Below are 455,694 nucleotides of genomic sequence, written 5' to 3'. Positions count from 1 at the left end.
GACATGAAATGTGCCCGAGGCGTCATTTGCAAAATCGGCAGGATGCGGACCAGACTTCCTTGCGGCGGACAAGCCGGAATGCCGCCCGTTGCCGCCCCGTCCGGGGCCGGCGCCATTCTAGACCACCTGCGTGTGTTTACATGCAAGGATGTATGTTTTTGCGCGGACCGCTGCGTTGTGAAGCCAGCGCGTGTCGACACAAAACTGTCGGCGCAAAACCAAAACTGTCTTACCGGCTACTGCGGTAACTGTCGGACATGCATGTTTCATACCCACGCGCGTCCGGCCGAAAGTATAGCGCAAACCCTGAGTCAACCGAAACGCCTCCCCACCCTTGCCTCCCGGGGAAAACCGCGTGCGGCAAGGCTTACGACACCCTGAACGAACTGACGGTTTCGTCGACCGTACGAACGGTTTCACGCAGGCTGGCGGCCTGGGCCGCCATGGCGCCCGCCGCCTCGCGGTAATGCCCGGCCATGCCGGCCACGTCGCCCACGTGGCGGGCCACGCCGTCGTTCAGCGACGCCTGCTCGCGCAGCGCCTGGCCGATGGCGGCCACCACCCGCGCCGCCTGCTCGGACCCCGCATGCAGTTCACCCATGAAACGGCCCGCTTCGCCGGCGCTGGCCTGCCCCATCGTCACGGCCTGCACCACTTCCCGCATCAGTTCGGCGGCAGCCATCGTTTCATCGGCGATGCGTTCCACGGTCTGGCCGATCTGCAAGCTGGATGCCGCGCTCTTCTCGGCCAGCGTCCTGACCTGCTCGGCCACGACGGCGAACCCTCGGCCCCCCTCGCCCGCCCGGGCCGCCTCGATCGCCGCGTTCAGGGACAAGAGCTTGGTCTGCCCGGCGATGTCCGAAATCAGCCGGGCCACGTGGCGGATCGATTCGCCATGGCGCCCCAGCGCCTCCAGCGCCCGCGACGCCGCCGCCATCCGGCCGGCGATCGCGTCCATCTGCCCACCCGCCGTCCCGATCAGCTCGCCGCCACGCTGGGCCAGGCCGCAGGCGTCGCGCGACAGGCCGATCGCCTCGTCCACCGACTGCGCGACCTGCGCCATGCTGGCGGCCACCGCCTGCATGGACGTGGCCATGCGGCCGGCGGCCTCGTTCTGGCGGGCCGCGCCCCCGGCCACGTCGGCCGCGCCGGCCGACACCTCGTCGCCAGCGGCGTTCATGGTGGCCGACAGGCCCTGCATCGTCGCCAGCGACGTGCGCATGCGCGCCACCAGCCGGTCCAGCGCGCGCGCCATGTCGGCCACCTCGTCCTTGCCGCCCACGTCCGCGCGGGGGCGGAAGTCCAGGTCGTCGGCGATGGACGACAGGCGCGACCGCATGCCATCGATCGCGCCCACGATGGCGCGCCCCGTGCGCCAGGCGCCCGCCAGCATCAGCAGGATCGCCGCCAGCCCCACGCCCGCGATCAGGCCCGCCAGGCCGCGGCTTGCCTGCCGCAACTCGGCCGCCCGCTCGGCCGCGGCCTGCGCGCCGGCCTCGGCCAGCGCCTGCATGGCCTGCTGCGCCTGCACGTAGTAGGACTCCTGCGCGGAATAGGCGGCCAGGTATTTCAGCAGCAGGAAGCGTTGGCGCTCTTCACCGTCCACCTCCACCAGTTGCTTGAGCAGATCGGTAAGCGGTTTTTCCTTTTCTGCCCAAGCATGGAAGGCCGTATCGAAGGTCCGCAGCGCCTCGGCCTCGCCGTCGGTGGCGGGCGCGTCCGCCAAGGCCGCCCGGGCGGCTTCCATCGCGGTCCAGGTGCGCCCCTTCGACTGCAGCATGCGCTCCCATTCGTTGCGGGCCTCGATGGAGTATTCATCGGCCCACTGGAGCGGTTCCAGGCTGTGGCGGGCGATCTGCACCTGCCCTTCCCGCAGCGCGCCCAGCGCCACCAGCGCCGGCACCCGCCGCTGCGCGTAGTCGTCGACGGCGGCGCTCAGGCGCAACAGCCCGGCCACCGCACAACCAGCCACGACCGCGATCGCCACGATGCCGGCGATCCCCAAGGCGAACAATTTGCTGCGTATCTTCATGACGTCCTGATGAAAACCCTAGGCCATAAACGGCAACGGCGGGGTTCCCGAGAACCCCGCCGTTGCGCGTCATTCCGTTTATCGGCCCGGACCGGACGGCTCTTTAGCACCGTTACATCAATGAAGGCTCGATGACAGCGGCAGTTTCACTCGTAGCGCCGCACCAGTCCCGCCACGTCGCCCGCGAACACCTCGGGCGCGTGCTCGCGCACCTGTTCGTACAGGCCGGAGCAAAAGGCCGACACCGGCGTGCGGGCATCGAACTCGGCCGCCATGCGCTGCGAAATGCCGATGTCCTTGGCCATCAGCTCGACCGCGGTGCGCGTGGGCTGGAAACGGCCGGCGGCCATGGCCGGCCCGAATATCTGCAAGGGCTGCGAGTCCGCGAAACCGCCCGCCAGCGCCGGCGCCAGCCGTTCCACGTCCACCCCGGCGCGCCGTGCGAGACCATAGGTTTCGGCGATGGTCAGCACATTCACCGCGACGATCATCTGGTTGCAGATCTTGGTGGTCTGGCCCGCGCCGGCCGGCCCCATGTGGGTCACGCGCGAGGTCAGCGGCGCCAGGAAAGGCCCCGCCGCCTCGAGGTCCGCGGCCTCGCCGCCAACGAAACAGATCAGCGTGCCGCCCTCGGCCCCCGGCACGCCGCCCGACACGGGTGCGTCCAGCCACGAGGCGCCGGTCCGCTCGCGCAGGCGCCGGCCGAGATCGCGCGCCTGCTCGGGCTCGATGGTGGAAAAATCGATCACCACCTTGCGCGAGCCCTGCGGGCCCGCGCTGGCCAGGCCGTCCGGACCGAATACCACCGACTCGACCGCCGCCCCGTCCTTGACGCAGATCCCCACCACGTCCGCCGCCCCCAGCACCAGGGCGGGCGTGCCCGCCAGACGCGCGCCGGCGGCGACCAGCTCGGCCGCCCTGCCGGCGTTGCGGTTCCACACCGTCAGCGCATGGCCCGCCGCGAGCAGCCGGCGCGCCATGGGCAGGCCCATGTTGCCGAGTCCGATGAAGCCGAAGTGCCGGGGTGTGTCCATGAAACGATGCTCCTGTCCGTGGCGGCCCGCGCCGCATGCGAGGCATCATATCCGCCTCCTGGCAGGCACGCTTCGTGCGCAAGCCGAGCGACGAGCAAGCAAGGAGCGTCCCCATGAAATATCGCCTGAAGAAACTGTCCGACCAGGTCATCGTCCTCACCGGTGCCAGCAGCGGGATAGGCCTGGCCACGGCCCGCGAAGCCGCCCGGCGCGGCGCCCGCGTGGTGCTGGCCTGCCGCGACCAGGAACGCCTGGACACCCTGGCCGAGGAACTACGCGCGGACGGCGGCCAGGCCATTGCCGTGCAGATGGACGTGGGCAGGCGCGAAGACCATGAACGGCTGCTGCAGGCGGCGCTGGACGCCCATGGCACGGTGGATACCTGGATCAACAACGCCGGGGTCTCGATCTTCGGCCGCATCGAGGACGTACCGGTCGAAGACCAGCGCAAGCTCTTCGACACGAACTACTGGGGCGTGGTCTACGGCTCCATCGTGGCCGTCGGCCACCTGCGCGAACATGGCGGGGCCCTGATCAACGTGGGCAGCGAGGTATCGGATCGGGCGGTGCCGCTGCAAGGCGCCTATTCCGCCTCCAAGCATGCGGTCAAGGGCTTCACCGATGCACTGCGCATGGAACTGGAAAGCGAAGGCGCGCCCGTCTCGGTCACGCTGATCAAGCCCGCCTCCATCGCGTCGGGCTTCACCGCCCATGCGCGCAACTACATGGACGTCGAACCCCGCCTGCCGCCGCCGGTCTACGCGCCCGAGGTCGCGGCCCACGCCATCCTTTACGCCGCCGAACACCCGCGCCGCGACCTTTACGTGGGCAGCGCCGCCAAGGCGCTCGGACAGTTCGGGCAGCGCATGCCCAGCCTGGCCGACCGGATGGCGAACTGGCTGATCAAGCACCAGCGCACCGGCATCCCCTCCCGCTCGCGCGAGGATGCGCTGGAGTCCCCGGGCCGGGAGGACACGCCGGCCTACCCGCAGCGAGGCCGGCGCCACAGCGCCTATACGCACATGGCGACGCGGGGCCGCGCGCCCATGCTGGCCGCCTGCGCCGTGGTGCTGGTGGGCGCGGCGCTGGGCGTCGCCCATGCCCGGCGGTCCTGAACCCCGTGCGCCGGTGGCTACCGGCCCCGGCCCTCGCGCATCAACCGGCCCGCCTGCCTGAGCGCGGCCACGATGGTGTCGTAGGCCTGCTTGCGGGCGTCGGGGTCGGGCGCCCGCAACGCATACGAGGGATGATAGGTGGGCACGACCAGCCGGCCGGCGCACGTCAGTACCTCACCCAGCCGGTCCCGCAAGCCAGCCCGATAATCGTGCAGCACCGACTTCAGCGCGGTCGCGCCCAGCGCCACCACGACGCGTGGATCCACCGCCTCGTATTCCTTCTCGAGCCAGTAGCGGCAAGCCTCGATCTCGCGCTGCCCGGGCGTCTTGTGCATGCGCCGCTTGCCGCGCTGCGACCACTTGAAGTGCTTGACCGCATTGGTCACGAACACGTCGTCTCGATCCACCCCGGCCTCGGCCAAGGCCGCGTCCAGCAGCGCGCCCGCGGGGCCGACGAAAGGGCGACCCGCCAAGTCTTCCTTGTCGCCGGGCTGCTCGCCCACCATCATGATGCGCGCCCGCTTCGGACCTTCCCCGCCCACGCCCTGCGTGGCGTCGTGCCACAGCCGGCAGCGCCGGCAGGCGTCCAGCGTGGAGGGATGCTGGTCGGGCACCACCAGTACCTCGGACAAGGCGGCTTGGGCGTGCGTGGTCATCGTCGGCTCCCCGGGGGGGTCGGCTGGGCCGCCGCAAGCCCTATGCCCGGCGGGCTCTTTGGGACACCTACGGGCTGCTGGGGGAAGTTCACGTGCAGCCGGCGGCAAGGAAAACCGATAGTAATTATCGGTTTTTCACCGTAGATGCGAGGAAAACTCGTCCAGTACCATTCGTTTCACCCAGCCAGATGATAAGAATCGAGTCTACCGACCCCCTTCCCATGGCTCAATAAGAACAAGAACCGCGCATGGCTGCCGCCTCACGCGGCATTTTCTCGTGCCGGCGCACGAGCGCCTCCGATCGGCTGGAATCCCTGCGACCGTTCGCGCCTGCCGGCTCGAAAAGGTTCGCTAACAGATGGATCTTCTCGCCTCAGCACGCATCTATACCCGGGTAGTAGAACTCGGAAGCATCTCCGCCGCCGCACGCGAATTCGAAATGGGGCAACCTGCGGTCAGCGAACGCATCGACAAACTGGAAAAATACCTCGGCGCCAAGCTGCTCTTGCGCAGCGCCCGTACGCTGGTCTGTACGGAAGAAGGCCGCACCTTCTACGATCACAGCAAACGTTTGCTGGTTACTGCTGATGCGACGATTACCTCCATCCTGAACCAGGAACCCGGCAACATCCGCGGCAGGGTCCGCATTGCCTCGGCCCAATGTTTCGGCGAAATCGTCCTGCCTCGGGCACTGCTGCACGCTCGCCAAAAACACCCCCAACTCCAACTCGACCTGGTCCTGAACGACGCCGTCGTCGACCCCGTCACGGAAGGAGTCGACATCTCGATACGCCTCGGCTCCCTGGGAGAAGGCGGCTTCGTGGCCCACCCGCTCGGGCAAGTCAACCGAGTCCTGGTCGCCGCGCCGTCCTTCATCGAAGCGCATGGCCCCATCGACACTCCGGCCCATCTCGCTCACCATCCCTTCATCCGCGTCAAGGGAATCTTCAGCAACAACAGGCTTGCGCTGAAGCACCCCACGGAAGGACTTCAGCAGATAACGATCAACACCGCCTGCACGACCAGCCATTGGCGTCCGATGTATGAACTGATACAAGCCGGCAGCGGCATCGGCGTCGTCCAGCAGCCAGCATGCGTGCAGGCCTTGAAACAGGGCAGGCTGATACAGCTGCTGCCGCAATACGTCGTTCCCCCGTTCGACGCCCACGCCCTCGTGCACGCCCACCGCCCCACCGCCCCCAGGATTCGAGCCGTCCTGGAGGTGCTCAAGAAGGAAGTCCCCTTGCTGCTGAAGGGGAAACACTAAGCTCGACTCTCAACCCGCCTGCGCCAACCTGCGGCGCGCGCCGCAAACGCGGCGGCAATCATCGCGCCGGCGGTCTTGGCGCCGGCGCCGGCGCGGGTGCCGGTGCCGGTGCTGGTGCCGGAGCGGAGGCCGGGGCAGGTGCTTCCGGCGGCCTGCCCGCAATGGCATTGGCCACGTTGATCGCCTGCTGTTCGGAATTCATCGCGAGATCCAGCACGCCGTCGGCAATACGGTTGACGATTTGCGGAACGCCAACCAATTGATTGTTGATTGTGAAAATCAACCACTTGCCCACGTTTCGGCCCGAGATTTCCGCCAGCTTCTGGGCCCCCGCCGGGGTGAAGCGGAGGCTGAGGAACGGCTGCCCCTGGCCGGACCTCATCGGTATCGCATCGGCCAGATCGGCCCGAGTCAGGACCGGCGCGGGCAGGTAATAGAAAAGGCGGCCCTGCAAGTTGAATTGTTGCAGGCCCGTACCAGGCTGCGCCTGGGCAAGGCGAAAATCCACCGCGGGCGCAGCGATCTGGGATACAGGACGACCAGCCTGGGTCGAAGGCGGCGTCTGCGCTCCCGGTTGTGCCGGCGCGGGCCGGGCGGCCATCGCTGGATTCGCCGCCGGCGGTTGTCCAGGCGATGACGCAGGCGGCCCAGCCTCCGCCTGCGGATTTTTCATCGGCTGCTGGCACGCTGCCAACATCGCGGCCGATAGCAGCAAGATACCCGAACGCATCACGGTTTTCATCGACATTTCCAAAGGACGGCTCTCACGGACGTGGGGAATTGTTCAGAAGATCCGCGCACTCCTGTGGCTTCCACAGAAAGGTGCGCGCCAAGGCATCCTTGTCATAAAGAATCTTGTATTGGCATTGCATGGCTCCGCCGTCCGCCTGCATGTGGAAGAGGTAATCCCACTCCCGCACCCCAAGAATCCCTTCATTGAAATGAGGTGGTCCAAGCAAGTCATTGATTTGCGATTTGCTCATCCCCGCCCGGACGATGCGCAAGTTGTCCATATTGGGCCAGGTTCCCCGGGTATCCGCGGACGGCCCCGGTTCAGGGAACACCGCCTGCTCCGTCGTTCCCTCCGGCGATACCTGGCTGAGATTTCCGCATCCGGCCAGTACCGCGGACAGAAGCAGCGCTCCCAGTGCCCCCACGGATCCCGCCCCACACACCGATATCCTGCTGCTCATCGATCGATAGCCTCCACGATTCCCTGATTTCATGCCACGCCGGCCTACCATTGAAAGCCCACCCCGACCGCCGCACCGTAGTCGCCGCGCGATGTGCTGCTGGCCAGGCCCTTGATCACCCACTTGCCGTTGTCGGACACCGTGGAGATGCCCATGGCGATGCCGCTCTGGCCGCGCCAGGTCGCACCGCCCAGGCTGACCATGCTCTTGCCCGGGCTATAAGCCTGAGGCAGCGCAGACATCGCCATCGCCGCCGCGACCCCCGCGCTCAGGCGAGCGTCGACATACTGCAAGTCGCGCCGCATGCCGGACATCTGCTGGTTTATTCCTCTTTCGGCCTCGCGCAGCTGATTGACGTTGACCGCATCGGTACCCTCCCGGCCCGCCGCGACGTTGATGACCTGGCGCTCCTGGCCTACTGCTCCCACGGAGACCGTGTCATCGCGCGTGGTGGTGGAATTCGCCCCGACCGCGACCGAGTTGTTGCCGGAAGCGTTGGCGCCATTGCCGACGGCGGTCGAGTTTTCCCCGCTGGCCCGGGCGTTGTTGCCGACAGCCGTCGCGTTCTGGCCGGACGCCACCGCGCCGCTGCCGCCCGCCACGGAATTACCGCCACTAGCCTGCGGCGGCGTGGGCGGCGTGCTGCCCTGATTGACCTGGAACATGCCGTCGGCGCCCTGCCTGATCTTGGTGACGTCGCCCTCCACCGTGGTCACACGATCACCCAAGCGGTCGACCGTCTCGCCAACTTCCACCACGGTCCCTGCCACTTCATCAATACGCTGGTCCGTATAGGCATTGGCCTCCTTGACCGCGCCCTCGAGCTGCCGCAGGTTGACCGCATCGGTCGCGTTACGCCCATCGGCCACATTGCTGATGGTGCGCTCGGCACCGGCCGCCCCGACGGAAACCGTCCCGGCCGTCCGGTTCTGCGCACCGGAGTACTGACCGGTGTAGCTCTCGGCGCCGCGATCCGCGACCGCTCCGGCGCCCAAGGCCACGTCCCCGTCCTTCCTGGCTTCGGCGCCATTGCCGGCCGCGACGGAATTGGTGCCCGTGGCCGTGGCCGCCGGCCCCATCGCCGCGCTTCCAGTGCCGGTGGCCCGCGCCGCCGGCATTTCCGAGTTGGCTCCGCCATTGGCCTGGTAGTACTTGCTCTCGAATCCACCCGTGGTGATCCGGTTGACCGTATCGCCCAGGCTGCTGAGCGCGAGGTTGGTGGCAAACAGTTGCGAACCATTGATCGCGTCCAGGCTGTCCGCGGTGACACGACCCGCGGCGACGTTCTGGATCTGGCGGGGCGCCTCCCCGCTACCCACGCTGACCACATCGCCCGCGGCCGGCGCCCCTCCCGCATACACATAGGTGACACCATTGATCGTCACCGTGGAGGACGGCGCGGCGGCCGACGCGGTCGAACCGTTCCCCAGGACCACGGCTCCGTTCAGGTTCGTGTTCGTCAACGAAACATTGTTCCCCAGCACGAAGGCGTTGGCGGCGGCAACCGTATTGCCATTGCCGATCGCCAGGGCACCGTCTCCCGTCACCGTGTTCGCATTGCCCACGGCCACCGATCGGACGCCATCGGCCACGGCATTGGCGCCCACCGCCACGCTTCCCTCTTTGCCGGCCTGTGCCTGGCGCCCGACAGCCAAGGCACTGTCGCCCGTGGCCGTTGCGTCATAGCCCACCGCCGTACTGCCCTGGCCCTGCGCCGACGAATCGCTGGGCGCCAGCCCGGCTTCGTTCGTACGCACGTAACGGATGCCCTGGCCGTTCACATCGGTGTTCGCCTGGCTCGTATCGCCCGCGATCGTGGTGATCGTGTCGCCGATCCCCGCGATGTCGGACGCGTTCTGCGCCACGTTCCGGTTGGTCTCGTACAGTTGCGCCCCATTGACCGCGTCCGTGCTCGTGGCCGACAGCTCGCCCTGCGACACGTTCGTGATCCGCGTGCCGCCGGTGGCGCCACCATCGGTCGACGGCGCACCCGCCAGCGTGATCGTGTCTTTCGCATCGCCCACGTTACCGTCGTACTTCACGGCACGGTCACTGACGTTGCCGACGCTGGTCTCGACCGCCTTGAGCTGGCTCACGTTCACCGCATCGGTGTCCGTCGCGCCCGCCGCCACATTGGTGATACGGCGCTCGTTGCCCGCGCTGCCCACGCTCACTTCACCCACAGGTGCCGTGCCGGCAATCCTTCCCGTACCCGGGTTGTAGGCGGCCATGCCCAACGTGCTGCCGTCAGCGACCGAGTTCGCGCCCAGCGCCACGCTGCCCGCGTGACTGGCGCGGGCTTCGCGGCCCAGCGCCAGCGCGCTGTCGGCCGTCGCCGTCGCGTTGTAGCCCACCGCCGTGCTGCCCTGACCTTGCGCCGACGAATCGCTGGGCGCCAGCCCGGCGTCGTTCGTGCGCACATAGCGGACACCCAGGCCATTGGCGTCGGTGTTCACCTGGCTCGTATCACCCGCGATCGTGGTCAGGGTGTCGCCCAACTGCGTCACGTTGCCTTCGACCGTGGTCACCCGGCCATCCAGCGCCGTCACGTTTTCGTTCGTCTGATGCAACTGCGCACCATTGACCGCGTCCGTACTCGTCGCCGACAACTCCCCCTGCGACACGTTGGTAATCCGCGTACCGCCCGTGGCCCCGCCATCGGTCGACGGCGCACCCGCCAGCGTGATCGTGTCTTTCGCATCGCCCACGTTACCGTCGTACTTCACGGCACGGTCGCTGACGTTGCCGACGCTGGTCTCGACCGCCTTGAGCTGGCTCACGTTCACCGCATCGGTGTCCGTCGCGCCCGCCGCCACGTTGGTGATACGGCGCTCGTTGCCCGTGCTGCCCACACTGACTTCACCCACAGGTGCGGTACCGGCAAGGGTTCCCGTGCCCGGGTTGTACGCCGTCATGCCCAGGGTACTGCCGTCGGCCACCGAGTTCGCACCCAAGGCCACGCTGCCCGCGTGGCTCGCCTGGGCTTCACGACCCAGTGCCAGTGCACTCTCGGCAGTCGCCGTCGCGTTGTAGCCCACCGCCGTGCTGCCCTGGCCCTGCGCCGACGAATCGCTGGGCGTCAGCCCGGCTTCGTTCGTGCGCACATAGCGGATGCCCAGGCCATTGGCGTCGGTATTCGCCTGGCTCGTATCACCCGCGATCGTGGTCAGGGTGTCGCCCAACTGCGTCACGTTGCCTTCGACCATGGTCACCCGGCCATCCAGCGCCGTCACGTTCTCGTTCGTCTGATTCAGTTGCGCACCATTGACCGCGTCCGTGCTGGTCGCCGACAACTCCCCCTGCGACACGTTGGTGATCCGCGTACCGCCCGTGGCCCCACCGTCGGTCGACGGTGTGCCCGCCAACGTGATCGTGTCCTTCGCATCGCCCACGTTGCCGTCGTACTGCACCGCACGATCACCCAGGTTATTCACGTTCGTGGCCACCGACTGCAACTGGCTCACGTTCACCGCATCGCTCGCTTGCGCACCCGCGGCCACGTTCGTCACCCGGCGTTCGGTTCCGGCACTGCCGACACTGACCTCGCCCACGGGCACCGTTCCAGCAATCGTGCCCGTGCCCGGGTTGTACGCTGCCATGCCCAGCGTGGTACCGTCAGCGACCGAGTTCGCACCCAAGGCCACGCTGCCTGCGTGGCTCGCCTGGGCTTCACGACCCAGTGCCAGTGCACTCTCGGCAGTCGCCGTCGCGTTGTAGCCCACCGCCGTGCTGCCCTGGCCCTGCGCCGACGAGTCGCTGGGCGTCAGCCCTGCTTCGTTCGTCCGCGCGTAACGGATACCCAGGCCATTCGCATCCGTGTTCGCCTGGCTGGTATCACCCGCGATCGTGGTGATCGTGTCGCCTATCCCCGCGATATCGGACGTGTTCCGGGCCACGTTCTCATTCGTCTGATTCAGTTGCGCGCCATTGACCGCGTCCGTGCTCGTGGCCGACAACTCCCCTTGTGACACGTTGGTGATCCGCGTGCCACCCGTGGCGCCACCATCGGTAGACGGTGTGCCCGCCAGGGTGATCGTGTCCTTCGCATCGCCCACGTTGCCGTCGTACTGCACCGCACGGTCACCCAGGTTATTCACGTTCGTGGCCACCGACTGCAACTGGCTCACGTTCACCGCATCGCTCGCCGCCGCGCCCGCAGCCACGTTCGTGACCCGGCGTTCGTTGCCAGTACTGCCCACGCTGACCTCGCCCACGGGGGCCGTGCCAGCAAGGGTTCCCGTACCCGGGTTGTAGGCGGCCACGCCCAACGTGCTGCCGTCAGCGACCGAGTTCGCGCCCAAGGCCACGCTGCCCGCGTGGCTTGCCTGCGCTTCACGGCCCAGCGCCAGCGCGCTGTCGGCCGTCGCCGTCGCGTTGTAGCCCACCGCCGTGCTGCCCTGGCCTTGTGCCGACGCGTCGCTGGGCGTCAAGCCCGCCTCGTTCGTGCGCACATAGCGGATACCCAGGCCGTTCGCATCGGTATTCGCCTGACTCGTATCACCCGCGATCGTGGTGATCGTATCGCCGATCCCCGCGATGTCGGACGTGTTCCGCGCCACGTTCTCGTTCGTCTGATTCAGTTGCGCACCATTGACCGCATCCGTGCTCGTGGGCGACAACTCGCCTTGCGACACGTTCGTGATCCGCGTCCCCCCCGTGGCGCCGCCATCGGTCGACGGCGTGCCTGCCAGCGTGATCGTGTCCTTCGCATCGCCCACGTTGCCGTCGTACTGCACCGCCCGATCACCCAGGTTGTCCACGTTCGTGGCCACAGATTGCAACTGGCTCACGTTCACCGCATCGGTCGCTACCGCACCCGCTGCCACGTTCGTGACCCGGCGCTCGTTGCCGGTGCTACCCACACTGACCTCGCCCACGGGCGTTGCGCCAGCAATCGTGCCCGCGCTTGGGTTGTACGCCGCCATGCCCAGCGTGCTACCGTCGGCGACCGAGTTCGCGCCCAAGGCCACGCTGCCCGCGTGGCTTGCCTGCGCTTCGCGGCCCAGCGCCAGCGCGCTGTCGGCAGTGGCCGTCGCGTTGTAGCCCACCGCCGTGCTGCCTTGCCCTTGTGCCGACGAGTCGCTGGGTGTCAAACCCGCTTCGTTCGTCCGTACATAGCGGATGCCCAGGCCGTTCGCATCGGTGTTCGCCTGGCTCGTATCACCGGTAATGTTGGTCAGCGTGTCGCCCAGTTGCGTCACGTTCTGGTTCGTCTCGTATAGCTGCGAGCCGTTTACCGCATCCGTACTCGTCGCGGACAACTCGCCTTGCGACATGTTCGTGATCCGCGTACCGCCCGTGGCCCCACCGTCGGTCGATGGCGTACCCGCCAGGGTGATCGTGTCCTTCGCATCGCCCACGTTGCCGTCGTACTGCACGGCACGGTCACCCAGGTTGTTCACGTTCGTGGCCACCGACTGCAACTGGCTCACGTTCACCGCATCGGTCGCTACCGCACCCGCTGCCACGTTCGTGACCCGGCGTTCGGTGCCGGCGCTGCCCACACTGACCTCGCCCACCGGCGCCGTCCCGGCGATCGTGCCCGTGCCCGGGTTGTACGCTGCCATGCCCAGCGTGCTGCCGTCAGCGACCGAGTTCGCACCCAAGGCCACGCTGCCTGCGTGGCTCGCCTGCGCTTCACGTCCCAGCGCCAGCGCGCTGTCGGCCGTCGCCGTCGCGTTGTAGCCCACCGCCGTGCTGCCCTGACCTTGCGCCGACGAATCGCTGGGCGCCAGCCCAGCTTCGTTCGTGCGCACGTAACGGATGCCCAGGCCATTCGCATCCCTGTTCGCCTGGCTGGTATCACCCGCGATCGTGGTGATCGTATCGCCGATCCCCGCGATATCGGACGTGTTCCGGGCCACGTTCTCATTCGTCTGATTCAGTTGCGCACCGTTGACCGCATCCGTGCTGGTCGCCGACAGCTCGCCCTGAGACACGTTGGTGATCCGCGTACCGCCCGTGACACCGCCGTCGGTCGATGGCGTGCCCGCCAGCGTGATCGTATCCTTCGCATCGCCCACATTGCCGTCGTACTGCACGGCACGATCACCCAGGTTGTTCACGTTCGTGGCCACCGACTGCAACTGGCTCACGTTCACCGCATCGGTCGCTACCGCACCCGCTGCCACGTTCGTGACCCGGCGCTCGTTGCCAGCGCTGCCCACACTGACTTCACCCACGGGCGCCACCCCGGCAATCGCCCCCGTGCCCGGGTTGTAGGCCGCCATGCCCAGCGTGCTACCGTCAGCGACCGAGTTCGCGCCCAAGGCCACGCTGCCTGCGTGGCTTGCTTGCGCTTCACGGCCCAGCGCCAGCGCGCTGTCGGCGGTCGCCGTCGCGTTGTAGCCCACCGCCGTGCTGCCTTGACCTTGTGCCGACGAGTCGCTGGGCGTCAAACCGGCTTCATTCGTGCGCACGTAACGGATGCCCATGCCGTTGGCATCGGTGTTCGCCTGGCTCGTATCACCGGTAATGTTGGTCAGCGTGTCTCCCAGCTGCGTCACGTTCTGATTCGTCTCGTACAACTGCGATCCGTTGACCGCGTCCGTGCTCGTGGCCGACAGCTCGCCCGCCGCCACGTTGCTGATCGTCGTCGGGTTGCCGCCCGGATTCAGCGTCACGCTCTCGTAGTTCACGCTGCCATCCGGATTGCGGTCGTACTGCACCGCTCCCTCGTTCAGGGTTTCAACCGCCTGGTTCGTCGCATATAGCTGCGATCCGTTGACCGCGTCCGTGCTCGTGGCCGAGAGCCGACCCGCCGCCACGTTCGTGATCGTACGCTCGGTGCCCACCGAGCCAACGCTCACCGTGCTGGACGGCGTCGCCCCGGCGAAGCCATACGTCGTCCCCGCTATCGTCCCGCTCGCCGTACCGACCGCCGCGGCCGTTACCGAGTCGGCTCCGAGCGCCACGCTGTCCACATGGTTGGCCTGCGCATCCCGGCCCAAGGCCAGCGCGCTGGTCGCCGTGGCCGTCGCGTGATAGCCCACCGCCGTGCTGCCCTGGCCCTGCGCCGACGAGTCCGCCTGCGCCAGGCCCGCTTCGTTCGTACGCACATAGCGGATACCCATGCCATTGGCATCGGTGTTCGACTGGCTCGTGTCACCGGTAATATTGGTCAGCGTGTCGCCCAGCTGCGTCACGTTCTGGTTCGTTTCATACAGCTGCGAACCGTTCACCGCATCCGTGCTCGTGGCCGACAGCTCCCCTTGCGACACGTTCGTGATGCGCGTGCCTCCCGTGGTACCACCATCGGTCGACGGCGTACCCGCCAGCGTGACCGTATCCTTCGCATCGCCCACGTTACCGTCGTATCGCACGGCTCGGTCGCTGATGTTATCGGCCAGATTCTCCACTGTTTTGAGTTGGCTCACATTCACGGCATCACTATCCGCGGAGCCCGCGGCTACGCCCGTGATCTGGCGATACCTGCCCTGCGCCTCGTCCCCAACCGAAACCGCCGCCAACGTGCTGTTTGTCGCTTGGACCGCCGTGCCGTCCACACCATCCGGGACGTAACCGGCCACGCCGGCAACCCTGTTGGCAATCGACGCAGCTCCCAACGCCACACCACCGGCAACGCTCACACCGCTGCCCGCCCCAAGTGCCAGCCCTTGCTCAGCCGATGCGAGGGCTTGCGTACCCAGCGCCACAGAATCCGCCAACATTACCCGGGTGTTCTGGCCGATCGCAATACCTCCCGGCGCATTCTGCTCGACGATGGCGCCGTTGCCCAGACCAACTCCGTTATCGCCGTTGACGACGGTTTGCGGGCCGATTGCAATTGCCTCCTGGCCAACGGCCAGCGAATCCGTTTCGGTCGAATTGGCGTGGAAATATCGGGTGCCCGTTACCGTCACCGAACTGATAGCGCCGGTCAGTTGACGAACCGTGACCGCGTCATGCTCGTCGGTTCCGTCCGCAACGTTGGTAATCTGGCGATAGGTCGTGTCGCTACCGACCGACACCGCCCCTAGCAAGTCACGATCCGTCGTATTGAACGGCACGATCGCACCGCCAGCGCCCGAGGCGATCTCTCCGGTTGTGGGGGCAAGTGCCCGATCAGATACCGACCCCATCCCCAGTGCCACGCCGTTGCTTACCGTGGCGCTTGCTTCACGACCCAGCGCCAGCGCGCTCTCGGCCGTGGCCGTGGCGTTGTAGCCCACCGCTGTGCTGCCTTGACCCTGCGCCGACGAATCCGCCCGCGCCAAGCCCGCTTCGTTCGTACGAACATAACGGATACCCAGACCGTTCGCGTCCGTGTAGCTCTGGCTCGTGTCGCCGGTAATGTTGATCAGCGTGTCGCCCAGTTGCGTCAGGTTCTGGTTCGTCTCGTACAGCTGCGAACCATTGACCGCATCCGTGCTCGTGGGCGACAACTCGCCTTGCGACACGTTCGTGATCCGCGTACCGCCCGTGGCGCCGCCGTCGGTCGACGGGGTACCCGCCAAGGTGATCGTGTCCTTCGCATCGCCCACGTTGCCGTCGTACTGCACCGCACGGTCGCCCAGGTTGTCCACGTTCGTAGCCACCGACTGCAGCTGGCTGACGTTCACCGCATCGGTCGCCGCCGCACCCGCTGCCACGTTCGTAACCCGGCGCTCATTGTTCGCGCTTCCCACGCTGACCTCGCCCACGGGCGTTGCGCCAGCAATCGTACCCGTGCCCGGGTTGTAGGCCGCCATGCCCAGCGTGCTACCGTCAGCGACCGAGTTCGCGCCCAAGGCCACGCTGCCCGCGTGGCTTGCCTGCGCTTCACGGCCCAGCGCCAGCGCGCTGTCGGCCGTCGCCGTCGCGTTGTAGCCCACCGCCGTGCTGCCCTGGCCTTGTGCCGACGCGTCGCTGGGCGTCAAGCCCGCTTCGTTCGTGCGCACATAGCGGATACCCAGGCCATTGGCATCGGTATTCGCCTGACTGGTGTCCCCCGTAATATTGATCAGCGTGTCGCCCAGTTGCGTCACGTTCTGGTTCGTCTCGTACAACTGCGATCCGTTTACCGCGTCCGTGCTCGTCGCCGACAACTCGCCCTGCGACACGTTCGTGATCCGCGTACCGCCCGTGGCGCCGCCATCGGTCGACGGCGTGCCTGCCAACGTGATCGTGTCCTTCGCATCGCCCACGTTGCCGTCGTACTGCACCGCACGGTCACCCAAGTTGTCCACGTTCGTGGCCACTGCTTGCAACTGGCTCACATTCACCGCATCAGTATCGGTCGCGCCGGCCGCTACGTTCGTAAGCCTGCGTTCGTTGCCGGCGCTACCGACACTGACCTCGCCCACTGGAGCCGTCCCGGCAATCGTGCCCGTGCCCGGGTTGTAAGCCGCCATGCCCAGCGTACTGCCGTCAGCGACCGAGTTCGCACCCAAGGCCACGCTGCCTGCGTGGCTCGCCTGCGCTTCACGTCCCAGCGCCAGCGCGCTGTCGGCCGTCGCCGTCGCGTTGTAGCCCACCGCCGTGCTGCCCTGGCCTTGTGCCGACGAGTCGCTGGGCGTCAGCCCTGCTTCATTCGTCCGTACATAGCGGATGCCCATGCCGTTGGCATCGGTGTTCGACTGGCTCGTATCACCGGTAATATTGGTCAGCGTATCGCCCAGTTGCGTCACGTTCTGGTTCGTCTCGTACAACTGCGATCCGTTTACCGCATCCGTACTCGTGGCCGACAGCTCGCCTTGCGAGACGTTCGTGATCCGCGTCCCCCCCGTGGCGCCGCCATCGGTCGACGGCGTGCCTGCCAGCGTGACCGTGTCCTTCGCATCGCCCACGTTGCCGTCGTACTGCACGGCACGGTCGCCCAGGTTGTCCACGTTCGTGGCCACCGCCTGTAGTTGACTCACATTCACCGCATCAGTATCGGCCGCGCCGGCCGCCACGTTCGTAAGCCTGCGTTCGTTGCCGGCGCTGCCCACACTGACTTCGCCCACAGGTGCGGTACCGGCAAGGGTTCCCGTGCCCGGGTTGTACGCCGTCATGCCCAGGGTACTGCCGTCGGCCACCGAGTTCGCGCCCAAGGCCACGCTGCCCGCGTGGCTTGCCTGCGCTTCACGTCCCAGTGCCAGCGCGCTATCGGCCGTGGCCGTCGCGTTGTAACCCACCGCCGTGCTGCCCTGGCCTTGTGCCGACGCGTCGCTGGGTGTCAGCCCTGCTTCGTTCGTCCGTACATAGCGGATGCCCAGGCCGTTGGCATCGGTGTTCGACTGGCTCGTGTCACCGGTAATATTGGTCAGCGTGTCGCCCAGCTGCGTCACGTTCTGGTTCGTCTCGTACAACTGCGAACCGTTCACCGCGTCCGTGCTTGTGGCCGACAGCTCGCCCTGAGACACGTTGGTGATTCGCGTCCCCCCCGTGGCGCCGCCGTCGGTCGACGGGGTACCCGCCAAGGTGATCGTGTCCTTCACATCGCCTACGTTGCCGTCGTATTGCACGGCACGGTCGCCCAGGTTGTCCACGTTCGTGGCCACCGCCTGTAGCTGACTCACATTTACCGCATCAGTATCGGCCGCGCCGGCCGCCACGTTGGTAAGCCGGCGCTCGTTGCCGGCGCTGCCCACACTGACTTCACCCACAGGTGCGGTACCAGCAAGGGTTCCCGTGCCCGGGTTGTACGCCGCCATGCCCAGGGTACTGCCGTCGGCCACCGAGTTCGCACCCAAGGCCACGCTGCCCGCGTGGCTCGCCTGCGCTTCACGGCCTAAAGCCAGCGCGCTGTCGGCCGTCGCCGTCGCGTCGTAGCCCACCGCCGTGCTGCCTTGCCCCTGTGCCGACGCGTCGCTGGGCGTCAAGCCGGCTTCATTCGTGCGCGCGTAACGGATGCCCATGCCGTTGGCGTCGGTGTTCGCCTGGCTCGTGTCCCCCGCGATGTTGTTGAACGTATTGCCCAGCTGCGTCACGTTCTGGTTCGTCTCGTACAACTGCGAACCGTTCACCGCATCCGTACTCGTCGCGGACAATTCGCCTTGCGACACGTTCGTGATTCGTGTCCCCCCCGTGGCGCCGCCGTCGGTCGACGGGGTACCCGCCAGCGTGATCGTATCCTTCGCATCGCCCACGTTGCCGTCGTACTGCACCGCCCGGTCGCCCAGGTTGTCCACGCTCGTGGCTACAGATTGCAACTGGCTCACGTTCACCGCATCGGTCGCTACCGCACCCGCTGCCACGTTCGTGACCCGGCGCTCGTTGCCAGCGCTGCCCACACTGACCTCGCCCACGGGCGCCACCCCGGCAATCGCCCCCGTGCCCGGGTTGTAGGCCGCCATGCCCAGCGTGCTACCGTCAGCGACCGAGTTCGCGCCCAAGGCCACGCTGCCTGCGTGGCTTGCTTGCGCTTCACGGCCCAGCGCCAGCGCGCTGTCGGCGGTCGCCGTCGCGTTGTAGCCCACCGCCGTGCTGCCTTGACCTTGTGCCGACGAGTCGCTGGGCGTCAAACCGGCTTCATTCGTGCGCACGTAACGGATGCCCATGCCGTTGGCATCGGTGTTCGCCTGGCTCGTATCACCGGTAATGTTGGTCAGCGTGTCTCCCAGCTGCGTCACGTTCTGATTCGTCTCGTACAACTGCGATCCGTTGACCGCGTCCGTGCTCGTGGCCGACAGCTCGCCCGCCGCCACGTTGCTGATCGTCGTCGGGTTGCCGCCCGGATTCAGCGTCACGCTCTCGTAGTTCACGCTGCCATCCGGATTGCGGTCGTACTGCACCGCTCCCTCGTTCAGGGTTTCAACCGCCTGGTTCGTCGCATATAGCTGCGATCCGTTGACCGCGTCCGTGCTCGTGGCCGAGAGCCGACCCGCCGCCACGTTCGTGATCGTACGCTCGGTGCCCACCGAGCCAACGCTCACCGTGCTGGACGGCGTCGCCCCGGCGAAGCCATACGTCGTCCCCGCTATCGTCCCGCTCGCCGTACCGACCGCCGCGGCCGTTACCGAGTCGGCTCCGAGCGCCACGCTGTCCACATGGTTGGCCTGCGCATCCCGGCCCAAGGCCAGCGCGCTGGTCGCCGTGGCCGTCGCGTGATAGCCCACCGCCGTGCTGCCCTGGCCCTGCGCCGACGAGTCCGCCTGCGCCAGGCCCGCTTCGTTCGTACGCACATAGCGGATACCCATGCCATTGGCATCGGTGTTCGACTGGCTCGTGTCACCGGTAATATTGGTCAGCGTGTCGCCCAGCTGCGTCACGTTCTGGTTCGTTTCATACAGCTGCGATCCGTTCACCGCATCCGTACTCGTCGCCGACAACTCCCCTTGCGACACGTTGGTGATCCGCGTCCCCCCTGTAGCCCCGCCGTCGGTCGATGGCGTACCCGCCAGCGTGATCGTGTCTTTCGCATCGCCCACGTTGCCGTCGTACTGCACGGCACGGTCGCCCAGGTTGTCCACGTTCGTAGCCACCGCTTGCAGCTGGCTGACGTTCACCGCATCGCTCGCCTGCGCACCCGCTGCCACGTTCGTAACCCGGCGCTCGTTGTTCACGCTGCCTACACTGACCTCGCCCACGGGCGTTGCGCCAGCAATCGTACCCGTGCCCGGGTTGTAGGCCGCCATGCCCAGGGTACTGCCGTCAGCCACGGAGTTCGCACCCAAGGCCACGCTGCCCGCGTGGCTCGCCTGCGCTTCACGTCCCAGAGCCAGGGCGCTGTCGGCCGTCGCCGTCGCGTTGTAGCCCACCGCCGTGCTGCCTTGACCCTGTGCCGACGAATCCGCCTGCGTCAAGCCTGCTTCATTCGTGCGTACATAGCGGATACCCAGGCCATTGGCATCCGTGTTCGCCTGACTCGTGTCACCCGCGATGTTGTTGAACGTGTCGCCCAGTTGCGTCACGTTCTGGTTCGTCTCGTACAGCTGCGAACCATTTACCGCATCCGTACTCGTGGCCGACAACTCGCCTTGCGAGACGTTCGTGATCCGCGTCCCCCCCGTGGCCCCACCGTCGGTCGACGGCGTACCCGCCAGCGTGATCGTGTCTTTCGCATCGCCCACGTTGCCGTCGTACTGCACGGCCCGATCGCCCAGGTTGTCCACGTTCGTGGCCACCGCTTGCAGCTGACTCACGTTTACCGCATCGGTCTCTGCCGCACCCGCCGCCACGTTCGTAAGCCTTCGTTCGTTGCCGGCGCTACCCACACTGACCTCGCCCACCGGCGTTGCGCCAGCGATCGTACCTGTGCCCGGGTTGTACGCCCCCGTACTCAGCGTGCTGCCGTCGGCCACCGAGTTCGCACCCAAGGCCACGCTGCCCGCGTGGCTCGCCTGCGCTTCACGTCCCAGCGCCAGCGCGCTGTCGGCCGTCGCCGTCGCGTTGTAGCCCACCGCCGTGCTGCCTTGCCCCTGTGCCGACGAATCCGCCTGCGTCAAGCCTGCTTCATTCGTGCGTACATAGCGGATACCCAGGCCGTTGGCATCGGTATTCGCCTGGCTCGTATCGCCCGCAATATTGGTCAGTGTGTCGCCCAGTTGCGTCACGTTCTGGTTCGTCTCGTACAGCTGCGAACCATTTACCGCATCCGTACTCGTGGCCGACAACTCGCCTTGCGAGACGTTCGTGATCCGCGTCCCCCCCGTGGCCCCACCGTCGGTCGATGGCGTACCCGCCAGCGTGATCGTGTCTTTCGCATCGCCCACGTTGCCGTCGTACTGCACCGCCCGATCGCCCAGGTTGTCCACGCTCGTGGCCACCGACTGCAATTGGCTCACATTCACTGCATCAGTATCGGCCGCGCCGGCCGCCACATTGGTCACCCGGCGCTCGTTGTTCACGCTGCCTACACTGACCTCGCCCACGGGCGCCACCCCGGCAATCGTACCCGTGCCCGGGTTGTAGGCCGCCATGCCCAGCGTGCTACCGTCAGCGACCGAGTTCGCACCCAAGGCCACGCTGCCCGCGTGGCTCGCCTGCGCTTCACGTCCCAGCGCCAGCGCGCTGTCGGCCGTCGCCGTCGCGTTGTAGCCCACCGCCGTGCTGCCTTGCCCCTGTGCCGACGAATCCGCCTGCGTCAAGCCTGCTTCATTCGTGCGTACATAGCGGATACCCAGGCCATTGGCATCCGTGTTCGCCTGACTCGTGTCACCCGCGATGTTGTTGAACGTGTCGCCCAGTTGCGTCACGTTCTGGTTCGTCTCGTACAACTGCGATCCATTGACCGCGTCCGTGCTCGTGGCCGACAGATCACCCGCCGCCACATTACTGATCGTCGACGCATTGCCGCCCGGGTTCAGCGTCACGCTCTCGTAGTTCACGCTGCCATCCGGATTGCGGTCGTACTGCACCGCTCCCTCGTTCAGGGTTTCGACCGCCTGGTTCGTCGCATACAGCTGCGATCCGTTTACCGCGTCCGTGCTCGTGGCCGATACCCGGCCCGCCGCCACGTTCGTGATCGTACGCTCGGTGCCCACCGAGCCAACGCTCACCGTGCTGGACGGCGTCGTTCCGGCGAAGTCATACGTCGTCCCGGCTATCGTCCCGCTCGCCGTACCGACCGCCGCGGCCGTTACCGAGTCGGCTCCGAGCGCCACACTATCCACATGGTTGGCCTGCGCATCCCGGCCCAAGGCCAGTGCGCTGGTCGCCGTGGCCGTCGCGTGATACCCCACCGCCGTACTGCCCTGGCCCTGCGCCGACGAGTCCGCCTGCGCCAGGCCCGCTTCGTTCGTCCGTACATAGCGGATGCCCATGCCGTTGGCATCGGTGTTCGCCTGGCTCGTGTCACCCGCGATGTTGTTGAATGTATTGCCCAGCTGCGTCACATTCTGGTTCGTCTCGTACAACTGCGATCCGTTGACGGCTTCCGTACTCGTGGCCGACAGCTCGCCCGCCGCCACGTTGCTGATCGTCGTCGGGTTGCCGCCCGGATTCAGCGTCACGCTCTCGTAGTTGACGCTGTCGTCCGGATTGCGGTCGTACTTCACCGCAACCTCGCTCACGGTTTCAATGGCCTGGTTGGTCGCATACAACTGCGATCCATTGATGGCATCCGTGCTCGTGGCCGATATCCGCCCCGCCGCCACGTTCGTGATCGTGCGCTCGGCTCCCGCCGCGCCCACGCTTACCGTGCTGGCCGGAGCCGTTCCCGCGAAGTCGTAGGTCGTCCCGTCTATCGTCCCGCTGGCCGTGGCCACGGCGGCCTCGGTCACCGAACCCGAACCCAGCGCCACGTCGTCGGCGTTCGTAGCGATCGAATTGGACCCCAGCGCCACCCCGTTGGTCGCCTGCGCCGCGGCCGTGTCGCCGAGGGCCAACGCCCCCGCCGCCGCAGCCGACGAGCTGTTGCCCAGCGCGACCGCGCCCTGTCCGAGAGCCTTGTTCGCATTGCCGATGGCAACGGCGCCATTGGCGGCGGTATCTCCGAGCTCGTCGCCTGCGGCCGTATTGTTCGCACCAAGCGCGACCGCACCGGTACCATTGGCCGTATTGGGATCGCCCAGCGCCACCGCGCCATCCCCGATGGCGCGTTGGTCCCGGCCGATCGCCACGGCGCCGCCGTTCGCGGTGGCGGCATTGGCCGACGTGGAACCAGACCCCATGGCCACGTTCTGCCCGATCGCGCCTGTCCCCACACCATATCCAATGGCGATATTGTTCCCATTGCCACTGGCCGTCGATGCTTCGCGGCCGATGGCGATGTCATTCAAGCCTCGGGCCATGGCCCCATGGCCCTGTGCAATCGAATAGTCCTGCTCGGCCTGCGCCAGGGCTCCCAACGTTATGCTGGACACCCCCCTGGCATTCGAAGCGCCGCCAATGGCGACCGAGTCTTCGGCATGCGCGTTCGCCCCTTCCCCTGAAGCGCTACCCGCACCGATCGCGGTAGCGTTCAGACCGGCCGCGGTCGAATTTGTGCCTATGGCGACGGCTCCGTCGCCGGTGGCCTGGGTTACCGCGCCGAAGGCCGTCGCACCATCCCCGGAAGCCACGGCCTGTACGCCGAAGGCGGAAGAGGCGTCGCCACTGGCTTTGGAACTCAGCCCATACGCGGACGAAAAATCGCTGGACGCCAGTGCCTGCACACCCACGGCGGTTGATCCATGCCCGGCCTGCGTAGCCACATACTGGCCGACGACCAAGGTTTGCCCTGTAATGGCCGTGTATTTCGAACTCAGCGTCGAATCCAGGGCCAGCCGGTTGACGTCGTCACCGCCAATGGCCACCGACGAATCCCCCGACGCCTGGACGTTTGCCCCCAAGGCAAAGGATTGGTCGCCGCTGGCCGTGGCCCGTTCGCCAATTGCAACGCTTTGTCCATTGGGAGTGGCGGTCTGCGATGCTGTGGAAGCACTCCGCCCGATCGCAACGGAGCCGCTGTTTGCCGCGTTGGAACCTGTCCCGATCGCAACCGCGCCCGACCCGGCTGCCGTGGGAGCTCCCGTCTGTGCATTTCCGGGCGCACCGCCGATCGCTACCGAGTTCAGGCCGCTGGCATTGGCGTAGTTGCCGATCGCCGTACTGGACGTGTTGCCCGCACTGGAAAAATTCCCGATGGCTGTCGAAAATTCCGCGGCTGCATTGGAGGAATTGCCTATGGCCATGGCGTTGCGCGCCTGCGCCTGTGACCAGTTGCCTATGGCGCCTGCATAGTCGGCCGTAGCCCTGGCATTGTTGCCGTAGGCAAGGGCGTCGGCCCCTACCGCGCGAGCGGTCCGGCCGATGGCAACTCCAGATAGGTTCCCCGTTCCATCGGTAAACGCCATTTCACCGATTGCCACGTCGCCGTTTCTCGTCGCGACCGCCTGGCTGCCGATCGCAACGGATTGCGCGCCTTGCGCTCGGGAACGCCCGCCGATGGCGATGCCATTCGGACCCGTCGCCTGGGCTCCCGAGTCGGCCGTATTGGAAGAATTGTCCCCGCCAATGGCGATACTGCCGGCACTGGTCGCGCGGGTCCATTGCCCCACTGCCGTGGCACTCGTTCCAGTCGCCTGGGCCTGCATCCCCACCGCCGTCGCGCGGTTGGCGGCCGTCGAGGAATAGCCTAGCGATACAGCGCCCGCGCCGGTCGCTCTGGCGAACGGCCCCATGACTTGCACTGCCAGGTAATTACCGCCGTTTGCCCCGCAGCCGATGACGTTGGACCATATACCCGATCCGTCGACAGGATTGGCCGTTTCCGACGCAGCATGGTTGATGCCATCCGGGCCCGCTCCCGACGGTGGGTTGTTGCAGCTTCCATAATAGGTCGTTGCATCCGCGGGCAAGGGCAAGCCCATCATCAAGCCAGTCACAAGCACGGTCAGCCCCGTACCTAACACGGCGCTCGCGACTGCTTGCCCTCCCTTCTCCCGGCTACGTCCCGAACGAGACGGCTTGCCTCTGGCCGCGGTATTTTCATCGACGGCGACCCACGCTCCCGTCGTCTCGTTCCAAACCGTCTTGTAGATCTTGTTCATGGATGTCAGCCCTGTCTGATGTAGCCGGTTCCGGCAGCCGATCAGGACATCCAGCACTACGGGCGGTGACAAACCGTTTCAAGCCGATTCAGGACAACGAGACGTTCGATCGTACGACTGTTGCTGGCGGGCGGATGGTCAAGCGAAGGAAAGGCCCCAAGCATTAGTTCTACCAACACACCGATTACCACCCCAATGGCTTTGAACCCTCCCCCGTGGTACTTGAGCCCGATACCGCCTTTACCCAATTTGATGTATGGGTTTCTCGGAACTTAGATTACGGAGTTCGCCCCGGATCGGATAGGCAATCCACCCGATGATTATCATCGGTCACCACAAGCCAAAAACATTCGTACGATGCGGTTACCTTGACCCCTCAATGAGAATTGCTTCCATCCAATTTTTTGCCGGATATTTGTCATCAGGTACGCATGAGCAGGGTTTATTCGTCCACGAGCCTCGCGTGTCGACGGCAAGAAAAGCAGGCCGCCCGACCGCTCCTGCCCTGCCCATTCGATGTTGAAAAGGAGACCGCCACTGCATGGATTTTCTGGCAACCGCACGCCTTTACACCCGGGTCGTGGAACTCGGCAGCATGTCAGCCGCCGCGCGCGAATTCGAGATGGGACAACCCGCGGTCAGTGAACGCATCGACAGGCTGGAGAAATACCTCAGCACCAAGCTGCTGATGCGCAGCGCGCGGACGCTCGCCTGCACCCACGAAGGACAGCTCTTCTATGACCACAGCAAGGCCCTGCTTGCACTGGCAGAAACCGCCATCGCTTCGGTCTCGATCCGAGGAAAGGAAAACCTGATCCGGGGCCCCGTACGCATCGCGTCGGCGCACTGCCCCGGGGAAATTCTCCTTCCATCGATCCTCATGCGCGCCCGGATGAAGCACCCCGAACTGCGTATCGACCTCGTCTTGAACGACACGATCGTCGATCCGATCACCGAGGGTGTCGACATCTCGCTTCGTCTTGGCCACGTGGGTGAAGGCAGGTTTGTCGCCTACCCCCTCGGCAACGTCCGGCGCGTTCTCGTGGCCGCGCCTTCATTCCTGAAACACGCCGGATCCATCAGCGTGCCGTCCGACCTGTCCAACCATCCCTTCATCCGTTCCAAGGGGACGTTCGCCAACGAGCAGCTTCCGTTGATCACTGCGCGTCAAGACACCGAGTTCGTACGCATCCAGACGATGGTCACCACCAGTCATTGGCGGCCACTGTATGAGTTGTTGATCGCCGGCGGCGGGATCGGCGTGCTGCACTACGCGGCTTGCGCAAATGCGATTAGAAGCGGAGCACTGGTCCGGGTCCTGCCCAGCCACTCGATTCCCGAGCTGCCGTTTCATGCCCTCGTGCAAGGTTTTCGTCCCGCATCCCCCAGGATCCGGGCCGTCCTGGAAATCCTCAAGACGGAAATTCCCCTGGCGCTCCAACAGGCGTCCGCGCCGCTTGCCGAGGAATGATGCCGTGTCTGGGCGGCACGACAAAAAAACCCGCGATCTCGTGAAAGATTCGCGGGTTTTTTGATGTACCAGAGAGATTCTGGAGAAATCCTGGTGCCGTCGGCGAGACTCGAACTCGCACAGCTTTCGCCACTACCCCCTCAAGATAGCGTGTCTACCAATTTCACCACGACGGCTTGCGTGAGCCCGCTAGTATATAACATTTGCGGGCTCATCAGCGGGATTCCCTTCAGTTTTTCTGGGCGGGCGCCTCGGGCTGGGCAGGCGCGGCCGGCGGCGTGGCGGGCACGGACGGGACCGACGCATCGGGGGCGGCCGGGGCCGGTGCGGGCGTACTGCCGGGAACCGCGGGCACGGACAGGTCGCTGGGATGGCTTTCCATGACGCCGCCCTGCGAGGCGGCGGGAGCCGGACGGCCCAGGTAGGCCAGCGCGGCGGTGGAGATGAAGAAGACGACCGCCGCCCACTTGGTGGTGCGCGACAGGAAGTTGGCCGCGCCGGCGGCGCCGAACAGGCTGCCGGCGGAGCCGCCGCCGAAGGCGGAGCCCATGTCGGCACCCTTGCCCTGTTGCAGGAGGACCAGGACGATGATCGTCAGGGCGGAAATGACCTGCACGATCAGCAGGACGGTAAGTGTTACGGACATTCAAGCACTCCGGGTTGTTGCGCCCGCCTCGGCGATGCGCAGGAAGTCTTCGGCCACCAGCGAGGCGCCGCCTATCAGGCCGCCGTCGATGTCGGGCATGGCGAACAGTTCGGCGGCATTGGCCGCCTTGACGCTGCCGCCGTACAACACACGCACGCCGGCGCAGTCGACGCCCTGGAGCGCGGCCCGGATGGCGGCGTGCACTTCCTGGGCCTGTTCGGGGCTGGCGGTCTTGCCGGTGCCGATCGCCCAGACGGGTTCGTAGGCGATGACCATGGCGGCCACGGCTTCCCGGCCCAGGGCCAGCACGGGCTTGAGCTGTTCGTCGATGACCGCCAGGGTACGGCCGGCTTCGCGCTCGGCCAGGGTCTCGCCCACGCAGACGACGGGGGTCAGGCCCGCGCCCAGCGCGGCCTTGGCCTTGTCGGCCACGAGCTGGCTGGTTTCACCGTGCAGGCTGCGCCGCTCGGAATGGCCGGCCAGCACGTAGCGGCAGCCGAAATCGGCCAGCATGGCGCCGGACACTTCGCCAGTGTAGGCGCCCTGCGCATGGACGCTGATGTCCTGGGCGCCCCAGGCGATGTCGGAATCGGTCAGCGCGGACTCGGCCTGGGCCAGGTACGGAAACGGCACGCAGACGCCGACGTCGCAGGCGGCGGCCCCGGAGGACTGGTTCCAGCCGCTGCGTATGGCCGAGAGCAGCTGGCCGTTGGTGGCCAGCGCGCCGTGCATCTTCCAGTTGCCCAGCACCAGGCGGCGAATGTTCTGTTTAGTTGCCATCGACAAGAATCGAAAAATGCCCGCGCGGACAAAAATATGCGGGCAAAACCTCGATTGTATCGGCTCCAGCGCGCGGCTGCAGCCGATGTCGCAAAAAATGCTGGGCGCGAAGCGCGTAGGGGGGCTAAACCGTCAGCACGATCTTCCCGACGTGCTCGCCCGACTCCATCATGGCGTGGGCCTTGTCCGCCTCGCGCAGCGGGAAAGTGGCGTAGACCACGGGCTTCAGTCGGCCGGACTCGAACAGCGGCCAGACGTTCTGGCGCAGCGCGGCCGCCACCTCGCCCTTGAACTGCGCCGAACGCGGGCGCAGGGTGGAACCGGTGATGGTCAGGCGCCGGCTGAGCACCCGGGCGAAGTCGATCTCGCCCTTCGCGCCGCCCAGCAGCGCGATCAGCACGATGCGGCCGTCTTCGGCCAGGCAGTGGATGTCGCGCGCGACGTAGTCGCCGGCCACCATGTCCAGGACCACGTCCACGCCCCGGCCGTCGGTCAGGCGCTTGATTTCCTGCACGAAATCCTGGGTGCGGTAGTTGATCCCGGCGGTGGCGCCGAGCTTCTCTACCGCGGCGACGCGCTCGTCGTTGCCCACCGTGGCATACACCGGATGGCCCAGCGCCTTGGCCAGCTGGACAGCCGTGGTGCCGATGCCGCTGGCGCCGCCGTGCACCAGCAGCGACTCCTGGCCCGACAGCCGGCCGCGCATGAAGACGTTGCTCCAGACGGTGAAGTAGGTTTCGGGCAGGCCGGCGGCCTCGATCATGCTCAGGCCCTTGGGCACGGGCAGGCACTGGGTGGCCGGCACGGCGCAGTATTCGGCGTAGCCGCCGCCATTGACCAGCGCGCAGACCGCGTCCCCCACCGCGAAACCGGAGGCCCCCTCGCCCAGCGCGGCCACGGTGCCCGCCACTTCCAGCCCCGGCAGGTCGGAAGCGCCCGGAGGCGGCGGATAGGTCCCGCGGCGCTGGGCCACGTCCGGGCGGTTGACGCCGGCGGCGGCAACCTGGATCAGGATTTCGCCGGCGCCGGGCGCCGGCGTGGGGCGCTCGGCAGCCTGCAGGACTTCGGGCCCGCCGGGGCGGGTAATTTCGATGACGATCATGGCGCGGTTTCCCGTTTTTCTGGTCGTGAAGGCGGTCATCATATACGGCTATGTATACGGTTATGCCACCCCTACTCCCATCAGGGTCTTAAGCCGCGCCAAGGGGCATGCCCCCTCCCTGGAGCCACCATAGCCAAGTCGAATACCGACGACGGATAAATTCATTCTCTTTTCGGGGGCGGATTGCCTAGACTTGCATAGGTCAGCATTCCGCCCGCATCTCGTCCGGGCGCATCCCCACAAGAGAGTAGACATGAGCACACAAGCCAAAGTCGTCGAAGGCAAGGCCACTCCCCGCGGCAAGTATCCCCACATCAAGCGCGCCGGCGACTTCCTGTTCGTCTCGGGCACCAGCTCGCGCCGCTCCGACAATACGCTGGCCGGCGTGGAAGTGGACGCCATGGGCACGACCAAGTTCGACATCCGCGCCCAGACCCGCGCGGTGCTCGAGAACATCAGCGACATCCTGGGCACCGCCGGCGCCTCGCTGTCCGACGTCGTCGAGATCGGCACCTTCCTGGTCGACATGAGCGACTTCGGTGGCTACAACGAGGTCTACGGGGAATTCTTCGACTACGACGGTCCGGCCCGCACCACGGTGGCCGTGCACCAGCTGCCCCACCCGCACTTGCGCATCGAGATCAAGGCGGTCGCCTACAAGCCCCTCTGATCCCGCCACGACAACACCAGACATCAAGCCCATCATGAAAATCGACATGCACGCCCACCACTTCCCGCGCATCACGCGGGAAGAAGCCGCCGCCCTGAGCGTCGAGCGCGCGCCCTGGCTGCAGGTGGCGCCGGACGGCAAGACCGGCGACATCATGCGCGCCGACAAACCCTTCCGTCCGGTCTATGACGCGCTGTGGGATCCGCAGGCGCGCCTGGCCGAGATGGACGCCCAAGGCGTGGACATCCAGATCACCTGCGCCACGCCCATCATGTTCGGCTACGAGTTCGCGCCCGAGAAGGTCCTGCCCTGGGCCCAGCGCATGAACGACCTGGCGCTGGAGTTCTGTGCCGCCGCACCCAAGCGCCTGGTGGCGCTGGCGCAGGTACCGCTGCAGGATATCGACGCCGCCTGCCGCGAAGCCTCGCGCGCCAAGGCCACGGGCCACCACGGCGTGCAGATCGGCAACCACCTGGGCGACCGCGACCTCGACGACGAGGGCCTGGTCACGTTCCTGCAGCACTGCGCGAACGAAGGCATCCCGCTGCTGGTCCACCCGTGGGACATGATGGGCGGCAACCGCATGAAGCAGTGGATGCTGCCCTGGCTGGTGGCCATGCCCGCCGAAACGCAGCTCGGCATTCTGTCGCTGATCCTGTCGGGCGCCTTCGAGCGCATCCCCGAGTCGCTGAAGATCTGCTTCGCCCACGGCGGCGGTTCGTTCGCCTTCATGCTGGGCCGCGTGGACAACGCCTGGAAGCATCGCGACATCATCCGCAAGGACTGCCCACGCCTGCCCTCAGAATACGTCAAGCGCTTCTACGTCGATTCGGCCGTGTTCGATCCGGGCGCGCTGCGCCTGCTGGCCGACGTGATGGGCACCGACCGCATCATGCTGGGCTCGGACTACCCCTTCCCGCTGGGCGAACAGTCCATCGGCAAGCTGGTGGCCGAACAGCCCGGTTTCAGCGACGCCGACAAGCGCGCAATCTACGCCGACAACGCGGTCGAATTCTTCGGCCTGCAAGCCCTGGTACGCTGACCTCTTCCCACCCCCACAAGGAAATGCCATGAGTTTCGTCACTGCGTTGCGGCGCACATCGGTCGCTATGGCCGCCGGCCTGACCCTGGCCGGCGCGAGTATGCATAGCGCCCATGCCGAATACCCCGAGCGGCCGATCCGCCTGATCGTCCCCTCGCCCCCGGGCGACGGATCGGACGTCCTTGCCCGCAATGTAGGCAAGGCCATGGGCGACGTGTTGGGTCAGAGCCTGGTGATCGAAAACAAGCCAGGCGCAGGCGGCAGCATCGCCTCGGACATCACCGCCAAGGCAGCCGCCGACGGTTATACGGTGCTGCTGGGCAACGCCAGTACCCACGCCGTCACGCCGGGGCTCTATAGCAAGCTGCCCTATGATTCCGAGAAAGCCTTCAGCACCGTCTCGCTGCTGGCCAGCGCACCCAATGTGCTGGTTGTCAACCCCGCGCTGCCGGTCAAGAACATCGGCGAGTTCATTGCCTACGCCAAGGCCAACCCCGGCAAGCTCAACGTCGGGTCGGGCGGCAATGGTAGCCTGTCGCACCTCTCTGCCATCCTCTTCAACTCCATGGCCGGCATAGATATCCCGCACGTACCCTACAAGGGCGCGGCGCCTGCCGTCACCGCCGTCATGGGCGGGGAAATCTCGGCGCTGATGATCAACATCCCGACCGTGTCGCAGCAAATCCAGGCCGGCAAGCTGCGGGCGCTGGCAGTCAGCAGCCTGGAGCGTTCACCGGCGTTGCCCGACGTGCCGACGCTGAACGAGTCGGGGCTCAAGGGCTACAACACCGAAGCCTGGTTCGGCCTGTTCGTGCCGGCCGGAACCCCGGCCCCGGCCATCGCCAAACTGCAATCGGCCGCCGCCGCGGCGCTCAAGAACGAAGCGGTGCTGACCAACATCCGCAACATGGGCGCGGTGCCCAAGGATCTGAAAGGTCAAGCCTTCGCCGACTTCGTCAAGGCCGAAGCCACCAAATACCGGGCCATCATCAAGCAAGCCGACGTCCGCATCGACTAAAGCCAGTCCCGCGCACCGGTCAGAACCGGTGCGCGATCCCCATCGCGATCTGCCTGCGCCAGGCATCGCCCACCGTCGCCCCCGCCGTGGAGAACAGCCGGAATTCGGTCCGATTGGCGTACACGTACAGCCAGGTCCGCTTGGACAGATCGTAGACATAGGCCAGGCCGTAGTTCTCGATCTTCGAACCGGTCGTCCACTGGTATCCCAGCAGCACCCTCCCCGCTCCCACCGGCACCTTCACGCCAACCTGATAGGCATGGTCGCGATCGTGCGTGGCCGCGAAACGGGTCGCCCCGTTGGCCCCCGGATCCACCGTCGGATCGTTCAGCCGGCCGTATCCGCCGTAGAGCGTGAACGTGCCGAAGTCATGGTTCACACCCACTTGCAGGTTGCTGGGCTTGCCCCGCGCGCCGGCCGTGCTGGCGGGCATGACGTACTGGTAGCTGACCGCCGCCTTGAAGCGGCCGCCGTCGTATCGCAGACCCAGGTCCGCCATCCTGTTGTTGCGGTTGCCGCCGGCCACTTCCGCATCGGCCGTCTGCACGCTGTAGCCCAGGCCGGCCTGCACGCCCGCCCAGCGGGGCGAGAAATAATAGGCGGCGTTGTTGACGCGGGACGTGGTGCCGAAATCGCCGGTGTTGTAGGCGGCCGTCGTGGTTACCGCGGCTTGCTGGAAGCTGGGCCCGAACGGGCTCATCATGCCGGCGGTGAACAACAGCCCGAGATTGGCCATCCGCCCAAGCTGGATCTGGCCAAACTGCCGGCTCGACAGCCCCACATAGCTGGACCGGCCAAACAGGCGCCCGAAGGCCTGCTGCCCATTGTCGCCCGTGAAGCCGTTCTCCAGCACGAAGTTGGCCTTCCAGCCGTTGCCCAGGTCCTCGGTGCCGCGCAGCCCCCAGCGCGAGGCCACGCTAAGCGAGGGATTGATCGCATTGATCGTGCCCTTGCCCTGCGTCTTGTCGGACAGGTAGCCGTTGTCGAGAATTCCGTACATCGTCACGCTGCCCTGCGCCAACGCGGACGCGCAGGGGACGAGCGCCAGCGCGACGCCGGCAAGAGACCGGATCGTGGCCATCGATTTCTCCAGTAGGAAGGAAGGGGGGGCGGCGCGGGGCAAGCCGCGCCGGGAACGCGGCTATTGCGCCTGAAGTCCGGCGATCTCGACCAGGCGCCGGACCTTGGCCTTGTCGGCGGCGATGAAGGCCCGGTATTCCTCGGGCGAGCCCTTGTACAACTGGGTGCCGTACTCGGCCAGCCGGGCCTTCAGCTCGGCCGACGCGACGACCTTCTGCAGCGCGCGGCTCAAGGTTTCCTGAATGGCAGCGGGCGTGCCCGCCGCCACGTACAGCGCGGTCCAGTTGCCCGCCTTCAGGTCCGGCAGGCCGAGCTGCGTGGTCGTCGGAACGCCGGGAACCGAGGCCAGCGGCTGGTCGGCCATGACGGCCAGCGCGCGCAGCTTGCCGGCGGCCACTTGCGGGCCGACCACCTGGCTGCTGTCCATCAGTACGTCGATCTGGCCGCCCGCGACGGCCGTGACCGACTCGCCGCTCCCTTTGTACGGAACCTTGACGATGTCCAGGCCGTAGCTCGCCTTCAGCGTTTCCATGCCCAGGTGCAGGGTGCCCGCCGCCCCATAGTTCAGGACGCCGGGCCGGGCTCGCGCATAGGCGATCAGTTCATCCAGCGTCCTGACCGGCAGGCTGGCCCTTACCACCAGCACCGACGGCGTGTTGGTGGCCAGGCCCACCGGCGCGAGCTGCCTGTCCGGATCGTAGGGCAGGTGCTTGTACAGCAGGGTATTGACGATCTGCGTGCCCACGGTGCCCAGCAGCAGAGTGTAGCCGTCGGCCGGATAGCCCAGCATTTCCTTGACCCCCAGCACACCGCCGGCTCCCCCCCGGTTCTCCACGACCACCGTCTGGCCCAGGACGTCGCCCAGGCTCTTGCCGATCTGCCGGGCGGCGAAATCCGAATTGCCGCCCGCGCCAAAAGGCACGATCAGGCGCAAGGGCCGGTCCGGATACGTCTGGGCCAGCGACACGCCGGCACAGGAGAACAATACGACCATCCACAACAATCTCGACAAGCGCACAGGAATCTCCTTGGCTGACCACGATGATGTGTCTCCTCCTCCCCCGCCCCGGGCCCTAATCCGCCATGGCGCGCTCCGGGGCAGTGGGATTGATGCGCGCGTAGTTGGCCTTCTTGAACTCGCCCCAGACGAAAGGCTTGTCCCGCGGCATGGAGGTATGGAAATCCTCGGGCGCCACATTGGACGGATCGGGGTTGCGGATCTTCGGCGCGATCACTTCGTCGTAAGTCGGAAACATGAAGAATGGCACCGAATAGCGTTCCTTCCCATACCGGTTGATGACCCGGTGCGGCGTGGACGAGAAGACCCCATCGGTCCAGACCTTCATGACCTCGCCGATGTTCAGCACGTAGGTGCCGGGAATCGGCGGCACGCCTATCCATTCGCCGTCCCGGTTGCGGATCTCCAATCCGCCGGTCGCGTCCTGGTAGACGAAAGTGAACGCATCCGTGTCGGTGTGGGCGCGGGTCCCCAGGTGGGCGCCGGATTCGTCCACCTGCTGCGGCGGATAGTGGATGATGCGCAGCGCGTTCATGTCCTTGCGGAAATGCTGGCGGATGGAGTCCTTGGGCAGGTCCAGGCCCAGTTCGAATAATTCGATCATGCTTTCGCCGAACCGGCACATGCGCGCGTGATAGGCCAGCAGCACTTCCTTGAGCGCCGGCAGTTCGCGGGGCCAGGGAATCGACCCGGCCAGGCGTGCGCCCGTCAGCAGGTCCGGGTCGTCTTCAGCCAGCGGCCGGCGAAACTGGAAGGCCTCTTGCTTGTTGGCAGTGATCACCCCGCCGCGCTCGGCATTGCCGGTTCCCTTCGTGAGCATGGGCAGGTAGCCCTGGAAATGATGGTTCCTGGCCATCGATACCGCGTCCTTGGCCTCCTGCGGCAGCGCGAAGAAGGCCTTGACCGCCTCGAACACCCCGTCGATCTGCGACTGCGGGATCGGATGGTTCTTCAGGTAGAGAAAGCCGACGGTGGCGCAGGCCTCGGCCAGTTCGTCGGCCAGCCTCTTCCTGGATTCGGGCGTCGCGGATCTTTCGGGCGACATGTCGATGACGGGTACTTCGGAAAAATCCAGCTTGCGAGTGGCAGGCAGCATGTTCTTCTCCACGGTTGGCGCCCCGATGGCGCCTGGTTCGATGTCCATGCGGAGAACTTTAAGATCGTGGAGATATATTTAAAAATTAAAAAATAAGTTCGTTCCATAGGTTATTTTCTATGGAAAATCTGCCGGGGCCCCGCGATGTACAAGACCACGACATTCCGCCAGCTCACCGCCATCGACGCCGTCGCCCGCCTGGGCGGCGTCTCGCGCGCCGCCCAGGCGCTGCACCTGACCCAGCCCACGGTATCGCTGCAGTTGCGCCTGCTCGAGGAAGCCACCGGCGCCGCGCTGGTCCAGCGATCCGGGCGCGGCCTGCTTCTTACGCCCGCCGGCGAAGTCGTGGCCGGCTACGCGAGCCAGATCCTCGAGCTCTGGCGCCACGCGTCGGACGAAGTCGCCAGCCTGAAGGGCCAATTGGCCGGCACGCTGCGCGTGGGGGCGCTGATCACGGCCGAGTACCTGCTGCCCCCGCTGCTCGTGGCCTTCAACACCGGCCGGCCCGACGTCAAGGTCAAGCTCAGCGTGGGCAACCGCGAAGAGGTCGTGCGCATGCTGACCCGCCACGAAATCGACATTGCCATCATGGGCAAGCCGCCCGGCGACGTGCGCACGGAATCGCGGGCCTTCGCCAAGCATCCGATGGCCTTCATCGCCTCGCCCCAGCATCCGCTGATGACCAGGCGGGACCTGGCCCTGCGCGATCTGTCGGGCGAGAACATTCTCGTGCGCGAACACGGCTCGGGGGCCCACAACACGGCGGAGCGGCTGTTCAAGGATGCCGGGCTGCGGTTCTCGCCCGGCTCGGAGCTGTCCAGCAACGAAGCCATCAAGCAGATGGTGGCCGCGGGCCTGGGCATAGGCTTCCTGTCCCTGCACGCCTGCGCCCTGGAGTTCCAGGCGGGCCTGATCGGCCTGCTGCCGCTGCCCGGCAATCCGGTCGAACACGATTGGTACGTGCTGCACCTGTCCACCGCCCGCCTCCCGCCCGTGGCCGCGGCGTTCCAGGACTTCCTGGCCGACCACGGCCAGGCGGAGATCAGCCGGCAGTTGCAGGCCTTCGACGCGGTGGTGGACAGCCTGCGCGCGAAAGGAACGCGCCGGCGCGGCGGAGGTGCGCGCCCGGCCCGGCGATGAGATGCCGCGTGGAGCGGTTTCCCGGCGTACAGACGGATACAGATAGACTAAGCTAGAGCCTTTGCACCCGCACAGGCTGCGGTCCCCTGGCCGGCATGACACCACACGCAACGCATCCGCTTCGTCGTCCCTTCGTTCCCCCGCGGGCATCCACCCCGTGCCAGCCGGCATGACCCGCCCCGGCCTGCGCCTCGTCGTCGGCGCCTGGGACGACCTGCGGCACGACGCCTCGTCCATACGCCAGGCCGTCTTCGTCCACGAGCAATCGGTCCCGCTGGAACTCGAATACGACGATGCCGACGCGGTCTCGCTGCACGCGGTCGCCTATGACGCCGACGGCGCGCCCCTGGGCACGGGCCGGCTCCTGCCCGATGGGCACATCGGCCGCATGGCGGTCCACCGCCACGGGCGCGGGCTGGGCGTGGGCGGCGCCATCCTGGACGCCTTGATCGACGAGGCGCGCCGGCGCGGGCACGGCCGTCTGCTGCTGCATGCCCAGACACGGGCGCGGGCGTTCTACGAAACGCGCGGCTTCCAGGCCGAAGGCCAGGAATTCATGGAAGCCGGCATCGTGCACGTGCTGATGAGCCGGCGCCTGGACGATTCCGCGGCCGAACCGCCGGCGGGCGCGGCTTGAAGGCCGGAGCGGGGTTAGCCCTGCCGGCCCGCGAAGTCCTGGGGCCCCAGGCGCGTGATCGATCCGTGCGGCCCGCCCGGCACACCGGCGGCAACGTCGTGGATTTCCGCCTGCCCCGCCAGGTAGGCGGTCAGCAGATGGTCGACGCGATCGTCGGGCGCTCCGAAGCAACTGCGCAAGACCTGCGCCTCGACCTCGTAGACCTGCGGCCCGCGCGTCTCGTGGAAAAGCGTGAAACGCACGCCGTCCCGGGTGGCCAGCGGCGTCGTTCCCGCAGCGAGTCGATGTGGCATGGCGTGTCTCCGTTCATCCGTCCTGGTGTTTTATACGCCAGCGCATCGTCCAACACCAAGCCATGAGTTCAGCAAGCACTCCCGCCCTTTCCCGCGCCGTCACGCCCGCCATGGCCCTGCTGGGCATCCTGCTGGTGGCGGCGACACTGCGCGCGCCGTTGACCGGCATCGGTCCCCTGCTCGGCCATATCCGCGCCTCCACCGGCCTGGACGCGGGCAGCGCCGGGCTGCTCAATACGCTGCCGCTGCTGGCCTTCGGCCTGTTCTCGGTGCTCGCGCCCGCGCTGGGCCGGCAACTGGGACTGGAACGCGCGCTGTTCGCCGCCATGGTCGCGCTATGCGTCGGCATCGCCGTGCGTTCGGTGCCAGGTATCGCGCCGCTGTTTATCGGCACGGCCATAGGCGGCATCGCCATTGCCGTCGGCAACGTGATGTTGCCGGCGCTGGTCAAGCGCGAGTTCCCGCAGCGCATCGGCCCGCTCACCGGCCTGTATTCGGTGGTGATGACGCTCGTGTCCGGCACGGCGGCGGGCGTGGCCGTGCCCCTGGCCGACAGCCTGCCCGGCGGCTGGCGTACGTCGCTGGCCTGCGTGCTCGTCATCACGGTCCCCGCCGCGCTGGTCTGGCTGGCCCGTTCGCGCAACCTGGCCGCGGCGCCCGTGGCCGCCCGCGCCCAGGCGGCCCAGGCCGCCAATGTCTGGCGCTCGTGGCTGGCCTGGCAGGTCACGCTGTTCACCGGCATCCAGGCCTTCAACTTCTACATCCTCGTGGCCTGGCTGCCCTCCATGCTGCACGAGACCGGCATGAGCCCCAGCGAGGCCGGCTGGATGGTGTCGCTGATGCAGCTGGCGGCGCTGCTGGGCAATATCGCGACGTCGTGGGTGTCGAGCCGCGTGCGCGATCAGAAGATCCTCGGGTTGGCGATCTCGCTGCTGTGCGTGGCGGGCTTTGCCGGCATGGCGCTGCTGCCGGCCTGGACCATCGTCTGGATATGCGTGGCCGGCGCCGGGCTGGGTAGCAGCCTGATGCTGTCCCTGGCCTATATCAGCCTGCGCGCGGCCACCACGCAGCAGGCGGCCTCGCTGTCGGGCATGGCTCAAAGCCTGGGCTATTTGATAGGCGCGACCGGCCCGGTGGTGTGCGGCGTGCTGCGCGACTGGACCGGCAGCTGGCTGCCGGCGCTGGGACTGATGGTGGCGATGGCCGGCGCGCAGGCATGGGTGGCCTATGGCGCGGGCCGCTCGCGCACCGTGGGCGACCACTAGGGCCTAGCTAGGTGCCGGCGGGTAGGCGCCGGGCCGCGGCGATCAGCGACAGCAGCCTGTCGATGTCCACCGGCTTGGTCATGTAGTCGTCAAAACCGTGCGCGATGGCCTCTTCCTGCCCGAAGGCCGCGCTGCGGCCCGTCACCGCGATCAGCGTGATCAACTTCAGGTACGAGATGTCGCGGATCATGGTTGCCACTTCCAGTCCATTGGGCGGCGGCATGTCGATGTCCAGGACCATGACGTCGGGCCGCCAGTCCAGCGCGACCTCCATCGCGGCCGAACCGCCATCGGCGTACCTGACTTCGTGAAATCGGCCGCAGGCCTCGGCCAGCGCTTCGGCGGCGCTGACGTAGTTGTCCACGACCAGTACCCGGCAAGGCGTAATCTGTCCCACTCCGTCCTCCTGACGTACTTGCGGACGGGCACGCCGCCGGCCGTTTACTCGGCGGCGCTGCCAGCCGGCGGATAGTCGCCGGGCTCCTCGTTCTCCAACACCAGGCACGGCAGATCGGCCTCGCCCTCCTGGATCGGCGTGGCCGCGGCCGTGCCGAAGAACCGGTGCAGCGACGCATAGGCCAGTTTGGCCGCCACGTCCTGCAAAAGCTTTTCCGAGGTCAGGAACCCCTCGGCCCGCAGATCGTCCACTTCCAACCGGTAGCCCAGCACGCCGTTCCGCTCGGACACGGCGCCCAGGCGAACCGCCTTGCCGGCGCCATCCCGCGCATACAACCCGCCGCCCGAGGCGTAGAGCCGATAGGCATGATGCGGGGCCGAACCGTCGTGGGGAGTGGTAGACATGCGGGATCTCCTGTCCGGGTGCCTCGCTCAGCAAGCCGCATACCCGAGGCGCGCCCCGGGCAACCATGGCGCCGGCGCTAGCCAGCCCCGCCGAAAGCGTCTATAACGCAGGGAGCATAGCGCATCGTGTCCAGGCGGTTCGCGGGACCGCAACGTATCCTGTCATGAAAAATATTCTTCAATACATGCGCCAGCTCCGGCAGCGCCGCCTTGCCGTATTCGAACTGCCGCTGAACGACGCGGCGGACAACGATCCCTACGACGGCGAGCTGCGCCAGTTGCCGCTGAACTACCACGCCACCGAGGTGGACGCCCGCGCCCTGCGGCGCCGGCTGTCCGAACTCGAGTACGACGACGAGACCTGACACGCGCGGCGCCTTGCTCCCGGCGCCCGCGCGTTTGAGTTTGAATACAATCGACGCATTCCCCGCGATACGGGTCACGCCCCAGGGGCCTCCAACGGAACAGAACATCATGAACAAGCATCCCGCCGCCCTGCTCTGCGTGCTGGCGCTGACCGCGTGCGCCTCCGGCCCCTCGTCGTCCTGGTACCGGGAAACCTCGTCGGCCGACCAGGCCGAGCGCGACCGCATCCAGTGCGAACGACAGGCGCGCATCAACTCGCCGGGCAGCAGCACGCCCTCGTATCGCGGCATCAACGCCGGCGGTGGATCCGGCGTAAGCGACGGCCTGGCCAACGCCGAGCGCCAGTCGGGCATGGCCAACGACTGCATGCGCGCCAAGGGCTACTCGCTGCGCTGACGGCCCGCCGGCCAGGCGCCTCCGGCCGCCTCGAAAATATGGCATGATGCGCGCACGCCCCGCCAGGGGTACTGCAATCCATGTCCGGAGGTACGCCATGCTGTCTCTTCTCGGAAGTCTTCTGGTGGGCCTGGTCGTCGGCCTGCTCGCACGCGCGATCAAGCCGGGCGACGACAGCATGGGGTGGCTCATGACCATCGTGCTCGGCATCGCCGGCTCGCTCATCGCCGGATATGCCGGCCGCGCGATGGGCTGGTACCAGCCGGGCGAACCGGCCGGATGGATCGCCTCGGTGGTCGGCGCTGTCGTGCTGCTGCTGATCTACGGCATGATCCGGAAAAAGTCCGCCTGAGCCTCGCGCCGGCGGCGCCGGCGCCCCTACCTCCGCCTCCGTAACAAAACGTGTCCGCATGTGACGAATGCGGCTGCTTGCGCCTCCATAAAAGACATTCTCAAGAATGGGGGCATGCATGCCATCACCGGCACGGCCAACGAACCGTCGCGCGAGGTGAACTTCCCGTCCGACGATCGCAGCATCGTTCCAAAAAAGGAACGATGCATGCCATTTTTGCCTACTAAAAATTTTTTAGCATCACGAATATGCTCTTTCACACGGCACAAGCATCCGCTAGCCGCCGACCACCAAGGAGAGAGCACCATGAGCACCCCCGCCAATTTCCAAGGCCAACGTCCCGTCATCGACCCCGCAGACTCCGTCATGCTGCTGATCGATCACCAGAGCGGCCTGTTCCAGACCGTGGGCGACATGCCCATGCCCGAACTGCGCGCCCGCGCCGCGGCGCTGGCCAAGATGGCCACCCTGAGCAAGCTGCCCGTCATCACCACGGCCTCGGTCCCACAAGGCCCCAACGGCCCGCTCATCCCTGAAATCCACGCCAACGCACCGCATGCCCAGTACGTGGCGCGCAAGGGCGAGATCAATGCCTGGGACAACCCAGACTTCGTGGCTGCGGTCAAGGCCACCGGACGCAAGACCCTCATCATCGCCGGCACCATCACCAGCGTGTGCATGGCCTTCCCCGCCATCAGCGCGGTCGCCGAAGGCTACAAGGTGTTCGCGGTGGTCGACGCCTCCGGCACCTACAGCAAGATGGCGCAGGAGATCACGCTGGCGCGCGTGGTGCAGGCGGGCGTGGTGCCCATGGACACCGCGGCGGTGGCCTCCGAACTGCAGAAGACCTGGAATCGCGACGACGCCCAGCAGTGGGCCGAGGTCTACACCAAGATCTTCCCCGCCTACCAGTTGCTGATCGAAAGCTACACGAAGGCGCAGGAAGTGGTGAAGAACAACGAGGTGCTCGACTCGCAGCGCGCTTAACCGTCCCCCTGGCGGCCGCCTCAGGCCGCCAGGAAATCCAGCACCATCCGGTTGAACTTCTGCGCGTGCTCCCACTGCGCCCAATGGCCGCAGCGGCTGAACACGTGCAGCTCGGCGTCCTGCAGGCCGGCCAGCAGGCGCAGTCCGGTGTCCATCGGCACGAAGCGGTCGTCCCGGCCCCAGATGACCAGGGTCCTGGCCGCGACCTCGCCCAGTCGCGCGCCCACGTCGGGAAACTGGCGGGGGTGGGCCTGGCTGCTCTTGACGAAGTTCTCCAGGTGGTCGCGGCGGGACAGCATGTTGTCCAGCCGTGCCTGGAACAATTCCTCGGTCAGGCTGGCGGCGTCGTAGACGAACACGTTCATCATCCGCTTCAGGTTCTCGATGGTCGGATCGCGGTACAGCGCGCCGATCAGCTTGATGCCTTCGGTGGGCATGGGAACAACCGGGCTGACCCCGCCCGTCCCGCCGCCCATCAGGACCAGCCGGCCCACGCGCGCCGGATGCGCCAGGGCAAAGGCGACGGCGCTGTGGGCGCCCATGGAGTTGCCGACCAGGTGCGCCCGTTCCAGCCCGAGCGCATCCATCAGGCCCGCCAGCGCGCGCGCGTTCAGGTCCGAGCGCGAACCGGCGCAGACGATGGCGTCGCTCTTGCTCCAGCCGGGGAAGTCCAGCAGGATGACCCGGTAGCCGGCATCGGCGAACGGTTGGACGTTGCGGTGGAAATTGGCCCAGCCGCTGGCGCCGGGCCCCGAACCGTGCAGCATGATCACGGCCTGGCCGCCCGCGCCCGTGTCGTTGTAGTGCAGGCGCAGCGGCTGGCCGTTCTCGATGAACTGCACGTAGCGGCTGGTGGCGGCTTCGGTCAGCGGGAGGTTCGTTTGCGTCATGGTCGTCTCTCGTTCGTAGGCAATGCGGTGAAAGGGCCCTGCTGTGTCATCAGCATCAGGCCGAAACCGGCGATGTATTCGGGAATGGCCCGGTAGTACCGGAAAACCGGCGCCTGGACGCGCCCGGTCAACGCCGCGCGCGCGACCAGCCAGGTCTTGGACTCATGGGCCGACGCGCCCGCCTCGCGGGCGATGGCGGCCTCCGGCCACGCGCACAATTCGTCCAGGCTGCCCGCCGGCCCCGCCAGCGCGTCCATCCAGCGGCGGTCCCAGTCCGGCGCCAGGGGCTTGACCGTCCCGGCACCCTCGGCCAATGCGCGCCCCGCCGCCATCACGCGCCGGGTCTTGGCCTCGCGCTCCTGCGCCGTGGCCTCGCGCGGCACGGTGATCCGTTCGCGCACCTCGGGATCGGGATGATCCAGTGTCGGGACCGGCGGCTCGTGCGACAGTCCGCCCGAGCCGATCAGCAGCACGCGCCGCGGCACGCCGTCCAGGAAGTCGCCGATGGCCCGGCCCAGGTCCCGGCACCGGAACAGGCGCGGAATGCCGGGCGGCGCGACGGCATTGACGAACACCGGCACCACGGGCGGCGTATCCAGCCCTCCCCACAGCAGTTGCAGCGGCTGGGCAAAACCGTGGTCCACCTCCATGCGCCGCGAGACGGCCGCATCGAACCCGCGGTCCATCAGGGCATCGGCCATCTCCAGCGCCAGCGGGGCATCCACCCGCAAGAGGCCCGCCGGAGACAGATAGTCGCCCACGGCCCGGGCCTGCGTGCCGATGCAGAACGGCGGCATCAGTCGATTGAAGAAGCCGTTGTAGTGGTCGGGCGCTATCAGCACGACCAGGTCCGGCGCATAGGCCAGGACCAGGTCGCGCACTCGCGCGATCGCCGCCTGCAATTCGGCTCCGGCCTGCGCCGGCACGGGGTTCAGCCCCATCAACGGGGAATGCGACATGCCCAGGAAGGCCCGGTCGCCCATGGCATCCGTCCTCGTCACCGCGCGCGGTCCAGGAGGTTCGCCAGGACCGTGTCGAGAACGGCGCCCGCGCTCGCCGGGTCCAGCCCTTCCCCGCTGTGCCGGCGCCACGCCACGATGCCGTCCGGGCGCACCAGCAGCGCCCCGGACTCCTCGATCTCGCGCAACGCCTGCCACGTGCAGTAGGAATCGAGCGCGCCCGGCTCGCCGATCACGACCGCTCTCAGGAAAGGCAGGTCCATCTCGGTGGCCGCCGCTTTCCACGCCTGGCCCGCAAGGCCGGTGACCAGGGTGAACTTGCCCCGGCCCACCACATCCAGCGTCGACACCCGGCGTCCGTCGCCCCCCACCAGCCAGGCATGGGGCAGCTTGGCGCCGGGGCGCGTGCTCGCCTGCGCATGCAGTTGCGGATCGCGCGCCCAGGTTTCCTCGGCCGCGTCCGGATCCGCCATGACCGCCGCCGACGCATAGCGCTGGTTCAGTTCCACGCCCTGCGCGTTGAACTCGTAGTTCTTGAGCCTGAGCGCCTCGGCCAGGGCCGCGCGCCGCGCCACGCCCTCGGCATCGGGCGACGCCAGCCGCGCCAGGCCCGCCGCGACCGGATCGGCGGCGCCGGGTTCGCGGAAGCACTGGTTCAGTGGACCGTAGTCCAGCCTGGACTGATTCGCCCGGGCAACGATCTGCGCGCCCACCGGCGCGCGTTCCAGCGAATAGGAAGCCAGCAGGCCCGCCCCGGCGTGGCCGCGCAGCACGAATGCGAGTTTCCAGGCAAGGTTGAAGGCGTCCTGCATGCAGGTGTTGGATCCCAGCCCGCTGGAGGGCGGATGGCGATGCACCGCATCCCCGCCGCAGAAGACCCGCCCCTTCGAATAGACCGGCGCGTGCGCCTGGTTCACGTACCAGACCGAGGCATTGTCGATCTCGATCTCCAGGTCCGGATCGCCCACCAGGATGCGGACCTTCCGGCGGATTTCCTCGGGCGAGAAATCGGGCTCTCCCTTCTCCATGTCGAAGCCCCAGCCGGCTATCCACTGGCTCCACGGCTCGATCGCGCGCAGCAGGCCCAGGCCGATCTCGCCGAACGCCGCGTTGGACGTGGCGATCCAGTACAGGATGCTGGGGCGGTGGGCCGCGTAGCGCGACAGGTCGGCCCGGAACAGCACGTAGGCGGTCGCCGCCCGGGCCAGCTGCCCCCGCAGCTCCAGCCCGGCATCGTCCATGACCTTGGAGCGGGCGCCGTCCGCGCCCACCAGGTACCGTGCGCGAACGGCGTATTCCCGCCCCGAGAGCACATCCCGCAGGCGGACCGTCACGCCGTCCGCGTCCTGCTCGTGCCCCAGGTACTCGGTATTGAACGAGAAGACGGCGCCGCGCGCGGCGGCATGCCTGACCAGCATGGGCTCCATCTTGTTCTGCGGCAGGTCCAGCATCGGGCAAGGGCTGGCCTGCAGATAGTCGCCGATGCGCTCGTCGCCGGTCCCCCACGTGCGCAGCCGCGCGATCTCGGGGCCGGCCAGGCTGGTGGTGAACAGGGTGTCGCCCATCCATTCCCAGGGCGTGGCCTGGCGGCGAGCATCATCCTCCAGGCCCAGATCGCGCAGCACCTCCATCGCGCGCTGGTTGGTGATGTGCGCGCGGGGCGTGTTGGCGGTCCAGTTGTATCGGTTCACCACCTGGACGCGCACGCCGTAGGTGGCCAGCGCCAGCGCCGTGGTGGCGCCCATGGGGCCGGAGCCGACCACCAGCACGTCGGTCTGAAATGCTTCCTGCTTCACTGTCGTTTCCCTTTCTGGGCTATTTGAGGGTGGCCTGCAGCACGTCGCCGTAGGCCTTGATGTCGTGGCGCAGACGTGCGGCGAGCTCGGCCGGTTCCGCGGGATAGGGGTCGCCGGTCAGCGCGAACTTTTCCTTCATCGCCGGCTGGCGCAGCGCCGCGTTGAACTCGCGGGTCAGCCGGTCGACCACGGGTTGCGGCGTTCCCGCCGGCACGACGAACATGAAGTAGTTGGTGATCTCCAGGCCGGGATAGCCGCTCTCGGCCAGCGTGGGTACGTCCGGCAACAGCGGATGGCGCTTGCCGCCCAGCGTCGCCAGCGGCACCAGCTTGCCGGTCTTGATGTAGGGCTGGGCGAAATGCACGGGCATCAGCATGGTCTGGATCTGCCCGGCCAGCAGGTCCGTGTTCGCCGGGGCAAGTCCCTTGTAGGGCACGTCCACGAAGTCCGCGCCGGTCAGCTTGCGCAACTGGTGCAGGTGCACGAACCAGGGGCTGCCCGGGCCCATGGTGCCGAAATCGACGCCCTTGCCCGCGGTCGACAGCCGCACCAGTTCTTTCACCGACCGCGCCGGCACCTTGGGATTGACCACCAGGACCAGCGGCACCAGCGCCACGCCCGATACCGGCATGAAATCCTTCACCGCGTCGTAGGGCACCTTGGCGCCCAGCACCTCGTTGGCATGCGGCAGATGGGCCATGGCCTCGTTGATCGCATGCGAGTCGGTGACCAGGCCGATGGTGTAGCCGTCGGCCGGCGCGCGGGCGACGGCATCCGTCCCGATGATCGTTGAGGCGCCGGGGCGGTTGTCGACGATGACGGTCTGCCTGAGGCTGGCCGACACCGCCTCGGCCAGCGCCCGCGCCGCCGAATCCGCGTTTCCGCCAGCCGGATACGGCACCACGATGCGGATCGGCCTGGCCGGCCATTCCTGCCCGAACGCGGGCGTGAGGGTCGCGGCGGCCAGCGCCGCCATCGTGCAGAACGCACGTCGAATGGCATTCATGTCGTCTCCTTGGTTCTCGCCGGCGATGCCGCCGCGTCGAATGCGGGAGGAAGTCTGATGCCGCCCCATGCCCCTGTATAGTAGGTGCACCTGGTGCCCCATCAAACGAAAAACCATGTATTTGCTTACTGGAAAACCCGAGGATTCGGCCTACAAGGAAGTCCGTGGATTGAGCCGGGGACTGGCGGTATTGCGGGCGCTGAACGGCATGCCGGGAGGCATGGGCGGCGTGGTCGAACTGGCCCGGCTGACCGGCCTGCATCGCACGACCGTCAAGCGCCTGCTGGAGACCCTCAGGCAGGAAGGCCTGGTCCACCACAAGGACGATGGCGCGCTGTACGTGCTCAGCTTCGAGGTGCGGCGGCTGGCCGAAGGCTACGTCGGCGCGGACTGGATCGACCGGGTCGCCTCGCCCGCCATGGCCGCGCACCTCAGCGCCCTGTCCTGGCCCAGCGACCTGGCCACGCCCGACGGCGGCTTCATGATCGTGCGCGAATCCACGCATCGCGCCAGCCTGCTGTCCCAGCACCGGGCCACCATCGGCACCCGCATCGCGATGCTGACCTCGGCCATCGGCCGTGCCTGGCTGGCCTATTGCTCGGACGAGGAACGGGAAGCGACCCTGTCGCTGCTGCGCGAACGCGGCGACGCCATCGGCGCCGTCGCCCGCGACAAGGCCTATGTCGGCCGCGTGCTGCGCGAGACCCGGCGGCGCGGCTATGCGGTCAACAAGGGGGAACTGGTCAACGAGGAAAGCGTCGCGGCGATCGCCTTCCCCGTGCGCCTGAGTGGCCACGCCATCGGCGCCATCAATCTCGTCCTGCAGCGCAACGTCGTCCCGGATCGGGAAATCTCGTCCCGCTACGTGCCGCTGCTGCGCATCCTGGCCGAAGAGATATCAGTCGGCGCGACGCGGCTGTCCCAGCGCGGCGATCCGTCTTAGCGCGAACGAGGCCATCGGCTGCAGCAGGCCGCGAAAGGCTTCCTCGGATAGCGGGTGCGACAGCAGGAAACCCTGCGCCTCGTCGCAACCCAATTCGGTCAGGAAGCGCATCTGCGTTTCGCTCTCCACGCCCTCGGCCACCACTTCCATGTGCAGCGCGTGCGACAGCGTCACGATGGCCGACAGCAGTGCCCGGGCCTCGGCCTCGTTGCGGTCCAGCTCCGAGGTGAACAGCCGGTCGACCTTGATCTGCTTGACCTTGAACCGGTGCAGATAGGCCAGGCTCGAATAGCCCGCGCCGAAATCGTCGATCGCGATGTCGAAGCCGCGGGCGCGGAAGCGATTCACGATCTCGGCCGTGCGTCCGGCGTTCAGCATGGCCACGGTCTCGGTGATCTCGAACATCACGAGGCGGGGCGGCACTTCCTGCTCGGCCAGGATGTCCTCGACACGCCCGATCAGGTCGGGCACGTTGAACTGGATGGGCGACAGGTTGATCGAGATCTGGACCGGCTCCAGCCCGCGCCGCCGCCAGTTGGCGATGCAGCGGCACACTTCGCGTATTACCCAGTCGCCGATCTGGACGATCTGCCCGGAGCGCTCGGCGATGGTGATGAACTCCATGGGCGCCACGCTGCCGAAGGTCGGGTGGTGCCACCGTATCAGCGCCTCCGCGCCGCAGATCGCGCGCGTGGCCACGCCGAACTTGGGCTGGAACACCAGGCTGAACTGCCCTCCCTCCAGCGCCGCCTCCAGGTCCTGTTGCAGCATCAGCGTCCGCGCCGCGTTGGCATGCATGCCCGGCTCGAAGAAGCAGTAGGTGTTCCGGCCTGCCTGCTTGGCGCTGTACATGGCGGCATCGGCGCAGTCCAGCAGCGCCTCGCTGTCGCGCGCGTCTCCCGGGTGCATGGCGATCCCCATGCTCGCGCTGACCCGCAGGCGCGCCTGGCAGCCGACCATGTCGTCCCGCAGCACCCGCAGCAGCTTCTTGGCCACGGATGCCGCGTCTCCCGGCGCCGATATGCCCCGCAGCAACATGACGAACTCGTCGCCGCCTATGCGGGCGACCACGTCGTCCTTGCGCACGTGCGACGACAGCACCTGGGCACAGCCCTTGAGCAGGTCGTCCCCCACCGCGTGCCCGAGCGAATCGTTCACCGTCTTGAATCCGTCCAGGTCCAGGAAAAAAACCGCGAATGCCGTCTTGTCGCGCCCCGCGGCCTGGATCGCCTGGTTCATCTGCTCGACCAGCATCAACCGATTCGGCAGCCCGGTCAGCGCATCGTGCATGCTGAGATATTGCAGCTGCCGGTTGGCCCGCCGCAGCGAGTCGGCCAGGCTGTTGGCCCGCCAGCCCAGCACCAGCAGGGTCCCCAGCAGCACGGCCAGCGACGATCCGGACACCATCATCGCCAGCCAGTTGGGATCGAGCTGGCTGGCCGACAGGCAGACGCTGCCGGGCGCGAACTGCGCCGCGCTCATGCCGGTATAGTGCATGCCGGTAATGGCGATGCCCATCACCAGCGCCGCGCCCAGGCGCTTGAAGCCGATGTTGGGCTCGTCCGAACCGCGCAGCGTGACTCCCAGCCACAACGCCACGACCGACGCCACGATGGCCAGGCCGATCGAGGCCAGCACGATCCCGGGCACATAGCTGACCGCCGGCGCCATGTCCAGCGCCGCCATCCCCGTGTAGTGCATGCCCGCGATGCCCAGCCCCATGGCCACCCCGCCCGCCACGCAGCAGCGCAGACGGAAGCGGCCGCTGGCCGAGACGGCCAACGCGAAGCCGGACACCAGGATCGCGATCAACAGGGACAGCACCGTGGGCCAGAGCGCGTATCCCAGCGGAATGGGCAGCGAAAAGGCCATCATCCCGATGAAGTGCATCGACCAGATGCCCACCCCCATGGCGATGGCGCCGCCCACCAGCCAGGGCAGCCGGCGCATCCACCCGGGCAGGGACGCGATCCGGCCGGTCAGCTCCAGCGCCGTATAGGCGGCCAGCGAAGCGACGACCAGAGAAAGAAATACCAGCAGGGGGTTATAGACACCGTGCATGACCGTCGTCCCGGATGCGTATCTATCATTGTTGTCGGGGGCAGGCTGGAGAACCCGCCCTTCTTATAGCAAAACATCCCTCCGCCCGTCACGCGTTTGGCTCGGGAAGCTCAGGCTCCCGAACTGCGCCGGACGGCCCAGCCGGGCTCCTTCCCCACCACCCTGTTCCGGCCCAGGCGCTTGGCCCGTGCCAGGCGCTCGTCCACGGTCGCGTAGGCCAGCTCGAACGAGACGGCGTGCTCGAAGCTGCCCACGCCCAGGCTCACGGTGCATTGCAGCTCCGGCGCGATGTCCGAGAAATCCTGCGCGGCCGCCGCCGCGCGCAGCCGCTCGGCCACCCGCTTCGTCTCGTCTTCCGAGGCCTCGGGCAGAACGACCATGAACTCCTCCCCGCCGAACCGGCCCACCGCGTCGCCCGTGCGTATGCCCTGCTCCATGACCGCCGCCAGCCGCTTCAGTACCGCATCTCCCACCGGGTGGCCGTAGCGGTCGTTGATCCCCTTGAAATGATCCACGTCCACCATGATCAGGCCATAGCTTGCGCACAGGGGCAGGCGTGCCGCCAGGAATTCGCCCAGCCCCGACCGGTTGTTCATCCCCGTCAGCGGATCCCGGCGGCTTGCCTGGCTCAGGCTGGCGATGGTCCGCACCGACGTCAGGCCCAGCATCAGGAAGGCCACCGCTATCCCGAAGAAATAGAAGCTGGTCTGCGTGACCTCCCAATAGAGCGAATGTTCGTAGCCGTAGCGGTCGGCCGGCTGCGTGGCAAGCATGGCTCGGGGGAACAGGCTGAGCGAGCACGCGGCCACGCACCAGAACAGCAGGCGCTCCAGGGCGGTTCCCCGCGCCATATGGCGGACCTGCCACTGCGCCAGCAGGAACACCAGCGCGGCGGCGATGTGCGTGGTCGCCACCCGCAGCCGGAACAGCGCTTCGTCCTGCGCGCTGGCCATGCGGATGGCCAGCATGACCGCCAGCACGAGCACGGCCGGCAGCCAGGGCAGCCGCCTATCCTCCAGCGCCGTCAAGCCTCGCGCGAAGCAGAAGATCGCGCTGGCGTAGGCCACGCCCGTCAACGCGATGTTGGCCTGCAGCCAGGGCGGCCACAGCAGGATCTGCATGGATATGCCGCTCGCGTAGCAGGCAAAGCCCACGGCGAAGTACAGGAATTGCGGCTGGCGATGCGCGTAGCGCCACGCGCCATAGAACATGGCCGCCAGCAGGAGCGCGATCAGGGGATGGGCGAGCGCAAGCAAGGTGTCGTTGTTGTTCATGATGCCGCACTCGGTATGGGACGGCTGCCGACCGGCCCACGCCGGTCTCCCGGGAGCCTGGCCGGGTCGGTGCCCATTGCCGACGACCGGCCTCCTCGGAAGACATGATAGCGACACCGGACAGGCCGCGGTTCAGCCAGTACCCCCGGCGCAACACCGGGGAAACTACGGGTGGAACACGAGGCGGCCGCCCGGGCTATGTCGCGGTATTCGCCTTGGGGATCAACTCCGCGCGGGCGGCATGCCAGCGGCGCATCGCCGCTTCATGGCTTCGCATGCCCTGCGGATCGAAATCCGCGGCCGGCGCCGGATCCAGGTCGAAATTCCCGTGGCGGTCCACGCCTCGTACCAGGCTGGCGGACAGGCGCTGGCGGCTGTCGCACCGGCAGTGGGCGGGAATATAGCTGATACCCAGGCCGATGCGCCGGTCCGGCGAGCGGTTGGGCATGGAATTGTGGAAAAGATAGGTGTGATGCAGCGAGAACTGCCCGGGCTGGAGCTGCATCAGGTCGATACGGGCATCGTCGGGCACGTCTAGCCGCTGGCCCGTCTTCAGCATGTTGCCGGCATCCCCGCCAGCCGCGTGCCGCTGCTGCCCCCCCGCGTGGCTGCCGGGCACCACCTGCACGCAGCCGCTTTCCCGGTTGCTGGGGGACAGCGCCACCCAGGCGGTCACGTGCTCGGCGGGATCCAGGCCGAAATAGGTCGAGTCCTGATGCCAGCTGACAAACGCATCGGTGTGCGCCTCCTTGATCCAGCAGGTCAGGTGGAAGAGCAAGATGTCCGGGCCGATCAGGTCCTGGACGGCATCGAGCACGCGTGGATGGCGGACGATGTCGTCCACCCACTTCAGATAGAGATGCATCTTGCGGCGCCGATCCGCGGACAGTCCCCCGCCCGACCGCTCTGCGGACTCCAGCAGGTCGCGGTAGCCGCGCGCCTGCTCCGGCGAAAAGGCCTCCACCGGACTGACGTACCCCTCGCGCGCGTACGCGTCGATCTGTTGATCGCTCAGCATCCTGGCCCTCCGCTCCTTGCGTTTCCCGGCATCCTGCCCGGGGTCAATCACGGGCCGTCGCCCCCGTCATGGTCACCGCTTCCGTCCAGAATGCGCGTTCGCGCTTCAGGCGGGCCTCGCCGGCGGCCGGATCCATCGTTTCGACGATGCTGGCCGCCTTGTCCAGCGCGGCGACGTAGTCGGACGAGGCGGTAACCCTGGCCATGGCCTGGCTCAGCCGCTCGAACACCTCGGGCTTGACGCCCGCAGGCGCCACCATCGCGAACCAACTCGGCGCGTTCAGTTCCGGAAAGCCAGACTCCACCAGCGTGGGCACGTCCGCCAGCGCGCGGATGCGCTCGCTGGTCGTGACCGCCAGGGCCTTCACGCTGCCCTCCTTCACCATCTGGGCGGCCAGGGCCGAGCCCGTGAAACAGAACCCCAGGCGTCCCGCCACCAGGTCCACCATCAGCGGCGCGCTGCCCTTGTAGGGCACGTGCAGGAACTTCATCCCGCCCGCCTTGGCGAGCATCTCGGTCGTCAGGTGCGACAGCGAGCCGACACCGTTGGACCCGTAGCTGACGTCGCCGGGATGGGCCTTGACGTAGGCGACGAACTCCTTGATGCCGGCCACCGGCACCGTCTTGGGATTGATGACCAGCACGTTGGGCATCGACGCGATCATCGACACGAAGCGGAACTGCTTTTCCGCGTCGTACGGCAGCTTGCGATAGAGCGGCTTGTTGATCGCCAGGATGGCCTGCCCCGCCACCAGCAGCGTGTAGCCATCGGCCGGCGCGCGGGCGACGTAGTCTGCGGCGATGTTGCCGCCGGCACCGGCCTTGTTCTCGACCACCACCGACTGCCCCAGCTCGGCCGCCAGGGCGTGCGCCGCCAGGCGGCTGACCGTGTCGGCCGACCCGCCGGCGGGAAACGGGCAGACCAGCGTCAACTGGCGTGTCGGATAACCCGTTCCGCCCGCCGCGCCGCGTGCGCCGCCCGAGAAGGCCGATGCGGCAAGAGGCGCCGCGGCCAGCAGCAGGCGGCGGCGTGCGTTGACATGAAGCGAATCGGAGACAGTACCCATGGACGGCCTTGAAGGGAAAGTGACGACATGGGGAACGCACGCCGGGCGGCGCCCCTTGGATTTTCGGTTCAGAATAAACCTTGGTTCCTCGAACTATCAACACTTTATCTATGTACTAGAGATTTACCCTCACAAAATCATCAAAAATTCTCTAATTATTGGAAACAAACCATATAAAAAAGAATAAAGTGTAGACATTTAAATGCCTCGGAATCTCTTATGGAATCCTCCCGCCTGCCCCTGTCCGGCCGGATCGCGATCGTGACCGGCGCCGCGGGCGATCTGGGAGCCGCGATCGCCGGCCGGTTCCTGCTTGCCGGCGCCCGCGTGGCCTGGCTGGATCGAGACCGGGCCGGAGCCGAGGCGCGCGCCCGCCTGGGTCCGGCTCCGGAACGCAGCGTGGCGCTGGGCTGCGACGTGGCCGATGCCGATTCCGCGCGCCAGGCCGTCGAGGCCACCGCTGCTCATTTCGGCGCGCTGCATATCCTGGTCAACAATGCGGCCATCGTCTCGCCACGACTGCCTATAGGCGAACTGGGGGTAGATGACTGGCGGCGGGCCCTGGACGTGAACGTGACCGGCGCCTTCCTGATGGCCAAGTGGGCCATTCCCCACCTGCTGCGCGCGCCGGGTGCCGTCGTCCTGAACATCGCGTCCCAGCTCGGGCACGTGACCAATCCTGGCGCGGGCGCCTACAGCGCCAGCAAGGCCGCGCTGCTGGGCCTGACCCGCTCGATCGCGGTGGACTACGCACAGCAGGGTCTACGCGCCGTCAGCCTGTCTCCCGGCTCGGTCATGACCAGCCGGCTTACCCGCCGCTACGGCAGCGAAGCCGCGGCGAGCGCCCGGCTGGCCCCCCGCCATCCCCTGGGCCGCATCGCCACCCCGGCCGAGATCGCCGAGGCCGCGCTGTTCCTGGCCAGCGACGCGGCGGCCTTCGTCACGGGCACGGACCTGCTGGCCGATGGCGGGTATACGGCGGTGTAGCCGCTAGCCCGCGAATCCCAACTGTCCGGACAGCTCCCGCCCGGCGCTCTTGAGTACGTCCACGGCGGGATGGTCCTGACCGAATCCATCGTCGTGGCTCATCATCGTGAGCGCAAGCACAATGGCGCCCCGCGCATCGAACACCGGCACGCTGACGGCATGGACACGGCGTTCGAATACGCCGTTCAACAAGGAATCGCGCACGGCCGCCACACGCGTGGCGCGGACCTGTGCCAGCATATGCTCGGCTTCGTCGCGCAGGCCGGACTCGTGGCCGACGCGCCAGGCCTGTTGCAGTTCCGCCTCGATCCGGGGTGCCATCTCGGCCTGGCGGCCGAAGGCGGCGAAAACCTTGCCGGTGGCCGATCCCAACAGCGGCATCACCATGCCGCAACGCAGCTTCAAGTCCAGCGGACGCGACGACTCGTTGAACCAGATCATCGTCGGCCCCATGTTGCCCCAGACGCCCAGGCCAACCGTCAGATCCGTCTTCCGAAAGACCTCGTCCAGCACCCCCCGGGCGGCATGGACCGCGCCCAGCTCCGCCACGCTGCCGGACAGGTCGACCTGATGGTCGTGAGGCTGCACCACCATGTACTTGCCCAACCCGAACGCCAGCGGCTTCCGGTCGTTCGTAACGATGTTCTCCACCCGCCCCAGGAACAGGACATGATCGCCTCCTGGATAGGTCGCCTCCAAGCAGCACTCCAGATGCGCGGCGCAGCCCTCGATCAACGGGACTCCGCCCAGTCCGCCAGACCAGGCGATGGCGTCGAACCGCCCTTCGCCCGGCCTGGCGAACAGGTTCGACACGTGGACCTGGTCCTGGGCCAGGATGTTGACGACGAATCTCTTCGCGCCGCGATACGCCTCGAAGCTGCTCGAACTGGTGCGCAGGCTCCAGACGATCAAGGGCGGATCCAGGGACACCGAAGTGAACGAATTAGCCGTCATGCCCTGCAATCCGCCCTGCCGATCAATGGCGGTAACGACCGTCACGCCGGTGACGAAGGACCCCAGACAGCGGCGCAGAGCGGCCGGATCGATGGTGTTCATGCTCCCAGCTCCTCGTCCACGCCTTCGACCGCGACGATGTCCACAATGGCGGCGCCAGCCCGCTTCGCCCGGGCGGCCTGGTATTCCACCGAGCTGTAGTAGGCGACCGCCTGGGCAAGGCTGGGAAACTCCAGCACCACGTTCCGCGGCCTGGCTTCACCCTCGAGCTCGACGTACGCACCGGCCTTGGCCAGCACCTTGCCTCCATGGAGGCGCGCCGCTTCCGCCGAGACGCGTGCATACGCCGCGTAGGCTTGCGGGTCGGTCACCTCCACCCGCGCGATCACATATCCCTTCGCCATGTCTCCTCCTGTCCGATTCCAGGGCTCTCCACCTTCGTGCGGATGGCGCCATTCCTTATAAACTAACAAACTTAATTAAGTTACTTATATTTAAGACCACAAAAAAACCGGCCTTGGACATGCCGCGGCCGGCCTCGCCCTGCCGTCATTTCACTGAAGCGGACTTCCGTGGCTGTCCACGTCCCGCCCGGGCAGGTGCCCTGGCGGGCCGGCTCGCGGCCACGAACATTTCCTGACGCTGCCGTTCTCGCACGAACGATTCGACGATCTCGACCGCTCTTTCGCTGGAAGGCAGCAATTGCCCCAGGCGTTCGAAGAAATCCAGGAATTCTTCCCGGCTGAAATCTCCGAACAGGATGTCGTTGATCTCCCGCTGATACGGCGCCAGTTCGGCCAGGCGCTCCTCGCCCTGACGCGTGACGCGCAGCACGACGCGGCGCCGGTCCTCGGACGAAGGAATCTTCTCGATCAATCCCTGCTTCTGAAGCTGATTCGTCTCCATGACCACGAATGGACTGCTCTTCCTGATCAATCGCGCCAGCTCCCCCACGCCTATGCCCTGGCCGTCATTGACTCGCGCGATCACCATGATCAATTCATGCTGGGGTCCGGAAATACCGATCAGTTCGCCATAGCCTATCCGCAGCGCATCGATGTTGTTCGATATCGCCATCAGGGTATGGATCGTCTTGCGGAACGTGCTGTCCGAGCGATTCACCAACAACTCGCGCCGGGAAACTGTGACCGTTTCCGGCCGCGACGCTCCTCCCAGGGAACTTATCTGGTCTTTCAACCGATCCTCCAAGCGACAGCACTCCAACCAGGCTCTGCCACTGACTGCGGCCTCGCCGGCTGGAAGATATGTCAGTAGCTTCGCTAAGTCGCTTAGATTAGCACAGGCCTCCTGGCATCCCACGGGCTTCCTCCTCGGATGGACGGCCGGCATCACACGCCCAGATACCTCGCCAGCATGTCACGGTCGGCCAGAGCTTCTGGCGATGCGCCCTCCCAGACGACGCGTCCCTTCTCCATGAAATAGCAGCGGTCCGTGCTTTCCAGCACCGACCGGTAATTTCTGTCCACCAGCAGGCAAGCCATCCCCGCCTCCTTCACCCGGTCCACGGTGGCCCAGATTTCCCTCATCACCAGCGGCGCCAACCCCTCGGTCACTTCGTCGATCACCAACAGGTCCGGGTTCGTCATCAGCGCGCGTCCGATGGACAGCATCTGCTGCTCGCCGCCCGAAAGCTGCGCGCCACCGTTGCCCAGGCGCTCAACCAGCCGCGGGAACAGGTCCAGCACCCGATCGAGACTCCAGTCCTGCCGGCCATCGGGGCCCCGGCGGGCAGCCACCTTCAGGTTCTCCAGCACCGACAGGGAAGAAAAGATCCCCCTGCCCTCGGGTACATAGGCCACGCCCAGCCGGGCGATCCGTTCCGGCCTCCAGCCATCGACCCGCGTTCCTCCTACCTTGATCTCCCCGCTCATCTTGGCCTGCAATCCCAGGCAGCTCTTGATCAGCGTGCTCTTGCCCATGCCGTTGCGGCCCAGCAGGCCGACGGATTCGCCCCGGCCGACGATCAGGTCCACTCCGTGGAGGATGTGGCTGTCGCCATAGAAGCCATGGATGTCCCTGGCCAACAGATTCGGCGCAGCGCGCTCAGCAGGCGGCATGTTCCTCTCCCAGATAGGCCGCGATCACGGCTGCGTCGGTTCTTATCCGCTCGGGGGCGCCGCTGGCGATGACCTGGCCATTCACCATCACCGTGATCTGGTCCGCTACCTTGAAGACCGCGGACATGTCGTGCTCGACCAGCACGATCGCGTGGTCGCGCTTGAGGTCGAGCAGCAGATCCAGCATGCGGACGCTTTCCTCCAGGCCCATGCCCGCCAGCGGCTCGTCCAGCAGCAGCACGCGGGGTTCATGGGCCAGGCACATGGCCACTTCCAACTGCCGCTTCTGCCCGTGGCTCAATGCGCCGGCCAGGCGGCCCTGTTCGTGCAGCAGCCCAGCCTTGCGCGCCGCCGCCTCGCGGCGGCGGTTGGTCGAGTCGCAGGCGCTTGCCGGACGCAGGACGGTCCAGGGCTCCTGCTCCAGCGCCTGCGCGGCCAGCCGGATGTTCTCGCCCACGGTCAAGCCCTCGAACAAGGTATTACGCTGATAGGTGCGCCCCAGCCCCGCCCGCGCCCGGTATGGTTGGGCGAACCGGGAGATATCCCGTCCATCCAGGCGAACCACCCCCTGGTCCGCGCGGATCTCGCCCGCCAGCAGGCTCAACAGCGTCGACTTGCCCGCCCCGTTGGTGCCGATCACCGCATGAATGGAACAGGGCGCCACCTCCAGCCGCACATCGCTGACCGCCTGTAGTCCCCCGAACGCGCGGGACAAGCCATCGCACTGAAGCACCACGCCGGTCATGCCGTCTCCCTTGCCTTGGGCCGCATCCACTTCTCCACCAGGCCGGCGAAACCCTTCGGCCAGCAGGCCACGATCAGGATGATCGCGATACCGAACAGCAACAGCCAATGCGCCGCGAGGGGCCCCATCACGTCCTCGGACGACAGGACCTCCTGGAGCAGCACATAGATCGCCGCGCCGCACACCGCTCCCCACAACCGTCCAATACCGCCGATGATCACCATCAACAGCACCACGCCCGACTTCTGCCAGCCCATCATTTCCGGCGAAGCCGCGCCATGCTTGGCGCAATACAGAAACCCCGCCAGGCCGGCCATCGCGGCGCCTATCGTGAACACGGCAAGCTTGTAGCGATAGGGCAGATACCCCACCGCCGCCATCCTGCGTTCGTTCGAACCAATACCCTTCAGCGCCCGCCCGAACTTCGCTCGCAGCAGCACCACCGCGATGACGATGCACCCTACCAGCGACACTAGCGCCCCCAGGAACAGCACCGTCGTACCTTCGAAGGCGAATTCCAGCCCCGCCCACGACGCGATGTCGAGTTCCCGCCCCAGGTACATGCCGTCGCTGCCGCCCACCAAGGGCGTGTCGTGCGCGATGTGGTACATCATCTGGGCGAACGCCAGCGTCACCATGATGAAATAGACATGCCGCGTGCGCAGCGACAATGCACCGACGAAGGCGCCCACCGCCGCCGATGCCACGACTGCTCCCGCCCCGACGGCCAGGAGGTTGTCCACGCCCAGGTACTTCTGCAGCACGACGACGGCATAGGCTCCCACGCCGAAGAATGCCGCCTGCCCGAAACTGACCAGGCCTGTCGTCCCTAGCACCAACTCCATCGATATCGCCAGAATGGCGAAGATCATGACCGTGGTAAGCACGTCCAGGTAGTACTCGGGCAACAGCCACGCGGCGGCGGACAACGCCAGCAGGCTCGCCGTCACGGCGATGCGCCGATACTTGCGTTCAATCATCTTGCGCCCCCCAGCAAACCCGTCGGTTTCCATAGCAGCACGACCGTCATCAGCAGGTACACGCCGACACTGGCGAAATCCGGCAGGAACACCTTGCCGAAGGTATCGGTAAATCCCACCAGCAGCGCGGCGATGAAGGCGCCAAGGACCGATCCGATCCCCCCGATGACGACCACCACGAAGCTGATGATCAGGACACCGTTCCCCATGCCCGGAAACACCGACGACGATGGCGCATCGAGCATGCCCGCGACGGCGGCCAGCATCACGCCCATCGCGAACACGATCCGGAACAGACCGGGTACGTCTATGCCCAGTGCCCGCGTCATGTCGCGATTGTCCGCGCCCGCCCGGATCCGCATGCCCAGCCGGGTCTTCTGGATCAGGATGTAGAGCCCCAGGCTGAACGCCACGCACACGGCCATGACTACCAGGCGGTACAGCGGATAGTCGATCACGCCCGCGATCGATACCGGCCCCGCCAGCGCCTGCGGCACCGGCACGCTGTGGACGTCGTTGCCGAAGGCCAGGCCTCGCAGCTCTTCCAGCACGATGATGAGCCCGTACGTCATCAATACCTGCTGCAGGTGGTCCCGGCCGTACAGGAAGCTGAAGAACAGCCATTCCAGCAGATAGCCGAACGCCAGCGCCAGGAGCATGCCCACCACCACCGTCACGGCGAAATTGCCGCCCCAGTATGTCGCCGCGACGGGCGTCAGCGCGTAGATCAGATACGCGCCGACCATGTAGAGCGCACCGTGGGCCAGGTTGATCACGCCAAGGATCCCGAAGATCAACGTCAGGCCGCTCGCGATCAGGAACAGGAGCAGCCCGTACTGCACGGCATTCAGGCATTGGACCAGGAAGATCGTGGGATCCATCTCGGCACGCCCTTACCTGGCCGCCATGGCGCAGCCGTCCGACGGGCTGCCCACGCCCTTCGCGGCGATGCTGGTGTAGCGGTTCTCGCCGCTGGCGACGGTGCGCGTATAGATGTCCTGCACCGGGCTGTGCGCCTTTGAAAGCTTGAAGGCGCCGCGCGGGCTGTTCACCGTCATGGTTTCGATCGCCTTGACGATCCCGGCCTGCTTGCCCAGGTCGCCGCCGGTCGCCTTCAGGCCATGGGCTAGCATCTGCGCGGCATCGTAGCCTTGAACGGCATATACGTCGGGACCGGCTCCGTATGCCTTGGCATAGGCGGCGCGAAACGCCTTGTCCACCTCGCTGTTCAGCCCGTCCGCATAGTGCAGCGTGGTCTGCAAGCCTTCGGCGGCCGCCCCTTCCGCCTGCAGCACCCCCTCGGTCAGGAATCCCGATCCGATCAGCGGAATGGTCCGGCCCAGTCCCGCCGCGGCATAGTCCTTGACGAACTTGACGGCACCCGCGCCGCCGAAGAAGGCATAGACGGCATCGGGCTTGAGTGCTGAAATCTGCGTCAACAACGCCTGGAACTCGGTGTTGGGGAAAGGTACCGTCAGGTCCGACACCACGCTTGACCCCGACCCCTTGATGCCTTCCTTGAATCCGCGCAGCGACTCCTCGCCCGCCGTGTATTTCCACGAGACGGTCACGATGCGCTTGTAGCCCTTCTCCACCGCCAGCTTCCCGGCCCCGTAGGCGGGCTGCCAGTTCGAGAACGAACTGCGGAAGATGTTCGGCGCGCACATGGCTCCCGTCACTTCGTCGGTGCCGGCATGGGGAATGATCAGCAGCGTCTTGGACGACTTCGCCGCCTTGGCCATGGCCATGACGACACCGGAGTGCACGGTGCCTACGATCACATCGACCTTGTCCCGCTTGATCAGCTTATTGACGTTGTCGCTGGCTTTCGATGGCTCCGACTCGTCGTCCACGCGGACGTAGGTCACCGTCTTGCCGGCCAGCCTGCCGCCCTGCTCATCGATGTGCAGCTTGAATCCCTTCTCAACGGCTTCTCCCAACTGGGCGTAGGTGCCCGAGAATGGCAGCATCAAGCCGACCTTGATCTCGTCCGCGGCCAAGACCGGCACGCTCGCGCAAGCAGTGGCAAGGCTGGCGGAGACGGAGAAAAGACGTTTGGCGAACACACGCTTCATGACTGGTTCCTTGGTCGATTGTCAGTGGTTGAGCAACAGGGAGCCGAAACCCGGCACCTTGTCGTGAATTCCGCTATCACGCAGCGCGTGCCAGTAGATGGCGGTATTGATCGCGATGACAGGCTTGTCGAGCCAGAACTCCGCCATGCCGGCCACCTGAGCCGCGGCGAGATTGGTCCCCACCTGCACGATCGCCTCGACGGACGGGCCGTTGACCCGGTTGATGGCGTCCCGCAGCTCCCGCTGGGACACATGCGCGATCTGCACCGGGCTCGTGCACTTGAGCCCTTCCAGCGCAACGATCTCGAACCCCGCGTCCTCGAAAAACCGGCGCACCTGCGTATCGCCCAGCGGCTGGTAAGGCGTCACGACGGCGATTCTTCTGATGTCGCCATAGCAGCGCAACGCCTCGATCACGGCGTCTGAACCCATGGTCACAGGTTTGCCGCCCGCGATGGCGCGCATGCGCTCCATCAGCTTCCTGCTGCCGTCCATCCCGTCCCAGAAGGTCTCGGACGACATCCCCAGCACCAGCCGGTCGGGCTGGCAGGTCATCACCACGCGCGCGGCCTCGTCCATGGAAGCCCGGATGTTGTCCATCAGGCGCGCGAAGCCGTCGTCATCGTGGATCGGCTCGTCGGGGATATACAGGCGGCCGAAGTGGTTGGTCACGCCGTACGGACGCATGTCGTCCATTTCCGGCTGGACCGATGTATTGGTCGAAGGGGCGATGATCCCCAACCTCAGCCTGAATCCCAAGCTGTCTGCCATACCCTGCTCCCGGTGATGAGTGATCTGTACCGTTCAGACGAGCGCGGCCAACATGCCGCGCACGTCCCCACTGCCGACCACGTCGGCATATTTCTGCGCCATATCGAACAGGTTCGCTTCGTGAGGCTCCGGCGCCCGATCACCCACGCAGTCGGCCGCCACCACGACCCGCATCCCCGCTCCCATCGCGTCGACCACGGAGGCGCGCACGCACCCCGACGTCGTACAGCCGGCGACGATCACGGTATCCACGCGCCGCATGGCCAGCCAGGCCGCCAGGCCGGTCTGGGCGAATGCCGACGGAAGCCGCTTCCGAACGATCAGTTCGTCCGTGCGCGGACTCAGCGCCTTGACGATCTGGCTGGCCGGATCGTGTTCCGTGAGCCGCAGCAAGCCCGGAACCTTGCGGGTAAAGGCATTGCCGTCGGAACCGTCGTCCGCATAGACGACACGCGTATGCACGATGGGAAGTCCTTGCTGCCGGGCGAAGGCCAGCAGGTCCACCGTCGCCGCGATCGCTTGCGGAATGTTGCCGCCGCCGAACACGCCGGGATCGGCGAAACCCTGGACGAAATCGACGATCAACAAAGCCGGCGCACGGCCCATCCCCAACTGGCCGCCGAACCCCTGCGCGGCATAGATACTCGTATCGCCACTCATGCGCCGACTCTGGCTGGTTGCTCAGCCGCGTTGCCGGGAACGCCGTAGGTCTCCATGAAGCCATCCACCATGCCGTGCAACTGGCCCCAGTCTGCGTGCACGTAGCTATAGTTGCGCACGATGAACGAGGCCCCCGCATAGAATTTCTCGTACTGCTGGTGGCGGCCGGCGAACTCCGAACCGACGATGTCCCAGGCGAGCTTGAACAGCTTCATTCGTTCGATATGGCCAAGCTGGGGGGTATCCCAATTGGCTGCGAACCGGGCGGCCAGCTCCTCGTCCTCGAGCACGGAAATGTTCGCCGGCATCTGGAACACGCCTCCCCCGCACAACTCCCGCACCTTGTCCACGATCTCGGAATAGGTCTCGGTGCACCAGTTCAGCGCGGCATAGACGTGGCGCCGGTTGAAGCACTTCCATCCGCCGTCCGGATAGTCCTCTGCCGCATGGATCTGCCCCTGGATGGTGCCGCCCAACATGCCTTCCAGGGCGGCCAGCCGCCCTATCGCTTCCTTGACCGCGGGCACCTGGTCGGCACCGGTCGCCTGGGTGATCCGGCTGGCCAGGCCGACCAGGAACTGCAGCTTCGACAGGAAGCGCACGTTGGACTGGTGATTGCCATAGGCATGCGCGGCCGTCCTGACATAGATCTGCCGGGCCAGGTCCGGCGAGTTGTGCACGAAGACCCGTTCCCAGGGCACCAGCACCTCGTCGCAGATCAGCATCGCGTCGGACTCGTCGAAGCGATGGCTCAATGGCCCCTCGAAGTCATTCGGCGCGTTCGGCTCCATGGGCTTGCGCGCCCACAGCGCCAGTCCGCTGGCATTGCACGGCACCGCGCAGGTGATCGACTCGGCGGCCTGGTCCGGTGCGAGCGGCAGGATGTTGCCGATCCAGATCTCGTTGGCGAACAACGCCCCGGTGGCCAGCATCTTCATGCCGGAGATGACCACCCCGGCATCCGTTTCCCTGACGACGCGCAGCGACGGCGACGTAAGGTTGCGCAACTTGTAGAACTCCGGGTTGCGCGAGCTCTGCGGCGACAGGACCGCATAGGTCGCATAGCCATCTGTCTTGCGCAGATGCTCGTAATACCGGTCCAGGTTGTCGGCATAGGGGCCGAGCACGTCCTTGGCCAGCGTCATGCCGGTCACGAACGAGGACACATGATCGGGCGAGCGGCCGAACATGCCCAGGCTGGCATCGGCAATCAGCTTGTGGGTCTGATAGCGCTTGTCCAGGTCTTCCCGCGACCTTGCCTTCAGATAGTAGGAACTGAAGGCCTCGCCGTTTTCCTCCATGACCGCGAACCGCCCGTGCGCGGGATCCCGCTTGAGGTCGAACAAGCCGGCGATGGTCTGCGCCGCATTGCGAAAGTAGGCATGCGTTGTCACGTCATCGATTCTTTCGCTGCCGACGTAGACGACACGCCCGTCCCGCAGGCTATCCAGATGTTGCTTTGCTGTCTTGAGCACGAGTCGCCTCCGAACGATGCCCTATATAATTCATCAATTTACATAAGCTACTTATCAATATAAAAATCAGGAGTGCGCACGGAAATAGGGATGAACCCTAGTCAGTGCGCACAGTCTTTCTCAACGCCGACCCTTTATGCGCCGCGACATGGCTGGTCTTGTCGCTCTGGATCTCGTACTGCGGGTCATCCCCGCTGGCGCGGTGCGTGTGGCCCTTGTAGTCGAAGTCCTTCGTGTGCACCCGGATGATGGTGCCGCTGACGATACCCGCCTCGGAATTCCAGCTTACGTGGTCGCCCACCTTGAATCGGTCCGCCATGGCGTTCCTCCTGTCTGCGCGCGCCGGCGGCTCAGGCGTTCGGCGCGTACGTCAATGTGCCGTCCTGGATCCGCGCCGCCGACGTGTACGGATGGACTTCGCTCTTGCCGGCGCCCAGGATGTGCCTCACGCAGACATCCCGCACTTTCAGGTAGTCGGCGATCAGCGACCGGTGGCATCGCCACCACACGGCTTCCGCGCACATGATGGCGGTCCGCCGGCGGCGAGCCAATGCCAGCAGGCGCTCGATGCCTTCGCGAAAGGCATCGGTCTCCATGTAGTCCGCGTAGCCGCGGAACGACGGATTGCGCCAGACGGTGTTGTGGGAGTCCGCCAGGGGCGGACGGCGGCCGCCCAGTTCCGGCAGCGGCACGTATTCCACCCCGGCCTGCGCGAGCGCATGGCGCAGCGCATCCGGATTGAAATGGGGGTACTTGCGTGACCCCGCATGCCGCCGCACGTCGGCGATCGCCTGGATGTCATGGGTGGCCAGCATCGCCAGGAACGTTTCCAGGGAATGCGTGGAATGCCCCACCGTCCATACTTCCAACCCTGCCGTCTCCATCGCGCGCCCCCCTTCCCTTCGAATGACTCCGCTACAAGGCCGCGCGCCGCAAGGTGTTGCGCCCCTCGGCCTTGGCCTGGTAGAGCGCGGCATCCACCTTGTCGAAGATGTCGGCGGTGCGGCGTTCGCCGCGGAAGATGCCGAATCCCATCGACGCGGTCACGACGCCATGCGGCGGATTACCCTGGTGAGCAATCGCCATGCCCGCGATGGCCACGCGTATCTCGTCGCAGAAGCACGCGCCCTCGGCGTCCTCCCTCAAGCGGCAGGCCAGCAGGAATTCCTCGCCGCCGATCCGGAAAACCCGGTCGTCGGACCGGCTCAGCATGCCCCGCAGGAGGTCGCCCACGCGCTTGAGCACCCGATCGCCCGCGGCATGGCCGTAGTGGTCGTTGTAAGCCTTGAAATTGTCGACGTCGAGAATGGCCACGCACTTCAGCAGTCCGTCGTCGGGCGCCTCGACGAAAGCGGGAAACTCCTGCGTATAGGCTCGGCGATTGGGGACGCCCGACAAGGGATCCAGCAGCGAGGACCTGGCCTCGGTGATGTCGGTGAAGATCCAGATCCGCGCGCGGAAGGATCCGTCCGCCACGAAGGGCACGCTGCGGCGGGCGAACACACGCCCGTCCTTGAAGTACAGTTCGTCGCGGTAGGCCTCGTCCGTGGCATGAAGAATCTCCACGTGCTCCAGGAAGCGGTCGGGATCGGCAAGCTGATCGCTGGCGTGGGCCAGCATCCGGCTTTCGCTCCAGCCTTCCCGCGCTTCCTCGGGAAACCGCCATTGCTCCATGAAGGCCTTGTTCGCGTAGATCACCCGCCTGTCGGCATCCACCAGCAGGACGCCGTCGGGCAGCGCATCCAGCGCGAACTTGAAGATCCCCGCCGGCACGGGTGGCCTGGGCGGGGCCCCAGCCATGGCGGATGTTCTTGTTATCTGGCTCATACACGGCACGCCGTCGACGTGGACAGAATCCAAAGATAGCGCACTCGCCGCGCCGGTGCATGCCGGCCCCGCCGGTCACTGGATCCGGATGTTCCGCTTGCGCACGATTTCGCCCAGCTCGGCCTGGCTGCGCAGGAAGAATGCCCGGAACTGCTCGGGCGTGCCGGGATCGGGAATGAAGCCCCGGTCGCGCAGTTCCTGGTTCACGTCGGGCTGTTGCAGCGTGTCGCGTATGGCCGCCGCCAGGATATCCCGCACCTGCGGCGGCATGCCCTTGGGCGCCAGCACGCCCTGCCAGCTGTACATGTCGAATCCCGGATAGCCGCTTTCGTCCACGGTGGGCACGTCGGGCAGGTAAGGCAGGCGCTCCCGGGTGGACACCAGCAGGACCTTCAGCTTGCCCGTGCGCAGATAGGGCAGCGCCGTGGCCGGATCGGAGAAATACAGGTCGATCTGGCCGCCGAGCAGGTCGCGTATCGCCGGCGCGGCACCCGGAAACGGCACATGGGTAGGATGCACGCCCACCCGCCCGGCCAGGGCCTCCATGGTCAGGTGATTCATCCCGCCCTGCCCCCAGCTTCCATAGGTGACCCGGTCGCCCCGCTCCTTCATGTAGGCCAGGAGCCCCGCCGCATCCGAAACCGGCAGGTCGCGGCGGGCCAGCAGGAGCAGCGGCGTGCGCACCAGCGGCGCCACGAAGTCCAGGTCGCGCTCGGCCGAGTATTTCAGGTCGGGATACAGCGCGGCGTTCACCGCGACCTGCTCGGCCGTGTTCATCACGGTGTAGCCGTCGCGGGCGGCCGACAACAGCGCCTGCGTGCCGATGATGGTGTTGCCGCCCGGCCGGTTGTCCACCACGATCGCCTGCCCCAGCTTCCGTGCCAGGTGCTGCGTGACGACCCGCGCCACGTTGTCGGCGCCGCCGCCAGCGGGATAGGGAACCAGCCACCGGATGGGATGCGCCGGATAGGACTGGGCCGCGGCCGTGCCGGCGGCCAGGCACGAGAACATCGCGAATATCGCTGGGATAAGCCGCATGGCGCCTCCTTTTGTAAAACGATCGTTTAATTTTTTCAATATATCCCAAATATTGGGATATAAGCATTATTTTTAATACGGTCGTTTCACAAAAGGAAGGCTGCCAGCGATGATCGCCCCCCTCGTTCAGTCGGGCGTCCAGGCGGGGTTATGGACGGCTTCCCAGAGATGGCCGTCGAAATCCTGGAAATAGCCGGCGTACCCGCCCCAAAAGGTTGGCTGCGCCGGCTTCACCACGCGGGCACCCGCGGCGGCGGCGCGGGCCATCACCGCGTCGACCTCCTCGCGCGACGCGACGTTGTGGCCAAGCGTGAACTCCGTCGGACTGCGCCCGCTTCTTTCTATCCCGGCGTCGTGCGCGATGTCCGCGCGCGCGAACAGCGCCAGCTTGAGCCCCGCCTGGAGCTCGAAGAAGGCCACCGCACCGTGTTCGAACTCCTTGCCGATGATGCCCTCGGTCGGCAACCCCAAGCCGTCGCGGTAGAACGCCACCGAGGCCTCCAGGTCGTCCACGCCGATCGTGATCACGCTGATGCGTGGCTTCATGCCTGCTCTCCTTTCGTCCGTTCAATCGGTCATCATGCCTCAAGGGATGCCGGCGCGGCGCACGGCACGTGCGGCATCACCGTCAGCTTCCTGGCGACCATGCTAGGATGGCCGCATCCCGTCTCCGATCGGCAGCCGACGCGAACAATGACCTCCACGCTGGCGCGAGTCGCCATCTCGCAATCCGAGCTGTTCCGGGAATGGTCCGAGGCGGACATCGCCCGGCTGGTCGAGGCCTCGGAGGTCCTGCGGCTCGAATCCGGCACCTTGCTCCATGGACCGGGGGAAACCGTTCCCTTCCTGTACCTGATCGCGTCCGGCTCGCTGCGCATGTCCTTGCGCACCGGCTCCAACCGCGAGTTCGCCTTCCGGCTGCGCTTTGCCGGCGATTTCCTGGGCCTCGGTCCGCTGCTGTCCGGCGAACCCTTCGTCTACACCGTCACGTGCCGGGGCCAGACCCATCTGGTCAGGATACCCGGTCCCTTTCTGAAAGACATGCTGGTGCGCAACGGCCGCCTGGCCGTCGCCATGTTCGCGGGATTCAACCGACGGCACAGGAACATGATCGCCCTGTATGCCGACGCCTCCACGGGCTCCCTGCGCGCGCGGCTCGCCTCGCTGCTGGGCCTCATCGCCAACGCGTCGGGGCACGCCACGAACGAGATAGAAGTCCTTCAGGACGAGCTGGCCGAATTGCTCGGCACCCGCAGGCAAGGGGTCAACCGCGAACTGCGGGCACTGGAGAAACTCGGCGTGCTTGCCCTGGAATACGGCCGCATCGTGATCGCCGACAGGGCCGCCCTGCAGGAGCTGGCGATACTGCCAACCCCCGCCCCGCTCCCCTAGAAGCGGTGCCTGATGCCGACGTCGAAGCCCTTCTGGCCATAGACCGGCGTCGTCGCATCGCCGATCGAGTACGCTGCGCCCGAGCGATTGCGAATCAAGCCGAACGAGGTGTACAGGTTCGTTCGTTTGGACAAGGCATAGGTATAGCCCATCGCATAAAACGTCGCCTTGGCACCGGTGGCCCCGGTCCGGCGCTGGTCGCGCGCATGGGTGATGCCGCCAAGCACGGTATGCGGCCCCCTCGACCATTTCAGGCCGGCCATGTAGATGTTGACGTTCGTATCCGCGATCGTCGTCCCGGGCACGCCGTTCAAGGTGGACCGGACCGCCTGGAACGCCGAATACACCGTCACCGCTCCGGCGCGGTAGCTCCCCGTCAGCGCGACGGAGTGGCTGGTGGCCGTATCGGTGGCATTGCGCTGGTTGGAGTAGCCCAACGCCACGCGGGCAGGACCATCCTGGTAGCTCAGCGCGCCGTTATAGGCGCGCGCGGCCGAGCGGTTTCCGGCAACCTCGCCGAAGCCATACAGGAAACCCGCGGCCCACCCCCTCCATCTCGGCGTCGCGTAGGAAACCGAGTTGTTGACGCGGGAGTTCGTGCTGAAGACGTTGTTCATTCTGCCCATCATCCCCATGCCGAAAGGATCCGCGGGCAATATCGCATCGAGGTAGAACGGGCTGTACTGCCTGCCCAGCTTGATGTTCCCCATGGGCGTATCCAGTCCGACATGGGCCTTGCGCCCGAACAGCGCGCCCAGCGTCGAGGTGCCCGTGTCGGCGTTGAACCCTGCCTCCAGGTCGAACGTGGCTTTCCATCCGTTGCCCAGGTCCTCCACGCCCCGCAGCCCGAAGCGCGATCCGGACTGCCCTCCTCCCGTCAGCGACGTTACGCTTCCTTGCTTGGGCGCGATCGGATCGGACTGATGGACGAAACCGGAGTCCACGATCCCGTAGATGGTCACCTTGGCCTGTGCGCCGGCGCAGTTCCATGCCCCCAGGCAAATCATTCCCCCGACGATGGTGATCGTCTTCATTTCCCCTCCGTTGATTCTGATTCGATAAGACGACAGCCGGGCGGCCGCCCTATTGCGACTTGACGTTCGCCTGTTTCACGATGCCCTGCCAGCGCGCGACTTCCCGGGTCAGCTGGATCTTGGTCTCTTGCGCCGAATACGGCTCGGGAATGCCCGATCCCCGCGAGCGCGAGGCCTGCTGCAGGTCCGGCTGGGACAGGGCGCGCAGGATCTCGGTATTCAAGGTCTTGACGATGGTCGCGGGCGTTCCCGCCGGCGCGACCACGAAGGTGGACGTCGTCACGTCGCTCTCGGGCAGGCCCACGTCCTTCATCGTGGGAACGCCTTTCATGCCGGGCAGATCCTGCAACTGATTCGTCCCGCCTACGGCCAGCGCGCGCGCCTCGCCGTCGCGCAGCGACCCGACGATTCCCGGCACCAGTTCGAAGGCCGCATCGACCTCCCCCGCGCGCACCGCGGTCGTCAGCTTGGCCGCCGTCCCGTAGGGAACGATGACGAAATCCCCCTTGGTCTCCTCCCGCATCAAGGCCGCGCCCAGATACTGGATTCCCCCCGCCACGTCGCCCGTCGCCACGATGACCCGCCCCGGCTTCGTCTTGATCTCCCGGATCAGGTCTTCCATGGTCTTCAACGGCGAGTCGCGTTTGACCACCACGGCGAGCTGACCGGTACTGATCTGCGCGACCGGTTCGAAATCACGCAGCACGTCGATGTTCTTGGCGGCGAAGATCGCATCGCCGATCGCCGCCTTCGTGCCCATGATCATCAGCGTGTAGCCGTCCGGTTCGGCGCGCTTGACCCGCTGCATGGCAACGATGCCGCCCGCCGACGGCTCGTTGATGACGACGACCTGCGTGTTCATGGCCACGGAAAGCTTCTGGGCCAGCACACGCGCGGTGATATCGGATGAACCGCCCGGCGCCGCCTGGACGATCAGCGATATGGGACGCGAAGGATAGCCGTCGGCGGCCGAAGCCGCCGCCGCGTATGCCATCAATGCCAGACAGGCTGCCCGGGGCAACGCGACCCGGAAGTTTCTCGATTGGATCTTCATTATGTCTCCTGTTGTTGTAGTCAGCGCCCGGCTGCCAGCCCGGCCGCTACGGTACGAGTACCGATACCCCCACCAGGCGGCCCGATTCCAGCGCCCGATGAGCCTGCCCACAGTCGGCCAACGCCAGCCGTTGGTTCACGTGGATGCGTATCGCGCCCGATTCGACGAGCTGGAAGAATTCCCCCGCCAGCTCCCGCCTCTCCTGCTTCGTCGACGCATAGTCGGCCAATGCCGGCCGGGTGAAGAAAGGCGATCCGTGGCGCCCCAGAGCGATGGCATCGATGGGAGGCACCGGACCGGACGCGGCGCCGAAACTGACGAACAGCCCTCGCCTGGACAGGACGCGCAGCGACACGTCAAAAGTGCTCCGGCCCACGCCGTCCAGCACCACGGGTACGCCGCGGCCGCCCGTCAACGCCATGACCTGCGCCACGACCTCGTCGGTGCCGCCGCGCACGATCACGTGTTCGCAGCCATGGGCCAGCGCGATGTCGACCTTGCCGGGATCCGACACGGTTCCGATCACGCGCAGCCCGAGATGCCGGGCCCATTGGCCGACGATCAGGCCGGTGCCGCCCGCCGCCGCATGCAGCACCAGGGACTCGCCCGCCCGCCAGGGGTGGATGCGGCGCATCAGGTAGGCCGCGGTCATGCCGCGCATGGTGCTGGCCGCGGCCACATCCAGCCCTACCCCCTGCGGGACCGGAACCAGATACCGGGTATCGACGATGCGCTCGCTGCTGTAGGCCCCCAGCGGGCTGCTGGCGTAAGCCACGCGGTCCCCTACCTTGACATCCGCCACGCCCGCCCCCAGTTCTTCGACGACGCCGGCGGCCGATCGCCCCAACGGCGACGGCAAGGCGACGGGATACAGTCCCGACCGGAAATAGATGTCATTGAAATTGACGCCTATCGCGGCATGCCGGATCCTCACCTCGCCATAGCCCGGCGGGGCAACGTCATACGCCTCGCACCGCAGGACCTCGGGCCCTCCCGTCTGGTGAAACCGGATCACGCTTGCCATGGTTGCTCCTCGCCCGCTTCCGTGCTCAGGCCTCGGGCCTGGCGGGCAGGACCGTGGCGACCGCCTCCCCGAATCCCAGCCTCGGCCACCCTGGTTTCTGGCAATGCGCCCGGACGATCACCGTGTCGCCATCCTGGACGAACGCGCGCGCTTCGCCGTTGGGCAACGCGAAAGGCTGGCGGCCACCTCGCGTCAATTCGAACATGCAGCCGCAGGCCTCGTCGCCGGGCCCCGAGATCGTGCCCGTTCCAATCAGGTCGCCGGACTCCAGTACGCAACCGTTGAGCGTGTGATGGGCGACCATCTGCCCAGGTGTCCAGTAGGCGTCCGTCAGCCGGCTCGCCCCCAGCAGCACCGGGCCCTCTCCTGCCTCGACCAGCCGCTCGGTCAACAACAGCACCTCCATGCGAACGTCCGGCATGCCCCGCTCCCGATTCTGGCCGGAGTCCAGGCAGGCGGGCGGCATGGGCTGCCCCTGCGGCCGGGACATCGCTACCCGATAAGGTTCCAGGGCCTCCGCCGTCACCACCCACGGCGACACCGTCGTCGTGAAGCTCTTGGACTGGAACGGCCCCAGGGGCTGGGACTCCCATCCCTGCATGTCCCGCGCCGTCCAGTCATTCAGCGCCGAATAGCCGAAGATCGCCGCGTCGGCGGCATCCACGCCCAGCGGCTCGCCGTGCGCGTTGGATGTGCCCACGTAGATGCCGAGCTCGACCTCGTAGTCCAGCATCCGCGTCGGGTCCGTCAAGGGCCGGTCGTGCTCGAAGCGCCCTGCCTGCCCCCGAGGGCGGGCGAAGCCGTAGCCGCTCGTCCGGACCGTCGACGCCCGGCTGTGATAGGCGATCGGACTCCAGACGAAACTCTGGGGAAGCTCGGGATGGTCGGGGCGCTTGACGCGGATCACCTTGGAGATGTGATGCATCGAGGCCAGGTAGTCCGAGAAATTGCCGATCTTCAGCGGAAGCAGGAACTCGGCATCGGCGATGGTGTGCAGATGTTGCTCGGCCTCCCGCCGGAATGGCGACTCTTCCCGCAGAAGCCGCGACAATCCCAGCCGCAGGCTCGCCCAATGCGCCGGCCCCAGTTCCATCAGCGCCTTCATCGACGCGCCGCGGCACGCCTGGACCGCCGGCCCGCATTCGGCGGCCAGGCAGTCCGCCATTGCGCCGATATCCAGGATCAGGTCGCCGATGCCCACGCCGACGCGGAAGTCACCTCCCTGGCGCCTGGGCCTGAAGACAGCCAGAGGCAGGTTCTGGATGGGGAAGTCGGCCTCAGGCCGGTTGGCCGAGGCCACGAACGAGCGCAGCGCCGGATCATGGGTCTCGTTCAGGCGCGACGCCCCTGCATCCGGAATGAAAGAAGCATCACGCATGTTGCCGCTCCTTGGTGGCCGCGTTCGCGCTCTGCGCCTCCAGGAATGCCCTGCGCAACGCCTTGCGCTCTTCGCGCAGTTCCACGTTGTGGTACTGGATCTGGTCGACACCGGGTGCGATCACTTCCGAGGTGCCGCGCAGGTCGTTGTAGGCAATACCGCTGCCATCGCCGTTGGGCCCCAGGCCCAGCGGCTTTCCTCCCCGCTCGAACTCGTCCAGCCCCTGGAAGAAGCGCTGGCGCATCTTGGCGATCACCAGGTCGCTGGCGCCCAGGTGCTCCTTCGTGCGATCCACGATGGGCACGCTTTCGGCCACGGCGGCATCCTCGGCGCGCAGGTCCTTGAAGCCCGACCAGTGCCCCAGCTTCATCGCCTCGCGATTCTGGCCGAAGTCCTCCCGGCTGCGGTCCAGCGAGTTGAGCAGGAAGTCGTCATGGTCGACGAACTTCAAGCCCAGCGCCCCCCGCTCGATCGACTGTTTCTTCCACCACTCCTGGGTATGGGCCATGTCCCACTCGAAGCGCCAGAAAGCCGTACGCCGATTGTTGATCGGGATCATGAACAGCACTCGCCCTTCATCGGTGCGCATGCTGCCGTTCAGGACCGTGAACGGCGCCAGGTATTCCGTCACGCGCAGATAGACCTGGCCATCCTCGCGCTCGCGCCGCGAGTAGGCCTGGAATCCGTAGGGCGTATCGACCACCGACAGCTTCGGCGCATGCACGCCCTTGATCGCGACGACGCTTTCGTTGATCTCCGCCTTGACCGGCTGGGCATGCAGGAGGCCGATGTGGGCGGAATCCAGCAACGTCTCCAGGTTCTGTGTCCAGTTCGAATCCGTATAGCCGACCCGGGCGCGTCGATGCTCGGCCGGCAGGAGACAGAATTCCCATTCGGGAAAGACCGGAGGTTCGCCCGGCCCCAGATAGACCCACAGCGCGCCACCTGCCTCCCGGACAGAGAAGGCGGGAACCTTGATGGTCGAACAGAAGCGCGGATTGGACTCCGACGGCGTGGCGATGCACTTGCCCGACACGTCGAACTTCCAGCCGTGGAAGATGCAGGTCAGCGCATTGTCACCGGTGCGGCCCAGGGCCAGGGAAGCTCCGCGGTGCGGGCACTGCTCCTCGAAGAACCCGACCTTCCCGTTGCCGTCGCGGAAGGACACGAACTGCTCGCCCAGCAGCTCGACCTTCCTGGGCGGGCCGTTGGGTTCGAGCGACTCGGACCTCAGGTAAGGAAGCCAATACCGGCGGGCCATGTCGTGCAGGGTGGACCCCGGCTCGACGTCGTTGTAGCGGTCATTATCTGCTGCGGACAGCATGGGGCATTCTCCAGGATCGTTCCGTATCCGCGTTCCCCGGAGCCTGATGGGCCGGGGAACACCGTGGAACGGATTCTGGCGCGCTGCTCGCGGTTTGTTGACCGCCGCACCGTCGAGAATGTCCGCTTTGGTTCAAACCCGGGCACCTTGCCGCGCACACTGGAACAAACACGACAATTGCGCATTTTTTCTTCTCGCCCCTGCCTGCCCCCTCTCACAGAATACGTTTCATGAGCCACGCGGCGACTCCATCGAAGTCGCGCCTGGCGATCGTCTCCCTATGCGTGAAGGTGGCATGAACATGGAATCGACCCAGACCCAGCGCCTGGAGCAGCAGGACGCCCGCTTCCGGCAACTGACCGAAATGTCGCCGGATACCCCGATGGGCCGCCTGCTCAGGCAATTCTGGCACCCCGTCGCCCTCTCGCGCAGCGTGGCGCCCGGTACCGCCCGCGCCATCACCTTGATGGGGCAGGAATACGCCCTCTATCGGGGCAGCTCGGGTCAGCTTCATCTCCTGGCGAACCGCTGTGCCCATCGCGGCACTCGGCTGCATACCGGTTGGGTGGAAGGCAACCAGTTGCGCTGCATGTACCATGGCTGGAAATTCGACGGATCCGGGCAATGCGTCGACCGTCCCGCGGAACGGCCCGGCAGCCATGCCCAGGTCCGGGTCGCGGCCCACGCCGTGCATGAATACTGCGGACTGGTCTTTGCCTACGTCGGCCTCGGCGCCCCGCCTCCCTTCGACCTGCCGCGCAAGCCCCGCTTCGAGCAGCCCGGCGTGTTGCTCTTCCAGCGCCAGGAAATCTGGCCTTGCCACTGGCTGCAGCATGCCGAGAACTCGCTCGACGCGGTTCACGTCAGCTTCGCTCACCAGATGGGCAAGATCGGCGCTTTCGGCCAGGCGATCACAACGGACATTCCCGAGCTGTCCTACGAGGAGACCTCCGCCGGCATCCGGCAGACCGCGACCCGCCACGTCAATGGCAAGAGCCAGATCCGGGTCAGCGACTGGACGTTCCCCTATGGAAATCACGTCGTACTTCCCGGCGTGTCCGCCGAAGCTCCCTGGATAGAAAGCGCGAACTGGATGGTACCGCTCGACCAGACGCATACCCTGCGCGTCTCGCTCCGGGCCGTACCGTCCACGACACCCGAGGCCGATGCCGAGCTGGCGCGCTACTTCGAAGACTGCGATGGCTACGACTCGTCGGATCACCATGATGCGCTCTTCGCCGGGCACTATCCCGACGACCCGCTGGTCCGGTTGACCAGTGCGCAGGACTACGTTGCCCTCGTCGGCCAGGGTGCCGTGGCCGATCGCGCCTCGGAGTTCCTGGGCGCTTCGGACCGGGGCATCTCCATGCTGCGCAGGATCCTGTGGCGCGAGATGGAGGCCTTGCGCAACGACGCCCCGACCAAGGCCTGGACCCGCCTGGAAAGCGCGCCGACGCTTTTCCAATATGCCGAAACGGCCTGAATCCTCGCTCCCGGCCAAGCCCTCCATCGCCTCCACTCACAGGTGTCCCATGATCGGACTGACAAGACTCGCCATCCTCGCCCTCGGTACGCTGTTGATCGTCGCCTGGACGCCGCCTGCGGCGCGCGCCGCCGACATCTACCCGTCCAAACCCATCTCCCTGATCCTCCCCTTCGGCGCCGGTAATGGCTCGGACCTGTCGTCGCGGCGGCTGGCGACCCAGCTGGGCAAGATCCTGGGGCAGCAGATCGTCGTCGAGAATCGCCCTGGCGCCGGCGGCGTCGGCGCGGTCAAGCAGGTTACCTCCGCCCCCGCCGACGGCTATACGCTGATGCTGGCGGGCGCGGGCATGCCCATCAGCCAGGCCCTGTTCAACCCGCCGCCCTACGACATGCTGAAAAGCTTCGTGCCGGTATCGGCCATCAGCAGCAACGACGTTGCCTTTCTCGTCAAGGCCTCATCCCGGTACGCGACGCTCGACGATTTCATCCGCGAAGCGAAGGAAAGGAAGAAGGGCTTGATGGTAGGCGTGTCGTTGCTCGGTACCACCCAGCACATGGCCGCGGAACTGTTCAAGCTCCACACCCATACCGATTTCACCATCGTTCCCTTCCGCACGGCATCCATGCTCACGACCGCACTCGTGGGCGAGAACATCGATCTCGCCTTCGAGTTCGTCGCACCGACCCTGCCGATGCTCAACAGCGGCCAGCTGCGAGCGCTGGCCGTCAGTTCCGCCCAACGATCGCCCGTGCTGCCCCAGGTGCCGACCGTCGCCGAACAAGGCATACCCGACTATGCCGTGTCCTCGTGGGGCATGATCGTCGCCCCGGTCAATACTCCCGCTCCGATCGTCAAGCGGCTCAACACAGAGATCCAGAACGTATTGCAGGACCCGGAGTTCATCCGGCAACTGCAGGGAAGCGGCACACGCGTGCTTGGAGGGACGACAGACCAGGCTCGGCAACTGATGGAAAGCGAGATCGTTCGCTGGAAAAAAGTGATCGATACCGCCGGCATTGCCTTGCAGTAGTCCGTCCACCGTCGTCTCGGGACATCGCCATGATGAAAGTCTGGCCATTGGTGAAATGGCATGCCGTGGACTGTACGCTCGCCCGACTGGCCGTTGCTCACTCCGAACTCTTTTCCGGCTGGCCCGACGAACCAATTGCCCGGCTCATCGGCGCCGCGGATCTCGTCACGCTGGAACCCGGGGACTGCCTGCACCGCTCCGGCGATGAAGCGCGCTTCCTGTACCTGCTGGTTACGGGTTCCATGCGCCTGACGCGTCCGGTGGCGGGAGACCGCCCTTTCATCTTCGGCATCCATCTTGCCGGCGACTTCCACGGGCTGGGCCCTATCCTGGCCCGGACGCCACACATCAATACCTCCATTTGCAAGGACCGCACCACATTGGTCCGCATTCCCGCCGAAATCCTGCGCAAGCAGATCGCCGACAACGGCCGGCTGTCCTTTCCCTTGTTCGCCGCGCTCGAGCGCCGCCACCTTCGCGCCACCAACCTGTACATGACCGCCACGGTCCGCTCGATCCGTTCTCGCGTAGCGGAGCTCCTGAGGTCGTTCGGCGCGCGCAGGGCGCGCAGCCACACCGGTGGAGAGATCCGGCTATCCCAGGATGAAATAGCCACCATGCTCGGCACCCGCCGTCAGGTCATCAATCGGACCCTCCGGGAAATGGCGGGAGAAGGCGCCATTCACGTCCAGTACGGACGCATAACCGTCGACGATCCGGCGTTACTGGAAAGAATGGCACAGGACGAAGGCAAACCGGTCTTCTGAAACCTTTACTCGAACTTCCCCTTCATGAACAGCAGCTCACTCCTTACGGTACTGGTTCACGCCATCCGCCTCGAAGCGCAGGGCATCATCAGTGTCGAGTTCCGCTCGCCCACGGGCGATGAACTGCCTGCCTTCGCCGCGGGCTCCCACATCGACCTGCATCTGCCCAACGGCCTGGTGCGCAGCTATTCGCTGTTCAATTCGCCCGAAGAGCGGCATCGCTACGTGGTGGGAGTGCTGAACGACCGTAACAGCCGCGGCGGTTCGCGCTTCGTGCACGAGCAGCTGCGGGTGGGCTCGACCATCAAGATCGCGCCGCCGCGCAACAACTTCGAGCTGGACGAGTCGGCGGCCAAGTCGGTGCTGGTGGCCGGCGGCATCGGCGTGACCCCCATCTTCTGCATGGTCAACCGCTTGCGCGCGATCGCCAAGCCGGTGGAGCTGCTCTACTGCGCGCGCACCAAGAGCGAAGCGGCTTTCGTCGACGAACTGGTGGCCTCGGGTGGCCAGGTCACGACGCGCTTCGACGACCAGGCGGGCTGCCCGCCCAACCTGCGCGAGCTGCTGGCCGGCCATCCGGCCGACACGCACTTCTACTGCTGTGGTCCCACGCCCATGCTGGATGCCTTCGAGGCCACCTGCAAGGAGCTGGGCTACCAGAACGTGCACATCGAGCGCTTCGCCGCCGCCGGCGAAGTCACGGCCGCGCAGGAAGGCAGCTACCAGGTCGAACTGGCCAAGTCGGGCAAGACCATCGACGTGCCGGCCGGCATGGCGCTGCTCGACGCGCTGCTGGAAGCGGGCATCGACGCCGATTACAGCTGCCGCGAAGGCGTGTGCGGCGCGTGCGAGACCGCCGTGCTGGAAGGCACGCCCGACCATCGGGATTCGGTGCTGACCGAGCGCGAACGCGAGTCGAACAAGACCATGATGGTCTGCGTGTCCGGCTGCAAGGGCAGCAAGCTCGTCTTGAACCTATGACCCCGCGGGCGGGCGCCCTTTTTGCCTACGACACCTTCAGCGGCACTCCGGTCTTGGCCTGGATTTCCTCGGCGCTCACGCCTTCCGCCAGTTCCACCAGCACCAGCCCATCCGCCATCACGTCGATCACGCCAAGGTCGGTAATGATGCGATCGACGACTCCGACGCCCGTCAGGGGCAGCGTGCACTCGGGCAGTATCTTCAGCTCGTAGCCGCCATCCTTCTTCCTGGCCACGTGCTCCATCAGGATCACCACCCGCTCGACGCCGGCCACGAGGTCCATCGCGCCCCCCATGCCCTTGACCATCTTGCCGGGAATCATCCAGTTGGCCAGGTCGCCCTTCCCGCTCACCTGCATGGCGCCCAGGATGGACAGGTTGATCTTGCCGCCGCGGATCATCGCGAAGCTCTGGTCGCTGCCGAAGATCGACGATCCCGGCAGCGTGGTCACGGTCTGCTTGCCCGCGTTGATCAGGTCTGCGTCCACCTGGTCGTCGGTCGGGAACGGACCGATGCCCAGCATGCCGTTCTCGGATTGCAGCCAGACCTCGATATCGCCCGGTACATGGTTGGCCACCAGGGTCGGGATGCCGATCCCCAGATTCACGTAGAAACCGTCGCGCAGTTCACGCGCGGCCCGCGCCGCCATCTGGTCCTTGCTCCATGCCATGATCAGTTCTCCGCCTTGGTCGTCGTACGCTGTTCGATCCGCTTTTCCGGGTGGCTGTTCTGCACGATGCGATGGATGTAGATGCCCGGCAAGTGGATGTCGTCGGGCGCCAGATCGCCGACCTCGACGATCTCCTCGACCTCGGCAATGGTGATCCTTCCGGCGGTCGCCGCCGCCGGATTGAAATTGCGGGCCGTGTAGCGGAAGCGCAGATTGCCGGCACGGTCGGCCACGTGCGCCTTGATCAGGGCCACGTCGGGCACCAGCGACCGTTCCATCACATAGGTTTCCCCGTCGAACTCGCGCAGTTCCTTGCCCTCGGCGACCAGGGTTCCCACGCCTGTCTTGGTGAAAAAGGCCGGGATGCCCGCTCCGCCGGCGCGCAGCTTCTCGGCCAGCGTGCCTTGGGGCGTGAATTCCAGCTCGAGTTCTCCGCTCAGGTACTGGCGTTCGAACTCCTTGTTCTCGCCCACGTAGGACGAGATCATCTTCCGGATCTGCCGGGTTTCCAGCAGCTTGCCCAGCCCGAAACCGTCCACGCCGGCATTGTTCGAGATCACGGTCAGGCCCTTGACGCCCGAGGCGCGCAGCGCCTCGATCAACGCCTCGGGGATGCCGCACAGGCCGAAACCGCCCACCGCGATCATCTGCTCGTCTTTCACGACGCCCGCGATCGCATCGGGGGCGGATGGATAAATCTTGTTCACGACACCTCCTCCAAGGACAGGAACCACCGCATCGCCCTCGCGGCCAGGGGCTGGCGGACGGCGAGCGTTTGAAAGATACTACGTACCTATCTACGTAGTTTTGCTTAGGAGCCACGGGTGTCCACCGACTCGGACTATCGCCTGGCCTTCGAAATGGCCCCCATCGGCCTCGTGCTCTCGAAGGACCGGATCATCGTCGACTGCAACAGCTACGTCTGCGACGTCTTCCACGCGTCCCGGGAAATCCTGCTGGGCGCGTCCTTCCGCGAGCTATATCCCACGACCGAGGAATTCGAGCGCTTGGGCAGGCGCATCGCCCCCATCCTGAACAAGCATGGACGCTATGCCGACACGCGTATCATGAAGCGCGCCACCGGACAGCACTTCTGGTGCCGGGTGACCGGCCGCGCCTTCAACCGGGAACGCCCGCACGAGGCCGGTATCTGGACTTTCGAGGATGTCAGCGCCGAGCGGCCGCACACGTCGGAAGCCCTGACGCCGCGCGAACGGGAAGTCGCGTCGCGGCTCCTGGACGGCAAGACCTCGAAGATGATCGCCCGGGAGCTCGACATCAGCCCGCGCACGGTGGAGGTGTTCCGCGCGAGTCTGATGAAGAAATTTTCAGCGACGAATACGGCGGACCTGATTCACCGGATGCTGTCGGCGTGACCGAGGAATGGCAACACATGAAAGGACTTCAAATGAAAGCAACCCTGGTATTCGGCTTTGCCCTGGCAGCGGCGGGATGCGCGGACATGCCCGATAAGGCCAAGACCGCCCGGATCGCAAACCCCGCATCCGAGTACTGCATCGAACAAGGCGGCAGGGTCGAACTGCGCCAGGAAGCGAATGGGACGGTGGGCTATTGCCACCTGCCGGACGAGCGCGTGGTCGAGGAATGGACGCTGTTTCGCAGCAAGGCCGGCGGCAATCGGCGGTAATACGCCGCCCCTACCTGTCGGCTTATGGCCGGGCGACGACGTGGCCAGGCGCCTTCGGCATGGCGACGAAGCCGGGCAATGCCTCGATACGACCCAGCCAGGCTCGAACGGCCGGGTATGCCTCCAGGGACAGCCCACCCTCCGGCGCATGCGCGATGTAGGTATACGCCGCGACATCCGCCAGCGAGGGACGTTCCCCGGTGGCGAACATCCGCTCCGACAGCATCGCCTCCAGGACCGGAAAGAGCTTCAGGCTGATCGCCACCGCATGGTCCATGGGGACCAGTTCCTCGCCATAGACCCGCAATCGACGCGCCGCGCACGGACCGAACGCGATCGGTCCGGCCGCCAGCGAGAACCATTGCTGCACGAGCGCGCTTCCTTCCGGGTCCTCGGGCAGCCAGGCGGGCCCGCCATACTTCTTCGCCAGGTAAACCAGGATGGCGTTCGAATCGTGAAGAATCGTGTCGCCGTCGACGATGACGGGTACCTGCCCGAAGGGATTCATCGCCAGGAACTCGGGCGTCCTCAGGACGCCGCCGTGCGGATCGACATCGATCTTCTCGTAGGGCAGCCCGAGCAGGGAAAGCAGCAATTGCACGCGATGGCCGTGGCCCGAATACGTCATCGAATACAGGCGGATGGGCATGGTGGAAGCTCCGGTCAAGGCCACGCCACGCCGCTTCCCCATGCCTGGGCAAAGCGCAGCAAACCGGTCCCGGCATGGCAGTTCACGTATTCGAAAGAAGGCGTGGCGCCAAGCACGAAGACTTCATGCCAGGTGACGACGCTGCGTTCGGCCCCGTACTGCCGGCGCTTGGCCAGCGCATGCCGGAAGATGTCGAGGTGGCTCTTGTGGCTGGCCGCCCATCGTTCAAGCGGCGCCAGGGAAAGGAAGTAGCCGTGCTTGGACGTTTCCCTCAGCTCCCTGCCTTCGCTGTCCAGCGCCACCAGCGAACGCAGGGACAGGCACCCGGTCGTTCCGGCGTGGTCCTTGAGATACGCCATGCCCGTGTCCAGCTTGGGCTGCAGGTTGGCGTAGTAATCGTCCAGCTGTTCCCCTTCCGCCTGCGCCCAATACTGGCCCGATCGGATGTTCACCACGTTGGGCGGCACGTCTATCCTGATCCGCCTGCCGGCTCCGGCATCGAACCCGCCTTCGGGAGCCTCGTCCCCATAGGGGGAGTCCAGCGGGTCCACGGCCGAAATGGGAAGCCGGTCGCGCATCGCACCGAAATAGCCGGCGACATGCATGGGCTCCAGTTCGCAGCCCTTCGTGCGCGCGATGCCGGCCCGGTAGTACGGCTCGGAAAAAATCGTCTCTATCCGGTCGTAGGGCACGACCAGGGTTTCGCGCCAATGGCCCAGCGTTTCCTTTTCCCGCTCCGGCGACGCGAACCAGCCGTTGAATGCGTCGCGGTGCTTCCAAGCCGCATAGCGCGTCAGGTCGACCCAGTATGCGATGACGATGGAATTGGCGAAGCCGGCCTCGTCCGTACAGCGGACCTCGTCGAAGCAGTCCGGCCCCCAGGGGCTGGCGAATGCCGCCCTTGCCCTGTCGAAGAAGGTCCGCTCCGCGCCGAGGTCGGAGGGCTGGCGCTGCACGGCGATGTAGTCGGCCACCACCGTCGTGACAGGCGCAAGCCAGCGGACCTGGAACTTCGGCGCCCCGGGGGTGAAGTCCCCCGGCCGCCGGGCCGGTATCGTACGCGGGTATTCCATGTGAAAACTCATTTTTGGGCTCACTGATGCGGGTGCTCAAGCTCGGCCGTGGGCGCCTTCCAGGCCCGGCGATTCTTCCTCGACCGGCTGTTCGCGCAGGAACAGGCCGCCGATCACCACCGACAAGGCCGCGAAAATGACCGGATACCAGAGGCCGAAGTAGATGTCGCCGGTAAAGGCCACCATCGCGAACGCCACGGCGGGAAAAAAGCCCCCGAAAATCCCGTTGCCCACATGGTAGGGGAAAGACAGCGCGGTATATCGGACACGGGCGGGAAACATCTCGACCAGCGCGGCGGCAAGGGGAGCATAGACCATCGCAAAAAACACACACAGGATGACCAGCAGCAGTATCACCATGCCATGGTTGACCCGCGCGGGGTCCGCCTGGCTGGAATAGCCGGCCTTCTCGAGCGCGGACTTCAGCACCGCGGCGTCGAAGCCCGTCAGCGTGGTGCCGCCGATCTGGGTGACGGGGTTGACGGCGGCGGGATCCGAGACGTTGTCATAGGGCACGCCGGACTTGGCCAGCAAGGCCTTGACGTTGTCGCATTCCGTCACGGGCGGATTCTTGCCCAGCAGGTCGATCTGCACCTTGCAGGTGCCGGGCGCGGCGCGCACCGTGACGGGACTGGACGTCGAGGCCGCCTGCAGGCCAGGGTTGGCATATTGCGTCAGCGCCTTGAACACCGGGAAGATCGTCAGCGCCGCGAGCAGGCAGCCCGTCAGGATCACCTTCTTGCGGCCGATCTTGTCCGAGATGGCCGCGGCGCCCCACATCATGGGCAGGCAGATCGCCAGCGAAATGGCGTTCAGGAAACTGGCCGTGCCTATGTCCAGCCTGAGCGTCTGGGTAAGAAAGAAGAACGAATAGGTCTGCGCCGTGTAGAGCACCGTCGTCACACCCATGACCAGGCCGAACAGGGCGATCAGCATGGCCTTGATGTTGGCCCAGCTACCGAAGGTTTCCTTGATGGGCTGCTTGGACGTCTTGCCCTCGGCCTTCATCTTCATGTAGACGGGAGACTCGTGCAAGACCGTGCGGATGTAGACCGAGATCGCCAGCATGACCGCGGAAAGCAGGAACGGAATGCGCCAGGCCCATTCCTCGAAGGCGTCGCCGAAGCTCGTGCGGCAGACATACACCACCAGCAGCGCCAGGATGGAGCCGCCCGCACCCGTCATCTGGATCCAGCTGGTGTTGCGCCCTTTCCTGCCCGGGCTGGCATGCTCGGCCACGTAGATCGCGGCGCCCCCGTATTCGCCGCCCAGGCCCAGGCCCTGCAATACGCGCAACAGCAGCAGGAGAATCGGCGCCAGAATGCCGACCTGCGCATAGGTGGGAATCAGGCCCACGCAAAATGTGGCGCCTCCCATCAGCACGATGGTGATGAGGAAGGTGTACTTGCGCCCGATCATGTCGCCCAGGCGGCCGAACAGCAGCGCCCCCAGCGGACGCACGGCAAAACCGACCCCGAAGGCGATCAGCGCGAACAGATAGGCGCTGGACGGCGACAGCGGCGCGAAGAACAGCTTGGAGAAGACCGATGCCACCGCGCCGAACAGGAAAAAATCGTACCACTCGAACAGCGTGCCTAGCGTGGATCCCACGATGACGAGCCGTTCATGCTTCTTGGAATTCTTGATCGTTGACTCTTGTGCCGACATGATTTCTCCCAATTCCCCCAACGATTATTGACGCACTCAATCGGCCACGAAGGTAACCGGCTGCATGGGCGTGGTGTTCACGGTCAGATTGAAGATGTCCGGCCGGGAATAATGGCCGCAGACGTCGAAATCCACGTTGCTGGCCCGTCCGACGCCGGTGTCGATATCCGCATACAGGATCGTCTCGGTATCGAACACCGGCCCCGCCAGGACTTCTCCCAGGGGACTCACGATCATGCTGCCGCCCCGCATCAGGTAGTCCTCGTCGGCCGCCTGCATGCCGAAATCCTCGCGATAGAAAGGCGGATACTCGCCCAGCTTGATGGCCTGGCATGCGCTCAGCACGTGCACCCGCCCTTCCAGGGCGACGTGGATCATCGTGGGTGCCCAGCTGGCCCGGTCATCGGCGGTCGGGGCGCAGTAGATTTCCGTCCCCTGCGCGTACATCGCCTGCCGGAAAGCGGGCATGTAGTTCTCCCAGCAGATGACCGAGCCGATGCGGCCCAGCGGGGAATCCACCGGGGCGATCGTCGAGCCGTCGCCGAAGCCCCAGATGATGCGCTCCTGGCCGGTCGGCATGAGCTTGCGGTGATAGCCGGCCAGGCCGGCCTCGGGGGCAAGCGTGACGCTGGTGCAGTACAGCGTGCGCCCCACCCGCTCGATCACTCCCATCACCACGTGGACGCCCGTCTCGGCAACGACCTCGCGCAGCAACGCCAGCTCGGGGCCATCCAGGGTGACCGCGCCCTCCATGTAGCGCCGGAAATGCGCCCGTCCCACGTCCGTGCGGCGGCCGACCACGGTCCCGAACGCGGAACCCTTGGGATATCCCCCAAGAAAGGCTTCCGGAAAAACGACCAGCGACGCCCCTTCTCCCGCGGCGGTACGGATCAGGCCGGCAGCCTTCTCCGCCGTCTTCTGCGGTTCGAAGGGAACCGACGATGCTTGGACCACAGCAGCCTTGAACATCCACACACTCCCGAGGAGACATTTTCAATGGGCCTCCATTCTCGTGACCGCGAGATGTTCCGTCCATCCGAACGTATCGAACATCATGTTCTAATAAACTGCACACGAAGGACAAAGAATCCCATGCAGATCCCCGCCTACCGCTACTTCCTCGCCGTGGCCGAAACCGGGTCGATCCGGCGCGCCGCCGAGCTGATGCATCTGAGCCCCTCTGCCATCAGCCGCCAGGTCCAACTGCTCGAGCACACGTTTCGTTCCCCCCTGTTCGAGCGGAACCAGACCGGCATGGCATTGACGGAAGAAGGCCGCATCGTGGCCGCGCAAATGCGCAACAGCCTGCGCGACATGGAGCTCGCGCGCGCGCGCATCGATGAACTGCACGGGCTGGTGCGAGGCAATGTCGGTTTCGCGTCGATCGAAGGCGTCATGACCGGCTGGCTGCTGCCCGCCATCGCCCGATTCCGCGCCTCGCACCCGGGTATTACCTTCGATGCCCGGGTCGCCGGGTCGGAGCAGGTCCTGCGCCTGGTCCATGACGGCGCGGTGGATCTCGGCATTGCCCTGGCGCCGGACGAGCACGATCCCGACCTGGAGATCGTCCACCGCTTCGTCACGCGCTACGTCGTGGCCGTCGCGCCCGGCCACGCGCTGGCCCGGCGCCGCCGCATCGACCTGAAGACGCTGCTTGCGCAGCCGCTGGCCTTGCTGGATGCGAACTTCGAGACCCGGCGCTGGCTCACCCAGGCCACGACACGCCGGCAATTACCGCTCAAGGCCGCCCTGAACCTGGATCACATCGAGAGCATCAAGCGCGCCGTGCGTGGCGGCGAATTTGCCACGGTGCTGCCGGACTATGCCGTGACCACCGACGCGGCTGCCGGGGAACTGGCCATGATCGAGCTGGAAGGTGCCTCGGCGGCGCGCACGGCCACCGTGCTGTGCTCCCGGAAGGGCCGGGTGCAGACGCGCGCGGCGCAGGCGGTCATCGACCTGCTGGCCGGCTCCGCACCGGCCTGAGCCTCAGCCCCGCCGGGCGGCTGCTATCGCGGCGACGTCGATCTTCTTCATGTCCATCATCGCCGCGAACGCGCGCTTGGCTTCCCCGCCGCCCACGGCCAGGGCCTCGGTCAGCACGCGCGGCGTGATCTGCCAGGAGACGCCCCATTTGTCCTTGCACCAGCCGCATGCGCTTTCCTGGCCGCCGTTGCCGACGATGGCGTTCCAGTAGCGGTCGGTTTCCTCCTGGTCGTCGGTGGCGATCTGGAACGAGAACGCCTCGTTGTGCTTGAAGGCCGGCCCGCCGTTCAGGCCCAGGCAGGGAATGCCGGCTACCGTGAACTGGACCGTCAGCACGTTCCCCGCCTTGCCGGACGGGTAATCGCCGGGAGCACGGTGGACGGCGTGCACCGCGCTGTCGGGAAAGGTCTCGGCGTAGAAATGGGCCGCCTCCTCGGCGTCCTTGTCGTACCACAGGCAGATCGTGTTCTTGGCGATGGTCATGGCAGGTCCTCGTGCATGGAAATGAGGTCACGCCAGCCGAGCTTAGATCAAGAACCTTGCAAGCGGTAGAACCTCGCGGCCGTATCGTGGAACAGCGATGTCTTCTCCGCGTCGCCGTAGCCTGCCGCCACCCGCTTGAACGCGTTCCAGAGCACGCCGTACCCGCAGGATTGCTTGTCGACGGGGAAATTGCTCTCGAACATGCAGCGTTCCGCGCCAAACAATTCGATACAGGTTTCGATGTACGGCCTCCAGGCTGCGGCCAGCTCCGTCGACGAGGGCGGCAAGGGCCGGGTGTGGAAATCCCACCCGCAGTACAGCATCCCCAGCCCTCCCACCTTCACGTGAAGATGGGGAAAAACCGACAGCTCGCGCAAGCGGGCACGCCAGGATTCGAAGACTTCCGTTCTGTCGACGTAGGGAGGAATGCCCAGCACGCCTCCGACATGGTTCAGCACCACGGGCGTATCGGGAAACTCCCGCAACAACCCGCCCAGTTCAGCCAGTTGCGTATGGTAGATCCACGCATCGAACGAGAGCGCGTGGCGGCGCAGCGCCGCGTAGCCGCGGCGGAACGACGGATCGGCCAGCATGTACCGGGGCGAGAACGACCTGCCGTAGGCGGCGCTGCCGTCATCCCAGGTCGCTCCGTGCCGTATACCCCGCAACCGGCCGTTGCCGGCGGCGACCAGGGCCTCCAGGACAGCCTCGATGTCCGGCGTCCTCAGGTCGGCGTGGCCGACGATGGCCTCGCAAATCCGGGTCGCGCCGTATTGTCCGCTTGCGCTGGCTGCCGCCATGCCGTTGGCGAACTCGACTTCTCCTACCGGTTTCATCGCTTCCGGCCCATCGCGGCGATACATGCTCTTGGCCTGGAGGAACACCGTGGCAACGATGTTGTGCCATGAATCCAGGTCGGCCAGCAGCTCATCCAGCAGGTATCTTCCACGCTCGTCGTGCCAAAGGTGGTGATGCGGGTCAATGATGGGCAATCCGGGATCGATCGCCTCTTCATGCCGCCTGGCCGTCCATGCCGCCAGTTCGTCGAGCGCGCGCGGCATGTTGCCCCGGAACTCGGGAACGGCTCGGATCTCGGTAGTCATGCCCTTCCCCCTTGCTCTTCATGGCAGGAAGGCGGGATGCGGACCTCCGCGCCCGCCCAGGCCTCGTAGTACGTCGCCAGCCGGGACATGTCCTCCCCGCCCCGGCCCAATCCCGCCGCCAGCCGGTACAGCGCCCGCGTACCGTCGAGCACCCAGGTCGTCACGCCCAGCCTCCGGGCCTCGTCGGCGACGAAGTCGAGATCGCTCAATGCCGCTCCCAGCGATTTCCCATAGGCGAACTTCCGGGTGGCGACCTGCTCCGGCAGGACGTGCGAGCTCGCGAAGTTCCTGCCCGTCTCGATGCCCAGGATCCGCGTCATCGTGATCGGGTCCAACCCCGCTTTCGAGCCGGCGACGAACGCCTCGCAAGCCACGGCCAGCAAGGTCGCCGACACGGCTCCCACCAACCGCTCCATCAGCCGCGCGGCTCCCGGCGAGTCCGTCGCCTGTGCCGGGCGTCCCCCCTCGACCTCGATTCCCGCCCACGGCTCGAGATAGGTGATCAGCGAGGTTCCATCCCGCTCGGCTCCGCCCTGGGATGCCGCGAACCCCCAGATCTGCTGCACTCTCCTGGCGATCCAGGCCGGCACGCCAAGCTCTTCCACGACGCCCACGGCCAGGGACGTATCCTTGGCCGTAATGGCCATCCTGGCGCCGAAATCGAAGCGCCGGGCAAGCACCGATCTGGCGAACTTGTTGCGTGTCGCGCTGCTGCTCGCATCGCTCGCGTTGATGGCCTCGAGCATCGCCTCGGGCGCCAGCCCGGCCTTGACGCCCAGGATCATCGCTTCGCACGCCACCGCCATGCCCGTCGCGGACAGCAGATTGTTCAGCAGTTTCAAGGTCTGGGCGCGGCCGTTCTCTTCCCCCAGGTACAGCAGCGCAGTGCTTGCCAGGTCCTCCAGGACCGGCCGCGTCCGCCCGAACGTCGCCGAGGGGCCCGAGCACATGATGCCCAGCTTGCCGTTGCCGGCGGTGACCACATTCCCCGTGATGGGTGCGTCCAGGAGATCGATTTTCCTGGCGGCCAGGGCCGCTCCGAGCTCGCGGGCGAAGGCCGGCCCCGTGGTGGAAAAATCCACAAGCGTCGAGATGCTGGTCCCGTGCTGCAACCCTTCCGGCCCCAGCGCGACTTTCCGCAAGGCGCCCAAGGACGGCAGGCAGGTGAAGACCGTCGAGGCGGCGCTGGCCAGTTCCGTCAAGGTCGCGGCGGCGCGCGCGCCATGGTTCACCAGGTCTTCGACCGCCTTGCCGTTCAGGTCGCTGACGATGACGTCGTATCCCCGGGACAGCAGCCATCGCGCCATGGGAGCCCCCATGGCGCCCAGCCCCACGAACCCTATCGGTTCGCGGGCCCCGCCGCTACCCGTTCCTGTCGATTCCTTCATCCCGCCTCCTGTCCCGGCATCGCCGCCATTCGTTCAATCGATCTGCGTGTTCGTGCGCTTGATCACATCGCGCCATTTGTCGATCTCGGCAGCCAGGAAGGCCTTGAATTCCTCCGGCGTCGAGCCGCGTGCTTCCGTGTTCATCTCCGCGAGCTTGGCGTCCAGGTCGGGCATTTTCAAGGCCTGGTTCACGGCCTGGTTCAGCCTGGCGATGATGGCCGGCGGCGTGCCCGCGGGCGCGAGCAGTCCCTGCCAATTGTTCACCTCGAACCCAGGAAGGCCGAACTCGGCAATCGCCGGTACGTCGGGAAGAGACGACTGGCGTTTGGGCGCGGTCACGCCCAGCAGCCGAAGCTTGCCCGTCTCCGCCTGCGGCAGCGCCGACGCGGGGGTCAGGAGCGACATGTCGACATTGCCGGACAGCAGCGACACCGCCGCCGGCGCCATTCCGCCGTACGGAACGTGGACGGCCTTGAATCCCGCCAGGTCCTTCAGCAACTCCATCCCCAGGTGAGATCCCTGCCCGGCGCCGGCGGACGCATAGGTCAACTCGCTCTGCCTGCCCTTGGCGACCAGCTCGGGGAACGACTTCAGCGGCGACGCCGCCGGAACGCACAGATAGAAATAATTGGCGACCATGAGGCTGACCGGCGCGAAATCCCGCACGGGGTGGAACGGAAGCTTCCTGTACAGCGTCAGATTGCTCGCGAAGCTGGAGTTCGCGGCAAGCAGGGTATAACCATCGGCCGCCGCCCTGGCCACGTAGTCCGCGCCGATGTTGCCGCCGGCTCCCGGCTTGTTCTCCACGATGACAGGCTGTTTCAGCGCCACCGCCAGCTTTTCCGCCACCAGCCTCGCCACGACGTCCGCCCCGCCCCCGGCCGACGAATTCACGACCAGCCGGATAGGCTTGCTGGGATAGGTTTCCGACCATGCCACGGCCGGCAGGGTGGCCACCGCCGCCACGAGAGCGATCTGCGCGCAGTTGCGCGGCACAGCACGACATGCATTCATTTCCGTCTCCTGTCGGGATCGGGCATCGCCCGCCCCGTGTTTTGGTCGTCAATCGCGATCGGTGGCTACTTCCCGCTGAATACGGGCTTCCGGCGTTCCTTGTAGGCGGCGATCGCCTCCCGGTAGTCGTCCGTCGACTGGATGACCGCCATATGGGCGGACACCGCGCGCAGGCTGGTCCTGAGGTCCGTATGCAAGGACTGGTAGAGCAGTTTCTTGATCTCGCGCTGCTGCACGGGCGGCCCTTCGGACAAGCGCGCGGCGAATGCCAGCGTCTCCGCCATCAGCCTTTCGTCGTCATAGACGCGCGAAACCAGCCCCACTTCGAGTGCCGTCGAGGCATCGACGAAATCCCCGGTCCACAGCAACTCCAGCGCTCGCGCCACACCCACGATGCGCGGCAGGAAATAGCAGCCGCCGTTTCCCGGCAACAGCCCCACCTTGACGTATGCCTCGGCGAAACGCGCCGAGGCGGCGGCGAAGCGGATATCGCACATCAGGGCGAGATCCATGCCGGCCCCCACGGCCGAGCCATTGACCGCGGCGATCAAGGGCTTCTCGAATTCCTCGACCGCGCGCGCGACGCGATGCGTCACACCGTGCAGGCGATCCATCCTTTCCAGCGGCGTGGGCGCCCCTCCCCCGCCGTCGTTGGCACGCCGCCCAAGATCGCCTCCCGAACAGAACGCATCGCCCGCGCCTGTCAGGACCACGCAGCCGACGCCAGGGTCATCGTTCGCCGCACGCAGCGCCGAGCACAGCGCATCGAGCATCTCTTCGCTCTGCGCGTTCTTTTTCTCGGGCCGGTTCAGGCGGGCGATCACCACCCGTCCTTCTCTCGAAACATCCAGATCCGCCACCTTCATTCTCCTTGCTCAGCCAGCCTGCTTTCCTAGTGCCTGATCGCGGCCCGGTGCCGCTCATGCTCTTGCCGGGCCTCGTCCAGCGCACGCTTCACGCCACGGTTCATCCATCGCTTGACCTGCGCATACGCCTGCGCCCCCTTGGCGCCCAGCAATGCCGCCAGCTCCTCCGCCCGGCCCTGCACCGCGCCGTGTTCGGCCAGTTCCCGCACCAGCCCCCTGGTCCGGGCATCGGCGGCGGGCATGCGGCGCCCCGTCAGGACGAGGTCCATGGCCGCGCTGCGACCCGCCACCGCTTCCACGATGCTGGCGCCCGAGAAGGTGGGTATGCCGATGTCGATCTCGGGCAGCGAGAAGCTTGCCTCGACACTGGCGACACAGGCATCCGCCAGCCAGGCCAGCATGGCGCCAGCGCCTATGGCCGCGCCCTCCACCGCGACGACGATGGGTTTGGCGCTGTCCAGCACGGCGTCCTGCAGCCGCGCCAACGCCACAGAACGCCGTTCCCTTTGCCCGGCGACGTCACCGTCCGGCGCCTGCTCCTTCACGTCCACGCCGGCGCAGAAGATGCGGGCGCCGGGCGCGCACAGCACGACGGCTCGGACATCCTCCTGCGCAGCGGCTTCGTGGATGGCCTGCGCCATGGCTTCCATCATGCCGACGGTCAAGGCGTTGGCCTTCGCGGGCCGGTTCAGCACCATCCATTTGATCGAATCCCTTACCTCGATCCGCACCAGGGTTTCATGTTCGGTCATACTCTTGCTCTCTCGCTGGGACATCTTGTCGCTGCATGCATGGCGCCGCGCTACGAAGGCTGGAACACATCGGCGAAGAACTGCCTGGAAGGAAGCCCGCGCGCGCCGATGAACTCGCGGCGCGCGGCCTCCACCATCGCCGGTGCCCCGCATACGTACACGTCGTGGCCGGAAAGATCGTCGAAATCGTCGATGACGGCCTGGTGGACGAAACCGGTCCTCCCCTGCCAGGCATCCGTCGCCAGTCCGTCGGAGACGACCGGCACGTAGATCAGTCGGGCTTCGTCATGCCAGCGGCTCGCCAGCTCGTGAAGATAGAGATCGGAAGGGCGGCGCCCGCCCCAGTAGAGCGCCATGGGCCTGCCGGAACGCTGCCGGATCAGGGTTTCTATCATGGCCTTCACCGGCGAGAATCCCGTCCCGCTAGCGACGAAAAGCAATGGGCGGTCGGATCCGTTGCGCAGGACGAAGGTCCCCAAGGGGCCTTCCATCCTCATCAGGTCGCCATCCTTGGCGCTTTCGAAGACATACCTGCTCAGCACGCCGCCGTAATTCCGCAGATGCATCTCCAGCCAGCCATCGCCGCTGGACGGCGCATTGGCCAGGGACACGCAGCGGCGCACGCCGCCGGACATGACCACGTTCATATGCTGGCCAGCGACGAAACCCAGCGTCTCGCCCTCCGGCAAGGCGAGCCGGATCCGCCGCACGTCGTCGGAAAGCGCCTCTACCCCGGCCACCCGCGCCGCGACGCGGCGCACGGGCACGTTGCGTGTTTCTTCCACGATATTGCACTCGAGCGTCACGTCCGAGACGGCCCTGGTCTGGCACAGCAGGACATGACCTTCGTCGCGGTCGTGCCGGGAAAGCCCCCTGGCCTTCGCCGCGTCGAAATCGACCTGCCCGTCGACGACGCGCGCCCGGCAGGTGCCGCACAGCCCCGTCTTGCAGCTGTGGGGCAGTACGACCTCCGCCCGCAGCGCCGCCGCCAGGATGGACTCGCCGGCCGTAGCCTCGAATGTCATTTCCACCGGCAGGCAGCTTATCTTCAGGTTGGTGGACACCGTTCGCCCTCCGTCATGCCGCACCGCGTCCGGGCCGAGCCTTCGGCACCACCAAGGCATCCGCCGCCACGACGCCCCGGGAGGACAGGAACAGCGGATTGACATCGATTTCCTGGACCTCGTCCCGAACGGCCCAGCCAAAGCGCGACAGGGCGGCCAGGGCACGCGCGGCCGAAGCCACGTCCAGGGTTGCGCCCCCGCGCGCGCCGTCGAATATCGGCCGGCAACGCAGTTCGTCCAGCATTTCCAGCGCGGTCCGTTCGTCGAACGGCGCCAGCCTGAAGGAGACATCTTTCAGGATCTCCGCATAGATGCCCCCCGCGCCGACCATGACGACCGGCCCGAACACCACGTCGTTCACCACGCCCGCGATCAGTTCGAAACCCTCGGTGACCATCTCCGACACCATCATGCCGTCTATGGCCGCCGCCGGCGCCAGCCGCGCGACGCTCTCGCGTATCTGCCCGATCGCCGACGCGACTGCTTCCGCGGACGCCAGATTGACCTTCACACCCCCGACTTCGGACTTGTGGGGAATGTCGCGCGACACGACCTTGACCACGGCGGGGTAGGACAGGCCCGCCAGGTCCGCGCGTTCGTCGCCGCGCACCAACAGGTCCTTGGTGACCGGGACCCCGGCCTTGGACAGCACCGCCTTGGATTCCATTTCCGACAGCGCCCGCCCGGCCCGCAGCGCCGCGCGCGCGTCCGTGTCCAGCTCGGCGGCGGGCTCTGCCAGCGCGGCGCCCACGATGCGCTCGCGCGCCCGCCCGTAGGCCCACAGCACGGCCAGCGCGTGCGCCGCCCGGGACGGCGAAGGCAGCACCGGGATACGGGCTTGCGAGAAGATGTCCAGCGCCTCGGCGTTCGCCGCAACCGGCGTCGACGAGAAGACGACGATGGGCTTGGAATAGTGATTCGACACCCGCGCGATGACCTCGGCCGCCACTGCGCTGCCGCCGGGTCCCGTCGTCGCCAGGTTCACGCACAGCGAACCGACCTGGTCATCATCCAGGACCGCTCGCAGCGCGACTTCCAGCTTGTCCTTGTTGTGCTCGGAGAAATAGCCGGCCGTCAGGTCGATGGGATTGTGTATCGCGCCTATGCTCGGCACCACGGGAGCGAGGCGCTCCTGCGTCGCCTCGGTAAGCGCGGATAGCGTCAGCCCGCGCCGCTCGCCGGCGTCGGCGAAGACGATCGCCGATCCGCCCGAAACGCCCATGACGGCGACGGCATTGCCTTGCGGCTGCTTGCCCGGCGCGAACGCCTTCAGGTAGTCCACCACCTCGTGCAGCTCGCCGATTTCCACGATTCCCGTCTGCTTGTACAGCGCCCGGTAGAAATCGTAGCTGCCGGTCATGCTGGCCGTGTGCGACGCCGCGGCCCGGGCTCCCTGCTCCGTCACTCCGCCCTTCCACAGCAGGACGGGCTTGCCGGCGGCAAGCGCACGCCGGCCGACCCGCAGCAATGCACGGCCGTCCCGGGTCCCTTCGATGTACGCCACGATGCACCGTGTTTCCGGATCGTCGATCAGCGCATCGATCATCTCCACCGTGTCGATGTCGCTTTCGTTGCCGGTTGCGACCACGTGCCTGAAGCCGATCTTCGCTTCGGCGCAGGCCAGCGCGATGCTGTAGCCGAATCCACCGCTTTGCGTCACCAGCGAGACATTGCCCGGTTCCAGCTTGGGATCCCGGGTAATACTGCCGAACGCCGCATAGACATTCGAGGGAATACTGGCGAATCCCAGGCAATTGGGCCCGATGACCCGGATGCCCGCACCACGGGCGATGTCCAGCAGCTCTTTTTCCCGCTCGACGCCTTCCGGCCCGCTTTCCCGGAATCCGCCGCTGAACACGGTGACATAGGGCACGGATTTCGCCGCGCACTCCCGCATGACAGGAATCACCCCTTTCGCGGGTACGCCGATCACGACCAGATCCACGTCCTCGTCGATGGCCTGCACCGAGGCATAGCACTTCAACCCCTGGAATTCCTGGTACTTCGGATTGACCGGGAAGATCCGCCCTTGATAGCCGTTCCTCATCAAGGCCCGAACCGCCTGGGAGCCAGGACGCGCGGCGTCGTCGGAAACCCCGACCACCGCGATGGACCGGGGCTCCAGCAAGAATTGGAATTTGCTCATACCGTCTCTACCATCCACCTGTTCGACTTCGATTCTTCCCCGGCAGCGACATGGCGCTACGCCGGCTCGACCATGCCCATCCAGTACTGCAGTTCGCCGTCCGGCAGTGGCACGTCGTACTTGCGCTGATACGCGAGCCGCCCGTCCGGCCCGATGCGAAAAACGGAAAGTGCCGCGGGAACGTGTTCGATTTCCCCGTCTCGCAGGACGTTCATGGCCTTGATGCTGGCGGCGACGAGCATGCCGCCTGCGGGATCCAGCGCGAACGTCCTGGCGTGGAAGGAACCGATGTCCGCGTTCTGGATACGCACGGGCTCGCCGCTGGACGGATCGATCTGGAAGACGGCGATGCTGTTCTCCCCCTTGGCGAACACTTTCCGCCCTCCTGCCGCCATGGTCTCGTCCGCGCGATTGGCAACATAGACATGGCGCCCGTCCGGATGGACATGGATGGCGCCCACGAGCTGCCGCGGCCCTGCGGCGCCGGGGTTCTCGAGCGTGGTGGCCACGTATGCGGGCCTTTCCTCGATCGAGCCGTTCGACACCCGGAACATGGCCAGGCAGTTGTGGCGCTCGTCCGCCACGTACAACCACGGCTTACCGGGGTGGAAGGCCACGTGGCGCGGTCCGAACCCGAACCCGCCCCCCGGCGCGACGACCTGCCCCGCGACGAGCCGGCCATCCTTCATGGGATACACCCGCAGCGCCCCCGGATCCTCGGGCTTGTCCTGGGTCGCATGGTTTCCCCGGTCCACGACCAATGCCGCCGACGCATCGGGAAAGGCCATCACCTGGTGCGGATAACTCCCGAAGTCGGTCTGCTCGTCCTGCTCGACCGCTTCCCCCAGCGATCCGTCCGGCCGTATCCGATGAACCGTCACCCACGATCGCGGGAAGTTGTGCGCGTTGATGACGAACTTTCCTTCTGGGTCGACGCAGAGGTGCACCGCCCTGGCCGCCAGGTTCCGCGTCTCGCCCAATTGGCACAGCCCGCCTTCCCGGTCGATGCGGAAAGCCGTGACCTGGTTGTCCCTGGAATGGGTCCGTGGGCCGGAACTGGCCGTCGTCACATAAAGAACCCGCAGCGCCGGATGCCTCCAGGCATATTGCACCCGGCTCGGCATGAGAAATTCCGCCCGCCTCGTCAGCCGGGCCTCGACCCTGTCGATCTCGTATCGGGCCAGCACGTTCCCTACCGCGCTGTACAACACCGTTGCGCCGCTCATCGATGCCTCCGGGCTCATTCGGCCTGCGCCGGCGTGAACATGGGAATGGCGTAATCGCCATCGGTGGGAACGCATACGAGCCTGACCCGTTGCCCGACCCGGACAAGATCCAGATCGGTGTCCACGATGTTCGTCATCATGATCGGCCCTTCGTCCAACTGCACGTAGGCAATGCAATAAGGCGTGTCCGGACCCTTGCGCGTGACGCTGAACGTGTAAATCGTTCCGGCACCCGCGGCCGGTTTCAGCTCGACCTCGGCGCTCCAGCAGAACGGACACATGCACCTGGGATAGTGGTGGAGTTCCCCGCATGCCCGGCATGCGCCGACCAGCAGGCTCCCGTTCCGGGCCGCGATGAAATATTCCTCGTCGCCCGGGTTCAATGCGGGATCGCCGAGTTTCCAGGCGCCGCTGCGCTGCTCCGTCATCATGCCTCCCGTTCCATGATCAAGGTCGCCGCGCCATGGCGGTGGCCGATCGCGCCGCCTATGCCCGACGCCAGGGCCAGCGTGCACCCCGGGACCTGCAGTTCCGGGTGTGCTTCGCCCCGGAGCTGCCTGACCGCCTCGATGATTTTCGTCATCCCCCCACGGTTGGAAGGATGATTGTTGCAAAGCCCGCCCCCATCCGTGTTCACGGGTAGCCTGCCCACGCCCGCGATCAGGTTTCCGTCCTGGACGAACCGCCCGCCCTCGCCCTTCCCACAGAACCCGAGGTCTTCCAGTTGCAGCAGCACGGTGATGGTGAAGCTGTCATAGATCGAGGCGTACTGGATATCGCCGGGTCCGACGCCCGCGGCCTCGAAGGCCCGGGGGCCGCTCCAGGCCTGTCCGGTGTAGGTGAGATCGATCTTCCCCCCATCCTGATGCTTGGTGGTCTCGCCATATCCCTTGATGCGGACCCGGGGCCTGTGCAACTGTGCGGCGACCTCGGCGCGCGCAACAATGAGGGCGCCGCCGCCATCGGTCACCACGCAGGAATCGAGACGGCGCAGCGGATCGGAGATCAGCGGCGATGCCAGGACCTCGTCGACGGATACCGGCTTGCGCAGCATCGCATGAGGGTTGTGTTGCGCGTGGCGCGACGCCGCCACCTTGATCCATGCAAGCTGCTCCGATGTCGTGCCGAACTCATGCATGTGGCGCATCGCGCACATGGCATACAGATTCAAGGTCACCGGCCGGTACGGCATCTCGTACGGCGACTCGGGAAGATTCGAACCCCTGACCCGCACCTGCGTTCCGGAAATACCCTCGGACCTGGGACGGCCGGCCAGCGTGATCAGGGCGACGTTGCATCGGCCTGCGGCGATCGCCTGGGCGGCGTGCGCCACGTGTATGAGATACGAACACCCTCCCATGTCGGTCGAGTCCAGGTGCCTCAGCTTGCGCAGGTTGAGATAGTTGGCCAAAGACCACGGATTGGCCCCCGGCGCATCGCCGGCGCAGAAGAACCCGTCGATGTCGTCCCTGGACAAACCCGCGTCCTCGACCGCCCCTTTCGCCACCTCGGCGTGCAGTCTGGCCACGGAATGATCCGGCGCATGGCGCAGCGGGTGCTCGTACGCTCCCACGATGTATGCCTGATCCTTGCCCGCCATTCGTCCCTCCCAAACCTTAAAGTTCCAATGAATGAAACTGATACCATCTACAGGAACTCATGATAGCATACCGACCATGGCGAAAGGCAACTGCCGATCCGCTCCGATAGCGCAACGGAATTGAGGTTCCCCCATGAACGACGAGGTAGTCAGCTACGAGATCCGCGATCGCGTAGGCATCATCACCCTACGCAACCCGCCCGTTAACGCCCTGGCGCCCGGCGTACGCGAAGGCATCATTGATTTCGTCAAGGCGGCGAACGAGGATCCGGTGGTGGATGCGATCGTGCTGACGGGAGCCGGCCGCAACTTCATGGCCGGGGCCGATATCCGGCAGTTCGGAAAAGCACGCGCGGTAACCACCCGGGCCAGCGCGGGTGCCATCGAGGCCAGCGAAAAACCCGTCGTGGCGGCCATGGACGGCTACTGCCTGGGCGGTGGGCTGGAACATGCCCTCGCCTGTCATTACCGCATCGCAACACCGGCTGCCAGGCTCGGCCTGCCGGAAATCAAGCTGGGCATCATTCCCGCCGGCGGCGGTACCCAGCGGCTTCCCCGGCTCGTCGGTGCCGAGGCCGCGCTGGACCTGATCCTCTCCGGCCGGCAAGTGGGCGCGGACGAAGCACTGGCCCTGGGATTGATAGACGAAATCGCCGCTGGCGATCTGGTGGAATTCGCGGCCGGCGTCGCCCGGCGGATCGCGTCCGGGCGGCCGCTGCGCAGGACGTCCCTCTTGACTGCATGGCAGGACGCCGACCGGGAGAAACCGGAAATCATCGAAGCGGCGCGCAAGACGGCGGCCCGCAGGAAATCGCCCTTGAAAGCGCCGGGCTACGCGATCGAACTGGTGGCGGCCTCTCTGCATGCGGATTTCGGTCCGGGCCTTGAGCTCGAGCATGATCGCTTTTCCGAGCTCGAACATTCGGACGAATCCAAGGCCCTGAGATATGCGTTCTTCGCGGAGAAAACGGCCGGCAAGATCCCCGGCATCGCCACGCCGGCCGCGGGCGACAAGGTTCGCCGCGCTGCGGTGGTCGGGGGAGGAACCATGGGAAGCGGCATCGCGATCGCCTTCGCCGACGTCGGCATTCCCGTCAAGATGCTCGAAGCCACCCCCGAGGCGCTGGAACGCGCCATGGAACGCATCCGGTCGACCTACGAGACACGGGTTCAGCGCAAGAGCCTCACCCCGGATCAGATGCGGGAGAGGATGGCGCGGATCGAACCGGTCAGCCGCTATGAAAGCATCGGCGACTGCGACGCCGTCATCGAGGCCGTATTCGAAAGAATCGACCTGAAGGTGGACATCTTCGGCAAGCTGGACGTGGTGATGAAACCGGACGCCCTGCTGCTCACCAACTCCTCCGCGATCGACATCAACGTCATGGCCCGCGCCACGAAAAGGCCCGGGTCCGTGGCGGGCGCGCACTTCTTCGCTCCGGCGAACGTCATGAAACTGTGCGAGATCGTTGCCGGCGACGCCACCTCGATCGACACGCTCGGCCGTGCGACGGCAATGGGCAAGGCGCTGGGCAAGATCAGCGTGGTCGCCGGATCGTGCGACGGCTTCGCCGCGAACCGGAGCCGGGCTCCGCTGGTGACCGAGATGATGCTGCTTCTCGAAGAAGGCGCCCTGCCCTGGCAGATCGACAAGGTCATGATGGATTTCGGCTACCCCATGGGTCCGTTCGCGGTCAGCGACCTGTCGGGCCTGGACGTCAGCTACGACACGCGCAAGCGCCGCGCCGCCGCGGACCCCACCTATCGCAAGCTCCACGTCCCGGATCGCCTGGTGGAGATGGGCCGCTATGGCCAGAAGAACGGCACCGGCTGGTATCGCTACGAGAAAAACGACCGGACGCCTCGCCCCGACGCCGTCGTCAGCCAGGTCATCGCCGACATCGCGCGGGAATTCGACATCCCCCAAAGGGAATTCACGGACGAAGAAATTCTCCACCGGCTGCTGTTCGCCTCGGTCAACGAAGCCTGCAAGATCATCGACGAAGGCAAGTCCTTCCGCGCGAGCGACATCGATGCGATGTGGCTCAATGGCTTCGGTTTCCCCCGCCATCGTGGCGGATTGATGTACTGGGCGGACGGAGTGGGCGCGCCCGTGGTCCTGCGCGAGGTCCAGGCATGGCACGACCGATATGGCAAGCGGTGGAAGCCCAGTCCGCTGCTGGCCCGGATCGTCGCGCAGGACGGCAGGCTGCGCGACGCCGCCGCGCCCGATACCGGTACCTTGCCGTCGCTGGTACGGCAGCCTTCAACCCCTGGCACCACGAAATGATGAATATGAACGACCCAAACACCACGCCGGCCACGGCGCCCCCCCCTGCCGCCGCTCCGTTCAAGACCTGGCAGTGCATACTCTGCGGCTTCATCTACGACGAGGCCGCCGGCATGCCGGGCGAAGGCATCCCCCCCGGCACCCGGTGGGCGGACGTGCCCGAGGACTGGATCTGCCCGGAATGCTCGGCGGGCAAGCAAGACTTCGAAATGATCGAAATCTGAATGGAGGAGAACACGATGTCCAGCAACGTAACGGTCGTCATCGGCGGCGACTGCGGCCCGACCCACGGCCCGTCACAAGGATTTCCCGTCGAGGGCTATACGGAACTCGTCGGGCCCGTACTCCGCGCCGCGGACATCCGGTTCGTGAATTGCATGCGAACCTACTCCAGCCGGAACGTCCGCGCCGAGCATGCGCCACAGGTGGGACAACCGATCGAAATGGCCGACATCTATACCCACGGCGGCTTCGATGCCGTCACGATGTCCAACAACCACAGCTTCGACAGCGGCGCCGAAGCCATGCTGGATACGCGCGCGCTGTTGAATCAGCGCGGCATCCAGGTAACCGGGGCGGGCCGCGACCTGGACGAGGCCCGCAAGCCCGCCATCGTCGAACGCAACGGCGTCAAGGTCGGATACCTGGGGTACACCTCGGTCGCGGCGGCGGGCAGCGAAGCCGGCGCGAACCGCCCCGGCGTCACCGCCATCCGCGTCAAGACGCTGTATGAAACGCGCGGACCGCACCAGCCGGTCCGCATCCACACCCAGCCGGACGCCGTGGATCTGTCGCGCCTGCTCGACGATATCCGGGCGCTGCGCGAGCAGGTCGACGTCGTGGTCCTTGCTTTCCACTCCGGCGTCATCCGCCTGCCCCGGGTCATATCCGATTACCAGGTCGCCGTCGCCCATGCCGCCATCGATGCCGGCGCCGATGTCGTCGTCGGCCATGCGCCGCACGTGCCCAAGGCGATCGAGGTCTACCGGGGCAAACCCATTTTCTACAGCCTCGGCGTTTTCGCGATGACCAAGTCGTTCGCGGCCCCGTCCTGGAAGGAACCCGCCTGGATGCATGGCGCCGTCCGCAATCACGCGGACCTCGACCCCGCGTTCCCCTTCATGCCTTACGGCAAGGACTGCACCATAGGACTGCTGGCCAGGATAACCGCCTCGTCCACCGGGCTGGACCGGGTTGCCTTCGTCCCCATGTCGTTCGACAGCCGATACCGTCCAGAGCCCCTGGAGCAGGCAGACCCGCGTTTCGCGCAGGTCCTCGACTACATGGAATGGGTGTCGGAAGACATGCCGCACCGATTCGCCGTCGACGGAAACGAAGTCGTCGTCCTCGTGGAGTAGGCATGGACCTGGGCATTCAAGGCAAGACCGCCGTCGTCACCGCCTCCAGTAGCGGCATGGGGCGCAACATCGCGCACGCATTGGCCGCAGAAGGGGCCAACGTCGTGCTGTTTGCCCGCAGCGCCGACAAGCTGGAAGCGGTCGCCGACGAGATCCGGGCGCAACATGGCGTGCGCGCCATTGCCGTGCCGGGCGACATGCTTGCGCAGCACGATGTCGCCCGGCTGCGGCGCATCGCCTGCGAAGAGCTGGAAGGCCCGGACATACTCATTCTCAACACCGGCCGTGCCCCCAACCCCCTGCGCGCGACGCTGGACGAGACCGACGAGGCCCGCTGGACGCAGGCCTACCAGAACCAGCTCTGGAGCGTCATCCAGGTCGCCAAGGAACTCGTTCCGGCCATGTTGGGACGCGGATGGGGCAGGATCGTTGCCGTCACCTCGGCCTCCGTCAAGCAGCCCATGCCTCACCACAGCCTGTCCACCGTCTTCCGGGCCGGCGTCAGCACCTACGTCAAGCATCTGGCCAATGAAGTCGGCCATGCGGGCATCACGGCCAACTGCGTCGCCCCCGCCTTGATCGATACCTCTCATCGAAGCGGCCAGGCTGCCTACACGCCCGAACAGGCGGCCGCCAGGAAAAGACTCACGCCGCTCGGCCGCATGGGCTCGCAGGAAGAAGTGTGCGGCGTCGTCACGTTCCTGGCATCGAGGCAGGCCGGATTCATCACGGGTTCGTCCATCAACGTGGAAGGAGGCATGGTGGGCGCGATCTTCTAACCCCTGCAACGCACCGGAGACAGTCATGAACAAGGCAATGAAGAACCATCGTCTTTCCTCGCTGGCAGTTGCCGTGCTTCTCATGGCCGGTGTCCAGGCCGCCAACGGCGAGGCCTACCCTGAAAAAACGATCCGGATCATCGCGCCGTCGTCGCCAGGAGGGGGAATCGACGTGCTGGCGCGCTTCCTCGGCGCCAAGCTGACGGAAAGCTGGGGCAAGACCGTGGTGGTCGACAACCGCCCCGGCGCGGGCGGCATCATCGGAACCTCCGCGGTGGCCCAGGCCAGCCCGGATGGCTACACGCTGCTCCTCATTGCCGGCGGCTATACGCTGAACCCCAGCCTGTACAAGAAGCTGCCGTACGACACGATGAACGACTTCGAGCGGATATCCTTGCTGGCGTGCGCGCCCAACATGCTGGTCGTGCACGAATCGATACCGGTGAAGTCGGTAAGCGAGCTCGTCGCTTACGCCAGGTCCAGGCCGGACGGCCTGACCTTCGGCTCCTCCGGCATAGGCACGACCAGCTATCTTTCGGCCATGCTCTTCCTGCAGCGCACGAAGCTGAAAATGGTCCACGTCCCGTACAAGGGTGCCGGACTGTCGAACAAGGCCATGCTGGCCGGCGAGGTGAACATGCTCTTCTCCGCCCCGCATGAAATGGTGCCGTATGCGCGGGAAGGCCGGGTCAGGCCGCTCGCCGTGACGTCCTCGAAGCGCCTGCCGCTGGTCGCCGACGTCCCGACCTTGGCGGAAGCGGGTTTCCCGGGCTTCGAAGTGAACACCTGTTACGGCATGCTGGCGCCTGCCAGGACGCCAACGGCGATCATCGAAAAACTGAGCAGCAAGCTCGCGGACATCCTCAAGACGCCGGACGTGCGCAAGCAGTTGGAAAGCCTCAGCTTCACGCTCATCGGCAGCACGCCTCAGGAGTTCACCGACTGGGCGCGAAAAGACCTTGCCCGGTGGTCCACCGAACTACGCGAAGCGGGGATACAGCCCGAGTGATCGACGGCTCAGGCCGGCCGACCTGCCCCGCAGATCTCGTTGAGCCGGTCGACGACGTACCGGTTCACCAGGATGCCTTCCCGGCGGCGGATCTCCCTTTCCCTGAAACCGCGCTCGGAAGGCACACGGATCTCGGAAATGCCCGGCTGGCGAGGCAAGGCCTTCACCTTGGCGAGCAGCTCGTCCAGTTCCGCGACGAACTGCTCCCTGGACATGAGCAACTCCGGATCGAATGCGATGAACAACGAACCAAAGTCGCTGACCTCGCCCAACCGGAACCGGGAACCCGCCAGCAGGCCCATCGCCTGGATCGCCAACGACACGCCATAGCCCTTGTGTCCGCCGAAAGGAAACACGCCGCCCTCCTTCAGCTCGCTCGCGGCCCGCGTCGGCTCTCCGCGCGCATTGATGCCGACGATCTCCGCGAAGTCTTCGCCCAGGAATGACTTGAGCATGATTTCCCCGGTCATCACCGCGCCGGTGCCCATATCGAAGATGAATGGATTGTCCTTGCCGGGCAGGGCAATCGCGAGAGGATTGGTGCCGAGGATTTTCCTGGCGGCCCCCGGCGGCACGACGGTGGGCGTGCTGCTGCCGAAATACACCACCGCGAAACCGGCCCTGGCTATCCGTTCCAGATAGTAGGCATTGCGCCCGGCGAACCAGCTGTTCCGAAGTCCTACTATCGCAACGCCGGAACCATGGACCTTGTCCAGTACGACCTCGACGGCGCGGGGAATCGACACGTATCCGACGTGGTTGCCGCCGTCGAGCAGCGCCGAAACCGGTGTTTCCCTGACGACGGACACGGGCTGGCGCGGCCGCTGCAGCTCCGGCCTGTCGGCGATCACCAGGATCCGCGGCAGTCCGGCGAACTCATAGCCCCACGTGGCGGCATCCACCAGATGTTCGGCCACCATCGCCGCTTCGTCCTGGGTGAAACCTATCCTGCAAAGCGCGGCCTCGCCCAGGGCCCGGGCCTCGGCAACGCTCATCCTTACCGTATCGGCGGTCGGTTGGTCCAGCAGTCGGGCATTCATGGCATCTCCAGGAAACGGTTTCATCGGGCGGGTTGCAGCAGGTTCATCAGAACGCGGACGGACGAGCCCGACGACAGGCACCGGACGCCTTCGGCCACGGAAGCGGCGTCCAGGCCCAGCCCCGCCAGTTCGCACAGCCTGGAGAATTTGACCACCCGCTCGGCCCCGGTACAGGGATCGCCCGGCGTCCCGTGCGCATCCTGCGTGCGCGCCTCGAACCGCGATCCGTCTTTCATCGAGACGGTGACATGGCAGGCGAAGCGCTTGGGATAGACGGCATCCGCATGTCCGTCCACCGTCAGTTTCACTTTCGACGCGAGCGCGCGTCGCCGGGAGTCCTGGATCCGCTCGTCGCCGTATTCGCCGGGGTCGAGCGGATCGCCTGTCAAGGCCACCGCCGCGCAATAAGGAATGCTGTACTGCGCATCCATGGTATCGACGATTTCGGTGCTGCCGTTGTACTTGACGGCGAACGAACTCGTCGCCACCGTGACTTTCCCGATCTCGACCGGATCCAGGGAATGTTCCGCCCGCATCTCGAGCAGCAATTGGACGACCCCTTGTATCCATCCGCAGATCGGATAGACTTTGACCCACACATCGTCGAGCGCCCAGCGCCCCCCCAGTTGCGCATCGAGCAATTCGGGCCGGGCGGATGCGCCGCCGAACGCTTCGAGCAGCCCGAACTTTCCGTCTATTGCGCCAAGCGGGGCGGTGAATCCACGATCGGCCAGCATCACGGCCCGGACCGCGGCCTCCGCGGCTCTGCCCGCGTGCAGACGCTTCACCATGCCCGCGCCGCCACCGACCGCGAAGTTCTTGATCCCCGAGGCGCACGAACACGCCAGGCCCACGGCCCACTGGAGCTTCCTGAAGTCCAACCCCATGCACACGCCGGCCGCGACCGCGCCCGCCACCGGCCCGACCACGCTCGTCTTGTGGAATCCCCTGCTGGACGGATCCGTTCCCAGCGCGAGACTGATGCGCTCAGTTGCCTCGTAGCCCGCGACGATGCCCCTGAGCAGCGCGAGCCCGTCCGCATCGGCGGCCTCCGCCGCCGCCAGAGCGGCCGGCACGATGACCGCCCCCGGATGGATCAACGCGGCGGCCAGCAGGTCGTCCAGCTCGAATCCGTGCATCGCCGTGCCATTGCACAACGCCGCCTGGCTCGCTCCGACCCTCTGCCGCCGGCCCAGGATACTGGAGCTTCCCGGACCGCTTCCCTCCAGAACGTCGTCCTGGACGATGCTTCCCCAGGGTTGCCGCGATCCGAGCAGGCCGCACCCCAGGGCATCCAACAAGCACCACCGCGCCAGGTCCGTCGGCGCCGACTCCGGCATCTGTCCGACACCGTGCAGGAACTCGAGCAGGCGGTTCGCATTGCCTCGCGCCGCGCTGGCGTCGATGGGGTTCGGCAGGGCCATCTTTCAGTCTCCACGGGCTGTCTTGGCATGGGCTGCGATGGTATCATTTAAGTTCCATTGGTCAGTCTTGGTTTCATCTAACGAAACAACAGGAAGAGTCATGGACCTGCACGGGAAAACCGCGGTCATCACCGGGAATCCTTATGGCATCGGCCGGGCCTCGGCCGATCTCTTCACGGCGGCCGGCGCCCGTGTCATATGCCTGGACGACAGCTCGGACGGCTGGCCCCCTCGCGGCGCCGATGGCCTCACACCACCGGATTTCCTCGTCGACGTCACGAACGAGGACGACGTGCGCCGCGTGGCCGCGGAATGCGCCCGCGCGGTCGAAGGGGTGGACATACTCTTCAACCTGGCCGGCAGGGTCGTCGAACAGTCCTTCGAAGCCACCACCGGCCAGACCTGGGCCACCATGATCGGAAGGAACCTGACCGCGGCGTTCGTCTGCGCGCAAGGCTTCCTGTCCCTGATGAAGCGGCGGCCCGGCGGATGCATCATCAATCACGGGTCGATAGACGGCGTCCTGGGCAATCCGTCCATCGCCGCCTACTCGGCCGCCAAAGGGGCGCTCGTGTCCCTGACGCACGTCATGGCCCATGACCTGGGCCGATACGGACTGCGCGTCAACTGCATATCCACCGGCGGGATCCGGGACGGCATCGTCCGCGCCAAGGACGCGGCGCTGGTCGCGCTCACCCCTTCCCGCCGGACCGGAACCCCCGAGGACGTCGCCCGCGTGGCGCTGTTCCTGGCCGGCGATTCGGCGGGCTACGTCAACGGGGCGAACATCGTCGTGGACGGCGGCCGCAGCACCATTACGCAAGGCTGCTACGGCGACCACGGCCAGGGAAGTCAAGTATAGTAGGCAGGATTCCGGCTGAAATTCCGGGCAACAAAACCCATTTCACAAGCTGGCACCCCTTTCCTGGCACGTGACTTCCATACCATGATGCGTTCCGTACAAAGAATTCTCGCGATCTTCGAATCCTTCACCGCCGACCGCACAAGCCTCACCTTGCAAGAGATCTCCGACAGGATAGATCTTCCCAAATCGACGGCGTTCCGGATCGTGCACAGCCTCGAGAAGGCCGGCTACCTGATCCGGCTCGAGGATCAGCAGTACTGCCTTTCCCTGCGCTTCCTCAGGCTTGCCGGACTGGTCAAAAGCACGCTGGGCATACGCGAGATCTCGCGTCCCATCATGGCCCGCATTGCCGAGGAAGTCAGCGAGACCGTCTCCATCCATACCATCATCGGCAAGAACCGGGTCTGCGTGGACGCGGTATCTGCCGCGTCTTCGCTGCGCAGCGTGATCCAGCCCGGGGAACAGGTCCCCCTGGTCGCGGGTTCCGCCACCAAGGTCCTTCTGGCCTACATGCCCAAGAAGGACCTCACGCCGCTGCTGTCGGCGCTGGCCCGGGCGCGCAAGATTACCCAGGCGGAAGTGGTGCGCGAGCTCGAGGAAGTCCGCCAGGCGGGATTCTCGGTGTCGCACGGGGAAAGGCTGCTGGGCGTGACCGCGATCTCCGCGCCCATCTTCGACGTCAACGACGAGGTGAAGTACTGCATGTCCATAGGCGGCCCCACGGTACGCATGCAGTCCAACGAGAAACACTTCACCAAGGAACTCCTGGAAGGCACGGCTGAGATCTCGCGCCACTTCGGAGGATCAGTCGCGGCCATGCCGTAGATGCCGGGCGGGCGCGCCGCTACACGCGGTTCAGGATCCGCCCGCCGTCGACCAGCAACGATACGCCGGTCACGAAACCGGCTTCGTCGGAAGCAAGATAGAGCGCGGCATTGGCCACGTCCCATGCTGTTCCCTGCCTTTTCATCGGAACCTTGGCGGCGCGCTCGGCTTCCACGTCTTCCCTCGACTTTCCAAACTTGCTGACCCGGGCCTCCACCGCCATGGGCGTTCCGATCAGGCCGGGAAGAATCGCGTTCGCCCGGATGCCGTATCCGGCGTTCTGCAGGGCCAGTTGCTCGGTGAATGCGATCACGCCCGCTTTCGACGCCTTGTACGCGACATAGGGATAAAGGCCTGGCCCTGCGGCGGAAGCCACGTTGACGATAGCCCCCGCCCGTTGTCTGCGCATGATGGGAACGGCATGCTTGCACGCGAACACGGTTCCCCTCAGATTCACCCTGCTCACGAAGTCGAAGCTTTCCTCCGTGATGTCCAGCAGATCCGCATCGCCGCCGGCCAGGCTGATACCCACGTTATTGTGCAGGATGTCGAGCCGGCCCCACCGTGCCAGCGCCAGGTCCATCACCGCCGCCAGATCCTGCTCGACCGTCACGTCGGCCTTCGAGGCGACGGCCTCGAATCCTTCTTCGCGGATCAGCGCGGCCGTCGCCTGGGCCGCCTCCAGATTGCGGTCGCAAACCAGCACGCGGGCCCCCTCGCGGGCGAAACGCATCGCGACCGCCCGCCCGTTGCCTGTTCCCTCGCCCGGACTCTGGCCACCGCCTATGACCACCGCCACCTTGGCCTGCAAACGCTGGCCGGCCGTCCACCCTTCACCGGATCCTGAAGATGCGCTCATCATGACTCCCATTCGTAGATTTTTTCAGGTCGGGATGTCGAGGATGTGTTCCGCCGCCCGCAGGCCGGTCACTCCCGACTTGACCAGTCCACCCACATAGCCGTGCCGGGTGCCGCCCTCCAGGCCGCCCGATGCGCATCCGGCCGCATACAGGTTCCCGACGGGAATCCCCGTACTCGTGACGACCCGCGCATGCGCGTCGATGGCGATTCCCCCCATGGTATACGTGATACCCGGCAACACCGGAAAGACATGGAAGGGAGGCACCACGAGCGGCCAGGGCTTGTACTTGTCCGCGCTGCGCGCTGGATCGAGGCTGGCGGTCGAGCCATCGGCCAACGCACGGTTGTACGCGGCTACCGTGGCGGCCAGCCCTGACGCGTCGATCCCGGCCAGCACGGCTGCGGCCTCGATGGAGTCCGCCTGATACATCGTTGCCCCGAGCCGGGCCAGCAGCGGGTTCGGCGAAGTAATGCGGAATGTCCCGCACTCCTCCCAGATCCGCTGGTCCGTGACCACGAAGTGGTCCCCCGCATCGGAACGCGCGGCCACCCGGTTGGCCAGGAAAACCCCGCCCCGGCCCTCGTCGGCGATTCGCCTGCCGGCGGCGTCGACCACCACCCCCGCGGTCGCCAGGTAGTCCAGGTACGGATAGGGAGAAAGGGCCTCGTTCCGCGCGGCATCCCTGGACAGCAGGTGCCCGTAGAAACCACGCAGGTCGCTGGCCGCGCCGCCTGCTTCCCGGGCCATCCGCAGCCCGTCTCCGGTCGAGGCGCGCGAATTCCTCGCGAGCAATCTGTCCGGATCGGGAGCGATCCACTCCCTGACCAGCCCGGGATCCGACTGAAAACCACCGTCGGCGATGATCACTTTCCCCGCCCGCACCTCGAACGGCTCGGATGACTGCGTCAGTCCGTGCAGCCCTCCCACCCCTTCCGGCAGCATCTCCAGTCCGGTGGCTCGGTGCCCACGCAGCACGCTGCCGCCCAGCTCGTTCAGTTTTTCCTCGAGCGTCTGCAGAGCCACGTCGGGACCGCACCCTTCCCATGCCGCGCCCTGCGGCGACACCGCCGGCGGAGCCATCACGAACCGCTGATAGGCGTACGGCCCCTTCATGAAGCGGATACCCAGCGCCTTCAGCCAGTCGACCACCCGAGCCGCGTCATGGGCCACTACCCGCGCCAGCGCCGGATCGGCCTCGCCTCCCGTGGCCTCGAGCATCTTCGATTCCAGAGTTTCGGGGGCATCCAGGATGTCCGACGCACAGATATGCCACACACCGGCGCTCAGGCGCGAATTGCACGGATAGCGCTCGCCGGACTGGCGCTCCAGCACCAGGACGCGCAGGCCTCCCTGGGCGCACCGCACCGCCGCGACCAGGCCCGAGATCCCCCCTCCGATCACCGCCACGTCGCAGGCATACTTCCGATCCGCAGCCATATGCCGTCTCCGGTTCACATTCTGTCGGTTCGCCCGCCATCCACGAACAGAGTCTGCCCGGCGATGAAGCTGGATTCGTCGGAAGCCAGAAAGAGAACGCTGTTGGCCAGCTCGATGACCTTGCCCGGCCGGTTCAGCACGGCCATGCCGGCACGGGCCGCGACGTGTTCCCTGACCTGCTCCGGAGTGCGGGTGCTGCCGGTCAGCGGAGTCAGGAAGAATCCCGGCGCGACGCAGTTCACGTTGACGCCGCTCGGTCCGAGCTCCCGCGCCAGGGTCTTGGTCAGTTGTATCACCCCCGCCTTGGCCGACGCATAAGCGGCATTGCCTCCCGGCGAACCGCCCGCGGCATGTGCGGAACACCCGGTGCCGGAGACCGAGGCGATGTTGACGATCTTCCCGTACGACTGCCTGACCATCGCCGGCGCGACCGCCTGGGCGCAAAAGAACACGCCCTTCAGGTCGACGTCCAGCACGGCATTCCAGTCGTCCGACGTGGCGTCCAGGAACGGGCGATAACGCGTCACGCCCGCGTTATTGATCAACACGTCGATGCGGCCGAATCGCTCCTGCACCGCCGCCGCGAAATGCTGCACCTGATCCCGAGCGCTGACGTCCACGACGTAATGGGCCGCCGACCCGCGCGAAGCGGCGCCATTGATCTCGTCCGCCGCCCTGGCGCCGGCCTCGGCGCTGAGATCCGCGATCACGACACGCGCCCCCTCTTCCGCGAACCGGTCGGCGATGGCCCGACCGATTCCCGAAGCTCCTCCGGTAATGACCGCAACTCGATCCAACAGCCGCATCACGCCTCCTTGTCCCATGTTCGCCTACACAGAAATGATTGAGATTCGACGATCGCATGGTATCATGAGTTCTGACAATCAATACTAGTTCCATTCTTCGAAACCAATAAAAGGAGACCGCCATGCTTTGGATGATCATGTGCACCGACAAGCCGTCGCAGCTGGAGACACGCAACCGCCTGCTTGCCGAACACCGCCAATACCTGGACGACAACGACCGACACATCTTCTTCACCGGCCCCCAGGAAGCAGACGACGGTTCGGCCAACATCGGCAGCCTCTTCATCGTCAACGTCCCCACGCGCCAGGATGCCGAGGCCTTCGTCCACAACGAGACCTTCTATCGCGCCGGGGTCTTCGACACGGTCGTGATCAGGCGCATCAGGAAGGGGCGATTCTTTCCCGAGCGGGCGGCCTGAAGACCCGCTCCCCTCTCGTCTCAACCGATCGACGGGATTCCCATGCAAGAGCTCAACTACGAAGCCGTGGTCATCGGCGCCGGCATCGCCGGCCTGTCCACCGCGCTACGCCTGTCGGAACTCAGGATCAGAACCGTCGTTCTCGAAAAGGGAACCGACGACAGATATCCCTGCAACACCCGAATTGCCGGGGGGGCATTCCACGTTGCCCACCGGGACGTGGATGACCCGCCCGAGGTCATACTCGAAGCCATCAGCCAGCGGACGCGGGACACCGCCAATCCCGAACTCGTCCAGGCCCTCGCGGGCGACATTCGCGCCGCGACCGCATGGCTGAAGGCAAAGGGCGTGCGCTTCATCAAGGTCGGCCACGAGATATTCAGGAAGCACTCTCTCGCGCCTCCCATCAACCTGAACCAGGACAAGTACTGGGAGGGACGCGGCGGCGACGTTCTTATCCGGACCCTGACCGCGGAACTGGCCAGGAACGGCGGCGAAGTCCTGCTCGGCGCCAGGGCGAACGGCCTCGTCATGAACGCGGGCCGCTGCGTGGGGGTGGATGTCCTGCGCCAGGAAACGCCGCTGCGTATTCACGCACGGGCCGTCGTCATCTGCGACGGCGGGTTTCAGGCGAACCCCGAACTGGTCGCAAGATACATCACGACAAGTCCCGGGAAGATCAGGCAGCGCAATTCGGGAAGCGGCACCGGCGATGGGCTGCAAATGGCCATGCGGGCGGGAGCGCAAGTCGTCGGCATGAGCCGGTTCTACGGACACGTCCTGGCGCGGGAGGCCATGGACAACGATGCGCTGTCTCCGTTTCCCATCGCCGACTTTCTTTGCAGCGCGGGAATCGTCGTCGATGCCTCGTGCCGCCGCATCGCCGACGAAGGACGCGGCGGGGTCTATCTCGTCAACGCCATCGCCGCCCAGGACGATCCCCTGGGCACGGTCGCGATCTTCAACGAGGCGGTGTGGACCGGCCCGGGGCGCGAGTTCATTTCGCCGGCCAATCCGCAACTGCCGCAGAAAGGGGCCACGGTATACACCGCCCCGACCGTGTCCGAACTGGCCGGAAAGCTCGACCTGGATCCCCAGCGCCTGGCACGAACGGTGTCGGACTACAACGAGGCCGTCGAGCAAGGCAAAACGGAAACCCTGGCGCCACCCCGGACCGCCGAACGCCTGAAGCCCTACTCCCTGCGCCAAGGTCCGTACTTCGCGGTCCGCCTGTGCGCCGGCATGACATACACGATGGGCGGCCTGGCCATCGACGGCCATGCCCGAGTCATGGGACCAAACGATCAGCCCATTCCCGGTCTGTACGCCGCCGGCTGTGCCGCGGGCGGACTGGAAGGGGGCGAACATGTCGCCTACCTGGGTGGCCTGACCCGATCCACGGTCACCGCGCTGCGCGCCGCCGACCACATCGCCGCCTGGCAAAGGAGCCCAGATGTCCCACCCCAATGACCCGTACCGCATTCTCAATCTCATCGTCGCGCGCGGCGACCTTCTACCCCCCGTCTGCGCCGTGGCGCTGCTGCTGCTCAGCATCTGGATATGGCTGGCGCACGGCTATCCCGTCGCCTTGCCCGTCGGCGCCGCGCTGGCGGCATTCCTGTACCTGATCCTGCGCAGCTATGTCGAGCTGGTAAGAGTCATCGTGGACATGCTGCTGCCCAAGTAACGGGCTTCCCGCTCCGTGGAGCGCAAAAAAAACGGCGCCAAGCGCCGTTCCCTTAATCGTTCCCGTTCACTCCAGGTCGCTCTTGGGAAACTCCAGGACCAGGACTTCGGCACCATCCTTGCCCGCCTGGATGGCGTAGGGCGACTCGGTGTTCTCGACGACGACCATCGACCAGAGTCCCAGCTCCGTGCCGCCATGAACGATCGAGCCGTTGCCGACGAATACGTAGTAGCCTCCGGACCGGCTCGGATCCGGCCCCTCGACCGTCATGCCCGCCCCCAGGCGCACGACACTTGCATGCATTTCGTCGTCGCCCTTGAGCATGGTCTCCCATGAGACGTCCTTCCTCGACCGCAGCAGCGGCTCGATCGAAAACGCGACGGGCTCCGACGTCAGGTTGCGCCGTTTGCTGGGTTTCAGGCGATCACGGTAACCCTCCGCGTTCAGGTAGACCGGTTCCGAGTTCCCGGTGAACATCCGCAAGGCCACGAAGGACAGTCCTTGCGGACCGGCGGTGATCGGCCCATAGGCCGTGTGGTGGTCCTTGAACTGGATAGTCAGCGGCTTCAGCTGCTGCCCCCGGTTGCCGATCGTCCCGGACCCCGCAATGAACAACTGGAACATGGAGACGCCGTGGAAGTGCGGCACGAGGGATTCATTCGCGTCCAGTTCCGACATCGTGGCCTGCGGACCGGGCGCGCGCTCCTTGGAACTACGCGGGCCGAAGAACACCGTCCCCCAATGAAGATGCCCGGTACCGGGCGAAACAATCTCGATGCGCTCCGAGAGCGCTTCTGCACCGCTGCGTGCGTAAATCATGATCAGCTCCTATGTGCCAAGCTCGATTTGGATATCGCCACCAGGAGAGCTCACCCCTTCCCAGCCAACTTGGCCCGTATCTTATCACGAGGTTTTATTCAATAGCACAGGTTTCATTCATTGAAACCAACGACGTACATGGTTGATGCCCACTTAGATTTATCAAATTAGTTTCACTTATTGAAACCAATTTCATTTAATGATCTTTTTTGCGGTAGCCTGTGCACGCGACAAACTAATCAGGCAGGAGACATCCATGCGGTTGCAGAAGCGCTTTCTATTCCTGGTCTGTGGCATCTCGCTTGCCGCGGCCGTGATTCCCGTCCAGGCTTCCGACTTTCCCTCCAGGCCGATCAAGATACTGATCGGCTTCAGCGCGGGAGGCTCGACGGACGCGGTAGCCAGGTACTACGCCTTGAAGATGGGGGAGATGCTCAAGTCGCCCGTCGTCGTGGAAAACAAGCCGGGAGCCTCCCAGCTCGTCGCCATCCGCGGCACCACGTCCGCCCGGCCGGATGGCTACACCCTGTTCATGGCAACGGGCTCTTCCCTTTCGCAAGGACCCGGCGTGCGCACCGACCTGCCCTACGACCCCTTGAAGGATTTCGAATTCGTCGCGCTGGCGGCGTCGGCGCCGGGGGCGATCATCGCCTCCCCCAGAATTCCCGCGAAGTCCATAGACGAGCTGCTGCAATACGGCAGGGACAATCCGGACAAGCTCAACTATGGCTCCTCGGGCGTGGGCTCCGCCAGCCACCTGCAAATCGAGTACCTGCTCAGCGTCGGCCAGAGCCATGCCATTCATATTCCCTACAAGGCCGACGCCGAGATCCTGAATGCCATCGCCGAAGGCTCCGTCCACTTCGGACTGGGACCCCTGCAAAGCGCGGTGCCGCAGATCCTCAACGGCAAGGTGCGCGGCATCGCCATCACCGGCTCCCAACGCTCCAAGGCGATCCCCGACGTGCCCGCGCTGTCGGAAGCCAAGACGCCCGGGCTGGGAGGCGTGGATCCCTATACCTACTACGGCCTCCTCGCGCCCAAGGGCACGCCTCCCGACGTCATCGCCAGGCTCAATGCCGCGGTCAACGCGGTTTCCCGGGATCCGGAAGCCATCAAGTATCTACAGGACAAATTCTTCGATCCTCAAGTCAGCACGCCGGAGAGCTTCAAGAAGTTCGTCACGGAGGACATCGCGAAGTGGCGCGGCTTCCGGAGCAAGATCAACCTGGCTAACTGACGGTTACCGGTCCCATCGATGCACTATCGGAGAATGACGTGAAGACGAACCGCAACCTGCAGTTGACGATCGTGACGTTGGCGGCCGCGATGGCCGGCCAGTTCTCGCCCGCGGCCGCCAAGGAAGCCGCCTATCCCACCAAGCCCATCTCGCTCCTGGTCGGCTTCGCCCCGGGCGGCTCGGGCGATTTCGTCGCCCGAGCCATAGCCCAGTATCTCGGTCCGGTGCTGGGCCAGACCATCGTCGTGGAGAACCGCCCGGGCGCCAACGGCCTGGTGGCGGCGACGCATGCCGCGGCAGCCAAGCCGGACGGATACACGCTGCTGATCACGACCATGGGGTTGACCACCAACCCCTATCTCTACGGCACGAACAAGGCCGATCCGATCAAGGATTTCACGCCGATCTCGATGGTCGCCGACGTCCCGAACGTTCTAGTCGCCAACTTGGCCATCCCCGGTGCGGGCCTGAATGCCTTTCTTCGTGAGCTCAAGTCCCGCGCCACCCCGCTTTCCGTCGCCACGACGGGACAGGCCGCGCCCGGCCACCTGGCCAGCGAGCTCCTGCAGCGCGCGGCCGGGGTCAAGTTCGAGTTCGTCGCCTACAAGGGATCGGGCCCGGCGCTGACCGACGTCATGGCGGGCCACGTCGACGCATCGATGCCCACGGTCGTCGCCGCCCTGGCGGGCATCAAGTCGAACAGGCTGCGCGCGCTCGCCGTCACCGGGGCGACCCGCTCCCCTCTCCTGCCCGACGTCCCCACGTTCGCGGAACTCGGCATCTCGGAAATCGGCACGGCGTCGGGCTGGTACGGCATGGTGGCGCCAGCCGGGCTGCCTGCCGACATTGCCAGCCGGCTCAGCGAGGAGATACGCAAGGTGATGGAAGCCCCGGAAGTCCGCGAACACTTCCTGACGCAGGGCGCGACGCCCCGCACCATGACCAGCGCGGAGATGGGCCGTTACATCGCGCAAGAGTATTCACGCTGGGGAGCCATCATCCAGCAATCCGGAATCAAGGCCGGCAGCCAGTAATGCGGAACGCCGGGATGCCCCGCATCCCGGCGCCCGACCTACCGCGAGGGCTGGCTCAGCGAATCGAGCAATTGCCGGACATCCGGCACTTCCGGCAAGCTCCGGATCAATGCGAAACTGCGATCGACCTCTACCTGCCCAACGTCCGCATACGGGATGAGCGCCTGGTACTTGGCGTGGATCTCGTCCCACCCGATGCCGCGCAAGGCCGCACCCTTGGGGTACTGCACGGATTTCTCGATCACCCGGCCATCCGTCGTCTCGATGCTTACGATGGCGCCGCTCTTGTATGACGCCTTGTCGGGAACCTCCCGGTCCAGACGCGTAACGCGGTCGAACAAGGAGCGGATGCGCGGATCGCCGATCTTCCCGGGAAACGCATGTTCCCAGTGGTAGTCGTGGTCCGCCGCGCCCGCAGCCGCGAAGTAGAAGGGGCTATGAGCGATGCCGATCAGGTCTGTTGGATGCTTGGGCCCTGGAAACGGATAGTCCGGCAACGTGAAGACGATCTGCCTGATATCTTCCACCCGCAGCGCCCCCTCGTGCGCGGCCATCGCGGCGGCTTCGGCAACCGCGTGGAACGGCGAGCCTCCCGGCACCAGCTTGATTCCGAGTTCGCTCAGTATGCTCCACTTCTCGCCCAGTTCTCCGATGACCGCGTTGGCGTCATGGCCGGGCCCGAGCGTCTGGAAAAACCCCCGGCTCATCTCGAACGTCGCGATCTCCCCCTCGTAGCCAAGCCTGGCCGCCTGGGCGCCCTGGACCCCCATCATCGCTGCATTGCCCGCGATGTACTCGCGCGCAAGACTGGTCGCCGCGGCCGCGTGCAGCCCTCCCATCGAGGTCGCGGCCAGCGCGAGGGCATGTGCCGCGCCCTGCGCGTCCAGCCGCATCAGGCGCGCGGCGGCCGCCGCCGCCGCGAAGCTGGCCACGATGCCACCGTGGAATCCCTTGCGCTGCAACCCGCCCACCATGGCCGTATTGATGTTGCCCGCGACCTCATACCCCAGGACGATCGCCTCGACGACCTCCGCGCCCGACGCGCCGACCTCCTGCCCTACGGCAAGGGCCGCCGCGCATGCGGGCGTACCACTGTGGACTATGTTCCTCAGATCGCTGTCGTCCGAAGCCGCCGCGTCGCTCATCAGCGCGTTCACCCTGGCGCAGGCCACGACAGGCAAGCCTTCCCAGTCCCCGAACCATGCCTGCGCAAGCGGCTTTCCACCCCGCTCCACCTCCAGCCGCCGGATGGTCCGGCTGGACCCGAGCGTAGATCCGAGCGCCGCGCTGGCCAGCGTACTGGCAACCAGCATCTGGCCATTGCGCACGGCTTCCGGCGGCATGTCCGCGAGCTTCGTGGAAACGATGAACTCTCCGTACCGCTGGGCCAGGGTTGCTTGCATCATTGCTTTTCCACTCCGATCTTTGCATCGATGATCACCTTGCCCCAGCGAGCGGTTTCCGCCGAAAGGAACCGACCGAATTCGTCCGGCGTCGAGACATCCGGCGTCAAGGCAATCCGGTCGAGCTGTTCCACCACCCGCGGGTCGGCCATGACCTTGCGTACGTTCTGGTTCAACTCGGCGACCTGCTTGTCGGACATTCCGGCTGGCCCGAGCAAGCCTTGCCACGCGGTCAGGTCGAACTCATGGCCAATGGCTTCCCGGATCGTGAGAACCGTGGCCAGCTTGGGAACGCGCTGACGGCCGGTGACTCCCAAGATGCGCACTTTCCCCGCTTCCGCCCCCGCCAACGCGCCGGGCAGCGTCAGCATCGCCACGTCCACCTGCGCTCCCATCAGCGCGGTGACGACCGCCCCCATGGACGTGAAGGGGACATGCATCAGATCGATTCCTATGTCTGACTTCAGCAGTTCCATGCCCAGATGGTTGCCCTGCCCCACCCCGGCGGATCCGTAGTTCAGCGCCCCCGGATGGGCACGCGCGTCGGCGACGAGATCCTTGAGCGTCTTGTACTTCGAGCCGACGGGCACCGCTATGGCGAACGCCGAGCCGGCCAGGCTCGAGATGGGTGCAAAGCTCTTTATCGGGTCGTAGCCGACGTTGCGGTAGAGATGGACATTGCTCGTATGACTGGTGGACACGATCAGCAGTGTCTGTCCATCGGGCTTGGCCTTCGCCACATAGGCCGTGCCGATGTTTCCGCCCGCGCCCGCCCGGTTCTCGACGTAATAGTTCTGATGCGTAAGCGCGGACAAGTGCTCCGCCAGGATACGGCCAAGCACGTCGACGTTCCCTCCCGGCGCCGATGCCACGACGATACGGACCGGCGCGCGGCCGCCTTCCTGAGCGGACGCCGGTGCCGCCCCACCGACTACTGCCGCCGTCAAGCACACGGCGATGCTTTTCTTGAACACTCCGGTCTCCTCGTCATTCTCGGCAATCCACCATTGCCACGGGTGCCGAGGACTTTATCGGCGGGCCGCGTTCATGTCAAATTTTAGGAACTAGTTTCATTAAATGAAACTTAAAAACAAGGGATGGAGGTACGATCGAGGGGACACGATTACTCGTCCCCAGGAGCCTGACATGAAGGTACACGGCCAATGCCATTGCGGAGCGATCACCTACGAAGCCGAGGTCGATCCCGCGGTGGTGAACATGTGTCATTGCCTGGATTGCCAGACCTTGTCCGGGTCCGCTTTCCGGCTGAACGTCCTGGCGCCCGCGGATACCTTCCGGCTCCGGAGCGGCACGCCCCGCCAGTACATCAAGACGGGCACCAGCGGCGCCAAGCGCGTCCACGGATTCTGCGAGATTTGCGGCGGCCCGGTCTACGCCACCGATCCCGGCAGCCCCAAGACATACACATTGCGCGTCGGCGCGCTGGCGCAGCGGGATGCCCTCGGACCCGTGCGACGGCAGACCTGGATCAGGCGCCGTCTGAAGTGGCTGCCGAAAGTGGACAGCCCCGTGGAATGCGACATGCAACCATGAGATCCCCGCGCGAATGCTTTCTTCCAGCAGCTAGGATCCGTGCCGGTCGATAAGCGACAGGAACTCGCGCCGCAAGACGCTGTTGCTCAGGAACGCTCCTCGCATCACCGAACTCGTCATCTTGCTGTCAAAGTCCTTGACCCCGCGCCAGGCCATGCAGTAGTGACGCGCCCGCATGACGATCGCCAGCCCGTCCGGCTTCGTTTTCCTGGCCAACAGGTCGGCCAGATGGCTGACCGCCTCCTCCTGTATCTGCGGCCGGGACATGATCCATTCCGCGAGCCGGGCATACTTCGACAAGCCGATGAGATTCGTCTCCCTGTTCGGCAGAACGCCGATCCAGAGCTTGCCTATCACCGGGCACAGGTGATGGCTGCAAGCCGAACGCACCGAGATCGGACCGACTATCATCAACTCGTCGAGTCTTGCCTCGTTCGGAAACTGCGTCACCTTGGGAGGTTTCGCGTAGCGGCCGCCAAAGACCTCGCGGAGATACATCTTGGCCACGCGGCGAGCGGTATCGCGCGTGTTGTGGTCCTTGTCGACATCGATGACCAGCGCCTGCAACACCGCCGCGATCTTCTCCTGCACTTCCCGTTGCAGCAGATCGAGCTCGCCCGGCTCGATGTAGTCCGCGATGTTGTCGTTCGCATGGAATCTTGCCTGGGCGGCTTCGATCCGATGTCGGATCTTGCTGGATACGGCCAGTCCGGCATGCCGTCGCCGACCCGCTTCGTCAAGCTCGCCGATGATTTCCGGTTCCAGCATTCCAGTCGCTCCGCTCATGCCAGGTGGCGCACGGGAATGGCGGCCCCATTCACCGCCCTCGCCGCGTTGCTCGCCAGGAACAGGACGACGCTTGCCAGGTCCCGTGGCGACACCCACCTCGAGCAGTCCGCATCCGGCATGGACGCCCGGTTGGCAGGGGTATCGATAATGCTGGGCAAGACCGCATTGACCCTGATGCCACGATCTCGCTGCTCGTCGGCCATGGCCTCCACCAGCGCCTGCAAGGCTCGCTTGGAAGCAGCGTAGGCGCCCATTCCCGGCGCTCCTCCTTGTGCCCCCATGGCCCCGACGGCCACCACGCTGCCTCCCCCTGCCGCTCTCATCGGCGGGATGACGGATTTCGCCACATTCAGGAAGGATTCCGCGTTGATCGCCATCATCCGCATCCATCCATCCGTCGAAATCTCATGGACGGCCTCTCCCATCTCGAAACCTCCCGTGGCATGGCAAACCGAATCCGGCGCGCCCGCGGACGCGATGACGCCCTTTATGGCGGACGCCGTGTCCCGCGCATCGCGAAGATCGCATCCGTGGAAGCTCAGGACCCCGGTCTCGCCGCCCAGCCGTCGCCCCAGAAGCGTCCTGTCCCGATCGAACGCCGAAACCACATACCCTTCCCGGACAAAGGCCTCGGCCACCGCGCCGCCGAGCGAGCCGGCGGCGCCAAACACCAATGCATGCTTTCTTGCTTCACCCATTCCCTGCCTCGCGCTTCATTCCTTGACCGTGGAGGCCGGCCCGAGCTTCGCCTCCCGCACCAGTTTCCCCCAACGTTCGAGATCGTTGCGTTGCAGCGCCGCCAACTCCTGTTCCGTTCCGAACAGCGGCTCCAGCGAGAACGTTGCGAACGCCTGTTTTACGACGGGCGTCTCGGAGGCCTTGTGGATCAGGTCGCGCATGGCCTGGACGATCGGCGCCGGCGTCTTCGCCGGGAAGTAGGCCGCCCACCAGCCCGTCATTTCGTAGCCTCTCACGCCTGCCTCCTGCAACGTGGGCAAATCCGGCCTGGCTTTCATCCTGGCGGGCCCGGTCACGGCCAGGGGGCGAACCCTGCCGCTCTTGTAATGCGCGCTCGAGCTGGGCAGGTCGGTAATTACCAGGTCGACCTGGCCCGCCGCCAGCCCCGTCATGGCTTCCGCCATCGACTTGTACGGCACGGACAGCATCTGGATTCCCGCCGCATATTGCAGCAACTCGCCGGCCAGGCGTGTCGTTGTCGTCCCGCTGCCGAAGCTGAATTTTCCCGGCTCCGATCTGGCAGCCTGGATAAAGGCTTCGGCGGTTTTCTGCTTCACACCCGGGCCTGCATTCATGACCAGGGAGAACTTCGCGATGCCGGTCACCGGCGTGAAATCGGCAACGGGGTCATACGAAATCTGCGGCAGCAGATACGGGTTCAGTATCTGCGTGGAACTCGTGGTCATGATCAGGGTGTAGCCGTCGGGGGAGGCGGCCTTCGCGCTTACCATGCCGATCACGCCTTCCGCCCCCGCCCTGTTCTCGACGAACACCGGTTGTCCGGATATCTCGGAGATCCCCTGTGCTATCGACCGGGCCAGCAGGTCGGTCGAACTCGCCGCCCCGAAGGGAACGACGATCTTGACGGGTCTTCCCTTTTCCGGATAGCCCTCGGCGAACGAAGGCCCAGCCGCGGCCACCAGGGAAAGCCCGGCAAACAGTACGGTACGGAGTTTCATCTGCGTCTCCTCGGAGGCTCCTGCCTCTCATTCATCTATTGCCCGATATTGGCGACGAACCATTTCCGGTCCAGCACATCCTCGACCACGATCCTGCAGCGGTCTCCCACCTTGGCGGCCTCGGCCCCATTGCCGCGCAGCCAGGTCAGGACCCGCACCCCTTCCTCCAGATCGACCACGGCCAGCCGCAGCGGCGCAAGGGGTTTCAGCGCCGGCGAGGTCACATGCAGGTCGGTAAAACTCTTCAGCACACCCCTGGCTTGCGTGCCATGCAGTTCCCCGGCGTCCTGGGCCCAGCACTCGGGGCAGACGACTCTTGGCGGAAAATACACATGCTCGCAGGCCGAACAGCGGCACAGGTAAAACGATCCCTTGTCTATCTCCTGCCAGAACCGGAAGCTCGCCGTGCTGAAATAGGGCGGCCCGTCGCCCCAGACCGCCTTGTGCCGTTCAAGCATCTCCCGCGCCGCCCCTTCCCGGGTTTTCAACGCAGCCGCGGCCTCTTCGGTATCGCCTTCGAAGGTCTCGTTCCCTACCATATCGCCTCCTGCCTGCATCCGTTTCACTTCGCAATCACGCTGTCGAGCCATCGAAGCGCGCGAAGATATCCACGACGCATTCGTTGTAGTTGCCGGTCTCGCTCACGGCCATGCCGAACCGCGCATCCGGCTTCTGCCTGCGGCCAGCGGTGCCGCGCAGCTGCTGTACCAACTCATGCCAGTTGTAGAAACCGGTTGCCAGGAGCGGATAGCCCCTGGCGATGGGTCCACCGGAGGGACTCACGCACATCGACGTTCCGTAGTCCCCGGGGAACCCCATGCTTCGCATCACCATGACTTCCAGGGGAGCAAAGGGAATCCACGGTTCGACGACATCGATATCGCCATGTTCGAGGCCGCTGCGTTCAAAAGCATCGACTACGGCCCGCCCTGCGGCCGGTATATGCCACATCGACCGGCCGGCGCGCTCGGGAATGATGTTGTCCCCATCGTGGGCCATGCCTTGCGCGACATGGACGATGGCCTTGTCCGGCGCGCGCTTCGCGATATCTTCCCTGGCAACGATCACGCATCCCGCTCCGTCCGTCCGGGGGCACACCATGAGCAGCCTGGTAGGCGAGGACACCATCCGCGAAGCCAGTACTTCCTCCCTGGTCACGGCCTTGCGGAAATAGGCATAGGGATTGTCGATCGCCTGCCGGCGCAGGCGGACGGACACATCCGCGAAGTTTTCTTCCGTCGCTTCCCCATCGGCCATCATTTCCCTTGCCCCCAGCGCATTCCATGACATGGGCGTCATGCCAAACGGACCGATGAAACTCGCATCCGACGTCCGGCTCGTCCGGCTGCCGAAGAACTCGCTGGTCGGTACGGTACTTTCCCGCGAGCACCCCATGATCGCCACGGCGGGGATGTCGCGGGTACGGATCAGATTGGCCGCGTGGGCAAGCGCGTTGCACATGCCGAGCGCCGACAGCTCGAATTCGCACAGCATGTCGACCTTGAGCCCCAGGCGGCTGGACACGTGTTGCGTCTGATATTGCTGGGTCGTATGCGACCTGGGAGTCATCGAGATCAGGGCCCGGATCTCTTCTTTCTTCACGCCAGCGTCTCTTGCTGCGTTCACCACGCAGCGCATCAACAGGTCATCGTCCGGTTGAGCGTAGATTGCATTCGGCATGACCGCGCTGCCGACTATGGCTACGTCCCGCATCACATGGGTCTCCATTTCCTCACCCTCCCGCCACGACCGCCTGGCCGAACGCGCCGGCACCACGCAGAGACTCCAGTTCATACCCGGACGTCCCGAGCCATTCGACCATCACCGCATCGGTATCGGCGCCAAGAATCGGGCCTCCTTGCGATCTTTCGCGCACGGCCGGGTTCAACCTGAACGGCAAGGCTCCTACCGTCTGGCGTCCGATCAGAGGATGATCGACCTGCTTCCAGAAACCTCTTGCGATCAGGTTGCCGTTCTCCAGCAACTCGGCCACCGATGGACACTTGACCGCCGATACCCCTCGTTCGTCCAGGGCGGCGGCTAGTGTTCCCGCCTCCCACGATCGGGTGGCCGCACGGAGCTTCTGGTAGATCGCGTCCGCGTTCTCCCAACGGGCCAGGCGGCTCGACAGGCTGCGGTCGCCAAGCAGTTCCGGCGCCAGCACCCCGCAAAGACTCTCCCATTGAGCGGTGGTCTCCACCGAGATCGCGATCCACTCATCGTCGCCGGCGCAGGGAAAAACGTCATTCGGGGCATACGGCGCCCGCGAATTTCCTTCCAATCCTTGTGATGCCAGCCCCAGCGACCTGGCCAGCAAGCCATCCCCTACCATCATCGAGACGGTTTCTATCGCCGAGCAATCTATGCGCGCCCCCTGACCGGTCTGACCGCGCCGGAAGAGCGCCGCCAGCATGCCCAGCGCGGCCAGCGTGGCGGCGTTCATGTCGACGGGCGCACGCAGATAGACCGGATCGCCTCCCCGCATTCCAGTCACCGCAGCCCCTCCCCCCTCCGCCCAGAACACGGGTGCATAGCCCGGAACGTCGGGGGTCTCCGTAGCACGCGCTCGACCCGTGGCGGAGACCGAGCAGCAGATGATGTCCGGCTTGACCACCTTGAGCTGTTCGTAGCCCAGCCCCAGCGCCTCCATCTTCCCCGCCCGCATGTTGTCGCAGACGATGTCCGCCCTGGCCGCGAGCTTCAGCGCCGCGGACCGGCCGGCCGGGTTTTTCAGATCCAGCGATATGGACCGCTTGCCGGCATTCATGTCGTTGAAGCAGGGACTGGCATCGACATTCATGTCGCCCCAGCCGTAGGCGCGGTTCGCGACCCTCAGGAGATCCGGCCGGTCGGCGGACTCGACCTTCACGACGTCGGCGCCCAGGAGGCAAAGAATCTCGGTTGCGAAGGGCCCGGCGCCAGCCCACGTAAAATCCAGGACACGAATACCTTTCAAGCCGGTTACCTGCTCATTGATTCGGGACATCGCCGTACCTCACCAAACGAAGACATTGCAGGACCTCGCGCACTTCATCGGAGTAGCCGAGTTCCGAGAGGATTTCCTCACTGTGCTGGCCGACCAGGGGAGCGATCGCTTCCCCCCGGCGTGCCCAGGCAGGATCGTCGCCAAAGGGCAGACCCACGAGATTCGCCAGGCCGAATGCCGTCTCGGTTGGCTCGAGAAAACCTCGCGCTTTCTTGAAATCGTCATCCAGCACTTCAGCCAGGGACCGCACCCCTCCCACCGGAACGCCACGGGAACGCGCCGCCGCGAGAACCACCTCCACGGACCGATGCCCGCAGTACGCATCCAGGGCGCTCTGGATCTCCAGGCGCATGCAGCTGCGTCCCGCGCCGCCGCTGAAGCGCGGGTCGGTCGCCCATTCCGGGCGCCCCATGACGTCGCACAGTCCCTGCCATTGATGTTCTTCGTTCAGCAGCATGGAAACGAATCCGTCCGCGCAGCGAACCGCGCCGCCGAACGGAAACCGGTGTGTTTCCCTGCTCAGTTCCGCATGGTCCTGGGCGACGCGGCCGACGAACATTTTCTCGAGATTGATCGCATGCGCGGCATAGGCATGGTCCGCGACCGGCCGATGAGCCACCGCCATGCTCTCGTCGTATTGCCGCATGGTCAGAACCGCCAGCACCGTCACCGCGAGCCCCGCACCCGCGATGCAATCGGCGGCCAGCGTCGCGGGCATGACGGGACGCGGAGCGGGCAGAAGTTTGCCGCTGGGACCCGCCTGAAACCGTGTCAGGGGCGCCTGCGACGCAGCCGTCCGAACCTCGGCGCCGTACAAACTTGCCACCACGACCGGAACGTTCAGCGTATCGGGTACGCGCTCCCACATCGATGTGCCGCAAAGCACCGCCCCCTCTCCGCCAGTCAGCTTCTCGATCAATTCCCATACGAATGGATCCTCGAGATCCGCGGCGATGCTCTTCTTGCCCGCGTTCAAGTATTCGTAAGGGATTGAGCGCCGCCGCCCGCTCCGGTCCACCTTGAAGGGCGCCAGCAGGCGTTGCATCTCGCCCAGCAGAGGCTCCACCTTGATGACCCGGGCTCCCAAGGCAGCCACCAGCCGCCCCGCATACTGCCCCGCCTCGTCAAGTCCGATCTCGACGACGGTGCAGCCTTGCAGGGCTGCACCTTGGCGATCAAGGTGCATGTCCATCATGCGGCTGCCGGCAGCTTGCGTTCGGCCTTCGAACGCAGGCCATAGAGCATGGCCGCGTTGTCATGCAGCACCTTGCGCTGGATATCCTCCGGCATGGTCCCGAGGTTCTGCTCGATCACGACGGACGGATGCTGCGCGAATGACGCCGGTCCAGGCGACAGGCTGGTCGGATGCGGAAAATCCGTCTCGAACATGATGTTGTCCGGGAACAATTCGATGGCGCGCTGGAGTAGCGACGACTCGAACCAGAACGAGCCATACACTTGCCGGCGAAAGTACTCGCTGGGAAGCAGTCGATTCGGATATTCCCTGGAGCAACCGGCGTTCTTCCATTGCCAGTCCAGGCACTCCACCAGGAACGGCAGCCAGCTGGCGCCACTCTCGACCGACACGAACTTGAGACGCGGAAAGCGCTCGCACAGGCCGGTCAGGATGACATCCGCGATGTTCTGGGCATTGCCCATGAACATCAGCGTGCTTCCCTTCACGAAAACCGCCTTGTCATCCTTGACCGCGGCCTGGAACGCGCGGTTCTCCTCCGTCGTCTGTTCGGCGAACCCGATGTGGAAATTGATGGACAGGTTGTGGTCCTGGGCGGCAGCCATGATGGGATCCCAGTGCTTGTCCCCCAGATGGGGCAGCTTGACCGACGAGAAATCCCCGCCGAAGATGACGCCACGATGCCCATTCCTGGCGCTCCTCGCGATCTCCTTCACCGATTCTTCCAGGTCCCAGAACGGCAGGTACATCACGGGGATGAGACGATCCGGATCCTCGCTGCAGAAATCGACCAGGAAGTCGTTGTACGCTCGCACGCATTCGATGCCGAACTGCCTGTCCGGCGCTCTCATGAAGGTTTCACACTGGAAACCCAGCAGATTGGGATACAGCACCGCCGCGTAGATACCGTACTGGTCCATCTTCTTCAGGCGCGCCGCGGCCTGCCAGGTGGCCGGATCGGCCTGTTCGAGCGTCGGAGGGTATCCGGGAGGAAAATCCTTCCAGCCCGCATGAGCCACGGCTCCGGCCGCCGGCAGGCGCAGGTCTCCCATGTACCAGCGCTGCACACCCGATTTCTCGCCCACACGGGTGTGAGGCACCATGTCTCCCCACTTCTTCGACATTCTGGAAGTCCAGAGGTCCGCGGGTTCGATGATGTGCGTATCGATGTCGATGACGTTGTAGCGTTCAGTCAGTTTCATGTTTCCTCTCGTCAGGGAGTTTGAAAAAACGACAAATCTCGCTACTTGCGCGGAGCAAGATAGCTATAGCTGGCATCGCAGGACGCTTGTTCGCCAAGCGTGGAGCGCAGCGTTCCAATTCCCTCGATGGTGGCCTCGAGCCTGTCGCCGGGTTCGAGGTAACGGGCGGACTTTCCCAGCCGGATGGCCTCGGGAATGGATCCGCCATTCACGGTACCCGCGGCCACGATGTCGCCAGGCACGAGACGGCTGTCGCGAGATGCCCGGACCAGCAACTCACCCCAGTCATGCTGCATGCCCGCGGTCGACCCCGTCAGCCAATCCTCGCCGTTCACCTTCATTCGAACGGCCAGATCCAGCTGCCGGTTCTTCCAGGATTCGACGAACTCGTCCTTGGTGACCATCCATGGTCCGAGGGACGAACCGCAATCCTTGCCCTTCGCCGGCCCCAGGTGCAGTTGCATCTCGTCCCGCTGCAGATCCCTGCAGCTCCAATCGATGAAGATGGTGAAACCGGCAATGGCGTCCCAGGCATCGTCGGCACAGGCGTTCCTTACCTCACTTCCGATCACCGCGGCCAGTTCCAGCTCGTAGTCGAACTTTCCGGTGGCCGAGGGAAACGGCACCGTCGCATCCTGCCCATGCATGCAAAGCGGGTTCGAGAAATAGAAAGCGGGCAAGCGGTACCAGGCCTCCGGCAACTGCCATGCGCCGTGCATGGACGCGTGGCCCTCGTAGACGCTGAAATCGCGAATCGTTGGCGGACGCAGGATGGGGCTCAGGAGGCGGACGTCCCGCATGCAATGGTGGGCCGGCGCATGGTCCGCACATGCCGCGAGCGCGGCCAGCGGTGCCGCGCCGAGTTCGAGAAGCGCCTGCACGTCCCTGACCGGACAGGCGGCTTGCAGCAGGGCCGTGACGTCGGCCACGCCGCCGCCCTTGACGGCCATGCCACAACGTGCGCCATTGCCCGCGTCATAGGTAAGTAACTTCACGCCTGCCTCCTGCTCTTTTCCAGTGCGTCGATGACTGCTTGTGCGCGACCCTTGCCGGCATCTTCCGCTTCGCCAGACTGGCGGTCCAATCTCAAATTTCTTTCCTACGATCCATTCCATTTATCGACGTGGATAAAAGTATGGATTGGCCATTGCATTGGGGTCAGCCATCCAAAACTGGGGAAATGCACTATGTCCAAATCGATTTTTCTCTGCAACGATCCGCATAACTTATCGGCTCGCGGAGACGGAATTGGAACTCAGACAGTTGCGGCATTTCGTTGTGCTCGCCGAAGAGATGCACTTCGGACGCGCGGCAAAGCGGCTTTACATGACTCAGCCCGCGCTGAGCACGAGCGTGATGCGCCTGGAAGAAGAGCTGCAGGTCCGCCTGTTCGATCGAGACAGCAAGACGATGGCGATCACCCCGGTGGGCACGGCCATGCTGGTGCGGGCAAAGGAGATCGTGTGGCTGTCGGACCGGCTCGAGCAATTCGGCAAGGCCATGGGCGCGGGAAAGGCCGGCGTCATAGACCTGGGCTTCACCGGCACCTTGCTCTATCGGGGACTTTCGGAAATCCTGAACAGGTTCAGCTCGAACTATCCAGCGATCGAGCTTTCCGTACGGGAAATATCCTCGCAGGTCCAGTTGGATATGGTGCGGGCCGGCAGGTTGGACGCGGCTTTCGTCAACAGCCCTGTTCCACCGGCCGGGCTGGCCAGCCTTCCCTTGTTTGAAGAACGCTTCGTCGCCTGCCTGCCCGCCAGCCATCCTCTTTCCACGGCACGAAGAATCGATGTCCGGGATTTGCAACGGGATGTGTTCGTGATGTTCTCCCGCGATCCCTCGCCGGCCTATTACGATCATGTCGTCGCGCTGTGCGCGGCCGCGGGATTCGAACCCAAGGTCCGGGTCGCGGCGACCCAGGTACTCAGCATCGTCGCCCTGGTCGCTTCGGGACTGGGTGTCTCGCTGGTACCGGAGTCCGTCAGCAAGGCGGGGATCGCCGGCGTCGTCTATGTGCCGCTACGCGGTGTCGACAAGCAACCCAGTGCATTCCTGGCCTGGAATCCCCAGCGTGACGTTCCCGGCCTCCAGGCCCTGGTGGACATCGTCGAGGAAATCGCGAATCTGAACAGGCCCTAGGCGAGACAGGTAGCGCCTCCATCGATGGCAATCGTCGCTCCGGAAATGTAGCCGGCCCTGTCCGATGCAAGGAAAGCGCACAGCCACGCGATCTCCTCGCCACGGCCGTAGCGCCCCAGCGGTATCGCGGACAGGGCCTGGCTTCGAACCTGCTCCATGGTTTTGCCGGATGTCTCGGCCTTGACCCGCAACGCGGCGGCCAGGCGTTCCGTCTCTATGGCGCCGGGGTTGATCGTATTCACACGCACTCCCCTGGGTCCCCAGGCCTTGGCCATGGCGGACGCGACCAGTATGATTGCGGCGTTGGCTGCCCCGCCGGGCATGTGCATGGGATTGGAGACCTTGCCGCCCGCTCCTGCGATGTTCACGACCACCCCGCCGCCTCTGTGCCCCATGCGTGGAACGACGGCATCCAGCGCATGCACGGAAGAAAGGTACTTGTCTTCCATTCCCGTTCGCCATCGCCCATGGTCATCATGCTCCGGAGGATAGTGCTTCGCCGAGCCGGCGGAATTGACCAGTACGTCGATGGGTCCCAGCGCCGTCTCCACGGCGTCCACCGCCTTCCTGACCTTCTCGCCATCGCGAAAATCCACGGGTATGGCGGTCGCGTCCACCCCGAGCTCCGCCAGTTGACGCCTTGCCTCCCGCAGCCCCTCTTCCCCGCGGGAGGCAAGGGCAACGCGGGCTCCTTCCAGGCCGAACACGCGGGCGCATTCCCATCCGATTCCTCGGCTCCCGCCCGTCACCAGCACCACCTTTCCCTCAAGCCCCAGGTCCATTTTTCCCTCCCTCCGGCAAGACTTCCGAGACATCGTCGAGCAAGGCCATTCGCCTGCATGCCCCCAGCAGCCGCCGGGTCTCCTCCGTACCAAGCACCGGCTCGCAAAGTGTCTCGAACTTGGCGCGCACGTCCAGATCCGTCATCGGCCTGGCCCGGCTTCCCACCGCATGGGTCACGAGGCTTTCGATACACGATCCGTCGATCAGCTCGCAGACGACCCTGGCCGATTCGGCCCCGACATCGGCGGCGCATCTCACCTCGATCAAGGCCTGCAGGCTGGCGATGCGGGGATCCTCGAACAGCGCGGCACTTGCCGCCTCGAGATCTGCACGGCCCCGATGGAGTACGGCTGCCATCCAGTAGGGAATGCTGGTCCGAGCCTGATACGCGTCTACGGCCCGATTGCCCGCCAGTCTGAACGCCGCCGGATGGACATCGGCCCATATGCGCCGGACCGCATGCGGCCTGACCCGCTTTCCGTGGTGAAGCTCCACGCACGCATCGATTACCGGATGTATGACCACGCCGCACGGATAAGGCTTTATGTTCGTATTCAGCAGTTCGTACCGATCCCCCAGCCCATCCACCAGCGCGCCGACGTCAGGCTCGCTCCCGAACGTATGGAGCAGCCCCATCTCCGTCTCGAGGCCCGCCCGTTCGCAATCGATGCCTCCCTTCGCCAGCAGGGCGGCCTTGAGGCCAGCCTGACAAGCCTGGGCAGGAGTAAGGGGAATACCCTTCGTTCCATGCAGCGCTCGCAGCCCGGACGAAAATGACGACGCGAGACCGATGGCACTGCACGTCTCGCGTACGTCCAGCGACAGAAGCCTGCTGACCGCGACCGCGGCGCCTATCGTTCCCGCCACGCCCGAGAGCATCCAGGCCAGGTTGCACCTTGCCGGTGGTACCGACAAGGAGCACGCGACCCGGTTCGTCGCCTCGACACCGGCAACGAAGGCCGCCAACAGCTCCGCCCCACGGAATCCCGACCTCTCGACCGTGGACAGCAAGGCCGCGGCGACGGGTGCCGAGGGGTGGACGATTGCCCGCTCATGCGTGTCGTCGAACGCATGGGCGCTTGCGGCCAGTGCGTTCAGGAAAGCCGCATTCAGCGCATCCATTCTCAGACGAGTACCGACCAGAGTTGCGCCTGGTGCCCCGAAGAACTCCTCCAGCGCCCGGACGGTGGTATCGACCACTTCATGGCGCGAACCGGCCACCATGCACCCGAGAATGTTCATGAAAAGTCTCGTGGCGCCCGCCTCCACTTCCCGCGGAATCTCCGGCAGCGAGAGATCACTCGCCCACGCAGCCAATGATCTCGTGGCACCATGCTCACTGTGCAGCAATGGCGGCCTCCTGGATCACCTTCTGCCAATACGAGAAGTCATCGTCGATGAACTTGCGGAATTCCGCCGACGGCGTTCCGATCGGGCGCGTGCCAAGGGTTTCCAGCCTGGACCTGACCTCCGGCTGTGCCAGGACATCCACTACCCACTTCGACGCAACGTCGACGACATGCCCGGGCGTCCTGGGAGGTGCGACCAGGCCGAACCAGACGGTCGCCCGGAACCCGGGGATAGACTCGGCAATCGCGGCGACGTCGGGTAACTGCGGCTGGCGGTTCGGCGACCCGACCCCCAATGCCGCCAGCCGCCCGCTCTTGATATGGGGAAGCGATGCCCCCAATTCACCGAAGAACATGTCGACCTGCCCCGACATGAGGCCGGTCGCGGCAGCGGCCGAGCCCTTGAATGGCACGTGCATGATGTTCACGCCGGTGCGGGCCTTCAGAAGCTCCGCCGACAGGTGCGTCGTGGTTCCTATTCCGCCGGAGCCGTATGTCAACTTCCCTGGAGCCGCCTTCGCCGCGGCGACGAGCGCCTCCAGCGACTTGAGTCCCGAGTCCGAACGTACCAGCAGGACATTCGCCGACTCCGATACCAGCGCGATCGGCTCGAACCCGGATGGTTCATAGGGCAGGTTCGCATACAAGAGCTTGTTGATCCCCAGCGGCCCCTGGGAAGTGAACAGCAGCGTGTATCCATCGGGATCCGCCCGATAGACGTGCTCCGCGCCGACACTGCCACCGGCCCCCCCCGCCTTGTTCTCGACGATGATCTGGAGCTTGAATTTCTTGCGCAGTTCCTCCGCGAGGACTCTGGCCAGGGTGTCGGTACCGAATCCCGGGGCGACCGGCACGACCATGCGTATGAGCCGCCCCGGGTACGAAGGCTGGGCAAGCGTTGGCTTCAGCATTGCGGCCCCACCGAAGGCCGCTGCATACTTCAGCGCCACACGACGGGAAATCTGGCGAATACTCATGGACTGTCTCCGATTTTCTGATCATTTCCGCCTGATGGCGGCAAGGAAGCGATATAAAGGAAGGCCTTCATGCTGTCTTCGCTCTCGTACCCGGCCGCCGCCGCGTCCCGATAGAAATCGAGTATGCGCGGGGCGAGCCAGAGTGCAGCGCCAAGGCGCTGTGCCTCGTCCACAAGCAGCGCCTCATCCTTCAACCCGATCGATAGCGGCCCATTGAACTTGTATGTTCCGGTCAGAATCGCGGCGGGCACCTTGTCGGTGGTCGTATAGTTCCGTGCCGACCCGGCGTTGAGCACGTCATTGAGCACCTGGAGATCCATGCCGGCCTTCATTCCCATGGCCAGGCCTTCGAAGACCGCCAGCCTGCCAGCTGCCGAAATGTGGTTGTTGATCAGCTTCGCGACCTGCGACATGCCGGGCCGCTCCCCCAGATAGAACAATTTTCCGGCCAGGCACTCGAGCACGGGCCTGGAGAAGGAAAAGTGCGCTTTCTCTCCGGAAGCCAGCACGGCCAAGGTTCCGTCGCGGGCGGCGGGCGGCCCGCCGCTGACCGGGGCATCGACGAAACCGATCCCCTTGTCGCGCAGCCCTTGCGCTATCTCCTGGATGCCCGCGTTCCCCACCGTGGATGTCTCGACATACACCTTCAACCTCGCCCCATGCACCACCCCTTCCCTGCCGAGAGCGACAGTACGGCTCGCGTCGAGCGTCGGCATGGACGCGAGGATGAGGTCACAGCGCTGCGCAAGCTGTCTGGGTGTATCCGCCTTGGCCGCTCCTTTCTCGCACAATCTCCCGACGGCCTCGGAATCGAGATCGCAGACAGTGATTCCCAGGCCCATTTCCAGGAGTCTCAGCGCCATGGGATACCCCATGTTGCCGACGCCCAGCATTCCGATGCTTGCCGATTCCATGACTGTCTCAACAGAGGCTCCACGTCGTCGGGCCTCTTTCATTGCCCGAGATCTTCCGGGGCAGAGAGCATCCAGTCCAATGCGAAATTTCTCTTCGACGATTCATCGGCCTTATCGACATACCCGCCGCTTTGGCCGCGCCCTTCCCGGAATCAAGCCTCCAGCCGCAGGCTGATCAACGCCGTCGCCAATGACAGTCCCGCCGCCAGCCCCAGGCTTGCCCGCATCCCCAGCAGGAAGCTCGGGGCCTGCGCCAGCAGCGTACCGAATACCGCTACGGCCAGCGCTCCTCCCACCTGGCGGCCGGTATTGAAGACGCCGCTGGCCGTCCCCGCCAGTGCCGCCGGCACGCTGGACAACAGCACGGCCGTCACCGGGGGAGCAACCAACGGCCCGGCCAGGCCCACGAGCACCATCAGCGCCGCGATCAGCCCCACCGGCGCCGATGCGGGAAGCGCGGCGATGACGGCCAAACCCGACGCCATGGCGAGAAGTCCGCTCACGATCATCGCCCTTGCGCCATGGCGCCGCACCAGCCGCGCGCTGAACGGCGTCAGTACCAAGCCTGTCAGCATCATCGGCAGAAACGCTGCCCCGGTAGCCGGCGCGGACAAACCGCGGTGTTGCTGCAGATACAGGCTCATCACGAACGGCAGGCCGAAATACCCCACCATGAACGTGAAGCCCACCGCCAGGGCGACCCTGGCGTTGCGCGGCTTCAGCAGTTCCAGCGGCACCATCGGATGCGTGCCGTGCGCCTGCGACCACGCGAACGTGGCCAGCGCTGCGGCCGCCAGGGCAAAGGCGAACCATACCGATACGGCTCCCAGCCCTTGCGAACCCGCCTCGATGGCCCCATAGATCAGCGCTCCCATGGCGAACACGGCAGTCGTCTGCCCCAGCGGGTCGAAGGGTACGGATCGCCGTGGCGACTGCGGCGTCCGTACCAGGAAGGCGAGCGTCAACAGGCCCACGGGAACGTTGATGAAGAAGATCCAGCGCCAGCTCAGCAATGCCAGCCAGCCGCCGATCACCGGCCCGGATGTAGCCGCCACCGAGCCTCCCATCGCCCACAGCGCGATCGCGTGGGCACGCGGGCCCGGATCCGGATAGACCTGGCGGATCAGAGCCATGGACGCCGGCATCATCGCCGCCGCGCCCGCTCCTTGCACCAGGCGCGCAGCCACAAGCACCGCCAGCGATGGCGCCCAGCCGCAGACGACGGACGCCGCGACGAACACCGCCAGCCCGACGCCGAAGATCCGCCTGGCGCCCATGCGGTCGCCAAGCGCGCCGGCGGACAACAGCAGCGCGCCGAACATCAGCGTGTAGCCATCCACCACCCATTGCAGGCCGGCCACGCCGGCCCCGAGATCATGGGCCAGCGTGGGCAGCGCCACATTGACCACGACCGCGTCCAGCGTAATGACGAAGAATCCCAGCAGCGCGGCGATCAGCGCCGCCCGTGCACCGCTTTTCGATGCGCTTGCACAGGCATCGTGGACATCCGCGGCGCCCATGGATCAGGCCCCCTTCCCGGCGGCCAGCTGTCGATCCAGGGCTCCGTCCTTTTGGCAGTCAAGGTGTCGCGTTCGAAAATGTCGCCGGCAGCGGCAAAAACCGCGATCACCCTGCGCCATGGCAAGGACACCGGCGCGCAAGCGTGCGCGGCGGTTCTCAGCGAGCGTGGTATTGCTCATCGGTGACGTGCTCCATCCATTCCACGTTCCTGCCGTCCAGCGCTTCCTGGACCGCGATGTGGGTCATGGCGGTAGTCGGCGAGGCACCGTGCCAATGCCGGTGCCCGGGTGGGCACCAGATGACGTCGCCCGCCCGGATTTCCACGATGGCTTCCCCCTCGCATTGGGTCCAGCCGCAGCCGGCCGTGACGATGAGCGTCTGCCCGAGTGGATGGGTATGCCACGCCGTGCGCGCCCCCGGCTCGAAGGTGACGGCGGCGCACGATACTCGCGCCGGAGCCGGAGGACTGTTCAGCGGATCGATGCGTACCGTGCCGGTAAACCGCTCGGCCGGCCCCCTGATCGAGGGTTGGGACCCTGCTCGTTTGAGTTCCATGACTCTCTCCTGTCAACATGCATCGCCACTGTATGGCTGCGGCGATTCGTTGGGAAGACAGTAAAATCAGCATGGGCTAGTGCATAGAATTCACCAATGACTAAAGAGAACCTCAATGATCTGCAAGCCTTCGTTGCGGTTGCCCATGCGCGCAGCTTCACCCGCGCCGCCGCCCAACTGGGCTTGTCGCGTTCGGCCCTGAGCCACGCCATGCTGGCCCTGGAGGCCCGCCTGGGCGTGCGGCTGCTTACGCGGACGACGCGCAGCGTCTCGACGACCGCCGCCGGAGACAGGCTGTTGAACGTCCTGGCGCCGCGCCTGACCGAAATCGAGCAGGAGCTGGCCTCGTTGACCGCGATGCGGGACAAGCCGGCCGGGACGGTGCGGATAACGGCGCACGACCATGCGATCACGACGGCGCTCTGGCCACGGCTGCTGCCGCTGCTGCGGCAGTATCCCGACATCCGGATCGAATTCAACGTGGACTATGCATTCACCGATATCGCCGCGCATCGCTTCGACGCGGGCGTTCGTGTGGGAGACCGCGTGGACAAGGACATGATCGCGGTACGCATTGCGCCGGAGCTGCGCATGGCGGTGGCGGGATCCCCCCAGTACCTGGCGAACCGCCGCCGCCCCGTCACGCCCCACGGCCTGACTGAACATTGCTGCATCAACCTGCGTCTTCCCACCCACGGCGGCCTGTATGCCTGGGATTTCGAGAAAGACGGAAAATCGTTGAACGTGCGGGTCGACGGGCAGACCGTCTTCAACAACACCTTTCTGATGTTGCAGGCCGCGCTGGACGGGATGGGCCTGGCATACGTGCCGTACGATCTCGTCCAACCCCACATCGAGGGCAAACGGCTGGAGCCGGTGCTGGAGGATTGGTGGCCAAGATATCCCGGCTACCACCTCTATTATGCGAACCGGCGCCAGATCTCGCCGGCGCTGGCGCTGGTCATAGAAGCGCTGCGGTATCCCTCTCAATAGCCCGGGACGGCCTCCGTATCAGTCCAGTGCCCTTACCACTTCGGCAACGTCGCCGATCGTTTCCAGGCGCTCGATCAGGTCCGCGACGGCCTCGATACGAGCTGGCGCGATCGAATTGGCTCCCGCTCCGGCACAGTCGCTGAACTTGCGCCGCAGATCGCTCCACGCCATGGGCGCCTCGGAACTGCCAGGCACGCCAGTTCCAAGGCGCTCCAGTTTTCGGCCATCGCGCGTGATCATCTCCACGCGCGCCTCCGGCGACTTCGTCTTCCATTCGGCAGCGCTGTCCTCGACCGGCACCACCCTGGCGGCCATGGCCAGGACCTCCGGGTTTGCCAAGGCTTGCGGGCTGAAATCGCGAATCCGGATCTGGCCGTGCACCGCGGCCAGGGCGACGCAGAACGGCAGGCTGAACTTCGCATCGAGCGCCGTCTGAGGAGCACGGCGGCGATCCAGCGGAGCGCACATCTGCCGCTGGAAGTCCCCGATGAATACACGGATCTGCTCGATGTCGGCCGCCCCGAGTCCATGCTCCTTCATCAACTCGATGGTGGCGTGAATATAGGTATGGGCGATCCCGACCATCGGCCAGGGCTTGTACAGCATGGCCGCTCCCGAGTAGTCCACCCCCAGGCCCGCCAATATCTTCTCGCGCTCGTACTTGCCCCGAAAGTACACGTTCAGGAAACCGGCCCGGCCTTCGAGCAAGCCATCGATGCCGCTCAGGCCCTTGCGCGCCAGCAGGACCGCCTGCACCGCCGCGCTGGCCGCGCCGCCCGCATACATGCCGCGCAGGTGCATGGCTCCATAGATCAATTGCATGGTTCCACCCGACTGCAAGGAGGCGATCGCCATGGCATTGGCGGTTTGCTCGCCTGGCAATCCAAGCAGGTGGGAGGCCGCGGCGGCGGCAGAGAGCGGTCCCAGAACGCTGGACAGGTTCCAGTCGTGTTCCCAGCCGACGTTGCAGCGCAGCCGGATGAACAGGTCCTGGCCCACGGCCACGGCCTCGATCAGCCGCTGCCCGCTGATGCCCCCTTCCCGTTCGGCCAGCGCGACCAAGGCCGGAATCATGGAGCTGCCCGAATGCGCGCCCCATGCGGTGCGGTCGTCGAAATCCAGACAATGCGCCATGGCACCATTGACCATGGCCGCGGCGCCCGCGGGCACGCGCGCCCCGAACCCCAGAAGCGTGCTTTCGGGCTTGCCGCCGGCTTCCAGCGCCAGGTCGACGAAAGGCCGCACGGCGGGCTCCATGCCGCTGGCGGCCAGGATGACGCCCAGGGTATCGAGCACGCTCTTGCGCGCGGCTTCGATGGCGGTATCCGGTAGAGCGTCATAGCGCGTCCCGGTCGCGAACCGGGCCAAGTCTTCGCAAAGATCGTGGGAATGGGCCATCCTTGATCCTAGAAATCTTACATAAATCCTAAAATACGGGATGATTTTATGATCATTCATGAAAACCGGCAAGAAGAGCAAAAATCCTTGTTTTTTGGCCTACAAATGGACTATGGAAAATCCTAGGGTGCTTCTTTCAACACATTAAATAAAATAATCTCATAATATAGGACACAATTACAACCCTCGACCAAGGAGACTTCCCATGCGCCCATGGATGACCCGGACACTACTGGCCGCGAGCCTGGCGGCCAGCCAAGCCGCCACCTGCCTGGCAGCCGACTCCTACCCCAGCCGGCCGATACGCATCATCGTCAACACCGCGCCAGGCGGCTACACAGACGGCATGACGCGGCTCTTCGCGCAGCACATGGGCGAATACCTGAAACAGTCGGTGGTCGTCGAAAACCGCGCCGGTGGCGATGGCCTGATCGGCATCCGCACCGCGAAGGCGGCACAGGCGGACGGCTATACGCTGCTCGGCACGACGGCTACGGTGGCGCAGCAGATGGCGCTGCGCCAGGACCCGGGCTATGACGTCGCCAAGGATTTCGTCGCGGTCGGCGCGCTCACGCGCTCTCCGTTCCTGGTCATGGAAAGCCCGTCGAAACCCGACAGGTCGCTGGTGGAGTTCATGGCCCGCGCCAAGGCCAATCCGGGCAAGGTGCTGTATGCGTCCGCGGGCGTCGGCACGGGCTCGCACATGGCCGCCGCCCAGTTCCTCCGCCAGACCGGCCTGGACCTGGTCCACGTTCCCTACAAGGGCAACGCGCCAGCGCTGCCGGACGTGACCGGTGGCCGGGTGGACATGATCTTCACGACCTTCGACAGCGCGGGCCCGCAGGCCAAGGCGGGGCAGTTCCGCGTGCTGGCCATTGCCTCGAACACCCGGCATCCGGCGTTTCCCGATGTCCCCACCATCGCGGAAACCGGCGCGGCGGACTACACCGCCTATACCTGGGTCGGCCTGCTGGCGCCCGCCGGCACACCGCCCCAGGCTCTTGCCAAGCTAGGGGAAGCGCTTCGATACACCCGCTCGCTCAAGGCCGTCCAGGACAGGCTGCGGCAGGACGGCACGGAAATCATGGACCTTACCGGCGCGCAGTTCAACGAGTTCCTGATGCGCGAAGTTGCCGCCGCGCAAGAACTCATGACCGATCTCGGCATGCAGAAGCAATGACCCCCCCATGCCCAACCACGACGCATTGCAGCGGCTTCTGGACCGCGCGGCCATCCACGATCTCCACACGCGTTATTTCAATGCGGCGGACAATGCCGACCGGGCTCTGGTGGAGACCTGCTTCACGGACGACGTCGTCGCCCAGTACGAAGGCCGCCCGCCGGCAAGGGGGCGGGAAGCTCTCCTGGACCAGATCGCACTCTTCCGGAACCTTGAAGAAGGAAAGTGCAGGATTTCCACCCATTTCATGGGCAACCTGCTTTTCAGGTCATTGACCGCGTCTTTCGCCGAGACGGAAATCAATGCCTTTGCCTTCCTCGTGCAGCAGGATGGCACGACCGTCTCGGCAAGAAGCCTGCGATACCTGGACAGGCTCAGGCTGGAGGATGGCGCCTGGAAGATCCATGCCCGCCTGCATACCCTGGACTGGAGCTGCGACGTTCCCGCGTCGTTCGCCAGGCCGTTCGCGCAGAAGCTGCGTGGCATGGACGACTGGCTCGCATCGATCTAGCGCCCTTCCTCGATGATGTGCGCGGCCAGCTTCTCCGCCACCATGATGGTGGGAATATTGGTGTTGCCCCGTGGGATGGTCGGCATGATCGACGCATCCCCGATGCGCAGGCCCGCCACGCCGATGACGCGGCCTTTCGCGTCCACCACGGCATCGGGATCGTCCGCGCGGCCCATGCGGCACGTTCCCACCGGATGATAGACGCCCGATACTTCGCGGCGCACGAAATCGATCAGCGCCTCCGTGTCCCCGGCCAGGCGCGCCAGGTCAACCGCCTCGCCCGTCATCCGCGCGAGCAGGCGATCGGCCAGGGCCAGCGGCATCATGTCCAGCATCACGGCGAACAAGCGCGCCTGCACCGCATTGACGGTGGTATGGGCATTCCACTTCCTGATCCTGTCCCCCACCCTGACCACGAACGGCCGCCCCATCCGTGGCGCGACACGAGACGATCCCAGCAGCTTGATGATCTGCCGGAGCCCCTCGGCCAGCCTGCGGATGTCCCCTTCGTGCATCCCGAAGCCGAACTCCACCAGCGGAGCGACCGTCGGGTCGGCGGACTTCAGCGACACTTCCCCCGCTCCCTGGGGCTTGAGCAGGACAGCGTTGAGGCTGGCCAGGCGATTGCCCATCGCGTTCCACGAGGTCTTGCTCTGGATGTTGATGTAGACGTCGGACCCGGGGGCTCCGTCGAGCCCCGAGGAAAGACGAAAGCACGCCGTAGGGTGCGTGCGCAGGGCCTGTCCCTGGCGGAATCCGCGCGGAAGGACCGCGCCGATGAACAGGGCGGCATGGTTCTGCAGGTTCTTCCCCACGCCGCGGCGGTCGGCGTGGACCGGTATTCCCAGGCGCCGCAGGCCGTCGGCATCGCCGACGCCCGAACGCAGGAGCAGGCTGGGCGTATGGATGGCGCCCGCGGAAAGGATCACCTCGCGCCCGGAGAAGGTCACGGCCCGGCCGTCGATCTCCACGATCACGCCCGTGGCCCTGCCATCCTGGATGACCAGTGTCCTGGCGACGGCGCCCGGCCTGATCGTCAGGTTGGGCCGGGCTCGGACGTCCGGTGTCAGATAGCCGGCGGCGGTCGTGATCCGCCCGGCATCCGTGCTGCTGATCGGAGTCGCTCCGAAGCCCTCGCGGAAGTCCGAGTTCATGTCCGCGATGAAAGGAAAGCCCTCGGCCTCGGCATAGCCCGCGATGGCATGGGTCAGCGGCGGCCAGCTCTCGCGCGGCACGCGGCGGATGGGAATCGGCCCGCTCGCGCCATGGCTCGCGTCGCGGAAATCCTGGTCGGTCTCGAGCTTGCGGAAGTACGGCAGGACGTCTTCCCAGGCCCATCCCTGGGCGCCCATGCGTTCCCATTCCGCGTAATCCTCCGCCGTTCCGCGGAACGCCACCATGCCGGCCACGCATGATCCACCGCCGACGACGCGCGCCTGGGGGAATTTCACGGCGGCGCCCGAGCCGCTGTTCCCCCAGAATGCCTTGATGTCAGCCCAGAAATAGGACGAGTTATAGGACGAGAGCGGATACGGATCGCGGATGTCGGTGGGTTCGGGCCCAGGCGCGAAGTCCTGCCCGGCTTCCAGCAGAAGCACCGTGTTGTCGGCGTTCGCCGAGAGGCGATTCGCCAGCACGCATCCGGCGGAGCCCGCGCCCACGATGATGTAGTCGTAAACAGAGTTCATGATGTATCGATCTTCATGGACAACGTCACCGCGACGCGCCCCTGGAACAAATATAACATTTCCCGCCATATGACACTTAACAAAATTTGTTCTACCATATGCTCCTGCGGAAAAATTTGTTGCTGAACGCCAATAGGGACAAACGCCAAAACTGGCTAATTTCCCGGACACAACCTCGGCACGATCGCTAATATTCATATATCCCGTATTTAGAGACTTATTTTTCAACTTGCCGCGGGCCTGGACGCCGACGCGTGCGACCAGACACAGGAGAAACGAGGAATGACGCCAATGAAAGTGGGCCTCATCGGTGTGGGGAACATGGGGCAGCAGATGGCGCTCCGGCTGCTCGAACTGGGCGCGCCGGTCGCGGTGTGCGACCGCAACCCCGCCGCGGTGGCGCCGCTGGTCGAACAGGGCGCCGAGTCCGTCGGCACGCCCAGGGCCCTGGCGGACATGTGCGACATCATCATCGCGTCCATGCCCTCCCGGGAAGCCAGCCTGTCGGTGGCGCTCGGCGACAGCGGCGTCGTATACGGCAAACAACTGCGCGTCTATGTCGAAACCTCGACGCTGGGCAGCGGGACGATCGAGAAGATCGCCTCCGGCCTGTCCGCTCGCGATATCGGACTGCTCGACGCGCCCGTCAGCGGCGGTCCTCCGGGCGCCCGCGCGGGTACGCTGGCGGTCCTGGTCTCCGGCGCGGCCGACGCCTTCGCGCTGGCGCGCCCCACACTGGAAGGGCTGGCTGGCAACCTGATCTACCTGGGTGAAAAACCTGGAATCTCCCAGGTGGCGAAGATCATCAACAACCATGTGTCCGCAGCGGGCCGGCTGGCCGTGTTCGAAGGCCTCGCGATGGGAGTGAAGGCGGGCCTCGACCCCAGGATCCTGAACGACGTGTTCAATGCGGGCTCGGGCCGCAACTACACGACCACGCATAAGGTACCCGCGGCCATCCTGAGCGGAACATTCAAATACAACGGGCCGTTGGCCATCGGCCTGAAGGACGAGGCCCTGGTGCTGGAGGAAGCGGAGCGGCACGGCGCGCCGATGTGGCTGGCCCCCCGCATCCTGGAGGTCTATCGCGAGGCCGCCGCCGCCGGCTATCGCGACGAGGACAGCATGAAGGTCTACAAATTCATGCTGGAGCAATCCCTGCCGGAAGGCGGAGCCAGGCTGGCCGCGCGCTGGATGGACGAGGACAAGTGAGCATGCCTAGCGCCCACGATCAGGGCGGCGCCACCGCCCGGCTCGCCGCCTTCACCTGGCAGCTCGCCTTCGACCGGTTGCCGGCCCCCACGGTCCACGCCGCGCGGCGCGCCATCGTCAACATCGTGGGCTGCTGCCTGGGCGGGGCGGGCCACGAGACCGTCCAGACGGTGGGCAACGCCCTGCTTCCCCTGGGCGGGACCGGCACGGCTACGTTGATCGGCTCCGGCCGGCGGACCGACCCGCTGACCGCGGCGCTCGTCAATTGCCTGGGTTCGGCGGCCTACGCCTTCGACGACACCCACTCGCAAACCATCCTGCATCCCAGCGGCGCCGTCGCCACGGCCGTGCTGGCGCTGGCGGACGAGCGCGACCTGAGCGGCGCGCAATTCGTGGCCGCGTTCGTCGCCGGCGTGGAAGTGGCCTCCCGGGCCAGCAAGGCCGTCGCGACAGCCCCCGCGGCCTGCGACATAGGATGGTCGCAGACAGGCATAACCGCCGGCATCGGCGCGGCGGCCGCCGCGGCCAAGGCGCTGGGACTGGACGCCCGGGGCATCGAACAAGCCATCGGCATCGCGGCGATCCAGTCGTCCGGCCTGCGTATCGCCCACGGGACGATGTCGAGCACCTATATATTCGGGCATGCCGGCCAATGCGGGCTGCGCGCCGCCCTGTTGGCCCAGGCCGGGCTGGGCGGCCCCGCCGCCTCGCTGGAAGGGGCCCATGGCTTCCTGCAGCTGTTCTCGGACCATCCCCATGCGCCCTATCTGACCGACGGACTGGGCACGGCCTTCGAGGTGGAATCGCTGACCTACAAGCCCTACCCCTACGGCATCGTCGTGCATCCGGCGATCGACGCCGCGCTCCAGTGGCTGAGCCGGCACGGCAACGTCGATGCCATCCGTAGCATCGAACTCCAGGTGCATGGCAACGGCCTGACGCTGGGTGCCCGCCGCCATCCCACGACACCGCTCGAGGCCAAGGTAAGCCTGTGCCACGGCATAGCCGCCACGCTTGTCTTCGGACGGGCGGGGCTGGCCGAGGTCGACCTGCCCGCCATCGGCGACGCGCGGGTGGCCCGGCTCAGGGAAATCATCGAACTGGCTCCCGGGGAAATCGCTCCCGAGGCGGCCCGGCTGACGGTCGGCCTGGCAGACGGCGCGCGGCACACCGTGGAGGTATCGCATTGCCGAGGCAGCATCGACAACCCGATGTCCGATGAAGACCTGACGGAAAAATTCATGGGCCAGGCGCTGCTGCGGCTAAAGCCGCCCCAGGCCTCGGCCCTGGCCGGCCTCTGCTGGCGCGTGGACGAGCTTGCGCAGGTCCGCGAACTGCTCGCATCCACGCGGCCCGCTGCATGAACCGCATCTGAAAACCATATCAACGAGGAGACAAGCATGTCCATGAAATCCGTCTCGAGAAGGTGCGCCGTCGCCTGCCTCCTGGTCGCCGGCGCCTGGTCGGGAACAGCCTGGGCCGACGAGGCCTATCCCAATCGCCCGATCCGGATCGTGGTTCCGGTCGCGCCGGGCTTCAACACCGATAACCTGGCGCGTCTCCTGGCCGAAGAGCTGAGGAAGAACATGAAGATCCAGGTGATCGTCGAGAACAAGGCGGGCGGCGCCGGCGGAAGCGTGGGAGCCGACTACGTGGCCCGGTCCAAGCCGGATGGCTACACCCTGCTCTTCAGTTCGCCCGGTCCACTCGGGGTCAACAAGGTCCTGTACAAGGAACTGGGCTACGACCCGCTGGCGTTCACGCCGATCTCGCTCACGTCGGAGTCGACCAACGTCTTGCTCGTCCGCGCCGAGGCGCCGTTCCAGTCCATCAAGGAACTGGTCGCGTTCGCGAAGGCGAACCCCGGCAAGCTCAACTACGGCTCGGGCGGTGTCGGGACATCGACCCACCTTTCGTCGGAACTGTTCAAGACCCAGACGGGAACGGACATCGTCCACGTCCCTTTCAAGGGTTCCGCCGCGACGGTCACCGGGCTCATGTCGGGTCAGGTCGACATGTTCTTCGGCGAACTGGGCATGTCCTTGCCCCACATCAAGAGCGGACGCCTGCGGGCGCTGGGGGTCGGCAGTCTGGCCCGGCACGAGTTGCTGCCGGACGTTCCCTCTGTCTCCGAGGTGCTTCCGGGCTTCACGTCCACCGTCTGGTACGGCGTCGTGGCCCCGCCCGCCACGCCCAAGGACATCGTCGACAAGCTTTCGGCATGGACCGTGCAGGTCATGAAACAGCCTGAGATCCAGGCCCGGATCCGGGACCTCGGCGGCCATGTCATCGCGCGTCCCTCCGCCGAGTTCGGCAAATTCATGAAGGACGATCTGGCTTATTGGCAGAAGGTCATCGTGGACGCGAAGATCCCCCGGCAATAGCGCGAACGGGCGGCGTGCGGGGCTCTTCCGATAGGTTATAGTCTCGATGAAATTTCTCCATTTGAGATTTGTTTAGTGCAAGACCATCGGGGATCCACGCAATGGTGAAGGACGTTGCGAAGCGCGCAGGGGCCGAGAAAGGCCGCAAGACGGCAACGGCGAAGAGCGCAAAAGAGCCTGACGCTCAAAGCAGCTTCGAGCGGATGCTCGGGCTGCTGGACCTGTTCACGCCTTCGGCCTCGGTTCGTCCCGTCTCGGACCTGGTGACCTATCTGGGCACCTCCCGCTCCACGTCCTACCGGTACATCAAGGCGCTTCACTCGGCGGGCCTGATCGAAGCCGTCGCGAACGGGCGCTACGTACTCGGCCCCCGCATCGTGGAATTCGACCGGCAGATCCGGATGACGGATCCGCTGTACAAGGCGGGAGCCCAGGTCCTGCGTTCGCTGGTGGAACTGACCGGGCATTCGGCGCTGCTCTGCGCGCTGTACAGCGATTCAGTGATGTGCATACGCGAGGAACTGGCCGAAGGCAGTCCGCCCGCGCTGTTCTCGCGTGGCCAACGCAGGCCGCTGTTCTCGGGCGCCGCGTCGAAGATCATCCTGCCCTATCTGCCCCCTCACCGCCTGCGCAGCATCTTCAAGCAGCACCAGCGCGCCATCGCGCTGGCCGGACTGGGGACCGACTGGGACAGCTTCCGGGACAACCTGACCGCGGTTCGCCGTGAAGGCTACCTGGTCACGCATGGCGAATTCAATCCTGGGGTTTTCGGCGTATCCGCGCCGGTCTTCAACGCCGAGGGACTGGTCGTCGGCAGCATCGGCGTGGCGGGCTCCGAGGAAAGGCTGGACCGGAAGAAGCTGGCCGCCTATAGCGAGGCGGTCGTCGCCGCGGCAAAACAGCTGAGCGACCAGTTGGCGGACGAAGGGGGCACCCTGGTGAATCCCCCCCGCGCCTATGGATCGGCGCGGGCCGCGCGCTGACCTACCCGCGCTTCGACGCCTCGAGCACACTCAGGAAGTGGTATTTATCCCTGAAGCGCAGGGGCGCCTGGCTCCCCCCGGGCTGCTCGCACAAGGCCTTGATCTGCGAGAAATACACCCTGCGGGCCTCGTTCATCGGAACGATCTCCACCATCAGCCCCAACGAGGGCGGTGAACCGAGGTAATAGACATCCACCTCGCCGGCGGGCGAACGGATCGAGGCGACTTCCTCGAATCCATTCGAGGTCAGTTCCCGATACGCCGCGCCCATGTCGTCCGGCCAGAACGCCAGGTGATGGGCCACGCCCCCCGGCCCAGCCTTCCTGCCCTCCGTATAGATCGACGGGGCATCGTTGTTCTGGCAGATGAGTTCGATCTGCGTCTCGCCCACGTATGACAAAGCAAGCGAAAAATCCACCGGACTGGCCTGGCCCCGATGGACGAACTGCCTGTCGCCGAGCGCATGCTCGAACACCACGAACGGCCCGACCTTGAGCTTGTCCGTCCACAGCTCGATGGCCTCGTCCATGTCGTCCACCAGGAACGCCAACTGCAACCGCCGTCCGAAGTAGAACGGCCCCACCGCCTGCTGTGCATCCACCACCGCGCTCCTGTTAATTTGCAATATTCTCGCTATACGCGACTATTTTATTTTCTAATTTCCGGACTGGCAAGCACGGGTATTCCTTCCGTGGCTTGGATGGGGAACAACCCCTATGCGGCCGGCATTGAACATGACCCGATAGTTTTAATACAATAGTCCCACTATACGCGATCTTTTACAAAACCCTTCGGAGACCGATCATGCGTAGCAGCCTGGTCCTGGGCATTGCCGCCCTGGCAGCGACTTTCTCGGTTGCGGCCGCGCCCCCTTCCCTGCCCCGCCAGATCAACCTGGTCGTCGGTTTCGCCGCGGGGGGCAATACCGACATGGCGGCGCGCATCCTCGCCAATGCCATGAAGCAGTCGCTTCCCATCCCCATCGTTGTCGAGAACAGGGCCGGAGCAGGCGGAACCGTGGGTGGAGCCCACGTCGCCAAGTCGCCCCCCGACGGCTCCACCCTTCTTGTCGGGTCCCAGTCCGAGACCACCATGCTCAAGGCGAACCGGGCGAAGCCGCCCTACGACATCGACAAGGACTTCGCCCCCATCGCGAAGATCATGGACCAGGACTACGTGGTGGTCGTACCGCGCAGCCTAGGCATCAGCACGTGGGAACAATTCGTGGCCCTGGCGAAATCGCGCGGCTCCATCAGCTACGCGACCTCCGGCATCGGCACCACCGCCCATATCATGTCCGAACACCTGGCCACGGCCATGGGCGTCAAGGCCGTCCACGTCCCCTATCAGGGCGCCTCGGCATTCCGGGCCGACCTGATAGCGGGCAGGGTCGATTTCGCCATCGACGTGATCCCGCTGTCGCTTCCCCTCATCGCCGACGGCAAGCTGCGGGCGCTGGCGGTGACCCAGGCCCGGCGGGATGATCGGCTTCCCAACGCGCCCAGCCTCGTGCAGCTGGGTCTTTTCGCCGAACCCTACGCGGGCTGGACCGGGGTCTTCGCTCCCAGGGAGACGCCGCCGGAAACCCGAACCGCCATTCTCGAGCAGGTGAACAGGATGCTGGCGGGCAGCGGCGGCGAAGAGATCAGGAAAGCCGGATACCGCCCCGCCTCGTCCCATCAGGCGGCTGAGGATTTCGCCAGATTCGTTGCCAGCGACCAGAAACGCTGGATCGAGATTTTCCAGAAGATAGGCGTCCCGCCGTCCCCATGAGGCGTCGGGTGCGCGTGCATTTTCCGTTGGTTGTGTGTGGCTTCAAGGAAATACCATGTCAAAGAACAATGAACTCTCCGCGGCGCCGTTGCGGGAGACACCCTTCGTCGGCCGTATGTGGATAGGCGGAGAACCCGCCGAAAGCAGCGCCGGCTGGCTCGATTGCGTCAACCCCGCGGATGAAGGGCTGATCGGCAGAGTCCCGCGTGGAACGGCGGAGGATGTCGACCGTGCCGTCGGCGCCGCCCTGGCCGCGCAGGAAGCATGGGCCGACCTTGCCGTGGCCGACCGCGCTTCGCACGTGCGCAAGCTCGCCGACGCCCTGGCCGGGCGCGCCGACGAACTGCTGCGGCTGGAAGTCGCGGATTCCGGCAATTCGATAACGGGCATGAACGGCGACGTCGCGGCCTGCATCGACAGGCTCCGCTACTTCGCGGGGCTGGGCTACGAGTTGCAGGGAAGCACCATTCCGGGCAGCAGCGACCGGCTGAGCCTCACGACCCGCGAGCCCTACGGCGTCGTAGGCCGGATCGCCGCGTTCAACCACCCCCTGGCCATGGCCATCAACGGACTGGCCTCCCCGCTGATCGCCGGCAACGCCGTCGTGGTCAAACCCTCCGAGCAATGCCCCCTGTCGGCCACGCTGCTGGGCGAGATCGCCAGCCAGATCCTGCCGCCCGGCATCGTCAACGTCGTGACCGGCGACGGCCAGGTGGGCGGCGCGCTCGTTCGGCACCCCAGGGTGAAGCGGCTCTCCTTCGTCGGCTCCGAAGCCACCGGCCGTGCCATCCAGCGCAGCGCGGCGGAAGTGGCGGTCAAATCGGTCTCGCTCGAACTGGGCGGCAAGAACCCCTTCATCGTATTTCCCGATGCGCCGCTGGACAAGGTCGCGGAAGCCGCTGTCCTGGGCATGAACTTCGTCTGGCAAGGCCAATCCTGCAGCTCGACGAGCCGGCTGTTCGTACACGACTCCATCTATGACGAGGTCGTGAAACGGGTGGCGGCCAAGGCGGCATCCATACGACTCGGCGATCCGTTCTCCTGGGACACGCAGATGGGTGCCATCATCTCCAAGACCCAGCTGGACAAGGTGGAAAGCTACGTCGCCTCGGCGCATGCCGAAGGCGCACGGCTGGTGACCGGAGGCCGCCGTCCCACGGGCCCGGCCTTCGAGCGGGGATTCTGGTACGAGCCTACGGTCTTCGCCGATGTCACCCAGGACATGCGGATCGCCAGAGAAGAGATCTTCGGACCGGTGCTTTCCATCCTGCGCTGGTCCGACGTCGACGACGTACTGGGCATGGCCAATGCCGTGGACCTGGGACTGACCGGAGCCATCTGGACCCGCGACATCTCGACCGCGTTGAAAACCGCGCGACGCCTGCAAACCGGCTTTGTCTGGATCAACGGCGTGGCGTCCAACCCCCGCGCGGTTCCCTTCGGCGGCTACAAGAACAGCGGCGTAGGGCGCGAGCGCGGACTCGAGGAACTCTACTCCTATACCGAAGAAAAATCGGTCCAGATCTTCCTGTGAATCCCCGGCGCTGATGCGCCCCCCTCATATCGACAGGCCCGCGGACGACCGCCGGGCCACTGGAGACCAAAATGAATTCCACATCAAGATTCGCCAGCATTCTCGCCGCCGTCCTGCTCGGGACCGGGGGCAGCCAGGCCATCGCGGCCAACCCCTGCACGGACCGGTACATGAAGATGGTCATCCCGCAGCCTGCCGGCAGCGTGGGCGACGTCGTCGGACGGATCGTGGGAACGAAGGTCACCGAAGTCCTCGGGCAACCGGTGGTCTTCGAGAACCGGCCAGGCGCCACCACGACGATAGGCAACGCCGCCGTGGCGGCGTCCAAGCCCGACGGCTGCACGATTCTCGAGTTCACGATATCCGGCCTGGTCGCGGGGCTGATGCGCAACGACCTGCCCTACAGTACCGAGCGCGATCTGGAGCCCGTCATCGGAATCGGCACCTTCCCGCTCGTCCTCGCGGTCAGCGCCGGCTCGAAGATCCGGACCTACGAAGACTTCGTCGCCGCGGCCAAGGCTCCCGCCGGCCTGAACTACAGCACCGGGGGCCCAGGCACCGTGGCGCATCTGACCTCGGTCCGCCTGCTCAAGGAACTGGGCGGTACCGGCACGCACGTACCGTTCAAGGGCAATGCGTACGCCATCCAGTCCCTGGCGGCCAATGACGTCCAGTTCATGTTCCCCACGACCGCCGACGCGCTGCCGCTGGTACAGGCGGGCAAGATCCGGATCCTGGGCGTGACCTCGGACAAGCGGCTGCCTCTCATTCCCGACGTGCCGACCATGAAAGAACTCGGGCAGGCGGATTTCACGCCGTCGGTCTGGTACATGTTCATGGTTCCCTCGGCCACGCCCAAGGAAACGATCACCCGCCTCTACGATGCCTACGCCAAGGCCCTGAACGACCCGGCGATCAACAAGCAGCTGGTCGGCCTGGGATATGCGCCGGAAACGCGGACGCCCGCGGATGCCAAGGCCTACCTGAAGCAGGAAGCCGCCAAGTGGAAGAAGGTGGTCGAGGAAAACCACATTACCAACTATGAATGAGCGTGCCTGGAACTAGCCATGGAAAAGCAGATGTCGTCCTACGACTTCATTGTGGTGGGATCCGGCTCGTCCGGCGGCGTCATCGCCGCCAGGCTGAGCGAGAACGGCAGATACGCCGTCCTGTGCGTGGAAGCCGGCACCAAGGGCGCGCGGTACCTCTGGACGCGGCCTCCGGGCGGAACCGCGTTCACCATCGTGAATCCCGTCGTCAACTGGTGCAGGAACTCCGCGCCCAACGCGCATACCGGAAACCGCTCCATCTACGTCCCCGGCGGCAAGATCCTGGGCGGGTCCAGCGCGATCAACGGCATGATCTACAACCGCGGGCAGCGGATGGACTATGACAACTGGGAGAAGCTAGGCTGCCGCGGCTGGTCGTACCAGGACGTCCTGCCCTATTTCAAGAAGGTCGAAAGCACGGCGATCGGCTCGGACGAATACCGGGGCCGGACCGGTCCGGTGCATGTGACCGAGGCGGCCAAGACCTCGCCCTTCTTCGATCTGTTCATCCAGTCGGCCCGGAGCATCGGCTATCCGCTGAACCCGGATTACACCGGCGCCACGCAGTACGGCGTGGCCATGGCGCAGCAAACCATCTACCGGGGACTTCGGCAAAGCACCGCCACCCAGTACCTGGCTCCCGCCGCCGGCCGCCGGAACCTGACCGTCATGCGCGGCGCGGAAGTCGTTGCGCTGACCTTCGAGGGCTTACGCTGCACCGGCATCGCCCTCGACCACGGCGGAACCAGGAAGAACGTGCGGGCAACCCGGGAGGTCATCGTCTGCGCGGGCGCCATCGGCTCGCCCAAACTGCTGGAGCTGTCCGGCATCGGCAACCCCGACGTCCTTGCGCGCCACGGCATCGCGGTGCTCAGGAACCTTCCCGGCGTCGGCGAGAACCTGCGCGACCACTTCGGCCCGACACTCAAGTGGACGTTCAAGAGAAAGGGCTACTCGCTCGCCGGCCGTGGACGCGGGCTGCGCCTGCTGCTGGAAACCCTGCGCTACGGCCTGCTGCGCTCGGGCTTCATCTCCCAGGGCGTCGCGACCCTGCGCGTGTTCACCCGCTCGAGCCAAGAAGTCGAACAGGCGGACATCGGGCTGCTGATCAATCCGTTCCTGCTCGAGATCGAGAACCAGAAGCGCCGGATGTCGAATACGAACGGATTCTTCATCTACGCACAGGTCCAGCGCCCGGAGAGTTGCGGCAGCGTTCATATCCAGTCGCCGGATCCGCGCCAGGACCCCGTCATCGACTACCGGTTCCTCGATACCGACAAGGATCGCCGGACGGCGGTCGCGGCGGTGCGCCGGGCGCGGGAAATCGTCGCCGCCAAGCCCATCGCGGACGAGATCGCGAGCGAGATCCAGCCTGGGCTGCACGTGCAAAGCGACGAAGACATCCTGCGGTTCATCCGCGACACCGGCGCCACCACTTTTCATCCGGTCGGCACTTGCAAGATGGGAACCGACGCCATGGCCGTCGTGGACGAACAATTGCGCGTCCATGGCGTCGAGGGGCTGCGCGTGGCGGATGCATCCGTCATGCCCCGGATCATTTCGGGCAACACCAGCGTCCCGTGCATGATGATCGGCGAGCGATGCGCGGCCATGGTCCTGGCCGCGCATGAATCGCAACCGGCGCGAGCCGGCCGCTGAACGGGCGTGCCGGCGGGTCCCCTGGGGCCCGCCGCCCGCCTACAAGGCTGCGGCGGCCTCGTCCAGCCAGTCGAGGATCTCGGCGACCTGGGGGATGACCAGCGTCGCGCCTATTCCCGAGACGAGTATCTTCTGCAAGGCCTCCTTCCCGAGCCCATTCGCCATCAGCTGCCTGGCATGGACCTTGAACGAATTCCCGTGCCCCAGAGCGGCCAGCTGGGCGGTAATGACGACTTCGCAAAGAAAGCGGTGCGACCCGACATCGTCCATCGCGGTGGCCCGTATCCGCTTGTATCCATCGACGACCTCGGGACTGACGGCGGCGACACGCTGTGTGGCTGGTATCACTTCGATCTCCTGTTCAAGATAGGCGGCCTGGAATGGCCCGCGCCGCTCATCCCGCCAGGGGCAGCGGGCTGGCGCCTTCCGGCAGGGGCAGATGCGCGACGTTCAGCACGAAGGCAAGCAGGGAGTAATAGCCGCATAGCGCCAGGACGTCCAGGACCACGGCGTCGCCGAACCGGGCCTGCATCGCATCCACCCGCTCCTTGCCCGGGGCCCCGGCGTCCAGCGCCTCGCGGGCGAAGTCGTACAGCAAGGCCTCGTCCTGCGTCAGCGCATCGGGGCGGTGGCCCCGTGCGATCGCATCGATGATGCCTTCACGCAGCCCCGCCGCCTTCGCGATGCGCGCATGCGCCGCCCATTCGTAGTCGCAGTTCCATCTACGCGCGGCCAGCAGTATCGGGATCTCCACCAGGTCTGGCGCCAACCCTGTGTCGTATCGCAGGTGTTCGCCCAACGTCTGCAGCCGCTGGGCCAGTTCGGGATTGTGGATCAGCGCCAGGAACGGCCCCTTGAGCGCCCCCCGCGGGCCGCTCGCGATGGCGTCGGCGACCTCCCTTTGCCGAGGCGACATGTCCTCGCGCTGCAGGATCTTGAATCGAGTCATGAAAAGCTCCCGAAATAGTTTTTAAAAATATCCCATTATATGGAATTTTATTAAAAACATGTTTGAAATGAATAGTTTTCGGCCCTATTCCTTTTTCACCCTTTTTCATTGTAATAAGTATCTCTATATGGGACAATTGAACAACCAAAAACATGCGATGCATCGGCCCATGACGAAGCCACAAGACAGCTCTGTTGAAACCCCGGGCGCGGGCGCCGGGGAAATCCACGTCTATGCGGGAACCGCCGGGCACTCGGCATGGTTCAGCGACGACCTGGGGTGGACCTGGGTGCACCCGAACAGCCATTCCGGCATGTACCTCGAAGCCCGCGTCTGGACCTACAGCGCCCATCCGCGGCAACCCGACACCATGCTGGCGGGCACCGACGAAGGGGTCTACCGCTGGGACGAGGTCCATGCCCGGTGGACATGCCTGAACAAGGACCTTGGGGACGTCTGGGCGCTGGCCCATGACCCCGCGGATCCCCGGATCGTATTTGCCGGCACCCGGCCCGCCGGCCTCTACCGGTCCCAGGACGGGGGGGGCACCTGGACCGAACTCGCCGTGCCCAACATTTCCAAGTTCTCGGACGTCAACATGGGCCCGACCCGGGTCACCCAGATCCTTTTCGATCCCGTCGATACCGATACGCTGTGGGCCACCATCGAGATCGGGGGCATCTACCGCAGCAAGGACCGGGGCGATACGTGGGAAATGTTCACGGAGGGACTGCTGTCCGCGGACGTGCATGGCATAGCTGTCGCCCGGACCCCGCAAGGCGCCAGGCGCGTCTTTGCCAGCACGAATCGCGGGCTGCACGTCAGCGACGACGACGGAGCGCTCTGGCGGTTCGTCGAAGTCGACTCACCCTGGCAATACGCGCGGGCCGTGGTGGTCAAGGAAGGCAGCCCTTCCACCCTGTTCCTGGCCAACGGCAACGGCCCCCCGGGCAACGACGGCCGCCTGTTCCGCAGCGACGACGGCGGAGACAGCTGGGTACGCCTGCATCTCCCGGGCGATCTCAACAGTACCGTCTGGTGCGTGGCGACCCATTGCTCGAATCCGGACCTGCTCTTCACCTGCACCAACCTCGGCCAGGTATTCCGCAGCTTCGACGGCGGCATCCACTGGGAGCGGCTGCCCCACGAGTTCGGCGAAATCCGGGCGCTTTATTGGCGCGAGGTCCCGCGCGGAACGCGCCAGGCCTCGCACTCCATCACCCGTCGCGTCGAGAAGGCTCCAACCACGCCGTGATCCGGCATGCACCGTCTTCGGGCGGCGCATCCCGGACCCTGGAGATCCGCGCAGCGCTCAGACCAGGTGGGTGACGAACTTCGTGTTCAGGTAGCTCTCCATCGCTTCGGAGCCGCCTTCGGACCCATGGCCGGAGTCCCCCACACCGCCGAAAGGCACTTCGGGCATCGCCAATCCCAGATGGTTGATGCTCATCATGCCCACGTTCAACTCACGCGCGCACGCGTCCGCCGTGCGGCCTGATCCGGTGAACACATAGGATGCGAGCCCATAGGGCAGCCGATTGGCTTCTTCGACGGCATCGTCGAAACGGTCGAATGCGTTCACCATCGCCACGGGGCCAAAGGGCTCGTCGTTCATGAAGACGCTGGACCTGGGCGCATGGGCGATCACGGTGGGTTCGAAGAAATTGCCGATGCGATTCGGCCGACCACCTCCCGCCAGCAGCGTCGCCCCCCGTTCGGTCAGGTCGCGCACGCCCGCCTCGACCGCCGTCACCCGCCGCGTGTTCGCGAGAGGCCCCATCGTGGTCGAGGCGTCCAGCCCATCCCCGAGGCGAACGGCGCCGGCCGCTTCCACGAACGCCTGGCAGAACCGATCGAACGCGCCCTCCTGCACCAGGAAGCGGGTGGGCGAGACGCAGACCTGCCCGGCATTGCGGAACTTGCTCGCGGCCAGCAGCCGCGCCGCGCCTTCGATATCGGCATCGTCGAAGACGATCACCGGCGCATGCCCGCCCAGTTCCATGGACACGCGCTTCATGTGTTCGCCCGCCAGCCCCGCGAGCTGCTTGCCGACGACGGTCGATCCGGTGAAGGAAATCTTGCGGATCACCGGGTGGCGGATCAGGTGGGACGAAATTTCCGCGGGATCGCCGAACACCAGGTTGAGCACACCGTCCGGCACACCGGCGTCGTGAAAGGCGCGGATGAGTTCGGCGGGGGACGCGGGCGTTTCTTCCGGCGCCTTGGCGATCACCGAGCAGCCGCAGGCAAGGGCCGCCGATACCTTGCGCACCAGTTGGAGGACCGGGAAATTCCAGGGCGTGAACGCCGCGACCGGCCCCACCGGTTCACGCACGACCTGCTGGCGGACCCCCGCCGCCCGCGGCGGGATGAGGCGGCCATAGGTGCGGCGCCCCTCCTCCGCGAACCAGTCGATGGTGTCGGCGGAAGCGCGGATTTCCTGCATGGCCTCGGCGACCGGCTTGCCCTGTTCCAGGGTCATCAGCCTGGCGATGCCTTCGGCCCGTTCCCGCAGGAGATCGGCCGCCTTGCGAAGCACCTTGTACCGGTCGAAGGCGGAGACGTTCCGCCAGGCCTTGAAGCCTCGGTCCGCGGCGGCCAATGCGCGTTCGAGGTCTTCCCCGGTGGCGTGGGCGACCGTACCGATGGCCTCCCCCGTGGCGGGATTCACGACGCGGATGGACTCCCCGTCCGCGGATGGCAACCATTGCCCGTCGATGAACAGTCGCGTACTCGGGTAGGAAAAATCTGACATGGAATGGCTCATTGTGGTCAGGGAATCACCGCCTCGATGACGAACGGACCCTTGGCGGCGCACGCGGCGCGGAAGACATCGACGAATCCGGACACCGTATCGACCCTGCGCGCCTCGACTCCCTGGCCGCGCGCCAGCGCCACCCAGTCGAGTTCCGGCGCATTCAGGTCCAGCATCCGATGGGCCTGTTCGCCGGGGTTCGTGATGCCGACTCCGGCCAGTTCGCCATGCAATATCCGGTAGCTGCGATTCGCCAGAATGACGGTGACGACGTCCAGCTGTTCCCTGGCCTGCGTCCACAGCGCCTGCAGCGTGTACATGCCGCTTCCATCGCCCTCGAAGCAGACGACCTTGCGGTCCGGACACGCCACGCTCGCCCCGGTCGCCATCGGCAGGCCGGAGCCTATGGAGCCCCCGGTGATCTGCAGATAGTCGTGGGGCGCGGCCCCATCGGTGAACTTGAAAAGGGACCGCCCCGACGAGACGGACTCATCCACCAGGATGGCGTGCTCCGGCAACAGCGCGGCCATCGCCTGCATGAGCGTGTCGGCATTCAGCGCATCCGAGGTGGGCGCGGCGGGCGCGGCCACCTCCGGAACAGCCACGGCGGGTCCGCCCTGCCCGAGCTCATCCACCAGCCATTGCAGCGTATGCAGCGCATCGCCGCCGGGTTCCAGCAGGGGAATCGTGACGCAGCCAGGCTGGCTCAGCATGCGCGGCTTGTCCGGATAGCCGAAGAAGGCCGCGGGCGGATGGCTGCCCACCAGGATCAGGACTTCCACATCCTTGAGAAACTCGACGCCCTGCTCGATGGAGAACGGCACCCTCGGAACGATGAGCCGGCCCCGGCCGCGCGCGAACCGCCGATTCGATTGCTGGGCATGGATGCGGACACCGCCGCGCTGGAGCCTGCCAAGCAAAGCCAGTCCGGCCTCTTCCAGGGCCTTCCCGGTGGCCAGGATGGCGACGCGCTTGCCGGAACGGATCGCGGCGACGGCCTGCGCGATGCCGGCGGCGTCCGCCCGCGCCAGGGGCAGCGGCTCGGGGGCGGCCTTCGGGCTGGCGCCTGGCCCCCACGCCGTATCGGCGGGAAGGATCAGCGTGGCGATCTGGCCATCGCGGCTTCTCGCCGCCTGGACCGCCTCGGCCGCATCGTCGACGATGCCCGGGCCCGACCCGACCTTGTACCAATCCGATATCAGCGCGGCCGTAGCCGGAACGTCGCTGCGCAGCGGACTCTCGTACCGCAGGTGATCGCTGGCGTGCTCGCCCACGATGTTCAGGACGGGAGTCCGCGCCTTGCGGGCGTTGTGCAGGTTGGCGATGCCATTGGCCAACCCGGGCCCCAGATGCAGCAGGGTGGATGCCGGCTTGCCCGCCATCCTGCCGTAGCCATCCGCCGCGCCCGTTACCACCCCTTCGAACAATCCGAGCACGCACCGCATGCCGGGCACCCTGTCGAGGGCCGCGACGAAATGCATTTCGGAGGTTCCTGGGTTGGCGAAGCAGACCTCGATGTCGGATGCGAGCAAAGTCTTAACCAGCGATTCGGCGCCGTTCATAGGTACACAGCCTTATCAAGCGAATAAAAAATAATAAAATTTTCCCGTATTTCAACACTTTTTAACGATCCAGTCCATTTCACAGATACGGCAGATCAGATCCGCAAGAGCACTGTCTTTTCTTACTAACCATGATTTCATTGGCGCTTGACAGCCTCGCTTCATTTCCTTGATTATTCACTAATCCCGCTTATCGGGACATTTTTAAAAAAAGTTCATGACGAGGAGACGCAGGTGCGGCAGTTCATCCTGGGAGCGATCGCAGCACTGGCATTGTCCGGCCAGCTCCACGCGCAGGGTGCGCAGGGCTGGCCCAGCCGTCCTGTGAAGATGGTGGTTCCATTCACTGCCGGTTCGTTCACCGACATCGCCGCGCGCGCCCTTGCAAAGGAACTGGCCACACAGCTCGGGCAGTCCTTCGTGGTCGACAACCGCGTCGGCGCCGGCGGGACCATAGGGGTGGATGCCGTCGCCAAGGCAGCCCCCGATGGATATACGCTGCTCTTCGGCGAAAACTCCTTCGCCATCGCACCGTCCCTGTACGGTTCGCTGCCCTACGATTCAGCGACGGATATCGTGCAGATCGCGCAGTTGGCCGAGGTGCCCGCCGTGCTCGTGGCAAGCAAGAGCTTTGCCGCCGCCGACCTGAAAGCGCTCGTCCAGCTCGCCAGGAAACAACCCGGCGCGATCAACTTCGGCTCAGCGGGACAAGGTACTTCGGCGCATCTCGCCATGGAATCCCTTGGACTGCAGGCGGGCATCACGATGACACACATTCCCTACAAGGGGATATCCGCCGCCATTCCGGAACTCATCGCCGGCCGCATCGATATCGCCATAGCAAGCATAGGCACCATGGGCGCCTACATCCGCGAGGCCCGAGTCCGCGGCCTGGCCCTGAGCGGCTCCGCGCGCCACGAGCAGTTTCCCCAGATCCCGACATTCGCGGAACAAGGCTATCCCGACTACTCCTTCATGTACTGGTTTGGATTGATGGCCCCCGCCGGAACGCCGAAAGATGTGCGGGACAAACTCCAGGCCGCGGTTTTCCAGGCGGCCAGGCAACCGGAACTGATCAAGGTGCTGGAAGCCGCGAGCGTCCAGCCCAAGCCCACGACGGCACGGGAATTCTCCCGCCGCGTCCGCGACGAAATGACACTGTGGGCAAGCGTGATACGAGAAGCCAAGGTCAAGCCGGAGTAGGGTCGTTCGGCCGGATCGTGGCTGTTCAAACAAGCAAGGAGTCACTACATGTTGAAAGGCAAGTGTGCCGTCATTACCGGATCCACCGCCGGCCAGGGCGCGCTGATGGCCGCGGCGTTGGCCGCCCAGGGGTGCAACATCGTCCTGAACGGCCTGGGCGATCCCGCAGCCATCGAGAATCAGCGCGCCACCCTCGAGCGCGAAACCGGTGTCGACGTTTCCTACCATCCCGCCGACCTGTCGGTCGAGGAACAGGTCGCATCGCTGATCGCATTCGCGCTGGAACGGCATGGTGCGGTGGACATCCTGATCAACAACGCGGTCGTGCGCCACTTCGCGCCGGTGGAGGAGTTCGAAAGCGCCCATTGGACCCAGGAACTGGCCGTCAACCTTTCCTCGGCCTTCTATGCGATCCGCGCCGCCCTGCCCGGCATGCGCGCCAAGGGATGGGGCCGCATCATCAACCTGTCCTCCAACCACGGCCTGTTCGGCGCCGCCAACCGCGTGGGATACGTCACCACCAAGACCGCGCTGATCGGCCTGACCCGGGCCGTCGCGATGGAGACGGTCGGCACGCAGATCACCTGCAACGCCATCTGCCCGTCCGCCATGCTGGGCATCAATAGCCAGACCAAGATCGACGACCTCATGAAACGGGAGCAGATCTCCCGCGAGGCGGCGACCGCGAAATTCCTGTCCGAGCGCAAGACGACCCGCTTCGTGGAAACGCTACCCGCGGTCGTCCTGTTCCTGTGCAGCGAGGCCGGCCGCGACATGACCGGCGTGGCCTTGCCCGTCGATCTTGGCTCGACCGCCGGCCGCCCGTCGAGCCTATAACTTTTCTTATACCGTCCGGCGCGAGCGTGTCGCGCGATGCCAGGCATGAACCTTAGAATCGGCCTCTCTCCAGCGCCCCGGCCACCTCGCGGATTTCCCTTCCCGCCCCTCATCAATCAATGGTCTCAGCAATGAACAACGATCCAGCAGCGAATCAAGCCTTCATCCGAGCTCCCGAAGACTCGGGCGTTCCCGCGTCCGCGCGCGATTTCAGCGTTCGCGACCGCGTGGTCGTCATTACCGGCGCGGGCCAGGGCATCGGCCGGGAATTCGCCCGGCAGTTCGCCGCGGCCGGGGCGATCAGCATCGTCGTCGACCTGAACCGCGAGAATTCGCAGCGCGTCGTCGCCGAGATCGAGAGCGCCGGCGGACGCGGCCTGGCGCTTGCGGCCGACGTAGCAGACCGCCAGTCGGTCGACGCCATGGCGGCCGCCGTGATCCGCCAGCATGGGCGCATCGACGCGCTGATCAACAACGCGGCGATTTTCGCCACGCTGAACAAGCGTCCCTTCGACGAAATCCCGGCGGCCGAGTGGGAACAGGTCATGCGCGTCAACATCACCGGGGTCTTCAACACCGCCTGCGCGGTTGCACCGCACATGCGCGCGGCCGGCTGGGGCCGCATCGTCAACATCTCGTCGAACTCCGCCCGCCTGGGCGTCGCGAATTACCTCCACTACGTGACCTCGAAGGCGGCGGTCATCGGCATGACTGCCTCTCTGGCGCGCGAACTCGGCCCGCATGGCATCACCGTCAATTGCATACGGCCCGGCGGCGTCGCGACCGAGGTCGATCGAACCTTCAACCCCACTCTGGAACGCCGCGAGCAGATGCTCAAGCAGCAATGCATTCCGAAGGGCCAGGTCGCCTCGGATCTCGTCGGCCTGGCCATGTTCCTGTCCTCGCCGGCGTCCGCCTTCATCAGCGGACAGACGATCGCCTGCGACGGCGGCATGACCCACAACAGTTGATTGGATTCTTCACTCGCGAAGGGCGGTTCTCCATGCAGCACTACAGGCACTTCTACATCAACGGCGAATGGGTGGCTCCGCTCAACCCGCGGGAAGCCGAGGTCATCAACCCCGCGACCGAGCTTGCGTTCGCAACCATTGCCCTGGGCGGCGCGGACGACGTGGACGCGGCCGTTCGCGCGGCACAAGCCGCGCTTCCCTCTTACTCCCGCACCAGCGTGGCCGAACGCATCGCGCTGTTCGAGCGCATCATCGCCGTCTTCCTGAAGCGCGAAGGCGAACTCAGGGATGCCGCGACCCAGGAAATGGGTGCGCCCCGGGGATTGTCGGTCATCACCGATGCGGCGCTCGACGCCTTCAAGCAGGCGATCACGACGCTCGGGCACTATCGCTTCGAGGAACAGAAGGACGGCTACCTGCTGCGGCGGGAACCCATAGGCGTGTGCGGATTGATCACCGCCTGGAACTGGCCGGTCCAGATCCTGAGCAACAAGGTGTCGTCCGCGCTCGCCGCCGGTTGCACCGTCGTCGCCAAGCCCAGCGAGTACACGCCCCTGACCGCCTTGAAACTGGCCGAGATCCTCCATGAAGCGGGCGTACCCAAGGGCGTCTTCAATCTCGTGATGGGGGACGGACCTACGGTCGGCCATGCCATTTCCAGCCATCCCGGCATAGACATGGTATCGATCACCGGCTCCACGCGGGCCGGGGTACAGGTCGCGCAGGACGCGGCCCCGACCGTCAAGCGGGTCTGCCAGGAACTCGGCGGCAAGTCCGCGAACATCGTCCTGCCCGATGCGGACCTGCAGGCCGCGGCCCGCTGGAACATCGGCCGCGGCTTCACGAACTCGGGCCAGTCATGCCACGCTCCCACCCGGATACTGGTGCACAAGGACCAGGTCGACACCTTCGTCGAACTGCTTGTCGCCGAGGCCAGGAAGGTCGTGGTGGGAGACCCGGCCGCCGCCACCACCACGATGGGGCCCGTGGTCAACCGGACCCAGTTCGAACGCGTCCAGGGCTACATCCAGAAAGGCATGGATGAAGGCGCCCACCTGGCTTGCGGCGGTCCCGGCCGCCCCGCCCACCTCGAACGGGGATATTTCATCCGTCCAACGGTGTTCCGGGACGTGACTTCCGGCATGAGCATCGCCAGGGAGGAGATATTCGGGCCCGTACTGTCGGTAATGGCCTACGAAACCGAGGACGAAGCGGTCCGGATCGCGAACGACAGCGCCTACGGCCTGGGCGCCTATCTCTTCACGAAGGACCCCGCCAAGGCCTATTCGGTCGGCACCCGGCTGCAGGCCGGACGCGTGTTCCTGAACGGCACGCCGGGAAGCACGGCGGCGCCCATGGGTGGCTACAAGCAGTCAGGCAATGGCCGGGAAATGGGCCAGTTCGGGCTGGAAGAGTATCTCGAGGCCAAGGCCATGTTCGGCTACGCGGATCACAGGCCTTCGAACCCCTAGCGCCCGCCGCGCCCGATACCAGAGAAAACCTAGGAGCCATCAGTGGACCTGCAGTTGGAAGGCAAGCATGTATTCATCACGGGCGGAGCCGGCGGCATAGGCTTCGCGTGCGCGCAAGAGTTCCGCAACGAGGGTTGCCGGCTGACCCTGGCCGGCCGCGAACAGCCGCAGCTGGACAAGGCCAGGCAGGCGCTGGGCGCGGACGAGAGGGAGGTCGCGACACTGCTGGTCGAACTGTCCGACCCCGCCGACGCGCTGCGAGCCATCAACCAGGCGGAGGCGGCGCTCGGCCCCATCGACGTCCTGATCAATGCCGCCGGCGCGGCACGCCAGATACCGTTCGCCGAACTCGAACCGAATGACTGGCGCGCCGCGCTGGACGCGAAGTTCATGACCTACATCAACGTCATCGATCCGCTGATCAAGCGCATGGCCGAACGAGGCTCCGGCTCGATCGTGAACATCATCGGACTGGGCGGCAAGCTGCCGATCACGACCCACCTGACCGGCGGCGCGGCGAACGCCGCGCTCATGCTGGCCACGGCCGGGCTGGCGATGGCCTATGCCCCGCAGGGAGTACGGGTCAACGGCATCAATCCCGCCAAGACCGAAACCGACCGCGTCGCGCAGAACGCGATCGCCCAGGCCCGCCAGAACAACATCTCGGTGGACGAGGTACTGGCCAAGGCCAGGAAAAGCGCCCCCATCGGACGCCTGGCCACGCCCCAGGACATCGCCGCGGCGGCGACCTTCCTGGCCTCGCCCCGGTCCGCGTACATATCCGGAACGATTCTTACCGTGGACGGCGCGACTCGCCCGGTCATCGTCTAGCGCATCCGGAACCGCGCCCGCGCATACGCAGTTTCAGCCGTACCGCACGAACGAGCCGGTCATGACAGGCAGCCGGCCAACAACGACATGGAGGTGACATGCATCAAGCCACGAAAGCGATGACTCTTGCGGCGGTCCTGGCCGCCGCGGCATTCAACCACGCCGTCGCGAGCGACTTCCCCACCCGTCCGATCCGGGTGATCATGCCCTACCCTCCCGGCACGGGCCCCGATACGGTCATGCGACAGGTGGGCGAACGCCTCGCCACGGAACTCAAGACCCAGGTCATCATCGACAACCGGGCGGGCGGCAACGGCTGGATCGCCGCGGAGGCGGCAAAGCGCGCCAAGCCGGACGGCTACACACTGTTCCTGTCCGATTCCACGCTGGTTTCGCTGCATCAGCACCTGTACAAGAAACTCCCCTACGATCCGGAGAAGGATTTCAGCTCCGTCGCCGCGCTCTACAGCACGTACTACTACGTGACGGTTTCCGCCGAATCGAAATGGAAATCGGTGTCCGACCTCGTCGCGGCCGCCAAGGCGAATCCCGGCAAGGTGACCTACGGCTCGTCCGGCAACGGCGGCAACCTGCATCTGGGCGGCGCGATGATGGAACAGGCCGCGGGCATCAAGATGACCCACATTCCCTACAAGGAAACGGCGCAGATCTATGTCGACATCAACCGCGGCGAAATCGACTGGGCGGTCGGCACCGGATCGACCACAGCTCCGCTCTACCAGGCGAAGAAGCTGAAGTACCTAGCCATCACCGCTCCGCAGCGCAGCGCCACCCAGCCGGATGTTCCGACGCTGCACGAAGTGCTTGGCGCCTCCGGCTACGACCTGCAGACCTGGGTCGCCCTGTTCGCGCCCCGCGGCACGCCCGCCGAACTCATCGGCCGCATCAATACCGCCGTGCAGAAGGTTCTGGAGCAGCCGGAAATGCGCAAGCAGCTCGAGAACGTCGGCTTCGAGCCATTCGTGCAGACGCCCGAGCAGCTGGCCGCCACGGTGAAGAAGCAATCCGACCAGTATGCGGATTTCGTACGAAAGCTGAACATTTCGCTCGATTGAATGCCGGCATCGCCGGCGGTTACCTCGTTTTCATACAAGGAGCGTTCACCATGCACGGTGTCGTCTTCAGGGGCCATCGACAACTCGAACTGATGCATTTCGACGATCCCGTCCCGGGCCCCGACGACGTCGTCGTCGAGATCAAGGCGTCGGGATTCTGCGGCAGCGATCTTCACCACTACCGTGGCGAACGCGGGGCCTCCCTCGGCTCGAAAAGCCCCGAATTCCTGGCGGCGCGCGGACTGACGCGGGACGATCCGATCATCGCCGGACACGAACCCTGCGGCATCGTCGCCGCGCTCGGCCAGAATGTCGACAAACGCGAATGGCGCATCGGCGACCGCGCGATGGTGTATCACTACGACGGCTGCCATTACTGCGAACAATGCCGCAGCGGCTGGGTGCAGATGTGCGAGAAGGGCTCGACGGTCTATGGGCAGACGGCCCACGGCGGGCATGCGCACTACATGAAGGTTCCCGCGCGCGCCCTGATCCACCTCCCGGACGAGATCAGCTTCGCCGCGGGCGCCGCCGTCTCGTGCGGAACCGGAACCGCATTCGGGGCCATCGAACGCCTGGATCTCAGCGCCCGGGGTAGCCTGGCCGTCTTCGGCCTGGGCCCTGTCGGCCTGTCGGCCATTCAGCTGGCCGGAGCGATGGGCGTGAAGACGTTCGCGGTCGATATCTCGCCGCCGCGGGTGGCCCAGGCCAAGGCGTTCGGCGCGACCGTGGCGATAGACTCCAGCCAGGAGGATCCGGTCGACGCGATCATGTCGCTTACGCGCGGCAAGGGCGTATCCGCCGCCATCGACTGCGCGGGGGTCGCCGCCGCGCGCCTGTCGGCGGTCCGGTCCACCGTCACCTGGGGCCGCACGGCCTTCGTCGGCGTCGGCGGCGGCCTGCAACTGGACGTCACGGCGGACCTGATCCTGAAACAGCGCACCATCGTCGGACATCTCACCTTCTCCGATATCTCCATGGAGAAGTGCGTGCGCTTCGTGGCCGATCACGGCATCGATCTGGACAAGCAGTTCACCGACCGCTGGAAACTCGAAGACGCCGGGCAGGCCTACGAGCACTTCGACCGCCAGACCGGCGGCAAGTCCGTCTTCGAATTCTGATCCATCGACATGAGGACGCCATCTTGAACACGCCTTCGCCCGCCCGGGACCTGCCCTTTCTCTCCAACCCGGACAAGGACAACTTCATCGACGGCCGCTGGCGCGCGCCGGAATCCGGCAAGCGGATCGACACCTTCAACCCCTCGAACGGCCAACTGCTCGCCACACTGGCGCGCGGCGACAAGGCCGATGTCGAGGCCGCCGTCGCGGCGGCCCGGCGGGCGTTCACCGGCCCCTGGAGCCGGTTCTCGCCGGCGCAGCGCCAGCAGCTCATCATCCGCTTCGCCGACCTGTTCGCGCAGCACTTCGACGAATTGACGCTGCTGGAGTCGCTCGACATGGGCGCTCCATTGCACACGCGGCTGCGCCCCTCGAAGAACGGCGCGATCCAGACCATCCTGTATTTCGCCGGCCAGGCACGCAACATCCAGGGCGACACCATTCCGAACTCCCTCCCGGGCGACGTGACGACCATGACGTTCAAGGCGCCCGTGGGCGTCGTGGGCGGGATCATCCCCTGGAACGGCCCCCTGCTGGGACAGATGCACATCCTGGGCCCGGTCCTGGCCACGGGCTGCACGGCCGTCCTCAAGCCGGCCGAGGACGCGTCCCTGAGTGTCCTGCGCACGGCCGAACTGCTGATGGAAGCCGGGCTGCCGCCGGGAGTCGTGAACGTGGTCACCGGCCTGGGCGCCGAGGCCGGCGCGGCCCTGGCCGCGCATCCCGACGTCAACCGGATCGCGTTCACCGGATCCACCGCGACGGGGCGCGAGATCATCAAGGCCTCCGCCGGCAACATGAAGCGGCTGCAACTGGAGCTTGGCGGAAAATCCCCCGACATCGTGTTCGCGGATGCCGACCTCGACCAGGCCGTACCGGGCGTCGCCATGGGGGTCTACAGCAACAGCGGCCAGATCTGCTTCGCCGGCACGCGGGTGTTCGTCCAGCGAAGCATCCAGGATGAATTCGTGGAGCGCTTCGCCGCCTACGGAAAGACGCTGAAGGTAGGCGATCCGCTGGCGCAGGATACCCGGCTCGGGCCGCTGATCTCGTCCCGCCAGCTCGATCGCGTGCTGTCCTTCGTGGAAGTGGCGGAGAAGGAAGGCGCCCGGCTGGCCTCCGGCGGCGCGCGCCTGGGCGGAGACCTGTCCTGCGGGTTCTACATCGAGCCGACCGTGTTCAGCGGCGTCACCAACTCGATGACCATCGCGCAGGAAGAAATCTTCGGCCCGGTGGCGTCCATCATCGCCTTCGATACCCTGGACGAGGCATTGACCCTGGCGAACGCCACGCCCTACGGCCTGGCCAGCGGCGTCTGGACGAGCAACGTGAACACCGCGCTGAAGATGGTGCACGGCATCCAGGCCGGGACGGTCTGGGTCAACTGCTACGGCCTGGTCGACCCTTCCGTGGGGTTCGGCGGCTACAAGGAAAGCGGATACGGCTGGAAAGGCGGCCAGACCCAAATCGACGGCTACCTTTACCAGAAGGCGGCCTACCTCAACGTTTCCTGAACGTGGCTGCCACCCGGAGCCTTGCGCTGGCGCCCGGGGCGGCCCGCCCTACCCGACCGTACGAATCGGCAGGCTGCGCACACGCTTGCCGGTGGCGGCGAAGATCGCGTTGCACAAGGCCGGCGCCACGGGAGGAACCGGCGGCTCGCCCACGCCGCCGGGAGGCAGGTCGTGGTTATCGTTCACCAGGTGGGTACGGATCACCCGTGGCGAAACGTCGTGGCGCAGCACTTCGTAGTCGTGGAAGTTGCTCTGCTTCACGCGCCCTTTCTCGAACGTGATTTCGCCGGTCAATGCGAGGCTCAATCCCATGACGGCGCCGCCTTCCATCTGCGCACGGATGCGCTCGGGATTGATCTGCGGGCCGCAGTCCATCGCCATGTCGACCGCCAGCACGCGGATCTCGCCCTTGTCGTCCACGGCCACCTCGACCACCGTGGCCGTATAGCTCATGAAGCTGTAGCAAAAGGCCAGGCCCAGCCCGTGCCCCGCCGGCAGCTTGCGCCCCCAGCCGGCCCCGCGCGCGGCGGCCTCGATCACGGCGCGCAGGCGGCCCGTATCGTAGGGATAGCGCTCGGGCGATTCGGAATAGTTCCAGGTGTCGGCAAGCGAGCCCGGATCGATCTTGCGCGCCGGCCCGATCAGATCAAGCGCGAACTGTCTGTGGTCCCGGCCCGCGCGGTGCGCCAATTCGGCAATGAAGCATTGCGCCGCGAACGCGTGCGGGATGTTGGCCACCGAGCGGAACCAGCCTATGCGGGCATGGGCCGGCACCTCGGCGGTCTCGACACGTACGTTCGGGATCCGATACGGCATGTTGATGGCGGACATGGCGGACTCGAACAGTTGTTGTCCCTTGCCCCCTTCGGTGAACAACGAGGCGATCGTCGGCGCGGCGCTGCGATGCAGCCAAGATCGCACCTGGCCCTTCCTGTCGATGACAGCCTCCAGTCGTTCGACCGAAACCGTGTGCAGGTAGTCATGGCGGATGTCGTCCTCGCGCATCCACACCAGTTTGACCGGTGTGCCCTCGGGCATGGCCCGGGCGACGATGGCGGCCTCGTCGACGAAGTCGGGCTTGGACTTCCTGCCGAAACCGCCCCCCAGCAGCAGTACATTGACCTTGACGTTCTCCGGCCTGAACTTCAGCCGCGCCGCCACGGCGGCTCGGGCCGCGGCAGGATTCTGGACGGAGGTCCAGACCTCGGCGTGATCGCCCTGGATACGCACGGTGGCAACCGGCGTCTCCATCGACGCATGGGCCAGATGCGGGATGTAGTACTCCGCCGCCACGCGCTCGGCTTCGGGCGCCTTGGTCCAGGCCCGCGCCGCGTCCCCCTGGCTGCGCATCACCTTCCCCGGTACGCGGCAGGCTGCCTCCAGCTCCCGTCGGTAGTCGGCCGACTCATAGGCGCCGTTGGGCCCGTCGTCCCATTCGATATCCAACGCGGCCCGGCCTTGCGCGGCGGCCCAGGTGTTGCGTGCCACCACGGCCACCCCGCCCAGCGGCAGAAAGGCCGGCGCGCCCTGGAAGACGGGAATTTCCACGACCTTCAACACACCGGGGACGGCCAACGCCTTGCTGCTGTCCACCCGGCGCGGCTTGCCGCCCACCACGGGCGGACGCGCCACCACGGCATAGACCATGCCGGGCAATCGCATGTCCATGCCATAGATCGCCAGCCCCTGGCCTATGCCCTCCAGGTCGACCGGCCGGACCCGGCCCTTGCCGATATAGCGGAAATCCGCACGGCGCTTGAGCTTGAGCGCCTTCCCCGGGGGCACGGGCTGCCTGGCCGCATCCGCCGCCAGCTCGCCATAACCCAGGCGGCGACCGGTGGCCCGGTGCACGACCTCGTGCCGGACGGCCTCGACCTCGGCCACGGGTACCGACCAGCGCGCGGCGGCGGCCGCCTCGAGCATCTGGCGCGCGGCGGCCCCGACACGCCTCATGGGCATCAGGAAATGCCGCATGCTGCGCGAGCCATCCACGTTCTGATTGCCGTAGCGTGTCTCGTCGGCCTCGGCCTGCACCACCTTTACGCGTTCCCAGTCCGCCTCCATTTCGTCGGCCACCACCATGGGCAGGCTGGTGCGCACGCCCGTGCCCATCTCGGCCCGGTGCGCCACGATGGTGACCACGCCATCCACCGCGATCGAGACGAAGACCAGCGGATCGTCCACCGTGCCGCCTGGCATGGAGTCGGCGCCGTACTTCTGCGGACCGGAATCGGCGGCCCATGCGACCGTAACCAGCCCTTGGGTCGATACGGCCAGTGTCAGCGCGCCGAGGCCGCCTTGGAGAAACGCACGCCGGGAGAATCGCACGGAGGTATCCATTACTTGCCTCCCCTGACCAGGCGGCTGGCAGCCTGCCGGACGGCCGCCCGGATGCGCGGATAGGTACCGCAGCGGCAGATGTTGCCGCTCATGGCCTCATCGATCTGTTCCCCGGTGGGAGCAGGGGTGGTCTTGAGCAGGCCGACCGCGGCCATGATCTGGCCCGCCTGGCAATAGCCGCATTGGGCGACGTTGTTTTCGATCCAGGCTTGCTGGACGACCCGGCCCACGGGGTCGGCCGCCATGCCCTCCACGGTGGCAATGGCATGACCGGCCGCGGCCGAAACAGGGGTGACGCACGAGCGGATCGCCGTACCGTCCATGTGTACGGTACACGCCCCGCATAACGCCATGCCACAGCCGAACTTGGTGCCGGTCATGCCGAGTTCGTCGCGCAATGTCCACAGCAGCGGCGTTTCGCCGGGAACATCGACGTCCCTTGCCTGCCCGTTGATTTGAAGTCGTGTCATGGCGAACTCCTGGTTGCAAAGACTTCTGCCGCGCGCGGACAAGGATGCCGCGCCCGGCACGAAAGCGATATTTTCCCGGAAGACATGGCGATGGATTCATTAGCCCTGCTAATAACCCCATTCGACCATTTATCCCTTTGCCTTGATTCGCTCCCCGGTCACGCGCAGCGCGCCAACGACCAGCGAGAATGCCGGGGAAGGCTGGCGCCGGCTCGGGTAGTACAGCCGATACCCGGGAAACGGCGCGCACCAGTCCTCCAGGACACGGACCAGGCGGCCCTCCTGGAGATGCGGCGCGAACTCGTCCTCGGGCAGCAGCGCAATCCCCAGGCCCGCCAGCGCGGCATCCACCATGGCGGGAGACGTATTGAAGACAAGCTGTCCGGGCACGCGCACGTTCAGCTTCCGTCCCCGTCGCTCGAAATCCCAGACATAGAGTCCCTTCGAGGTCTGCATGCGCTGATTGATGCAGTTGTGATTGAGCAGGTCGCGCGGGTTACGCGGAACAGGATGGGCGGCGAAATATCCGGGTGAAGCCGCGACGGCCATGCGCAACGGCGGCCCAATGGGCACCGCGATCATGTCCTTGTCGATCGTATCGCCCAGGCGCACGCCGGCATCAAAGCGCTCGGCCACGATGTCCTTGAATCCGTAGTCGACGTCGAATTCGATATTGATGTCGGGATAATCGCGCAGTAGCGGGGTGAGCTTGGGAAGCAGCGTCGTCCGCAAGACATGTTCGCCACAGGTGATCCGGACCGTGCCGGCGGGCTTGTCCCGCATTTCCGTCAACACGTCCAGTTCCGACTCGATCTCGTCCAGGCGGTGGCCGATGGCCTTCAACAGGCGTTCGCCGGCCGCGGTGAGCGACACGCTGCGCGTGGTGCGCGTGAGCAGCCGGATTTCCAGCCCCGCCTCCAGGCCACTGATGGCCTGGCTGAGTGCCGATTGGGTCACCCCGAGCAAGGCGGCAGCGCGCGTGAAGCTGCCCTCGCGGGCCACCATCACGAAAGACAGGAGATCGTTGAGGTTGCGTCTGGCCATGATATTGCGGCCTTTGGAATATTGATTAGATTTACTAATATACCCTTTAATGATTCATTAGCTAGTCAATATTCCCCGCGTGCGCGAACATGGTCGCCAATCTCGCCACGAATGAAGCGTTTCATGAACCCCCAGATAGATCAAGCCACAACCAGCACGGTTTCTTCCCTGCGCGAGGCCAGGACGCAGCCCGCTTATTGGAGCGGTGTGTTTGCGATGTCCCTGTGCGTCTTCGCGCTGATCGCCTCCGAATTCATGCCCGTCAGCCTGCTGACGGCGATGGCCGCAGACCTGCATGTCACGGAAGGAATGGCCGGACAAGGCATCGCGATCTCCGGCGCATTCGCGGTACTCGCCAGCCTTTCGATCTCCACCCTTGCGGGCACGATGAATCGCAAGAAGCTCCTGCTGGCGCTGACCGGGTTGATGGTCCTCTCCAATGCCTTGATCGCCCTGGCTCCCGACTACCTGACCTACATGGCAGGCAGGGCGCTCATCGGCGTGGTCGTCGGCGGTTTCTGGTCCATGTCGGCCGCAACGGCCATGCGGCTGGTACCGTCGGCGCAGGTTCCACGCGCGCTTGCGATATTCAACGGCGGCAACGCGGTGGCCACCGTGATAGCCGCGCCGCTGGGCAGCTATCTGGGCTCGGTCATGGGCTGGCGCGGGGCCTTCCTCTGCCTGGTTCCGGTGGCCGTGTTCGCCCTGGCCTGGCAATGGCTCAGCCTGCCACCCATCCAGGCCGCCAAGCGTCCAAAGGGCTCCGGCAATGTGTTCAAGCTGCTCAAGAGCCGCTCCATCGCGCTGGGCATGGCAAGCTGCGGCGCATTCTTCATGGGGCAGTTTGCCTTGTTCACCTATGTGCGGCCATTCCTCGAAACGGTGGCCCGCGTCGACGTATCCACGCTGTCGTTCATCCTTCTCGTCATCGGCGTGGCCGGCTTCATCGGCACCGCGATCATAGGCACCGTCCTCAAGCGGGATCTGTATCGGACGCTGATCTCCATTCCTGTCGCGATGGCGGTACTCGCGCTGGCACTCATTCCCTTTGGAACCTGGGTTGCCGCCACCACGGCGTTGCTGGCCGTGTGGGGGTTGTTGGCTACCGCCGCCCCGGTGGGATGGTGGAACTGGATCGCCGAAGCCATGCCCCACGATGCCGAAGCCGGCGGCGGACTGATGGTCGCCGTCATCCAATCGGCTATCGCCCTGGGATCCACCATTGGAGGCATGTCGTTCGATGCCCGTGGCTACCAGAGTACATTCATGCTGAGTGCAACCGTGCTGTTACTTGCCGCGTTCCTGGCTTTCCTGACCTCTCGGTCGCAAAAGCGGCAACCCTCATGAGCCGGGCGCGGGGCCTTTTCCTGGCTGGCCTGCTGATGCTGGGCTCTTGCGGGGTATTCGTTGAAACCGGAGATGCCAGCCCTGTATCCGTGAAATCGAAGGAATCGGGCATGTGGATGACCATTGGCGAGCGCCGCTTCTCCATCACCTTGGCCAACAACGACGCCGCCCGTGCCCTTGTTGTGCTGCTACCCCTTACGCTCGACATGACCGAGCTCAACGGCAACGAGAAATACGCCAAGCTGCCCCGACGATTGCCCACCAACACAGAGCGATCTGGCACGATCCGAAGCGGCGACCTTATGCTGTATGGCTCGGGCACCCTGGTCGTTTTTTATCTGACATTCGACTCGCCATACTCGTACACCCGCCTGGGCTGGGTGGACGACCCCGCCGGCCTGGCCCGTGAGCTTGGCGGGAGTGGTGTACGAATCGAGTTTTCCGCGGACTAGTGCCGTCAACGAGCATCGCCCACGGCGCCGGCAACACCTGCCAGCCCCTGAATGGGCCGGGGCCTTGTACCCGTGCGTGCCCGGCCACGAGATCGTCGGCCGCGTCTCGGCAATAGGCAAGGACATCTCGGACTTCCAGGTCGGGGATCTCGTCGGCGTTGGCTGCATTGTCGATAGCTGCCGGCACTGCGCAGATTGCGGCGCGGGCCTGGAGAACTACTGCGACCACATGGTCGGGACCTACAACGGCCCCACTTCCGACCTGCCCGGCCATACGCTGGGCGGCTACTCGCAGCAGATCGTCGTGCACAAGCGCTACGTGCTGCGCATCCGCCACCCTGCGGAGCAACTGGCCGCCGTGGCACCGCTGCTGTGCGCGGGCATCACCACCTATTCGCCACTACGACACTGGAAAACCGGGCCCGGAAAGAAGGTTGGCGTGGTCGGCGTCGGTGGCTTGGGGCATATGGGAATCAAGTTGGCGCATGCAATGGGGGCATACGTGGTGGCGTTCACCACATCCGAAGCCAAGCGCGACGCCGCCAGAGTCCTGGGCGCGGACGAAGTCGTCGTCTCGCGCCACGCGAACGAGATGGAGGCCCATGCCAAGACCTTCGATTTCATCCTGAATACCGTGGCCGCGCCGCACGATCTGGACGCATTTTTCGAGTTGCTCAAACGCGACGGCACCATGGCCCTGGTCGGCGCTCCGGCAACGCCGCACCCTTCGCCTCAGGTGTTCAGCCTGATCATGAAGCGCCGCAGCCTGGCCGGCTCGATGATCGGCGGCATTCCCGAGACGCAGGAGATGCTGGATTTCTGTGCCGAGCACGGCATCGTGGCGGATATCGAAATGATACGCGCCGACGAAATCAACAAGGCCTACGAACGCATGCTCGACGGAGACGTGAAGTACCGGTTCGTGATCGACAACGCATCGCTCGCAAAATGATCCCGAAATCGCCAAAATGAAAAACCCCTTGATTTCTCAATGAAATCAAGGGGTTTTCACGTTCTTTGGCGGAAGCGGTGAGATTCGAACTCACGAACGGTTGCCCGTTGCCGGTTTTCAAGACCGGTGCAATCGACCACTCTGCCACGCTTCCCTATGCGGCGCCAGGAGCGGAATGATAATCCATTTTAGCCCCCCGCCCCTGCCGGCAGGCCTAGAAGCTGGCCCCATCCACCCGGTTGATCTGCAAGGCGTCCAGGTCGATGGACGGCACGCAGCGCAGGTTCACCGCCCGCATGGGCGTGCCGTCGGGCATGGCGCCCCGGGCGAAGGACTGCGTGCCACAGGTCGAGCAGAACATGTGTTCGATCTTGTGGGCGTGGAAGAAATAGGACCGCAGCTGATCCTGGCCCTGCTTCAGCTGGAACTGGCCTTCAGGCACGAAGCTCAGCAGGAAACCCTTGCGGCGGCAATGGGAGCAATTGCAGCTCATGGCCTGGGCGGGCACGGGGGCATCGACCTCGAACGCGACGGCCCCGCAATGGCAACTTCCTTCGTACGACATGCCTGGTCTCCTTGTTCGTTCAGGCCGCTTCGACGTCGAAGCGCGGCACCGCGTCCAGCAACTGCCGGGTATAGCCATGGTCCGGCCGGGTCAGGACGCGTTCGGCCGGGCCGGTCTCGACGATACGGCCGCCCTGCATGACGGCGATGTCGTCAGCCAGGTATTCGACCACGCCGAAGTTGTGGGTGATGAACAGGTAGGCGATGCCCATGTCCCGCTGCAAGGCATGCAGCAGATTGAGGATCTGCGCCTGCACCGAGACGTCCAGCGCCGAGGTCGGTTCGTCGCACACCATGAGCTTGGGCTCGACCGCCAGGGCGCGGGCGATGGCGATGCGCTGGCGCTGGCCGCCCGAGAATTCGTGCGGGTAGCGGTCGCGGGCATCGGCGCGCAGCCCGACCTGGTCCAGCAGGCGAAGCATGGCGGCCTGGCGGCTGGCGGCGTCCAGGTCGGGACGCAACGAGGCCAGGCCCTCGTCCAGGATCTCGCCCACGCGCATGCGGGGGTTCAGCGAGGCGTACGGGTCCTGGAAGATGATCTGGATGTCGCGCCGCAGGCGCTTGAGCGATCTGCCGCCGGCCCGCAGCAGGTCCTGCCCCTGAAGGCTGGCCTGGCCGGAAATGGTGGCCACGCCGTCCAGCAGGCGCAGCAAGGCCTTGCCGGTGGTGGTCTTGCCGCAGCCCGATTCGCCGACCAGGGCGAGCGTCCTGCCGGTATCCAGCGACAGGCTCACGCCATCCACGGCCTTGACCCAGCCGGCCGTGCGGCGCAGCACGCCCTTGCGTATGGGGAAGTGGACCTTCAGGTCGGTCACGCTCAACAGGCCGGATCCGGGCGCGGAGGCCGCGGCCGGCGCGGGAACCACCGCGCCGGCCTCGGACGGCGCCACGACGTGCACCTCGGGCAGCGGCTCGCCCTTGCCCGCCGCGCGGGCGGCGTCGATCTGGACCAGCCGAACGCAGCGCACGGCATGTCCGGGCGTCTCCTGGACGAGCGGCGGCGGCGCGACGTCGCATTCGGCCGCGTGGGCCGGACAGCGCTGGGCGAAGCGGCAGCCGCCGAACGCCTGGTTCAGGGCAGGCACGGTGCCGGGAATGGCGGCCAGGTGCTCGCCCCGGCGGCCCATGCTGGGCAGCGCGCCGAACAGCAGCCGGGCATAAGGGTGGCGGGGATGGCCGAAGAACTCGTCGGCCGGCGCGGACTCGACGATCTGGCCGGCGTACATCAGCGCGACGTGGTGGGCCATGCTGCGCACGATGCCCAGGTCGTGAGTGATGAGCATCATCGCCATGCCGAGCTGGGACTGCAGGGTGCGCAGCAGTTCCAGGATCTGCGCCTGGATGGTGACGTCCAGCGCGGTGGTAGGCTCGTCGGCGATCAGCAGTTCCGGTTCGGCCGCCAGCGCGATGGCGATCATGACGCGCTGCTTCTGGCCGCCCGACAACTGGAAGGGGTAGTCGTCCACGCGCCGTTCGGGCTCGGGTATGCCGACCCGCCTCAGCCACTCGACGGCCTTGGCGCGGGCAGCCGCCCCGCGCAGCGAGGTATGCGTGGCGATGGTCTCGACGATCTGGTCGCCCACCCGCATCACCGGGTTCAGGCTGGTGGCGGGCTCCTGGAAGATGATGCTGATCTTGCGGCCGCGCACGGTGCGCATGTCGCGCTCGGGCAGGCGGTTCAGGTCCACCCCTTCGAGCAAGGTCCGGCCGCGCTCGATCCGGCCGGCGTCGGGCAGGAGGCGCAGCAGCGCCAGCGCGGTCATGCTCTTGCCGCAGCCAGACTCGCCCACCAGGGCGAAGGTCTGGCCGCGCGCGATGGCCAGGTCGAGCGCATCCACGGCATGGACGACGCCATGGTCGCTGTCGAGCTGGACGTCCAGCTGGCGCACGTCCAGCATGGCGGTTTCCGCGGGGGCGTTCATCAGCGGTCCTCCAGCATCTTGGCCGAACGGGCCCGCGCCCACGCCGGCCGGTAGGCCCGGGCGCGCGGGTCGAAGGCCTCGCGCACGGCGTCGGCGAACAGGTTGGCGGACAGCACCAGGGCCAGCATGAAGACGAAGGCCGACAGCAGGCTCCACCAGATCATGGGATCGCGCGACATTTCCAGCCGCGCGAGGTTGATCATGGATCCGAACGAGTTCATGGACGGATCGACTCCCACGCCCAGGTAGGACAGCACGGCCTCGTACAGCACCAGGGTCGAGAAATCGAGCACCACGGTGATCAGCACGATGTGCATGACGTTGGGCAGCAGGTGGCGGGTCATGATGCGCACCGGCGAGGCACCGAAGGCACGCGCGGCCAGCACGTAGTCCAGCTCGCGCAGCTTGAGCGTCTCGGCCCGCAGCAGCCGGCACAGCCCCGCCCAGCCGGTCACGCCCAGGATGATGCACAGCAGGAACAGGCGCAGGTCGGCGCGTTCGGCGCCGGTCTCGAACAGGTCGGGATTGTTGTCGATGAAGACCTGCACCATGAGCACGCAGGCCGCGATCAGCAGCACGCCGGGAATGGACGTGAGCGTGGTGTAGACGTACTGGATGACGTCGTCGACCCAGCCCTTGAAGTAGCCCGCCATGATGCCCAGTGCCAGGGCCAGCGGCAGGGTCGCCAGGGTGGTCAGGCTGCCGATGACCAGGGCCGTGCGGAAGCTCTTGACCGTCTGCACCAGCACGTCGTTGCCGGTGCTGTCGGTGCCCATGACGTGATAGCCGGTGGACAGCGACACGGCCGCGCCCGCCAGGATGGCGATGATGCCGAAGATCAGCAGCATGGGCGCCAGGGGCACGGCGGTGCGCCGCTGGACGATGTCGCGCCACACCACGGCAAAGCCCTGCCCGCCCCGATGCGCCAGGGCGCCAGCCACCAGCAGGGCCACGGCGCCGGCAAGCAGGCCGCCGGCCACGACGCCCACCGCCGTTCGCCGCAGCACGTCCCCCAGCCACTGCGTATCGGGATCGGTCAGGTGCGCGCCGCCGTGGCGCAGGCGCGGATAGTCCCGCACCGGCTTGCCGTCGACCAGCATGGATTCCTTGGTGAACTGGCGCACCGCCAGCGGCGCCGAGTAGGTCTTCTCGCGCCCGGCCATGGGTTTTTCCAGCAGGGCGTCGAGCACCGAACGGGTGACCGGGGAATAGGCGCGCGCGCCCTTCCCGCCATTGACTTCCACCGATTCCAGCAAGGGCCGGTAGTGCATGGAGTCCAGCACCCCGATCACCACGAACACGCCCAGCACCACCACGGCGCACATGGCCGGCGTGTCGCGGGCCACCCTGGCCCAGGTGGCCCGCAGGTTGGGCGTGCGGCGGGCGTGCCAGGCGTAGCAGGCCACCCCCAGCACCAGCAGGAACAGCGCGACGTCGGTCCACAGAAAGACGATCTTGGGCATGTTCTTACTCGAAACGCACGCGCGGATCCGCGATCGTGTAGGAGATGTCGGCCAGGATCAGGCCGATGATGTACAGCACCGAACCGATGAACACCATGGCGCGCACGATGGCGAAGTCCTGGGCGTTGATGGCGTCCATGGTGTAGCTGCCCAGGCCCGGTATGCCGAAGAAGGATTCGGCGATCAGGCTGCCCATGAACAGCAGCGGGATAGCCGAAACGGTGCTGGTCAGGATGGGCAGCATGGCGTTGCGCAGCACGTGGCGAAACAGCACCAGGCGCTCGGACAGCCCCTTGGAGCGGGCCGTGCGGACGTAGTCCTTGCCGATTTCCTCGAGGAACAGCGCGCGGTAGAAACGCGCCTCGGGCCCCAGCTTGGCGATGATGGCCACCAGCACGGGCAACAGCAGGAAGCGCACGGCGTCCAGGCCGCCGGCGAAGCCCGACAGCGGGACCAGCCGCAGGGTCTTGGAGAACAGGTATTGCCCGGCGATGATGTAGAACAGCGCCGAGATGGACAGCATGGCCACGCACAGCACCACGCCCCAGAAATCCAGGTAGGTCCCCCGGAAGAACACCAGGAGCAGCGCGAACGCCACGCTGGCGAACAGGCCCAGCAGGAAGGTAGGCACCGCCAGCGCCAGGCTGGGCCCCACCCGCTGCCGGATCTCGTAGCCGATGTCCCGGCCGGCGTCCGAGGCGCCGAAGTCGAACACGAACAGCCGGGCGGAACGGTCGAAGAAGATGGTGTCGGTGTAGCGCCGCGCGCCCTCGGCCTGGGTGTTGACCAGCAGCGGCTTGTCGTAGCCGCGCTCGACCTTCCACTTTTCAATGGCGTCGGCGGTGACCCGGCGCCCGCCTATGGACAGGCGCGCCATGTCGTCGGGCGTGTTGACCGCGAAGAACAGCATGAAGGTGAACAGGTTGACGCCGATCAGGATCAGGACCCCGTACAGGATCCGGCGCACGATGTAGGCGGTCATGCCGCATCTCCCGTGGGACGGTCGGTATGGACGGCCACGGCGCGGTCGCGGCGCCGGACCATGCGCCATGCGGGCACGGCAAGGAGGACCAGCAGCAGCACCGCCAGCCCCACCGGCCACCAGACCGGCTGGTTCCATTCGGCGATCTTGCGGGCCCGCAGGGCGGAATCGATCTTCATGAACTGGAGGTTGTTCCGTATCATCTGGGTCGGCTTGCCGTTGCCCACCCACTGCTGGTAGGCGCCTCCGGACTTGGGGAAGTAGCCGAACATCCACGCGGCATCGGTCTGCACGATGGCGACCATGCGGGCGATCAGGGCTTCCTTCTCGGGTCCGTCGTCCAGGTATTTCATGCGTTCGAACAGCTTGTCGAACTCGGGATTGACGTAGTTCGAGGCGTTCTCGCCGCCCTCCTTCGCCTTGCCATTCGGGCCATAGAGCAGGAACAGGAAGTTCTCGGCGTCGGGATAATCGGCGTTCCAGCCCCACAGGAAGATCTGCGCCACGCCGCGCCGCATCTTGTCCTGGAAGCGGTTGTAGTCCGTGGAGCGGACCTCGAGCTGAATGCCCAGCTTGCCGAACTGGCGCTGCAGCCAGTCGAACTGCGAACGCGCGCCGGGCGACACGCCGCCCATCGCATCGTAGTTCAGGACCAGGGGCTGGCCGGTCTGCGCGTTGCGGCCATCGGGGTAGCCGGCTTCGGCCAGCAGCTTCTTGGCCTCGGCCAGCGGCTTGCGGGTGATCTTGTCGCCGTCTATGTCGTAGACCACCGGGTTGGCGCCGGCGGGCGGATCGCGGTAGCCCAGCAGGCCCGGCGGCAGCGGCCCATGCGCGACCTGCGCCTGGCTGTTCTCGAAGATGGTGACGTATTCCTCCCAGTCCACCGCGATGCTGATGGCCTGGCGCAGCTTGCGGTTGCGCTCCTCCTGGGCGGGGTTGTCGCCCTTGCCCACCACGGGGTCCAGCCAGTTGAAGCCCATGTACCAGTTCTGGGTCTCGACCGTGGTCGGCAGCTTCAGCCCGCGCTCGGCGTACAGCGCCGCCTTTTCCTTCGAATCGCCGGCCGCCACCAGGTAGGCCACGCCGTATTCGCCGCGTTCGGCCTGGGGCACGTCGTAGTAGCCCTGCAGGAACTTGCCCTGCAGCGGCACGCTTTCCTTCTCGATGTTGAAGACGATGCGGTCGATGAAGGGGGTGGGTTTGCCGCAGTCCTCCAGCAGGCCGGCGGCGCGGTCTTCGTCCGTGCCTTCGCAGGGATAGGGGTCGCCGCGGAAATTGGGATTGCGCGACAGCACGTGACGGCGGTTCTCGCGATATTCCGTCAGCATGTACGGCCCGGTGCCCACCGGCCAGTAGTTCAGGGTCAGGTTGCGCTCGGCCATGCCGGCCTGGCTGTAGAACTGGTCCGCTTCCCAGGGAATGGGCGAGAAGAAGGTCATCGCCAGCCAGTACTTGAACTGGGGGTACTTGCCCTTGATCCGTATGCGCAGCGTATGGGGGTCCAGCGCCTCCACGCCTTCGAAGGCGTATTGGCGGAAGTCCAGCCACGGCAGGTCGCGCGTGGTCGGCGCCAGGCCCTTGCGCAGCTCGGCGTCGGCGGCGCGGATGCGGTCGCCATATTCCTTGAAGCCGACGATGTAGTCGGTCATGTGCGCGTAGATGGGCGACACCACGCGGGTGGTGGCCAGGCGGCGGATACCGTAGACGTAGTCGTCGGCGGTCAGCTCGCGCGAGCCGGTGCGGGGAAAGTCGGGGATGGCGTACTTGCCTTCCAGGTCCGCCGGCGCCAGGTGCCGGTACAGGTCCCGGCCGGCCTCATCCACCGCGAACGCGGGATGCGGCTGGAACCGGATGCCGGGCTTGATCGGGATGTCGTAGACGCTTTGCACCACCCGCTCGCCCGGCACGTCGTCCGGCAGGCGATTGCCCTGGGCGTCCAGGTAGACCGGATCGACCACCTGGACGGCCGCCCGTGGCACGAGCTGGTAGGGCCGCTTCAGGTAGTCGTAGCCGTACAGCGGCTCGTAGATCTGGTAGGTGTAGGGGGTCTCGTCGACCGAATAGGAACTGGCCGGGTCCAGGTACTTGGGCGAGCGCTGCGTGAATGCCGTGTACATCACGTTCTCGCGCTCGGCGCCAGCCGCGTAGGGGCTGTTCAGCGGCGTGCCGCCGTCGGGACCGCCGGGCGAGCACCCGGCCGCGACGACCGCCGCCATCGCCAGGAGGAATGTTCTGGCCCATCCGCACGCGCCCTGTGCGCCCTGTCTCAAACCCTCAGCGCGCGTCAGGCGCATCGACCACCTCCCCGGAGTAGCGTTCTCTTGAGAATAGCAAAAACCGTACCGTTGCCCACACCGGTTTCGTTAAGGAATACCCCGAAACTTCCCCCGCCGCGCATGTCGATATAGGCAACCGGCATATCCCCGCCGGGGATTTTCATTACCCGGCCCCGCTGCCCGGCCCTTAGGATGAGAGGTTCGCCGCAAAGAGGGAAATCATGTTCCGCCACGCCATCCTGACGATCTCCTGCCTGCTGGCGGCCACCGCCGCGCAGGCCGAAACCTATCCTTCCCGCCCCATCACACTGGTGGTGCCGGGCCCGGCGGGCGGCACGCCCGACGTCGTCGCCCGCATGGTTGCCGACAAGCTGCGCGCGCGCCTGGGGCAGCCGGTCATCATCGAGAACAAGGCCGGCGCCAACGGCTTCATCGGCTCGGCCGCCGTCGCCAAGGCCCCGGCCGACGGCTACACGCTGCTGATGGGCTTTGCCCAGACCATGGCGGTCAATCCCGTCACCTTCAAGAAACTGCCCTACGACCCCGTCAAGGACTTCACCGCCGTGGCGCGGCTGGTGGATTTCGAGCTGGCCCTGGCCACCCCGGCCAGCGTGCCGGCGGCCTCGCTGGGCGAGCTCGTTTCCTGGCTGCGGGCCGGGCGCGGCAAGTACTCGTACGGATCGTTCGGGGCCGCGTCGCCGTCGCAGTTCGCCGGCGACATGTTCAACCGCAAGGCGCAACTGGACATGCAGCACGTTCCCTACAAGGGCTCGGCGCCGCTGGTGACCGACCTCGTGGGCGGCCAGGTGCAGTTCGGCTTCGTGGTCCTGCAGGTCGCCCAGCAACTGGCCCAGGGCGGCAAGCTGAAGATCCTGGCCGTGACCGGGGCGCGCAGGCAGCCGGCCGCCCCCGAGGTCCCGACCATGACCGAGGCGGGCTACCCCGACGTGAACGCCACCGGCTGGTACGGGCTGTATGCCCCCCAGGGCACGCCCGCCGCCGTGGTGAACAAGCTGGACGAGGCCGTGGGCCAGGTCATGAAAGACCCCGAGGTCCAGCGCAAGCTGGTGGAGCAAGGCGTGAATCCGGCCTATGCCGGGCACGATGCGCTGGCCGGCTACACCCGCAGCGAAATCGCGCGCTGGCGCGACATCGTGGCCCAGACCGGCTTCAGCGCGCAGGACTGACGCCCGGGCCGTTCAAAAGCGATAGGTAACGGCCAGCATCCCCACGATGGGGTTGATCTTCAGGTCCGACTGGCTCTCGACCGTGCCCACCGGCGTGCCGTAGGTGCGCAGGTGGGCACGGGTCTTGAGCGGCAGGTAGGACACCGACAGCAAGGCGCCCCAGTGCCTGTCGATCTGGTAGGCCGCCCCGACGTTCAGCACGGGTGCCCACTTGCTGTCGACCTTGGCCTCGGTCCTGAGATCGGGATTAGCCGTGCGGGTAACCGTTACCGACACCGCGCGCTGGAAGCCGCCGGTCAGGCGCACGTCCGAATACCAGATGTAGCTCAGCCCGGCGCCGACGAAGGGACGAAAGGCGCTGTCGGCGTCCCCGAAGAAATACTTGAACACCACCCCCGGGCTCCACTGGCGGGCGGAGCCCAGTTCGCCCACGGGTGCCAGCGCCTGCGCGCCGTTCAGCCTGAACCGGGGCGGCACGCCCAGGACCAGTTCGGCCGCGATATGGTCGGTCAGGAAGCGCGTGTAGGTCAGGCCCAGGGTGTCCGCGCTTTCCAGCGACGATCCGGTATTGGGCACCGGCCCGGCCAGCGCGCCCGGCGCGACGATGGTGAGCGGCTTGCTCGAATCCTGGGGCATGACACGCACCCAGCCCACGCCGATGATGCTGGATCCGGCGCTTTGCGCATGGACCGCCGAAGCGCACAAGGTCCCGAGCACGGCCAGCAGGGCGCGCGGCTTCATGATGTTGTCTCCTGAGGTTCTGGTAGCGCGGGCGGGAATGCACGAATGCACATTTGACCGGGCGATGGTCGCACATCGGCAATGCGTTAGCAAAATCTACATTTGCGTCGGTTTGTTTTCGGATGCTGACGCTGCGCGGCCCCACGCCCAGAATGTAGCCGTACCGTTCCGACGGAGGTGCCGCCGCCATGCCCCTGGGCTCTTACCTGGACCGTTTGCGCCGCGTGCTCATCGTCGCGCTGCTGTGGGACACCGCGCGCCGGTGGTCCGACCATCGCGCCGCCAGCAAGGGCGCGGCGCTGGCCCTGTACATGGTGTTCTCGCTCGCGCCCATCCTGCTGCTGGTCATCGCCATCGCGGGCGCCTTCTTCGGCGAGGATGCCGTGCGCAACCAGCTCGTCAGCCAGATCGGCTCGCTGACGGGGCGCCAGGGAGCCGAGGCCATCCAGACCGTCCTGGCCAGCGCCCAGCAATCGGACAAGGGCTGGGCGGCCGCCCTGATCTCGACCGTGCTGCTGATGTTCAGCGCGACCACGGCCTTCTCGGAACTGAAAGAAAGCCTGGACGAGTTGTGGGACGTGCCGTCGTCCAGGACGTCCGGCATCTGGGCCCTGGTCCGCGGCCGGCTGCTGTCGTTCGGCCTGGTGCTGGTCCTGGCCCTGTTCCTGCTGATCTCGCTGGCCGTCAACGCCGCGCTGGCCGCCCTGCAGGAATACTGGCACGCCTTCTGGGCCGAGTCGGTGTTTTCGACGGCGGCGCTGCTGGCGTCCAACCTGTTTTCCTTCGCCGTGGTCACGGCGCTGTTCGCGGTGGTGTTCAAGCTGCTGCCCAGCGTCCGCATCCCCTGGCGGGAGGTCGTGCCGGGCGCGCTGATGACGGCCGTGCTGTTCCTGATCGGCAAGGGCGTCATCGGCCTGTACCTGGGGCACGGCAGCGTGGCGTCGTCCTACGGCGTGGCCGGTTCGGTCATCGCGCTGATCCTGTGGATCTATTATTCGGCGCAGATATTCTTCTTCGGCGCCGCCTTCACGCGGCAATACGCCGACACCTTCGGCAAGGGCAAGCGCCGCATTGCGCAGGCATTGGACGAAATCCCCCGTTGAAGTAGGATAGGCCTACCCGGTACGCGGGGGAGACGACGATGGCCGCGCTGCATCCCTACATCAGGTTCCTGGGCAGTCTGCCTCAGTTCGAGATCGACCATCATGCGGGCACCGCCATCGAGCTGCGCAGCGGCGTCGTGGTGGCCAAGTATGAAGGCGAGAAGCCGCATCACCAGCACTGCCTGGCCCTGAGCTGGCCGGGCCAGCCGGCCGGACAGCCGGTGCTGGTGTCGGCCACCAAGTACGTGCCGCTGCAGGTGGGCGAAGCCATCAAGCTGGGTGCGCCCCGCGCCGAGCTGCTGGAAGCCAGCCGGCACATCTTCGTCGAGGCCGGCGTATGGCACTGAAATCCTCTGGCTAGGGCACCAGCGGCGGATCGATCCAGACGAAGGTCTCGCCGCGCGAGATCATTTCCGCCACGTCTTCGGGCGGCACCTCGTAGTCGGTGCCCATCAGGCTGGCCGCGCCCGTGTCGTGGATGTGGATGACAGACGGCGGGTCGGTGTCGATGAAATACCAGTAGTACCCGGGCTTGAGGCTGTGGGGGGTGTCTTTCACGATGGCTCTCCGTGTGTGCGAACGTCCATACCTGAAATGATACCCATCCCCCCCGCGCCGCGCGACCCGGACGCGGTCAGTCCGGGATGACCGCCGTCACCTCGATCTCGACCTGGGCCTCGTCCTCGACCAGGCCGGCCACCTGCACCGCCGTCATCGCGGGGAAATGGCGCCCGATGATCTCGCGATAGGCCTTGCCGATGTCCTCGTAGGATGCGACGTAGACCCGCTTGTCCAGCACGTACCAGGTCATGCGCACGATGTGCTCGGGCCCCGCGCCGGCTTCGGCCAGCACTTCGACGATATTGGCCAGCGCCTGCCGGACCTGGCCGGCGAAGTCCTTGGCGCGGAACACGCCGTCGGGTTCCCAGCCTATCATCCCGCTGATGAAGACCTGCTTGCCGCGGGCGGCCAGGCCGTTGCTGTAGCCGCGGGGGCGGGGCCATCCGGCCGGCTGCAGGATTTCGATGTTCGGTGCCATGGGTTCTCCTTTCGTCGTTCTTCAGGCCGCGCCCGCCGCGCGCAGCAGTTCGCGGGCGATGATCAATTGCTGGACTTCGGTGGCGCCTTCGTAGATGCGCAGCGCGCGGATCTCGCGATACAGGCGTTCGACCGTCTCGCCGCTGACCACACCCTGCCCGCCGAACATCTGCACCGCCGCGTCGATCACGCGCTGCGCGGTCTCGGTGGCGGTCATCTTGGCCATGGCCGCCTCCTTGGTGATGCGCGCGCCGCCGTCGCGCATCCAGGCCGCCCGATAGGTCAACAGCGCCGCGGCATCGACGCCGGTGGCCATCTCGGCCAGCTTCGCCTGGGTCAACTGGAAGTCGGCCAGCGTCTGGCCGAACATGCGGCGCGAGGTCGCGCGTGCCAGCGCCTCGTCCAGGGCGCGGCGGGCGAAGCCCAGCGCCGCGGCCGCCACCGAGGTGCGAAAGACATCCAGCGTAGCCATCGCGACCTTGAAGCCCTGCCCCGGCTCGCCCAGCCGCTGGGACACCGGCACGCGGCAGCCGGCAAAGCGCAGCCGCGCCAGCGGGTGCGGCGCGATCACGTCGATGCGCTCGGCGATCTCCAGCCCGGGGGTATCGGCATCGACCACCAGCGCGGTGATGCCACGCGCCCCCGGCGCCTCGCCGGTCCGCACGAACACCACGTAGAAGTCGGCGATGCCGCCATTCGAGATCCAGGTCTTGCTGCCGTCCAGCACATAGTGCGAACCATCCAGCGTGGCCGCGCAGGCCATCGCGGCCACGTCCGAGCCCGCCTCGGGTTCGGACAGCGCGAAAGCGGCGATGGCCTGGCCGGTGGCCACGCGCGGCAGGTAGCGCGCGCGCTGGTCGCCGGTGCCGAACAGGCTGATCGCGCCCGACCCCAGGCCCTGCATGGCGAAGGAAAAATCCGCCAGCCCGTCGTGATAGGCCAGCGTCTCGCGGATCAGGCAGACGGCGCGGGTGTCGATGGTGTCGGTCAGCCCGCCATGCTCCAACCCCGCCACGGCATACCGCAGCCACCCGTCCTCGCCCAGCGCGCGCACCAGCCCGCGGCAGGTCGCATCGGTATCCCCGCCATGCGCATGCGCCACCCGCCGCGCCGCCCAGGGGTCCAGCTCCGCCATCAGTTCCTGGTGCCGCAGTTCGAAGAACGGCCAGGCCAGGTGCTGCGCCCGCGCCGCCACGCCGCCGGGCTGCCCCAGCGGATGAGCCTGCGCGCGGTTCGAATTCGATGCTTCACTCATACCAGCTCCACTGAGTAACTTTCCAGGGCACAGCGGATCCGGCTCCGCCGGTCCGCCAGTGCCGCCAGTGCCGCCCCTGGGGGGAGCGCGTCAGCGCGTAGGGGGGGCCTCTCCTTCAATCCCCTTCGAAGACGGGCCGTTGTTTCGCAACGAAGGCGTGATAGGCGCGGTGGAAATCATTGGTGGCCATGCAGATGGCCTGCGCCTGCGCTTCGGACTCGATGGCCTGCTCGATGCCCATGTTCCATTCCTGATGCAGCATGCGCTTGGTCATCGCGTGAGCGAACATCGGTCCCTGCGCCAGGCTGGCCGCCAGTTCGTAGGCCTGGCCGGACAAGGCGTCCGGTTCGCACAGGCGGTTGAAGAAGCCCCAGCGCTCACCTTCGTCACCCCCCATCGAGCGGCCGGTGTACAGCAATTCGGACGCCCTGCCCTGTCCGATCACGCGCGGCAGCAGCGCGCACGCGCCCATGTCGCAGCCGGCCAGGCCGACGCGGGTGAACAGGAAAGCCGTCTTGCTGCGCGCGGTGCCCAGGCGCATGTCCGAGGCCATCGCCAGGATGGCGCCCGCGCCCGCGCACACGCCGTCCACCGCCGCCACGATGGGTTGCGGGCAGGCGCGCATGGCCTTCACCAGGTCGCCCGTCATCCGTGTGAAAGCCAGCAGCGACGGCATGTCCAGGCGGGTGAGCGGGCCGATGATGTCGTGCACGTCGCCGCCGGAGCAGAAGTTGCCGCCAGCGCCTTGCACCACCACCGTGCGGATGTCGTCGGCATAGGCCAGCGCGCGGAAGAAATCGCGCAGCTCGGCATAGGAGTCGAAGGTGAGCGGATTCTTGCGCTCGGGACGGTCGAGCGTGACGATGGCGACCGCGTCGCGTACCTGCAGCGAGAAATGCCGGGCCTCGTAGTCGGCCATGACGGTACGGCCGCCGTGCAGCATCTGTCTTTCCCCATGAACATGGCGCATGGTCGTCATCCCCCGTTCTATTTGCGCTCGGCGGGCGACCGATCGGTCAGCCCCTGTTTCAATTGCGACAGCAGTTCGATCAGCGTGTCCTTGGACGCCGCGGGCAGGGTCGAGAACAGCTCGACGATCCACTGCTCGTGCACGGCCGCCATCTTCGCGAAGGCCTTGCGTCCGGACGGCGTGAGCTTGACCACGAAGGCGCGCCGGTCTTCCGGCGAGGGCTCGCGCACCACCAGCTTTTCTTCCTCGAGCTGGTCGGTGATGCCGGTGACGTTGCCGCCGGTCACCATCATGCGCTGCGACAGCTCGCCCATGCGCAGTCCCTCGGGGTGGCGCTCGAGCTGGGCCATGAGATCGAAGCGCGGCAGCGTGATGTCGAAATCGGCGCGCAGGCGCGACCGGATCTCGGTCTCGATGCGCACCGTGCAGGACAGCATGCGCAGCCACAACACCAGCGACTGGTGGTGGTCTTCCGTCAGCCGGGCTTCCAGGTCGAGCACCGGCGCGGGCTCGCGTCCCGCGCCGGTGCCGCTTTCATCGATGGGCTTGCGAGCCATCGTTACTCCTTCAAGTGACTTCGCCGCCCGCGACCGCGACGGCCTGGCCGTTCATCGCGGCCGAGGCCGGCAGGCACAGCCAGACGGCGGCGTTGGCCACTTCGTCGGGTTGCACCAGCCGCTTCTGCGGATTGAACGCGGCCAGCGCCGCCGTGGCCTCGGCCTGGCTGCGGCCGGTGCGGGCGGATATGTTGGCGATGGCCTCGCGGCCCAGATCGGTTTCGGTAAAGCCCGGGCACACGGCGTTGACCGTGACCCCCTTGGTGGCGACCTCCAGCGCCATCGCGCGCGTCAACCCGACGACGCCGTGCTTGGAGGCGCAATAGGCCGCCGTGTAGGTATAGCCGATCAGGCCGGCGGTGCTCGCCACGTTGACGATGCGCCCCCAGCCGGCTTCCAGCATGCCGGGAAGGACCGCGCGCGAGCAATAGAAGCTTCCGCTCAGGTTGACCGCCAGCATGCGCGTCCACAAGGCGTCGTCGGTCTTGCCCACGGACGCCGATTCCGCCTGGCCGGCGTTGTTGACGAGGATGTCGATACGCCCCGCCGCGCGCACGGCCTCGGCCATGCCCTGCTCGACCGAGGCCGATTCGGCCACGTCCATCCGCACCCGACGCGCGGCGCCCAACGGCGCCAGCGCCGCCACCGCGCCATCCAGCGCGGCCAGGTCGCGGCCCGTCAGCGTGACCGCGGCCCCCTGGCGCAGCAGTTCGCGAGCGATGGCGAGGCCTATGCCCCGCGCGCCGCCGGTCACCAGCGCATGCTTTCCGTTCAGGCTATCCATCCTTACTCCAGTAGGCGTGCGGCGATTTCGCGGGGCGACATGCCCTGGGTCGCGGCCGCCACCTGGCGTTCGCGTTCCAGGTTGCGCTCCAGTTGCAGGCGGCCCGCGTAGTACTGCTTGGGCCACTCCACGTCCCATCCCATCTTCGCCGATTCCAGCAGCGTCCACGCCGGATTGGCCAGGTGCGGCCGGGCCAGCGCGCACAGGTCGGCGCGCCCCGCCGCGATGATGCCATTGACGTGGTCGGCTTCAAAAATGGCGCCCACCGCGATGGTCCGGATCTCGGCCTCGTTGCGGACGCGGTCGGCGAACGGCGTCTGGAACATGCGTCCATACACCGGCTGCTCGCGCTTGCTGACCTGCCCTGACGAGCAATCGATCATGTCGGCGCCGGCGGCCTTGAAGAGCCGGGCGATCTCGACCGCGTCGTCGGGCGTGATCCCGCCCTCGACCCAGTCGTGCGCCGAGATGCGCACGCTCATGGGCTTGTGCGCGGGCCATACCGCGCGCATCGCGGCGAAGACCTCGAGCGGATAGCAGCAGCGGTTCTCCAGGCTGCCGCCGTACTCGTCCGTGCGGCGGTTGGTCAGCGGAGAAATGAAGGTGGACAGCAGGTAGCCGTGGGCGCAGTGCAGTTCCAGCCAATCGAATCCGGCCTTCTCGGCCTCGAGCGTGGCATGCACGAAATCGCCCAGGATGCGGCGCATGTCGTCATGCGTGGCCGCGCGGGCCACCTGCGACACGCCGGCCAGGTATTGTTCCTCGGACGCGGCAATGAGCGGCCAGTTGCCGGACTCCAGCGGCAGGTCCGTGCCTTCCCAGGCCAGTTTGGTCGAACCCTTGGGCCCGGCGTGTCCGATCTGCACGGCGATCCGGGCATCGGTATGCTCGTGCACGAAATCGACGATGCGCTTCCAGGCCTCGGTGTGCTCGGGACGGTAGAGCCCGGGGCACCCTGGCGTGATGCGCGCGTCGGCCGACACGCAGGTCATCTCGGCGACGACCATCGCGGCCCCGCCCATCGCGCGGCTGCCCAGGTGCACCATGTGGAAGTCGCCCACCGTGCCGCCCACCGCCGAATACTGGGCCATGGGCGACATGACGATACGGTTCTTCAGGACCAGGTCGCGCACGCGCAGCGGCGTCAGCATGGGGGGGATGGGCTTGCCGCGCGGCTCGGGGGCCTCGGCCAGGCCGGCCGCCGCGAACGCCCTGCGCGCGAACCAGCGCTCGTAGCCTTCGACATAGGATGCGTCGCGCAGCCGCAGGTTTTCGTGCGACAGGCGCTGGCTGCGCGTCAGCATGGAATAGGCGAACTGCTCGGGCTCCATGTCGACGTAGCGGTCGACGTTCTCGAACCACTCCATGGAATTGCGCGCCGAGCTCTGGATCTTGAGCACCTCGATGGCCCGCACCGCCTCGTAGCCGGCCATCACGCCCTCGAGGTCCTGCCCCTGGTAGGTGTCGAAGCAGCGCGCCAGCTCGATCGCGTCCTCGAGCGCCAGCTTGGTGCCGGAGCCGATGGAGAAATGCGCCGAGTGGGCCGCGTCGCCCATCAGCACGACCGGCACGCGCTTGCCGCCGATGTCGTTCCAGTGGACCCAGCTGCCGCAGACGATGCGCGGGAAACGGATCCAGTTCGCCGAACCGCGCAGGTGGGGCGAATTGCTCAGCAGCGGCTGGCCGTCCAGGTATTTGGCGAAGAGTTTTTCGCAGAAGGCGATGGCCTCGGACTGGCTCATCTTGTCGATGCCGGCGCGCTGCCAGACCTCGTCGGGGGTCTCGATGATGAAGGTGGAGGTATCGCCGTCGTATTGGTAGGCATGCGCCTGGAACCAGCCGTGCTCGGTTTCCTCGAACGCGAAGGTGAAGGCCGGGAACAGTTTCTTGGTGCCCAGCCAGACGAACCGGCAGTCGCGGGTCTCGATGTCCGGCTTGAAGACTTCTTCATAGCGCTTGCGGACCTTGCTGTTCAGGCCGTCGCAGGCGATGACCAGGTCTGCCCCGTAGCGGCGGGCCACTTCCTGGTCGTCGTCCACCTCGGTCTCGAACACCAGTTCGACGCCCAGTTCCACGCAGCGGTCCTGCAGGATGTTCAGCAGGCGCTTGCGGCCGATGCCGCAGAAGCCGTGGCCGCCCGAGGTAATGGTGCGTCCCTTGAAATGGACGTCGATGTCGTCCCAGTGGTTGAAGGACTGGAGGATGCGGCGCGCGGTGGTTTCGTCGGCCTGCACCAGGTTGCCCAGCGTCTGGTCCGAGAAGACCACGCCCCAGCCGAAGGTATCGTAAGGACGGTTGCGCTCGATGACGACTATGCGGGATGATGGATCCCGCTTCTTCATCAGCAGCGCGAAATACAGCCCGGCGGGCCCTCCTCCGATGCACGCGATATTCATGGATCCTCCGCTGGCCGGCTCGACGGCTGGAAAAATGGCGGCGGAACACGCGTATCCACCTGCCTGGTGGCTATTATTTCATACTTAAAATATTTTTGCGTCAAGCATTTTGGGCCTAGCGCCAGGCGTTGCGCATGCGGCTGGCGATGTCCACGCGGACGGCTGGCTGGGCCGGCGCAGCGGCCGGCGCCCCCTGCCTGGCCTTGGGCAGGATCTCGAACAGCGGCAGCATGCGCTCCGGGATGAAACGGCTGCGCGTGCCGTAGACGTGGCGGTCGCCCATGCCGCTTTGCTGGTGTACATAGAACCGCTGCGGCACCACCAGTTGCAGGTCTTCCTTGGCGCGGGTCATGGCCACGTACAGCAGGCGCCGTTCCTCTTCGATCTCGTCGGCGTCGCCGGTGCTCATGTCCGACGGAATGCAGCCGTCGACCACGTTCAGCACGTAGACGGCCTTCCACTCCTGCCCCTTGGCCGAATGGATGGTGGACAGGATGAGGTAGTCCTCGTCCAGCAGCGGCTGCCCCGACTGCGCGCTGGTGGCGTCGGGCGGATCCAGGGTCAGCTCGGTCAGGAACTGCTCGCGCGATCCATAGGTGCCGGCGATGCGCGCCAGCTGGTCCAGGTCCGCCTGGCGCACGACCGCGTCGTCGTACAGCCGCTGCAGATGCGGGCCGTACCACCGCAGCGCGAGGTCCAGGTGTGCGGGCCAGGCCAGGCCGGGGTCGCTCAGCGCCACGAAGGTATCGGCGAAAGTCTTCCAGTCCTCCGCCGCCGCGGCCGGCGGGGAAAAACCGGCCAGAGCCTGCACCGCCTGCGCGGACCCGGCCATGGCATCGAGCAGGCGCGCGGCATTGGCCGGGCCGATACCGGGCATCAACTGGGCCACCCGAAAGCCCGACAGGCGGCCCAGCGGATTGGCCGCCCAGCGCAGCAGGGCCAGCACGTCCTTCACGTGCGCGGCCTCGAGGAATTTCAGGCCGCCGAACTTGACGAAGGGGATATTGCGGCGGGTAAGCTCCAGTTCCAGCCCGGCGCTGTGGCTGGCCGAGCGGAACAGCACCGCCTGCGACATCAGCCGCACGCCGGTCTCGCGCCGCGCCAGGATCTGGTCCGCCACCCATCTTGCCTGCCCCGGTTCGTCGCTGACGTAGACCAGTTGCGGCCGCTGCGCCGAGGCGCGATCGGTCCAGAGCTGTTTGGCGTGGCGCTCGGGCGCCTCGGCGATGACGGCATTGGAGGCGTCCAGGATGGGCTGGGTCGAGCGGTAGTTGCGGTCCAGCGTGACGACGTGCGCGGGCCGCGAGAACTGCGAGGGAAAATCCAGGATGTTGCGCACGGTGGCCGCGCGGAACGAATAGATGGACTGGGCATCGTCCCCCACCACCGTCAGGCCGCGGCCGTCCGGCTTCATGGCCAGCAGGATCTCCGCCTGCAGGCGGTTGGTGTCCTGGTATTCGTCGACCAGCACGTGGTCGAAGGTGGCGCCCAGTTCGGCGGCGATGGCGGGCTCCTTGGTCATCTCGGCCCAGTACAGCAGCAGGTCATCGTAGTCCAGCACGTGCTGGTCCTGCTTGGCCTGCACGTAGGCGCCGAACAGCGTCTTCAGCTGCTCTTCCCACTGCGCGCACCAGGGGAAGTGCCGGGCCAGCACGCCGTCCAGCGGCGCCTGGCTGTTGACCGCGCGCGAATAGATGGCCAGGCAGGTGCCCTTCAGGGGAAAGCGGGACTTGGCGCCCGAGAACCCCAGCTCGTGACGCGCGAAACCCATCAGGTCCTCGGCATCGCCCCGGTCGTGGATGGTGAAGGCCTCGGACAGGCCGATGCGCGAGGCGTAGTCGCGCAGCAGCCGCGCGCCGATGGCGTGGAAGGTGCCGGCCCACGGCAGCGACGGCGGCTGCCCGCCCATGCCCAGCACGGCCTGCATCACCCGGCCCGCTCGGCGCTCCATTTCGATGGCGGCGCGGCGCGAGAACGTCAGCAGCAGGATCCGGTGCGGGTCGGCGCCTTTCAGGACCAGGTTGGCCACCCGGTGGGCCAGCGTGCTGGTCTTGCCCGAGCCCGCGCCGGCGATGACCAGCAGCGGCCCGCAGCGATCGGCGTCGGCGCCGGTGCCGGTGCCGGTGCCGTACTCGACGGCTTCGCGCTGGCGGGGATTCAGGTCGGCCCAGGGATCGTGGGCCGGCGTGTCGGGAACGTGTGACATGGGACGCGGGAAGACTGTATATTCATCCAGTATAAACGCCCGTTCCCTTCCTCCGGATTTCCCGCCATGACCGTGCGCGTCGGCACCTCGTCCTGGACCGATCCCACCCTGCTGGCCTGCGGCCGCTTCTATCCCGCCTCGGCCCGCACGGCCGAGGACCGGCTGCGCTTCTATGCCTCGCGCTTCCCGCTGGTCGAGGTGGACAGCAGCTACTACCGCCTGCCGGACGCACGCACGGCCTACCTGTGGACCCGGCGCACGCCGCCGCATTTCGTCTTCCACCTGAAGGCCTTCCGGCTGTTCACGGGACACCTGACGCCGGCCGCGGCGCTGCCGGCGGACATCGGCGCGGAACTCCCGCCCGAGGCCCGCATCGTCGACCATGCCACCCTGCCGGGCGAGTTGCGCGACGAACTCTGGAGCCGTTTCCTGCAAGGCCTGGAGCCGCTGCGCCAGAGCGGCCAGCTGGCGGCGGTCCATTTCCAGTACGCGCCCCGGGTGCGCAACAACGCCGCCGGCCGCGCGCTGGTGCGCGCCTGCGCGCGGCGCATGGAGGACCAGGTCCATGCGGTGGAATTCCGCCATCGCGGCTGGCTGGACCCGGCGGGCCGATCCGGCACGCTGGCCCTGCTGCGCGAACTGGGCGCGGCCCACACCGTGGTCGACAGCCCCGACCAGTACGTGAACAGCGTGCCCGCCGTCTGGGCGGCCACGCGCCCCGACCTGGCGGTGGTGCGCCTGCACGGGCGCAACAGCCAGGCCTGGAACCGCCGGGGCCTTGCCGCCTCGTCGGGCCGCTTCGTCTACGAATACACGCCCGAGGAACTGGAGCGCATCGCCGAGCTGGTACGCAAGCTCACGCAGGCCGCGGCCAACGTCCACGTGCTGTTCAACACCAACTTCGAGGACCAGGGCGTGCGCAACGCGGCGGCGTTCGACGACACGCTGGGGCGGCGGCCCCGTCAGACGGCGTAGCTGCTGCGGCGCACCTGCGCCACCATCTCCATCAGCCTGGGCGCCAACCCCTCCTCCACGCTCTGCCGCGACGCGCGAAAACGCGGGATGACGGCGTTGAACACGATCAGCTCGCCGTCGCGCAGCCGGCCCATGGGCACGCCCACGGCATAGTGGTCGGGATGCTGTTCGCCATAGACGCTGCAAAAACCCTTCTTGGCGAAGGCCGCGACCGACCGGGCGGCGTGGTCCTGGTGCTCGGTCCACATGCGCGGGGTCTTGACCCGGATCTCGTTCAGCAGCTTTTGCCGTTCGGCGGGTTCGCATCCCGAGATGAAGGCATGGCCGATGGCGGTCGAGACGATGGGAAAACGCAGGCCGATGTCCGAGAGCTGCGGCGCGAAGGCACTCGTGATGCGGCTCGTCTCCACGTAGACGATGCTGAGGCGGTCGCGTATGCCCATCGACACCGAGCAGTTCATCGACTCGGCCAGCACATTCATCAGCGGACGGGCCAGCTGGCGCAAGGTGAGCGAAGCCAGCAGCGGATAGCCCAGCGATACCACGCCCGGCGCCAGGCGGTACTTGCCCGACAGCGTGTCGGGCCGCAGGTAGCCCAGCTTCACCAGGGTGTAGGTGAAGCGCGAGATGGTCGGGGGCGACAGGCCGGTGCGCCGCGCCAGCTCCTTGTTGCCCAGCGCCGGCTCGAGCGGCGTGAAGCAGCGCAGGATCTGCATCCCCCGGGCCAGCGTGGAGGCGAACAGCCGATCGCCCTCGTGCGCCTCGTAGGCATCGAACTCGATGTCGCTGGGCTCCTCGTCGATCTGGTAGGGATTGCGGGACATGGTCAGAGTCTGCTCCGTATTCTGCATTGCAGAATGCTATTCAAAATATCCGAACTTCCCTACCAGCGATTTCCCGCACGGCACGACACTTCCGGCACGCACACCAAGGAGACGGCACCATCATGCTGAGCGCGGAAGACAACGAACTGATCACCCGTTCCGGCCCCGACACCCCCGCCGGCCGCCTGTTGCGCCAGTTCTGGGTGCCGGTGCTGCTGTCCGAGGAACTGCCGGAGCCGGACTGTCCGCCCAAGCGCATCAAGGTACTGGGCGAGGACCTGCTGGCCTTTCGCGACAGCGACGGACGCATCGGCGTGGTCGACCCCGTCTGTCCGCACCGCGGCGCCAATCTCTACTACGGCCGCAACGAGCACGCGGGACTGCGCTGCGTGTTCCATGGCTGGAAATTCGACGTGGACGGACACTGCCTGGACATGCCCACCATGCCGGCCGATTCGCCCTACCGCGAGCGCATCCGCCTGAAGTCCTATCCCGCGCAGGAATGGGGCGAATACGTCTGGGCCTACATGGGGCCGGCCGCCGAGCCGCCGCCGCTGCCGAAACTGGCCTTCGCCCTGGTGCCGCCGTCGCACCGCTACGTCAGCAAGAAATGGCAGGACTGCAACTGGCTGCAATGCGTCGAGGGCGCGCTGGACACGACCCATTTCTCGTTCCTGCACATGCTGTTGGGCACGGAAGAAGCCGAGGCGGCGGCGGAGGTGATGGAACGGATCAAGCATGCCGCGCTGGGCGCGCAGGCCGTGCGCAACGACCGCTTCAAGTGGGTGCGCGACGACCCGATGCCGGCCTTCTCGGTGGACGAATTTCCCGCCGGACTGGTGGTGGGCGGGGCACGCAAGGCCGACGGCGACGATCTGTACTGGCGCATCGCCCACTACCTGGTCCCCAATCACGCGCTGGCGCCCAGCGCCTTCCCCGGCGAGAACTACCATGGGCAGACCTTCGTGCCCGTAAACGACACCTCGTGCTGGATCTACACCTATACCTGGAATCCCGACCGGCCGCTGACCGAGGAAGAACGGGAGGCGGCGCGCCAGGGGCACACCATCCACGCGCAGGTGGACGAGCACTACGTGCCCCACCGGAACCTGCGCAACGACTACCTGATCGACCGCCAGGACCAGAAGCACAACAGTTTCACCGGCATCCAGGGCGTGTCCGAACAGGATGCCGCCATCCAGGACAGCCAGGGCCCGATCGCCGACCGCACGCGCGAACACCTCGGTCCCACCGACCTGGGCATCGTGCGCATGCGCCGCCTGCTGCTGGGCCTGATCCGCGACGAGATGGCGGGCCGGACGCCCCAGGCGCTGTCCCACCCCGACGCGTACGCCGTGATGTCCGGCGGCTGGGTCGCGCACAAATCCAAGGCGCTGGACGAAGTCATGACCGAGCGCTTCGGCAATCCCCAGGGCTACGTCGAGCAGGCGCGATGACCCCCTGATTTCCCCTCAAGCATGAAGCGGCGCGAAAACAGCGCCGCCATTCCGGAGACGATGATGAGACTACTCAAGCTGCTCGCGGCAACGAGCGCAGTGCTGTCCTGCGCTCTGGCGGCACCGGGCGCCCATGCCCAGAACTACCCGGTCAAACCCATCAAGCTGGTGGTGCCCTACCCGCCCAGCGGCATCGGCGACACCGCCGCGCGCGACATCGCGCTGAACCTCGCGCAGCGCCTGGGGCAGCCGGTCATCGTCGAGAACAAGCCCGGCGCCAGCCAGATGATAGGCGCGGAGTTCGTGGCCAAGTCGCCACCCGACGGCTACACGCTGTTCCTGGGCAGCCTGTCCAGCCTCGTGCTGAACATCTCCGCGCAGAAGAGCCTGCCTTACGACCCCTTCAAGGACTTCGCGCCGGTGTCGCTGGCCTTCACCACGCCGCTGTACCTGGTGGTCAATCCCTCCCTGCCGGTGAAATCGGTGGCCGATCTGATCGCCTATGCCCGCGGCAATCCCGGCAAGCTCAGTTTCGGTTCGATAGGTACGGGCAGCTCGCTGCACCTGACCGCGGAAATGTTCAAGTCCATGACCGGCACGGACATGGTCCACATTCCCTACAAGGGCAGCATGCCGGCGCTGAGCGACCTCGTGGGCGGCCAGATCCAGCTGATGTTCGACGCCGGCACCTCGGCCCTGCCGCTGGTCCACGGCGGCCGGCTGCGGGTGCTGGGCGTGACCAGCAAGACGCGCGCCAGCGGCACGCCCGACATCCCGCCCATCGCCGACACCGTGCCCGGCTTCGACGCCTCGTTCTGGTTCGGCATCGTCGCGCCGGCCGGCGTCCCCCAGCCCATCATCGACAAGCTGTCGACCGAGCTGCGCGCCATCCTGCGCCAACCCGCGCTGCGCGAGAAGCTCCGCAGCAGCGGTGTCGAGCTGACCGGCAGCACTCCCGCCGAGATGACGGCGCAAATGAAGGCCGACCTGCCGATCTGGCAGGAGGTCCAACGCAAGGCAGGCATTTCACCGGAGTAAGACATGACCTCATTCCCCGTGCAAAACCGTTTCAAGCGCCTGATCCAGTCCGGGCATCCCCAGTATGGACTGTTCTGTGTCTCCAACGCCTTGCAGACCGCGGAGGCGCTGGCCGGCAGCGGTTTCGACTTCATCATGTTCGACCTGGAGCATTCGCCCCAGAGCATGCCCCATCTGCATGCCCAGTTCGCGGCGCTGGCCTCGGGCCCTACGGCGGCCACGGTGCGCGTCCCCATCCTGGAGCCCGCCTCGTTCAAGCAGTACCTGGACCTGGGCGCGCAGGCGCTGATGGTACCCAACATCTCGAACGCGGACGAGGCCCGCGCCGCGGTGCGCTACACGCGCTACCCGCCGGCGGGCGGCGTGCGCGGCCTGGGCGGCACCATGCGCGCCACGCGCTATGGCCGCGACAAGGAATACTATGCGCGCGCCGCGCAGGAAACCTGCCTGCTGGCGCAGATCGAGACGCGCGAAGGCATGGCGAACCTGGATGCGATCTGCCGCGTCGAAGGCGTGGACATGGTGTTCTTCGGTCCGACCGACCTGTCGGCCGACATGGGGCATATGGGCCAGCCCAACCATCCCGAGGTCGTGGACGCCATCGAACAAGGGATACGGCGCGCGGTGGCGCTGGGCATGCCGGCCGGCGTGCTGGCGGGCTCGCCGGAGTGCGAACGCTACGTCGCGGCCGGCGCCACCGTGGTCATCGTCGGCTCGGACCTGTCGCTGCTGGTGCGCACCGCCGACGCGCTGGCCGCCAAGCACGTGCAGGCCGTCCGATGAGCCTCGTTGCGACATCCGGCGACGCGCCGTTCGCGCGCGAACTCGCGGCCCTGGACACCATGCTGCACATCCGCCTGCTCGAGGAAAAAATCACCGAGCTGCGCAAGGCACAGTCCATCCAGGGGTCGATCCACCTGTGCATCGGCCAGGAAGCCATCTATGCGGGCTCGTGCCAGGCGCTGCGGGCGGACGACCCGGTGTTCTCCACTTATCGCGGCCACGGGTGGGCCCTGGCGCGCGGCGTGCCGGCGCAGGGAATACTGGCCGAGCTGCTGGGCCGCGAAAGCGGCGTCTGCCGGGGACGCGGCGGCTCGGCCATGTTCAGCGCCGCCGACCACGGCTTCTATGGCGAAAACTCCATCGTCGGCGCCGGCGCCCCCATCGCCTGCGGCGCCGCGCTGGCCTCGGTGCTGCGCGGCGAGGAACGCGTGGCGCTGACCGCCTTCGGCGACGGCGCCATGAACCAGGGCGCCATCCACGAGGCGATGAACTTCGCCGCGTACCGCGATCTGCCGGTGCTGTTCATCTGCGAGAACAACACCTACGCGGAACTGACTCCAGTGGCCGAGACCGTGCGCGATGCCGAACTGCACAAGCGGGCCGCCGCCTACGGCATGCCCGGGGAACGGGTGGACGGCAACGACGTCGCCGCCGTGCGCGACTGCGTGGCGCATCACGCGGCGCGCGCCCGCGGGGGGCAAGGCCCGGCCCTGATCGAGATGATGACCCAGCGGCTGGTCGGCCATTACTACGGCGACCTGCAAGGCTACCGGCCGCGCGGCGAACTGGCCGAGGCCCGGCAGCGCGAGCCCATCGCGCGCCTGCGGCAGCGCCTGGCGGCGGACGGCGTGGCGGCCGATACCCTGGCCGCGCTGGAAGCGGCCGCCGCGGCCGACATCGCGCGCGCGGCCGAAGCGGCACTGGCCGCGCCCCTGGCCGATCCGGCCACCGTCATGGAGCACCTGTATGCCTGAAGCCTCTTCTTCCACGGGGGTCGCCCAGCTCAGCTTCGGCAAGGCGGTGAACGCCGCGCTGGCCCGCGCGCTGGAGGACATGCCCGAGGTCGTCCTGTATGGCGAGGACGTCGGCAAGCCCGGCGGCGTCTTCGGCGTGACCAAGGACCTGCAGCGGCAGGCCGGCGCCGCGCGCGTGTTCGACACTCCCATCAGCGAGACCGCCATGCTGGGCGTGGCGGTGGGCGCGGCCATGAGCGGCCTGCGGCCCGTGGTCGAGATCATGTGGATAGATTTCAGCCTGGTCGCCATGGACCAGCTCGTGAACCAGGCCGCCAACGTGCGCTACGTCTCGGCCGGCCGGCTGGCCGCGCCGCTGACCGTGCGCACCCAGCAGGGCGCCACGCCCGGTTCGTGCGCCCAGCACTCGCAGAACCTGGAGGCGCTGTACGCCCACATACCCGGGCTGCGCGTGGGCATCCCGGCTACCGCGCAGGATGCCTACGACATGCTGCTGGCCGCCATCCGCTGCGACGACCCGACCCTGGTCATCGAGAACCGCGCCATGTACCACGGCGACCCGCAGCCCGTCAGCCTGGGCGGCCCCATCGAGGATGCCTGCGGCGCCCGCGTCGCGCGGCCGGGCCGCGATCTCACCCTGGTGGCCTGGGGCGCCATGCTGTTCCAGGCGCTGGAGGCGGCCGCGCAACTGGCGCGCGAAGGCATCGAGGCCGAAGTGATCAACGCGCGCTGGATCGCGCCTTTCGACTGGCCCACACTGCTGGCCAGCGCCGGCCGCACCGGCCGCCTGCTGGTCGCGCACGAAGCCAACGTGACCGGCGGCTTCGGCGCCGAGATCGCGGCCCGCGTGCAGGACGAACTGTACGGCCGCCTGCGCGCGCCCGTGCGGCGCCTGGGCGTGGCCGACTGCCGCATCCCCGCCGCGCCGCACTTGCAGGCCGCGCTGATTCCCGACGCCGGCCGCATCGCCCAGGCCGCGCGCGAACTCGTAGGCGAGCAGCGGGACAGGAGGACCCAGCCATGAGCACACTGCGCTACATCGACCATGGCGACGGCGGACCGCCCGGGGTCCTGCGACTGGCCGAGGGCATCGTGCCCGCCCCCGGTCCGGGCGAGGTGCTGATCGAAGTCGCTTTCGCCGGCGTCAACCGGCCCGACTGCGCCCAGCGCATCGGCCGCTATCCGCCGCCTCCGGGCGCCTCGCCCATCCTGGGCCTGGAAGTCTCGGGCCGCGTCGCCGCCGTCGGCCCCGGCATCGAACGCTGGCGCGCGGGCGACATGGTCTGCGCATTGACGCCGGGCGGCGGCTACGCCAGCCATTGCCTCGCCCCGGCCGAACACTGCCTGCCGGTGCCGGCGGGTTTCTCGCTGGAACAGGCAGCGGCTCTGCCCGAAACCTGCTTCACCGTCTGGGACAACCTGTTCGTGCGGGCACGCCTGCAATCCGGCGAAAGCCTGCTGGTCCACGGCGGCTCGAGCGGCATAGGCGTCACCGCCATCCAGATGGCCAAGGCCTTCGGCGCCCGCGTACTCACGACTGTGGGCACGCCGGACAAGGCGGCCTTCTGCAGGATGCTGGGCGCCGACCTGGCGATCGACTACCGGAACGACGACTTCGTCCGGCAGGCGCTGGCCTTCACCCAGGACCGCGGCGTCGACGTCGTGCTGGACATGGTCGGCGGCCCTTATGTCGCCCGCGACCTCGAGGCCCTGGCGCTGGACGGCCACATCGCCCTGATCGCCTTCATGGGCGGCCCCGAGGCGGTCCTGCCCATTCCCGCCCTGCTGCGCAAGCGCGCCACGCTGACCGGGTCCACGCTGCGGCCCCGTTCGGTCGCCCAGAAGGCCGTCATAGCGCGCGAGCTGGAACGCCATTGGTGGCCGCGACTGGCGGCCGGACAAGGCACGCCCGCCATCGACAGCGTCATCCCATGGACCGACACGGTGCGCGCGCACGAACGCATGGAAAGCAGCGCCCACACCGGCAAGATCGTGCTCGCCGTGAACTGATGCCCTCCCAAGCTTCCAAGGACCCGACCGCCATGACGACCTCCGAACTGGAAACCGCGTGGGCGTGCAGCCGCGTGGTGCACGATTTCTTCCATCACTACGACCATTGGCGCTATGCGCGCATGCTGGACCTGTACACGCCCGAAGGCGTCTGGCACCGCGCCGGCGCCGCGCTGCGCGGCCATGCCCGCATCCTGGAGGAACTCGAACGCCGACCGCGCAACCAGCGGGTGGCCCACGTCGTGACCAACCTGCGCGTGGAACCGGCCACGGCGGCCACGGCCGGCGCGACCTACTACCTGACGGTATATCGCCACGCGGGCGAGATTGCGGACGACGCGGCGGCGCCCATGGCAGGACCCGCCATGCTGCTGGCCGGCACGGCCGAACTCGTGCGCACCGAGCAAGGATGGAAATTCGACAGCCAGACGCTCACGCGCCGCTTCGAGACCGGTCCGGCGCGCTGAGCGCCGGACCTGGGCCGTGCGTTAGCGCACAGCCTCGCGCACCCGGCGCACCTCGGGCAGGCTGACGGCGCTGGCCTGGTTGCCCCAACTCTGGCGGATGAACGACACCACGGCCGCCACGTCCTGGTCACCCAGCAACTGGCCGAACGGCGGCATGCCGTGCGGCTGCGGGTTCCCCGCCGTGGCCGGCGCGAAACCGCCCGACAGCACCATGTGCACCGCGTTGTCCGACGACGCGGCAACCACCGAGATATTGCCCGCCAGCGGCGGCCAGGCCGGCGAGCGCCCCTGGCCATCGGCGCCGTGACACTGGGCGCAATGCTGCTCGTACAGCTTGCCGCCCGCGCTCATCAGCGCGGACGAGGCCGCGCCGGATACCGAGGCCGTATCGGTGCCGACCGCCGGCAGCGACTTCAGATAGACCGCCATCGCGTCCAGGTCGGCGTCATTCGCGTACTGGAATCCCTGATGGACCGCCTCGGCCATCGGCCCCGCCGCATGCGAGCGGGGCGCGATGCCGGTCTTGAGCAGATCGACGATGTCCTGCCGGGTCCAGTCCCCCAGGCCCGTCACGCGATCGCCCGTCAACGGCGGCGCATACCAGGACTGCCCGCCGATCAGCGAGCCGGCCAGCCCGGCATCCAGCGCCATCGCGCCCAGGCGGTTGCGCGGCGTGTGGCACTCCGCGCAATGCGCCAGGCCCTGGACCAGATAACGTCCACGCAGCCAGGCCTCGGACGGCTCCGCCGGTGCCGGCTCGTCCGACGTCGGCCGGAAATAAAAGGCCCGCCACACCGCCACCAGCCAGCGCTGGTCGTAGGGAAACCCGAGCTCGTGCGGCCGGTTCGCCTGCGCCGCCGGTGGCAGCGACCGCAGATAGGCGAACAGCGCGTCCGCATCCGTGCGCGAGACATGGCGATAGCTGGGATACGGAAAGGCCGGATACAACAGGCTGCCGTCCGGCGCCTTGCCCTGATGCAGCGCGCGCCAGAAATCGTCGGCGCTCCACTTGCCCAGGCCGTGCTCCGGATCGGGCGTCAGGTTCGGGCCATAGAACGTGCCGAACGGCGTCGCCAGCGCACGGCCGCCGGCAAAGGCCTCGCCGCCCGGCGCGGTATGGCATCCCACGCAATTGCCCAGGCGCGCCAGGTAGCGTCCGCGCTCCACTAGTTGTTGCCCGCCTTCTTCCGCGGCAGCGGTCCGGGCCGGCGCGTCGTACTCGCGATGCCCCATCCAGAACACCGCCCCCACCGCCGCGACCGCCACCGCCAGCACACCCAGCATGAATCCACGCTTGTTCATGGCCGGCTCCCCACATGCACCTGGCTGCCGCATTCCATCGGCATCGGCTCGGGCAGGCTGGCCGCGGGAGCCACCTCGCGCACCGGCTGCGAAGACAGCCACCCCGCCACCGCGCTGACGTCCTCGGGCGTCAGGCGACGCGCGATGTCCGCCATGCAATCGGGTGCGATCGCCTTGCGCAGGCCATTGGTCCACGCGCCGAACTGCGAGCTGAGGTAGTCATGCGGCAGACCCAGCAGCGCCGGCACAGCCGGCAGCACACCGGACAGCGCCTGCCCGTGACAGGACACGCAGGCGGGCACTCCGCGCGCGCGATCGCCTTCCATCACGAGTTGCCGGCCATGCTCCAGCGTGGCGGCGGGCAGGCGGGAAGGCTTGGGGTCGGGATAAGGAGGATGCTGGTCGGAGAACCACACGGCGATCTGCTTCAGATACTCGTCCGACATGTTCTCGAGCAGATGCTGCATCGGCCGGTACTGGCGCTGGCCGGCACGGAAATACACGAGCTGGTTGTACAGGTAGTCGGCCGGTTTGCCGGCGATGCGGGGGTAATAGCCATCGGGCCCGGCGCGGCCCTGCTCGCCATGACAGGCCGTACAGGCCGCCATGCGTCCCGCCATGGTGCCCGGCTCGAGCTTCTGGGACTGCTGAGCCGACAACGGCGCCGACAGGGCCATCGCGGCAAGTCCCCCCAGGATTTTGTATTTGTAGTTGACGAATGGCATGGGTCAGTGAAGCCACGGCGTGCAGCCGCGCCTCTGGGCAGCGTTTCGACACAAGCAGTGTACTCGGGTGGGTGGAAGAAACGCGGGGAGCGGGACGCGACCGATCGTCGCATGGGGCTCGCACGGACCAGGATGTCCCAGGCAACGTTGTCGTTCACGTTCATCGCACGGATCACCGTTGGTCCGAACCTGCGCGCCCTACTTCGCCTGCTCCAATCCCCGATAGCTGTTGATGGTCGTCAGGGCCTGCGTACGCGCCAGGTTTTCGGTTTCGACCAGATCCTGCCACCTCGTCCAGCAGTGCGGATCAAGGATGTCGTTGTTCCCGAAATAGTCGTGGACCGCGACGTGGGCCTCGTCCCAAACTCGCATCGCATCTTGAACGTCGTTGATAGTCAGCATGTCGGCCTCCTCGAGAAAGGCGACGGGCAGCAACTGCCGTTCCTGGAGGACGATTTTCCCTTCCGGCCGGCGTGCGCAAGGACATCACATAATGCCCGGCATACGCGTGCAAGAACGTTGGATGAAAGAAAAAGCCGCGCAATGCAAAAAGGGGTTAGCGATTACTATCGCTAACCCCTCATACATCTGGCGCGCCCGGCAGGATTCGAACCCACGACCCCTTGGTTCGTAGCCAAGTACTCTATCCAACTGAGCTACGGGCGCTGCAAAGAAATAAGATTATAGCGACACTTTTTTCGGCTTGCAAATCGGGGGCTGAAAAACCTGCAAACTGCGCATTCCCCCTACCCCGAACGCTTGCCGCGCCCGCTCTTGCCAGGGTGCTCCACCCTGCCCCGTGGCGTGTGCGGGACGTCGAAATCCGCGCCCGGCAGGCGCTGCACCAGCATGTCCAGGAAGGACCGGGCCGCGGTGGTCAGGGTACTGCCGCCGGGATAGACGGCAAAGATGTTGACCGGCGGCGGCAGCCAGTCCTCCAGGACGCGTACCAGCCGGCCCTGGCGCAGTTCCTGCGCACACAGGTCCAGGGGCAGCGCGGCGATGCCCAGGCCCTGGCGCGCCGCCTGCAGCAGCGCCGACAGGTGGTAGGTGGTGAAGCGCGGTTCGAAGCGCACGACGCTGGTTTCCCGGCCGCGCCGGAGCCGCCACAGCCATTCTGTGGTCTTGCGCCCGAATCCCAGGCAGGGCATGGCAGCCAGGCCGGACGGGTCGGCCAACGCGTCCACGCCGGGCAGGTCGGGGCTGGCCATCAGGGCGAAGGGGCTGGTGATCAGTTTGCGCGCGACGATGTCGGCGTCGGGCAGCGCTTCGAACGCGGGGTAGATGACAAGGTCGGCCGAAACGAAGCGCGGGTCGAAGATGAGCGCGCTGGCCTCGAAGTGGAGCCGCACGTGGGGGTGGGCCAGCGCGAACTCGGTGGCCAGTTGTTCGACGGCGATCTCGCTCAGGTAGGGCGGCGCGATGACGTGCAGGGATCCGGTTGGCACGGCCTGCAGGCGTTCGGCCAGTGCCAGCAGCCTGTCGGCCTCGGCGGCCACCCGCGCGCACTGCCGGTAGCACTCCTGTCCGAAGCTGGTCAGCACGAACTGCCTGGGACCACGGTGGAAGAGTGGCGCGCCCAGGCGGCGCTCGAGGTCGGACAGCCTGCGTGCCAGCGTGGACTTGGCCACGCCCATCTGTCGTCCGGCGGGCGACAGGCCGCCATGGTCGACCACCATCTTGAACACGTACATGTCGTCCAGGCCGCGCATGGATTCGTTCCTTTTCCAGTACGTTGGCGTTCCAATAACAGAACGAACTCGGGCAGTTCACGATGCTACGCTTCCTTCACCACAAAGGGGAGCCATGCCATGAACCCGAACGATCCAAGCGTCGTGGACACGCCTTACGGCCGCCTGCTGGGCGTCCGCGAGGGCAAGGTGGTCCGTTTCCTGGGCGTGCCCTACGCCCAGCCCCCCACCGGCGGCCGGCGCTTCGCGCCACCCCAGCCGCTGGCGGAAGGAAACGGCCGATTCGACGCGACGGCGTCCGCGGCCATTCCGCCCCAGTTGCCCTCCAGGCTGGCCAAGGTCATGGGCGACTATCCCGCCCGGCAGGACGAGGACTGCCTGCACCTGGACATCTGGGTACCCATCGACTGCCCGTCCCGCGCGCCGGTGTTCGTGTTCCTGCACGGCGGCGCCTTCATGACGGGTGGCGGATCGCTGCCCTGCTACGACGGCGCCGCGCTGGCCGAGCGCACGGGCATGATCGTGGTCAACGTCACCTATCGCCTGGGCGTGCTGGGCTTCCTGCCCATTCCCGGGATCGCGCCCGCCAACCTGGGACTGCGCGACCAGATGGCGGCGCTGTCGTGGATACGCCGCGCGATCGGTGCGTTCGGCGGCGATCCGGCCAACGTCACGGTGGCGGGACAGTCGGCGGGCGCGTACTCGATCGCCGCGCTGCAGACCCGCGCGGACGGCCCGGAACTGTTCGACCGCGCCATCATGATGAGCACGCCGCTGGGCGTGGCCTTGCAGACGCCGGCGCAGAAGCGCGAAGTGGCCGATATGTTCACGCGCGCCGTGGGGATCGAGGCCGCGACGCCGGACAACCTGTCGCGGCTGCCGGTGGACGCCATCCTGAAGGCCCAGTTGCAAGTACTGCGGCAGACCGTTCCGGCCAGCCCCGGAGAGGTCACGCCGCCCTTCATGCCGACGGTCGACGGCGAGGTCATCGCCGCTCCACCGCTGGCGGCGGCCGGCGCGGGCGCGTGGTGCGACACCATCATCGGCTACACGCGTGAAGAAAATGCCGCGTTCCATGTGGGCGATGCCGTCATGCGCGACCTGCCGGCGGACACGGTGCGCGGCGTGTATCAGGCCCACTATGGACAGGCAGGTGACGAGCGGTATGAGCAGGCCCGCGCCAGCCGGGCGCCCGGCACGCCTGTCGCGGTGCTGACGGACCTGCGGTCCCGCCTGGATTTCATCGAGCCTACGCTGGCCTATGCGCGCGCGCTGGCCGCGAAGGGCCGCGCGCCGTTCGTCTATCAGTTCGACTGGCAGTCGCCCACGCCGGGCATCGGCGCCTGCCACTGCATCGAACTGCCCTTCCTGTTCGGCAACCTGGCCACCTGGCGGGACGCGCCCATGGTGGCCGGTGCCGATCCGGCCGAGCTTGCCGATCTGAGCCGCGGCTTCCAGGACATCTGCGCGGCGTTCGCCCACACCGGCGATCCCAACCGCGCGACGCTGCCCTCGTGGCCCAGCCATGGGCAGGACGGCGCCGTGCTGCACATCGACCGCCTCATCCAGGCCCGGCGCGCGCCGCGTTGAATCCCTTCTTCGCAAGGACCACCATGGACACTTCCTCCGTATCGGCCGCCACGTCCGGCGACGCTTCGCGCTCGCGCCTCGCCCGCATCGGCGTCGTGGCGATCTGCTTCCTGATCGTGCTGCTGGACGGCCTGGACACCACGTCCATCGCCTTCGTCGCCCCTGCGCTGGCGCGTGAATGGGGTTTGCCGCCCGCGGCGTTCACGCCGGCCTTCGTCGCCACCAGCGTGGGCGCCGTCGTGGGCTATCTGGCCTGCGGTCCGCTGGCCAGCCGCTGGGGACAGCGCACGGTGGGCGGCCTGAGCGTCGCGCTGTTCGGCCTGGGCACGCTGCTGTCCGCCTGGTCGCCGGATGTCCCCGTGCTGGCGGCCCTGCGCTTCGTCGCGGCCGTAGGCCTGGGTGGCGCGCTGCCCGTGGCGGTATCGGTGGCCGCCGGCGCGACGCCGGCCCGCTACAAGGAAACGGCGGCGATGCTGGTGGCGGCGGGATTGTCGGCGGGCGCCGTCATCGGCGGCATGGCTGGCGTGCCCTTGATGCGGCAGTACGGCTGGCACTCCGTGTTCATGATAGGCGGCATCCTGCCGCTGGTGCTGCTGCCCTTCTTCCTGAAGGTCCTTCCCGGCCGCGACCTGGCCACCCGTACCTCCCGGCCGGCCCAGGGCGGCAGCGTGGCGGCGCTGTTCGACCGCCGCTGGCGGCTGCGCACCTGGCTGCTGTGGCTGTTCGCCTTCCTGATCTTCCTGGATGCCTATGCCCTGACCTTCTGGATTCCCACGCTGCTGGCCGAGTTCGGCTTCGGTCCCGCGCAGGCGCCGGCCGCGACGGCCGCCTTCGGCCTGGGCGGCCTGCTGGGCAGCCTGGCGATGATGGCGCTGGTGGCGAAGCTGGGCGTCAAGCGCCTGCTGGCGATCACGACCTTGATCGCGATCGCCTCGATACTGGTCGTGAACCAGGCCGCGCTGGCGCCTGGACAGGTGCTGGCCGTGATCGGCGGCATGGGCGCGGGCCTGATCACCGGCTGTGTGGGACAAAGCGCCCTGGCGGTGTCCTACTACCCGCCGGAGATCCGCACCACCGGCGTGGGCTGGGCCGCGGCCTCGGGCCGCATAGGCTCCATCGTCGGACCAGCCCTGGGCGGCCTGATGCTGGCGCTGAACTGGAGCCCCCGGGACATCGTGCTGACCGCGGTCGTGCCGGCCGCGGCCGCGCTGGCGGTGCTGGCCGCGCTGGCCTGGGTGGACCGGCGCCCGGATGCCGGCCCTGCTCCGGTGCAGGCCACCTCCATCACCTGAGCCCCGGACCGCCGGCCGGCTACGCACCGGCGGTCACGGCTCGCGCAACGAGTCCGGTTCCCTCAGCACCTCGACCAGCGCCTCCCGGAACGCGGCGATGGGCCGCGCCAGCCGGCCCGCGGGCGCGCGGTGCAACAGCCAGGCGCGCACGCAGGGGCGGAAATCGGGCGACGCGATGACCCCGACCTCGTCGCGCCACGCGCCGCCCGCGAATGCGGCGGGCGTCACGATGCCGATGCCGAAGCCGCGTGCCACCAGCGACATCCTCAGGTCCACGCTCAGGGCTTCGACCGCCACCTGGAAGGGCAGCCGCTCCGCCTCGAACCGATGGCGGATGGTGGCCCGGAAGCCACAGCCGCTCTCGTTCATGACCCAGGGAAAGCGGGACAGTTGCTCAAGACCCGGACGGCGCGGCACCTTCAGCGATCGCGCGGCGACCAGCAACACCCGCTGGGCGCCCAGGTCGTCGCACACCAGGCTCTCGGGCGGCGGCACGCCATCGGCCAGGCACACCGCGACGGCATCCAGCTCGCTGCGCACGACCTGCTCCACCAGGCGCGGCGACCACCCCGAGGTCACGCGCAAAGTCAGCGCCGGAAACTCGGTGCGAAGCCGATCGAAGGGCTGCATGAGCGCGGCTTCGGACAGGTAGGGCATGATGCCGAGCCGGAATTCGCCCTGCACTTCCCCCTGCGGCGACACACCGGCCTTCAGGTCTTCCAGCGAACGCAGCACCCGCCGTCCATGCTCGTAGGCCTCGCGGCCCGCCGCCGTCGGCTTCAGGGGCTTGGACTGCCGGTCCAGCAGGATCGCGCCCAGGCGCTCCTCCAGGTTCTGCACACGGCGCGTCACGCCCGGCTGCGTCAGGTGCAGCCGGGCCGATGCCCCGACGATGGAACCGGTCTCTACCACCGCCACGAAAGCTTCCAGGTCATGGATGTTCATGACATTTCCGCATAATCATGATGCGAAGGATTGAATTGCTTGATCATGCAATAGAAAAATAAAGTTTTCGTTCTATATGCAATTAATTTATCAAACGGAGCTTTGCATGACCACCTGCGGCAAGTCCGGTGCCCTGGCCCCGCCCGCGTCTCCCTCCGCCCGGCCCCCGGTGCTGCTGTTCGGCACCGCCACCGGCGTCCTCGTCACCAATCTCTTCGCGCCGCAGACACTGGTGGGCGTCATGGGTGCCTCGCTGGGCCTGGCGCCCATCGCGTCGGGCCTGATGGCGATGACCACGCTGCTGGGTTATGCGGCCGGACTGTTCCTGCTCGTGCCCTTGGCGGACGTGGCGCCGCACCGCCGCCTGGTGCGCGCGATGCTGGCCGCCTCCACGGTGGCCGCGGCAACCGCCGCGTGCAGCCCCTTCGCCGCGCTGCTGCTGGCGGCCTTGTTCGTCCTGGGCGCGGCCAGTTCCGTCATCCAGGTGCTGGTGCCCATCGCCGCCGCCATGGTGGGGCCCGACATCAGGGGGCGGGTGATCGGCGACATCATGGGCGGCCTGATGGTCGGCATCCTGCTTTCCCGCCCGCTGGCCAGCCTGCTTGCCGACACGCTGGGATGGCGCGCGTTCTACGCCGCCAGCGCCCTGGCCTCGATCGTGCTCGGCTGGACGCTGGTGCGCGGCATCCCCGACCGGCAGCCGCCGCCCGGTCCACGCTATCTCGATCTGATCGTGTCGCTGGGATCGCTGCTGCGCCGCGAACCGGTCCTGCGCCGGCGGGCGGCCAGCGCCGCCCTCAGCATGGCGGCCTTCAGCCTGTTCTGGACCGCCGTCGCGCTACGCCTGGCGCAGCCGCCCTACTCGGTGGGACAGCGCGGCATCGCCATGTTCGCACTGGTGGGCGCGGCCGCCGCCTTCATCACGCCCTGGGTGGGCCGGGCCGGCGACCGGGGCTGGACGCGGCCGGTGACGGCGATCTCCCATCTGGGCATGGTCGGCGCCTTCGCCCTGGCCGCCTGGGCCGGAGGTACCTGGCACGGCGGCCATACGCCCTGGATCGCGATGGGCCTGGCGGCCATCGTTCTGGATGCCGGCGTCACCGGAGACCAGACGCTGGGGCGGCGCGCCGTCAATCTGCTGGACCCCGCGGCCCGCAGCCGTATCAATGCGCTGTTCGTGGGCCTGTTCTTTCTGGGAGGCGCGGCGGGATCCGCGCTGGCCGGCGTGGCATGGAGCCTGGGCCAGTGGCATGCGGTATGCGCGACCGGCGCGGCGCTAGGGCTGGCGGCCTTGCTGATGTCTTTCGCCTCGAAATGAAAACCGGGGCCCTGGGGCCCCGGTTCCGGCACGACACGGCGGTCGAGCTTAGCGGCCGCGCCGGCCGTCCTGGCTCGTCACGCTGTTGGCGCTGTCGAGCTTGGTCTGCTGTTCTTCCAGCATGCGGATCTGGCGCTGAAGGGTGTTGAGCTGTTCGCGCGCGGCCTGCCGTTCGTTGGCCAGCGCGGCGGCTTCCTGGCGGGCCTGTTCCTGGCGGGCAGCCACCTGCTGCTCCTGCTGGCGCTGCATGCTCAGGTCATTCTGCAGCGCGCTCAGGCGCGTCTCGTTGGCGCTGATCTGTTTCTCGGTCACGGCGCGTTCGGCGTCGAGCTTGATGCGGCGGATGTCCACATCGGCCAATTGCACCGTCTGTTCGACGAAGGCCTTGTAGGTCTGCTCCGCCTGCGACTCGGAGGTAGTCTTGACCACGCGCCAGAAATTCTTCTGCTGGAACATCGCCACGTAGTAGGTCAGGTCATCCGCCTTGAACAGCAGGCTGGCTCCGTAGTTGCCGTTGTACGTGGTGCGCAGTTCGTTCAGCGTGCGGTTCTGTATGAGCTGCTGCAGTTCCGCCATCGTGCTGTTGTTGGAAGCCGCCTGGGCGGCGTCCACGGACCGGGCCGGCGCGGCCTGAGCCGGCGCCTGCGCCTGCGCCGCCGTCTTGGCGGTCGTGTTCTGGACCACCTGAGCGGAGGCACCCAGGGATGCCGTGGAAAGCAACAGTACGATCCCCACTTGTCGGAACATTCTGCATGTCCTCATTTTCATTCCAGCTTCCTTGGTCATATCGAGTTCGTCGGCCCGGCCGTAACAAAGCGTGTCCGATTTTAATGAAAGTACGGCGCCGTGGGCTCTTTATTAAGCCTTTTTTGGTGCCGAGCCGCTCCAAATCAATCCAGTTCGCCCGCCACTTCGGCATCCTGGCCGACAATCTGGTACTTGCGCATCTTTTCCCACAGGACCTTGCGGCTGATTCCCAGGAAATTGGCGGTGTCCTGGCGCCGCCAGCCGTGGGCATCCAGCGCGCCGACGATGCGGTTGCGCTCGGCCAATTCCTGCGGACTGCGCTCGTTGGCCGGTATCACCCCCTCGGCCAGCGACGCGAAGATACGGCCGATGCGTTCCCGGTCCCAGGCCCGGAACTGCCTGACCATCACCCCCACCCGCTCGGCCACGTTGCGCAGCTCGCGCACGTTGCCCGGGAAGCGCGTGCGCGTCACCAGGGCCGCCAGCCAGTCGGGCACCTCGTCTTCCTGCTCGGGCAGGATCTGTCCCAACAGGGCCTTGAAGATGGCGATCTTGTCCACCGCACCGCGCTCTTCCAGGCTGGGCACCTGCAACTCGATCACCGCTAGGCGGTAGTACAGGTCGGCCCGGAACAGCTCCTGGCGCACCAGTTCGCGCAGATCGCGGTTGGTCGCGGCCACCAGGCGGAAATCCACCGGGATCTCGGCCGTGGAGCCCAGCCGGGTCACGCAGCTCTGCTCCAGGACCCGCAGCAGCTTGACCTGCTGGTAAAGCGGCAGGTCGCCGATTTCGTCCAGGAAGAGCGTACCTTCGTGGGCCTGCTCGAAATACCCCTTGTGCGCGAAGGTCGCACCCGTGAACGCTCCCTTGGCATGGCCGAAGAAGTGCGACTCGAACAGGCCGTCGGGGATCGCGCCGCAGTTGACCGCCACGAACGGTCCCTTCCCGCAGCGACGATGCCCCTCGTGCAGCAACCTCGCCACGCGCTCCTTGCCCACGCCCGTCTCGCCCCGGATCAGCACCGTCGAGTCGCAATCGGCGAAGGCCTCGACCTCCGACAGGAAGACCCGCATGCAGGCGGAGGTGGCGATGAGCGGTTCGGCCGCCTTGGCACGCGAGCCCTGCTCCCGCACCACACCCGCCACCTTGAAGACCAGCGTGCGCAGCTCGGCCGCGGTGAAGTCGGCCGTCAGGACATTGGAATACTCGGGCGGATAGACGCGCGGGTCGCTGTTGCGGGCCTCGGCCGCCACCCAGACCACCGGCATGCCATGGCCGGCCTGCCAGTCGCTGACGCTGAAACTCGGGCGGTCGATGACCGTGACCGAGATGATCGCCACCGACATGCGCACGCTCGTCACGTCGCGCGATACGGCGATGTTGTCCGCGCGGATCACGTCCGCATCGAAATTGGCCAGAGCCCGTGCGACACGGTCGGCGATATCCGATTTGCCTTCCCAGACGTAAACGTCGAGATCATCTTGCGAAGGTCGTGTCTTCATGGCGGTACGCCCGTTCCCTCCATCGTTGTCGTTCGCGCTCAATAGACGAGGCGAACGTTGTCGCATTCCAATGACATGAGATGCACGTCGGTCTGTCCGATCTTGATGCCGACCAACCCATCGAGCAGGTTGGCCAGCAGCAGGCCCACCTCGTTCAGCAGGGGCTTGAGCAGGCCGACCAGCGGACTCAGGATGGCCTGCAGCAGGTTCTGCGACTGGCCGCTGCCTGTGCCGCCCAGCAGGCTGCCCAGCAGGTCGCCCACGGCATTGAGCAAGCCGCCCAGCACGCCGTTGCTGGCGGTCGTCTGCAAGGCCTTGATCAGTTCGGTCCGCATGCAGGCCTGGTTGCAGGTCCCCAGCAGCGGCGTGACGGTCTGGCGCCACAGCGTCGGCATGGCGCAGGTTCCCAGGCCCAGCAGGCCGCACGGGCGGGGCCAGGTGATGCCGTCCCCCAGCAGCTTCTGTTCGATCACGCTGGGGGTGTAGCCATACTGGTTCAGGTATTTGTCGGCCACCTGCGTGGCCGTATCGGCGGGAAAGGCCTCGAGCTGGGCGCCCTGCCCCGAAGACGACTGGGCCAGCAACAGCGCCAGCAACTGGTTGACCAGATCCTGCACCGTATCGCCCAGCGGCAGCTCGTTCCGGCCCACCGTCTTGGTCTGGTCCACTTCCAGGGTGGTATAGACCGGATCCTGCGCCAGGATGTCGGGCTTGACCTGCCCGTGCAGCAAATTGATGCCCAGCAGCTTGACGAAGGTCTCGTCCTGCAGGCCGGTCGCGCAGACGTCGTGGGTCGACCACAGCGTGGACTCGTTGACCTTGCCCATGCACAGCTTGGCGATGGACGAATCGACCTTGATCGTGGCCTTGGCCGGCGCCGTGCAGCTCATGCCCGTGAGCGTGCCCTGCGAGCTGACCACATCCAGCACGATGGGCAGCTTGACCTGAGTGCCGAGCAGCCCCAGCAGTCCGCCGACCAGCCCGCCATCGGTCGCGATGTCGACGAAGGTGCGGACCTGGGCGGTATAGGCCCTGGTCCCCAGGCCGCCTATGCCGACCGAGGGTGGCTCGATGATGCTGGCGCGCACGTTGGCCTTGAGGCCGACCGCGGTACTGACGGCGGCGGGCAGTCCGAGGTCGACGGTCACCGCATGATTGGACACGCCGACGCCGACCGCCGCGGTCAGCAGGCCCAGCGCGTCCAGGTCCACGTTCAGCGCCGAACCGGCGCTGGGGGCCTGGATCAGCGCGAACAGTCCACTCGTGACGCTGTTCGAACCCAGCTGCACCAGCAACGTGTCGATGCCCAGCTTGGCGGTCAGCGAGTTCAGCAGCGACGCGTTCAGGCCCAGGAGGCTGTTCTGGTTCGCCAGGCTGACGATGGCGTTCAGCAATTGCCCGAGTTCGACCTTGCGGGCGGCCAGCAAGTCGTTCAGCTGGCCCACGCTCAGGTCCGCGCCCACCGGAATGCCCAGTTCCTTGAGCAGTCCGCTGGGCGTGATCTTCACGCCGGCCAGGCCGGCATAGGTCCCGATGCCGAGGTCCTCGCAAAGGTTCGCGCCCACGACCCGGAGCAGCACGCACAAGGGTGCGGTCTGGGAGTTCGAGGTCGCGAGTTTCGAACCGACCCAGAAAGAGGCGACGGGCGCTTCCTGGACCGCAATGGCTTCGGCGTACAGAGAACGATTGCCCAGGAACGGCAGCACCAGGGGGACCTGCTGGGAAATGGCGACCTTGATCGCATTGAAACCGGCCGTGGACTTGGGCGTGCCGAAATACTTCTTGCCTCCGGTACCGCTGTAGGACTCGGAGGGAGGCTCCATGGTCTGCACGGTATTCCTGGTCGAATCCGGATTCGGATCCCACCGGCCGCATACCGGCGCGGGCGACGTTTCCATCGACAGCGCGAAACGCTGCAGGTTCAGGTTGGCGTTGCCGCGCGCGGCCGCCGTCGCGGCGACGCAGCTGTCCCGCTCCAGTTGCTGGGCGCCGGCCAGCGCGGCCAGGTCGGCGGTCTTCTGCAGTTCCCGCTTCATGTAGAAGAGATAGCCCAGGTCCGCCGAGGCCAGCAGCGTGACCGATACCAGCATCGCCGCCGCGGCCGCGATCAGCACCGATCCCCGCTGGCGCGCCAGCGGCGCCCGGGAAGCGGAAACGAACGAGGGGATACGGCGATGCGGGGTCATGAAGGCTTGCCTATTGCTTCGGCTGCGAGGTCGTCTCGTAGAACTCGGGAATGGGGTGCGAATAGCTGTCGATGTAGCGCTTCCAGCTGGGCTGCGCGGTCGCGCCCAGCATGGGCAGCGCCTTGCCGGCCTGGCGTCCTTCGGCCTGCATGCGCACCACCTCGCTCGTCACGTCGCCGTTGGGGCGGCTCCTGCCCTGTGGCGCGGTGGATGCCGTCGCCATCATCGGCTCTGTCCTGGGCGCGGCGGCAACGGCAGGCGCTGCGGCCGCCGGCGCGGGCTGGGCGGGGGTAGCCGCTTGCGGGGTGATCACGGTGGTCACGCGCTGTTCGGGCGACGGCACGACCTGCTGGCGCGCCGCCGGCGCGGCCTGGGTCGCGGCAGCCGGCGCCTGGCCCGGGCCCGGCACCTGGCGCACGACCGAGGAAGCGGGCCGTGCCGCGGCCGGTGTCGATGCCGCCCTCTGCTGCTGCGCGGCCGCCGCGCGGCGGGCCTGCTCCTGCGCCTGGGCCTGGCGCGCGGCTTGTTCCATGCGCGCCCGTTGCTCGGGTGTCTCCTGCAGCATGGAGCCGGTCACCGGCGCATTGTTCTGGGCCTGCGCCAGGGGTGCCGCCAGCAGCGCGGCCAGCACCAGATAACGGCTGGCGCGCCGGGAAGCGGACTGTCCGTGCGGGCAATGGCTGGTAGGTTTCATGATCGCCTTGATTCCACTTGTATTCGTCATCGTTGAAGAAGATTCGGTCGCATCGGTCTGCCGGCGTCAGGGGATGGCCGAGTTGAACCGGTCCAGCATGGACTGCATGGGCGCGCGCACCGGCTGAAGAACGGGCGCGGAGACCTGCCGCACCACGGGTTCGCGCACGGTGTCCGCGGGCTCTGTCTCCTGCGCAGCGGTCCGGACCACCGCGGCTCTCGGCGCCACCGGCGCGCGCTCCGCCACGGGGGGCATCGGCACACGGGACATCTCGGGCGCCAGGGACGAGACCGGGAACGGGCTGGCCGCCGGCGGTGGCACGGCAACCGCAACCGGGGCGGAGTCTGCCTTCACGACCGCGACCGGACGAGACGCCTGGGGTGCCCGGCGCGCGATGTCGTCGGCCAGCTTGCGCACCGCCGCGCGCGCATCGGGCGACAGACCGGCCTTGTCCATGACGGTGCCGGCGCGCCCGGCATCACCGGACACCAGCAGCAGCAAGGCGAGGTTGGCCAGGATCCTGGAGTTTTCCGGCGCCAGCTCGGCGGCCTGCGCCATGGGCAACCTGGCGGCGGCCGTTTCGCCGTTGCGCAGCAGCGCGTAGCCGAGGTCGCTGACGATCAGCGCGTTGGTGGGATCGAGCCGCGCCGCCTCGCGCAGCGACACCACCGCGGCCGGATAGTCGCCGCGCGCGCCTGCCAGCAGGCCCAGGCCCTGCGCGGCCGCCGCGCCAACTTCCGTCTTCAGCAGGCGCCGATAGACCACCGCGCTTTCCTCGGATTGCCCGGCTTCGCGCAGCGCATGGGCCCGCAGCAGCTCGACGTCCGGCGCCGCGCCATGGCGCTGCTCGAATGCATCGATGTGAGCCAAGGACGCGAAGTAAAGACCCTTGCCCTGCATCTCCCGGATCAGCGACAGATACATGCCGCGGCTATCCGCCGTGGGCTCGTCGTTCGCGACCTGTTGGCGCATCATGGCTTCATCGTTGAACTTGGGTGCCGATACGCCGTAGCCCGAGGGGGCGGTGGAACTGCATCCCGCCGCCAGCAGCGCGGCCCCGAGCAAACCGGCCATGCGCACCGGATAATGGATCGCCCCGGTCATCTCAGCCTCCCATCCTCGCCAGGCCGCGGAAAACGGCCAGGAAACCCGCCCCACCCGTGACGATGATGAGCGCCGGCAACAGCGTCAGCACCATGACGCCGGTCATCTTGACCGTGAGCTTGCCGACACGCTCCTTCAACTCCATCCGCCGCTGCTCCCGGACACGCTCGGAAAACTGCTTGAGGGGTTCCTGGACCGCGCCGCCATGCCGGTCGACCTGTACGATCAGGCGCGCCACGGCCGCCAGGTCCTCGTTGCCGAAGCCGGTGGCCAGCCGCTGCAGCGACTGTTCGCGCGACAACCCGCGGGCATGCTGGTTGACGGCGATCTCCAGTTCCGCCGCCAATACCGGCAGCACGGTGCGGAACTCGGTCACGATCACATGCAGGCTCTGGTCGATGGACAGGCCCACGCCTTGCAGCAGGCGCAGCAGGTCGATCAGCAGCGGCAGTTCTTCCTTGGCCTTGCGCGTGCGCGAAGCCGCCACCTGGCGCAGCACCCACTTCGGCACCATGTAGCCGAGCGCGAACCCCAGGAACAGGGACAGCATCGTGCCGAGCGCTCCGCCGCCGCCGAACATCCAGGCCAGGACCGGCACGACGACGGCCAGCACGACCCGCGCGAAGATGAACAGGGAACGGGCGCGCGCCAGGTCGCTGAAGCCGCAGCGGTCGATCAACTGCCTGTCCTCGGCCTCGAGCAGATAATTGCCCAGCTTGCCTTGTTCCCACTTCTCGCCCAGTTGCGCCGCGCCGTCGAACATCGCGCTCACACGGCCGCGTCGCACTGGCGACGCCACGTTGGCAAGGGCATCGTCCAGCACGGGATTGGCCCGTGCGGTGATGGCGCTGTCCACTACCTGGCGGCTTCGGTTCTGCCGCGAGCCCCGGATCAGGATAGCCACTCCAACCAGCAGCGCGGCGGTGGCGAACAGGACCAGGGAGGCGGCGGTCAACAATTGTGTGGACATAGCTTCAAACCGATTTGGCCATGCGGTACAGCCAGAAAGAGCCGACCAGTTGCAGAGCGAAGGCGCCCACCAGCATCTTCTGGCCGACCGGGTCGGTCCACATGCCCACGAACATGGCATTGTTGAAGATGACGATGAACCCCGCGACGAACACCGGCAGCAGCGCCAGGATCCATGCCGACAGCCGGACCTCGGCTGACAGCGCGTGCAGTTCCTCCCGCGCCTGCTGCAGATCGCGCATGAAGGCCGCCATGCGTTCGAGCACCACATCGCTGCGGCCACCGAAACGCAGGGCAACGCCAATCACGGCGGCGACCAGTTCCAGTTCATAGAAGCGGTAGAGCCTGGCGGCGTGCACCAGCGAAGCGTCGAGTTCCATGCCCGCGCGATTCAACTGGTTGGCTCGCTCCAGCACTTCGAACAACGGCGCATCGACCGAAGACACCGCGGTCTGGAAGGCCGAACCCAGGCTGTTGCCGATGGTGATGAGCCGCACCAGGGCATCGATGAATCCCGGCAATTGCCGCACCATCCTCTGCCGGCGCTTGTCGGCCTGCCACCAGAGCTGGAACAGGACGGCCAGCACAACCAGGAAGAACGTCACCAAGGCGGCCAGGCCGCCGCTGAACAACAGGGCCACGATGGGCAGCGCCACCAGCGCCACGAGCCATGGACCGTAGAAAGCGGGACCCGGCTCGATGCCGGCGCGCAGCAGCATGTTCTGGAATCGACCGCGCACGCCTCGCGGACGCACGGGCGGATAAAGCTGCTGTGCCGTGGCCACCACCGCCCGGGTCGGGTCGAACGATCGGCTGAGCTGTTCCTCGACGAAGGCACTGGTCGCCTGCCGACGCCCACGCTCGCTCGCGCTCTGCCACAGCCACAATCCCGCCGCCACCAGCAGCAGCGCGAGACACAACACCGATAGGAGCAGCGCCGACATCATCGCCCCCTGGACCAGAAGCTGCCCCCGCCGCCCTGGGGCGCCTCGGGTGCCATCGTCACGCGCAACTGGTCGCGGTACTTGGCCAGCTTGGGCGTATGCGGATGGATGCCGAGCGATACCCAGCGATCCTTCTCCTCGCCATCCGGGCCGACGAAACTCTCGTGGCGATAGAGCTCCTGCGTGGAGATCACGTTGTCGCCCATGCCGGTAACTTCCGAGATCGACACGATGCGGCGGCGGCCATTGGACAAACGGGCGATCTGCACGATGAAGTCCAGCGCGCTGGCGATCTGCCTGCGCAGGCTGTCCTCGCTGCCCTGGAAGCCCGCGAAACCCGCCAGCATTTCCATTCGGTACAGGCATTCGCGCGGCGAGTTCGCGTGTATGGTCGCCATCGAACCTTCGTGGCCGGTATTCATCGCCTGCAGCATGTCCATGACCTCGGGGCCGCGCACCTCGCCCACCACCACGCGATCCGGCCGCATCCGCAGGCTGTTGCGTATCAGGTCGCGGATGCTGACCTGGCCCGCGCCGTCGAAGCCGCCCTGACGCGCCTCCAGCCGGACCACGTGGGGATGGTTCAGCGACAGTTCCGCGGTGTCTTCGACCGTGACCACGCGCTCGGTCTCGGGAACGAAGAACGCCAGCGCATTGAGCAGCGAAGTCTTGCCGGAGCTGGTTCCGCCCGAAACCAGGATGTTGCAGCGCTCGCGCACCGCCAGGCTCAGCAAGCGATGGATCTCTTCGTTGAAAGTTCCCAGCGCCAGCAGGTCGGCCGGCTTGAGCGGATCCTGGCGGAACTTCCGGATGGACACCATGGGGCCGTCCACCGCCAGCGGCTCGATGACCACGTTCAGGCGGCCGCCATCCGGCAGGCGCGCGTCCACCATGGGACTGGATTCGTCCAGCCGCCGCCCCAGCGGCGCGAGGATGCGGCGCACGATGCGCAGCAGGTGCGGGTTGTCGCTGAAACGCAGGACCTCGCGCTGCAATACGCCACGGCGCGACACGAAAACGTTGTCGTAGCCGTTGATCAGGATGTCCTCGACCGCCGGATCGGCCAGCAGGTCCTCCAGCGGACCGAGCCCGGCCAGTTCCTTCGTCAATGAAGCCGCGACCTGCCGGAGTTCGGATTCATTGATGGGCACCCGCCGCAGGCGCACGAAACTGTCGACCTCCAGGTCGACGAACTGCTGGATCGCGGTCCGGGACCAGCGGCCGAACTCCGCGCCGAGTTCCTCGATGCGCGACAGCAAGTGCTCGTGCGCGGCGGCCTTGACGTCCTGGAAGCGCTGGGTGTTGGCAAACGCCGGACTATCGTCGGCAAACTCGATCGATGCCGTCATGATGACACTCTCCGCTGCATGTTTGCCCGCTTCAAACCGGAATTTTTCTTCATCGCGTCACCAGGTGCTTGTGCAGATTCGGCAGCCACCGCGACAGCCATTTCGCCCCCGGCGGCAAGGCCTGGTCATACGCTCCCAGCGAATCCACCAGCCCGTGCACGGCCCGCACATAGGGATCGCGGTCCGCCACTTCGTGCAGCAGCCTGCCCTGGTTGGTACTGTTCATCAGCGCCAGCGCGCGATCGGGCAGCGTGCCCAGCAGTTGCACGTCGAACCGCTGCGCGATCTGCTCGGCGGTCATGCCATACCGCTCGTCATAGCGGTTCACCACCAGCCGCATCCTGGCGCGATCCACATCGCGGCCGTCCAGGTCCCGCAGGACGTCCGCCAGCGAGACCAAGGCCCCTACCGACTGATCCGTGACGATCCACGCCTGGTCGGCGGCCCGCACCATGCCAGCCACGAAATCGGGATTGGAGAATCCGCCCACGTCGGCTACCAGCAAGCCGAAGTGCTGGCGCAAGCGGTCCAGCAGCCCCAGCGAATCCGCATGCGAGACCGTGCGCATCTCGGCCAGGTCGCGCGGCAGCGAGATCACCGCCACGCCACTGGCGCTGCGCGTAAGCGCGGTATTGACCAGGGTCTCGTCGAAGCGGCGCAGGTTGCGTACCGCCTCGGCGAAATGGAAGCTGCCGGACACGTTCAGGTAAAGCTGGCCGTCGGCCACGGGCAGGCCCAGGTCCAGCAGCGCCGCGGGGCCTCGCAGGCTGCTGGCCGGCCGCCCTTCCGCGGTCTGTCCGCCCTCGCCCTGCACTTGCGCCATGGTGGTCAGATGCGCCGCCAGCGTGGTCGTGCCCAGCCCGGCGCGCACGCCCAGCAACACCACCATCTGGCCGCGCCCCGGCACGCCGCTCGTGGCATGGGACTGCAACACGCGCCGCACGACGTCGCGCACTTCGGCCTCGTCGGCCGGATCGATGAAATCCCGCACGCCGGCCCGCAGGGCGGCCACGGCGCCCTGCGGCCGCATCATGCTGCCCACCGCGACGACCGGCAAGGCGGGCGCCACGCGCGCCAGCGTTCTCGCCAGGTCGCTGGCGTGCAGCAGCCTGCCGGGCTCGTTGTCGTCCGCGCCGAAATCCAGCAACACCATCTGCGGCCCGAGTTCGGCCAGGCGCGCCGACAGCCGGTCGGGAACCACATCCTCCTGAACGACCACGCCATCGTGCCTCAACACCGCGGCCAGGCGCTGCGCCGATGAGCTGTCGCCGGTGAAGAACAGGAAACGGCGAGTATCCAACAAACTCGCCAACTCCTTGCTCGGGGCGTTCATATACGACTCCTACAGATACCCGGTAACAACCGACTACTTCGAGAAACCAGGCAACTCATCATTGCTCGCGACACCCAGCAGGAAATGACCCCAGGCATTGGTCGCGGAGTCACGCTTCTCGTTGGCGCCCGGCATGGGCGGCTTGACGCCCTTGGCCAAAGGCTTGACCAGATGCGGCGTCACGACGATCAGCAGTTCCTTTTCCTTCTGGGAATACTTCATGTTCCGGAAGAAGGTACCGATGATGGGCAGATCGCCCAGGAACGGCAGCTTGTCCAGGTTCGAGGTGGTGGAACGCGACACCAGTCCACCGATCACGAAACTTTCACCGTCGCCGAGTTCGACCGTGGTGTCGGCGCGGCGGGTAATGATGGCGGGGATCTGGATGTTGTTGAGCGTGATGCCGTTGGTCCAATCCAGGTCGCTGGCCTCGGGCGCGACCTTGAGTGCGATCCGATCCTTGGCCAACACCGTGGGCGTCAGCGTCAGTCCGATGCCGAACGGCTTGTACATGACCGTGGTCGTCCCCAGTCCGCCTGCCTGCGGCACCGGCAATTCGCCACCGGCCAGGAACTTGGCGCTCTGGCCAGACAACGCAACCAGCGTAGGCTCGGCCAGCACGCGCGCCAGGCCGTTGGTTTCCAGCAGGCGCAGATTGGTGTTGAGCAGGAAATTGCCGCGGTTCAGCCCCAGGGTCAGGTCGAAGGCCTTGCCGCTGGGGGCCAGGTCGCTGGCCAGGCCGAAGCTGAAGCTGCCGCGCCGGTTGGAGGCGGAGAAATTGAAGCCGGCCTCCTTCAGCACCTGCTTGCTGAACTCCACGACCTTCACTTCCACCTGGACCACGCCGCCGGTCTCGATAGTGGCGGCATCGAACACGTTGGCGGCCCCCACCGCATCGCCGGCTGCAGCCGCGGCACGATGGTGCGACAGGACCGACGGCGACTGCCCGCTCAGCACGGCCGCGTCTCCATAGACCTGGGCCTTGGCACCGTCCCCTTCTCCCAGCAGCGTGGCCAGATCGCCCGTCACGCGCACGAGATAGGCCTGAGGCGCCGCGGCGCCGCGCTGCCAGACCGACACCATGGTGGTGCCGGGCTTCTTGCCCACTACCAGCACCCCACCCTTGCGGCCGCCGCTGCCCTTCTGGATCACGACGTCGGCCACTTCGGGATCGACCACCGACACGCGCTCCAGGTTGCCGGGAATGCTGAGTTGGTATTGATCGCGCACCGCCACCGATATCTGGCGCGGACCGCCCTCGTCGGCCGCGCCGGCCGGCACGGCGAAGGACAGCGTCAGTGCCATGGCCAGGGGCGCCAGGCGCCGCACGAAAGCCTGATTGCTGATTTTCATTGAAGTTCTACCCGTTAAAACCCGACGACTTCACGCTTGGTGCCGCGCACCACTTCCACCGTATTGCTCTCGACCTTGGGTGCGGGAGCGGATTGCCGCGGGCGGGCCTGCACCACCGGCGCCGGCCGCTTCACCGCGCCCCCCGACAGGCCGGTCAGCTCCAGGCCGGCATAGGCCTGGTTGTCGGCCAGTTCGAGCGCCTCGCGCTGCTCCTTGGTCAGGCCGTTCTTGCCCGCCAGTACCGGAGGCGGCTCGGGGAACAGGCTCGCATCGGGCGCGGTGGCGTCGGTGGGATTGCGCAGCACGAGCTGCAGCTTGCCGTTCTGCGTGGCCAGCAGCAGGCGATTCACGTCGGCGGTGGGTACCGCCAGCACCGCGGTGCGGGCCGGTGGCGGCGGGTTGTTCGCCCGCACGACGGTCGCGCCGTCGTCCGACGGCGCATCGCCCGCGGCCGACGCGCTGCCATAGGTCAGCACTCGCAGGCGCGACAGCAGCAGCCTGGCTTGCGTCCGGGTCACGTTCTGCCCCTGCCTCAGCGTGAAGAACACGTCCACGAAATCCCCCGGCGCGACACGGTTGCCCGTGCCGACGACCTCGTCGACCGGCACCGCCACCGCCCGTTCACCATCGTTCAGCAACAGCGTCAGGCCCTTGACCAGGATGCTGTCGGTCACGGGCGTGCCGGGGCCGATATCGAACTTGGGAATCTTGCCCGACAGGTCGCTGGTCGCCCGATAGGCGCCCGCCGGATCGATGGGCAGCTCAACGACCTTGAGCGCACCCGTGTCGATGGGCACGCCACCGGGAAGCAGCTTGTCCGCCACGACCACCGGAATCCGCTTCTCGGACAACGGCGTGGGAGCGACCGCCGGCTTGGCGGCCGGAGCCGGCTTGGTCGCCAGCACGAAGGCATAGCCCCCCAGCAGCACCGCCAGCAACACCAGCATGGCCGCGACGATCTTGGTTACGTTGTTCATCTGCTTGTCGCCTCGATACTCGAAAAAATCTTCACGCGCCGGCCCCTGTCACGAGCCCGACGTATTCCTTCCCAACTGCACGGTCGACACGGCCGACAGGTCCTGCGGAATCCAGGCCGTGTTCTCGCCGAACAGGGACTGCAGCCAATTGCCCAGCGGCAGCAGCTCCGGTATCAGCGGATATTTGCGGTAATCGATATAGGTCACGACCAGCGAAGCGCAGCGCAGGCCCGCGGCATAGGTGCACGCCTGGGATGCCCTGAGCTCGCAGGACACGGGTGCCTGGCCCATCGTGGCCCGGCGCCGGGTCAGCCAGTCGACCGACTGCGCCACGGCTCCGCACGCCTCGGCCTGCAGCGATGCCCCTTCCGGCAATCCCGCCAGCCTCGACTGCAGGGCCACGCGGGCACCTTCCTCGGCCGCGCGCGACAGCGACTGCTGGGCGACGAAGATGCAGCCGTAGCTGATGATTCCGAACAAAATGACCAGGAACAGCACGCAGACCAGCGAGAACTCCAGCGCGGCGACACCCCGCTGCGCACGGCCCGGACGGACGGCCTCGAGCAGCGCGGCGCTCATGCCCCGCCTCCGGTCGCACCCAATTGCAGCGCGCCGGGGTCCAGTGCCACCCTGGCCGTCGCGCTCAGCACGTTGGGAACGACGAGGAAGGTGCCGGGCAGCGCAGGCACGAGCGGATTCGCGCTATAGGCATAGCTGACGTTCAGCGTCGCGAAGCACATCTCTTCCTGTCGATAGCCACAAGCGACCGAAGTCCCCGCGCCCGCCGCGCCCAGCGTCGTCGTGCACGACGACGCCGTATCCAGCGTGCCGTCCGCCTTCAGGCACGGTCCATTGATCGAGGCGGTGCACGTCGGCGTGATGGCCCCACCGCCGATCTCGCCCAGCCATGCCGCGCGCAACTTGGCCACTTCGCAGCCATGCTCGAGACGCCCCTGCATCTGCGCCATGAAACCCGTGCCCGCCGCGGCAGGCATGTAATACCGCAAGCTGGCGCGCGCGCCCTCCTCGACCGCCAGCGTCAGCGACTGCTGGGTCGTGAAGATCAGGCCGAAGCTCAGTACGCCGTAGAAGACCAGGAAAAAAATAGGGAAGATCAAGGCGAACTCGGTCGCATAGGCGCCCTGCTGCGAGGCGGCGCCCAGCCGTCCATCCTTCGCCCCGGTGCGTATGTCAGCGCGTTTCACCATTGCCTCGCGTTCCGTCCATCTATGTCGCATGCACGGCCCATATCGCGCCCAGGGCGAGATATGCCGCATAGGGGATGCCGGCGCGACCCGCCCGCACACCCGACACCCAGGACGCCATCCGCTGCACCGCAGCAGGACCGCATATCCTTTCCTGCACACCGGCCCACTGCAGAACCGCCCAGTTACCCACCGGGTGATTCCGGTGAACCACCGAAACCAGGGCATGGATGCCGGCCATTCCGCTGCCCAGCAGCCAGGCAACGAGCAAAGGCGTCGGCTCCAGCCAGAAACCCAGTACCGCAAAAAACTTCACGTCCCCCGCCCCCATGGCCTTGAACACATAGAGCGGCACGAGAAAAACCAGCGCCAGCAGCACGCCCACGCCGGCATTCGCCCACTGGCCGGTGAATCCGGCCGGCGCGGTTGCGCCCAGAAGCAGGCAACCCAGTTTGGCCAGCAGTCCCGCCAGGACCAGCCAGTTGAATACCCGGCGGAAAAGCAGGTCACTGCCGATTACCCAGGTACAAAAAACAAGAAACGCGAGAGTTTGGCTGCTATTAACCATGATCACTCGCCCGGGCCGGATCGACCCGGGCGATTTCTCAGTTTTTCGATATCACTCTTCAGCGGGAGTGGTCGGCAGCTTCGCGACCACTTTTCCAAACATTTCCTGGAGCCCGGTACCGAGCTGGGTCAGAACGCCGATGATCACGACGGCGATCAGGCCCGCGATCAGGCCATATTCGATAGCGGTGGCGCCGTCGTCTTCTTTCAGGAATTTCATCACTTGGTTCATTCTAATCTCCATCTCTGAAAAAAAAGGAAACATTTACCTCGGCATTATCAGCCGATTCATTCACGACTGCATTCCTATATTTTCGATGACACCTCCCCAAAGAAAATGCCAGAAAAACGAATATCTCTACAGGCGGTCATTTGCGATTTTCCGGGCGTTGGCGCGAGTAAATGACGTGGTCGACCCGCTGCGCGGCGTTGGTCCGCACTTCCTCGGAACTGCGGTGCAACTCGATGCGCATGACGACCAGCGTCACGGCTGAAATCAGGAACACCGCATAAGGCAGCACGCTGCCGTCCAGTTGCCACCCGGAGAAGGTACGCGGGGTCGAACAGATGATGGTGCCGGCGGCCACGCCGGTGTAATGCATCCCGCAAACGGCCAGCGCCATGACCACGGCGGCGATGACGCGCTGCAGCTCGCTGGTCAGGTTGAACGCCAGCCAGATGGCCGCGGTGGCGGCGGCCATGGCGATCGCCACCGAGAGCAGCACCAGGGCGATGCTCCAGTCGAAGAAGGCATCCATGCGCATGGAGCCCATGCCGATATAGTGCATGCCGGCCACGCCGAAACCCGCCAGCACGCCCGCCGTCAGGCAGCGGTCGAGGGAGAACCGGGCGCTGCCCACGTACCAGAGCGCGGCGCCGGCGAATGCCACGGCAACGAACAGGCTGAGCAGATTGAGCCAGAGCCCGTAGGCCACGCCCAGCGGAATGAGCTGGGCGAGCATGCCGATGAAATGCATGCTCCATATACCCACGCCACCGAGCGCGATACCCGCCACGATGACATACCCCACGTGCACGCCACTATCCAGCGTCCGGATACGGCTGGCGGCCAATAACGCCACATACGCGCCCAATGCGGAAATCACAAAGGACAGCGCGACCAAGCTAGCGTCAAAACGTAGAGGGAGAATATCTCCAGGCTGCATAGATTCTCTTTTTGTAACGCTCGGTTACGTACACCCTACAGGCATCGTTCCGAGCTTGTCAATATCTGTTTTCCCAAGAATCCGTATTAATCGGATGAAGGCAAGCGCCAGGAAATCGCGAATCTTTCCCCGCATCTTTGTTAATCGCCAGATAATCGCAAACTTGCGATTATCTATTCCGATCGAAAGCCGTTCGATTAAAAGAGTTTTAGTATCTGCCGGTAACGTCCTACAAACGTCCCACTATGAAAAACACCGTCCTACCATTGCGATCGCACCCCTGAGCCGGTATTCATATGGCACACTGCGCGCGATGAAGATCGTTTACGCATATTTGCGCCATATTCCCCAATGACCTCGTTTTCATCGGGAAAACCCGAATTCCGCACGCTTAAACTGGCCGTGTTGATCGCGGGAGCCCTATCTCCTTTAGCGGCACCGGCGGCGGACAGCCCGCTCCGGGGAAACCCTGCGGAATCCCTGCCTCCGGTCTCCGTGCCGGCCCCGGCTCCGGCCCCTTCCGTGTCCGTCCCGGTACCGGCGCAGAACGAAGCGATCCAGGCCCTGCTGGCGCATAGGCTGGTGCCGAAGCAGTTCGACGTCTCCGGCGTCACGGCGCTCGACTTCCAGAAGGTGATCGACCTGCTGGAGCCGCTGGCGGGCAAGGAAATCACCGTTGCGGAACTGATCCAGCGCACCGATGCCATCACCCAGCTCTATCGCGATGCCGGCTATGCGCTGTCCTTTGCCTTGATCCAGTCGCAGGACTTTCGCGACGGGCTGGTCAAGGTGACCGTGGTCGAAGGCTATGTGGGCAACACGCGGATCGAAGGCGATGCCGGCAACGCCGCAGCCAAGATCCGCGACTATGCCGCGCGCATCGAGGCCGAACGGCCGCTGACCCGGGCCACGCTGGAGCGCTACCTGAACCTGATGACCACGGTGGCCGGCGCCACGATCAAGCCCGAGCTCGCACTGCCCAAGCGCGCCGACGGCTCCACGGAATTGGTCGTGAACGTGGGCTACAAGGCCTTCCGCCTGGACACCGGCATCGGCAACCTGGGCACCGGCGTCCATGCCATGCTGACCGCGACGGCCAACAGCCTGACGCCGCTGGCCGAACAGATCCAGGTCACCACGGCGGTGCCGCGCGGCAGCGATCACCTGGAGTACTACGCGGCCAACGTCGCCGTGCCGGTAGGCAGCGACGGCATGACAGTGCGGGCGGAGGCCTACAGTTACGCCGCCAATCCCGAGAACGACAGCCTGAACGCGCAGAACATCGACCGCCGGGTCCGCAACCAGCGGGCCGGGCTCAGCGTAAGCTATCCCTTCCTGCTGGCCAACCGGGAATCGCTGACGGGCACCGCAGGCTTCTACGCCTCGCGCAACAACGACACGTACAGCAGCCGCATCACCGGCAATCAGGTCACGCTCAGCAACCACCTGCGCGTGCTGCGCGGCGAGCTGACCTACGCCCAGGCCACCGACAGGCAATCGCGGCGCATCACCGCCGCGGTCTACAAGGGCGTGGACGGACTGGGCGCGGAGCAGAGCGCGAACAGCAGCTACGACCTGGGCTTCGCGCGCTATACGCTGATGGCCAACCAGAACTTCGCGCTGCCCCATCAGTTCGGACTGGCGCTGGCCGCGCTGGGCCAGTACAGCTCCGATTCCCTGCCCACGTCCGAGCAGGTCACGTTCGGCGGCCAGCGCTTCGGGCGCGGCTATCCCGCCGGCGAGTTGGGCGGGGACAAGGGCTACGGCGCGTCGATCGAACTGAACCGGCGCTTCAGCGTGGGCCTGCCCTACCTGCAAAGCATCACGCCCTACGTGCTGGCCGACTACGCCCGCGTCAGCCTGAACAACAAGAACTTCACACTGGCCACGGATACGCTGACCTCGCTGGCCCTGGGCCTGCGCGTGACCGACCAGCGCCGCTACGCCTTCGACCTGAACCTGGCCAAACCCGTCGGCGACAAGCCGGTCAACAGCAACGGCCGGCCACTGCGCGTGAACGCCAACTACTCGCTGCGGTTCGACTGACCCGCACGCGGTCTTCGTTACGTAACGGGGGGTTCCCTGCTACGTAACGAACCCCCTCATCCCCCCTCTTTTTGTTCCGTTTCCCAGGGAATTGGGGCGCATCGTCTCAGGCGCACGAATTCCCTGAGTTTTCGATTTATCCCCTGTTTGCAAGGTTTTCCGGGTGTTCCGAGGTGGTCGCCACACGTCCCGCCGCTCTTCCGGTTGCACATTGGCACAGCTTTTGCTCGATAGGCGCAGCAGGCAGTGTCGCCGCTTCAGCGATAAGGGGAACAACCATGCACAAAGAACAAACGAAACCGGGTCCTCGCGTCCTGGTAGCCGCCTTGGTACTCGCATTCTCGACATTGGCCGGTTGCTCCGGATCCGGTGCGATCACCTCCGGGTTGGGAGGAGGCTCCGACCCCACCAATCCCAGCAACCCCAACAATCCGGGTGATCCGAACAACCCCAATAATCCGAACAATCCCGGCAACCCGGGGGATCCGGGCAACCCGGGAGATCCGGGTAATCCTGGCAACCCGGGCGACCCCGGCAATCCGGGCGACCCCGGCGGCACCCCCGTTACCGGCGTCCTGGCTCCCACGCTGGGCAACGTCGGCCAGGCGGTCGACAACGTGGTGGACACCGGACTGACCGGCACGCTGCACAACGTCGGCACCAAGCTCGACGGCGTGGTCGCTCCCGTGGGCGGCACGGTAACGGGCCTTACGCAGCAAGTAGGCGCCGCGACCGGCCTGGGTGCTCCCGTGGACAACCTGCTGACCTCGGTCGGCGGCTCGGTGAAGGATCTCGGCCAATCGCTGGACGACACCGGCCTGCCCGTCAAGCTGGGGCTTGGCGGCGCGGTCGCGGGCCTGGGCGATACCGTCGCCAGCGCCGGCGGCCTGTTGAACGCGTCCGAAGACAATCCCAATCCGCTGGGCAACGTGCTCAGCAACCTGAGCGGCACGGTCTCCACCCTGACCGGCACGCTGGCCTCTGACGATGGCCTGCTGAGCCCCGTCTCGCAACTGCTGAACGGCTTGGGCGAAGGTGGCACGGTCCAGAACCCCGTGCTGCAGCCGGCGCTGGCCAACACGGGCAACGCCGTGGACAATCTCGTCGACCTCAAGCTCGGCCAGACGCTGGGCCAGGTGGGCGCGGGCCTGGATCCGGCGGTCAGCCCCATCGTGGGCACGGCCACACAGCTCACCCAGCAGGTGGGCGACAAGACCGGCCTGGGCGCGCCGGTGAACGATCTCCTCGTCTCGGTGGGCGGCGCCGTCTCCAACCTGGGCGACAGCCTGGGCGGCAAGCTTCCCGTTGCCGGCACCGGCGTCAGCGGCCTGGTCTCCGGGCTGGGCGCGACGGTCGCCAGCGCGGGCGGCGTGCTGCATGCGTCCGATGCCAACAAGAATCCGGTCGGCAACGTGTTGACCAACCTGACCGGTTCGGTGGACAGCCTGACGGCCGGGCTCGGCCTGAGCGTCGAAGGCGGACTGGTCGACAAGGCAGGCAGCGCCGCGTCGCCCTCGGCCGCTGGCGCCAACGGCGGCCTGCTGTCCCCGGTCACCGGCCTGCTCGGTGGTGTCACGGGTGGTGACGGCGGCGTCCTGGCCCCGGTCACCAATCTGCTGAACGGCGCCACTGGCGGCGAAGGCGGCGTGCTGGCCCCCGTTACCGGCCTGCTCGGCGGCGTCACGGGCGGCGAAGGCGGCGTACTGGCTCCGGTCACCAACCTGCTGAACGGCGCCACTGGCGGCGAAGGCGGCGTGCTGGCCCCGGTCACCGGCCTGCTCGGCGGCGTCACGGTGGCGAAGGCGGCATCCTGGCTCCGGTCACCAACCTGCTGAACGGCGCCACTGGCGGCGAAGGCGGCGTGCTGGCCCCGGTCACCGGCCTGCTCGGCGGCGTCACGGGTGGTGACGGCGGCGTCCTGGCCCCGGTCACCAACCTGCTGAACGGCGCCACCGGCGGCGAAGGCGGCGTGCTGGCCCCGGTCACCGGCCTGCTCGGCGGCCTGACCGGCGGCGGCACGGGCGGTGAAGGCGGCCTCCTGCAACCCATCCTGTCCGGCAACCTCGAAGGCCTGCTGGGCGGCAGCAACGGCCTCCTCGCCCCGATCACCAGCGGCCTGCTGGGCGGCATCGGCAGCGACGCCCAGCCCATCCTCCATCCCTCGCTGGCCAACACGGGCAATGCGGTCGACAACCTCCTGCCGCTCAACGCCAAGGAAACCCTGGGCAACGTCGGCACGGCTCTCGATCCGGTCGTCTCCCCGGTTGCGGGCCTGGTGTCCGGCACGACGCAGACGGTGGGCGCGGCCACCGGCCTGGGCGAACCGGTCAACGGCCTCCTGACCTCGCTGGGCGGCAGCCTGAGCGGCGTCGGCACCAACCTGGGCGGCAACGTTCCCGCCGTCGGCACGGGCCTGGGCGGTCTGGTGAACGGCCTGGGCCAGACGGTCTCCAGCGTGGGCGGCCTGGTGCATGCCACGCCCGAGAACACCAACCCGGTCGGCAACGTGCTGACCAACCTGACCGGCGCCGTGAACAGCCTGACGGCTGGTGTCGGCCAGGGCACCGGCCTGGGCGGCGGCACGGGAGGTGGCGAAGGCAACGGCGGCCTGCTGAACCCGGTCACCGGGCTATTGGGCGGATTGCTGGGCGGGTTGGGCAAGCATTGAAAGGAGAGGCCATGCTTCACTGGGAGAACGTAATGAGTTCCTCGAGCCATTCGGTCCACGGATCGATACCCCGGGAACCCGAAGAGACGGACAGCGACAGCCAGGAGATGCTCAACAGCATCGTCACGATGCTGGGCCGCCGCTTGACGGTCTACACCTCGCTATACCAGACAGCATTGGCCGAACGACTGGGGCTGGGCATGGTCGACGTGAAGGCGCTCGAACTCGTCATCGAGTTCGAGCCCATCACGACCGGCCAGCTGGCCTGCCTGGCAGGCATCAGCTCGGGCGGGACGACGGCGGTGATCGACAGACTGGAAGCCACCGGCTTCGTGGTCCGCGACAAGCATCCGCTGGACCGGCGCATCGTCGTCATTCGGCCGGTGCGCGAGAAATGCTCGGAGATCGAACGCCACATGCGGGCCGTGGCCGAAGACGTCGCGCACATCGGTGCCCGCTACGAACGGGACCAGTTGTCCGCGGTCCACGGTTTTCTGGCGCAATGCGTGCATGCGCTCAAAACCGAGGCCCTGGGCATGCTGGGAGAAGGCGGCAACGCTCCGCATTTGGAAGGACGCCGCCATCCCGCGGACGACAAGAGGCGAAGCTAGGCTCCCATCCTCATCCTGACCGATATCTCCATCAGCCCGCGCAAAGCGGGCTTTTTTTCGCCGGGCAGGTCAGTCCGCCCTGCGCCCGCGGACGAACCATCCCAGCGACGCCATCTGCAACACCCCCAGGCCCGCGAATGCCACCGCGAACGCCGCGCCTCGGCCCAACCCGGCCTGCGTCAATCCGTCGACGACCACGCCTATGCCCCACTGGATCACGAAGGCGCCGACGAACACGAACATGTTGTAGAGCGTCACGAGCCGCCCCGCCGCCTCGCGGGGAAACTGCGTGGACAGATAGGGCTGCATCAGCATGATGGGTGCCACGCCCGCCGCCATCACCAGCCACAACAGCCATGCCAGCGGTCCGCCGACGAAGGCCAGCAGGAGGATCACGGCGAAGCAGCACAGGTAGCCCGCCAGCGCGACGTTCAACAGGCCGAAGCGCCGTTGCAGCGGCGGGCTCGCGAAGCCCATGACCACATAGCCCAGCGTCATCACCAGCATCATGACCAGCAGCATCGAGGCGCTGCCGGAGGGACTCATGCCCAGGACATCCGTCATCCAGGGTCCGGCCCATAGCGTCTGCAAGGCGATGATGCCGCCCTGCCCGATGGCCGACAGCGGCATCACGCGCAGGATCTCGGGATGCCCGAGCAGTCCCCACAGCGAGACCTGCGCCGCGCCCGAGCGCCCCGTTCCCAGCACGCTGACGTCGTGATCGGGCACGACGCGCCATAGCAGGACCGCGACCACCGCCAGCGACAGCCCCGACAAGAGATGGACGCTGCGCCAGCCGAAATGGCCGGCCAGCGCGGCCGCGGGCGACGTGAAGAACACCGCGCCGCCCGTGCCGGCCACCAGCAGCCACAGTCCCAGCTGCGCCTGCCGCTCCACCGGATAGCAGCGCCGGAAATACGAGAACGGCGCCATCAGGCTGGCCGCCACGCCGGCGCCGATCAGGATCCGTCCCGCCGACGTGACCGCGAAGCTGCCGGCCCAGACCATGACGAAGGACCCCAGGGCGGCGACCGCGAGCAGACAGGCCTCGACCCGCCGCGCGCCGTACCGGTCCAGCCAGACGCCCAGCGGCGCCTGCATGGCTGCCAGGGAAACGAAGAACGCCGAGGACAGCCAGCCGAGCTGCGACTTGCTGAGCGACAAGTCCTGCGTGATGAAGGGCGCCAGCGCGGCATTGACCGAGCGCAGGCCGTAGGAAAAGAAATAGGCGGCGGCGAAACAGGCAAAGATCAACAGGGACTGCCGTCCGCCGATCTGGGGCGGCCGCGTATCGTTATCGTTGGACATGGACAAAGACTGGTCTGCTCGAACGGCAAGAATACCCGAGGCGCCGTGAGGGCGTTCCCCGAGGCCGGGCGGCACTTCTGCTACGATAGCCCTGCCGCCTGTCTGGGTGGTGCGTCTTCAGGGCGGGGTGGAAATCCCCACCGGCGGTAGGGTGTCTTTGGACACCGAGCCCGCGAGCGCTTGCCGGCCTCCCGGCAAGGTCAGCAGATCCGGTCCCATGCCGGAGCCGACGGTCATAGTCCGGATGAAAGAAGACGGGAACACGTGCCGCGTACCGGCCTGCGTTCGCGCAGCCATGGGCGGCGCGCCTCCTAAGGCGCTCGAGCGCCATGCCCTGAACGCTTCCTGTGTCCTATGGAGCGTTTTCATGCAGTCCCTGCAACAGTACTTCGAAGCCACCACCGCCGAACAACGGCTGCTCGCGGCCCTGGCCGCGCTGAAGCTCGGCCAGCCAGTCGTGCTGCTGGACGACGAGGACCGCGAGAACGAAGCGGACCTCATCATCGCCGCCGAATCCATCACCGAACCCATCATGGCGCGCATGATCCGCGATTGCAGCGGCATCGTCTGCCTGTGCCTGACGCCCGAAAGCGTGGAAGCGCTCGGGCTGCCGCAGATGACCTCGCGCAACCGCAGCCGCAACGGCACCGCCTTCACGGTCACCATCGAGGCCCGCGACGGCGTCAGCACGGGCGTGTCCGCGGCGGACCGGATCACCACGGTGCGCGCCGCGCTGACCGGCGACCCCGCGGCCCTGGTCAGCCCCGGCCACATGTTCCCGCTGCGCGCCGATCCGCGCGGCGTGCTGGGCCGCCGCGGCCATACCGAGGGATCGGTGGACCTGGCGGCGCTGGCCGGCCTCGCCCCCGCCGCGCTGCTGTGCGAGCTGATGCACGAGGACGGCAGCATGATGCGCGGCGACGCGGCGCTGGCCTATGGCCACGAACATGGCTGGCCGCTGCTGACGATCGAGGACATCGTGGCCTGGCGCTCGCGCGCCGACCAGCCGGCCGAGGAAGCCATGGCTGCCTGAAAGGGCACGCCGCCACCATGCTGATGAAGACTGGTCAGATGCGCGCGCTGGTCGCCTGCGCGCAGCATCGCAGCCTGCGGGCGGCCGCGGAACACCTGGCGCTGTCCCATTCGGCGCTGACCAAGACCATACGCGAACTGGAAGCGGAGCTGGGCGTGCCCTTGCTGGTGCGCAGTTCCCGCGGCATCGAACTGACCCGCTACGGCCAGGTCGCCGCGGCCCGTGCGCAGACCATACTGGCCGACTTGCGCCGCGCGGGCGACGAACTCGCGCAGTTGCGGGGCGGACGGCATGGACGGATAACGGTGGGCGCGTCGGCGTCGATGGCGTTCTTCGCGCTGCCGCCCGCGATCACGCGATTCCGCGAGAAACAACCCGGGATCGAGATCGAAGTCATCGAACTCAGCATGGACCGCACGCCGGCCTTGCTGGAGTCGGGCGTGCTCGACTTCCTCGTCGTCCACCACGAATTGCCCGACCTTCCCGCCGGCTGCGGACACGACATCGCTGGACGCGGTTCGCTGGTCGCGGTGGCCCGGCGGGGACATCCGGCCTCGTCCTCCACCACGCTCGCGGACCTGTCGGGCCATGCCTGGATCTATCCCGGGCAACTGGTGAAAAGGGCCGAGTTCGATCAGGCCTTCGTCCGGACAGGCGCGCCCCCGCCCGCGCAGGTCATGTCGTCGCAGTCGGCGTTCCTGACGCTGCGGCTGCTGATGGACGCGGAGATGATCGCGCTTATGCCCCGGCCCTTCGTGCGGCACGCCCTGTTCGCCGGGCACCTGGCCGAGCTGCCGCTTGCCGATCCGCTGCCGGCCATCGCCGCGGGCACCGTCACGCGTACCGGCATCTGCCTGCCGCCGGCCACCGAGCAGTTCAGGCAGGCGGTGCTCGACGCCATACGCGGGCTCGACTGGTAAGGCGCGGCAACCCACGGTTGCCACCCGTTCGACAAATGTCGCTTCCCCCGTGTACGTCCGCATGGAACAGTGCGGGACGTCGCGGCGCCCCGCCGGGCTGCCGCGCCCATACGACACAGGAGACCCGACCTTGCTACCCAAGCGCATCCATGAACTGATCCTGGCGGGCGCCGCCGCCCTGACCCTGCTGGCCGCCGGCGCCACATCCGCGCAGGCGGCCCCACCCGCGCTGCGGCCCGGCCAGTTGCTCACGGCCAAGCCCCATACCCTCGGCCGCATTCCCGGCGCCGGCCGCACGCTGCTGATCAGCTATGTTTCGACCTCGTTCACGAACCAGCCCACCGTCGCCTACGGCCAGGTCACGCTACCGGATGCGCCACCGCCCCCCGGCGGCTATCCGGTCGTCAGTTGGGCCCACGGCACCACCGGCTTCGCGCCGCAATGCTCGCCCTCGCTGATGGGCCCGGGATCCGCAACCGGGTTGCTGGCGGAACTGGTACGGCGGGGCTACGCCGTGCTGCGCACCGACTACGAAGGCTGGGGCGCCAACGGCGAGCGGCCGCTGCTGCACGGTCCCAGCAACGCCAACGCCGTCGTCGACATCGTCGCGGCGGCCCATGGGCTGGGCGAAAAACTGGCCGACGACTGGCTGGTGGCCGGCCACAGCGAAGGCGGCGGCGCCGCGTTGTGGGTAGCCAGCCGCGAACCCCGTCCTCCCTATCGCCTGCGCGGCGCGCTGGCCTTCGCCCCCACCGGTCCGGGCGTCATGACATTCATGGATGGCGCGGCCGACGGCGGCTTCGTCCACGTGGCCGCCCAGCCCTTCGTGTCGCTGACGGTCCTGGCCGCCCATGCCGTGGACCCGTCCATTTCGCTGGACCAGTTGGTGCGGCCGGACTTCCGGCCGCAGGTCGACGCGGCCCGCCAGGCCTGTCTGGGCGCGCTGCGCGAGCAGCCTCAGCTGCGGCCCGGCCAGTACTTGTCGCGCGGCCGGGAATACGACAAGGTCGCGGTTTTCGTGAACGCGCAGGATCCCTCCCGGCTCGCGATGCGGGTACCCGTCCTGGTCATGCAGGGGGAAAAGGACGAAACCTCGGTCACGCCGCCGACCACCCGGGCCATGATCGCCTCGCTCTGCCAGAACGCCAAGGCGCCCGTCGCGTACCGGGAATATGCCGGCGCCACGCACGGCACCGTCCTGCCTGCGGCCATGGACGATGCCCTGGCCTTCGCGCAGGCGGCCCGCGAGGGCCGCGCCGAAGGCCAGGCCTGCCGCTAGGGCCGCCCTACCCCTGCTGGCCCGACAACGCGGCCGTCCGCTCGTAATGCCGGGCCAGCAGCGCCTTGGCCGCATCCAGGTCCCCCGCCATCACGGCCTCGAAGATGGCCCGGTGCTCGTCCAGTTCGTTGCGCCGCTTGTAGGCCTTGCGCGCCGCCAGTTGCCGATAGCGGTAGGCGCGGTCGTAGAGCTGTTCGCAGAACTCCATCAGGGTCGGCGACCCGCACGCGGACAACAACGCGAAGTGGAACGCGCGATGTTGCCGCTCCCACACCGGGTTCTCTTCATAGCTGTCCTCGTCGACCGAGCGCGGCGTGCGCGACAGGCGGTGGAAAGCGATCAGCAACTCTTCTTCCCATTGCGGACCGCGCCGGGCCAGCCCTTGCTCCAGCGCCAGCGACTCCAGCGCCACGCGGTTGCGCAGGATGTCCTCCAGTTCGTCCGCCGACACCGCCGCGGCCGCGAACCCGCGCTGGTCGTTATGGACGGCCAGCCCTTCGGCGACGAGGCGGCTGAGCGCCTCGCGCAGGGGGCTCGCGCCTATGGCGTAGTGCTGCCGCAGGCGATGCATCAGCAGCTTCTGCCCGGGGGGCCACAGACCGTCTAGCAGATCGGCGCGCAGGCGTTCGTAGATCTGCACGGTCATGCTGGGAGCGATATCGGCATCTAGCATGCGGGGGTTTTCCTCAGGTTACCGACATTATTTTAGCTCGATAGAATTTTGTCGATATTTTTCTCCATATGGAGTTTTATCGACAATGGCTCATCCTTTCGTTTCCTACACACTCCCAGGCCAGGACACGGTCCGCATCGGCGTGGTCGCGGACGGCAGCGTCGCCGAAATCGCCGATTCAGGCCATCCGTTCAAGCCCGGAGCCCTGGCGGCGCTGGCCGCGCAAGGCCCGCAAGCCATGCGGGAAGCCGCCGACCGCGCCCTGGCGGGCGCCAAGCGCGTTCCGTTGGCCGAGGTCCGGCTGCTGCCCCCCGTGCCCCAGCCCGGCAAGATCATCTGCCTGGGCTTGAACTACGCTGACCATGCCGCCGAAGGCGGCAACGCCAAGCCCTCGTATCCGAGCTTCTTCATGCGCGGCGCCACCTCGCTCATCGCCCACGGTGCGCCGCTGCTGCGCCCCGGGGTCTCGGACAAGCTGGACTTCGAGGCCGAGCTGGCGGTGGTGATCGGCAAGCGGGCGCGGCATCTCACGCCGGAGGACGCCCTGTCGGCGGTGGCGGGCTACGCGTGCTTCAACGACGCGACCCTGCGCGACTACCAGCGCCGCACCGCGCAATGGACCATAGGCAAGAACTTCGACGGCACCGGCGCCTTCGGACCGTGGCTGGTCCCGGCCGACGCGGTGCCTCCCGGCGCCTCGGGCCTGAAGATCGAGTCGCGCCTGAACGGCCGCGTCATGCAGAGCGACAACACCTCCAACATGCTGTTTCCCGTGGCCGAAACGCTGTGCCTCCTGACCGAGGCGCTGACGCTGGAACCCGGCGACGTCATCGCGATGGGCACGCCCGCCGGCGTGGGCTATGCGCGCAAGCCGCCGGTATGGATGCAGCCCGGCGACCGCATCGAGATCGAGATCGAAGGCCTGGGCATCCTGGCCAACACCGTGAAGGACGACGCATGAGCGACACCGCAACACACCCGGACACCCCGCGCATCACCCGCCTGCCCGACGATTTCCGCTGGCCGGGCGGCAAGCGCATCGCCGTGATCTTCAACATCGCGTTCGAGGCCTGGTCGGACGGCCAGGCGCCGGGCATCGGCCCCATGGGCAACGTGCTCAAGCCGGGCTACTTCGACACCAACGCCCACTCGTGGGCCTCGTTCGGCGTCAACCGCGGCATTCACCGCCTGATCGGCATCGCCGAGAAGCACGGCGTGAAGACCAGCGTGATGGTCAACGGCGTCATCTGCGAACGCGACCCCGCCACGGTGCGCCGCATCGCCGAACTCGGCCACGAGATCGTCAACCACTCGTGGGGCATGGACGTGATCCCGGTCTACCTGGACGAGGCCGCCGAACGCGCGAACCTGCGCCGCAACCACGACCTGCTGGCCGGCACCTCGGGCACCGCGCCCACCGGCTGGATCAGCCCGCGCGGCACGGGCAGCCTGATCAGTTCGCGGCTGCTGGCCGAGGCCGGCTATCTGCACCACGGCGACATGAACGACGACGACCGGCCCTACGTCATGGACTTCGGTCAGCACCGCATCGTCGCCATCCCGCTCACCATGGACGTCAACGACCTGCCCACCTGCATCCGCTACGGCCAGGGGCCGCGGCACATGCTGGAGACCTTCGAGGACTGCTTTGCCGCCTTCTGCGAACGCGAGACCGCGCCCTTGATGCTGGACGTCACCGCCCATACGCACGTCATGGGCCGCCCCTCGGGTGCCTGGGTCTACGACGAGATCATGGGCCGCGTGGCCAAGGCCGGCGACGTCTGGGTCGGCACACGGCAGGAGATGGCCCGCCACGTCCTCGACACGATCTGAACAGCGCTTCGCGCACGGAGGAGACAACATGACATCCCTACGCACCGCCGCGGCCGCACTGGCCGCCTGCGGCCTGGCATGGCCCGCCCTGGCGCAGGCGGAGGCCGCCTGGCCCGCCAAGCCCATCCGCTTCGTCGTCGCGTTCGCGCCCGCCGGCCCGGCCGACATCATCGCCCGCCTGCTGGGACATCGGTTGGGCGAAGCCCTGGGCCAGAGCATCGTGGTGGAGAACCGCCCGGGCGCCGGCGGCTCCGTGGCTTCGGCCGCCGTGGCGCGCGCCGATCCCGACGGCTACACCCTGCTGATCAACACCAGTTCCTATGCCGTCAATCCCGCCATGCAGCGCAATCTCGGCTTCGATGCCGAGAAGGACCTGACGCTGGCGGCGCTGGTGGCCTCGAGCCCCAACCTGATCGTGACCGCGCCCAACCTGAAGGCCAGGACGCTGCAGGAGGTCATCGCCGCGGCGAAGTCCGGCGACTACAACTACGGCACGGCCGGCGCCGGCACCACGCCGCACCTGACCGCCGAATACCTGTTCAAGGTGCTGGCCCGCACCCCCGTCACCCACATCCCGTACCAGGGCGCCGGCCCCGCCCTGACCGCGGCCGCGGCCGGACAGACCCAGCTCGCCAGCGTGGCCCTGCCGGCGGCGGTGGAACTGGTCAAGGCCGGCAAGGTGCGCGGCCTGGTCGTGACGGGCGGCAAGCGCTCGGCGGCGCTGCCCGAGGTGCCCACCGTGGCGGAATCGGGCTTTCCCGGTTTTGCCGATGTCACCTGGGTAGGCGTGTTCGCGCCGGGCAAGACGCCCGATGCGGTGCTCCAGCGCCTGAACGACGAAGTCGCGCGCATCCAGCGCGACCCCGACTTCCAGGCCAAGCTGGCCGCCACGGGATTCGAGCCGCTGGGCGGCACGTTGCCGCAGGCCAGGCAATACCTGCACGACGAACTCGCCAAATGGGCCAAGGTCGTGAAGGAAACCGGTGCCCAGGTGAACTGACCGGCGGCCGATGGAAGGGTTATGCTCGCCCAGTACCGATCCAGGAGACTAGCATGACCCAACCCGACCGCACCGCGCTTGGCGGCAGCTACAACGAATCCCTGTTCGAGCGAGGCCTGGCCACCCGCCGCGAGGTGCTGGGCCGCGAACACGTGGACGCCTCGCTGGCCAAGGCCGCCGAAGACCCGCTGCGCATGGAACTGCAGCAACTGGTCACGCAGCATTGCTGGGGCGACGTCTGGAATCGCCCGGGGCTGGACCGCCGCACCCGCAGCTTCCTGAACCTGGCCATGATCACGGCGCTGAACCGTCCGCACGAGCTGCGGCTGCACGTGCGCGGCGCGATCAACAACGGCCTGACCAAGGAAGAGATCAACGAGGTCTTCCTGCAGGCCGCCATCTACTGCGGCGTGCCCGCGGCACTGGACAGCCAGCGGGTGATGCTGGAGGTGTTCGCGGAAATGGGGATCTGAAGGCAAGCCGATCTATTCTTAAAAAGAATAGATCGAAACAAAAAACATATTTGCCCAAGTATTTGTTCGCAGACTATCTTCTGCCGCTATTGACCAACCAACGCCGCGGACACGCGGCGTCCAGCGAGGTAAGGCAGATGACCACCACCTACCGCATCGGGCAGATCGTCCCCAGCTCCAACACCACGATGGAGACCGAGATCCCCGCCATCCTGACCGCTCGCCAGAACCACGAGCCCGAGCGGTTCACCTTCCACTCGAGCCGCATGCGCATGCAGAAGGTGACCAAGGAAGAACTGGCGGCCATGGATCGCGACTCCGACCGCTGCGCCATGGAATTGGCCGACGCCCGGGTCGACGTCATGGGCTATGCCTGCCTGGTCGCCATCATGAGCATGGGCCTGGGCTATCACCGCGTCTCCGAAAAGCGCCTGCATGAGCGCACGGTCGAGGCCGGCGGCCCCGCCCCCATCGTCACCAGCGCGGGCGCTCTCGTGGGCGGCCTGCACGCCATCGGCGCCAAGCGCGTGGCGATCCTGACGCCCTACATGAAGCCCCTGACGCAGCTCGTGATCGACTACCTGGCGCACGAGGGCATAGAAGTGGTCGACAGCATCTCGCTGGAGATTCCCGACAACCTGGACGTGGGCCGCCGCGATCCGCTGGCGCCCCTGGAGATCACCAAGCGCCTGAACACGGCCGGCGCGGATGCCGTCGTGGCCTCGGCCTGCGTGCAGATGCCTTCGCTTGCCTCCATCCAGGGCATAGAGGACCGCGTGGGCATGCCCGTGGTTTCGGCCGCGGTGTCCACCGCCTACATGATGCTCAAGTCGCTCGGCCTCAAGACCCGAGTGCCCGGCTTCGGCTCGCTGCTGTCCGGCAAGTACTGACGCTGCATTCGAAATGCCAGGCAACCTGATGCCGGCCCGCGGCGGACGTCCTAGTTGCCGTCCTGCCACCGGCTCAGATCGCTCTCCTCCAGCATGCGCACGAACGCCTCCGCCACGCGGTTGGTCTCATTGCAGCGCTGTACGACGTACACACCCGAGCGCGGCATGCCGCCTTCGAGCGTGCGGTACACGCAATCGTCGCGGGCGCAGGCAACCGAGCGCGGTACGAACCCCACGCCTATGCCTGCCGCCACGAGACTCATGATGGCGGGCACTTCCAGCACCCATTGCACGACCCTGGGCGCGAAGCCCGCCTGGATGCAGCTGTCGAACAGCAGCCGGGCAAAGGCCGACGACTCCGTGCGCAGCATGATGAACGGCTCGGCCGACAGGTCCGACAGCTTGAGGCGTTCCTCTTCCGCAAGGCGATGTCCCGCGGGCAGCGCCACGACGATGGGATCATTGAACAGCAGCTGGCTGCGCAGCACCGAATCGTTGACCGGCGTACGCGAGATGCTCAAATCGATGCCGCCCCGGCGCAGCTCGTCCAGTTGATCGGCGGGCCGAGACTCATGCAGCACGATCGACACGCCTGCATTCGACTGCATGTACCTGGCGATCAGGCTGGGCAGCGGCCCCTGGAACTGCGAGCCGGACAAACCGATGTCGATGCGGCCCGCCAGGCCGCTGCCCACGGAACGCGCGCGGTCGCATGCGACGCTCAGGCGATCCAGGATCGATCGCGTATCGTTCAGGAACACCTCGCCCGCGGGGGTGAGCTGCACACTGCGGCTGGTACGCGTAAAGAGCGGAACGCCGATCTCTTCTTCCAGCTGCGCGATCTGGACGCTGAGCGGCGGCTGCGAGATGTGCAGCCGCCGCGCGGCCTTGGTAAAGCTCAGTTCCTCGGCCAGGGCCACGAAGTAGCGAAGGTTGCGCAGTTCCATAAACGATATCGCCCTCAACAAGGCATTCCATGCTAGACCAGGACAACATCCGCAGCGGTTTCAACGGCACCCTGTCATTCGGCCGCCGCCCCGCGCTGCTGATCATCGATTTCCAGCGCGGCTTCACCGAGCCGGCGCTCAGCCCCCTGGCATCCGACTGTAGCGCGGCCGTGCTTGCCACCAACGAGCTGATCGATGCCATGCGCGGCGTGGGCACGGTCATCTTCACGCTGCTCGGCTACCAGCGCAACCTGAGCGACATGGGCGCATGGGGCAGGAAATGCACCTCGCTCGACACGCTCATCCAGGGTACGCCCACCTGCGAGATCGATCCACGCCTGCACTACGACCCCGCGACCGATCTCGTCCTGCGCAAGACCCAGGCTTCCGCCTTCTTCGGCACGCCGCTGTCCGCGCTGCTTGCGGCCCGCCAATGCGACGCCCTTATCGTTGCCGGGGCCACCACCAGCGGTTGCGTGCGCGCCAGCGTGGTCGATGCCATGCAGAACGCATTCCCGCCTTTCGTGGTGCAGGAGTGCGTGGCCGACCGCTCCGCCGCGCAGCACGCAAGCAACCTGATCGACATGCAGAGCAAGTACGCGGAAGTGGTCCCGCTGGCGTGGATGCGCCAGATGCTGGAACCGTTGAGAAACCCCGGCACCAAACAAAAAACCCCTTGATTTCTCAAGGGGTTTTTCGGCAAATCTGGCGGAAGCGGTGGGATTCGAACCCACGATGCAGTTTTAGCCGCATACTCCCTTAGCAGGGGAGCCCCTTCGGCCACTCGGGCACGCTTCCGAAAGAGCCGGCAGTGTACCACGGTCCGAGGGGGGATCCAGCCGCCGGCGGCCGAAAAATTTGCAGTTTTCCCCTGGCACCGGGTGCCCCGCGGCGGCGCGATCAGACTACTGCGCGGCGCCCTGGTCCAGGCCGAACGCCTTGTGCAACGCACGCACGGCCAGTTCCATGTACTTGTCCTCGATGACCACCGAGGTCTTGATCTCGCTGGTGCTGATCATCTGGATGTTGATGCCCTCTTCCGACAGGGTCCGGAACATCAGGCTGGCGATGCCGGCGTGCGAACGCATGCCGATACCGACGATGGAGACCTTGCAGACCTTGTCGTCGGACACGACTTCGCGCGCGCCGATGGCCTGGACAACCTTGCCGTTCAGGACGTCCAGCGCCTTCTTGAACTCGCCGCGGTTGACGGTGAAGGAGAAGTCGGTGGTGCCGGCAACGGACTGGTTCTGGACGATCATGTCGACGTCGATGTTGGCATCGGCGATCGGGCCCAGGATGGAGAAGGCGATGCCGGGCTTGTCCGGCACGGCCACGACCGTGATCTTGGCTTCGTCCCGGCTGAATGCGATGCCGGATACAACGGCGGCTTCCATTTTCTCGTCTTCCTCAAAAGTAATCAGGGTGCCCGACTTCATTTCTTCGTCGGGCGAAATCATCGGATCGGTCAGCGACGACAGCACGCGGGTAGGCACGCGGTACTTGCCGGCGAACTCGACCGAGCGGATCTGCAGGACCTTGGAGCCCAGCGAGGCCATCTCCAGCATTTCCTCGAAGGAAACGACGTTCAGGCGCCGGGCTTCGGGCACGACGCGCGGATCGGTCGTGTAGACGCCGTCGACATCGGTGTAGATCAGGCATTCCGCGGCCTTGAGCGCGGCCGCGACGGCCACGGCCGACGTGTCCGAGCCGCCCCGGCCCAGGGTGGTGATGTTGCCGGCGTCGTCCACGCCCTGGAACCCGGTGACGATGACCACGCGGCCGGCATCGAGGTCGGCGCGGACGCGGGTATCGTCGATCGAGGAGATGCGGGCCTTGGTATAGGCGGAATCGGTGCGCACCGGAACCTGCCAGCCGGCATAGCTGCGGGCGTCCACGCCCTGCGCCTTCAACGCCATGGCCAGGAGCCCCACGCTGACCTGCTCGCCCGTGGAGGCGATCATGTCGAGTTCGCGCGGATCGGGCTGTTCCTGGATTTCCTTGGCCAGGCCGATGAGCCGGTTGGTCTCGCCCGACATGGCCGAGGGAACCACCACGATCTGGTGCCCGGAGGCGTGCCATTTGGCCACGCGCCGTGCCACGTTCTTGATGCGCTCGACCGAGCCCATCGACGTACCGCCATACTTGTGAACGATTAGTGCCATTATCTTGTGTCGCTTAACGCATGCTTGAGCCTGGACTGCCTGGGGGGTGGCCGGCCAGATGGCCGGCAAAGCCTGTTTCACCAGAGAAAAGGCTAACCATAAATGGTAGCCCAGCTGCGGCAATTCCGCAAAACGGCGGGATTCGGGCCGATGGCCCCGGAATGCCGGGCCTTGGCGGTCAGGACGTCACGGTGGCGCCGGGGTGGTCGGGCACCCATTCCAGGCGTATGCCCGGCGACGCCTGCGGCAGCCGCGCATCGGCGCCCAGCCCGGCGGCATAGGCCATGATTTCGCCACGGTAGAGCAGCGGCAGGCGTTCGCGCTCCCAGGTGGGGATACCCCGTTCCTGATAGAGGTTCTTCAGGCTGCGGCTGGGGCTCTGGGCCGTCACCTTCAGCCGCTCGCGGCCCCGGCGCCAGCGCATGATCAAGGCCGTGTTGCGCAGCCAGTCCGGGGCGATGCCCGACGCCTCGACGGCGAACACCAGCGTGCCGCCCATGGCCTCGAGCCGGATGGCGGATTCGCCGGCCCACTTGAATTCGACACCGGCCGCCTGTACCACCGGCGGCGCATTCTCCCTGCTGTCCACGATGACATGATCCCGATAACGGCGCACCTGCCTGTCGCCATGGCGCAGCAACAGTTGCCTGTCGTGCGCCGCGTCCTGCAATTGCCTGGCCATTTCCCGCAAGCGGGCCTCCGACGGCGCGGCCATGTCGTGGCCGGCCAGCCAGAGCCGCAGCACCATCGCCCTGCGCGCGGGCGCCAGCCGGTTCAGCCCCGACAGGCGCAGCGCGCTGCCGTAGGGAGGGCGCGGCTCCTGGATCGCGTCCAGGTCGGACTGCGCCACCTCCCGCAGCAAGGCCGCCGTCTCGGCGGACCGGCGCGCGTAGCGGTCCAGGGTCGCGCGGTACCCCGGCCAGTGGCGCTCGATGGCGGGCAGGATTTCCGCGCGCAGGATGCCCCGGGCGTAGCGGGCATCGAGGTTGCTGGGATCCCGGACAGCCTCGAAACCGGTGCGCGCCGAATAGGCGTGCATGAACGCAAGTATCCGACTTCTGGGCACCGCGAGCCAGGGACGAAGGTAACGAATCCCATCCTTGCGCGTTTCACCCGCCATCGCCCCCATGCCGTCGGTGCCCGCGCCCCGCAGCAGCCGCAGCAGCACGGTCTCGGCCTGGTCGTCCAGGTGGTGGGCAAGCAGGATGGTGTCGATGCCGGTTTCGGCCGCCATGGCGGCCAGGGCACGGTAGCGGGCGTCGCGCGCCGCGGCCTCGGTGCCGGCGGGATCGGCGGGATCCACTCGCACCCGGCGCACGTCCAGCGGCAGGCCCAGGCGGCCCGCCAGATCGGCCGCCAGGCCGGTCCAGGCATCCGCGTCGGGATGCAGGCCGTGGTGGACATGGAACAGCCGCATTGCCACGCCCCGCCGCGCGGCCCACTCGGCGGCCTTCACGGTCAGCGCTGCCGAGTCCGGGCCGGCGCTCAAGGCGACGGCGAACCGCTCCGCCACCGGGGGCATGGCATCCAGCGCCCGGTCCAGCAGCTCGGACGCGTGCAGGGCCGCTACGTCCGCGCCGGCGTCAGGACTGGACGGTTTCCTTGAAGCGGCCATAGGCCATGACCCGCTCGAGACGCGTGGTGACCAGATCGCCCGCCTTGACGCCCTGGAACTGGCGCAGCGCGTCGGACAGGGCGCGCCGCAGCAACTGGGCCATGTGCTTGGGGTCGCGATGGGCGCCGCCGACGGGTTCGCTGACGATCTTGTCGATCAGGCCCAGGGCCTTCAGGCGATGCGCCGTGATGCCCAGCACCTCGGCGGCCTCGGAGGCCTTTTCCTGGCTGCGCCACAGGATGGACGCGCAGCCTTCGGGCGAGATGACCGAGTAGGTGGCGTATTGCAGCATCAGCACGCAATCGGCCACCGCGATGGCCAGCGCCCCGCCCGAGCCGCCTTCGCCGATGATGGTGGTGATGATGGGAACCTGCAGCTCGGCCATCGCATACAGGTTGTGGCCGATGGCCTCGGACTGCCCGCGGGCTTCGGCGTCGATGCCGGGATAGGCGCCCGGGGTGTCGACGAAGGTGAAGACCGGCAGGCCGAATTTCTCGGCCAGGCGCATCAGCCGCAGGGCCTTGCGATAGCCCTCGGGCCGCGGCATGCCGAAGTTGCGCGCCGCGCGCTCTTTCGTGTCCCGGCCCTTCTGGTGGCCGATGATCATGCAGGGCATGCCGTTGAACCGCGCCATGCCGCCCACGATGGAACGGTCGTCGGCGAACATGCGGTCGCCGTGCAGTTCATGGAAATCGGTGAAGATGTCCCGCACGTAGTCCAGCGTATAGGGACGCTGCGGATGACGCGCCACCAGGGCGGTCTGCCACGGCGTCAGCTTGGAATAGATGTCCTTGGCCAGCGCCTGGCTTTTCTGCTGCAGCCGGCTGATCTCCTCGGAGATGTCGACGGCGGAATCGGCCTGCACGAAGCGCAGTTCCTCGATCTTGCCCTCGAGCTCGGCCAGCGGTTGTTCGAATTCAAGAAATGCGTTGCGCATCAGGCCCTCCCATGGGGCAGTGAACGCCCCAGGCGTCCAACGTCGTTCATCACCAACTCAATCACTCCAAAACCCCCACCCGCCCGGTGCAGACCCAGGATGCGGTGGATCCGGCTCCGCCGGTCCACCCGCATCGCCCCCCGGGGGGCGCGCGTCAGCGCGTAGGGGGGGGCAAGCTTTTCCAGAGATACCACGTTGCCACCGTGCACCACGGCTTCCAGGCCTGGGCCACTTCCCTGGCCTCGAAACGCGACACGGGTTCGCCGCTGAAATAGTGCAGCGAAATGGCGCGCAGCAGCCCCGGGTCGTCCAGCGGCAGAATATCCGGCCGCCGCAGATTAAAGATCAGGAACATATCCGCTGTCCAGCGACCGATGCCACGAATCGCGGTCAATTCGGCGATGACCGCCTCGTCGTCCATCTCGGTCCACAGGTCGGGATGCACCAGGCGCTGCTGGAAATGCACGGCCAGGTCCAGCAGGTATTCGGCCTTGCGCTGCGACAGGCCGGCCTCGCGCAGGCCGGCCAGGCCCAGCTTGCCCACCACCCCGGGGGTAACGCGGCGGCCGCAGGCGGCCATGCAGCGCTCCCAGGCGGCATCGGCGGCCTTGGTCGAGATCTGCTGGCCGATGATGGCGCGGGCCAGCGTCAGGAAAGGCTCGCCCTGGGTGGCCAGGTGGACCTCGGGATGCTGGGGGATCAGTTTTTTCAGGATACGGTCGCGCTTGAGCAGGTGCGCGACCGCGGCGTCCCAGTACGGGGGCTTGTCGGTGCCGGCGAAAGAGGCGGCGGGCACGGACCCGCCCGGCTCGGCCGTGGCATGGAGCTTCATGTTCAACATCTGGTGTTCAGCGGTTCGCGGCACTCAGGCTCGACGCCATACGGTGACGCCGCCCGGCTTGTCCTCGAGGACGATGCCATCGGCCAGCAGTTCGGCGCGGATGCGGTCGGCGGCCGCGAAATCCTTGTCCTTCTTGGCCTGCGCGCGCTGGGCGATACGGGCCTCGATGTCCGCGGCGCCGCCGTCCTGGTCGGCCGTCGTGCCCTGCAGGAAGGCGCGCGGCTCCTGTTGCAGCAGGCCCAGCAGGCCGCCCAGGGCCTTGAGCTGGCCGGCGGCACGGGGCGAAGCGGTCTTGTTGACCTCGGCGGCCAGGTCGAACAGCACGGCGATGGCTTCGGGGGTATTGAAATCGTCGTCCATGGCGGCGCGGAAGGCCTGCCCGGACGCGTCATCCCAGTCGGCGCCCCGCGCATCGGGCTCGGCATTGCCCAGCGCGGTATAGAGCCGGGTCAGCGCGGCCCGGGCATCGGCCAGGTTGTCGGCGGCATAGTTCTGGGGACTGCGGTAGTGGCTGCGGACGACGAAAAAGCGCACCACCTCGGCGTCGTAATGCTTGAGCGTATCGCGCACGGTGAAAAAGTTGCCCAGCGACTTGGACATCTTCTCGGCATCGACCATGAGCGGACCGCAGTGCATCCAGGCGTTGGCCAGCGTGCCGCCATAGGCGCCCTCGCTCTGCGCGATCTCGTTCTCGTGATGGGGAAACTTCAGGTCGGGGCCGCCGCCGTGGATGTCGAGCGGCATGCCCAGCAATTCGCGGCTCATGGCCGAGCATTCGATGTGCCAGCCCGGGCGCCCCGGCCCGTACTCGGATTCCCAGCGGGACTCCGGAGGTTCGGTGGGCTTGGCGGACTTCCACAGCACGAAGTCCAGCGGATCGCGCTTGGAGGTGTCGACCTGCACCCGTTCGCCGGCCCGCAGGTCGTCCAGCGACTTGCCGGAAAGCTTGCCGTAGCCGGGAAACTGGCGCACCGCGTAATTCACGTCGCCGTCCTCGGCCCGGTAGGCCAGGCCCTTGTCCTCGAGCAGGCGCACGATCTCCAGCATCTTGCCCACGTGTTCGGTGGCGCGCGGCTCGAAGTCCGGCGGCTGCACGCCCAACGCCTTCTCGTCCTCGTGCATGGCATCGATGAAGAAGCCGGTGACCTCGGAAATGCGCTTGCCGGTCTCGACCGCCTTGCGGATGATCTTGTCGTCGATGTCGGTAATATTGCGGACGTAGGTGACCTGGTAGCCGCTGGCTCGCAGCCAGCGCTGCACCACGTCGAAGCTGACCAGCATCCGCGCGTGGCCGAGATGGCAGTAGTCATACACCGTCATGCCGCAGACATACATGCGCACGCGCCCCGGGTCCACCGGCTGGAAAGGTTGCTTGGCACGAGCGAGCGTATTGTAGATATGGAGCATGGGGGGGACCACCCCCTACACGCTTCGCGCGCCCCCTCGAGGGGGCGGCACTGGTGGACCGGCGGAGCCGGATCCACTGTGCCCTGGGTCGAGCGTAGGGGGTACAGGGCGCGTTGCGCTTTGGGCTATTAGAATGGCGATTATATCAACTGGACGGAGCGGCCCTGGCCGCTCCTCATCTGCGGGCAGAATCGTTTGACCACGAACCACGTACCTTTCCCCCGCCTGCGCCGGGGCGCGGGCCGGGCGGCGGCCCTGGCGGGCGTGCTGGCGCTGGGCGCCGCGCTGGCGCCCGCCCCGCTTCCCGCCCAGACCACCACGGCCACGCCGCCGGTGCTGGCGCCCTCCTCCGATGACGACCAGGCCATCCCGTGGCTCAGCAATCTGCTCGAGGCCCTCAAGCCCGGCGTCGACACCAGCCTGCCCGAGTCCAGCCGCGCCCTGGCGCAGCGGCTGGAGCGCCAGCTGGACGAGGGCAAGGCCGCCGAGACCCTGGCCGAGGTCGATGACCGCCTGGCCGCCGACAAGCAGAAATCGCCCGACGCCACCAATGCCCAGTTGCTCTTCCTGAAGGGCCGCGCGCTCAGCCAGCTGGGACGCCGCGACGAGGCCAAGGCGATTTACCGCGACATGACCGAACGCTTCCCCGAACTGCCCGAGCCCTGGAACAACCTGGCCGCGCTGGAAGTGGCCGACGGCCGGCTGGACCAGGCCAAGGTGGCCCTGGAAATGGCCATTCGCACCGACCCGAACTACGCCGTCGCGCGCGAGAACCTGGGCGATTTGTATATCATGCTGGCGGCGCGCTCGTACGGCACGGCCACCAAGCTGAATCCGCGCGACGCCGGCGCGGGCCAGAAGGCAAGCGAGACCCGCAAACTGCTAGACGCGCCGACATCCTCCGAACCTCCACCCCGGACACCCCGATGAAACTGCTTTTCTCCAGCCTGGCGCTGGCGGCCGTCCTGGCCTCTCCGGCCGCCCTGGCCGCGCAGCAGGTCGCGCTGCAGACCTCCATGGGCCGCATCGTGCTCGAACTGGACGACGCCCGGGCTCCCGGCACCGTCGCCAACTTCCTGCAATACGTGCGCGAGGGCCACTACGACGGCACGGTCTTCCACCGCGTCATCAACGGCTTCATGATCCAGGGCGGCGGCATGACCGCCGACATGAAGGAAAAACCCACGCGCCCCGGCATACGTAACGAAGCCTCAAATGGCTTGAAAAACGCCGCCTATACCGTGAGCATGGCCCGTACGCCCGACCCGCACTCGGCCTCGGCGCAGTTCTTCATCAACGTCGCCGACAACGACTTCCTGAACTACCGCGAGCCCACGACCCGAGGCTGGGGCTACGCGGTGTTCGGCAAGGTGGTACAGGGCAAGGAAGTGGTCGACAAGATCAAGGCCGTACCCACCGCCACGCGGGGCCAGAACGAAGGCGTCCCGCTCCAACCCATCGTGATCCAAAAAGCTGAGGTCCTGAACAAATGACTACCCGTGTCAACCTGCACACCAACCACGGCCTGATCGGCCTGGAACTGGACGGCGAAAAAGCCCCCAAGACCGTCGAGAACTTCGTCGCCTACGTCAACGGCGGCCACTACGACAACACGATCTTCCACCGTGTCATCAACGGCTTCATGATCCAGGGCGGCGGTTTCGAGCCCGGCATGTCGCAGAAGCCCACCCAGGCCCCGATCGAGAACGAAGCCGCCAACGGCCTGAAGAACGACCGCTACACCGTCGCGATGGCGCGCACCAACGCCCCGCACTCGGCCTCGGCGCAATTCTTCATCAACGTCGCCAACAATGACTTCCTGAACTTCAGCTCGCCCACGCCGCAAGGCTGGGGCTATGCCGTGTTCGGCAAGGTGGTGGAAGGCACCGACGTGGTCGAGAAGATCAAAGGCGTGAAGACCGGCAGCCGCGCCGGCCACCAGGACGTGCCCGTCGAGGACGTCGTCGTCACCAAGGCAGAAGTCGTCCAATAACGCCACGGGCCGGGGCCGGTGGCGAAGCGCCCGCTTCCCGAACCGGCCGGCAGCCGGCCCGGCCCCATCGAGAGTTTCCGTGACCGGCTCCCCTCTTCCCGGGACATCCGCTTCCCATTCCGTCCTGACGTTCTCCGGCCCCGTCTGGCTGGCCTCCGACATGCACCTGGGCCCCGACGGGCCCGCCACGCGCGAGGCCTTCCTGGCCTTCCTGCAGGCGGCGGCGGACAGCGCCTGTGCCTTGCTGCTGCCCGGCGACATCTTCGACGCCTGGGTGGGCGACGACGAGATCGACACCCCCGCGCCGTGGCTGCAAGCGGTCGTGGACGGACTGCGGGCCGCGTCCGCGCGGATTCCGGTCCACCTCGGGCTGGGTAACCGCGACTTCCTGATGGGCAAGCGCCTGGCCGAAGCCACCGGCACCCGCCTGCTGCCCGAGCCGGCCGTGCTGCGCACCGACGGCGGCGAGTTCCTGCTGTCGCACGGCGATGCCTTCTGCACCGACGATGTCGAATACCAGCAGTTCCGCGCCATGGTGCGCAACCCGCAATGGCAGGCGCAGTTCCTGGCCCAGCCGCTGGCGGCCCGCCAGGCCATCGCGCGCCAGATGCGCGAGCGCAGCATGGCCGAGAAGAGCCGCAAGGCGGCCGACATCATGGACGTGAACCAGCAGGCGGTGGAAGCCGCGCTGCGCGCCCACGACGTCACCCGCATGATCCACGGCCACACCCACCGGCCGGGCCGGCAGGTGTTCGAGATGAACGGCCGGCGCTGCGAGCGCTGGGTATTGCAGGACTGGGACCTGGACGATGCGGCCGATCCGCGCGGCGGCTGGCTGGCGATCGACCAGGACGGCCCGGTCTACCACGACATCGCGCTGGACGACTGAAACCGGAGCGCGCGCCTGCGCCTCGGACCTTAGAACAGGCGGCCCGGGCCGGCGGGTACGTGCACCCAGCCGCTCATCAGGCAGCGTGCCGTGCGGGACACGGTGGCCCGCTCCAGTCCCCAGCCGTTCCCGTTGCTGACCACGGTCGCCCAGGCGGCCTGCACGCCGCTGGCATGGCCGATCCGGGTCGCCACGCCGGGCAGCGTACGCGCCACCTGCGATACCACCGATCCGGGCACGGCCGCCGCCACCGCCAGCGAAATCGCGCTGCGGGTCCCGAAGCCGCGCTGCATGCGCCCTTCCGCGATGCTCCGCGCCAGCACGTCGATGCTGTCGCGCGACACATCGCCGCCTCCCGCGCTCTTGTACGACATGGGCGGCGCCACCCAGACCAGTCTGGGCAGCGCCGCGCCCGGTTTCTCGGCGCGTGCGCGGGACATCAGACCCATGGCCACCGCCCCCGCGATCCGCACAGACTCGAGCCGGGCCAGCGTCTTGGCGTCGCGATTGAAGGTGTCGGGCTTCTCGCGGCCATGGAGCCCGAGGTCCGAGGCGCGCGCGAAAATGGCCGCCTCGTCGGTCCGGACCAGGCTGACCGGCAACGGCGCCATGCCCTCGACGTCCAGCACGTCCTGCACCCGCCCCGTGGGGAGCAGGCTGGCAGCGCCATCGTCGAGGAAGTCCAGCCGCACCTCGGCGGCGGGAAACGGCACGCCGTCCTCGGTGAAAATGCCGTCTTCCAGCACTTCCCCGCCGCGGACCTCGACATGGGCCGCCAGCCACCGCCCGGGATGCGGCTGCCAGATGCGCACCACCGTCGTGCCCTCGCGGGCCGGCACCAGCCCCTGCTGGATGGCATACGGCCCCACGGCCACCGCCAGGCTGCCGCCGTTGGTGGACCAGTCGATGACCGGACGGTCGATGGCGACCTGCCCGCAGCGGTATTCCACGTCGCAATCGTCGCGGCTGGAGGCATCCACCACCACGACCTTGCTGGTGGACGGACTGGCTCCGCCCATGCCGTCGGTCTGGCGGGAATACGGATCGGGGCTGCCCAGCACCCGCAGCAGCACGCGGTCGCGCTGCTCGGGGTCGCGGGGCAGGTCCCGGGCATTGAAGAACACGCCCTTGCTGGTTCCCCCACGCATATAGGCGGCGGGAATCTTAAGAACTGCCATGGGAAATCTTTCGGGATTGCGCGATCATTGCGGTGCATACCCCCCGCAACAGGTCGGTTTCCTCGCGGCTCAGGCCGGAGCGGGCGAAAAGGTGACGCATACGCGGCATCAGCTTCTTGGGATGCCTGGGATCCAGGTAGCCAACCGCGATCAGCGCCTGCTCCCAGTGGGCCAGCAGCGCCTCGACCGCCTCGCCCGAGGCCGGCTCGGCACGCGGGCCGGCCACCGCCAGCGCCTCGGCCCCCAGCAGCGCGTAGCGCAGCTCGTAGGCGGCCAGTTGCAGCGCCTGCGCCACATTCAGCGACGAATATTCGGGATTGGCCGGGATATGGCAGATCCGGTGGCACATGCCGACCTGCTCGTTGGTCAGGCCCGAGCGCTCGGTGCCCAGGACGACCGCCGCCTGGACCTCGCCCTGCCCGTCCGGGCTGCCGGCCAGGTGCTCGCGCACCAGCTCGGCGGCCTGGCGCATGTCGCAGGCCGGCGGACCGAGGTCGCGGTGGCGGGCGGTCATCGCGAACGCCATGGTCACGGGGGCCAGGGCCTCCTCCAGGGTGCCGCAGACGCGCGCGGCCGCCAGCACGTCGATGGCGCCGCTGGCCAGCGCGATCGCGTCCGGATGGGCCGGCGTATCGGGAATTCTCGGGTTGACCAGCACCAGGCGGGCGAACCCCATGGTCTTGATCGCCCGTGCCGCGGACCCCACATTTCCGGGGTGGCTGGGTTCGACCATGACGAAACTGACTCGGGAAAGCATGTGTCCTTTAAACTAGAGGGGTTTCACCAATTCCCAGCCCTTATCGGCTCTCTTATGCATCCCATGCTCAACACCGCCGTCAAGGCGGCCAGGCGCGCCGGCGCCATCATCAATCGCGCCAGCCTGGACCTGGATCTGGTCAAGGTGTCTCAGAAGGGACCGGGCGATTTCGTCACCGAAGTCGACAAAGCTGCGGAAGCGGCCATTGTTGAGATTTTGAAGACGGCCTACCCCGACCACGGAATTCTAGCCGAAGAGTCCGGCGAAGCCCTGGGCGCCGCCGATGCCAACGGCCAGCAGGAAAACCTCTGGATCATCGATCCGCTGGACGGCACGACCAACTTCATCCATGGCATGCCGGTCTACGCGGTCTCGATCGCGCTGATGCAGCGCGGCCAGGTCACCCAGGCCTGCATCTTCGATCCGTCGCGCAACGAGCTGTTCACCGCCACCCGCGGCGCCGGGGCCTTCCTGAACGACCGGCGCATCCGCGTCTCGCGCCGCACGCGCATGCCCGAGACCCTGATCGGCACGAGCTTCGCCCCGGACCCCAGCGGCAAGCGGCTGGCCCTGTGGACCAAGACCTTCGGCCAGATCTCGGCCACCACCTCGGGCGTGCGCCGCCAGGGGTCGTCGGTGCTGGACCTGGCCAACGTCGCCGCCGGCCGGCTCGACGGCTACTACGGCTGCGGCCTGAAGCCCTGGGACCTGGCCGCGGGCAGCCTGCTGATCCTCGAAGCGGGCGGCCTGATCGGCGATTTCGACGGCGAACAGGGCTGGATGCAGAGCGGCGAGGTCGCCGCCGCCACGCCCAAGGTCTTCCCCCAGCTCCTGTCCCTGCTGGAACCGCTCAAGGAAGCAAGGGGCTGAAACACCTCCCGCCTGGCCATCCCGCCGCCGGTTCTACAATGGCACCGGCCTCGCGGGGGCCCCGCCGGACCGGCCCCGGCCGTTCCCGGCTCCCCAGCCGCCACCCGCGCCCATCCATCTCGTCCGCCCGCGGACGCCGACACTCATGACCGAAAACACGCTGTACCTGATCAAAGCTTTCTTCCTCGGCATCATCGAGGGCCTGACCGAGTTCCTGCCGGTCTCCAGCACCGGCCACCTGATCCTGGTGGGAGACTGGATCCATTTCTTCTCCGGAGATGCCAAGGTATTCGAAGTCGTCATCCAGTTCGGCGCCATTCTGGCGGTCATCTGGATCTTCCGCGAGAAGGTCGCCCACATCCTGGCCGGCATCCTGACCGGCGACAAGTTCTCGCTGAAGTTCGCCCGCAACATCATCATCGCCTTCCTGCCCGCCGCCATCATCGGCGTGACCTTTCTGAAAGAGATCAAGACGGTGCTGTTCACCCCCGGGGTGGTCGCGACGACCCTGATCATCGGCGGCTTCATCATCCTGTTCGTCGAGCGCAAGCCCCAGGGCGAGGTCAAGACCCAGAACATCAGCGAGATCACCGGATTCCAGGCGCTGATGGTGGGCCTGGCCCAATGCCTGGCCATGATCCCCGGCACTTCGCGCTCGGGCGCCACCATCATCGGCGGCATGGCCGCCGGCCTCAAGCGCACCACCGCCACCGAGTTCTCGTTCTTCCTGGCCATGCCCACGATGCTGGCCGCCTCGGTCTTCGACGCCTGGAAGAACCACGAATCGCTGACCAGCAACGACGTCACCGCCATCGGCATCGGCTTCCTGGCGGCCTTCGCGGCCGCGCTGGTGGTGGTGCGGGCGTTGATGCGCTTCGTCGCCAATCATTCGTACCGCGTGTTCGGCTGGTATCGTATTGCCCTTGGAGCGATCATCATCCTCTGGATGAGCATCTGATCCCCCCTACGCGCTTACGCGCGCCCCCCAGGGGGCGATGCGGGTGGACCGGCAAAGCCGGATCCACCGCATCCTGGGTCCTCGGACGATGTCTCGGGGCAAGGCGCATGTCATGGAATACAGTAACGGTATGGTGACCATCAAGAACCGGGTTGTCGTTCCCCTTGAAGAGGGGGGGATTCCGCCGGAATTCATCACTTTCAACGGGATCACGGAGGAACACGTGGCCATCGTGTTCCCGCAGCTCAAGCCGGGCGGCATGCCGCCGCTGGTGCGCGTGCATTCGGAATGCCTGACGGGCGACGTGTTCGGATCGCAGCTGTGCGATTGCGGCCCGCAGTTGCACGAGGCGCTGTCGTGCTTCTCGCGCGAGGGCGGGATCCTGCTGTACCTGCGGCAGGAGGGGCGCGGCATCGGGCTGTATGCCAAGCTGTCGGCCTACGCCCTGCAGAAGAAGGGCCTGGACACGTTCGAGGCCAACCGGCACCTGAACCTGCCCGAGGACGCGCGCAGCTTCGAGCCCGCGGCGCAGATGCTCCAGGCGCTTGGCGTGGCGCGCATCCGGCTGCTGACCAACAATCCCGACAAGGCCAGCCAGCTCGAAGAACACGGCATCGACATCGAGAGCATCATTCCCACCGGGGTCTACCTGAACCCGAACAACCGCCGCTACCTGGAAGCCAAGGTGCGCCACAAACAGCACACCATCCCCCTGTAGCCCTCGCGCCATGGCCCAAGCCGACCTGCACCATCACCTGATCAATGCATGGTCCGTGGGTTGGGCCCTGTACATCGCCAGCGTCACGGTGTGGATCGTGCTGCAGAAACGTCCACCGCTGTCCACCGTGCTGTGGATACTGGTGCTGGCGCTGCTGCCCTACGTGGGCTATGCCGTCTACTACTTCTTCGGTCCGCAGCGCCTGAAGCGGCGGCGCCTGAAAAGGCTGCGCAGCCGCCTGCTGATCGCCAGCCAGACCGAGCGCGCGCTGCTGCGCGAACATGACCACGACACACCGCTGCCAGTGGCCCGCATGGCGGCGCTGGCCCGCTCCACCAGCGACATCCCCTTGTCCTCGGCCACCGACGTGCAACTGCTGGTGGGAGGCGGACAGACCTACGGCGCCTTCATGGAGGCCATCACCGAAGCGCGCCACCATGTCCACCTCGAGTTCTACATCTTCAAGCCCGACCGCATCGGCACCGCGATACGCGACCTGCTGATCGAGAAGGCGCGCCAGGGCGTGACGGTGCGCCTGCTGGTCGACGCGCTCGGCTCCGAGCGCCTGGGACGGCGCTTCCTGGCGCCGCTGCGCGAGGCCGGCGCCCAGGTCGGTTTTTTCCACGACGTCCGCATCGGCCGCCGCTGGCGGCCCGTCACCAACTATCGCAATCATCGCAAGATCCTGATCTGCGACGGCAAGGTCGGCTTCACCGGCGGACTGAACGTGACGGACGACGAGGACGAACGCGTGCGCCCGGACGCCTATCATGACGTGCACCTGCGTGTGGAAGGCGGAGCCGTGCGCTGGCTGCAGATGGTATTCCTGGAGGACTGGGCCTACACCACCGGCCAGCGCGCCGACGACTGTGAGCTTGACGCGCTGCTGCCCGAGGTGCCGGGAGGACCGCATCAGTTGCAGATCCTGACGTCCGGCCCCATGGACCCCCGCCAATCCATCCACCGCGCGCTGGTCGCCGCCATCAACGCGGCAACCGAACGCGTGTGGCTGACCACGGCCTACTTCGTTCCCAGTGAAGCGGCGCTGCTAAGCCTGACGAACGCCGCGCACAAGGGCCTGGACGTGCGCCTGCTGGTCCCCCGGCGCAGCGACTCGCTAGTGGTGACCGCGGCCTCGCGTTCGTATTTCGACGAATTGCTGGAAGCAGGCGTCAAGGTATGGGAATACCGGGACCGGATGCTGCATTCCAAGACCCTGGTGGTGGACGATACCTATTCGTTCATCGGCACGGCCAACTTCGACAACCGCAGCTTCGAACTCAATTTCGAGGTCACCGCCCTGGTCTACGGCGAGGACATGGCCCGCCAGCTGGGCCGGCAGTTCGAACTCGACCTGCGCCACGCGGCCCGTGTCCCCAAGGACAGGCCATCGCCCTTCGTCCGCCGCCTGTTCGACGCGTCGGCGCGGCTGTTTTCGCCGATGCTGTAGGGCCTGCCGCCGCTCAGTGCTTGCTGACCAGCGTCCCGGACAGCCAGTTCTCGGCCATGTCCACGTCGCGCAGCAGCACGGCGAACACGTCGTCGTCGATCAGGCGCGCATCGCGCAGCCGGTACAGCTCGGTGCGCTGGGCGTAGATCGCGGCCATGCGCAGGTCGCGTTCGAAATTGCGATGCTGGTTGGCCCGCAGCGCGATCTCGGCCGTGTCGCTCTCGGCATCGATGCGGTTGCGGTAGATCTGGGCCAGCATGGCGGCGATGTCGGCCAGCATGGCCTTCGCGTCGTCGTCGGTCAGTTCCCTGTCCATGCGGACCTGTGCCTGCTCCAGGCCGGTTTGCGCGGCCTGCGCCAGGTGCAGCCGCGCTTCGCGTTCTTCCTTTTCCTTCATGGTCTCGACCGGTGTCGGAACCCTGGGCAGCACCAGCGGCAGCAAGGAACTGCCCAGCAGCAGCGAGCACAGGATCACGCCCGTCGCCAGGAAGATCAGCAGGTCGCGGCCGGGAAACGGCACGCCGGCGGAGATTTCCAGCGGCACCGTCAGCACGCCCGCCATCGTGATCGAGCCGCGCACCCCGGACAGCGATGTCGTCAGGATCACCCAGGCGTTGACCCGGCGCACCGGCGAGCCCTGCAACAGCATGCGAAAGCTCTTCAGATGGTAGGTGACCCACACCCACAGGAAACGCAGCGCGATCAGCGCCACCGTGATCGCCACCACATAGGCGAACAGGTGCCAGACCGGCACGTTGCCCGCCTCTCTCGCGTCGGCGTGCGCCAGCCCGATGACGCTGGGCAGTTGCAGCCCCAACAGGATGAAGGTCATGCCGTTGAACACGAATTCCAGCATGGACCAGACGCTGTTGCTTTGCAGCCGCATGGCCGACGACCCCTGCCCGGATTCGGTATAGGTCATGGCGATGCCCGCCGCGACGGCGGACAGGATGCCGGACACGCCGAAATGCTCGGCCACCAGGTAGGCCGCGAACGGCGTCAACATCAGCAGCACGACCTGGATGGCCGGCTCGTCGTCGGTCCAGCGCGCCACCATCCTGCGGCCCAGGCTCAGCAGCCATGCCAGGGCGCCGCCCACGGCCAGGCCGCCCAGGGCGATGACGAGAAAACTCAGGCTGGCCTGCCACAGCGAAAACGAGCCGGTCAGGATCGCCGCGATCGCGAACTTGAAGGCCACCAGGCCCGAGGCATCGTTCATCAGGCTTTCGCCTTCCAGCACGTGCTGCAGCTTGGTGGGAAGCCTGTTCTTGCCGACGATGGCCGATACCGCCACCGCGTCGGTGGGGGACAACACCGCGCCCAGCGCGAAGGCCACGGGTAGCGAGATCGCGGGTATCAGCCAGTGGATGAAGTAGCCCACGCCGACCACGGTGAAGATCACCAGGCCCAGCGCCAGGGCGAGAATGGGGCCCCGCAACTGGTACAGCTGGCGCTTGGGAATGCGCCAGCCATCGACGAACAGCAGCGGCGGGATGAACAGCAGCAGGAACAGCTCGGGATCGAACCTCACCTTCAGACCGAAGGCCGGCGCCGCCAACAGCGCGCCGATGGCGATCTGGAACAGGGGCAGCGGCAACCGTATCGGAGAAAGCCTGGACACCACCCCCGACATCGCCACTGCCAGCAGCAGCATCAGTACGGTGAAGACGATTTGCATGGAAACGCGGCCTGGCGAGGAAAAACCGTCGTCAAGCCTACCACCAAACCGGGCCGGCCCCGGCCTACTTGCCCAGCAGGCCGGCCTGGTAGGCCGCCACGAATTCGCCGAAGTCGCCGGTCTGCACGCGTTCCAGTTCGCGCTGCTCGGCCAGGGAGCGGTCGGCCAGCGCGCGGAAACCGGCCAGTTGCTCGCCGGTGCAGGGCTGGGCGCGGAAGTGCTCCGCATGCTGGCGGCTGGTTTCCAGCATGAAGGCCTGGAACGTCATCCCGCTGGCACGCAGGGCCTCGAGCACGCGGGCCGACGGCGTTTGTTCGGGCGCCTCGACCTTGGCGCGCTGCGCCGCCACCGAGGCGGCATAGCCGGTTTCGCCATGGACCCGATCGAGCAGGTCGGCACAGGCCGCGATGCGATCGAGCAGTTCGTCGGCCCATGCGCGCAGGCCGATTTCCTTGCCGTCGCGGTTCAGGGTCAGGCCAGGCTGGCGGCCCTGCTTGACCACGGTCAGGAAATTGTTGGCGCTAAGCCGGCAATGTCCGCCGTCGCCGAACAGCGGGCTTTCCTGCAGCGTGCAATACAGCAGGAAGGCATCCAGGAAGCGGCTGGTCGTTTCGTCCATGCCCACGGGCAGGAACGGATCGATGTCCATGCAGCGCACCTCGACGTACTGCACGCCGCGTTCGGCCAGCGCGCGCAGGGGCCGCTCGCCGCTGCGGGCGACGCGCTTGGGCCGGATGCTCGAATAGTATTCGTTCTCGATCTGCAGGATGTTGGTGTTCAGCTGCACCCATTCGCCGTCGCGCACCGTGCCGATCTTCTCGTACTCGGGCCAGGGCGTGCTGACCGCTTCGTACAGGCGCGCGACATAGGTCGACAGGTCGTTGTAGCAGGGCTTCAGGCCGGCCTGGGCCTTGTTCTGGTAGCCCAGGTCGCTCATGCGCAGGCTGGTGGCGTGGGGCAGGTACAGCGTCTGCGCGTCCAGTTGCTCGAGCCGGTGCGGCCGGCCCTGCAGGAAATCGACCGCCAGCGCGGGCGAGGCGCCAAACAGGTACATCAGCAGCCAGCTGTAGCGGTTGAAGTTGCGTATCAGCCCGACGTAGCGGGCCGACTGGCGGTCCTTGTCCGAGATGCCGGCGGGTTCGCCGGCGTCGGCCAGCAGCGGCCAGAGTTCCTCTGAGAACGAGAAATTGAAGTGGATGCCGGCGATGCACTGCATGGCCTTGCCGTAGCGATAGGCCAGGCCGCGCCGGTACACGTGCTTGAGCATGCCGATGTTGGACGTCCCGAACCACGCGATGGGAATGTCCTTCTCGGGCGGCAGTCCGCACGGCATGGACTGGCTCCACAGCAGTTCGCCGTCCAGCTCGCCATAGACGAAACGGTGGATGTCGCGCAGTTCGCCCAGCAGCGACTCGTGGCTGGCATGGGTGCCCGTGATCAGCTCGATCAGGGCTTCCGAATAGTCCGTGGTAATGCTGGGGTGCGTCAGCGCGGCGCCCAGGGCGGCCGGATGCGGGGTCATCGCCAGGTGTCCCCGGGGGTCGACGCGCAGGCTTTCTCGTTCTATGCCATGAAGCCTGCGGGCCAGCACGGCGCGATGCGCGGGCTGGTCCAGCAACGCCAGGCGGCGGTCTAGCAGATCACTCACGGATGTCCTTGAATTCGTACGGCCTCGCATGGCCGCGGCCGGCATGGGCGTGTTTATATCCCAATTGCCGCCCGCGCGCCTACGCGGCAGGGCGGCACATTATAGGTGTGGGGCCGGGTGCCCCTGGAATTCCCTTACAGGCTTGCGTTCTTTTCGGGACTCGTCCCGGCCAAGCATACTCCGGCCGGCCCCCCTGCCCTGCGCGCCCCGGGAAAATGCTCCGCGCACGCCCGGTCTGGGCCACAATCACGCTTTCCACAGTTCAGGGAATGCGTCGATGTCGCTCTCGTTCAGCCCCAATCCCGTACGCGGCAGCCGCGCCATGGCCGTCGCTCCGCACGCACTGGCCTCGCAAAGCGCGCTGGCCGTCATGCGCGAAGGCGGCAATGCCGTCGAAGCGATGATCGCGGCGGCCGCCACCATCGCGGTGGTATATCCGCACATGAACAGCATGGGCGGGGACGGATTCTGGCTGATCAGCCGCCCGGGCCAGCCGCCGCTGGCGCTGGAAGCCTGCGGCGCGGCAGCCGCCGCCGCGGACATCGCCTCGTACCGCGACCGCGGCCTGAACACGATCCCGTTCCGCGGCGGCCTGGCGGCCAATACCGTGGCCGGCACGGTGTCGGGCTGGAACGCCGCCCATGAATGGTCGCGCCGCGAACTCGGCGGCCGCCTGCCGCTGTCGCGCCTGCTGGCCGATGCCATCGACTATGCCCGCCGCGGCATGCCGGTCACCGCCAGCCAGGCCGCCTGCACCCAGGCCAAGCGCGAGGAGCTGTCGTCCATTCCCGGATTCGCCGACACCTTTCTTCCCGGCGGGCAGGCGCCGGCCACGGGTTCGCCGTTCCGCCAACCCCGACTGGCCGATACCCTGGAACACCTGGCGCGCAGCGGCCTGGACGATTTCTACCGGGGCGCGCTGGCCGAGACCATCGCCCGCGACCTGGCCAACGTCGGCAGCCCGCTGGCCGCGGCCGACCTGGCCGCGCACCAGCCCGTCTGGAAGACGGCGCTGGTGCTGGAACACAGCCTCGGCAAGGTCTACAACGTGCCACCGCCCACCCAGGGCCTGGTGTCGCTGTTGATCCTGGGGCTGTTGGACCGCCGCCTGCCCCGGGACCTGGACCCCGCCGGCGCCGACTACGTCCATCTTTGCGTCGAGGCGACCAAGCTGGCCTTCGGCGTGCGCGACGCCCACATCACCGACCCGGCGCACATGGACGTCGATCCGCAGTCGCTGCTGGCCCCCCGGGAGCTGGACGCCATGGCCGCCCGGATCTCCACGCAACAGGCCGTCCCCTGGGGCCAGGGCAAGGGGCCGGCCGACACGATATGGATGGGCGCGGTCGATGCCGAGGGTGTCGCGGTCAGCTTCATCCAGAGCATTTATCACGAGTTCGGCAGCGGCGTCGTGCTGTCCGGATCCGGCATCAACTGGCAGAACCGCGGATGCAGCTTCTCGCTCGACCCGCGTTCGCGCAATCCGCTCATGCCCGGCCGCAAGCCCTTCCACACGCTGAATCCGGCCATGGCCCACCTGGCCGACGGCCGCACGCTGGTCTACGGCAACATGGGCGGCGACGGCCAGCCGCAGTCGCAAAGCGCCGTCTTCACCCGCGTCGTGCACTTCGGCATGAATCCCCAGGCCGCGGTGGACGCGCCCCGCTGGCTGCTCGGCCGTACCTGGGGCCAGTCGTCGGACACCCTGAAGCTGGAATCGCGCTTCGACGCGGCCACGGCCGAGGCCCTGCGGGCGCGTGGGCACGAGGTCGAGATGCTGCGTTCCTACGACGAGACCATGGGCCATGCCGGTGCGATCCTGCGGCATGCCGACGGTACGCTGGAGGGCGGCGCCGACCCGCGCAGCGATGGCTCGGTGGCGTCATGGTAGAGGTAGAGGTGAAGGCGAAGCCGATTACCAACGGACAAGATTCCACGTAAAACCTTACACAGCGCGGCCGCGAAGCCGACTAGATTGAAAGGCGTGGTGTTTTCGATCTACGAGGAGCACGCGATGAAGCATACCGATTACGCGGTGCAGCCCCCCCATGGGGGCCGCATTTCTTCCCGGGGCGGCCCCGGGGTGAAACACTTCGTCCTGGCCATCGGGCTGGCCGGCTGCTGCGCCGCGGCATACGCCCAGCAGGCCCCGACGCGGGACCAGGCCACCCAGGCCTTGCAGAACGCCATGCAAAGGGAAATCCAGTCCATGAACAACCAGCAGGGCTTCGACAGCCCCTCGGCGACCAGCATGACGCGCTCGCTGGAGGTCAAGGCCCTGGACAATTGCAGCGCCTCGAGCGCCCAGAGCGTGACCTGCGACGTCACGACCAGCGCCGACGTCAAGGGCAATCGCCGCGAGGGCACCCACCGCTACGAGTTCTACCAGCAGGGTGGCCGCTGGGAGGCACGGCTTCCGGCCTCGTGACGGCGCCTGCCGTTGCCCGATGAACCGGCGCGGCCGGCACGCCTTGCGCGTGTCGGCCGCGTTGGCGTTCAGCGCTTGCGCGTCCCCGCCAGCAAGGCGTTGAGCAGGATGGCGCCGAAGGTGGCGGTGCCGATGCCACCCAGCGCGAAGCCGCCGAAATGCAGGGTGAAATCGCCCGTGCCCAGCACCAGCGTGACCGCGGCCACGATAAGGTTGCGGTTGTCGGAGAAATCGACCCGGTTCTCGACCCAGATCCGCGCGCCGGCGACGGCGATCAGGCCGAACACCACGATGGACACGCCGCCCAGCACCGGCCCGGGAATGGTCTGGATGACCGCGCCGAACTTGGGCGAGAATCCCAGCAGGATGGCGATCAGCGCGGCAATGACGAACACCAGCGTCGAGTAGATGCGGGTGACGGCCATGACGCCGATGTTCTCGGCGTAGGTGGTCAGGCCGGTGCCTCCCACGCTGCCCGACAACATGGTCGCGACGCCGTCGCCGACGAAGGCGCGGCCCACGTAGCGGTCCATGTTGTAGCCCGTCATGGCGCTGACCGCCTTCAGGTGTCCCAGGTTCTCGGCCACCAGGATCACCGCCACCGGCGCGATCAGGATCATGGCGTCCAGCTTGAACACCGGCGCCGTGAAGTTGGGCAGCCCGAACCACGCGGCCTGCGCGACCGGCGTGAAATCGATGGGCTTGCCCAGTCCCATGCCGTTGGTCAGCAGCGCGTAGAGCACGTAGGCGAGCAGCAGGCCGGCCAGGATCAGCAGGCGTTGCAGCATGCCGCGCGTGAAGACCGCGACGATCCCCACGCACAGTACCGTGGCCAGCGCCATCCAGGCGTCGAAGGTGTTGGCGGTGACGCCCTTGACCGCGATCGGCGCCAGGTTCAGGCCGATGACGGCCACCACCGCGCCCGTGACCACGGGCGGCATGAAACGCTCGATCCAGCCCGAGCCGGAGGCCATCACCACCAGCCCGATCAGCGCGTAGACGACGCCGCAGGCGATGATGCCGCCCAGCGCCACGGCGATGTTGCCGTTCAGCCCGGCCCCCCCGTATCCGGTCACCGCGATCACCAGCCCGATGAAGGCGAAGCTGGACCCCAGGTAGCTGGGCACCCGGCCCCCGACCACCAGGAAGAACAGCAGCGTGCCGATGCCCGACATGAAGATCGCCAGATTGGGATCGAAACCCATCAAGAGCGGCGCGAGCACGGTGGAGCCGAACATCGCGACCACGTGCTGCACGCCCATGGCGAGCATCTGCGGCCACGGCAGACGCTCGTCGGGCGCGATGACGCGCCCCGCCTCCAGGCTGCCTGGCTGTTCGCGCCAGGCCGGAAAGTAAGAACCCGCCATAGATACACTCCCTCTCTTTATTTTGGTTTTTGCCCACAGGGGGCAGCGCAAGTGTAGAGGTTCCCCCGGCCCGGCGGGTGGTCGGCGGCCAACGCGGGATCAGGCGTACATCAGGGCGACCGGGAAGGCGGCCAGCACGTCTGCCACCCGCACCGCCCCGTCGGCCACGGCGCAGGAGCGGCCGTCCAGGACGTTGTGCAGGGTGCCGTCGCGGGCAAGGCCGGACAGGTCGATGAACGTGTCGCCCCAGGCCCGTGGCGGGACGTGGGGGACCGGCGAAGCGCCCGAGGCCAGCACCAGCGCCGAGGCGTGCAGCGGCACGACGACCACGGCGTAGCGGTCGTCGTGGCGGCGCGCGAAGGCCAGCACGGCATCCTGGGCGTCGCCGTGCGCCGCCAGCGGCAGGTAGTCGCCGCGTCGGAACAGCTCGGGATCCCGCTGGCGCAGCGCCAGGGCGCGCCGGATCAGCTGGAACTTGACGTGGCCGTCGCGCCAGCCCGCCACCAGCGCGGCGGCGTCGGCATCGGCCTCCAGCGCGGCGCGGCGGCGACCATCGTCCACCGGCCGGCGGTTGTCCGGATCGACCAGGCTGAAATCCCAGAACTCCGTGCCCTGGTAGAGATCCGGCACGCCCGGCGTGGCCAGCCGCAACAGGGTCTGGGCCAGGCCGTTCAGGGCACCCGCCGCGCCGGCGCGCGCCACGAAGGCCGACAGCTCCAGCAGGCTGCGGCCGTTGCGGCGGGGATCGAGCACGGCACGCAGAAAGGCGTCGCAGGCCTGTTCGTAGGCATCGGCGGGCGCCACCCAGCTCGAACGCAGCTTGGCCTCGCGCAGGGACTTGGTCTGCCACTCGCCCACCCGGTCCGCCAGCGCCGCGATGCCGGCCTCGTCGACGATGGCCAGATCCAGGGGCCAGGCGCCGAACAGCGTCTGATACAGCATGTATTCGTCCGCCCGCGCCGGACGCGGCCCTTCGCGTGCCATGAAGGCCTCGTGGCGGCGCATCCATGACTGCACCAGCCGCAGCCATTCGTCGGCGAGTTCGCTCAGTACCGCCAGGCGCGCCCGGGCATCCTCCCCACGCTTGTGGTCATGGGTGGCGGTGGCCAGCATCGCGTCGGGGAAACGCGCGGCCCGCGCCAACACCTTGCGGTGGAAGCCTTCGGCATCCAGCGCGAACACGCCGGGGTCGGAACCGACCTCGTTGCGCGACAGCAGCCGCCCATAGCGGTAGAAGCCGGTGTCCTCCACGGACTTGGCCGCCAGCGGCGCCGTCAGTTGCTGGAACCGGCGCAGGGCCTCCCTGCGCCAGGCCCGCAGCGCCGGCGTGGCCGGCGCGTCCGGAACCTGCCCCAGCCATTGCGCCAGCAGATCCAGCAGCCCATGGTCGGCGCGCCGCAGGGCTTGCCGTGCCCCCTTGCAGGCGATGCCCATGGCCACGTCGTCGGCCGCCAGGGGTGTCTCGCCTCCCACGTAGGTCCGGTAGACGGGAAAATGCACCAGCAGTTCGGTCAGCACCCGGCGGATGGCCGGCGCCCCCCAATCGCGGGTGGAAAGATCGGCGCGCGCAATGCCGTGCAGCACACGCACCAGCGCGTCGCACTCGCCCGCGAAGCTTTGGGCGACCAGCCGGCGCCGCACGTCCAGCACCAGGGCGCGAAAGCCGCGCGCCTCGCCCGAGACGGCCTCCCATTGGGCGGTCAGCCGGGCTTCGCCTTCGGGATGGTGCAGCAGCGCGCCGACGTCGTTCATGAAGTCGTAGCCGGTGGTTCCGTGCACGCGCCAGCTCGCGGGCAGCGGTTCGTCGGATGCCAGGATCTTCTCGACCACGATGTAGGGTACGTCGCGTGGGCAGCCCGGCGGCCGGTCGGCGTCGAGCGCGGCCAGGTTTTCGCGCAGGTAGCGGCAATAGGCCTCGGGATCGGCCAGGCCATCGATGTGATCGACGCGCACGCCATCGATGAGGCCTTCGGCGTACAGGCGAAACGGCAGCGCATGGATGGCCTCGCGCGTGTCTTCCCTTTCCGCGCGCACGCCGATCAGGTCGCTGACCTCGAAGAAGCGCCGCCAGTTGATTTCCTCGGCCGCCGTGCGCCACCACGCCAGCCGATAGTGCTGGCGCTCGAGCAGCGCGTGCAGACGCGCCCTGCCCTCGGGCCGCGCGGCATCGTAGGCCCCGGGCGGCTGGGTCGCGACCTCGGCCGCGCAGTCGGGAGTGATCGGAAAGCGCGCATCGAAATAGGCGATGACGGATTCGCCCGTCTCCTCGTCTGGCCGTACCGACAGGTCGCCGGAAGCCAGGACCCGGCCATACTGGTCTCCCAGGAAGGGAGCCAGCACCTTGCCGCATAGCGCCGGGTCGGCCGGCTCCCAGTCGATATCGAAGAATTCCGCATAGGGGCTGGCGCGCCCGAGCTTGAGCACGCTCCACCACCAGGCGTTGTCCCGCCCCACGCCCATGTGATTGGGCACGATGTCCACGATCAGCCCCATGCCGTGCTCGCGCAGCCGCGCCACCAGTTCGCGCAGGCCATCCTCGCCGCCCAGCTCCGGACTCACGCAGCCATAGTCCACGGTGTCGTAGCCGTGCATGGACCCGGGCCGCGCGCGCGTGATGGGCGAGGCGTACAGGTGGCTGATGCCGAGCGCGTGGAAATAGCCGACCTGCGCGGCCGCGGCCTCGAAAGGGAAGCCTGCATGGAACTGCAGGCGCGCCGTGGCGCGCGGCACGCCGCAGGTGACGGTGCCCGCCCGCCTGGCAGAAGTGGCTGCGCTCATGGCCGTCCCCTCGTCCTGGCCAGCAAGGCGGCGCGGCCGGCCGCGCCGGGTTCCTCGAACAGCGACTCCACGGGCAGCGGCATGCGGCGGCGCCAGTTGGGATGGGTATCGATGGTGCCCGGCAGATTGGGCTGTTCCGCAACGCCCAGCATGTCCTCCAGCGGCACCACCACCAGCGGCGCCGGCGTCCGCGCCACGAAATCGAGCACCTGGGTCACCGGCGCCTCCGGCGGAACCGGCCCGCCGGCGTCCACCAGGCCGGCACGGCCCAGGTCCTCCCACAACCGGGTACGGTCCTGTCCGCGCTCCGCTTCTTCGGTTCCGGCGTCGCGCCCCTCGGCCAGCAGGCCCAGTTCCGCGCGCCAATGGATGTCGGTGCCGCGCCACCATCCCGTCACCGTCGGCAGGTCGTGCGTGGTGGTGGTAGCGAGCGCCTGCCGCGACCAGTCGCCGGGCGCCTTGAACGGCGCGCCCGGCCAGCCCCCTTCGCGGGTGAACCACAGCACGTCCATGCCCAGCATGCCCGCGCGCGCGATCTGCTCGTTGAAACCCTCGGGCACGGTGCCGAGGTTCTCGCCGATCACGATGGCGCGATGGCGCCACGACTCCAGGGCGACCAGACGCATCATGTCCTGGAAGGGATAGCGCACATAGGCGCCTTCGTCCGGCGAAGCGCCCTCGGGCACGAGCCACATGCGCGACAGGCCCAGGGCATGGTCGATGCGCACGCCTCCCGCGTGCGCCAGGCTGGCCCGCAGGAGTTCGATGAAGGCGCGGTAGCCGTTCGCGGCCAGGGCGCGCGGCGAGAATGCCGTCAGCCCCCACGCCTGGCCGCGGGGATTGAAGATGTCCGGCGGCGCGCCGGGCGAGAGCCGGGCCAGCACTTCTTCCTGCCGTGCCCAGGCATGGCTGCCCGAGGGGTCCGTGCCGACCGCCAGGTCCGAGATCAGGCCGACGGGCATGCCGGCCCGGCGGGCGGCGACCTGGACGTCCCCCAGCCCGCGCGCGGCCAGCCATTGCAGAAAGACATGGAAGCTCACCTCGCGCTCGTGCTGCGCGGCAAAACGCGCGACCTCCGGGCTGGCGGGCGAGCGAAAGGCCGCGGGCCAGTGCCGCCAGCCCGACCGGTCCTGCGTCTGCGCCACACGCCAGGCGTGGATGGCCTCGAAGCGCGCGTGCGAGCGCAGCGGCTCGCCGCCCTCCCGCTCGAAGGCCTGGAAATCCTCGTGAAGAGGCGGCGGCGCATTGCGCGGGAAGTCATCGAACAAGGTCCGCAGCACGGCCAGCTTCGCCTGCCCGGCGGCCGGCCAGTCGATCAGGGGCAAGCCCGCCAGCCGCGACAGTTCGTCTCCCAGCCCTCGCGCCGAGACGGCGGCCAGCGCCTGCGGTCCGAACAAGGCGGCCGGATCCGCATACAGGACGTTCAGGAACAGCCTGCTGGAGGGGGCATAGGGGCTGTAGCGTCCCGGATCGGCGCTGAACATCGCATGCACCGGGCTCACGGCCAAGGCGGCCGCGCCCCGCGCGGCCGCCTGTTCGGCCAGCAGGCGCAAGGCGGTGAAATCGCCGAACCCCGCGCTGCCCACGGCGACCGATGCCTCGGCATCGCGGCGCAGGCCATAGAGCTGGACCCCCAGCGACCAGAGGCGGGCCGGCGCGCCATGCAGGGCGTCCTCGATGGCGAAGCAGCGGTCCGGCGCGACGGCCAGCGTGCAGGACGCCGCACCCAACTGCAGGGTGTGATAGCCGGGCCGATCCACGCCCGGCAGGACCAGCGCGCCGCTCGCGCCGCGCCGGGCGATGCCGCTCATCTTTCCGCCCTCCTCGAACAGCAGCTGGAACGGCAGTTCGTCCATGTCGCCGGTCCATGGCAATTCGATGGGCTCGCCCGGCGAGGCGGTCTTCAACGCGGGCAATCCTTGCGATCCTTCGCGCGCGAGCCGCGCCAGGCAATCGGCGACACACGCCGGCGTGTCCACCTCGAAACCGAGTTCGGCCAGCAGCGTACGCAGCACTTCCGGCGCCACGGCCTGTTCCCGGCCCATGGCGTCCCGCCAGTGCACGGCCACGCCGGCCGCGCCGGCCAGGCGTTCGAGGTCGTCATCCGGTCCGCTCATGGCGTCTGCGCCTCCGTCCAGGCAAGAGTACACGTGGGTTCCAGTTCGCCGTGCCGCAAGCCGCGTGCCAGCCCCTGGCGGCTCTCGAACAGCAGGTCGAAGGCCGATCCCGGTACCGTCGCCGCCACCGCGTCGTCGCCGAAGTTGGCGGCGATCGCCAGCACGCGGCCGTCGCCCAGGCTCCAGCGCGCCTCCACGCCACGTTCGCCCAGCGCCCGCGCCCACAGGGCCCGTGTCGCGTCCAGGCTGGGCATCAGCGCGTCGCGCCGGCAACGCAGCAGCGCCTGGTAGTACGCATACCAGTCCGCCGTGTCCTGGAACAGGCCGTGCCGGGATGCCTCGAAGGTCGATGGCTCGTTGGGATCCGGGATGGCGGCCCGCGCGGCCTCGTCGGCGAAGGCGGGAAAGCTCTCGAACTCCTTGCGCCGCCCTTCCCGTACCGCCGCGGCCAGGTCCGGACCGTGGCAGGTGAAGTACAGGAACGGCGTCTCCACGCCGTATTCCTCGCCCATGAAGATCAACGGGATCTGGGGCGCCAGCAGCACCAGCGCCACCGCCGCGCGCAGGGCCTGCACGCGCGCGCCCACCAGGGTCCGCAGGCGCTCGCCCAGCGCGCGGTTGCCGATCTGGTCGTGGTTCTGGAGGAACAGCACGAAGCTGGTGGGCGGCAGGTGGGCCGACGGCCGGCCCCGATGCTGGCCGCCGCGATGGGCCGATGCCTCGCCCTGGTAGACGAAGCCCTCGGCCAGGCAGCGCGCCAGCCGCGCCGCCGGCCGGTCGTCGTAGTCGCGGTAGTAGCCCTGCGTCTCGCCCGTCAGCAGCCGGTGCAGGACGTGGTGGCCGTCGTCGTTCCACTGCGCGTCGAACTCGTGCTCCAGCAGCGGCACCGCATTGCCATCGTGTTCGATGACCAGGTGCACGTGGCGCTGGCGGTCGGTCGCCTGCCGGATGGCATGGGCCATCTCCTCCAGCCAGTCCTGCTCGGCGATCGCATGCACCGCATCCAGCCGCAGGCCGTCGAAGCGGTATTCATGCAGCCAGTACGCCGCGTTGCCGGTGAAGAACTCCCGCACGGGCTTGCGGCGAAAGTCGATGGCCGGCCCCCACGGCGTATGCACGTCGTCGCGGAAAAAGGACGGCGCGTAGGCATGCAGGTAATTGCCGTCGGGTCCGAAGTGGTTGTAGACCACGTCCAGGAACACCATCAGCCCCAGGCCATGGGCCTCGTCGATCAGGGCCTTGAGCGACTCGGGCGTGCCATAGGCGCGGTCGGGCGCATAGGGCAGCACACCGTCGTAGCCCCAGTTCCGGGAGCCGGGAAAATCAGCGATGGGCATCAGTTCGATGACGGTCACGCCCAGCTCGGCCAGGCGCGGCAGGTGGCCGCGCACGCCGTCGAAGCCACCCATGGCGCCCACGTGCAGTTCGTAGATGACCGCCTCGCTCCAGGGCCGGCCGCGCCAGCGCGTGTTGCGCCACGGGTAGGCGGTTGGATCGACGACCACGCTGGCATCGTGCACGTCGCCGTCCTGCATGCGCGAGGCCGGATCCGGGACGGCGGTTCCGTCGGCCAGCCGATACCGGTAGCGCGTGCCGGCGCCGCGCGCCACCTCGACCTCGAACCAGCCTTCCCGCCGGGCCGGCATGGGAACGATGGACGCGTGCGCCGTGCCGGGATCCAGTTCCACCGACACGGCCTGCTGGCCCGGCGCCCACAGGCGAAAGCGCGTGCGGTCCGGTCCCAGCAGGCGTGCGCCGAATTTCTCTGCAAGCGGGGCCTTCTTCATGGCATGTTCATCCGGCAACCCAGCAACACCACGCTGCGCGGCGCCAGTTCCAGCGACATCTCCACCATCTCGGCCTCGGGCGCCTCCGGCCGGCTGCTGTCGACCAGCATGCGCCAGCGCACGACGGGCGCCGGCAAGGAGAAGGGAACGGGATGATCATGGCCGTTGACCAGCAGCAGCGTGACCTCGACGCGGCCGTCGTGGCGGGCGGCCCGGCGCAGCACCAGCGCGCGCCGGTGCGGATCGTTCCATGCGTGACTGTCGACCCGCTCCCCCCGCTCGTCGAACCAGCCGATCTCGGCCAGGCCTTCCTCGACGAAGTGGTAGTCCGCCATATAGCGCTCGCTGCGCAGCGACGGATATTCGTGCCGCAGCGCGGCCAGCCGCGCGACGAAAGCCGTCATCGCCCGGCCCTCGTCCGAGGCGGCCAGGCGCCAGTCGAACCACGATATCTCGTTGTCCTGGCAATAGGCATTGTTGTTGCCGAACTGGGTGCGGCCGAACTCGTCGCCGCCCAGCAGCATGGGCGTGCCGTGCGAACAGAACAGCGTCGCCAGCATGGCACGGGCCACCGTGGCGCGCGTCCCGAGCACGGCCGGATCCAGGGTCGGCCCCTCCACGCCCCAGTTGCTGCTCAGGTTCTCGTTGCTGCCGTCGCGCCCTTCTTCGCCGTTGGCCTCGTTGTGCTTGTGGGCATAGCTGACCAGGTCCGCCAGCGTGAAGCCGTCGTGCGCGGTAAAGAAATTGACCGAAGCCCAGGTGCGGCGATGGCGGCGGTTGAACAGGTCGCCCGAACCCGCCAGCCGCGTGGCCAGCTCCGGCCGCACGCCCTCGTCGCCGCGCCAGAAACGGCGCACGGTATCGCGGAAGCGGTCGTTCCATTCGGCGAATCCCGGCGGATGGTGGCCGACGTGATAGCCGTCGGGACCGATGTCCCAGGGCTCGGAAATCAGCTTGAGCCTCGAGAGCAGCGGATCCTGCAGCAGCGCGTCGAAGAAACCCGCACCGGGATCGAAGCCGCCGGCCTCGCGGCCCAGCGTCACGCCCAGGTCGAAGCGAAAGCCGTCCACGCGGAAAGCCTCGGCCCAGTAGCGCAGCGAGTCCATCACCATCTGCACCACCCGGGGATGCGACAGGTTCAGCGTGTTGCCGCAGCCCGTGTCGTTGACGTAGTGGCGCTCGTCGCCCGGCACCAGCCGGTAGTAGCTGGCGTTGTCCAGCCCGCGCCATGACAGCGTCGGCCCGGTCTCGCTGCCCTCGCAGGTGTGGTTGTAGACGACGTCCAGGATCACCTCGATGCCGGCCGCATGCAGGTTGCGCACGGCGGTCCGGATTTCGTGCAGCTCGTCGCGCGACAGATAGCAGGGTTCGGGCGCGAAGAAGGAAAGGCTGCTGTAGCCCCAGTAGTTGCGCAGGCCGCGCTCGACCAGGAAGCGGTCGTTGACGTGGGCATGAATGGGCAGCAGTTCGAGCGAGGTCACGCCCAGCGACAGCAGGTGGTCGATCAGCGCGGGATCGGTCAGCGCGCGAAAGGTGCCCCGTTCGATGGGCCTCATGTCCTCGCGCGAGATCGACATTCCCCGCACGTGAGCCTCGTAGATCACGGTCTGGCCCCACGGCCATTCCGGCCGCTGGTCCCCATGCCAGTCGAAGGCATCGTCCACCACCACGCACTTGGGAACTGCGGCGGCGCTGTCGCGGCGGTCCATGCCGCGCTCTTCGCGCCTGAAGCCGTGCAGCGCGTCGGTCCAGCGCAGCGAACCGGCCAGCTTGCGCGCATAGGGATCGATCAACAGCTTGTGGGGATTGAAGCGGTGGCCGTCCTGCGGCTCGTAGGGACCGAAGGCCCGATAGCCATACACCAGTCCGGGACCGGCGCGCGGCAGGTAGCCGTGCCAGACTTCGTCGGTGCATTCGGGCAGGGCCATGCGCGCGACTTCCTTGCGTCCCGACTCGTCGAACAGGCACAGATCGATCCGGTGCGCGTGCGCCGAGAACACGGCGAAGTTCACGCCCATCCCGTCGCAGTGCGCACCCAGGGGGTACGGGCGGCCGGGCAGCAGCCGGTCGGCGATGGCGCCCATGGTCATTCGGCTTCGAGCAGCAAGGTGGCCAGGGGCGGCAGCGTCAGCACCAGCGAATGGGCCAGGCCATGCGCGGCCTGTGGCCGCGCCTCGACCGCGCCGGCGTTGCCCACGCCCGAGCCGCCATAGTCGGCCGCGTCGGTATTGACGATCTCGCGCCAGCGCCCTCCCCGCGGCACGCCCAGCCGGTAGTCGCCGCGCGGGACCGGCGTCATGTTGCACACCGCCAGCACGCAGCGGTCGCCGTCCAGGCGCAGGTAGGCGAACACGCTGTTACGATCGTCGTCGCCGATCACCCAGCGGAATCCCGCCGGCTCGCCATCCCGCCGATGCAGCGCGGGCGTGCCGGCATAGGTCCGGTTCAGGTCGGCCACCAGCCGCTGCACGCCGGCATGCAGCGGATCGGCCAGGGCGTCCCAGGCCAGTTGCGCGTCGTGGTTCCACTCGCGTTCCTGGGCCAGCTCTCCGCCCATGAACAACAGCTTTCTGCCGGGGTGGCTCCACATGAAGCCGAAATAGGCGCGCAGGTTGGCGAAGCGCTGCCAGCGGTCGCCGGGCATCTTGCCGATCAGCGAACCCTTGCCATGGACCACCTCGTCGTGCGAGAGCGGCAGCACGAACTGCTCGGAATAGGCATACACCATGCCGAAAGTCAGGTCGTGGTGATGGTAGTGCCGGTGCACGGGATCCCGCTGCATGTAGCGCAGCGTGTCGTGCATCCAGCCCATGTTCCACTTGTAGTGGAACCCCAGCCCGCCCGCTTCCGGCGGCGCGGTCACGCCCGGCCAGGCGGTGGATTCCTCGGCGATCATCATGGCGTCGGGAAAAAGGCGCCGCACCCTGCCGTTCAGGTCGCGCAGGAAGGCGATGGCTTCCAGGTTCTCCCTTCCGCCGTGGCTGTTCGGCACCCACTCCCCGGCGCGGCGGCTGTAGTCCCGATACAGCATGGAGGCCACCGCATCCACCCGCAGTCCGTCCACGTGATAGCGGCCCAGCCAGTGCAGCGCGCTGGCCCGCATGAAGTTGCAGACCTCGTTGCGGCCCAGGTTGTAGATGTAGGTGTTCCAGTCCTGGTGGAAGCCTTCGCGCGGATCCTGGTATTCGTACAGCGCCGTACCGTCGAAGCGCGCCAGCCCGTGGGGGTCGGTCGGAAAATGCGCGGGCACCCAGTCCAGGATCACGCCCAGGCCCGCCGCGTGGCAGCGGTCGACGAACGCCGCGAAGTCGCGGGGCGAGCCATGGCGCGCCGTGGGCGCGAACATGCCCAGCGGCTGGTAGCCCCACGAACCGCCGAAGGGATACTCCATGATGGGCAGCAGCTCGAGATGCGTGAATCCCATTCCGGCCACGTAGGGGATCAGGCGATCGGCCAGTTCGTGCCAGGTCCATGTCCCGCCGTCTTCTTTCCCGAGCCAGGAGCCGGCGTGCACCTCATAGATCGAAATGGGCGCATCGGTCGCATGGCGCGCCGCGCGGCCCGCCATCCAGGCCTCGTCCGTCCACGCGTAAGGCTCGGGATCGGCGACCACCGATGCCGTGCCCGGCGCCGGCTCGGCCTGGAAGGCGCAGGGATCGGCTTTCTGCGGCAGCAGGCCGCCATCGGGTCCCAGCAATTCGTACTTGTAGGGTTCGCCGTGCGACAGTCGGGGCACGAACAATTCCCATACGCCCGCGGAATGCCGCAGCCGCATGGGATGGCGGCGGCCGTCCCAGGCATTGAAACCGCCCACCACCGATACGCGTTGGGCATTGGGTGCCCACACCGCGAAGCGCACGCCCGGGATTCCGTCCATCGTGGTGCAATGCGCGCCCAGGCAGGCCGCCAGGCCGTCGTGGTCGCCGCGCGCCAGCAGCGCGAGATCCTCGTCGCCCAGGACGAGGCCGAAGGCATACGGGTCCTCGACCTCCTGGAACGCGTCGGGCCACTGGATGCGCAACCGGTAGCCCGCGCGGGCGGACAGGAAGCCGGGATCGGCCCGGGCCTCGAACACGCCGGCGCGCAGCGGCCTCAGGTCCACGACGCCCCCTGTGTCCGACACGGCCTGCACGGTCACGGCGCCGGGCAGGAAGGCGCGCAGCCACAGCCGGCCATCGCGCAGTTGCGGCCCCAGCACGGAAAAAGGGTCGGCGTGCCTGCCGGCTACCAGTGCGTCGATATCCGCGGGTGCGATCCCGCCGTCACGGCTGTTGTCCGTCAAGATCCTCTTCCCTCCGTATGGCCGGTTCGATCCGGCCCGCCAGCGTCACCAGGCCACGCAGCGGCACCCCTATCCACGCCGGCCGGTTGGCGGCTTCGTAGCACACTTCGTAGGCCGCCTTCTCGATCAGGAACAGCGCCAGCAGCGCTTCCTCGTCCTTGCTGTCCACCCAGGGCCGGGGCGCCGCGGCCGCGGCCTCGCGGTAGGCATCGAGGAACGCGCCCGAGGCTTCGACGCGGAACCGTTCGAGCAGGACATCGCGGCGCTGCGCCACGGTGTCGACGGACGGACCGGCGATGGGATTGGCACCGGCGGCCGGGACCGTGGCATCCGGCGCCCGCGCGACCACCGCCGACGCGTAGTCGAACGAGCGCAACAGGCCCGCCACGTCGCGCAGCGGATTGCGCTTGCGCCGCCGCTCGTCCATGGTGCGCGCCGGTTCGCCCTCGAAGTCGATGATGTAGGCATCGTTCTGCGCCACCAGCACCTGTCCCAGGTGGAAATCCCCGTGCACCCGGGTCAGCCAGGCATTGCCGACGGCCTGGCCGAGCCGGTCGATGGCGGCCTCGAGCAGGCCGCGGTTGTCCAGCAGCAGCGCGGTGTCGGCCGCCAGGTCGCCCCAGTCCCTGCGCGCGGCGAGAATGGCCAGCGCCTGATCCAGGCTTTGCCGCGTATCGTCCACCCAGCGCGCGACGTCCTCGCGCGAGGCCTCGACCGGCGCGAAGGCCGGATCCTCGGAAGGCAGCGCCAGCGCGGCGTGCAGTTCGCCCAGCCGCCGGCCCACGGCCGCGGCCAGCGTGGCGTAGCCGCGCAACTCCTGGCCGTAGTCCTCGGCGCTCTCGGCGGTCAGCGCGGCGTCGTCCAGCGTCCGGTGCAGGTACTCCAGCGTCCAGTTCCAGGCATCGCCCTGGTTGTCCACGTACTGCTGGGCCAGCATCAGCGTGTGCGGCGTGCCGTCCTCGTCCACCCGCACCACTTCTCCCAGCAGCGCCGCCGTGTTGCGAAAACCCAGCTTCGTCAGGTGGCGCGTCATCTCGCTTTCCGGATGGGTGCCCGCCGTGACCCGGCGCACGATCTTCAGCACGGCCGCGGTCCCGGCCACCAGCGAACTGTTGGACTGTTCGGCCGACAACCACCGGATGGGCGTGTCGGCATCGACCGCCACCGCTTCCAGGCCAGGTTCGGGCAGGAACCGTATGCGGGCGCTCCCGCCGTCGGAGGCGGCGATGCGCGACTCCAGCTCGACGCCGTTCCTCAGGCTGTCGAACACCGCCACGGCGAAGCTCTGCAGGCTGAAGGCATCGGTCACCATGCCCACCATGGGGCCGCGCCGCACGCGCGCCAGGGCCAGTTGCTGCTGCAACTGCGGCAGGGTTTCTTCCCAGATCAGTCCCAGCGGCACCACGTAGCGTTCGCGCCGCTCGCCCAGGTCGGCCTCGATCTCCGTCAGATACAGTTCGTCGCCGGCCGGCAGGCGCACGCCGTAGACCACGCGGCCCGAGACGATGCGCTCGTGCTTCGAGGCGAACCAGCGCCGCAGCGCCAGGTATTCCGGCAGCACGTCGTGTTCCAGCGTGCGGCGCGATTCGGTCGTCAGGTCATAGCCCGTCTTGCCGCGCAGCACCAGGGTCCGGAACTCGCGCAACTGGTCGGCGGTGGCCAGGTGCCAGTTCGGCGGCGTCGCCGAGGCGCTCAGTTCGAACCAGTAGAAGCCATAGGGCGGCAAGGTCAGCAGGTAGGTCAGGCGGCCGACGGCGGGGAACGCCGTGCCCCCCGTCAGCTCGACCGGCACCCGGCCGTCGAACTCCGCCAGGTCCAGTTCCACTGCCTGGGGCGTGTGCGACAGGTTGGCCACGCACAGGATGGTGGTTTCCTCGTGCTCGCGCAGGTACGCCAGGATCTTGCGGTTGCCCGGATAGAGGAAACGCAGGCCGCCGCGCCCGAATACGCGGTACTGGCGCCGCTTGCCCAGCATGCGGCGCATCCAGTTCAGCAGCGAATGGGCATCGCCGGACTGGGCCTCGACGTTGACCGCCTCGTAGCCGTACAGGTTGCCCATCAGCGGCGGCAGCACCAGGTGCTCGGGATCGGCGCGCGAGAAACCGCCGTTGCGGTCGGGCGACCATTGCATGGGCGTGCGCACGCCGTCGCGGTCGCCCAGATGGATGTTGTCGCCCATGCCGATCTCGTCGCCGTAGTAGATGACGGGCGTGCCCGGCATGGTCAGCAGCAGACTGTGCATCAGCTCGATGCGGCGCCGGTCGCGCTCCATCAGCGGCGCCAGCCGGCGGCGTATCCCCAGGTTGAGCCGCGCCCGCCGGTCGGCGGCATACACCTCCCACAGATAGTCGCGCTCGCTGCTGGTCACCATCTCCAGCGTCAGTTCATCGTGGTTGCGCAGGAAGATCGCCCACTGGCAATTGCCGGGTATGTCCGGCGTCTGCTGCATGATGTCGGTGATGGGAAAGCGGTCTTCCCTGGCGATGGCCATGTACATGCGCGGCATCAGCGGAAAGTGGAAGGACATGTGGCATTCGTCGCCCTGTCCGAAGTATTCCTGCGCGTCCTCGGGCCATTGGTTGGCCTCGGCCAGCAGCATGCGGTCGTCGTAGGAAGCCTCCAGGTCCTGCCGGATGCGCTTCAGGATCGCATGGGTCTCGGGCAGGTTCTCGTTGTTGGTGCCCTCGCGCTCGACCAGGTAGGGCACGGCGTCCAGCCTCAACCCGTCCACCCCCAGGTCCAGCCAGAAATGCATCACGCTCAGGATGGCCTTGAGCACGCGCGGATTGTCGTAGTTCAGGTCGGGCTGGTGGGAATAGAAACGGTGCCAGAAATAGGCGCCCGCCACCGGATCCCAGGTCCAGTTCGATTTCTCGGTGTCGATGAAGATGATGCGCGTGCCGGCGTAGGCCTGGTCGTTGTCGGACCACACGTAGAAATTGCGCGCGGCCGAGCCCGGCTTGGCGTGGCGCGCGCGCTGGAACCATGGATGCTGGTCCGACGTGTGGTTGACCACCAGTTCGGTAATCACGCGCATGCCGCGCTCGTGGGCCGCCGCGATGAAGCGCCGCACGTCGGCCAGTTCTCCGTAGTCGGGATGCACGCCCCGGTACTCGGCGATGTCGTACCCGTCGTCGCGCCGCGGCGAGGGGTAGAACGGCAGCAGCCAGATCGTATCCACGCCCAGCTGCGCGATGTAGTCGAGCTTGGACAGCAGTCCGGAGAAATCCCCGATGCCGTCGTTGTTGGCATCGAAGAAGGACTTGATGTGCAACTGGTAGATGACCGCGTCCTTGTACCAGAGCGGATCGCCCCGGTTGACGGCATTCACGGATGTCTCGCGCTTGTTGTTCATGCGTCCTCGCCTGCCGATGGATCCCCGGGAAGCAGGGATCCTAGGATCGTCGGGATATACGCCATATCGCGTAGGGGCCGCCAGGTTCGAGCCACACGTGCTGCATCTTTCCACGCCAGTCGAAGCGATACCCGCGCAGCAGGTCTTCGGCATGCAGCGTGCCATCGTCCGGCAGCCCGAACTCCCACAGCGGAAGTTCGACGTTGGCGCCTTGCGCGCCGTGCGGGTCGAGGTTCACCACCACCAGCACCACGTTGTCGCGCTCCGGCGTCGTCCTGGTATAGGCCAGCACCTGGTCATTATCGGTGTTGAGGAAACCGGTGCCTGTATGGAGATGCAACGCGGGGTTGTCGCGCCGTATCCGGTTCAGGACGCCGATCTCGGCCACGATATTGCCCGGCCGGCTCCAGTCCCAGGCCCGGATCTCGTACTTCTCGGAATCGAGGTATTCCTCCTTGCCGGGCACCGGCGTTCCCTCGCACAGCTCGAAGCCGCTGTACATGCCCCACGACCCCGACAGCGTGGTCGCCAGCGCGGCACGGATCAGGAAACCCGGACGGCCCGAGTCCTGCAGGTGGCGCGGATTGATGTCGGGCGTATTGACGAAGAAATTGGGCCGGAAAAAATCGGATACAGGCGGCCGCGAGATTTCCTCCAGGTAATCGGTCAGTTCCCGCCGCGTCTCGCGCCACGTGAAATAGGTATAGGACTGCGAGAAGCCCAGCTTGGCCAGCCGGTACATCATCTTGGGCCGGGTGAAGGCCTCCGACAGGAACACCACGTCGGGATGGCGCGCATGCACCTGGGCGATCAGCCATTCCCAGAACGGCAGGGGCTTGGTGTGCGGATTGTCCACACGGAAGATCCGCACACCTTCCCCCGCCCAGAACAGCACCACGTCCAGCAGCGCCAGCCACAGGCCCGAGGCGGTGTCGCGCCCGTTCGCGGCACGCGCGTAGAAGTCGACGTTGACGATGTCCTCGTATTTCTTGGGCGGGTTCTCGGCATAGCGCAGCGAACCGTCGGCACGCCACGCGAACCAGTCGGGATGCCGGGCCAGCCACGGATGGTCGGGCGAGCACTGGATGGCGAAATCCAGGGCGATCTCCAGCCCGTGCCGGGCCGCCTCGCCCACCAGCGCGCGAAAGTCGTCCAGCGTCCCCAGTTCGGGATGTATCGCGTCGTGTCCGCCCTCTTCCGAACCGATGGCGTAAGGGCTGCCCGGATCGCCGGGCGCGGCCTCGAGGCTGTTGTTGCGGCCCTTGCGGTTCCGGCGGCCGATGGGATGGATGGGCGGGAAGTACAGCACGTCGAAGCCCATGTCCCGTATCGCGGGCAAGCGTGCCACGACGTCGGCGAAGGTACCGTGCCGGTTCACGTCTCCGCTTTGCGAACGCGGAAAGCATTCGTACCAACTGCCGAACCGGGTGGTCCGGCGTTCCACCCGGACCGGGAACTCCGCCGAGCGCGATGCGAACTCGCGGGGCTCCAGCGCCTGGACCAAGGCGGCGGCCTCGGGCGAACGTATCCAGGCCAGGCAGGCGTCGCCGGACAGGTCCGCCAGGCCCCGAGCGGCTTCCCCGGCCCGTGCCCGCATCTCGTGCCCGGCCTGGGCCGCACGGCCCAGCACCTTCGATATCCAGCCGCGAACCTCGTCGACTTCCACCGCCACGTCCACGCCCGCATCCGTCTTCTTGCGCAGTTCGTCCAGGAAGGTGGCGTAGGTATCGCGCCAGGCCTCGATCGCATAGCACCCCATGCCCACGCGTTCGAAGCGGCAGACGGCCTCCCAGCGGTCATTGCCCAGATGGGCCATGGGCACCCGGGTCCAGGCCTCCTCGTCGGCGGCGCGCCAGAGCAGGTCCGCGGCCAGCTTGTCGTGGCCATCCATGAAGATGTCGGCGCGCACCGCCAACGCTTCGCCCGGCGTACGCTTGACCGCGAAGCGGCCCTGCTCGATGGCGGGCTCGACCGCCTCGATGGCCACGCGGGCCGCGCCCATGGCCGCGGTCAACGACCGGCGGCGCGGCAGCCCGGCCACCACGGGCGGCGCGGGCCCCAGTTCCACGACGTGCGCGCCGCCGGGCTCCAGCGTGGCGGGCACGCCGCCCTCGGCCGGCCGCTGCGTGCGATCCGGCAGCCGGGACTGGATCATGGGCCAGTCCACCGCCGAGGCGGCCAGCAGGTCGGGATTGAACAGCAGCAGATGGCTGCGCCGGCCTCGCTGCCCGGCGGCGCGCCGCAGCATCATGGCGATGGGCGCGTCCGCGCCGCCCAGCGGCAATAGCGCCACATCATCGGCCGGCGCCCGCGCCAGCCAGCGGTTCGCCGCCTGGAGGTCCGCGCTCAGGTCCAGTTGATCGTGCGGCGCACCGTCCAGGCCGTGCCGTTCATACCCCATGGGCACCAGCCAGCCGGCACCGCAAGTGGCGGCCGCCCACAGCGCGCGGATCGAGGCGCGCCGCCGCACCTCGGCGTCCGGCACGCCGACGCCCGCCGCGCCGGCCCCATACGGGTCCGCCGGGAAGGCCAGCACGGCGCAGCCGGTATCCGCCAACGCATGCCATTCGTCCATGAACCAGGCGCTGCGAAAGTCCCACCAGGCCAGCGACGAAAACACGTGTGAAAAACCCAGGCCGCGCAGGCCCCGCACCGCCTCCCGAGACAGGCCGGGGGTCCACGCCAGCAGGTCCAGGCCATCCTCGCGCTGGCGCAGCGGCGCCATCCGCTTCGACAACGAAGCGGATGGCTCCAAGTCCCTGATCAGTAGCCCCCTGGCGCCCAGGTCGCGCCACACCGGGCCGCGCGCCGTCCAGTCGACCGCGCCTGCGGCCTCGTCGCCGGCTGGCGGGCAATCCAGATAAAACTCCAATCGACGCCGGGACGCGGCGCGCGCCAGCGCCCCGCACGCGGCCTCCTCGCCGGCGTCGCGCGCGTCGGCCAGCACCTGTCCGAATCCCAGCCCGGCGGCCTTCTCCAGCCATCCGCGCCAGGGTACGGCCAGGGCGCCCGCGCCATCCAGCACCGGCCCCAGGGCCGAGGCCCTGGCGTGGCAGATACGCAGCGGTGGTCGACGTCGCTCCGCCATCAGGCCCGTTTCCGTATGCTGGCCTCGACCGGAACGCCGGCCGCTGCCGGACGGCGGGCAACCATGGGCGCGCCCACGGGAGCAACCGGCGCGAGCATGCGGTACAGCTCCACATATTGGGCGGCGGAGGCTTCCCAGCCGAAATGACGGGTCATCCCGTTCTTCTGCAGGGCCGACCACCGCTGGGGCTGGGCGAACGTCTCCAGCGCGCGTTCGACGGCCGCCAGCATGTCGGCGGGCCTGTCGCCGTCGAACAGGATGCCGGTGGCCGAACCGACCTCGGCATCTGGCTCCGGCGACAGGCCGGTAATGCTGTCGGCCAGTCCGCCGACGCGGGACGCGATGGGCACGGTTCCGTACAGCATGGAATAAAGCGGGGTCAGGCCGAAAGGCTCGAAGCGGCTGCCGTGCAGCAGCATGTCCGCGCCGGCATGCAGCAGGTGGCCGCGCCGTTCGTCGTAGCCGATGTGCACGCCCAGGTTGCGGGGATGGTGCGAGGCCAGGTCTTGCAATGCCGCTTCCAGCGCGCGTTCGCCGCAGCCGAGCACGGCGATCTGCAGGCGTGGATGCGCCGCCAGCAGCAGGGGGAACACCTTGATCGCCAGATCCGCCATTTTCTGCGAGGTCAGGCGGCTGCCCATGGCGAGCAGCGGCGCCTCCGGATCGGTGGGCAGGCCGAACGCGCGCTGCATTTCCAGCTTGTTGCGGATCTTGCCGCGCATGTCCAGGGCGGAGAAATGCTCGGGCAGGTAGGGATCACAACCCGGGTCCCAGACCTCGGTGTCGATGCCGTTGGGGATGGCATGCAGTTCATGGGCGCGCAAACCCAGCACGCCCTCCAGTCCGTGGCCGAACGCCGGCGTCAGGATCTCGCGCGCGTAGGTGGCGCTGACCGTCGTGATCTTGTCGGCGTAGCGCAGCCCCGCCTTCATGAAGTTCAGGTTGCCCCAGAATTCCACGCCGTCGCTGCCGCGATAAGCGGGCGGAATACCGAGTTGCTCGGCCAGGTGCAGCGGGAAGTTGCCCTGGAACGCGAGGTTGTGGATGGTCAGCACCGTCTTCGGCCGCTTGATGCCGGCGGCGTGCAGATACAGCGGCGTAAGCGCCGCGTGCCAGTCGTGGGCATGCACCACGTGCGGCACCCGGATCGGCGTCTCACCCACCGAAATCTTCTGTGCCGCCTGGGCCAGCGCGGCAAAGCGGATTCCATTGTCGGGATATTCCTTTCCGTCCGCATCCAGGTAGGGATTGCCGGCACGCACGTACAGGGCGTCGTTGCGCAGCAGCAGCACCGGTATCTCGGTATCGGCCACCCACCCCGCCCAGACCTCGGCATCGCCGCCGATCAGCCCGGGCAGATCGGCCACTTTCTCCAGGTCGATGGCGGCATGCAGCGCGCTTTCATAGGCGGGCATGAAGATGGTCGCGTCGACGTGCGCGTCGCGCAGGGCCCGCGCCAGGCCGCTCACCGCATCGCCCAGGCCTCCGGTCTTGGCGAGCGGCAGGGCCTCCGACGTTACTAGCATGACTCTCGGCAGCAAGATGTTTCTCCGGCAAAAGACGCTTCCCCAGGGGCAGCTGATGATTGGGTCGGGACTTCACATGCGCAGGGATCTTCCTCGTGCGGCGGGCGGGTGCCGCGCCGGATAATGTCCATCCTCGCCGATAAAAATTACCGCTGTGAGTAAGATGTACACGTCCGATGCGGCGTCCCTCCCGGGATGGGCACCCCTTGCCGGAGACAAGGGCAATATGCATGCCATGGTGCGCCGCGTATGCCCGGCGTTGCGCCGGGTTTGTAACGACATTCTTCCCGCGCGCCGCGTGGAAGCCTTTGATCACCAAAAGAGAAACACCATGAGCTCTAGCGATTCCTACCAGCCCAACGATGCCGTGCTGGCCCTGGCCAGCAAGCTGTTCGATCTCGCCCGCGAGGGCGAAACGGAAACGCTGGCCGCCTACCTCGCGGCCGGCGCGCCGGCGGACCTGACCAACCAGAAGGGAGACAGCCTCATCATGCTGGCCGCCTACCACGGCCATGCCGCCACGGTCCGGGCACTGCTGGAACACGGCGGCGATCCCAACCGCGTCAACGACCGGGGACAGAGCCCGCTGGCGGGGGCCGTGTTCAAGGGAGAAGAAGAAGTGGTGCGGGCGCTGCTGGACGGTGGCGCCAATCCCGACCTGGGCTCGCCGTCGGCGCGGGAAACCGCGAACATGTTCGGGCGGGCCGAACTGTTCGGCCGCCCTAATTGAATCCGGGACGGAACGCCGGTGTCAGGCGGCCGCGCGACGCGTGCGGCCCGCCTGCCATAGCAGGGGTATCAGCACGATCGCCACGGCCGGATACAGCAGCCAATTGATGGTTTCCCATCCCGAGGCGTTGAGCAGCCGGCCCGACGAGAACGACGCGATGGCCACCGAGCCGAACACCAGGAAGTCGTTCAGGGCCTGCACCTTGGTGCGCTCTTCGGGCCGGTAGCAGTCGGTGACCATGGCGGTGGCGCCGATGAAACCGAAGTTCCAGCCCACGCCCAGGAACACCAGCGACAGCCAGAAGTGCCCCACGCTCAGGCCATGCAGCGCGACCGCGCCGGACACCGCCATGAGCAGCAAGCCGGCCATCGTCACCCACTCCTTGCCGAAGCGCGTGATCAGCCTGCCGGTGACGAAGCTCGGCCCATACATCGCCAGCACGTGCCACTGGATGCCCAGCGCGGCCTCGCCCACCGTGTGGCCGCACGCCACCATCGCGATGGGCGCCGCCGTCATGACGAAACTCATCATCCCGTACGAGACGATGCCGGCGACCACCGCCACCACGAAGCGGCTCGAGAACGCGATCTCGCGCAGCGGCCGCCCACCGCCCTGCTCGGCCGCGGGACGCACCGATCCGCGCAGCAGGAGCAGCACCGGCAGCGCCGCCAGCGCCAGCACGGCCTGCCCGAGGAAGCTGCCGGCGAAGGGAATGCCGCCGATCGCATCGCGCGTCCAGATCACGGTCTGGGGCCCGATGACCGCGCCCACCAGCCCGCCCACCATGACCCAGGAAATCGCCCGCGCCTTGAAATTGGCGTCGGCCCCGTCGGTCGCCCCGAAGCGATAGCTCTGCACGCACGACCCGTAGGTGCCGGCGATGGCGGTGGCGACGCAGAACAGCGCGAACATGCCGGTGGTGATGCTGTAGGCCGCCAGCAACCCGGCCACGCCGCCGATCACCGCGCCCAGCATGTAGGCGGCACGGCGCCCCAGCCTGCGCATCAGCATGGCCGCCGGGATCGTCCCCAGCGCCAGGCCGAGGTTGTAGAGGCTCACGGGCAGCGTCGCCAGCGACTTGTCGGTGGCCAGCATCTGCCCCACCAGCCCGCCCAGCGAAATGACGATGGCGGGGTTGGCCCCGCCCAGCGACTGCGCACAACTGAGCACCAGCGCATTGCGGCGCACATCCTTCTCGGTCAATGCATTCATGCTCGTACGCGGGCGTTCCTGATTCGATGTTTTTATGATTCTAGGTTATTTGGACAGCCTGCCATGCGGTCCCGGCCAATATCGAGGCGCGCGGCATATACTGCCCGGGCCCGACTCGGCCTCACCCCATGCGCCGCCCCATGACCGCCTCCACCGCCAAACCCCACGTCATCTGGCTCATCGTCGCCGCCGCCTTCTTCATGGAAACGCTGGACGGGACGGTGATCGCGACCGCGCTGCCGCAGATGGCCGCCACCTTCGGCACCAACCCGGTCAACCTCAGCATAGGCATGACGTCCTACCTGGTGACCCTGGCCGTGTTCATCCCCATCAGCGGCTGGGTCGCGGACCGGCTCGGCACCCGCCGCGTCTTCGCCTGGGCGGTCGCCGCCTTCACGCTGGCCTCCATCCTGTGCGCGCTCAGCACCAGCGTCGCGCAGTTCACCGCCGCCCGGGTGTTCCAGGGCATGGCGGGCGCGATGATGGTGCCGGTGGGGCGGTTGGCGGTGCTGCGCAACACCGGCAAGGAGGACCTGGTCCGGGCCATGGCCTTCATCGTCTGGCCGGGCCTGATCGCGCCGGTGATCGGTCCGCCGCTGGGTGGCTTCCTGGCCACCTACCTGAGCTGGCAGTGGATCTTCCTCTTGAACGTACCCCTGGGCGTGGCCGGCATCTTCCTGATCCGCGCCTACATTCCCGAATCCGCCCCGCAGCCGCGGCGGCCGCTGGACGTGGCGGGCTTCGTCCTGAGCGGCCTGGCGCTCAGTTTCCTGATGGTCGGGGTCGAACTGCTGGGCTACGGCGGACGGTGGCAGCTGGGCGCCCTGCTCGTCGCCGCCAGCATCGCGCTGGGCGTGGCGCTGGCCGCGCACCTGCGCCGCCATTCTCATCCGCTGATCGATCCCACGATCATGGCCGTGCCGTCGTTCCGCACCGTCATGATCGGCGGCACGATCGCCCGCACGGCGATCAGCGCCATGCCCTTTCTGCTGCCGCTGCTGTTCCAGGTGGGTTTCGGCCTGAACGCCTTCGAGGCCGGGATGCTGTACCTGGCCAGCATGCTGGGCAACCTGGGCATGAAGCTGGGCACGACGCAGGCGCTGCGCCGCTTCGGATTCCGCAACGTGCTGGTCTTCAACGGCGCGCTGGCAGGCGCATCCATCGCGCTGTGCGCCGTGCTGTCTCCCGACACGCCCATACCGCTGGTCGTGGCGATCATGCTGGTGTGCGGCCTGACCCGCTCGATGCAGTTCACCGGCCTGACCTCCATGGCCTTCGCCGAAGTTCCTCACCCGCAGATGAGCAGCGCCAATACCCTGTTCAGCACCACCCAGCAGATGTCCATGGGCCTGGGTATCGCGGTCGGGGCCGTGGTGCTGCACCTGACAGCCGCCGCGCGCGGCACTGGCGGCGCGACCTACGACGTCACGGATTTCCGCATCACCTTCCTGGTCGTGGGCCTGCTGGCCCTGAGCAGCCTGCTGAGCTTCGTGCGGCTGCGGCGCGACGCGGGCGCCGAGGTCAGCGGGCACCGGCGCAGCGGCGATGCCGCCTGATCAGTACACGTCGCGCCGATAACGGCCCTGTCCGGCCAGCTCGTCCAGACGGTCGCGGCCCAGGATGCGTTCGAGTTCGGCGGCGACCCCCGCCGCCATGCCCTGCAGGCTGCCGCAGACGTAGATCGCGGCGCCGTCGTCCACCCAGGCCCGCAGGTCGGCGGCCGCGGCGGGCAGGCAGTCCTGCACGTAGCGCGGCCAGCCCGCCGTGCGCGAGAACGCCAGGTCCAGCCGTTCGAGCACGCCCCGCTCGCGCCAGGCCTCGATCTCGCCGCGATGGAAGAAATCGTGCTCGGGCGTGCGTTCCCCGAACAGCAGCCAGTTGCGAGGCGCGCCCGCCGCGGCGCGCGCCTTCAGGTGCGCGCGCAGGCCCGCCATGCCGGTACCGTTGCCGATCAGGATCATTGGCCGCTCGGGCGGGGGCGGATGGAAGCCGCTGTTGCGCCGCAGCCGTACGTCCACCTGTCCGCCCTGCCGGACGTGCCGGGTCAGCCATCCCGACCCCAGGCCCAGCCGGCCGTCGGGATAACGCATCTGCCGCACCAGGAGTTCCAGGCGGCCGTCGGCCGGCAGCGAAGCGATCGAGTATTCACGATGAGGGACGCGCGCCAACGCCTCCAGCAACGCCGGAACCGGCAGGCCACGCAGCGCGGCGCGCCCGGCCTGGTCGTGCGGCAGCACCCGGGCCGCCAGCGCATCGCCCAGCGATTGCGTGCCGTCCACCTGCATGGCGCCGTCCAGGCCCAGCGCCGCCAGCAGCGACGCGACCTCGTCGGGGGCATTGCGCGGTCCGATCTCGGCGATGTCGCCGGCCTCCCAGTCCCCTGGCGACGGAGTGGCCGCCACCAGGGCCAGGTGATACGCGGGATCGCCGGGGCTGCCGTCGTTCAGCAGGCGGCGCTCGGCCAGCGTCCAGGGCTGGTAGCTGGGCGCCGCCCAGTCTTCCATTTCCGCGCTCGCCCCCAACACGTTCAGGTAGTGCTGCCAGTGGCGCAGCGCCCCCTCGTCGCCGTCGTCCACCAGCACGGGATCGAACAAGGGCTCGGCGCCCTGCCGGTGCAGCCAGTTCGCCAGCGACTGGCCGAAGGCGCAATAGCGCTGGTAGCTGCTGTCGCCCAGGGCCAGCACGCCGTAGCTCAGGCCGGTCAGGGCCAGGTCGCCGGCCAGCGTCTTGCGCGCGAAGCCGGCGACGCTGTCGGGGGCGTCGCCCTCGCCCGTGGTGCTGACCACGAACAAGGCCTTGCGAAAGCGCTGCAGGGCCGAACCGCCCATCTCCGCCAGGCTGGCCAGGTGCACGGGCAGCCCCGCCGCCTGGAGCGCCTGCGCGCTGCGCCGCGCGATCTGCTCGGCAAAACCGGTCTGGCTGGCATAGGCCACCAGCAGCGCATCGGCCGCGATCGCACCGCCGGACGGTGCCGCCTCGGCGCGCCTTGCCAAGGCTACCCACAGGCAGAACGCCAGATAGCAGGCAACCACCAGCGCTCCCGTCACCTTCCGGTATGCCGTCGGCGAGAGCGGCAGCACGGCGGCGGCCACCAGGACCAGCGCGACCAGCAGCACCAGCACGGCCACGCCCGCGGGGCGCGCGGATACCGCGCGAGATTTGTCGTTCATTCCATCATCGCCGCGAAATTGGGCGTCATCGTTTCCTGGTATCCCTGGGCCGTGCGCTGCACGAACTGCGCCGCCAACCCGCGACGCGACGCCCAGCGCAGCCCCTCGTCCGGCCCCATTACCGTCAGCGCCGTCGCCAGCGCGTCGGCCGCCATGCACTCGGGGTGCAGCACCGTGACCGAGACGACGCCGTTGCCGATGGGCGCGCCCGTGCGCGGGTCCAGAGTATGGCTGTACATGCCCTGGCCATCGGAGACGTGGCGCCGATAGTCTCCCGAGGTGGCGATCGCCAGGCCCTCCAGGGCCACCAGCGTGGGCGGCACGGACGATACGCCCGCCGTGTCCCAGGCCCGATCCAGCTCGACCCACCAGGGCGTGCCGTCCGGCTTCACGCCGTGCCCGACCAGTTCGCCGCCTATCTCCACCAGATAGCCGGCCACGCCGGCGCGCCGCAGGCATCGGGCCACGGCATCGACCGCATACCCCTTGGCGATGCCGGACAGGTCCACATAGGCCCCGCCCGGCTGCCGCGCCCGGCGGCCCGCCACGTCCAGCTCGATCCGGTCCCAGCCCACCCGCCCGCGCACGGCCTGGACCTCGTCCGCCGACGGCCGGGCGCACGGTCCTTGCGGCCCGAACCCCCAAAGATCGACCAAAGGCCCCACGGTCGGATCGTAGGCACCTCCGCTTTCGCGGGCCACGCTCAGGGCCTGCTCCAGCACCACGAACAAGTCATCCGGCAAGGCGTGCCAGCTACCCGCCGGCGCGGCATTGAAACGACTCAGGTCCGTATCGTCCCGCCAGTTGCTCATCTGGCCGACGATCCCATCCAGCGTCGCCCGCACCCGCTCTTCCAGATCCGGCGGCACCCCGCCGTCATCGACCAGCCTGACCGCCCAACTCGTCCCCATCGTGGGCCCGCCCATACCCACCACCCGGGCCTCGCCCCCATACCCCCGCCGCGCCTGCTCCGACACCGCCAAGGGAACGAGCACTCGCCCCTCCCTGCGCCCTGCGGGCGCCCCCCAGGGGGCGAAACCGGCGGACTGGCAGATAGCGGCACCAGACCCAGGATGCGGTGGATCCGGCTCCGCCGGTCCACCCGCATCGCCCCCTGGGGGGCGCCCGCAGGGCGTAGGGGGGGGCATTCTATTCAGGCAAAACCTCGAACGTCGCGATGTAGGTCGAGCGGCGCTCCTTCGCCTTGTCGAAGGTGGTCTTGTCGTCCTTGGTCTCGGCTTCCAGCCAGTACATGCCGGGCTCGGGCCAGGTCACCGTGAACTTGCCGTCGGCATCGGTGCGCGTCTTCATTTCATGCAGCTGGTCGCGGTAGCGGATCCCGCCCGGCACGATGGATACCTCGATGCCGGCCGCGGGCTTGCCGTCCAGCAACAGCCGGAAGCTGGCCTCTTCCTTGGCGAACAAATCGTTCGGATGGGTGATGGGAGCCAGTTCCAGCCCCACGCCGGTGGGCTTGAGCACCGTCTCGGTCGGCTTGCCCACCGTCACGAAGGTTTCCAGGCGGCTGTTGGACTGCGTGACCCGCAGGTCCTGCGCGTCGGCCGGCACCTCTTGCGCGAATTTCTCCGCCGTGCCGCGCCAGCGCTTGTTCTTGCCGTTTTCCTTGTACGACGCGAACACGCCGTTGTTGACCACCGCCATCTTGTAGGTGCCGGTCTGGGTCAGGTGCACATCGAAGGTGCTGCGATAACGGCCCGTGGACTGGTTCTCGGCCTTGGCGGCGGCGCCGTCGGGAGCGGTCACCGACAGGTTGTTCAGTTGCAGCGGGAAATGCTCGAAGTAGAAGAGATCGTTGGACACCGCGGCGTCCACCGTCACCCAGGGATCCGCGCCCGACATGACCGTGGCCGAGGGCAGCATCCACATGCGGTGCGCCTGGGCCGACAGGGGCAGGCTGAACGCCAGGGCCAGCGCGGCCCATTTGAGAGACATCTTCATGTTCTTTTCCTCGGAAGGGGTTGCTAGGAAAGAGTTGCCAGGGAATCAGGGTTTGGTTTCCAGAGCGACGCGGCCCAGCTCGTGCTGGCCACGCGCCTCGCCCTTCTCGGGCGCCCGAGGCGGCCACTGGAACGGGATGCGCAGCAATTCGCGGCCACCGACCTCGCGCGCGGCCTCGACCACCAGTTCGTACTTGCCTTCGGCCAGCTTGCCCAGGGGTGCCTTGCCGTCGCTGAACACCAGTTGATGCTCGCCCACGGGCCGCGTGGCACCGCTGATGCCGTCGGCGGGCATGGTCAGCTCGCGGCCGCTGCGGCGCCACCACTGGCGCATGTCCTTGAGCCACTTCGTACCTTCGTCGTTCTTGAGCTTGACGTCGTACCAGACGGCCAGGTTGGTGGCCACCTTCTGATCCGGCCCCTCCACCCACACCGCCACGTACGGACGGTGGTACTCGGCCACGTTCAGCCGGGGGATCTCGATCCTTACCGACAGGTCGGCGGCCTGGGCCTGCCCGACCATCAGGCCGGTGACGGCCACCGGGATCAATGTACGCATAGCCAGAACCTCTTCAATGAATGAATACGAATGCCAGGAACAGCGGCACGGCGACGCCCAGCGCCACCATGGGCCAGGTGACGGGCCGGTTGCGAGAATGGATCTGCAGCAGGAAGAAGCCGGTCACGCAGAACACCAGGCAGGCGACCGCGAAGACGTCCAGGAACCACTTCCAGGCCTCGCCGGTGTTGCGGCCCTTGTGCAGGTCGTTGAAATACGAGATCCACCCGCGGTCGGTGCTCTCGTACTTCACCGCGCCGTCGGGCAGCTCGACACTCAGCCAGGCATCGCCGCCCGGTCGCGGCAGGGAAACGTAGATCTCGTCGGGCGACCATTCGGCCACCTGGTCGCCGATCGCGATTGACAACTGGGCTTCCAGCCATTGCCGCAGCGCGGCCGGCAGCGGCGCCTTGTCGGCCCCGCCTTCCGGAGCCAGCGCGCGAGCCAGTTCAGCCGGCACCTGCGCTTCTCTGGAGACGACGCGGGGATGGGCTTCGATCTGGGAGGCGTGATTGAGCGTGATGCCCGTGGCGGCGAACAGCAGCATGCCGACGAGACAGATCGCCGAGCTGATCCAGTGCCATTGATGCAGATGCTTCAACCAGAATGAGCGACGCTTCTGCTCCAGGAAGCGATCCGACTGTTTGTCCATACGACGGTGCGCGGCACTGCATGCTTGAGATGATTAAGATCAATAATGATAACAATTCTCAAGCACTGTAGCCAGCGCCCTCCAGGCGCGGGCGCGGCGTCCCCCCGCCGCCGCCCTTGCCGCGGGACTTACTTCGAGTCTTCCAGGCGCACGCCCACCTTCAGGGCCACCTGCCAGTGCGCGATCTTGCCGTCCTCGATGTGGCCCCGCACCTGGGTGACCTCGAACCACGCCAGATGGCGCATCGTCAGGGCCGCGCGATCGATCGCGTTGCGGATCGCGTCGTCGCTGGACTTCGTCGAGGACCCGACCAATTCGAGCTGCTTGTACACGTGTTCCGACATCGTCGTCTCCTGGTTGCCTGGGGTGCCGGCCAGCAAAGGCCATGCCCGGCGCCGTGGCGGCGCCGCAAGCCGGCCAGACCACCTTAGTCCAAGCCGCGGACATGAATCAAGCTATCCTATGGCACCGCCCGCCCCCCTGCCCGCCGACCGTGGACCACAGAAAAACGCTGAACATCACCCTTTGGCTCGTCGCCATCGGTCTCTTCATGCAGACGCTGGACACCACCATCGTCAACACGGCGCTGCCGGCGATGGCGGCCAGCCTGGGCGAGAGCCCGCTGCGCATGCAGTCGGTAGTGATTTCCTACGCGCTTACCATGGCCGTGCTGATACCCGCCTCGGGCTGGCTGGCCGACCGCTTCGGCACGCGCAAGGTGTATTTCTCGGCCATCGTCCTGTTCACGCTGGGCTCGGTGCTGTGCGCGGTCTCCCAGGACCTGAGCCAGCTCGTCGCCTCCCGCGTGGTCCAGGGGGCCGGCGGCGCGATGCTGATGCCGGTCGGCCGGCTGGTCATCCTGCGCAGCTTCCCCCAGGAGCGGCTGCTGCCCGCGCTGAGCTTCGTCGCCATACCGGCCATGGTCGGCCCCATGATCGGCCCCGTGTTGGGCGGCTGGCTGTCCGAGCAGTTCTCCTGGCACTGGGTGTTCCTGATCAACATTCCGGTCGGCGTGGCGGGCGCAATCGCCACGCGCACCTTCATGATCGACAAGCGCGAGACGCAACGGGCCGCCTTCGACGGCGTGGGCTACGGCCTGCTGGCCTTCGGCATGGCGGCCATCTCGCTGTCGCTGGACGGGTTCTCGGGCCGCGCCACGGGACACGCCACCGTCGTGCTCATGCTGGTGTTCGGCCTGATCAGCATCGTCACCTACTGGCTGCGCGCGGGCAGGCAGGCCGCCCCGCTGTTCTCGCCCGCCCTGTTCCGCATCCACACGTTCACGATAGGCCTGCTGGGCAACCTGTTCGCGCGGCTGGGCAGCAGCGGCATGCCCTTCCTGCTGCCGCTGCTGCTGCAGGTCAGCCTGGGCTATTCGCCCACGCACTCGGGCCTGATGATGCTGCCCGTGGCTGCGGCCGGCATGCTCAGCAAGCGCCTGGCGACCTCGCTGATCACCCGCTACGGCTATCGCCACGTCCTGGTGGTCAACACGGTGCTGGTCGGCCTGACCATCGCCTCGTTCTCGCTGGTCGACGCCTCGCATCCGGTCTGGGCCCAGGTGGTGCTGATGGCCTTCTTCGGCGCGGTGAACTCGCTACAGTTCACCGCCATGAACACGCTGACGCTGAAGGACCTGGGGCAACGAGGCGCCAGCAGCGGCAACAGCATCCTGTCCATGATGCAGATGCTGGCGATCAGCCTGAGCGTGACGGTGGCCGGCGGCATCCTCTCGGCCTTCAGCCACTTCGTGGACCACGGCGCCCCCCAGGACGCGCTGGCGGCCTTCCACGCCACCTTCATCTGCATCGGCCTGCTCACGGCCGCATCGGCATGGATCTTCTGGCAACTGTCGCCCGACGTGCCGCGCGAATCCAAGAAGGATGACTCGCTGGACCTGGGGTAACGAAGGGCGACGGCCGCGTCGTATAGAATCGACCCTTTTGCGCGGCCCGCCATGTGGTTCAAGAATCTACAGATCTATCGCCTTCCCGCCCCCTGGCCCATGACCGCCGAGGGGCTCGATGAACTGCTCAGGCCCCAGGTCTTCGGCCCCGGCTCCAGCCTGGAACTGCAGACGCAGGGATGGGCGCCCCCGCTCGAGAACGGCAGCCTGCTGGCCCACGGCGTGAACGGCCAGTTGCTGATCACGCTGCGTACCGAGAAGAAACTGCTTCCGACCACCGTCATCAACCAGGTGGCCAAGGCCAAGGCCCAGGAAATCGAAGAGCAGCAAGGCTTCAAGCCCGGCCGCAAGCAGATGAAGGAGATCAAGGAAAACGTCAAGGAAACGCTGCTGCCGCGCGCCTTCAGCATCCTGCGCGACACCCGCGCGTGGATAGACACGCGCAACGGCTGGCTGTGCATCGACGCCTCCTCGGCGGCGCGCTGCGACGAACTGCTGCAGCTCCTGAACCGGGCCATCGACAAGTTCCCGCTGGCCAATCTGCACGTGCAGACCTCGCCCGCGGCCGCCATGACGGAATGGCTGGCCGGCGGCGAAGCCCCCGCCAACTTCACGATCGACCAGGACACCGAACTGCGCTCCACCGGCGAAGGCCGGGCCACGGTGCGCTACGTGCGGCAATCCATCGAAGCCGAGGACGTGCGCCGCCACATCGAGGCCGGCAAGCAGTGCACCCGCCTCGCGATGACCTGGGCCGACCGCATCTCGTTCGTGCTGAGCGAATCGCTGGCCATCAAGCGCATCGCGCCGCTGGACGTGCTCAAGGAAAACGCCGACGCCCTGGCGCAGAACGACGCCGAGCGCTTCGACGCCGATTTCACGCTGATGTCCGGCGAACTGGCCAAGCTGATCGCCGACGTGGTCGACGCCCTGGGGGGCGAGGCCCCGACGATGCGCTGACGGCCGCCGGGGCGGCGCGCCGCGCCGCCCTACGAGCGTGGGGCGCTCCAGGCCGCCAGGGCCGGCGCCAGCGCGAACAGGCCGAACAGCCAGGCGGCCGCGGTGCGGGCGCCTTCGATGCCACCCGGGTCGGCCAGGCCGGCGGCATTGGCCACCATGCCGGCCACGGCCGATCCCAGCGCGATCGCGTAGAGTTGCAGGGTGGTCACTGCGCCCGACGCCAGATTCTCCTGGCCCGGGGGCGCCGAGCGGAACACCCGCGTGACCAGGTGCGACCAGCACATGCCTATGCCAAAGCCCACCCCGGCCAGCGCCAGGCACAGCGCGGCGAACGCCACGTCGCCCGATTCGCCCTGCGGCACCAGCACGGCCAGGGCGGCCAGGCCCACCGTGGTCACCACGGGCCCGCCACGGACCAGGCGCACGACGGCCGCGCCGGTGCGTCCCGAGAACATCAGCGAGGCCAGCGTCCAGCCGCCCGCCATGACCGCCGTCAGGTAGCCCGCCACGAGCGGCGTCTGGCCGTGCAGGGTCTGCAGGAAATACGGGACGAAGATCTCGCTGGTCAGGCCGATGATCAGCATCGCCATCGTCAGGTAGCAGGCGCCCAGCACCGTGCGGGTCGAATAGGCGCCCGTGGGCATCAGCCGCGACGAGGCCTTCACGTCCAGCCGCCCCATCCACGCCACCAGCGCCAGCCCCACCGCCACGCCCGCGGCGTTCCAGGCCAGTTCATGCGAGAGGCTGCCCACCGACACCACCATCACCGAGCACGCCAGCAACGCCAGCTTGCCCCAGGGCACGCCCGCCGCCGCCGACGACGAAGCGGGCGCGGTGGCCGGCACCAGCCTATAGACGATGGCCGCCAGCGCGGCGGCCACCGGCAGCAGCGACAGGAAGGCCGGCCGCCACCACCCCAGCGAGGCGAACAGCCCGCCCAGGGCCGGCCCCGACAGCGTCGCCACGCCCCACATCGCCGAGACGAAAGCCAGCGCGCGCGGCCACAGGCGCGATTCGTACACCATTCTGATCAGCGCGTACGACAAGGCCAGCAGCACGCCGCCGGCGAGCCCCTGTACGGTCCGCCCGGCAAGCAGCCACCACATGGCCGGCGCGGTGGCGCAGATCAGCGATCCCAGGCAGAACAGCGCCAGCGCGCCCAGATAGGCGCGGCGCGGCCCCATCCGGTCGATCAGCCGGTAGGACAGGGCCGAACCCAGGATGGACGCCACCACGAACAGCGTCGTGCTCCAGGCGTAGTAGGCCAGCCCACCGATGCTGTGCACGATGGTGGGCATGATGGTGGTGACGACGTAGACGTTGATGGCGTGGAGCGCCACGCCACCGGCCAGCGCCAGCGACCGCAGCGCGTTGCGGCCGGTCATGAGTTCGAAGGGAGAAGACGTTTCCTGGGAGGAAGGCATGCGTAGGTCCGTAGACGCGCGCACTCAACGTGCGACCAGCGAGCGGACCGGATTGTAAGGGCGGACCGGCAGGCTGTGGCCCACGGGCAGAACGTCGGAGAATTCCAGCGAGGCGCCTTCGTGCACTTCGCGGAAGGTGTTGGCCCCGTACAGGTTCTTGCCCTGCACGTAGTACACGCCATCGATGGCCGACGGCGAACGGACATCGCGCCCCAGCCGGTTCGCCAGCCAGCGCGACATTTCGAAATGGCTGATCCAGCCCGCCTGCCGCATGGATTCGGACACGGACTCGGGCGCCTCGCGGCTCCAGGACAGCACCGGGACATCGGCCACTTCGGGCTCGATCACGTTGTGCCCCCACATGCCCCGCGTGCCCAGCAGCTGCCCATGGTCGCCGGTGATCACCAGGTGGCGCTGGCCCGGCAACTGGTCGAATTCGTCCAGCATGCGGTCCAGCAACGCATCGAGATACAGCACGGAATTGTCGTAGGCGTTGCGCTGGCGCACCGCGCGTGGCTGGTCATGGCTGTCCGGCCAGTGCGCATAGCGGTCCCGCGCATGCGCATAGTTGGCCTCGTAGGGAGCATGCGTCGAGCGCAGCAGGACCACGACGAAAGTCTTCTTCGGCCACACCTGCTCCCGCAGCAGCGACAGGATCGCCTCGTCGCCCTGCCTGCGGAAGCGGGCGGGCTCGTCCTCGCGCGTGATGGACACGTCGACGTAGCGGCTGCCCACGTCGTTGAGCAGCTTGGACTCCTGGGACGAGATCCAGTAGGTCGTGAAGCCCGCCTCCTTGGCGAACTTGAACAGGTTCGTGGACAGGCCCCGGATCTGGTCCAGCTGGCCGGGCTCGCGCACGGCGTTCATGATCAGCGGCATGCTGGCCGCCGTGGAGACGGCTGCCGCCACCCCATGGCGCGCGACCAGCCCCTGCTCCATGCGCCGCGCCAGGTTGGGCGTCGTATCCCGCTCGTAGCCCATGATGCCCAGGTGCTCACTGCGCAGCGAATCGGCCACGAACAACCACACGTGCTGCGCATCCGAGGGGAATGGCACGACCTCGGGCCGGGTCGCGGCCGCCACCGGAGCCGGCGCCGCGTGGAGCGATCCGCGCAGGACGTTGTGCACCAGGAAGAAGCTGAAGGTGTTGAGCGAGTTGTGCAGGCCGCTGCGGGTGGGGCCCGGCAGGAAGGAATTGAGATCGCGGTAGGTGGCGCGGTAAGGCTTGGACAGCAGGCCCGCGGCCACCAGCATCACCCCCAGCGCGCGCTGCCAGCGCCGGACGTCGGACCGCATGCAGGTCATGAACAGCCACCATGCGGCCAGATACGGGATCAGCACCGCGAACAGCACGTGGACATGGTCGCGGAAATCGGCCAGCGCCACTTCCCGGACGTCTCCGAACTCGGAAAACAGGCTGGCCAGCACGACGGGATCGAGCGGCCGGCCGGCGTAGGAAATATGGCTGAGCTGGACCAGTTCCATGCCGCCCAGCAGCACCAGGATGCAGGTCACGAACACCCGGCTGCCCGACAGCCACAGTCCCAGGTTGAAGGCCAGCAGCGCCGCGAAATAGTTCAGTTCGAAATCGGCCTGGTTGGCGACCGTGAACCATTGCTGGATCCAGTCGTCCAGCATCAGCAGCGACGTGGTCAGCAGGACCAGCGCTCCCCGCAGGGCAAGGTGCCGCCAGTTCCACATCCCGGGCCGGAGCGTCAGGGTCAAGTCAGTCGTCGTCATTCGCACTCGATCAAGCGGCCCGCGGCCTTCCTACGTGAAAAACGGCGTCCAGCCGTAACCGGGCGCCGTTCTGCTGCGAGCGGTAGACCCACCCCGGGAAAACCGCAAGCTTAACTCAGTTCACCCCTGCCGCGAGAGGGGGAATTCCCCTCGCGCCGGCCGGGGTGCCGGCCTTATGCCGCGTTGGATTCGGGCTGGCTGTCCTTGCCGCGATTGTTGACCACCATGCGGGCACCGCCCAAGATGGCAACCAGCGCCAGCGGGTAGACCAGCCACTGCACCCACGCGTGGGCCTGGAACCAGGGCTTGACCAGGGGCTCGCCCATCACCATCTTGGCCGCGGTCACGACCAGCACGCCGGCGCCGATGTAGATGATGGCCGGATAGCGTTCCATCAGGCGCAGGATGAGGCGGCTGCCCCAGACCATGATGGGCACGCTGATCAGCAGGCCCAGCACCACCAGCAGGAAACTGCCGTGCGCCGCGCCGGCCACCGCCAGCACGTTGTCCACGCCCATGACCGCGTCGGCGATCACGATGGTCTTGATGGCGGCGACGAAGCTGGTGTTGACCGAGCCGCTGCCGTGCTCGTCCTCTTCGGCGGTCAGCAGCCGGTACGCGATCCACAGCAGCGCCAGGCCGCCCACCAGCATGAGGCCGGGAATCTTGAGCAGCCAGACCACGGCCAGCGTCATCAGCGTACGGACGACGATGGCGCCGACCGTGCCCCAGACGATGGCCTTTTTCTGCAAGGCGGGAGGCAGGTTGCGCGCGGCCAGCGCGATGACGATGGCGTTGTCGCCCGCCAGCACGATGTCGATGACGACGATGGACGCGAGCGCGAACAGGAATTGGGTGGTGAAAATTTCTGCGGCGAAAGCCGAAAGCCATTCCACGAGTGGTTCTCCAGAGAAGTTGACGGCCTCTGCTGGCAACAGGAATCACTGGGGGACGGGAGTACCCATGCAGGACCTGAGGCCAGGCTGCAAAGGTCTTGTTCAATCACCGGGCGGTGATCCGCACGACCGGAGGAAGCGGACTTCCACGTATTGACGATCGTACGAAAGAGCCTGTTGGGCTCTCGAACTACTCCCCTTTGGAGGAACATGCCATAGACATGTCAGCCGGCATTTTCGCCCGGGGTTCGGCTTCGCGTCAACATCGGGGGATACCCCAAGAAAATGCCGAAAACGGGACCGCCCGGGCCCCGGCAAGCCGCGCCCCCTGGCCATCCGCTTCGTATATGCTTGGCTTCTCGGCCGACTCCGGCCGGCATCCAGGTGGAAAATCCCATGTCCGTCGCCTTTCCCGCCATCGAAGCGGCCGCCGCGCTGCTTGCCGGCCACGCCCACCGCACGCCCGTTCTGACCTCGCATACTGTCGACGCCCGCACCGGGGCCTCGGTCTTCTTCAAGTGCGAGAACTTCCAGCGCATGGGCGCCTTCAAGTTCCGCGGCGCCTATCACGCGCTGGCCCGGCTGGCGGATGATGCGCGCCGGCGCGGCGTGGTGGCCTATTCGTCCGGCAACCATGCCCAGGCCGTCGCGCTGGCGGGCCGGCTGCTGGGCATACCGGCCACCATCGTCATGCCGTCGGACGCGCCCCAGGTCAAACTCGAAGCCACGCGCGGCTATGGCGCCCGCGTGGTGCTGTACGACCGCGCCACGCAGCGGCGCGAGGACATCGCGGCCGAACTGGCCGACCGCGAAGGGCTGACCACCATCCCGCCCTTCGATCATCCGGACATCATCGCCGGCCAGGGCACCGCCGCGCTGGAGCTGCTGCGCGAGACCGGGCCGCTGGACTACCTGCTGGTGCCGTGCGGCGGCGGCGGATTGCTGTCGGGATCCGCCATCGCGGCCAACGCCTGCGCCCCCGGCATCCGGGTCATGGGCGTGGAGCCGGCCGCCGGCGACGACGTCACCCGGTCGTTCCACAGCGGCACGCTGCAATCGGTGGACAACCCCGATACCATTGCCGACGGCGCGCGCACGCAGTCGGCGGGCCGGTACACCTTCCCGCTCATCCAGTCCCACGTCCACGACATGCTGACAGTGACCGACGACGAACTGCTGCGCGCGATGTTCTTCCTGATGGAGCGGATGAAGTTCGTGCTGGAACCCACCGGTGCCCTGGGCGCGGCCGCGCTGCTGTCCGGCAAGGTCGATGCGCGCGGCAAGCGCGTGGGCATCATCGTCTCGGGCGGCAACGTCGACCTGTTCGCGCTGGCGCCCTACCTGGCCAAGGGGCGCGCCGCCTACGGCGCGTAGTGCGCCACGCCGACGGCCGGGGCAACCGGCGCGGCCGCCTCGGCATGCGCGGGGCGGAACGTCACGATGGCCATCAGCAGGATCGCAAGCGCGAGGTCGCGCCGGGGCGTCTCGTAGGGCTGCGAGCGCAAGCGCCGGAAGCCCCACATGACCAGCACGATGAAGCCCCCCATCAGCGCCGCCGCCAGGAACGAGCCGGCATACTGCGCCAGCACCGGCAGCCGTTCGCTGAACGGCCCTTCGGGCAACGGCCCGCGCAGCGCGCTGGACACGAGGAACATCAGTCCCAGCGCCCCGGCCAGCGCTCCCCACGACAAATCCCGACCGACGAAAACCTTCACGACATTCACACCCAAGGCTAGACGGGAAAAAGTATAGCGTTTGGATCTTCTCCCAGGATGCGGTGGATCCGGCTTTGCCGGTAGGGGAGACCGCTACGGCCAGGCCGAGTAAGTCAGGTCCTCGCGACCGGCTTCCTCGAGCACCCGGCGGCGGTAGCTGCCGGGGGGAACGCCCATGTGGCGCTTGAAGAAGCGGTTGAAGTGCGCGGTGTCGCGGAACCCCAGGCCGTAGGCGACCTGGGCCACGGGCAGCGGCGACTGCTGCAGGCGTACCCGGGCTTCCTGCAACAGGCGCTCGTGCACCACGGCCAGCGGGCCGCAGCCGGCGCTGCGCATGGACGCGGCGTGCAGCCGGCGTTCGGTCACGCCCAGGGTGCGGGCGTAACGGGAAATGGGCCAGTGCTCGCGGAAGTGCATCTCCACGACGCGCAGGAAACGCTGGAACACGACGGAGCCGGGCCGGTCCCCGGTGGGCGCCTCGGGATCGATGTCGCTCATGCGCCAGAGATGCGTCAGGACGATGGAAAGATAGGCGACGGCGATGCCGGCCGCGCCCTTGGCCGCCTGGCGCAATTCATGGCTGACCGCCTCGAACACGGGGCGCAGCATGTCCCGCCCCGCCGCCATCTCGTCCGGCCCGATATGCAGCAGGCGGTCGGCCACGTTGCGCAAGGCCGCCGCGTGCTGGCTGGCGGCCGAGGCGCGCGACACCAGTTCCTCGGCGGCCGACAGCATGTAGCCGGCGCCGCCGGCCTCCAGGCGTATGGACTGCGCCATGCCGGGTGGCAGCCAGGCCAGGCACGGCGCGCGCAGCGCGAGCTGCCCGTGGCGCAGCGTGGCGACGCCCTTGCCCGCCGTCAGCAGCAAGGCGTGGCTGCGCCCCTGCCGGCGCGCGGCGTCGATCACCCATTCGCGCGCCGCCAGCGCGGGCGCCATGGATTCGCTTTCCATCAGCGTGGCCAGCGGCGTCTCGCCGATGTCCGGGTGCACGTCGGGTAGGGAATGCGGATAAGCCACCATGCGGGTCCTCGGTAAGGCGGGCGGAAAAGTGCAAGTATTCGTCCGATTTCATCAATGCCTGCAACTTTACACGGCGGGGCCCTCTGGCCAGAATTTGTACGTCGCTACAACAAAACTCCGCGATTGTTACAAAATTACCGGGAGACACACCATGCTCACCTCGCCCCTGAAATCGCTGCGCCTGCTGGGCGCGGCCACCGCCCTGTCGGCGTTCTCGCTCGCCCTGCCGGCCCACGCCCAGGACGCCGTCACCATCGGCTACGCCATCTCCAAGACCGGCGTGAACGCGGGCGGCGCGGGCATCACGACCATTCCCAACTACAAGCTCTGGGTCCATGAGGTCAACCAGGCGGGCGGCCTGAAGGTTGGCGCCAAGCGCCTGCCCATCAAGGTCGTCGAATACGACGACCGCTCCAGTTCGGAAGACGCCGTGCGCGCGGTCGAGCGCCTCATCACCCAGGACAAGGTCGACTTCCTGCTGCCTCCGTGGTCGACCGCGATGAACCTGGCCGTCGCCCCCACCTTCCACCGCTACGGCTACCCGCTGCTGGCGGGCTCGGCCGTTACCGAACGCGCGCCCGAATTCGCCAAGCGCTGGCCCAACAGCTACTGGCTGCTGGGCACCGGCTCGCAATACGCCGAAGCCCTGGTCGACCAGCTGGCCGGCCTGCGCAAGGCGGGCAAGATCGGCGACGCCATCGCCATGGTCTCCATCGCCGACGGCTTCGGCATCGAGCTGGCCACCGCGGCGCGCGCCGCGTTCCAGAAGGCGGGCTTCAAGCTGGCCTACGCCAAGACCTATCCGGTGGGCACGCAGGACCTGGCGCCCATCGTGAACGAGGCCAAGAAGCTGAACCCCGACGTCTTCATCGCGTTCAGCTATCCGCCCGACACCATGGCCATCACGGACCAGGCGCGAGTGCTGGGCTTCAATCCCAAGGTGTTCTACACCGGCGTGGGCACCGCCTTCCCGTTGTACAAGAACCGCTTCGGCGCGAACGTCGAGGGCGTGGCCAGCCTGGGCGGCATCGACGCCAGCAGCCCCGCGGTCAAGGCCTACATCCAGCGCCACAAGGAAGTGACCGGCGCCGAGCCGGACCGCTGGGCCAGCCTGGTCACCTATGCCGGGCTGCAGGTGCTGCAACAGGCCATCGAGAAAGCCGGGACGCTGGACCGCAAGGCCGTGTCGGCCAAGATCGCGAACGAGGAGTTCGACACCATCCTGGGCCGCATCAACCTGAAGAACCACATGGTGCCCAACATGCTGACGCTGGGGCAATGGCAGAACGGCGAGTTCGTCGGCATCGAACCGGCCAGCCACGCCGGCGCCGCCAAGCTGGTCTTCCCCAAGTCCGCCTGGCAGGCCGGCGCCGCCTCGCGCTGACCCTCAACCCGCGCCGCCCGGCCGCATGGCGCCGGACGGCGCGCGACAGGAATCCCGTATGTTCATCGATGCACTCTTCTCCGGCATCACGCTGGGAGGCATGTACGCGCTCGTCGCCATGGGGCTCACCCTGCAGTACGGCGTCTCGCGCATCATGAATCTGGCCTATGGCGAATTTCTCGTCGCCGCGGCCTTCTGCGCCTACCTGCTGATGACCGGTCTCCACGTCACGCCCCTGTGGGGACTGCTGCTGATTGTCCCCATCGCCTTCGCCCTGAACTGGCTGGTCTACCGCTTCCTGCTGACGCCGCTGGTCAAGCGCACCCGCACGCGCGCCGCGCTGGAGGTGGACAGCATCCTGGCCACCTTCGGCCTGCTGTTCATCGTGCAGGGCGTGATGCAGGTCACCTTCGGCGGCAACTACTACAGCTATTCCTACCTGAACGAACCCGTCCGCATCCTGGATTCCGTGCTGGCCCTGAACCGGCTGCTGGCCCTGGGCTTCGCCGCGGTGTTCGGCATCGGCTTCTACCTGGCGCTGACCCGCACCCGCCTGGGCACCGCCATCCGCGCGGTGGCGGTGGACCCGGTGGCCGCGCGCCTGGTCGCCATCGACGTGCGCTGGGCCTCGGCCCTGGCCTTCGCCGCCGGTGGCGCGCTGGCGGCCGGCGGCGGCGTGCTGGTCAGCATGTTCCTGACCTTCAACGCCAACATGGGCGTGATCTTCACCATGAAGGCGCTGATCGTGATCATCATGGGCGGCGTGGGCAACGTCCTGGGCGCGCTGGTCGCGGGCCTGCTGCTGGGCCTGGCGGAATCCTTCATCGCCACCTACGTCGACCCGGGACTGACGATCGCCGTGACCTACGGCGTGTTCCTGCTGGTGCTGCTGGTGCGTCCCACCGGCCTGTTCGGGAGGGCCGCGCGATGAACGCCCCGCTGCGCATTCCCCTGATCGTGGGCGCCGCCATGCTGGCGGTGCTGGCCGGCGTGCCCCTGGTGGCCGACGGCTACGGCCTGTCGCTGGCCATCAACATCCTCAACTACGCCGTGCTGGCCACCGCCTGGGCGATGTTCTCGGGCCCCACCCGCTATGTGTCCCTGGCCACGGTCGCCTTCTTCGGCATCGGCGCCTATACCGTGGCGGTCCTGGGCGAGGCCCTGCCCTGGCCGGCCGTGCTGGCGGCGGCCGCCCTGGTCGGGCTGGTGGTCGCCATCGTGGTCGGCCTGTCCACGCTCAGGCTGGCCGGGGTCTATTTCGTCATCTTCACCTTCGGGCTGACCGAGTTGATCCGCCAGCTGGTCACCTGGTACGAAGTGAACGTGTCGAATTCCATCGGCCGCTATGTATTCCTGGACATCAGCCAGGAACAGATCTACTGGCAGTTGCTGGCGCTGGGCGCGGTCCTGTTCCTGGCCACCCTGCTGCTGGGCCGCTCCCGCCTGGGCTTCGCGCTGCGCATCATCGGCGCGGACGAAACGGTGGCCCGCCACTGCGGCATCGACACCACCCGCGCCAAGGTGCTGCTGTTCGCGCTCAGCGCCGTGTTCATGACGCTGTCGGGCGCGATCATGGCGCCGCGCTGGACCTACATCGACCCGGCCATCGCGTTCAATCCCGTCATGTCCTTCCAGGTGCTGATCATGGCGCTGCTGGGCGGCGTGCAGCGGCTGTACGGCCCGCTGCTGGGCGTCGTCCCGCTCGCGCTGCTGTTCGAATACCTGGGCGCGAACTTCCCCAACCACTACAGCATCCTGCTCGGCGCCGTCTTCATGATCATCGTCTACCTGCTGCCCAACGGCGTCGTCGGCCTCGCCCGGCGGCTGCGCAAGGCCGACCGGCCGGCGTCTCCCGCCGCCAAGGAGGCGTCATGAACAGCCTGCGCATCTCCCTCTTGCGGAAAACCTTCGGTGGCCTGACCGCGGTCAACGACCTGAGCTTCTCGGTCGAGGCCGGCGAGATCGTCGGCCTGCTGGGGCCGAACGGCTCGGGCAAGACCACGGTCATGAACCTGATCTCGGGCGCGCTGGCCCCGGATGCCGGAGACATCGAACTCGCGGGCCGCCCCATCGCCGGCAAGGCGCCCCACAAGGTGGCGCATGCGGGCGTCGCGCGGACCTTCCAGCTGGTACGGGTGCTGGCCGACATGGACGCGACCGAGAACGTGGTGGCGGGCCTGGCCTTCTCGCGCGAACCGGCGTGGGGCGCGCGGGCCACGACAAGGGCCGGCGAACTGCTGGCGCGCGTCGGCCTGGCGCGCCATGCCCGGACGCTGGCCGGCGAGCTGACCTACATCGACCAGAAACGGCTGGAACTGGCGCGCGCCCTGGCCCTGTCGCCACGCCTGCTGTTGCTGGATGAATGGCTGGCCGGCCTGAACCCGTCCGAACTGCTCGAAGGCATCGCGCTGGTCCGCTCGCTCAAGGACGAAGGCATCAGCATCATCCTGGTCGAGCACGTCATGGACGCCGTGCACTCGCTGTGCGACCGCTGCGTCGTGATGAACGCCGGCGCCAGGATCGCCGAGGGCACGCCCGCCGCCGTCCTGTCGGATCCGGAAGTGATCCGCGCCTACCTGGGAGACGCCAGTGCTTGAAGTCGCCAACCTGTCGGTCGCCTACGGCAAGCATACGGCGCTGCGCAAGGTCGCGCTGTCGGTCGGGCCGGGCGAGATCGTCGTCATGCTGGGCGCGAACGGCGCCGGCAAGAGCACGCTGCTCAAGGCCGTGGCCGGCCTTGTCCCGCACGACGGCCAGGCCGTCGTGCGCCTGTCGGGGCAGGACATCGCCGCGACGCCGGCCCACCGCATCGTCGAGCTGGGCATCGCCCTGGTCCCCGAGGGCCGGGGCATCTTCGGCGAACTCACCGTGCGCGAGAACCTGCGGCTGGGAGCCTATGCGCGCCGTGCCCGGGAAAGCGAGGCCACCACGCTGGAGCGCGTGCTGACCCTGTTCCCCCGTCTGGGGGAACGCCTGGGTCAGACCGCCCGTACCATGAGCGGCGGCGAACAGCAGATGGTCGCCATCGGCCGGGCGCTGATGTCGCGGCCGGAGATCCTGCTGCTGGACGAACCGTCGCTGGGGCTGTCGCCCCTGATGAGCGCCGAGCTGTTCAAATCCCTGGCCGCCATCCGGCAGGACGGAGTCGGCATCCTGCTGGTGGAGCAGAATGCCCGGCTGAGCCTGGCGATCGCGCAGCGCGGCTACCTGATCGAGAACGGCGCGATTGCCGGCGAAGGCGAAGCCGGCGCCCTGATGAACGACCCGGCCGTGCAGAAAGCCTACCTCGGCTTGGCAACCGCCTGACACGAATCAAGGCGGCCGCGGGGCCGCCATTACTGGAGTCCTATCCATGTTCGACATCAAGCTCCTGATCGACAACGAAGACCGCGACGCCACGGGCGGTGCCACGTTCGTGCGGCGCGACCCGGTCACCGGCGCCGACAGCACGCGCGCGGCGGCAGCCACGGTGGCCGATGCCCGCGCCGCCGCCGATGCCGCCGCGGCCGCCTTTCCCGCCTGGGCCGCCCTGGGCCCGAACGAGCGGCGGCGTCTGCTGAACCGCGCTGCCGACCTGCTGGACGAGCGCACGCCGGAATTCATCGCCCGCATGATCGCCGAAACCGGCGCCACGCGCGGCTGGGCCGGATTCAACGCGCACCTCGCCGCCGGCATCCTGCGCGAGGCCGCCGCCATGACGACGCAGATCGCCGGCGAGGTCATCCCCTCCGACGTGCCGGGCAGCCTGGCCATGGCCGTGCGCCAGCCGGTGGGCGTGGTGCTGGGCATCGCCCCCTGGAACGCGCCCATCATCCTCGGCGCGCGCTCGATCGCCATGCCGCTGGCCTGCGGCAACACCGTCGTCTTCAAGGTGTCCGAACTCTGCCCCGCCACGCATCACCTGATCGCCCGGACTCTGTGCGACGCCGGCCTGCCGGCCGGCGCCGTCAACGTCGTCGCCAACGCTCCGGACGACGCGCCCGCGGTGGTCGAGGCGCTGATCGCCCATCCGGCGATCCGCCGGGTCAACTTCACCGGCTCGACCCGCGTCGGCCGCATCATCGCCCAGAGTGCCGCCCGCCACCTGAAACCGGTCCTGCTGGAACTGGGAGGCAAGGCGCCGCTGCTGGTGCTCGACGACGCCGACCTCGATGCCGCGGTCGGCGCGGCGGCCTTCGGCGCCTTCATGAACCAGGGCCAGATCTGCATGTCCACCGAACGACTGGTCGTGGACGACGCCATCGCCGATGCCTTCGCCGCCAGGTTCGCCGCCAAGGCCGCCTCGCTGCCCGCGGGCGACCCGCGCCGCGACGACGTCGTACTGGGCGCCGTCGTGACGCCTGAGGCCATCCAGCGCATCCGGCGCCTGATCGACGACGCGGTGTCCAAGGGCGCCAAACTCATTGCCGGCGGCAGCATCGAGGGCAACATCATGGCGGCCACCGTGCTCGACAAGGTGACCCCGGCGATGGAAATCTACAGCGAGGAATCCTTCGGCCCGGTGGTGTGCATCGTCCGCGTCAGCGGTACCGAGGAAGCCATACGCGTGGCCAACGACAGCGAGTACGGACTATCGTCGGCCGTGTTCAGCCGAGACATCGCGCGGGCGATGGAAGTGGCCAAGCGCATCGAGAGCGGCATCTGCCACATCAACGGCCCCACCGTGCACGACGAGGCGCAGATGCCGTTCGGCGGCGTCAAGGCCAGCGGCTATGGCCGCTTCGGCGGCAAGGCCGGCATCCACGAATTCACCGAGTTGCGGTGGATCACCGTCCAGACCACGCCGCGGCACTATCCGTTCTGACGCAGTTTCCAGGCAAGAAATGCCGCTACGCGGCGGCGCTGCCCCCCGAGTGGGCGTTTTTTGCCTTGGGGCGGCCCGGCGGCAAAAAAAATGCCGCCCCGAGGGGCGGCATTTTTCATCCAGCAGCCTGTCAGGCGGCGGGAGCCGAAGCGGCCTGCTGTTCGGCGGCGGCCGGAGCGGCGACCGGAGCAACGGCCTTCTTCGCCACGCGCTTGGCGGCGGGCTTCTTCGCGGCAGGCTTGGCAGCCGGCTTGGCGGCGGGCTTGGCGGCCGGCTTCACCGCGGGCTTGGCAGCCTTGGCGGCGGGCTTGGCAGCAGCCTTCTTGGCCGGAGCGGCGGCCTTCGTCGCGGCCTTGGCTTTCTTGGCAGCAGGCTTCTTGTCGCCTGCGGCCACGACAGCCTTGGCTTCCTTCACGGCGGCCTTGACGGCCTTCTCGTAAAGGCTCACGCGCTGAGCGGCTTCCTTGCGGGCCTTCTCCGAACGCTCGAGCGCCTTCTTGGCGGCATCGCCCAGACGCACGGCGGCGGCTTCGAGCTTCGCCAGCACGCCGGCCGACTTGGCCGGAGCAGCTTTCTTGGCGACCTTCGCGGCCGGCTTCTTGGCTGCCGGCTTGGCAGCTGCCTTAACGGGTTGCGATTTCTTAACCATATCAATCTCTAAAAGTCGAGGCCCGAAGTGTTAATGGTGCTCAAAGCAATGTCAACCCTTTTAGACACCGGCGACGATTTTTTTTGCTTCGGCGCCACGCGCCCTGTCACGTCATCGCATCGTGCATGATCGTCACGACGGCGTGCGGCCGAACGTCACGCGAGCGATGATCCATATCGCCACGCCGCACAGCGCGGCTAGCGTTCCCACCGCGACGATGGGCGCGACCGGCAACGCGCCCACCGCCGTGCTGCCCAGCGCGCCGCCCAGCATCTGCGATGCGCCCAGCACCGCGGCGCCCACGCCCGCCATGGCTCCGGCGTCCTGCAATCCCAGCGCGAAGATGGTCGGCATGATGAAGCCGCCGAAGAAAAGACTGGCCGCCATCGCCACGACGAAGAGGGCGATCTCCCACCATTGCCCGTGCGCGCCGCGCAGCGCGAGTCCGACCGCGAGCGCGGCCACGCCGGCGCAGGCCGCGCCGCGCACGCCCGCGTACAGCACCCGCTGGGGCGGCACGCCCCGCTGCGAAAGACGCGCGGTCGCCAGCGATCCCGCCAGCACCGCGCCCGAGGCCAGCGCGAACGCGATCGCATAGACCGAACTGGATACGCCCATGCCGTCGATCAGCACGAAAGGCGATCCGCTGATGAAGACGAACATGCCGCAGAACACGACACCCAGCGCGCACGACAGGGCCCGCGCATGGGGCAGCGCGAGAAAGCCGCGATACCCCGCCGGACGCTCGGCGCTTTCCTGCGATGGTTGATCGGTACCGGACCCGGGGCCTTCGGACTCGGGATCGGCGGGCTGCACGCCCCGAAGCGCGCGCAGGCGGCCCGCCCGCAATCGGATCGCGACGATGACCGCCAGCAGCAGCCCCGCCCCCGCCAGCACCGCGAACAGTCCGCGCCAACCGACCGCATGGATGACGAACGCGCCGATCAGCGGCGCGACGATGGGCGCCAGGCTCAGCACCGCGACGATGAAGGATTGGATGGTGGCGCGCTGCTGCGGTTGGGGAAAGACGTCACGGACCAGCGCGATGCCGGCCACCGACGCGGCCGATGCGCCGAAGCCCTGGACCGCCCGCCAGCCGATCAGCGCCGCGCCGTCCGCGGCCAGCGTGCAGGCGATGGCCGCCACCACGTACACGGCCAGGCCGAGCAGGATGACGCGCAGGCGTCCGTGGCGATCGGACAAGGGTCCCCAGGCCAGTTGGCCGAACCCGAAGGTCAGCATGAACGCGCCCAGCGTCGCCTGCATCTGCGAGTCGGTGGCGCCGAGTTCGGCGCCGATGGCGGGCAGCCCCGGCAGGCTGATGTCGATGGACAGGGGCGGCAGGCCGGCCAGCATGCCCAGCACGACGATGAAGCCGACCGGCAATGCGATCCGGGTCGGCGGGGAATGCCTTGCTTGCACGAAGCGATCTCCTGGCTGATGCGCGTCCCGGCTACACCGGGACGCCAAAGAGCGGAGGATATCGTGCTTTTGCCGGGGCGCGGGCCTCAGTTCGGTTGCAGGCCGGCGTCCTGGATGATCTTGCGCCAGCGGCTCTCCTCGGCGCGTACGTAGCGGTCCATCGACGCCGGATCGCCGGTCACCTTGATCAGGCCCTCCTCTTTCACCAGGCGCTGGAACACCGGCGTCTCGGCCGCCTGGTTGATCGCCCGGTTCAGGCTGTCGACGACCGGTGCCGGCGTACCGGCCGGGACGAGAAAGCCGTACCAGGCCTGGGCGTCGTACCCCGCCACCCCTGCCTCGGCCACGGTGGGCAGGTCCGGCAGCACCGCCGACCGGTCGGCCGAGGTTACCGCCAGCGCCCGCAGCTTGCCCGCCTTGATGTAGCTCAGGGCGCCGGGAATGGTCGAGAAGATGACGTCGATCTGCCCGCCGATCAGATCGTTCAGCGCCGGCGCCGCACCCTTGTAGGGCACGTGCGTCAGTTCCGTTCCGGACAGCGTCGCGAACAGCGCGCCCGCCAGGTGCGCGGAGGTCCCGTTGCCGTTGGACCCATAGTTGATCTTCCCGGGATTAGCCTTCGCGTAGGCGATCAGCTCGGCCACCGTCTTGTAGGGACGCTGCGGATTCACCACCAGCACGTTCGGCGCCTTGGCCACCATGCCGGCGGACATCAGCGAGGTCTCGTTGGAATACGGCAGCTTCTGCTGCAGGCTGGGATTGACCGCGTAGGCGAAGGTCCCCATCACGATGGCATAGCCGTCGGGCGGACTCTTGGCCACGTAGTCGGTGCCGATGACCGTGCCGCCGCCCGGCCGGTTCTCGACGATGACCGGCTTGCCGAAGTACTCACCCATCTTCTCGGCAACGATGCGGCCGACCAGGTCCGTCCCGCCGCCGGGCGGAAAGGGGACGACGAGCTTGAGCGGCCGCTCGGGAAAGGAAGCCGCCAGGGCCTGTCCGGCCAGCAGCGGCCCGGCGATTGCCATGCAAGCGGCGCCGAGGCTCATGCGCCAGGGGGATGCCAGGAAAGTCATGATGTCTCCGTTGTCTTGATTCTGTTCTGCCGTGGGGCTATAGCCGGTAGCTCGGATCGATCCGGTCCAGCTTGCGCAGCAGCGCGGGCCATTCCATGACGCCGTACGGCCGCCGGGTCTGCGGCTGGTAGTTCATGTAGGTCTTGTCCAGGACGTCCTGGGGAACGGGATTCAGCGGGCTGTTGCAGGCCATGGCCGCCAGCTGCAGCTTGCAGGACAGTTCCAGGCGATGCATGGCGTTGAATGCCTCGGGTATCGTCCGCCCGACGGTCAGCAATCCGTGGTTCCTCAGGATCATGGCGTTGTTGTCGCCCAGGTCGGCCACCAGGGAAGCCTGCTCCGCCTCGTCCAGCACCACGCCCTGGTAGTCGTGGTAGCTGATGTTGACGAAGCGCATCGAGGTCTGCGCCAGCGGCAACAGGCCGCACTCGAGCGCCGACACGGCCATCCCGGGCCAGGTGTGCGTATGGATGACGCACGACAGTTCGTGCCTGGCCTGGTGGATCGCGCTGTGGATGACGAAACCCGCGCGGTTGACGCCGTACTTCAGGTCCGGTCCGAAATCGGGCGCGCTCAGGACTTCGCCGTCGGCGTTGATCTTGATCAGGCTGGACGCGGTGATTTCCTCGTACAGCAACCCGTAGGCGTTGATCAGGAATGCGTTTTCCTCGCCGGGCACCCGGGCCGAGATATGGTTGGCGGCCATGTCGGCCATCCCGTAGAACTCGACCAGGCGGTAACACGCCGCCAGATTGACCCGAGCCTCCCATTCGGCTTCGGAGCATCGGGACCGCATGGATGCGATACCCAGGTCCGCCAGTTCAGCCATCGTCGATTCCTCCTGCGCAAAGTCGTGCCGTACATTCTGCGCATACGCCAGGCGAAGGGGAAATGACTTTTCGGGCGGATCAGGCCAACTATTTTGTAGGGTTGGCCGAGGGGGGCGGCGGCGGCTCGTCCATCACGTCGTCGGCGCGCGAGCCCAGCTCGGACAGCAGCCATCGGCGGAACGCCCGGAACGCGGCGGTGGGGGCTCGGTCCTTGGGATGCACGAGGAAATAGCCGCCCGCGGGCCGATAAGAGGTGTCGAACGGCGCGACGAGCTGCCCCGACGCCAGGTAGCCCTCGACCAGGATGCGGACACCCAGCGCCACGCCCAGGCCGCGTATCGCCGCCTCGTAGGCCATCAGCGAACTCTCGAACTTGTGGCCCCGGCCGGCATGGTCGCTGGCCAGCCCCGCGTGGCGGAACCAGCCCTCCCAGTCTCCCGGACGGGCAAGCGAATGCAATAGCGGCAGCTCGAGCATGGCCGACACGTCCGGCGTCCCGCCGGCCTGCGCCAGGAGATCCGGACTCATGACCGGCACGAGTTCGATCGGCGCCAGCATGTCGACTTCGATTCCCGGGATATCGGGTACCCCGAAACGGATGGCGGCGTCGAAATCCTGGTGATTGAAATCGACCAGGGCCGAGGACGCCGACAGCCGGATCTCCACCGAGGGATGCTGCTCGTGGAAAGCCGGCAGCATGGGAATCAGCCAGCACTGCGCGAACGTGTTGTAGGCCAGGATGGACAGCACCTGCGGCTGCCCGCGCCGGCTGAGCTGCGAGGTCGCGAACCCCAGGTCGTTGAGCGCCCGGCGCACCGCGGGATAATAGCGGCTGCCCGCCTTGGTCAGCGCGATCGACTGCCCGCGCCGGTCGAACAGCTCCACGCCCAGGAAATCCTCCAGGCCGCGGACCTGGCGGCTGACCGCCACCTGCGTGACGCAGAGTTCGTCGGCGGCCGCCGTGAAGCTCATCAGCCGCGCCGCGGCCTCGAAGGCCCGCAGCGACTTCATCGGAGGCAGGGGCAGCTTCACGGTATGACCGGACGGGCCTCAGCCGCCCAGATAGGCTTCCACCAGGCGGCGATCGCCCAGCAGTTCCTTGCCGGAGCCGGACAGTGCGATGTCGCCCGTCTCGAGCACGTAGCCACGATGGGCGATCTTGAGCGCCTGCCGCACGTTCTGCTCGACCAGGAAAATCGTCAGCCCCTGCCGATTGATCTCGCGCAGGATGCGGAAGATCTCCTGCACGATGATGGGCGCCAGCCCCATGGACGGCTCGTCCAGCAGCAGCAGCCGGGGCTTGGCCATCAGCGCCCGCCCGATCGCCAGCATCTGCTGCTCGCCGCCCGACAGGTTGCCCGCCATGCCGTTCAGGCGCTCCTTGAGCCGGGGGAAGAGTTCGAACACGCGCTCCAGGTCGGCACCGATCCCGCCCTTGTCGCGCCGGGTATAGGCGCCCAGCTCGAGGTTCTCGCGCACCGTCATCGTGGTCAGGATGGCACGGCCCTCGGCGACCTGCACGATGCCCCGGGAGACGATACGGTGCGGCGCCAGGCGCGAGATGTCCTCGCCCTGGAACGTGACCGTGCCCGCTTCCTTGGGAATCAGCCCCGACAGGGCCAGCAGCGTGGTGGACTTGCCCGCGCCGTTGGCGCCGACCAGCGTCGTGATCTCGCCCTCGCGCAGTTCGAGGTCGATGCCCTTGACCGCGGCGATGTGGCCGTAGGAAACCTTCAGGCCGTCGACTTTCAGCAGCGGATTCATGCGTGCACCTCGTCCGCCACGTCGTCCTCGCGTCCCAGGTAGGCCTCGATCACCATCGGGTTGTTGCGGATTTCCTCGGGCAGGCCCTCGGCAATGATCCGCCCGAAATTCAGCACCGCGATGCGGTCGCACAGGCCCATCACGAAGCGCATGTCGTGCTCGATCATGAAGATGGTGTAGCCCCGCGCCTTGATGTTCTCGATCTCGGCCATCAGGTCCACTTTCTCGCCGGTGTTCATGCCCGCCACGGGTTCGTCCAGCAGCAGCAGCTTAGGCTCGGTCGCCAGCGCGCGGGCCAGCTCCAGCTTGCGCTGGTCGCCGTAGGACAGGTTGTCAGCGGTCTGGTGCGCCTTGTGCTCCAGCTTGACCCAGGACAGCAGCTCGAGCGCCCGTTCGCGCGCGCGGCGCTCCTGGGCGCGGAACCCGGGCAGCGCCAGCAGCAGGCCGGTCGGACCGTAGTCCAGGTGGCGGTGCATGCCGACCACCACGTTCTCGAGCAGCGACATTTCCTTGAAGATGCGGATGTTCTGGAACGTGCGGGCGATGCCGCGCCGGGTGATCTGGTGCGGCTTGGCGCCCACGAGATCCTGGCCGTCGAAGGTGAGCGAGCCGCCCGTGGGTTCGAGCAGGCCGGTGATCAGGTTGAACACCGTCGTCTTGCCCGCGCCGTTGGGGCCGATCAGTCCGAAGATCGTCCCTTGCGGAACCTCGATGTTGACGTCCTGCAGTACGTGCAATCCGCCGAAGCTCTTGGAGATGGATTGTAGTTTCAGCATGTCAGTGGCTCCGCCGGCGGAACCAGCTGCGCAGCAGCGTCGGATCCCAGATGCCCTTGGGCAGGAACAGCACGATCAGGACCAGGATCACGCCGTTGATGACCAGCCGGAAATCGTTGAACGCGCGCAGCGTCTCGGGCAGCAGCGTCAGGATCACGGCGCCGGCCACCGGCCCGGCCAGGCTGCCGATGCCGCCCAGGATGGTCATGGTCAGGATCTCGACGCCCCGGTCGAAGCCGTATTCGTTGGGACCGATGAAGAACGTCAGGTGGGCGTTCAGCGCGCCCGCGAGCCCCGCCAGCAGCGCCCCCAGGACGAAGGCCAGCATCTTGGTGTTGTTGACGTCGATGCCCATCAGCCCGGCGGCGGTTTCGTCCTCCTTGATGGCCTCGAACGCGCGGCCGACCTTCGAGCGCAGCAGCCGGAACAGCACGGCCAGCGCCAGCACCACGGCCAGCGCGATGTGCCACCACTGCGTCAGCTGGGGGATGCCGTTCAGGCCCAGCGCGCCGCCCGTCCACGATTCCGTGTTCAGGATCACGACCCGGACCACCTCGCCGAAGCCCAGCGTGGCCATGGCCAGGTAGACCCCGGACAGGCGCAGCGTGGGCTTGCCGATGACGAAGGCCACCAGCATGGGCGCGGCCATGCCGCCCAGCAGCGCCACGGGGAAGGACATCTCGAAGTTCATCGTCAGGATGGACGCGGTGTAGGCGCCTATCCCCATGAAAGCGGCATTGGCCATGGCCAGCATGCCGCACGAAAGCGTCAGGTAGATCGACAGCGCCAGCAAGGCGTTGGTACCCAGGGTCAGCACCAGGTTGCTGTAGATCGACCAGAAGTTATCGAACCATTCCATTTCTTGTCTGCGTCCTTATGCCTTGCGTTCCAGCACCTTGCCGAACAAGCCCTGCGGGCGAACGAGCAGGATCAGGAACAGGAGGCCGAAGGCCACGGCGTCGCGCATGGTGGAGCCGATGTAGGCCACCGACAGCACCTCCGCGAAGCCCAGGAACAGGCCGCCTATCATGGCGCCGCGGATGTCGCCCATGCCGCCCAGGATGATGACGGCGATGCCCTTGTGCAGCATGGGCTGGCCCATCAGCGGGAACACCGCGTTGGAATAGAGGCCGATCAGCACGCCGGCCACGCCGCCCAGGGCGGCCGCGGCGAAGGACGTCAGCATGAACAGCCCCTCGACGTTGATGCCCAGCAGCGAGGCCGCCTTGGGCGATTCGGCGATGGCGCGCAGCCCCCTGCCCAGCTGGGTCCGCTTCATGACGACCATCAGCGCGGCCATGAGCGCGAACGACAGGAAGATGATGACGAGCTCGATCACGGTCATGTGCAGCCCGGCGATCTCGATGGCGTCGTCGGGCACCAGGCCGGACGGGAAGCGCATGTTGGCGGCGCCGTAGATGCCCTGCATGCCGCTGTTGAGCGCGATGGCCACGCCTATGGTGGCGATCATGGGTATGAGGTGGGGCGCGTTGCGCTTGCGCAGGCGCTTCAGGACGAGCACGTCGATCAGGATGCCGACGATGCCGCTGCCCACCGCCGCGGCGGCCAGGCCGGCCCACAGGGGCAGGTCGAACTGGGTGATCAGCTGCAGCGCCACGTAGGCGCCCACCATGAACACGGCGCCGTGCGAAAGATTGATGACGCCCAGCACGCCGAATACCAGCGTGAAGCCGAGCGCGAACAGAGCGTAAACGCATCCCAGCGATAGTGCGTTGACGAGTTGCTGTTGGAGCATGCCCCCCCCTACGCGCTTCGCGCGCCCCCCGGGGGGCGGCGCTGGAGGACCGGCGGAGCCGGATCCTCGGCGCCCTGGATCGGGCGGCCTACTTTTTGCCAGGGCCGGATACAGGAGCGAAGCAGCAAGATTACCAATGGAAAATGGGCACGAGCCCTACTTTGCTATTACAAAGGGCGCGGGAGTCCCGCGCCCTTTTCGGATCGCCGGCGCGAGGCCGGCGGGTTCCGCGGGTACCGCTTATTTCTCGATGACGTAGCGGCCGCCGCGGGTAACCATCACGATGGGGGTCTGGACCGCATCGTAGCCGCCGGGCTTGCCGGCGACACCCTTGGCCTGGCGGAACTGGAAGGCACCGGTCGCGCCGGTGATCTTCACCGCGGGCAGCGCCGCCTGGAGGGCGGTGCGGTCGGCCTGCAGGTTGCCCGACAGCTTCACCTTCTTCAGGGCTTCGGCCACGATGTGCATCGCGTCGTAGGCCTGGGCGGCGAACTGGTCGGGGGCCACATTGTACTTCGCCTTGTAGGCGGCGATGAACTTGGTGTTCTCGGGGGTGCCGTTCTCGATGGACCAGGGGCTGCCGACCCACAGGCCGTCGGCCCGCTCCTTGGCCAGGTCGAACACCTTGACCGAGTTCATGCCGTTGCCGCCGATGAAGGGCACGTTCAGGCCCAGCTGGCGCGCCTGCACCATGATGGGACCGCCTTCGGCGATCAGCGCCGACAGCACCACGGCGTCGGGATTGGTGGCCTTGATCTTGGTCAGTTGGGCCTTGAAGTCGACGTCGCCCTTGGCGAAGGTCTCGGTCGTGGTGACCGGGATCTTCAGGTCTGCCAGGGCCTTCTTGAAGTTGTCGTAGCCGCTCTTGGTGAAGACGTCGTCGTTGCCGTAGAACACCGCGACTTTCTTGATGCCGTTGTGCTTGGCGGCGACGCGGATGGTCTCGGGCAGCACGTCGGCCTCGGTGACCGAGTTGCGGAAGACGTAGTTGCCGATGGAGGTGATGCCGTCCGCGGTGTTGGAGGTGCCGAACACCGGGGTCTTGGCAGCCTGCGCGATCGGGTCGGCGGCCTGGGCCGAGTTGGACAGCGTCGGGCCGAAGATCAGCACGACCTTGTCCTGGAACACCAGCTTCTTGAAGACGTTGATGGCTTCTTCTTTCTTGCCCTGTTCGTCTTCGATGACCAGCTTGATGGTGTTGCCGTTGACGCCGCCCGCGGCGTTGAGTTCGTCGGCGGCCAGCTGGAAGCCGTTGCGGATGGCGGCGCCGTACTGGCCGGCACCGCCGGACAGGGCGGCCGCGAGGCCGATCTTGACGTCGGCGGCCTGGGCGAACGCAGCGGCGCCGAGGGCGGCCGCTGCCACCAGCGATTGACTGAAAATGCGGTTCATGTGAGTGTCCCTATAGGTGTCGCGTTTGCGCCTGGGTTTGTGCCTGGGCTGGTGCCCGGACTCCTGCGGCGCGAGCCGGCGCGGGGCCCATGCGCGGGCGACTTGGGGCGATATTCTACCGTTTCGGGCCATACCAGACGAGTCGAAAGGGTTTCCCCTAGCGGGGAAAGCCGCTTCGACTATGCTTGGGGACATTGCCCACGCAACCTATTTTTCCGTCATGAACCTACCGCACACGCCGTCCCCGGACATCGCTCCCGAGTGGCACCTGGCCGACATCGTCGAGCAGTTGCGCACCTCGCGCGAGATCGAGCACAAGATCCGCTACCTGGACCGGGTGCGCGAGCTGCCCTCGCGCGAGGCCCTGGTCACCGTGCTGGACGGCCTGTCGGCCGCGCTCTTCCCCACGCATTACGGGCGCTGCAAGCTGACCGACGACAGCATCGACTATTTCGTCGGCAACACGCTGAACGCCACGCTCAACCTGCTCTGTGAACAGGTTCGCCGCGCGCTGTATTTCTCGGAAGCGCCGGACACCCACGACAAGCAGAACCTGGCAGGCAAGGCGGTCGAGCTCACCCGACGCTTCGCCGCGCAATTGCCGGCCATTCGCGCCGTCCTGGTCAGCGACCTGCACGCGGCCTACCAGGGCGATCCGGCGGCCACCAGCATTTCCGAAATCCTGCTGTCCTACCCCGGCATCAAGGCCATCATCCATTACCGGCTGGCCCATGCCATCCACAAGCTGGGCGCGCCCTTCCTGGCTCGGCTGATCTCGGACATCGCCCACTCGGCCACCGGCATCGACATCCACCCGGCCGCGCAGATCGGCGCCAGCTTCTTCATCGACCACGGCACGGGCGTGGTGATCGGAGAGACCACGATCATCGGCGAACGCGTGCGCCTGTACCAGGCCGTCACGCTGGGCGCCAAGCGCTTCCCCGCCGACCCCGACGGCAAGCTGACCAAGGGCATCGCCCGCCACCCCATCGTGGAAGACGACGTGGTCATCTACGCCGGCGCGACCATCCTGGGCCGCATCACCATCGGCCGGGGCTCGACGGTCGGCGGCAACGTCTGGCTGACCCAGAGCGTGCCCGCCGACACCAACGTCAACCAGGCCAAGAACCAGGAAGACTGACGCCGCCGGGCCCTTACGGCTGCTTGCCGCGAGGGCCCAGCCAGCCCAGGTCGGCGTCCTGCAGGCCGACCAGCAGCGCGCGGCCGTCCTCGCCTACGCGCAGCGCGCCGTAGCGGGCACGCTCGAAGTCCGCGGCGCGCCCTTCCTGGAAGAAATAGGCGTCGGTCACGATCCTGACCCGCCCGTCTCGCACGGTATAGGCCAGCCGGTGTTCGCGCTCGGCCAGCGGCGCGCCGTCGTCCAGCCTGACCAGTCCGGCGCGGCTGGAGCCGGCCTCGCGCCGGACCACGAGTGTTCCCGAAGCGGGCAAGTCCTGGCCCAGGCGCTGGCGCAGTTCGCGCGCGACCGCCCAGTCCAGCGCCATGTAGTCGCCTTGCATCAGCGACCGGGGGTCGACCGGCGCCAGCTCCAGCGACACCAGCGTCCCGCTGGCCAGCAGCGATTCATTGCGCCAGATCGACGCATTGACCAGGCCCAGCACCAGGACCAGCCCGGCGGCGATCAGCCAGCGGACCAGGCGTTCACTCATGGCCGGCCTCCGGCGCGCCCAACCGGGCGATGCCGCGCCAGGCCAGCAGCAGCACGCCCCCCAGCGCCAGCAGCACCGCCGCCTTGCGCGGCAGGGACCAGGCCTGCGCGTAGTAGAACCACCCTATGCTCCACAGCGCCACCAGCAGCCCGCCTACCCAGAGCGGAATACGGGCACGGGCATGGCCCAGCAGCGCGGTCATCAGGCCGAAGGCCACGCCCGGGACCCAGGCCCCGGCCAGCACCAGCACGCACGCGGTACCGGCGGCCCAGCCGCGGACGGCCGGGCGCGCGCGGGCCGACAGGCGCCAGGCCACCCAGGCCAGCGGCAACGCCGCCAGCAAATACGCCGCCCAGGCCAGGCCACGCCAGGCGGGCGGCACCGACAGGTCCATGCCGGGCAGCAGCGCGCCGGCCAGGCCCAGCACCCACAGCGCCAGCGTCGCGCCCCAGGCCAGCGGTGCCTGGATTTGTCCCAGACGATGCGCCCACCGGGTCTCGTCCAGCCAGGTCGCCGCGCAGGTCCAGGCCGCGATGGCCGGCACGGGACTGGGCCAGCCCAGCTCGCGCAAACACCCCTCGCCCGCCAGCAGCAAGGCCAGGACGCCGAAACAGCGAGCGATCGCATGCGGCATGACGGCCGCCAGGACCAGCCCCAGTCCCGCTGCCGCCAGGAAAGTCCCCCAGACGGGCAACCAGGCCGCGCCGGCGACGGCGACGGCACCGTAGCCCGCCAGGCAGAGGCTGAGCGCGAACTGCGCGCGCAGTTCGGGCGGCTGGCCGTGCAGCAGCATGCGGGCGACGATCAGCAACAGCACGCCCACCACCACCAGGCTGTGCGAGTCGAAGGGATCCGGCACGACCAGTCCGGCGAAGACCAGCAGCAGAAGGCCGCCCAGCCAGCCGCACACGCCCAGCATCAGGCGCACGTGCCAGGGCATGGCGGCTTCGGCCGGCATCGCGGGCGGGACATCGCCCTCGGCCAGCCCCTGCCGGCGCAATTCGTCCCAGACCTGCGGCAGGCCGGTCATGCCGCCTCTCCCGCCCACCGGGCCTGCAAACGCCGCAGCCAGGCGGCGGCGCCGGCCGAGGCCGCGATCAGGAAACCGCCTACGACAAGCAGCGAGAGCTCGCCCGGATCGCCTTCGGCCAGCAGCCGCGCGAGCCCTGCCGTCGCGACCGCGATCGCCGCCAGGCAGCACAGGGTAAGCATGGGCAGGTCCCGGCGCCACTGGTAGAACAGGAAACCGCCGGCCAGGACCAAGGCCATCACGGCCCGCGTGGCCCAGGCCAGGATGCCGCCGGCGCGCGCTTCGCCCAGGATCGCGCCGAACAGTGCGCCGACGATGGCGGCCAGCACCAGCACGCCGGCCAGCCGGGGCAGGAAACGCAGCCGGCCGCCGTCGATCAGCCGGCCGCCCAACCCTTCGGCCGCCGCGACGGCGGCCAGGTTCAGCCAGAACAGCCAGGGATGTGGCCATCCTCCGTCCAGCGCGGCCAGCAGGAAAGGCGAGAACCGCCCTACGTAAAGCTGGACCGCCAGGTTGGCCAGCACCAGCAGCAGCGCCCACGCCGCGGCCGACCGCGACGCGGCCACCCAGGGCAGGATGACAAGGCCCCACGCCAGGAACAACTGGTAGCTGTCGGCCCCGGTCTGGTAGTGCTGGCCGAGATAGGCCAGCAGCGCGCCGCACAGGATCATCGCGAACAGCAGCGCCACCCGGCCCGCCGGCCGCGCCGTGCCCAGGCGCCACGCCCCCGCGGCGGCGGCCGCCAGCAGGGCTTGCAACAGGGAAAACTTGGCGATGGGCGGCCATTCCTGCCAGTTGAAGGCCACCAGGAAGATGATGCCCGCGGCGCAGGCCAGCGCGCCCCCGTAGGCGCAGACGTGTTCGAGGAAACGCCGCCAGGCCGGTCCGTCGGGCAGCACCGCCGCCAACCGCAGCCCCTCCTCCGCCGCCCGGGCCGACAGCGCCTTTCGCCGTGCCAGTTCGATCAACTGGCGATGCAAGGCGTCGCGGCCGCCGCTCAAGGCGCTTCGCGAGCCGCCGTGCGGGCATGGCCGAAGAATCGGCCCAGTTCCCGCGCCAGCTCGTTCAGGGCGGCCATTTCCTCGGGAAGGATCTTGCGAGCCAGCTGCGCGCTGTTCCAGTCGCCGTAGATCAGCGCCACGGTGTCCTTGTCGGCGCGCACGGGCAGCAGCACGAAGGCGTGCGAATCGGGCACGGCATCGCGGAACCAGCGCGGGATGTGGACGCTGAACTTGGGGTCGCAGGCGTTCTCGATGAAGATTCCCACTGAATTGGTGATGGCCAGGTGGAAGACGTCCACCGAGAATATCTCATTGAAGCGCAATTGAGGGAGTAACTGTTCGATGCCGCGGCCGAACCCCAGCCGCGCCTCGAAGGTATGGCGGCGTGGATCGCGCACGAAAACGATGGTGCGCGAGAACTGCATGCCCGCCAGCATGGCCTCGGACGCCATGGCCAGCACCGGACCCAGGTGGTGCTCGGACGGCAGCGAGCGCAGGTCGCGCATGCCTTCGCGCAGCGTGCGCTCGGCATTGTGCGAACCGCCCTGCGTCGATTCGGCGTGCAGGTCGTCGATTTCCTGGATGAAGCGCTGGCTGGCCCGCTCGCGGGTCAGTTCCTCCATGATCTCGTACAGCGGCTCGGGCTCGACCGCCAGCGCGCGCGCATAGCGCTGCACCGTCTCGCGCATCCGGCGCTCGCGCAGCTCGACGTCGCCGCCCGCGATGGTCATGCTGCGCGACATCTGCACCGAGAAGCTGGCCACCGCGCGCAGCCACGGGTCGTGGTCCAGCACGATGTCCTGGTCGGCTGGCAGGCCGGCAAGGTCGAAGGGCTCCATGCCGCGCCGGATCACCGCCGGCAGCCCCCAACGCTCGGCGGCGTCCTCGGCCAGTTCCTCGAAGCTGATGCCCAGCACCTCGGCCGACACTTCGTCCTCGGTGCGGCGGTACTCCAGGGCATGCTCGCGGATCTGGGTCCACTCGCTCTCGAGATAGAAGATGCACAGCAGCTTGCCGAGCTGGCGCATCAGCGTGCAGACCACGGCTTCCTCGCTGGTCAGCAGCTCGCGCACCTCGCATACCCTGCGCGCCACGCAGCCGGCCAGCATCGCCCGGTTCAGCTCCAGCTTGGCGTCCAGCCGCTGCAGTTGCAGGTGCGACTGCTGGAAATGGTCGACCAGCTTGAGCCCCAGCACCAGGTGGCCCACGGCCTCGATGCCGAGCACGACCAGCGCGCGGGACACCGTGGTGATGTTGCCGCCGAAGGCCATGTACATGGCCGAGTTGGCCAGGCGGATGACGCGCTGCGTCAGCGTGAAGTCCGACAACACGATCTGGGCCAGCGCCGTGATGTCGTGGTCGTCTCCCTTCATTGCCGAGATGGTGGCGCGCAGGGAGTCGGACAGCAGCGGAAAGTCGCCGCGCTCGTTGATGCGCGACCACAGCTTGCGGGTCAACGCGTGGCGTTGTTGGATGTCCGGCATGAAAAATCCGTGTTCCGGCGTCAGTTCGCCAGCGGCCGCAGCTCGCCGGTTTCGAACTTGTGCGCCAGCTCGTTGATGGGCAGGGCCTTGCAGACCAGCCAGCCCTGGATCAATTCGCAGCCGCTGGCCACCAGCAGGTCGCGCTGGGCCTCGGTTTCGACGCCCTCGGCCACCAGGTCCAGGCCCAGCGTGCCGGCCAGCCCCACGATGGCATCGACGATGGCCTGGTCGTTGCGCGAGGAAGGCAGGTTGCTGATGAAACGCCGGTCGATCTTCAGCGCGGCCAGCGGAAAGCTCTGCAGATAGGCCAGGCTGGAATAGCCGGTGCCGAAGTCGTCCACGGCGAATCGCACGCCCAGATCGGTCAGTTCCTCGAGCAGGGTCTTGGCGTGGGCCGGATCCTCCATCAGCACGCTTTCGGTAATTTCGAGCACGATGCGCCGGGGCGCCAGCCCCGTCAGCTTGAACGCCTCGCGCACCGCCGCGGGGAAACGCTTGTCGCGGAACTGCTGGGCCGAGACGTTGACGCTGGCGTATTGCAGGTGGATGCCGCGCGCGTCCCACTGCATGAGCTGCATGCAGGCATTCTTCAGGGCCCATCCGCCCAGGAAGTTGATCAGGCCGGCCGACTCCGCCAGCGAGATGAATATCTCGGGCGAGACGGCGCCCAGGACCGGATGATGCCAGCGCATCAGGGCCTCGATCCCGGTCACTTCGCCGTTGCGCGCCTCGACGATGGGCTGGTAGTGCAGCGAAAACTCGCCGTTGCGAATGCCGCTGTGCAGGTCGGACTCCAGCCTGAGCGTGTCGGGCCGGTTGCCGGCCGCGCGCCGCTCGTAGAAGGCGAAGCTGTAGCCGCGATTGCGGCCCGCCTGCGCCAGCGCCTCGTCCACGTGGTAGAGCAACTGGTCGCAGCCGTTGGCCCGGTCGGGAAACAGCACGGCACCGATGCGCACCGACAGTTGCAGCGTCTGCCCCTCGTGCGAATACGGGAGCTGGATCGCATCGGAGACACGGCGGGCGAATTCCTCGACGTAGTCGCGGTCGGGCACGTCGCGCAACAGGATCAGGAAGGCGTCGCTGTAGCAGCGCGCCACGAATTCCCGGGCGTGGCAGGCGCTCTTGAGCCGCAGCGCGGTCTCGTGCAGGATGCGGTCGCCGGCTTCGTAGCCGAAGGCCTGGTTGACGCGATGGAACTCGTCGATGTCGATCTGCAGCAGGGCCACGCGATAGCCCTTGTCCAGCGCCTCCTGCTTGGCCCGCTCGATCTCGTGGCGCGCCGACGCCAGGTTGTCGAGCCCGGTCAGCACGTCGTGGTACATGGCGTAGGTCAGGCACTGCTCGTTGTCGGCCCAGGCCGACACGTCATGCCCGACCACCAGCAACTGTCCGGGTTCGATCGCGTCGGGCGCGACGCGCAGCTCGACCAGCCGGGGATAGGTCAGCGTCTTGATCAGGTGCAGCGTGCACTTCTGCACCTCGCCCGTCTGCTGGGCCTGCCGCAGGCAGGCTTCGAGCAGGGGCGCGTCTTCCTGCGGGACCAGGTCGCGCAGCGTGACGATGCGCAGGTACTCGCGGTGATAGCCGATGAACGCGAGCCCCGGCTCGGAGATATACAGGAACCGGCCCTGCTGGTCGATGCGCGCGAAGAAATCGATGGCGCTTTCGAAAGAGGCCACCGGATCGGCGCAAACGCGGTCTAAGGTATCAAGTCGCATGGAGGGACGGGCTCAAGGGAGACCCGGAACCACGCCTGGACAGCTGGACGATAGTGGGCCTGTCTCCGGTCAACGTACTTGCAACGGTATTAACGGCGGGCCCGCCGCCAAGTTGAGATGCGCTTCGCCGCGGAAAAGACGCCGAATCAGGCCTCTCTTCCGGCTCCAATCGCCCGTGACAGGGCCTTGACAAGATCGGTTTGCGTGATGATGCCGGCCAGTGTGCGCTCCTCGTCGATGACGGGAATGTGGTGATGGCCGCCGTCGGCGAACAGCGGGATCAGCTCGATCACGTAGCGGCTGGCGCTGACCACCCGGACATGCCGGGTCATGATCTGCGAAATGACCCGGGGACGCCCACCCGCGCCCGGCGCCAGGCCGACCAGCGCGCGCAGCCGCCCGCCCCACCCTTCCGGCCGGTCCATCTCCAGCTGCCGCATGAAATCGGCCACCGTCACGATGCCCACCACGCCGCGGGCCTGGTCGATCACCGGCAGCGCCTTGATGCGATGCTGGCGCATCAAGGCCCAGGCCTCCTTGAGCGGCATGTCCTGCACGGCGCTGAGCGGCGTGCGCGTCATGATGTCGCGGCAGCGCAACTCGCCCAGGCTGCGCCGGTAGGCGGCCATTTCCGCATGGTGCAGCAGGTTCTCCAGGTCGTCGGGGCTGACGTCCAGCACCTGGTTGTAGTGCGCCAGCGCGGCATCCAGGTCGGCCGCCGTGAAGCGGGACCGGGGGCCGGGCACGGGCTTGGCCTGGGCATGGGGATAGCGGCGGCCGGTCAGGCTGTTGTAGGCCAGGCCGGCCATGATCAGCAGTACCGAATTGGCCAGCACCGGGAACAGCGCGTAGCGGTAGTCGGCGGCCTGGGCCAGCACCGCGGTCAGGGCGGCTGCGCCGCCCGGGGGATGCAGGCAGCGCAGCGACAGCATCACCACGATGGCGCCGCCCACCGCCAGCGCGGCCGCCAGGACGGGATCGCCGATCACGTTGACGCAGATGATGCCCACCAGCGCCGACAGCGTGTTGCCGCCGACGACCGACCATGGCTGGGCCAGCGGGCTGGCCGGCAAGGCGAACACCAGCACCGCGCTGGCGCCCAGCGGAGCGACCATCCAGGCGGCGCTCCCCAGGCCGCCGGCGGCCATCCGGCTCGCCCAGGCGGCCAGCAGGACCCCTGCCAGCGCGCCCAGGACGATGCGCAGGCGCTCGCGTCCATTGATGCGCATGCGGCCCGGCCGGAAGGACGCCAGCCAGGCGCGCAGGGTGGCAATGGAGAAACCCGGCCGCGGCGCGGAAACCCGGGAGGAAGGGGAGCGATCGGACATGGAACGACGGCGACGACGGCACGGCACACTGAAACCAGCCGGGCATAGTACCGGATTGCGGGGCGCCCCCGCCGCCGGATGCCCCCTCTGGCACAACGGGCATGAGCATATATCGTCATTTAACGATATAAAATTCGAGGTCCATCGATATGATTCGGCACACCGCCTAGCCAGGATTCCTTATGACAACGCTGTACGACCCCATCACCGTCGGCGATCTCCAGCTCGCCAACCGCATCGTCATGGCCCCGCTGACCCGCAACCGGTCGCCGCGCGCCGTTCCCCTGCCCGTCACGGCCACCTATTACAGTCAGCGCGCCAGCGCCGGCCTGCTGATCACGGAAGCCACCGCCATCAGCCACCAGGGCCAGGGCTATGCCGACGTGCCCGGGCTGTATTCGGAAGAACAACTGGCCGGCTGGCGGCGCGTGACCGACGCGGTCCACGCCGCGGGCGGCAAGATCGTCGTCCAGCTCTGGCACGTGGGCCGGATCTCGCACACCTCGCTGCAACCGGACGGCGGCGCGCCGGTGGCGCCCTCGGCCATCCGGGCCAACGCCAAGACCTACCTGGTCGGACCGGACGGAGGCGGCTTCGCCCCGACCTCCGAGCCTCGCGCGCTGCGGCTCGATGAATTGCCCGGCATCGTCGCCGACTACCGGCGCGCCGCCCGCGCCGCCATCGAGGCCGGCTTCGACGGCGTCGAACTGCACGCCGCCAACGGCTACCTGATCGACCAGTTCCTGCGTTCGGGCAGCAACCACCGCGACGATGCCTACGGCGGCTCCATCGAGAACCGGGCGCGCCTGCTGACCGAAGTGCTGGATGCCATCACCGACGAGATCGGGGCCGGCCGCACCGGTATCCGCATCTCGCCCGTCACGCCGGCCAACGATGCCTCGGACCCCGAACCCCAGCCCCTGTTCGACTACGTGGTGCGCAAGCTGGCCGGCTACGGGCTGGCCTACGTCCACATCATCGAGGGGGCGACGGGCGGTGCCCGCGATTACCGCCAGGGCGCTGCCCCGTTCGACTACGCCGCGCTGAAAGCGGCCTACGCCCAGGCCGGCGGCAGGGGCGCCTGGATGACCAACAACGGCTACGACCGCGCAACCGCCGAGCAAGCGGTCCAAAGCGGGGCCGCGGATCTCGTGGCCTTCGGCAAGCTGTTCATCGCCAATCCGGACCTGGTGCGCCGCCTGCGCGAACAGGCACCGCTGAACGCGCCGGACAACACCACGTTCTACGGCGGTACGGAAAAGGGGTACATCGACTACCCCGCGCTGGCCTGAACCAGCCGGACGGCCCAACGAGGGGGACGGGCCCATGGCGCCGCCCCCCCCTTACCCACGCTAGCAGCGCCCCTTCTTCGCCTGCCCCGGCGGGCAGAAGCGCGGGCCGGGGTAACCGCCCCGATAGGCCGGTTGATACTCGTAGTAATACCCCGGCGAATCGTAGTAGTACCCCGGCGCGGGCGCCACGACGGCGCCTCCGGGGGTGTACACCGCGCATCCGCCCAGCACGGTCGCCGCGGCGATGGCAGTCAGGATGGATTTCATGATTGCTCCTTGCGTACGGATCAGAACGCGAAGTCCCGCGTTGCCGGTCCCGTACCGATATCGACGGACGAGGACTTCACGGTGCCCGTCGAGGTCGTGGCCTCTATCGTGTAGCGCCCCGCCGCGGTCGCATCCGGCACCAGGGGAATGGGCAGCGTGGTCTGGTAGGTGCCGGCCACCGGCGCGGCGGCGGGCAGGCTCATGGCGTAGGCGCCGGTCGTCAGGCTGGCGAACGTGGAGGCCACTTCGAACTTCGCCCCGCCCGTCGTCTGCAAGGCGCGCAGCGACGCTTCGGCGCTCAACGGCGTCACGGTTCCCGACACGGTGTTGAAGGCCGACGGCGGCGGAGCGATAGGCGCCGTCGCCGTGGATACCGTCGTGCTGGCTCCCGCCACCACCGGCACCGAGCGGATGATGCCCACGCCGCGCGCGGCCGATGCCGGCGGCACCACCACGACGTCGACGTTGCCGGTCGTGCTGCTCTGCTCGATGGGGGACAGCGTGAACGCGCCTTCGCTGGTGGCCACGGTGCCCTTGACCACCTCGCCGCCGCGCTCGGCGTAGACCCGCGAACCGGCCGGCGCATAGCCGACCACCTTGCCGCTCACCACGATGGGGATCGCGGTTACCACCGGCTTGAGATTGAAACCGCCGTTGCCGCGCGCGACGACGGACTTACAGGCGTCGAAGTCCAGCACGAGGTCGGTCAGCGTATCCGGGGCGACAGTGAACGGCCGGATGATCTTGTAGCCGCTTTGCGAGGCGCTGGGCGTGGTCAGCGCGATCTCGTCCCCGCTGCCGCCGGTCTGCACCACCGCATTGGCATAGGGCTTGCCGGCGTTGGCCTGCAACACCAGGCGGATCTGCTGATAGTCCCCCGCCGGCAGCGCCGTCTTGCCCAGCGTGGACATGACGCCGTTGGTCAGCGAAAGAAGGTCGATCCGCCGGACCGGCGTGACCGGGATATCGACCCAGCCCGAGCCGTTGTCGTCGACATTCGGATTGCCGTTCACACGGATCTTACTGACGGTTACGAAGACATGATCGAAGCCACAGGCGGGCGCATCGGTCATCGAAACTTGCAGCGTGCCCTGGGCGGGAGCGGACGAACCGTCACCTCCCCCGCATGCCGCCAATCCCAATGCCCCCGCACATCCCAGAACCAGCATGCCATACGGAATTCTGTTGTTCGCCACGATGACCTCCTTTCGGTAAAGCGTGAACGCGGGGCGAGCATACGGCGGACGGTGTTCGGGGCGTGTAATCTATATGTAAGCTCTGTAAATGGGGCGGGAAGCCGCGGTTACATGCCGCTTTCGGCTTTCGCGCCGCGCGCCTCCTTCAGCGCCACGGTCAGGTTCGCCACTTTCCGCTTCAGGTCGGCATTCTCGGCCCTGAGCGCGCGCACCAGGCCCTGCAGCTCGCCCACATCCGTGCTCTCGGGCGGCAGGTCGGCCGGCTCCTTTCCGCCTTCGCCAGCGGGCGCCGCATCGTCCTGCCGGGGCCTGGCCTTTTTCTCGCGCACCTGGCGCGCGGCGCGCCGCAGTTCGTCCTTGCCGCCGGCCACCGCCACGACCTGTTCCTCGGCCGGCAGGGTGGCGACCGCCGCCGCCGCGCTGATGGAAATGGTTCCCGACTTGACCGCCGCCACGAGTTCGGGCGCGGCCGCCTTCTGGATGCGCTCGATCTGGCCCACCGTCGCGGTGCTGAGCCGCGCGGCCCGGGCCACGGCCTCGCGCGTCGCCAGGGCCGGCCGGGCCGGTTCCGCGGATGCACTGCCCTGCGGCGCGGGCGAGGGCTCGGCCGCTTCCGCGGAGGCCACGGAAGGCGGCGCCTGGACAGGCTTCCTGGACTGCAGGATGTCTTTCTTGCGCAGGGCCAGCACGCCCCGCTGGTAGTCGGAGATGCTGCGCCGGCCCAGGTGGTTGTCTATCATCCAGAGCCGCACGTCGTCCATCGACTGGAAGGCCGTGTTCTGCACCGTGCGAAACTCGATGCCGTGCTTCCTGCATATGCCGTAGCGGTTGTGGCCGTCGACCAGCACGTTGCCCCACAGCACCAGCGCATCGCGGCAGCCTTCGGCCAGCAGGCTGCCCTCCAGCGCGGTGTACTCGTCTTCGCTCAGCGGGTCGATGTAGGCCCGCAGTTCTTCGTTGATTTCTATGTCCATGCAAACCTTCATTGCGGATCGGCCGGGAGTGTAATCGACGGCGGCCGCCCGGGGCCGGTCAGGCGCTCTCGCGCGCCACGATGCTGAACCCGATCTCGACGACGGGGGCGGCCGGCCGTTGTCCGCTGGCCCGGGCCGCGATCATTTCCGCGGCCCGGGCGCCGATCGCGGCCCCATCCACGTGCACCGAGGTGATGGAAGGCGACATCGACGCGGCGATGTCCATGTCGCCGAAGCCGACCACCGCCAGTTGCCCGGGCACGTCCACGCCCTGCACCGTGGCTTCGGTGACGACGCCCGCCGCCATGAGGTCGGAAGTGCAAAAGATACCGTCGATGCCCTTGCCCGTGCGCTGCAACGCGCGCAGGCCCTCGCGTCCCTGCGCGTGCGTGGTCGGCGCCGGCAGATACAGCACCACCGGCTCGGGCAGCCCCAGTTCGAGCGCCGTGCGCACGTAGCTCGCGGCGCGCAGTCTGGCCCGCTCGTCGTCCCCGCTCAGCACGGCCTGGCGGGTCTTGCCCGCCTCGAACAGATAGCGGCTGACGGCCGCCCCGATCTCTTCGTGCGACACGCTCAGCAGCATGTCGATGGGCGTGGCCGTGGTGTCCCAGGTCTCGACCACGGGGATGCCGGATGCCTGGAGCAACTGGCGCCCCTGCGGCGAGTGCATCACGCCGGTCAGCACAATGCCGTCGGGGCGGCGGCCGATGATGGCCCGCAGCAGCGCGTCCTCGCGCGGCACGTCGTAGCCGCTCTGCCCGACCATGAGCTGGTAGCCCCGGGCATCGAGCGACTCGGTCAAGGCCGCCAGCATGCCCGCGAACAGGGATCCCGCCACCGACGGCACGAGCGCCGTCACCAGATGGCTGCGCGACAGCCGCAGCGCGCCCGCCATCAGGTTGGGAACATAGCCCAGCGCCGCGATGGCGGCATTGACCTTCTCCAGCGTGGCGGGGGAAACCTGCTGCGGGGTATTGATGGCGCGCGACACCGTGATCATCGAGACGCCGGCCGCCTTCGCCACCTCACGCACGGTCACGCCGCTCCGTTCGGCGGTCGGGGCGGGTACGGCGGCGGACTTGCGGTCGGACGGAGACATCGGCGGGAGGGAAAAGCAACGCGAACGAGACAGAAGGCTAACCCGGCGGGCCGGCGGATAGCGGCCGACGCGGCCTGGGTTTCCACCTATGGTCGCCGGCAGCCTGTGATCATACATTCTGCCCATCCGGATGTTAACGTTAACAAAACACAGACAACGCTGATATCCGCGATTGGTAACGTTAACATCCATAAAAAGACATGGAGACGACATGAACGCCCAAGCACGTGCATGGATACTCGGAATAGCCCTCGCGGCCGCCTCCGGCAGCGCTCACGCCTGGCCCGACAAGCCGGTGACGATGGTGGTCCCCTTCCCTCCGGGCGGCGCGACGGACTCGGTGGCGCGCGCCGTCGCCAACAAGCTGCAGGAGCGGCTCAGGCAATCCTTCGTGGTCGAGAACAAGGCCGGCGCCACCGGCACCATAGGCGCCGCGCAGGTCGCCCGCGCGACACCGGACGGCTACACGCTGATGGTCACGTCGCTGGCGCCGCTGGTCGTCGCGGAACACCTGATGAAGGACCTGCCCTACGCCCCAGCCAAGGACTTCACCTACCTCACCGTCGCGGTGCAGGCCCCCAATGTGCTGGTGGTCAGCCCCGCGCTGGCGCCCAAGGTGGGCAACGTCCAGGACGTCCTCGCGCTGCTCCGGTCCCGGCCGGGGGCCGTCAGTTTCGCCACATCGGGCGCGGGTTCGTCCGACCACCTGACCGCCGAGCTGTTCTGGCAGAAAACCGGCACGAAGGGGCTGCACGTGCCCTACAAGGGCGGCGCTCCCGCCATCGCCGACCTGCTGGGCAACCAGGTCGACATGTCGTTCCAGAACGTCAACGCCGTCCTGCCGCACATCAAGGCCGGCAAGCTCAAGGCCATCGCCGTCACGGGCAACACCCGCTCGCGGGTGCTGCCCGACGTGCCCACCTTCGCCGAAGCCGCGGTGCCCGGCCTGGTGGTCTATTCCTGGCAGGCCATCGTCGCGCCCAAGGGATTGCCGGCCGACCTGCGCAACCAGATATCGGCGGCGCTGACGGAAGCCATCAGGGATCCCGCGGCCAGCAAGCCCTTCACCGACGTCGGCCTGGAAGTCGTGGCGAACTCGAGCGACGAATTCACGCGCTTCCAGCGGCAGGAAAGCACGCGCTGGAAGGAAGTGATCGAGACCGGAAACATCTCCATCCAGTAACGCGACCACGCCGGAAACGATCATGCCTGCTGCTTCCTCGCCCGCCGGACACACGCCCACCATCACCCGCATGCGGGTGGTGCCCGTGGCCGGCCGCGACTCCATGCTGCTCAACCTCAGCGGCGCCCATGCGCCCTACTTCACCCGCAACCTGGTCATCCTGACGGACAGCGCCGGCCATACCGGCGTGGGCGAAGTCCCCGGCGGCGAGCACATCCGCGCGACGCTGGAAGACGCGCGCGGCTTCATCGTAGGCAGTTCCATCGGCCGCTACACCGACACGCTCAACCGGATGCGCAACGCCTTCGCCGGCCGCGACCATGCGGGCCGAGGGAACCAGACCTTCGACCTGCGCATTGCCATCCATGCCGTGACGGCCATCGAGTCGGCGCTGCTCGACCTGCTGGGCCAGCACCTGGAGGTGCCGGTGGCCGCGCTGCTGGGCGAAGGGATACAGCGCACGTCGGTGCAGATGCTGGGCTACCTGTTCTACGTGGGCGACCGCACGCGGACCCCGCTTGCCTACGACAGCGCGCCGGAGGAACAGGACGACTGGCTGCGCCTGCGGCACGAAAAGGCGCTCACGCCCGAGGCCATCGTCAGGCTGGCCGAGGCCGCGTACCTGCGCTACGGCTTCGAGGACTTCAAGCTCAAGGGCGGTGCGCTGCGCGGCGAAGAAGAGATCGAGGCCATCCGCGCCCTGCACGAACGCTTCCCCCGGGCCCGCATCACCCTCGACCCCAACGGCGGCTGGCTGCTGCGGGACGCCATCCGCCTGTGCCGCGACATGCACGGCGTGATGGCCTATGCCGAAGATCCCTGCGGTGCCGAAGGCGCGTACTCCGGCCGCGAGACCATGGCCGAATTCCGCCGCGCAACCGGCCTGCCCACGGCCACCAACATGGTCGCCACCGACTGGCGGGAAATGGCGCATGCCCTGTCACTGCAATCGGTCGACATTCCCCTTGCCGATCCGCACTTCTGGACCCTGCAGGGCTCGGTGCGCGTGGCCCAGGCCTGCCAGGCATTCGGCCTGACCTGGGGCTCGCATTCCAACAACCACTTCGATGTCTCGCTGGCGATGTTCACCCACGTCGGCGCGGCCGCGCCGGGCCGGGTTACCGCGCTCGACACGCACTGGATCTGGCAGGACGGCCAGCACCTGACGCGCGACCCGCTGCAGATCCGCAACGGCCGCATCGAACTGCCTCAGGCTCCCGGACTGGGCATCACGCTCGACATGGACGCGGTCGAGCGCGCGCACCGGCTCTACAACCAGCGCGGCCTGGGCGCGCGCAACGACGCCATGGCCATGCAATACCTGATTCCCGGCTGGCGATTCAACAACAAGCAGCCGTGCCTGGTGCGCTGAGCGGCGCAGCGGGTGCCCGGTTGACCTCCACGGTGACGTGGACCAGTTCCTCGTGGATGGCCAAGGCCTCCCGGAAATGGGAAGGCGTGGCCGGCGTGTCGGTCACGACCCCCAGGATGCAGGCGTACTTGCCCTTCCCCACCCGCCAGACGTGGAGATCCGTGATCGTCGCCTTGAACGGGCAGGCCTCGATCACCTCTCGGATCTCGGCCACTACCGGCGCATCCATTTCGGCGTCGAGCAGAACCTTGCCCGAGGCACGCAGCAGGCCATAGGCCCAGACCGCGACCAGGCCGGCGCCGACGATGCCCATGGCGGGATCCAGCCAGGCCGCGCCCCAGAGCTTGCCGCCGAACAAGGCGACGATGGCCAGTACGGAAGTGGCGGCGTCGGCAACGACGTGCAGATAGGCGGAACGCAGGTTCAGGTCGCTGCCGTGCGCGTGTCCATGGCCGTGCTCATGGTCGTGCCCATGGTCGTGATCGTGGCCATGGTCATGCCCGTGATGCCCGTCCTTGAGCAGCCAGGCGCATGCGAGATTGATGGCCAGGCCGACGGCCGCGATGGCGATCGCCTGATCGTAATGGATGGGCGTGGGAGCCATCAGCCGCTCCACGGATTCGTACAACATCAGGGCGGCCACCCCGGCCAAGAACAAGGCGCTCGTGTAACCGCCCAGCACCTCGATCTTCCAGGTTCCGAAAGCGAAGCGCCGGTCATGGGCATAACGCCGCGCCGCGCCGTACGCCAGCACCGCCAGCCCGAGCGCCAGCGCGTGCGAGCTCATGTGCCACCCGTCGGCCAGCAACGCCATCGAATTGAAGACGTAGCCGCCAAGGATCTCGACCACCATCATCGTCGCGGTAAGCAGGACCGCCCAGCGGGTATTGCGTTCGGCCAGGGGGTTGCCCTCGTCGAAGACGTGGCTGTGCGTCCAATTTTCGGGGGTGGCGGATGTCGACATGATGCGGCCTGCGCGGGGGTGGTTATATACTATACCCCAGTATAGTTCATGCGAAAAAGAGGGCTGTCCATGGCACATACCATCCACAACCAGAAGCGGCTCCTGACACGCGTGCGCCGGATCAAGGGACAGGCCGAGGCCCTGGAGCACGCCCTTGGCCAGCAAGTGGAATGCACGGCGATCCTGCAGCAGATCGCCGCGATACGGGGCGCGGTGAACGGGCTCATGGCCGAAGTGCTGGAGGGACACATCCGCGAGCACCTGGGCCGCGCCGACGCGCCCGCCGACGTGCGGGCGGCCGACCTGGAAGAAGTCGTGGCCGCCGTGCGGTCCTACATGAAGTAAGGGCTGGACGCGCACCATGATCAAGCGGATGAAGCAATGGGCCCGGCGCATCAAGCAGGATGTCGTCGCGATCTGGCTGGCGGCCCGGGACCCTCGGACGCCCTGGATGGTCAAGGTGCTCGCCCTGCTGGTGGCCGCCTACGCGGTCTCGCCCATCGACCTCATTCCCGATTTCATCCCCGTGCTGGGATACCTGGACGATCTCATCATCGTCCCGCTCGGCATCCTGCTGGTCGTGCGCCTCATTCCCGCCGATCTGATGGCCGAATTCAGGCGTTCTGCCGCGGACATGTCGAGCCGGCCGGTCAGCCGGGCGGCCGCGGCCGTGTTCATCGCGATATGGGTGCTCGCCGCGGCCCTGGTCCTGTTAGTCTTGTTCCGGAAGGCGGCGTTCGCCTGACTCGACAAGGAGACCCCGTGGGCAATACGTTCGACATCGACGCGTACCTGGCACGGCTCGGATACCAGGGTTCCACGGCCCCTTCCCTCGCGGTGCTGGATGCGCTGACCCGCGCCCACTCGCAAACCATTCCATTCGAGAACCTGGACGTGCTGCTGCGCCGGCCCATCCACCTCGAACCGCAGCGCCTGTACGACAAGCTGGTCACCGCGCGCCGCGGCGGCTATTGCTTCGAGTTGAACGGCCTGTTCCTGGAACTGCTGGCGCGGCTGGGCTTTGCCGTGCGCCCCCTGGCGGCACGGGTGCGCCTGAGCACGGCCGATCGCAGCATCATGGTCCAGCGCACGCACCTGACGCTGGCGGTCACCCTGGATGGACAGGACTGGATCACCGATGTCGGCGTCGGCGCCACCTCGCTCACCCGCGCCCTGCGCCTGGAGGATGGCCTGGTCCAGGCCACGTCCCACGACACGCGGCGCCTGGTGCGCGAGGACGGCAGGTGGTTCCACCAGGTGCGGCACGCCGACCAGTGGATCGACGTCTACGAGTTCACCGGCGAGGACATGCCCATGGTCGACCGCGAGGTGGCGAACTGGTACACCAGCACGCATCCTGGGTCGTTCTTCCTCCAACGACCGACCGCGGCGCTGGCGCTGCCCGAAGGCCGCCGGGTGAGCCTGCTCGGCAAGGTCCTGAAGTTCCGGGAAGCCGACGGCAGTGCCCGGGACCAGGAACTGGACGGTCCACAGGACTTGCAGGCGGCGCTGGGCGAACATTTCGGGATCGACCTGCCGATGGACGCGCTGCGGACCATCCCGCTGGACTGATCTCTTTCGATCTCGTCTCGCTGGCGCGGCAAACGGGTGGAGGTTGCAACTTGACTCCATCTCCTACAATCGATCCGAGGCAATCTGTCCCATACTCGCTGGTGGTCGACCGCCCTCACTACAATGCCATATTTGGCAGGGACGGCGCTTCGCTCTTCCGGCGGAACCTGGTCACGTTGTCCATTGCCCTCATCCAGCGCCTCACGAACCTATTGATTGTTAATGAAAGAATCGGATACCAGCGCACACACGCCGATGATGCAGCAGTATCTCCGCCTGAAGGCCGAAGCCGGCCCTCTGCTGCTGTTCTACCGCATGGGCGATTTCTACGAGCTGTTCTACGACGATGCGGAAAAGGCCTCGCGGCTCCTGAACCTGACGTTGACCACCCGCGGCGCCTCCAATGGCGTGCCCATACGGATGGCGGGCGTGCCTTTCCACGCCGTCGAGCAGTACCTGGGCAGGCTGGTCAAGCTGGGCGAATCGGTCGCGATCTGCGAACAGATCGGCGACCCCGCCGCCTCGAAGGGACCGGTGGAACGCCGCATCGTCCGCATCGTGACGCCCGGCACGCTGACCGACGAGGCCCTGCTTCCGGCCAAGGCCGATCGCGCCGTTGCCGCGGTCCAGCCGGGCAACGGCAAGACAGGGCGCCTGGGCATCGCCTGGCTGAACCTGGCCAGCGGTGAATTCCGTTTGACCGAATGCGCGCCGGCCCTGCTGGCGAGCGAACTGCATCGCATCTCGCCGGCCGAAGTCATCCTGGCCGAGGGCCAGCCGCTGCCGGTCGATTTCAGCGCCCCCATCAGCCCGGTGCCGGTCTGGCATTTCGAGACCAGCGGCGCCCGCCAGCAATTGCTGAACCACTTCGGCACCGACTCGCTGGCCGGCTTCGACGTCGAGGACATGCCCGAGGCCATCTGCGCCGCGGGCGCGCTGCTGCGCTACGTTTCGAACACGCAGTCCCAGGCGCTGGCGCACGTGCAGCAACTGACCGCCGACCGCGCCAGCCAGTACGTGCTGCTCGACCCCGTCACGCGGCGCAACCTGGAACTGACCGAGACCCTGCGCGGCGAAGAGTCCCCCACGTTGTTCTCGGTGCTGGACCACTGCCAGACGCCCATGGGCAGCCGGCTGCTGCGCCGCTGGCTGCACCACCCCCTGCGCGACAACGATCCCGCCGCCGCCCGCCTGCGCGCCATCGAAACCTTGCTCGATGGCGGCGATCCGCGCCTGCTGCAGGATGCGCTGGCGCCGCTTCCCGATGTGGAGCGCATCTCCGCGCGCGTGGCCCTGCGCTCGGTGCGGCCGCGCGAACTGGCCAGCCTGCGCGACGCGCTGGCGCTGCTGCCCGGGTTGCACGCCATGGTGCTGCGCCTGGCCGGCGCGGGCTCGATGCTGTCGGCCGACACGCAGGCACGGCTGCCCGAACTGGCGGCCCAGCTCGCCCCCGACCCCGCCATCGGCGAATTGCTCGCGCGCGCCATCGCCGCCGAGCCCGGCGTCAACGTGCGCGACGGCGGCGTGCTGGCCGCCGGTTTCGATGCCGAACTGGACGAACTGCGCGCGCTGGAATCGCATAGCGGCGATTTCCTGGTGCAGCTGGAGAAGCGCGAGCGGGAACGCACGGGCATCGCCAATCTGCGCGTGGAGTTCAACCGGGTGCACGGCTTCTTCATCGAGGTCACGCGCGGCCAGACCGACAAGGTCCCCGACGACTACCGCCGCCGGCAGACGCTCAAGAACGCCGAACGCTACATCACGCCCGAACTCAAGACCTGGGAAGACAAGATCCTGTCCGCCCAGGACCGCGCGCTGGCGCGCGAGAAATGGCTGTACGAGCAGTTGCTGGATACCCTGGCGCCACACGTGCGCGCGCTGACCCGGACGGCCGCGGCGCTGGCCGAGATCGACGTGCTGGCCGCCCTCGCCTTCCATGCCCGCACCAACGACTGGGTCGCGCCCGAACTGCTGGACACGGCCGAGATCCAGATCGAACAGGGCCGCCATCCGGTGGTGGAGCGGGTCATCGAACGCTTCACGCCGAATGACTGCCGCCTGGCGCAGACCCGCCGCATGCTGCTGATCACCGGCCCCAACATGGGCGGTAAGTCGACCTACATGCGGCAGACCGCGCTGATCGTGCTGCTGGCGCGCATCGGCAGCTTCGTGCCGGCGCGGGCGGCGCGCATCGGCCGCATCGACCGCGTGTTCACCCGCATCGGCGCCGCCGACGACCTCGCGGGCGGACGCTCCACCTTCATGATGGAGATGATCGAGGCCGCCGCCATCCTCTCGTCCAGCACGTCCGACAGCCTGGTGCTGATGGACGAGATCGGCCGCGGCACCTCGACCTACGACGGCCTGGCGCTGGCCTGGGCGATCGCCTTCCAGCTCGTGTCGCAGAATCGCGCGCTGACCCTGTTCGCCACGCATTATTTCGAACTGACCCGCCTGCCCTCGGTACGCCCCGAAGTCGCCAACGTCCACCTGGCCGCGGCGGAATCGCACAAGGGCATCGTCTTCCTGCACGAGGTGCGCGAAGGCCCCGCCAGCCGCAGCTACGGGATCCAGGTCGCGCAGCGCGCGGGCATCCCCGCCGCGGTCGTGCGCATGGCGCGGCGCGAGCTGGAAAAGCTGGAGACGCAAGGCGCCCAGGTCCCGCAGATGGCGCTGTTCGCGCCGCCGCAGGACGGGGCCGCCGAAGCGCAGGAAATGGAGCAGGCGCGGGACCACGCCATGGAAGCCGTGCGGGACGCGCTGGACGGGATCGATCCGGACCGGCTCAGCCCGCGCGAGGCGCTGGACGAACTCTACCGGCTCAAGAACCTGGCCCTGCCACAATGACCACACCCGCGCCGCGCCCGCCTTCCTGGCCCCGCCTGCTGCTGGCGGCGGCGCTGGCGTGCGCGGCGATGGCGCCGGCGGCGGCCGCCACCACCAACGCCGAATCCGGCTATGCGGCCCGCCAGGGTTTCGCCTTCGCCCTGCTGGGCGGCGTGCCCGCGCACGACGGCGACGAGGCCGCCGTCGCCCAGATGCTGGCCCAGTTCGGCACCGAGACCGACCTGGCCATCCACACCGGCAACATCAAGGGACGCGACGAGCGCTGCGACGACAAGACCTATGCACGCCGGCACGCCCTGCTGAACGGCAGTCCGGTCCCGCTGGTGCTGGCCCCGGGCGAGAACGACTGGGCCGAGTGCGACCGCCTCGCCGCGGGGCAGTTCGGCCCCGTGGAGCGCCTGAACCGGTTGCGCGAATTGTTCTTCGATCCGGACGACTCGCTGGGCATGCTGAAACTGGACCTGCAGCGCCAGAGCGAGACCGCGCGTTTTCGCGGCTATCCCGAGAATGCGCGCTGGGAATACGGCGACGTGCTGTTCGTCACGCTGAACGTCCCGGGCAACCAGAACAATTACCGCACCGGCGCGGGACGCAACGGCGAATACGAGGAAAGGGTCCAGGCCGATGCCTCGTGGCTGCGGCAGGCCTTCGCGGCCGCCACGCGGCTCAAGGCCCGCGGCCTGGTCCTGGCCTTCTCCGCCGACCCGCACTTCGAAGGGCGGCACACCGTGGCCGGCGGCGTCGATCCGTATGCCGCGCTGAAGACGGACCTGGCCCGGCTGGCCGCCAAATATGCCGGCCAGGTGCTGGTCGTGCACGGCGGCGGCCCCTCGCCCGAGCGCGGCCGGTCGCGCCACGCCCTGGCGGACCATCCGCTCAAGTTCAACGGCAAGACGCTGCAGAACGTGGCGCGCGTCGCGATGCCCGCCGCGCCGGAACCCGCCCATTGGATCAAGGTGAACGTGGAGCCTGGCAACCGGGACGTCTTCCGGCTGGAAGGCATCAACACGGTGCTGCGTCCTCCGCAGCCCCGCTAATCAAACCGCCGGGCAAGGCAGCCCCGGCTTAATGCAGCGTGCCGGGATTGCGCCGGGCCTCGATCAGCGCGTCCAGGACATCGTCGCTTTCCTCATCGCTGTCGGCGTACCCCTGCTCGATTTCCTCCGGGTCGGCCCGGCGGACCTCCAGCAACTTGATGCGCACGCGCAGCGCCATGCCCGCATAGGGATGGTTGGCGTCGAGCACCACCTTGTCGTCGGTCAGGTCGGTAACCGAGAAGATCAACGCATTCTCGTCGCTGTCGCCGTCGTCGGGCTCGACCTCGGTATCCTCGTCGTCGCCCGGCACGCCTTCGAACTGCATGCCGACCTCGATCGGCTCCGGGAAGCGCGAACGCGGCTCGACCCGCAGCAGTTCCGGATCGTAGTCGCCGAACGCGTCGCTCGGCTCGAGATGGAAGGTCTGCTCGAAACCGGCGGTCTTGCCTTCCAGGCCGTCGTCCAGGCGGGGCAGCAGGCTGTCCAGCCCGCGATGGAGAAAGCTCACGGGGCCATCGCTGTCATCGAGCGCTTCCCCGTCCGTGCTCATGATCCAGAACTCGACCGTGACGACGGTATTCTCGCCGACGGCCAGGGCCGGATCGCTGTTGGAAGCGGTCATAATCTTGGTTTCCCGTATACGTTGGATGGCCTTTCATTCTACAGGCTGGCCCCGCCCCTCCCGGACCGAAGCATCCCCATGAATCCCGACCTCCCCACCCGCCTCCTGGGCGGCCTCTCGCCGTCCCAGTTCATGCAGCGCCACTGGCAGCGCAAGCCGCTGCTGATACGCGGCGCCTTCGAAAACTTCCGGCCGCCGATGTCCATCGCCCAGGTCAAGCGGCTGGCCCGCCGGGACGAGGTCGAATCCCGGCTGGTGTGGCGCGAGCAGGGCGCCTGGCAGATGGAGCGCGGCCCGTTCGGGCGGCTGCCCCCGGCGCGCGAACCGGAATGGACACTGCTGGTCCAGGGGGTGAACCTGCACGACGACGCGGCGGCCGACCTGATGGCGCGATTCCGCTTCGTTCCCGACGCGCGGCTGGACGATGTGATGATCAGCATCGCCACCGATCGCGGCGGCGTCGGTCCGCACTTCGACAGCTACGACGTCTTCCTTTTGCAAGCCAGCGGGCGCCGGCGCTGGCGCATCGGCCGCCAGCGCGACCTGGAACTGGACCCCGACGCGCCGCTCAAGGTGCTGCGCCGTTTCGAGCCCACCGAGGAATTCGTGCTGGAAGCGGGCGACATGCTGTACCTGCCGCCCGCCTACGCCCACGACGGCATCGCCGAGGGCGACGACTGCATGACGATCTCCATCGGTTTCCGCTCGCCATCGCTGGCCGAACTGGCGCGCGGCATGCTGGAATTCGCGTCCGAATCGCTGACCGAGCGCCTGCCGTCCGCGCTGCGCGGGCACTACAAGGATGCCGGCCAGCCCGCGGTGCGGCAGCCCGCCGCCCTGCCCGAGGCCATGGTCGAGGCCGCGCTGGCGGCCGTATCGGCGGTGAAGTTCGATGCGGCGCTGGCCGCGTGCCACCTGGGCCACTGGCTGACCGAACCCAAGCCGGAAGTGGTGTTCGACACGCCCGATCCCGCGGTGCTGCCAGACCTGGAGACGGACTGGCCGTCATCGGGGGAACTCGTGCTGGACCGCCGAACGCTGATGATCCACCGTGGCCGGATGCTGTTCATCAACGGCGAAAGGGCCGAGGTCGATGCGACCCCGGCCCTTCGCAGGCTGGCTGACCTGCGGCGCCTGGCGTGCGTCCCGGCAAGACCGGACGACGACGAACGCACGGCCCTGCAGGAATGGCTGGACGCCGGATGGCTACACTACCGCCCCTGACGCCGCGCCCTGCCGGCCTTGCTTACTTGCGCGCGGCCAGCGCGACGTTGATGCATTCCTCGTCCAGGTTACCGCCCGGCGCGCCGCCGACGCCGATCGCGCCGATGGTCTCGTTGCCGACCTTGATGGGCACGCCGCCCGCCAGGATCAGGAAGTCGCTGATCGCCACCAGTTGGCGCGCGCCGGGGTTGTTCTCGACGGCATTGGCGAGCGCCGAGGTGGGCGCGCGCATCGTCAGCGAGGTGTAGGCCTTGCGGCGCGAGGCGTCGGCGGTGTGCGGGCCCGACAAGTCGGAACGCAGCATGGCCAGCACGTTGCCGCCGCGGTCGACCACGGTGGCGGCGACCTGGTAGTTCTTGGCCGCGCAGGCTTGTACGGCGGCCTGGGCCAGCTCGGTGGCCTGGGACAGCGTCAGCGACGCGGGCGTTTGCGCGTAGGCGCTGGAACCGGCGCAGGCGGCCAGGACGAACAGGGTTTTGAGCAGACGGGACATCGTTTTTTCCTCCTGTGGAATCGACACCCGCAGTTTGCTCGCGGACGCGTCCGCCGCCCATCGTGCTCGCTACGCACCGGCATCCGTAGCCCTACGGATTCCCTCCCGCCCCCTGCTCCTGGCTCGCCTGTGCCAGGCGGGCGAACTCGACCACCGACGTGCTGCCTATCTTCTCGGAGATGTGGGCGCGATGGGTCTCGACGGTGCGCGGAGACAGCTCCAGCGCCGCGGCGATCTCCTTGGTCGCGTAGCCCTGCGCCACCAGCGCCAGCACCTGGCGCTCGCGCTCGGTCAGGCGCGCGAGCAGCGCGCGCTGCTCGTCCTGCTCGCGGTAGCGGGCCAGCGCGGCGAAGGCGGTGTTGACCGCCTCCATCAGCACGTGCTCGTCCACCGGCTTGCTCAGGAAGTCCACCGCGCCCGCCTTGAAGGCCCGCCGGCATGCCTGCATGTCGCCATGGCCGGTCAGCAGGACGATGGGCCAGCCGCAGCCCGATTCCTGGAGCTTCTGCTGCAATTGCAGCCCGGTGATGGCGGGCATGCGCAGGTCCAGCACGATGCAGCCCGGCTCCAGCTCCGGCTGGCGGGACAGGAAATCCAGCGGGTGGGCGAAGGTTTCCACACGCAGGCCATACGTGGACAGCAGCAGCGCCACCGCGTCGCGCACGGCTCGGTCGTCATCGACCAGGTAGACGGGAGGTTGAAAGGTCACGCCATGGGCTCCTGTGAGGTTCGCCGGCCGCCGGCCAGCGGCAGCAGCACGGTGAACCGCGCGCCGCCCTCTGGCCGGTTGGCGGCCGAGATGCTGCCGTCGAAATGGTGGACGATGCTTTCGCAGATGGCCAGCCCCAGCCCCATGCCGTCCTCCTTGTCGGAACGGAAGGGCTCGAAGACGTGCGCCAGCATGTCGGACGCGACTCCCGGGCCATCGTCGTCGACCACGATGCGCGCCATGCCGTCGGCCTGGCCGAGGCGCAGGACGATGCGCCGGCGTTCCTCGGGCACCGCCGCCAGGGCGTCGGCGGCATTGCGGATCAGGTTGTGCATGACCTGCCCCGCCTGCACCCGGTCCACCCACGCGACGGGCGGCGGCACGGTCACGTCCGTTTCGAGGCGCACGCCGCGGGCCGACAGGTCCGCCCCCATCAGCGCCACCATGTCGGCGGCGACTTCGCCCAGGTCGCAAGCCTGCGCCGCGGGCGGATCCGCGCCGACGTAGGCGCGCATGCGGGCCAGGATGTCCGCGGCCCGGCGGGCCTGCTGCACGTTGGACTCCAGCACGCGGCGCATGGCGTCGGGCTCGGCAGCGGGCAGGCCGGCCAGGCGCAGCGCCGCCTGGCTCTGGCTCAGCAGCGCGGTCAGCGGCTGGTTCAGTTCGTGCGCGATGCCCGAGGCCATTTCCCCCATCGCGTTGACCCGCGCCGCATGCGCCAGGGTGGCTTCCTGCTTGCTGAGCCGCCCCGCCTGCCGAGCCCGCTCGGCCTCGCCCCGAGCCTGCACGGCGCGGCGCCGCTGCACGGCCAGCAGCGCCGCCAGCGCCAGCAGGGCCAGGGACACCAGCACCAACAACGCCAGCGGCCTACCCAGCGCCAGATCGCTCCATCCCGGATGCCGGGACAGGCGCAGCATGATGGGTTGGCCGGCGTTCTCCAGCATACGCACCGCTGCCATGGCGGGCGGGTGCAGCCCCTTCTCCGGCGCAGCCGCGCCGTGGTCGACCCGGGCCGCGGCCCCGTCCAGGCGCAGGGCCAGCCGCGTCCCCATGGGCAATTCGTCGGCGGCCACCAGCTCCGCCAGATCCACGGTCAGCACCAGCGCCAGCCGGCCCACGGCGGGCGGCAATCGCTTGACCAGCAGATAGCGGGACTGGCCCGGCTCCGGCACCGTGCTGACCGGCCGCCCGGGCTGGGCCGTCGCGATCACCGGACCCAGGTGCTGCGGTTCCAGGGGCGGGAGGCCCGGCCGGCGGCTGGAGACCAGCGTGCGCCAGCCGGCCTGGGACGAGGTGTTTTCCCAGCCGATCAGGTCCACTCCTTCGATGCGCGGATAGAACGCGCGGATCGCGCCCGCCACCTGCCCGATCTCGTCGAGCAGGATGCGATCGGATCGCTGCGCCAGCGCCGCCATGCTGGTCAGGTGGGCGTCATGCTGCGCGATGCGCTGCGAGACGAGGCCGGCCACGGCGTCGGCCGCACCGTCCAGGTCCGCGCGCAGCCTGTCCAGGGCCTGGCGGTACAGCACGACGGCGCCGGCCAGGACCAGCACCAGCCAGGCCCCCGCCAGAACGGCGGCCATCGCGGATTGACGTTTCATCATGGATGCAGATAGTACCGGCAGGCGCCCCGCAGCGCCCGTCCCGGCGCGCCGGGATATTCCCGTGCGGGCGGACGTATCGAAACCAGGCGATTTATAATTCGCTCCATGGCGATATTCTTCGCCCATACCGTTTTCTCGTCATGGACCTCGACGCCACCATCAAGGCACTGGCGCATCCAGCGCGGCGCGACATCCTGCAATGGCTTAAGGAGCCGGAACGCCATTTCGCCGGGCAGGAACACCCGCTCGACGTCGGTGTCTGCGCCGGCATGTTCGAATGCTGCGGCCTGTCCCAGTCGACCGTGTCCGCCCACCTGGCCACCCTGCAGCGCGCCGGCCTCGTCACGACCCGGCGCATCGGGCAGTGGGTGTTCTACAAGCGCAATGAAGAAGCCATTGCCCAACTGGTCGAACAGCTCCGGAAGCTCTGACTTTCCTGGGAATTTCCCACGGGAAACGAGCCGGAATGTGCGTCAAAAACCACAAACCGAAACCCTTGCGCACATTATTGACCAATCGGATACACAAATTGCTTACGCAAATCTTACTTCCAGCCTCCACCATGGAAAATACCTAGAGACGCTGCTAGAATTTACCCGTGCTCGAATAACGGCAGACACAGCAGCCTTGTTTGGGTAAGAACGGGAAATAGCGCTATTTCTGGTTTGTGTTTTGTGTATTTACGACTGACACCTCAAAGGAAAAGAGATCATGAAGAAGACCCTGCTCCTGGCCTCGCTGCTGGCAATCGCTCTGTCGGCTTGCGGCAAGAAGGAAGAAGCTGTTCCGGCCCCGACCGAATCGACTCCTCCGGCCGTCACCACCCCGGCTGAGCCCGCGCCCGCCCCGGCCGAGCCCGCTGCTCCGGCTCCCGCCGAGCCCGCGGCTCCCGCCGACCAGGCCCCTGCCGCCCCGGCCCCCGCCCAGCAGTAAGTCGAACGTGGAGCCCGGCCGGCATCCGCCGGCCCCGGGTTTCCACCCATCGATGGCCGCCTCGCGCGGCAAAAAAACCCCGATATCCGGGGTTTTTTTTATGGCTTCAGGGCCACCCAATCGAATCCGGTGTCCTGGTCGGCCACCCCGATTTTCTCGGATGGCCATCCCAATATCGGCGCGAGCGCCGCTCGCGCCAGTTCCGGCACATTGTTTTGCTTGCTGAGATGAGCCGCGTGCAGGTATTTCAGGCGCGACCGGTCCACCATGCGCAAGATCTCCGCCGCCGCCGTGTTGGAAAGATGTCCGTAGCGGCCGGCTATCCGGTACTTCAGCGAAACGGGGTAATCGCTACGCGCCAGCATGTCCGGACAGTGGTTGCATTCGAGCACCAACGCATCGCAGCCGGACAGCGTCCGGTGGACATGCGGCGTGCCCTCGCCCAGGTCCGTCACCACACCTAGCCGCCACTGGCCGTCGTCCAGCACGTACTGCACCGGCTCGCGGGCATCGTGGGGCACCGGGAAGGGCTGCACGCGCAGGCCGCCTATGGAAAAGGCGGTGTGGCTGTCGCAGCAGACGGCGGTCATGCCTTCGGGGATGCGGGCAGCCACGGCGGCGCGCGTGCCGGTGGTCAGATGCACGGGAATGCCATGGCGGCGAGCCAGGCGGAATACACCGCCGATATGGTCGCCGTGCTCGTGCGTGACCAGGATGCCGTTCAGGGATGAGGGCTCGATGCCACGGCCGAGCAGGCGCCTTTCGATCTCTTTCAGCCCGAACCCGCAGTCGATCATGACGCGGGTGACCGACAGCCCTTCGCTGGCCTCGACAACCAGGGCATTGCCCTCGCTGCCGCTGCCAAGACTCGTATAGCGCATGGAGCCCACCTAGGAAGTCCACCCCCGGGCGGCCTTCGGCCGCTCCCCCTCAAGGGGGCGGCGCTGGCGGACCGGCAAAGCCGGATCCGCTGCGCCCTGGATCAGCAGGCACACATGGCCAATCCCAGCCATTACTTCAGCTGGTTGGACAGGACGTTCAGGATGCGACGGCCGGTGGCGGTGTTCTCGGGCGCGCCCTGCGCGTTCAGCACGGTAACCTGGGTCCGGTCGTTGGACGTGACCAGTTTCACGCGGTACTGCGGACGGGTCTCGGGCTTGTCGCTGCCACGGCCGAACAGGCGGCCGAAGAAGCCCGGCTTGCTCTCGGTGCTGGCCGCGTCGGTATCGACGTAGCGCACGTAGTAGACGCCCTCGGCGCGGTTGCGGTCCTCGACCGTGAAGCCGCCGCGGTCCAGGGCCAGGCCCACACGGCGCCACGCACGATCGAACGGTTCGGCGATCTGCAGCGCGCCGGTATCGCCCGAGCCGGTCACCAGTTGCGGCGCCGCGCCCGGGGTCACCGGCGTGGCATTGGCCACCGCTGCCTTGGCCCGGTCGAAATCGGAGCCCAGACGAATCATCAGGCGGCTCAGCATTTCGGCTTCCAGGCCCGGGTCGTTGGGACGCGTGGTCCAGGTGGTCTGGCTCTTCTCGGCGCCGGTCAGCACCTCGACCGCGCCGCGATGGCTGATGTAGATCTCGGTGCTGTTGCCCACGCGCTCGAGGCGGGTGCGGAACATGTCGCGTTCGCCGGTGGACCACAGCGAATCGAAGACCTTGCCGATGGTGTTGCGGATGAAGTCCTGCGGGATCTTGGCCCGGTTCTCGGCCCAGTCGGTTTCCATCACGCCGGCCTGGGGCAGGTCTTCGCGCATCAGGAAGCCCAGGTCCTGCCAGAACTGGCGCACCACGGGGTAGAGCTGCTCGGGCGACCGATCGATCACCACCAGCCAGCGCTGGTCGCCGTCGCGTTCGACACGCATGTCCGAACGCTCGGGCAGCACGTTGCTGGCGGCCGGCTTGGTTTCAGGCTGGACCGTCGAGTAGCTGGAGAAGGTCGTGGTCGAGGGCGCCGGCGGCGTCGACCCGGAAGAAGTCTGGGAGGGAACCTGGAACCGGTTGTCGGTGGGAAGCTGAGTCAGGTCGGGAGGCACTTCCAGCTTGGCCGAAGCCGGCTTGGATGCGCTCTTGTAGTCGACGGACTCTTCCTTGCCCAGCAGCTGGTTGACGCTGCTGCAGCCCGCGAACAGCGCGGACAAGGAAATCAGCACCGGCAGGACGGCCAGGCGCGGCAAATTCATACGAACTGCATTCATTGATGGGTAACTCCTGAAGCCACCGCCAGCCCATGTTGGGTCCGGCGGGTCATGTCGGGGCAAAACATGGGGGGCGTGTGGGGTTCAGATTTCGACGCCGGCCGCCCTGAGCGCCTCGCGCACCACAGCGTGATGCTGCGCGCCGAGTTCGGTCATGGGCAGGCGGTATCCCAGCGCCATGCGTCCCATCTGGGCCAGGGCCCACTTGACGGGGATGGGGTTGGGTTCGACGAAGAGGTTGCGGTTCAGCAGCGCCATGCGCTGGTTGATCTTCGCGGCCAGGCGGGCATCGCCGGCCACCGCCGCCACGCACAGCTCATGCATCAGGCGGGGCGTGACGTTGGCGGTGACGGAGATGTTACCCCGGGCGCCCAACAGCATCAGCGCTGCCGCGGTGGGGTCATCGCCGCTGTAGACCGCGAAATGGTCGGGCACCTGGCCGAGCAGCAGCGCGCCGCGGCCGATGTCGCCGGTGGCGTCCTTCAGCCCGACGATGCCGGGTACCTGCGCCAGGCGCACCGTGGTCTCGCCGGCCATGTCGCAGCCGGTGCGTCCCGGTACGTTGTACAGGATCATCGGCAGGTCGACCGCCTCGGCAATGGTCTTGAAATGCCGGTACAGGCCTTCCTGCGTGGGGCGATTGTAGTAAGGCACCACGGACAGGCCGGCGTCGGCGCCGACTTTCTTGGCGGCCTCGGTCAGCTCGATGGCTTCCGCCGTGGAGTTGGCGCCGGTACCGGCGATGACCGGTGCGCGGCCCGCCACGTGCTGGACGGCGAAGCGGATCAGTTCGACATGCTCGTCCACCGACACGGTGGGCGATTCGCCCGTCGTGCCCACCACCACGAAGCCATCGGTGCCCTCAGCCAGGTGCCAGTCGAGCAAGGCCCGGAAGGCCTCGAAATCGAGCTTCCCGTCCGGCTGCATCGGAGTGACGATTGCGACGATGCTGCCTTCAATAGGAGTGCGAGATGTGGTTGCCATACGCTGCCAGGGTGGCCCGAAACGGGACGAAAAGGAAGAAAATCAATGGAGTATACCGCCTGTAGAGGCTCGCTCCTACGCGCCGCGCGCGCCTCCCAGGAAACCGCGGATCCGGCTCCGCCGGTCCGCCGGTTTCGCCCCCTGGGGGGCGCGCGAAGCGCGTAGGGGGGATCAAATAAACAATCGGACGATGGCGTCGCCCAGGGCCAGCATGGGTTGGACCAGGAAGCCCAGCATGCCGGTCATCAGCAGCACGATCAGGATCATCATGCCATAGGGTTCGATCTTGGAATATTTCCAGGCCAGGTCGTGCGGCAGCAGGCTGAAGACGATGCGGCCGCCATCCAGCGGGGGGATGGGCAGCAGGTTCAGGGCCATCAACATCAGATTGACCTGCACGCCCGCCACCGCCATGGCGACGAAAAAGGTCTCGTTCACGCCGGACTGGACCATGAGCTTGAGCCCCACCGCCCAGATGATGGCCATGACGAGGTTGATGCCGGGGCCGGCGGCGGCCACCCACAGCATGTCCTGCTTGGGCCGGCGCAGGCGGCCGAAATCGACGGGCACGGGCTTGGCCCAGCCGAACAGCAGGCCCGCCCCGCCCAGCAGCTTGCTGGTCAGCAGGATGAAGGCCGGCACCAGCAGGGTGCCGATCGGATCGATGTGCTTGATCGGATTGAGCGTCACGCGTCCGGCCTGGGTGGCCGTATCGTCCCCGAACATGCGCGCCACGTATCCGTGGGCGGCCTCGTGCAGGGTAATGGCGAAGATCAACGGGATCGCATAGACCGCGATTGTCTGAATGATGGAATCCATCGCGGCATTGTAGCGGCAGAGCATGGCCGCCCGGCGACGGCCGCGCGCATTTTCGGCCCGGGATTTACGCCGCGACGCCCAGGGTGCCGGGATCGCCGCGGCCGCGGCGCACGACCTCCGGCTCGGCGCCGGTCAGGTCTATTACGGTGGTCGGTTCGCGCGGACAGGCGCCGCCGTCGACCACCGCCGCCAACTCATGTTCGTAGCGCTCGCGGATCTGCTCGGCGTCGTTGAGCGGCTCGTCCTCGTTGGCGGGAATCAGCGTGCTGGACAGCAGCGGCGCGCCCATTTCCTCGAGCAGGCTGAGCGCGATCGGGTGATCCGGCACGCGTATGCCTATGGTCTTGCGCGAAGGGTGGGACAGCCGGCGCGGCACCTCCCGCGTGGCCTCGAGAATGAAGGTCCAGGGCCCCGGCGTGGCGGCCTTCAGCAGTCGGTACTGCTGGTTGTCGACGTGGGCGAACTGGCCGATCTCGGCCAGGTCCCGGCACAGCACGGTCAGGTGATGTCGTTCGTCCACGCCGCGCAGGCGCCGCAGCGCCTCGGCCGCGTGCTTGTCGTCCAGCGGCGCCACGAGGGCGTAGCTGGAGTCGGTGGGTATGGCCACCAATCCACCGGCCCGGATCAGCTGGACCGCCTGCTTGAGCAGGCGCATCTGGGGATTCTGAGGATGAACGGAGAAAAACTGTGCCACGACTACGCCTCGCAAACATCGACCAGTCCGGAAACCGTCCGGAAACCTTGCCGCCGGCCGCTTACTCGGCGGCCAGCGTACGCAATTCGGCGGCCAGCTTGGCCAGCGCGGCATCGCGGCCCGCGGCATCGGCAAAACCTGAACCACGCGCGACCACCGCTCCGTCCAGATCCAGCACGTAGGACTCCCCTTCCGCCCGCAGCGCCTGGGCCGGATCGGCCAGCGCGCGCAGCCGCTTGATGACGGCGCCGGCCGCCTGGGCATCGGCATGCGACTCGGACAGCAACAGGTCCTGGCCGTCGGCCGCCAGGAAGCGGAAGCGGAAGCGGCCGTCGTCGTCGCGGAAGCTGACGAAGCGGGCCTGCTTGCCGGCCTTCTTCTTCGCGGACTGCGCGGGGGACGACGACGCACGCGGGGCATCCAGCCCCACCGCGGCCCGCAACTCGGCCAGGAAGGGCTCGCCGATGGCACGCGCCTTGCGCGCGCCTTCCAGCAGGATGTCCTCGATGTCGTCGGGACGGGCCATCAGCGTGTCGTAGCGTTCGCGCATCGGGCCGACTTCGCTCTCGATGCGTTCGTACAGCGCCTGCTTGGCGTCGCCCCAGCCCAGGCCCTCTTCCAGCGAACGCCGGAACGCGGCGGTCTCGCCATCGGCGGCGAAGGCCCGGTAGATCGTGTAGAGCTGCGAATTGTCCGGATCCTTGGGTTCGCCCGGCAGGCGCGAATCGGTCACGATGCGGCCGATGGCCTCGCGCAGGTGCTTGGCGCCGCCCTCGAACAGGGGAATGGTGTTGTTGTAGCTCTTGGACATCTTGCGTCCGTCCAGGCCCGGCAAGGTGGCCACGGCCTCGTCGATCTGCACTTCGGGCAGCACGAACAGTTCGCGGCCGCCGCCGTACAGGTGGCTGAACCGCTGGGCGATGTCGCGCGCCATCTCGATGTGCTGGATCTGGTCGCGGCCCACCGGCACGCGATGGGCATTGAACAGCAGGATGTCGGCTGCCATCAGCACCGGATACGAGAACAGCCCCATCGTGACGCCGGCGTCCGGGTCCTCGTTGTCGGCCACGTTCTGGTCCACCGCGGCCTTGTAGGCATGGGCCCGGTTCATCAGGCCCTTGGCGGTGACGCAGGTCAGCAGCCAGCACAGCTGGGGGATCTCGGGCAGGTCGGACTGCCGGTAGAAGGTGACGCGCTTGGGGTCGAGCCCGGCGGCCAGCCAGGTCGCGGCGATCTGCAGGCGCGAGCGCTGCAGGCGGACGGGATCCTCGCACTTGATGAGCGCGTGGTAGTCGGCCATGAAGAAGAAGGCATCGTTGTCGTCGTTGCGGCTCGCCTGGATGGCGGGGCGGATGGCGCCCACGTAGTTGCCCAGGTGGGGCGTGCCGGAGGTGGTGATGCCGGTGAGGATGCGGGTTCTCATGGGTCGGAGCGCGACAAGCGGAAAGATGGAACGTAGAGCCGCAGTGTACCTCCCGGGCGCGGGAGCGTCCGGGCATGGCGGATAATGGCGGATTGCGTTTTTATGTTCCCGGGACCGCCATGTCTTCGACCACGTTCACGCTGACGAACGAGTTTGTACCGTTGTGCGATTTGCTCAAGCTTACGGGGCTTGCCGACTCGGGAGGGGCGGGGAAGGCGCTGGTTGCGGCGGGGATGGTGAAGGTGGATGGGAAGGTGGAGTTGCGCAAGACCTGCAAGATACGGGCCGGGCAGGTGGTGGAAATGGAAGGGGCGCGGATCCTGGTCCAGGGCTGATTGCAGCGCCTGGACCGCCCCGCTTCACCCGCTCAGTGCGCCTGTTCCCACGTGTAGCCCGTGCCCACCTCGGCCACCAGCGGCACCTTCAGCTCGGCCACGTTGCACATCATCTCGGGCAGGCGATGGGCGACGATTTCGCTTTCCTCGCGCGGGACTTCCAGGACCAGTTCGTCGTGCACCTGCATGACCAGGCGCGCGCCCAACTGGTCGGCGTCCAGCCAGTCCTGCACGGCGACCATGGCCATCTTGATGAGGTCGGCTGCGGTGCCCTGCATGGGAGCGTTGATGGCGGCGCGTTCGGCGGCCTGGCGGCGGGGGCCGCTGCCGCCCCGGATCTCGGGTAGCCACAGGCGGCGGCCGAAGACGGTTTCGACATAGCCTTGTTCGCGCGCCTGTTCGCGCGTGCCGTCCATGTAGCGCGCCACGCCGGGGTAGCGGGCGAAATAGCGGTCGATGTAGTGCTTGGCCGCGTCGCGCGTGATGCCGAGGTTGCTGGCCAGGCCGAACGCGCTCATGCCGTAGATCAGGCCGAAGTTGATGACCTTGGCGTAGCGGCGCTGTTCGGCGTTGACGGCATCGGGCTGGACGCCGAAGATCTCGGCCGCGGTGGCGCGGTGGATGTCCTCGCCGCGAGCGAAGGCCGACAGCAGGTTTTCGTCGCCGGAGATGTGGGCCATGATGCGCAGTTCGATCTGCGAGTAGTCGGCCGACATGATCAGGTTGCCCGGATCGGCCACGAAGGCCTCGCGCACGCGCCGGCCCTCGGGCGTGCGTACCGGGATGTTCTGCAGGTTGGGATCGCTGGAGGCCAGCCGGCCCGTGACCACCGCCGCCTGGGCATAGCTGGTGTGCACGCGCCGGGTCCGGGCGTTGATCATCTTGGGCAGCTTGTCGGTGTAGGTGGACTTGAGCTTGGCCAGGCCGCGGTAGCTCAGCAGCGCCTGCGGCAGCGGGTAGTCCTCGGCCAGCTTGCTCAGCACGTCCTCGTCGGTGGAAGGCGCGCCGCCCGCGGTCTTCTTGACCACCGGCAGCTGCAGCTTGCCGAACAGGATCTCGCCCAGTTGCTTGGGCGAGTTCAGGTTGAAGGGCTGCCCCGCCAGTTCGTAGGCACGCTGTTCGAGCACCAGCAGTTCCTGGCCGATGGCATGGCTCTGGCGGGCCAGTTCCTCGGGGTCGATGCGCACGCCGTTGCGCTCGATGACGGTCAGCACGCGCGACACGGGCAGCTCGATGGCATAGATGCGCGCCAGGCCGGCGTCGGCCTCGATGCGCGGATACAGCGTGGCATGCAGCTGGAGCGTGTAGTCGACGTCCTCGCAGGCGTACTGGGTGGCCACGTCGATGGCGACCTCGTCGAAGCAGAGCTGGTTGACGCCCTTGCCGCACACGTCCACGAAGGACAGGCCCTTGCGGCCCAGCCAGCGCTGCGACAGGTCGTCCAATGACACGCTGCGATGCGACTCCAGCACGTAGGCTTCGAGCATGGTGTCGTGCGCGACGCCGCGCAGCGTGACGCCGGCGTTGGCGAAGACGTGCGTGTCGTACTTGGCGTTGTGCAGCAGCTTGGGGGCCTGGGCGTTCTCCAGCCAGGGGGCCAGGCGCGCCAGCACTTCGTCCTTGGGCAATTGTTCGCCTGCGTCCGGGTGCCGGTGGGTCAGCGGGATGTAGCAGGCCTCGCCCGGCTTGACGGCGATGGACAGCCCCACCAGCCGGGCGTCCATTTCCACCAGCGAGTCGGTCTCGGTATCCAGCGCGACCAGCGGCGCCGCCTGGATGGCGGCCAGCCAGCGCTCGAAGGCGGCCCAGTCGCTGATCGTCTCGTAGTTCACCGTTTCCGGCGCGGCCGGGGCGTCGCCCTGCACGCGCGAATCGCCCTCGGGAATGCGGGACTCGTCGCCCGTCAGCTCGCGCAGCCAGGTGCGAAAGCCGTAGCGTTCGTACATGACCTCGAGCTTCGCGCGGTCGACCTCGCGCAGGGTCAGCGCATCCAGGCCGGGAATGTGGGCGCTCAGGTCGCAATCGGTGCGGATGGTGATCAGGGAACGCGTCAGCTCGAAATTCGGGATCGCCGTGCGCAGGTTCGCGCCCGCCACGCCCTTGACGGTCTCGGCCTGCGCCACCAGGTCTTCCAGCGTGCCATACTGGGCGAGCCACTTGGCCGCCGTCTTGGGCCCGACCTTCTCCACGCCGGGCACGTTGTCGACCGAGTCGCCGATCAGCATCAGGTAGTCCACGATGCGCTCGGGCGGCACGCCGAATTTCTTCAGCACGCCCTCGGCATCCAGCGTCTCGGAGGTCATGGTGTTGACCAGCGTCACGTGGTCGTTGACCAGTTGCGCCATGTCCTTGTCGCCGGTCGACACCACGCTGTGTATGCCCTGCCCCGCCGCCTGGAGGGCCAGCGTGCCGATGACGTCGTCGGCCTCGATCCCCTCGATGGCGAAGACCGGCCAGCCCTGGGCGCGGATGGCCTCGACGATGGGCCCGACCTGGCGCGCCAGGTCTTCCGGCATGCTGGCGCGGGTGGCCTTGTACTCGGGATAGAGGTCGTCGCGGAAGGTCTTGCCCGGCGCATCGAAAATGCAGGCGAGGTAGTCTGCCTTATGATCGTTCAGTGCGCGGCGCAGCATGTTCAGCACGCCGTACAGCGCCCCGGTCGGCTCTCCTTGCGCGTTGCGCAGGTCCGGCAGGGCGTGGTATGCGCGATAGAGATAGCTGGACCCGTCCACCAACAGCAACGTCTTGATCATGATCAAACACAGAGAAATCGAAATAGGCAAGGAAACCCACGACGGCGCTCAGGACAGCGCCCACGACAGCGGAAACGTCCCGAAGAAGTCCGGACGCATCCCCGGCCTGCGGGACGTGGTGAGCGTGGAGCGTGCCACCGCCACCAAGGCGCGCGAGTCATGGCATGTGCTGGGGATTATGTCAGAGTTCTTCGAGGCGTCCGAACGCCTTGCGCAGATCCGGCCGGCGGTCAGCATCTTCGGCAGCGCCCGCATCCCCGCCGACGACCCTCGCTACGAAATGGCCGAGCTGATCGCCCGCAAGCTGTCCGAGGCGGGTTTCTCCGTTATTTCGGGCGGCGGCCCCGGCATCATGGAGGCGGCCAACAAGGGCGCCTACGAGGGCCCCAGCCCCAGCGTCGGGCTGAACATCGAGCTGCCCCACGAGCAGTCGAACAACGCCTACCAGAACATCAGCCTGTTCTTCCGCCATTTCTTCCCGCGCAAGGTGGCCTTCGTCAAGTTCACTTCGGCCTACGTGGTGCTGCCGGGCGGCTATGGCACGCTGGACGAACTGTTCGAGGCGCTGACACTGGTGCAGACAAACAAAAGCCGGAAGATGCCCATCATCCTGGTCGGCTCCGAATACTGGCGGGGCCTGGTCGACTGGATCCGCGCCCAGCCGCTGGCGCAGGGGCTGATCTCGCCCGACGATCCCGACCTGCTGCAGGTGATCGACGACCCCCAGGCCATCGTCGATGCCATTTTCGATTTCTACCAGCACGAGGGCTTCACCCAGTCCCCGGGCGAGCGCGAGCGGCTGCTGAACCTGTAGCGTCCACGACGGACGGGCCGGGGGCGGGGGCGATGACGCTAGAATGCGGGTAATCGTCGATACCCGCCCTCACCCCCCGCTTATCCATGGCCGTCTTCACCCCCGTCACCGAAACGGATGCCCGCGCTCTGCTTGCCGACTATTCGCTGGGCGAGTTGCGCGCCCTGCGCGGCATCCCTTCCGGCATCGAAAACACCAACTATTTCCTTACGACCAGCCAGGGCGAATACGTGCTGACCCTGTTCGAGCGCCTGACGCGCGAACAGTTGCCGTTCTACATCGACCTGATGACGCACCTGGCCGAACACGGGATTCCCGTCCCCCACCCCCAGGCGACGCACGACGCACGCCGGCTGGCCGAGTTGAACGGCAAGCCCTGCACCATCGCCACCCTGCTGCCGGGCAAGTGCGAGATGTCGCCCCTGCCCGCCCATTGCGAACAGGTCGGCGCCACGCTGGCCCGCATGCACCTGGCCGGGCGCGACTTCCCGGCGATGCAGCCCAACCTGCTCGGGCTGGACTGGTGGCGCGAGACCGCGCCCGTCGTCACCCCCTACCTGGACCCGGCCGCCGCCGCCCTGCTGCGCGACGAAGTGGAGGTCCAGACGGCGTTCGCCCAGACCGACGCCTGCCGCGCGCTGCCGCGGGGCCCGGCGCACTGCGACCTGTTCCGCGACAACGTCCTGTTCGCCGGCACGCGCGAAGCGCCGGTACTGGGCGGCTTCATCGATTTCTACTTCGCCGGCTGCGACACCTGGCTGTTCGATCTGGCGGTCTGCGTCAACGACTGGTGCATAACCCACGCCAGCGGCGAATTCCGGCCCGAGCTTGCCCAGGCGATGCTAGGCGCCTATGACCAGGTGCGGCCGCTGACCGATGGCGAACGCGACGCGTGGCGCACCATACTGCGATCAGCCGCGCTGCGTTTCTGGATGTCCCGGCTGCGCGACTTCCACCTGCCGCGCCCGGCGCAAACCCTGACGCCGCACGACCCCACCCATTTCGAACGCATCCTGCGCCTGCGGCGCGACGGCGATATTTTTCCGCTTCCCTGAGCCATGACACATCTTTCCTACCGGCACGCGCCGACGAGGACCCACGCACGCATCCCGCATCCGCAGGAGGGCCGCTGATGCAAGCCGCCTCCCTGGCTCCCCGCGCCGGCTGGCAATGGGTGCGCGACGGACTCGCCCTGTTTCGACTGCAGCCCATGGCGATGTTCACCTGGGCCCTGACCGTGGGTTTCATGGTCCTGGTGGCCAGCATCCTCGCCCCCATCGGCCCCCTGCTGTTCGTGGTCGGCATGCCGGCGATCACGGTCATGACCCTGGAGGCCTGCCGCGCCATCGAACAGGGCCGCACGGTGCTGCCCTTGCGCCTGTTCCTGGTGCTCAAGGCGCCGGGCCTGTTCAAGAAGCTGCTGGCGATGGGCGCCCTGTACGTGGCCGCCGTGCTGGTCGGGGGCCTGGTCGCCTTCCTGCCTTTCGCCGATGGCCTGAGCGAAGCGATGTCCGGCCTGTCGTCGGACGACGTCGGCGGCGTGCTGGCCGCCATGCGCGCGCCCATCGCCCTGTTCGGCATCCTCTACGTCATCATCGCGGGATTGTTCTGGCACGCGCCGGCGCTGGTGGCCTGGCACCGGCTGGGCATCCGCAAGGCCCTGTTTTTTTCCGGCATCGCCTGCTGGCGCAACAAGGGGGCATTCCTGATGTACGGCGCGACCTGGCTGCTCGTGGTCCTGGCCCTGGAACTGGGCGGCGGCCTGCTCGAAACCGTCGGTTTGTCGCCGACGGTTTCCGGGCTGATTCAAATGCCTTTCAATTTCGTCGCCGCCGCGGTGCTGTATTGCAGTTTCTATCCTACTTACACCAGCGTATTCGGAGCGCCCCCCGCACCCGGTTTCGGCAATGGTTCGTGAGGGATTTCACGGGCGATTTTCTCAGTGAAAACCCGGGACTTCGCCCACAGCGCCGGCATTTTCCGGTTCAATCCGGCAAACGCGGTTGACGGGTCCAAAGATAGCCCGTATAACGGCGGGGCATGATTTTCAAGAGTACGAGTTGCTGCACAAAATCGCTTACCACTGCGGTACGGTTGTTCATGGTCTCCATCCTTGATTGTCTTGCTTACATTCGTTTGGTTTTTTCATTTCAAGGATAAACACCATGGAAACCGGTACCGTCAAATGGTTCAACGACGCCAAGGGTTTTGGCTTCATCACGGCTGACTCGGGCGGCGACGACCTGTTCGCCCACTTCTCCGAAATCCGTGTCGACGGATTCAAGACCCTGCAGGAAAACCAGAAGGTTCGTTTCGAAGTCACCGTCGGCCCCAAGGGTCGCCAGGCTTCCAACATCCAGCCTGTATAAGCTATAATCAGCTTATCCGCCAAAACCCCCGCTTGCGGGGGTTTTTTGTTTTTGCCTGGAAGACAAGCTCCTGCCAGGAGCCACCCCCGGGAAGCCTCCCAAGCTTCCACGACACGGCAAACCCAAACCCCAGGCGGCAGCCACTACGCCCCGGCCTCGCAACGGCTCCGGCGTTTCACCGCGAACTTCCCCGTCATCGCTGGCGCCTCGCGCCACCTTGCCGCATGCCATGGCCCCGCCGTGGCCGAAGCTCGCATTTATGCATTCGCATGTACAGGAGGAATTGACCATGGCGAATAAGGAAGAACTGATCGAAATGGAAGGCATCGTTGCCGAGGTGCTGCCCGCGACCAGCTTTCGCGTCACGCTGGAAAACGGCATGGAGGTTGCCGCCTACGCATCCGGAAAGATGCGCAAGCACCGCATCCGTATCCTGGCCGGTGACCGCGTCACGATGGAACTGTCTCCGTACGACCTGACCAAGGGACGCATCAGCTTCCGGCACAAGGACGGCCCGTCGCCCGCGCCCGGCCTGCGCCGCCCCCAGCGCCGTAACTGACCTGCTGCGGCAGGCGTTCCGCTACAAGATTTGGGCGGACCTGCCCACCCACAACGCCGTCGGCCGCCAGGGCTGGGGCCGCTCAGGCCGGATCGAGCTTGGCCATGGCGAGCGCCAGCGTCTTGGTGCCCACGCCGCCGAAATTGACCTGGACCTGGGCGTCCTGGCCGCTGCCCATGAGGCTGACGATGACGCCTTCGCCGAACTTCGGATGCGCCACGCTCTGGCCTACCTTGAAGATGCGGCCGTTGACCTCGACCCCGGCGTCCGACGTGCGGCGGCTCGAATAGCCCTCGGACGAACCCACGTAGGGGGCGTCCTTGGCCGGCCGCGAAAAGCTGCCGCGCTCGGAGCCCTCGCCCCAGGCGGCGCGCCCCCAGCCGCCGGCGGTATCCACCGCCTTGGCCCGGCCGTCGCGAGGCGTCAGCCACTTCAGCGATTCCTCGGGCACCTCGCTCAGGAACCGCGACCGCATGTTGTAGCGGGTCTGGCCATGCAGCATGCGCGTCTGCGAGAAGCTCAGGTACAGGCGCTCGCGGGCGCGCGTCACCGCCACGTACATCAGCCGCCGCTCCTCTTCCAGCCCGGATTGCTCCAGGACGCTGTTCTCGTGCGGGAACAACCCTTCCTCCAGCCCGGTGATGAAGACGGCCTCGAACTCCAGGCCCTTGGCCGCGTGCACCGTCATGAGCTGGACCGCGTCCTGCCCCTCGCTCGCCTGGTTGTCGCCCGCTTCCAGCGCCGCGTGCGACAGGAAGGCCGCCAGCGGAGACGGCAGCTCGACGCCGGACTCGGGCAGGGTCTGCGCCAGCGCGCCGGCATCGGCCAGCCCGTAGCCGTCCTCGGCGGCGAAGGCCGCCGCCGCGTTGACCAGTTCCCGCAGGTTCTCGATGCGTTCGGCGCCTTCCTTTTCCTGCAGATAGTGCTGGATCAGGCCGCTGGCATCGATCACGTGGTCCACGATCTCGTGCAGCGGCAGGTTCTGCGTCTCGAAACGCATGCGGTCGATCAGGCTCGCGAACTGCGCCAGGTTGTTGCCACCCCGGCCCGGCACCTGGCTCACCGCCGAATACAGGCTGCAATTGTGCAGGCGCGCGATGTCGGCCTGCTGCTCCAGCGTGCGGGCGCCTATGCCCCGCGCCGGGAAATTCACCACCCGCATCCAGGCCGTGTCGTCGTGCGGATTTTCCATCAGGCGCAGATAGGCCAGCGCGTGCTTGACCTCCTGGCGCTCGAAGAAGCGCAGGCCGCCGTAGACCTTGTAGGGAATGCCCGACGAGAACAGCGCATGCTCCAGCACCCGCGATTGGGCGTTGCTGCGGTACAGGATGGCGACCTCGCGGCGCAGCCTGCCCTCGCCCACCAGCGAGCGGATTTCCTCGATCACCCACTGGGCTTCCTGGGCATCGGACAGCGCCTCGTAGACGCGGATGGGTTCGCCGTGTCCCTGGTCGGTCCACAGGTTCTTGCCCAGGCGGCCGGAGTTGTTGCGGATCAGCGTGTTGGCCGCGTCCAGGATGTGGCCGTGCGACCGGTAGTTCTGCTCGAGCCGGATGACCCGCTCGTGGGCGTATTCGCGCTCGAACTCCGCCATGTTGCCCACGTTGGCGCCACGGAAGGCGTAGATGGACTGGTCGTCGTCGCCCACGGCGAACAGGGCCGCGCCGCCGCCCGCCAGCAGCTTGAGCCAGCGGTACTGGAGCCGGTTGGTATCCTGGAACTCGTCCACCAGGATGTGGCGGAAGCGGTGCTGGTAGTGCTCGCGGATGGGCGCGTTGTGGGTCAGCAGCTCGTAGCAGCGCAGCAGCAGCTCGGGGAAGTCGACCACGCCCTCGCGCTGGCACTGGGCGTCGTACATGCCGTAGAGCTCCACCATCTGCCGGTTGAAGCTGTCGTACGCCTCGACCTCGGTGTGGCGCAGGCCCTCTTCCTTGGCGGCGTTGATGAAGTGCTGCAACTGGCGCGGCGGATATTTCTCGTCGTCCACGCCCGCGCCCTTGAGCAGCCGCTTGATGGCCGACAACTGGTCGGCCGTGTCCAGGATCTGGAAGGTCTGGGGCAGCCCGGCATCCCGGTAGTGCGCGCGCAGCATCCGGTTGCACAGGCCGTGGAAGGTGCCTATCCACATGCCGCGGGTATTGATGGGCAGCAGCGCGCTGATACGGGTCAGCATCTCGCGCGCAGCCTTGTTGGTGAAAGTGACGGCCATCAGCCCGTGCGGGCTGACCTGGCCGGTCTGGATCAGCCAGGCCATGCGCGTGGTCAACACCCGTGTCTTGCCGCTGCCGGCGCCGGCCAGCACCAGGGCGTGGCGGGGTTCGATCGTGACGGCGGCGTGCTGGGGGGCGTTGAGGTTGTCGAGCAGGGACATGGCGCGGAAGGCTGGAATGAGAGAGTGCGGCAGGCAGTCTAGCATCGCTGGCCCAGGAGAGCCCCGCCTGCTCCTATAATGAGGGGTTTAGCCGGTCGGCCGCCCCGCGCGAGCCGGCCCAGGCCCGCGGCCATGGGCGTCATCGCCGCGCCAGAATACCTTAGAGACCAGCCCGGAACCCATGCAGGAACGCTACGCTCCCAACGACATCGAATCCGCTGCCCAGAAGCACTGGGAAGCGACCAACGCCTACCTGACGGTAGAACACGCGAAGAACGCCGACGGCTCGGAAAAGCCCAAGTTCTACGCCTGCTCGATGCTGCCCTACCCCAGCGGCAAGCTGCACATGGGCCACGTGCGCAACTACACGATCAACGACGCCATGTACCGGCAGTTGCGCATGAAGGGCTACAACGTCCTGATGCCCATGGGCTGGGACGCCTTCGGCATGCCGGCCGAGAACGCCGCCATCAAGTCCAAGGTGCCGCCGGCGAAATGGACCTACGACAACATCGCCTACATGAAGAAGCAGATGAAGGCGATGGGGCTGGGCATCGACTGGTCGCGCGAGATGGCCGCCTGCGATCCCGGGTACTACAAGTGGAACCAGTGGCTGTTCCTGAAGATGCTGGAAAAGGGCGTGGCCTACCGCAAGACCCAGGTGGTGAACTGGGACCCGGTGGACCAGACCGTGCTGGCCAACGAACAGGTCATCGACGGACGCGGCTGGCGCTCGGGCGCGCTGGTGGAAAAGCGCGAGATTCCCGGCTACTACCTGCGCATCACCGACTACGCCGAGGAACTGCTGGACGAGGTCAAGAACAACCTGACCGGCTGGCCCGAGCGCGTGCGCCTGATGCAGGAGCACTGGATAGGCAAGAGCGAGGGCACGCGTTTCGCCTTCACCCATGACATCCGCGACGCCGCCGGCCAGCTGATCCAGGACGGCCGCATGTACGTCTTCACGACGCGCGCCGACACCATCATGGGCGTCACCTTCTGCGCCGTCGCGCCCGAACACCCCCTGGCCCTGCATGCCGCCGCCAAGGACCCCGCCCTGGCCGCCTTCATCGAGGAATGCCGCAAGGGCGGCGTGACCGAGGCCGAGCTGGCCACGCGCGACAAGGAAGGCCTGCCGACCGGCCTGACCGTGGTGCATCCGCTCACGGGCGAAGCCGTGCCGGTCTGGGTCGGCAACTACGTGCTGATGAGCTACGGCGACGGCGCCGTCATGGGCGTTCCCGCCCACGACGAACGCGACTTCGCGTTCGCCAGGAAATACGGCCTGCCCATCAAGCAGGTCATCGAAGCCGAGGGCCAGGCCTTCTCCACCGACGCCTGGCAGGAATGGTACGGCGACAAGCAGGTGGCCCGTACGGTGAATTCCGGCAAGTACGACGGCCTGGGCCACCAGGCCGCCGTCGATGCCATCGCGGCCGACCTCGCGGCCAAGGGACTGGGCGAGAAGCGCACCACCTTCCGCCTGCGCGACTGGGGCGTTTCGCGCCAGCGCTACTGGGGCACGCCCATCCCCATCATCCACTGCGAGGCCTGCGGCCCCGTGCCGGTGCCCGAGAAAGACCTGCCGGTCGTGCTGCCCGAGGACCTGATCCCGGACGGTAGCGGCAACCCGCTGGCCAAGAGCGAATCGTTCCTGAAGTGCGTCTGCCCGCAGTGCGGCAAGCCCGCCCGGCGCGAGACCGACACCATGGACACCTTCGTGGACTCGTCCTGGTACTTCATGCGCTATACCTCGCCGGGCAACGACGCCGCGATGGTCGACGAGCGCAACGATTACTGGATGCCGATGGACCAGTACATCGGCGGCATCGAGCACGCCGTGCTGCACCTGTTGTACGCCCGCTTCTGGACCAAGGTGATGCGCGACATGGGCCTGGTCAAGTTCGGCGAACCCTTCGTCAAGCTGCTGACCCAGGGCATGGTGCTCAACCACATCTATTCGCGCAGGAACGAGAAAGGCGGCATCGAATACTTCTGGCCCGACGAGGTCGAGAACCTCTACGACGCCAAGGGCGCCATCGTCGGCGCCAAGCTCAAGGCCGACGGCTCGCCGGTGGACTACGGCGGCGTGGGCACGATGTCCAAGTCCAAGAACAACGGCGTCGACCCGCAATCGCTGATCGACACCCAGGGGGCCGACACGGCGCGGCTGTTCGTGATGTTCGCGAGCCCGCCCGAACAGACCCTGGAGTGGTCGGGTTCAGGCGTGGACGGCGCGCATCGCTTCCTGCGCCGCCTGTGGTCCTTCTGCCACGCGAACCGCGAACGCATCCAGGCGGCGCTGGGCCGTCCCGCGCCGGCCGACTGGTCGTCCGCCAGCCAGGCCGTCAAGCTGCTGCGCCGCGACGTCCATGCCATCCTGAAGCAGGCCGACTACGACTACCAGCGCATCCAGTACAACACCGTGGTCTCGGCCAGCATGAAGCTGCTGAACACGCTGGAGGATGCCAAGCTCGACGGCGAGACCGGCGACGCCGCGCTGGCCGAAGGCACGCGCATCCTGCTGTCGGTGCTCTACCCCATCGTGCCGCACCTGACCTGGCAGGCCTGGCTCGACCTGGGCTACGGCCAGGCCCATGGCGACCTGCTGGACGCGCCCTGGCCGCAGCTGGACGAAGCCGCGCTCGTGACCGACGAGGTCGAGCTGATGCTGCAGGTGAATGGCAAGCTGCGCGGTTCGCTGTCGGTGCCCAGCAGCGCCGACAAGGCCGCCATCGAAGCCCTGGCCGTCGCGCATGAAGCCGTGGGCCGGTTCCTGGAAGGACGTCCCCCCAAACGCGTTATCGTTGTCCCTGGCAAACTCGTCAACGTGGTGGGCTGAAGGCAGGCCCCCCGTACGCGCTGACGCGCGCCTGGCATGGTGAGCCCCCAGCCGCTACGCGGCAGCCCCCCAAGGGGGCCGGGGCCCGTCTTGGGGCGGCCCGGCGCCGGGTCCCAGGGGCGATGCGGGTGGACCGGCAGAGCCGGATCCACCGCATCCTGGGGAAACTCAACGGGCTTCGTTGGTGAAGTCTTGATTTGGAAACTGGCATGAAACCGTTGTCCTCTTCGTCCTCTGCTGATATGCGACGCCGTGTGCTGCTGCAAGCCGCGGCAAGCGGCGGGCTGGCACTTCTGGCGGGCTGCGGCTTCGCGCTGCGGGGCACGGCCGACCTGCCCTTCTCCACGCTCTACATCGGCGCTGCCGATACCTCCGAGCTTGGCGCGCAGTTGCGCCGCTACGTGCGCAACACGACCAATACGCGCATCGTCGAGGATCCCAAGACCGCGGAAGCGCAGTTGCAGATCCTGCAGGAAACGCGCGAGCGCAGCATCCTGTCGCTGGACGCCTCGGGCCGCGTGCGCGAATTCGAGTTGCGCTATCTGTTCGCCTTCCGCGTCCACGACGGCAAGGGCCAGGACTACATCCCGCCCACGACCATCGCACTCAAGCGCGACCTGACTTTCAGCGACGCGAACACCCTGGCCAAGGACTCCGAAGCCAACCTGCTGTATCGCGACATGCAGAACGAAACCGTGCAGCAGGTGCTGCGCCGCATGGCCGCGGTCGAGACCAAGCAACCCAGCTGATGATGAAGATGAGCCCCCCCCCTACGCGCTTCGCGCGCCCCCCAGGGGGCGATGCGAGTGGACCGGCGGAGCCGGATCCACCGCATCCTGGGTCACGGCGGCGCGATCTCGCCGTCGGCCTCGATGCTCATCGGTCCGCCGGAGGCACCCTATGAGGCAATTGCGTCCCGAACAGCTGGTTGCCCAGCTTCAGCGGGCGGGCGAGCAGTTGGAACCGCTGTATACGGTGACCGGCGACGAGCCCCTGCTCGTGATCGAGGCTTGCGACGCCTTGCGGGCGGCGGCCACGGCTGGCGGGTTCACGGAACGGGAAACGGTGGTGGCGGACGCCCGCAGCGACTGGAACGCGCTGCTGAGCGCGTCGCAGTCGATCTCGCTGTTCGGCGACCGCCGGCTGCTGGAATTGAAGATCCCCACCGGCAAGCCTGGCAAGACCGGCGGCGAGGTGATCGCGCGGCTGGCACGGCAGGCGCCGGACCAGCGGGGCGACTGCGTCACGGTGGTGATGCTGCCCAAGCTGGACAAGACCACCCGCGCGTCGGCCTGGTTCTCGGCGCTGGCCGAGCACGGCATCGTCGTGGACGTGCCCACCATCGAACGGCCGATGCTGCCCGGCTGGGTGGGCGAGCGGCTGGCACGGCAGAAGCAGCGCGCCGGCGCCGACGTCCTGCAATGGCTGGCCGACCGCGTCGAGGGCAACCTGCTGGCCGCCCACCAGGAGATCCTCAAGCTCGGCCTGCTGTACCCCGAAGGGGTGCTGACGCTGGAGCAGGTGCAGGACGCGGTCATGAACGTGGCGCGCTACGACGTCTTCAAGCTGCGCGACGCCATGCTGGCGGGCGACGGCAAGCGCATGGTGCGCCTGATCGAAGGCCTGCGCGCCGAGGGCGAGGCCCTGCCGCTGGTGCTGTGGGCGGTGGGCGAGGAAATCCGCCTGCTGGCCCGCTTGGCCCAGGCTGGCCAGCAGGGGCAAAGCGTGCCGGCGCTGATGCGCACGCTGCGCTTTTTCGGCACGCATGAACAATTGGCCAACCAGGCACTCAAACGGCTGCCCCCCCAGGCCTGGACCGCCGCCGTCCACCACGCCCACGAGGTGGACAAGATCATCAAAGGACTGCGTGTTCCGGGACGCCTCCCGGATCCGTGGCACGAAATCACGCGGCTGGCGCTCAGGCTCGCGGCCTGAGGCGCCCCGCCCCCTGCGATTCATACGGATGGATACCTCTACGCTCGACCAAACCATGCGCCGGATCGGCGCCAGCGCCCGTGCCGCCTCCCGCCTGGTCGCGCGCGCCGACGACCGCGCCAAGGCCGCCGCGCTGCGCGCGATGGCGGCCGGCCTGCGCGACCGCAAGGACTGGCTGCAGGCGGAAAACGCCAAGGATCTGGAAGCGGCCCGGGCCAATGGACTGGACGCGGCCCTGGTGGACCGCCTGACGCTGTCCGACAAGGCCCTGGGGCTGATGGCCGCCGGCCTGGAGCAGATCGCCGCCATGCCCGACCCCGTGGGCGAGCTGACCGAGACCCGCACGCGGCCGAACGGCATGCAGGTGGCCCGCATGCGGGTCCCGCTGGGCGTCATCGCCATCGTCTACGAATCGCGCCCCAACGTCACCATCGACGCGGCCGCGCTGTGCCTGAAATCAGGCAACGCCACCATCCTGCGCGGCGGTTCGGAAGCCATCCATTCCAACACCGCGCTGGGCCGCATCGTGCGCGCGGGCCTGGAAGCCGCCGGCCTGCCCGCCGATGCCGTGCAGGTGGTCGAGACGACCGACCGGGCGGCCGTGGGCAAGCTCGCCACCATGACCGAGTACGTGGACGTCATCGTTCCCCGGGGCGGCAAGGGGCTGATCCAGCGCCTGTCCGAGGAAGCGCGGGTGCCCGTCATCAAGCACCTGGACGGCATCTGCCACGTCTACGTCGACCGCGACGCCGACCTGGCGAAGGCCCACACCATCGCGTTCAACGCCAAGACCTACCGCTACGGCATCTGCGGCTCGATGGAAACCCTGCTGGTGCACGCCGACGTGGCGACGGCCTTCCTGCCGGCGATGGGACAGGCGTTTGCCGGACACGGCGTCGAGATGCGGGGCTGCGAGCGCACCCGGGCGCTGGTGCCGCAGGCCGTGCCGGCGACCGAGGAAGACTGGGACACCGAATACCTGGGCCCCATCCTGTCGATCAAGGTGGTGGACGACCTGGACCAGGCCATCGGCCACATCGAGGCCCACGGCTCCCAGCACACCGATTCCATCGTCACCGAGAACCTGTCCGCCGCCCGCCGCTTCCAGCGCGAGGTCGATTCGAGCTCGGTCTACGTCAACCTGCCGACCTGTTTCGCCGATGGCTACGAATACGGCCTGGGCGCCGAGATCGGCATCTCGACCAATAAGCTGCACGCCCGCGGGCCGGTCGGCCTGGAAGGATTGACCACGCTGAAATGGGTCCTGACCGGCGACGGCCAGACGCGAGGCTGATGCCTCGCCCGACTCCATGCGGCGGCCAGGGCCCGACGGCCCGCCCCGCCGCCCGATCCCGCCGCCCTGGCGGCATGCATGCATCGACAAGGAAACGCTTATGCTGTGGGTGAAAGCTTTTCACATCGTCTTCGTGGCCTCGTGGTTCGCCGGCCTGTTCTACCTGCCCCGCATCTTCGTCAACCTGGCGCAGGAAACCAACGCGGCCGCCGCCACGCGGCTGCTGGGCATGGCGCGCCGGCTGTTCCGCTTCACCACCATCCTGGCCGTGCCCGCCGTGCTGTTGGGCCTGTGGCTATATGTGGGCTATGGTATAGGCCGCGGCCCCGGCAACGGCTGGATGCACGCCAAGCTGGCCGTGGTCGTGCTGGTCATCGGCTATCACCATGCCTGTGGCAGCCTGCTGCGCAAATTCGAGGCCGGCCGCAACGCCCGGTCCCACGTGTTCTACCGCTGGTTCAACGAGGTTCCCGTGCTGCTGCTGCTGGCCGCCACCCTCCTCGTTGTCGTCAAACCCTTCTGATTGGCCCACGTCTTGTCCGATACTCCCGAGCGCAAGAAACCGACGCTTTCCCTTCCCACCGGCACCCGCCCGCGGCAATCCGGCGACCCGCAGGACGCCGAGCGGCGCAGCCGGTCGGGGCCGCGCGCCCATCGCGTGGCACGGGCGGCGCTGGAAAGCGGCAAGCAGCCCACCGCGGCGGATGAGCCAGGGCAGGCTCCCGACGCGCCGGTCCGTGCAAGCCACGAAAGGCGTCAAGACCATCGCTCGGGACAACCGCGCGCCTCCGCGCCACGCGACAACCGGGACCGGCCACGGCTGGAAGACGCCGCCTTGCCTCCCCGCAAGCCACGGCCGCGACGGGACGACGAGCCCGCGGCCCGCCCGCGCGAGCGGCACGCGGGCCGCCCCGCCCCCGCCCCGGCGGCCGAGCCCCGGGCGGAACGGCGTCCCCACGGCACGCAGGCCGAGGTCTTCGCCATGTTCGCTCCCTGCCCGCAAGGCCTGGAACACACGCTGGTCGACGAACTACATGCGCTGGGCTACGACGATGCCCACCCCGGCCGCGCCGGCGCCCATTTCACCGCCGACTGGAACGGCATGATGCGCGCCAACCTGGAATCGCGGCTGGCCACCCGCGTCCTGGTCCGGGTCGCGCACGGCACCGTGCGCGACGAGGACGAACTGCTGGAATTGGCCCGCGCCACCCCGTGGGAGCGCTGGTTCGGCGCCGAGCAGACCCTGCGCGTGGACACCTCGGCCGTCCGCAGCCCGATGAAAAGCCTGCAATTCTGCAACCTGCGGGTCAAGGACGGCATCTGCGACCGCCTGCGCGAGCTCGAGGGCGAACGCCCCAGTATCGATACCGTGCGGCCCGATGCGCGCGTGCATGCCTTCCTGGACGAAACCAGCGCCACGCTCTACCTGGACACCTCCGGCGAATCGCTGTTCAAGCGTGGCTGGCGGCTGGACAAGGGCGAGGCGCCGCTGCGCGAGAACCTGGCGGCGGGCCTCCTGGCCTTGTCCGGCTGGCCCGCCGACGTGCCGCTGATCGACCCCTTCTGCGGCAGCGGCACCATCCTGATCGAGGCGGCGCTCAAGGGCCTGCGCGTGCCGCCCGGCATCTCCCGCCCCTTCGCCTTCGAACGCCTGCGCGGCCACCAGGACCGCCGCTGGCGCGACCTGAAGGATGACGCGCGCGCCCGCATCCTGCCCGAGCTGCCCATGCAGTTGGCCGGCGCCGACATCGATCCGCGCGCGATCGAGGCGGCGCGCGAGAATGCCCACCGGGCGGGGCTGACCGAGGACGCGGTCTATTTCGAAGTGGCCGACGCGCGCGATACCTGCCCGCTGGACGAACGCGCGGGCTGGCTGGTCACCAATCCGCCCTACGGGGAACGCCTGGACCTGGAAGAAGATCGCCAACTCTGGACCGAATGGGCCAGCACGCTCAAGCGGGAATTCGGCGGCTGGCAGTTGCACGTCATCACCAGCGACCTGGAATTCCCGCGCAAGCTGCGCCTGGATCCGTTCCGGCGCACGCCGGTCTACAACGGCGCGCTGGCCTGCCGGTTGTTCGGTTTCCAGCTGGTCAAGGGCAGTTTCCGCCGCTGAAGCCTTCCCGCGGCGCCGAAAGGCGCCGTTTTTTTACCCTGTTTAGTTATGCATAAACATCCAAACTGAGGTTGAACAGCAACATTCCGCCGTGCATTCATGCTGCGATGCGACAAGGGCTTGCCTTATCCTGGGGTTTCCCCTAATATAGGGTTATCACCTAGGTACTAACACCTAGGCAACCACTGTAAAGGATACAGCCATGAAATACGTTCAAGACAGCAAGCTGACCGACACGCTCGAGCGCGAACTGATCCGTGGCGAGCTGGCCAACGAATTCGAACAACCCCGTCCGTTCGAAACCCTGCGCGCCGCGGCTAACCAGGTCCTGAACCTGATCGCCGACCTGAAGGCGAACGCCCGCCGCTACAACGTCCAGTACGTCAACGGCTGATCGCCGCTCATGCGGTGCCTCGGCAAGGGCGTCCCCGCTCACGGGAGACGCCCTTTGTTCATTGGGGCAAGGCATCGGCCATGAAGAAAACGACCGACCGGGGGTTGAATGACAAGGGGCGCCGAAGCGCCCCTTGTTTTTTCATTGCACGGTAGAGGTTGGCGCCGCCGCCTTGGCGGCCACCGTATTCTCTTCCCAACCGCCCCCCAGCGACTTGTACAAGCCCACCAGGTTGTTCAGGCGCTGCGTGCGCGCCTGCAACAGGCTCTGTTCGGCGGTGAACAGGGCGCGCTGCGCGTCCAGCAGCTGCAGGTAGCTGTCGACACCGTTGCGGTATCGCATGTCGGACAGCTCCAGGCTGCGGCGGGAAGCATCCACCAGCGTCTGCTGCGACTGGATCTGCCGGTCGTAGGTCCCCTTGGCGTCGAGCGCGTCCGCCACTTCCCGGAACGCCGTCTGGATCGTCTTCTCGTACTGGGCCACCGCGACGTTCTTGCGAACTTCGGCCAGGTCGAGATTGGCCCGGTTGCGGCCGCCGTCGAAGATGGGCAGGCTGATCTGGGGCGCGAAGCTCCAGGCCAGCGAACCGCTGTCGAACAGCCCGGACAACTGGCTGCTGGCGGTGCCGAACGCGCCGGTCAGCGAAATCCTCGGGAAGAACGCGGCGCGAGCGGCGCCGATGCTGGCATTGGCGCTGCGCAATTGCTGCTCGGCCGAACGGATGTCGGGCCGGCGCTCGATCAGGTCGGACGACAGGCCCACCGGAACGTCGGCCAGCAGAGCCTGCTGGCTCAACGGCCGCGGCGCCGGCAGGTCGGCGGGCAAGGGCTGGCCGATCAGCAACACCATGGCATTGGTCGCCTGGGCGCGGTTGCGCTCGGCGATGGCCTGCTCGGACAAGGCGCTCTGCACCAGCGACTCGGCCTGCTGGAGCTCCAGCTCGGACGCCGCACCGGCGTCGTAGCGCAGCTTGATCAGGCCGTACGAGTCCTGCCGGGTCTTCAAGGTACGCTGCGCCAGCGCCAGCAGTTCGTCGCTGGAACGCTCGTTCAGGTAGGCATTGGCCAACTGGGCCACCAGGCTGATCTGCGTGCTGCGCCGGGTTTCCTCGCTGGCCAGGTACTGCGCCAGCGCCGCCTGGCTCAGGCTGCGGACACGGCCGAACAGGTCCAGTTCGAACGCGGTCACCCCCAGGTTGACCTGGTACTGGCTGCCTATGGTCGAGCGGCCGGAGTAGGACAGGTCGCCGGGCGTACGCTGGCGCGAACCGTTCGCGTTGGCATTGACGCCGGGGAACTGGTCGGCGCGCGTCACGCCGTACTGGGCCCGGGCCGCCTCGATGTTCAGTACCGCCACGCGCAGGTCGCGGTTGTTTTCCAGCGACAGCGCGATCAGCCGTTGCAGGCGTTCGTCGCCAAAGAACTGGCGCCAGCCGATGTCGGCCGTGGCCGGCTGCGCGCCGGCCGGCGCGGCGCCGTGGGCGGAGAAGTCCGCCTCCACCGGCGCAGCCGGGCGCTCATAGGTCGGGATCAGCGAGCATCCCCCCAGCAGGGCGGCGACGGCCACCGCCACGAGTGAGTGTGCGGGTCGTTTCATATCAGTTTCCTTCATGCTTGACCGTTCCCGCCGCGCCGGCATCGCCCTTGTTCGGCTCGTCGTCATGGTGTCCCATGATATGCAGCGATTCGGGCTTGGTCTTGAACAGCCTCAGCACCACCACGAAGAACACGGGCACCAGGAACACGGCCAGCAACGTGGCGGAGATCATGCCGCCCATCACGCCGGTACCGATGGCGCGCTGCGCGCCCGAGCTGGCGCCGGTGGCGATGGCCAGCGGCAGCACGCCCAGGATGAACGCCAGCGACGTCATGATGATGGGACGGAAACGCAGGCGCGCCGCCTCGATCGTGGCCTCGGCCAGGCCCTTGCCTTCGGCATAGAGGTCCTTGGCGAACTCCACGATCAGGATCGCGTTCTTGGCCGACAGGCCGATGATGGTGATCAGGCCCACCTTGAAGAACACGTCGTTGGGCATGCCCACCATCGTCACCGCCAGCACCGCGCCCAGGATCCCCAGCGGCACCACCAGAATCACCGAGAACGGGATGGACCAGCTTTCATACAGCGCGGCCAGCACCAGGAACACCACCAGCAGCGACAGCGTCAGCAGGATGGGCACCTGGGCACCCGACACGCGTTCCTGCAGCGACTGGCCCGTCCACTCGTAGCCGATGCCCGGGGGCAGTTCGCGCACCAGGCGCTCCATCTCGCTCATGGCCTCGCCGGTACTGAAGCCCGGCTTGGCGTCGCCCGAGATCTTGTACGCGGGATAGCCGTTGTAGCGGATCACCTGCACCGGCCCCTTGGCCCACTCGGACGAGGCGAAGGCCGAGAACGGCACCAGCCCCCCGTTCGAGTTGGCGGCATACAGGCGCAGCAGGTCGTCAGGCGACATGCGGTCTCTGGCCTCGGCCTGCACGACCACGCGCTGGACACGGCCGGCGTTGATGAAGTCGTTCACCACGGCCGAGCCCACCGACGTGGACAGCGACGAACGGATGGAATCAAACGACACGCCCAGGGCGTTGGCCTTTTCGCGATCGATCAGCAGGCGCAGTTCGGGCGCGTCTTCCAGACCTTCGACACGGGCGTACGCGATCACGGAGCTCTTGGCGACGGCGCCCAGCAACTGGTCGCGGGCGTCGCGCAGCGCGTTGTGGCCCAGTCCGCCCCGGTCCTGCAGGCGGAACGTGAAGCCGGTCGCGTTGCCCAGTTCGGGAATGGCCGGCGGCACGATCGAGAACACCATGGCGTCCTTGATGCGCGCGAAGAAGCTGCCGTTGGCGCGCGCGGCCTCGGCTTGCGCCGATTCGTCCGCGCCGCGCTCGGACCAGTCCTTGAGCGTGGCGAACGACAGCGCCGCGTTCTGGCCCATGCCCGAGAAGCTGAAGCCCAGGATCGTGATGATGGACTTCACCGAAGGCCGCGCGGCATAGTGCGCTTCCATCACGTCGACTGCTTCGCTGGTGCGGTTGACCGAGGCGCCCGGGGGCGTCTGGATGTCGGTGATCACGTAGCCCTGGTCTTCCGCCGGCAGGAACGACGAGGGCAGGCGCAGGAAGGTATAGGCCATCACCGCCAGGATCGCCGCGTAGATGACCATGTAGCGTCCGGTCTTGGCCAGCAGGCGTCCCACCCAGTTCTGGTAGCGGTCGGCGGTGCGGTTGAAGCTGCGGTTGAACCAGCCGAAGAAGCCTTTCTTCTCGTCATGCGCGCCCTTGGGGATGGGCTTGAGCAGCGTGGCGCACAGCGCCGGCGTCAAGGACAGCGCCAGGAAACCCGAGAACAGGATGGACGTGGCCATGGCCAGCGAGAACTGCCGGTAGATCACCCCCACCGACCCGCTCATGAAGGCGAGCGGCAGGAACACGGCCGTCAGCACCAGCGTGATGCCGATGATGGCGCCGCTGATCTGGCCCATGGCCTTGCGGGTGGCCTCCTTCGGCGGCAGCCCTTCCTCGACCATGATGCGCTCGACGTTCTCCACCACCACGATGGCATCGTCCACCAGGATACCGATCACCAGCACCATGCCGAACATGGTCAGCACGTTGATCGAGAACCCGGCGATCAGCATGCACGCGAACGAACCCATCAGGCAGATCGGCACCACGATGGACGGAATCAGCGTGTAGCGGAAGTTCTGCAGGAACAGGAACATCACCAGGAACACCAGCACCATGGCCTCGACCAGGGTGTGGAGCACCTTCTCGATCGACGCCTTCACGAAGGGCGAGGTGTCGTACGGGATGTCGTACTTGTAGTCGGCGGGGAAATAGGCCGACAGCTCGGCCATCTTCGTCTTGACGCCCTCGGCCGCCGACAGCGCATTGGCGCCCGGCGCCAGCTGCACCGCCACGGCGGCGGTCGGCTTGCCGTTCAGGCGCGACGAGAACGCGTAGGACTCGGCGCCGACCTCGATGCGCGCGACGTCGCGCAGGCGCACCGACGAGCCGTCCGGATTCGCGCGCAGCACAATGTTGCCGAACTCCTCGGGCGTGGCCAGCTGGCCGCGCACCGAGATGGTGGCGGTGATCTGCTGGTCGGGCAGGTTGGGCTGGTCGCCGATGGCGCCCGCCGGCAACTGCACGTTCTGGCCCGCGATGGCGGCATTGACGTCGGCCGCGGACAGCTTGAAGCCCACCAGCTTGGCCGGGTCGATCCAGATGCGCATACCCCGCTGCGAGGCGAACAACTGCGCCCGGCCCACGCCGGGGATACGGCGGATTTCGCTCAGCACGTTCCGGGTCAGGTAATCGCCCAGGCCTACGGCGTCGGTATTGCCGCTTTCGGAGGACAGGGTCAGCACCAGCAGGAAGTTGGTGCTGGCCTTCTCCACCCTCAGCCCTTGCTGCAGCACGGACTGCGGCAGGCGGGACTCGACCCGCTTGATGCGGTTCTGCACGTCCACCGCGGCCAGGTCGGGATCGACGCCCGGCGCGAAGGTGATGTCGATTTCGGCGCGGCCAAAGTTGCTCTGCGACTCGAAATACAGCATGCCCTGGGCGCCGTTGAGTTCGTCCTCGATCAGGCTGGTGATCGACTGCGCCACCGTTTCGGCGGACGCGCCGGGATAGGTGGCCGATACCGAGATGACCGGAGGCGCCACCGCCGGGTACTGCGACACCGGCAGGTTGGGAATGGCCAGGACGCCTGCCAGGATGATGAACAGCGCGACCACCCAGGCAAAAATCGGCCTGCTAATGAAAAATTGCGACATGTCTGGTGACTCTCTTAGAGATGCTTCGGGCGGCCCGACAGGACCCGGCTCGATCTTGACGAAGCCGGGTTCGCCCTGCCTGCGTCTCGACCGGACCGGTCTTCACCGGCCCGCGTACCCGGGGCGGATGGCGCGCCGGGCACGGTACCAATCACGACTTGCTACCCTGCTGGCCAGCCGGCTGCGCCGGCGCGGACTCGGCCGCGGGTTTCCAGGGGACGGGCTTGACTTGCGCGCCCGGACGCACCTTCTGGAAGCCTTCGACGATGACCACGTCGTTGGGCTTCAAGCCCTGGGTGATGATCCAGCGATCGCCCACCGCGGCACCGGTCTTGACCTGGCGCGGCTCGATCTTGTTCTCGGCGCCGACCACGTACACCGACGCATCGCCGTTGGCGCCGCGCTGCACGGCCTGCTGCGGCACGGTCAGCGCCGCCTCGTCGATGCCCTGCTCGACCCGCACCCGCACGTACATCCCGGGCAGCAGGACGTTGTTCGGGTTCGGGAACTCGGCGCGCAGCGTGACCTGGCCGGTGCTCTGGTCGACCGTGACGTCCGAGAACAGCAGCTTGCCGGTCAGGGGATAGCGCGAGCCATCGTCCAGCACCAGCGACACGCGTGCTTCGTTCGGCGCGACCTGCTTGATCTTGCCGCTGTCGAAGGCCGCGCGCAGCTGGCTCAGCTGCGCCACGGACTGCGTGAAGTTGGCGTAGACCGGATCCAGGCGCTGGATGACCGCCAGCGGCGTGACTTCGCCCTGGCCGACCAGCGCGCCTTCCGTGACCAGCGCACGGCCGATGCGGCCGGAGATCGGGGCCGTGACGGTGGCGTAGTCCAGGCTGAGCTTGGCGCGGTCCAGCGCGGCCTTGGTGGCCGACACGGCCGCCTGCGCCTGCTTGTACGAAGCGACGGCGTTGTCGTACTCCTGCTTGCTGACCGCGTTCGCCTTCACCAGCGGCTCATAGCGTTCGGCCAGCATGCGGGCCTGGTACAGGTTGGCCTGGTCGCGCTCGAGGTTGGCCTTGGCGCTGTTGTAGTCGGCCTGGAAAGGCGCCGGATCGATCTTGAACAGCAGTTGGCCCGCCTTGACGTCGCTGCCTTCGCGGAACACGCGCTGGAGCACGATGCCCGCCACGCGCGCCCGGACCTCGGCGATGCGGGTCGCTTCCAGGCGTCCCGGCAATTCGTTGACGATGACTTCCTTGGTGGGCGTGATGGTGACGGTGCCGATCTCCATCGGAGGAGGCGCTCCCGCGCCCTGCTGCGCGCCACCGTTTCCTTTGCCGCAAGCCGACAGCGCGAGCAGGGTCGCCAGCGATACCGCGCCTAGTAGATAAGGTGAGCGTCTTTTGCGTTGCATAGCATTCCTCTAGGCATAGACGTCGCGGCACGGATAAAGCCGAAACGTAGTCGAAATCCCGGGATGACGAAAGCCTTGCGCGTCCGGCGGCCTGGCGCGCGCCGGGTGCGGACGAGAAGACATTGCGGACATCATGAAGCGGGCAATTATACAAACATTCATGGATGTTTGTATAAAAAGAACGAATTTTTTTGTTTCGTCAGTTGAGCGCCAGAATATGTCAAGTGGGCATTAACCCCTGAGCTGACTAGGGCTTTTACCGACTTGCATCGTGCCCGGCCCGGTATGCGCTCCCGAGAGGAAATGCTCCCACACTTTTGCGGCCAACTGCTGTGCCTTTTGCGATTTTGCTCCACCGTCGTTGCGGCATAAACAACACCCCGCCGCTCTCTGCGACCCTTCCGGCGCACGGCCGCGCCGAACCGGATCGGTTTATAGTCTGGGCGGTGCGTCCGCGCACCGCATCGAACGACAGAGGAAGCCCCATGCGTCTGGATAATGGCCGAGAAAGCAGCAACATCGAAGACCGGCGCGGCGGCGGCCCCCGCCTGGCGGGCCGCGGTTCACTGGGCATAGGCGCAATCGTGCTGGCGCTGGTCGCCATGTACTTCGGCGTCGACCCCTCGGTGGTGCTGGACCTGGCGTCCGGCCCCGGCCAGTCGGTCCAGGAAACGTCGGGCCCCCCGCCGGCCGACGACAAGCAGGCCCAGTTCGTCTCGAAGGTGCTGGCCGACACCGAGGACACCTGGGGCCAGATCTTCACGGCATCCGGCAGCCGCTACACCGAACCCAGGCTGGTCCTGTACTCGGGCGCCACGAACACCGCGTGCGGCACCGGCCAGGCGGCCATGGGTCCGTTCTATTGTCCCGGCGACGCCCGCGTCTACCTCGACATGAGCTTCTTCGAGGAAATGCAGCGCCGCCTGAACGCGCCCGGCGACTTCGCCCGCGCCTACGTGATCGCCCACGAGATCGGCCATCATGTCCAGAACCTGACGGGCACGGCCGACAAGGTCAACCGGCAGCAGCGCCGTTCCAGCCAGGTCGAGGCCAACCAGTTGTCGGTACGGATGGAACTCCAGGCCGACTGCTACGCCGGGGTATGGGCCTATCACGCCAATCGCGCCCGGCAGATCCTGGAGCCGGGCGACGTCGAGGCGGCCCTGAACGCCGCCTCGGCCATCGGCGACGACCGCCTGCAGAAGGAAGCCCAGGGCTATGTGGTGCCGGATGCCTTCACGCATGGCACCTCGGCCCAGCGCGTGCGCTGGTTCAAGCGCGGACTGGAAACCGGCAACCCCGGCAATTGCGATACGTTCTCCGCCGCATCGCTCTGATCGCCCTACGAACGCCATGCTGAAACGCGCGAGCCCCGTCCAGGCGGGGCTCGCGCGTTTCCGGGGCCTGGACGGATCAGCGATAGATGTAGTCCCGGCGGAACGGATAGGCCTGGCCCGGGGGCTCGTCAAGCTGGCTTTCATCGAACACGCCCTGGCGCTGGCACAGCACCTGGTTCAGCGAAATCCATCCCTGCTCGAACGCCATGGCACAGCCGGCCAGATATAGCCGGTAGGCCCGGATGGACTTGGCGCCCCGCTCGCCCGCCAATATCCGGTAAGCCTCGTCCAGCCTGGCCTCCAGCCCGTCGCTCCAGGCCCACAGCGTGCGCGCGTAATGAGGCCGCAGGTTCTCGACGTCGACGGCTTCCAGCCCGCCGTCGCTGAGCGTCTCCAATACCTTGCTGACGTGCACCAATTCCCCGCCGGGGAATATGTATTTCTCGATGAAATCGCCCATGCCGCTGCCGAGCTGGGCGTTATAGGTGCCGCCGGACGTGATGCCGTGGTTCATCACCAGGCCGCCCGGACGCAGGAGCCGGCGCACTTTCGAGAAATAGGCGGTCAATTGGGCACGCCCGACGTGCTCGAACATCCCGACCGATGCGATTTTGTCGAACGGCCGGGTTTCTTCCAGCTCGCGGTAATCCAGCAATACCATCCGGACGCGGTTCTGAAGCCCCTTTTCCTCGATCAGGCGGTTGACGTGCGCATGCTGGTTCTTGGACAGGGTAATGCCCGTGGCGTCGACGCCGTAGTTTTCGGCCGCCCACAGCAGCAGGCCACCCCAGCCCGCGCCGATGTCCAGGAAGCGCTCCCCCTCGTGCAGCCGCAGCTTGCGGCAGATATGGTCGAGCTTGGCTTCCTGCGCCTGCGCCAGCGTCATGCTGGAATCGCGGTAATAGGCACATGAATAGACGCGGCGCGGATCCTGCCACAGACCGTAGAAATCGTCGGACAGGTCGTAGTGAAACTGGATCTGCCGCGCGTCGCGGTCCATCGTATGGCGCATGACCGACGTCGCCCTGCGCCCGAGTTCCGAGAGCCAGCCGGGCTGGGCATTGTCGACCGGCGATTCGGTCAGTATGGCGGCGGCCGCCGCCATCAGGTCGCGCATGCTGCCGCTTATGTCGACCCGCCCCTCGACGTAGTCCTCGCCCAGCTGGCCGATGCGGCCCCGGACCAGATGAGACACGGAACGGAGTGTCTTGAACGTGAACCCGACTTTCGGATCGTCGGCCCCCAGCCGGGTACCGTCGGGCAGTGTGAGTTGAACGGGAACGGGTAATGCGGAGAGTTGACGTTCTGCCTGGGAAAAAAGAGCATTCATGTAGGGTTTTCCGTATTCCACAACCTGTCGGTCGCGACAGACGCGTTTTTATCGGCGCTCAACCCACATCAGGCAAAGATCCCCCTAGGTCGGCGCTCTTCGGTAGACCAGCTTCGTAACCACTTTGCTTTTTTATCCTAGCACCAAAATCGCGGACTTTCATGGCCCGCGGAACGTTCAAAAACCCTATTCATAATGAGGGATGCAGCATTTCCGGCGTCAACGTCGCGTCGCGCCCGCCATTACCCATCCAGGCCTGGCCCTCCTGCACGTTGCACTGAAGCTGCATGTTCCGTTCCGCCAGCCGCGCCAGCGCCGCGGTATCCTCGGGGGCCAGGCGGAAAACCTGCAGATTATCCAGCCGCGCCAGCTTGTCCTGGTTCTGGCGCCACCACGCATCGGCGGTGCGCCCATAGGCGTAGAGCACCACCCGCGCGGCCCGCGCGCAGGCCTTGCGCAGCCATTTCTCGTCCGGCAGGCCCACTTCTATCCAGACGTCCACCGCGCCGGTCAGGTCCTTGCGCCACAAATCCGGCTCGTCGTCGGTCGACAGGCCCCGGCCGAACGCCAGGTCCTCGTCGGCATTCAGCGCGAAAGCCAGGACCCGCACCATCATTCTTTCATCGGTCTCCGAAGGATGGCGGGCAATGACCAGCGGATGCTCCGCGTAGTAACCCCGATCCATGTCCGCCACCTGCAGCACCGCCTTGTAAACCACCGAACGTAGAGCCATGTCTTTCACCGACCGCCGCGCGGCGGCCTTTCCTCTTGAAAACCGGAATCAGGCCGGCGCACTGCGCTGGGCGTTCCGGGGAATTACCTAAGGAAGTTTCCGAATGAACTTCGAGCGCCCGTTCCACTCTATTCATTTGAAAATGTATCCGTTTTCAATAACAGCTTCACAGTTAGGAAAATTCGATTCTAAAATGCGCTGGTTATCCTCGCGCGCCAAATCGAGCATTTCCCTGCCCATCGCCTGAAAATCACCTGGACAAAAATGGCTAAAGATACCTACCAAACCCTGCAGGCCCAAATCCGCAAGCTTCAGGAAAAAGCGGAAAGCGTTCGCCAGAAGCAACGCCAGCCTGTCATCGCCTCCATTCTTCGCTCGATGCAGGAATTCTCGATCACGCTGGACGAGTTGAAAGCCGCCCAGGCCAAGGGCGTTGCTCCCCGCAAGCGGGTGGGTGGCGCCGCCAAGACCAGCGCGGCAAAACCCGCCAAGCAGGTCGCCCCCAAGTACCGCCATCCCGAAACCGGCGAAACCTGGACCGGCCGCGGCAAACCCCCGCGCTGGCTGGTGGCGGCGGAAGCCGTCGGCGCGACACGCGACCAGTTCCTCATCGCCCAGTAACACGCCGCAGGCCGACAGGGTTTTTTATAAAGGTGGTTTTACGACTCCTAATCGTAAAACCACCTTTTTGATTGTTACCATCCGGAAAGCTTTACCCACTCAAGCCTTCGATTATTACGGTCGTGAAATTATTTCTTGAAGGCGAAATAGACCGCACCGACCAGGCAGCACGCCGCCCATAAATGGTTCAGCCGCAACCGCTCGTCCATGAACAGCAACGCGAACGGCACGAACACGGTCAGGGTCACCACCTCCTGCAATATCTTCATCTGCGTTACGCTAAGGAAATCGAAGCCGTAGCGATTCGCGGGCACCATGATTGCATATTCGAAGAAAGCAAGCCCCCAACTTGCCAGCAAGGCGAGATACCAGGGACTGCCGTGCGCATAACGCAGATGCCCGTACCAGGCGAACGTCATGAACATATTGGACAACGCCAGGAGTCCCACGAACCCCAATATCTGGGTAGCCATACCCCTTCCACCTCAGTCAATCAAGCCAAAACATGGTATGCTTACATACATTCATGCATGTATATAAGTACTGCACGGGGGCACTGACCTAGATAGCCCGTTCACTCACACACCTCCGTCCGGCGGCCTTCCTGGCTGATGCCGGACACCACCGGCTGGGCATGGCCATGGTACGCAAAACGAAAGAGGAAGCGCTCGAAACCCGCACCCGCATACTCGAAACCGCCGAGCAGATCTTCAGCGAACAAGGCGTCTCGCACACGTCGCTGCAAGATATCGCGGCGGCCGCCAATGTAACCCGCGGCGCGATCTACTGGCACTTCAAGAACAAGACAGACCTGCTGGACGCGATGTTGCAGCGGGTCAAGATGCCTATCGAGGACGCGCTCGAACGCAGTTGCGACGCCAACTCCCCCGATCCGCTCAGCCAGCTGCGGCGCAGCGCCGTCGACGCCCTGCAATTGATCTCCGAAGGCGCGAGCGCGCAGCGGGTCTGTGAGATCCTGCTGTTCAAGTGCGAGTATGTGGCGGAAACGGCGGACATGCGCCGCCGCCATGTCGACAGCCGCAAGATCGCCCTGGGCCGCTACGAAGACGGTTTCCGCCGCGCCATCGCCCTGGGGCAGTTGCCGCCCCACACCAATCCCCGGATCGCCGCGCTGGGCCTGCACGCCATCATGCACGGCCTGTTCATGGACTGGATGCTGGAACCGGGCGATTTCGACATCACCGAAGTGGGCGGCCGGGTCATCGACGATTTCCTGGCCGGGCTGAAGATCAGCCAGCCGGAAACGCCGGCCGGCTGACGCGCGGGTGGGGCGCTACCTGCGCTGCTCGACCTCGTAGGTCACGTCCCTGACCTGCCCGTTCGTGTCGGGGAAGCGATCGAAGATCGCCCGCACCAGGTAGGGCATCACCTGCGGAATGGAGTCGCCCGAGCCGGTGCTTACGGCCGTGGACTCATAGACCTTCTGCCCGTTCTGGCGGGCATCGCGGATCTCCACCCGCAGCGAAGCACGCGACGCATCCACCGTGGTGGACGTCCAGGTCGGCGGATACGGCGGCCCCCAGGCGAAACCCATGCCGCCGCGGCCGCGATAGCCGAAGCCGCCCCAGCCATAGCCCCAGGGGCCCCACGGACCGTAGAAAGGATCGTAGGCCGGGCGCTCGACGCGCACCTGCACCGGCTCGACGCCATACGAGAAGCTGACGGTAAAGCGGGCGGGCTTGCCCGCCTGGGCCTCGACCATGCCGGTGGGGCCGATGCCCGAACGGATCATGTCGGCGTATTCGCGATACTCCAGGCTGTCCCGCTGTGCCGCGGGCGTATCGAATTTCCAGGTGGCGCCCGCGGCATCGGCCGGCCACTGCTGGAAGGTGGTGACGCGGGCCGGCACGGTGGTCGCGCAGCCCGCGAGCAAGGCCACTGCGGCGACCTTCGCGACGCGGCTGGCCCATGTCCAGCCGCCCCGCCCGAAGAAAGAATTACATTTGGATATCGACATGATGCTTTCGCGTCCGCAGCAAGAATCGTAATTTAACCGTTATGGCGCTTGGACCGACACGAGGTGTTTCGGTTCTCGGCCGGCGCGTCCCGCCCCACCCCGCTACAATCCCATCCCTGCGCCGTCACTCGTTTCCCCCATCATGCGTACCGATACCTCCGTCACCATCAGACGCCAGAATTACCTTCCGTTTCCGTATGACATCACGACGGTCAGGCTGGAATTCGACCTCGACCCCGCGGACACCCTGGTCCGTTCGCTGCTGGAGGTGCGGCGCACCGGCGAAGGCCCGCTGGTCCTGAACGGCGAAGACCTGGAACTGGTCTCGGTCAAGGTGGACGGCCGCGACTGGACCGGGCACTATCAAGAGGACGGCAACACCCTGACGCTGGACGGCCTGGGCGCCCAGGCACAGGTCGAGATCGTCTCGCGCTGCCGGCCCGAGGCCAATTCCGCGCTGATGGGGCTCTACGTCTCGAACGGCGTCTTCTTCACGCAATGCGAGGCCGAGGGCTTTCGCCGCATCACCTGGTTCCCCGACCGGCCCGACGTCATGTCGCGGTATTCGGTGGTGCTGCGGGCCGACAAGAAACGCTTCCCGCAGCTATTGTCCAACGGCAACCTGGTCAAGCAGGCCGACCTTGCCGACGGCCGCCACGAGGCGCATTGGGAAGACCCGTTCCCCAAGCCCTGCTACCTGTTCGCGCTGGTGGCCGGCACCCTGACCTGGCGCGAGTCCCGCCTGCGCACCCGATCGGGCCGCGAGGTGCTGCTGCAGGTCTACAGCGACCCCGGCAGCGAGGGCAAGACCCGGTACGCGCTGGAGTCGCTGGAACGCGCGGTGCGCTGGGACGAACAGCGCTTCTCGCTCGAACTGGACCTGGACCGCTTCATGATCGTGGCGGCGCGCGACTTCAACATGGGGGCCATGGAGAACAAGGGCCTGAACATCTTCAACGCCGCCTACGTGCTGGCCGATCCGGAAAGCGCCACCGACGCAAACTTCAGCGCCATCGAGGCGGTAATCGGCCACGAATACTTCCACAACTGGACCGGCAACCGTGTCACTTGCCGCGACTGGTTCCAACTCAGCCTGAAGGAAGGTCTGACGGTCTTCCGTGACCAGGAATTCACCGCCGACATGATGGCGCAGGGGCTGGATGCCGAGGCAGCCGCCAGCGCGCGCACGGTCAAGCGCATCGACGACGTCGTGACGCTGCGCGCGGCCCAGTTCCCCGAGGACGCCGGCCCGATGGCCCATCCCATCCGGCCCGAAAGCTATCAGGAAATCGGCAACTTCTACACCGCCACCGTCTACGAGAAAGGCGCGGAAGTCATCCGCATGCAGCAGACGCTGCTGACGCCGGCGGGATTCACGCGCGGGCTGGCCGAGTACTTCCGCCGGCACGACGGCCAGGCCGTGACCTGCGACGACTTCGTGGCCGCGATGGAATCGGTGTACGCGCAAGACCATCCCGGACGCGACCTGTCCGTGTTCAGGCGCTGGTACAGCCAAGCGGGCACGCCGCGGGTGCGGGTGACGATCGAGCACGAAGCCGCCGCGCGGCGCTGCACCGTCACACTGGCCCAGCGCTGCGAGCCGGTGGGCGTGGAGCGCCTGCCGGGCGCGCCGGCCAAGCTGCCCTTCCACATTCCCTTCGCCATCGGCCTGCTCGACGCGCAGGGCCAACCCTTGCCGCTGAAACAGGCCGACAGCCACGAGGTGCGCGACACCGCCCTGCTCGAACTGACCACCGAGCGCGCGCAATGGACCTTCGAGAACATCGATGCCCGGCCCGTGCCTTCGCTGCTGCGCGACTTCTCCGCGCCCGTCATCGTCGAATACGACTACTCCGACCACGAACTGGCGCTGCTGATGCAGCACGACGGCAATGCCTTCGCACGCTGGGAAGCCGGGCAGCAGCTGGCCACCCGCGTCATTCTGGCGGCCACCCGCGAACGGCAGGACGGCAAGCCTTTCGCGCTGCACCCCGACTTCATCGAGGCCTGGCGCTCGGTGCTGACCGCGCCGGGACTGGATGCCGCCTACCGGGCCCGCGCCCTGACACTGCCGTCGGAAAAGACGCTGGCCGAACACATGGACAAGGTCGATCCGGTGGCGCTGGCCGCCGTGCGCGACGACACCCTGAGCGCGCTCGGCCGCGCCCTGGCGGACGACTGGCGCGCCGCGGTCCAGGCCAACCAGACACCGGACGACTACTCGCCCGATCCCATCAGCGCGGGCAGGCGCGCGCTGAAGAACCTCGCGCTGGCCACGCTGATGGCTGGCCGCGTGGACGGCGCGACGGAACTGGCGCTGGGCCAGTACGACACGGCGCGCAACATGACGGACCGGTTGTCGGCGCTGTCCTCGCTGGTCAACTTCGGCGCGCCCGACGCCGCCGCGCGAGTGCTGGCCGACTTCTACGAGCGCTGGCAGCACGACCCGCTGGTGGTGGACAAATGGTTCGCCCTGCAGGCAACCGCCCGGTGCACCACGGTCCAGACCGTGGAAGGCCTGATGGCCCATCCCGCGTTCTCGCTGCGCAATCCCAACCGCGCCCGCTCGCTGGTCTTCCAGTTCTGCCTGAACAACCCCTACGGCTTTCACCGCGCCGACGGCAGCGGCTACCGCTACTGGGCCAGCCAGGTCCTGGCGCTGGATGCCCTCAACCCCGAAATCGCCGCCCGCCTGGCGCGCGCGCTGGACCGCTGGGTCCGCTACGTGCCCGAGCTGAGCGAACCGATGCGGCAGGCCCTGCAACAGGTGCGCAGCCACCCCGGCCTGTCGCGCAACGTTACCGAAATCGTTTCTAAAGCCCTGGAGATCGCCGCATGAAGCGCAAGACGCTCACCCAATTCCTGATCGAGCAGCAGCGCGGATCCGCCGCCCTGCCCGCCGAAGTCCGCCTGCTGATCGAAATCGTCGCCCGCGCCTGCAAGGCCATCGGCCACGCGGTCGGCAAGGGCGCGCTGGGCGGCGTGCTCGGCAGCCTGGAGTCCGAGAACGTCCAGGGCGAAGTGCAGAAGAAGCTGGACGTGCTGTCCAACGAGATCCTGCTGGAAGCCAACGAATGGGGCGGCCAGCTGGCGGCCATGGCTTCCGAGGAAATGGAAACCGTCCACCTCATCCCCACCCACTACCCCAAGGGCGAATACCTGCTGCTGTTCGATCCGCTGGACGGCTCCAGCAACATCGACGTGAACGTGTCCATCGGCACGATCTTCTCGGTGCTGCGCGCGCCCGCCGAGGCCCGCGGCCGCGAGATCACCGAACAGGACTTCCTGCAGCCCGGCACGCAGCAGGTGGTGGCGGGCTACGCGCTGTACGGTCCGCAGACCATGCTGATCCTGACCGTGGGCACCGGCGTGTTCGGCTTCACCCTGGACCGCGAACTCGGTTCGTGGGTGCTGACCCAGGAGAACATCCGCATTCCGGCCGACACCAAGGAATTCGCGATCAACATGTCCAACATGCGCCACTGGGCACCGCCCGTGCGCCGCTACGTCGAGGAATGCCTGGCCGGCAAGACCGGCCCGCGCGGCAAGGACTTCAACATGCGCTGGATCGCCTCCATGGTGGCCGACGTGCATCGCATCCTGAACCGCGGCGGCATCTTCATGTATCCGTGGGACGCGCGCGAACCGACCAAGCCCGGCAAGCTGCGCCTGATGTACGAAGCCAACCCCATGAGCATGCTGGTGGAACAGGCCGGCGGCGCATCGACCAACGGCCTGCAGCGTATCCTGGACATCGAGCCCGCCGCGCTGCACGAACGCGTCAGCGTGATCCTGGGTTCGAAGAACGAAGTCGACCTCGTCACCAAATATCATCACGAGGCGGGTTGAGAAAGCCCCCTGCGCGCCTCGCGCGCAGGGGGATCAGAACAGTTCGAAATACTCGCGCTGTTCCCACTCGCTCACTTCGAGATTGAAGCGGGCGATCTCGGCTTCCTTGATGTGGCAGAAGTAATCCACGAAGCCGGCTCCCAGCCCCTCGCTCAGCACCGTATCCTCGCGCAGGCATCCCAGCGCCTCGGTCAGCGTGTGCGGCAAGTTGGCGGCCGGGGTCTCGTAGGGCGCGTCAGCCGACGGCCCGGGATCGAGGCCGCGGGCGATCCCATCCATGCCCGACAATACCTGCGAGGCGAAATACAGATAGGGATTCGCCGCGGGTTCGCCCACCCGGTTCTCGATGCGCGTCGCGGAATCGCCCACGCCGCCCAGCACGCGCAGCATCACGCCCCGATTGTCCCGCCCCCAGATCGCCCGATCGGGCGCGAGCGAATACGGCCGGTAGCGCTTGTAGCCATTCAGGGTCGGCGTCGACAGCGCGGTGGCGCCGCAGGCATGGGCGAGCAGCCCGCCCAGGTAGTGGCGCCCCACCGGCGACAGGTCCTGCCCCGCCTCGGTGGGCACGAAGGCATTGCTGCCGTCGGCCAGGCGACGCAGGGATTGATGCAGGTGCCAGCCGCTGGACACCACGTTCGGAATGCGCGGGCGGCACATGAAGGTGGCGTGGAAACCTTCGCGGCGGCATACCTGCTTGACCGCGTTGCGGAACAGGATCATGTCGTCGGCCGTCTTCAGCGCATCGCCCGGCGCGAAGGTGAACTCGAACTGGCTGGGACCGAACTCCACCTCCAGCGAACGCAGCGGCAGGTCCAGCTGCTGTGTCGTCTTGCGCACCAGCTCCATGACCGAATCGACCGCGTCATAGCGCAGCTCGGTCAGGTACTGGTAGCCATGCGACATCAACTCGACGTCCGGGGGCACGCCAGGCTGGCCGGGCTGGCCCGCGTCTTCCGGACGCATATGGTGCTGCGCCACCTTGAAGACGTGGCACTCGACCTCCAGCCCCGTCATCAGGCCATATCCCGCCTCGTTCAGGTTCGCCAGGGTCTTGCGGAACAGCTGGCGAGTATCGAACGGCACCGGCACGCCGCTCTGGAAATACGTATCGCACAACAGCCAGCCGGTATTGGGCGCCCAGGGCAGGACCTTGAACGTGGTGGGGTCGGCCACCATCAGGACATCGGCGGCACCCTGCATCTCGGGGCGGCTGAAGCCGCCGCCGGACGTGAACACCGGGAACACCGTCCGGTGCGACGTATCCTTGGCGTACATGGTGGTGGTGATGGTGACGCCGCTCCTGAGCGCGCGCACCGCCTCCTGGGCCACCAGTGTCTTGCCGCGCAGGATCCCGTGCTGGTCGGGGAAGGAAAAGCGCACGACGTCCAGCTTGCCGCCCTCCAGGGCGGCGATGACGTCGCGCGCGGCCAGTTGCTGGGCCTCGGACCACAGGCCGAACCGATCAACGAAAGACATGTCGCCCCCTACGCCGCCCACTCGGAACTCTTGCGGCGCTTCTCGTCCGCGACCTTCCAGTAATCGCTCCAGGTATCGTCCGGCCCGATGCCGTCGATGGAAGGCGGACCGGTGAATTCGCCGGCCTTCGATTCGTCGATCACCATCAAGGCTTTCTCGCCGCGCCCGGCCTGGTCGATGGCCTCGAGCAGCAGGCGGCGATAGGCGACGATGCCCTTGTCGGTGGAACCCAGGTGCTCGCGGGTGCGGTCCTGGATCCTGCCCTGCGATTCGACGGCCCACTGATCGTGCACGTTGATGTCGTGCCCCATCCCGGTATAGGTCTGCGTCGCCTGCTCTTTCGAATCGTAGCCGTAGTTGTTGAAACGACCCACGCGCGGCATGTAGTCCGGCAGTTCGTACAGCGCCAGGCGCTGGTCGCGCATCTGCTGCTTGTTCACCGGCTGGCCGAAGCTGGTGAAGATGGCGTACCAGTAGCAGCTCTCGTCATCGATCGGCACATGCCATTGCGCGATCGTCATCTCGGAGCTCATGGGGATGATGAAGGCCTGCGGGAAGACGAGGTTGGTCACGCGCACATGGGTCTGCTCGTCGCCCAGCCGGCGCAGCGCGGTCAGGCGCAGCCCGTAGTTGGCGGGATCGACCTTGATCTCGGGGCGATCGTACTCGCGCAGCACCTTGGTGATGGGCAGGTTGGAATCGGCCGACGCGCCGCGGAACTGCTTGCCGTAGCTGGCCTCGGTATCGCCATCCTCGAAGAAGCGGTGCAGGTACGAGGCGTGGGCGGGATCGATGCCGACCTCCAGCGCCTGCAGCCAGTTGCAGTCGAGGTAGCCCTTGAAGGCGAAGGTGTATTCGTTCGGAGCGACGAAGCAGTCGAAGTGGGGAAATGCCGGGGGTTCGCCTTCGCCGATGTAGGCGAACAGGAGGCCGCTCTTCTCGACCACGGGATAGGATTTCTGCTTGATGCGCTGGGGCAGCTTGCTGCCTTCCGGTTCGGCCGGCGTCTCCAGACAGGCGCCGTTGACGTCGAACAGCCAACCGTGGAACAGGCAGCGCAATCCGCCATCCTCCAGGCGGCCGAACGCCAGGTCGGCGCCGCGGTGCGGACAGTCGCGATCGAGCAGGCCGTAGCGGCCCTCCTCGTCCCGGAACAGCACGAAATGCTGCCCCATCAGCTTGACCGGACGGATGGGGCGGTCGCCATCCAGTTCGTCGACCAGGGCAACGGGCTGCCAATACTGGCGCAGCAAGGTGCCGGCCGGCGTGCCCATCCCCACACGGGTGATGCGTTCATTCTGCTCAGGGGACATACGAACTCCATTGGGGTGGTGCGATGTATGCAAGATACTATTCTATGGATCCAATGATGTAAACCCGTGTCCTTCCTCCTGCGCTTCCCGAAGACCTAAAAAATCAAAAATATAAAAATAATCGTTTAATTTCATACACTTAAATAAAAACATCGTTTTCCCTAACCCTTGAAACCACAAGGCCCGGATAGGGCAGGAATAGCCGGTTTCCACAAAACTGGATCCAGCCGTTCAATTCGATACAATGAGGCGCCAAGTGAATCGCGCCGCACCACGAGCGTGCCCGCGCTGCACTCGCCAAGGAGAGCGACATTGGAATCGCAACAGACGCGCGTATTGGTGCAACTGCGGGACCTGATACTGAAAGGGGAATTCGCGCCCGGCGAGCGCCTGGCCGAGATTCCGCTGGCCGAGAAACTGGGCGTCTCGCGCACGCCCATCCGCCTGGCGCTGGCCGCCCTGGAACAGGAAGGGCTGATCGAGCCCTCGCCCACCAATGGCTACATGATGCGGCGCTTCACCCCGCGCGAGATCCATGACGCCATCGCGGTGCGCGGGCACCTGGAAGGCATGGCCGCCCGCCTGGTGGCCGAACACGGCGTCTCGCGCCAGTTGTCGCTGGATCTGCGGGCCTGCCTGCAGGACGGCGACCGCGCCGTCAACAAGGCCGAGATGACTTACGACGACTATGCCCTGTACGGGGAAATGAACGATCGCTTCCACAAGCTCGTCATCGACGCCGCCGGCAACTTCGCGCTGGCGCGCGCCATAGAAATGAACAACCGCCTGCCCTTCGCCTCGCCCAGCACCATGCTGCCGATGCAGAACACCGGGGATGAGCGGCAGAAATGGATGGTCTATGCCCACCTCCAGCACCACCGGCTGGTGCAGGCCATGGAGAAAGGCGAAGGCGCCCGCGCCCAGGCGCTGGCCGAGGAACACGTGGATGTCGCGCAAATGAACCTGGAATACGCGCTCGAGCGCCCGGAAACCGCCGCCCAGCTCCTGCCGGCCATGAAGATCGTGCTGGGCAAGGCCTGACGCATGGCCGCCGACGGACGACCGCAACATACCGACTGGCCTGGCGTCGCGCTGGGCGTGACCTGCGGCATCCTGGTCGCGCTGTGCGTGGGCAAGATGCCGCCCGCGCTGCCGCTGCTGCAGCAGGACCTGGGATTGGGCCTGCGCGAGGTGGGCTGGGTCGTCTCCCTGTTCAGCACCATCGCTACCCTGTGCGCGGCCGGCATGGGGCTTCTTTCCGGTCGCGTCGGTGCCTGGCGCTTCACCCTGGTCGGCCTGTGCGCGCTGGTGACGGGGGGCCTGATGGGCGCGGTGTCCGACAGCTACGCCATGCTGCTGGCCAGCCGCATCCTGGAAGGCACCGGGCAGATCGCCATCGTCGTGTCGGTGCCCGCGATGCTGACGGCGCTCAGCGCGCCGCACCAGACCCGCCTGGTGCTGGCCCTGTGGTCGGCCTACATGCCGCTGGGCATCAGCCTGGCGCTGCTGACGGCGCCGCTGCTGCTCGAGGACGGCCACTGGCGCCTCCTGTGGGCCCTGATCGCCGGCCTGACGGCGGTGTGCGCGGCGTGGGTGGGGCTCTGGCGCTCGCGCTACATCCACCCCAGGCCGGCACGCTCGCTGGACTGGCGCAAGCTGACGGGCGGGCTGCGCCAGGTCGTGCCCTGGGTGCTGGCGCTGTCGTTCACGTTCTACGCCATCCAGTTCTTCACGGTCATGACCTTCCTGCCGACCTGGGCCATCCAGGAACGCGGCCTGTCGCTGCGCACCGCTTCCCTGCTGACCGCCATCGTGATCTTCTTCAACGCCGGCGGCTCGGTGCTGGGGGCTTCGCTGCTGCAGCGCGGCCTGCGCGGCAGCTCGCTGATCATGACGGCCCATGTCGTCGTCGGCCTGTCCGCCTGCGCGATTTTCTCGGACTGGCTGCCGGACGCCGTCCGCTTCGGGGCCTGCCTGAGCCTGAACCTGATCGGCGGAACCCTACCCGCCGCCACCTTGTCGGCCTCGCCGCGCCTGGCCAGGAGCCCGGACCAGATCGCCAGCTTGCAGGGGCTGTTCCTGCAAGGCTCCAACCTGGGGCAGTTCGCGGCCGCCCCGCTGGTGACCTGGGCCGTCACGCTGTCCGGCGCGGTGCCGGACTGGTCCCATGCCCTGCCGCTGATGGCGCTGTGCGCCACGATCGGCCTGGGCCTGGGCATCTTCGCCCGCTCGCGGGGGCTATGAAAAATGGCCATGGCGCTTGCCGCCATGGCCGTTCCCTGAACCCTCGTGCCTTAGATGTAGATGATCAGCGCGACCACGCCGATGATCAGCGCCGCCTTGGTCAGGCGGTAGACCGTGCGGTTCCAGTTCTTGAGCCGGCGGCGATACTGCCCCGCCACCCACACGACATAGAACAGCTTGTTGATCAGGCCCGTCTTGTCGCCGTCTTCATTGGGCGAACTGGCGGCGGTCATGACCTTGCGCCCCATCCACTTGTTGAAGGCCTGCGCCCAGCGATAGCGTAGCGGCCGCTCGACGTCGCAGAACAGGATGATGCGGTCGTGGTCGGTCCCGTTCTCGGCCCAGTGGATGAAGGTCTCGTCGAACACCACGCTCTGCCCGTCGCGCCAGCTGTAGCGTTCGCCGTCCACCTCGATGAAGCAGCGGTCGTCGTTGGGCGTCTCCAGCCCCAAGTGGTAGCGCAGCGAACCGGCGAACGGATCCCGATGGGGATTGAGCTTCGCCCCGGGCGGCAGTTCGGCGAACATGGCCGCCTTGACCTCGGGAATGCCGCGCAGGATCTCGACCGTGCGGGGGCAGTACTCGTGCGCGGACGGATGCTGAGCCTCGTACCACTTCAGGTAGAACCGTTTCCAGCCCGACTTGAAGAAGGAATTGAAGCCCGCGTCGTTGTTCTTTTCCGCCGCGCGTATGCGCTGCGCGTCGCGCAGTTGTACCGCCTCGTCGCGGATGATCTCCCAGTTGTCGTCCAGCGCCTGCAGCGCCGGCAACTGCCGCACCGGGATGTAGGGCACGGCGGGCACCCGGGAAAACAGGTACATGAACGCGTTCACGGGCGCCACGATCGAGGAATGGTCGAACAACTGCCTGAAGAAGCGCAGCCGGACCTTGCCCCGGAAGTGCACGTAGCCGATGGCGCCCAGGTACAGCGCGACGATGATCCATTTCATGTTCAGTCCTATCCCCCTATACCTCTAGCACGGTGGAGCCGGTGGTCTTGCGGGCGGCCAGCGATTCGTGGGCCTGGGCGATGTCCTCGAGCCTGAAGCGCTGCTCGATGCGCGGCTTGATCTTGCCCGCCACGACCAGTTCGAACAGGTCGGCCGCCGCGGCCTGCATTTTTTCCAGAGTGTCCACGTGATGCGCCACGGTGGGTCGCGTCACGAACAGCGAGCCCTTCTGCGCCAGGACGCCCAGGTTGACCCCCGAGACCGCGCCGGACGCGTTGCCGAAGCTGACCATCAGGCCCCGCTGCTGCAGGCAGTCGAGCGACGTTTCCCAGGTGTCCTTGCCCACGCCGTCGTAGACCACCGGCACCTTCTTGCCCTTGGTCAGTTCGAGCACGCGCTGGGCGACGTTCTCGCGGCTGTAGTCGATGACCTGCCACGCGCCGTTGGCCTTGGCCAGTGCCGCTTTTTCCGGCGAGGACACCGTACCGATCAATTTTACGCCCAATGCCTTCGCCCACTGGCACGCGATCAGGCCGACGCCGCCGGCCGCGGCATGGAACAGGATGGTCTCGTTGCCCTGCAGGCGGTAGGTCTGGCGGAACAGGTACTGCACCGTCAGCCCCTTGAGCATGATGGCCGCGGCCTGGTCGAAACCGACGCCGTCCGGAATGCGGACCACCTGGAAGGCGGGCATGTTGCGCACTTCCGCATAGGCGCCCAGCGGGCTCTGCCCGTAGGCCACGCGGTCGCCCACCTTCAGGTGCCGCACCTTGGGCCCCACCGCATCCACCACCCCGGCCGCCTCGAACCCCAGCACGGCGGGCAGCCGGGTGGGATACAGGCCGGTGCGGAAATAGATGTCGATGAAATTCAGGCCGACGGCGTGCTGCCGGATCCGGACTTCGCCGGGGCCGGGAGCGGGCACGTCGACGTCAACCAGCTTGAGCACTTCGGGGCCGCCGTGCTGCTCGATGCGTATCGCCTTGGACATCTGGAATCTCCTTGATGGGCAATGGTCATGCCGCATTCTAATCGCGCATACAATCGCGGAGAATATCGGCCGCGCCCCGATGCGAGGCGCCGTCCGCCCACCCTCAAGGTACGCATGTGAAGACCGATCCGCGCTTTCCCAACCTGTTCATCCTCGATCATCCGCTGATCCAGCACAAGCTGACCCACATGCGCGACAAGAACACGTCGACGCGGACGTTCCGCCAGTTGCTGCGCGAAATCTCGCAACTGATGGGCTACGAGGTCACCCGCAACCTCCCGCTGGCGCAGCGCCCGATCGAAACGCCCATGACGGCCATGGACGCGCCGGTCATCGCCGGCAAGAAGCTCGCGGTGGTGCCGGTGCTGCGGGCGGGCAGCGGCATGGCGGACGGACTGCTGGACCTGGTGCCCTCGGCCCGGGTCGGCCATATCGGCCTGTATCGCGACGACCAGCACCGGCCGGTGGAATACCTCGTGCGCCTGCCCGAACTCGAGGGCCGAACCTTCATCCTGTGCGATCCGATGATAGGCACGGGCTATTCGGCCGCCCACGCGGTGGAAGCGCTGAAGAAGCGCGGCGTGCCGGCCTCGAGCATCATCTTCGTCGCGCTGGTGGCCTCGCCCGAGGGCATGCAGGTCTATTGCGACCACCATCCCGACGTCCCCATGTACCTGGCGTCGCTGGACGACTACCTGGACGAGAACGCCTACATCGTGCCGGGTCTGGGCGACGCCGGCGACCGGCTCTTCGGCACCAAGAACTAGGCCGCTACCAAACCGACGCATCGTCCGCGCCCGCCGGCCCCGACGCGGCGACCAGCGCCGCCAGCACGCCGGCGGTCTCGGCATCGAACACGCCGTCGTAGCGCGCGGGCCGGTAGTGCATCTGGAACGCCGCGACGACCGCCTGCATGTCGTGCGGGGGCGCATCGCCGCGCGGCACCGCGTACCCCACCCGCGCAAGCTGGCGCCGGGCCCACTCCATGCCGGGCAACCCCTGCGACGCGAAGCGCGCGCCCAGCGCCTGGGCCACCGATTCGTCATACCATCGGCCCACGCCTTCGCGGGCCAGCTCGCGCCAGGGAAACAGCGGACCGGGGTCCTGCTTGCGCAGCGGCGCGATGTCGCTGTGGCCGACGATGTTTTCCGGCGCGATCCCGTGGCGGTCGGCGATATCGCGCACCAGCGCCCGCACGGCCCGGATCTGCGACGGCCGGTATGGCTGCCACGCCGGCGTCCCGTCGGCGGCCGTCCCGACCGGCCCGCGATTCACGATCTCTATGCCTATCGAACTGCGATTGAGCCAGGTGTAGCCGCTCCACTCGCTCTGGCCGGCATGCCAGGCGGCCCGGCTCTCGTCCACCAGCCGGTAGATGCGCGGCGGTTCGTCGTCGGTGACCAGGTAGTGGCTGCTGACCTCCCCCCGGCTGAGCGTACCCAGTGCCCGCGTCGACTCCGACACGGTGTAGTGGAGCACGATGAATTGCACCCGGCTGCCCTGGCTGCGCGCGCGAATGGACGTGTCTATGTCCAGGCCATGCCTGCCGGGCGCCATCGGCGCGCAGCCCTGGAGCGCGAGCAGGCCGGCCAGGCCGAGCATGGCCAGGGGCGAGTACGGGAAACGTCGCGTCATCTAGGCGGGTTCCTTGGAAGCGGTTTCGAGCAACCAGGCCCGGAAAGCGATCAGGGCCGGATGATCACGGCGCTGCACGGGCGTGCAAAGCACGTAGCCGCGAGGCAGTTCGACCGGCACGTCGAAAGGCACGGCCACCCGGGCCGACTCGACCTCGTCGCGTACCAGGCAGCGCTGCAGCACGGCCAGCCCCATGTCGGCCATGACCGCGCGCACCAGTATGGACACCTGGTCGAAGCCGTTGGCCAGGCGGGGCGCCGCCTCGACGCCCACCGCCTGGAACCAGTGCGGCCAGTTGCCTTTGGCATTGGTGTGATACAGCAGCGGCTCGTCCAGCAGCTCGGCCGGATGTTTCCAGCGCCCCGCGGCCCGTCGGGCGGCCAGCCGGTCCGGATGGCAGATGACCACGATGTCCTTACCGATGACGTAGTCGCACTGCCATTGCGGCCATTGCTCCGGCACGCCGCTCAGGATGGCGGCATCGGGCATGGCACCCGAAAAATCCTCGTCCCGGCGATAGGCCGAGAAACTCAGCTCGACCTGTGGATGCCGGCGGTGGAAGTCCGGCAGGCGCGGCACCAGCCAGACGCTGGCAAGCGTCGGGACCACCGACAGGCTCAACTGGTGCCGGCGCGCGGCGGCCCGCAGTTCCGCGCTGATCGCCTCGATGGCCTGCAGCGGGCCGGCGGCATCGGCCAGGCGCCGGCCCGCCTCGGTCAACGCCAATCCATGCGCGCTGCGGGCCATCAGGGGCTGCCCGAAATGGTCCTCCAGCCGGGCGATGGCGCGGCTGATCGCGCCCTGGGTCACGCACAGCGTCTGGGCGGCCTTGGTAAAGCTGCCCAGTTGCGCCGCCGTCACGAAGGCGTGCAGTTCCGACATGGAGGGAGAATGGATGCGCACACTGCTCTTGCATTACCAAACGTAATGCCTCGGTGAAATATAGTCGTTTGTCGCACGATCGTAAATTTCTGACACTTCGTGGCAACCCAACACCCCGCTACGCTACGGAGACTCCCCATGCGCCCATCCCTGGTCCGCCCCCGCCACCTTCTCCTCGCCGCCGCCTGTGCGATCCTGCCGGGCGCGGCCGCCCATGCCGCCGACGCCTACCCGTCGCGCCCCATCCGGCTGATCGTGCCCTTCGCCCCCGGCGGCTCGACCGACATCGTGGCTCGCCTCATCGCCGAATACGCGGGCCGCGAGCTCAAGCAGCCCGTCGTGGTGGAGAACAAGGGTGGCGCCGGCGGCGCGCTCGGCATGGAAATGGTGGCCCGCGCCCCGGCGGACGGCTACACCATCGGCATGGCCACCGTCAGCACGCACGGCTCGAACCCGGCCATCTACCCCAATCTCAAGTACGACGCGCGCAAGGACTTCGCTCCCATCGCCAACGTACTGGCCATTCCCAGCGTATTCGCGGTGCATCCGTCGGTGCCCGCCCGCAACATGAACGAATTCATCGCGCTGGCGAAGGCCCAGCCCCGGAAGTACTCGTTCGCCTCGCCCGGCGTCGGCTCGCTGGGCCATGCCAACATCGAGAACTTCATGATGCTGTCCGGCATCCAGCTGCTGCACGTACCCTACCGCGGCGCCGGGCCGGCCTTGAACGACGCGCTGGCCGGCCAGGTCGACGCCATCACGGACAACCTGTCGTCCACCCTGCCCCATCTGCAGGCCGGACGCCTGCGCCCGCTGGCCGTGCTGGGCGCCCAGCGTTCGCCGCTGCTGCCCGAGGTTCCCACTTATGCCGAACTTGGCTTTTCCGAAATGGGCACGGGCGGCTGGTTCGGGCTGGTCGCGCCCGCCGGCACGCCTCCCGGGGCCATCGCCCGCCTGAACCAGGCGGTGCGCAAGGCCATGCAGCTTCCCGATTTCCAGAAGAAGGCCGAAGACGCGGGCGGCACGCTGGTGCCGACCACGCCCGAGGAATTCGCGCGGCAGATCGACCAGGCGCTCGACCGCTACGCCAAGGTCGCCAAGGCGGCGAACATCCAGGCGCAATAAGCATGGCCGCGCTTCCCCCGCAGCCGGTCGTACGGCGCGATCCGACCGGCTCCGTCCTGCCGCTGGTGTGCGACTCGCCTCACAGCGGCACATGCTATCCGGAGGACTTCGGCGCGGCGCTGCCCCTGGCACGCCTGCGCCAGGGCGAGGACACGCATGTCGACGCCCTGTGGTCGGCCGCGCCCGATCACGGCGCGACGCTGATCGCCGCCACCTTTCCCCGGGTCTACATCGACCCCAACCGGACGCTGGCCGATCTCGATCCGGCGCTGCTGGCCGAACCCTGGCCGCAGGCGCTGGCGCCCACCGAGAAGACCCGGCTCGGCAAGGGGCTGATATGGGCCAGGATGGACGCGGCCACGCCCATCTACGACCGAAGGCTGTCGGCACGGGAGGTCCGCCGCCGCATCGACACCTGCTACCTGCCCTATCACGAGGCACTGGACCGGGCGGTGCGGGAACGCCACGCCCAATTCGGCGCGCTGTGGCACCTGAACCTGCACTCCATGCCCAACGACGTCTACGAGCGGCTGGGCATCCGCAGCCCGCATCCGCTGGCCGACTTCGTGCTGGGGGATCGCGATGGCACGACCTGCGAGCCGGCGTTCGTCGCGCTGATCGAAGAGGCGCTGCGCGGCATGGGCTATACCGTTGCCCGCAACGATCCCTACAAGGGCGTGCAGCTCATCGCCCGCCTGGGTCAGCCGGCGCAGCGGCGCCACAGCCTGCAGATCGAGATCCGCCGGCCTGTCTACATGGACGAGGCCAGCCGCGAACGCAACGCGGACTTCGAACGCGTACGGGCCGACCTGACCGCCCTGCTGGCCCGGATCGCGGCCTACGTCCGCGATCGCCTGCCGCGCTGAAAGCCGGGAAGGCGGCGCGCCTTCAGTGTGCGCCGCCCGCATCGACCGGCGCTCCCGCCCCGCGCTTGCCGGGCTTGGCCAGCCAGACCATCGCGGTCAGGACCAGGAAGATGATGGCCGAACCGTAGAAGATGTCCACCACCGACATGGTCAGCGCCTGCCCGTTGATCAGGTTGTTGATCGAGGCCAGCGCCTGCTCCGGCGACATGCCCGCGCCCTGCATGCTCGAGAGCGCCTGCGACGTGGCCCCGCTGCCGGAAGCGATGTGCTCGGTCAGGTGGGCATGGTGCATGGCCGCCCGGTCTTCCCACATCGTGGTCGAGATGGAAGTGCCGAATGCCCCCGCGGTGATCCGCAGGAAATTCGACAGGCCCGAGGCGCTGGCGATCTTGTCGGGCGGCAGCCCGGCCAGCGTCAGCGATACCAGCGGCACGAAGAAGGCGGCCATCCCCGCGCCTTGCAGCACGGTGGGTTCGAGCAGGGTCACGATGTCGGACTGCGGCGTGAAGTTCGAGCGCATGAAGCTGACGGCGGCGAACACGCCGAAGGCGATCGTGACCAGGATGCGGGGATCCGTGCGCGCCAGCATGCGGCCGACGATGGGCGTGAACACGATGGCCAGCAGCCCGATGGGCGCGGTGACCATGCCGGCGTCGGTGGCCGTATAGCCCATCTGCGTCTGCAACCATAGCGGCAGCAGCACCACGTTGCCGAAGAACACCGCATAGGCGATCGACAGCGTCAGCGCGCCCACGGTGAAGTTGCGTCCCGCGAACAGGCGCAGGTCCACGACGGGGTGCCGGTCGGTCAGTTCCCAGATGACGAAGAACACGAAGCCGACCACCGCGACCACCGCCAGCATCACGATGGTGCCGCTGGCGAACCAGTCAAGTTCCTTGCCCTTGTCCAGCATGATCTGCAGCGCGGCGATCCAGACCACCAGCAGCACCAGGCCCATGGTGTCGATGGGCAGCTTGCGGATCGGCGACTCGCGCTTGTGGTAGATGCTCCAGCTCACCCATGCCGCCACCAGGCCGACCGGGATGTTGATGTAGAAGATCCAAGGCCACGAATAGTTGTCGGAGATCCATCCGCCCAGCAAGGGACCGGCCACGGGCGCCACCAGCGTGGTCATGGCCCAGAACGCGAGCGCCATGCCGGATTTTTCGCGCGGGTAGCTGCCCAGCATCAACGTCTGCGACAGCGGAATCATGGGGCCCGCCACCAGGCCCTGAAGCACGCGGAACGCGATCAGCGACTCCAGGTTGGGCGCCAGGCCGCATAGCCACGATGCGACGATGAACAGCAGCACCGAGGCGATGAACAGTCGCACCTGTCCGAAACGCATGGTCAGCCAGCCCGTCAGCGGCAGCGCGATGGCATTGGCCACCGCGAACGAGGTGATCACCCAGGTGCCCTGGCTGGTGCTGACCCCCAAGTCGCCCGAGATGGCCGGCAGGGAAACGTTGGCGATCGACGTGTCGAGCACGTTCATGAACACCGCCGCGGACAAGGCGATCGTGCCCAGCACGCGCTGGCCGCCCTGGAGCGGAGGATGAGTCGCCGGCGGGCCGCCGGGCGCGGGTTGCGCGGCCGGTTCGTCGGCCGGGGAGGAAGCGTTGGTCGTCATGGCAGCATCCGTGGCCGACGCCTTCCTACATCACGCCCGCGCCGTGGCGCGCGACCGCCATCTCGCCGCCGTTGTCGGCACGCACGGAGGTCGAGATGTGCAGGGGCGAGGTCTTGGCCACCGCCGGCTTGGCCTCGGCCGCGCGGCCGCCCAGATTCTGGGCGATGGTGGCGGCCACCAGGGCGTCGGCGTCCTCGCGGGCATGGTCCATGACCGTGGTCGAATAGGCGGGCGCGGTGCGCGCCGCCTCGGCCAGCGCCGGGCCGTCGGTGGACGACACGTCCACCGAGACGTTCATCGACAGGCCCACGCGCAGCGGATGCGCCTCGATCTCCTTGGGATCCAGGGCGATGCGCACCGGCACGCGCTGCACCACCTTGATCCAGTTGCCGGTGGCGTTCTGGGCCGGCAGCAGCGCGAAGGCACTGCCGGTACCGGCGCCCAGGCCGGCGATCTTGCCGTGGTACTCGACCTTCGAGCCGTAGACATCCGCCTCCAGCGTGACCGGCTGGCCGATGCGCATGCGGCCCAGCTGCACTTCCTTGAAGTTGGCATCCACCCATACCTGGTCCAGCGGCACGATGGTCATCAGCGAAGCGCCGGGCGCCACGCGCTGCCCCACCTGCGCGCTGCGCTTGGCCACATAGCCGGTCACGGGCGCGGGCAACGAGGTGCGCGACAGGTTGATGTAGGCTTCGCGGACCTTGGCCGCGGCGCCCAGGACGTTGGGATGCTGCTCGACGCTGGTGCCATCGGTAAGCGCGGTATTGGTGGCAAGCTGTTCGCGCGCGGCCACCAGGGCCGCCTGCGCCGAGGCCAGCGCCGACTTGGCGTTGCTGACGGCGGTTTCGGCGTGCAGCAGTTCCTCGCCGCTGACCGCGCCGGACGAGGCCAGCTCCTGGCGGCGCTTGGCGTCGTTCTGGGCCTTGGCAAGATCGGCCTTGGCACGCTCGATGTCGGCCTGGCGCACCGCGATGTTGGCGCTCAGCGCGCCGTTGTTGGCATACAGGGTGCGCACCTGGCGCACGGTCTGGGCCAGCGCGGCCTGGGCCTGGTCGAGCGCGACCTGCGCGTCGGCCTTGTCCAGCAGGATCAGCGGATCGCCGGATTTCACGTAGTCGGTGTCATCGGCCTGGATGGCGACCACCGTGCTGGCGATCTGGGGTGTGATCTGCACCAGGTTGCCCTGCACATAGGCGTCGTCGGTGCCTTCGTAGTGGCGGGCCACCAGCGCCCACCACGCGCCGTAGGCGACGGCGGCCACGACGAAGACGCCGGCGGCGCCCAGCAGCAGTTTCTTGCGGGGGTTCTTGGAAGCTTGTTGTGCGGTTTCCATCTCTTTTTCCCTTGCGCCGCGCTGCGCGCGGCATGAACAGGTATTCGACTCGTTCGGCTAGCGCGCGGCCGCGGCGACCGGCTCGGCCGGGCCGGCGGGCAGTTCCGCGCCTCCGCCCAGCGCCTTGGCCAGCGCGACGTCCAGCGTCAGCGCGCGGGCCTTCAGGTCGGTATCCAGCCGGGTCTGCGTCAGCACCGCGCTCTGCGCGGTCAGCACGCTCAGGTAATTGCCCAGGCCCGCCCGATAGCGCTTGACCGCCAGCTCGTAAGCCTGCTCGATGGCCTCTCGGGCCTTGCGCTGCTCGCCGCTCTCGCGGTCCAGCGCGCGGATCGACGCCAGCGTGTCGGCCACTTCGTTGACGGCGTGCAGCACCGCCTGGTTGTAGGACGCGATGGCCAGGTCGGTGTCCGCCGCCCTGCCCTTCAGGTTGGCGTTGAGCCGCTCGCCCTCGAAGATCGGCAGGGTGACGGCGGGGCCGATGCCGATGATCTGGCTGCCGGACTTGAACAGATTGGACAGCCCCAGCGCCGAGGTACCGACGAAGCCCGCCAGGTTGATGTCGGGATAGAACATGGCCTTGGCCGCGTCGACGTTGCGCTGGGCCGACTCGACCCGCCACCGGGCGGCGACGATGTCGGCGCGCCGGCCCAGCAGCGACAGCGGTATGCTGGCCGGCACCTCGGTGCCCGGCGACACCAGGGGCACGGGCCGGATGGCCGCGCCGCGCTCGGGTCCGGTTCCCGCCAGCGCGGCCAGTTCGTTGCGTTGCAGGGCGATGCTTTCATCGACCTGCGCCAGTTGCGTGCGGGCCTCGGCCAGCGCCGAATCGGCCTGCTTGACTTCCACCTGCGTATCCAGGCCCGAGGCGTAGCGCTGGCGGGTCAGGTCGGCCACGCCCTCGCGCTGCCCGATGGCGGCCTGGAGCACGTCGCGCTGCGCGAACAGCCGCTGCAGGTTGAAATAGGCCGACCCCACCGCGCTGGCCAGGATGCCCACCGCCGCCTGGTTCTCCGCCTGCGCCGCCCGGCTTTCGGACAGCGCCGCCTTCAGCAGCGACCCGTTCTTGTTCCAGAAATCCAGCTCATAGCTCACGTTCAACGCCAGCCGCGAGTCGGTGCGCACGCCGCCGGCCAGCGGAGCCGGGATGGCTCCGTGTTCGGTATAGCGCTGGCGGGTGGCGGTGAAGGTGCCGTCGACCCGGGGCAGGCCATTGGCGCGGGCGGTGCCCACGGCGGCCTCGGCGCGCGCCAGGCGGGCCTGGGCGATGACGATGGACGGGTTGCCCGCGATGGCCTCGTCGACCAGGCGATCCAGTTGCGCATCGCCGTAGCGATGCCACCACTGCTGCACCGGCCACTGCACGTCGGCCTGCGCCATCCCCAGCGTGGGCGCATCGACCAGGCGGGCGGGCGAGGCGCCGTCCCGGTCCATGCCCGCGCACGCGGCCAGGGCGGCGACCAGGGGCACTAGCAAGAGTTTTTTCATGGAAGCTTACGATCCGCTGAATTTAATTGCCTTGCCTATTACTGCTTAGGCAGTCATAAAAACGAAACAAGGGCCGCGCCCTGACGGCCCGGCCTCAGCCGCGCTGGGCGCCGTTGGCCGCCATGCGGCGCAGCAAGGACTTCAACTGCTGGACTTCCTGTTCGGAAAAATCGCGGGTGTGCAGGTTGACCGCGTCGTGCAGGCGCTGCGGAACCTGCTCGGTGGCGCGCACGCCCTCTTCCGTCAGCTCCAGCTTGATGACCCGGCGGTCTTGCGCGCTGCGCACCCGCCGTATCAACCCCTTGGATTCAAGGCGGTCGAGCATGCGCGTCATGGCGCCGGTGTCCGAACAGGCGCTGCGAGCCAGTTCGGCGGCCGTTTCCCCCCGCCCCATGGCGAGCAGCATCAGCGGCCCCCATTGCATGGCGGTCAGGTCGAGCGCGGTCATCTCGGCATCGACGGCGCGCTGCAGCGACAAATGGGCCTGCTTGATCAGATAGCCCACGCTTTCCTCCGGATCGTAGCGCCGAATCAGTTCGGCCAGCTCCGGCGAAATGCGGGGAGACGAGGTGGAATCTGCCATGCCGGCATTATTGCTGCATAGGCAATGGTTGTCAATGCAGTAATAGACCCACTTATAGTCCCTGCTCGCGACAGGGACTTCATGACCGCGTCACGCGCGGATGGTATCAGCGCCGCTTGCCCAAGAGCGAACCGAGCAGCCCGCGAGTCAGGTCGCGCGCGAGTTGGGTGCCCATCGAACGCACGGCGCTGCGGGCGGCCGACTCCAGCACGCCTTCGCGGCGGCCGCCCCGGGGGCCGGTGGACCCGAACAGGATGTCGCGCAGGCCATCGGCCAGTCCACCCCCGGACGCGGGTGGCTGCCCGGGCTGGGCCGGCGCCGAGGCGCCCGCGGCGGCCCCGTCCGCCCCGCCGGCGCGGGCGGCCAGGAGTTCGTAGGCCGACTCCCGGTCGACGGCCTTTTCATAGATCCCCGCCACCAGCGACGACTGGCGCAGCGCCTGCCGCTCGGCCTCGGTGGCCGGGCCGATCCGGCTGCCCGGCGCCACGATGTAGGCGCGCTCGGTCGGCCCCGGCCGGCCCTTTTCGTCCAGCAGCGAGACCAGCGCCTCGCCCACGCCCAGTTCTGTGATCGCGGCGGCGATGTCCAGGCCCGGATTGGGCCGCATCGTATCGGCCGCCGATTTCACGGCCTTCTGGTCGCGCGGCGTGAAGGCCCGCAGCGCATGCTGCACGCGGTTGCCGAGCTGGCCCAGCACCGTCTCGGGAATGTCCAGCGGATTCTGGGTGCAGAAATAGACGCCCACCGCCTTGGAGCGGATCAGCCGGACCACCTGCTCGATCTTGTCCAGCAGGGCCTTGGGCGCATCGTTGAACAGCAGGTGCGCCTCGTCGAAGAAGAACACGAACTTCGGCTTGTCGGTGTCGCCGGCCTCGGGCAGGTGCTCGAACAGCGTCGACAGCATCCATAAAAGGAAGGTCGCATACAGCGTGGGGGACTGCATCAGCTTGTCGGCGGCCAGGATGTTGACCATGCCGCGCCCCTGGGCATCCGTCTGCATCAGATCGTCGATGTTCAGCATGGGTTCGCCGAAGAAGCGGTCGCCGCCCTGCGCCTCGAGCGCCAGGAGGCCGCGCTGGATCGCGCCCACCGAGGCGGCCGAGACGTTGCCGTAGCGCGTCTTGAACTGGGCGGCGTTGTCGCCCACGTACTGCAGCATGGCCCGCAGGTCCTTCAGGTCCAGCAGCAGCATGCCGTTGTCGTCGGCGATGCGAAATACCATGGTCAGCACGCCGGCCTGGGTGTCGTTCAGGTTCAGCATGCGGCCCAGGAGCAGCGGCCCCATGTCGGAGACCGTGGCCCGCACCGGGTGCCCCTGTTCGCCGAAGACGTCCCACAGCGTGGCCGGGCTCGCGCCCCAGTCCGGTTCGTCCAGCCCCAGCGACTTGAGCCGCTCCTGCAGCTTCGGCGTGGGCACGCCGGCCTGGGAAATCCCGGTCAGGTCGCCCTTGACGTCGGCCATGAACACCGGCACGCCCTGGCGCGAAAAGGCTTCGGCCATGACCTGCAGGGAGACCGTCTTGCCGGTGCCGGTCGCACCGGTGATGCAACCGTGGCGGTTGGCCATGCCCGGCAGCAGGAAAAGCTCGGTTTTGGCGTTCTTGGCAAGGAGGATGGGAGCGGCCATGATGGTTCCGTTGGGCAAACTGGGCGGCGGAGGTTTGCGGGGATTCTGTGCGCAAGGCCCCGCTCTTGTCAAAAACCGCGCCAGGCCTGGCTCCGCGCCCCGATTCGGCACCGTTCGCAGGGTTGGGACAGTGCGCAGTCTGTGGTATTGGCAGCAAGTGGACATCCCTCCGGGCGCCGCCGACTGCCGGTCAAGCTAAAATGCCCCTTTCATCGTTACGACACAAGCGATTTCCATGGCCGGACATAGCAAATGGGCCAATATCCAGCACCGCAAAGGGCGCCAAGACGCCAAGCGCGGCAAGCTGTGGACCAAACTGATACGTGAAGTCACCGTGGCCGCCCGCGCGGGCGGCGCCGACCCCGACACCAACCCCCGCCTGCGCCTGGCGTGGGACAAGGCGACCGACGCCAACATGCCCAAGGACACCATCCAGCGGGCCATCGCGCGGGGCGCCGGCGGAGCCGACGGCGACAACTACGAGGAAGTCCGCTACGAAGGCTATGGCATCGGCGGAGCGGCCGTCATCGTCGACTGCATGACCGACAACCGCACGCGCACCGTGGCCGAGGTCCGCCACGCCTTCGCCAAGCACGGCGGCAACCTGGGCCAGGAAGGCTCGGTCGCCTTCATGTTCAAGCACTGCGGCCAGTTCCTGTTCGCCCCCGGCACGCCCGAGGACAAGGTCATGGAACTCGCGCTCGATGCCGGCGCCGAGGACGTCATCACCGACGACGAAGGCGTGATCGAGGTCATCTGTGCCCCCACCGACTACGTCGCCGTCAAGCAGGCCTTCGACGGCGCCGGCCTGAAGGCCGAGATGGACGGCGTCGTGATGAAGGCGCTGAACGAAACACCCTTGTCCGGCGAGGATGCCGAGAAAATGCAGAAGTTGCTGGACGTGCTGGAATCCCTGGACGACGTCCAGGAGGTCTACACCACCGCGGTCATGGACGAGTAACCCACATGAAGCTTCTCGTCATCGGCTCCGGCGGCCGCGAACACGCCCTGGCCTGGCAACTGGCCAAAGCCGCGAAGACCCAGAAGGTGTTCGTCGCCCCCGGCAACGGCGGCACGGCCCTGACCTCGCACCTGCAGAACGTCCCCATCACCGACCCGACGCAACTGGCCGACTTCGTCGAGAAGGAAGGCATAGGCCTGACGGTGGTCGGTCCCGAGGCCCCGCTCGCGGCCGGCGTGGTGGACATCTTCCGCGCGCGCGGACTGAAGATCTTCGGCCCGACCAAGGCCGCCGCGCAGTTGGAAAGCTCCAAGGACTTCGCCAAGGCCTTCATGGTCCGGCACGGCATCCCCACCGCCAAGTACCAGACCTTCACCGACCCGGCGCAGGCGCACGCCTACATCGACCAGGAAGGCGCGCCCATCGTCGTCAAGGCCGACGGCCTGGCCGCCGGCAAGGGCGTGGTGGTTGCCACCTCGGCCCAGGAAGCCCACGCCGCGATCGACGCCATGCTGGGCGACGGCACGCTGGGCCAGGCGGGCGCCCGCGTGGTGATCGAGGAATGCCTCGAGGGCGAGGAAGCCAGTTTCATCGTGCTGTGCGACGGCAAGCACGTGCTGCCGCTGGCCACCAGCCAGGACCACAAACGCCTCAAGGACAACGACGAAGGCCCCAACACCGGCGGCATGGGCGCCTACTCGCCCGCCCCGGTGGTCACGCCCGAGCTGCATGGCCGCATCATGCGCGAGGTCATCTGGCCCACCATCCAGGGCATGGCCAAGGACGGCATTCCGTTCACCGGCTTCCTGTACGCCGGCCTCATGATCGGCCAGAACGGCATCAAGGTGCTGGAATTCAACTGCCGCATGGGCGATCCGGAAACGCAGCCCATCATGATGCGCGTCAAGAGCGACCTGCTGGAGGTCTTCGAGCACGCGGTGGCCGGCACGCTGGACCAGGCCAACATCGACTGGGACCGCCGCACCGCGCTGGGCGTGGTCATGGCCGCCCACAACTATCCCGGCACCCCGCGCGCCGGCGACGTCATCCGCGGCCTGCCCGCCGAAACGCCCGACAGCATGGTATTCCATGCCGGCACCACCGAAAGCGGCGGCGAGGTCCGGACCAGCGGCGGCCGGGTGCTGTGCGTCACGGCGCTGGGCGACTCCGCCCGGCTGGCGCAGCAGCGCGCCTACGACGTGCTGCAATCCATCCATTTCGACGGCGCGCAGTACCGCCGCGACATCGGCTGGCGGGCCATCACCCGCCGCAACGCCCCGGCGGAGCCCGGCACGGCATGAAGATAGACACCGCGCTGACCCGCGCCTATTTCACCGGCCTGCAGTCCCGCATCGTCCAGGGGCTGGAGGAAATCGAAGGCGGCCCCTTTCGCTCGGACGCCTGGGAACGGGCCGAAGGCGGGGGCGGCGTCTCCCGGCTGATCGAAGGCGGGCGGGTGTTCGAACGCGGCGGCGTGCTGTTCAGCCACGTAACCGGCGCCACGCTGCCGCCCTCGGCCAGCGCCCATCGCCCCGAACTGGCCGGACGCCCCTGGGAAGCCATGGGTGTCTCGCTGGTGATCCACCCGCGCAATCCTTACGTGCCCACCGTGCACATGAACGTGCGCGTCTTCATCGCCAAGTCCGTGCACGCCTCGGACGACGATGACGTGTTCTGGTTCGGCGGCGGCATGGACCTCACTCCGTATTATCCCTTCGAGGAAGACGCGGTCCATTTCCACCGCACCTGCAAGGCCGCGCTCGACCCCAGCGGCGGCGATCTCCATCCGCGCTTCAAGAAGTGGTGCGACGAGTACTTCTACCTCAAGCACCGCAAGGAAGCGCGGGGCCTGGGCGGCATCTTCTTCGACGACTTCAACGAAGGCGGCTTCGACCATGCCTTCGCCGCCACCCGCTCGGTGGGCGATGCCTTCCTGGAAGCCTACCTGCCCATCGTGCGCCAGCGCCTGGCGCTGCCCTACGGCGAACGCGAACGCGACTTCCAGGCCTACCGCCGCGGACGCTACGTCGAGTTCAACCTGGTGTTCGACCGCGGCACACTGTTCGGCCTGCAATCGGGCGGGCGCACGGAGTCCATCCTGATGTCCATGCCGCCGCTGGCGCAATGGCGCTACGACTGGCACCCCGAACCCGGTTCGCCCGAGGCTCGCCTCTACGAACTGCTGCCCCCCCGGGACTGGGTTTGAGCGCGTCCACGGCACCGCGCATCGGTTTGCTGGGAGGCAGCTTCGACCCCATCCACGAAGCGCACCTGACCCTGGCCCGCACCGCGCTCGCCCATCTGGGCGCGGCTTCGGTCCAGCTCATACCCGCCGCCGCGCCCTGGCAGCGCCAGCCGCTGGCCGCCACGGCGGAGCAGCGCGCCGACATGGTCGCGCTGGCCATCGCCGGCCAGCCCGGCCTGGCCCTGAACCGGATCGAGATCGACCGTGGCGGCCCCAGCTACACCATCGACACCCTGCGCGCCCTGGCGGGCGGCACGGGTACGCCGGTTGCTGGAGACGCCCGCTACGTCTGGATCCTGGGGGCGGACCAATTGGCGAATTTCTGCACCTGGAATGAATGGCAGGGCATCGTCGCGCTGGCCGATCTCGCGGTGGCCGGCCGCCCTGGCAACGAACCCGAGCCGCCCGCCGCGCTCCATACGGAGCTGGCACGGCACGGGCGCACCCTGCACCGGCTGCCCATGCCCGAGATGGCGGTGTCCAGCTCCGGCATCCGGCAGCGGCTGGCCCGCGGCGAATCGGTCAACGGCCTCGTTCCCCCCGCCGTACTTCGGTACATCACACAGCATCGCCTGTATCAGGCCTGAATATGGACATACGCAAACTACAACGCGCCGTCGTCGATGCCCTCGAGGACGTCAAGGCGCAGAACATCACGGTGCTGAACACCACCCACCTCACCAGCCTGTTCGACCGCGTCGTCATCGCAAGCGGCACCTCGAACCGGCAGACCCGCGCCCTGGCTTCCAGCGTGAGCGAGAAGATCAAGGCCCTGGGCGGCGAAGTCATCGCCACCGAAGGCGAGGAAACCGGCGAGTGGGTGCTGGTGGACCTGGGCGACATCGTCGTCCACATCATGCAGCCGGCCATCCGCCAGTACTACAACCTGGAAGAAGTGTGGGGCGGCAAACCGGTCCGTGTGAAGCTGCTGGACCAATAGGCATTCCGGGCGGCCCCGCATGAAGCTCATCATCATCGCCGTGGGGCATCGCATGCCGGGCTGGGTGGACGAGGCCTACGCGGACTATGCCAAGCGCATGCCGCCCGACCTGCCCATCGAGCTGCGCGAGGTGCGGCCGGAACCGCGTACCACGGGCAAGACCGCCGCGCAGATGCAGGCGCTGGAAGCCCGGCGCATCGAAGCCGCCCTGCCCGCCGGCGGACGCTGGCTGGCCCTGGACGAACGGGGCCGCGACCTGACCACGATGGACCTGTCCAGGCAGATGCAGCAATGGCGCGACGACGGCCAGGACGTCGCCCTGCTGATAGGCGGGCCCGACGGGCTCGACCCCGACCTGAAGCGCCGCTGCCACGGCATGCTGCGGCTGTCCAGCCTGACGCTGCCGCACGGCATGGTGCGCGTGCTGCTGGCCGAGCAACTGTACCGGGCCTGGTCCATCCTGGCCAACCACCCTTATCATCGAGGCGGCTAGGATGAAACCCACCCTCTACCCGCTTACGCGGGCCCCCTCAAGGGGGCGACGCTGGCGGACCGGCAAAGCCGGATCCGCGGCGTCCTGGATCAACCAGCACCCGCTTCATCCGTCACGAAAGGCGCATCGCGCCATGGGGCGCTGACATGCCCCCCATCTACCTCGCCTCGCGCAGCCCGCGCCGCCGGGAACTCCTGGCGCAACTGGGCGTCGAGCACGAACTGCTGCTGCCGCCGCCCGTGAACGGCCCCGACGAACCGCAGCTGCCCGGTGAACCCGCCGCCGACTACGTGCGCCGCACGGCCCGCGAAAAGGCGCTGACCGGCGCCGAACTGCTGAAGCAGCGCAAGCTGGCCGAGCGCCCCGTCCTGGCCGCCGACACCACCGTCATCCTGGACGGCGACGTACTGGGCAAGCCCGTCGACCGGAACGACGCGATGCGCATCCTGGGACGGCTGTCGGGATCCGAGCACGAAGTACACACGGCCCTCGCGCTGGCCCATCGCGGCACGCTGCACGAAGACGTCTCGATCACCCGCGTACGCTTTCGCGAACTGACGCCGCTCGACATCGCGCGCTACTGCGACACCGGCGAACCCTACGACAAGGCCGGCGCCTACGGCATACAGGGCCTGGGCGGCGTGTTCGTGCAGCACATCGCCGGCAGCTTCACCGGCGTGATGGGCCTGCCGCTGTACGAAACGGCACGGCTGCTGGGGCTGGCCGGCATCGTCCTGCTCTGATCCCCGCCCCGCCGGCACCCGACTCGCGGTAAGCTGCGGATAGTCGCGCACGCCACCGGCACATTCCATGACCGAAGACATCCTCATCAACGTATCCCCCTACGAAACCCGGGTCGCCGTCATCCAGCAGGGAGCCGTCCAGGAACTCCACATCGAGCGCACCTCGCAGAAGGGCTACGTCGGCAACATCTACCTCGGCCGCGTCGCGCGCGTGCTGCCGGGCATGCAAAGCGCCTTCATCGACATCGGCCTGGGCCGCGCCGCCTTCCTGCATATCGCCGACATCCGCGAAAGCCGCCAGGAGCGCGCCCACGGCGGCCACCCCGCCACCCCCATCGAGAAACTGCTGTTCGAGGGCCAGACCCTGATGGTGCAGGTCATCAAGGACCCGATCGGCACCAAGGGCGCCCGCCTGTCCACGCAGATCAGCGTGGCCGGCCGCATGCTGGTCTACCTGCCCTACGATCCGCATATCGGCATCTCGCAGCGCATCGAGTCCGAGGCCGAGCGCAACCAGTTGCGCGACCGCGTCCAGCGCCTGGTGCCCGCCGAGGAAAAAGGCGGCTACATCGTGCGCACCCAGGCCGAGGACGCCTCCGACGAAGAACTCGCGGCCGACATCGCCTACCTGGGCAAGCTGTGGACCATCATGCAGCAGCAGGCCCGCACCAAGGGCGCGCCGTGGCTGCTGCACGAAGACCTCAACCTCGCACAGCGGGTGCTGCGCGACGTGGTCAGCACCGAGACCGCGTCCATCCAGATCGATTCGCGCAGCAGCTTCACCCGCCTGCTGGCCTGGGCCCGGGAGTTCACGCCCTCGGTCATCGACAAGGTCATGCACTATACCGGCGAGCGTCCGCTGTTCGACCTCTACAACGTCGACGAAGAAATCAACCGGGGCCTGTCGCGGCGGGTGGAACTGAAGTCGGGCGGCTACCTCATCATCGACCAGACCGAGGCGCTGACCACCATCGACGTCAACACCGGCGGCTTCGTCGGCGGACGCAACTTCGACGACACCATCTTCAAGACCAACCTCGAGGCGGCGCAGGCAATCGCACGCCAGTTGCGGCTGCGCAACCTGGGCGGCATCGTCATCCTGGACTTCATCGACATGGAGAACCTGGAGCACCGGGAATCGGTGCTGGGCGAACTGCGCAAGGCGCTGGCGCGTGACCGCACGCGCATCACGCTCAACGGCTTCACCCAGCTGGGGCTGGTCGAGATGACGCGCAAGCGCACGCGCGAATCGCTCAGCCACGTGCTGTGCGAATCCTGCCCCACTTGCCAGGGCCGGGGCCAGGTCAAGACCGCACGCACGCTGTGCTACGAAATCCTGCGCGAGATCCTGCGCGAGGCGCGGCAGTTCAACCCCAAGGAATTCCGCATCCTGGCCGCGCAGGCGGTGGTGGACCTGTTCCTGGAAGAGGAAAGCCAGAACCTGGCGTCGCTGGGCGACTTCATCGGCAAGCCGATCTCGCTGCAGGTCGAGGGGATTTATAGCCAGGAGCAGTACGACATAATTTTGATGTGATCCCCCCATGACGCTCCCATCCCTGCGCCCCCTCTCCATCGACGACTACGAACCCATCGCCTCCGTGGTGGACGACTGGTGGGGCGGCCGGCCCATGCGCGGCCTGCTGCAGCGCCTGTTCTTCGAGCACTTCCGCGACACCAGCTTCGTTGCTGGCCAGCCCGGGGAAGTGCGCGCCTTCCTGATCGGCTTCGTCTCGCAGTCGGAAGCGGGCGTGGCCTACATCCATTTCGTCGGCGTCGACCCGGCGCTGCGCGCCGCAGGCCTGGGGCGGGTGCTGTACGAGCGATTCTTCGATACCGTGCGGGCCCGCGGCTGCCGCGAAGTGCACAGCATCACCTCGCCCGCCAATACGGGCTCGATCGCCTTCCACCGGCGCATGGGCTTCGAGCTGGCGCCCGGAACCGGTGTCGTCGACGGCGTCCCCGTCCATCTCGACCATGCCGGCCCAGGCCAGCATCGCGTGTGCTTCCGCAAGCCGATCGCGCCCGCCCTTTCCTGACGAGCCCTGCCCGCCTCCCATGCAAACCGCGCACACCTTCCGGCTGCCCTACAAGATCCACTTCTCGCGCTGCGACCCGGCCGGCATCATTTTCTATCCGCAGTACTTCATCCTGTTCAACGACCTGGTCGAGAGCTGGATAGACGCTATCCTGCCCGGCGGCTACCACGGCCTGGTGGGCGAGCGGCGGATAGGCATGCCCACCGTGCACATCGAATCGGACTTCCGGGCGATCAGCCGCTTCGGCGAACAGGTATGGCTGGAACTGGAGGTCACGCGCGTTGGCAACCGCTCGCTCACGCTGGCCTGGCGCTGCGTGGGCACGGACGACGTCGTACGGATGTCGGCTGTCCAAACCCTGGTCACCACCTCGCTGGACACGCACAAATCGATCGCCCTGCCCGAGGACTTGCGAACTGCAATAGGGTAGAGGGTGTCCCCCCCTACGCCCTTCGGGCGCCCCCCAGGGGGCGATGCGGGTGGACCGGCGGAGCCGGATCCACCGCATCCTGGGTCTAGTTCCTTTATCTTGGTATGTCACACCGTTGCTACCGCTGGCAGCCAGCGAAGCACAGGTGCTCCAACCCAAGATAAAGGAACTAGACCCAGGAAACCGCGGATCTGGCTTTGCCAGTCCGCCGGTTTCGCCCCCTGGGGGGCGCCCGAAGGGCGTAGGGGGGGGACCTCTACTCTCGGAACAGCTCGTGCACTTGCGCCCGCAGCCACATGTTGCCGGCGTCCTTGTGGAAGCGGCGCGGCCAGAACTGGTGGACTTCGATGGTGGGCACCTTCAGCGGCACGTCCACCATGCGGATGTCGGCGTGCTGCACGCAAACGGTGGCCATGTCGTGCGGCACGGTGGCGATCAGGTCCGAACTCTCGATGATGGGCAGCAGGCTGGTGAAATGCGAGGTCTCCAGCAGAATCCTGCGCCGTAGCCCCTTGCGCTGAAGATATTCCTCGAACAGGTGTTCCCGCCCCGGCCTGACCGCCGCATGGGGCAAGGCCAGGTATTGCTTGAGCGTGAGCGCATCACCCACATCCGGATGGCCGCGGCGCACGATGCAGACGTAGGGATTGCGGAACAGCAGTTGCTGGAACATACCCGCCTTGTGCAGGTCGGGAAAATAGCCGATGGCCAGCTCGGCCTCGCCCGACTCCAGCGCCTCGGCCGCCGCGTGGCGCGGCATGGTCAGGGTGCGCAGGTTCAGCCCGGGGCCGGCCTGGACGAAGCGCGCCAGCAGTTTGGGAACGAAGTTGATCTCGCCAATGTCGGGCGTGATCAGCGTGAAGGTGCGTTCGCTGGTGGCCGGATCGAAGGTATGGGCCTGCAGAATCTCGCTCTTGACCGTCTCCATGACGCGGCGCACCGCCGGGGCCAGCGCCAGCGCGCGTGGCGTGGGCTGCATCTGCGCCCCGGTGCGCACGAACAGGGCGTCGTTGAACAGCGTGCGCAGGCGGGCCACGGCCGCGCTCATGGCCGGCTGGCTCAGGCCGATGGCCTCGGCCGCGCGCGACACGCTGCGGTGCTCCAGCATGGCGTCGAACACGCGCAGCAGGTTCAGGTCTACATGACGAATATCCATGGCATGGATTTTAACTATTCGCCCAATCGTCTGGATAGATACTCACCCGGCCCGTAGACTGCCCGCATCACTTATACCAACGGAGACGCCCCATGTCCGGCCTGACCCTGGAACAAGCGAATGCCATCATCGCCGGCGCGCTGGCCCATTCCGCCCGCAAGGGCTACAAGCCCATGGCCGTGGTGGTGCTGGACGACGCCGGCCATCTGAAGTCGGCCCAGCGCCAGGACGGCGCCAGCATGTTCCGCGTGGACGTCGCCACCGGCAAGGCCTGGGCCGCGGTGGGCATGGATGCCTCCAGCCGCGCGCTGGCGCAGCGCGCCAAGGACAACCCGAACTTCTTCGTCGCCCTGGCGGCCACCGCGCAGGGACGCTTCCTGCCGCAGACCGGCGCCATCCTGATCCGCGATACCGGCGGCGCCATCCTGGGCGCCGCCGGCGCCAGCGGGGGCACGGGCGACGAGGACGAGGAAATCTGCATCGCCGGCATCACCGCCGCCGGCCTGCAGGCGGGCTGACGCGGCACGCATCACGGAGCAATCACCCATGGCATCTTCCACCATACAAGGGCTGCGCAGCGTGGCCCTGGAAGTCCCCGACCTCGACAAGGCGGAAGACTTCTACACCCGCATCTGGCACCTGGACGTCGTCGTCCGCGAGCCCGACGCCCTGTATTTCCGCGGCACCGGCCCGGACCACCACCTGCTGGCGCTGCACCGCGGCCCGCGCACGGCCATCCGCCACGTCACGCTGCGGGCGCATGGCGAGGACGCCCTGCACGCGATCGCCCGCGCCGGCATCGAAGCGGGCGGAACGCTGGCGGCCCCTGTCGGCCCCGTGGCCGACCCGGCCGGCGGCCGCGGACTGCTGCTGCGCGACCCCGACGGCAGGCTGATCCAGGTCGTGACCGGCGATGCCCGGCATGCCCAGGCGGACGACGTGCCCGACCGGCCCGTGCGCCTCGCGCACGCGGTGCTCAACAGCGCCGACGTCGCCGCCACCCGGCGCTTCTTCGAGCAGGCGCTGGACTTCCGGCTGGCCGACCTCACCCGCATCATGGCATTCATGAACTGCAATGCCGACCACCACACGATCGCGGTGGGGATCACCGACAACAACGCGCTGAATCACATCGCCTTCGTCATGCCGGACCTGGAGTCGGTCATGCGCGGCGGCGGCCGGATGAAGGACGCCGGCTACGCGATCGAATGGGGCCCGGGCCGCCACGGCCCCGGCGACAACGCCTTCAACTATTTCATCGGCCCGTTCGGCGAAGTGATCGAATACACGGCGGAAGTGGAACAGATCGACGACGACTACGTCGCCGGCAGCCCCGACGACTGGAAATGGCCGCCGGGACGCGTGGACCAGTGGGGCATCTCGCCGCCGCCGTCGGCGCGCCTGAAGACGGCGCAAAGCGAAGTGTTCTTCGTGCCCTCGTCCGCCTGACGCCTCTTTTCCCGAACCACGGATCCATCATGCGACACCCCCACGTCCGGCTGGCGGGCACGGCCCGTCTCGCCCTGAAGAAACACCCCGCGCCCGGAGGCCGGGCATGAACGCCTTCGCGCATCCTCTTTACGACGTCGCCATCGTCGGCTTCGGCCCTTCCGGGGCGGTGGCCGCCGGGCTGCTGGGCAACCAGGGCTTCAAGGTCTACGTCTGCGACCGGCAGCACGACGTCTACGACAAGCCGCGCGCGATCGCGGTCGATCACGAGATCATGCGGGTCTTCCAGCAACTGGGGCTGGTCGATCGCATTTCCCGGTACGTGGAGCCCTTCACGCCGTCGGAATACTTCGGCGTGGACGGCCAGTTGATCAAGCGGCTCACGATGGTGGAGCCGCCCTACCCCCTGGGCTATACGCCCTCGAACGTCTTCACCCAGCCGCCGGTGGAACGCATCCTGCGCGACCACGTCCGGCAATTGCCGAACGTACGCGTCGAGCTGGACACGACACTGGTCGGCCTGGAGCAGGACGCCGCGGGCGCCCGGCTGGACCTGGCCCATGCGGACGGCCGCCGCGCCAGCCTGCGCGCGAAATACGTCATCGGCTGCGATGGCGCTTCCAGCACGGTGCGCGAACTGGCGGGCATCGAACTGGAAGACCTGGAATTCGACGAACCCTGGCTGGTGGTGGACGTCCTGGCCAACGAACGCGGCCTGGCCAAGCTGCCGCGCACCAGCGTGCAGTACTGCGAACCTGACCGGCCCTGCACGCTGGTCATCGGCCCGGGCAATCACCGCCGCTGGGAGATCTCCCTCAAACCCGGCGAGGATCCCCGTACCATCACCCAGCCCGAGGAAACCTGGAAGCTGCTGTCGCGCTGGCTGACCCCGGAGGACGGCGAACTCTGGCGCCAGGCCAGCTACCGCTTCCATGCACTGGTTGCGCGCGACTGGCGCCGCGGCCGCGTGTTCGTCGCCGGCGATGCCGCCCACCAGCAGCCGCCCTTCCTGGGCCAGGGCATGTGCCAGGGCATACGCGACGTCGCCAATCTGAACTGGAAGCTGGCCGCCGTGCTGCGGCAGGCGGTAACGGAGGCCCAGGCCAACGCGCTGCTGGACAGCTACGGCATCGAGCGCAAGCAGCACGTGCGCAGCCTGACCGGCCGCATCAAGGCCATAGGCGCGGTGATCTGCGAACGCGACGAGGCCCGGGCCCGCGCCCGCGACGCCCACCTGCTGGACGAATGCGGCGGCACGGTGCGCGACATGCCGCGCCAGGAGGTCATTCCGCCGCTGGAGCAAGGCCTGCTGGCACGCGCCGGCACGCCCGCGCGCGGCACGCTGTTCCCCCAACCCTGGATCATGCAGGCCGGCACCGCGGTCCGCCTGGACCAGGCGGCGGGAGACGGCTGGTGGCTGGTGCTGGACGCCCGCCACGCGGGAGCCGTGCCCGCCCTTCCATCCGGATGGAGCATGGCCACGCTGGATATGGGCGAACTGGCCGAAACCGAAGGCGTGTGCGCGGCGTGGTTCGAACGCCACCGCTGCATGGCGGCGGTGGTACGCCCCGACCGCTATGTCTATGGCGTCGCGTCCGATGCGCGCGAACTGGACGCCTTGCTGGACGAACTACGCAACGCGCTGCATTGACCCCACCAAGCGAGGAGACAACGATGAACAGAAGACACGCCATCCAGACCCTGGCCGCCCTGGCCGCAGTCCCGGCGCTTTCCCCCCTGCGCTCGGCGCTGGCCCAGGCCTGGCCGGATAAACCGGTGCGGCTGCTGCTGTCGCAGCCTCCCGGATCCGGCCCGGACAACATCGCCCGGCTGCTGTCCGAGCGGCTGTATCCGCGCTGGGGCCAGGCGGTCGTGATCGAGAACAAGCCGGGCGGCCAGAACACGGTGGGCGCGCAGGCGGCCGCGCGGTCACCCGCCGACGGCTACAACTTCTATTTCGCGACGACCGCGGCGCTGGTCACCAACACCTTCCTGTTCAAGCAACTGCCCTATGACCCCGCCAAGGACTTCGTGCCCGTGGCCTTCGTCGCCCGTAGCCCGTTCGGCATCCTGGTCAAGGCCGACTCGCCCATCCGCACCGTCGAAGAGCTGGTCGCCAAGTCCAAGGCCACGCCGGGCACGTTCACGCTGGGCAACGAGGGGCCGCGCACCTTCGGCGGCATGATCGCCCGCCTGTTCAACGCCCGCTCCGGCGCCCAGGCCAACCTGGTGCCCTACGTGTCGGTAGGTGTTTCGGCGCAGAATCTGATGGGCGGCCACGTGGATGCCATCGTGGCCGACGTGGCCTCGACCGCGCAGCTCGCCAAGCAAGGACGGCTGCGGCTGCTGGCCGTGACTTCGGACAAGCGCCTGGCGGACTGGCCGCAGGTACCGGCGGTGTCCGAGCTGCTGCCCGATTTCGACATGGTGGGCTGGTTCGCCATCGTCGCGCCCGCCGGCACGCCCACGGCGGCGGTCGAGCGGGTCAACCGCGACATCAATGCGCTGCTGTCCGACGAGGAAGTGGCCGGGCGCATCGCCACCATCGGTCCCATCGCCGCGCCGGGCTACAGCCCGGCCCAGACCGGCGATTTCCTCAAGCGCGAACATGCGCGATGGGCGCGGATCACCAAGGAAATCGACATCCTGCCAGAATGAGATAAAACAGGACCTGAAACAAAAAGGGCGCTCGGTGGAGCGCCCTGCCGTCGATCACTTCCTGAGGTCGTCGGGAACCTTGCCGCCGTTGTCCGCCAGCTTCTGCATCACCTGCTTGTGCAGCCAGATGTTCATCGAGGCCGAATCGTTGGTATCGCCGCTGTAGTGCAGTTCGGTCGCGAGCTGCTTGCGGGCCGCCAGGCTGCTGTCCAGTCCCAGCAACTTCATCAGGTCGACGATGGAAGTCTTCCAGTTCAGCTTCTCGGGGCTCTTGGCCGCCAGGGCGTTCAGGATGGTTTCCACATCCACGGCCGGCATGGCCGGAGCAGCCGCGCCACCAGGCGCCGGAGCGGCGGGAGGCGCTTCCTGGGCCACCGCGGGATGGCTGGACGGGAAAATCTTGTCGAGTATGGCTTTGAAAATGCTCACATCTTCCCCCTAATCGTCGTGAACGGCACATGCCTGCGGACGATTGTATAGACCGTCGCAGGGTGCCGAGCCCTGGGATGTAACGGGATGCAATAACTGAGAAACGTCGGTCGCTACAGCTTGAACCAGCGGTCGTTCTCGATTTCGTCGGCGATGCGGATCTCGGCTTCGTCCAGGCATTCCTGCTCGGACTCGGCCGGAATGTCGCGCAGCGCCAGGGTCGGTCCGAGCAGCAACCGCCTGCCTTCGCTCTGTTCGTAGATCTTGCAGTTGACATCCCACGTGCCCGGGCCACGCTGCAGCGGGTCTATCTCCACTTCCAGCACACGGGAAGTGCGATTCGGGCAATATTGGAAAGAGAACATGGCTGGCCCCGCTCCGGTCAGTTCGAACCGGGCCACTATAGCGCCGGAAACCGCGTCTGGCCTCATGCAGTGCAGCATGGCGGCATGCCCGCCGTCGTAGTCAGGCGTCAGGACGCCCAGGACACCAGCGACAGCAGCAACAGCAGCGCCATCCAGAGCACCACCGCCCGCCACAGCAGCCCCACCGCCGCATGCAGCGTGGCCGGATCGGGCAGCCGGACCGGCTCGTCGGGCGCCTCGGTGGCGGCGGTGAATTCGCTGGCGGCGGAAGCCGGCTGGACCGGTCCCACCAGGTCGGGATCGACGGCCTCGGCCGGCGGCTGCCACTTGCCCGATACCGGCGCCAGGCGCACGCCCAGCGCGCCCGCCGCGCTTTCGACCACCACGCCGCGCTGGGGATCGTCCCAGCCGGAGGCCCGCTGGCGCCACCCGTACAGGGCATCCTCGAAATTGCCGACGATGGCGAAGCCGACCGCCGTCATCCGGGCAGGAATCCAGTCCAGCAGGTAGAACGCCCGGCGCGCCACGTCGCCGAAGGCATCGGGGCGATCGTTCCACTCCTGCCGCGCGATGCCCGCCAGCTTGTACAGCACGGCGCCGGACGGACCGGGCAGCAGCGCATACCAGAACAACACCCCGTAGACGTTCCGATGCGAGGCGACCACGCCTTCCTCGATCGCGGTCCGGCAGATCTCCGGCACGGTCATGGTCTCGGCGGACACGGTGTCGCCGGATGCCCGCAGCCACTCCTGCAGGTGGCTGCGCGCCAGCGTGACGTCGCCACGGGCCAGCGCGAACTGGATCTCGGTGAAATGATGGCTGAACTGCCGGAACCCCAGCGTGAACCACAGCACGACGACGTGGAAGACCAGCGAGAAGACAGGGTGCACCGACCACGCCAGCGATCCGATCAGCCATATCGCCACCGTGGGCACCCCCACCACCAGCAGCCAGCCCAGCAGGGCATAGCCACGGCTGCCCGCATCCAGCGCATGGCCGGCCCACCGGCACGCGGCGCGGGCGGCTTCATGGACGGCGTTGGAACGCGGCAGGGGCCGGACTTGTTCGGCAAGAAAGGCAAGAAGGAGTGCGAAGAAGCTCATGAGCGCATTCTAGATTGCATAGCCATGATTTTGCATCATCCCTCGCATGCGCGAGGAGGACACGGAGATCACGCGCGCAGGAACTGGTAGAGATTGCGCAGCATGCCCGCCGTCGCGCCCCAGATGAAGAACTGCTTCCATGGCATCGAATAATAGGAACGCAGGCCGCCGGCAGGCAACGCGGCGCTGTGCAGCCGATGGTTGGACGGATCCATCAGGAAGCGTAGCGGCACCTCGAACACCTCGGCCACCTCGAAGGGATCCGGACGCGGCGCGAAATCCGGGCGCACCAGCCCCACCAGCGGCACGACACGAAAGCCCGTGCCGGTGAAATAGTCCGGCAACTGCCCGATGACTTCCACCAGCCCGCGCGGCAGGCCGGTTTCTTCTTCGGTCTCGCGCAGCGCGGCATCCGTCACCGACGAATCGCTGGGCTCCACCCGCCCGCCCGGAAAACTGACCTGACCGGCGTGGTCGTGCAGGTGCGCGGTGCGCTGCGTCAGCATGATCTGGATGCCATCGGGCCGGAGCATCATCGGCACCAGCACCGACGCCAGCCGCAGGGAACGGTCCGCCGCACGCGCCGGATTGATGTCCTGCGCATCCGGCGTCCAGGCGGGCGGCGCGGCGAAACGGTCGCGCAGCGCCATCGGCGTCAGGCGTGTGTCGGGCACCGCCACCAATCCGCCCGGATTGGCGACCCAGGGCTGGGCGACGGGATCGAAGGCCGGGCGCTGCGACGGCCGCGGGACGGGCGGAGCGAGGGAGTCGGGCTGAATTTCCTCCGGCGTATCGTCGATCTCGTCTGCCGGAGCGTCGCTAGGTTGATCGGTCGGAATGGCTGATGACATGTGAAACGGAAATCCCGGCGAAAAACGCCGTCGTTGTCGGCATGGCTAGAGCATACTCCCGCAGGCCGCTCCAGCGAAAAATGCCGCCACGCGTCGGCAAAAAAAAGCGCCCCACGAGGGGCGCTTCGTCTTGCAGTACCGCGAGGATCAAGCCTTGGCAGCCGGCGTGTTGCGAACCAGCTTTTCCTTGATCCGGGCCGACTTGCCCGAACGGAAACGCAGGTAGTACAGCTTCGCACGGCGCACGTCGCCGCGGCGCTTGACTTCGATCGACGCGATGGTCGGCGCGTACAATTGGAACGTACGCTCCACGCCTTCACCCGACGAAATCTTGCGGACGATGAACGACGAGTTCAGGCCACGATTGCGCTTGGCGATGACCACGCCTTCGTAGGCCTGGACGCGCTTGCGGGTGCCTTCAACCACGTTGACGTTGACCACCACGGTGTCGCCGGGGGCGAATTCCGGAATGGTCTTGTTGGCCGTCAAGCGGGCCAGCTCTTCTTGCTCGAGGACTTGGATCAGGTCCATTTCTATCTCCAATGACCATCATACGTAGCGATTCTGCTTTTGATGGCACCGCTACCAGAGGATGGGAACTCCCACCGGACTCATGCCCGGCAGGCTTGCTGCAACGCCGGCCGCCGAGGCGGTCAGCGCTTGTCTTCCCTTTGCAGGTCGGACAGAAACTTCTCGTCGTCGCGGCTCAACCAGCCGCGCTCGCGTGCCGCCTCGATCAGATCGGGGCGCTTGCCGCTCGTCGCTTCCAGCGACTGCCGGCGCCGCCAACGCTCGATGTTGGCATGATGCCCCGACAACAGCACGTCGGGCACCGGCTGGCCGTCATAGACTTCCGGCCGAGTATAGTGCGGACAGTCCAAAAGGCCGGACAACCGCTCGTTGAACGAATCCTGCACGGCGGATTCGTCGTCGTTCAGGACACCGGGCAACAGCCTGACCGCGGCGTCCATCATCGCCATCGCCGCGATTTCCCCGCCGGACAGCACGAAGTCGCCCAGCGACACTTCCTGCGTCACCCAGCGGTCGATGAACCGCTGGTCGATGCCTTCATAGCGGCCGCACACCAGGATGGCGCCCGTTCCGCCGGCCAGCGCGTGAGCCTGGGCCTGGTCGAAACGCCGCCCCTGCGGCGACAGCAACACCACCGGCGCCTCGGGCAAACCGGCCTGCGCGCGCTGGTCGCGCGCCGCGCACACGGCTTTCTCCAGAGGCTCGACCCGCATCACCATGCCGGGTCCGCCGCCATAGGGCCTGTCGTCCACCGTCCGATGCACGTCCACCGTGAAGTCGCGCGGATTCCAGGCCTGTAACCGCCACCGGCCCTGCGCATGCGCCCGGCCGGTCACGCCCTGCTGGCTGATGGCCTCGAACATCGGGCCGAACAGCGTGATCACGTCGAACCGCAACATCTCGTCCATGGCCCGGGCCCAAGCCCTTTGTTCACGCCCGACGGGTCAGAAACCCTCGGGCCAATCGCTGTCTATGCGCCGGGCGTCCAGATCGACACCACGGATATACGCGTCGACGAAAGGCACCAGGGTCTCGCGCTGCCTGCCGCGCGCATCGAGCAGCGGCTGCGTCGGCTGGCCGGGAGCCACGGGTTCGACACAGGCCACGTGCAAAATCGCATGCACCCCGTTGTCGCTGACTTCCGACACCGTGCCCAGGACGACTTCCTGGTCCGAGTCATTCTTGCCCGTCAATGTACAGCCGATCAGGTCCACCCAATAGAACTCGCCTTCGGCGAGCCGGGGGAACTGGCTGCGCGGCACCAGCACCGTCCAACCCTTCCAGGCCAGGGCCTGGTCCCGGTCGGACACGCCGGGAAAAGCGACCGTCACCACCGCGCCATGGCGCTTGGCGTCGGCCACTTCGATACGGCGCACTTCCGTGCCCTTGCGCAACCACCACGCGCGGCTGCCCAACAAGGCTTCGGACTGGGCCGAGTACGGCTGGATCTTGAGACCGCCGCGCACGCCAAAGGCCTCCGCCACATGCCCGACCTCGACGAGGTCGGCGGGAAGGGCGGGATCGCTACCGGACCCCGTGAGCGCGGCGGACACCACGAAATCAGGCAGCCGGCGCGACCTTGGCGCCGTATTCCTTGACGAGACGGGCCACGGCCGGCGACAGCTGAGCGCCGTTCTTGGTCCAGTGCTCGACGCGGTCGAGCGCGATGCGCAGGCCTTCTTCACCCTCGGAAGCAACGGGGTTGTAGAAACCCACGCGCTCGATGAAACGGCCATCGCGGCGATTGCGCGAATCGGCAGCAACGAGGTTGTAGAAGGGGCGCTTCTTCGAGCCGCCGCGGGACATACGAATCACCACCATAGGTAATTCCTTGGAAAAGTTGACTGAGAAAAGCCCTAAAGTATAGCCCGGCCTTCTAGGCCTAGCAAGCAAGGATGCGGTAAAGTCCTTCAAAATCAAGCTCTTCTACGATGGATTCCCACCACATGTCCACCTCTTCCGCCGACGATACGTCCCCTATCCCCCAGCCGACCCGAGGATTCCGCCATAAAACCGTGGCGGGACTGCTGGCCGCCGTGCTGGGCTGGGCCGGCGCGCACTGGTGGTACCTGGGCCGCCGCCACGGCTGGATCGTCCTGCTGTTCTCGCTGATCATGATAGGCACCGCGCTGCGCAGCGAAACGTGGTATTTCCATCCCGCCTTCTTCCTGTTCCTCGTCCCGGCCGTCGTGGGCTTCATCGAGGCCATCGTCCTGTGCCTGACCTCCGATGCCAAGTTCGATGCCAGGTACAACCCGGGCCAGGCGCGGCAGTCGCGCACCGGCTGGGGGCCGGTGCTGGTGGCCGGCATCACGCTGGCCGTGGGTACCGCCATCCTGATGCTGGGCATCGTCCTGCTGTTCCAGAGCCTGTTCGAGGGCATCCCGGCCTGATCGCGGGCAACCGCCCAGGACCAGGGCGGTCCTTCCTCGATCTGAGTTCCGCAGTGCGGAATTCAGATGGACGCAACTTCCGCCGCTCATCAACAATCCCGCCACCCACTCGACATTCCTCGAGTGGGTTCGAGACGCCTCAGCGCGTCCCGGATGCCCCCATCACACGTTGGCAAGGCGGAGAGAGACATGAAGAAGCGACTTATGCTGGGCCTGGGTATCGTCCTCGGCCTCATCTCGGGTGTCGCACTGGCGCAGGAATCGAGCGAATTCCCTGCACGGCCCGTCAAGGTCATCGTTCCCTTCACCCCAGGTGGCACCTCCGACCTCGCCGCCAGGTTCTTCAGCCAACAACTGGAGCGGCGGTTCAAGCTGCCCTTTGTGGTGGAAAACCGGCCGGGCGGCAACGGCGCCGTAGCCGTCGCGGCTTTACGCACTGCCCCGGCCGATGGCTACAGCATCCTGCTGGGCAGCAACAGCCTCATGGCGGTCAATCCGATCATGGTCAAGGACCTGCCCTACGACCCGGTCCGCGACCTCAAGCCCCTGTCCGGCCTGACGCGCGGCATGCTGGTGATCGCCGTCAAACCCGACTCGCCGATACGTACCCTCGGCGACCTTGTCGACAACGCCAAACGCCGTAGCGGCGCCATGACAGTGGGCACCATCGCGCCAGGCTATCAACTGGCGATGGAGTGGCTGGCGAGGCAGGCCGACTTCCGGTTCATCAACACTCCCTACAAGGGTGGAGCGGCGGCATTCAGCGACCTGATGGGTGGCCATATCGACGCCGCCTGCGTCGACATGAGCGGCGTGGAACCCTTGCTCAAGAGCGGCAAGCTGCGCGCCGTCGCGGTCACGGGCGACCACCGGCACCCTGATCTTCCCGACGTCCCCACCGTCAAGGAAAGCGGTTATCCGGACTATGTGACCTATCTATGGGTCTCGTTCTTCATGCACGCGGACACCTCGCCGGAGCGGCTGGACAAGCTCGCCGGCGCGCTGCGGGCGGCGCTGGAGTCGCCCGAGGCAAAAACCTTTGCGGCCAGCACCGGCGGCGAACTGATGCCCTTCGGGCCGGAGGCGATGCGCAGCTTCCAGATCTCCGAGATCCAGCGCTTCCAACGCATAGCCGACGCCGCCGGCATCAAGCCTCAATAGCGACCCGCGGCCTCCCCTCTCGCTCCGGACGCATTCCCATGCCTTCCTCCCTGAGTTTCTCGGCGATCCTCGCCCACGCTGCGCGTGCCCATCCCGAACGGCCGGCGCTGATCCACGGCGATCGCAGGATCACGCATGCGGTGTTCAACAAGCGGGTCAACCGCCTGGCCAATGGCCTGCTGGGCGCCGGCCTTGCGCCTGGCGATACCGTGGCGGCCTCCATGCCAGCCTGCGTAGAAATGCTGGAGATCTATTGGGGGGCGGCGAAGGCCGGTCTCACGCTGATCCCCATGAACGCCATGCTGCAAGCTCCAGAGATCGCTGGCATCTTCCAACTGGCCGGCGTGCGTTGCGCACTGGCCAGCCGGGAACTGCTCGAACGCCTACCCCCGTCCTGCACACGCCTCGATCTCGTGATCGATCCGGGCGGGTATCCGGACTCCTACGAAGCGCTGCTCAGCGACGCGTCCGAGGCCGAGCCGGATCTCCAAATCGATCCAGAATCGGCCTGCACCATCATGTTTTCATCCGGCACCACGTCGCGTCCCAAGGGCATCGTCAACAGCCATCGAGCCCGGGCCGCGGCATGCCACATCTATGCCGTCGAGTTCGGCCTGACGTTCGAGAGCCGCACCCTGCTCGCCACGCCGCTTTACCACAACAGTGCCTTGATCATGGCCTTGCCCACCCTGGCGGTGGGCGGATGCGTGGTCCTGGAGGACAAGTTCGATCCGGCGTCGGCCGCGCGGGCCTGGCACGCACACGCCGTGACGCACGCGCTGCTCGTGCCCACGCAGTTACGCCGCATGCTTTCCGACTCCCGTATCCAGACTCCCTTACCCGACTCCACCCAGTGCCTGGTCACGGTGGGGGAGCCCCTGCCCGAAACTGTACGGACGGAAACCCTGCGCCGCCTCACGCCCAATCTGTATACGATGTACGGCATCTCCGAAGGACTGGCCACGGTGCTGCGGCCAGAGCGGCAAGTCTGCCATCCGGGTTCGGTCGGCACGCCCGTCCTATACACCGACATCCGCATCGTCGATGAAACCGGCGCCGCCCTGCCAACGGGTGCCATCGGCGAAATCATCGGCCGCAGCGCCAGGATGATGTCCGGCTACTTCTGCGACCAGCCGGCTACCGACGCGGCACTCGTGGACGAATGGCTGCACACGGGCGACCTGGGGCGCCTGGACGCCGACGGCCTGCTGTACGTGGTGGGCCGCAAGAAGGAAATGATCATCAGCGGCGGCGTCAACATCTACCCCGTCGACATCGAAATGACGATCGCCGGCCATCCGGATGTCCAGGAGGCCGCGGTCGTGGGCGTGCCCGACGAACGCTGGGGAGAAATAGTCAAGTTGGTGGCCGTCCCCCGCCCCGGCTCGGACCTGACGCCGCAGGCGCTGGACGAATGGTGCCGCAGCAACCTTCCGGGCTACCAGCGCCCCAAGGCCATCGAGTTTCGGACGCAGCTCCCGCGCAACGCAACCGGCAAGGTCATCAAACCCCTGCTGACTGGCGCCGACCCGGCGCTTCCCCTTTCCCGCTGAGAAGGAACCCTCCCATGGATTTCAAGCTTCCCGTCGAGCTTCAACGGCTACGCGAACAGATCGTCGACATCGCCACAACAAAGATGATCCCCACCGCGAAGGCCGCGGGCGAAATGCACGGTCCTAATCGCGACATCCAGCGCATTCTTGCCGAGGTGACCCCCCATATCTACCCCGTCGAGTGCGGCGGCAGGCTCGAACATCGCCAACGCTCGCTCGCCATTTGCGTCCTGCGCGAGGAGATGTCCCGGTTGTGCCCCGATGCGGACCATATGTTCGCGCAGCAGGGCCTGTGCGGAACCGCCATCCTGTTCGGAGGAACCGACGAACAGAAACGCCGCTTCGTCCCCGCGATCGCGAACATGGACCGCCTCGCCTCGTTCGCCGTCACGGAAGAATCCGGCTCGGACGCGGGAGGACTCAAGACGACGGCCGTGGCCAGCGGCGACCAATGGGTGCTCAACGGCAGCAAACGCCTGATTTCCCACGCCGGGGTCGCGGGTACCTACGTGATCTTCGCCTCGACCGATCCCTCGCAGCGCGCAAAGGGCGTTTCCGCCTTCGTCGTCGAGGAAGGCACACCAGGCCTGAGCGGCAAGCTGATGAATTTCATGGTGCCCTATGTGGTGGGCGAGCTCGAACTGGCCGACTGTCACATTCCCCGCGACAACATACTCGGCCAGCCGGGCGAAGGATTCCGGTGGGCCATGCAGACGCTGGACGTCTTCCGCGCGGCCGTCGGTGCCCACTCGGTCGGGTTTGCCCAGGGCGCGCTGGACCTGGCCCTGGATTACGCGCAGCGGCGCGAGCTGACCAAACACCAGGCGATCCAGGCCAAGCTGGCGGAGATGGCGACGGAGATCCAAGCGGCGCGCCTGATGGTATGGCAGGCAGCCTGGCTCAAGGACGAGGGGCAGGACCGGCAAGCCTCGATGGCCTGCGCGATGGCAAAGATGTATGCCTCGGAAATGGCGGTCCGGGTAGTCAACAAGGGCGTACAGATCATGGGCGGCGACGGGCTGAACACCCGCTACTTCATGCAACGCTACTATCGCGAAGTCAGGGGAACGACCATCTACGAAGGCACCTCGGAAATCCAGCGCTATGTCATCAGCCGCCAGTTGCTGCGCGAGGCACGGCCGTACGAGGGGCCATGATGCGCCGGCTCTCCCGCGGCAGTGTCGACGTGGCGCATCCGTGCTCGAACCTGTTGGGCGAAAGTCCTCTGTGGTGCCCGGTCGAGCAGGTCCTGTGGTGGCTGGATATCGGCAACCCCACGCTGTGGCGTCTGGACCGGAACGGCACTGTCGACAATTGGCGCCTGCCCAAGCCTGCCGGCTGCCTGACGCTACTGCGCGAGGGTGGCCTGGCGCTTGCGTTCCGCAGCGGCCTCGCTACGCTCGACACGCCGGGGGGAACGCCGCAGTGGCGGGTGCCGGACGGCCTGGCGCTGGGCGAAGACAGGTTCAACGACGGCAAATGCGATCGTGCCGGCCGCTTCTGGGTAGGCACCATGGACCGCAGGATGCGCGACCCGGTCGGCGCCCTGTACCGTTTCGACGGAATCGGCCGCTGCACGCGAATGGCAAGCGGCTTCGTGCTGTCCAACGGGGTGGGATGGAGCCCTGACGATCGCACGCTCTACTTCGCCGATACCGCCCTGCTGCGCATCCATGCCTTCGACTACGACCTAGCCGGCGGGAGCCTGGCCCGCCCGCGCACCCTTCATCAGTTCGCGCCCGGCCCTGGCGGACCAGACGGGTTGACGGTTGATCAGGACGGCGGCATCTGGGTGGCGCTGTTCGGACGAGGATGCCTCCATCGCTACGACCCCCATGGCAGGCTCGACTACGTCATCGAACTGCCCGTCTCGCAGCCGACCTCTGTCATGTTCGGCGGCGATTCGCTGGACATCTTGTACGTCACGTCGGCCACCGTCGGACTGGACGCAGCCGCCCTTGCGCGCGAGCCCCTGGCCGGCTCCCTGCTGACGGTACGGCCCGGCATCCGCGGCCTGTCGGAACCCCGCTTCGTGTCCACCCCCGGCCAAGGCAGCGACAGCCATGGATGAACCTCTCGTGCAAGTGGAGACCGGCACCGTCGTCACCGTGACCCTGAACCGGCCGGCGGCGCTCAACGCCTTCGACCACTCCCTGCGCTCGGCCTTGACCGACACGCTGCTCGATCTGGAGAACGATGCCGGCGTACGGGCCATCGTCCTGACCGGCATGGGCGAACGGGCCTTCTCCGCCGGACAGGATCTTCATGAAGCGGCCGCCTACCGCCCCCAGGATATCCCTGCATGGATGTCTCACCAGAGGGCCATGTATCAAGCGGTCCGCGCCAGCCGCAAACCCCTCGTTGCGGCATTCAACGGCCTCGCCGCCGGCTCCGGCTTCCATCTGGGCCTGATGGCCGACCTGCGGGTAGGCTTCGCCGACATGCAGCTGGGACAACCAGAGATCCGCATGGGCCTCGCCAGCATCGTGGGACCTTTTCTGATGTCGCGCCATCTCGGCCAGGGCAGGATTTCGGAGTTCGCGATCGCCGGCCGGATGATCTCGGGCCAACGCGCCCATGAGTTGGGCTTGATCAATGACCTGGTCCCGCGTGCCGAGGTGTTGGCGCATGCACGCTCGCTGGCCCGGGAACTGGCCGGCCATCCCTCGCAGGCACTGGCGCTGACCAAGGAGCATTTCGTCGCACAGACCCAGCGGGAATTCGATCAGGCATTCGACGCCGTCATCCGCTGCCATCAGGCCGAGTATGCGACGGGCGAGCCCCAGGCGTTGATGCGCGGCTTCCTGGAAACACGGCGACAGCAGCGTCTGCAAGCCGAAAGCACCGAGCAACGATCCACAACGGGAGACAGGCCATGACCGCCGCGGCCCATCACGACTACTACGCGGGAGGCTGGTTGCGCGCATCCGGCACGCGTCTACTGACCGCTCTCAACCCTTACACGGAGCAGCCCGCCACGCTCGTTAGGGAAAGCACGCCCGAGGATGTGGATCACGCGGTCGGACTGGCAAGGCAAGCATTCACCTCCTGGTCCGCGATGGAAACCGGGATGCGGGCCGAGTTTCTGCAGCGCGTCGCCAGCGGCATGCGTAGCCGTGCCGAGGACCTCGCGCGTTCGATCTCGACAGAACTGGGCATGCCCATCAAGCTGTGCCGCCGCATCCAGGTCGAACTGCCCATCTCCACGTTTGAACAGACGGCGGCACTCCTAGCGTCCTACCCCTGGTCCGAACGAATGGGCCATTCCCTAGTGCTGCGGGAGGCCGCCGGCGTGGTCGCGGCGGTCTCGCCCTGGAACTATCCCTTGCACCAGATCGTGGCCAAGCTCGCTCCCGCCCTGGGCGCTGGCTGCACAGTCGTGCTCAAGCCCTCGGAACTGACCCCAGGCTGCGCGCTGATGCTGGCGGAGATCTTCGACGCCGCCGGTGTACCGCCGGGAGTCTTCAATCTGGTTCCCGGCGCAGGCGCCATCACCGGCGAAGCCCTGGTTTCCCATTCAGGCATCGACGTGGTCTCGTTCACTGGATCCACCCAGGTGGGGCGGCATATCATGACTCGCGCCGCGCAGACCATCAAACGCGTCCGGCTCGAATTGGGCGGCAAATCCGCTTCCGTCGTCCTGCGCGGCGCCGATCTGGCGCGTTCGGTCAAGCATGCGGTCGCCTCCTGCATGCTGAACTCGGGCCAGACCTGCTCGGCCCTGACGCGCCTGCTCGTGGCGGCCGAGGACTACGACGAGGCGATCGACCTGGCGCGTGCGCAATTGCGCACGCTCACTCCCGGAGACCCGCTGGACGAACGTACCCGCCTCGGCCCTGTCATCAGCGCCTCCCATCGCGACCGTATCCACGGCTACGTGCGCCGGGGCATCGACGACGGCGCGCAATTGCTGGCCGGCGGCCCCGACTCTCCCGACCTGCCCGGCCATGGCTATTTCGTGGCCCCCACCCTGCTGGGCGACGTTCGCCCCGATGCGGAAACCGCTCAGGAAGAAATCTTCGGCCCCGTCCTTTGCATGCTCCGCTATCGTCACCCCGACGATGCCGCCGACATCGCGAACCACTCTCGCTACGGATTGGCCGGAGCCGTCTGGGCTGGCGACGACCGGGAAGCACTGGCCTTCGCGCGGCGCCTGCGCACAGGCCAGGTCGACATCAACGGAGCCGCCTTCAATCCGGCCGCGCCGTTCGGCGGCTACAAGCAGTCGGGACTGGGACGCGAGCTTGGCCGCCATGGCCTGGACGAATTCGTCGAATTGAAATCCGTCCAACTGCCGCAGCCGGTCAACTGAACAGGGAACGCCGTCCTATCGAACGATCCAGCGTTCGAACACCTTCTCGACGCTGTGCGCGGTTCGGACCATCATGGGGCCGACCGTGCCGGCGATCTGTTGGGGCGACAACTCGGTTTGCGGCGCGCCGCACGTCAATACCATCCGACGTCCGAACCCCCTCAGGTAGAGCGGCACGGCAACGCCGCTGACATCCTTTTGCCAATCGCTGATCGACTTGCAGTATCCCAGTTCACGATAGTCGGCTTCGGCCTTGGCCAGGATCTCCAGGACTTGTCCGCCGCTTCCCTGGCGCCGGGCAAGCAGGCGCTGCCGGATCCGCTTCTGTTCCGCGGCGCTGCATGATGCGAAATAGGCCCGCCCCATGGCAGTGTTGGCGATCCCTACGTGCGCCCCTGCCTCGAGCGGCGCCTGGGTACCCTGGGGGCTGATCACCACATCCACCACCATCATGCTGTAGGCCTCCTCGGTGGCCAGCGCTGCTTGCCCGCGGATACGTTCCGCGATGTCTTTCATGTGCGGGCGGACCAACGGCCGCAGGTCCATACCCCCCAACATCGCATGGCCCAGCGACAGCACCTTGGTGCCCAGGCGATAGCCCGTGCGCCGGCTGTCGAACTCGAGATAGCCCATCTTGATAAGGGTGTGCGTCAGCCGCGACACCGATGAGCGCGGCAGTCCCGTTGCCTCGGACAGCTCTTGGTTCGTCAGGAGCGGCCGCTTGGCGCGAAAACTCTCCAACAGCGCGAGACCCCTGGCAAGGGCAATGACGAACTGCCGGTCTTCAATAGGATCGATCATTCCGGAAGCGCAGAAACAGACGGATCAAGGCCATTGCAGTATGCCAGCCTACCCGAACAAAGACATCTGGCGCGCATCGGAAATATCGCGAACCGTCGTGGACGCCGGCGGCCTGAACAACCCCGTATCCAGTTCGATGCGCCGGTCCGCCAGCCCATGCCGGCGCGCGGCGCGCCCGAAGCGCTGCGCGACCAGGTCGGCCCAGATGCCCTGGCCGCGCATGCGGCTGCCGAAGCGCGCGTCGTTGAGCTTGCCGCCGCGCAAGTCCTCCAGGCAGTGCAGCACTCTAGCCTTGCGGTCGGGGAAATGCGCGTCCAGCCAGTCCGAAAACACGTCCTTGACCTCCCAGGGCAGGCGCAGCATGGTGTAGAAAGCCGCCCGCGCACCGGCTTCCTTGGCCGCTTCCATCACGTGTTCGATGTGGTCGTCAGTGATGAAAGGGATGACCGGAGCGAGCGAAACGCCGACCGGCACGCCGGCGCCGGCCAGCGTCCGGATGGCATCCAGCCGCCGCCACGGCGCGGCCGCGCGCGGTTCGAGCGTCCGCGCCACGCGTCCGTCCAGCGTGGGTATCGAGACATAGACGGCGACCAGCTTCAGTTCCGCCAGCTTCGCCAGCAGGTCGACATCGCGCGCGACCAGCCCACCCTTGGTGACCAGCGAGACGGGGTGCCGGGTTTCAAGCAGCAGTTCCAGCAGCCCCCGCGTCAGCTTCCACTGGCGTTCGATGGGCTGGTAGGCGTCGGTGGCCGAGCCGATGTTGATGACGTCCACCCGGTAGCCCGGACGCCCCAGCTCGGCCCGGAGTGCCTCGACCGCATTGGCCTTGGCAACCAGCCGGGTCTCGAAATCCAGGCCGGGCGACCAGCCCAGGTAGGCGTGCGTGGGCCGCGCGAAGCAGTAGACGCAGCCGTGCTCGCAGCCGCGATAGGGATTGATGGCGCGGTCGAAGGGGATGTCCGGGGAGTCGTTGCGGGACAGGATCTTGCGCGCGCGCTCGATGGCGACCTCGGTCCTGAGCGGGGGCGGCGCTTCTTCCGGAGCGGCCCAGCCGTCGTCGACCGCGTCGCGCTGGTCGCCCTCGAACCGGTGCCTGACGTTGAGCACGGCCCCGCGCCCGCGCTGCGGCACGGGGGGCGCCTGGGGGTAGCCGTCTGGCGGCAGATCATCGTTTTCCACCCGGAATACTGTATATCCATACAGCATTCCGACACAATTGACTGTTCGTCACACAACAAAAAATATTTTCTTAAAAATATATAATTTCTATAATTAATTAGAAATTAATGAGACGAGCCATGCCCCCCCCCCCCACTCCCCGCGCAACCTCCCCTGCCTTTTCCCGCCGCGCAGCGCTATGAAGACACGGTGCTGGAATGGGCTCGCGGCCTGGATGCCAGTTCCCTGCTCGCCCGGGACCAGGCCTACGGGCCCGATCCCCAGCACCGCTACGACGTGTTCGCCGCCCCTGGCATGCGCGACGCGCCGGTGCTGGTGTTCTGGCACGGCGGCGGCTGGACCAACGGCTACAAGGAATATGTGCACTTCATGGCCGAGGCCGTGATCCGGCGGGGGCTGCTGTTCGTCGCGCCCACCTACCGCCTGGCGCCCCGCCACCGGCTGCCCGCCGCGTACGACGACGCGGCCCTGCTGCTGGGCGAGCTGCGGCGGACCGTGGGCAAGTGGGGGGGCGACTGCCGGAATCTCTATCTATCGGGACACTCGGCCGGCGGCGGCACCGCGGCGATGGCGGCCCTGCGCAAGCCGGCGCTGGAACAGGCGGGCGTGCCGCCCGGCGACATCCGCGGCTGCCTGCCCATCAGCGGCGTCATGGACCTGCACGACCCCCGCCCCGAGCCCGGCAGCCTTGAAGAACGGGTGTACTCCACTCTGCTGGAACAGCCGCGCGAGGACGCGCTGATGAGCGCCATCAGTTGGACCGCCGGCAATCTCGTGCCGATGATGTCGAGCTACGGGGAACGGGACAGCGCCCGCGTGATCGGCGCCAACACGCGCATGCACGAACTGTTGAAACGCCAGCCCGCCGGCGCCGGCCTGCATGCCTGGCAGGACCTGGATCACTTCGACACCCACCTGATGCTGGCCGACCCGGCCCACGCCTGGTACGGGCAGTTGGAGTCGCTGGTGGCGCGGACCTGCCGCTAGCGCCTATTCGGCGAAGCGCTCGCCCAGCACCTGCGCGGTCCGCATCAAGTGGGTGCGCAGCAGCTCGCAGGCCAGGCCGGCGTTGCGGGCCAGGGCTGCCTCCATCAACTGCGCGTGTTCGCTCATCACATCGTCCTCGAGTTGTTGCGCCGAGGCCGTATAGGCCAGCCGGATCCTGCGGTAGCGTTCGGAATGATCGATCAATTGCTCGTCGATGCGCATCAGCCACTTCGACCGCGCGGCGGCCAGCAGCGCGGCGTGGAAACCCCGGTGGGCCGCTTCCCACAGCTCCACCGCCACCAGGTCGTTGGGATCCTGGGGCAGGCGCGCCCGCGTCAGCTTGTAGTAGGCGGCCGTGATGCTGGCGCCCCAGTCGTCGTCGCCGTGTTCGATCGCGTCCTGGAGCAGCAGCGTCTCCACCGAGGTGCGCGCATGCATCAGGTCGAGCATGTCCTCCTTGGACAACGGCGACACGCTGAAGCCGCGCTGGCCGTCGTTGCTGACCAGGCCTTCGCCGGACAGCTGCATGAGGGCTTCGCGTATGGGGCTGATGCCCAGTTCGTAGCGCTGCTGCAAGGCCTGCAGCCTGAGCTTCTGGCCGGGCGCCAGCGCGCCGGCGATCACGTCGGCGCGCAGGTGCTGGTACGCCCGTTCGGACATGGTCTCCGAAGGTGCCTTGGGGGCGGGCGTCCGGGCCTTGGCGGGCGTTTCGGCTGATCGCATGAGGTACCGCTCCGACGACGGTTGAATATATACAAAATACGTTATTCATAAATTTTAGCCCATGACCTTGTTTCATGGGTGGTTCGCGTAAGGCCAGGGTTTTTCCCTAAATTCATACAACAACAAATAATTTATATTTTCCACACTTCTTATATTTTAAGTAGTTCATATAAATTACTCCTAGGGCTTACAGGGATGGCCATGACCGATCTCGCAAGACGCACCACGCTCGCCGCCTTCGCCGCGGCGGTTTCCCTCGCCGCGCTGTCCGCTCCCGCCGCGGCGGCCGGCTATCCCGACAAACCCGTCAAGATCATCGTCGCCTATCCCGCGGGCGGCGACACCGACGTCCTGGCCCGCTGGATAGGCGAGAAGCTCAGCGCCAAATGGGGCCAACCCGTCGTGGTCGAGAACCGCAGCGGCGCGGCCGGCTCGATCGGCAGCGCCTACGTGGCCCGAGCCGCCGCCGATGGCTACACGCTGCTGCTGGCGCCCAACACGCTGGCCATCGTGCCGCACGTCCTCAAGCCCGGCACCGGCGCCGACTACAACGCCCAGGCGGACTTCACGCCCATCGCGGAGATCGGTACGCAGTCGCTGTTCCTGGCCAGCTCCCAGCAATCCGGCGTGAAGTCGGTCAAGGAAGTGGTGGCGGGCGTGAAGGCGGGCACGCTGCAAAGCTATGCCAGCCCCGGCGCGGGATCGCCCATGCACATCCTGGCCGAGCTGTTCGACAAGGCCGCCGGCACCCGGATCAACCAGATCCCGTATCGCGGCAGCGCGCCGGCCATCGTCGACCTGGTGGGCGGACAGGTCCCGCTGATGTACACCACCCTCGGCCCCATCACCTCGTACGTCGCCAACGGCAAGCTGCACCTGCTGGCCGTGGCCGACCCGCAGCGCTCGCCCTTCGCGCCCGAGGTCCCCACCTTCGCCGAGCTGGGCTACAAGAACGTCGAGGTCGGCGCCTGGCAGGCCCTGCTCGGGCCGCGCGGCTTGCCGGCCGAGGTCGTGCAGAAGCTGAACGCGGCGGTGAACGAGATCATCAGGATGCCGGACATCGTTTCCCGCGCGGCCGTGATGGGGCTGACGCCCACGGGCGGCACGCCCGACGCGCTGGCCCGGCGCATCGCCGCCGAGGACACCCGCTACGCCCGCATCATCAAGGAATTCGGCATCCAGGCCAACTGAGCGCCGTACGCGGGCGACCACGCCGGGGGGCTGGTCGCCCGCGCCCCTCCCCTGCCCACGCACGGGCACGCTTTCTCCTTTGGAAGACAACAATGTTCAAGGTCGGTCACACCACCATGAAGCGGTACGCGTTCGCCTGCCTGCTGGCGGGCGCGGGCTCCGCCCACGCCCAGACCACGGGCCTCACCCTGTACGGCATCGCCGACATGGGCTTCGTCCATGAAAGCGGCGCCGCCGACGGCTCGCGCAACAAGCTCACCAGCGGCATGATGTCCGGCTCGCGCCTGGGTTTCCGCGGCCAGGAGAACCTGGGCTCGGGCCTGAGCGCCTTCTTCGCGCTGGAGGCCGGCGTCCTGATGGACACCGGCATGTCAGGCCAGGGCGGCACCCTGTTCGGCCGGCAGGCGCTGGTCGGGCTGGGCACGCCCTATGGCCGCCTCACGCTGGGCCGACAATACACCACGCTGGCCGTGGCCCAGGCGGAACTCGACCCGTTCTCGACCGGCATGGCCGGCACGTCGGCGAACCTGATCTCGGCCGGCGGGCGCGGCGGCAGCAACCGCTTCGACAACGCGGTGAAGTACAACTCGCCATCGCTGCACGGCCTGGAACTGGAGGGTTCGTACGCGCCGGGCGAGACCACGAACGGCAGCCAGAACGACCAGTACGGCGCTGCGCTGGGCTATGTGCGCGGCCCCTTGCGCGGCAAGATCGCCTACGCCTATGCCAAGGACGCGAACGGCCCCGGCAAGGACGCGAAGGAAACCTTCCTGGGCATCCGCTACGACTTCGGCCCGGTAATCGGCTACCTGAACTACGTCATCAACCGCGGCGCCATCGTGCCCGGCACCCCCAACTACAAGTCCCAGGACATCCTGGTGGGCGCGGTGGTACCGATCGGCCAGGGGCGGCTGATCCTTTCCTACATCAACAAGAACGACCGGTCGGCCGACAACTTCGACGCGCAGCAATACGCGATCGGCTACGTTTATTCGCTGTCCAAGCGCACCAGCCTGTACACGTCGTACGCCTATATCGACAACAAGGCCTCCAACACCTCGCCCACGGGCTTCTACCGGGTGTGGAACGCCAACGACATCGGCAACATGACGGCGGGCAACCGCGCGTTCAGCGTCGGTATCAACCATCAGTTCTGAGCGCCACGGCGCGATGAAGGAGCAAGCCATGCACGACGTTCCCCCCATCGGCAAGGAGGTCGCCTACGTCACCGGCGGCGCCTCGGGCATCGGCTACGCGGCGGCCCGGCGCCTGGCCCTGGCGGGATTCAGGGTGGCCCTTCTGGACCTGGGCGAGGACCGGGTCCGGGCGGCGGCGGGGGAATTGTCGGCGCTCGGGCTGGACGCGCGCGGCTACGTGGCCGACGTGCGCGACCGCGAGACCGTGGCCGGCATCATGGATGGCGAAGGCCGCGTCGACGTGGTCGTCTGCGCGGCGGGCGTCTACACGCCGCGCCAGTTCGACGAAATCTCGGACGAGGATTTCCGGCGCACCGTCGACGTCAACCTGCTGGGCGTGTTCGTGCCCGCGCAGGAAGGCGCCCGCCGCATGCTCCCCGGCGGTCGCATCGTGACGGTATCGTCGCGGGGCGCGCTGGGCGGCTACGGCTTCGCCGACTATGTCGCCTCCAAGGCCGGGGTGATCGGCCTGACCCGGGCCATGGCGCTGGAACTACGCGCGCGCCGCATCGCGGTCAATTCGATCGCGCCCGGCTTCACCGATACCCCGATGACGCGCACCATGCCACCCGACCAGTACGCGAAAGCCGTGGCGCTGGAGCCCGGCGGCGCGCCGGCGACGCCGGACGACATCGCCGTCGCCATCGAGTTCTTCGCCTCGCCCGCCACGAAGTTCATTACCGGCCAGACCTTGTTCGTGGACGGCGGCAAATCGCTGGGCGGCCTGGGCATCTAGCATCCAAGGCCGGCGGTTTACACTTCCGGCCATGAGTTCCCCTCTATTGCTGACGCCGGAACAGCGGCAGATCGTCTCGCATGCCGGCCAATTCCTGCTGATCGACGCCGTGGCCGGTTCGGGCAAGACCACGACCCTGGCCCAGTGCGTGGCCTATCGCGAGCGCCAGGGCACGCCGGCCGATGGCATCCTCGCGCTGGTTTTCACCGAGGCCGCCCGGCAGGTCTTCCTGCAGCGCCTGGCTCAGGCCGGCGCGTCGCGCTCGATCCGGGTCGCCACCTATGCGGAGTTCGCGCGCGGGCTGCTGGCCGACTGGCAGGCGCAAGGCCTGATCGACGGCACCCAGGACTACCTGCCCGACGCCGAAGCCATGCGACCCTGCGTGTTCGAGGCCATCGAGGAAGCCGCGGCCGACCCGCAGGCGGATCGGGAATACGGCTACGACCTGAACAACCTGCACGCCGAGATCGTGATCAACCAGTTGTCCCGGCTCAAGGGCACGCTGGCGTTCGCCCGCTTCGAGGACGTCTCCGACGCGGAACTGGCCGACGAGTTCGACCTGCCGCGCGGACTGCTGTCCATCTGCCGCACCTACGAACGGCTGCGCCGGATCGATGCCGGGTACTTCGCGTTCCAGAGCGAGCACGATCTCGTCACCGACGTGCTGGCCATTGCCGATGAACTGGGCGAGATCGTGCCCCTGCCCTGCCCCGCGCTGGTCGTGGCGGACGAATGGCACGACGCCAACGCGGCCCAGATCAGCCTGCTGCGCAAGCTGACCGGCCCGCGTACCCGCATCATCGCGGCCGGCGACAAGGAGCAGGTCGTCCACTCGTGGAACGGCGCCGATCCCCGCTACATGGGCGAGGCCTTCGAGCATCTTTTCCCCGGCACCCGGCGCCTGCCGCTGACCAACTCGTTCCGCTGCGGCGCGACGCTGGGCGCGTGCGCCCAGGCCCTGACGGCCCAGGTCTTCCAATCCGGGCGGGAGGAAGATACCGAGGTCGAGGTCGTGCGCTACGGCACGGGACCGGAAGACGACTGCTGCCGCCAGGTGGTCGATGCGCTGGCAGGCCTGGTCGAGTCGGGCGCCGCGCGCAGCCTGGCCGACTGCGCCGTCGTGCTGCGCGACGCGCACCAGAGCATCGCCCTGGAGAACGCGCTGATCGCGCGCGGCCTGCCCTATGCCATGGACGGCTGCCAGAGCTATCTCGACCGCATCGAGATCCTGATGCTGCGCGGCATCCTGCACATCGCCCGGCTGTCGATGGCACCGGTGCGCGAGCGCGGCGACGTCAAGGCCATCCTGCGGGCGCTGGGCCTGTTCGCGGGACTGGACTATACGGAAGGCGAGTGGGCGGACGCCGAACGCACCATCGCCACCGACCCCGAGACCATCCGCTATTTCTACAGCGGCCGGCTCAGCCGCGCCACGGACGCGCAGGAAACGGTGGATCCCGCCACCCGCCGCTGGCGCGCCCGCTTCGCCGAGGTCTGCGACCACCTTATCGCCCAGGCGCCCTCGCTCTCGGCAGGCGAGTTGCTGGCCCATGCCGCGACCGAGCTGCAACTGGCCGACGTCACGCGGCGCCTGTTCGTGCACCGGCTGGACGCCCAGGCCGTTACCCGCTCCATCGATGGTTTCATCGCCTATGCCCGTGCTACGGGCCTGGACGCCGCCGGCCTGCTGGACCACCTGCACCAGGCCCAGCGCCGCAGCGGCGCGCTGAAAAAGAACCGGCAACCGCTCGCCGTGACCACCGCGCGCGCGGCCAAGGGCAAGGAATGGCGCTTCGTGCACATGCCCTTCGTCGCCGACGGCGAATTTCCGCAGGCGCATGCCGATCCGGCCGAGGAACGCCGGCTGTTCTACGTCGCCATCACGCGGACCAGCGAGAAGCTGTTCCTGTATACGCCGCAAGGCCACGACAGCCATTTCATCCGTGCGCTGGACCTGCCCGCGGCGCGTGCGGCCGCGCGCGCCCGGCCGGCCGCCGCCGTCGCGCCGGCCACGCCACCCCGCGTCTACCTGGACGTGCCCTACGGCGAAAAGGACGCGGCCAAGCAGTTGGGCGCGCAGTGGGACAACGTGCAGCGCAAATGGTGGATCTCGCCGGCCATGCCGCGCCGGCTCTTCGCCAAGTGGCTGCCCGCCGACGGCGGCCCGGGCCGGCAGTGAAACCCTCTTCCGATCCCGGCATCGTCATCCGCGGCCTGATGCTGCTGGTGGCGCTGGCATGCCTGGCGCTGGGCATCGTCGGCATCTTCGTGCCCGGCCTGCCGACCACGGTCTTCATCCTGATGGCGGCCTGGTTCGCCGCCCGGGGGTCGCCCCGCCTGCTGGCCTGGCTGGAGCGCCACCCGCTCTTCGGCGCCATGATCCGCAACTGGCGCACCGACCGCTCCGTCAGCCGCCGCGCCAAATGGAGCGCCACCGCCACCATGGTGCTGTGCGCCGCCATCCTCTTCGTCGCCCCCGTGCCACGCTGGACGGCCGGGCTGTCCACCGCCATCATGCTGGCGGTGGCCGTGTGGCTATGGCGGCGGCCGGAACCCCGCTAGCCGCGCGTCAGGCCTGGGCAGGAGAAAGCCGGATCAATCCGGCCGCGGCCGTCTGGTGCGTGGCTTCGTCGATCAGGATGAAGGCGCCCGTGGCCGCGATGTCGTCGTAGGCGTCCAGCGCCAGCGCGTCGCGGGTGGCGATTTCCACACGGCCGATGTCGTTCATCGCGAACGGCGTGTCGGCGGCCGGGACTTCCCCGAGTTCGTGGATGTCGCGCCGCACCAGCACCGACTTGATCCTGGCCGAGGTCAGGCGGGTGCCGTGCTTGAGCAGGTACTTGCGTGCGGGATTCAGGGCCTGCGTATCCAGCCAGCAGATCTCGGCCTGGAACTGCCGTGCGACAAAGGCCGGCGCCGACGCGTGCACCAGCACGTCGCCGCGCGACACGTCCACGTCCTCGTCCAGCACGACGGTAACGGAGTCGCCGGCGATGGCGCCCTCTACCTCTCCGCCATGGACGACCAGCGACTTCACCGTCGCCGCCACGCCCGAGGGCTGGACCAGCACCCGATCGCCCACGGCCAGCGAACCGCTGGCCAGCTGCCCCATGTAGCCCCGGAAATCGTCGGCCCGGTCGCCGCCATGGCGCGCGACCAGTTGCACCGGGAAGCGCAGGGCCTTGTCCGAATCATCCGCGCGCGCTTCCAGCGCCTCGAGCAGCTCGAGCAGGGCCGGCCCCTGGTACCAGGGCGTGCGTTCTGACTTGCCGACGACGTTGTCACCCGTCAGCGCCGACAGCGGCAGGACGTGGAAGCCGGCGATGCCCAGCTTCGCGGCCAGCGCCGCATAGGCGCCGCGGATGCGTTCGAACACCTCGCGGTCCCAATCGACCAGATCCATCTTGTTGACCGCCACCACGATGTGGCGGATGCCCAGCAGGTGCGCCAGCGTGCTGTGGCGCTTGGTCTGCGTCAGCAGCTGGCCGTCCGCCGCCCGGGTCGCGTCGATCAGGATGATCGCGACGTCGGCCGTGGACGCGCCGGTCACCATGTTGCGCGTGTACTGCTCGTGCCCGGGGGCATCGGCGATGATGAACTTGCGCACCGGCGTCGAGAAATAGCGGTACGCCACGTCGATCGTGATGCCCTGCTCGCGCTCGGCCTCGAGCCCGTCGGTCAGCAGCGACAGGTCGATGGTGTCGCCCACCGTGCGCTTGTACTTGGCGCGCGAGATCGCGTCGAGCTGGTCGGCGAAAATGCCCTTGCTGTCGTACAGCAGCCGGCCGATCAGGGTCGACTTGCCGTCGTCCACCGAACCGGCGGTGATCAGGCGCAGCACGCCCTTGTCGGCGGCGGAGAAGAATGCGGAATCGGTCATGGCGTTCATCAGAAATATCCTTCCTTCTTGCGGCGCTCCATCGAGGCTTCCGAGGTCTGGTCGTCCATCCGGGTGGCGCCGCGCTCGGTGATGTCCGTCACCGCCGTCTCGGCGATGATGGCCAGCGGGTCCGCGGCCTCGGAGGCCACCGGGCAGGTGCACGAGATGTCGCCCACGGTACGGAAGCGCACCGTCAGGTTCTCGACCGATTCGCCGTCCTGCGGCGGGGTGAGCGGCGTCACCGGCACCAGGAGGCCCTTGCGCCGGACCACGTCGCGCTGGTGCGCGTAGTAGATCGACGGCAGCGCGAGGTTCTCGCGCGCGATGTATTGCCACACGTCCAGCTCGGTCCAGTTCGAGATCGGGAACACGCGCATGTTCTCGCCGGCGTGGACCCGCGTGTTGTACAGGTTCCAGACCTCGGGGCGCTGGGCCTTCGGGTTCCATTGGCCGAACTCGTCGCGGAACGAGAAGATGCGCTCCTTGGCGCGCGCCTTTTCCTCGTCCCGGCGGGCGCCGCCTATGCAGGCGTCGAAACCGAATTCCTCGATCGACTCCAGCAGCGTGACCGCCTGCGCGGCGTTGCGTGAATCGGTCTCCTTGCGCAGCACGACCGAGCCGCGCGCGATGGAGTCCTCGACGCTGCGCACGATCAGTTGCTCGCCCAGCTCGGCGGCGCGGGCATCGCGGAAGGCGATGACCTCGTCGAAGTTGTGTCCCGTGTCGATATGCATCAGCGGGAACGGGAACTTGCCGGGCCGGAAGGCCTTTTCCGCCAGCCTGAGCAGCACGCAGGAATCCTTGCCGCCGGAAAACAGCAGCACGGGCCGGGCGCATTCGGCCGCGACTTCGCGCATGATGAAGATGGCTTCGGATTCCAGCCAGTCGAGATGGCTGCGCGTGGTGTTCAGGATAGCGGGCATGATTCAGCCTGGTTGCTTGGTTGTGACGACGGAGACCGGGATGGCCGACAGGTTGCCGGCGTGCAGTCCGCACTCCTTGGAGTCGGACGATTCCCACCACCAGCGGCCCGCGCGCAGGTCCTCGCCGGGCCGGATGGCGCGGGTACAGGGTTCGCAGCCGATCGAGGGATAGCCCCGGTCGTGCAGCGGGTTGTAGGGAATGTCCAGCGCGCGGATGGCGGCCCAGACTTCTTCCTGGGTCCACAGCGCGAGCGGGTTGTACTTGTGCAGCCCGAACACGGGATCGGGTTCGTCCAGCGGCAATTCGCCGCGGGTCACGGCCTGTTCGCGGCGCTGCCCGGTGATCCACGCGCCCCGCCCCGCCAGCACGCGCCGCAGCGGCTCGACCTTGCGGATCTCGCAACAGGCCTTGCGCAGTTCCACGCTTTCGTAGAACGCATTCAGACCGTGAACGGACACGTATTTCTCGACGGCGGCCGGATCGGGCCGCACGACGCCGATGGCGCGGCCGTAGCGCCCGGCGATGCGATCGATCATCGCCACGGTCTCGGCGTTGAGCCGGCCGGTGTCCAGCGTGAAGATCTCGATGGGCAGCCCGCCATCCAGGATGGCGTGGGTCAGGACCATGTCCTCGGCGGCCAGCGACGAGGCCAGCGCCACGTCGGCATGCGCGCGGGCGATGCCGTCCAGCCGGTCGATCAGTTCGGACCAGCGTTGCGAGGGGAAGGAAGAAGCGGTCACGGCGGCCATGGCTCAGGTAAGGAAGACTTGCGCGTTGCGCGGCTTGACGACCAGCGCCTCGCCGCCCTTCAGGTCAAGTTGGCGGAAGACCTCGGCGGGCAGCTCCACCTCGACCGGCTGGTCCGATCCCTGGCGGGTGAGTTCCAGGTAGGCGCTGGGGCCCGACAGATACGCGCGGTTGAAGGTGGTGACCAGGCCGATGTCGCCGTCGCTGTAGCGCTGCACGTCGAACTCGTGCGGCCGGATGTAGGCGGTGGCCTTGGCGTGCTGGGCGTCGGCCAGGTCGGGCGTGGGGATGGTCAGCCCGTCGGCGTGCAGCACGCCGGCATGGGCCTGGCCGTGGAACTGGTTGACGTCGCCCAGAAAGCCGTAGACGAAGGGCGTGGCGGGCCGCTCCCAGACCTCGGTGGGCGTACCCACCTGCTCGATGCGGCCGGAGTTCATCAGGACCACCCGGTCGGCCACTTCCAGCGCCTCTTCCTGGTCATGGGTCACGAACACGCTGGCCACGTGCAGTTCGTCGTGCAGGCGCCGCAGCCAGCGGCGCAGCTCCTTGCGCACCTTGGCGTCCAGCGCGCCGAACGGCTCATCCAGCAGCAGCACCCGCGGCTCCACGGCCAGCGCCCGCGCCAGCGCGATGCGCTGGCGCTGCCCGCCCGACAGCTGCGAGGGGTAGCGGTCGGCCAGCCAGTCGAGCTGGACCAGGTTCAGCAACTGGTGGACCTTGTCCTTGATCTGCGCCTCGGAAGGCCGCTGGCCGCGCGGCTTGACGCGCAGGCCGAAGGCCACGTTCTCGAACACGGTCATGTGGCGGAACAGCGCGTAGTGCTGGAACACGAAACCGACCTGGCGTTCGCGCACGTGCACGTCGGTGGCGTCCTCGCCCGAGAAATAGACGCTGCCTTCGTCGGGCGTCTCGAGTCCGGCGATGATGCGCAGCAAGGTCGTCTTGCCGCAGCCCGACGGCCCGAGCAGCGCGACCAGTTCGCCCGATTCGATGTGCAGGGACACATCCTTGAGGGCATGGAAGTTTCCGAAATGCTTGGAGAGATGACGAACTTCGATACTCATGTCTTTTACCTTTCCGGGACGGTCAGCCGGCCGCCTTCAGTTGCAGCGGCGCGGCGCCTGGAAATTCGGAGGGGAGCGCCAGGTCCTTGAGCTGCCGGCCGCCGCGCCACTCGACCACGCTCTTGAGAACCAGCGTGACCAAGGCCAGCAGCGCGAGCACCGAGGCAACCGCGAACGAGGCTTGATATGCATATTCGTTGTAGAGGATTTCCACGTGCAACGGAATGGTGTTGGTCAGGCCGCGGATATGGCCCGATACCACCGATACCGCGCCGAATTCTCCCATGGCCCGGGCATTGCAGAGAATCACGCCGTACAAGAGACCCCATTTGATGTTGGGCAGCGTCACGCGGCGGAACATCTGCCAGCCGGAGGCGCCCAGGGTAAGCGCCGCTTGTTCTTCCTCGCTGCCCTGGGCCTGCATCAGCGGAATCAGTTCGCGGGCGACAAAGGGAAAAGTCACGAACAGCGTGGCCAGCACCACGCCCGGGACGGCATAGACGACCTTCAGTTCGTTGGCGTTGAGCAGCGGCCCCAGCCAGCCGTGCGAGCCGAACAGCAGCACGTAGATCAACCCCGCGACCACCGGCGAGACCGAGAACGGCAGGTCGATCAGCGTGACCAGCGCCTGCTTGCCGCGGAACTGGAACTTGGTGATGGCCCACGCCGCCGCCACGCCCAGCGCCAGGTTCAGCGGCACGGCGATGGCCGCGACCAGCAGCGTCAGCCGGATCGCGGCCAGCGCGTCGGGCTCGATCAGGGCCTCGGCATACAGCTCCCAGCCTTTCTTCAACGCCTCGGAAAACACCACGGCCAGCGGCAGCAGCAGGAACAGCGCGAGAAAGCCCAGCGACGCCGCGAGCAGCAGGCGCCGCACCCAGGCGGGCTCATCGAGGTGGACGGGCCGGTTGGCGGTACTCATACGTTCTTTCCCAGGCCGCGCCGCGCCTGCCACCATTGCAACAGGTTGATGAACAGCAGCAGCACGAAGGACAGCAGCAACATGACCAGCGCGATAGAAGCCGCGCCGGCATAGTCGTACTGTTCGAGTTTGGTGATGATGAGCAGCGGCGTGATCTCGGACACCATGGGCATGTTGCCGGCGATGAACACCACCGACCCGTATTCGCCGACGGCGCGCGCGAAGGCCAGCGCGAAGCCGGTCAGCAAGGCGGGCAGGATCGTGGGCAGCAGGACTTTCAGGAAGGTCTGCAGCCGGCTGGCGCCCAGGCTGGCCGCGGCTTCCTCCAGCTCGCGCTCGGCATCCTCCAGCACCGGCTGCACCGTCCGGACCACGAACGGCAGGCCAATGAAGATCAGGGCCACGACCACGCCCAGCGGCGCATAGGCCACCTTGACGCCCAGCGGTTCCAGCCAGCGGCCCATCCATCCGTTCGAGGCGTACAACGCGGTCAGGGCGATGCCCGCCACCGCGGTCGGCAGCGCGAACGGCAGGTCCACCAGCGCGTCGACGACCTTCTTGCCCGGGAACTCGTAGCGCACCAATGTCCAGGCCACGGCCAGCCCCGCCACCAGGTTGACCAGCGCCGCCAGCAGCGCGGCGCCGAAGGTCAGCCGGTACGAGGCCAGCACGCGGGGCGCGGTCACCGCCGACCAGAACGTCTGCCAGTCCAGGGTCGCGCTCTTGAAGAACAAGGTGGACAGCGGGATCAGCACGATCAGGCTCAGGTAGAACACGGTGAAGCCCATGCTCAGCCCGAACCCGGGCAGCACGCCGAAGCGCTGCGCCCGCCTGGGCTTGGCCGGGGGCGGGTGCAGGATGCCGAGGGTGGAAACGGAGGCCTTCAACGCTTGCCCGGCTGGTAGAGCTGGTCGAACGTGCCGCCATCCGCGAAGTGGGTCTTCTGGGCCTTCTTCCAGCCGCCGAAAACACCATCGATCGTGATCAGGTTCACCTTGGGAAAGGCCGACGCGTATTTGGCGGCCACCTCGGGATTGCGGGGACGGTAGTAGTTCCTGGCGATGATCTCCTGCGCGTCCTTGGTGTACAGGTATTCCAGGTAGGCTTGCGCCGCCTGGCGCGTGCCCTTCTTGTCGACGTTCCTGTCGACCACGGCCACGGGCGGTTCGCACAGGATGGACAGCGAGGGCGCGACGATGTCGAACTTGTCCGGGCCCAGTTCCTTCAACGACAGCAGCGCCTCGTTCTCCCAGGCCAGCAGCACGTCGCCCTGGCCGCGCTCGACGAAGGTCGTGGTCGCGCCGCGGGCGCCGCTGTCCAGCACCGGCACGTGCTTGAACAGCTCGGCGATGAACTCGCGCGCCTTGGCTTCGCTGCCGCCCGGCTGCTTCAGCGCATAGGCCCAGGCCGCCAGGTAGTTCCAGCGGGCACCGCCCGAAGTCTTGGGGTTGGGCGTGATGACCGAGACGCCCGGCTTGATCAGGTCGCCCCAGTCCTTGATGCCCTTGGGATTGCCCTTGCGCACCAGGAACACGATGGTGGAGGTGTACGGCGAGCTGTTCTGCGGCAGCCGCTTCTGCCAGTCGGCCGGCAGCAGGTTGCCGCGCTCGTGCAGGGCGTCGATGTCGTAGGCCAGGGCCAGCGTGACCACGTCGGCGTCCAGGCCATCGATGACCGAGCGCGCCTGGGCGCCGGAGCCGCCATGGGACTGGCGGATGGTCAGGTCGACACCGGCCTTTTTCCTGTATTCGGCCGCGAAGGCCTTGTCCAGATCCTTGTACAGCTCCCGCGTCGGATCATAGGAGACATTCAGCAGGGTCTGCTTCTGCTGTGCCGCAACAGGCGACACGGCCGCCGCCATGGCCAGCACGGCAACACCCAGCGTCTTTCCCAGCAATCCGGCCATCCCAGGCTCCATTCCGTCTTTCGAGGAATGCATGGTCGTTCACAAGCCCCATGCTTGGGAACGACATCTTGGATGGTTACTTATTCCGCGGCGGTATAAACCCGTAGCGACACAGAACAAACGCGCCGTTATGCCCGGATGCGCATTAGATCATTTTCAAATTTTCGTTCTGATTTTTTTGTTTGCGACGCAACATGATTGATCGCCGCCGGCCCGCTGTCGCGCCGGCCCAAGCAGGAGAACCCTCGTGAATTTCCAGCAACTGCGCTCCGTCCGCGAAGCCTTGCGCCGCAATTTCAACCTGACCGAGGTCGCCAATACGCTGTACACCTCGCAGCCGGGCGTCAGCCGCCAGATACGCGAACTGGAGGACGAACTGGGCACGACGATCTTCGAACGCGCCGGCAAGCGCCTGACCGGGCTGACCGAGCCGGGCAAGGAGATCGTCACGATCATCGAGCGCCTGCTGCTCGAACAGGAGAACCTCAAACGCGCGGCCCAGGAGTTCGGCGCCCGCGACCAGGGCCGGCTGACCATCGCCACGACCCACACCCAGGCCCGCTACGCGTTGCCGGTGGTGGTGCAGGCGTTCCGGCGCAGCTTTCCCCAGGTCCACCTGAACCTGCAGCAGGGCTCGCCCCTGCACATCGCCGAATGGGTGGCCAGCGGCCAGGCCGACATCGGCATCGCCACCGAGGGCCTGCAGGCCGACGCCAGGCTATCGACCTTCGCCGGCTACCGGTGGAACCACGTCATCGTCGCGCCGCCGGGACATCCCATCCTGGCGCGCGATCGGCCGACGGTCGAGGAACTGGCCCGGCATCCGCTGATCACCTACGACACCGGCCTGACCGGCCGTTCGCACATCGACGAGGCTTTCGCGCGCGCCGGCATCGTGCCGGACATCGTGCTGACGGCGATGGACGCCGACGTCATCAAAACCTACGTGGCGGCGGGCCTGGGCATAGGCATCATCGCCGCCATGGCCTACGACAGCGAGGAAGACACCAAGCTGCGGTCGCTGGCGGCCGACCACCTGTTCGCGTCCAACATGACGCGCCTGGCGGTGCGCCGCGGCGCCTATCTGCGCAATTTCGCGATTGCCTTCATCGAGATGTTCGCACCGCACCTGGACCGCAACACGATCACCGCGCAGCAGGACGAGGACGCGGCCGTGACAGGCCAGCCCGAGCCCGCCGGAGCCTGATCAGTTCAGCGTGCCGCCCTTGCCGCCGGCGCTGAAGCGGCCCGCGCCGATCAGCGCGATGACGAGGCCCCCGCACAGGTAGAGCCCCTGGAGCTCCAGCGCCCAGGCGCCGTTCTTGGCCACGGAGAATATCTGGTTGGAGTGGGCCAGCGCGATGGCCACGACCATGTTGATGGCGACCAGAAAGCCGCCAAGCCGGCTGTAGATCCCCACGAGCAGCAGGATGGGAGCGACGATCTCGCCCACGTAGACGAAGTAGGCGAGGAAGGTAGGCAGCCCGTGCGAGGCGACCAGCCCCTTCACGAAACCGATGCCGCCGATGACCTTCGGAATGCCATGCATGAGCATGAGCACCCCTACGAACACGCGCAGCAGGAGTTTTCCGAGATCGTCGGCGGTCTGGAGCATGGAAGTCCTATCGGAGGGAAGCGAAGGCCCGCATTACAGCACATGTCCGTGACACGGGCACTTCCTCCCTCCCCGGACTTACTCCTTGTTGGGCTGGGGCGTGGTGCGCAGGTAGGGGCGCACGACCTTGTAGCCCTTGGGGAACTTTTGCTTGAGCACTTCGGGGTCCTGCAGCGACGGCACGATGATGACGTCTTCGCCGTCCTTCCAGTTCACCGGCGTCGCGACGCTGTAGTTATCGGTCAATTGCAGCGAATCGATCACGCGCAGGATCTCGTCGAAGTTGCGCCCCGTGCTGGCGGGATAGGTGATGATGAGCCTGACCTTCTTCGCCGGGTCGATCACGAAGACCGAGCGCACCGTGGCGGTGGCGCTGGCGTTCGGGTGGATCATGTCGTAGAGCGTGGAAACCTTGCGGTCGGCATCGGCCAGGATGGGGAAGTCCACCCGGGTGTTCTGCGTGTCGTTGATGTCGCCGATCCATTGCTGGTGGGAATCGACCGGGTCGACCGACAGCGCCAGCACCTTCACGTTGCGCTTGGCGAATTCCTGCGCGAGCTTGGCGGTATAGCCCAGTTCGGTCGTGCAGACCGGCGTGAAGTCCGCCGGGTGCGAGAACAGCACGCCCCAGCTGTCGCCGAGGTAGTCGTAGAAATGGATATGTCCCTTGGAGGAATCCTGTTCGAAATCGGGAGCGGTGTCGCCCAGACGCAATGCGGCCATGTCGGTCTCCTACGTTTCCAAATGAAGCATTCTGGCGTTCAGCCCGGGAAGCGGGAACAAATGTTTGCACATATCCATATAGCTTTCCACCATAAGAGAAAGGCGGATACTTATTTTTTCACATAAGGGCCCGCCTCCCGCCGGACCCCGCCATCCAAGCTGAGGTAATTAACAAACGCAAAATTCTTCGTTCCCAGTAATGAGCAGCGACGCCATCATGCGCTCATGCGACTGCAACCCTTGATCGTCCCAGGTTGGAACAACTCCGGCCCCGCCCATTGGCAGAGCCGGTGGGAGGCCTGTCTGCCGCGCGCGGTGCGCGTGCAGCAGAACGACTGGGCCTCGCCCGACCTGCATGCGTGGACCGCGACCCTGGCCTCCGCCATCGAGGCGGCCCAGCGGCCGCCGCTGCTGATCGCCCACAGCCTGGGCTGCATCACGATCTGCCACTTGCCGCTGCGCGTGCGCGAAAAGGTGGCGGGCGCCCTGCTGGTGGCGCCCGCCGACGTCGAGCGTGCGAACGCCCCGGCGCGGCTGCGCTCGTTCTGCCCCGTGCCGATGCAGACCTTGCCTTTCCAGAGCGTGGTGGTCGCCAGCACCAACGACCCGTATTGTTCGCTGGACCGTGCCCGCGAATTCGCCGAAGCCTGGGGCAGCCGCTTCGAGCAGCTCGACGACGCCGGCCACATCAATGCCGAATCGGGCTACGGTGAATGGCCGCAGGGCCTGAAGCTATTGGCGGCCCTGCGGCGCCGGTCGCATTGGCGCATCCCCGTCGCCCCCTGCCGCACGCCTCCGCTGCCGCCGTCGCAGGCGCCCGGCCACCACCGCCCTTCCCCCTGAGCGCCGCCGGCCGGCGGCCTTAGAATGCGTCGACCGGCATGGCCAGCGTGCTGGCGCCACCCTGCAATATCTCGCGGCGCAGCGCCTCGACCCGCGGCAGCAGGTGGGCGCAATAGAACTGTGCCCCCGCCAGCTTGGCCGGATAGAAGGTGTCGACGTCTCCCTTGGCGATCCGGCGCCGGCAGGCCAGCGCGGCGCGCGCCATCTGCCATCCGCCGTGCGTGAGCCCGGCCAGCATCAGATAGGGCACGCTGCCCGCGTAGACCTCGCGCACGTCGTCGCGGTAGCGCTCGACCACGAAGCGGACCACTTCCTCGTAGGCCTGGATGGCGTCGGCCAGTTGTCCGCGCAGCGCCGACAGTTCCGCGTCGCCGTCCAGCTCGGCCAGCGTCTCGCGCATGTGGCCGATGATGGCGGCCGCCACCGCGCCGCCGTCGCGCGCGGTCTTGCGCCCCACCAGGTCATTGGCCTGGATGGCGGTGGTGCCTTCGTAGATCGACAGGATGCGGGCATCGCGGTAGTACTGGGCGGCGCCCGTTTCCTCGATGAAGCCCATGCCGCCGTGCACCTGTATGCCCAGCGAGGCCACCTCCACCGCCATCTCGGTCGAGAAGCCCTTGACGATGGGCACCATGTATTCGTAGAAGGCCTGGTTGCGCGCGCGCATCTGGGCATCGGGATGCCTGTGCGCGAAATCGTGCGCCCCGGCGGCCACGTAGGCCACGGCGCGGGCCGCCTCGGTCAGCGTGCGCATGGTCAACAGCATCCGGCGCACGTCCGGGTGATGGACGATGGCCACGGGCCCCGTGGAACCCTCGACCGCCCGGCTCTGCACGCGGTCCTTGGCATAGGCCACGGCATGCTGGCTGGCGCGCTCGGCCACCGCGATGCCCTGCAAGCCGACCGCGAAGCGCGCGGCGTTCATCATGATGAACATGGTTTCCAGGCCGCGGTTGGGCTCGCCCACCAGGTAGCCGATGGCACCCGGACCGACCTCGCCCTTGTCCTCGCCATACAGCAGCACGGCCGTGGGGCTGGCCTTGATGCCCAGCTTGTGTTCGATCGAGGCGCACCAGACGTCGTTGCGCTTGCCCAGCGATCCGTCGTCGTTCACCAGGAACTTGGGCACCACGAACAGCGACAGGCCCTTGACACCCTCGGGCGCGTCGGCCAGCCGGGCCAGCACCATGTGCACGATGTTCCGTGCCATGTCGTGCTCGCCGTAGGTGATGAAGATCTTCTGCCCGTGCAGCCGGTAGCTGCCGTCGGGCTGCGCGACGGCGCGCGTGCGTACCAGCGACAGGTCCGACCCGGCCTGCGGTTCGGTCAGGTTCATGGTTCCGGTCCAGGAGCCATCGATCATCGAGGGGATGAAGCGCCGCTTCTGCTCCTCGGTCCCGGCCGTCAGCAGCACCTCGATGGCGCCGTCGGTCAGCAGCGGGCATAGCGCGAACGACAGGCAGGCGGCGTTCAGGTTTTCCATGCACGGGGTGGCGACCACCTTGGGCAGGCCCTGCCCCCCGAAGTCCACGGGATGCTGCAAGCCTTGCCAGCCCCCCTCGACGAAGCTGCGGAATGCCTGGGCGAATCCCGGCGAAGCGGTAACGGCGCCGTCGCACCAGACGGGCGGCTGGAGATCGCCGTCGCGGTTGAGCGGCGCGATCGCGTCCTGCAGCAGGCGCGCGTTCTCGTCCAGGATCGCATCGACGACTTCCTGGCCGGCGTCCTCGCTACCGGGTAATTGATGAACCTTGTCCAGGCCGGCCAATTCGCTCAGCACGAATCGGATGTCCCGCAGTGGAGCCACGTAAGCCATGCAAACCTCCGGTCAGTTGGGCACCGAGGGCCGTGCGGCGGCAAGACCGGCGGCCCGGCCCTGTTCGGGTGCGCCGCCGCCCCCCAAGGGCGCGGCGGCGTTCGCGCTTACAGCGCTTTCGTAAGCTCGGGCACGGCGGTGAACAGGTCCGCCACCAGCCCGTAGTCGGCCACGCCGAAGATCGGCGCCTCGGCGTCCTTGTTGATCGCCACGATCACCTTCGAGTCCTTCATGCCCGCCAGGTGCTGGATCGCGCCGGAGATCCCCACCGCCACGTACAGCTGCGGCGCGACGATCTTGCCGGTCTGGCCCACCTGCCAGTCGTTGGGCGCGTAGCCCGCGTCGACCGCGGCGCGCGAAGCGCCCATGGCCGCGCCCAGCTTGTCCGCCAGCGGCTCGAGCAACTTGAAGTTCTCGGCGCTGCCCATCCCGCGTCCGCCCGACACCACGGCCTTGGCCGCGGTCAGCTCCGGACGGTCGCTCTTGGCGACCTCGCGCCCCACGAACGAGGACTTGCCGCCGTCGCCCACGGCGGACAGGCTTTCCACCGGCGCCGAACCGCCCGCGGCCGCGGCCGCGTCGAAGGCCGTCGTGCGCACGGTGATCACCTTGACGGCATCGACCGATTGCACCGTGGCGATCGCGTTGCCCGCGTAGATCGGACGCTCGAACGTATCGGCCGACTCGATGCCGATGATGTCCGAGATCTGCGCCACGTCCAGCTTGGCCGCCACGCGCGGCGCCACGTTCTTGCCATACGCCGTGGCCGGGAACAGGATATGGCTGTAGCCCTGGGCCACCGCCAGCACCTGCGCCGCCACGTTCTCGGCCAGGCCGTCGGCCAGCGAAGCGCCGTCGGCCGACAGCACCTTGGCCACGCCCGCCACCTGCGAGGCAGCCTGCGCCGCCGCGCCCACCCCCGCGCCCGCGACCAGCACGTGCACGTCGCCGCCCAGGCGCTGCGCCGCCGTGATCGTGTTCAGCGTCGCCGCGCGCAGATGCGCATTGTCATGTTCCGCTATGACCAGTATCGCCATCTTCACACCACCTTCGCTTCATTCTTGAGTTTGCCCACCAACTCGGCCACGTCCGCCACCTTCACCCCGGCCTTGCGCGCCGGCGGCTCGGCCACCTTCAGCGTCTTGAGCCGCGGCGCCACGTCCACGCCCAGGTCTTCCGGCTTGACGGTTTCCAGCGACTTCTTCTTGGCCTTCATGATGTTGGGCAGCGTCACGTAGCGCGGCTCGTTCAGCCGCAGGTCCGTGGTCACGATGGCCGGCAGCGACAGCGCCACCGTTTCCAGGCCGCCGTCCACCTCGCGCGTCACCGTCGCCTTGCCGTCGGCCACCTCGACCTTGCTCGCGAAGGTCGCCTGCGGCCAATCCAGCAGCGCGGCCAGCATCTGGCCCGTCTGGTTCGCATCGTCGTCGATCGCCTGCTTGCCCAGGATCACCAGCTGCGGCTGCTCCTTGTCGACCAGCGCCTTCAGCAGCTTGGCCACCGCCAGCGGCTGGAGCTCCTCCTGCGTCTCGACCAGGATGGCCCGGTCGGCGCCGATCGCCATCGCCGTGCGCAGCGTCTCCTGGCACTGGGCGACGCCGCACGACACGGCCAGGACCTCGGTGGCCACGCCCTTCTCCTTCAGGCGCGTCGCCTCTTCCACGGCGATCTCGTCGAACGGATTCATCGACATCTTCACGTTGGCGATGTCCACGCCCGTCTGGTCCGACTTCACCCGGACCTTCACGTTGTAGTCCACCACTCGCTTGACTGGCACTAACACCTTCATTGTTTGCGACCTCGTTGTAGATAAACCGGCTACGCCTGGGTAACGGGCACGGGGGAGCACGGAGTACCGGGCCCACTCGCGCCACGGTCGCCCCACCACAGGGAAACCTGTCGATTATAGGTAATCGACATTTTCCTCTCCCGGGCTTGGAATACGGGTAAATACGGACGCAGGCGAATATTCGTGCCTGCGTAACGACCGCGCGCGCACGGGGCTCAGATCCCCGCCAGCGCGCGTATGTGGGCCGTGGCGCTGCGCCCCAGCGCCGACAGGTTGTAACCGCCCTCGAGACTGCTGACGACCTTCGCCCCGTGGCGCCCGGCCAGCGCCACGAGTTGCCCGGTAATCCAGGCGAAGTCCGATTCGACCAGCCCCATGCTCCCAAGATCGTCCTCGCGGTGCGCATCGAAGCCCGCCGACACCAGCACGAGCTGGGGCCGGAACTGCTCCAGCCGGGGCAGCCACCGGGCCGACACCAGTTCGCGTATCGCCGCGCCCTCGGTATAGGCGGGCACGGGCTCGTTCAGCATGTTGCCGGCCCAGGGCGCGGTGCCGCTGAACGGATAGAACGGATGCTGGAAGAAACCGCACATCAGCACGCGTTCGTCGCCGGCCAGCGCGGCCTCGGTGCCGTTGCCGTGGTGCACGTCGAAATCCACCACCGCGACGCGCGTCAATCCGTGGTGCGCGATGGCGTGGCGCACGGCGATCGCCACGTTGTTCAGGAAGCAGAAGCCCATGGCCTGGTCGGGGCAGGCATGATGACCGGGCGGCCGCACCGCGCAGAACGCCGACTCGCCCTCGCCCGCCAGCACGGCATCGACGGCCGCGATCGCGGCGCCCGCCGCGTGCAGGGCCGCCGTGTAGGTATGGGGATTCATGCAGGTATCGGGATCGAGTTCGACGTAGCCGTGGACCGGCGAGCGCTCGACCAGCGATTCCAGGTATTCGGAGGTATGCACGCGCAGCAGCGCTTCCTGCGTGGCCCGCGGCGCTTCGCGCTCGATCAGGTGCGCCGCCACGCCCGAAGCGAGCAACTGGTCGGATATCGCGTCCAGCCGAGCCGGGCACTCGGGATGCCCTTCGCCCATCTCGTGCTGCCTGCACGACGGGTGCGTGAAGTAAAGCGTAGCCATGGACTCCATTATGCGCCCGACTTGCATCGCGGCCGAACAGCCGGCAGCATCACGCTATCGATATCGCTTTTCCGGAAATCTTACGCGTGAATTCCACACCCCGTTTTCCGACCGGGTCGCGTAGCGGCCCGATCGCCGCCGCCCTGGCCGCGCTGGCCCTGTGGGGCTGCGCCTCGCATCCGCCCCCGGCCGCGGCGCCCATGCAGGGCGTTCCGGCCGCGCCCGACATGCAGGCCGCTCCGCGCGCCGCCACCCCGGCCGCGCCACCTGCGGCGCCGGCTCCAACCGCCCCGGTGGCCGTCCCGGTTCCCGTGCCCGCGCCCTCCAGCCCCCAGTCGGCCGCCGAGGCGCGGCGCGCCTTCGTGGCCGACATGGCCGGCCGGGGCCTGGACGCCGCCCGGGTCGGCGCCCTGCTCGACCAGGCGAAATATTCGGAAACCGTCGCGCGGCTCGTGCTGCCGCCCTCGTCGCCCACCGTCCGCAGCTGGCCCCGGTACCGCGCGCGCTTCATCGAAAGCCGCCGCATCAAGGAAGGCGTCGCGTTCCAGGAGGAACACGCGCAGGACCTGGCGCGGGCCGAGGCTCGCTACGGCGTCCCCGCCTCCATCATCGTCAGCGTCATCGGCGTCGAAACCTTCTATGGCCGGGTCACCGGCAACTTCCGCATCATCGACGCGCTGGCGACGCTGGCCTTCAACTATCCGGCCCAGGCGCGCAGCGACCGCAGCGCGTTCTTCCGCGAACAACTGGCGCAGTTCCTGATCTGGTGCCAGGAAGCCGGCGCCGATCCGCTGGCCGTGAAGGGTTCGTACGCGGGCGCGATGGGCCTGCCGCAGTTCATGCCCGGCAGCTTGCGCCAGTTCGCCGTGGACGGCAATGGCGATGGCCGCATCGACTTGCTGGCCAGTCCCGCCGACGCCATCGCCTCGGTGGCCAACTTCCTGGTCGAACATGGATGGCAGCGCGGCCAGCCGGTGTTCCTGCCGGTCCGGCTACCGGGCGACCCGGCCGCGCTGGTCGATGGCGGGCTCAAGCCCACGCTCGACTGGCCCCGGTTGCAGGCCGCCGGCGCGCGAGCGCCCAAGGTGGCGGGGATGTCGGACGCCTGGATGCAATGGCCGCTGGCCGTCATCGACCTGTATGACGGCGCGACGGGCACGACCGAATACCGCGTCGCCGCGCCCAACTTCTTCGCCCTGACCGAATACAACCGGAGCTACTTCTACGCCACCTCGGTCACCGACCTGGCCGTGGAACTGGAACGGCGCAACCGGGTGGCGAGCCGGGTCAGTCAGTTGAACACGCCGGTGGACAAGTAGCGGTCGCCACGGTCGCAGACGATGAAAACGATGGTGGCGTTGCTGACGGTCTCGGCCACGCGCAGCGCCGCCACCAGGGCACCGGCGGACGAGATGCCGCCGAAGATGCCTTCTTCGGCGGCCAGCCGGCGGGCCATGTCCTCGGCCTCGGCTTGCGTGACGGATTCCTGGCTGTCCACCGCCGACGGGTCGTAGATCTTGGGCAGATAGGCCTCGGGCCACTTGCGGATGCCGGGGATCTGCGAGCCTTCGGCGGGCTGCGCGCCCACCACCTGGACCGCCGGATTACGGCTCTTCAAATAACGCGAGACGCCCACGATGGTTCCCGTCGTACCCATGGCGCTGACGAAATGCGTGACCTGTCCATCGGTGTCGCGCCAGATTTCCGGCCCGGTGGTCTCGACGTGGGCCAGCGGATTGTCGGGATTGGCGAACTGGTCGAGTACCCTGCCTTTGCCTTCCGCCTGCATCCGCAAGGCCAGGTCGCGGGCGTATTCCATGCCCCCCTGCGAAGCCGGCGTCAGGATCAGCTCGGCCCCGTAGGCGGTCATGGCCGCGCGGCGCTCGAGCGACAGATTGTCCGGCATGATCAGGATCATGCGGTAGCCGCGTATGGCCGCCACCAGCGCCAGGGCGATTCCGGTGTTTCCGCTGGTTGCCTCGATCAGGGTATCGCCCGGCTTGATCTCGCCCCGGGCCTCGGCCCGGGCGATCATGGACAGGGCCGGGCGATCCTTGACCGAACCGGCCGGATTCGTGCCTTCCAGCTTCGCGAGGATGACGTTGCCGCGCGCGGCATTTCCTTCTCCGGGAATCCGCTGGAGCCGGACCAGAGGCGTGTTGCCGATGGTCTGTTCGATGGTGGGGTAGCTTCTCATGCGCCCCATCATAATCCAGCCGACCCGGTTTAGTTCCCTTTCCCCTTACTGCCTGGAGGCATATTGACCAGGATGGCCGGCCCCTCGCGGCCGGCCGGGCCGAGGGACAATCCGGCGGCCCGCAGCCCGTGGAGCCGCTTCGTGCCGAGCCCGCGCACGCGCCCGGCCAGGTCGTCGAACGACGAGAACGGACCGCCCCGGCGGCGCTCCTGGACGATGCGGGCGGCGGTCCGGGGTCCGATGCCGCGTACGGCTTCCAGTTGGGCCGGCGTGGCGGTGTTCGCGTCCACGCCGGCGGCATGGGTACCACCGAGCGTGGCCAATCCGAGGCCGGCGGCGACCGCCAGCCGTCCCGCGCAAAGCCGGGCGCCGCGCAGGCGATAGGGTCTGGAGTCGGGCTCGGCGCGCGTGGGATCGAGAAAGGGATTCATGGCTAGGCTCCGTTGAGAGTTGCCGGCGACCGGTCCGGCCGCCGCGACACCGTCCGGCGTCACCGCAAGCTTGCTCCTGGAGCCTCCCGGAAAGCGGGCGCGTACCGTCCGCTGTCCAAGGGGGAAAATGCGTAGGAAAACCGGGGCGTCCCTACTTCGACATGCCGCGCAGTTCCCGGATGTACTCGGAAACGCCGGTCTGCACGTCCCGCATCGGCGCGGTGAAACCGGCCGCGCGCAACTGCGTGGTGTCGGCCTGGGTGTAGCTCTGGTAGCGGCCCTTGAGGTCCTCGGGGAACTCGATGTAGCGCAGCAGCCCCTGCGCCGCCAGGTCGGCCAGCGCCAGGGGCGCCTCGCCGCGCTCCTCGCGCAGCGTGTTGACCACCGCGGCCGCCACGTCGTTGAAAGGCTGGGCCCGGCCGGTGCCGCAGTTGTAGACGCCCGACACCGGACGCCCCAGGAAATGCAGGTTCACTTCCACGACGTCATGGACCGAGATGAAGTCCCGCTGCTGCTGTCCGTCGCCATAGCCGTCCCAGCCGCCAAACAGGCGCACGTGGCCTTCCTTCAGGAACTGGTTCATGTTGTGGAAGGCGACCGAGGCCATCCTGCCCTTGTGCTGCTCGCGCGGGCCATAGACGTTGAAATAGCGCAGCCCCACCACCGGCGCGGTCAGCGCGCCCAGGCGGCGGCGCAGCACCTGATCGAACAGGAACTTGGAATAGCCGTAGACGTTCAGCGGCTTCTCGTTGCGCAGGTCCTCGGCATAGACCGGGCCCGCGCCGTACACGGCGGCCGACGAGGCATACAGGAAGGGAATCCGTTCGCGCTGGGCATACTCGAAAAGCTCCAGCGTGACGCGGTAGTTGTTGTCCATCATGTACTGGCCGTTGCGTTCGGTCGTGTCCGAGCACGCGCCCTGGTGCAGGATGGCGTCCACCTTGGGCAGGGATCCGTCCGCCACGCGGCGGCGGAAATCGTTCTTGTCCAGGTAGTCGGCGATCTCGCCGTCGACCAGGTTCACGAACTTGTCGCCTTCGAGCAAATCGTCGACCGCGATGATGTCGCGCTCGCCGCGGGCGTTCAGGCCCTTGACCAGATTGCTGCCGATGAAGCCGGCGGCTCCCGTTACGATGATCATGGCAAATTCCTCAATCTAGATCGCCAGGCCGGCACGCAATTCGTCCGGCGTCACGATCGATGTCCCCAGCTTGCCGACGACGATGCCGCCCGCCAGGTTGGCCCACCTCATGGCCGCATGCAGATCCAGCCCCGCCGCGCGCATGACGGCGAGCGTGGCGATCACGGTATCGCCGGCGCCCGACACGTCGAATACCTCGCGCGCCAGTGCCTCGACGTGGTCACGCCCCTCGGCCGTGAAAAGCGTCATGCCCAGTTCGGAACGCGTCACCAGCAAGGCCTCCAGGTCCAGCGCCTGGCGCAGGTGCTGGGCACGTTCGGCCAGTTGCGCCTCGTCGCGCCAGCGGCCCACGGCCTCGCGCATCTCGGACTGGTTGGGCGTGACCAGCGTGGCGCCGCGATAGCGGCCGTAGTCGTCGCCCTTGGGATCGACCAGCACGACGCAGCCGCGCGCGCGCGCCAGCGCGATCAGGTCCTGCACCTGGTCCAGCACGCCCTTGGCGTAGTCGGACAGCACGATCACGTCGTGGTCGGCGATGTGCACCGCCACCCGCGCCGCCAGGTCGGCCAGCACGCCCGGCGAAGGCGGCTGCTCGAAGTCCACGCGCAGCAGTTGCTGCTGGCGTCCCAGCACGCGCATCTTCATCGTGGTCGGCACCGACGGATCCGCGACCAGATCCGCGTGCACGCCCTCGTCCTCGCACAGCCGCGCGATGGCGCGCCCCGAATCGTCGTCGCCCACCACGCCCACCAGCGTCACGTGCGCCCCCAGCGTCGCCGCGTTGCGCGCCACGTTCGCCGCCCCGCCCAGCCGGTCCTCGCTGCGCGACACATGCACCACCGGCACCGGCGCCTCGGGAGAAATGCGATGCACCTCGCCGAACCAATACCGGTCCAGCATCACATCCCCCACCACCAACACCCGCGCCGCCGCGCGCTGCCCATCCGAGGGAAACACCCCCAACGCCGACGCGCTCATGCCTTGCTCCCCAACGGCAAACCAACACTGCCACACCCTAAGACGTCACACAACTCCAGGATGCGGTGGATCCGGCTCCGCCGGTCCGCCAGCGTCGCCCCCGGGACCCGGCGCCGGGCCGCCCCAAGGCGGGTCCCGGCCCCCCTGGGGGGCTGCCGCGTAGCGGCTGGGGGCTCACCATACTGGGCGCGCGTCAGCGCGCAGGGGGGGGCATCATCCTTATACAGCATCAAGTTCTTCCAATCGTTTGGGCGCATAGGTTTCCCAGGCGTTGCAGCCCGGACATTGCCAATGGAACCGCTTGGCCTTGAAACCGCACGCCTGGCAGGCGTAGCGATCCAGGCGCTGCGTATGCTTGTGTATCAGGCTGCGCATCAGCACGGCATCGTCCGCGGGCGTCCACGGCGAGGCGGCATCGGCCTGCGGGTTGTTCAACGTCACCACGTTCGCGGCCGCCTGCTGGCCCGGCTCGACCTGCGCCGCCTTGTCGCCCGCTACCTGCGCTTCCAGCAACCGGTCCAGCCCCAGCAGCGACGGATTGCGCTGCAAGGCCCCACGCGCGAAGTTCCAGGCCTGCGCCAGGCCGCGCTGCCGGCGCAGCGCCTGG

At 67.1% G+C, this 455,694-nt stretch carries 416 protein-coding genes, 4 tRNA genes, 1 pseudogene and 1 riboswitch (1 of these 422 cut by a window edge); of the genes and pseudogenes, 173 read left to right on the top strand and 248 right to left on the bottom strand.

What is annotated here, in order from left to right:
* Positions 1-367: 367 nt before the first annotated feature.
* Positions 368-2,032, bottom strand: coding sequence for a methyl-accepting chemotaxis protein (locus EGT29_RS11030; RefSeq protein WP_124689039.1), 1,665 nt, complete (start codon positions 2,030-2,032; stop codon positions 368-370).
* Between the two features lie 146 nt (positions 2,033-2,178).
* Positions 2,179-3,066, bottom strand: a complete 888-nt coding sequence (locus EGT29_RS11025) for an NAD(P)-dependent oxidoreductase (RefSeq protein WP_124689038.1) — start codon at positions 3,064-3,066, stop codon at positions 2,179-2,181.
* A 113-nt stretch (positions 3,067-3,179) separates the two neighbouring features.
* Here EGT29_RS11025 and EGT29_RS11020 point away from each other — a divergent pair, with 113 nt between their 5' ends.
* Positions 3,180-4,181, top strand: a complete 1,002-nt coding sequence (locus EGT29_RS11020) for an SDR family oxidoreductase (RefSeq protein WP_124689037.1) — start codon at positions 3,180-3,182, stop codon at positions 4,179-4,181.
* A 17-nt stretch (positions 4,182-4,198) separates the two neighbouring features.
* Here EGT29_RS11020 and EGT29_RS11015 read toward each other — a convergent pair whose 3' ends face one another.
* Positions 4,199-4,837: a UdgX family uracil-DNA binding protein gene (locus tag EGT29_RS11015; protein ID WP_124689036.1), complete on the bottom strand. Its 639-nt coding sequence runs from the start codon at positions 4,835-4,837 to the stop codon at positions 4,199-4,201.
* A gap of 358 nt (positions 4,838-5,195) precedes the next feature.
* On the opposite strand from EGT29_RS11015, the gene EGT29_RS11010 reads away from it, so the two are divergent.
* Positions 5,196-6,104: a LysR family transcriptional regulator gene (locus EGT29_RS11010; protein ID WP_124689035.1), complete on the top strand. Its 909-nt coding sequence runs from the start codon at positions 5,196-5,198 to the stop codon at positions 6,102-6,104.
* A gap of 58 nt (positions 6,105-6,162) precedes the next feature.
* Here EGT29_RS11010 and EGT29_RS28480 read toward each other — a convergent pair whose 3' ends face one another.
* Genes EGT29_RS28480 through EGT29_RS28475 form a run of 3 tightly spaced genes read right to left on the bottom strand, consistent with a single transcriptional unit; the run spans position 6,163 to position 24,672 of the window.
* On the bottom strand, positions 6,163-6,846 hold the full coding sequence (locus EGT29_RS28480) for a preprotein translocase subunit SecD (RefSeq protein WP_161567786.1): 684 nt from the start codon (positions 6,844-6,846) through the stop codon (positions 6,163-6,165).
* Between the two features lie 22 nt (positions 6,847-6,868).
* A complete protein-coding gene (locus EGT29_RS11005; RefSeq protein ID WP_124689034.1) occupies positions 6,869-7,297 on the bottom strand; it encodes an outer membrane protein assembly factor BamE in 429 nt (142 codons plus the stop codon).
* Positions 7,298-7,341: 44 nt separating this feature from the next.
* The gene (locus EGT29_RS28475; protein WP_161567785.1) at positions 7,342-24,672 is read right to left on the bottom strand and encodes a YadA-like family protein; all 17,331 of its coding nucleotides are present in this window, start codon (positions 24,670-24,672) and stop codon (positions 7,342-7,344) included.
* A 541-nt stretch (positions 24,673-25,213) separates the two neighbouring features.
* On the opposite strand from EGT29_RS28475, the gene EGT29_RS10835 reads away from it, so the two are divergent.
* Positions 25,214-26,143, top strand: coding sequence for a LysR family transcriptional regulator (locus EGT29_RS10835; RefSeq protein ID WP_124689033.1), 930 nt, complete (start codon positions 25,214-25,216; stop codon positions 26,141-26,143).
* A 91-nt stretch (positions 26,144-26,234) separates the two neighbouring features.
* Here the strand turns inward: EGT29_RS10835 and EGT29_RS10830 are convergent.
* The 4 genes from EGT29_RS10830 to EGT29_RS10815 form a co-directional block, all read right to left on the bottom strand.
* A tRNA-Leu gene (locus tag EGT29_RS10830) sits at positions 26,235-26,319 on the bottom strand.
* Positions 26,320-26,372: 53 nt separating this feature from the next.
* Complete coding sequence (gene secG, locus EGT29_RS10825; RefSeq protein ID WP_124689032.1) at positions 26,373-26,789, bottom strand: preprotein translocase subunit SecG; 417 nt, start codon at positions 26,787-26,789, stop codon at positions 26,373-26,375.
* Positions 26,790-27,569 carry a triose-phosphate isomerase gene (gene tpiA, locus EGT29_RS10820; RefSeq protein WP_124689031.1) on the bottom strand — a complete coding sequence of 260 codons (780 nt, stop codon included), beginning with the start codon at positions 27,567-27,569 and terminating at the stop codon, positions 26,790-26,792. It lies immediately after the preceding gene.
* 124 nt (positions 27,570-27,693) lie between these two features.
* Entirely contained in the window at positions 27,694-28,671 is a 978-nt protein-coding gene (locus EGT29_RS10815; protein WP_124689030.1) for an NAD(P)H-quinone oxidoreductase, read from the bottom strand.
* A gap of 253 nt (positions 28,672-28,924) precedes the next feature.
* Between EGT29_RS10815 and EGT29_RS10810 the strand changes: the two genes are divergently transcribed.
* From EGT29_RS10810 to EGT29_RS10800, 3 genes are read left to right on the top strand one after another with little or no spacing between them, the layout of a single operon-like run.
* Complete coding sequence (locus EGT29_RS10810) at positions 28,925-29,341, top strand: RidA family protein (RefSeq protein ID WP_124689029.1); 417 nt, start codon at positions 28,925-28,927, stop codon at positions 29,339-29,341.
* Between the two features lie 34 nt (positions 29,342-29,375).
* Complete coding sequence (locus EGT29_RS10805) at positions 29,376-30,383, top strand: amidohydrolase family protein (RefSeq protein ID WP_192901808.1); 1,008 nt, start codon at positions 29,376-29,378, stop codon at positions 30,381-30,383.
* 28 nt (positions 30,384-30,411) lie between these two features.
* Positions 30,412-31,401: a tripartite tricarboxylate transporter substrate binding protein gene (locus EGT29_RS10800; protein ID WP_161567784.1), complete on the top strand. Its 990-nt coding sequence runs from the start codon at positions 30,412-30,414 to the stop codon at positions 31,399-31,401.
* Positions 31,402-31,420: 19 nt separating this feature from the next.
* Here EGT29_RS10800 and EGT29_RS10795 read toward each other — a convergent pair whose 3' ends face one another.
* The 3 genes from EGT29_RS10795 to EGT29_RS10785 are packed head-to-tail and all read right to left on the bottom strand — an operon-like array spanning position 31,421 to position 34,595.
* Positions 31,421-32,482, bottom strand: a complete 1,062-nt coding sequence (locus tag EGT29_RS10795; protein WP_124689028.1) for a porin — start codon at positions 32,480-32,482, stop codon at positions 31,421-31,423.
* A 60-nt stretch (positions 32,483-32,542) separates the two neighbouring features.
* Positions 32,543-33,499 (bottom strand): tripartite tricarboxylate transporter substrate binding protein, encoded by a 957-nt coding sequence (locus EGT29_RS10790; protein ID WP_238160362.1) that lies wholly within the window; start codon positions 33,497-33,499, stop codon positions 32,543-32,545.
* 55 nt (positions 33,500-33,554) lie between these two features.
* Entirely contained in the window at positions 33,555-34,595 is a 1,041-nt protein-coding gene (locus EGT29_RS10785; RefSeq protein ID WP_161567783.1) for an isopenicillin N synthase family oxygenase, read from the bottom strand.
* A 144-nt stretch (positions 34,596-34,739) separates the two neighbouring features.
* Here EGT29_RS10785 and EGT29_RS10780 point away from each other — a divergent pair, with 144 nt between their 5' ends.
* Positions 34,740-35,735, top strand: a complete 996-nt coding sequence (locus tag EGT29_RS10780) for a LysR family transcriptional regulator (RefSeq protein ID WP_124689026.1) — start codon at positions 34,740-34,742, stop codon at positions 35,733-35,735.
* 169 nt (positions 35,736-35,904) lie between these two features.
* Positions 35,905-36,372, top strand: coding sequence for a GNAT family N-acetyltransferase (locus EGT29_RS10775; RefSeq protein ID WP_124689025.1), 468 nt, complete (start codon positions 35,905-35,907; stop codon positions 36,370-36,372).
* 14 nt (positions 36,373-36,386) lie between these two features.
* On the opposite strand, the gene EGT29_RS10770 is transcribed toward EGT29_RS10775, so the two are convergent.
* Positions 36,387-36,665: a hypothetical protein gene (locus tag EGT29_RS10770; RefSeq protein WP_124689024.1), complete on the bottom strand. Its 279-nt coding sequence runs from the start codon at positions 36,663-36,665 to the stop codon at positions 36,387-36,389.
* A 62-nt stretch (positions 36,666-36,727) separates the two neighbouring features.
* Between EGT29_RS10770 and EGT29_RS10765 the strand changes: the two genes are divergently transcribed.
* Positions 36,728-37,930, top strand: coding sequence for an MFS transporter (locus EGT29_RS10765; protein ID WP_124689023.1), 1,203 nt, complete (start codon positions 36,728-36,730; stop codon positions 37,928-37,930).
* 7 nt (positions 37,931-37,937) lie between these two features.
* Here EGT29_RS10765 and EGT29_RS28470 read toward each other — a convergent pair whose 3' ends face one another.
* Both EGT29_RS28470 and EGT29_RS28465 read right to left on the bottom strand, forming a co-directional pair.
* Positions 37,938-38,327, bottom strand: coding sequence for a response regulator (locus EGT29_RS28470; protein WP_161567782.1), 390 nt, complete (start codon positions 38,325-38,327; stop codon positions 37,938-37,940).
* A 44-nt stretch (positions 38,328-38,371) separates the two neighbouring features.
* Positions 38,372-38,731, bottom strand: coding sequence for a hypothetical protein (locus EGT29_RS28465; RefSeq protein ID WP_161567781.1), 360 nt, complete (start codon positions 38,729-38,731; stop codon positions 38,372-38,374).
* 164 nt (positions 38,732-38,895) lie between these two features.
* Here EGT29_RS28465 and EGT29_RS10755 point away from each other — a divergent pair, with 164 nt between their 5' ends.
* From EGT29_RS10755 to EGT29_RS10740, 4 genes are all read left to right on the top strand, one after another.
* Complete coding sequence (locus EGT29_RS10755) at positions 38,896-39,096, top strand: hypothetical protein (protein ID WP_124689021.1); 201 nt, start codon at positions 38,896-38,898, stop codon at positions 39,094-39,096.
* 109 nt (positions 39,097-39,205) lie between these two features.
* Positions 39,206-39,493 (top strand): hypothetical protein, encoded by a 288-nt coding sequence (locus tag EGT29_RS10750; protein ID WP_124689020.1) that lies wholly within the window; start codon positions 39,206-39,208, stop codon positions 39,491-39,493.
* Between the two features lie 97 nt (positions 39,494-39,590).
* The gene (locus tag EGT29_RS10745; protein WP_124689019.1) at positions 39,591-39,845 is read left to right on the top strand and encodes a GlsB/YeaQ/YmgE family stress response membrane protein; all 255 of its coding nucleotides are present in this window, start codon (positions 39,591-39,593) and stop codon (positions 39,843-39,845) included.
* Between the two features lie 306 nt (positions 39,846-40,151).
* Positions 40,152-40,832 (top strand): isochorismatase family protein, encoded by a 681-nt coding sequence (locus EGT29_RS10740; protein WP_124689018.1) that lies wholly within the window; start codon positions 40,152-40,154, stop codon positions 40,830-40,832.
* Between the two features lie 20 nt (positions 40,833-40,852).
* Here the strand turns inward: EGT29_RS10740 and EGT29_RS10735 are convergent, their stop codons facing one another.
* The 4 genes from EGT29_RS10735 to EGT29_RS10720 are packed head-to-tail and all read right to left on the bottom strand — an operon-like array spanning position 40,853 to position 45,483.
* Complete coding sequence (locus EGT29_RS10735) at positions 40,853-41,722, bottom strand: alpha/beta fold hydrolase (RefSeq protein WP_124689017.1); 870 nt, start codon at positions 41,720-41,722, stop codon at positions 40,853-40,855.
* Positions 41,719-42,705, bottom strand: a complete 987-nt coding sequence (locus tag EGT29_RS10730; protein WP_202865610.1) for a 3-carboxyethylcatechol 2,3-dioxygenase — start codon at positions 42,703-42,705, stop codon at positions 41,719-41,721. The genes EGT29_RS10735 and EGT29_RS10730 overlap by 4 nt, the downstream gene beginning before the upstream one ends.
* 14 nt (positions 42,706-42,719) lie before the next feature.
* Positions 42,720-44,477: an FAD-dependent monooxygenase gene (locus EGT29_RS10725; protein ID WP_238160361.1), complete on the bottom strand. Its 1,758-nt coding sequence runs from the start codon at positions 44,475-44,477 to the stop codon at positions 42,720-42,722.
* A gap of 19 nt (positions 44,478-44,496) precedes the next feature.
* A complete protein-coding gene (locus EGT29_RS10720; protein WP_161567780.1) occupies positions 44,497-45,483 on the bottom strand; it encodes a tripartite tricarboxylate transporter substrate binding protein in 987 nt (328 codons plus the stop codon).
* A 115-nt stretch (positions 45,484-45,598) separates the two neighbouring features.
* Here EGT29_RS10720 and EGT29_RS10715 point away from each other — a divergent pair, with 115 nt between their 5' ends.
* Positions 45,599-46,426: an IclR family transcriptional regulator C-terminal domain-containing protein gene (locus EGT29_RS10715; protein ID WP_161567779.1), complete on the top strand. Its 828-nt coding sequence runs from the start codon at positions 45,599-45,601 to the stop codon at positions 46,424-46,426.
* Here the strand turns inward: EGT29_RS10715 and EGT29_RS10710 are convergent.
* The 4 genes from EGT29_RS10710 to EGT29_RS10695 all read right to left on the bottom strand — a co-directional run bounded on the left by EGT29_RS10710 (position 46,382) and on the right by EGT29_RS10695 (position 51,845).
* Positions 46,382-48,487: a bifunctional diguanylate cyclase/phosphodiesterase gene (locus EGT29_RS10710; RefSeq protein ID WP_124689014.1), complete on the bottom strand. Its 2,106-nt coding sequence runs from the start codon at positions 48,485-48,487 to the stop codon at positions 46,382-46,384. The genes EGT29_RS10715 and EGT29_RS10710 overlap by 45 nt on opposite strands.
* Before the next feature lie 110 nt (positions 48,488-48,597).
* Complete coding sequence (locus EGT29_RS10705) at positions 48,598-49,761, bottom strand: GGDEF domain-containing protein (RefSeq protein ID WP_124689013.1); 1,164 nt, start codon at positions 49,759-49,761, stop codon at positions 48,598-48,600.
* A 196-nt stretch (positions 49,762-49,957) separates the two neighbouring features.
* Entirely contained in the window at positions 49,958-50,779 is an 822-nt protein-coding gene (locus EGT29_RS10700; RefSeq protein WP_124689012.1) for a phytanoyl-CoA dioxygenase family protein, read from the bottom strand.
* 43 nt (positions 50,780-50,822) lie between these two features.
* Positions 50,823-51,845, bottom strand: a complete 1,023-nt coding sequence (locus tag EGT29_RS10695; protein WP_124689011.1) for a tripartite tricarboxylate transporter substrate binding protein — start codon at positions 51,843-51,845, stop codon at positions 50,823-50,825.
* 219 nt (positions 51,846-52,064) lie between these two features.
* On the opposite strand from EGT29_RS10695, the gene EGT29_RS10690 reads away from it, so the two are divergent.
* Positions 52,065-52,832, top strand: a complete 768-nt coding sequence (locus EGT29_RS10690) for an SDR family NAD(P)-dependent oxidoreductase (RefSeq protein ID WP_124689010.1) — start codon at positions 52,065-52,067, stop codon at positions 52,830-52,832.
* A 3-nt stretch (positions 52,833-52,835) separates the two neighbouring features.
* Here the strand turns inward: EGT29_RS10690 and EGT29_RS28460 are convergent, their stop codons facing one another.
* The 16 genes from EGT29_RS28460 to EGT29_RS10610 all read right to left on the bottom strand — a co-directional run bounded on the left by EGT29_RS28460 (position 52,836) and on the right by EGT29_RS10610 (position 65,981).
* Positions 52,836-53,888: a flavin reductase gene (locus EGT29_RS28460; RefSeq protein ID WP_161567778.1), complete on the bottom strand. Its 1,053-nt coding sequence runs from the start codon at positions 53,886-53,888 to the stop codon at positions 52,836-52,838.
* Positions 53,885-54,190, bottom strand: coding sequence for a DUF1330 domain-containing protein (locus tag EGT29_RS10680; protein ID WP_124689009.1), 306 nt, complete (start codon positions 54,188-54,190; stop codon positions 53,885-53,887). The genes EGT29_RS28460 and EGT29_RS10680 overlap by 4 nt, the downstream gene beginning before the upstream one ends.
* Positions 54,191-54,335: 145 nt before the next feature.
* Complete coding sequence (locus EGT29_RS10675; protein ID WP_124689008.1) at positions 54,336-54,983, bottom strand: MarR family winged helix-turn-helix transcriptional regulator; 648 nt, start codon at positions 54,981-54,983, stop codon at positions 54,336-54,338.
* Between the two features lie 152 nt (positions 54,984-55,135).
* Complete coding sequence (locus tag EGT29_RS10670; protein ID WP_124689007.1) at positions 55,136-55,864, bottom strand: ABC transporter ATP-binding protein; 729 nt, start codon at positions 55,862-55,864, stop codon at positions 55,136-55,138.
* On the bottom strand, positions 55,851-56,609 hold the full coding sequence (locus tag EGT29_RS10665; RefSeq protein WP_124692299.1) for an ABC transporter ATP-binding protein: 759 nt from the start codon (positions 56,607-56,609) through the stop codon (positions 55,851-55,853). The genes EGT29_RS10670 and EGT29_RS10665 overlap by 14 nt, the downstream gene beginning before the upstream one ends.
* Positions 56,606-57,589: a branched-chain amino acid ABC transporter permease gene (locus tag EGT29_RS10660; RefSeq protein WP_161567777.1), complete on the bottom strand. Its 984-nt coding sequence runs from the start codon at positions 57,587-57,589 to the stop codon at positions 56,606-56,608. The genes EGT29_RS10665 and EGT29_RS10660 overlap by 4 nt, the downstream gene beginning before the upstream one ends.
* Positions 57,586-58,470, bottom strand: coding sequence for a branched-chain amino acid ABC transporter permease (locus tag EGT29_RS10655; RefSeq protein ID WP_124689005.1), 885 nt, complete (start codon positions 58,468-58,470; stop codon positions 57,586-57,588). The genes EGT29_RS10660 and EGT29_RS10655 overlap by 4 nt, the downstream gene beginning before the upstream one ends.
* Positions 58,471-58,482: 12 nt before the next feature.
* Entirely contained in the window at positions 58,483-59,664 is a 1,182-nt protein-coding gene (locus EGT29_RS10650) for an ABC transporter substrate-binding protein (RefSeq protein ID WP_124689004.1), read from the bottom strand.
* Between the two features lie 21 nt (positions 59,665-59,685).
* The gene (locus EGT29_RS10645) at positions 59,686-60,435 is read right to left on the bottom strand and encodes an arylmalonate decarboxylase (protein WP_124689003.1); all 750 of its coding nucleotides are present in this window, start codon (positions 60,433-60,435) and stop codon (positions 59,686-59,688) included.
* 33 nt (positions 60,436-60,468) lie between these two features.
* Entirely contained in the window at positions 60,469-61,095 is a 627-nt protein-coding gene (locus tag EGT29_RS10640) for an isochorismatase family protein (protein ID WP_124689002.1), read from the bottom strand.
* Positions 61,092-62,570, bottom strand: coding sequence for a 4-hydroxyphenylacetate 3-hydroxylase family protein (locus EGT29_RS10635; protein ID WP_124689001.1), 1,479 nt, complete (start codon positions 62,568-62,570; stop codon positions 61,092-61,094). Before EGT29_RS10635 ends, EGT29_RS10640 begins: the two co-directional genes overlap by 4 nt.
* Positions 62,571-62,667: 97 nt before the next feature.
* The gene (locus EGT29_RS10630; protein ID WP_124689000.1) at positions 62,668-62,889 is read right to left on the bottom strand and encodes a DUF2945 domain-containing protein; all 222 of its coding nucleotides are present in this window, start codon (positions 62,887-62,889) and stop codon (positions 62,668-62,670) included.
* Positions 62,890-62,920: 31 nt separating this feature from the next.
* Positions 62,921-63,439, bottom strand: a complete 519-nt coding sequence (locus EGT29_RS10625; RefSeq protein WP_238160359.1) for a DUF488 family protein — start codon at positions 63,437-63,439, stop codon at positions 62,921-62,923.
* A 46-nt stretch (positions 63,440-63,485) separates the two neighbouring features.
* Entirely contained in the window at positions 63,486-64,370 is an 885-nt protein-coding gene (locus EGT29_RS10620; RefSeq protein WP_161567776.1) for a sensor domain-containing diguanylate cyclase, read from the bottom strand.
* 102 nt (positions 64,371-64,472) lie between these two features.
* A complete protein-coding gene (locus tag EGT29_RS10615) occupies positions 64,473-65,435 on the bottom strand; it encodes a tripartite tricarboxylate transporter substrate binding protein (protein ID WP_124688997.1) in 963 nt (320 codons plus the stop codon).
* Between the two features lie 126 nt (positions 65,436-65,561).
* Positions 65,562-65,981 (bottom strand): VOC family protein, encoded by a 420-nt coding sequence (locus EGT29_RS10610; protein ID WP_124688996.1) that lies wholly within the window; start codon positions 65,979-65,981, stop codon positions 65,562-65,564.
* A 147-nt stretch (positions 65,982-66,128) separates the two neighbouring features.
* Between EGT29_RS10610 and EGT29_RS10605 the strand changes: the two genes are divergently transcribed.
* Positions 66,129-66,827, top strand: coding sequence for a Crp/Fnr family transcriptional regulator (locus EGT29_RS10605; protein WP_161567775.1), 699 nt, complete (start codon positions 66,129-66,131; stop codon positions 66,825-66,827).
* Here the strand turns inward: EGT29_RS10605 and EGT29_RS10600 are convergent.
* The 5 genes from EGT29_RS10600 to EGT29_RS10580 are packed head-to-tail and all read right to left on the bottom strand — an operon-like array spanning position 66,824 to position 72,641.
* Positions 66,824-67,861 (bottom strand): porin, encoded by a 1,038-nt coding sequence (locus tag EGT29_RS10600; RefSeq protein ID WP_124688994.1) that lies wholly within the window; start codon positions 67,859-67,861, stop codon positions 66,824-66,826. The two genes, EGT29_RS10605 and EGT29_RS10600, sit on opposite strands and share 4 nt — an antisense overlap.
* A 49-nt stretch (positions 67,862-67,910) precedes the next feature.
* Positions 67,911-68,915 carry a tripartite tricarboxylate transporter substrate binding protein gene (locus EGT29_RS10595; RefSeq protein ID WP_124688993.1) on the bottom strand — a complete coding sequence of 335 codons (1,005 nt, stop codon included), beginning with the start codon at positions 68,913-68,915 and terminating at the stop codon, positions 67,911-67,913.
* 46 nt (positions 68,916-68,961) lie between these two features.
* On the bottom strand, positions 68,962-69,939 hold the full coding sequence (locus EGT29_RS10590) for a quinone oxidoreductase (RefSeq protein WP_124688992.1): 978 nt from the start codon (positions 69,937-69,939) through the stop codon (positions 68,962-68,964).
* A gap of 25 nt (positions 69,940-69,964) precedes the next feature.
* Positions 69,965-71,317, bottom strand: a complete 1,353-nt coding sequence (gene fahA / locus EGT29_RS10585) for a fumarylacetoacetase (RefSeq protein WP_124688991.1) — start codon at positions 71,315-71,317, stop codon at positions 69,965-69,967.
* Positions 71,310-72,641: a Rieske 2Fe-2S domain-containing protein gene (locus EGT29_RS10580; protein WP_124688990.1), complete on the bottom strand. Its 1,332-nt coding sequence runs from the start codon at positions 72,639-72,641 to the stop codon at positions 71,310-71,312. The genes fahA and EGT29_RS10580 overlap by 8 nt, the downstream gene beginning before the upstream one ends.
* Before the next feature lie 301 nt (positions 72,642-72,942).
* Here EGT29_RS10580 and EGT29_RS10575 point away from each other — a divergent pair, with 301 nt between their 5' ends.
* The 4 genes from EGT29_RS10575 to EGT29_RS10560 are packed head-to-tail and all read left to right on the top strand — an operon-like array spanning position 72,943 to position 76,905.
* Positions 72,943-74,124: a Rieske 2Fe-2S domain-containing protein gene (locus EGT29_RS10575; protein WP_238160358.1), complete on the top strand. Its 1,182-nt coding sequence runs from the start codon at positions 72,943-72,945 to the stop codon at positions 74,122-74,124.
* A gap of 49 nt (positions 74,125-74,173) precedes the next feature.
* A complete protein-coding gene (locus EGT29_RS10570) occupies positions 74,174-75,157 on the top strand; it encodes a tripartite tricarboxylate transporter substrate binding protein (protein WP_161567774.1) in 984 nt (327 codons plus the stop codon).
* 29 nt (positions 75,158-75,186) lie between these two features.
* Positions 75,187-75,924 (top strand): Crp/Fnr family transcriptional regulator, encoded by a 738-nt coding sequence (locus EGT29_RS10565; RefSeq protein ID WP_124688988.1) that lies wholly within the window; start codon positions 75,187-75,189, stop codon positions 75,922-75,924.
* A gap of 24 nt (positions 75,925-75,948) precedes the next feature.
* The gene (locus EGT29_RS10560; RefSeq protein ID WP_124688987.1) at positions 75,949-76,905 is read left to right on the top strand and encodes a PDR/VanB family oxidoreductase; all 957 of its coding nucleotides are present in this window, start codon (positions 75,949-75,951) and stop codon (positions 76,903-76,905) included.
* A gap of 25 nt (positions 76,906-76,930) precedes the next feature.
* Here EGT29_RS10560 and EGT29_RS10555 read toward each other — a convergent pair whose 3' ends face one another.
* Together EGT29_RS10555 and EGT29_RS10550 are read right to left on the bottom strand one after the other, a co-directional pair.
* The gene (locus tag EGT29_RS10555) at positions 76,931-77,575 is read right to left on the bottom strand and encodes a 3-oxoacid CoA-transferase subunit B (RefSeq protein WP_124688986.1); all 645 of its coding nucleotides are present in this window, start codon (positions 77,573-77,575) and stop codon (positions 76,931-76,933) included.
* Positions 77,576-77,577: 2 nt separating this feature from the next.
* Positions 77,578-78,282, bottom strand: a complete 705-nt coding sequence (locus EGT29_RS10550; protein WP_124688985.1) for a CoA transferase subunit A — start codon at positions 78,280-78,282, stop codon at positions 77,578-77,580.
* Positions 78,283-78,399: 117 nt separating this feature from the next.
* Here EGT29_RS10550 and EGT29_RS10545 point away from each other — a divergent pair, with 117 nt between their 5' ends.
* Both EGT29_RS10545 and EGT29_RS10540 read left to right on the top strand, forming a co-directional pair.
* Positions 78,400-78,951, top strand: coding sequence for a LuxR C-terminal-related transcriptional regulator (locus EGT29_RS10545; RefSeq protein ID WP_255465725.1), 552 nt, complete (start codon positions 78,400-78,402; stop codon positions 78,949-78,951).
* Between the two features lie 32 nt (positions 78,952-78,983).
* Positions 78,984-79,223, top strand: a complete 240-nt coding sequence (locus EGT29_RS10540; protein ID WP_124688984.1) for a DUF333 domain-containing protein — start codon at positions 78,984-78,986, stop codon at positions 79,221-79,223.
* Positions 79,224-79,245: 22 nt separating this feature from the next.
* On the opposite strand, the gene EGT29_RS10535 is transcribed toward EGT29_RS10540, so the two are convergent.
* The 4 genes from EGT29_RS10535 to EGT29_RS10520 are packed head-to-tail and all read right to left on the bottom strand — an operon-like array spanning position 79,246 to position 83,582.
* The gene (locus EGT29_RS10535) at positions 79,246-79,872 is read right to left on the bottom strand and encodes a glutathione S-transferase family protein (protein ID WP_192901807.1); all 627 of its coding nucleotides are present in this window, start codon (positions 79,870-79,872) and stop codon (positions 79,246-79,248) included.
* Positions 79,873-79,886: 14 nt separating this feature from the next.
* Positions 79,887-80,945, bottom strand: coding sequence for a phenylacetaldoxime dehydratase family protein (locus EGT29_RS10530; protein ID WP_238160357.1), 1,059 nt, complete (start codon positions 80,943-80,945; stop codon positions 79,887-79,889).
* Between the two features lie 36 nt (positions 80,946-80,981).
* Positions 80,982-82,613, bottom strand: a complete 1,632-nt coding sequence (locus EGT29_RS10525; protein ID WP_124688981.1) for an MFS transporter — start codon at positions 82,611-82,613, stop codon at positions 80,982-80,984.
* 36 nt (positions 82,614-82,649) lie between these two features.
* Positions 82,650-83,582 (bottom strand): carbon-nitrogen hydrolase family protein, encoded by a 933-nt coding sequence (locus tag EGT29_RS10520; protein ID WP_124688980.1) that lies wholly within the window; start codon positions 83,580-83,582, stop codon positions 82,650-82,652.
* A gap of 123 nt (positions 83,583-83,705) precedes the next feature.
* Between EGT29_RS10520 and EGT29_RS10515 the strand changes: the two genes are divergently transcribed.
* Complete coding sequence (locus EGT29_RS10515; RefSeq protein WP_238160356.1) at positions 83,706-84,599, top strand: LysR family transcriptional regulator; 894 nt, start codon at positions 83,706-83,708, stop codon at positions 84,597-84,599.
* Positions 84,600-84,602: 3 nt separating this feature from the next.
* On the opposite strand, the gene EGT29_RS10510 is transcribed toward EGT29_RS10515, so the two are convergent.
* From EGT29_RS10510 to EGT29_RS10460, 11 genes are all read right to left on the bottom strand, one after another.
* Entirely contained in the window at positions 84,603-85,082 is a 480-nt protein-coding gene (locus EGT29_RS10510; protein WP_124688978.1) for a VOC family protein, read from the bottom strand.
* Between the two features lie 47 nt (positions 85,083-85,129).
* Positions 85,130-86,143, bottom strand: a complete 1,014-nt coding sequence (locus EGT29_RS10505; protein ID WP_124692296.1) for an amidohydrolase — start codon at positions 86,141-86,143, stop codon at positions 85,130-85,132.
* 38 nt (positions 86,144-86,181) lie between these two features.
* Positions 86,182-87,573: an NAD-binding protein gene (locus EGT29_RS10500; protein ID WP_124688977.1), complete on the bottom strand. Its 1,392-nt coding sequence runs from the start codon at positions 87,571-87,573 to the stop codon at positions 86,182-86,184.
* A 33-nt stretch (positions 87,574-87,606) separates the two neighbouring features.
* Positions 87,607-88,587 carry a tripartite tricarboxylate transporter substrate binding protein gene (locus EGT29_RS10495; RefSeq protein WP_124688976.1) on the bottom strand — a complete coding sequence of 327 codons (981 nt, stop codon included), beginning with the start codon at positions 88,585-88,587 and terminating at the stop codon, positions 87,607-87,609.
* 65 nt (positions 88,588-88,652) lie between these two features.
* A complete protein-coding gene (locus tag EGT29_RS10490; protein WP_370282939.1) occupies positions 88,653-89,447 on the bottom strand; it encodes an enoyl-CoA hydratase-related protein in 795 nt (264 codons plus the stop codon).
* Positions 89,448-89,479: 32 nt separating this feature from the next.
* A complete protein-coding gene (locus EGT29_RS10485; protein ID WP_124688974.1) occupies positions 89,480-90,205 on the bottom strand; it encodes an enoyl-CoA hydratase/isomerase family protein in 726 nt (241 codons plus the stop codon).
* A gap of 50 nt (positions 90,206-90,255) precedes the next feature.
* Positions 90,256-91,269, bottom strand: coding sequence for a 2Fe-2S iron-sulfur cluster-binding protein (locus tag EGT29_RS10480; protein ID WP_124688973.1), 1,014 nt, complete (start codon positions 91,267-91,269; stop codon positions 90,256-90,258).
* 13 nt (positions 91,270-91,282) lie between these two features.
* Entirely contained in the window at positions 91,283-93,415 is a 2,133-nt protein-coding gene (locus EGT29_RS10475) for an acetate--CoA ligase family protein (protein ID WP_124688972.1), read from the bottom strand.
* Between the two features lie 56 nt (positions 93,416-93,471).
* Positions 93,472-94,641: a beta-propeller fold lactonase family protein gene (locus EGT29_RS10470; protein ID WP_124688971.1), complete on the bottom strand. Its 1,170-nt coding sequence runs from the start codon at positions 94,639-94,641 to the stop codon at positions 93,472-93,474.
* 14 nt (positions 94,642-94,655) lie between these two features.
* Positions 94,656-95,072, bottom strand: a complete 417-nt coding sequence (locus tag EGT29_RS10465; RefSeq protein ID WP_238160354.1) for a Zn-ribbon domain-containing OB-fold protein — start codon at positions 95,070-95,072, stop codon at positions 94,656-94,658.
* Positions 95,069-96,241, bottom strand: a complete 1,173-nt coding sequence (locus EGT29_RS10460; protein WP_124688970.1) for a thiolase domain-containing protein — start codon at positions 96,239-96,241, stop codon at positions 95,069-95,071. Before EGT29_RS10460 ends, EGT29_RS10465 begins: the two co-directional genes overlap by 4 nt.
* A 133-nt stretch (positions 96,242-96,374) precedes the next feature.
* Here EGT29_RS10460 and EGT29_RS10455 point away from each other — a divergent pair, with 133 nt between their 5' ends.
* The 5 genes from EGT29_RS10455 to EGT29_RS10435 are packed head-to-tail and all read left to right on the top strand — an operon-like array spanning position 96,375 to position 101,677.
* Complete coding sequence (locus tag EGT29_RS10455; RefSeq protein WP_124688969.1) at positions 96,375-98,531, top strand: 3-hydroxyacyl-CoA dehydrogenase NAD-binding domain-containing protein; 2,157 nt, start codon at positions 96,375-96,377, stop codon at positions 98,529-98,531.
* Positions 98,532-98,536: 5 nt separating this feature from the next.
* The gene (locus EGT29_RS10450) at positions 98,537-98,755 is read left to right on the top strand and encodes a rubredoxin (protein ID WP_124688968.1); all 219 of its coding nucleotides are present in this window, start codon (positions 98,537-98,539) and stop codon (positions 98,753-98,755) included.
* Positions 98,756-98,770: 15 nt separating this feature from the next.
* Positions 98,771-99,889 carry a CapA family protein gene (locus tag EGT29_RS10445; protein ID WP_124688967.1) on the top strand — a complete coding sequence of 373 codons (1,119 nt, stop codon included), beginning with the start codon at positions 98,771-98,773 and terminating at the stop codon, positions 99,887-99,889.
* A gap of 2 nt (positions 99,890-99,891) precedes the next feature.
* Positions 99,892-100,668, top strand: coding sequence for an SDR family oxidoreductase (locus EGT29_RS10440; RefSeq protein ID WP_124688966.1), 777 nt, complete (start codon positions 99,892-99,894; stop codon positions 100,666-100,668).
* Between the two features lie 25 nt (positions 100,669-100,693).
* Positions 100,694-101,677, top strand: coding sequence for a tripartite tricarboxylate transporter substrate binding protein (locus EGT29_RS10435; RefSeq protein WP_124688965.1), 984 nt, complete (start codon positions 100,694-100,696; stop codon positions 101,675-101,677).
* A gap of 8 nt (positions 101,678-101,685) precedes the next feature.
* Here the strand turns inward: EGT29_RS10435 and EGT29_RS10430 are convergent, their stop codons facing one another.
* Both EGT29_RS10430 and EGT29_RS10425 read right to left on the bottom strand, forming a co-directional pair.
* Positions 101,686-102,717: an Ldh family oxidoreductase gene (locus EGT29_RS10430; protein ID WP_124688964.1), complete on the bottom strand. Its 1,032-nt coding sequence runs from the start codon at positions 102,715-102,717 to the stop codon at positions 101,686-101,688.
* 20 nt (positions 102,718-102,737) lie between these two features.
* Positions 102,738-104,141, bottom strand: coding sequence for an MmgE/PrpD family protein (locus tag EGT29_RS10425; protein WP_124688963.1), 1,404 nt, complete (start codon positions 104,139-104,141; stop codon positions 102,738-102,740).
* Between the two features lie 100 nt (positions 104,142-104,241).
* Between EGT29_RS10425 and EGT29_RS10420 the strand changes: the two genes are divergently transcribed.
* Both EGT29_RS10420 and EGT29_RS10415 read left to right on the top strand, forming a co-directional pair.
* Complete coding sequence (locus tag EGT29_RS10420) at positions 104,242-105,003, top strand: SDR family NAD(P)-dependent oxidoreductase (protein WP_161567773.1); 762 nt, start codon at positions 104,242-104,244, stop codon at positions 105,001-105,003.
* 84 nt (positions 105,004-105,087) lie between these two features.
* Complete coding sequence (locus tag EGT29_RS10415) at positions 105,088-105,831, top strand: IclR family transcriptional regulator (protein ID WP_124688961.1); 744 nt, start codon at positions 105,088-105,090, stop codon at positions 105,829-105,831.
* 19 nt (positions 105,832-105,850) lie between these two features.
* On the opposite strand, the gene EGT29_RS10410 is transcribed toward EGT29_RS10415, so the two are convergent.
* From EGT29_RS10410 to EGT29_RS10400, 3 genes are read right to left on the bottom strand one after another with little or no spacing between them, the layout of a single operon-like run.
* Complete coding sequence (locus tag EGT29_RS10410; protein ID WP_124688960.1) at positions 105,851-106,690, bottom strand: SDR family NAD(P)-dependent oxidoreductase; 840 nt, start codon at positions 106,688-106,690, stop codon at positions 105,851-105,853.
* Between the two features lie 24 nt (positions 106,691-106,714).
* Positions 106,715-108,130 carry an FAD-dependent oxidoreductase gene (locus EGT29_RS10405; protein ID WP_124688959.1) on the bottom strand — a complete coding sequence of 472 codons (1,416 nt, stop codon included), beginning with the start codon at positions 108,128-108,130 and terminating at the stop codon, positions 106,715-106,717.
* 14 nt (positions 108,131-108,144) lie between these two features.
* Complete coding sequence (locus tag EGT29_RS10400; protein ID WP_124688958.1) at positions 108,145-108,936, bottom strand: SDR family NAD(P)-dependent oxidoreductase; 792 nt, start codon at positions 108,934-108,936, stop codon at positions 108,145-108,147.
* A 122-nt stretch (positions 108,937-109,058) separates the two neighbouring features.
* On the opposite strand from EGT29_RS10400, the gene EGT29_RS10395 reads away from it, so the two are divergent.
* Genes EGT29_RS10395 through EGT29_RS10385 form a run of 3 tightly spaced genes read left to right on the top strand, consistent with a single transcriptional unit; the run spans position 109,059 to position 111,042 of the window.
* Entirely contained in the window at positions 109,059-109,355 is a 297-nt protein-coding gene (locus EGT29_RS10395; protein WP_124688957.1) for a YciI family protein, read from the top strand.
* Between the two features lie 42 nt (positions 109,356-109,397).
* Positions 109,398-110,825 (top strand): FAD-dependent oxidoreductase, encoded by a 1,428-nt coding sequence (locus tag EGT29_RS10390; protein WP_124688956.1) that lies wholly within the window; start codon positions 109,398-109,400, stop codon positions 110,823-110,825.
* Positions 110,809-111,042, top strand: a complete 234-nt coding sequence (locus EGT29_RS10385) for a hypothetical protein (protein ID WP_124688955.1) — start codon at positions 110,809-110,811, stop codon at positions 111,040-111,042. The genes EGT29_RS10390 and EGT29_RS10385 overlap by 17 nt, the downstream gene beginning before the upstream one ends.
* Before the next feature lie 66 nt (positions 111,043-111,108).
* Here EGT29_RS10385 and EGT29_RS10380 read toward each other — a convergent pair whose 3' ends face one another.
* The gene (locus tag EGT29_RS10380; RefSeq protein WP_238160351.1) at positions 111,109-111,861 is read right to left on the bottom strand and encodes a hypothetical protein; all 753 of its coding nucleotides are present in this window, start codon (positions 111,859-111,861) and stop codon (positions 111,109-111,111) included.
* A 256-nt stretch (positions 111,862-112,117) separates the two neighbouring features.
* Between EGT29_RS10380 and EGT29_RS10375 the strand changes: the two genes are divergently transcribed.
* Positions 112,118-113,101, top strand: coding sequence for a tripartite tricarboxylate transporter substrate binding protein (locus EGT29_RS10375; protein WP_161567772.1), 984 nt, complete (start codon positions 112,118-112,120; stop codon positions 113,099-113,101).
* Positions 113,102-113,139: 38 nt separating this feature from the next.
* On the top strand, positions 113,140-114,135 hold the full coding sequence (locus EGT29_RS10370; protein WP_238160350.1) for a tripartite tricarboxylate transporter substrate binding protein: 996 nt from the start codon (positions 113,140-113,142) through the stop codon (positions 114,133-114,135).
* A 38-nt stretch (positions 114,136-114,173) separates the two neighbouring features.
* Here the strand turns inward: EGT29_RS10370 and EGT29_RS10365 are convergent, their stop codons facing one another.
* Together EGT29_RS10365 and EGT29_RS10360 are read right to left on the bottom strand one after the other, a co-directional pair.
* Positions 114,174-115,541, bottom strand: coding sequence for an MmgE/PrpD family protein (locus tag EGT29_RS10365; RefSeq protein ID WP_124688953.1), 1,368 nt, complete (start codon positions 115,539-115,541; stop codon positions 114,174-114,176).
* Positions 115,538-116,512, bottom strand: coding sequence for a tripartite tricarboxylate transporter substrate binding protein (locus EGT29_RS10360; RefSeq protein ID WP_161567771.1), 975 nt, complete (start codon positions 116,510-116,512; stop codon positions 115,538-115,540). The genes EGT29_RS10365 and EGT29_RS10360 overlap by 4 nt, the downstream gene beginning before the upstream one ends.
* Before the next feature lie 172 nt (positions 116,513-116,684).
* Here EGT29_RS10360 and EGT29_RS10355 point away from each other — a divergent pair, with 172 nt between their 5' ends.
* Positions 116,685-117,092, top strand: a complete 408-nt coding sequence (locus tag EGT29_RS10355) for a GFA family protein (RefSeq protein WP_124688951.1) — start codon at positions 116,685-116,687, stop codon at positions 117,090-117,092.
* 30 nt (positions 117,093-117,122) lie between these two features.
* Here EGT29_RS10355 and folE read toward each other — a convergent pair whose 3' ends face one another.
* The 9 genes from folE to EGT29_RS10310 are packed head-to-tail and all read right to left on the bottom strand — an operon-like array spanning position 117,123 to position 125,956.
* A complete protein-coding gene (gene folE, locus EGT29_RS10350) occupies positions 117,123-117,860 on the bottom strand; it encodes a GTP cyclohydrolase I (protein ID WP_124688950.1) in 738 nt (245 codons plus the stop codon).
* Between the two features lie 14 nt (positions 117,861-117,874).
* A complete protein-coding gene (locus EGT29_RS10345) occupies positions 117,875-118,579 on the bottom strand; it encodes an SDR family oxidoreductase (protein WP_124688949.1) in 705 nt (234 codons plus the stop codon).
* Between the two features lie 15 nt (positions 118,580-118,594).
* On the bottom strand, positions 118,595-119,578 hold the full coding sequence (locus tag EGT29_RS10340) for a tripartite tricarboxylate transporter substrate binding protein (protein ID WP_124688948.1): 984 nt from the start codon (positions 119,576-119,578) through the stop codon (positions 118,595-118,597).
* Between the two features lie 35 nt (positions 119,579-119,613).
* Positions 119,614-120,117, bottom strand: a complete 504-nt coding sequence (locus tag EGT29_RS10335; protein ID WP_161567770.1) for a Zn-ribbon domain-containing OB-fold protein — start codon at positions 120,115-120,117, stop codon at positions 119,614-119,616.
* 34 nt (positions 120,118-120,151) lie between these two features.
* Positions 120,152-121,306, bottom strand: a complete 1,155-nt coding sequence (locus EGT29_RS10330) for a thiolase family protein (protein WP_161567769.1) — start codon at positions 121,304-121,306, stop codon at positions 120,152-120,154.
* Between the two features lie 4 nt (positions 121,307-121,310).
* Positions 121,311-122,564: a CaiB/BaiF CoA-transferase family protein gene (locus tag EGT29_RS10325; protein ID WP_124688945.1), complete on the bottom strand. Its 1,254-nt coding sequence runs from the start codon at positions 122,562-122,564 to the stop codon at positions 121,311-121,313.
* On the bottom strand, positions 122,548-123,759 hold the full coding sequence (locus tag EGT29_RS10320; RefSeq protein ID WP_124688944.1) for a CoA transferase: 1,212 nt from the start codon (positions 123,757-123,759) through the stop codon (positions 122,548-122,550). The genes EGT29_RS10325 and EGT29_RS10320 overlap by 17 nt, the downstream gene beginning before the upstream one ends.
* A complete protein-coding gene (locus EGT29_RS10315) occupies positions 123,756-124,961 on the bottom strand; it encodes an amidohydrolase family protein (RefSeq protein ID WP_124688943.1) in 1,206 nt (401 codons plus the stop codon). The genes EGT29_RS10320 and EGT29_RS10315 overlap by 4 nt, the downstream gene beginning before the upstream one ends.
* Positions 124,962-125,002: 41 nt before the next feature.
* On the bottom strand, positions 125,003-125,956 hold the full coding sequence (locus EGT29_RS10310; protein WP_161567768.1) for a fumarylacetoacetate hydrolase family protein: 954 nt from the start codon (positions 125,954-125,956) through the stop codon (positions 125,003-125,005).
* A gap of 253 nt (positions 125,957-126,209) precedes the next feature.
* Here EGT29_RS10310 and EGT29_RS10305 point away from each other — a divergent pair, with 253 nt between their 5' ends.
* Positions 126,210-127,103: a LysR family transcriptional regulator gene (locus tag EGT29_RS10305; RefSeq protein ID WP_124688941.1), complete on the top strand. Its 894-nt coding sequence runs from the start codon at positions 126,210-126,212 to the stop codon at positions 127,101-127,103.
* On the opposite strand, the gene EGT29_RS10300 is transcribed toward EGT29_RS10305, so the two are convergent.
* The 6 genes from EGT29_RS10300 to EGT29_RS10275 all read right to left on the bottom strand — a co-directional run bounded on the left by EGT29_RS10300 (position 127,100) and on the right by EGT29_RS10275 (position 133,202).
* Positions 127,100-127,885, bottom strand: a complete 786-nt coding sequence (locus tag EGT29_RS10300; RefSeq protein WP_161567767.1) for an SDR family NAD(P)-dependent oxidoreductase — start codon at positions 127,883-127,885, stop codon at positions 127,100-127,102. The genes EGT29_RS10305 and EGT29_RS10300 overlap by 4 nt on opposite strands.
* Positions 127,869-129,203: an MmgE/PrpD family protein gene (locus EGT29_RS10295; protein WP_255465730.1), complete on the bottom strand. Its 1,335-nt coding sequence runs from the start codon at positions 129,201-129,203 to the stop codon at positions 127,869-127,871. Before EGT29_RS10295 ends, EGT29_RS10300 begins: the two co-directional genes overlap by 17 nt.
* Positions 129,204-129,222: 19 nt before the next feature.
* Entirely contained in the window at positions 129,223-130,212 is a 990-nt protein-coding gene (locus EGT29_RS10290) for a tripartite tricarboxylate transporter substrate binding protein (RefSeq protein ID WP_124688938.1), read from the bottom strand.
* Complete coding sequence (locus EGT29_RS10285; RefSeq protein ID WP_161567766.1) at positions 130,209-131,126, bottom strand: NAD(P)-dependent oxidoreductase; 918 nt, start codon at positions 131,124-131,126, stop codon at positions 130,209-130,211. The genes EGT29_RS10290 and EGT29_RS10285 overlap by 4 nt, the downstream gene beginning before the upstream one ends.
* A gap of 152 nt (positions 131,127-131,278) precedes the next feature.
* The gene (locus EGT29_RS10280) at positions 131,279-132,646 is read right to left on the bottom strand and encodes an MFS transporter (protein WP_124688936.1); all 1,368 of its coding nucleotides are present in this window, start codon (positions 132,644-132,646) and stop codon (positions 131,279-131,281) included.
* 157 nt (positions 132,647-132,803) lie between these two features.
* Complete coding sequence (locus EGT29_RS10275; protein WP_124688935.1) at positions 132,804-133,202, bottom strand: cupin domain-containing protein; 399 nt, start codon at positions 133,200-133,202, stop codon at positions 132,804-132,806.
* A 96-nt stretch (positions 133,203-133,298) separates the two neighbouring features.
* Here EGT29_RS10275 and EGT29_RS10270 point away from each other — a divergent pair, with 96 nt between their 5' ends.
* A complete protein-coding gene (locus EGT29_RS10270; protein WP_124688934.1) occupies positions 133,299-134,195 on the top strand; it encodes a LysR family transcriptional regulator in 897 nt (298 codons plus the stop codon).
* An 18-nt stretch (positions 134,196-134,213) separates the two neighbouring features.
* Here the strand turns inward: EGT29_RS10270 and EGT29_RS10265 are convergent, their stop codons facing one another.
* Positions 134,214-135,593 (bottom strand): MmgE/PrpD family protein, encoded by a 1,380-nt coding sequence (locus tag EGT29_RS10265; protein ID WP_124688933.1) that lies wholly within the window; start codon positions 135,591-135,593, stop codon positions 134,214-134,216.
* A gap of 205 nt (positions 135,594-135,798) precedes the next feature.
* Here EGT29_RS10265 and EGT29_RS10260 point away from each other — a divergent pair, with 205 nt between their 5' ends.
* Entirely contained in the window at positions 135,799-136,773 is a 975-nt protein-coding gene (locus tag EGT29_RS10260; RefSeq protein ID WP_124688932.1) for a tripartite tricarboxylate transporter substrate binding protein, read from the top strand.
* 7 nt (positions 136,774-136,780) lie between these two features.
* Positions 136,781-137,284 carry a nuclear transport factor 2 family protein gene (locus tag EGT29_RS10255; protein WP_124688931.1) on the top strand — a complete coding sequence of 168 codons (504 nt, stop codon included), beginning with the start codon at positions 136,781-136,783 and terminating at the stop codon, positions 137,282-137,284.
* Here EGT29_RS10255 and EGT29_RS10250 read toward each other — a convergent pair.
* A complete protein-coding gene (locus EGT29_RS10250) occupies positions 137,281-138,972 on the bottom strand; it encodes a GMC family oxidoreductase (protein ID WP_161567765.1) in 1,692 nt (563 codons plus the stop codon). The genes EGT29_RS10255 and EGT29_RS10250 overlap by 4 nt on opposite strands.
* A gap of 219 nt (positions 138,973-139,191) precedes the next feature.
* Between EGT29_RS10250 and EGT29_RS10245 the strand changes: the two genes are divergently transcribed.
* The 4 genes from EGT29_RS10245 (at position 139,192) to EGT29_RS10230 (ending at position 143,551) form a co-directional block, all read left to right on the top strand.
* On the top strand, positions 139,192-140,184 hold the full coding sequence (locus EGT29_RS10245; protein WP_370283030.1) for an NAD(P)-dependent oxidoreductase: 993 nt from the start codon (positions 139,192-139,194) through the stop codon (positions 140,182-140,184).
* A gap of 2 nt (positions 140,185-140,186) precedes the next feature.
* Positions 140,187-141,548 carry an MmgE/PrpD family protein gene (locus tag EGT29_RS10240; protein ID WP_124688928.1) on the top strand — a complete coding sequence of 454 codons (1,362 nt, stop codon included), beginning with the start codon at positions 140,187-140,189 and terminating at the stop codon, positions 141,546-141,548.
* Between the two features lie 36 nt (positions 141,549-141,584).
* Entirely contained in the window at positions 141,585-142,568 is a 984-nt protein-coding gene (locus EGT29_RS10235) for a tripartite tricarboxylate transporter substrate binding protein (protein WP_124688927.1), read from the top strand.
* 203 nt (positions 142,569-142,771) lie between these two features.
* Positions 142,772-143,551 (top strand): IclR family transcriptional regulator, encoded by a 780-nt coding sequence (locus tag EGT29_RS10230; RefSeq protein WP_161567764.1) that lies wholly within the window; start codon positions 142,772-142,774, stop codon positions 143,549-143,551.
* A 1-nt stretch (position 143,552) separates the two neighbouring features.
* Here EGT29_RS10230 and EGT29_RS10225 read toward each other — a convergent pair whose 3' ends face one another.
* Positions 143,553-144,152, bottom strand: a complete 600-nt coding sequence (locus tag EGT29_RS10225; protein WP_124688925.1) for a VOC family protein — start codon at positions 144,150-144,152, stop codon at positions 143,553-143,555.
* Between the two features lie 203 nt (positions 144,153-144,355).
* On the opposite strand from EGT29_RS10225, the gene EGT29_RS10220 reads away from it, so the two are divergent.
* From EGT29_RS10220 to EGT29_RS10205, 4 genes are all read left to right on the top strand, one after another.
* Positions 144,356-145,324 carry a tripartite tricarboxylate transporter substrate binding protein gene (locus tag EGT29_RS10220; protein WP_124688924.1) on the top strand — a complete coding sequence of 323 codons (969 nt, stop codon included), beginning with the start codon at positions 144,356-144,358 and terminating at the stop codon, positions 145,322-145,324.
* Between the two features lie 55 nt (positions 145,325-145,379).
* Entirely contained in the window at positions 145,380-146,858 is a 1,479-nt protein-coding gene (locus EGT29_RS10215) for an aldehyde dehydrogenase family protein (RefSeq protein ID WP_124688923.1), read from the top strand.
* A gap of 71 nt (positions 146,859-146,929) precedes the next feature.
* Entirely contained in the window at positions 146,930-147,907 is a 978-nt protein-coding gene (locus tag EGT29_RS10210; protein ID WP_124688922.1) for a tripartite tricarboxylate transporter substrate binding protein, read from the top strand.
* 18 nt (positions 147,908-147,925) lie between these two features.
* Positions 147,926-149,566, top strand: a complete 1,641-nt coding sequence (locus EGT29_RS10205; RefSeq protein ID WP_124688921.1) for a GMC family oxidoreductase — start codon at positions 147,926-147,928, stop codon at positions 149,564-149,566.
* A 39-nt stretch (positions 149,567-149,605) separates the two neighbouring features.
* Here the strand turns inward: EGT29_RS10205 and EGT29_RS10200 are convergent, their stop codons facing one another.
* Both EGT29_RS10200 and EGT29_RS10195 read right to left on the bottom strand, forming a co-directional pair.
* Positions 149,606-149,914 (bottom strand): hypothetical protein, encoded by a 309-nt coding sequence (locus EGT29_RS10200; RefSeq protein ID WP_124688920.1) that lies wholly within the window; start codon positions 149,912-149,914, stop codon positions 149,606-149,608.
* Positions 149,915-149,960: 46 nt separating this feature from the next.
* On the bottom strand, positions 149,961-150,515 hold the full coding sequence (locus tag EGT29_RS10195; protein ID WP_124688919.1) for a carboxymuconolactone decarboxylase family protein: 555 nt from the start codon (positions 150,513-150,515) through the stop codon (positions 149,961-149,963).
* Between the two features lie 169 nt (positions 150,516-150,684).
* On the opposite strand from EGT29_RS10195, the gene EGT29_RS10190 reads away from it, so the two are divergent.
* The gene (locus EGT29_RS10190; RefSeq protein ID WP_124688918.1) at positions 150,685-151,770 is read left to right on the top strand and encodes a sialidase family protein; all 1,086 of its coding nucleotides are present in this window, start codon (positions 150,685-150,687) and stop codon (positions 151,768-151,770) included.
* 57 nt (positions 151,771-151,827) lie between these two features.
* Here EGT29_RS10190 and EGT29_RS10185 read toward each other — a convergent pair whose 3' ends face one another.
* Together EGT29_RS10185 and EGT29_RS10180 are read right to left on the bottom strand one after the other, a co-directional pair.
* Complete coding sequence (locus EGT29_RS10185; RefSeq protein WP_124688917.1) at positions 151,828-153,270, bottom strand: NAD-dependent succinate-semialdehyde dehydrogenase; 1,443 nt, start codon at positions 153,268-153,270, stop codon at positions 151,828-151,830.
* 17 nt (positions 153,271-153,287) lie between these two features.
* Positions 153,288-154,832: an acetolactate synthase large subunit gene (locus EGT29_RS10180; protein WP_124688916.1), complete on the bottom strand. Its 1,545-nt coding sequence runs from the start codon at positions 154,830-154,832 to the stop codon at positions 153,288-153,290.
* Between the two features lie 147 nt (positions 154,833-154,979).
* Between EGT29_RS10180 and EGT29_RS10175 the strand changes: the two genes are divergently transcribed.
* From EGT29_RS10175 to EGT29_RS10140, 8 genes are all read left to right on the top strand, one after another.
* Positions 154,980-156,035: a tripartite tricarboxylate transporter substrate binding protein gene (locus tag EGT29_RS10175; RefSeq protein WP_124688915.1), complete on the top strand. Its 1,056-nt coding sequence runs from the start codon at positions 154,980-154,982 to the stop codon at positions 156,033-156,035.
* Between the two features lie 48 nt (positions 156,036-156,083).
* Complete coding sequence (locus tag EGT29_RS10170) at positions 156,084-156,872, top strand: SDR family NAD(P)-dependent oxidoreductase (RefSeq protein WP_124688914.1); 789 nt, start codon at positions 156,084-156,086, stop codon at positions 156,870-156,872.
* Positions 156,873-157,003: 131 nt separating this feature from the next.
* Positions 157,004-157,843, top strand: a complete 840-nt coding sequence (locus EGT29_RS10165) for an SDR family NAD(P)-dependent oxidoreductase (protein ID WP_124688913.1) — start codon at positions 157,004-157,006, stop codon at positions 157,841-157,843.
* Between the two features lie 32 nt (positions 157,844-157,875).
* Entirely contained in the window at positions 157,876-159,315 is a 1,440-nt protein-coding gene (locus EGT29_RS10160) for an aldehyde dehydrogenase family protein (RefSeq protein WP_124688912.1), read from the top strand.
* A gap of 42 nt (positions 159,316-159,357) precedes the next feature.
* Positions 159,358-160,146 (top strand): SDR family oxidoreductase, encoded by a 789-nt coding sequence (locus EGT29_RS10155; protein ID WP_124688911.1) that lies wholly within the window; start codon positions 159,358-159,360, stop codon positions 160,144-160,146.
* Positions 160,147-160,244: 98 nt separating this feature from the next.
* Positions 160,245-161,222 carry a tripartite tricarboxylate transporter substrate binding protein gene (locus EGT29_RS10150; protein ID WP_124688910.1) on the top strand — a complete coding sequence of 326 codons (978 nt, stop codon included), beginning with the start codon at positions 160,245-160,247 and terminating at the stop codon, positions 161,220-161,222.
* Positions 161,223-161,272: 50 nt separating this feature from the next.
* Positions 161,273-162,343 carry a zinc-binding dehydrogenase gene (locus tag EGT29_RS10145; protein WP_124688909.1) on the top strand — a complete coding sequence of 357 codons (1,071 nt, stop codon included), beginning with the start codon at positions 161,273-161,275 and terminating at the stop codon, positions 162,341-162,343.
* Positions 162,344-162,366: 23 nt separating this feature from the next.
* Positions 162,367-163,857: an aldehyde dehydrogenase gene (locus EGT29_RS10140; RefSeq protein WP_238160349.1), complete on the top strand. Its 1,491-nt coding sequence runs from the start codon at positions 162,367-162,369 to the stop codon at positions 163,855-163,857.
* Positions 163,858-163,905: 48 nt separating this feature from the next.
* On the opposite strand, the gene EGT29_RS10135 is transcribed toward EGT29_RS10140, so the two are convergent.
* The 3 genes from EGT29_RS10135 to EGT29_RS10125 form a co-directional block, all read right to left on the bottom strand.
* Entirely contained in the window at positions 163,906-166,197 is a 2,292-nt protein-coding gene (locus EGT29_RS10135; protein ID WP_124688908.1) for a xanthine dehydrogenase family protein molybdopterin-binding subunit, read from the bottom strand.
* A complete protein-coding gene (locus tag EGT29_RS10130; RefSeq protein WP_124688907.1) occupies positions 166,197-166,667 on the bottom strand; it encodes a (2Fe-2S)-binding protein in 471 nt (156 codons plus the stop codon). Before EGT29_RS10130 ends, EGT29_RS10135 begins: the two co-directional genes overlap by 1 nt.
* Positions 166,668-166,796: 129 nt before the next feature.
* Positions 166,797-167,711 carry a LysR family transcriptional regulator gene (locus EGT29_RS10125; protein WP_124688906.1) on the bottom strand — a complete coding sequence of 305 codons (915 nt, stop codon included), beginning with the start codon at positions 167,709-167,711 and terminating at the stop codon, positions 166,797-166,799.
* 216 nt (positions 167,712-167,927) lie between these two features.
* Between EGT29_RS10125 and EGT29_RS10120 the strand changes: the two genes are divergently transcribed.
* From EGT29_RS10120 to EGT29_RS10110, 3 genes and pseudogenes are all read left to right on the top strand, one after another.
* Positions 167,928-169,058 (top strand): MFS transporter, encoded by a 1,131-nt coding sequence (locus EGT29_RS10120; RefSeq protein ID WP_202865631.1) that lies wholly within the window; start codon positions 167,928-167,930, stop codon positions 169,056-169,058.
* Positions 169,055-169,510 carry a cyclophilin-like fold protein gene (locus tag EGT29_RS10115; protein WP_238160348.1) on the top strand — a complete coding sequence of 152 codons (456 nt, stop codon included), beginning with the start codon at positions 169,055-169,057 and terminating at the stop codon, positions 169,508-169,510. Before EGT29_RS10120 ends, EGT29_RS10115 begins: the two co-directional genes overlap by 4 nt.
* 34 nt (positions 169,511-169,544) lie before the next feature.
* Positions 169,545-170,462 (top strand): annotated as a pseudogene (locus tag EGT29_RS10110) (NAD(P)-dependent alcohol dehydrogenase); the annotation flags it as partial.
* Between the two features lie 66 nt (positions 170,463-170,528).
* Here the strand turns inward: EGT29_RS10110 and EGT29_RS10105 are convergent.
* From EGT29_RS10105 to EGT29_RS10080, 6 genes are all read right to left on the bottom strand, one after another.
* Positions 170,529-170,616: transfer RNA gene (locus EGT29_RS10105), tRNA-Ser, on the bottom strand.
* Between the two features lie 60 nt (positions 170,617-170,676).
* Positions 170,677-171,027, bottom strand: a complete 351-nt coding sequence (locus EGT29_RS10100; RefSeq protein WP_124688903.1) for a GFA family protein — start codon at positions 171,025-171,027, stop codon at positions 170,677-170,679.
* A 19-nt stretch (positions 171,028-171,046) separates the two neighbouring features.
* Entirely contained in the window at positions 171,047-172,948 is a 1,902-nt protein-coding gene (locus tag EGT29_RS10095; RefSeq protein ID WP_202865608.1) for an ABC transporter ATP-binding protein, read from the bottom strand.
* Positions 172,948-174,411, bottom strand: coding sequence for an ABC transporter permease (locus EGT29_RS10090; RefSeq protein WP_124688902.1), 1,464 nt, complete (start codon positions 174,409-174,411; stop codon positions 172,948-172,950). Before EGT29_RS10090 ends, EGT29_RS10095 begins: the two co-directional genes overlap by 1 nt.
* Before the next feature lie 4 nt (positions 174,412-174,415).
* The gene (locus tag EGT29_RS10085) at positions 174,416-175,393 is read right to left on the bottom strand and encodes an ABC transporter permease (protein ID WP_124688901.1); all 978 of its coding nucleotides are present in this window, start codon (positions 175,391-175,393) and stop codon (positions 174,416-174,418) included.
* Positions 175,390-177,609, bottom strand: coding sequence for an ABC transporter substrate-binding protein (locus EGT29_RS10080; protein ID WP_238160347.1), 2,220 nt, complete (start codon positions 177,607-177,609; stop codon positions 175,390-175,392). Before EGT29_RS10080 ends, EGT29_RS10085 begins: the two co-directional genes overlap by 4 nt.
* 281 nt (positions 177,610-177,890) lie before the next feature.
* Between EGT29_RS10080 and EGT29_RS10075 the strand changes: the two genes are divergently transcribed.
* Complete coding sequence (locus EGT29_RS10075) at positions 177,891-178,856, top strand: tripartite tricarboxylate transporter substrate binding protein (RefSeq protein WP_124688899.1); 966 nt, start codon at positions 177,891-177,893, stop codon at positions 178,854-178,856.
* Positions 178,857-178,868: 12 nt separating this feature from the next.
* Here EGT29_RS10075 and EGT29_RS10070 read toward each other — a convergent pair whose 3' ends face one another.
* Positions 178,869-179,597 carry an OmpW family protein gene (locus EGT29_RS10070; protein ID WP_124688898.1) on the bottom strand — a complete coding sequence of 243 codons (729 nt, stop codon included), beginning with the start codon at positions 179,595-179,597 and terminating at the stop codon, positions 178,869-178,871.
* Positions 179,598-179,785: 188 nt separating this feature from the next.
* Between EGT29_RS10070 and EGT29_RS10065 the strand changes: the two genes are divergently transcribed.
* Together EGT29_RS10065 and EGT29_RS10060 are read left to right on the top strand one after the other, a co-directional pair.
* Complete coding sequence (locus tag EGT29_RS10065; RefSeq protein WP_124688897.1) at positions 179,786-180,700, top strand: YihY/virulence factor BrkB family protein; 915 nt, start codon at positions 179,786-179,788, stop codon at positions 180,698-180,700.
* Between the two features lie 38 nt (positions 180,701-180,738).
* The gene (locus tag EGT29_RS10060) at positions 180,739-181,047 is read left to right on the top strand and encodes a hypothetical protein (RefSeq protein WP_124688896.1); all 309 of its coding nucleotides are present in this window, start codon (positions 180,739-180,741) and stop codon (positions 181,045-181,047) included.
* Positions 181,048-181,057: 10 nt separating this feature from the next.
* Here the strand turns inward: EGT29_RS10060 and EGT29_RS10055 are convergent, their stop codons facing one another.
* The 8 genes from EGT29_RS10055 to EGT29_RS10020 all read right to left on the bottom strand — a co-directional run bounded on the left by EGT29_RS10055 (position 181,058) and on the right by EGT29_RS10020 (position 189,906).
* On the bottom strand, positions 181,058-181,258 hold the full coding sequence (locus EGT29_RS10055; RefSeq protein WP_124688895.1) for a hypothetical protein: 201 nt from the start codon (positions 181,256-181,258) through the stop codon (positions 181,058-181,060).
* A 76-nt stretch (positions 181,259-181,334) separates the two neighbouring features.
* Entirely contained in the window at positions 181,335-181,727 is a 393-nt protein-coding gene (locus EGT29_RS10050; RefSeq protein WP_124692289.1) for a RidA family protein, read from the bottom strand.
* 33 nt (positions 181,728-181,760) lie between these two features.
* On the bottom strand, positions 181,761-182,873 hold the full coding sequence (locus EGT29_RS10045; protein WP_238160441.1) for an acyl-CoA dehydrogenase family protein: 1,113 nt from the start codon (positions 182,871-182,873) through the stop codon (positions 181,761-181,763).
* A gap of 235 nt (positions 182,874-183,108) precedes the next feature.
* A complete protein-coding gene (locus EGT29_RS10040; protein WP_124688893.1) occupies positions 183,109-183,963 on the bottom strand; it encodes an enoyl-CoA hydratase family protein in 855 nt (284 codons plus the stop codon).
* Positions 183,964-183,980: 17 nt separating this feature from the next.
* Positions 183,981-184,520 (bottom strand): MarR family winged helix-turn-helix transcriptional regulator, encoded by a 540-nt coding sequence (locus tag EGT29_RS10035; protein ID WP_124688892.1) that lies wholly within the window; start codon positions 184,518-184,520, stop codon positions 183,981-183,983.
* A gap of 10 nt (positions 184,521-184,530) precedes the next feature.
* Complete coding sequence (locus tag EGT29_RS10030; RefSeq protein WP_124688891.1) at positions 184,531-185,304, bottom strand: SDR family NAD(P)-dependent oxidoreductase; 774 nt, start codon at positions 185,302-185,304, stop codon at positions 184,531-184,533.
* Between the two features lie 2 nt (positions 185,305-185,306).
* On the bottom strand, positions 185,307-187,700 hold the full coding sequence (locus EGT29_RS10025; RefSeq protein ID WP_124688890.1) for a bifunctional salicylyl-CoA 5-hydroxylase/oxidoreductase: 2,394 nt from the start codon (positions 187,698-187,700) through the stop codon (positions 185,307-185,309).
* 115 nt (positions 187,701-187,815) lie between these two features.
* Positions 187,816-189,906 (bottom strand): ATP-dependent helicase, encoded by a 2,091-nt coding sequence (locus tag EGT29_RS10020; RefSeq protein ID WP_124688889.1) that lies wholly within the window; start codon positions 189,904-189,906, stop codon positions 187,816-187,818.
* 66 nt (positions 189,907-189,972) lie between these two features.
* Between EGT29_RS10020 and EGT29_RS10015 the strand changes: the two genes are divergently transcribed.
* Positions 189,973-190,881: a DUF72 domain-containing protein gene (locus EGT29_RS10015; RefSeq protein WP_124688888.1), complete on the top strand. Its 909-nt coding sequence runs from the start codon at positions 189,973-189,975 to the stop codon at positions 190,879-190,881.
* Here EGT29_RS10015 and EGT29_RS10010 read toward each other — a convergent pair.
* Complete coding sequence (locus tag EGT29_RS10010; RefSeq protein ID WP_124688887.1) at positions 190,869-191,705, bottom strand: IclR family transcriptional regulator; 837 nt, start codon at positions 191,703-191,705, stop codon at positions 190,869-190,871. The genes EGT29_RS10015 and EGT29_RS10010 overlap by 13 nt on opposite strands.
* A gap of 122 nt (positions 191,706-191,827) precedes the next feature.
* Here EGT29_RS10010 and EGT29_RS10005 point away from each other — a divergent pair, with 122 nt between their 5' ends.
* The 7 genes from EGT29_RS10005 (at position 191,828) to EGT29_RS09975 (ending at position 198,434) form a co-directional block, all read left to right on the top strand.
* Positions 191,828-193,162 (top strand): Rieske 2Fe-2S domain-containing protein, encoded by a 1,335-nt coding sequence (locus EGT29_RS10005; RefSeq protein WP_124688886.1) that lies wholly within the window; start codon positions 191,828-191,830, stop codon positions 193,160-193,162.
* A gap of 63 nt (positions 193,163-193,225) precedes the next feature.
* Positions 193,226-194,200, top strand: a complete 975-nt coding sequence (locus tag EGT29_RS10000; RefSeq protein WP_161567763.1) for a tripartite tricarboxylate transporter substrate binding protein — start codon at positions 193,226-193,228, stop codon at positions 194,198-194,200.
* A 3-nt stretch (positions 194,201-194,203) separates the two neighbouring features.
* Positions 194,204-194,983: an HpcH/HpaI aldolase/citrate lyase family protein gene (locus tag EGT29_RS09995; protein WP_124688884.1), complete on the top strand. Its 780-nt coding sequence runs from the start codon at positions 194,204-194,206 to the stop codon at positions 194,981-194,983.
* Entirely contained in the window at positions 194,980-195,957 is a 978-nt protein-coding gene (locus tag EGT29_RS09990) for a thiamine pyrophosphate-dependent dehydrogenase E1 component subunit alpha (RefSeq protein ID WP_124688883.1), read from the top strand. Before EGT29_RS09995 ends, EGT29_RS09990 begins: the two co-directional genes overlap by 4 nt.
* Entirely contained in the window at positions 195,950-196,981 is a 1,032-nt protein-coding gene (locus EGT29_RS09985; protein WP_124688882.1) for an alpha-ketoacid dehydrogenase subunit beta, read from the top strand. Before EGT29_RS09990 ends, EGT29_RS09985 begins: the two co-directional genes overlap by 8 nt.
* A complete protein-coding gene (locus EGT29_RS09980; protein WP_124688881.1) occupies positions 196,978-197,967 on the top strand; it encodes an NAD(P)H-quinone oxidoreductase in 990 nt (329 codons plus the stop codon). The genes EGT29_RS09985 and EGT29_RS09980 overlap by 4 nt, the downstream gene beginning before the upstream one ends.
* A 32-nt stretch (positions 197,968-197,999) precedes the next feature.
* Entirely contained in the window at positions 198,000-198,434 is a 435-nt protein-coding gene (locus EGT29_RS09975; protein ID WP_161567762.1) for a nuclear transport factor 2 family protein, read from the top strand.
* Positions 198,435-198,455: 21 nt separating this feature from the next.
* On the opposite strand, the gene EGT29_RS09970 is transcribed toward EGT29_RS09975, so the two are convergent.
* From EGT29_RS09970 to EGT29_RS09950, 5 genes are all read right to left on the bottom strand, one after another.
* Positions 198,456-199,736, bottom strand: a complete 1,281-nt coding sequence (locus EGT29_RS09970; RefSeq protein ID WP_124688879.1) for a cytochrome c — start codon at positions 199,734-199,736, stop codon at positions 198,456-198,458.
* Positions 199,733-200,461, bottom strand: a complete 729-nt coding sequence (locus EGT29_RS09965; RefSeq protein ID WP_124688878.1) for a c-type cytochrome — start codon at positions 200,459-200,461, stop codon at positions 199,733-199,735. Before EGT29_RS09965 ends, EGT29_RS09970 begins: the two co-directional genes overlap by 4 nt.
* Positions 200,462-200,659: 198 nt before the next feature.
* Complete coding sequence (locus tag EGT29_RS09960; protein ID WP_124688877.1) at positions 200,660-200,896, bottom strand: hypothetical protein; 237 nt, start codon at positions 200,894-200,896, stop codon at positions 200,660-200,662.
* A 154-nt stretch (positions 200,897-201,050) separates the two neighbouring features.
* Positions 201,051-201,127: transfer RNA gene (locus tag EGT29_RS09955), tRNA-Arg, on the bottom strand.
* An 80-nt stretch (positions 201,128-201,207) separates the two neighbouring features.
* A complete protein-coding gene (locus EGT29_RS09950; protein WP_124688876.1) occupies positions 201,208-202,173 on the bottom strand; it encodes a LysR family transcriptional regulator in 966 nt (321 codons plus the stop codon).
* Between the two features lie 99 nt (positions 202,174-202,272).
* On the opposite strand from EGT29_RS09950, the gene EGT29_RS09945 reads away from it, so the two are divergent.
* On the top strand, positions 202,273-203,742 hold the full coding sequence (locus EGT29_RS09945) for a carboxylesterase/lipase family protein (RefSeq protein ID WP_161567761.1): 1,470 nt from the start codon (positions 202,273-202,275) through the stop codon (positions 203,740-203,742).
* A gap of 23 nt (positions 203,743-203,765) precedes the next feature.
* Positions 203,766-205,034 (top strand): MFS transporter, encoded by a 1,269-nt coding sequence (locus EGT29_RS09940; protein WP_202865607.1) that lies wholly within the window; start codon positions 203,766-203,768, stop codon positions 205,032-205,034.
* A gap of 33 nt (positions 205,035-205,067) precedes the next feature.
* Here EGT29_RS09940 and EGT29_RS09935 read toward each other — a convergent pair whose 3' ends face one another.
* Positions 205,068-205,979 (bottom strand): LysR family transcriptional regulator, encoded by a 912-nt coding sequence (locus EGT29_RS09935; protein WP_124688874.1) that lies wholly within the window; start codon positions 205,977-205,979, stop codon positions 205,068-205,070.
* 106 nt (positions 205,980-206,085) lie between these two features.
* Between EGT29_RS09935 and EGT29_RS09930 the strand changes: the two genes are divergently transcribed.
* The gene (locus EGT29_RS09930) at positions 206,086-207,297 is read left to right on the top strand and encodes an MFS transporter (RefSeq protein WP_124688873.1); all 1,212 of its coding nucleotides are present in this window, start codon (positions 206,086-206,088) and stop codon (positions 207,295-207,297) included.
* Between the two features lie 48 nt (positions 207,298-207,345).
* On the opposite strand, the gene EGT29_RS09925 is transcribed toward EGT29_RS09930, so the two are convergent.
* From EGT29_RS09925 to EGT29_RS09850, 16 genes are all read right to left on the bottom strand, one after another.
* Entirely contained in the window at positions 207,346-208,044 is a 699-nt protein-coding gene (locus EGT29_RS09925; protein WP_192901806.1) for a DUF2968 domain-containing protein, read from the bottom strand.
* Between the two features lie 143 nt (positions 208,045-208,187).
* On the bottom strand, positions 208,188-209,546 hold the full coding sequence (locus tag EGT29_RS09920; protein WP_124688871.1) for a sigma 54-interacting transcriptional regulator: 1,359 nt from the start codon (positions 209,544-209,546) through the stop codon (positions 208,188-208,190).
* A gap of 38 nt (positions 209,547-209,584) precedes the next feature.
* On the bottom strand, positions 209,585-211,732 hold the full coding sequence (locus EGT29_RS09915; protein WP_124688870.1) for a TadG family pilus assembly protein: 2,148 nt from the start codon (positions 211,730-211,732) through the stop codon (positions 209,585-209,587).
* 10 nt (positions 211,733-211,742) lie between these two features.
* Complete coding sequence (locus tag EGT29_RS09910) at positions 211,743-212,426, bottom strand: DUF3613 domain-containing protein (protein ID WP_124688869.1); 684 nt, start codon at positions 212,424-212,426, stop codon at positions 211,743-211,745.
* A gap of 66 nt (positions 212,427-212,492) precedes the next feature.
* A complete protein-coding gene (locus EGT29_RS09905) occupies positions 212,493-213,530 on the bottom strand; it encodes a tetratricopeptide repeat protein (RefSeq protein ID WP_124688868.1) in 1,038 nt (345 codons plus the stop codon).
* 1 nt (position 213,531) lies between these two features.
* A complete protein-coding gene (locus EGT29_RS09900) occupies positions 213,532-214,500 on the bottom strand; it encodes a type II secretion system F family protein (RefSeq protein WP_124688867.1) in 969 nt (322 codons plus the stop codon).
* Between the two features lie 4 nt (positions 214,501-214,504).
* Entirely contained in the window at positions 214,505-215,443 is a 939-nt protein-coding gene (locus EGT29_RS09895; protein WP_124688866.1) for a type II secretion system F family protein, read from the bottom strand.
* On the bottom strand, positions 215,443-216,792 hold the full coding sequence (locus EGT29_RS09890) for a CpaF family protein (protein ID WP_124688865.1): 1,350 nt from the start codon (positions 216,790-216,792) through the stop codon (positions 215,443-215,445). The genes EGT29_RS09895 and EGT29_RS09890 overlap by 1 nt, the downstream gene beginning before the upstream one ends.
* A gap of 49 nt (positions 216,793-216,841) precedes the next feature.
* Positions 216,842-218,125 (bottom strand): MinD/ParA family protein, encoded by a 1,284-nt coding sequence (locus EGT29_RS09885; RefSeq protein ID WP_124688864.1) that lies wholly within the window; start codon positions 218,123-218,125, stop codon positions 216,842-216,844.
* 33 nt (positions 218,126-218,158) lie between these two features.
* Entirely contained in the window at positions 218,159-219,478 is a 1,320-nt protein-coding gene (locus EGT29_RS09880; protein ID WP_124688863.1) for a type II and III secretion system protein family protein, read from the bottom strand.
* A 14-nt stretch (positions 219,479-219,492) separates the two neighbouring features.
* Positions 219,493-220,455, bottom strand: coding sequence for a Flp pilus assembly protein CpaB (cpaB, locus tag EGT29_RS09875; protein ID WP_124688862.1), 963 nt, complete (start codon positions 220,453-220,455; stop codon positions 219,493-219,495).
* A 48-nt stretch (positions 220,456-220,503) separates the two neighbouring features.
* Positions 220,504-221,034 carry a TadE/TadG family type IV pilus assembly protein gene (locus EGT29_RS09870; RefSeq protein WP_124688861.1) on the bottom strand — a complete coding sequence of 177 codons (531 nt, stop codon included), beginning with the start codon at positions 221,032-221,034 and terminating at the stop codon, positions 220,504-220,506.
* On the bottom strand, positions 221,031-221,663 hold the full coding sequence (locus EGT29_RS09865; protein WP_124688860.1) for a TadE family protein: 633 nt from the start codon (positions 221,661-221,663) through the stop codon (positions 221,031-221,033). The genes EGT29_RS09870 and EGT29_RS09865 overlap by 4 nt, the downstream gene beginning before the upstream one ends.
* Before the next feature lie 19 nt (positions 221,664-221,682).
* Entirely contained in the window at positions 221,683-222,228 is a 546-nt protein-coding gene (locus EGT29_RS09860) for a prepilin peptidase (protein ID WP_124688859.1), read from the bottom strand.
* A gap of 51 nt (positions 222,229-222,279) precedes the next feature.
* Positions 222,280-222,459 (bottom strand): Flp family type IVb pilin, encoded by a 180-nt coding sequence (locus EGT29_RS09855; RefSeq protein WP_124688858.1) that lies wholly within the window; start codon positions 222,457-222,459, stop codon positions 222,280-222,282.
* Between the two features lie 136 nt (positions 222,460-222,595).
* Positions 222,596-223,393 (bottom strand): MHYT domain-containing protein, encoded by a 798-nt coding sequence (locus tag EGT29_RS09850; RefSeq protein ID WP_124688857.1) that lies wholly within the window; start codon positions 223,391-223,393, stop codon positions 222,596-222,598.
* Between the two features lie 522 nt (positions 223,394-223,915).
* On the opposite strand from EGT29_RS09850, the gene EGT29_RS09845 reads away from it, so the two are divergent.
* The 4 genes from EGT29_RS09845 to EGT29_RS09830 all read left to right on the top strand — a co-directional run bounded on the left by EGT29_RS09845 (position 223,916) and on the right by EGT29_RS09830 (position 228,718).
* Positions 223,916-225,439 (top strand): ShlB/FhaC/HecB family hemolysin secretion/activation protein, encoded by a 1,524-nt coding sequence (locus EGT29_RS09845; RefSeq protein ID WP_238160346.1) that lies wholly within the window; start codon positions 223,916-223,918, stop codon positions 225,437-225,439.
* Between the two features lie 326 nt (positions 225,440-225,765).
* The gene (locus EGT29_RS09840) at positions 225,766-227,274 is read left to right on the top strand and encodes a collagen-like triple helix repeat-containing protein (RefSeq protein ID WP_152037107.1); all 1,509 of its coding nucleotides are present in this window, start codon (positions 225,766-225,768) and stop codon (positions 227,272-227,274) included.
* A gap of 26 nt (positions 227,275-227,300) precedes the next feature.
* Entirely contained in the window at positions 227,301-228,107 is an 807-nt protein-coding gene (locus EGT29_RS09835; protein WP_124688854.1) for a collagen-like triple helix repeat-containing protein, read from the top strand.
* A gap of 32 nt (positions 228,108-228,139) precedes the next feature.
* Entirely contained in the window at positions 228,140-228,718 is a 579-nt protein-coding gene (locus EGT29_RS09830; RefSeq protein WP_238160345.1) for a MarR family winged helix-turn-helix transcriptional regulator, read from the top strand.
* A 69-nt stretch (positions 228,719-228,787) separates the two neighbouring features.
* On the opposite strand, the gene EGT29_RS09825 is transcribed toward EGT29_RS09830, so the two are convergent.
* Positions 228,788-230,026, bottom strand: coding sequence for a nitrate/nitrite transporter (locus EGT29_RS09825; RefSeq protein WP_124688852.1), 1,239 nt, complete (start codon positions 230,024-230,026; stop codon positions 228,788-228,790).
* A 109-nt stretch (positions 230,027-230,135) separates the two neighbouring features.
* A riboswitch (FMN riboswitch) is annotated at positions 230,136-230,286 on the top strand.
* 107 nt (positions 230,287-230,393) lie between these two features.
* On the opposite strand from EGT29_RS09825, the gene ribB reads away from it, so the two are divergent.
* From ribB to EGT29_RS09810, 3 genes are all read left to right on the top strand, one after another.
* The gene (ribB, locus tag EGT29_RS09820) at positions 230,394-231,059 is read left to right on the top strand and encodes a 3,4-dihydroxy-2-butanone-4-phosphate synthase (RefSeq protein ID WP_124688851.1); all 666 of its coding nucleotides are present in this window, start codon (positions 230,394-230,396) and stop codon (positions 231,057-231,059) included.
* A 17-nt stretch (positions 231,060-231,076) separates the two neighbouring features.
* The gene (locus EGT29_RS09815) at positions 231,077-231,979 is read left to right on the top strand and encodes a LysR family transcriptional regulator (RefSeq protein ID WP_124688850.1); all 903 of its coding nucleotides are present in this window, start codon (positions 231,077-231,079) and stop codon (positions 231,977-231,979) included.
* A 130-nt stretch (positions 231,980-232,109) separates the two neighbouring features.
* Positions 232,110-233,258: a S9 family peptidase gene (locus tag EGT29_RS09810; RefSeq protein WP_161567758.1), complete on the top strand. Its 1,149-nt coding sequence runs from the start codon at positions 232,110-232,112 to the stop codon at positions 233,256-233,258.
* Positions 233,259-233,265: 7 nt separating this feature from the next.
* On the opposite strand, the gene EGT29_RS09805 is transcribed toward EGT29_RS09810, so the two are convergent.
* Positions 233,266-233,931 (bottom strand): GntR family transcriptional regulator, encoded by a 666-nt coding sequence (locus EGT29_RS09805; RefSeq protein WP_238160344.1) that lies wholly within the window; start codon positions 233,929-233,931, stop codon positions 233,266-233,268.
* 85 nt (positions 233,932-234,016) lie between these two features.
* Here EGT29_RS09805 and EGT29_RS09800 point away from each other — a divergent pair, with 85 nt between their 5' ends.
* The 5 genes from EGT29_RS09800 (at position 234,017) to EGT29_RS09780 (ending at position 238,127) form a co-directional block, all read left to right on the top strand.
* Positions 234,017-234,892: a fumarylacetoacetate hydrolase family protein gene (locus EGT29_RS09800; RefSeq protein ID WP_124688848.1), complete on the top strand. Its 876-nt coding sequence runs from the start codon at positions 234,017-234,019 to the stop codon at positions 234,890-234,892.
* Positions 234,889-235,764 (top strand): polysaccharide deacetylase family protein, encoded by an 876-nt coding sequence (locus EGT29_RS09795; RefSeq protein ID WP_161567757.1) that lies wholly within the window; start codon positions 234,889-234,891, stop codon positions 235,762-235,764. Before EGT29_RS09800 ends, EGT29_RS09795 begins: the two co-directional genes overlap by 4 nt.
* Positions 235,765-235,792: 28 nt before the next feature.
* Positions 235,793-236,764, top strand: a complete 972-nt coding sequence (locus EGT29_RS09790; RefSeq protein WP_124688846.1) for a tripartite tricarboxylate transporter substrate-binding protein — start codon at positions 235,793-235,795, stop codon at positions 236,762-236,764.
* A 53-nt stretch (positions 236,765-236,817) separates the two neighbouring features.
* Positions 236,818-237,237, top strand: coding sequence for a carboxymuconolactone decarboxylase family protein (locus EGT29_RS09785; RefSeq protein ID WP_124688845.1), 420 nt, complete (start codon positions 236,818-236,820; stop codon positions 237,235-237,237).
* Positions 237,238-237,374: 137 nt separating this feature from the next.
* Complete coding sequence (locus EGT29_RS09780; RefSeq protein ID WP_124688844.1) at positions 237,375-238,127, top strand: Asp/Glu racemase; 753 nt, start codon at positions 237,375-237,377, stop codon at positions 238,125-238,127.
* Between the two features lie 50 nt (positions 238,128-238,177).
* On the opposite strand, the gene EGT29_RS09775 is transcribed toward EGT29_RS09780, so the two are convergent.
* On the bottom strand, positions 238,178-239,074 hold the full coding sequence (locus EGT29_RS09775) for a LysR substrate-binding domain-containing protein (protein WP_124688843.1): 897 nt from the start codon (positions 239,072-239,074) through the stop codon (positions 238,178-238,180).
* A gap of 29 nt (positions 239,075-239,103) precedes the next feature.
* Here EGT29_RS09775 and EGT29_RS09770 point away from each other — a divergent pair, with 29 nt between their 5' ends.
* Positions 239,104-239,754 carry an isochorismatase family protein gene (locus EGT29_RS09770; protein ID WP_124688842.1) on the top strand — a complete coding sequence of 217 codons (651 nt, stop codon included), beginning with the start codon at positions 239,104-239,106 and terminating at the stop codon, positions 239,752-239,754.
* 26 nt (positions 239,755-239,780) lie between these two features.
* Here the strand turns inward: EGT29_RS09770 and EGT29_RS09765 are convergent.
* The 6 genes from EGT29_RS09765 to cysS form a co-directional block, all read right to left on the bottom strand.
* Positions 239,781-239,872: transfer RNA gene (locus EGT29_RS09765), tRNA-Ser, on the bottom strand.
* Positions 239,873-239,979: 107 nt separating this feature from the next.
* Positions 239,980-241,239: an aspartate kinase gene (locus EGT29_RS09760; RefSeq protein ID WP_124688841.1), complete on the bottom strand. Its 1,260-nt coding sequence runs from the start codon at positions 241,237-241,239 to the stop codon at positions 239,980-239,982.
* Between the two features lie 178 nt (positions 241,240-241,417).
* Positions 241,418-242,854, bottom strand: a complete 1,437-nt coding sequence (gene tilS / locus EGT29_RS09755; protein WP_124688840.1) for a tRNA lysidine(34) synthetase TilS — start codon at positions 242,852-242,854, stop codon at positions 241,418-241,420.
* Positions 242,823-243,791, bottom strand: coding sequence for an acetyl-CoA carboxylase carboxyltransferase subunit alpha (locus tag EGT29_RS09750; protein ID WP_124688839.1), 969 nt, complete (start codon positions 243,789-243,791; stop codon positions 242,823-242,825). The genes tilS and EGT29_RS09750 overlap by 32 nt, the downstream gene beginning before the upstream one ends.
* Before the next feature lie 154 nt (positions 243,792-243,945).
* Positions 243,946-244,623 carry a DNA-3-methyladenine glycosylase gene (locus EGT29_RS09745; protein ID WP_124688838.1) on the bottom strand — a complete coding sequence of 226 codons (678 nt, stop codon included), beginning with the start codon at positions 244,621-244,623 and terminating at the stop codon, positions 243,946-243,948.
* Between the two features lie 33 nt (positions 244,624-244,656).
* The gene (cysS, locus tag EGT29_RS09740) at positions 244,657-246,039 is read right to left on the bottom strand and encodes a cysteine--tRNA ligase (RefSeq protein WP_124688837.1); all 1,383 of its coding nucleotides are present in this window, start codon (positions 246,037-246,039) and stop codon (positions 244,657-244,659) included.
* A 195-nt stretch (positions 246,040-246,234) separates the two neighbouring features.
* On the opposite strand from cysS, the gene EGT29_RS09730 reads away from it, so the two are divergent.
* From EGT29_RS09730 to EGT29_RS09715, 4 genes are all read left to right on the top strand, one after another.
* The gene (locus EGT29_RS09730; RefSeq protein ID WP_161567756.1) at positions 246,235-246,969 is read left to right on the top strand and encodes a tetratricopeptide repeat protein; all 735 of its coding nucleotides are present in this window, start codon (positions 246,235-246,237) and stop codon (positions 246,967-246,969) included.
* Positions 246,966-247,532 carry a peptidylprolyl isomerase gene (locus EGT29_RS09725; protein WP_124688834.1) on the top strand — a complete coding sequence of 189 codons (567 nt, stop codon included), beginning with the start codon at positions 246,966-246,968 and terminating at the stop codon, positions 247,530-247,532. The genes EGT29_RS09730 and EGT29_RS09725 overlap by 4 nt, the downstream gene beginning before the upstream one ends.
* Positions 247,529-248,032 carry a peptidylprolyl isomerase gene (locus tag EGT29_RS09720; protein ID WP_124688833.1) on the top strand — a complete coding sequence of 168 codons (504 nt, stop codon included), beginning with the start codon at positions 247,529-247,531 and terminating at the stop codon, positions 248,030-248,032. The genes EGT29_RS09725 and EGT29_RS09720 overlap by 4 nt, the downstream gene beginning before the upstream one ends.
* Positions 248,033-248,156: 124 nt before the next feature.
* On the top strand, positions 248,157-248,921 hold the full coding sequence (locus EGT29_RS09715) for a UDP-2,3-diacylglucosamine diphosphatase (protein ID WP_255465729.1): 765 nt from the start codon (positions 248,157-248,159) through the stop codon (positions 248,919-248,921).
* A 29-nt stretch (positions 248,922-248,950) separates the two neighbouring features.
* Here EGT29_RS09715 and EGT29_RS09710 read toward each other — a convergent pair whose 3' ends face one another.
* Positions 248,951-250,099, bottom strand: a complete 1,149-nt coding sequence (locus EGT29_RS09710) for a PrpF domain-containing protein (protein WP_124688832.1) — start codon at positions 250,097-250,099, stop codon at positions 248,951-248,953.
* Positions 250,086-250,856: an RNA methyltransferase gene (locus tag EGT29_RS09705; protein ID WP_124688831.1), complete on the bottom strand. Its 771-nt coding sequence runs from the start codon at positions 250,854-250,856 to the stop codon at positions 250,086-250,088. Before EGT29_RS09705 ends, EGT29_RS09710 begins: the two co-directional genes overlap by 14 nt.
* Before the next feature lie 54 nt (positions 250,857-250,910).
* On the opposite strand from EGT29_RS09705, the gene EGT29_RS09700 reads away from it, so the two are divergent.
* The 4 genes from EGT29_RS09700 (at position 250,911) to cls (ending at position 254,852) form a co-directional block, all read left to right on the top strand.
* On the top strand, positions 250,911-251,726 hold the full coding sequence (locus EGT29_RS09700; protein ID WP_124688830.1) for an inositol monophosphatase family protein: 816 nt from the start codon (positions 250,911-250,913) through the stop codon (positions 251,724-251,726).
* A 145-nt stretch (positions 251,727-251,871) separates the two neighbouring features.
* A complete protein-coding gene (locus EGT29_RS09695) occupies positions 251,872-252,684 on the top strand; it encodes an undecaprenyl-diphosphate phosphatase (protein WP_124688829.1) in 813 nt (270 codons plus the stop codon).
* Positions 252,685-252,814: 130 nt separating this feature from the next.
* Positions 252,815-253,402, top strand: coding sequence for a GTP cyclohydrolase II (gene ribA, locus EGT29_RS09690; protein WP_202865630.1), 588 nt, complete (start codon positions 252,815-252,817; stop codon positions 253,400-253,402).
* A 10-nt stretch (positions 253,403-253,412) separates the two neighbouring features.
* A complete protein-coding gene (cls, locus tag EGT29_RS09685; RefSeq protein ID WP_124688827.1) occupies positions 253,413-254,852 on the top strand; it encodes a cardiolipin synthase in 1,440 nt (479 codons plus the stop codon).
* A 13-nt stretch (positions 254,853-254,865) separates the two neighbouring features.
* On the opposite strand, the gene EGT29_RS09680 is transcribed toward cls, so the two are convergent.
* On the bottom strand, positions 254,866-256,530 hold the full coding sequence (locus EGT29_RS09680) for a Na+/H+ antiporter (protein ID WP_124688826.1): 1,665 nt from the start codon (positions 256,528-256,530) through the stop codon (positions 254,866-254,868).
* 64 nt (positions 256,531-256,594) lie between these two features.
* Positions 256,595-258,208, bottom strand: a complete 1,614-nt coding sequence (gshA, locus tag EGT29_RS09675; protein ID WP_202865606.1) for a glutamate--cysteine ligase — start codon at positions 258,206-258,208, stop codon at positions 256,595-256,597.
* A 292-nt stretch (positions 258,209-258,500) separates the two neighbouring features.
* Between gshA and EGT29_RS09670 the strand changes: the two genes are divergently transcribed.
* The gene (locus EGT29_RS09670) at positions 258,501-260,069 is read left to right on the top strand and encodes a gamma-glutamyltransferase family protein (RefSeq protein WP_124692285.1); all 1,569 of its coding nucleotides are present in this window, start codon (positions 258,501-258,503) and stop codon (positions 260,067-260,069) included.
* A gap of 123 nt (positions 260,070-260,192) precedes the next feature.
* Entirely contained in the window at positions 260,193-260,606 is a 414-nt protein-coding gene (locus tag EGT29_RS09665; protein WP_124688824.1) for a hypothetical protein, read from the top strand.
* Between the two features lie 68 nt (positions 260,607-260,674).
* Here EGT29_RS09665 and EGT29_RS09660 read toward each other — a convergent pair whose 3' ends face one another.
* The 9 genes from EGT29_RS09660 to glgA all read right to left on the bottom strand — a co-directional run bounded on the left by EGT29_RS09660 (position 260,675) and on the right by glgA (position 280,906).
* A complete protein-coding gene (locus EGT29_RS09660) occupies positions 260,675-261,973 on the bottom strand; it encodes a solute carrier family 23 protein (RefSeq protein ID WP_124688823.1) in 1,299 nt (432 codons plus the stop codon).
* Between the two features lie 99 nt (positions 261,974-262,072).
* Positions 262,073-264,751: a malto-oligosyltrehalose synthase gene (gene treY / locus EGT29_RS09655; RefSeq protein ID WP_124688822.1), complete on the bottom strand. Its 2,679-nt coding sequence runs from the start codon at positions 264,749-264,751 to the stop codon at positions 262,073-262,075.
* Entirely contained in the window at positions 264,748-266,868 is a 2,121-nt protein-coding gene (gene malQ / locus EGT29_RS28725; protein ID WP_124688821.1) for a 4-alpha-glucanotransferase, read from the bottom strand. Before malQ ends, treY begins: the two co-directional genes overlap by 4 nt.
* Complete coding sequence (gene treZ, locus EGT29_RS09645) at positions 266,865-268,655, bottom strand: malto-oligosyltrehalose trehalohydrolase (RefSeq protein WP_124688820.1); 1,791 nt, start codon at positions 268,653-268,655, stop codon at positions 266,865-266,867. The genes malQ and treZ overlap by 4 nt, the downstream gene beginning before the upstream one ends.
* The gene (gene glgX / locus EGT29_RS09640; RefSeq protein ID WP_124688819.1) at positions 268,652-270,739 is read right to left on the bottom strand and encodes a glycogen debranching protein GlgX; all 2,088 of its coding nucleotides are present in this window, start codon (positions 270,737-270,739) and stop codon (positions 268,652-268,654) included. The genes treZ and glgX overlap by 4 nt, the downstream gene beginning before the upstream one ends.
* 2 nt (positions 270,740-270,741) lie before the next feature.
* Positions 270,742-272,937, bottom strand: a complete 2,196-nt coding sequence (gene glgB / locus EGT29_RS09635; protein WP_124688818.1) for a 1,4-alpha-glucan branching protein GlgB — start codon at positions 272,935-272,937, stop codon at positions 270,742-270,744.
* Positions 272,918-276,292 (bottom strand): maltose alpha-D-glucosyltransferase, encoded by a 3,375-nt coding sequence (gene treS / locus EGT29_RS09630; RefSeq protein ID WP_124688817.1) that lies wholly within the window; start codon positions 276,290-276,292, stop codon positions 272,918-272,920. The genes glgB and treS overlap by 20 nt, the downstream gene beginning before the upstream one ends.
* Before the next feature lie 40 nt (positions 276,293-276,332).
* A complete protein-coding gene (locus EGT29_RS09625) occupies positions 276,333-279,380 on the bottom strand; it encodes an alpha-1,4-glucan--maltose-1-phosphate maltosyltransferase (protein WP_202865604.1) in 3,048 nt (1,015 codons plus the stop codon).
* Entirely contained in the window at positions 279,380-280,906 is a 1,527-nt protein-coding gene (gene glgA / locus EGT29_RS09620; protein WP_124688816.1) for a glycogen synthase GlgA, read from the bottom strand. Before glgA ends, EGT29_RS09625 begins: the two co-directional genes overlap by 1 nt.
* A gap of 331 nt (positions 280,907-281,237) precedes the next feature.
* On the opposite strand from glgA, the gene EGT29_RS09615 reads away from it, so the two are divergent.
* A complete protein-coding gene (locus EGT29_RS09615; RefSeq protein ID WP_124688815.1) occupies positions 281,238-281,636 on the top strand; it encodes an ankyrin repeat domain-containing protein in 399 nt (132 codons plus the stop codon).
* 21 nt (positions 281,637-281,657) lie between these two features.
* Here EGT29_RS09615 and EGT29_RS09610 read toward each other — a convergent pair whose 3' ends face one another.
* A complete protein-coding gene (locus tag EGT29_RS09610) occupies positions 281,658-282,848 on the bottom strand; it encodes an MFS transporter (RefSeq protein ID WP_124688814.1) in 1,191 nt (396 codons plus the stop codon).
* 140 nt (positions 282,849-282,988) lie between these two features.
* On the opposite strand from EGT29_RS09610, the gene EGT29_RS09605 reads away from it, so the two are divergent.
* Positions 282,989-284,404 (top strand): MFS transporter, encoded by a 1,416-nt coding sequence (locus EGT29_RS09605; protein WP_124688813.1) that lies wholly within the window; start codon positions 282,989-282,991, stop codon positions 284,402-284,404.
* Here the strand turns inward: EGT29_RS09605 and EGT29_RS09600 are convergent, their stop codons facing one another.
* The 6 genes from EGT29_RS09600 to EGT29_RS09575 all read right to left on the bottom strand — a co-directional run bounded on the left by EGT29_RS09600 (position 284,405) and on the right by EGT29_RS09575 (position 289,531).
* On the bottom strand, positions 284,405-286,018 hold the full coding sequence (locus tag EGT29_RS09600; protein ID WP_124688812.1) for a sulfite reductase flavoprotein subunit alpha: 1,614 nt from the start codon (positions 286,016-286,018) through the stop codon (positions 284,405-284,407).
* Entirely contained in the window at positions 286,015-287,013 is a 999-nt protein-coding gene (locus EGT29_RS09595) for an FAD:protein FMN transferase (RefSeq protein ID WP_238160343.1), read from the bottom strand. The genes EGT29_RS09600 and EGT29_RS09595 overlap by 4 nt, the downstream gene beginning before the upstream one ends.
* 154 nt (positions 287,014-287,167) lie before the next feature.
* Complete coding sequence (locus tag EGT29_RS09590) at positions 287,168-287,971, bottom strand: DUF4198 domain-containing protein (RefSeq protein ID WP_370283027.1); 804 nt, start codon at positions 287,969-287,971, stop codon at positions 287,168-287,170.
* Between the two features lie 51 nt (positions 287,972-288,022).
* Positions 288,023-288,535 (bottom strand): DUF2271 domain-containing protein, encoded by a 513-nt coding sequence (locus EGT29_RS09585; RefSeq protein ID WP_124688809.1) that lies wholly within the window; start codon positions 288,533-288,535, stop codon positions 288,023-288,025.
* 13 nt (positions 288,536-288,548) lie between these two features.
* Positions 288,549-289,187: a PepSY-associated TM helix domain-containing protein gene (locus tag EGT29_RS09580; protein ID WP_124688808.1), complete on the bottom strand. Its 639-nt coding sequence runs from the start codon at positions 289,185-289,187 to the stop codon at positions 288,549-288,551.
* A gap of 128 nt (positions 289,188-289,315) precedes the next feature.
* The gene (locus tag EGT29_RS09575) at positions 289,316-289,531 is read right to left on the bottom strand and encodes a dodecin (protein ID WP_124688807.1); all 216 of its coding nucleotides are present in this window, start codon (positions 289,529-289,531) and stop codon (positions 289,316-289,318) included.
* 101 nt (positions 289,532-289,632) lie between these two features.
* Here EGT29_RS09575 and mdtD point away from each other — a divergent pair, with 101 nt between their 5' ends.
* Both mdtD and EGT29_RS09565 read left to right on the top strand, forming a co-directional pair.
* Positions 289,633-291,093, top strand: coding sequence for a multidrug transporter subunit MdtD (mdtD, locus tag EGT29_RS09570; RefSeq protein ID WP_124688806.1), 1,461 nt, complete (start codon positions 289,633-289,635; stop codon positions 291,091-291,093).
* A 51-nt stretch (positions 291,094-291,144) separates the two neighbouring features.
* Positions 291,145-292,053, top strand: coding sequence for a recombination-associated protein RdgC (locus tag EGT29_RS09565; protein WP_124688805.1), 909 nt, complete (start codon positions 291,145-291,147; stop codon positions 292,051-292,053).
* A 29-nt stretch (positions 292,054-292,082) separates the two neighbouring features.
* On the opposite strand, the gene EGT29_RS09560 is transcribed toward EGT29_RS09565, so the two are convergent.
* The 3 genes from EGT29_RS09560 to EGT29_RS09550 all read right to left on the bottom strand — a co-directional run bounded on the left by EGT29_RS09560 (position 292,083) and on the right by EGT29_RS09550 (position 296,113).
* On the bottom strand, positions 292,083-293,477 hold the full coding sequence (locus tag EGT29_RS09560) for an MFS transporter (RefSeq protein WP_124688804.1): 1,395 nt from the start codon (positions 293,475-293,477) through the stop codon (positions 292,083-292,085).
* A gap of 24 nt (positions 293,478-293,501) precedes the next feature.
* Positions 293,502-295,217 carry a sulfatase-like hydrolase/transferase gene (locus EGT29_RS09555; protein ID WP_124688803.1) on the bottom strand — a complete coding sequence of 572 codons (1,716 nt, stop codon included), beginning with the start codon at positions 295,215-295,217 and terminating at the stop codon, positions 293,502-293,504.
* A 173-nt stretch (positions 295,218-295,390) separates the two neighbouring features.
* Positions 295,391-296,113: a TerC family protein gene (locus EGT29_RS09550; protein ID WP_124688802.1), complete on the bottom strand. Its 723-nt coding sequence runs from the start codon at positions 296,111-296,113 to the stop codon at positions 295,391-295,393.
* 396 nt (positions 296,114-296,509) lie between these two features.
* On the opposite strand from EGT29_RS09550, the gene EGT29_RS09545 reads away from it, so the two are divergent.
* Positions 296,510-297,487, top strand: a complete 978-nt coding sequence (locus tag EGT29_RS09545; RefSeq protein ID WP_124688801.1) for a threo-3-hydroxy-L-aspartate ammonia-lyase — start codon at positions 296,510-296,512, stop codon at positions 297,485-297,487.
* Here EGT29_RS09545 and EGT29_RS09540 read toward each other — a convergent pair.
* Positions 297,475-297,828 carry a hypothetical protein gene (locus EGT29_RS09540; protein WP_124688800.1) on the bottom strand — a complete coding sequence of 118 codons (354 nt, stop codon included), beginning with the start codon at positions 297,826-297,828 and terminating at the stop codon, positions 297,475-297,477. The two genes, EGT29_RS09545 and EGT29_RS09540, sit on opposite strands and share 13 nt — an antisense overlap.
* 93 nt (positions 297,829-297,921) lie before the next feature.
* Positions 297,922-298,848, bottom strand: coding sequence for an AraC family transcriptional regulator (locus EGT29_RS09535; RefSeq protein WP_124688799.1), 927 nt, complete (start codon positions 298,846-298,848; stop codon positions 297,922-297,924).
* 151 nt (positions 298,849-298,999) lie between these two features.
* Between EGT29_RS09535 and EGT29_RS09530 the strand changes: the two genes are divergently transcribed.
* Genes EGT29_RS09530 through EGT29_RS09505 form a run of 6 tightly spaced genes read left to right on the top strand, consistent with a single transcriptional unit; the run spans position 299,000 to position 305,036 of the window.
* Positions 299,000-300,232, top strand: coding sequence for an amino acid ABC transporter substrate-binding protein (locus tag EGT29_RS09530; RefSeq protein WP_124688798.1), 1,233 nt, complete (start codon positions 299,000-299,002; stop codon positions 300,230-300,232).
* A gap of 58 nt (positions 300,233-300,290) precedes the next feature.
* A complete protein-coding gene (locus tag EGT29_RS09525; protein WP_124688797.1) occupies positions 300,291-301,163 on the top strand; it encodes a branched-chain amino acid ABC transporter permease in 873 nt (290 codons plus the stop codon).
* Complete coding sequence (locus EGT29_RS09520; RefSeq protein WP_124688796.1) at positions 301,160-302,107, top strand: branched-chain amino acid ABC transporter permease; 948 nt, start codon at positions 301,160-301,162, stop codon at positions 302,105-302,107. Before EGT29_RS09525 ends, EGT29_RS09520 begins: the two co-directional genes overlap by 4 nt.
* Positions 302,104-302,829 carry an ABC transporter ATP-binding protein gene (locus EGT29_RS09515; protein ID WP_124688795.1) on the top strand — a complete coding sequence of 242 codons (726 nt, stop codon included), beginning with the start codon at positions 302,104-302,106 and terminating at the stop codon, positions 302,827-302,829. The genes EGT29_RS09520 and EGT29_RS09515 overlap by 4 nt, the downstream gene beginning before the upstream one ends.
* Positions 302,822-303,538, top strand: a complete 717-nt coding sequence (locus tag EGT29_RS09510; RefSeq protein ID WP_124688794.1) for an ABC transporter ATP-binding protein — start codon at positions 302,822-302,824, stop codon at positions 303,536-303,538. Before EGT29_RS09515 ends, EGT29_RS09510 begins: the two co-directional genes overlap by 8 nt.
* A gap of 46 nt (positions 303,539-303,584) precedes the next feature.
* Positions 303,585-305,036, top strand: coding sequence for an aldehyde dehydrogenase (locus tag EGT29_RS09505; RefSeq protein ID WP_124688793.1), 1,452 nt, complete (start codon positions 303,585-303,587; stop codon positions 305,034-305,036).
* Positions 305,037-305,166: 130 nt separating this feature from the next.
* On the opposite strand, the gene EGT29_RS28450 is transcribed toward EGT29_RS09505, so the two are convergent.
* The 10 genes from EGT29_RS28450 to EGT29_RS09455 form a co-directional block, all read right to left on the bottom strand.
* Positions 305,167-305,685, bottom strand: coding sequence for a hypothetical protein (locus EGT29_RS28450; RefSeq protein ID WP_161567755.1), 519 nt, complete (start codon positions 305,683-305,685; stop codon positions 305,167-305,169).
* A gap of 132 nt (positions 305,686-305,817) precedes the next feature.
* Positions 305,818-307,107, bottom strand: coding sequence for an MFS transporter (locus EGT29_RS09495; RefSeq protein WP_124688792.1), 1,290 nt, complete (start codon positions 307,105-307,107; stop codon positions 305,818-305,820).
* An 86-nt stretch (positions 307,108-307,193) separates the two neighbouring features.
* On the bottom strand, positions 307,194-308,183 hold the full coding sequence (locus EGT29_RS09490; protein ID WP_238160341.1) for a tripartite tricarboxylate transporter substrate binding protein: 990 nt from the start codon (positions 308,181-308,183) through the stop codon (positions 307,194-307,196).
* Positions 308,184-308,220: 37 nt separating this feature from the next.
* Positions 308,221-309,012: a class II aldolase/adducin family protein gene (locus EGT29_RS09485; RefSeq protein WP_238160340.1), complete on the bottom strand. Its 792-nt coding sequence runs from the start codon at positions 309,010-309,012 to the stop codon at positions 308,221-308,223.
* Positions 309,013-309,100: 88 nt separating this feature from the next.
* Complete coding sequence (gcvA, locus tag EGT29_RS09480) at positions 309,101-310,045, bottom strand: transcriptional regulator GcvA (RefSeq protein ID WP_124688791.1); 945 nt, start codon at positions 310,043-310,045, stop codon at positions 309,101-309,103.
* 18 nt (positions 310,046-310,063) lie between these two features.
* The gene (locus EGT29_RS09475; RefSeq protein WP_124688790.1) at positions 310,064-310,777 is read right to left on the bottom strand and encodes an ABC transporter ATP-binding protein; all 714 of its coding nucleotides are present in this window, start codon (positions 310,775-310,777) and stop codon (positions 310,064-310,066) included.
* Positions 310,774-311,553: an ABC transporter ATP-binding protein gene (locus tag EGT29_RS09470; protein ID WP_124688789.1), complete on the bottom strand. Its 780-nt coding sequence runs from the start codon at positions 311,551-311,553 to the stop codon at positions 310,774-310,776. Before EGT29_RS09470 ends, EGT29_RS09475 begins: the two co-directional genes overlap by 4 nt.
* Before the next feature lies 1 nt (position 311,554).
* A complete protein-coding gene (locus EGT29_RS09465; protein ID WP_124688788.1) occupies positions 311,555-312,412 on the bottom strand; it encodes a branched-chain amino acid ABC transporter permease in 858 nt (285 codons plus the stop codon).
* Positions 312,413-312,427: 15 nt separating this feature from the next.
* On the bottom strand, positions 312,428-313,309 hold the full coding sequence (locus tag EGT29_RS09460) for a branched-chain amino acid ABC transporter permease (protein ID WP_124688787.1): 882 nt from the start codon (positions 313,307-313,309) through the stop codon (positions 312,428-312,430).
* A gap of 240 nt (positions 313,310-313,549) precedes the next feature.
* Positions 313,550-314,701: an ABC transporter substrate-binding protein gene (locus tag EGT29_RS09455; protein ID WP_124688786.1), complete on the bottom strand. Its 1,152-nt coding sequence runs from the start codon at positions 314,699-314,701 to the stop codon at positions 313,550-313,552.
* A gap of 220 nt (positions 314,702-314,921) precedes the next feature.
* Here EGT29_RS09455 and epsC point away from each other — a divergent pair, with 220 nt between their 5' ends.
* Positions 314,922-315,842 (top strand): serine O-acetyltransferase EpsC, encoded by a 921-nt coding sequence (gene epsC, locus EGT29_RS09450; RefSeq protein ID WP_124688785.1) that lies wholly within the window; start codon positions 314,922-314,924, stop codon positions 315,840-315,842.
* A gap of 13 nt (positions 315,843-315,855) precedes the next feature.
* Here epsC and EGT29_RS09445 read toward each other — a convergent pair whose 3' ends face one another.
* From EGT29_RS09445 to EGT29_RS09420, 6 genes are all read right to left on the bottom strand, one after another.
* A complete protein-coding gene (locus EGT29_RS09445) occupies positions 315,856-316,371 on the bottom strand; it encodes a GDYXXLXY domain-containing protein (RefSeq protein ID WP_124688784.1) in 516 nt (171 codons plus the stop codon).
* Complete coding sequence (locus EGT29_RS09440; RefSeq protein ID WP_161567754.1) at positions 316,364-317,401, bottom strand: DUF4401 domain-containing protein; 1,038 nt, start codon at positions 317,399-317,401, stop codon at positions 316,364-316,366. The genes EGT29_RS09445 and EGT29_RS09440 overlap by 8 nt, the downstream gene beginning before the upstream one ends.
* The gene (locus EGT29_RS09435; protein ID WP_161567753.1) at positions 317,398-318,402 is read right to left on the bottom strand and encodes a DUF2157 domain-containing protein; all 1,005 of its coding nucleotides are present in this window, start codon (positions 318,400-318,402) and stop codon (positions 317,398-317,400) included. The genes EGT29_RS09440 and EGT29_RS09435 overlap by 4 nt, the downstream gene beginning before the upstream one ends.
* Positions 318,399-319,886 carry an HDOD domain-containing protein gene (locus EGT29_RS09430; protein WP_124688781.1) on the bottom strand — a complete coding sequence of 496 codons (1,488 nt, stop codon included), beginning with the start codon at positions 319,884-319,886 and terminating at the stop codon, positions 318,399-318,401. Before EGT29_RS09430 ends, EGT29_RS09435 begins: the two co-directional genes overlap by 4 nt.
* A 20-nt stretch (positions 319,887-319,906) precedes the next feature.
* Positions 319,907-321,565 carry a bifunctional diguanylate cyclase/phosphodiesterase gene (locus EGT29_RS09425; RefSeq protein WP_161567752.1) on the bottom strand — a complete coding sequence of 553 codons (1,659 nt, stop codon included), beginning with the start codon at positions 321,563-321,565 and terminating at the stop codon, positions 319,907-319,909.
* Positions 321,566-321,750: 185 nt separating this feature from the next.
* Complete coding sequence (locus EGT29_RS09420) at positions 321,751-322,932, bottom strand: HPP family protein (protein ID WP_124688779.1); 1,182 nt, start codon at positions 322,930-322,932, stop codon at positions 321,751-321,753.
* A 182-nt stretch (positions 322,933-323,114) separates the two neighbouring features.
* Between EGT29_RS09420 and EGT29_RS09415 the strand changes: the two genes are divergently transcribed.
* On the top strand, positions 323,115-324,224 hold the full coding sequence (locus EGT29_RS09415) for an alkene reductase (protein ID WP_124688778.1): 1,110 nt from the start codon (positions 323,115-323,117) through the stop codon (positions 324,222-324,224).
* A 60-nt stretch (positions 324,225-324,284) separates the two neighbouring features.
* On the opposite strand, the gene EGT29_RS09410 is transcribed toward EGT29_RS09415, so the two are convergent.
* The 4 genes from EGT29_RS09410 to EGT29_RS09395 form a co-directional block, all read right to left on the bottom strand.
* Positions 324,285-324,491, bottom strand: coding sequence for a hypothetical protein (locus tag EGT29_RS09410; protein ID WP_124688777.1), 207 nt, complete (start codon positions 324,489-324,491; stop codon positions 324,285-324,287).
* Positions 324,492-324,511: 20 nt separating this feature from the next.
* Positions 324,512-325,660 carry a DUF4382 domain-containing protein gene (locus EGT29_RS09405; RefSeq protein WP_124692281.1) on the bottom strand — a complete coding sequence of 383 codons (1,149 nt, stop codon included), beginning with the start codon at positions 325,658-325,660 and terminating at the stop codon, positions 324,512-324,514.
* Positions 325,661-325,794: 134 nt separating this feature from the next.
* On the bottom strand, positions 325,795-326,661 hold the full coding sequence (locus EGT29_RS09400; protein WP_124688776.1) for a hypothetical protein: 867 nt from the start codon (positions 326,659-326,661) through the stop codon (positions 325,795-325,797).
* 58 nt (positions 326,662-326,719) lie between these two features.
* Complete coding sequence (locus EGT29_RS09395; RefSeq protein ID WP_238160436.1) at positions 326,720-327,694, bottom strand: LacI family DNA-binding transcriptional regulator; 975 nt, start codon at positions 327,692-327,694, stop codon at positions 326,720-326,722.
* Positions 327,695-327,971: 277 nt separating this feature from the next.
* Between EGT29_RS09395 and EGT29_RS09390 the strand changes: the two genes are divergently transcribed.
* Entirely contained in the window at positions 327,972-328,943 is a 972-nt protein-coding gene (locus EGT29_RS09390) for a tripartite tricarboxylate transporter substrate binding protein (protein ID WP_124688774.1), read from the top strand.
* A 22-nt stretch (positions 328,944-328,965) separates the two neighbouring features.
* On the top strand, positions 328,966-330,315 hold the full coding sequence (gudD, locus tag EGT29_RS09385; RefSeq protein ID WP_124688773.1) for a glucarate dehydratase: 1,350 nt from the start codon (positions 328,966-328,968) through the stop codon (positions 330,313-330,315).
* On the opposite strand, the gene dmeF is transcribed toward gudD, so the two are convergent.
* Positions 330,284-331,279: a CDF family Co(II)/Ni(II) efflux transporter DmeF gene (dmeF, locus tag EGT29_RS09380; RefSeq protein WP_124688772.1), complete on the bottom strand. Its 996-nt coding sequence runs from the start codon at positions 331,277-331,279 to the stop codon at positions 330,284-330,286. The two genes, gudD and dmeF, sit on opposite strands and share 32 nt — an antisense overlap.
* 69 nt (positions 331,280-331,348) lie before the next feature.
* On the opposite strand from dmeF, the gene EGT29_RS09375 reads away from it, so the two are divergent.
* From EGT29_RS09375 to EGT29_RS09355, 5 genes are all read left to right on the top strand, one after another.
* Positions 331,349-331,624 (top strand): metal/formaldehyde-sensitive transcriptional repressor, encoded by a 276-nt coding sequence (locus EGT29_RS09375; RefSeq protein ID WP_124688771.1) that lies wholly within the window; start codon positions 331,349-331,351, stop codon positions 331,622-331,624.
* Positions 331,625-331,640: 16 nt separating this feature from the next.
* Complete coding sequence (locus tag EGT29_RS09370) at positions 331,641-332,024, top strand: YkvA family protein (protein WP_124688770.1); 384 nt, start codon at positions 331,641-331,643, stop codon at positions 332,022-332,024.
* 17 nt (positions 332,025-332,041) lie between these two features.
* Positions 332,042-332,851, top strand: a complete 810-nt coding sequence (locus EGT29_RS09365; protein WP_202865603.1) for an arylamine N-acetyltransferase — start codon at positions 332,042-332,044, stop codon at positions 332,849-332,851.
* 255 nt (positions 332,852-333,106) lie between these two features.
* Positions 333,107-335,698 (top strand): DNA mismatch repair protein MutS, encoded by a 2,592-nt coding sequence (gene mutS, locus EGT29_RS09360; RefSeq protein ID WP_124692280.1) that lies wholly within the window; start codon positions 333,107-333,109, stop codon positions 335,696-335,698.
* Positions 335,695-336,735, top strand: coding sequence for a hypothetical protein (locus tag EGT29_RS09355; RefSeq protein ID WP_124688768.1), 1,041 nt, complete (start codon positions 335,695-335,697; stop codon positions 336,733-336,735). The genes mutS and EGT29_RS09355 overlap by 4 nt, the downstream gene beginning before the upstream one ends.
* A gap of 28 nt (positions 336,736-336,763) precedes the next feature.
* Here EGT29_RS09355 and EGT29_RS09350 read toward each other — a convergent pair whose 3' ends face one another.
* Positions 336,764-337,330: a peptidylprolyl isomerase gene (locus EGT29_RS09350; RefSeq protein WP_370283024.1), complete on the bottom strand. Its 567-nt coding sequence runs from the start codon at positions 337,328-337,330 to the stop codon at positions 336,764-336,766.
* 105 nt (positions 337,331-337,435) lie between these two features.
* On the opposite strand from EGT29_RS09350, the gene EGT29_RS09345 reads away from it, so the two are divergent.
* The gene (locus tag EGT29_RS09345) at positions 337,436-338,581 is read left to right on the top strand and encodes a cupin domain-containing protein (protein WP_124688766.1); all 1,146 of its coding nucleotides are present in this window, start codon (positions 337,436-337,438) and stop codon (positions 338,579-338,581) included.
* Between the two features lie 22 nt (positions 338,582-338,603).
* On the opposite strand, the gene EGT29_RS09340 is transcribed toward EGT29_RS09345, so the two are convergent.
* The 3 genes from EGT29_RS09340 to EGT29_RS09330 form a co-directional block, all read right to left on the bottom strand.
* Positions 338,604-339,074: a heme-binding protein gene (locus tag EGT29_RS09340; RefSeq protein WP_124688765.1), complete on the bottom strand. Its 471-nt coding sequence runs from the start codon at positions 339,072-339,074 to the stop codon at positions 338,604-338,606.
* Positions 339,075-339,165: 91 nt separating this feature from the next.
* Complete coding sequence (locus EGT29_RS09335; RefSeq protein WP_124688764.1) at positions 339,166-339,783, bottom strand: response regulator transcription factor; 618 nt, start codon at positions 339,781-339,783, stop codon at positions 339,166-339,168.
* Complete coding sequence (locus EGT29_RS09330) at positions 339,780-341,384, bottom strand: sensor histidine kinase (protein ID WP_124688763.1); 1,605 nt, start codon at positions 341,382-341,384, stop codon at positions 339,780-339,782. The genes EGT29_RS09335 and EGT29_RS09330 overlap by 4 nt, the downstream gene beginning before the upstream one ends.
* A gap of 143 nt (positions 341,385-341,527) precedes the next feature.
* On the opposite strand from EGT29_RS09330, the gene EGT29_RS09325 reads away from it, so the two are divergent.
* The gene (locus tag EGT29_RS09325; protein WP_124688762.1) at positions 341,528-341,818 is read left to right on the top strand and encodes a helix-turn-helix transcriptional regulator; all 291 of its coding nucleotides are present in this window, start codon (positions 341,528-341,530) and stop codon (positions 341,816-341,818) included.
* A 280-nt stretch (positions 341,819-342,098) separates the two neighbouring features.
* Positions 342,099-342,320 carry a hypothetical protein gene (locus tag EGT29_RS28445; RefSeq protein ID WP_124688761.1) on the top strand — a complete coding sequence of 74 codons (222 nt, stop codon included), beginning with the start codon at positions 342,099-342,101 and terminating at the stop codon, positions 342,318-342,320.
* 98 nt (positions 342,321-342,418) lie between these two features.
* On the opposite strand, the gene EGT29_RS09315 is transcribed toward EGT29_RS28445, so the two are convergent.
* The 6 genes from EGT29_RS09315 to EGT29_RS09290 all read right to left on the bottom strand — a co-directional run bounded on the left by EGT29_RS09315 (position 342,419) and on the right by EGT29_RS09290 (position 348,437).
* Positions 342,419-343,201: an MBL fold metallo-hydrolase gene (locus EGT29_RS09315; protein WP_124688760.1), complete on the bottom strand. Its 783-nt coding sequence runs from the start codon at positions 343,199-343,201 to the stop codon at positions 342,419-342,421.
* A gap of 131 nt (positions 343,202-343,332) precedes the next feature.
* Positions 343,333-344,517, bottom strand: a complete 1,185-nt coding sequence (bamC, locus tag EGT29_RS09310; RefSeq protein ID WP_238160339.1) for an outer membrane protein assembly factor BamC — start codon at positions 344,515-344,517, stop codon at positions 343,333-343,335.
* 84 nt (positions 344,518-344,601) lie between these two features.
* Positions 344,602-345,501, bottom strand: coding sequence for a 4-hydroxy-tetrahydrodipicolinate synthase (gene dapA / locus EGT29_RS09305; RefSeq protein WP_124688758.1), 900 nt, complete (start codon positions 345,499-345,501; stop codon positions 344,602-344,604).
* A 171-nt stretch (positions 345,502-345,672) separates the two neighbouring features.
* On the bottom strand, positions 345,673-346,320 hold the full coding sequence (locus tag EGT29_RS09300; RefSeq protein WP_124688757.1) for a site-2 protease family protein: 648 nt from the start codon (positions 346,318-346,320) through the stop codon (positions 345,673-345,675).
* Positions 346,321-346,384: 64 nt separating this feature from the next.
* The gene (locus EGT29_RS09295) at positions 346,385-347,014 is read right to left on the bottom strand and encodes an L-threonylcarbamoyladenylate synthase (protein WP_124688756.1); all 630 of its coding nucleotides are present in this window, start codon (positions 347,012-347,014) and stop codon (positions 346,385-346,387) included.
* Positions 347,015-347,075: 61 nt separating this feature from the next.
* Positions 347,076-348,437, bottom strand: a complete 1,362-nt coding sequence (locus tag EGT29_RS09290; protein ID WP_124688755.1) for a tryptophan--tRNA ligase — start codon at positions 348,435-348,437, stop codon at positions 347,076-347,078.
* 119 nt (positions 348,438-348,556) lie between these two features.
* Between EGT29_RS09290 and EGT29_RS09285 the strand changes: the two genes are divergently transcribed.
* Positions 348,557-348,772, top strand: a complete 216-nt coding sequence (locus EGT29_RS09285; RefSeq protein ID WP_124688754.1) for an RNA-binding S4 domain-containing protein — start codon at positions 348,557-348,559, stop codon at positions 348,770-348,772.
* A 32-nt stretch (positions 348,773-348,804) separates the two neighbouring features.
* On the opposite strand, the gene polA is transcribed toward EGT29_RS09285, so the two are convergent.
* On the bottom strand, positions 348,805-351,525 hold the full coding sequence (gene polA / locus EGT29_RS09280) for a DNA polymerase I (RefSeq protein WP_124688753.1): 2,721 nt from the start codon (positions 351,523-351,525) through the stop codon (positions 348,805-348,807).
* Here polA and EGT29_RS09275 point away from each other — a divergent pair.
* From EGT29_RS09275 to infA, 5 genes are all read left to right on the top strand, one after another.
* Positions 351,524-352,339 (top strand): TIGR00730 family Rossman fold protein, encoded by an 816-nt coding sequence (locus EGT29_RS09275; protein ID WP_124688752.1) that lies wholly within the window; start codon positions 351,524-351,526, stop codon positions 352,337-352,339. The two genes, polA and EGT29_RS09275, sit on opposite strands and share 2 nt — an antisense overlap.
* An 86-nt stretch (positions 352,340-352,425) precedes the next feature.
* The gene (locus EGT29_RS09270; RefSeq protein WP_124688751.1) at positions 352,426-353,394 is read left to right on the top strand and encodes a homoserine kinase; all 969 of its coding nucleotides are present in this window, start codon (positions 352,426-352,428) and stop codon (positions 353,392-353,394) included.
* Between the two features lie 77 nt (positions 353,395-353,471).
* The gene (locus EGT29_RS09265) at positions 353,472-354,257 is read left to right on the top strand and encodes a BPSS1780 family membrane protein (protein WP_124688750.1); all 786 of its coding nucleotides are present in this window, start codon (positions 353,472-353,474) and stop codon (positions 354,255-354,257) included.
* A gap of 247 nt (positions 354,258-354,504) precedes the next feature.
* Complete coding sequence (locus EGT29_RS09260) at positions 354,505-354,708, top strand: cold-shock protein (RefSeq protein WP_087841797.1); 204 nt, start codon at positions 354,505-354,507, stop codon at positions 354,706-354,708.
* Positions 354,709-354,997: 289 nt separating this feature from the next.
* Positions 354,998-355,267, top strand: a complete 270-nt coding sequence (infA, locus tag EGT29_RS09255; RefSeq protein WP_124688749.1) for a translation initiation factor IF-1 — start codon at positions 354,998-355,000, stop codon at positions 355,265-355,267.
* Between the two features lie 82 nt (positions 355,268-355,349).
* Here infA and EGT29_RS09250 read toward each other — a convergent pair whose 3' ends face one another.
* A complete protein-coding gene (locus tag EGT29_RS09250) occupies positions 355,350-357,638 on the bottom strand; it encodes a UvrD-helicase domain-containing protein (protein WP_124688748.1) in 2,289 nt (762 codons plus the stop codon).
* Positions 357,639-357,819: 181 nt separating this feature from the next.
* Here EGT29_RS09250 and leuS point away from each other — a divergent pair, with 181 nt between their 5' ends.
* The 7 genes from leuS to EGT29_RS09215 all read left to right on the top strand — a co-directional run bounded on the left by leuS (position 357,820) and on the right by EGT29_RS09215 (position 366,219).
* Positions 357,820-360,480 (top strand): leucine--tRNA ligase, encoded by a 2,661-nt coding sequence (leuS, locus tag EGT29_RS09245; RefSeq protein WP_124688747.1) that lies wholly within the window; start codon positions 357,820-357,822, stop codon positions 360,478-360,480.
* 209 nt (positions 360,481-360,689) lie between these two features.
* Positions 360,690-361,229, top strand: coding sequence for an LPS assembly lipoprotein LptE (gene lptE / locus EGT29_RS09240; protein WP_238160338.1), 540 nt, complete (start codon positions 360,690-360,692; stop codon positions 361,227-361,229).
* A 151-nt stretch (positions 361,230-361,380) separates the two neighbouring features.
* Entirely contained in the window at positions 361,381-362,415 is a 1,035-nt protein-coding gene (gene holA, locus EGT29_RS09235; protein ID WP_124688746.1) for a DNA polymerase III subunit delta, read from the top strand.
* A gap of 28 nt (positions 362,416-362,443) precedes the next feature.
* A complete protein-coding gene (locus EGT29_RS09230; RefSeq protein WP_124688745.1) occupies positions 362,444-363,709 on the top strand; it encodes a glutamate-5-semialdehyde dehydrogenase in 1,266 nt (421 codons plus the stop codon).
* Between the two features lie 100 nt (positions 363,710-363,809).
* The gene (locus EGT29_RS09225; protein ID WP_124688744.1) at positions 363,810-364,232 is read left to right on the top strand and encodes a CopD family protein; all 423 of its coding nucleotides are present in this window, start codon (positions 363,810-363,812) and stop codon (positions 364,230-364,232) included.
* A 12-nt stretch (positions 364,233-364,244) separates the two neighbouring features.
* A complete protein-coding gene (locus EGT29_RS09220; protein WP_238160337.1) occupies positions 364,245-365,825 on the top strand; it encodes a class I SAM-dependent RNA methyltransferase in 1,581 nt (526 codons plus the stop codon).
* 202 nt (positions 365,826-366,027) lie between these two features.
* Positions 366,028-366,219, top strand: coding sequence for a hypothetical protein (locus EGT29_RS09215; protein WP_124688743.1), 192 nt, complete (start codon positions 366,028-366,030; stop codon positions 366,217-366,219).
* A gap of 141 nt (positions 366,220-366,360) precedes the next feature.
* Here EGT29_RS09215 and adeC read toward each other — a convergent pair whose 3' ends face one another.
* The 3 genes from adeC to EGT29_RS09200 form a co-directional block, all read right to left on the bottom strand.
* Complete coding sequence (gene adeC / locus EGT29_RS09210) at positions 366,361-367,815, bottom strand: AdeC/AdeK/OprM family multidrug efflux complex outer membrane factor (protein ID WP_124688742.1); 1,455 nt, start codon at positions 367,813-367,815, stop codon at positions 366,361-366,363.
* A 1-nt stretch (position 367,816) separates the two neighbouring features.
* The gene (locus tag EGT29_RS09205; protein WP_124688741.1) at positions 367,817-370,999 is read right to left on the bottom strand and encodes an efflux RND transporter permease subunit; all 3,183 of its coding nucleotides are present in this window, start codon (positions 370,997-370,999) and stop codon (positions 367,817-367,819) included.
* A 151-nt stretch (positions 371,000-371,150) separates the two neighbouring features.
* Positions 371,151-372,359: an efflux RND transporter periplasmic adaptor subunit gene (locus EGT29_RS09200; RefSeq protein WP_124688740.1), complete on the bottom strand. Its 1,209-nt coding sequence runs from the start codon at positions 372,357-372,359 to the stop codon at positions 371,151-371,153.
* A 485-nt stretch (positions 372,360-372,844) separates the two neighbouring features.
* Here EGT29_RS09200 and EGT29_RS09195 point away from each other — a divergent pair, with 485 nt between their 5' ends.
* Positions 372,845-373,696, top strand: coding sequence for a neutral zinc metallopeptidase (locus tag EGT29_RS09195; RefSeq protein ID WP_124688739.1), 852 nt, complete (start codon positions 372,845-372,847; stop codon positions 373,694-373,696).
* A 76-nt stretch (positions 373,697-373,772) separates the two neighbouring features.
* Here EGT29_RS09195 and EGT29_RS09190 read toward each other — a convergent pair whose 3' ends face one another.
* Together EGT29_RS09190 and EGT29_RS09185 are read right to left on the bottom strand one after the other, a co-directional pair.
* Positions 373,773-375,026 (bottom strand): class I SAM-dependent methyltransferase, encoded by a 1,254-nt coding sequence (locus EGT29_RS09190; protein ID WP_124688738.1) that lies wholly within the window; start codon positions 375,024-375,026, stop codon positions 373,773-373,775.
* 190 nt (positions 375,027-375,216) lie between these two features.
* The gene (locus EGT29_RS09185) at positions 375,217-375,759 is read right to left on the bottom strand and encodes a YaeQ family protein (RefSeq protein ID WP_124688737.1); all 543 of its coding nucleotides are present in this window, start codon (positions 375,757-375,759) and stop codon (positions 375,217-375,219) included.
* A 264-nt stretch (positions 375,760-376,023) separates the two neighbouring features.
* On the opposite strand from EGT29_RS09185, the gene EGT29_RS09180 reads away from it, so the two are divergent.
* Entirely contained in the window at positions 376,024-376,380 is a 357-nt protein-coding gene (locus EGT29_RS09180; protein WP_124688736.1) for an H-NS family nucleoid-associated regulatory protein, read from the top strand.
* A 128-nt stretch (positions 376,381-376,508) separates the two neighbouring features.
* Here EGT29_RS09180 and EGT29_RS09175 read toward each other — a convergent pair whose 3' ends face one another.
* A complete protein-coding gene (locus tag EGT29_RS09175; RefSeq protein ID WP_124688735.1) occupies positions 376,509-376,853 on the bottom strand; it encodes a DMT family protein in 345 nt (114 codons plus the stop codon).
* A gap of 167 nt (positions 376,854-377,020) precedes the next feature.
* Here EGT29_RS09175 and EGT29_RS09170 point away from each other — a divergent pair, with 167 nt between their 5' ends.
* The gene (locus EGT29_RS09170; RefSeq protein ID WP_124688734.1) at positions 377,021-377,659 is read left to right on the top strand and encodes a TetR family transcriptional regulator; all 639 of its coding nucleotides are present in this window, start codon (positions 377,021-377,023) and stop codon (positions 377,657-377,659) included.
* 15 nt (positions 377,660-377,674) lie between these two features.
* Here EGT29_RS09170 and EGT29_RS09165 read toward each other — a convergent pair whose 3' ends face one another.
* On the bottom strand, positions 377,675-378,358 hold the full coding sequence (locus tag EGT29_RS09165; RefSeq protein WP_124688733.1) for a DUF4136 domain-containing protein: 684 nt from the start codon (positions 378,356-378,358) through the stop codon (positions 377,675-377,677).
* 142 nt (positions 378,359-378,500) lie between these two features.
* Here EGT29_RS09165 and pepN point away from each other — a divergent pair, with 142 nt between their 5' ends.
* Together pepN and EGT29_RS09155 are read left to right on the top strand one after the other, a co-directional pair.
* Positions 378,501-381,197: an aminopeptidase N gene (gene pepN, locus EGT29_RS09160; protein WP_124688732.1), complete on the top strand. Its 2,697-nt coding sequence runs from the start codon at positions 378,501-378,503 to the stop codon at positions 381,195-381,197.
* On the top strand, positions 381,194-382,207 hold the full coding sequence (locus EGT29_RS09155; RefSeq protein ID WP_124688731.1) for a class 1 fructose-bisphosphatase: 1,014 nt from the start codon (positions 381,194-381,196) through the stop codon (positions 382,205-382,207). The genes pepN and EGT29_RS09155 overlap by 4 nt, the downstream gene beginning before the upstream one ends.
* Before the next feature lie 33 nt (positions 382,208-382,240).
* Here the strand turns inward: EGT29_RS09155 and EGT29_RS09150 are convergent, their stop codons facing one another.
* Together EGT29_RS09150 and EGT29_RS09145 are read right to left on the bottom strand one after the other, a co-directional pair.
* A complete protein-coding gene (locus tag EGT29_RS09150; RefSeq protein ID WP_124688730.1) occupies positions 382,241-383,686 on the bottom strand; it encodes a glutamine synthetase family protein in 1,446 nt (481 codons plus the stop codon).
* 8 nt (positions 383,687-383,694) lie between these two features.
* Complete coding sequence (locus EGT29_RS09145; RefSeq protein WP_124688729.1) at positions 383,695-384,999, bottom strand: aromatic ring-hydroxylating dioxygenase subunit alpha; 1,305 nt, start codon at positions 384,997-384,999, stop codon at positions 383,695-383,697.
* A gap of 312 nt (positions 385,000-385,311) precedes the next feature.
* On the opposite strand from EGT29_RS09145, the gene EGT29_RS09140 reads away from it, so the two are divergent.
* Positions 385,312-386,040, top strand: a complete 729-nt coding sequence (locus EGT29_RS09140; protein WP_124688728.1) for a GntR family transcriptional regulator — start codon at positions 385,312-385,314, stop codon at positions 386,038-386,040.
* 3 nt (positions 386,041-386,043) lie between these two features.
* Positions 386,044-387,243 carry a CynX/NimT family MFS transporter gene (locus tag EGT29_RS09135; RefSeq protein WP_124688727.1) on the top strand — a complete coding sequence of 400 codons (1,200 nt, stop codon included), beginning with the start codon at positions 386,044-386,046 and terminating at the stop codon, positions 387,241-387,243.
* Positions 387,244-387,293: 50 nt separating this feature from the next.
* On the opposite strand, the gene lpxO is transcribed toward EGT29_RS09135, so the two are convergent.
* Both lpxO and EGT29_RS09125 read right to left on the bottom strand, forming a co-directional pair.
* Positions 387,294-388,193, bottom strand: coding sequence for a lipid A hydroxylase LpxO (lpxO, locus tag EGT29_RS09130; RefSeq protein WP_124688726.1), 900 nt, complete (start codon positions 388,191-388,193; stop codon positions 387,294-387,296).
* A 16-nt stretch (positions 388,194-388,209) separates the two neighbouring features.
* Entirely contained in the window at positions 388,210-389,184 is a 975-nt protein-coding gene (locus tag EGT29_RS09125; RefSeq protein ID WP_124688725.1) for a quinone oxidoreductase, read from the bottom strand.
* A 116-nt stretch (positions 389,185-389,300) separates the two neighbouring features.
* Between EGT29_RS09125 and upp the strand changes: the two genes are divergently transcribed.
* The gene (gene upp, locus EGT29_RS09120; RefSeq protein WP_124688724.1) at positions 389,301-389,951 is read left to right on the top strand and encodes a uracil phosphoribosyltransferase; all 651 of its coding nucleotides are present in this window, start codon (positions 389,301-389,303) and stop codon (positions 389,949-389,951) included.
* Between the two features lie 4 nt (positions 389,952-389,955).
* On the opposite strand, the gene EGT29_RS09115 is transcribed toward upp, so the two are convergent.
* The gene (locus tag EGT29_RS09115) at positions 389,956-390,819 is read right to left on the bottom strand and encodes an N-acetylmuramoyl-L-alanine amidase (RefSeq protein ID WP_238160336.1); all 864 of its coding nucleotides are present in this window, start codon (positions 390,817-390,819) and stop codon (positions 389,956-389,958) included.
* Positions 390,820-391,722, bottom strand: coding sequence for a LysR substrate-binding domain-containing protein (locus EGT29_RS09110; RefSeq protein ID WP_124688723.1), 903 nt, complete (start codon positions 391,720-391,722; stop codon positions 390,820-390,822). It abuts the gene before it with no gap.
* 117 nt (positions 391,723-391,839) lie between these two features.
* On the opposite strand from EGT29_RS09110, the gene EGT29_RS09105 reads away from it, so the two are divergent.
* Together EGT29_RS09105 and EGT29_RS09100 are read left to right on the top strand one after the other, a co-directional pair.
* Positions 391,840-392,826 carry a tripartite tricarboxylate transporter substrate binding protein BugE gene (locus EGT29_RS09105; RefSeq protein ID WP_124688722.1) on the top strand — a complete coding sequence of 329 codons (987 nt, stop codon included), beginning with the start codon at positions 391,840-391,842 and terminating at the stop codon, positions 392,824-392,826.
* Between the two features lie 2 nt (positions 392,827-392,828).
* On the top strand, positions 392,829-393,692 hold the full coding sequence (locus EGT29_RS09100) for an N-formylglutamate amidohydrolase (RefSeq protein ID WP_124688721.1): 864 nt from the start codon (positions 392,829-392,831) through the stop codon (positions 393,690-393,692).
* A gap of 22 nt (positions 393,693-393,714) precedes the next feature.
* Here the strand turns inward: EGT29_RS09100 and EGT29_RS09095 are convergent, their stop codons facing one another.
* From EGT29_RS09095 to EGT29_RS09075, 5 genes are all read right to left on the bottom strand, one after another.
* Entirely contained in the window at positions 393,715-395,322 is a 1,608-nt protein-coding gene (locus tag EGT29_RS09095) for a DHA2 family efflux MFS transporter permease subunit (RefSeq protein WP_124688720.1), read from the bottom strand.
* A 25-nt stretch (positions 395,323-395,347) separates the two neighbouring features.
* Complete coding sequence (locus EGT29_RS09090) at positions 395,348-396,658, bottom strand: HlyD family efflux transporter periplasmic adaptor subunit (protein ID WP_124688719.1); 1,311 nt, start codon at positions 396,656-396,658, stop codon at positions 395,348-395,350.
* 57 nt (positions 396,659-396,715) lie between these two features.
* Positions 396,716-398,143, bottom strand: coding sequence for an efflux transporter outer membrane subunit (locus EGT29_RS09085; protein ID WP_124688718.1), 1,428 nt, complete (start codon positions 398,141-398,143; stop codon positions 396,716-396,718).
* 94 nt (positions 398,144-398,237) lie between these two features.
* Positions 398,238-398,726, bottom strand: coding sequence for a MarR family winged helix-turn-helix transcriptional regulator (locus EGT29_RS09080; protein WP_124688717.1), 489 nt, complete (start codon positions 398,724-398,726; stop codon positions 398,238-398,240).
* A 106-nt stretch (positions 398,727-398,832) separates the two neighbouring features.
* Positions 398,833-400,353 (bottom strand): helicase HerA-like C-terminal domain-containing protein, encoded by a 1,521-nt coding sequence (locus tag EGT29_RS09075; RefSeq protein ID WP_124688716.1) that lies wholly within the window; start codon positions 400,351-400,353, stop codon positions 398,833-398,835.
* 235 nt (positions 400,354-400,588) lie between these two features.
* On the opposite strand from EGT29_RS09075, the gene EGT29_RS09070 reads away from it, so the two are divergent.
* From EGT29_RS09070 to EGT29_RS09025, 10 genes are all read left to right on the top strand, one after another.
* The gene (locus tag EGT29_RS09070; RefSeq protein ID WP_124688715.1) at positions 400,589-401,314 is read left to right on the top strand and encodes a YebC/PmpR family DNA-binding transcriptional regulator; all 726 of its coding nucleotides are present in this window, start codon (positions 400,589-400,591) and stop codon (positions 401,312-401,314) included.
* Between the two features lie 5 nt (positions 401,315-401,319).
* The gene (gene purD, locus EGT29_RS09065) at positions 401,320-402,615 is read left to right on the top strand and encodes a phosphoribosylamine--glycine ligase (protein WP_124688714.1); all 1,296 of its coding nucleotides are present in this window, start codon (positions 401,320-401,322) and stop codon (positions 402,613-402,615) included.
* Entirely contained in the window at positions 402,612-403,520 is a 909-nt protein-coding gene (gene hemF / locus EGT29_RS09060; protein WP_124688713.1) for an oxygen-dependent coproporphyrinogen oxidase, read from the top strand. The genes purD and hemF overlap by 4 nt, the downstream gene beginning before the upstream one ends.
* Complete coding sequence (gene nadD, locus EGT29_RS09055; protein WP_238160335.1) at positions 403,517-404,146, top strand: nicotinate (nicotinamide) nucleotide adenylyltransferase; 630 nt, start codon at positions 403,517-403,519, stop codon at positions 404,144-404,146. Before hemF ends, nadD begins: the two co-directional genes overlap by 4 nt.
* A gap of 2 nt (positions 404,147-404,148) precedes the next feature.
* A complete protein-coding gene (rsfS, locus tag EGT29_RS09050; protein WP_124688711.1) occupies positions 404,149-404,499 on the top strand; it encodes a ribosome silencing factor in 351 nt (116 codons plus the stop codon).
* Between the two features lie 19 nt (positions 404,500-404,518).
* On the top strand, positions 404,519-404,992 hold the full coding sequence (gene rlmH / locus EGT29_RS09045; protein ID WP_124688710.1) for a 23S rRNA (pseudouridine(1915)-N(3))-methyltransferase RlmH: 474 nt from the start codon (positions 404,519-404,521) through the stop codon (positions 404,990-404,992).
* A 146-nt stretch (positions 404,993-405,138) separates the two neighbouring features.
* Entirely contained in the window at positions 405,139-405,735 is a 597-nt protein-coding gene (locus EGT29_RS09040; RefSeq protein WP_124688709.1) for a nucleoside triphosphate pyrophosphatase, read from the top strand.
* 67 nt (positions 405,736-405,802) lie between these two features.
* On the top strand, positions 405,803-407,269 hold the full coding sequence (gene rng, locus EGT29_RS09035) for a ribonuclease G (protein ID WP_124688708.1): 1,467 nt from the start codon (positions 405,803-405,805) through the stop codon (positions 407,267-407,269).
* A gap of 7 nt (positions 407,270-407,276) precedes the next feature.
* On the top strand, positions 407,277-407,771 hold the full coding sequence (locus tag EGT29_RS09030; protein ID WP_124688707.1) for a GNAT family N-acetyltransferase: 495 nt from the start codon (positions 407,277-407,279) through the stop codon (positions 407,769-407,771).
* A 19-nt stretch (positions 407,772-407,790) separates the two neighbouring features.
* Complete coding sequence (locus EGT29_RS09025) at positions 407,791-408,201, top strand: thioesterase family protein (protein ID WP_124688706.1); 411 nt, start codon at positions 407,791-407,793, stop codon at positions 408,199-408,201.
* A 256-nt stretch (positions 408,202-408,457) separates the two neighbouring features.
* On the opposite strand, the gene EGT29_RS09020 is transcribed toward EGT29_RS09025, so the two are convergent.
* A complete protein-coding gene (locus EGT29_RS09020) occupies positions 408,458-409,357 on the bottom strand; it encodes a LysR family transcriptional regulator (protein ID WP_124688705.1) in 900 nt (299 codons plus the stop codon).
* Between the two features lie 92 nt (positions 409,358-409,449).
* On the opposite strand from EGT29_RS09020, the gene EGT29_RS09015 reads away from it, so the two are divergent.
* The 4 genes from EGT29_RS09015 (at position 409,450) to EGT29_RS09000 (ending at position 413,464) form a co-directional block, all read left to right on the top strand.
* Positions 409,450-409,875: a heme-binding protein gene (locus EGT29_RS09015; RefSeq protein WP_124688704.1), complete on the top strand. Its 426-nt coding sequence runs from the start codon at positions 409,450-409,452 to the stop codon at positions 409,873-409,875.
* A 28-nt stretch (positions 409,876-409,903) separates the two neighbouring features.
* Complete coding sequence (locus EGT29_RS09010) at positions 409,904-410,806, top strand: VOC family protein (RefSeq protein WP_124688703.1); 903 nt, start codon at positions 409,904-409,906, stop codon at positions 410,804-410,806.
* Positions 410,807-410,912: 106 nt separating this feature from the next.
* A complete protein-coding gene (locus EGT29_RS09005) occupies positions 410,913-412,457 on the top strand; it encodes a bifunctional 3-(3-hydroxy-phenyl)propionate/3-hydroxycinnamic acid hydroxylase (RefSeq protein ID WP_124688702.1) in 1,545 nt (514 codons plus the stop codon).
* A 23-nt stretch (positions 412,458-412,480) separates the two neighbouring features.
* The gene (locus EGT29_RS09000; RefSeq protein WP_124688701.1) at positions 412,481-413,464 is read left to right on the top strand and encodes a tripartite tricarboxylate transporter substrate binding protein; all 984 of its coding nucleotides are present in this window, start codon (positions 412,481-412,483) and stop codon (positions 413,462-413,464) included.
* Between the two features lie 54 nt (positions 413,465-413,518).
* On the opposite strand, the gene EGT29_RS08995 is transcribed toward EGT29_RS09000, so the two are convergent.
* From EGT29_RS08995 to rpsP, 8 genes are all read right to left on the bottom strand, one after another.
* Positions 413,519-413,893 (bottom strand): DUF3597 domain-containing protein, encoded by a 375-nt coding sequence (locus EGT29_RS08995; RefSeq protein WP_124688700.1) that lies wholly within the window; start codon positions 413,891-413,893, stop codon positions 413,519-413,521.
* Between the two features lie 113 nt (positions 413,894-414,006).
* On the bottom strand, positions 414,007-414,258 hold the full coding sequence (locus EGT29_RS08990) for a hypothetical protein (protein WP_124688699.1): 252 nt from the start codon (positions 414,256-414,258) through the stop codon (positions 414,007-414,009).
* A 107-nt stretch (positions 414,259-414,365) separates the two neighbouring features.
* Entirely contained in the window at positions 414,366-415,361 is a 996-nt protein-coding gene (locus EGT29_RS08985; protein ID WP_124688698.1) for a CobD/CbiB family protein, read from the bottom strand.
* A gap of 68 nt (positions 415,362-415,429) precedes the next feature.
* Entirely contained in the window at positions 415,430-416,212 is a 783-nt protein-coding gene (locus EGT29_RS08980) for a CoA pyrophosphatase (protein ID WP_124688697.1), read from the bottom strand.
* 147 nt (positions 416,213-416,359) lie between these two features.
* Positions 416,360-416,743, bottom strand: coding sequence for a 50S ribosomal protein L19 (rplS, locus tag EGT29_RS08975; protein ID WP_124688696.1), 384 nt, complete (start codon positions 416,741-416,743; stop codon positions 416,360-416,362).
* Between the two features lie 122 nt (positions 416,744-416,865).
* The gene (gene trmD, locus EGT29_RS08970) at positions 416,866-417,639 is read right to left on the bottom strand and encodes a tRNA (guanosine(37)-N1)-methyltransferase TrmD (protein ID WP_124692276.1); all 774 of its coding nucleotides are present in this window, start codon (positions 417,637-417,639) and stop codon (positions 416,866-416,868) included.
* Positions 417,640-417,687: 48 nt separating this feature from the next.
* Positions 417,688-418,296, bottom strand: coding sequence for a ribosome maturation factor RimM (gene rimM / locus EGT29_RS08965; protein ID WP_124688695.1), 609 nt, complete (start codon positions 418,294-418,296; stop codon positions 417,688-417,690).
* Between the two features lie 7 nt (positions 418,297-418,303).
* On the bottom strand, positions 418,304-418,564 hold the full coding sequence (gene rpsP, locus EGT29_RS08960; protein WP_087840999.1) for a 30S ribosomal protein S16: 261 nt from the start codon (positions 418,562-418,564) through the stop codon (positions 418,304-418,306).
* A gap of 125 nt (positions 418,565-418,689) precedes the next feature.
* Between rpsP and EGT29_RS08955 the strand changes: the two genes are divergently transcribed.
* From EGT29_RS08955 to EGT29_RS08925, 7 genes are all read left to right on the top strand, one after another.
* Positions 418,690-419,136: a TM2 domain-containing protein gene (locus tag EGT29_RS08955; protein WP_238160333.1), complete on the top strand. Its 447-nt coding sequence runs from the start codon at positions 418,690-418,692 to the stop codon at positions 419,134-419,136.
* A 189-nt stretch (positions 419,137-419,325) separates the two neighbouring features.
* Positions 419,326-420,297, top strand: coding sequence for a tripartite tricarboxylate transporter substrate binding protein (locus EGT29_RS08950; protein WP_124688694.1), 972 nt, complete (start codon positions 419,326-419,328; stop codon positions 420,295-420,297).
* Positions 420,298-420,335: 38 nt separating this feature from the next.
* Entirely contained in the window at positions 420,336-421,850 is a 1,515-nt protein-coding gene (locus EGT29_RS08945) for a class I adenylate-forming enzyme family protein (protein WP_124688693.1), read from the top strand.
* A 14-nt stretch (positions 421,851-421,864) separates the two neighbouring features.
* Positions 421,865-423,007, top strand: coding sequence for an acyl-CoA dehydrogenase family protein (locus EGT29_RS08940; RefSeq protein ID WP_161567751.1), 1,143 nt, complete (start codon positions 421,865-421,867; stop codon positions 423,005-423,007).
* Positions 423,008-423,060: 53 nt separating this feature from the next.
* Positions 423,061-423,921 (top strand): SMP-30/gluconolactonase/LRE family protein, encoded by an 861-nt coding sequence (locus EGT29_RS08935; protein WP_161567750.1) that lies wholly within the window; start codon positions 423,061-423,063, stop codon positions 423,919-423,921.
* Positions 423,914-424,729 carry an enoyl-CoA hydratase/isomerase family protein gene (locus tag EGT29_RS08930; RefSeq protein ID WP_124688690.1) on the top strand — a complete coding sequence of 272 codons (816 nt, stop codon included), beginning with the start codon at positions 423,914-423,916 and terminating at the stop codon, positions 424,727-424,729. Before EGT29_RS08935 ends, EGT29_RS08930 begins: the two co-directional genes overlap by 8 nt.
* Entirely contained in the window at positions 424,726-426,162 is a 1,437-nt protein-coding gene (locus tag EGT29_RS08925) for an aldehyde dehydrogenase family protein (RefSeq protein WP_124688689.1), read from the top strand. Before EGT29_RS08930 ends, EGT29_RS08925 begins: the two co-directional genes overlap by 4 nt.
* 15 nt (positions 426,163-426,177) lie before the next feature.
* On the opposite strand, the gene EGT29_RS08920 is transcribed toward EGT29_RS08925, so the two are convergent.
* Together EGT29_RS08920 and EGT29_RS08915 are read right to left on the bottom strand one after the other, a co-directional pair.
* The gene (locus EGT29_RS08920) at positions 426,178-426,963 is read right to left on the bottom strand and encodes an IclR family transcriptional regulator (RefSeq protein ID WP_124688688.1); all 786 of its coding nucleotides are present in this window, start codon (positions 426,961-426,963) and stop codon (positions 426,178-426,180) included.
* A gap of 48 nt (positions 426,964-427,011) precedes the next feature.
* Positions 427,012-428,169, bottom strand: coding sequence for a PA0069 family radical SAM protein (locus tag EGT29_RS08915; protein WP_124688687.1), 1,158 nt, complete (start codon positions 428,167-428,169; stop codon positions 427,012-427,014).
* 162 nt (positions 428,170-428,331) lie between these two features.
* On the opposite strand from EGT29_RS08915, the gene EGT29_RS08910 reads away from it, so the two are divergent.
* Complete coding sequence (locus tag EGT29_RS08910) at positions 428,332-429,129, top strand: alpha/beta hydrolase (RefSeq protein WP_124688686.1); 798 nt, start codon at positions 428,332-428,334, stop codon at positions 429,127-429,129.
* A 3-nt stretch (positions 429,130-429,132) separates the two neighbouring features.
* On the opposite strand, the gene EGT29_RS08905 is transcribed toward EGT29_RS08910, so the two are convergent.
* Entirely contained in the window at positions 429,133-429,852 is a 720-nt protein-coding gene (locus EGT29_RS08905) for a GntR family transcriptional regulator (protein WP_124688685.1), read from the bottom strand.
* A gap of 201 nt (positions 429,853-430,053) precedes the next feature.
* On the opposite strand from EGT29_RS08905, the gene EGT29_RS08900 reads away from it, so the two are divergent.
* From EGT29_RS08900 to EGT29_RS08880, 5 genes are all read left to right on the top strand, one after another.
* Positions 430,054-431,043 (top strand): tripartite tricarboxylate transporter substrate binding protein, encoded by a 990-nt coding sequence (locus EGT29_RS08900; RefSeq protein ID WP_124688684.1) that lies wholly within the window; start codon positions 430,054-430,056, stop codon positions 431,041-431,043.
* 92 nt (positions 431,044-431,135) lie between these two features.
* Complete coding sequence (locus tag EGT29_RS08895) at positions 431,136-432,200, top strand: porin (protein ID WP_124688683.1); 1,065 nt, start codon at positions 431,136-431,138, stop codon at positions 432,198-432,200.
* Between the two features lie 28 nt (positions 432,201-432,228).
* A complete protein-coding gene (locus tag EGT29_RS08890) occupies positions 432,229-432,975 on the top strand; it encodes an SDR family NAD(P)-dependent oxidoreductase (RefSeq protein ID WP_161567749.1) in 747 nt (248 codons plus the stop codon).
* Positions 432,976-433,006: 31 nt separating this feature from the next.
* Entirely contained in the window at positions 433,007-435,154 is a 2,148-nt protein-coding gene (locus EGT29_RS08885; RefSeq protein ID WP_124688681.1) for an ATP-dependent helicase, read from the top strand.
* A gap of 38 nt (positions 435,155-435,192) precedes the next feature.
* Positions 435,193-435,537 carry a YbaN family protein gene (locus EGT29_RS08880; protein ID WP_238160435.1) on the top strand — a complete coding sequence of 115 codons (345 nt, stop codon included), beginning with the start codon at positions 435,193-435,195 and terminating at the stop codon, positions 435,535-435,537.
* Positions 435,538-435,544: 7 nt separating this feature from the next.
* Here EGT29_RS08880 and EGT29_RS08875 read toward each other — a convergent pair whose 3' ends face one another.
* From EGT29_RS08875 to EGT29_RS08845, 7 genes are read right to left on the bottom strand one after another with little or no spacing between them, the layout of a single operon-like run.
* Complete coding sequence (locus tag EGT29_RS08875) at positions 435,545-436,864, bottom strand: sulfate adenylyltransferase subunit 1 (RefSeq protein WP_124688679.1); 1,320 nt, start codon at positions 436,862-436,864, stop codon at positions 435,545-435,547.
* A complete protein-coding gene (gene cysD / locus EGT29_RS08870; protein ID WP_124688678.1) occupies positions 436,864-437,778 on the bottom strand; it encodes a sulfate adenylyltransferase subunit CysD in 915 nt (304 codons plus the stop codon). The genes EGT29_RS08875 and cysD overlap by 1 nt, the downstream gene beginning before the upstream one ends.
* A 3-nt stretch (positions 437,779-437,781) precedes the next feature.
* On the bottom strand, positions 437,782-438,528 hold the full coding sequence (locus EGT29_RS08865) for a phosphoadenylyl-sulfate reductase (protein WP_124688677.1): 747 nt from the start codon (positions 438,526-438,528) through the stop codon (positions 437,782-437,784).
* A gap of 3 nt (positions 438,529-438,531) precedes the next feature.
* The gene (locus EGT29_RS08860; RefSeq protein ID WP_124688676.1) at positions 438,532-439,590 is read right to left on the bottom strand and encodes a sulfate/molybdate ABC transporter ATP-binding protein; all 1,059 of its coding nucleotides are present in this window, start codon (positions 439,588-439,590) and stop codon (positions 438,532-438,534) included.
* 22 nt (positions 439,591-439,612) lie between these two features.
* Entirely contained in the window at positions 439,613-440,512 is a 900-nt protein-coding gene (cysW, locus tag EGT29_RS08855; protein WP_124688675.1) for a sulfate ABC transporter permease subunit CysW, read from the bottom strand.
* Positions 440,509-441,372 (bottom strand): sulfate ABC transporter permease subunit CysT, encoded by an 864-nt coding sequence (cysT, locus tag EGT29_RS08850; RefSeq protein WP_238160434.1) that lies wholly within the window; start codon positions 441,370-441,372, stop codon positions 440,509-440,511. Before cysT ends, cysW begins: the two co-directional genes overlap by 4 nt.
* A 23-nt stretch (positions 441,373-441,395) precedes the next feature.
* A complete protein-coding gene (locus EGT29_RS08845) occupies positions 441,396-442,373 on the bottom strand; it encodes a sulfate ABC transporter substrate-binding protein (protein ID WP_238160433.1) in 978 nt (325 codons plus the stop codon).
* 292 nt (positions 442,374-442,665) lie between these two features.
* Here EGT29_RS08845 and EGT29_RS08840 point away from each other — a divergent pair, with 292 nt between their 5' ends.
* Complete coding sequence (locus EGT29_RS08840) at positions 442,666-443,625, top strand: CysB family HTH-type transcriptional regulator (RefSeq protein WP_124688672.1); 960 nt, start codon at positions 442,666-442,668, stop codon at positions 443,623-443,625.
* On the opposite strand, the gene EGT29_RS08835 is transcribed toward EGT29_RS08840, so the two are convergent.
* Both EGT29_RS08835 and EGT29_RS08830 read right to left on the bottom strand, forming a co-directional pair.
* On the bottom strand, positions 443,626-444,033 hold the full coding sequence (locus tag EGT29_RS08835; RefSeq protein ID WP_124688671.1) for a DoxX family protein: 408 nt from the start codon (positions 444,031-444,033) through the stop codon (positions 443,626-443,628).
* 78 nt (positions 444,034-444,111) lie between these two features.
* Entirely contained in the window at positions 444,112-444,756 is a 645-nt protein-coding gene (locus tag EGT29_RS08830; RefSeq protein ID WP_124688670.1) for a peroxiredoxin, read from the bottom strand.
* Between the two features lie 225 nt (positions 444,757-444,981).
* On the opposite strand from EGT29_RS08830, the gene EGT29_RS08825 reads away from it, so the two are divergent.
* Positions 444,982-445,599: an alpha/beta hydrolase gene (locus EGT29_RS08825; RefSeq protein ID WP_124688669.1), complete on the top strand. Its 618-nt coding sequence runs from the start codon at positions 444,982-444,984 to the stop codon at positions 445,597-445,599.
* Positions 445,600-445,618: 19 nt separating this feature from the next.
* On the opposite strand, the gene EGT29_RS08820 is transcribed toward EGT29_RS08825, so the two are convergent.
* From EGT29_RS08820 to EGT29_RS08805, 4 genes are all read right to left on the bottom strand, one after another.
* The gene (locus EGT29_RS08820) at positions 445,619-447,415 is read right to left on the bottom strand and encodes an acyl-CoA dehydrogenase (RefSeq protein ID WP_124688668.1); all 1,797 of its coding nucleotides are present in this window, start codon (positions 447,413-447,415) and stop codon (positions 445,619-445,621) included.
* 107 nt (positions 447,416-447,522) lie between these two features.
* Positions 447,523-448,452: an electron transfer flavoprotein subunit alpha/FixB family protein gene (locus tag EGT29_RS08815; RefSeq protein WP_124688667.1), complete on the bottom strand. Its 930-nt coding sequence runs from the start codon at positions 448,450-448,452 to the stop codon at positions 447,523-447,525.
* Between the two features lie 2 nt (positions 448,453-448,454).
* A complete protein-coding gene (locus tag EGT29_RS08810) occupies positions 448,455-449,204 on the bottom strand; it encodes an electron transfer flavoprotein subunit beta/FixA family protein (protein ID WP_124688666.1) in 750 nt (249 codons plus the stop codon).
* A 215-nt stretch (positions 449,205-449,419) separates the two neighbouring features.
* On the bottom strand, positions 449,420-450,340 hold the full coding sequence (locus EGT29_RS08805; protein WP_124688665.1) for a histone deacetylase family protein: 921 nt from the start codon (positions 450,338-450,340) through the stop codon (positions 449,420-449,422).
* 86 nt (positions 450,341-450,426) lie between these two features.
* On the opposite strand from EGT29_RS08805, the gene mltB reads away from it, so the two are divergent.
* Positions 450,427-451,659, top strand: coding sequence for a lytic murein transglycosylase B (gene mltB / locus EGT29_RS08800; RefSeq protein ID WP_238160329.1), 1,233 nt, complete (start codon positions 450,427-450,429; stop codon positions 451,657-451,659).
* Here mltB and cysM read toward each other — a convergent pair.
* From cysM to lapB, 5 genes are all read right to left on the bottom strand, one after another.
* Complete coding sequence (cysM, locus tag EGT29_RS08795; protein ID WP_124688664.1) at positions 451,632-452,537, bottom strand: cysteine synthase CysM; 906 nt, start codon at positions 452,535-452,537, stop codon at positions 451,632-451,634. The two genes, mltB and cysM, sit on opposite strands and share 28 nt — an antisense overlap.
* 29 nt (positions 452,538-452,566) lie before the next feature.
* Positions 452,567-452,968, bottom strand: a complete 402-nt coding sequence (locus tag EGT29_RS08790; protein ID WP_124688663.1) for a helix-hairpin-helix domain-containing protein — start codon at positions 452,966-452,968, stop codon at positions 452,567-452,569.
* 151 nt (positions 452,969-453,119) lie between these two features.
* Positions 453,120-454,109 (bottom strand): ADP-glyceromanno-heptose 6-epimerase, encoded by a 990-nt coding sequence (rfaD, locus tag EGT29_RS08785; RefSeq protein ID WP_124688662.1) that lies wholly within the window; start codon positions 454,107-454,109, stop codon positions 453,120-453,122.
* 15 nt (positions 454,110-454,124) lie between these two features.
* Positions 454,125-455,087: a D-glycero-beta-D-manno-heptose-7-phosphate kinase gene (gene rfaE1, locus EGT29_RS08780; protein WP_161567748.1), complete on the bottom strand. Its 963-nt coding sequence runs from the start codon at positions 455,085-455,087 to the stop codon at positions 454,125-454,127.
* A gap of 219 nt (positions 455,088-455,306) precedes the next feature.
* Positions 455,307-455,694 carry the end of a lipopolysaccharide assembly protein LapB gene (lapB, locus tag EGT29_RS08775; RefSeq protein ID WP_124688661.1) on the bottom strand. It continues 890 nt past the right edge of the window, so only the last 388 of its 1,278 coding nucleotides appear in the window; its start codon lies beyond the right edge, outside the window; it ends in the stop codon at positions 455,307-455,309.

Source organism: Pigmentiphaga sp. H8, assembly GCF_003854895.1.
Taxonomy (GTDB): domain Bacteria; phylum Pseudomonadota; class Gammaproteobacteria; order Burkholderiales; family Burkholderiaceae_B; genus Pigmentiphaga.
Note: the sequence above shows the minus strand (reverse complement) of the source record. Positions and strands in the feature narration are given on the sequence as shown.

Bases quoted from the DNA above. Each gene is read 5' to 3' on its own strand.
- EGT29_RS11030 (WP_124689039.1), bottom strand. From the start codon at position 2,032: ATGAAGATACGCAGCAAATTGTTCGCCTTGGGGATCGCCGGCATCGTG.
- EGT29_RS11025 (WP_124689038.1), bottom strand. From the start codon at position 3,066: ATGGACACACCCCGGCACTTCGGCTTCATCGGACTCGGCAACATGGGC.
- EGT29_RS11020 (WP_124689037.1), top strand. From the start codon at position 3,180: ATGAAATATCGCCTGAAGAAACTGTCCGACCAGGTCATCGTCCTCACC.
- EGT29_RS11015 (WP_124689036.1), bottom strand. From the start codon at position 4,837: ATGACCACGCACGCCCAAGCCGCCTTGTCCGAGGTACTGGTGGTGCCC.
- EGT29_RS11010 (WP_124689035.1), top strand. From the start codon at position 5,196: ATGGATCTTCTCGCCTCAGCACGCATCTATACCCGGGTAGTAGAACTC.
- EGT29_RS28480 (WP_161567786.1), bottom strand. From the start codon at position 6,846: ATGAAAACCGTGATGCGTTCGGGTATCTTGCTGCTATCGGCCGCGATG.
- EGT29_RS11005 (WP_124689034.1), bottom strand. From the start codon at position 7,297: ATGAGCAGCAGGATATCGGTGTGTGGGGCGGGATCCGTGGGGGCACTG.
- EGT29_RS28475 (WP_161567785.1), bottom strand. From the start codon at position 24,672: ATGAACAAGATCTACAAGACGGTTTGGAACGAGACGACGGGAGCGTGG.
- EGT29_RS10835 (WP_124689033.1), top strand. From the start codon at position 25,214: ATGGATTTTCTGGCAACCGCACGCCTTTACACCCGGGTCGTGGAACTC.
- secG (WP_124689032.1), bottom strand. From the start codon at position 26,789: ATGTCCGTAACACTTACCGTCCTGCTGATCGTGCAGGTCATTTCCGCC.
- tpiA (WP_124689031.1), bottom strand. From the start codon at position 27,569: ATGGCAACTAAACAGAACATTCGCCGCCTGGTGCTGGGCAACTGGAAG.
- EGT29_RS10815 (WP_124689030.1), bottom strand. From the start codon at position 28,671: ATGATCGTCATCGAAATTACCCGCCCCGGCGGGCCCGAAGTCCTGCAG.
- EGT29_RS10810 (WP_124689029.1), top strand. From the start codon at position 28,925: ATGAGCACACAAGCCAAAGTCGTCGAAGGCAAGGCCACTCCCCGCGGC.
- EGT29_RS10805 (WP_192901808.1), top strand. From the start codon at position 29,376: ATGAAAATCGACATGCACGCCCACCACTTCCCGCGCATCACGCGGGAA.
- EGT29_RS10800 (WP_161567784.1), top strand. From the start codon at position 30,412: ATGAGTTTCGTCACTGCGTTGCGGCGCACATCGGTCGCTATGGCCGCC.
- EGT29_RS10795 (WP_124689028.1), bottom strand. From the start codon at position 32,482: ATGGCCACGATCCGGTCTCTTGCCGGCGTCGCGCTGGCGCTCGTCCCC.
- EGT29_RS10785 (WP_161567783.1), bottom strand. From the start codon at position 34,595: ATGCTGCCTGCCACTCGCAAGCTGGATTTTTCCGAAGTACCCGTCATC.
- EGT29_RS10780 (WP_124689026.1), top strand. From the start codon at position 34,740: ATGTACAAGACCACGACATTCCGCCAGCTCACCGCCATCGACGCCGTC.
- EGT29_RS10775 (WP_124689025.1), top strand. From the start codon at position 35,905: ATGACCCGCCCCGGCCTGCGCCTCGTCGTCGGCGCCTGGGACGACCTG.
- EGT29_RS10770 (WP_124689024.1), bottom strand. From the start codon at position 36,665: ATGCCACATCGACTCGCTGCGGGAACGACGCCGCTGGCCACCCGGGAC.
- EGT29_RS10765 (WP_124689023.1), top strand. From the start codon at position 36,728: ATGAGTTCAGCAAGCACTCCCGCCCTTTCCCGCGCCGTCACGCCCGCC.
- EGT29_RS28465 (WP_161567781.1), bottom strand. From the start codon at position 38,731: ATGTCTACCACTCCCCACGACGGTTCGGCCCCGCATCATGCCTATCGG.
- EGT29_RS10755 (WP_124689021.1), top strand. From the start codon at position 38,896: ATGAAAAATATTCTTCAATACATGCGCCAGCTCCGGCAGCGCCGCCTT.
- EGT29_RS10750 (WP_124689020.1), top strand. From the start codon at position 39,206: ATGAACAAGCATCCCGCCGCCCTGCTCTGCGTGCTGGCGCTGACCGCG.
- EGT29_RS10745 (WP_124689019.1), top strand. From the start codon at position 39,591: ATGCTGTCTCTTCTCGGAAGTCTTCTGGTGGGCCTGGTCGTCGGCCTG.
- EGT29_RS10740 (WP_124689018.1), top strand. From the start codon at position 40,152: ATGAGCACCCCCGCCAATTTCCAAGGCCAACGTCCCGTCATCGACCCC.
- EGT29_RS10735 (WP_124689017.1), bottom strand. From the start codon at position 41,722: ATGACGCAAACGAACCTCCCGCTGACCGAAGCCGCCACCAGCCGCTAC.
- EGT29_RS10730 (WP_202865610.1), bottom strand. From the start codon at position 42,705: ATGGGCGACCGGGCCTTCCTGGGCATGTCGCATTCCCCGTTGATGGGG.
- EGT29_RS10720 (WP_161567780.1), bottom strand. From the start codon at position 45,483: ATGAATGCCATTCGACGTGCGTTCTGCACGATGGCGGCGCTGGCCGCC.
- EGT29_RS10715 (WP_161567779.1), top strand. From the start codon at position 45,599: ATGTATTTGCTTACTGGAAAACCCGAGGATTCGGCCTACAAGGAAGTC.
- EGT29_RS10710 (WP_124689014.1), bottom strand. From the start codon at position 48,487: ATGCACGGTGTCTATAACCCCCTGCTGGTATTTCTTTCTCTGGTCGTC.
- EGT29_RS10705 (WP_124689013.1), bottom strand. From the start codon at position 49,761: ATGAACAACAACGACACCTTGCTTGCGCTCGCCCATCCCCTGATCGCG.
- EGT29_RS10700 (WP_124689012.1), bottom strand. From the start codon at position 50,779: ATGCTGAGCGATCAACAGATCGACGCGTACGCGCGCGAGGGGTACGTC.
- EGT29_RS10695 (WP_124689011.1), bottom strand. From the start codon at position 51,845: ATGGGTACTGTCTCCGATTCGCTTCATGTCAACGCACGCCGCCGCCTG.
- EGT29_RS10690 (WP_124689010.1), top strand. From the start codon at position 52,065: ATGGAATCCTCCCGCCTGCCCCTGTCCGGCCGGATCGCGATCGTGACC.
- EGT29_RS28460 (WP_161567778.1), bottom strand. From the start codon at position 53,888: ATGAACACCATCGATCCGGCCGCTCTGCGCCGCTGTCTGGGGTCCTTC.
- EGT29_RS10680 (WP_124689009.1), bottom strand. From the start codon at position 54,190: ATGGCGAAGGGATATGTGATCGCGCGGGTGGAGGTGACCGACCCGCAA.
- EGT29_RS10670 (WP_124689007.1), bottom strand. From the start codon at position 55,864: ATGCCGCCTGCTGAGCGCGCTGCGCCGAATCTGTTGGCCAGGGACATC.
- EGT29_RS10665 (WP_124692299.1), bottom strand. From the start codon at position 56,609: ATGACCGGCGTGGTGCTTCAGTGCGATGGCTTGTCCCGCGCGTTCGGG.
- EGT29_RS10660 (WP_161567777.1), bottom strand. From the start codon at position 57,589: ATGATTGAACGCAAGTATCGGCGCATCGCCGTGACGGCGAGCCTGCTG.
- EGT29_RS10655 (WP_124689005.1), bottom strand. From the start codon at position 58,470: ATGGATCCCACGATCTTCCTGGTCCAATGCCTGAATGCCGTGCAGTAC.
- EGT29_RS10650 (WP_124689004.1), bottom strand. From the start codon at position 59,664: ATGAAGCGTGTGTTCGCCAAACGTCTTTTCTCCGTCTCCGCCAGCCTT.
- EGT29_RS10645 (WP_124689003.1), bottom strand. From the start codon at position 60,435: ATGGCAGACAGCTTGGGATTCAGGCTGAGGTTGGGGATCATCGCCCCT.
- EGT29_RS10640 (WP_124689002.1), bottom strand. From the start codon at position 61,095: ATGAGTGGCGATACGAGTATCTATGCCGCGCAGGGGTTCGGCGGCCAG.
- EGT29_RS10630 (WP_124689000.1), bottom strand. From the start codon at position 62,889: ATGGCGGACCGATTCAAGGTGGGCGACCACGTAAGCTGGAATTCCGAG.
- EGT29_RS10620 (WP_161567776.1), bottom strand. From the start codon at position 64,370: ATGGCTGGGGCCCCGCCCAGGCCACCCGTGCCGGCGGGGATCTTCAAG.
- EGT29_RS10615 (WP_124688997.1), bottom strand. From the start codon at position 65,435: ATGCGGCTTATCCCAGCGATATTCGCGATGTTCTCGTGCCTGGCCGCC.
- EGT29_RS10610 (WP_124688996.1), bottom strand. From the start codon at position 65,981: ATGAAGCCACGCATCAGCGTGATCACGATCGGCGTGGACGACCTGGAG.
- EGT29_RS10605 (WP_161567775.1), top strand. From the start codon at position 66,129: ATGACCTCCACGCTGGCGCGAGTCGCCATCTCGCAATCCGAGCTGTTC.
- EGT29_RS10600 (WP_124688994.1), bottom strand. From the start codon at position 67,861: ATGAAGACGATCACCATCGTCGGGGGAATGATTTGCCTGGGGGCATGG.
- EGT29_RS10595 (WP_124688993.1), bottom strand. From the start codon at position 68,915: ATGAAGATCCAATCGAGAAACTTCCGGGTCGCGTTGCCCCGGGCAGCC.
- EGT29_RS10590 (WP_124688992.1), bottom strand. From the start codon at position 69,939: ATGGCAAGCGTGATCCGGTTTCACCAGACGGGAGGGCCCGAGGTCCTG.
- fahA (WP_124688991.1), bottom strand. From the start codon at position 71,317: ATGCGTGATGCTTCTTTCATTCCGGATGCAGGGGCGTCGCGCCTGAAC.
- EGT29_RS10580 (WP_124688990.1), bottom strand. From the start codon at position 72,641: ATGCTGTCCGCAGCAGATAATGACCGCTACAACGACGTCGAGCCGGGG.
- EGT29_RS10575 (WP_238160358.1), top strand. From the start codon at position 72,943: ATGGAATCGACCCAGACCCAGCGCCTGGAGCAGCAGGACGCCCGCTTC.
- EGT29_RS10570 (WP_161567774.1), top strand. From the start codon at position 74,174: ATGATCGGACTGACAAGACTCGCCATCCTCGCCCTCGGTACGCTGTTG.
- EGT29_RS10565 (WP_124688988.1), top strand. From the start codon at position 75,187: ATGATGAAAGTCTGGCCATTGGTGAAATGGCATGCCGTGGACTGTACG.
- EGT29_RS10560 (WP_124688987.1), top strand. From the start codon at position 75,949: ATGAACAGCAGCTCACTCCTTACGGTACTGGTTCACGCCATCCGCCTC.
- EGT29_RS10555 (WP_124688986.1), bottom strand. From the start codon at position 77,575: ATGGCATGGAGCAAGGACCAGATGGCGGCGCGGGCCGCGCGTGAACTG.
- EGT29_RS10540 (WP_124688984.1), top strand. From the start codon at position 78,984: ATGAAAGCAACCCTGGTATTCGGCTTTGCCCTGGCAGCGGCGGGATGC.
- EGT29_RS10535 (WP_192901807.1), bottom strand. From the start codon at position 79,872: ATGCCCATCCGCCTGTATTCGATGACGTATTCGGGCCACGGCCATCGC.
- EGT29_RS10530 (WP_238160357.1), bottom strand. From the start codon at position 80,945: ATGGAATACCCGCGTACGATACCGGCCCGGCGGCCGGGGGACTTCACC.
- EGT29_RS10525 (WP_124688981.1), bottom strand. From the start codon at position 82,613: ATGTCGGCACAAGAGTCAACGATCAAGAATTCCAAGAAGCATGAACGG.
- EGT29_RS10520 (WP_124688980.1), bottom strand. From the start codon at position 83,582: ATGTTCAAGGCTGCTGTGGTCCAAGCATCGTCGGTTCCCTTCGAACCG.
- EGT29_RS10515 (WP_238160356.1), top strand. From the start codon at position 83,706: ATGCAGATCCCCGCCTACCGCTACTTCCTCGCCGTGGCCGAAACCGGG.
- EGT29_RS10510 (WP_124688978.1), bottom strand. From the start codon at position 85,082: ATGACCATCGCCAAGAACACGATCTGCCTGTGGTACGACAAGGACGCC.
- EGT29_RS10505 (WP_124692296.1), bottom strand. From the start codon at position 86,143: ATGCCGCGCGCGCTCGACGAACTGGCGGCATGGACGGCCAGGCGGCAT.
- EGT29_RS10500 (WP_124688977.1), bottom strand. From the start codon at position 87,573: ATGAAGGAATCGACAGGAACGGGTAGCGGCGGGGCCCGCGAACCGATA.
- EGT29_RS10495 (WP_124688976.1), bottom strand. From the start codon at position 88,587: ATGAATGCATGTCGTGCTGTGCCGCGCAACTGCGCGCAGATCGCTCTC.
- EGT29_RS10485 (WP_124688974.1), bottom strand. From the start codon at position 90,205: ATGACCGAACATGAAACCCTGGTGCGGATCGAGGTAAGGGATTCGATC.
- EGT29_RS10475 (WP_124688972.1), bottom strand. From the start codon at position 93,415: ATGAGCAAATTCCAATTCTTGCTGGAGCCCCGGTCCATCGCGGTGGTC.
- EGT29_RS10470 (WP_124688971.1), bottom strand. From the start codon at position 94,641: ATGAGCGGCGCAACGGTGTTGTACAGCGCGGTAGGGAACGTGCTGGCC.
- EGT29_RS10465 (WP_238160354.1), bottom strand. From the start codon at position 95,072: ATGATGACGGAGCAGCGCAGCGGCGCCTGGAAACTCGGCGATCCCGCA.
- EGT29_RS10460 (WP_124688970.1), bottom strand. From the start codon at position 96,241: ATGGCGGGCAAGGATCAGGCATACATCGTGGGAGCGTACGAGCACCCG.
- EGT29_RS10455 (WP_124688969.1), top strand. From the start codon at position 96,375: ATGAACGACGAGGTAGTCAGCTACGAGATCCGCGATCGCGTAGGCATC.
- EGT29_RS10450 (WP_124688968.1), top strand. From the start codon at position 98,537: ATGAACGACCCAAACACCACGCCGGCCACGGCGCCCCCCCCTGCCGCC.
- EGT29_RS10445 (WP_124688967.1), top strand. From the start codon at position 98,771: ATGTCCAGCAACGTAACGGTCGTCATCGGCGGCGACTGCGGCCCGACC.
- EGT29_RS10440 (WP_124688966.1), top strand. From the start codon at position 99,892: ATGGACCTGGGCATTCAAGGCAAGACCGCCGTCGTCACCGCCTCCAGT.
- EGT29_RS10435 (WP_124688965.1), top strand. From the start codon at position 100,694: ATGAACAAGGCAATGAAGAACCATCGTCTTTCCTCGCTGGCAGTTGCC.
- EGT29_RS10430 (WP_124688964.1), bottom strand. From the start codon at position 102,717: ATGAATGCCCGACTGCTGGACCAACCGACCGCCGATACGGTAAGGATG.
- EGT29_RS10425 (WP_124688963.1), bottom strand. From the start codon at position 104,141: ATGGCCCTGCCGAACCCCATCGACGCCAGCGCGGCGCGAGGCAATGCG.
- EGT29_RS10420 (WP_161567773.1), top strand. From the start codon at position 104,242: ATGGACCTGCACGGGAAAACCGCGGTCATCACCGGGAATCCTTATGGC.
- EGT29_RS10415 (WP_124688961.1), top strand. From the start codon at position 105,088: ATGATGCGTTCCGTACAAAGAATTCTCGCGATCTTCGAATCCTTCACC.
- EGT29_RS10410 (WP_124688960.1), bottom strand. From the start codon at position 106,690: ATGAGCGCATCTTCAGGATCCGGTGAAGGGTGGACGGCCGGCCAGCGT.
- EGT29_RS10405 (WP_124688959.1), bottom strand. From the start codon at position 108,130: ATGGCTGCGGATCGGAAGTATGCCTGCGACGTGGCGGTGATCGGAGGG.
- EGT29_RS10400 (WP_124688958.1), bottom strand. From the start codon at position 108,936: ATGCGGCTGTTGGATCGAGTTGCGGTCATTACCGGAGGAGCTTCGGGA.
- EGT29_RS10395 (WP_124688957.1), top strand. From the start codon at position 109,059: ATGCTTTGGATGATCATGTGCACCGACAAGCCGTCGCAGCTGGAGACA.
- EGT29_RS10390 (WP_124688956.1), top strand. From the start codon at position 109,398: ATGCAAGAGCTCAACTACGAAGCCGTGGTCATCGGCGCCGGCATCGCC.
- EGT29_RS10385 (WP_124688955.1), top strand. From the start codon at position 110,809: ATGTCCCACCCCAATGACCCGTACCGCATTCTCAATCTCATCGTCGCG.
- EGT29_RS10380 (WP_238160351.1), bottom strand. From the start codon at position 111,861: ATGATTTACGCACGCAGCGGTGCAGAAGCGCTCTCGGAGCGCATCGAG.
- EGT29_RS10375 (WP_161567772.1), top strand. From the start codon at position 112,118: ATGCGGTTGCAGAAGCGCTTTCTATTCCTGGTCTGTGGCATCTCGCTT.
- EGT29_RS10365 (WP_124688953.1), bottom strand. From the start codon at position 115,541: ATGATGCAAGCAACCCTGGCCCAGCGGTACGGAGAGTTCATCGTTTCC.
- EGT29_RS10355 (WP_124688951.1), top strand. From the start codon at position 116,685: ATGAAGGTACACGGCCAATGCCATTGCGGAGCGATCACCTACGAAGCC.
- folE (WP_124688950.1), bottom strand. From the start codon at position 117,860: ATGCTGGAACCGGAAATCATCGGCGAGCTTGACGAAGCGGGTCGGCGA.
- EGT29_RS10345 (WP_124688949.1), bottom strand. From the start codon at position 118,579: ATGGGTGAAGCAAGAAAGCATGCATTGGTGTTTGGCGCCGCCGGCTCG.
- EGT29_RS10340 (WP_124688948.1), bottom strand. From the start codon at position 119,578: ATGAAACTCCGTACCGTACTGTTTGCCGGGCTTTCCCTGGTGGCCGCG.
- EGT29_RS10335 (WP_161567770.1), bottom strand. From the start codon at position 120,117: ATGGTAGGGAACGAGACCTTCGAAGGCGATACCGAAGAGGCCGCGGCT.
- EGT29_RS10330 (WP_161567769.1), bottom strand. From the start codon at position 121,306: ATGGAGACCCATGTGATGCGGGACGTAGCCATAGTCGGCAGCGCGGTC.
- EGT29_RS10325 (WP_124688945.1), bottom strand. From the start codon at position 122,564: ATGTCCCGAATCAATGAGCAGGTAACCGGCTTGAAAGGTATTCGTGTC.
- EGT29_RS10320 (WP_124688944.1), bottom strand. From the start codon at position 123,759: ATGATGGACATGCACCTTGATCGCCAAGGTGCAGCCCTGCAAGGCTGC.
- EGT29_RS10315 (WP_124688943.1), bottom strand. From the start codon at position 124,961: ATGAAACTGACTGAACGCTACAACGTCATCGACATCGATACGCACATC.
- EGT29_RS10300 (WP_161567767.1), bottom strand. From the start codon at position 127,885: ATGGACCTGGGGCTTGAGGGAAAGGTGGTGCTGGTGACGGGCGGGAGC.
- EGT29_RS10290 (WP_124688938.1), bottom strand. From the start codon at position 130,212: ATGAGTATTCGCCAGATTTCCCGTCGTGTGGCGCTGAAGTATGCAGCG.
- EGT29_RS10285 (WP_161567766.1), bottom strand. From the start codon at position 131,126: ATGGAATCGGCAAGCATCGGAATGCTGGGCGTCGGCAACATGGGGTAT.
- EGT29_RS10280 (WP_124688936.1), bottom strand. From the start codon at position 132,646: ATGGGCGCCGCGGATGTCCACGATGCCTGTGCAAGCGCATCGAAAAGC.
- EGT29_RS10275 (WP_124688935.1), bottom strand. From the start codon at position 133,202: ATGGAACTCAAACGAGCAGGGTCCCAACCCTCGATCAGGGGGCCGGCC.
- EGT29_RS10270 (WP_124688934.1), top strand. From the start codon at position 133,299: ATGACTAAAGAGAACCTCAATGATCTGCAAGCCTTCGTTGCGGTTGCC.
- EGT29_RS10265 (WP_124688933.1), bottom strand. From the start codon at position 135,593: ATGGCCCATTCCCACGATCTTTGCGAAGACTTGGCCCGGTTCGCGACC.
- EGT29_RS10260 (WP_124688932.1), top strand. From the start codon at position 135,799: ATGCGCCCATGGATGACCCGGACACTACTGGCCGCGAGCCTGGCGGCC.
- EGT29_RS10255 (WP_124688931.1), top strand. From the start codon at position 136,781: ATGCCCAACCACGACGCATTGCAGCGGCTTCTGGACCGCGCGGCCATC.
- EGT29_RS10250 (WP_161567765.1), bottom strand. From the start codon at position 138,972: ATGAACTCTGTTTACGACTACATCATCGTGGGCGCGGGCTCCGCCGGA.
- EGT29_RS10240 (WP_124688928.1), top strand. From the start codon at position 140,187: ATGCCTAGCGCCCACGATCAGGGCGGCGCCACCGCCCGGCTCGCCGCC.
- EGT29_RS10235 (WP_124688927.1), top strand. From the start codon at position 141,585: ATGTCCATGAAATCCGTCTCGAGAAGGTGCGCCGTCGCCTGCCTCCTG.
- EGT29_RS10230 (WP_161567764.1), top strand. From the start codon at position 142,772: ATGCTCGGGCTGCTGGACCTGTTCACGCCTTCGGCCTCGGTTCGTCCC.
- EGT29_RS10220 (WP_124688924.1), top strand. From the start codon at position 144,356: ATGCGTAGCAGCCTGGTCCTGGGCATTGCCGCCCTGGCAGCGACTTTC.
- EGT29_RS10215 (WP_124688923.1), top strand. From the start codon at position 145,380: ATGTCAAAGAACAATGAACTCTCCGCGGCGCCGTTGCGGGAGACACCC.
- EGT29_RS10210 (WP_124688922.1), top strand. From the start codon at position 146,930: ATGAATTCCACATCAAGATTCGCCAGCATTCTCGCCGCCGTCCTGCTC.
- EGT29_RS10205 (WP_124688921.1), top strand. From the start codon at position 147,926: ATGGAAAAGCAGATGTCGTCCTACGACTTCATTGTGGTGGGATCCGGC.
- EGT29_RS10195 (WP_124688919.1), bottom strand. From the start codon at position 150,515: ATGACTCGATTCAAGATCCTGCAGCGCGAGGACATGTCGCCTCGGCAA.
- EGT29_RS10190 (WP_124688918.1), top strand. From the start codon at position 150,685: ATGACGAAGCCACAAGACAGCTCTGTTGAAACCCCGGGCGCGGGCGCC.
- EGT29_RS10185 (WP_124688917.1), bottom strand. From the start codon at position 153,270: ATGTCAGATTTTTCCTACCCGAGTACGCGACTGTTCATCGACGGGCAA.
- EGT29_RS10180 (WP_124688916.1), bottom strand. From the start codon at position 154,832: ATGAACGGCGCCGAATCGCTGGTTAAGACTTTGCTCGCATCCGACATC.
- EGT29_RS10170 (WP_124688914.1), top strand. From the start codon at position 156,084: ATGTTGAAAGGCAAGTGTGCCGTCATTACCGGATCCACCGCCGGCCAG.
- EGT29_RS10165 (WP_124688913.1), top strand. From the start codon at position 157,004: ATGAACAACGATCCAGCAGCGAATCAAGCCTTCATCCGAGCTCCCGAA.
- EGT29_RS10160 (WP_124688912.1), top strand. From the start codon at position 157,876: ATGCAGCACTACAGGCACTTCTACATCAACGGCGAATGGGTGGCTCCG.
- EGT29_RS10150 (WP_124688910.1), top strand. From the start codon at position 160,245: ATGCATCAAGCCACGAAAGCGATGACTCTTGCGGCGGTCCTGGCCGCC.
- EGT29_RS10145 (WP_124688909.1), top strand. From the start codon at position 161,273: ATGCACGGTGTCGTCTTCAGGGGCCATCGACAACTCGAACTGATGCAT.
- EGT29_RS10135 (WP_124688908.1), bottom strand. From the start codon at position 166,197: ATGGATACCTCCGTGCGATTCTCCCGGCGTGCGTTTCTCCAAGGCGGC.
- EGT29_RS10130 (WP_124688907.1), bottom strand. From the start codon at position 166,667: ATGACACGACTTCAAATCAACGGGCAGGCAAGGGACGTCGATGTTCCC.
- EGT29_RS10125 (WP_124688906.1), bottom strand. From the start codon at position 167,711: ATGGCCAGACGCAACCTCAACGATCTCCTGTCTTTCGTGATGGTGGCC.
- EGT29_RS10120 (WP_202865631.1), top strand. From the start codon at position 167,928: ATGTCCCTGTGCGTCTTCGCGCTGATCGCCTCCGAATTCATGCCCGTC.
- EGT29_RS10115 (WP_238160348.1), top strand. From the start codon at position 169,055: ATGAGCCGGGCGCGGGGCCTTTTCCTGGCTGGCCTGCTGATGCTGGGC.
- EGT29_RS10100 (WP_124688903.1), bottom strand. From the start codon at position 171,027: ATGTCGTACGAAGGAAGTTGCCATTGCGGGGCCGTCGCGTTCGAGGTC.
- EGT29_RS10095 (WP_202865608.1), bottom strand. From the start codon at position 172,948: ATGAACGCCCCCGCGGAAACCGCCATGCTGGACGTGCGCCAGCTGGAC.
- EGT29_RS10090 (WP_124688902.1), bottom strand. From the start codon at position 174,411: ATGCCCAAGATCGTCTTTCTGTGGACCGACGTCGCGCTGTTCCTGCTG.
- EGT29_RS10085 (WP_124688901.1), bottom strand. From the start codon at position 175,393: ATGACCGCCTACATCGTGCGCCGGATCCTGTACGGGGTCCTGATCCTG.
- EGT29_RS10080 (WP_238160347.1), bottom strand. From the start codon at position 177,609: ATGGCGGCGGTCGTCGCGGCCGGGTGCTCGCCCGGCGGTCCCGACGGC.
- EGT29_RS10075 (WP_124688899.1), top strand. From the start codon at position 177,891: ATGTTCCGCCACGCCATCCTGACGATCTCCTGCCTGCTGGCGGCCACC.
- EGT29_RS10070 (WP_124688898.1), bottom strand. From the start codon at position 179,597: ATGAAGCCGCGCGCCCTGCTGGCCGTGCTCGGGACCTTGTGCGCTTCG.
- EGT29_RS10065 (WP_124688897.1), top strand. From the start codon at position 179,786: ATGCCCCTGGGCTCTTACCTGGACCGTTTGCGCCGCGTGCTCATCGTC.
- EGT29_RS10060 (WP_124688896.1), top strand. From the start codon at position 180,739: ATGGCCGCGCTGCATCCCTACATCAGGTTCCTGGGCAGTCTGCCTCAG.
- EGT29_RS10045 (WP_238160441.1), bottom strand. From the start codon at position 182,873: ATGGCGGAGCTGGACCCCTGGGCGGCGCGGCGGGTGGCGCATGCGCAT.
- EGT29_RS10040 (WP_124688893.1), bottom strand. From the start codon at position 183,963: ATGCGCCATGTTCATGGGGAAAGACAGATGCTGCACGGCGGCCGTACC.
- EGT29_RS10035 (WP_124688892.1), bottom strand. From the start codon at position 184,520: ATGGCTCGCAAGCCCATCGATGAAAGCGGCACCGGCGCGGGACGCGAG.
- EGT29_RS10030 (WP_124688891.1), bottom strand. From the start codon at position 185,304: ATGGATAGCCTGAACGGAAAGCATGCGCTGGTGACCGGCGGCGCGCGG.
- EGT29_RS10025 (WP_124688890.1), bottom strand. From the start codon at position 187,700: ATGAATATCGCGTGCATCGGAGGAGGGCCCGCCGGGCTGTATTTCGCG.
- EGT29_RS10020 (WP_124688889.1), bottom strand. From the start codon at position 189,906: ATGTCACACGTTCCCGACACGCCGGCCCACGATCCCTGGGCCGACCTG.
- EGT29_RS10015 (WP_124688888.1), top strand. From the start codon at position 189,973: ATGACCGTGCGCGTCGGCACCTCGTCCTGGACCGATCCCACCCTGCTG.
- EGT29_RS10010 (WP_124688887.1), bottom strand. From the start codon at position 191,705: ATGTCCCGCAATCCCTACCAGATCGACGAGGAGCCCAGCGACATCGAG.
- EGT29_RS10005 (WP_124688886.1), top strand. From the start codon at position 191,828: ATGCTGAGCGCGGAAGACAACGAACTGATCACCCGTTCCGGCCCCGAC.
- EGT29_RS10000 (WP_161567763.1), top strand. From the start codon at position 193,226: ATGAGACTACTCAAGCTGCTCGCGGCAACGAGCGCAGTGCTGTCCTGC.
- EGT29_RS09995 (WP_124688884.1), top strand. From the start codon at position 194,204: ATGACCTCATTCCCCGTGCAAAACCGTTTCAAGCGCCTGATCCAGTCC.
- EGT29_RS09990 (WP_124688883.1), top strand. From the start codon at position 194,980: ATGAGCCTCGTTGCGACATCCGGCGACGCGCCGTTCGCGCGCGAACTC.
- EGT29_RS09985 (WP_124688882.1), top strand. From the start codon at position 195,950: ATGCCTGAAGCCTCTTCTTCCACGGGGGTCGCCCAGCTCAGCTTCGGC.
- EGT29_RS09980 (WP_124688881.1), top strand. From the start codon at position 196,978: ATGAGCACACTGCGCTACATCGACCATGGCGACGGCGGACCGCCCGGG.
- EGT29_RS09975 (WP_161567762.1), top strand. From the start codon at position 198,000: ATGACGACCTCCGAACTGGAAACCGCGTGGGCGTGCAGCCGCGTGGTG.
- EGT29_RS09970 (WP_124688879.1), bottom strand. From the start codon at position 199,736: ATGAACAAGCGTGGATTCATGCTGGGTGTGCTGGCGGTGGCGGTCGCG.
- EGT29_RS09965 (WP_124688878.1), bottom strand. From the start codon at position 200,461: ATGCCATTCGTCAACTACAAATACAAAATCCTGGGGGGACTTGCCGCG.
- EGT29_RS09950 (WP_124688876.1), bottom strand. From the start codon at position 202,173: ATGCGCGGCCTGGACGACATGTACGTGTTCAAGATGGTGGTCGACCAT.
- EGT29_RS09945 (WP_161567761.1), top strand. From the start codon at position 202,273: ATGAACCCGAACGATCCAAGCGTCGTGGACACGCCTTACGGCCGCCTG.
- EGT29_RS09940 (WP_202865607.1), top strand. From the start codon at position 203,766: ATGGACACTTCCTCCGTATCGGCCGCCACGTCCGGCGACGCTTCGCGC.
- EGT29_RS09935 (WP_124688874.1), bottom strand. From the start codon at position 205,979: ATGAACATCCATGACCTGGAAGCTTTCGTGGCGGTGGTAGAGACCGGT.
- EGT29_RS09930 (WP_124688873.1), top strand. From the start codon at position 206,086: ATGACCACCTGCGGCAAGTCCGGTGCCCTGGCCCCGCCCGCGTCTCCC.
- EGT29_RS09925 (WP_192901806.1), bottom strand. From the start codon at position 208,044: ATGTTCCGACAAGTGGGGATCGTACTGTTGCTTTCCACGGCATCCCTG.
- EGT29_RS09920 (WP_124688871.1), bottom strand. From the start codon at position 209,546: ATGAAGACACGACCTTCGCAAGATGATCTCGACGTTTACGTCTGGGAA.
- EGT29_RS09915 (WP_124688870.1), bottom strand. From the start codon at position 211,732: ATGACCCCGCATCGCCGTATCCCCTCGTTCGTTTCCGCTTCCCGGGCG.
- EGT29_RS09910 (WP_124688869.1), bottom strand. From the start codon at position 212,426: ATGAAACCTACCAGCCATTGCCCGCACGGACAGTCCGCTTCCCGGCGC.
- EGT29_RS09905 (WP_124688868.1), bottom strand. From the start codon at position 213,530: ATGACCGGGGCGATCCATTATCCGGTGCGCATGGCCGGTTTGCTCGGG.
- EGT29_RS09900 (WP_124688867.1), bottom strand. From the start codon at position 214,500: ATGTCCACACAATTGTTGACCGCCGCCTCCCTGGTCCTGTTCGCCACC.
- EGT29_RS09895 (WP_124688866.1), bottom strand. From the start codon at position 215,443: ATGTCGGCGCTGCTCCTATCGGTGTTGTGTCTCGCGCTGCTGCTGGTG.
- EGT29_RS09890 (WP_124688865.1), bottom strand. From the start codon at position 216,792: ATGACGGCATCGATCGAGTTTGCCGACGATAGTCCGGCGTTTGCCAAC.
- EGT29_RS09885 (WP_124688864.1), bottom strand. From the start codon at position 218,125: ATGAACGCCCCGAGCAAGGAGTTGGCGAGTTTGTTGGATACTCGCCGT.
- EGT29_RS09880 (WP_124688863.1), bottom strand. From the start codon at position 219,478: ATGAAAATCAGCAATCAGGCTTTCGTGCGGCGCCTGGCGCCCCTGGCC.
- cpaB (WP_124688862.1), bottom strand. From the start codon at position 220,455: ATGAACAACGTAACCAAGATCGTCGCGGCCATGCTGGTGTTGCTGGCG.
- EGT29_RS09870 (WP_124688861.1), bottom strand. From the start codon at position 221,034: ATGAGCGCCGCGCTGCTCGAGGCCGTCCGTCCGGGCCGTGCGCAGCGG.
- EGT29_RS09865 (WP_124688860.1), bottom strand. From the start codon at position 221,663: ATGGTGAAACGCGCTGACATACGCACCGGGGCGAAGGATGGACGGCTG.
- EGT29_RS09860 (WP_124688859.1), bottom strand. From the start codon at position 222,228: ATGGTTAATAGCAGCCAAACTCTCGCGTTTCTTGTTTTTTGTACCTGG.
- EGT29_RS09855 (WP_124688858.1), bottom strand. From the start codon at position 222,459: ATGAACCAAGTGATGAAATTCCTGAAAGAAGACGACGGCGCCACCGCT.
- EGT29_RS09850 (WP_124688857.1), bottom strand. From the start codon at position 223,393: ATGCAGCCTGGAGATATTCTCCCTCTACGTTTTGACGCTAGCTTGGTC.
- EGT29_RS09830 (WP_238160345.1), top strand. From the start codon at position 228,140: ATGAGTTCCTCGAGCCATTCGGTCCACGGATCGATACCCCGGGAACCC.
- EGT29_RS09825 (WP_124688852.1), bottom strand. From the start codon at position 230,026: ATGTCCAACGATAACGATACGCGGCCGCCCCAGATCGGCGGACGGCAG.
- ribB (WP_124688851.1), top strand. From the start codon at position 230,394: ATGCAGTCCCTGCAACAGTACTTCGAAGCCACCACCGCCGAACAACGG.
- EGT29_RS09815 (WP_124688850.1), top strand. From the start codon at position 231,077: ATGCTGATGAAGACTGGTCAGATGCGCGCGCTGGTCGCCTGCGCGCAG.
- EGT29_RS09805 (WP_238160344.1), bottom strand. From the start codon at position 233,931: ATGCTAGATGCCGATATCGCTCCCAGCATGACCGTGCAGATCTACGAA.
- EGT29_RS09800 (WP_124688848.1), top strand. From the start codon at position 234,017: ATGGCTCATCCTTTCGTTTCCTACACACTCCCAGGCCAGGACACGGTC.
- EGT29_RS09795 (WP_161567757.1), top strand. From the start codon at position 234,889: ATGAGCGACACCGCAACACACCCGGACACCCCGCGCATCACCCGCCTG.
- EGT29_RS09790 (WP_124688846.1), top strand. From the start codon at position 235,793: ATGACATCCCTACGCACCGCCGCGGCCGCACTGGCCGCCTGCGGCCTG.
- EGT29_RS09785 (WP_124688845.1), top strand. From the start codon at position 236,818: ATGACCCAACCCGACCGCACCGCGCTTGGCGGCAGCTACAACGAATCC.
- EGT29_RS09780 (WP_124688844.1), top strand. From the start codon at position 237,375: ATGACCACCACCTACCGCATCGGGCAGATCGTCCCCAGCTCCAACACC.
- EGT29_RS09775 (WP_124688843.1), bottom strand. From the start codon at position 239,074: ATGGAACTGCGCAACCTTCGCTACTTCGTGGCCCTGGCCGAGGAACTG.
- EGT29_RS09770 (WP_124688842.1), top strand. From the start codon at position 239,104: ATGCTAGACCAGGACAACATCCGCAGCGGTTTCAACGGCACCCTGTCA.
- EGT29_RS09760 (WP_124688841.1), bottom strand. From the start codon at position 241,239: ATGGCACTAATCGTTCACAAGTATGGCGGTACGTCGATGGGCTCGGTC.
- tilS (WP_124688840.1), bottom strand. From the start codon at position 242,854: ATGGCCGCTTCAAGGAAACCGTCCAGTCCTGACGCCGGCGCGGACGTA.
- EGT29_RS09750 (WP_124688839.1), bottom strand. From the start codon at position 243,791: ATGCGCAACGCATTTCTTGAATTCGAACAACCGCTGGCCGAGCTCGAG.
- EGT29_RS09745 (WP_124688838.1), bottom strand. From the start codon at position 244,623: ATGAAGCTCCATGCCACGGCCGAGCCGGGCGGGTCCGTGCCCGCCGCC.
- cysS (WP_124688837.1), bottom strand. From the start codon at position 246,039: ATGCTCCATATCTACAATACGCTCGCTCGTGCCAAGCAACCTTTCCAG.
- EGT29_RS09725 (WP_124688834.1), top strand. From the start codon at position 246,966: ATGAAACTGCTTTTCTCCAGCCTGGCGCTGGCGGCCGTCCTGGCCTCT.
- EGT29_RS09720 (WP_124688833.1), top strand. From the start codon at position 247,529: ATGACTACCCGTGTCAACCTGCACACCAACCACGGCCTGATCGGCCTG.
- EGT29_RS09710 (WP_124688832.1), bottom strand. From the start codon at position 250,099: ATGGCAGTTCTTAAGATTCCCGCCGCCTATATGCGTGGGGGAACCAGC.
- EGT29_RS09705 (WP_124688831.1), bottom strand. From the start codon at position 250,856: ATGCTTTCCCGAGTCAGTTTCGTCATGGTCGAACCCAGCCACCCCGGA.
- EGT29_RS09700 (WP_124688830.1), top strand. From the start codon at position 250,911: ATGCATCCCATGCTCAACACCGCCGTCAAGGCGGCCAGGCGCGCCGGC.
- EGT29_RS09695 (WP_124688829.1), top strand. From the start codon at position 251,872: ATGACCGAAAACACGCTGTACCTGATCAAAGCTTTCTTCCTCGGCATC.
- ribA (WP_202865630.1), top strand. From the start codon at position 252,815: ATGGTGACCATCAAGAACCGGGTTGTCGTTCCCCTTGAAGAGGGGGGG.
- cls (WP_124688827.1), top strand. From the start codon at position 253,413: ATGGCCCAAGCCGACCTGCACCATCACCTGATCAATGCATGGTCCGTG.
- EGT29_RS09680 (WP_124688826.1), bottom strand. From the start codon at position 256,530: ATGCAAATCGTCTTCACCGTACTGATGCTGCTGCTGGCAGTGGCGATG.
- gshA (WP_202865606.1), bottom strand. From the start codon at position 258,208: ATGCGAGGCCGTACGAATTCAAGGACATCCGTGAGTGATCTGCTAGAC.
- EGT29_RS09670 (WP_124692285.1), top strand. From the start codon at position 258,501: ATGGCCGTCGCTCCGCACGCACTGGCCTCGCAAAGCGCGCTGGCCGTC.
- EGT29_RS09665 (WP_124688824.1), top strand. From the start codon at position 260,193: ATGAAGCATACCGATTACGCGGTGCAGCCCCCCCATGGGGGCCGCATT.
- EGT29_RS09660 (WP_124688823.1), bottom strand. From the start codon at position 261,973: ATGGCGGGTTCTTACTTTCCGGCCTGGCGCGAACAGCCAGGCAGCCTG.
- treY (WP_124688822.1), bottom strand. From the start codon at position 264,751: ATGAGCGCAGCCACTTCTGCCAGGCGGGCGGGCACCGTCACCTGCGGC.
- malQ (WP_124688821.1), bottom strand. From the start codon at position 266,868: ATGAGCGGACCGGATGACGACCTCGAACGCCTGGCCGGCGCGGCCGGC.
- treZ (WP_124688820.1), bottom strand. From the start codon at position 268,655: ATGAAGAAGGCCCCGCTTGCAGAGAAATTCGGCGCACGCCTGCTGGGA.
- glgX (WP_124688819.1), bottom strand. From the start codon at position 270,739: ATGGGCGCCATCGCCGACCGGCTGCTGCCCGGCCGCCCGTACCCCCTG.
- treS (WP_124688817.1), bottom strand. From the start codon at position 276,292: ATGAACAACAAGCGCGAGACATCCGTGAATGCCGTCAACCGGGGCGAT.
- EGT29_RS09625 (WP_202865604.1), bottom strand. From the start codon at position 279,380: ATGGCGGAGCGACGTCGACCACCGCTGCGTATCTGCCACGCCAGGGCC.
- glgA (WP_124688816.1), bottom strand. From the start codon at position 280,906: ATGCTAGTAACGTCGGAGGCCCTGCCGCTCGCCAAGACCGGAGGCCTG.
- EGT29_RS09615 (WP_124688815.1), top strand. From the start codon at position 281,238: ATGAGCTCTAGCGATTCCTACCAGCCCAACGATGCCGTGCTGGCCCTG.
- EGT29_RS09610 (WP_124688814.1), bottom strand. From the start codon at position 282,848: ATGAATGCATTGACCGAGAAGGATGTGCGCCGCAATGCGCTGGTGCTC.
- EGT29_RS09605 (WP_124688813.1), top strand. From the start codon at position 282,989: ATGACCGCCTCCACCGCCAAACCCCACGTCATCTGGCTCATCGTCGCC.
- EGT29_RS09600 (WP_124688812.1), bottom strand. From the start codon at position 286,018: ATGAACGACAAATCTCGCGCGGTATCCGCGCGCCCCGCGGGCGTGGCC.
- EGT29_RS09590 (WP_370283027.1), bottom strand. From the start codon at position 287,971: ATGTCTCTCAAATGGGCCGCGCTGGCCCTGGCGTTCAGCCTGCCCCTG.
- EGT29_RS09585 (WP_124688809.1), bottom strand. From the start codon at position 288,535: ATGCGTACATTGATCCCGGTGGCCGTCACCGGCCTGATGGTCGGGCAG.
- EGT29_RS09580 (WP_124688808.1), bottom strand. From the start codon at position 289,187: ATGGACAAACAGTCGGATCGCTTCCTGGAGCAGAAGCGTCGCTCATTC.
- EGT29_RS09575 (WP_124688807.1), bottom strand. From the start codon at position 289,531: ATGTCGGAACACGTGTACAAGCAGCTCGAATTGGTCGGGTCCTCGACG.
- mdtD (WP_124688806.1), top strand. From the start codon at position 289,633: ATGAATCAAGCTATCCTATGGCACCGCCCGCCCCCCTGCCCGCCGACC.
- EGT29_RS09565 (WP_124688805.1), top strand. From the start codon at position 291,145: ATGTGGTTCAAGAATCTACAGATCTATCGCCTTCCCGCCCCCTGGCCC.
- EGT29_RS09560 (WP_124688804.1), bottom strand. From the start codon at position 293,477: ATGCCTTCCTCCCAGGAAACGTCTTCTCCCTTCGAACTCATGACCGGC.
- EGT29_RS09555 (WP_124688803.1), bottom strand. From the start codon at position 295,217: ATGACGACGACTGACTTGACCCTGACGCTCCGGCCCGGGATGTGGAAC.
- EGT29_RS09545 (WP_124688801.1), top strand. From the start codon at position 296,510: ATGTCCGTCGCCTTTCCCGCCATCGAAGCGGCCGCCGCGCTGCTTGCC.
- EGT29_RS09535 (WP_124688799.1), bottom strand. From the start codon at position 298,848: ATGGTGGCTTATCCGCATTCCCTACCCGACGTGCACCCGGACATCGGC.
- EGT29_RS09530 (WP_124688798.1), top strand. From the start codon at position 299,000: ATGCTCACCTCGCCCCTGAAATCGCTGCGCCTGCTGGGCGCGGCCACC.
- EGT29_RS09525 (WP_124688797.1), top strand. From the start codon at position 300,291: ATGTTCATCGATGCACTCTTCTCCGGCATCACGCTGGGAGGCATGTAC.
- EGT29_RS09520 (WP_124688796.1), top strand. From the start codon at position 301,160: ATGAACGCCCCGCTGCGCATTCCCCTGATCGTGGGCGCCGCCATGCTG.
- EGT29_RS09515 (WP_124688795.1), top strand. From the start codon at position 302,104: ATGAACAGCCTGCGCATCTCCCTCTTGCGGAAAACCTTCGGTGGCCTG.
- EGT29_RS09505 (WP_124688793.1), top strand. From the start codon at position 303,585: ATGTTCGACATCAAGCTCCTGATCGACAACGAAGACCGCGACGCCACG.
- EGT29_RS28450 (WP_161567755.1), bottom strand. From the start codon at position 305,685: ATGGTTAAGAAATCGCAACCCGTTAAGGCAGCTGCCAAGCCGGCAGCC.
- EGT29_RS09490 (WP_238160341.1), bottom strand. From the start codon at position 308,183: ATGACTTTCCTGGCATCCCCCTGGCGCATGAGCCTCGGCGCCGCTTGC.
- EGT29_RS09485 (WP_238160340.1), bottom strand. From the start codon at position 309,012: ATGGCTGAACTGGCGGACCTGGGTATCGCATCCATGCGGTCCCGATGC.
- EGT29_RS09475 (WP_124688790.1), bottom strand. From the start codon at position 310,777: ATGAATCCGCTGCTGAAAGTCGACGGCCTGAAGGTTTCCTACGGCCAC.
- EGT29_RS09470 (WP_124688789.1), bottom strand. From the start codon at position 311,553: ATGCTGAAACTACAATCCATCTCCAAGAGCTTCGGCGGATTGCACGTA.
- EGT29_RS09465 (WP_124688788.1), bottom strand. From the start codon at position 312,412: ATGGAATGGTTCGATAACTTCTGGTCGATCTACAGCAACCTGGTGCTG.
- EGT29_RS09460 (WP_124688787.1), bottom strand. From the start codon at position 313,309: ATGCTCCAACAGCAACTCGTCAACGCACTATCGCTGGGATGCGTTTAC.
- EGT29_RS09455 (WP_124688786.1), bottom strand. From the start codon at position 314,701: ATGAACCGCATTTTCAGTCAATCGCTGGTGGCAGCGGCCGCCCTCGGC.
- epsC (WP_124688785.1), top strand. From the start codon at position 314,922: ATGAACCTACCGCACACGCCGTCCCCGGACATCGCTCCCGAGTGGCAC.
- EGT29_RS09445 (WP_124688784.1), bottom strand. From the start codon at position 316,371: ATGAGTGAACGCCTGGTCCGCTGGCTGATCGCCGCCGGGCTGGTCCTG.
- EGT29_RS09440 (WP_161567754.1), bottom strand. From the start codon at position 317,401: ATGACCGGCCTGCCGCAGGTCTGGGACGAATTGCGCCGGCAGGGGCTG.
- EGT29_RS09430 (WP_124688781.1), bottom strand. From the start codon at position 319,886: ATGCCGGACATCCAACAACGCCACGCGTTGACCCGCAAGCTGTGGTCG.
- EGT29_RS09420 (WP_124688779.1), bottom strand. From the start codon at position 322,932: ATGTCCGATCGCTCCCCTTCCTCCCGGGTTTCCGCGCCGCGGCCGGGT.
- EGT29_RS09415 (WP_124688778.1), top strand. From the start codon at position 323,115: ATGACAACGCTGTACGACCCCATCACCGTCGGCGATCTCCAGCTCGCC.
- EGT29_RS09410 (WP_124688777.1), bottom strand. From the start codon at position 324,491: ATGAAATCCATCCTGACTGCCATCGCCGCGGCGACCGTGCTGGGCGGA.
- EGT29_RS09405 (WP_124692281.1), bottom strand. From the start codon at position 325,660: ATGCTGGTTCTGGGATGTGCGGGGGCATTGGGATTGGCGGCATGCGGG.
- EGT29_RS09400 (WP_124688776.1), bottom strand. From the start codon at position 326,661: ATGGACATAGAAATCAACGAAGAACTGCGGGCCTACATCGACCCGCTG.
- EGT29_RS09390 (WP_124688774.1), top strand. From the start codon at position 327,972: ATGAACGCCCAAGCACGTGCATGGATACTCGGAATAGCCCTCGCGGCC.
- gudD (WP_124688773.1), top strand. From the start codon at position 328,966: ATGCCTGCTGCTTCCTCGCCCGCCGGACACACGCCCACCATCACCCGC.
- dmeF (WP_124688772.1), bottom strand. From the start codon at position 331,279: ATGTCGACATCCGCCACCCCCGAAAATTGGACGCACAGCCACGTCTTC.
- EGT29_RS09375 (WP_124688771.1), top strand. From the start codon at position 331,349: ATGGCACATACCATCCACAACCAGAAGCGGCTCCTGACACGCGTGCGC.
- EGT29_RS09370 (WP_124688770.1), top strand. From the start codon at position 331,641: ATGATCAAGCGGATGAAGCAATGGGCCCGGCGCATCAAGCAGGATGTC.
- mutS (WP_124692280.1), top strand. From the start codon at position 333,107: ATGATGCAGCAGTATCTCCGCCTGAAGGCCGAAGCCGGCCCTCTGCTG.
- EGT29_RS09355 (WP_124688768.1), top strand. From the start codon at position 335,695: ATGACCACACCCGCGCCGCGCCCGCCTTCCTGGCCCCGCCTGCTGCTG.
- EGT29_RS09345 (WP_124688766.1), top strand. From the start codon at position 337,436: ATGAATCCCGACCTCCCCACCCGCCTCCTGGGCGGCCTCTCGCCGTCC.
- EGT29_RS09340 (WP_124688765.1), bottom strand. From the start codon at position 339,074: ATGTCCCGTCTGCTCAAAACCCTGTTCGTCCTGGCCGCCTGCGCCGGT.
- EGT29_RS09330 (WP_124688763.1), bottom strand. From the start codon at position 341,384: ATGAAACGTCAATCCGCGATGGCCGCCGTTCTGGCGGGGGCCTGGCTG.
- EGT29_RS09325 (WP_124688762.1), top strand. From the start codon at position 341,528: ATGGACCTCGACGCCACCATCAAGGCACTGGCGCATCCAGCGCGGCGC.
- EGT29_RS28445 (WP_124688761.1), top strand. From the start codon at position 342,099: ATGAAGAAGACCCTGCTCCTGGCCTCGCTGCTGGCAATCGCTCTGTCG.
- EGT29_RS09315 (WP_124688760.1), bottom strand. From the start codon at position 343,201: ATGCGCTATACGAGTCTTGGCAGCGGCAGCGAGGGCAATGCCCTGGTT.
- bamC (WP_238160339.1), bottom strand. From the start codon at position 344,517: ATGAATGCAGTTCGTATGAATTTGCCGCGCCTGGCCGTCCTGCCGGTG.
- dapA (WP_124688758.1), bottom strand. From the start codon at position 345,501: ATGGCAACCACATCTCGCACTCCTATTGAAGGCAGCATCGTCGCAATC.
- EGT29_RS09300 (WP_124688757.1), bottom strand. From the start codon at position 346,320: ATGGATTCCATCATTCAGACAATCGCGGTCTATGCGATCCCGTTGATC.
- EGT29_RS09290 (WP_124688755.1), bottom strand. From the start codon at position 348,437: ATGAGAACCCGCATCCTCACCGGCATCACCACCTCCGGCACGCCCCAC.
- EGT29_RS09285 (WP_124688754.1), top strand. From the start codon at position 348,557: ATGTCTTCGACCACGTTCACGCTGACGAACGAGTTTGTACCGTTGTGC.
- EGT29_RS09275 (WP_124688752.1), top strand. From the start codon at position 351,524: ATGATCAAACACAGAGAAATCGAAATAGGCAAGGAAACCCACGACGGC.
- polA (WP_124688753.1), bottom strand. From the start codon at position 351,525: ATGATCAAGACGTTGCTGTTGGTGGACGGGTCCAGCTATCTCTATCGC.
- EGT29_RS09270 (WP_124688751.1), top strand. From the start codon at position 352,426: ATGGCCGTCTTCACCCCCGTCACCGAAACGGATGCCCGCGCTCTGCTT.
- EGT29_RS09265 (WP_124688750.1), top strand. From the start codon at position 353,472: ATGCAAGCCGCCTCCCTGGCTCCCCGCGCCGGCTGGCAATGGGTGCGC.
- EGT29_RS09260 (WP_087841797.1), top strand. From the start codon at position 354,505: ATGGAAACCGGTACCGTCAAATGGTTCAACGACGCCAAGGGTTTTGGC.
- infA (WP_124688749.1), top strand. From the start codon at position 354,998: ATGGCGAATAAGGAAGAACTGATCGAAATGGAAGGCATCGTTGCCGAG.
- EGT29_RS09250 (WP_124688748.1), bottom strand. From the start codon at position 357,638: ATGTCCCTGCTCGACAACCTCAACGCCCCCCAGCACGCCGCCGTCACG.
- leuS (WP_124688747.1), top strand. From the start codon at position 357,820: ATGCAGGAACGCTACGCTCCCAACGACATCGAATCCGCTGCCCAGAAG.
- lptE (WP_238160338.1), top strand. From the start codon at position 360,690: ATGAAACCGTTGTCCTCTTCGTCCTCTGCTGATATGCGACGCCGTGTG.
- holA (WP_124688746.1), top strand. From the start codon at position 361,381: ATGAGGCAATTGCGTCCCGAACAGCTGGTTGCCCAGCTTCAGCGGGCG.
- EGT29_RS09230 (WP_124688745.1), top strand. From the start codon at position 362,444: ATGGATACCTCTACGCTCGACCAAACCATGCGCCGGATCGGCGCCAGC.
- EGT29_RS09225 (WP_124688744.1), top strand. From the start codon at position 363,810: ATGCTGTGGGTGAAAGCTTTTCACATCGTCTTCGTGGCCTCGTGGTTC.
- EGT29_RS09215 (WP_124688743.1), top strand. From the start codon at position 366,028: ATGAAATACGTTCAAGACAGCAAGCTGACCGACACGCTCGAGCGCGAA.
- adeC (WP_124688742.1), bottom strand. From the start codon at position 367,815: ATGAAACGACCCGCACACTCACTCGTGGCGGTGGCCGTCGCCGCCCTG.
- EGT29_RS09205 (WP_124688741.1), bottom strand. From the start codon at position 370,999: ATGTCGCAATTTTTCATTAGCAGGCCGATTTTTGCCTGGGTGGTCGCG.
- EGT29_RS09200 (WP_124688740.1), bottom strand. From the start codon at position 372,359: ATGCAACGCAAAAGACGCTCACCTTATCTACTAGGCGCGGTATCGCTG.
- EGT29_RS09195 (WP_124688739.1), top strand. From the start codon at position 372,845: ATGCGTCTGGATAATGGCCGAGAAAGCAGCAACATCGAAGACCGGCGC.
- EGT29_RS09190 (WP_124688738.1), bottom strand. From the start codon at position 375,026: ATGAATGCTCTTTTTTCCCAGGCAGAACGTCAACTCTCCGCATTACCC.
- EGT29_RS09185 (WP_124688737.1), bottom strand. From the start codon at position 375,759: ATGGCTCTACGTTCGGTGGTTTACAAGGCGGTGCTGCAGGTGGCGGAC.
- EGT29_RS09180 (WP_124688736.1), top strand. From the start codon at position 376,024: ATGGCTAAAGATACCTACCAAACCCTGCAGGCCCAAATCCGCAAGCTT.
- EGT29_RS09175 (WP_124688735.1), bottom strand. From the start codon at position 376,853: ATGGCTACCCAGATATTGGGGTTCGTGGGACTCCTGGCGTTGTCCAAT.
- EGT29_RS09170 (WP_124688734.1), top strand. From the start codon at position 377,021: ATGGTACGCAAAACGAAAGAGGAAGCGCTCGAAACCCGCACCCGCATA.
- EGT29_RS09165 (WP_124688733.1), bottom strand. From the start codon at position 378,358: ATGTCGATATCCAAATGTAATTCTTTCTTCGGGCGGGGCGGCTGGACA.
- pepN (WP_124688732.1), top strand. From the start codon at position 378,501: ATGCGTACCGATACCTCCGTCACCATCAGACGCCAGAATTACCTTCCG.
- EGT29_RS09155 (WP_124688731.1), top strand. From the start codon at position 381,194: ATGAAGCGCAAGACGCTCACCCAATTCCTGATCGAGCAGCAGCGCGGA.
- EGT29_RS09150 (WP_124688730.1), bottom strand. From the start codon at position 383,686: ATGTCTTTCGTTGATCGGTTCGGCCTGTGGTCCGAGGCCCAGCAACTG.
- EGT29_RS09145 (WP_124688729.1), bottom strand. From the start codon at position 384,999: ATGTCCCCTGAGCAGAATGAACGCATCACCCGTGTGGGGATGGGCACG.
- EGT29_RS09135 (WP_124688727.1), top strand. From the start codon at position 386,044: ATGGCCGCCGACGGACGACCGCAACATACCGACTGGCCTGGCGTCGCG.
- lpxO (WP_124688726.1), bottom strand. From the start codon at position 388,193: ATGAAATGGATCATCGTCGCGCTGTACCTGGGCGCCATCGGCTACGTG.
- EGT29_RS09125 (WP_124688725.1), bottom strand. From the start codon at position 389,184: ATGTCCAAGGCGATACGCATCGAGCAGCACGGCGGCCCCGAAGTGCTC.
- EGT29_RS09115 (WP_238160336.1), bottom strand. From the start codon at position 390,819: ATGACGCGACGTTTCCCGTACTCGCCCCTGGCCATGCTCGGCCTGGCC.
- EGT29_RS09105 (WP_124688722.1), top strand. From the start codon at position 391,840: ATGCGCCCATCCCTGGTCCGCCCCCGCCACCTTCTCCTCGCCGCCGCC.
- EGT29_RS09100 (WP_124688721.1), top strand. From the start codon at position 392,829: ATGGCCGCGCTTCCCCCGCAGCCGGTCGTACGGCGCGATCCGACCGGC.
- EGT29_RS09095 (WP_124688720.1), bottom strand. From the start codon at position 395,322: ATGACGACCAACGCTTCCTCCCCGGCCGACGAACCGGCCGCGCAACCC.
- EGT29_RS09090 (WP_124688719.1), bottom strand. From the start codon at position 396,658: ATGGAAACCGCACAACAAGCTTCCAAGAACCCCCGCAAGAAACTGCTG.
- EGT29_RS09085 (WP_124688718.1), bottom strand. From the start codon at position 398,143: ATGAAAAAACTCTTGCTAGTGCCCCTGGTCGCCGCCCTGGCCGCGTGC.
- EGT29_RS09080 (WP_124688717.1), bottom strand. From the start codon at position 398,726: ATGGCAGATTCCACCTCGTCTCCCCGCATTTCGCCGGAGCTGGCCGAA.
- EGT29_RS09075 (WP_124688716.1), bottom strand. From the start codon at position 400,353: ATGGCCGCTCCCATCCTCCTTGCCAAGAACGCCAAAACCGAGCTTTTC.
- EGT29_RS09070 (WP_124688715.1), top strand. From the start codon at position 400,589: ATGGCCGGACATAGCAAATGGGCCAATATCCAGCACCGCAAAGGGCGC.
- purD (WP_124688714.1), top strand. From the start codon at position 401,320: ATGAAGCTTCTCGTCATCGGCTCCGGCGGCCGCGAACACGCCCTGGCC.
- hemF (WP_124688713.1), top strand. From the start codon at position 402,612: ATGAAGATAGACACCGCGCTGACCCGCGCCTATTTCACCGGCCTGCAG.
- rsfS (WP_124688711.1), top strand. From the start codon at position 404,149: ATGGACATACGCAAACTACAACGCGCCGTCGTCGATGCCCTCGAGGAC.
- rlmH (WP_124688710.1), top strand. From the start codon at position 404,519: ATGAAGCTCATCATCATCGCCGTGGGGCATCGCATGCCGGGCTGGGTG.
- EGT29_RS09040 (WP_124688709.1), top strand. From the start codon at position 405,139: ATGCCCCCCATCTACCTCGCCTCGCGCAGCCCGCGCCGCCGGGAACTC.
- rng (WP_124688708.1), top strand. From the start codon at position 405,803: ATGACCGAAGACATCCTCATCAACGTATCCCCCTACGAAACCCGGGTC.
- EGT29_RS09030 (WP_124688707.1), top strand. From the start codon at position 407,277: ATGACGCTCCCATCCCTGCGCCCCCTCTCCATCGACGACTACGAACCC.
- EGT29_RS09025 (WP_124688706.1), top strand. From the start codon at position 407,791: ATGCAAACCGCGCACACCTTCCGGCTGCCCTACAAGATCCACTTCTCG.
- EGT29_RS09020 (WP_124688705.1), bottom strand. From the start codon at position 409,357: ATGGATATTCGTCATGTAGACCTGAACCTGCTGCGCGTGTTCGACGCC.
- EGT29_RS09015 (WP_124688704.1), top strand. From the start codon at position 409,450: ATGTCCGGCCTGACCCTGGAACAAGCGAATGCCATCATCGCCGGCGCG.
- EGT29_RS09010 (WP_124688703.1), top strand. From the start codon at position 409,904: ATGGCATCTTCCACCATACAAGGGCTGCGCAGCGTGGCCCTGGAAGTC.
- EGT29_RS09005 (WP_124688702.1), top strand. From the start codon at position 410,913: ATGAACGCCTTCGCGCATCCTCTTTACGACGTCGCCATCGTCGGCTTC.
- EGT29_RS09000 (WP_124688701.1), top strand. From the start codon at position 412,481: ATGAACAGAAGACACGCCATCCAGACCCTGGCCGCCCTGGCCGCAGTC.
- EGT29_RS08990 (WP_124688699.1), bottom strand. From the start codon at position 414,258: ATGTTCTCTTTCCAATATTGCCCGAATCGCACTTCCCGTGTGCTGGAA.
- EGT29_RS08985 (WP_124688698.1), bottom strand. From the start codon at position 415,361: ATGAGCTTCTTCGCACTCCTTCTTGCCTTTCTTGCCGAACAAGTCCGG.
- EGT29_RS08980 (WP_124688697.1), bottom strand. From the start codon at position 416,212: ATGTCATCAGCCATTCCGACCGATCAACCTAGCGACGCTCCGGCAGAC.
- rplS (WP_124688696.1), bottom strand. From the start codon at position 416,743: ATGGACCTGATCCAAGTCCTCGAGCAAGAAGAGCTGGCCCGCTTGACG.
- rpsP (WP_087840999.1), bottom strand. From the start codon at position 418,564: ATGGTGGTGATTCGTATGTCCCGCGGCGGCTCGAAGAAGCGCCCCTTC.
- EGT29_RS08955 (WP_238160333.1), top strand. From the start codon at position 418,690: ATGTCCACCTCTTCCGCCGACGATACGTCCCCTATCCCCCAGCCGACC.
- EGT29_RS08950 (WP_124688694.1), top strand. From the start codon at position 419,326: ATGAAGAAGCGACTTATGCTGGGCCTGGGTATCGTCCTCGGCCTCATC.
- EGT29_RS08945 (WP_124688693.1), top strand. From the start codon at position 420,336: ATGCCTTCCTCCCTGAGTTTCTCGGCGATCCTCGCCCACGCTGCGCGT.
- EGT29_RS08940 (WP_161567751.1), top strand. From the start codon at position 421,865: ATGGATTTCAAGCTTCCCGTCGAGCTTCAACGGCTACGCGAACAGATC.
- EGT29_RS08930 (WP_124688690.1), top strand. From the start codon at position 423,914: ATGGATGAACCTCTCGTGCAAGTGGAGACCGGCACCGTCGTCACCGTG.
- EGT29_RS08925 (WP_124688689.1), top strand. From the start codon at position 424,726: ATGACCGCCGCGGCCCATCACGACTACTACGCGGGAGGCTGGTTGCGC.
- EGT29_RS08920 (WP_124688688.1), bottom strand. From the start codon at position 426,963: ATGATCGATCCTATTGAAGACCGGCAGTTCGTCATTGCCCTTGCCAGG.
- EGT29_RS08915 (WP_124688687.1), bottom strand. From the start codon at position 428,169: ATGCTGTATGGATATACAGTATTCCGGGTGGAAAACGATGATCTGCCG.
- EGT29_RS08905 (WP_124688685.1), bottom strand. From the start codon at position 429,852: ATGCGATCAGCCGAAACGCCCGCCAAGGCCCGGACGCCCGCCCCCAAG.
- EGT29_RS08900 (WP_124688684.1), top strand. From the start codon at position 430,054: ATGACCGATCTCGCAAGACGCACCACGCTCGCCGCCTTCGCCGCGGCG.
- EGT29_RS08895 (WP_124688683.1), top strand. From the start codon at position 431,136: ATGTTCAAGGTCGGTCACACCACCATGAAGCGGTACGCGTTCGCCTGC.
- EGT29_RS08890 (WP_161567749.1), top strand. From the start codon at position 432,229: ATGCACGACGTTCCCCCCATCGGCAAGGAGGTCGCCTACGTCACCGGC.
- EGT29_RS08885 (WP_124688681.1), top strand. From the start codon at position 433,007: ATGAGTTCCCCTCTATTGCTGACGCCGGAACAGCGGCAGATCGTCTCG.
- EGT29_RS08880 (WP_238160435.1), top strand. From the start codon at position 435,193: ATGCTGCTGGTGGCGCTGGCATGCCTGGCGCTGGGCATCGTCGGCATC.
- EGT29_RS08875 (WP_124688679.1), bottom strand. From the start codon at position 436,864: ATGAACGCCATGACCGATTCCGCATTCTTCTCCGCCGCCGACAAGGGC.
- cysD (WP_124688678.1), bottom strand. From the start codon at position 437,778: ATGCCCGCTATCCTGAACACCACGCGCAGCCATCTCGACTGGCTGGAA.
- EGT29_RS08865 (WP_124688677.1), bottom strand. From the start codon at position 438,528: ATGGCCGCCGTGACCGCTTCTTCCTTCCCCTCGCAACGCTGGTCCGAA.
- EGT29_RS08860 (WP_124688676.1), bottom strand. From the start codon at position 439,590: ATGAGTATCGAAGTTCGTCATCTCTCCAAGCATTTCGGAAACTTCCAT.
- cysW (WP_124688675.1), bottom strand. From the start codon at position 440,512: ATGAGTACCGCCAACCGGCCCGTCCACCTCGATGAGCCCGCCTGGGTG.
- EGT29_RS08845 (WP_238160433.1), bottom strand. From the start codon at position 442,373: ATGGCGGCGGCCGTGTCGCCTGTTGCGGCACAGCAGAAGCAGACCCTG.
- EGT29_RS08835 (WP_124688671.1), bottom strand. From the start codon at position 444,033: ATGCTCCAGACCGCCGACGATCTCGGAAAACTCCTGCTGCGCGTGTTC.
- EGT29_RS08830 (WP_124688670.1), bottom strand. From the start codon at position 444,756: ATGGCCGCATTGCGTCTGGGCGACACCGCTCCCGATTTCGAACAGGAT.
- EGT29_RS08825 (WP_124688669.1), top strand. From the start codon at position 444,982: ATGCGACTGCAACCCTTGATCGTCCCAGGTTGGAACAACTCCGGCCCC.
- EGT29_RS08820 (WP_124688668.1), bottom strand. From the start codon at position 447,415: ATGGCTTACGTGGCTCCACTGCGGGACATCCGATTCGTGCTGAGCGAA.
- EGT29_RS08815 (WP_124688667.1), bottom strand. From the start codon at position 448,452: ATGGCGATACTGGTCATAGCGGAACATGACAATGCGCATCTGCGCGCG.
- EGT29_RS08810 (WP_124688666.1), bottom strand. From the start codon at position 449,204: ATGAAGGTGTTAGTGCCAGTCAAGCGAGTGGTGGACTACAACGTGAAG.
- EGT29_RS08805 (WP_124688665.1), bottom strand. From the start codon at position 450,340: ATGGCTACGCTTTACTTCACGCACCCGTCGTGCAGGCAGCACGAGATG.
- cysM (WP_124688664.1), bottom strand. From the start codon at position 452,537: ATGAGAAGCTACCCCACCATCGAACAGACCATCGGCAACACGCCTCTG.
- EGT29_RS08790 (WP_124688663.1), bottom strand. From the start codon at position 452,968: ATGAATCCCTTTCTCGATCCCACGCGCGCCGAGCCCGACTCCAGACCC.
- rfaD (WP_124688662.1), bottom strand. From the start codon at position 454,109: ATGATCATCGTAACGGGAGCCGCCGGCTTCATCGGCAGCAATCTGGTC.
- rfaE1 (WP_161567748.1), bottom strand. From the start codon at position 455,087: ATGAGCGCGTCGGCGTTGGGGGTGTTTCCCTCGGATGGGCAGCGCGCG.